Origin of the sequence: Priestia sp. AB (genome assembly GCF_028369225.1) — a bacterium.
GTDB lineage: Bacteria > Bacillota > Bacilli > Bacillales > Bacillaceae_H > Priestia > Priestia megaterium.
Genome location: NZ_JAQMYN010000002.1, coordinates 115343 through 576715 on the forward strand (window position 1 = coordinate 115343; position 461373 = coordinate 576715).

The 461373-nt window shown below is 38.1% G+C and carries 458 protein-coding genes, 1 other RNA gene, 5 pseudogenes and 10 riboswitches (2 of these 474 only partly in view); of the genes and pseudogenes, 129 read left to right on the forward strand and 335 right to left on the reverse strand.

Annotated elements, in window-relative coordinates; genetic code table 11:
- The 8 genes and pseudogenes from POF52_RS06860 to POF52_RS06895 form a co-directional block, all read right to left on the reverse strand.
- Window positions 1–50, reverse strand: partial view of a hypothetical protein gene (locus POF52_RS06860; RefSeq protein ID WP_271991259.1) — the 5' end (the start) only. 127 nt of this gene lie to the left of the window's left edge; the window shows 50 of its 177 coding nt (coding positions 1–50); it begins with the start codon at window positions 48–50; the stop codon falls past the left edge of the window.
- Window positions 51–197: 147 nt separating this feature from the next.
- A complete protein-coding gene (locus POF52_RS06865) occupies window positions 198–869 on the reverse strand; it encodes an HAD family hydrolase (protein WP_271991264.1) in 672 nt (223 codons plus the stop codon).
- Between the two features lie 392 nt (window positions 870–1261).
- Entirely contained in the window at window positions 1262–1477 is a 216-nt protein-coding gene (locus tag POF52_RS06870; protein WP_034653162.1) for a DUF6366 family protein, read from the reverse strand.
- 689 nt (window positions 1478–2166) lie between these two features.
- The gene (locus POF52_RS06875; RefSeq protein WP_176583733.1) at window positions 2167–2691 is read right to left on the reverse strand and encodes a hypothetical protein; all 525 of its coding nucleotides are present in this window, start codon (window positions 2689–2691) and stop codon (window positions 2167–2169) included.
- Window positions 2692–3076: 385 nt separating this feature from the next.
- Window positions 3077–3265 (reverse strand): hypothetical protein, encoded by a 189-nt coding sequence (locus POF52_RS06880; RefSeq protein ID WP_025749207.1) that lies wholly within the window; start codon window positions 3263–3265, stop codon window positions 3077–3079.
- Window positions 3266–3314: 49 nt separating this feature from the next.
- On the reverse strand, window positions 3315–3509 hold the full coding sequence (locus POF52_RS06885) for a DUF6980 family protein (RefSeq protein ID WP_176583734.1): 195 nt from the start codon (window positions 3507–3509) through the stop codon (window positions 3315–3317).
- Between the two features lie 28 nt (window positions 3510–3537).
- A pseudogene (locus tag POF52_RS06890) lies at window positions 3538–3877 on the reverse strand (hypothetical protein).
- Window positions 3878–3940: 63 nt separating this feature from the next.
- Window positions 3941–4405 carry a hypothetical protein gene (locus POF52_RS06895; protein WP_271991274.1) on the reverse strand — a complete coding sequence of 155 codons (465 nt, stop codon included), beginning with the start codon at window positions 4403–4405 and terminating at the stop codon, window positions 3941–3943.
- A 236-nt stretch (window positions 4406–4641) separates the two neighbouring features.
- Here POF52_RS06895 and POF52_RS06900 point away from each other — a divergent pair, with 236 nt between their 5' ends.
- Window positions 4642–4836: a hypothetical protein gene (locus POF52_RS06900; RefSeq protein WP_016763633.1), complete on the forward strand. Its 195-nt coding sequence runs from the start codon at window positions 4642–4644 to the stop codon at window positions 4834–4836.
- Between the two features lie 121 nt (window positions 4837–4957).
- Here the strand turns inward: POF52_RS06900 and POF52_RS06905 are convergent, their stop codons facing one another.
- The gene (locus POF52_RS06905) at window positions 4958–5626 is read right to left on the reverse strand and encodes a type 1 glutamine amidotransferase domain-containing protein (protein ID WP_016763632.1); all 669 of its coding nucleotides are present in this window, start codon (window positions 5624–5626) and stop codon (window positions 4958–4960) included.
- A gap of 301 nt (window positions 5627–5927) precedes the next feature.
- Here POF52_RS06905 and POF52_RS06910 point away from each other — a divergent pair, with 301 nt between their 5' ends.
- A complete protein-coding gene (locus tag POF52_RS06910) occupies window positions 5928–6509 on the forward strand; it encodes a DUF2087 domain-containing protein (protein WP_271991279.1) in 582 nt (193 codons plus the stop codon).
- A 311-nt stretch (window positions 6510–6820) separates the two neighbouring features.
- On the opposite strand, the gene POF52_RS06915 is transcribed toward POF52_RS06910, so the two are convergent.
- Together POF52_RS06915 and POF52_RS06920 are read right to left on the reverse strand one after the other, a co-directional pair.
- The gene (locus POF52_RS06915) at window positions 6821–7345 is read right to left on the reverse strand and encodes a GNAT family N-acetyltransferase (protein ID WP_241097033.1); all 525 of its coding nucleotides are present in this window, start codon (window positions 7343–7345) and stop codon (window positions 6821–6823) included.
- Window positions 7346–7364: 19 nt separating this feature from the next.
- Window positions 7365–7817 carry a MarR family winged helix-turn-helix transcriptional regulator gene (locus POF52_RS06920; protein ID WP_271991282.1) on the reverse strand — a complete coding sequence of 151 codons (453 nt, stop codon included), beginning with the start codon at window positions 7815–7817 and terminating at the stop codon, window positions 7365–7367.
- A 116-nt stretch (window positions 7818–7933) separates the two neighbouring features.
- Here POF52_RS06920 and POF52_RS06925 point away from each other — a divergent pair, with 116 nt between their 5' ends.
- Window positions 7934–8581 (forward strand): YczE/YyaS/YitT family protein, encoded by a 648-nt coding sequence (locus POF52_RS06925; protein WP_176583738.1) that lies wholly within the window; start codon window positions 7934–7936, stop codon window positions 8579–8581.
- A 95-nt stretch (window positions 8582–8676) separates the two neighbouring features.
- On the opposite strand, the pseudogene POF52_RS06930 reads toward POF52_RS06925, so the two are convergent.
- From POF52_RS06930 to POF52_RS06940, 3 genes and pseudogenes are all read right to left on the reverse strand, one after another.
- Window positions 8677–9433, reverse strand: a pseudogene (locus tag POF52_RS06930) (methyltransferase domain-containing protein).
- A 144-nt stretch (window positions 9434–9577) separates the two neighbouring features.
- Window positions 9578–10027, reverse strand: coding sequence for a GNAT family N-acetyltransferase (locus POF52_RS06935; RefSeq protein ID WP_095379936.1), 450 nt, complete (start codon window positions 10025–10027; stop codon window positions 9578–9580).
- 52 nt (window positions 10028–10079) lie between these two features.
- A pseudogene (locus POF52_RS06940) lies at window positions 10080–10637 on the reverse strand (GNAT family N-acetyltransferase).
- Between the two features lie 285 nt (window positions 10638–10922).
- Between POF52_RS06940 and POF52_RS06945 the strand changes: the two are divergent.
- On the forward strand, window positions 10923–11669 hold the full coding sequence (locus POF52_RS06945) for a phosphorylase family protein (protein WP_271991289.1): 747 nt from the start codon (window positions 10923–10925) through the stop codon (window positions 11667–11669).
- A gap of 109 nt (window positions 11670–11778) precedes the next feature.
- On the opposite strand, the gene POF52_RS06950 is transcribed toward POF52_RS06945, so the two are convergent.
- A complete protein-coding gene (locus POF52_RS06950) occupies window positions 11779–12165 on the reverse strand; it encodes a MerR family transcriptional regulator (RefSeq protein WP_271991292.1) in 387 nt (128 codons plus the stop codon).
- A complete protein-coding gene (locus POF52_RS06955) occupies window positions 12165–13433 on the reverse strand; it encodes an MFS transporter (RefSeq protein WP_176583741.1) in 1269 nt (422 codons plus the stop codon). The genes POF52_RS06950 and POF52_RS06955 overlap by 1 nt, the downstream gene beginning before the upstream one ends.
- Before the next feature lie 423 nt (window positions 13434–13856).
- Here POF52_RS06955 and POF52_RS06960 point away from each other — a divergent pair, with 423 nt between their 5' ends.
- A complete protein-coding gene (locus POF52_RS06960) occupies window positions 13857–14933 on the forward strand; it encodes a cyanophycinase (protein ID WP_271991296.1) in 1077 nt (358 codons plus the stop codon).
- A gap of 74 nt (window positions 14934–15007) precedes the next feature.
- Here the strand turns inward: POF52_RS06960 and POF52_RS06965 are convergent, their stop codons facing one another.
- From POF52_RS06965 to POF52_RS06980, 4 genes are all read right to left on the reverse strand, one after another.
- Entirely contained in the window at window positions 15008–17053 is a 2046-nt protein-coding gene (locus POF52_RS06965; protein WP_176583742.1) for a sigma 54-interacting transcriptional regulator, read from the reverse strand.
- Window positions 17054–17265: 212 nt separating this feature from the next.
- Entirely contained in the window at window positions 17266–19836 is a 2571-nt protein-coding gene (locus POF52_RS06970; protein ID WP_271991299.1) for a cyanophycinase, read from the reverse strand.
- Between the two features lie 92 nt (window positions 19837–19928).
- Window positions 19929–21101 carry a beta-aspartyl-peptidase gene (iadA, locus tag POF52_RS06975; protein ID WP_271991302.1) on the reverse strand — a complete coding sequence of 391 codons (1173 nt, stop codon included), beginning with the start codon at window positions 21099–21101 and terminating at the stop codon, window positions 19929–19931.
- Between the two features lie 63 nt (window positions 21102–21164).
- Window positions 21165–22586, reverse strand: a complete 1422-nt coding sequence (locus tag POF52_RS06980; RefSeq protein WP_075420497.1) for a YfcC family protein — start codon at window positions 22584–22586, stop codon at window positions 21165–21167.
- Window positions 22587–23020: 434 nt separating this feature from the next.
- On the opposite strand from POF52_RS06980, the gene POF52_RS06985 reads away from it, so the two are divergent.
- Complete coding sequence (locus POF52_RS06985) at window positions 23021–24091, forward strand: isocitrate/isopropylmalate dehydrogenase family protein (RefSeq protein WP_271991307.1); 1071 nt, start codon at window positions 23021–23023, stop codon at window positions 24089–24091.
- Window positions 24092–24130: 39 nt separating this feature from the next.
- Complete coding sequence (locus POF52_RS06990) at window positions 24131–25069, forward strand: nucleoside hydrolase (RefSeq protein ID WP_271991310.1); 939 nt, start codon at window positions 24131–24133, stop codon at window positions 25067–25069.
- 154 nt (window positions 25070–25223) lie between these two features.
- Here the strand turns inward: POF52_RS06990 and POF52_RS06995 are convergent, their stop codons facing one another.
- From POF52_RS06995 to POF52_RS07020, 6 genes are all read right to left on the reverse strand, one after another.
- Window positions 25224–26207, reverse strand: coding sequence for an agmatinase family protein (locus POF52_RS06995; RefSeq protein WP_271991313.1), 984 nt, complete (start codon window positions 26205–26207; stop codon window positions 25224–25226).
- Window positions 26182–27471, reverse strand: a complete 1290-nt coding sequence (gene hutI, locus POF52_RS07000) for an imidazolonepropionase (protein WP_271991316.1) — start codon at window positions 27469–27471, stop codon at window positions 26182–26184. The genes POF52_RS06995 and hutI overlap by 26 nt, the downstream gene beginning before the upstream one ends.
- Window positions 27472–27487: 16 nt before the next feature.
- Complete coding sequence (gene hutU, locus POF52_RS07005) at window positions 27488–29149, reverse strand: urocanate hydratase (protein ID WP_271991319.1); 1662 nt, start codon at window positions 29147–29149, stop codon at window positions 27488–27490.
- Window positions 29150–29199: 50 nt separating this feature from the next.
- Window positions 29200–30711, reverse strand: coding sequence for a histidine ammonia-lyase (hutH, locus tag POF52_RS07010; RefSeq protein ID WP_176583810.1), 1512 nt, complete (start codon window positions 30709–30711; stop codon window positions 29200–29202).
- 359 nt (window positions 30712–31070) lie between these two features.
- Window positions 31071–31895 carry an aldo/keto reductase gene (locus POF52_RS07015; protein ID WP_128821010.1) on the reverse strand — a complete coding sequence of 275 codons (825 nt, stop codon included), beginning with the start codon at window positions 31893–31895 and terminating at the stop codon, window positions 31071–31073.
- A gap of 37 nt (window positions 31896–31932) precedes the next feature.
- Entirely contained in the window at window positions 31933–32124 is a 192-nt protein-coding gene (locus POF52_RS07020) for a hypothetical protein (RefSeq protein WP_042451917.1), read from the reverse strand.
- 315 nt (window positions 32125–32439) lie between these two features.
- Between POF52_RS07020 and POF52_RS07025 the strand changes: the two genes are divergently transcribed.
- On the forward strand, window positions 32440–32913 hold the full coding sequence (locus POF52_RS07025; RefSeq protein WP_271991328.1) for a YbaK/EbsC family protein: 474 nt from the start codon (window positions 32440–32442) through the stop codon (window positions 32911–32913).
- An 851-nt stretch (window positions 32914–33764) separates the two neighbouring features.
- Here the strand turns inward: POF52_RS07025 and POF52_RS07030 are convergent.
- The 10 genes from POF52_RS07030 to POF52_RS07075 form a co-directional block, all read right to left on the reverse strand.
- Window positions 33765–34073 (reverse strand): DUF5634 family protein, encoded by a 309-nt coding sequence (locus POF52_RS07030; RefSeq protein ID WP_013082510.1) that lies wholly within the window; start codon window positions 34071–34073, stop codon window positions 33765–33767.
- 211 nt (window positions 34074–34284) lie between these two features.
- Window positions 34285–35031, reverse strand: a complete 747-nt coding sequence (gene map, locus POF52_RS07035) for a type I methionyl aminopeptidase (RefSeq protein ID WP_014460782.1) — start codon at window positions 35029–35031, stop codon at window positions 34285–34287.
- Between the two features lie 333 nt (window positions 35032–35364).
- On the reverse strand, window positions 35365–36714 hold the full coding sequence (locus POF52_RS07040) for an LLM class flavin-dependent oxidoreductase (RefSeq protein WP_271991329.1): 1350 nt from the start codon (window positions 36712–36714) through the stop codon (window positions 35365–35367).
- Between the two features lie 22 nt (window positions 36715–36736).
- On the reverse strand, window positions 36737–37588 hold the full coding sequence (locus POF52_RS07045) for a MetQ/NlpA family ABC transporter substrate-binding protein (protein ID WP_271991330.1): 852 nt from the start codon (window positions 37586–37588) through the stop codon (window positions 36737–36739).
- Between the two features lie 40 nt (window positions 37589–37628).
- Window positions 37629–38282, reverse strand: coding sequence for a methionine ABC transporter permease (locus tag POF52_RS07050; protein ID WP_013056305.1), 654 nt, complete (start codon window positions 38280–38282; stop codon window positions 37629–37631).
- Window positions 38221–39303, reverse strand: a complete 1083-nt coding sequence (locus POF52_RS07055; RefSeq protein ID WP_271991333.1) for a methionine ABC transporter ATP-binding protein — start codon at window positions 39301–39303, stop codon at window positions 38221–38223. The genes POF52_RS07050 and POF52_RS07055 overlap by 62 nt, the downstream gene beginning before the upstream one ends.
- A 56-nt stretch (window positions 39304–39359) precedes the next feature.
- Window positions 39360–40187, reverse strand: coding sequence for a MetQ/NlpA family ABC transporter substrate-binding protein (locus POF52_RS07060; RefSeq protein ID WP_271991335.1), 828 nt, complete (start codon window positions 40185–40187; stop codon window positions 39360–39362).
- 648 nt (window positions 40188–40835) lie between these two features.
- A complete protein-coding gene (locus POF52_RS07065; protein WP_271991337.1) occupies window positions 40836–41501 on the reverse strand; it encodes a methionine ABC transporter permease in 666 nt (221 codons plus the stop codon).
- Window positions 41502–42515: a methionine ABC transporter ATP-binding protein gene (locus POF52_RS07070; protein WP_271991339.1), complete on the reverse strand. Its 1014-nt coding sequence runs from the start codon at window positions 42513–42515 to the stop codon at window positions 41502–41504. It lies immediately after the preceding gene.
- A 12-nt stretch (window positions 42516–42527) separates the two neighbouring features.
- The gene (locus tag POF52_RS07075; RefSeq protein WP_271991341.1) at window positions 42528–43346 is read right to left on the reverse strand and encodes a MetQ/NlpA family ABC transporter substrate-binding protein; all 819 of its coding nucleotides are present in this window, start codon (window positions 43344–43346) and stop codon (window positions 42528–42530) included.
- Window positions 43347–43426: 80 nt separating this feature from the next.
- Window positions 43427–43548: riboswitch (SAM riboswitch) on the reverse strand.
- A gap of 469 nt (window positions 43549–44017) precedes the next feature.
- Between POF52_RS07075 and POF52_RS07080 the strand changes: the two genes are divergently transcribed.
- Genes POF52_RS07080 through POF52_RS07090 form a run of 3 tightly spaced genes read left to right on the forward strand, consistent with a single transcriptional unit; the run spans window position 44018 to window position 46355 of the window.
- On the forward strand, window positions 44018–44857 hold the full coding sequence (locus POF52_RS07080) for a transporter substrate-binding domain-containing protein (RefSeq protein WP_271991343.1): 840 nt from the start codon (window positions 44018–44020) through the stop codon (window positions 44855–44857).
- 43 nt (window positions 44858–44900) lie between these two features.
- A complete protein-coding gene (locus POF52_RS07085) occupies window positions 44901–45602 on the forward strand; it encodes an amino acid ABC transporter permease (protein ID WP_271991345.1) in 702 nt (233 codons plus the stop codon).
- Between the two features lie 27 nt (window positions 45603–45629).
- Entirely contained in the window at window positions 45630–46355 is a 726-nt protein-coding gene (locus POF52_RS07090; RefSeq protein WP_271991347.1) for an amino acid ABC transporter permease, read from the forward strand.
- A gap of 69 nt (window positions 46356–46424) precedes the next feature.
- Here the strand turns inward: POF52_RS07090 and POF52_RS07095 are convergent, their stop codons facing one another.
- From POF52_RS07095 to POF52_RS07140, 10 genes are all read right to left on the reverse strand, one after another.
- On the reverse strand, window positions 46425–50003 hold the full coding sequence (locus POF52_RS07095; protein WP_271991349.1) for a GH32 C-terminal domain-containing protein: 3579 nt from the start codon (window positions 50001–50003) through the stop codon (window positions 46425–46427).
- 86 nt (window positions 50004–50089) lie between these two features.
- Complete coding sequence (locus POF52_RS07100) at window positions 50090–50917, reverse strand: mannose/fructose/sorbose PTS transporter subunit IID (protein ID WP_013056298.1); 828 nt, start codon at window positions 50915–50917, stop codon at window positions 50090–50092.
- Between the two features lie 26 nt (window positions 50918–50943).
- Entirely contained in the window at window positions 50944–51750 is an 807-nt protein-coding gene (locus POF52_RS07105) for a PTS mannose/fructose/sorbose transporter subunit IIC (RefSeq protein ID WP_013056297.1), read from the reverse strand.
- Between the two features lie 12 nt (window positions 51751–51762).
- Complete coding sequence (locus POF52_RS07110; RefSeq protein ID WP_013056296.1) at window positions 51763–52257, reverse strand: PTS system mannose/fructose/N-acetylgalactosamine-transporter subunit IIB; 495 nt, start codon at window positions 52255–52257, stop codon at window positions 51763–51765.
- Window positions 52254–52694, reverse strand: a complete 441-nt coding sequence (locus tag POF52_RS07115) for a mannose/fructose/sorbose PTS transporter subunit IIA (protein ID WP_014460796.1) — start codon at window positions 52692–52694, stop codon at window positions 52254–52256. The genes POF52_RS07110 and POF52_RS07115 overlap by 4 nt, the downstream gene beginning before the upstream one ends.
- A gap of 254 nt (window positions 52695–52948) precedes the next feature.
- Window positions 52949–55735 carry a sigma 54-interacting transcriptional regulator gene (locus tag POF52_RS07120; protein ID WP_271991361.1) on the reverse strand — a complete coding sequence of 929 codons (2787 nt, stop codon included), beginning with the start codon at window positions 55733–55735 and terminating at the stop codon, window positions 52949–52951.
- A 353-nt stretch (window positions 55736–56088) separates the two neighbouring features.
- Window positions 56089–57540, reverse strand: coding sequence for a glycoside hydrolase family 68 protein (locus POF52_RS07125; RefSeq protein WP_074897139.1), 1452 nt, complete (start codon window positions 57538–57540; stop codon window positions 56089–56091).
- A gap of 587 nt (window positions 57541–58127) precedes the next feature.
- Window positions 58128–59588, reverse strand: coding sequence for a protein adenylyltransferase SelO (locus tag POF52_RS07130; protein ID WP_271991366.1), 1461 nt, complete (start codon window positions 59586–59588; stop codon window positions 58128–58130).
- A gap of 272 nt (window positions 59589–59860) precedes the next feature.
- On the reverse strand, window positions 59861–61318 hold the full coding sequence (locus POF52_RS07135; RefSeq protein WP_271992176.1) for a glycoside hydrolase family 32 protein: 1458 nt from the start codon (window positions 61316–61318) through the stop codon (window positions 59861–59863).
- 21 nt (window positions 61319–61339) lie between these two features.
- The gene (locus POF52_RS07140) at window positions 61340–62581 is read right to left on the reverse strand and encodes an MFS transporter (RefSeq protein ID WP_013082487.1); all 1242 of its coding nucleotides are present in this window, start codon (window positions 62579–62581) and stop codon (window positions 61340–61342) included.
- Between the two features lie 311 nt (window positions 62582–62892).
- Here POF52_RS07140 and POF52_RS07145 point away from each other — a divergent pair, with 311 nt between their 5' ends.
- On the forward strand, window positions 62893–63876 hold the full coding sequence (locus POF52_RS07145) for a LacI family DNA-binding transcriptional regulator (RefSeq protein WP_176583765.1): 984 nt from the start codon (window positions 62893–62895) through the stop codon (window positions 63874–63876).
- Window positions 63877–63966: 90 nt separating this feature from the next.
- Entirely contained in the window at window positions 63967–64176 is a 210-nt protein-coding gene (locus POF52_RS07150) for an alpha/beta-type small acid-soluble spore protein (RefSeq protein WP_013058452.1), read from the forward strand.
- 89 nt (window positions 64177–64265) lie between these two features.
- On the opposite strand, the gene POF52_RS07155 is transcribed toward POF52_RS07150, so the two are convergent.
- From POF52_RS07155 to POF52_RS07165, 3 genes are all read right to left on the reverse strand, one after another.
- Window positions 64266–64466 carry a hypothetical protein gene (locus POF52_RS07155; protein WP_271991374.1) on the reverse strand — a complete coding sequence of 67 codons (201 nt, stop codon included), beginning with the start codon at window positions 64464–64466 and terminating at the stop codon, window positions 64266–64268.
- Between the two features lie 157 nt (window positions 64467–64623).
- Window positions 64624–64845: a hypothetical protein gene (locus tag POF52_RS07160; protein ID WP_013082484.1), complete on the reverse strand. Its 222-nt coding sequence runs from the start codon at window positions 64843–64845 to the stop codon at window positions 64624–64626.
- Window positions 64846–64999: 154 nt separating this feature from the next.
- Complete coding sequence (locus POF52_RS07165; protein ID WP_047930864.1) at window positions 65000–66385, reverse strand: amino acid permease; 1386 nt, start codon at window positions 66383–66385, stop codon at window positions 65000–65002.
- Between the two features lie 461 nt (window positions 66386–66846).
- Between POF52_RS07165 and POF52_RS07170 the strand changes: the two genes are divergently transcribed.
- Window positions 66847–67578: a ZIP family metal transporter gene (locus tag POF52_RS07170; protein WP_013082482.1), complete on the forward strand. Its 732-nt coding sequence runs from the start codon at window positions 66847–66849 to the stop codon at window positions 67576–67578.
- Window positions 67579–67675: 97 nt separating this feature from the next.
- Here POF52_RS07170 and POF52_RS07175 read toward each other — a convergent pair whose 3' ends face one another.
- A complete protein-coding gene (locus POF52_RS07175; protein WP_016763593.1) occupies window positions 67676–67900 on the reverse strand; it encodes a hypothetical protein in 225 nt (74 codons plus the stop codon).
- Between the two features lie 220 nt (window positions 67901–68120).
- On the opposite strand from POF52_RS07175, the pseudogene POF52_RS07180 reads away from it, so the two are divergent.
- Window positions 68121–68324: pseudogene (locus tag POF52_RS07180) on the forward strand (KGG domain-containing protein); the annotation flags it as partial.
- 78 nt (window positions 68325–68402) lie between these two features.
- On the opposite strand, the gene POF52_RS07185 reads toward POF52_RS07180, so the two are convergent.
- The 3 genes from POF52_RS07185 to POF52_RS07195 form a co-directional block, all read right to left on the reverse strand.
- The gene (locus tag POF52_RS07185) at window positions 68403–68819 is read right to left on the reverse strand and encodes a hypothetical protein (protein ID WP_013082479.1); all 417 of its coding nucleotides are present in this window, start codon (window positions 68817–68819) and stop codon (window positions 68403–68405) included.
- A gap of 213 nt (window positions 68820–69032) precedes the next feature.
- On the reverse strand, window positions 69033–69179 hold the full coding sequence (locus POF52_RS07190) for a hypothetical protein (protein WP_155276310.1): 147 nt from the start codon (window positions 69177–69179) through the stop codon (window positions 69033–69035).
- Between the two features lie 68 nt (window positions 69180–69247).
- Window positions 69248–69388 carry a hypothetical protein gene (locus POF52_RS07195; protein WP_013082478.1) on the reverse strand — a complete coding sequence of 47 codons (141 nt, stop codon included), beginning with the start codon at window positions 69386–69388 and terminating at the stop codon, window positions 69248–69250.
- Window positions 69389–69605: 217 nt separating this feature from the next.
- On the opposite strand from POF52_RS07195, the gene POF52_RS07200 reads away from it, so the two are divergent.
- Together POF52_RS07200 and POF52_RS07205 are read left to right on the forward strand one after the other, a co-directional pair.
- Window positions 69606–71279 (forward strand): ribonuclease J, encoded by a 1674-nt coding sequence (locus POF52_RS07200; RefSeq protein WP_271991387.1) that lies wholly within the window; start codon window positions 69606–69608, stop codon window positions 71277–71279.
- Window positions 71280–71506: 227 nt separating this feature from the next.
- Entirely contained in the window at window positions 71507–71659 is a 153-nt protein-coding gene (locus tag POF52_RS07205; protein ID WP_013056278.1) for a YpzG family protein, read from the forward strand.
- Window positions 71660–71705: 46 nt separating this feature from the next.
- Here the strand turns inward: POF52_RS07205 and POF52_RS07210 are convergent, their stop codons facing one another.
- From POF52_RS07210 to POF52_RS07220, 3 genes are all read right to left on the reverse strand, one after another.
- Window positions 71706–71846, reverse strand: coding sequence for a hypothetical protein (locus POF52_RS07210; RefSeq protein ID WP_013082476.1), 141 nt, complete (start codon window positions 71844–71846; stop codon window positions 71706–71708).
- A gap of 70 nt (window positions 71847–71916) precedes the next feature.
- Window positions 71917–73260, reverse strand: a complete 1344-nt coding sequence (locus tag POF52_RS07215; RefSeq protein ID WP_271991397.1) for an amino acid permease — start codon at window positions 73258–73260, stop codon at window positions 71917–71919.
- Window positions 73261–73387: 127 nt separating this feature from the next.
- Entirely contained in the window at window positions 73388–74014 is a 627-nt protein-coding gene (locus POF52_RS07220) for a LysE family transporter (protein ID WP_016763589.1), read from the reverse strand.
- 166 nt (window positions 74015–74180) lie between these two features.
- Between POF52_RS07220 and POF52_RS07225 the strand changes: the two genes are divergently transcribed.
- Window positions 74181–74417 carry a hypothetical protein gene (locus tag POF52_RS07225; RefSeq protein ID WP_043979151.1) on the forward strand — a complete coding sequence of 79 codons (237 nt, stop codon included), beginning with the start codon at window positions 74181–74183 and terminating at the stop codon, window positions 74415–74417.
- A 136-nt stretch (window positions 74418–74553) separates the two neighbouring features.
- Here POF52_RS07225 and POF52_RS07230 read toward each other — a convergent pair whose 3' ends face one another.
- The 16 genes from POF52_RS07230 to POF52_RS07305 form a co-directional block, all read right to left on the reverse strand.
- Window positions 74554–75402 (reverse strand): MBL fold metallo-hydrolase, encoded by an 849-nt coding sequence (locus tag POF52_RS07230; RefSeq protein WP_271991404.1) that lies wholly within the window; start codon window positions 75400–75402, stop codon window positions 74554–74556.
- A gap of 152 nt (window positions 75403–75554) precedes the next feature.
- Window positions 75555–76994 (reverse strand): aldehyde dehydrogenase family protein, encoded by a 1440-nt coding sequence (locus POF52_RS07235; RefSeq protein WP_271991406.1) that lies wholly within the window; start codon window positions 76992–76994, stop codon window positions 75555–75557.
- A 482-nt stretch (window positions 76995–77476) separates the two neighbouring features.
- Window positions 77477–77767 (reverse strand): putative quinol monooxygenase, encoded by a 291-nt coding sequence (locus POF52_RS07240; RefSeq protein ID WP_034653244.1) that lies wholly within the window; start codon window positions 77765–77767, stop codon window positions 77477–77479.
- Window positions 77768–77971: 204 nt separating this feature from the next.
- Complete coding sequence (locus tag POF52_RS07245) at window positions 77972–78637, reverse strand: type 1 glutamine amidotransferase domain-containing protein (RefSeq protein ID WP_034653246.1); 666 nt, start codon at window positions 78635–78637, stop codon at window positions 77972–77974.
- Between the two features lie 260 nt (window positions 78638–78897).
- Window positions 78898–80118 carry an MFS transporter gene (locus POF52_RS07250; RefSeq protein WP_034653248.1) on the reverse strand — a complete coding sequence of 407 codons (1221 nt, stop codon included), beginning with the start codon at window positions 80116–80118 and terminating at the stop codon, window positions 78898–78900.
- A 354-nt stretch (window positions 80119–80472) separates the two neighbouring features.
- Window positions 80473–80937 (reverse strand): hut operon transcriptional regulator HutP, encoded by a 465-nt coding sequence (gene hutP / locus POF52_RS07255; RefSeq protein ID WP_013056267.1) that lies wholly within the window; start codon window positions 80935–80937, stop codon window positions 80473–80475.
- A 210-nt stretch (window positions 80938–81147) separates the two neighbouring features.
- Window positions 81148–82107, reverse strand: a complete 960-nt coding sequence (locus POF52_RS07260) for an L-threonine 3-dehydrogenase (protein WP_047930870.1) — start codon at window positions 82105–82107, stop codon at window positions 81148–81150.
- 37 nt (window positions 82108–82144) lie between these two features.
- Window positions 82145–83335: a glycine C-acetyltransferase gene (locus POF52_RS07265; protein WP_271991415.1), complete on the reverse strand. Its 1191-nt coding sequence runs from the start codon at window positions 83333–83335 to the stop codon at window positions 82145–82147.
- A gap of 474 nt (window positions 83336–83809) precedes the next feature.
- Window positions 83810–85270: an MDR family MFS transporter gene (locus tag POF52_RS07270; protein WP_016763581.1), complete on the reverse strand. Its 1461-nt coding sequence runs from the start codon at window positions 85268–85270 to the stop codon at window positions 83810–83812.
- A gap of 301 nt (window positions 85271–85571) precedes the next feature.
- Window positions 85572–86006 (reverse strand): ferritin-like domain-containing protein, encoded by a 435-nt coding sequence (locus tag POF52_RS07275; RefSeq protein ID WP_013056263.1) that lies wholly within the window; start codon window positions 86004–86006, stop codon window positions 85572–85574.
- Between the two features lie 107 nt (window positions 86007–86113).
- Window positions 86114–87679 carry a glycoside hydrolase family 32 protein gene (locus POF52_RS07280; RefSeq protein ID WP_271991423.1) on the reverse strand — a complete coding sequence of 522 codons (1566 nt, stop codon included), beginning with the start codon at window positions 87677–87679 and terminating at the stop codon, window positions 86114–86116.
- A gap of 96 nt (window positions 87680–87775) precedes the next feature.
- A complete protein-coding gene (locus POF52_RS07285) occupies window positions 87776–89230 on the reverse strand; it encodes a glycoside hydrolase family 68 protein (protein WP_271991426.1) in 1455 nt (484 codons plus the stop codon).
- 587 nt (window positions 89231–89817) lie between these two features.
- Window positions 89818–91506, reverse strand: coding sequence for a gamma-glutamyltransferase (ggt, locus tag POF52_RS07290; protein WP_271991429.1), 1689 nt, complete (start codon window positions 91504–91506; stop codon window positions 89818–89820).
- Between the two features lie 230 nt (window positions 91507–91736).
- The gene (locus tag POF52_RS07295) at window positions 91737–92453 is read right to left on the reverse strand and encodes a YjjG family noncanonical pyrimidine nucleotidase (RefSeq protein ID WP_271991431.1); all 717 of its coding nucleotides are present in this window, start codon (window positions 92451–92453) and stop codon (window positions 91737–91739) included.
- A 36-nt stretch (window positions 92454–92489) separates the two neighbouring features.
- Window positions 92490–93182: a Crp/Fnr family transcriptional regulator gene (locus tag POF52_RS07300; protein ID WP_016763575.1), complete on the reverse strand. Its 693-nt coding sequence runs from the start codon at window positions 93180–93182 to the stop codon at window positions 92490–92492.
- A 164-nt stretch (window positions 93183–93346) separates the two neighbouring features.
- On the reverse strand, window positions 93347–94720 hold the full coding sequence (locus tag POF52_RS07305) for an amino acid permease (protein ID WP_271991436.1): 1374 nt from the start codon (window positions 94718–94720) through the stop codon (window positions 93347–93349).
- Between the two features lie 289 nt (window positions 94721–95009).
- Here POF52_RS07305 and POF52_RS07310 point away from each other — a divergent pair, with 289 nt between their 5' ends.
- Window positions 95010–95624, forward strand: a complete 615-nt coding sequence (locus tag POF52_RS07310) for a LysE family translocator (protein WP_016763573.1) — start codon at window positions 95010–95012, stop codon at window positions 95622–95624.
- A 186-nt stretch (window positions 95625–95810) separates the two neighbouring features.
- On the forward strand, window positions 95811–96953 hold the full coding sequence (locus POF52_RS07315; protein WP_016763572.1) for a SpoIIE family protein phosphatase: 1143 nt from the start codon (window positions 95811–95813) through the stop codon (window positions 96951–96953).
- 32 nt (window positions 96954–96985) lie between these two features.
- Here POF52_RS07315 and POF52_RS07320 read toward each other — a convergent pair whose 3' ends face one another.
- The 10 genes from POF52_RS07320 to POF52_RS07365 form a co-directional block, all read right to left on the reverse strand.
- Entirely contained in the window at window positions 96986–97840 is an 855-nt protein-coding gene (locus tag POF52_RS07320) for a CheR family methyltransferase (RefSeq protein WP_016763571.1), read from the reverse strand.
- 18 nt (window positions 97841–97858) lie between these two features.
- Window positions 97859–100612, reverse strand: a complete 2754-nt coding sequence (locus tag POF52_RS07325; RefSeq protein WP_176583783.1) for a CHASE3 domain-containing protein — start codon at window positions 100610–100612, stop codon at window positions 97859–97861.
- Window positions 100613–101232: 620 nt separating this feature from the next.
- A complete protein-coding gene (locus POF52_RS07330) occupies window positions 101233–102114 on the reverse strand; it encodes a glycine betaine ABC transporter substrate-binding protein (protein ID WP_271991444.1) in 882 nt (293 codons plus the stop codon).
- A 21-nt stretch (window positions 102115–102135) separates the two neighbouring features.
- Complete coding sequence (locus POF52_RS07335) at window positions 102136–102999, reverse strand: ABC transporter permease (protein WP_016763567.1); 864 nt, start codon at window positions 102997–102999, stop codon at window positions 102136–102138.
- A gap of 2 nt (window positions 103000–103001) precedes the next feature.
- Entirely contained in the window at window positions 103002–104255 is a 1254-nt protein-coding gene (locus POF52_RS07340) for a quaternary amine ABC transporter ATP-binding protein (protein WP_271991447.1), read from the reverse strand.
- Window positions 104256–104335: 80 nt separating this feature from the next.
- Window positions 104336–105484 carry an aromatic ring-hydroxylating oxygenase subunit alpha gene (locus tag POF52_RS07345; protein WP_271991450.1) on the reverse strand — a complete coding sequence of 383 codons (1149 nt, stop codon included), beginning with the start codon at window positions 105482–105484 and terminating at the stop codon, window positions 104336–104338.
- Between the two features lie 66 nt (window positions 105485–105550).
- Window positions 105551–106711, reverse strand: coding sequence for an N-methyl-L-tryptophan oxidase (gene solA / locus POF52_RS07350; RefSeq protein ID WP_271991453.1), 1161 nt, complete (start codon window positions 106709–106711; stop codon window positions 105551–105553).
- Between the two features lie 30 nt (window positions 106712–106741).
- On the reverse strand, window positions 106742–109165 hold the full coding sequence (locus tag POF52_RS07355) for a GcvT family protein (RefSeq protein WP_271992178.1): 2424 nt from the start codon (window positions 109163–109165) through the stop codon (window positions 106742–106744).
- Between the two features lie 362 nt (window positions 109166–109527).
- Window positions 109528–110169, reverse strand: a complete 642-nt coding sequence (gene hxlA / locus POF52_RS07360; RefSeq protein ID WP_034653267.1) for a 3-hexulose-6-phosphate synthase — start codon at window positions 110167–110169, stop codon at window positions 109528–109530.
- Window positions 110170–110370: 201 nt separating this feature from the next.
- On the reverse strand, window positions 110371–110736 hold the full coding sequence (locus POF52_RS07365; protein ID WP_013056244.1) for a winged helix-turn-helix transcriptional regulator: 366 nt from the start codon (window positions 110734–110736) through the stop codon (window positions 110371–110373).
- Between the two features lie 164 nt (window positions 110737–110900).
- Between POF52_RS07365 and zwf the strand changes: the two genes are divergently transcribed.
- A complete protein-coding gene (zwf, locus tag POF52_RS07370; RefSeq protein WP_081363837.1) occupies window positions 110901–112415 on the forward strand; it encodes a glucose-6-phosphate dehydrogenase in 1515 nt (504 codons plus the stop codon).
- Between the two features lie 152 nt (window positions 112416–112567).
- Here the strand turns inward: zwf and POF52_RS07375 are convergent, their stop codons facing one another.
- The 6 genes from POF52_RS07375 to POF52_RS07400 form a co-directional block, all read right to left on the reverse strand.
- On the reverse strand, window positions 112568–112816 hold the full coding sequence (locus tag POF52_RS07375) for a hypothetical protein (protein ID WP_013082444.1): 249 nt from the start codon (window positions 112814–112816) through the stop codon (window positions 112568–112570).
- Window positions 112817–112854: 38 nt separating this feature from the next.
- A complete protein-coding gene (locus POF52_RS07380) occupies window positions 112855–113340 on the reverse strand; it encodes a PaaI family thioesterase (protein ID WP_271991466.1) in 486 nt (161 codons plus the stop codon).
- 142 nt (window positions 113341–113482) lie between these two features.
- Window positions 113483–114325, reverse strand: a complete 843-nt coding sequence (locus tag POF52_RS07385; RefSeq protein WP_016763559.1) for an aldo/keto reductase — start codon at window positions 114323–114325, stop codon at window positions 113483–113485.
- A gap of 117 nt (window positions 114326–114442) precedes the next feature.
- On the reverse strand, window positions 114443–115687 hold the full coding sequence (locus tag POF52_RS07390) for a Bcr/CflA family efflux MFS transporter (protein ID WP_016763558.1): 1245 nt from the start codon (window positions 115685–115687) through the stop codon (window positions 114443–114445).
- Between the two features lie 214 nt (window positions 115688–115901).
- Window positions 115902–117089: a methionine gamma-lyase gene (gene megL / locus POF52_RS07395; protein WP_271991470.1), complete on the reverse strand. Its 1188-nt coding sequence runs from the start codon at window positions 117087–117089 to the stop codon at window positions 115902–115904.
- Between the two features lie 158 nt (window positions 117090–117247).
- Window positions 117248–118297, reverse strand: a complete 1050-nt coding sequence (locus POF52_RS07400) for an NAD(P)/FAD-dependent oxidoreductase (RefSeq protein ID WP_271991473.1) — start codon at window positions 118295–118297, stop codon at window positions 117248–117250.
- Between the two features lie 189 nt (window positions 118298–118486).
- Here POF52_RS07400 and POF52_RS07405 point away from each other — a divergent pair, with 189 nt between their 5' ends.
- From POF52_RS07405 to POF52_RS07420, 4 genes are all read left to right on the forward strand, one after another.
- Entirely contained in the window at window positions 118487–119281 is a 795-nt protein-coding gene (locus POF52_RS07405) for an ABC transporter ATP-binding protein (RefSeq protein ID WP_271991476.1), read from the forward strand.
- Window positions 119282–120205, forward strand: a complete 924-nt coding sequence (locus tag POF52_RS07410; protein WP_271991479.1) for an iron-hydroxamate ABC transporter substrate-binding protein — start codon at window positions 119282–119284, stop codon at window positions 120203–120205. It abuts the gene before it with no gap.
- An 81-nt stretch (window positions 120206–120286) separates the two neighbouring features.
- Window positions 120287–121297: a FecCD family ABC transporter permease gene (locus POF52_RS07415; RefSeq protein ID WP_271991482.1), complete on the forward strand. Its 1011-nt coding sequence runs from the start codon at window positions 120287–120289 to the stop codon at window positions 121295–121297.
- Window positions 121294–122301 carry a FecCD family ABC transporter permease gene (locus POF52_RS07420; protein ID WP_271991485.1) on the forward strand — a complete coding sequence of 336 codons (1008 nt, stop codon included), beginning with the start codon at window positions 121294–121296 and terminating at the stop codon, window positions 122299–122301. Before POF52_RS07415 ends, POF52_RS07420 begins: the two co-directional genes overlap by 4 nt.
- Before the next feature lie 90 nt (window positions 122302–122391).
- On the opposite strand, the gene POF52_RS07425 is transcribed toward POF52_RS07420, so the two are convergent.
- Entirely contained in the window at window positions 122392–122559 is a 168-nt protein-coding gene (locus tag POF52_RS07425) for a YfhD family protein (protein ID WP_013082434.1), read from the reverse strand.
- A 128-nt stretch (window positions 122560–122687) separates the two neighbouring features.
- Between POF52_RS07425 and ytzI the strand changes: the two genes are divergently transcribed.
- A complete protein-coding gene (gene ytzI / locus POF52_RS07430) occupies window positions 122688–122822 on the forward strand; it encodes a YtzI protein (RefSeq protein ID WP_016763550.1) in 135 nt (44 codons plus the stop codon).
- Between the two features lie 29 nt (window positions 122823–122851).
- Here the strand turns inward: ytzI and POF52_RS07435 are convergent, their stop codons facing one another.
- From POF52_RS07435 to POF52_RS07450, 4 genes are read right to left on the reverse strand one after another with little or no spacing between them, the layout of a single operon-like run.
- The gene (locus POF52_RS07435; protein ID WP_016763549.1) at window positions 122852–123049 is read right to left on the reverse strand and encodes a helix-turn-helix domain-containing protein; all 198 of its coding nucleotides are present in this window, start codon (window positions 123047–123049) and stop codon (window positions 122852–122854) included.
- Between the two features lie 45 nt (window positions 123050–123094).
- On the reverse strand, window positions 123095–123523 hold the full coding sequence (locus POF52_RS07440) for a MarR family winged helix-turn-helix transcriptional regulator (RefSeq protein ID WP_034653280.1): 429 nt from the start codon (window positions 123521–123523) through the stop codon (window positions 123095–123097).
- Between the two features lie 60 nt (window positions 123524–123583).
- A complete protein-coding gene (locus POF52_RS07445) occupies window positions 123584–125209 on the reverse strand; it encodes a DHA2 family efflux MFS transporter permease subunit (protein ID WP_271991495.1) in 1626 nt (541 codons plus the stop codon).
- Between the two features lie 33 nt (window positions 125210–125242).
- A complete protein-coding gene (locus POF52_RS07450) occupies window positions 125243–125881 on the reverse strand; it encodes an HlyD family efflux transporter periplasmic adaptor subunit (RefSeq protein WP_013056227.1) in 639 nt (212 codons plus the stop codon).
- 279 nt (window positions 125882–126160) lie between these two features.
- Here POF52_RS07450 and POF52_RS07455 point away from each other — a divergent pair, with 279 nt between their 5' ends.
- Complete coding sequence (locus tag POF52_RS07455) at window positions 126161–126622, forward strand: MarR family winged helix-turn-helix transcriptional regulator (RefSeq protein WP_016763546.1); 462 nt, start codon at window positions 126161–126163, stop codon at window positions 126620–126622.
- A 49-nt stretch (window positions 126623–126671) separates the two neighbouring features.
- Here the strand turns inward: POF52_RS07455 and POF52_RS07460 are convergent, their stop codons facing one another.
- The 15 genes from POF52_RS07460 to POF52_RS07530 all read right to left on the reverse strand — a co-directional run bounded on the left by POF52_RS07460 (window position 126672) and on the right by POF52_RS07530 (window position 140970).
- A complete protein-coding gene (locus tag POF52_RS07460) occupies window positions 126672–127475 on the reverse strand; it encodes an endonuclease I family protein (protein WP_271991503.1) in 804 nt (267 codons plus the stop codon).
- Window positions 127472–128431, reverse strand: coding sequence for a S8 family peptidase (locus tag POF52_RS07465; RefSeq protein ID WP_047930890.1), 960 nt, complete (start codon window positions 128429–128431; stop codon window positions 127472–127474). The genes POF52_RS07460 and POF52_RS07465 overlap by 4 nt, the downstream gene beginning before the upstream one ends.
- Before the next feature lie 200 nt (window positions 128432–128631).
- On the reverse strand, window positions 128632–129372 hold the full coding sequence (locus tag POF52_RS07470; protein WP_034653288.1) for a DsbA family oxidoreductase: 741 nt from the start codon (window positions 129370–129372) through the stop codon (window positions 128632–128634).
- A gap of 142 nt (window positions 129373–129514) precedes the next feature.
- Window positions 129515–130771: an alkaline phosphatase gene (locus tag POF52_RS07475; protein ID WP_271991510.1), complete on the reverse strand. Its 1257-nt coding sequence runs from the start codon at window positions 130769–130771 to the stop codon at window positions 129515–129517.
- A 140-nt stretch (window positions 130772–130911) separates the two neighbouring features.
- Entirely contained in the window at window positions 130912–131892 is a 981-nt protein-coding gene (locus POF52_RS07480) for a DUF3231 family protein (RefSeq protein WP_013082423.1), read from the reverse strand.
- Between the two features lie 251 nt (window positions 131893–132143).
- Window positions 132144–132371: an HAD family phosphatase gene (locus POF52_RS07485; protein ID WP_016763541.1), complete on the reverse strand. Its 228-nt coding sequence runs from the start codon at window positions 132369–132371 to the stop codon at window positions 132144–132146.
- Window positions 132372–132389: 18 nt separating this feature from the next.
- Window positions 132390–133202, reverse strand: coding sequence for a BtpA/SgcQ family protein (locus POF52_RS07490; RefSeq protein WP_271991515.1), 813 nt, complete (start codon window positions 133200–133202; stop codon window positions 132390–132392).
- Between the two features lie 84 nt (window positions 133203–133286).
- A complete protein-coding gene (locus tag POF52_RS07495; RefSeq protein ID WP_016763539.1) occupies window positions 133287–134612 on the reverse strand; it encodes a GntP family permease in 1326 nt (441 codons plus the stop codon).
- A 79-nt stretch (window positions 134613–134691) separates the two neighbouring features.
- A complete protein-coding gene (locus tag POF52_RS07500; protein ID WP_016763538.1) occupies window positions 134692–135408 on the reverse strand; it encodes a GntR family transcriptional regulator in 717 nt (238 codons plus the stop codon).
- A gap of 11 nt (window positions 135409–135419) precedes the next feature.
- Window positions 135420–136436 carry a sugar kinase gene (locus POF52_RS07505; protein ID WP_271991520.1) on the reverse strand — a complete coding sequence of 339 codons (1017 nt, stop codon included), beginning with the start codon at window positions 136434–136436 and terminating at the stop codon, window positions 135420–135422.
- A complete protein-coding gene (gene dagF / locus POF52_RS07510; protein WP_271991523.1) occupies window positions 136429–137184 on the reverse strand; it encodes a 2-dehydro-3-deoxy-phosphogluconate aldolase in 756 nt (251 codons plus the stop codon). Before dagF ends, POF52_RS07505 begins: the two co-directional genes overlap by 8 nt.
- Before the next feature lies 1 nt (window position 137185).
- Window positions 137186–138289 (reverse strand): DgaE family pyridoxal phosphate-dependent ammonia lyase, encoded by a 1104-nt coding sequence (locus POF52_RS07515; protein ID WP_034653304.1) that lies wholly within the window; start codon window positions 138287–138289, stop codon window positions 137186–137188.
- Window positions 138267–139367 (reverse strand): amidohydrolase/deacetylase family metallohydrolase, encoded by a 1101-nt coding sequence (locus tag POF52_RS07520; protein ID WP_057274610.1) that lies wholly within the window; start codon window positions 139365–139367, stop codon window positions 138267–138269. Before POF52_RS07520 ends, POF52_RS07515 begins: the two co-directional genes overlap by 23 nt.
- A 154-nt stretch (window positions 139368–139521) precedes the next feature.
- On the reverse strand, window positions 139522–140445 hold the full coding sequence (locus POF52_RS07525) for an oxidoreductase (protein ID WP_034653307.1): 924 nt from the start codon (window positions 140443–140445) through the stop codon (window positions 139522–139524).
- A 153-nt stretch (window positions 140446–140598) separates the two neighbouring features.
- The gene (locus tag POF52_RS07530) at window positions 140599–140970 is read right to left on the reverse strand and encodes a thiol-disulfide oxidoreductase DCC family protein (protein WP_013082413.1); all 372 of its coding nucleotides are present in this window, start codon (window positions 140968–140970) and stop codon (window positions 140599–140601) included.
- Between the two features lie 412 nt (window positions 140971–141382).
- Here POF52_RS07530 and POF52_RS07535 point away from each other — a divergent pair, with 412 nt between their 5' ends.
- Complete coding sequence (locus POF52_RS07535) at window positions 141383–142606, forward strand: MFS transporter (RefSeq protein WP_034653309.1); 1224 nt, start codon at window positions 141383–141385, stop codon at window positions 142604–142606.
- A 118-nt stretch (window positions 142607–142724) separates the two neighbouring features.
- Complete coding sequence (locus POF52_RS07540; RefSeq protein WP_080743092.1) at window positions 142725–142904, forward strand: hypothetical protein; 180 nt, start codon at window positions 142725–142727, stop codon at window positions 142902–142904.
- A 17-nt stretch (window positions 142905–142921) separates the two neighbouring features.
- Here POF52_RS07540 and POF52_RS07545 read toward each other — a convergent pair whose 3' ends face one another.
- From POF52_RS07545 to POF52_RS07585, 9 genes are all read right to left on the reverse strand, one after another.
- The gene (locus POF52_RS07545) at window positions 142922–144154 is read right to left on the reverse strand and encodes a sugar efflux transporter (protein ID WP_271991535.1); all 1233 of its coding nucleotides are present in this window, start codon (window positions 144152–144154) and stop codon (window positions 142922–142924) included.
- A gap of 103 nt (window positions 144155–144257) precedes the next feature.
- Window positions 144258–145166 carry a UTP--glucose-1-phosphate uridylyltransferase GalU gene (galU, locus tag POF52_RS07550; protein WP_095379879.1) on the reverse strand — a complete coding sequence of 303 codons (909 nt, stop codon included), beginning with the start codon at window positions 145164–145166 and terminating at the stop codon, window positions 144258–144260.
- Window positions 145167–145212: 46 nt separating this feature from the next.
- Complete coding sequence (locus POF52_RS07555; protein WP_057241867.1) at window positions 145213–146415, reverse strand: macrolide family glycosyltransferase; 1203 nt, start codon at window positions 146413–146415, stop codon at window positions 145213–145215.
- Between the two features lie 287 nt (window positions 146416–146702).
- The gene (locus POF52_RS07560) at window positions 146703–148148 is read right to left on the reverse strand and encodes a glycosyl hydrolase family 18 protein (protein ID WP_271991541.1); all 1446 of its coding nucleotides are present in this window, start codon (window positions 148146–148148) and stop codon (window positions 146703–146705) included.
- A 217-nt stretch (window positions 148149–148365) separates the two neighbouring features.
- Window positions 148366–148587: a spore germination protein gene (locus POF52_RS07565; protein WP_045294391.1), complete on the reverse strand. Its 222-nt coding sequence runs from the start codon at window positions 148585–148587 to the stop codon at window positions 148366–148368.
- Between the two features lie 84 nt (window positions 148588–148671).
- Window positions 148672–149526, reverse strand: coding sequence for a DUF1206 domain-containing protein (locus tag POF52_RS07570; protein WP_271991546.1), 855 nt, complete (start codon window positions 149524–149526; stop codon window positions 148672–148674).
- Between the two features lie 35 nt (window positions 149527–149561).
- A complete protein-coding gene (cls, locus tag POF52_RS07575; RefSeq protein WP_271991548.1) occupies window positions 149562–151064 on the reverse strand; it encodes a cardiolipin synthase in 1503 nt (500 codons plus the stop codon).
- A 257-nt stretch (window positions 151065–151321) separates the two neighbouring features.
- Entirely contained in the window at window positions 151322–151876 is a 555-nt protein-coding gene (locus POF52_RS07580) for a hypothetical protein (RefSeq protein WP_271991551.1), read from the reverse strand.
- Between the two features lie 158 nt (window positions 151877–152034).
- Entirely contained in the window at window positions 152035–152430 is a 396-nt protein-coding gene (locus POF52_RS07585) for a ribosomal maturation YjgA family protein (protein WP_271991554.1), read from the reverse strand.
- A 223-nt stretch (window positions 152431–152653) separates the two neighbouring features.
- Between POF52_RS07585 and POF52_RS07590 the strand changes: the two genes are divergently transcribed.
- The 3 genes from POF52_RS07590 to POF52_RS07600 all read left to right on the forward strand — a co-directional run bounded on the left by POF52_RS07590 (window position 152654) and on the right by POF52_RS07600 (window position 155561).
- Window positions 152654–153697, forward strand: coding sequence for a fatty acid desaturase (locus POF52_RS07590; RefSeq protein WP_074678264.1), 1044 nt, complete (start codon window positions 152654–152656; stop codon window positions 153695–153697).
- A gap of 122 nt (window positions 153698–153819) precedes the next feature.
- Window positions 153820–154962, forward strand: a complete 1143-nt coding sequence (locus POF52_RS07595; RefSeq protein ID WP_016763521.1) for a sensor histidine kinase — start codon at window positions 153820–153822, stop codon at window positions 154960–154962.
- Window positions 154959–155561, forward strand: coding sequence for a response regulator transcription factor (locus POF52_RS07600; protein ID WP_013056197.1), 603 nt, complete (start codon window positions 154959–154961; stop codon window positions 155559–155561). Before POF52_RS07595 ends, POF52_RS07600 begins: the two co-directional genes overlap by 4 nt.
- Window positions 155562–155594: 33 nt before the next feature.
- Here POF52_RS07600 and POF52_RS07605 read toward each other — a convergent pair whose 3' ends face one another.
- From POF52_RS07605 to POF52_RS07615, 3 genes are all read right to left on the reverse strand, one after another.
- Window positions 155595–156119 (reverse strand): cupin domain-containing protein, encoded by a 525-nt coding sequence (locus POF52_RS07605; RefSeq protein ID WP_074678266.1) that lies wholly within the window; start codon window positions 156117–156119, stop codon window positions 155595–155597.
- Between the two features lie 126 nt (window positions 156120–156245).
- Complete coding sequence (locus tag POF52_RS07610) at window positions 156246–156428, reverse strand: hypothetical protein (protein WP_074678268.1); 183 nt, start codon at window positions 156426–156428, stop codon at window positions 156246–156248.
- 29 nt (window positions 156429–156457) lie between these two features.
- Window positions 156458–156775 carry a hypothetical protein gene (locus POF52_RS07615; RefSeq protein ID WP_013056195.1) on the reverse strand — a complete coding sequence of 106 codons (318 nt, stop codon included), beginning with the start codon at window positions 156773–156775 and terminating at the stop codon, window positions 156458–156460.
- 494 nt (window positions 156776–157269) lie between these two features.
- Between POF52_RS07615 and POF52_RS07620 the strand changes: the two genes are divergently transcribed.
- A complete protein-coding gene (locus tag POF52_RS07620) occupies window positions 157270–157821 on the forward strand; it encodes a TVP38/TMEM64 family protein (RefSeq protein ID WP_176583819.1) in 552 nt (183 codons plus the stop codon).
- Between the two features lie 88 nt (window positions 157822–157909).
- Window positions 157910–158212 carry a hypothetical protein gene (locus POF52_RS07625; RefSeq protein ID WP_013056193.1) on the forward strand — a complete coding sequence of 101 codons (303 nt, stop codon included), beginning with the start codon at window positions 157910–157912 and terminating at the stop codon, window positions 158210–158212.
- Between the two features lie 15 nt (window positions 158213–158227).
- Here POF52_RS07625 and POF52_RS07630 read toward each other — a convergent pair whose 3' ends face one another.
- From POF52_RS07630 to POF52_RS07685, 12 genes are all read right to left on the reverse strand, one after another.
- Window positions 158228–160996, reverse strand: a complete 2769-nt coding sequence (locus POF52_RS07630) for a bifunctional diguanylate cyclase/phosphodiesterase (RefSeq protein WP_271991569.1) — start codon at window positions 160994–160996, stop codon at window positions 158228–158230.
- Between the two features lie 86 nt (window positions 160997–161082).
- On the reverse strand, window positions 161083–161610 hold the full coding sequence (locus POF52_RS07635) for a GNAT family N-acetyltransferase (protein WP_034653330.1): 528 nt from the start codon (window positions 161608–161610) through the stop codon (window positions 161083–161085).
- Window positions 161611–161719: 109 nt separating this feature from the next.
- Window positions 161720–162271 carry a hypothetical protein gene (locus tag POF52_RS07640; RefSeq protein WP_013056190.1) on the reverse strand — a complete coding sequence of 184 codons (552 nt, stop codon included), beginning with the start codon at window positions 162269–162271 and terminating at the stop codon, window positions 161720–161722.
- A 341-nt stretch (window positions 162272–162612) separates the two neighbouring features.
- The gene (locus POF52_RS07645; RefSeq protein ID WP_271991574.1) at window positions 162613–163374 is read right to left on the reverse strand and encodes a serine hydrolase; all 762 of its coding nucleotides are present in this window, start codon (window positions 163372–163374) and stop codon (window positions 162613–162615) included.
- Window positions 163375–163388: 14 nt separating this feature from the next.
- Complete coding sequence (locus POF52_RS07650) at window positions 163389–164396, reverse strand: ABC transporter ATP-binding protein (RefSeq protein WP_016763512.1); 1008 nt, start codon at window positions 164394–164396, stop codon at window positions 163389–163391.
- 12 nt (window positions 164397–164408) lie between these two features.
- Complete coding sequence (locus tag POF52_RS07655; RefSeq protein ID WP_216874211.1) at window positions 164409–165317, reverse strand: C40 family peptidase; 909 nt, start codon at window positions 165315–165317, stop codon at window positions 164409–164411.
- Window positions 165318–165348: 31 nt separating this feature from the next.
- On the reverse strand, window positions 165349–166293 hold the full coding sequence (locus POF52_RS07660; RefSeq protein ID WP_034653337.1) for a S66 peptidase family protein: 945 nt from the start codon (window positions 166291–166293) through the stop codon (window positions 165349–165351).
- An 88-nt stretch (window positions 166294–166381) separates the two neighbouring features.
- On the reverse strand, window positions 166382–168025 hold the full coding sequence (locus tag POF52_RS07665) for a peptide ABC transporter substrate-binding protein (RefSeq protein WP_016763509.1): 1644 nt from the start codon (window positions 168023–168025) through the stop codon (window positions 166382–166384).
- A 23-nt stretch (window positions 168026–168048) separates the two neighbouring features.
- Entirely contained in the window at window positions 168049–169047 is a 999-nt protein-coding gene (locus POF52_RS07670; RefSeq protein ID WP_034653340.1) for an ABC transporter ATP-binding protein, read from the reverse strand.
- A gap of 4 nt (window positions 169048–169051) precedes the next feature.
- A complete protein-coding gene (locus tag POF52_RS07675; protein WP_013056183.1) occupies window positions 169052–169990 on the reverse strand; it encodes an ABC transporter permease in 939 nt (312 codons plus the stop codon).
- A gap of 1 nt (window position 169991) precedes the next feature.
- Window positions 169992–170921 (reverse strand): ABC transporter permease, encoded by a 930-nt coding sequence (locus tag POF52_RS07680; protein ID WP_080743093.1) that lies wholly within the window; start codon window positions 170919–170921, stop codon window positions 169992–169994.
- A gap of 14 nt (window positions 170922–170935) precedes the next feature.
- Window positions 170936–171760 carry a M55 family metallopeptidase gene (locus POF52_RS07685; RefSeq protein ID WP_047930914.1) on the reverse strand — a complete coding sequence of 275 codons (825 nt, stop codon included), beginning with the start codon at window positions 171758–171760 and terminating at the stop codon, window positions 170936–170938.
- A 252-nt stretch (window positions 171761–172012) separates the two neighbouring features.
- Here POF52_RS07685 and POF52_RS07690 point away from each other — a divergent pair, with 252 nt between their 5' ends.
- Window positions 172013–173308, forward strand: a complete 1296-nt coding sequence (locus tag POF52_RS07690) for a purine/pyrimidine permease (RefSeq protein ID WP_013082389.1) — start codon at window positions 172013–172015, stop codon at window positions 173306–173308.
- Window positions 173309–173340: 32 nt separating this feature from the next.
- On the opposite strand, the gene POF52_RS07695 is transcribed toward POF52_RS07690, so the two are convergent.
- The 3 genes from POF52_RS07695 to POF52_RS07705 all read right to left on the reverse strand — a co-directional run bounded on the left by POF52_RS07695 (window position 173341) and on the right by POF52_RS07705 (window position 179545).
- Complete coding sequence (locus tag POF52_RS07695; RefSeq protein ID WP_271991585.1) at window positions 173341–177546, reverse strand: tetratricopeptide repeat protein; 4206 nt, start codon at window positions 177544–177546, stop codon at window positions 173341–173343.
- A gap of 167 nt (window positions 177547–177713) precedes the next feature.
- Window positions 177714–178955, reverse strand: a complete 1242-nt coding sequence (locus POF52_RS07700) for an MFS transporter (RefSeq protein WP_013082387.1) — start codon at window positions 178953–178955, stop codon at window positions 177714–177716.
- Between the two features lie 302 nt (window positions 178956–179257).
- Window positions 179258–179545 (reverse strand): hypothetical protein, encoded by a 288-nt coding sequence (locus tag POF52_RS07705; RefSeq protein ID WP_271991590.1) that lies wholly within the window; start codon window positions 179543–179545, stop codon window positions 179258–179260.
- A gap of 276 nt (window positions 179546–179821) precedes the next feature.
- Between POF52_RS07705 and cspD the strand changes: the two genes are divergently transcribed.
- Complete coding sequence (gene cspD, locus POF52_RS07710) at window positions 179822–180025, forward strand: cold-shock protein CspD (RefSeq protein ID WP_013056175.1); 204 nt, start codon at window positions 179822–179824, stop codon at window positions 180023–180025.
- 59 nt (window positions 180026–180084) lie between these two features.
- On the opposite strand, the gene POF52_RS07715 is transcribed toward cspD, so the two are convergent.
- Genes POF52_RS07715 through POF52_RS07725 form a run of 3 tightly spaced genes read right to left on the reverse strand, consistent with a single transcriptional unit; the run spans window position 180085 to window position 181279 of the window.
- On the reverse strand, window positions 180085–180357 hold the full coding sequence (locus POF52_RS07715; RefSeq protein ID WP_271991594.1) for a DUF2564 family protein: 273 nt from the start codon (window positions 180355–180357) through the stop codon (window positions 180085–180087).
- Between the two features lie 56 nt (window positions 180358–180413).
- Window positions 180414–180596, reverse strand: a complete 183-nt coding sequence (locus tag POF52_RS07720) for a zinc-finger domain-containing protein (RefSeq protein ID WP_013056173.1) — start codon at window positions 180594–180596, stop codon at window positions 180414–180416.
- 29 nt (window positions 180597–180625) lie between these two features.
- Window positions 180626–181279, reverse strand: a complete 654-nt coding sequence (locus POF52_RS07725; RefSeq protein ID WP_016763503.1) for a ribonuclease H family protein — start codon at window positions 181277–181279, stop codon at window positions 180626–180628.
- A gap of 219 nt (window positions 181280–181498) precedes the next feature.
- Here POF52_RS07725 and POF52_RS07730 point away from each other — a divergent pair, with 219 nt between their 5' ends.
- A complete protein-coding gene (locus POF52_RS07730) occupies window positions 181499–181897 on the forward strand; it encodes a reverse transcriptase-like protein (RefSeq protein ID WP_176584012.1) in 399 nt (132 codons plus the stop codon).
- Between the two features lie 6 nt (window positions 181898–181903).
- Here the strand turns inward: POF52_RS07730 and POF52_RS07735 are convergent, their stop codons facing one another.
- The 10 genes from POF52_RS07735 to POF52_RS07780 form a co-directional block, all read right to left on the reverse strand.
- On the reverse strand, window positions 181904–182179 hold the full coding sequence (locus POF52_RS07735; protein ID WP_013082383.1) for a DUF6123 family protein: 276 nt from the start codon (window positions 182177–182179) through the stop codon (window positions 181904–181906).
- Window positions 182180–182240: 61 nt separating this feature from the next.
- Window positions 182241–182702 carry a divergent PAP2 family protein gene (locus tag POF52_RS07740; protein ID WP_013056169.1) on the reverse strand — a complete coding sequence of 154 codons (462 nt, stop codon included), beginning with the start codon at window positions 182700–182702 and terminating at the stop codon, window positions 182241–182243.
- Window positions 182703–182832: 130 nt separating this feature from the next.
- Window positions 182833–183147: a hypothetical protein gene (locus POF52_RS07745; protein ID WP_013056168.1), complete on the reverse strand. Its 315-nt coding sequence runs from the start codon at window positions 183145–183147 to the stop codon at window positions 182833–182835.
- A 105-nt stretch (window positions 183148–183252) separates the two neighbouring features.
- Window positions 183253–183510 (reverse strand): DUF2533 family protein, encoded by a 258-nt coding sequence (locus POF52_RS07750; protein WP_013082381.1) that lies wholly within the window; start codon window positions 183508–183510, stop codon window positions 183253–183255.
- Window positions 183507–184280 carry a nucleotidyltransferase domain-containing protein gene (locus POF52_RS07755; RefSeq protein WP_176583830.1) on the reverse strand — a complete coding sequence of 258 codons (774 nt, stop codon included), beginning with the start codon at window positions 184278–184280 and terminating at the stop codon, window positions 183507–183509. The genes POF52_RS07750 and POF52_RS07755 overlap by 4 nt, the downstream gene beginning before the upstream one ends.
- Before the next feature lie 5 nt (window positions 184281–184285).
- Entirely contained in the window at window positions 184286–187903 is a 3618-nt protein-coding gene (locus tag POF52_RS07760) for a dynamin family protein (protein WP_271991603.1), read from the reverse strand.
- Window positions 187904–188277: 374 nt separating this feature from the next.
- Window positions 188278–188835 carry an isoprenylcysteine carboxyl methyltransferase family protein gene (locus POF52_RS07765; protein WP_013082378.1) on the reverse strand — a complete coding sequence of 186 codons (558 nt, stop codon included), beginning with the start codon at window positions 188833–188835 and terminating at the stop codon, window positions 188278–188280.
- 5 nt (window positions 188836–188840) lie between these two features.
- Complete coding sequence (locus POF52_RS07770) at window positions 188841–189926, reverse strand: type III polyketide synthase (protein WP_016763497.1); 1086 nt, start codon at window positions 189924–189926, stop codon at window positions 188841–188843.
- Between the two features lie 224 nt (window positions 189927–190150).
- A complete protein-coding gene (locus tag POF52_RS07775) occupies window positions 190151–190693 on the reverse strand; it encodes a GNAT family N-acetyltransferase (protein WP_016763496.1) in 543 nt (180 codons plus the stop codon).
- A gap of 394 nt (window positions 190694–191087) precedes the next feature.
- Complete coding sequence (locus POF52_RS07780) at window positions 191088–192512, reverse strand: NAD-dependent succinate-semialdehyde dehydrogenase (RefSeq protein ID WP_271991610.1); 1425 nt, start codon at window positions 192510–192512, stop codon at window positions 191088–191090.
- A 130-nt stretch (window positions 192513–192642) separates the two neighbouring features.
- Here POF52_RS07780 and POF52_RS07785 point away from each other — a divergent pair, with 130 nt between their 5' ends.
- The gene (locus POF52_RS07785; protein ID WP_271991613.1) at window positions 192643–193503 is read left to right on the forward strand and encodes a LysR family transcriptional regulator; all 861 of its coding nucleotides are present in this window, start codon (window positions 192643–192645) and stop codon (window positions 193501–193503) included.
- A 127-nt stretch (window positions 193504–193630) separates the two neighbouring features.
- Here POF52_RS07785 and POF52_RS07790 read toward each other — a convergent pair whose 3' ends face one another.
- From POF52_RS07790 to POF52_RS07810, 5 genes are all read right to left on the reverse strand, one after another.
- Entirely contained in the window at window positions 193631–194941 is a 1311-nt protein-coding gene (locus tag POF52_RS07790) for a nucleobase:cation symporter-2 family protein (protein ID WP_013082372.1), read from the reverse strand.
- Between the two features lies 1 nt (window position 194942).
- The gene (locus POF52_RS07795; protein WP_013056157.1) at window positions 194943–195536 is read right to left on the reverse strand and encodes a xanthine phosphoribosyltransferase; all 594 of its coding nucleotides are present in this window, start codon (window positions 195534–195536) and stop codon (window positions 194943–194945) included.
- A gap of 103 nt (window positions 195537–195639) precedes the next feature.
- Window positions 195640–195741, reverse strand: a riboswitch (purine riboswitch).
- Window positions 195742–195838: 97 nt separating this feature from the next.
- On the reverse strand, window positions 195839–197356 hold the full coding sequence (locus POF52_RS07800) for a carboxypeptidase M32 (protein ID WP_271991621.1): 1518 nt from the start codon (window positions 197354–197356) through the stop codon (window positions 195839–195841).
- 124 nt (window positions 197357–197480) lie between these two features.
- Window positions 197481–199418 carry an ATP-dependent DNA helicase gene (locus POF52_RS07805; protein ID WP_013056155.1) on the reverse strand — a complete coding sequence of 646 codons (1938 nt, stop codon included), beginning with the start codon at window positions 199416–199418 and terminating at the stop codon, window positions 197481–197483.
- A 223-nt stretch (window positions 199419–199641) separates the two neighbouring features.
- Window positions 199642–199821, reverse strand: coding sequence for a hypothetical protein (locus POF52_RS07810; RefSeq protein ID WP_176583837.1), 180 nt, complete (start codon window positions 199819–199821; stop codon window positions 199642–199644).
- Window positions 199822–200153: 332 nt separating this feature from the next.
- Between POF52_RS07810 and POF52_RS07815 the strand changes: the two genes are divergently transcribed.
- Genes POF52_RS07815 through POF52_RS07830 form a run of 4 tightly spaced genes read left to right on the forward strand, consistent with a single transcriptional unit; the run spans window position 200154 to window position 204293 of the window.
- Complete coding sequence (locus tag POF52_RS07815) at window positions 200154–201245, forward strand: ABC transporter ATP-binding protein (RefSeq protein ID WP_271991624.1); 1092 nt, start codon at window positions 200154–200156, stop codon at window positions 201243–201245.
- Window positions 201246–201281: 36 nt separating this feature from the next.
- Window positions 201282–202529 (forward strand): ABC transporter substrate-binding protein, encoded by a 1248-nt coding sequence (locus POF52_RS07820; protein ID WP_271991627.1) that lies wholly within the window; start codon window positions 201282–201284, stop codon window positions 202527–202529.
- The gene (locus POF52_RS07825; RefSeq protein WP_176583840.1) at window positions 202513–203466 is read left to right on the forward strand and encodes a carbohydrate ABC transporter permease; all 954 of its coding nucleotides are present in this window, start codon (window positions 202513–202515) and stop codon (window positions 203464–203466) included. Before POF52_RS07820 ends, POF52_RS07825 begins: the two co-directional genes overlap by 17 nt.
- Before the next feature lie 14 nt (window positions 203467–203480).
- Window positions 203481–204293 carry a carbohydrate ABC transporter permease gene (locus tag POF52_RS07830; RefSeq protein WP_271991630.1) on the forward strand — a complete coding sequence of 271 codons (813 nt, stop codon included), beginning with the start codon at window positions 203481–203483 and terminating at the stop codon, window positions 204291–204293.
- 34 nt (window positions 204294–204327) lie between these two features.
- On the opposite strand, the gene POF52_RS07835 is transcribed toward POF52_RS07830, so the two are convergent.
- Window positions 204328–204822, reverse strand: a complete 495-nt coding sequence (locus POF52_RS07835) for a hypothetical protein (protein WP_271991633.1) — start codon at window positions 204820–204822, stop codon at window positions 204328–204330.
- Between the two features lie 158 nt (window positions 204823–204980).
- Between POF52_RS07835 and POF52_RS07840 the strand changes: the two genes are divergently transcribed.
- The gene (locus tag POF52_RS07840; RefSeq protein ID WP_013056148.1) at window positions 204981–205109 is read left to right on the forward strand and encodes a hypothetical protein; all 129 of its coding nucleotides are present in this window, start codon (window positions 204981–204983) and stop codon (window positions 205107–205109) included.
- A gap of 44 nt (window positions 205110–205153) precedes the next feature.
- Here POF52_RS07840 and POF52_RS07845 read toward each other — a convergent pair whose 3' ends face one another.
- The 13 genes from POF52_RS07845 to POF52_RS07905 all read right to left on the reverse strand — a co-directional run bounded on the left by POF52_RS07845 (window position 205154) and on the right by POF52_RS07905 (window position 217950).
- Complete coding sequence (locus POF52_RS07845; RefSeq protein ID WP_013082362.1) at window positions 205154–206299, reverse strand: THUMP domain-containing class I SAM-dependent RNA methyltransferase; 1146 nt, start codon at window positions 206297–206299, stop codon at window positions 205154–205156.
- A gap of 211 nt (window positions 206300–206510) precedes the next feature.
- Window positions 206511–208178 (reverse strand): glycoside hydrolase family 13 protein, encoded by a 1668-nt coding sequence (locus POF52_RS07850; protein WP_176583842.1) that lies wholly within the window; start codon window positions 208176–208178, stop codon window positions 206511–206513.
- A gap of 132 nt (window positions 208179–208310) precedes the next feature.
- Complete coding sequence (locus tag POF52_RS07855) at window positions 208311–208937, reverse strand: response regulator (protein ID WP_013082360.1); 627 nt, start codon at window positions 208935–208937, stop codon at window positions 208311–208313.
- Window positions 208930–209976: a sensor histidine kinase gene (locus POF52_RS07860; protein WP_271991642.1), complete on the reverse strand. Its 1047-nt coding sequence runs from the start codon at window positions 209974–209976 to the stop codon at window positions 208930–208932. The genes POF52_RS07855 and POF52_RS07860 overlap by 8 nt, the downstream gene beginning before the upstream one ends.
- Window positions 209973–210701, reverse strand: coding sequence for a cell wall-active antibiotics response protein LiaF (gene liaF / locus POF52_RS07865; protein WP_176583844.1), 729 nt, complete (start codon window positions 210699–210701; stop codon window positions 209973–209975). The genes POF52_RS07860 and liaF overlap by 4 nt, the downstream gene beginning before the upstream one ends.
- A gap of 135 nt (window positions 210702–210836) precedes the next feature.
- Complete coding sequence (locus POF52_RS07870) at window positions 210837–211463, reverse strand: PspA/IM30 family protein (RefSeq protein WP_013056142.1); 627 nt, start codon at window positions 211461–211463, stop codon at window positions 210837–210839.
- Between the two features lie 36 nt (window positions 211464–211499).
- Entirely contained in the window at window positions 211500–211844 is a 345-nt protein-coding gene (locus tag POF52_RS07875) for a lmo0954 family membrane protein (protein ID WP_271991648.1), read from the reverse strand.
- Window positions 211845–212091: 247 nt separating this feature from the next.
- Window positions 212092–212480, reverse strand: an RNA gene (gene rnpB / locus POF52_RS07880) — RNase P RNA component class B.
- Window positions 212481–212543: 63 nt separating this feature from the next.
- Complete coding sequence (gene gpsB, locus POF52_RS07885) at window positions 212544–212876, reverse strand: cell division regulator GpsB (protein ID WP_013056140.1); 333 nt, start codon at window positions 212874–212876, stop codon at window positions 212544–212546.
- A 104-nt stretch (window positions 212877–212980) separates the two neighbouring features.
- Window positions 212981–213532 (reverse strand): DUF1273 domain-containing protein, encoded by a 552-nt coding sequence (locus POF52_RS07890; RefSeq protein WP_176583847.1) that lies wholly within the window; start codon window positions 213530–213532, stop codon window positions 212981–212983.
- A 63-nt stretch (window positions 213533–213595) separates the two neighbouring features.
- The gene (locus POF52_RS07895; RefSeq protein WP_154991538.1) at window positions 213596–214078 is read right to left on the reverse strand and encodes a spore coat protein; all 483 of its coding nucleotides are present in this window, start codon (window positions 214076–214078) and stop codon (window positions 213596–213598) included.
- A gap of 346 nt (window positions 214079–214424) precedes the next feature.
- Complete coding sequence (locus POF52_RS07900; protein WP_271991657.1) at window positions 214425–215675, reverse strand: ribonuclease H-like domain-containing protein; 1251 nt, start codon at window positions 215673–215675, stop codon at window positions 214425–214427.
- A gap of 4 nt (window positions 215676–215679) precedes the next feature.
- On the reverse strand, window positions 215680–217950 hold the full coding sequence (locus POF52_RS07905; RefSeq protein ID WP_176583850.1) for a DEAD/DEAH box helicase: 2271 nt from the start codon (window positions 217948–217950) through the stop codon (window positions 215680–215682).
- Between the two features lie 121 nt (window positions 217951–218071).
- Between POF52_RS07905 and POF52_RS07910 the strand changes: the two genes are divergently transcribed.
- The 3 genes from POF52_RS07910 (at window position 218072) to POF52_RS07920 (ending at window position 220446) form a co-directional block, all read left to right on the forward strand.
- Window positions 218072–218323 (forward strand): hypothetical protein, encoded by a 252-nt coding sequence (locus POF52_RS07910; RefSeq protein ID WP_013056134.1) that lies wholly within the window; start codon window positions 218072–218074, stop codon window positions 218321–218323.
- Between the two features lie 149 nt (window positions 218324–218472).
- The gene (locus tag POF52_RS07915) at window positions 218473–219984 is read left to right on the forward strand and encodes a sensor domain-containing diguanylate cyclase (RefSeq protein ID WP_271991661.1); all 1512 of its coding nucleotides are present in this window, start codon (window positions 218473–218475) and stop codon (window positions 219982–219984) included.
- 150 nt (window positions 219985–220134) lie between these two features.
- A complete protein-coding gene (locus POF52_RS07920; protein ID WP_013056132.1) occupies window positions 220135–220446 on the forward strand; it encodes a DUF6509 family protein in 312 nt (103 codons plus the stop codon).
- A gap of 224 nt (window positions 220447–220670) precedes the next feature.
- Here the strand turns inward: POF52_RS07920 and POF52_RS07925 are convergent, their stop codons facing one another.
- The 3 genes from POF52_RS07925 to POF52_RS07935 all read right to left on the reverse strand — a co-directional run bounded on the left by POF52_RS07925 (window position 220671) and on the right by POF52_RS07935 (window position 221610).
- Window positions 220671–220847 (reverse strand): hypothetical protein, encoded by a 177-nt coding sequence (locus tag POF52_RS07925; RefSeq protein ID WP_162837670.1) that lies wholly within the window; start codon window positions 220845–220847, stop codon window positions 220671–220673.
- 104 nt (window positions 220848–220951) lie between these two features.
- A complete protein-coding gene (locus tag POF52_RS07930) occupies window positions 220952–221155 on the reverse strand; it encodes a cold-shock protein (protein ID WP_013056130.1) in 204 nt (67 codons plus the stop codon).
- 287 nt (window positions 221156–221442) lie between these two features.
- Window positions 221443–221610 (reverse strand): hypothetical protein, encoded by a 168-nt coding sequence (locus tag POF52_RS07935; RefSeq protein ID WP_013056129.1) that lies wholly within the window; start codon window positions 221608–221610, stop codon window positions 221443–221445.
- Window positions 221611–221721: 111 nt separating this feature from the next.
- Between POF52_RS07935 and POF52_RS07940 the strand changes: the two genes are divergently transcribed.
- From POF52_RS07940 to POF52_RS07955, 4 genes are all read left to right on the forward strand, one after another.
- Window positions 221722–222267, forward strand: a complete 546-nt coding sequence (locus POF52_RS07940; RefSeq protein WP_016763474.1) for a YhcN/YlaJ family sporulation lipoprotein — start codon at window positions 221722–221724, stop codon at window positions 222265–222267.
- 287 nt (window positions 222268–222554) lie between these two features.
- Window positions 222555–224033: a sodium/proline symporter PutP gene (gene putP, locus POF52_RS07945; protein ID WP_074678360.1), complete on the forward strand. Its 1479-nt coding sequence runs from the start codon at window positions 222555–222557 to the stop codon at window positions 224031–224033.
- A gap of 229 nt (window positions 224034–224262) precedes the next feature.
- The gene (locus POF52_RS07950) at window positions 224263–224922 is read left to right on the forward strand and encodes an SIMPL domain-containing protein (RefSeq protein ID WP_013082345.1); all 660 of its coding nucleotides are present in this window, start codon (window positions 224263–224265) and stop codon (window positions 224920–224922) included.
- Window positions 224923–224984: 62 nt separating this feature from the next.
- Window positions 224985–225251, forward strand: a complete 267-nt coding sequence (locus POF52_RS07955) for a hypothetical protein (RefSeq protein WP_013082344.1) — start codon at window positions 224985–224987, stop codon at window positions 225249–225251.
- A 324-nt stretch (window positions 225252–225575) separates the two neighbouring features.
- Here POF52_RS07955 and POF52_RS07960 read toward each other — a convergent pair whose 3' ends face one another.
- From POF52_RS07960 to POF52_RS07980, 5 genes are all read right to left on the reverse strand, one after another.
- Window positions 225576–226757, reverse strand: coding sequence for a trans-sulfuration enzyme family protein (locus tag POF52_RS07960; protein ID WP_271991678.1), 1182 nt, complete (start codon window positions 226755–226757; stop codon window positions 225576–225578).
- Entirely contained in the window at window positions 226741–227886 is a 1146-nt protein-coding gene (locus POF52_RS07965) for a trans-sulfuration enzyme family protein (RefSeq protein WP_271991681.1), read from the reverse strand. Before POF52_RS07965 ends, POF52_RS07960 begins: the two co-directional genes overlap by 17 nt.
- 71 nt (window positions 227887–227957) lie before the next feature.
- Window positions 227958–228075, reverse strand: a riboswitch (SAM riboswitch).
- A 167-nt stretch (window positions 228076–228242) separates the two neighbouring features.
- Complete coding sequence (locus POF52_RS07970; RefSeq protein ID WP_074678370.1) at window positions 228243–228905, reverse strand: DUF2642 domain-containing protein; 663 nt, start codon at window positions 228903–228905, stop codon at window positions 228243–228245.
- A gap of 64 nt (window positions 228906–228969) precedes the next feature.
- Window positions 228970–230103 (reverse strand): spore coat protein, encoded by a 1134-nt coding sequence (locus POF52_RS07975; RefSeq protein ID WP_271991686.1) that lies wholly within the window; start codon window positions 230101–230103, stop codon window positions 228970–228972.
- Window positions 230104–230233: 130 nt separating this feature from the next.
- Entirely contained in the window at window positions 230234–231319 is a 1086-nt protein-coding gene (locus POF52_RS07980; RefSeq protein ID WP_047930939.1) for a CotH kinase family protein, read from the reverse strand.
- 170 nt (window positions 231320–231489) lie between these two features.
- Here POF52_RS07980 and POF52_RS07985 point away from each other — a divergent pair, with 170 nt between their 5' ends.
- Together POF52_RS07985 and POF52_RS07990 are read left to right on the forward strand one after the other, a co-directional pair.
- Window positions 231490–232032: a CotG/ExsB N-terminal domain-containing protein gene (locus POF52_RS07985; RefSeq protein ID WP_271991691.1), complete on the forward strand. Its 543-nt coding sequence runs from the start codon at window positions 231490–231492 to the stop codon at window positions 232030–232032.
- Between the two features lie 144 nt (window positions 232033–232176).
- Window positions 232177–232323 (forward strand): hypothetical protein, encoded by a 147-nt coding sequence (locus POF52_RS07990; protein WP_016763466.1) that lies wholly within the window; start codon window positions 232177–232179, stop codon window positions 232321–232323.
- 31 nt (window positions 232324–232354) lie between these two features.
- Here POF52_RS07990 and POF52_RS07995 read toward each other — a convergent pair whose 3' ends face one another.
- Window positions 232355–232768, reverse strand: a complete 414-nt coding sequence (locus tag POF52_RS07995; RefSeq protein WP_013056116.1) for a YppG family protein — start codon at window positions 232766–232768, stop codon at window positions 232355–232357.
- A gap of 229 nt (window positions 232769–232997) precedes the next feature.
- Here POF52_RS07995 and POF52_RS08000 point away from each other — a divergent pair, with 229 nt between their 5' ends.
- Both POF52_RS08000 and POF52_RS08005 read left to right on the forward strand, forming a co-directional pair.
- Window positions 232998–233192 carry a YppF family protein gene (locus POF52_RS08000; protein ID WP_013056115.1) on the forward strand — a complete coding sequence of 65 codons (195 nt, stop codon included), beginning with the start codon at window positions 232998–233000 and terminating at the stop codon, window positions 233190–233192.
- A gap of 125 nt (window positions 233193–233317) precedes the next feature.
- The gene (locus POF52_RS08005; protein ID WP_013082336.1) at window positions 233318–233488 is read left to right on the forward strand and encodes a hypothetical protein; all 171 of its coding nucleotides are present in this window, start codon (window positions 233318–233320) and stop codon (window positions 233486–233488) included.
- Between the two features lie 275 nt (window positions 233489–233763).
- On the opposite strand, the gene POF52_RS08010 is transcribed toward POF52_RS08005, so the two are convergent.
- Both POF52_RS08010 and POF52_RS08015 read right to left on the reverse strand, forming a co-directional pair.
- A complete protein-coding gene (locus POF52_RS08010; protein ID WP_013056113.1) occupies window positions 233764–234114 on the reverse strand; it encodes a YppE family protein in 351 nt (116 codons plus the stop codon).
- Between the two features lie 45 nt (window positions 234115–234159).
- A complete protein-coding gene (locus POF52_RS08015) occupies window positions 234160–234414 on the reverse strand; it encodes a hypothetical protein (RefSeq protein WP_013056112.1) in 255 nt (84 codons plus the stop codon).
- Window positions 234415–234641: 227 nt separating this feature from the next.
- Here POF52_RS08015 and POF52_RS31155 point away from each other — a divergent pair, with 227 nt between their 5' ends.
- Window positions 234642–234743 carry a hypothetical protein gene (locus tag POF52_RS31155; RefSeq protein ID WP_016763465.1) on the forward strand — a complete coding sequence of 34 codons (102 nt, stop codon included), beginning with the start codon at window positions 234642–234644 and terminating at the stop codon, window positions 234741–234743.
- An 11-nt stretch (window positions 234744–234754) separates the two neighbouring features.
- Here the strand turns inward: POF52_RS31155 and POF52_RS08020 are convergent, their stop codons facing one another.
- Window positions 234755–235750, reverse strand: coding sequence for a DUF2515 family protein (locus POF52_RS08020; RefSeq protein ID WP_271991706.1), 996 nt, complete (start codon window positions 235748–235750; stop codon window positions 234755–234757).
- Between the two features lie 73 nt (window positions 235751–235823).
- On the opposite strand from POF52_RS08020, the gene recU reads away from it, so the two are divergent.
- Both recU and POF52_RS08030 read left to right on the forward strand, forming a co-directional pair.
- Complete coding sequence (recU, locus tag POF52_RS08025) at window positions 235824–236423, forward strand: Holliday junction resolvase RecU (RefSeq protein WP_271991709.1); 600 nt, start codon at window positions 235824–235826, stop codon at window positions 236421–236423.
- A 63-nt stretch (window positions 236424–236486) separates the two neighbouring features.
- Complete coding sequence (locus POF52_RS08030) at window positions 236487–239360, forward strand: transglycosylase domain-containing protein (RefSeq protein ID WP_271991712.1); 2874 nt, start codon at window positions 236487–236489, stop codon at window positions 239358–239360.
- A gap of 35 nt (window positions 239361–239395) precedes the next feature.
- Here POF52_RS08030 and POF52_RS08035 read toward each other — a convergent pair whose 3' ends face one another.
- The 19 genes from POF52_RS08035 to POF52_RS08125 all read right to left on the reverse strand — a co-directional run bounded on the left by POF52_RS08035 (window position 239396) and on the right by POF52_RS08125 (window position 257190).
- Entirely contained in the window at window positions 239396–239896 is a 501-nt protein-coding gene (locus tag POF52_RS08035; RefSeq protein ID WP_271991715.1) for a YpoC family protein, read from the reverse strand.
- Window positions 239883–240554, reverse strand: coding sequence for an endonuclease III (nth, locus tag POF52_RS08040; protein ID WP_098621477.1), 672 nt, complete (start codon window positions 240552–240554; stop codon window positions 239883–239885). The genes POF52_RS08035 and nth overlap by 14 nt, the downstream gene beginning before the upstream one ends.
- 140 nt (window positions 240555–240694) lie before the next feature.
- Complete coding sequence (locus POF52_RS08045; RefSeq protein WP_271991720.1) at window positions 240695–241402, reverse strand: DnaD domain-containing protein; 708 nt, start codon at window positions 241400–241402, stop codon at window positions 240695–240697.
- A 336-nt stretch (window positions 241403–241738) separates the two neighbouring features.
- Entirely contained in the window at window positions 241739–243031 is a 1293-nt protein-coding gene (gene asnS / locus POF52_RS08050; protein ID WP_074678384.1) for an asparagine--tRNA ligase, read from the reverse strand.
- A 155-nt stretch (window positions 243032–243186) separates the two neighbouring features.
- Window positions 243187–244371: a pyridoxal phosphate-dependent aminotransferase gene (locus tag POF52_RS08055; RefSeq protein ID WP_074678386.1), complete on the reverse strand. Its 1185-nt coding sequence runs from the start codon at window positions 244369–244371 to the stop codon at window positions 243187–243189.
- 133 nt (window positions 244372–244504) lie between these two features.
- Complete coding sequence (locus POF52_RS08060) at window positions 244505–244993, reverse strand: cell wall elongation regulator TseB-like domain-containing protein (protein WP_025749368.1); 489 nt, start codon at window positions 244991–244993, stop codon at window positions 244505–244507.
- 11 nt (window positions 244994–245004) lie between these two features.
- Window positions 245005–245175 carry a YpmA family protein gene (locus POF52_RS08065; protein WP_013056102.1) on the reverse strand — a complete coding sequence of 57 codons (171 nt, stop codon included), beginning with the start codon at window positions 245173–245175 and terminating at the stop codon, window positions 245005–245007.
- Window positions 245176–245363: 188 nt separating this feature from the next.
- Entirely contained in the window at window positions 245364–246161 is a 798-nt protein-coding gene (locus POF52_RS08070) for a hydrolase (protein ID WP_271991731.1), read from the reverse strand.
- An 89-nt stretch (window positions 246162–246250) separates the two neighbouring features.
- Window positions 246251–249052 (reverse strand): ATP-dependent DNA helicase DinG, encoded by a 2802-nt coding sequence (gene dinG / locus POF52_RS08075; protein WP_271991733.1) that lies wholly within the window; start codon window positions 249050–249052, stop codon window positions 246251–246253.
- A 202-nt stretch (window positions 249053–249254) separates the two neighbouring features.
- Entirely contained in the window at window positions 249255–249638 is a 384-nt protein-coding gene (gene panD, locus POF52_RS08080) for an aspartate 1-decarboxylase (RefSeq protein WP_013056099.1), read from the reverse strand.
- Window positions 249639–250496, reverse strand: coding sequence for a pantoate--beta-alanine ligase (gene panC / locus POF52_RS08085; RefSeq protein ID WP_271991738.1), 858 nt, complete (start codon window positions 250494–250496; stop codon window positions 249639–249641).
- 1 nt (window position 250497) lies between these two features.
- A complete protein-coding gene (panB, locus tag POF52_RS08090; RefSeq protein ID WP_271991741.1) occupies window positions 250498–251331 on the reverse strand; it encodes a 3-methyl-2-oxobutanoate hydroxymethyltransferase in 834 nt (277 codons plus the stop codon).
- Window positions 251332–251603: 272 nt separating this feature from the next.
- Complete coding sequence (locus tag POF52_RS08095) at window positions 251604–252593, reverse strand: bifunctional biotin--[acetyl-CoA-carboxylase] synthetase/biotin operon repressor (protein WP_013056096.1); 990 nt, start codon at window positions 252591–252593, stop codon at window positions 251604–251606.
- Entirely contained in the window at window positions 252578–253771 is a 1194-nt protein-coding gene (locus POF52_RS08100) for a CCA tRNA nucleotidyltransferase (RefSeq protein WP_271991744.1), read from the reverse strand. Before POF52_RS08100 ends, POF52_RS08095 begins: the two co-directional genes overlap by 16 nt.
- Window positions 253772–253786: 15 nt before the next feature.
- Window positions 253787–254914, reverse strand: a complete 1128-nt coding sequence (bshA, locus tag POF52_RS08105; RefSeq protein WP_013056094.1) for an N-acetyl-alpha-D-glucosaminyl L-malate synthase BshA — start codon at window positions 254912–254914, stop codon at window positions 253787–253789.
- Window positions 254915–255625 carry a bacillithiol biosynthesis deacetylase BshB1 gene (gene bshB1, locus POF52_RS08110; protein WP_176583869.1) on the reverse strand — a complete coding sequence of 237 codons (711 nt, stop codon included), beginning with the start codon at window positions 255623–255625 and terminating at the stop codon, window positions 254915–254917.
- Between the two features lie 10 nt (window positions 255626–255635).
- Complete coding sequence (gene mgsA, locus POF52_RS08115) at window positions 255636–256034, reverse strand: methylglyoxal synthase (protein WP_013056092.1); 399 nt, start codon at window positions 256032–256034, stop codon at window positions 255636–255638.
- A gap of 12 nt (window positions 256035–256046) precedes the next feature.
- Complete coding sequence (dapB, locus tag POF52_RS08120; protein ID WP_176583870.1) at window positions 256047–256847, reverse strand: 4-hydroxy-tetrahydrodipicolinate reductase; 801 nt, start codon at window positions 256845–256847, stop codon at window positions 256047–256049.
- Window positions 256848–256860: 13 nt separating this feature from the next.
- The gene (locus POF52_RS08125; protein WP_013056090.1) at window positions 256861–257190 is read right to left on the reverse strand and encodes a nucleotide pyrophosphohydrolase; all 330 of its coding nucleotides are present in this window, start codon (window positions 257188–257190) and stop codon (window positions 256861–256863) included.
- 312 nt (window positions 257191–257502) lie between these two features.
- Between POF52_RS08125 and POF52_RS08130 the strand changes: the two genes are divergently transcribed.
- Window positions 257503–258369, forward strand: a complete 867-nt coding sequence (locus tag POF52_RS08130) for a YitT family protein (RefSeq protein ID WP_013082317.1) — start codon at window positions 257503–257505, stop codon at window positions 258367–258369.
- 28 nt (window positions 258370–258397) lie between these two features.
- On the opposite strand, the gene POF52_RS08135 is transcribed toward POF52_RS08130, so the two are convergent.
- The 4 genes from POF52_RS08135 to POF52_RS08150 form a co-directional block, all read right to left on the reverse strand.
- A complete protein-coding gene (locus POF52_RS08135; protein ID WP_013056088.1) occupies window positions 258398–259075 on the reverse strand; it encodes a zinc metallopeptidase in 678 nt (225 codons plus the stop codon).
- A 64-nt stretch (window positions 259076–259139) separates the two neighbouring features.
- Window positions 259140–259916, reverse strand: a complete 777-nt coding sequence (locus POF52_RS08140) for a sporulation protein YpjB (RefSeq protein ID WP_013082316.1) — start codon at window positions 259914–259916, stop codon at window positions 259140–259142.
- 84 nt (window positions 259917–260000) lie between these two features.
- On the reverse strand, window positions 260001–261017 hold the full coding sequence (locus tag POF52_RS08145) for a CAP domain-containing protein (RefSeq protein ID WP_271991755.1): 1017 nt from the start codon (window positions 261015–261017) through the stop codon (window positions 260001–260003).
- A 190-nt stretch (window positions 261018–261207) separates the two neighbouring features.
- Window positions 261208–261627, reverse strand: coding sequence for a CBS domain-containing protein (locus POF52_RS08150; RefSeq protein ID WP_013056085.1), 420 nt, complete (start codon window positions 261625–261627; stop codon window positions 261208–261210).
- 185 nt (window positions 261628–261812) lie between these two features.
- Between POF52_RS08150 and POF52_RS08155 the strand changes: the two genes are divergently transcribed.
- Window positions 261813–262172 (forward strand): YugN family protein, encoded by a 360-nt coding sequence (locus tag POF52_RS08155; protein ID WP_013056084.1) that lies wholly within the window; start codon window positions 261813–261815, stop codon window positions 262170–262172.
- A gap of 36 nt (window positions 262173–262208) precedes the next feature.
- Here the strand turns inward: POF52_RS08155 and ctaG are convergent, their stop codons facing one another.
- The 6 genes from ctaG to cyoE form a co-directional block, all read right to left on the reverse strand.
- Window positions 262209–263147, reverse strand: coding sequence for a cytochrome c oxidase assembly factor CtaG (gene ctaG, locus POF52_RS08160; protein ID WP_271991759.1), 939 nt, complete (start codon window positions 263145–263147; stop codon window positions 262209–262211).
- Between the two features lie 57 nt (window positions 263148–263204).
- Window positions 263205–263537, reverse strand: coding sequence for a cytochrome c oxidase subunit IVB (gene ctaF / locus POF52_RS08165; RefSeq protein ID WP_013082313.1), 333 nt, complete (start codon window positions 263535–263537; stop codon window positions 263205–263207).
- A gap of 4 nt (window positions 263538–263541) precedes the next feature.
- Window positions 263542–264162 (reverse strand): cytochrome c oxidase subunit III, encoded by a 621-nt coding sequence (gene ctaE / locus POF52_RS08170; protein ID WP_013056081.1) that lies wholly within the window; start codon window positions 264160–264162, stop codon window positions 263542–263544.
- A complete protein-coding gene (gene ctaD, locus POF52_RS08175; protein WP_013082312.1) occupies window positions 264162–266027 on the reverse strand; it encodes a cytochrome c oxidase subunit I in 1866 nt (621 codons plus the stop codon). The genes ctaE and ctaD overlap by 1 nt, the downstream gene beginning before the upstream one ends.
- Before the next feature lie 34 nt (window positions 266028–266061).
- Window positions 266062–267117, reverse strand: coding sequence for a cytochrome c oxidase subunit II (gene coxB, locus POF52_RS08180; RefSeq protein WP_016763448.1), 1056 nt, complete (start codon window positions 267115–267117; stop codon window positions 266062–266064).
- 137 nt (window positions 267118–267254) lie between these two features.
- Window positions 267255–268193 carry a heme o synthase gene (gene cyoE / locus POF52_RS08185; RefSeq protein WP_016763447.1) on the reverse strand — a complete coding sequence of 313 codons (939 nt, stop codon included), beginning with the start codon at window positions 268191–268193 and terminating at the stop codon, window positions 267255–267257.
- A gap of 504 nt (window positions 268194–268697) precedes the next feature.
- Between cyoE and POF52_RS08190 the strand changes: the two genes are divergently transcribed.
- Window positions 268698–269600 carry a COX15/CtaA family protein gene (locus tag POF52_RS08190; RefSeq protein ID WP_034653460.1) on the forward strand — a complete coding sequence of 301 codons (903 nt, stop codon included), beginning with the start codon at window positions 268698–268700 and terminating at the stop codon, window positions 269598–269600.
- Between the two features lie 39 nt (window positions 269601–269639).
- Here POF52_RS08190 and pyc read toward each other — a convergent pair whose 3' ends face one another.
- The 3 genes from pyc to POF52_RS08205 all read right to left on the reverse strand — a co-directional run bounded on the left by pyc (window position 269640) and on the right by POF52_RS08205 (window position 274823).
- A complete protein-coding gene (gene pyc / locus POF52_RS08195) occupies window positions 269640–273089 on the reverse strand; it encodes a pyruvate carboxylase (protein WP_271991768.1) in 3450 nt (1149 codons plus the stop codon).
- A gap of 133 nt (window positions 273090–273222) precedes the next feature.
- A complete protein-coding gene (locus POF52_RS08200; RefSeq protein WP_016763444.1) occupies window positions 273223–274413 on the reverse strand; it encodes an FtsW/RodA/SpoVE family cell cycle protein in 1191 nt (396 codons plus the stop codon).
- A gap of 143 nt (window positions 274414–274556) precedes the next feature.
- Window positions 274557–274823: a YlaN family protein gene (locus tag POF52_RS08205; protein WP_370506486.1), complete on the reverse strand. Its 267-nt coding sequence runs from the start codon at window positions 274821–274823 to the stop codon at window positions 274557–274559.
- Between the two features lie 281 nt (window positions 274824–275104).
- On the opposite strand from POF52_RS08205, the gene POF52_RS08210 reads away from it, so the two are divergent.
- On the forward strand, window positions 275105–275605 hold the full coding sequence (locus tag POF52_RS08210; protein ID WP_013082306.1) for a hypothetical protein: 501 nt from the start codon (window positions 275105–275107) through the stop codon (window positions 275603–275605).
- Window positions 275606–275642: 37 nt separating this feature from the next.
- On the opposite strand, the gene POF52_RS08215 is transcribed toward POF52_RS08210, so the two are convergent.
- On the reverse strand, window positions 275643–276971 hold the full coding sequence (locus tag POF52_RS08215; protein ID WP_013056072.1) for a PhoH family protein: 1329 nt from the start codon (window positions 276969–276971) through the stop codon (window positions 275643–275645).
- A 216-nt stretch (window positions 276972–277187) separates the two neighbouring features.
- On the opposite strand from POF52_RS08215, the gene POF52_RS08220 reads away from it, so the two are divergent.
- Entirely contained in the window at window positions 277188–277787 is a 600-nt protein-coding gene (locus POF52_RS08220) for a YhcN/YlaJ family sporulation lipoprotein (protein WP_013056071.1), read from the forward strand.
- 26 nt (window positions 277788–277813) lie between these two features.
- Here POF52_RS08220 and POF52_RS08225 read toward each other — a convergent pair whose 3' ends face one another.
- Window positions 277814–278269: a pyridoxamine 5'-phosphate oxidase family protein gene (locus tag POF52_RS08225; RefSeq protein WP_013082304.1), complete on the reverse strand. Its 456-nt coding sequence runs from the start codon at window positions 278267–278269 to the stop codon at window positions 277814–277816.
- Window positions 278270–278454: 185 nt separating this feature from the next.
- Here POF52_RS08225 and POF52_RS08230 point away from each other — a divergent pair, with 185 nt between their 5' ends.
- Together POF52_RS08230 and POF52_RS08235 are read left to right on the forward strand one after the other, a co-directional pair.
- Window positions 278455–278655 (forward strand): YlaI family protein, encoded by a 201-nt coding sequence (locus tag POF52_RS08230; protein ID WP_013056069.1) that lies wholly within the window; start codon window positions 278455–278457, stop codon window positions 278653–278655.
- A gap of 1 nt (window position 278656) precedes the next feature.
- A complete protein-coding gene (locus POF52_RS08235) occupies window positions 278657–279091 on the forward strand; it encodes a hypothetical protein (protein ID WP_271991780.1) in 435 nt (144 codons plus the stop codon).
- Window positions 279092–279117: 26 nt separating this feature from the next.
- Here the strand turns inward: POF52_RS08235 and POF52_RS08240 are convergent, their stop codons facing one another.
- Together POF52_RS08240 and typA are read right to left on the reverse strand one after the other, a co-directional pair.
- On the reverse strand, window positions 279118–279435 hold the full coding sequence (locus tag POF52_RS08240; protein WP_013082301.1) for a YlaH-like family protein: 318 nt from the start codon (window positions 279433–279435) through the stop codon (window positions 279118–279120).
- A gap of 160 nt (window positions 279436–279595) precedes the next feature.
- On the reverse strand, window positions 279596–281434 hold the full coding sequence (typA, locus tag POF52_RS08245) for a translational GTPase TypA (protein WP_013056066.1): 1839 nt from the start codon (window positions 281432–281434) through the stop codon (window positions 279596–279598).
- Window positions 281435–281547: 113 nt separating this feature from the next.
- Between typA and POF52_RS08250 the strand changes: the two genes are divergently transcribed.
- Window positions 281548–281733: a YlaF family protein gene (locus POF52_RS08250; RefSeq protein ID WP_016763441.1), complete on the forward strand. Its 186-nt coding sequence runs from the start codon at window positions 281548–281550 to the stop codon at window positions 281731–281733.
- 108 nt (window positions 281734–281841) lie between these two features.
- Here POF52_RS08250 and POF52_RS08255 read toward each other — a convergent pair whose 3' ends face one another.
- Together POF52_RS08255 and POF52_RS08260 are read right to left on the reverse strand one after the other, a co-directional pair.
- A complete protein-coding gene (locus POF52_RS08255) occupies window positions 281842–282648 on the reverse strand; it encodes an inositol monophosphatase family protein (protein ID WP_016763440.1) in 807 nt (268 codons plus the stop codon).
- 195 nt (window positions 282649–282843) lie between these two features.
- Window positions 282844–283029, reverse strand: coding sequence for a hypothetical protein (locus tag POF52_RS08260; RefSeq protein WP_013056063.1), 186 nt, complete (start codon window positions 283027–283029; stop codon window positions 282844–282846).
- 267 nt (window positions 283030–283296) lie between these two features.
- On the opposite strand from POF52_RS08260, the gene POF52_RS08265 reads away from it, so the two are divergent.
- The gene (locus POF52_RS08265; RefSeq protein WP_271991790.1) at window positions 283297–283932 is read left to right on the forward strand and encodes a YktB family protein; all 636 of its coding nucleotides are present in this window, start codon (window positions 283297–283299) and stop codon (window positions 283930–283932) included.
- Here POF52_RS08265 and POF52_RS08270 read toward each other — a convergent pair.
- Window positions 283909–284163 carry a hypothetical protein gene (locus tag POF52_RS08270; RefSeq protein WP_176584013.1) on the reverse strand — a complete coding sequence of 85 codons (255 nt, stop codon included), beginning with the start codon at window positions 284161–284163 and terminating at the stop codon, window positions 283909–283911. The genes POF52_RS08265 and POF52_RS08270 overlap by 24 nt on opposite strands.
- 124 nt (window positions 284164–284287) lie before the next feature.
- The gene (locus POF52_RS08275) at window positions 284288–284557 is read right to left on the reverse strand and encodes a UPF0223 family protein (protein WP_013056061.1); all 270 of its coding nucleotides are present in this window, start codon (window positions 284555–284557) and stop codon (window positions 284288–284290) included.
- Window positions 284558–285088: 531 nt separating this feature from the next.
- Here POF52_RS08275 and POF52_RS08280 point away from each other — a divergent pair.
- Window positions 285089–286564 (forward strand): aminotransferase class I/II-fold pyridoxal phosphate-dependent enzyme, encoded by a 1476-nt coding sequence (locus tag POF52_RS08280; protein WP_013056060.1) that lies wholly within the window; start codon window positions 285089–285091, stop codon window positions 286562–286564.
- Window positions 286565–286598: 34 nt separating this feature from the next.
- Here POF52_RS08280 and POF52_RS08285 read toward each other — a convergent pair whose 3' ends face one another.
- Window positions 286599–286724 (reverse strand): GapA-binding peptide SR1P, encoded by a 126-nt coding sequence (locus POF52_RS08285; protein ID WP_013056059.1) that lies wholly within the window; start codon window positions 286722–286724, stop codon window positions 286599–286601.
- Window positions 286725–287117: 393 nt separating this feature from the next.
- On the opposite strand from POF52_RS08285, the gene POF52_RS08290 reads away from it, so the two are divergent.
- The gene (locus POF52_RS08290) at window positions 287118–288638 is read left to right on the forward strand and encodes a glycine betaine uptake BCCT transporter (protein ID WP_034653471.1); all 1521 of its coding nucleotides are present in this window, start codon (window positions 287118–287120) and stop codon (window positions 288636–288638) included.
- Window positions 288639–288687: 49 nt separating this feature from the next.
- On the opposite strand, the gene POF52_RS08295 is transcribed toward POF52_RS08290, so the two are convergent.
- From POF52_RS08295 to POF52_RS08320, 6 genes are all read right to left on the reverse strand, one after another.
- Window positions 288688–288930 (reverse strand): hypothetical protein, encoded by a 243-nt coding sequence (locus POF52_RS08295; RefSeq protein ID WP_016763437.1) that lies wholly within the window; start codon window positions 288928–288930, stop codon window positions 288688–288690.
- Window positions 288931–289183: 253 nt separating this feature from the next.
- On the reverse strand, window positions 289184–290596 hold the full coding sequence (lpdA, locus tag POF52_RS08300; RefSeq protein WP_013082295.1) for a dihydrolipoyl dehydrogenase: 1413 nt from the start codon (window positions 290594–290596) through the stop codon (window positions 289184–289186).
- Window positions 290597–290599: 3 nt separating this feature from the next.
- Window positions 290600–291901 (reverse strand): dihydrolipoamide acetyltransferase family protein, encoded by a 1302-nt coding sequence (locus POF52_RS08305; protein ID WP_013082294.1) that lies wholly within the window; start codon window positions 291899–291901, stop codon window positions 290600–290602.
- Window positions 291902–292003: 102 nt separating this feature from the next.
- On the reverse strand, window positions 292004–292981 hold the full coding sequence (locus tag POF52_RS08310) for an alpha-ketoacid dehydrogenase subunit beta (protein WP_271991804.1): 978 nt from the start codon (window positions 292979–292981) through the stop codon (window positions 292004–292006).
- A gap of 3 nt (window positions 292982–292984) precedes the next feature.
- Window positions 292985–294100, reverse strand: coding sequence for a pyruvate dehydrogenase (acetyl-transferring) E1 component subunit alpha (gene pdhA, locus POF52_RS08315; RefSeq protein ID WP_013082293.1), 1116 nt, complete (start codon window positions 294098–294100; stop codon window positions 292985–292987).
- A 580-nt stretch (window positions 294101–294680) separates the two neighbouring features.
- The gene (locus tag POF52_RS08320; protein ID WP_013082292.1) at window positions 294681–295346 is read right to left on the reverse strand and encodes a YkyA family protein; all 666 of its coding nucleotides are present in this window, start codon (window positions 295344–295346) and stop codon (window positions 294681–294683) included.
- Window positions 295347–295515: 169 nt separating this feature from the next.
- On the opposite strand from POF52_RS08320, the gene POF52_RS08325 reads away from it, so the two are divergent.
- Window positions 295516–295626: a YjcZ family sporulation protein gene (locus POF52_RS08325; protein ID WP_016763434.1), complete on the forward strand. Its 111-nt coding sequence runs from the start codon at window positions 295516–295518 to the stop codon at window positions 295624–295626.
- Between the two features lie 174 nt (window positions 295627–295800).
- The gene (def, locus tag POF52_RS08330) at window positions 295801–296355 is read left to right on the forward strand and encodes a peptide deformylase (RefSeq protein WP_013056051.1); all 555 of its coding nucleotides are present in this window, start codon (window positions 295801–295803) and stop codon (window positions 296353–296355) included.
- A gap of 28 nt (window positions 296356–296383) precedes the next feature.
- On the opposite strand, the gene POF52_RS08335 is transcribed toward def, so the two are convergent.
- The gene (locus tag POF52_RS08335) at window positions 296384–297166 is read right to left on the reverse strand and encodes a Cof-type HAD-IIB family hydrolase (protein WP_013082290.1); all 783 of its coding nucleotides are present in this window, start codon (window positions 297164–297166) and stop codon (window positions 296384–296386) included.
- A gap of 548 nt (window positions 297167–297714) precedes the next feature.
- Here POF52_RS08335 and POF52_RS08340 point away from each other — a divergent pair.
- The gene (locus POF52_RS08340; RefSeq protein WP_013082289.1) at window positions 297715–297924 is read left to right on the forward strand and encodes a DNA-dependent RNA polymerase subunit epsilon; all 210 of its coding nucleotides are present in this window, start codon (window positions 297715–297717) and stop codon (window positions 297922–297924) included.
- A gap of 5 nt (window positions 297925–297929) precedes the next feature.
- On the forward strand, window positions 297930–299597 hold the full coding sequence (gene rnjA / locus POF52_RS08345) for a ribonuclease J1 (protein ID WP_013056048.1): 1668 nt from the start codon (window positions 297930–297932) through the stop codon (window positions 299595–299597).
- 43 nt (window positions 299598–299640) lie between these two features.
- Here rnjA and POF52_RS08350 read toward each other — a convergent pair whose 3' ends face one another.
- The 6 genes from POF52_RS08350 to POF52_RS08375 form a co-directional block, all read right to left on the reverse strand.
- Window positions 299641–300303, reverse strand: a complete 663-nt coding sequence (locus POF52_RS08350; RefSeq protein WP_013056047.1) for a potassium channel family protein — start codon at window positions 300301–300303, stop codon at window positions 299641–299643.
- 151 nt (window positions 300304–300454) lie between these two features.
- Window positions 300455–302260 (reverse strand): ABC transporter ATP-binding protein, encoded by a 1806-nt coding sequence (locus tag POF52_RS08355; RefSeq protein ID WP_271991824.1) that lies wholly within the window; start codon window positions 302258–302260, stop codon window positions 300455–300457.
- A 15-nt stretch (window positions 302261–302275) separates the two neighbouring features.
- Window positions 302276–304012, reverse strand: a complete 1737-nt coding sequence (locus POF52_RS08360) for an ABC transporter ATP-binding protein (protein ID WP_016763431.1) — start codon at window positions 304010–304012, stop codon at window positions 302276–302278.
- A 304-nt stretch (window positions 304013–304316) separates the two neighbouring features.
- Window positions 304317–305213, reverse strand: coding sequence for a phosphogluconate dehydrogenase (NAD(+)-dependent, decarboxylating) (gene gnd, locus POF52_RS08365; protein ID WP_013056044.1), 897 nt, complete (start codon window positions 305211–305213; stop codon window positions 304317–304319).
- A gap of 187 nt (window positions 305214–305400) precedes the next feature.
- The gene (locus tag POF52_RS08370; RefSeq protein WP_271991829.1) at window positions 305401–305847 is read right to left on the reverse strand and encodes a TlpA family protein disulfide reductase; all 447 of its coding nucleotides are present in this window, start codon (window positions 305845–305847) and stop codon (window positions 305401–305403) included.
- Between the two features lie 102 nt (window positions 305848–305949).
- Window positions 305950–306498 carry a peroxiredoxin gene (locus POF52_RS08375; protein ID WP_013082283.1) on the reverse strand — a complete coding sequence of 183 codons (549 nt, stop codon included), beginning with the start codon at window positions 306496–306498 and terminating at the stop codon, window positions 305950–305952.
- Window positions 306499–306854: 356 nt separating this feature from the next.
- Between POF52_RS08375 and POF52_RS08380 the strand changes: the two genes are divergently transcribed.
- Window positions 306855–307718 carry a mechanosensitive ion channel family protein gene (locus POF52_RS08380; protein WP_013082282.1) on the forward strand — a complete coding sequence of 288 codons (864 nt, stop codon included), beginning with the start codon at window positions 306855–306857 and terminating at the stop codon, window positions 307716–307718.
- A gap of 35 nt (window positions 307719–307753) precedes the next feature.
- Here the strand turns inward: POF52_RS08380 and POF52_RS08385 are convergent, their stop codons facing one another.
- The 6 genes from POF52_RS08385 to POF52_RS08410 all read right to left on the reverse strand — a co-directional run bounded on the left by POF52_RS08385 (window position 307754) and on the right by POF52_RS08410 (window position 312229).
- Window positions 307754–307999 (reverse strand): YkuS family protein, encoded by a 246-nt coding sequence (locus tag POF52_RS08385; protein ID WP_013056040.1) that lies wholly within the window; start codon window positions 307997–307999, stop codon window positions 307754–307756.
- Window positions 308000–308055: 56 nt separating this feature from the next.
- Window positions 308056–309183 carry an N-acetyldiaminopimelate deacetylase gene (locus POF52_RS08390; RefSeq protein WP_271991835.1) on the reverse strand — a complete coding sequence of 376 codons (1128 nt, stop codon included), beginning with the start codon at window positions 309181–309183 and terminating at the stop codon, window positions 308056–308058.
- Between the two features lie 144 nt (window positions 309184–309327).
- The gene (gene dapD, locus POF52_RS08395; protein ID WP_013082280.1) at window positions 309328–310047 is read right to left on the reverse strand and encodes a 2,3,4,5-tetrahydropyridine-2,6-dicarboxylate N-acetyltransferase; all 720 of its coding nucleotides are present in this window, start codon (window positions 310045–310047) and stop codon (window positions 309328–309330) included.
- Between the two features lie 129 nt (window positions 310048–310176).
- Window positions 310177–311055 (reverse strand): LysR family transcriptional regulator, encoded by an 879-nt coding sequence (locus POF52_RS08400; protein ID WP_013056037.1) that lies wholly within the window; start codon window positions 311053–311055, stop codon window positions 310177–310179.
- Window positions 311056–311154: 99 nt separating this feature from the next.
- Complete coding sequence (gene cbpB / locus POF52_RS08405) at window positions 311155–311610, reverse strand: cyclic-di-AMP-binding protein CbpB (RefSeq protein ID WP_271991840.1); 456 nt, start codon at window positions 311608–311610, stop codon at window positions 311155–311157.
- A gap of 382 nt (window positions 311611–311992) precedes the next feature.
- Complete coding sequence (locus POF52_RS08410) at window positions 311993–312229, reverse strand: YkuJ family protein (RefSeq protein ID WP_013056035.1); 237 nt, start codon at window positions 312227–312229, stop codon at window positions 311993–311995.
- A gap of 280 nt (window positions 312230–312509) precedes the next feature.
- Between POF52_RS08410 and POF52_RS08415 the strand changes: the two genes are divergently transcribed.
- Window positions 312510–312746 carry a glutaredoxin domain-containing protein gene (locus POF52_RS08415; protein WP_013082278.1) on the forward strand — a complete coding sequence of 79 codons (237 nt, stop codon included), beginning with the start codon at window positions 312510–312512 and terminating at the stop codon, window positions 312744–312746.
- A gap of 41 nt (window positions 312747–312787) precedes the next feature.
- Here POF52_RS08415 and POF52_RS08420 read toward each other — a convergent pair whose 3' ends face one another.
- From POF52_RS08420 to fadH, 3 genes are all read right to left on the reverse strand, one after another.
- Complete coding sequence (locus POF52_RS08420) at window positions 312788–313258, reverse strand: DUF3993 domain-containing protein (RefSeq protein ID WP_271991843.1); 471 nt, start codon at window positions 313256–313258, stop codon at window positions 312788–312790.
- 156 nt (window positions 313259–313414) lie between these two features.
- Complete coding sequence (locus tag POF52_RS08425) at window positions 313415–314626, reverse strand: EAL domain-containing protein (protein WP_013056032.1); 1212 nt, start codon at window positions 314624–314626, stop codon at window positions 313415–313417.
- 105 nt (window positions 314627–314731) lie between these two features.
- The gene (fadH, locus tag POF52_RS08430; protein WP_074894348.1) at window positions 314732–315496 is read right to left on the reverse strand and encodes a 2,4-dienoyl-CoA reductase; all 765 of its coding nucleotides are present in this window, start codon (window positions 315494–315496) and stop codon (window positions 314732–314734) included.
- Window positions 315497–315667: 171 nt separating this feature from the next.
- On the opposite strand from fadH, the gene POF52_RS08435 reads away from it, so the two are divergent.
- Both POF52_RS08435 and POF52_RS08440 read left to right on the forward strand, forming a co-directional pair.
- Window positions 315668–316534: a metallophosphoesterase gene (locus POF52_RS08435; protein ID WP_016763423.1), complete on the forward strand. Its 867-nt coding sequence runs from the start codon at window positions 315668–315670 to the stop codon at window positions 316532–316534.
- Between the two features lie 145 nt (window positions 316535–316679).
- Window positions 316680–316973, forward strand: a complete 294-nt coding sequence (locus tag POF52_RS08440) for a hypothetical protein (protein ID WP_013082274.1) — start codon at window positions 316680–316682, stop codon at window positions 316971–316973.
- Window positions 316974–317012: 39 nt separating this feature from the next.
- Here POF52_RS08440 and POF52_RS08445 read toward each other — a convergent pair whose 3' ends face one another.
- Together POF52_RS08445 and POF52_RS08450 are read right to left on the reverse strand one after the other, a co-directional pair.
- Entirely contained in the window at window positions 317013–319136 is a 2124-nt protein-coding gene (locus POF52_RS08445) for an RNA degradosome polyphosphate kinase (protein ID WP_176583883.1), read from the reverse strand.
- Window positions 319137–319209: 73 nt separating this feature from the next.
- The gene (locus tag POF52_RS08450; protein WP_271991854.1) at window positions 319210–320736 is read right to left on the reverse strand and encodes a Ppx/GppA family phosphatase; all 1527 of its coding nucleotides are present in this window, start codon (window positions 320734–320736) and stop codon (window positions 319210–319212) included.
- Between the two features lie 109 nt (window positions 320737–320845).
- Between POF52_RS08450 and POF52_RS08455 the strand changes: the two genes are divergently transcribed.
- A complete protein-coding gene (locus tag POF52_RS08455) occupies window positions 320846–321358 on the forward strand; it encodes a L,D-transpeptidase family protein (RefSeq protein ID WP_016763420.1) in 513 nt (170 codons plus the stop codon).
- 255 nt (window positions 321359–321613) lie between these two features.
- Window positions 321614–322081, forward strand: a complete 468-nt coding sequence (locus POF52_RS08460; RefSeq protein WP_013056025.1) for a YkyB family protein — start codon at window positions 321614–321616, stop codon at window positions 322079–322081.
- A 48-nt stretch (window positions 322082–322129) separates the two neighbouring features.
- Here the strand turns inward: POF52_RS08460 and POF52_RS08465 are convergent, their stop codons facing one another.
- Complete coding sequence (locus POF52_RS08465; RefSeq protein ID WP_271991862.1) at window positions 322130–323035, reverse strand: chemotaxis protein; 906 nt, start codon at window positions 323033–323035, stop codon at window positions 322130–322132.
- 296 nt (window positions 323036–323331) lie between these two features.
- Here POF52_RS08465 and POF52_RS08470 point away from each other — a divergent pair, with 296 nt between their 5' ends.
- The 5 genes from POF52_RS08470 to POF52_RS08490 all read left to right on the forward strand — a co-directional run bounded on the left by POF52_RS08470 (window position 323332) and on the right by POF52_RS08490 (window position 326688).
- The gene (locus POF52_RS08470; protein ID WP_013082269.1) at window positions 323332–323931 is read left to right on the forward strand and encodes a TetR/AcrR family transcriptional regulator; all 600 of its coding nucleotides are present in this window, start codon (window positions 323332–323334) and stop codon (window positions 323929–323931) included.
- A gap of 113 nt (window positions 323932–324044) precedes the next feature.
- A complete protein-coding gene (locus tag POF52_RS08475) occupies window positions 324045–324239 on the forward strand; it encodes a hypothetical protein (protein WP_013056022.1) in 195 nt (64 codons plus the stop codon).
- 203 nt (window positions 324240–324442) lie between these two features.
- Window positions 324443–324664 (forward strand): IDEAL domain-containing protein, encoded by a 222-nt coding sequence (locus POF52_RS08480; RefSeq protein ID WP_013082268.1) that lies wholly within the window; start codon window positions 324443–324445, stop codon window positions 324662–324664.
- 96 nt (window positions 324665–324760) lie between these two features.
- Window positions 324761–325924 carry an aminotransferase A gene (locus POF52_RS08485; protein ID WP_013082267.1) on the forward strand — a complete coding sequence of 388 codons (1164 nt, stop codon included), beginning with the start codon at window positions 324761–324763 and terminating at the stop codon, window positions 325922–325924.
- A gap of 152 nt (window positions 325925–326076) precedes the next feature.
- Complete coding sequence (locus tag POF52_RS08490; protein WP_016763416.1) at window positions 326077–326688, forward strand: nitroreductase family protein; 612 nt, start codon at window positions 326077–326079, stop codon at window positions 326686–326688.
- 36 nt (window positions 326689–326724) lie between these two features.
- Here the strand turns inward: POF52_RS08490 and POF52_RS08495 are convergent, their stop codons facing one another.
- On the reverse strand, window positions 326725–327510 hold the full coding sequence (locus tag POF52_RS08495) for an SDR family oxidoreductase (RefSeq protein WP_271991871.1): 786 nt from the start codon (window positions 327508–327510) through the stop codon (window positions 326725–326727).
- Window positions 327511–327654: 144 nt separating this feature from the next.
- On the opposite strand from POF52_RS08495, the gene POF52_RS08500 reads away from it, so the two are divergent.
- Window positions 327655–328350, forward strand: a complete 696-nt coding sequence (locus POF52_RS08500; protein ID WP_271991873.1) for a GNAT family N-acetyltransferase — start codon at window positions 327655–327657, stop codon at window positions 328348–328350.
- A 169-nt stretch (window positions 328351–328519) separates the two neighbouring features.
- Here POF52_RS08500 and POF52_RS08505 read toward each other — a convergent pair whose 3' ends face one another.
- Window positions 328520–329296 (reverse strand): hypothetical protein, encoded by a 777-nt coding sequence (locus POF52_RS08505; protein ID WP_013056016.1) that lies wholly within the window; start codon window positions 329294–329296, stop codon window positions 328520–328522.
- Between the two features lie 241 nt (window positions 329297–329537).
- Here POF52_RS08505 and POF52_RS08510 point away from each other — a divergent pair, with 241 nt between their 5' ends.
- From POF52_RS08510 to POF52_RS08520, 3 genes are all read left to right on the forward strand, one after another.
- A complete protein-coding gene (locus POF52_RS08510) occupies window positions 329538–330413 on the forward strand; it encodes a LysR family transcriptional regulator (protein WP_013056015.1) in 876 nt (291 codons plus the stop codon).
- Window positions 330414–330896: 483 nt separating this feature from the next.
- On the forward strand, window positions 330897–331265 hold the full coding sequence (locus POF52_RS08515) for a CidA/LrgA family holin-like protein (protein ID WP_013082263.1): 369 nt from the start codon (window positions 330897–330899) through the stop codon (window positions 331263–331265).
- On the forward strand, window positions 331262–331948 hold the full coding sequence (locus POF52_RS08520; protein WP_013056013.1) for an LrgB family protein: 687 nt from the start codon (window positions 331262–331264) through the stop codon (window positions 331946–331948). The genes POF52_RS08515 and POF52_RS08520 overlap by 4 nt, the downstream gene beginning before the upstream one ends.
- Before the next feature lie 41 nt (window positions 331949–331989).
- Here the strand turns inward: POF52_RS08520 and ptsP are convergent, their stop codons facing one another.
- From ptsP to POF52_RS08565, 9 genes are all read right to left on the reverse strand, one after another.
- On the reverse strand, window positions 331990–333711 hold the full coding sequence (gene ptsP / locus POF52_RS08525; protein WP_013082261.1) for a phosphoenolpyruvate--protein phosphotransferase: 1722 nt from the start codon (window positions 333709–333711) through the stop codon (window positions 331990–331992).
- A complete protein-coding gene (locus POF52_RS08530) occupies window positions 333711–333977 on the reverse strand; it encodes a phosphocarrier protein HPr (protein ID WP_013056011.1) in 267 nt (88 codons plus the stop codon). The genes ptsP and POF52_RS08530 overlap by 1 nt, the downstream gene beginning before the upstream one ends.
- Window positions 333978–333995: 18 nt before the next feature.
- Entirely contained in the window at window positions 333996–336050 is a 2055-nt protein-coding gene (gene ptsG, locus POF52_RS08535) for a glucose-specific PTS transporter subunit IIBC (protein ID WP_013056010.1), read from the reverse strand.
- Window positions 336051–336321: 271 nt separating this feature from the next.
- A complete protein-coding gene (gene glcT, locus POF52_RS08540) occupies window positions 336322–337170 on the reverse strand; it encodes a glucose PTS transporter transcription antiterminator GlcT (protein WP_013056009.1) in 849 nt (282 codons plus the stop codon).
- Between the two features lie 131 nt (window positions 337171–337301).
- Complete coding sequence (locus POF52_RS08545) at window positions 337302–338174, reverse strand: hypothetical protein (RefSeq protein WP_271991881.1); 873 nt, start codon at window positions 338172–338174, stop codon at window positions 337302–337304.
- A 442-nt stretch (window positions 338175–338616) separates the two neighbouring features.
- On the reverse strand, window positions 338617–339087 hold the full coding sequence (ribH, locus tag POF52_RS08550) for a 6,7-dimethyl-8-ribityllumazine synthase (RefSeq protein ID WP_013056007.1): 471 nt from the start codon (window positions 339085–339087) through the stop codon (window positions 338617–338619).
- A 91-nt stretch (window positions 339088–339178) separates the two neighbouring features.
- The gene (locus POF52_RS08555) at window positions 339179–340372 is read right to left on the reverse strand and encodes a bifunctional 3,4-dihydroxy-2-butanone-4-phosphate synthase/GTP cyclohydrolase II (RefSeq protein ID WP_013082259.1); all 1194 of its coding nucleotides are present in this window, start codon (window positions 340370–340372) and stop codon (window positions 339179–339181) included.
- 16 nt (window positions 340373–340388) lie between these two features.
- A complete protein-coding gene (gene ribE / locus POF52_RS08560; protein WP_013056005.1) occupies window positions 340389–341048 on the reverse strand; it encodes a riboflavin synthase in 660 nt (219 codons plus the stop codon).
- Window positions 341049–341326: 278 nt separating this feature from the next.
- A riboswitch (FMN riboswitch) is annotated at window positions 341327–341477 on the reverse strand.
- Between the two features lie 107 nt (window positions 341478–341584).
- Window positions 341585–342619 (reverse strand): YkvI family membrane protein, encoded by a 1035-nt coding sequence (locus tag POF52_RS08565; RefSeq protein WP_230586580.1) that lies wholly within the window; start codon window positions 342617–342619, stop codon window positions 341585–341587.
- Between the two features lie 339 nt (window positions 342620–342958).
- A riboswitch (SAM riboswitch) is annotated at window positions 342959–343065 on the forward strand.
- A gap of 107 nt (window positions 343066–343172) precedes the next feature.
- Between POF52_RS08565 and POF52_RS08570 the strand changes: the two genes are divergently transcribed.
- From POF52_RS08570 to POF52_RS08580, 3 genes are all read left to right on the forward strand, one after another.
- Window positions 343173–345011, forward strand: coding sequence for a bifunctional homocysteine S-methyltransferase/methylenetetrahydrofolate reductase (locus tag POF52_RS08570; RefSeq protein ID WP_271991887.1), 1839 nt, complete (start codon window positions 343173–343175; stop codon window positions 345009–345011).
- Complete coding sequence (metH, locus tag POF52_RS08575) at window positions 345012–348455, forward strand: methionine synthase (protein WP_271991889.1); 3444 nt, start codon at window positions 345012–345014, stop codon at window positions 348453–348455.
- Between the two features lie 376 nt (window positions 348456–348831).
- Window positions 348832–349629: an HAD family hydrolase gene (locus tag POF52_RS08580; RefSeq protein WP_176583895.1), complete on the forward strand. Its 798-nt coding sequence runs from the start codon at window positions 348832–348834 to the stop codon at window positions 349627–349629.
- Between the two features lie 57 nt (window positions 349630–349686).
- Here the strand turns inward: POF52_RS08580 and POF52_RS08585 are convergent, their stop codons facing one another.
- The 5 genes from POF52_RS08585 to POF52_RS08605 all read right to left on the reverse strand — a co-directional run bounded on the left by POF52_RS08585 (window position 349687) and on the right by POF52_RS08605 (window position 352784).
- A complete protein-coding gene (locus tag POF52_RS08585) occupies window positions 349687–349893 on the reverse strand; it encodes a hypothetical protein (protein ID WP_013055999.1) in 207 nt (68 codons plus the stop codon).
- Between the two features lie 48 nt (window positions 349894–349941).
- Window positions 349942–350205 (reverse strand): hypothetical protein, encoded by a 264-nt coding sequence (locus POF52_RS08590; RefSeq protein WP_013055998.1) that lies wholly within the window; start codon window positions 350203–350205, stop codon window positions 349942–349944.
- Between the two features lie 204 nt (window positions 350206–350409).
- Window positions 350410–350784 (reverse strand): cbb3-type cytochrome c oxidase subunit I, encoded by a 375-nt coding sequence (locus POF52_RS08595; protein ID WP_050689415.1) that lies wholly within the window; start codon window positions 350782–350784, stop codon window positions 350410–350412.
- A 174-nt stretch (window positions 350785–350958) separates the two neighbouring features.
- Window positions 350959–352257, reverse strand: a complete 1299-nt coding sequence (locus tag POF52_RS08600; RefSeq protein ID WP_271991895.1) for an NCS2 family permease — start codon at window positions 352255–352257, stop codon at window positions 350959–350961.
- 230 nt (window positions 352258–352487) lie between these two features.
- Window positions 352488–352784 (reverse strand): hypothetical protein, encoded by a 297-nt coding sequence (locus POF52_RS08605; RefSeq protein WP_029325095.1) that lies wholly within the window; start codon window positions 352782–352784, stop codon window positions 352488–352490.
- A 636-nt stretch (window positions 352785–353420) separates the two neighbouring features.
- Between POF52_RS08605 and POF52_RS08610 the strand changes: the two genes are divergently transcribed.
- Entirely contained in the window at window positions 353421–353780 is a 360-nt protein-coding gene (locus POF52_RS08610; protein ID WP_013082250.1) for a YueI family protein, read from the forward strand.
- Between the two features lie 25 nt (window positions 353781–353805).
- Here POF52_RS08610 and POF52_RS08615 read toward each other — a convergent pair whose 3' ends face one another.
- From POF52_RS08615 to POF52_RS08630, 4 genes are all read right to left on the reverse strand, one after another.
- Window positions 353806–354519, reverse strand: coding sequence for a cell wall hydrolase (locus POF52_RS08615; RefSeq protein WP_271991898.1), 714 nt, complete (start codon window positions 354517–354519; stop codon window positions 353806–353808).
- Between the two features lie 312 nt (window positions 354520–354831).
- Window positions 354832–355158, reverse strand: coding sequence for a hypothetical protein (locus tag POF52_RS08620; RefSeq protein ID WP_013082248.1), 327 nt, complete (start codon window positions 355156–355158; stop codon window positions 354832–354834).
- A 147-nt stretch (window positions 355159–355305) separates the two neighbouring features.
- Window positions 355306–355500: a hypothetical protein gene (locus tag POF52_RS08625; protein WP_013055990.1), complete on the reverse strand. Its 195-nt coding sequence runs from the start codon at window positions 355498–355500 to the stop codon at window positions 355306–355308.
- Window positions 355501–355517: 17 nt separating this feature from the next.
- A complete protein-coding gene (locus tag POF52_RS08630; RefSeq protein WP_013055989.1) occupies window positions 355518–356363 on the reverse strand; it encodes a patatin-like phospholipase family protein in 846 nt (281 codons plus the stop codon).
- Between the two features lie 308 nt (window positions 356364–356671).
- Between POF52_RS08630 and POF52_RS08635 the strand changes: the two genes are divergently transcribed.
- On the forward strand, window positions 356672–356857 hold the full coding sequence (locus tag POF52_RS08635) for a YkvS family protein (RefSeq protein WP_176583899.1): 186 nt from the start codon (window positions 356672–356674) through the stop codon (window positions 356855–356857).
- Between the two features lie 316 nt (window positions 356858–357173).
- Window positions 357174–357407, forward strand: coding sequence for a hypothetical protein (locus tag POF52_RS08640; RefSeq protein WP_016763399.1), 234 nt, complete (start codon window positions 357174–357176; stop codon window positions 357405–357407).
- Between the two features lie 32 nt (window positions 357408–357439).
- Here the strand turns inward: POF52_RS08640 and POF52_RS08645 are convergent, their stop codons facing one another.
- From POF52_RS08645 to POF52_RS08670, 6 genes are all read right to left on the reverse strand, one after another.
- A complete protein-coding gene (locus tag POF52_RS08645; protein WP_271991902.1) occupies window positions 357440–358141 on the reverse strand; it encodes an NAD-dependent epimerase/dehydratase family protein in 702 nt (233 codons plus the stop codon).
- A 68-nt stretch (window positions 358142–358209) separates the two neighbouring features.
- Complete coding sequence (queF, locus tag POF52_RS08650) at window positions 358210–358707, reverse strand: preQ(1) synthase (RefSeq protein ID WP_013082243.1); 498 nt, start codon at window positions 358705–358707, stop codon at window positions 358210–358212.
- Between the two features lie 98 nt (window positions 358708–358805).
- On the reverse strand, window positions 358806–359537 hold the full coding sequence (gene queE, locus POF52_RS08655) for a 7-carboxy-7-deazaguanine synthase QueE (protein WP_271991905.1): 732 nt from the start codon (window positions 359535–359537) through the stop codon (window positions 358806–358808).
- Window positions 359530–359970: a 6-carboxytetrahydropterin synthase QueD gene (queD, locus tag POF52_RS08660; RefSeq protein ID WP_013055983.1), complete on the reverse strand. Its 441-nt coding sequence runs from the start codon at window positions 359968–359970 to the stop codon at window positions 359530–359532. The genes queE and queD overlap by 8 nt, the downstream gene beginning before the upstream one ends.
- A complete protein-coding gene (gene queC / locus POF52_RS08665; RefSeq protein WP_013082241.1) occupies window positions 359970–360635 on the reverse strand; it encodes a 7-cyano-7-deazaguanine synthase QueC in 666 nt (221 codons plus the stop codon). Before queC ends, queD begins: the two co-directional genes overlap by 1 nt.
- Before the next feature lie 230 nt (window positions 360636–360865).
- Window positions 360866–360909: riboswitch (PreQ1 riboswitch) on the reverse strand.
- Between the two features lie 309 nt (window positions 360910–361218).
- A complete protein-coding gene (locus POF52_RS08670) occupies window positions 361219–361404 on the reverse strand; it encodes a hypothetical protein (protein WP_271991909.1) in 186 nt (61 codons plus the stop codon).
- A gap of 366 nt (window positions 361405–361770) precedes the next feature.
- Here POF52_RS08670 and POF52_RS08675 point away from each other — a divergent pair, with 366 nt between their 5' ends.
- Window positions 361771–362490, forward strand: a complete 720-nt coding sequence (locus POF52_RS08675; RefSeq protein ID WP_013082239.1) for a 3-ketoacyl-ACP reductase — start codon at window positions 361771–361773, stop codon at window positions 362488–362490.
- A gap of 65 nt (window positions 362491–362555) precedes the next feature.
- Here the strand turns inward: POF52_RS08675 and POF52_RS08680 are convergent, their stop codons facing one another.
- From POF52_RS08680 to nhaC, 3 genes are all read right to left on the reverse strand, one after another.
- Window positions 362556–362681: a DUF6254 family protein gene (locus tag POF52_RS08680; protein ID WP_013082238.1), complete on the reverse strand. Its 126-nt coding sequence runs from the start codon at window positions 362679–362681 to the stop codon at window positions 362556–362558.
- Window positions 362682–362768: 87 nt separating this feature from the next.
- Entirely contained in the window at window positions 362769–363650 is an 882-nt protein-coding gene (locus POF52_RS08685) for an alpha/beta hydrolase family protein (protein ID WP_176583900.1), read from the reverse strand.
- Between the two features lie 291 nt (window positions 363651–363941).
- Window positions 363942–365324 (reverse strand): Na+/H+ antiporter NhaC, encoded by a 1383-nt coding sequence (nhaC, locus tag POF52_RS08690; RefSeq protein ID WP_271991911.1) that lies wholly within the window; start codon window positions 365322–365324, stop codon window positions 363942–363944.
- Window positions 365325–365743: 419 nt separating this feature from the next.
- Between nhaC and POF52_RS08695 the strand changes: the two genes are divergently transcribed.
- The gene (locus POF52_RS08695) at window positions 365744–367858 is read left to right on the forward strand and encodes an ATP-dependent Clp protease ATP-binding subunit (RefSeq protein ID WP_271991913.1); all 2115 of its coding nucleotides are present in this window, start codon (window positions 365744–365746) and stop codon (window positions 367856–367858) included.
- A gap of 51 nt (window positions 367859–367909) precedes the next feature.
- Here POF52_RS08695 and POF52_RS08700 read toward each other — a convergent pair whose 3' ends face one another.
- The gene (locus tag POF52_RS08700; RefSeq protein ID WP_074894312.1) at window positions 367910–368176 is read right to left on the reverse strand and encodes a hypothetical protein; all 267 of its coding nucleotides are present in this window, start codon (window positions 368174–368176) and stop codon (window positions 367910–367912) included.
- 340 nt (window positions 368177–368516) lie between these two features.
- Between POF52_RS08700 and POF52_RS08705 the strand changes: the two genes are divergently transcribed.
- A complete protein-coding gene (locus tag POF52_RS08705; RefSeq protein ID WP_271991916.1) occupies window positions 368517–370100 on the forward strand; it encodes a PAS domain S-box protein in 1584 nt (527 codons plus the stop codon).
- Between the two features lie 134 nt (window positions 370101–370234).
- Window positions 370235–370369: a hypothetical protein gene (locus POF52_RS08710; RefSeq protein WP_255323362.1), complete on the forward strand. Its 135-nt coding sequence runs from the start codon at window positions 370235–370237 to the stop codon at window positions 370367–370369.
- Window positions 370370–370449: 80 nt separating this feature from the next.
- On the opposite strand, the gene POF52_RS08715 is transcribed toward POF52_RS08710, so the two are convergent.
- Both POF52_RS08715 and POF52_RS08720 read right to left on the reverse strand, forming a co-directional pair.
- Window positions 370450–372144, reverse strand: coding sequence for a M3 family oligoendopeptidase (locus POF52_RS08715; protein ID WP_271991918.1), 1695 nt, complete (start codon window positions 372142–372144; stop codon window positions 370450–370452).
- Between the two features lie 170 nt (window positions 372145–372314).
- Entirely contained in the window at window positions 372315–372785 is a 471-nt protein-coding gene (locus tag POF52_RS08720) for a MarR family winged helix-turn-helix transcriptional regulator (RefSeq protein WP_013082231.1), read from the reverse strand.
- A gap of 199 nt (window positions 372786–372984) precedes the next feature.
- On the opposite strand from POF52_RS08720, the gene POF52_RS08725 reads away from it, so the two are divergent.
- A complete protein-coding gene (locus POF52_RS08725) occupies window positions 372985–373752 on the forward strand; it encodes a DUF4931 domain-containing protein (protein WP_271991920.1) in 768 nt (255 codons plus the stop codon).
- A 156-nt stretch (window positions 373753–373908) separates the two neighbouring features.
- Window positions 373909–374640 carry a ZIP family metal transporter gene (locus tag POF52_RS08730; protein WP_016763389.1) on the forward strand — a complete coding sequence of 244 codons (732 nt, stop codon included), beginning with the start codon at window positions 373909–373911 and terminating at the stop codon, window positions 374638–374640.
- A gap of 64 nt (window positions 374641–374704) precedes the next feature.
- On the opposite strand, the gene POF52_RS08735 is transcribed toward POF52_RS08730, so the two are convergent.
- The 10 genes from POF52_RS08735 to POF52_RS08780 all read right to left on the reverse strand — a co-directional run bounded on the left by POF52_RS08735 (window position 374705) and on the right by POF52_RS08780 (window position 385137).
- Window positions 374705–374944: an aspartyl-phosphate phosphatase Spo0E family protein gene (locus tag POF52_RS08735; RefSeq protein WP_013082228.1), complete on the reverse strand. Its 240-nt coding sequence runs from the start codon at window positions 374942–374944 to the stop codon at window positions 374705–374707.
- 451 nt (window positions 374945–375395) lie between these two features.
- Entirely contained in the window at window positions 375396–376736 is a 1341-nt protein-coding gene (locus tag POF52_RS08740) for a CoA-disulfide reductase (RefSeq protein WP_271991923.1), read from the reverse strand.
- A gap of 86 nt (window positions 376737–376822) precedes the next feature.
- On the reverse strand, window positions 376823–377857 hold the full coding sequence (locus tag POF52_RS08745) for an ABC transporter permease (RefSeq protein ID WP_025749439.1): 1035 nt from the start codon (window positions 377855–377857) through the stop codon (window positions 376823–376825).
- Window positions 377854–379359, reverse strand: coding sequence for a sugar ABC transporter ATP-binding protein (locus POF52_RS08750; RefSeq protein ID WP_271991926.1), 1506 nt, complete (start codon window positions 379357–379359; stop codon window positions 377854–377856). The genes POF52_RS08745 and POF52_RS08750 overlap by 4 nt, the downstream gene beginning before the upstream one ends.
- A gap of 16 nt (window positions 379360–379375) precedes the next feature.
- Window positions 379376–380452 carry a sugar ABC transporter substrate-binding protein gene (locus tag POF52_RS08755; RefSeq protein ID WP_271991927.1) on the reverse strand — a complete coding sequence of 359 codons (1077 nt, stop codon included), beginning with the start codon at window positions 380450–380452 and terminating at the stop codon, window positions 379376–379378.
- A 122-nt stretch (window positions 380453–380574) separates the two neighbouring features.
- Window positions 380575–381090 carry a 1,2-dihydroxy-3-keto-5-methylthiopentene dioxygenase gene (locus POF52_RS08760; protein ID WP_013082223.1) on the reverse strand — a complete coding sequence of 172 codons (516 nt, stop codon included), beginning with the start codon at window positions 381088–381090 and terminating at the stop codon, window positions 380575–380577.
- Window positions 381091–381105: 15 nt separating this feature from the next.
- Window positions 381106–381744 (reverse strand): methylthioribulose 1-phosphate dehydratase, encoded by a 639-nt coding sequence (locus POF52_RS08765; protein WP_013082222.1) that lies wholly within the window; start codon window positions 381742–381744, stop codon window positions 381106–381108.
- Window positions 381741–382406, reverse strand: a complete 666-nt coding sequence (locus POF52_RS08770; protein ID WP_271991931.1) for a 2-hydroxy-3-keto-5-methylthiopentenyl-1-phosphate phosphatase — start codon at window positions 382404–382406, stop codon at window positions 381741–381743. The genes POF52_RS08765 and POF52_RS08770 overlap by 4 nt, the downstream gene beginning before the upstream one ends.
- The gene (gene mtnW, locus POF52_RS08775) at window positions 382403–383647 is read right to left on the reverse strand and encodes a 2,3-diketo-5-methylthiopentyl-1-phosphate enolase (protein WP_025749445.1); all 1245 of its coding nucleotides are present in this window, start codon (window positions 383645–383647) and stop codon (window positions 382403–382405) included. The genes POF52_RS08770 and mtnW overlap by 4 nt, the downstream gene beginning before the upstream one ends.
- A gap of 80 nt (window positions 383648–383727) precedes the next feature.
- Window positions 383728–383834, reverse strand: a riboswitch (SAM riboswitch).
- Between the two features lie 130 nt (window positions 383835–383964).
- Window positions 383965–385137 (reverse strand): pyridoxal phosphate-dependent aminotransferase, encoded by a 1173-nt coding sequence (locus POF52_RS08780; RefSeq protein WP_025749446.1) that lies wholly within the window; start codon window positions 385135–385137, stop codon window positions 383965–383967.
- Between the two features lie 112 nt (window positions 385138–385249).
- Here POF52_RS08780 and POF52_RS08785 point away from each other — a divergent pair, with 112 nt between their 5' ends.
- The 4 genes from POF52_RS08785 to POF52_RS08800 all read left to right on the forward strand — a co-directional run bounded on the left by POF52_RS08785 (window position 385250) and on the right by POF52_RS08800 (window position 388975).
- Window positions 385250–386032 carry a carbon-nitrogen family hydrolase gene (locus tag POF52_RS08785; RefSeq protein ID WP_013082218.1) on the forward strand — a complete coding sequence of 261 codons (783 nt, stop codon included), beginning with the start codon at window positions 385250–385252 and terminating at the stop codon, window positions 386030–386032.
- A gap of 91 nt (window positions 386033–386123) precedes the next feature.
- Window positions 386124–386274: riboswitch (SAM riboswitch) on the forward strand.
- Window positions 386275–386409: 135 nt separating this feature from the next.
- Window positions 386410–387582 carry an S-methyl-5-thioribose kinase gene (gene mtnK, locus POF52_RS08790; RefSeq protein WP_271991934.1) on the forward strand — a complete coding sequence of 391 codons (1173 nt, stop codon included), beginning with the start codon at window positions 386410–386412 and terminating at the stop codon, window positions 387580–387582.
- A gap of 35 nt (window positions 387583–387617) precedes the next feature.
- Window positions 387618–388676 (forward strand): S-methyl-5-thioribose-1-phosphate isomerase, encoded by a 1059-nt coding sequence (gene mtnA, locus POF52_RS08795; RefSeq protein ID WP_043979675.1) that lies wholly within the window; start codon window positions 387618–387620, stop codon window positions 388674–388676.
- A 134-nt stretch (window positions 388677–388810) separates the two neighbouring features.
- A complete protein-coding gene (locus tag POF52_RS08800) occupies window positions 388811–388975 on the forward strand; it encodes a hypothetical protein (protein ID WP_013082215.1) in 165 nt (54 codons plus the stop codon).
- Here the strand turns inward: POF52_RS08800 and POF52_RS08805 are convergent, their stop codons facing one another.
- The 8 genes from POF52_RS08805 to POF52_RS08840 form a co-directional block, all read right to left on the reverse strand.
- On the reverse strand, window positions 388976–389479 hold the full coding sequence (locus tag POF52_RS08805) for a methylated-DNA--[protein]-cysteine S-methyltransferase (protein ID WP_034653563.1): 504 nt from the start codon (window positions 389477–389479) through the stop codon (window positions 388976–388978).
- A gap of 18 nt (window positions 389480–389497) precedes the next feature.
- Window positions 389498–391654: a PAS domain S-box protein gene (locus POF52_RS08810; RefSeq protein WP_271991939.1), complete on the reverse strand. Its 2157-nt coding sequence runs from the start codon at window positions 391652–391654 to the stop codon at window positions 389498–389500.
- 421 nt (window positions 391655–392075) lie between these two features.
- Complete coding sequence (locus POF52_RS08815; RefSeq protein WP_271991940.1) at window positions 392076–392789, reverse strand: LutC/YkgG family protein; 714 nt, start codon at window positions 392787–392789, stop codon at window positions 392076–392078.
- Window positions 392767–394206: a LutB/LldF family L-lactate oxidation iron-sulfur protein gene (locus tag POF52_RS08820; RefSeq protein ID WP_271991942.1), complete on the reverse strand. Its 1440-nt coding sequence runs from the start codon at window positions 394204–394206 to the stop codon at window positions 392767–392769. Before POF52_RS08820 ends, POF52_RS08815 begins: the two co-directional genes overlap by 23 nt.
- Window positions 394207–394223: 17 nt before the next feature.
- Window positions 394224–394943, reverse strand: coding sequence for a (Fe-S)-binding protein (locus POF52_RS08825; protein ID WP_271992180.1), 720 nt, complete (start codon window positions 394941–394943; stop codon window positions 394224–394226).
- Between the two features lie 283 nt (window positions 394944–395226).
- Window positions 395227–396057, reverse strand: a complete 831-nt coding sequence (gene nadE / locus POF52_RS08830) for an ammonia-dependent NAD(+) synthetase (protein ID WP_271991944.1) — start codon at window positions 396055–396057, stop codon at window positions 395227–395229.
- A gap of 35 nt (window positions 396058–396092) precedes the next feature.
- Complete coding sequence (locus tag POF52_RS08835) at window positions 396093–397613, reverse strand: nicotinate phosphoribosyltransferase (protein ID WP_144631301.1); 1521 nt, start codon at window positions 397611–397613, stop codon at window positions 396093–396095.
- Between the two features lie 138 nt (window positions 397614–397751).
- Window positions 397752–398471 (reverse strand): FadR/GntR family transcriptional regulator, encoded by a 720-nt coding sequence (locus POF52_RS08840; protein ID WP_013082207.1) that lies wholly within the window; start codon window positions 398469–398471, stop codon window positions 397752–397754.
- Between the two features lie 193 nt (window positions 398472–398664).
- Here POF52_RS08840 and POF52_RS08845 point away from each other — a divergent pair, with 193 nt between their 5' ends.
- Window positions 398665–400434, forward strand: a complete 1770-nt coding sequence (locus POF52_RS08845) for a B12-binding domain-containing radical SAM protein (RefSeq protein ID WP_176583913.1) — start codon at window positions 398665–398667, stop codon at window positions 400432–400434.
- Window positions 400435–400461: 27 nt separating this feature from the next.
- Here POF52_RS08845 and POF52_RS08850 read toward each other — a convergent pair whose 3' ends face one another.
- The 7 genes from POF52_RS08850 to phaR all read right to left on the reverse strand — a co-directional run bounded on the left by POF52_RS08850 (window position 400462) and on the right by phaR (window position 405580).
- Entirely contained in the window at window positions 400462–400635 is a 174-nt protein-coding gene (locus POF52_RS08850) for a hypothetical protein (protein ID WP_013082205.1), read from the reverse strand.
- A 2-nt stretch (window positions 400636–400637) separates the two neighbouring features.
- Entirely contained in the window at window positions 400638–400796 is a 159-nt protein-coding gene (locus tag POF52_RS08855) for a hypothetical protein (protein ID WP_025749458.1), read from the reverse strand.
- Between the two features lie 290 nt (window positions 400797–401086).
- Window positions 401087–402466 carry a TrkH family potassium uptake protein gene (locus POF52_RS08860; RefSeq protein WP_256656514.1) on the reverse strand — a complete coding sequence of 460 codons (1380 nt, stop codon included), beginning with the start codon at window positions 402464–402466 and terminating at the stop codon, window positions 401087–401089.
- 118 nt (window positions 402467–402584) lie between these two features.
- Complete coding sequence (locus POF52_RS08865; RefSeq protein ID WP_271991947.1) at window positions 402585–402869, reverse strand: hypothetical protein; 285 nt, start codon at window positions 402867–402869, stop codon at window positions 402585–402587.
- A 121-nt stretch (window positions 402870–402990) separates the two neighbouring features.
- On the reverse strand, window positions 402991–404079 hold the full coding sequence (locus POF52_RS08870; protein WP_013055939.1) for a class III poly(R)-hydroxyalkanoic acid synthase subunit PhaC: 1089 nt from the start codon (window positions 404077–404079) through the stop codon (window positions 402991–402993).
- Window positions 404080–404155: 76 nt separating this feature from the next.
- Window positions 404156–404899, reverse strand: a complete 744-nt coding sequence (locus POF52_RS08875; RefSeq protein ID WP_013055938.1) for an acetoacetyl-CoA reductase — start codon at window positions 404897–404899, stop codon at window positions 404156–404158.
- 81 nt (window positions 404900–404980) lie between these two features.
- Window positions 404981–405580, reverse strand: a complete 600-nt coding sequence (phaR, locus tag POF52_RS08880) for a polyhydroxyalkanoic acid synthase subunit PhaR (protein WP_013055937.1) — start codon at window positions 405578–405580, stop codon at window positions 404981–404983.
- Window positions 405581–405933: 353 nt separating this feature from the next.
- Here phaR and phaQ point away from each other — a divergent pair, with 353 nt between their 5' ends.
- From phaQ to POF52_RS08895, 3 genes are all read left to right on the forward strand, one after another.
- On the forward strand, window positions 405934–406413 hold the full coding sequence (phaQ, locus tag POF52_RS08885; RefSeq protein ID WP_013082201.1) for a poly-beta-hydroxybutyrate-responsive repressor: 480 nt from the start codon (window positions 405934–405936) through the stop codon (window positions 406411–406413).
- 168 nt (window positions 406414–406581) lie between these two features.
- Window positions 406582–407094 (forward strand): polyhydroxyalkanoic acid inclusion protein PhaP, encoded by a 513-nt coding sequence (gene phaP / locus POF52_RS08890; protein WP_013055934.1) that lies wholly within the window; start codon window positions 406582–406584, stop codon window positions 407092–407094.
- Window positions 407095–407237: 143 nt separating this feature from the next.
- Complete coding sequence (locus POF52_RS08895; protein WP_013055933.1) at window positions 407238–407435, forward strand: alpha/beta-type small acid-soluble spore protein; 198 nt, start codon at window positions 407238–407240, stop codon at window positions 407433–407435.
- 51 nt (window positions 407436–407486) lie between these two features.
- On the opposite strand, the gene sigI is transcribed toward POF52_RS08895, so the two are convergent.
- From sigI to POF52_RS08920, 5 genes are all read right to left on the reverse strand, one after another.
- Window positions 407487–408197 carry an RNA polymerase sigma factor SigI gene (gene sigI, locus POF52_RS08900; protein ID WP_013082200.1) on the reverse strand — a complete coding sequence of 237 codons (711 nt, stop codon included), beginning with the start codon at window positions 408195–408197 and terminating at the stop codon, window positions 407487–407489.
- A 370-nt stretch (window positions 408198–408567) separates the two neighbouring features.
- Window positions 408568–409383 carry a TerC family protein gene (locus POF52_RS08905; RefSeq protein WP_013082199.1) on the reverse strand — a complete coding sequence of 272 codons (816 nt, stop codon included), beginning with the start codon at window positions 409381–409383 and terminating at the stop codon, window positions 408568–408570.
- Window positions 409384–409478: 95 nt separating this feature from the next.
- Window positions 409479–409574: riboswitch (yybP-ykoY riboswitch) on the reverse strand.
- 76 nt (window positions 409575–409650) lie between these two features.
- Complete coding sequence (locus tag POF52_RS08910) at window positions 409651–412689, reverse strand: PAS domain S-box protein (RefSeq protein WP_271991952.1); 3039 nt, start codon at window positions 412687–412689, stop codon at window positions 409651–409653.
- Between the two features lie 144 nt (window positions 412690–412833).
- Window positions 412834–413577 (reverse strand): LytR/AlgR family response regulator transcription factor, encoded by a 744-nt coding sequence (locus POF52_RS08915; RefSeq protein ID WP_016763362.1) that lies wholly within the window; start codon window positions 413575–413577, stop codon window positions 412834–412836.
- 751 nt (window positions 413578–414328) lie between these two features.
- Window positions 414329–415984 (reverse strand): alkaline phosphatase, encoded by a 1656-nt coding sequence (locus POF52_RS08920; protein WP_271991954.1) that lies wholly within the window; start codon window positions 415982–415984, stop codon window positions 414329–414331.
- A gap of 202 nt (window positions 415985–416186) precedes the next feature.
- Here POF52_RS08920 and POF52_RS08925 point away from each other — a divergent pair, with 202 nt between their 5' ends.
- From POF52_RS08925 to POF52_RS08935, 3 genes are read left to right on the forward strand one after another with little or no spacing between them, the layout of a single operon-like run.
- A complete protein-coding gene (locus tag POF52_RS08925; protein WP_074894265.1) occupies window positions 416187–417707 on the forward strand; it encodes a spore germination protein in 1521 nt (506 codons plus the stop codon).
- A 14-nt stretch (window positions 417708–417721) separates the two neighbouring features.
- Window positions 417722–418807, forward strand: a complete 1086-nt coding sequence (locus POF52_RS08930) for a Ger(x)C family spore germination protein (RefSeq protein WP_271991957.1) — start codon at window positions 417722–417724, stop codon at window positions 418805–418807.
- A gap of 12 nt (window positions 418808–418819) precedes the next feature.
- A complete protein-coding gene (locus POF52_RS08935) occupies window positions 418820–419944 on the forward strand; it encodes a GerAB/ArcD/ProY family transporter (protein ID WP_176583919.1) in 1125 nt (374 codons plus the stop codon).
- A 25-nt stretch (window positions 419945–419969) separates the two neighbouring features.
- Here the strand turns inward: POF52_RS08935 and msrA are convergent, their stop codons facing one another.
- The 6 genes from msrA to POF52_RS08965 all read right to left on the reverse strand — a co-directional run bounded on the left by msrA (window position 419970) and on the right by POF52_RS08965 (window position 425258).
- Entirely contained in the window at window positions 419970–420932 is a 963-nt protein-coding gene (gene msrA, locus POF52_RS08940; protein ID WP_271991959.1) for a peptide-methionine (S)-S-oxide reductase MsrA, read from the reverse strand.
- Window positions 420933–421085: 153 nt separating this feature from the next.
- Entirely contained in the window at window positions 421086–421514 is a 429-nt protein-coding gene (locus POF52_RS08945) for a MarR family winged helix-turn-helix transcriptional regulator (RefSeq protein WP_013082191.1), read from the reverse strand.
- 202 nt (window positions 421515–421716) lie between these two features.
- Window positions 421717–422217 (reverse strand): MerR family transcriptional regulator, encoded by a 501-nt coding sequence (locus POF52_RS08950; protein WP_271991961.1) that lies wholly within the window; start codon window positions 422215–422217, stop codon window positions 421717–421719.
- Between the two features lie 137 nt (window positions 422218–422354).
- Entirely contained in the window at window positions 422355–423146 is a 792-nt protein-coding gene (locus POF52_RS08955; protein WP_271991963.1) for a phosphotransferase family protein, read from the reverse strand.
- Window positions 423147–423352: 206 nt separating this feature from the next.
- Window positions 423353–424519, reverse strand: a complete 1167-nt coding sequence (locus tag POF52_RS08960; protein ID WP_271991965.1) for an ABC transporter permease — start codon at window positions 424517–424519, stop codon at window positions 423353–423355.
- A 1-nt stretch (window position 424520) separates the two neighbouring features.
- Window positions 424521–425258, reverse strand: a complete 738-nt coding sequence (locus POF52_RS08965; protein WP_176583923.1) for an ABC transporter ATP-binding protein — start codon at window positions 425256–425258, stop codon at window positions 424521–424523.
- Between the two features lie 175 nt (window positions 425259–425433).
- Here POF52_RS08965 and POF52_RS08970 point away from each other — a divergent pair, with 175 nt between their 5' ends.
- The 3 genes from POF52_RS08970 (at window position 425434) to POF52_RS08980 (ending at window position 428621) form a co-directional block, all read left to right on the forward strand.
- Window positions 425434–426132, forward strand: coding sequence for a LytR/AlgR family response regulator transcription factor (locus POF52_RS08970; protein WP_016763353.1), 699 nt, complete (start codon window positions 425434–425436; stop codon window positions 426130–426132).
- A gap of 17 nt (window positions 426133–426149) precedes the next feature.
- On the forward strand, window positions 426150–427100 hold the full coding sequence (locus tag POF52_RS08975; protein ID WP_271991969.1) for a sensor histidine kinase: 951 nt from the start codon (window positions 426150–426152) through the stop codon (window positions 427098–427100).
- A gap of 219 nt (window positions 427101–427319) precedes the next feature.
- Window positions 427320–428621 carry an NCS2 family permease gene (locus POF52_RS08980; RefSeq protein ID WP_013055916.1) on the forward strand — a complete coding sequence of 434 codons (1302 nt, stop codon included), beginning with the start codon at window positions 427320–427322 and terminating at the stop codon, window positions 428619–428621.
- Between the two features lie 31 nt (window positions 428622–428652).
- Here the strand turns inward: POF52_RS08980 and POF52_RS08985 are convergent, their stop codons facing one another.
- Window positions 428653–428847: a hypothetical protein gene (locus POF52_RS08985; protein WP_271991972.1), complete on the reverse strand. Its 195-nt coding sequence runs from the start codon at window positions 428845–428847 to the stop codon at window positions 428653–428655.
- A 174-nt stretch (window positions 428848–429021) separates the two neighbouring features.
- On the opposite strand from POF52_RS08985, the gene POF52_RS08990 reads away from it, so the two are divergent.
- Window positions 429022–430206 carry an MFS transporter gene (locus tag POF52_RS08990; RefSeq protein ID WP_043979724.1) on the forward strand — a complete coding sequence of 395 codons (1185 nt, stop codon included), beginning with the start codon at window positions 429022–429024 and terminating at the stop codon, window positions 430204–430206.
- 297 nt (window positions 430207–430503) lie between these two features.
- Here the strand turns inward: POF52_RS08990 and POF52_RS08995 are convergent, their stop codons facing one another.
- Window positions 430504–430950: a GNAT family N-acetyltransferase gene (locus POF52_RS08995; RefSeq protein ID WP_171777549.1), complete on the reverse strand. Its 447-nt coding sequence runs from the start codon at window positions 430948–430950 to the stop codon at window positions 430504–430506.
- Between the two features lie 120 nt (window positions 430951–431070).
- Between POF52_RS08995 and POF52_RS09000 the strand changes: the two genes are divergently transcribed.
- The gene (locus POF52_RS09000; protein ID WP_271991977.1) at window positions 431071–431373 is read left to right on the forward strand and encodes a CotG/ExsB N-terminal domain-containing protein; all 303 of its coding nucleotides are present in this window, start codon (window positions 431071–431073) and stop codon (window positions 431371–431373) included.
- 153 nt (window positions 431374–431526) lie between these two features.
- Window positions 431527–432324, forward strand: coding sequence for a VOC family protein (locus tag POF52_RS09005; RefSeq protein ID WP_271991978.1), 798 nt, complete (start codon window positions 431527–431529; stop codon window positions 432322–432324).
- A gap of 18 nt (window positions 432325–432342) precedes the next feature.
- Here the strand turns inward: POF52_RS09005 and POF52_RS09010 are convergent, their stop codons facing one another.
- The 5 genes from POF52_RS09010 to POF52_RS09030 all read right to left on the reverse strand — a co-directional run bounded on the left by POF52_RS09010 (window position 432343) and on the right by POF52_RS09030 (window position 437055).
- Window positions 432343–433956, reverse strand: coding sequence for a M20/M25/M40 family metallo-hydrolase (locus POF52_RS09010; protein WP_271991980.1), 1614 nt, complete (start codon window positions 433954–433956; stop codon window positions 432343–432345).
- A 469-nt stretch (window positions 433957–434425) separates the two neighbouring features.
- Window positions 434426–434668 carry a hypothetical protein gene (locus POF52_RS09015; protein WP_013082177.1) on the reverse strand — a complete coding sequence of 81 codons (243 nt, stop codon included), beginning with the start codon at window positions 434666–434668 and terminating at the stop codon, window positions 434426–434428.
- 68 nt (window positions 434669–434736) lie between these two features.
- Window positions 434737–434838, reverse strand: a riboswitch (SAM riboswitch).
- A 62-nt stretch (window positions 434839–434900) separates the two neighbouring features.
- On the reverse strand, window positions 434901–436055 hold the full coding sequence (locus tag POF52_RS09020; protein WP_271991983.1) for a M20 peptidase aminoacylase family protein: 1155 nt from the start codon (window positions 436053–436055) through the stop codon (window positions 434901–434903).
- A gap of 47 nt (window positions 436056–436102) precedes the next feature.
- Window positions 436103–436609, reverse strand: coding sequence for a GNAT family N-acetyltransferase (locus tag POF52_RS09025; protein ID WP_176583930.1), 507 nt, complete (start codon window positions 436607–436609; stop codon window positions 436103–436105).
- Window positions 436610–436812: 203 nt separating this feature from the next.
- A complete protein-coding gene (locus POF52_RS09030; protein ID WP_271991985.1) occupies window positions 436813–437055 on the reverse strand; it encodes a hypothetical protein in 243 nt (80 codons plus the stop codon).
- Between the two features lie 253 nt (window positions 437056–437308).
- Here POF52_RS09030 and POF52_RS09035 point away from each other — a divergent pair, with 253 nt between their 5' ends.
- Window positions 437309–438061 carry a M48 family metallopeptidase gene (locus tag POF52_RS09035; protein ID WP_176583931.1) on the forward strand — a complete coding sequence of 251 codons (753 nt, stop codon included), beginning with the start codon at window positions 437309–437311 and terminating at the stop codon, window positions 438059–438061.
- Between the two features lie 196 nt (window positions 438062–438257).
- Here POF52_RS09035 and POF52_RS09040 read toward each other — a convergent pair.
- Window positions 438258–438663: pseudogene (locus POF52_RS09040) on the reverse strand (DUF1259 domain-containing protein).
- Between the two features lie 261 nt (window positions 438664–438924).
- On the opposite strand from POF52_RS09040, the gene POF52_RS09045 reads away from it, so the two are divergent.
- The 3 genes from POF52_RS09045 (at window position 438925) to lepB (ending at window position 441019) form a co-directional block, all read left to right on the forward strand.
- Complete coding sequence (locus POF52_RS09045) at window positions 438925–439263, forward strand: YmaF family protein (protein ID WP_016763339.1); 339 nt, start codon at window positions 438925–438927, stop codon at window positions 439261–439263.
- A gap of 677 nt (window positions 439264–439940) precedes the next feature.
- A complete protein-coding gene (locus POF52_RS09050; RefSeq protein ID WP_271991990.1) occupies window positions 439941–440276 on the forward strand; it encodes a LapA family protein in 336 nt (111 codons plus the stop codon).
- 191 nt (window positions 440277–440467) lie between these two features.
- Window positions 440468–441019 carry a signal peptidase I gene (gene lepB, locus POF52_RS09055; protein WP_013082169.1) on the forward strand — a complete coding sequence of 184 codons (552 nt, stop codon included), beginning with the start codon at window positions 440468–440470 and terminating at the stop codon, window positions 441017–441019.
- 36 nt (window positions 441020–441055) lie between these two features.
- Here the strand turns inward: lepB and POF52_RS09060 are convergent, their stop codons facing one another.
- Entirely contained in the window at window positions 441056–441502 is a 447-nt protein-coding gene (locus POF52_RS09060) for a YndM family protein (RefSeq protein WP_013082168.1), read from the reverse strand.
- Window positions 441503–441643: 141 nt separating this feature from the next.
- On the opposite strand from POF52_RS09060, the gene POF52_RS09065 reads away from it, so the two are divergent.
- The gene (locus POF52_RS09065) at window positions 441644–442519 is read left to right on the forward strand and encodes an aldose 1-epimerase family protein (RefSeq protein ID WP_271991993.1); all 876 of its coding nucleotides are present in this window, start codon (window positions 441644–441646) and stop codon (window positions 442517–442519) included.
- Between the two features lie 149 nt (window positions 442520–442668).
- Here POF52_RS09065 and POF52_RS09070 read toward each other — a convergent pair whose 3' ends face one another.
- Both POF52_RS09070 and gloA2 read right to left on the reverse strand, forming a co-directional pair.
- Complete coding sequence (locus tag POF52_RS09070) at window positions 442669–443535, reverse strand: gamma-glutamylcyclotransferase (RefSeq protein WP_013082166.1); 867 nt, start codon at window positions 443533–443535, stop codon at window positions 442669–442671.
- A 5-nt stretch (window positions 443536–443540) separates the two neighbouring features.
- Window positions 443541–443939 (reverse strand): SMU1112c/YaeR family gloxylase I-like metalloprotein, encoded by a 399-nt coding sequence (gloA2, locus tag POF52_RS09075; RefSeq protein ID WP_271991997.1) that lies wholly within the window; start codon window positions 443937–443939, stop codon window positions 443541–443543.
- 147 nt (window positions 443940–444086) lie between these two features.
- Between gloA2 and POF52_RS09080 the strand changes: the two genes are divergently transcribed.
- The 3 genes from POF52_RS09080 to POF52_RS09090 all read left to right on the forward strand — a co-directional run bounded on the left by POF52_RS09080 (window position 444087) and on the right by POF52_RS09090 (window position 446295).
- Window positions 444087–444287 carry a hypothetical protein gene (locus tag POF52_RS09080; protein WP_013082164.1) on the forward strand — a complete coding sequence of 67 codons (201 nt, stop codon included), beginning with the start codon at window positions 444087–444089 and terminating at the stop codon, window positions 444285–444287.
- A gap of 227 nt (window positions 444288–444514) precedes the next feature.
- Window positions 444515–444880, forward strand: a complete 366-nt coding sequence (locus POF52_RS09085; protein ID WP_013055894.1) for a MerR family transcriptional regulator — start codon at window positions 444515–444517, stop codon at window positions 444878–444880.
- Window positions 444881–444939: 59 nt separating this feature from the next.
- Window positions 444940–446295 (forward strand): hemolysin family protein, encoded by a 1356-nt coding sequence (locus POF52_RS09090; RefSeq protein ID WP_013082163.1) that lies wholly within the window; start codon window positions 444940–444942, stop codon window positions 446293–446295.
- 51 nt (window positions 446296–446346) lie between these two features.
- Here the strand turns inward: POF52_RS09090 and POF52_RS09095 are convergent, their stop codons facing one another.
- Genes POF52_RS09095 through POF52_RS09110 form a run of 4 tightly spaced genes read right to left on the reverse strand, consistent with a single transcriptional unit; the run spans window position 446347 to window position 451125 of the window.
- Entirely contained in the window at window positions 446347–447057 is a 711-nt protein-coding gene (locus POF52_RS09095) for an ABC transporter ATP-binding protein (protein ID WP_013055892.1), read from the reverse strand.
- Window positions 447054–448196, reverse strand: coding sequence for an ABC transporter permease (locus POF52_RS09100; RefSeq protein ID WP_271992001.1), 1143 nt, complete (start codon window positions 448194–448196; stop codon window positions 447054–447056). Before POF52_RS09100 ends, POF52_RS09095 begins: the two co-directional genes overlap by 4 nt.
- Window positions 448193–449416, reverse strand: coding sequence for an ABC transporter permease (locus POF52_RS09105; RefSeq protein ID WP_176583936.1), 1224 nt, complete (start codon window positions 449414–449416; stop codon window positions 448193–448195). Before POF52_RS09105 ends, POF52_RS09100 begins: the two co-directional genes overlap by 4 nt.
- Window positions 449417–449430: 14 nt before the next feature.
- Complete coding sequence (locus tag POF52_RS09110) at window positions 449431–451125, reverse strand: DUF6583 family protein (RefSeq protein ID WP_271992003.1); 1695 nt, start codon at window positions 451123–451125, stop codon at window positions 449431–449433.
- Window positions 451126–451637: 512 nt separating this feature from the next.
- Between POF52_RS09110 and POF52_RS09115 the strand changes: the two genes are divergently transcribed.
- Window positions 451638–451955: an iron-sulfur cluster biosynthesis family protein gene (locus POF52_RS09115; RefSeq protein ID WP_271992005.1), complete on the forward strand. Its 318-nt coding sequence runs from the start codon at window positions 451638–451640 to the stop codon at window positions 451953–451955.
- Window positions 451956–452014: 59 nt separating this feature from the next.
- Here the strand turns inward: POF52_RS09115 and POF52_RS09120 are convergent, their stop codons facing one another.
- From POF52_RS09120 to nagE, 4 genes are all read right to left on the reverse strand, one after another.
- Window positions 452015–452332: a hypothetical protein gene (locus POF52_RS09120; protein WP_013082157.1), complete on the reverse strand. Its 318-nt coding sequence runs from the start codon at window positions 452330–452332 to the stop codon at window positions 452015–452017.
- 79 nt (window positions 452333–452411) lie between these two features.
- Window positions 452412–452681, reverse strand: coding sequence for a VOC family protein (locus POF52_RS09125; protein WP_271992008.1), 270 nt, complete (start codon window positions 452679–452681; stop codon window positions 452412–452414).
- A 234-nt stretch (window positions 452682–452915) separates the two neighbouring features.
- Window positions 452916–453635 carry a DUF554 domain-containing protein gene (locus POF52_RS09130; RefSeq protein ID WP_074894570.1) on the reverse strand — a complete coding sequence of 240 codons (720 nt, stop codon included), beginning with the start codon at window positions 453633–453635 and terminating at the stop codon, window positions 452916–452918.
- Between the two features lie 189 nt (window positions 453636–453824).
- Window positions 453825–455702, reverse strand: a complete 1878-nt coding sequence (gene nagE, locus POF52_RS09135) for an N-acetylglucosamine-specific PTS transporter subunit IIBC (protein ID WP_176583940.1) — start codon at window positions 455700–455702, stop codon at window positions 453825–453827.
- A gap of 327 nt (window positions 455703–456029) precedes the next feature.
- On the opposite strand from nagE, the gene nagA reads away from it, so the two are divergent.
- From nagA to POF52_RS09155, 4 genes are all read left to right on the forward strand, one after another.
- On the forward strand, window positions 456030–457214 hold the full coding sequence (gene nagA / locus POF52_RS09140; protein WP_271992011.1) for an N-acetylglucosamine-6-phosphate deacetylase: 1185 nt from the start codon (window positions 456030–456032) through the stop codon (window positions 457212–457214).
- 2 nt (window positions 457215–457216) lie between these two features.
- Window positions 457217–457948 carry a glucosamine-6-phosphate deaminase gene (gene nagB / locus POF52_RS09145; protein WP_029325042.1) on the forward strand — a complete coding sequence of 244 codons (732 nt, stop codon included), beginning with the start codon at window positions 457217–457219 and terminating at the stop codon, window positions 457946–457948.
- A 144-nt stretch (window positions 457949–458092) separates the two neighbouring features.
- Complete coding sequence (locus tag POF52_RS09150) at window positions 458093–458818, forward strand: GntR family transcriptional regulator (protein ID WP_271992015.1); 726 nt, start codon at window positions 458093–458095, stop codon at window positions 458816–458818.
- A 15-nt stretch (window positions 458819–458833) separates the two neighbouring features.
- A complete protein-coding gene (locus tag POF52_RS09155; RefSeq protein WP_271992017.1) occupies window positions 458834–459559 on the forward strand; it encodes an SIS domain-containing protein in 726 nt (241 codons plus the stop codon).
- 749 nt (window positions 459560–460308) lie between these two features.
- On the opposite strand, the gene POF52_RS09160 is transcribed toward POF52_RS09155, so the two are convergent.
- The 3 genes from POF52_RS09160 to POF52_RS09170 all read right to left on the reverse strand — a co-directional run.
- A complete protein-coding gene (locus POF52_RS09160) occupies window positions 460309–460767 on the reverse strand; it encodes a GNAT family N-acetyltransferase (RefSeq protein ID WP_271992019.1) in 459 nt (152 codons plus the stop codon).
- Window position 460768: 1 nt separating this feature from the next.
- Window positions 460769–461047: a YesK-like family protein gene (locus POF52_RS09165; protein ID WP_271992021.1), complete on the reverse strand. Its 279-nt coding sequence runs from the start codon at window positions 461045–461047 to the stop codon at window positions 460769–460771.
- A gap of 140 nt (window positions 461048–461187) precedes the next feature.
- A protein-coding gene (locus tag POF52_RS09170; RefSeq protein ID WP_258469288.1) for an SUKH-4 family immunity protein crosses the window boundary here: on the reverse strand, window positions 461188–461373 show its 3' portion. 324 nt of this gene lie beyond the right edge of the window; only the last 186 of its 510 coding nucleotides appear in the window; its start codon lies off the right edge, out of view; its stop codon occupies window positions 461188–461190.

The following is a 461373-nucleotide window of genomic DNA, read 5'->3' on the forward strand; positions in this document are numbered from 1 at the left end:
GCAAACATAAGACCTAATACTAAAACAGTTAAGGCGATTCCTATTGCCATTTCATCCCCACCTTTCTCATAATGAAAAAGTTTTATCTTTCAACCTAGCCCCAGCTTTTTAGCTCTAATGCTACTATGAATATATTTGTGATGACAAATGAGATTAATCCTTTTTCTATAATGCATAAAAGCCTACTATCTATTCCATTAGACTGACAAGCTATTATTTATGTTAGATACAATCCTTTTTAACTCCTTCAAATCATTTATTACCACATCAGCCTGCGCAAGTTCAGCTTCTTGAGCAAAATCAAAATTGCACCCGACTGCCATTAAACCATTATCCTTTGCAGCATTGATATCAGATAGGCGGTCTCCTACTACTGCAGCGTATTTGATATCGTATTTCTTTATAATCGTTTTGACTAACTCTCCTTTATCGAGAGTTTGGATTTGTTGAATACTAAATGTCTCTGTCACCCAATTATTCAAATCGTAATGGTCTACAATCGCTTCTAAATATTCCCTTAAACCGTTACTTGCTATGTAAATGGAACAATTATTTTCTTTTAAATAGCTAAAGACCTCTTTTACATTGGGATATAAAGCACCCTTCCCTTTTCTTATATTCTCCACTAAGCTTTTCAAAAAATAGTCATCCGTATACTTTCTCATTTCATCTGAATGAATAGGTAATAAAGCTTCCCATACTTTTGGTAAAGGTACACCCATAATCTCACGATACTTATCAATAGGAGTGCCAGTATCCCATTGATTGAGTGCACGCAAATGGTTAAAGGTATCATCAAGTGATAATTCTAAAATCTTATCTGTTTGAAACAGCGTTCCATCCATATCAAAGATCAGTGATTGCAACATTAAGTATCTCCCTCTTTCGGCAGTATTAAATATGTATTTATATATAATACCATAAAAAGGAAAACCTGCAGTTGTTAAAAACCATAATGAATGTTCTCAGCACAAAAAAGCACCTAATCATTTATAGGTGCTCTTTTTAACTTTAATTACTTTCTTTGAAATAATAAATGAAAAAGTCGCTGCTATAATAGAACTTAAAAATGGATAATTAAAAGAAAAAATACTGACCGTTGAGCTACTCAAATGCTGTGAAGTCTCAGGTACATATGTAAGTGTAAGAAATAGCCCAGAAACAATTTGAAAAGCAAACAGTAACACTATAAAACTACCCATGAACACTGCATAATTTTTCAAAATAGCCCCTCCATTACTCTTAATTTATAAATCTGATATTATTTTAAAAATAGGGACACAACGATAAAGCCTATAATCAGTACAGTAATAAGTATACCTAGCCCCTTCCATCCTAAGCTGCCTGCTAAACCAGATAGGTTTCCAGCTTCATTTCTATTAAATGCATCATTCATATTCCCTGCGGGGTTTCTTTTTAACTCTTCGTATTTTAACCTCTCTCTTTTTCTTTCGGGTGTTTCTTTTTCTTCGTTCATTATTACACCACCATTTTTAAAACAATATAACATATTATGGTTAAAATATAAATTAATGGTTTTTTAGATCCCTTTTCTTACACTAACTGTACACATTTCTTTTTTTAATAAGTATGAAACACCACGTTGTAATGAAGAAGTATACAGATCTATTTAATATAATTACTATTACAAACACCTACACCAAAGAGATCCTCTTTATTTAAGGGATCTCTTTAATAACCTTATACTAGATACACATTCTTCAAGTTTTTTTGTGTAAGCTTATTTATGTAAAACATCTTCTTTTGTAATTACTTTTTCATAAATTAATGGTTTAGTTCCTGCTTCCGGCAAAAGATAAATAAAGACAGTAAACGTAAGTTGGAGGGTTGAAACTACAGTCAAAAATAGAAAAAGACGTTCCCTGTCCTTAAACCATATTACTAAACATAAGACTAGAGATATTAACGACAAAAATAAAAAAAGAAAAAAGCTATATGAATAAGGAACACCATAATGATAAGAAATATCTAAAAAGAAAAATACTATATAGAGAAGTATAAAAGCTGACGGTACTACTTTAGTAAACGTACTCAATAGGAAAAAACCCTTTCTGTTTATTTGTTTTAGATTTATAGCTCAAACATACTCAATTTACATAAATGAGTACATATTAAAAGCTGCAGCAAAAATGATTATTACTCATCTTAATTATTCATTTTTTGAACCAAAATGCCTCCAACTTCATCCTTGTCATCTAAAGAAAACTCAATATTGAGTTTATGATTTTTATCAAAATACCCTACTATTGTTGCTCCGGTATCTTCTCTTTCGTAATAATTTTCTCCATACGCCCTAATAACATCTTTTTTGCTGTCACCAGTATGTATTCCCTTTTCCGTACTATACTTGCTGCTAATCAAGTCATACCTGCTGACTTTATTATCTACTATTTTAAATTCAACATCATACTTTTCTGTACTTTTTCCATAAATGTAGGTAGTGTACGGAGGCTGCTCAGTAACCTCTATAAATTTTGGTTTCTTCCTCAAACAACTTGCTACGTCATATTTAGAACTTCCTATTGATACTGTCTTAACGTTTTCTAATTCAAGATTTGTGGTTTTGGTGCTTGAATAATATTTTTCTTTAGGTGTAGAAGATGGATCGCAGCTTGCTAATAATAGTAAAATGAGTGGGAAAATAAACAAAAAATAGCTCTTAATGCGCACTGTTAGACTCCTTTATATCGTTTGTTTTTACTCTGACTCTCAGCCTTTTCTAATCTATTAACTATTTTTCTTTTGCATATACAAGTCAATCGAATAGAAAACACTAACTGCAAAGTAATACATGGCAAGTATAGCTAACGTCTCATATACAGATTCCGCAGCGCTATTTTTCACAAAAGAAAAAACAGTACGCACTACAAAGAAAACGATAGGATAGACTATAAATAGAGAATTAAATTTACGATTCATAACAACATGATGTTCCTTTATTTGGATATTTATGATTATTATAACATATAATTTTCTTTTTTATTTCTTTACTACATATTCTTTAGGTTTTTCATTTACATAATTATCAAAGGTACAACATCAAAAGAAATTCTTATTAGTAGGTCTTCTTTTGATTATCCGTTGTTTTCGATTTCTTATCTAAGATGAATTTTAAATGGCTACTAAAGATGAATAAGCCGCAGATGACCATCAACCAGCGCGTAACCCCTTGATGTATAGGATCAAAAAGGTTTAATAAAACGATTCCTAATCCTGATAACATAGCTAGATAACGAAAAATCAAGCCCCATCCCCATTCCAGAAATGAAGAAGATCTCCCCTTCATACTTAAGTTAAAGCTTCTTACCACACCATGGGCAAAATGAAATTCCAATGATGGATGAACCACCATCATGGATAATTAAACCGTATTCCTTATTTGTTTTATCAAATAAGATAAGATTATTTGGACAATCAAACGGATCACTATGAATATCACACGTAAAGTTCGCATGATAATTCATATAATCGCAGCAATGCTTTTTCATTCGTTTTCTCCTTACTATATCGTCATTATTACTCTCCTCGGTAAGCTGAACAGTGTTCATTGGAAATACGATAATTTTCCTTACCGGTTGGAGCCGCTACCTCAACTAATTTATGTCCTAACCGGTCCCACACCGCTACTGTATGCAAAGATACCCATTTCAGATCTCCTCTAGCAAGCCGAAAAGAATAGTACCAGTTTTCAGTCCTTACTAATAAACTTCTATAAGAAAGTTCCTTTTTCTTTAAATTTTTGATTTCTAGCATAAAATCTAACATATTTTCTTCCTTAGGCACTTGAATAATTCGCGTTATAAATGTTCCGTTAGTTTTTTTTTCGTTTTATAAACTTTTCACTTTCTATTTCCAGCGCTGGTCATCCCCTCATCTTATTTCCCCCTGTGTACTAACACATAATCTCTATGCTAAAAGGTTATAGTTGTTTCAGTATTTCTTCTATCTTCTTTTCAATATCAGCGTCTAAATAATTTTTTGACAAATCATACAAAGTGCCTGACCCTTTAAAATACCCACCAAAGTAATACCACAACTGGATGTAATAAACGTATGCATCTTCTTCCTCTGTAAATCCATCAAAGTTTATTGCAATCTGGGACCGATATTCTTTTTCTAAACACTGCTTCGAACTTAGATTTGGTAGTTGGTCGCCATCAATATCTCGGCACACCCATATTTTTAAGTTCTGCTTACCATCACGTTCAAATTTACTTCTATATTTGTGCTGAAGACTTTTGCAGTATGCCTCTCCTACTTCTTCCAACTTCACTATATCTCTTTTTAAAGTCTCATTTATTTCACTCTCAGGGACTAAAACGTATTTGTCATCTGCTTCCTGATCCTGTTTATCCATAAATAGCTTTTTCAATTTATCAAACAAGCTTTTCCCACCTATCTAAAAAAAGAATATAAGCATGTTAAATTCGACTAAAGGAATCTCATTTCCTTCCCTGAACTGCGTTTAGTCGCCATAACTAATATAATATCAGCTACTTCCTTACAAGTAGATTCTTTTCCTGGAGTGCTGATTTTCTGACATACTTGTAATTCGATATTTTTTACAGTGAGCACATATGTTAAAGTGTAAAGTAGTGAAGCGAAAGGAGTAACGACAACATGGCTCAACGAATCGTCAATATGTTTTTATCTGTTTTAGCTGCTTATGGAACGTTAATTCTAACGAAACACATGAGTATTGCAAATAATATCTTTGTGACACAGATTGTTCGTCTGATCATTTGTGTTGTGGCTGTTATCATTGTGACAGGAATTACTACATATATTTTCAGAAATAAATCTTCTAATAAATAAAAGGGCAGCTATTTAGATAGCCGCCCTTTTTGTTTTCCTTAATTCTCATTTTATTTCACCCTAAAGAAATGGGGATGTCTCAATCAATCATGAGACATCCCCATTAAGGTTATAGATACTTTTATGCGTTTAAAGCACGTACAAATTCTTTTGCGAGGCTGATTGTAGACTGTGGATTTTGCCCTGTTAAAAGTTTTCCGTCTACTTCAATATGATCGCTCCAATTATCTTTTGCAATAAACTCAGCGCCTAGCTCACGAAGCTTTGTTTCAAGAAGAAACGGCATGTATTTATCTAACGTTGTATCTTTCTCTTCTGAATCAGTAAACGCTGTAATACGTTTACCCTTTACAATCGGCTCACCGTTTTTAAGCTTTCCGCCTACAAGAGCTGCCGGTCCGTGGCATACCGCTGCAATTAGCTTGTCGTCTTCAGCAAATTCTGTTAGCAAACGATGTAAGTGCGTATCGTCTGGAAAGTCAAACATTGTTCCGTGCCCTCCAGGTACAAACATACCTGCAAATTCTTGTGAACTTATATCAGCTAATGATTTTGTATTCTCTAAAAGCTTTCCTGCTTCTTTGTCTTCGTCCGTCACATCATCTGTTAAGCTGTTAGGATCCACAGGCGATGTTCCGCCTTTTGGACTTGCTACGACTACTTCGTATCCTTCTTTTTTAAATTCTAAATATGCTTCAGAAAATTCCGTAAGCCAAATACCAGCAAGCTCTCCGTTTTCCATTGTATGTCCATTTGTAACAACCATTAAAATTTTTGAATTTCCTGTCATGATTTACTCATTCCTTTTTCATTTATTATTTACATACATGTATCTTTAATAATTCATTTATCTCTTTGAATATGTTCTCTGGTATTATTTGATGAAAACATGGTAACTTTTTCTTAATAATAAAAAGAACAGGTAAAAATAATGGTTAAATTATACGAAGAAATAGGTGCTTTTTATAGTTTAAAGATTATACAGAGCATTTTATATACAGTGTGAGAAGTCTTCACTTTAAATACTTCCATTTTTTGACATATACATCTAATTAGATGTATATCGAATTAAAGAGAGAAGGTATTCAGCTATGCAATTAGATAAGTTGGTGAATTACCATAAAGCCGTCGGTGATCCTACGAGAATTAGAATTATTTCACTATTAAAAAAAGGACCTCTTCACGGGCAAGCAATTGCTTACAAACTGGGGTTACAGCCTTCAACTATCACTCATCATATTTCAAAGCTAAGAGATGTAGGAATTGTTTATCAAAGAAGACAAGGGAACATTGTTTATTTTTATCTAGACCTTGAAAGACTTGAATATAACTCGAAGGCTATTTTAAGTATTGGAGAGGATTCGATGGAAAATCAAGACAACCATTTACAGGATAAAGACAAATTATCTATTGTTAAAAACTTTATAAATAGTGACAGTACTTTAAAAATCATTCCAAGTCAAAGAAAGAAAAAGAACGTGATATTAGCCTATTTAATACGTGATTTACAGCACGGAAAAACGTATCAAGAAAAAGAATTAAATGAGCATATTAAAAAATATCATGAAGATTATGCAACGATTCGCAGAGAGTTAATTATGCAGCATCTTATGTATAGGCAAAATGGAGAATATGAGTTAAATCCGAAAGAGATGTGGCCCGTTATTTTTTAAAATGAGCGTAAAAACGTTCATTTTTTAACCTTTCTAATTCGATATGTATCTAATTAACATGTGTTATTTCAAATAGAATTAAAGTAAAAATGTAATTTCCAAAATGAAAAAAGCCAACGTTTTGGTAAGCATGTGACATTAATTTCATTCTCCTATATGCTGGCACAGCAGCCATATTAGTTTGCTTACTGCTTACCCTAAAAGCATCTGCTTTGAAAAAAATCATAAAACCTCTGTATGCAATAAGGATTATCCTCTACCAGTTAAATTAGTGAATAACCCTTATCATACTTTATTTATCTTTTAAAAAACTATAAAAGTGTTTTAACCATAATAAAGTCTATTTGTTCTTCGTCTCCCATATAAAACGAGTGAGATCCAGTTTGAACAAATCCCTGTTTCTTGTAAAAAGCAATCGCATTTTTATTTTTTTCCCACACGCCTAACCACATTTTCTTTTTATTAAGTGTCGTTGCTATCTCTACTGCTTTATTAAATAAATGTTTACCAAGCCCTCGTTTTTGAAAGCTGTTACCTATATAAATTCTTTCAATTTCAAGCGCTTCTTCCCCCATCTCTTCAGATTGAGCATCATCCGTATTAACCTTTAAATAACCTGCAATTTCATGATTAACATACATAAAAAAGAATTGCGAGGACGTATTTGATAGTTCTTTTTCTAACTGTTCGACTGTAAATGCTTTTTCTAAATAAGCTTTCATGTTTTCAGGTGAATTTTGATCTTTAAACGTTTCATTAAATGTTTTGTAGCTAATATTTTGAAGGTGATTTACATCTTCAAGAGTACATTTTTTTATATCCATCATCACTGACATGCGCCTCTCCTTTATATCCTCAATAATTTCTCTTATTTCCTTTTTTGACAAACTCCCAGTCTGTTTCTATATTTTTCCTTACTCTTTGAACCAGCTTAAGAATGGTAGCTGCTTCTTCCTGGGTAAAACCTTCTAATGCCACTTTATCAGAATAATCATTTTCTCTTTTTATAAACGGATATACGTTCTTGCCCTTTTCCGTAGGAAAAAGGTTTTTATTTTTTTTATTGTGGAGATCGTCTTTCTTCTCAATAAAACCATTTATTTCAAGCTTTTTTATAGCCCGAGCCGCTGTTGTTCGATCTACTTTTATCATCTCAGCTAACTTTTCTTGAATGATTCCCGGATTTTCACATATTCGCACTAAATACAAGTACTGCCCCTTAGTCAGGTCATACTCTTTAAATTCTATATTACTAATCGAATCCAATGCCCTTGCTATCATTCCAATTTCACGCAGAATTTCACTCATAAATATCTCCTTTGCACATATTTTTATTGCAAATACAATAAAAACAATATACGTTTAATGTACCTTAAAATAGTTGCATTTGCAACAAAAAATAATGAATAAAGGATCTGATTACAGTGAAATATGTTGTTTATGCAGGAGGAATTTTACTATTAACTCTGGGAATTGCTTTGACGATCCAATCCAACCTAGGAGCTTCACCTTTTGATGCACTTTTAGTTGGACTATCCCTAAACGTAGGTCTTAGCGTTGGAAGCTGGGAAATGATACTTGCCAGTGTTTTAATTTGCGTCAATGCTCTTTTAAGCAAACAAAAGCCGGAAGTACTGGGACTGTTGACCGCATTCATTACGGGTCTTGGTATTGATGTATGGCTTTTTTTATTAGAGAGTTGGGCTCCCTTTGAAATATGGTACAGCAAATTATGTTGTTTTGGAATTGGTTTAATCATTATAGGTGTAGGAACCTCTGCCTATTTACATACAAATTTTGCACCCATTCCAATTGATCGCTTAACATTAATCATACAAAAACTAGTTAAAACAAATTTATTTCTCGCAAGAACATTGATTTACTTCACATTTTTACTAGCTGCAATGATTTTAAACGGACCAATTGGTGTTGGAACGTTATTAACCGTGTTTTTAGGCGGCGTGCTGCTTAATTTTTTTATGCCCATTACTAAAAGAGCATTAGACTGCATTTTAACAAACTCTCGTATATCACAAAATCATACTAAAGATCATAAACGCTCCATTACATAACTGAAATAGAACGTTTATGTACAATCATCATTCACATATAAAAATCGGATCTCCAGTTAGAGATCCGATTTTTATATGTGATTAGTTTACACTATTTACTTTGCTTCAACTTTAATAATAAAACGATGTTGTTTTGCGTCAAAGAAACCTTTAGACTGTATAATTCCATGTATGTTATGCAACCCTTCGATACATGTTTCTACATCAAAATTAGGAACTTGCCAAGGAATTACTTTTAAATAAAAGACAAGCGCTCCAATATCATAAAATCTCTGTACAGGAAACTCTTCTTTGCAAGAGATAATGTTAAAAGAACTTTGTTTAAGCTCTTCTATTGCTTTCTTTAAATTCCAATTACAAAACTCTTTATTTATTGGAACCCCTATACATTCATTGATTCGTGAACAGTCTAACCCTCCCACTTGCTGCGTGAAAAACGTGCCTTCCTTTGACAAAATCCTTCTTACTTCTGAAGCACAAAAAGATTCGTGCTGGTTCAAAATCAAATGTATCATCTTTAAACGGTAAGTTTTCGTCTTCAGTTCGTTCAACAACTTTGACACCAAGCGGTTCTAAACGTTTTTTAGCGATTGGAACGTTAGGTTTTTATCCTTCTGTAGTATACATAACGCGAGGAAAAGGCTGTAACAAAGATAAAAATTCTCCTCCTCCTGTTCCCATATCTAAAGCGACATTAGAGTTTTGAATAAGACGAAAAGCTTCACTTCCGTATGACCACGAAAGCATGTCGCTATCCATATGACCAGTACGAGTAATAATAGAAAAATCCCATCCAGTAAAATCAACATTTGTATTGTTTACAGCGTTTAAAAAATGTTTGTCCGTTATCATATTAAACTCCTCCTTTTTATAGCTAGCATTAATCATCTATCCTAAACTAGTAAAAGGCGGACCACGGACATATAGACAGTATTGTTATGTTTCTTGTGCTAGCGTATTCACACTAACCGCTCCTTTATTAAAATTATGTATGCTTCATTTGCTTGTCCATTCGTATGTAATATCGGGTAATTGCTCTTCGTTTTCACATCCTCTTTTTATAATACTGAAGCCGTGTTTCTCGTAAAACCTCTGGGCATTTTTATTACGTTCGAATGTACGTAATATTAATTTTCCATTTGATTCTGTCTTGGCTCTTTCGAGTAAAAGCTGTCCGATTCCTCTTCCTTGATAATCTACATGAACGTACAGCTGGCTAATTTCATCAGCATGATAAGCAATCATTCCTACTATTTGCTCATCCATTAACGCTAATTCAATTTTATAGTGTGCTGACAATATATGATTTAAAAAATAGACATGACAGTCAAAACTGTGCATTTCCATTTGTTCAATCGCTTTTTCTTTACTATCTCTCCACATTTTTACCGTTGCTTCAGCAAATTGAGGATGATAGTGAACAATATCAACATTAAAATGGGCCATACATTTTCCCCCTTCCCTGTCATAGTGCTATTTGTATTTTTAATGTCGTTATCTAAGCTTGAAGCTTCTCAAAGTCTTGCTTTAATAAAGAATACATATACAAATCATCAAATTTTCCACCCGTAAATTCGTAGCTTCTTAATAGGCCTTCTTTTATAAAGCCATGCTTTTTTATTAATTTTTGTGAAGCAGCATTAGCGGGCTCTATTTATGCTTCAATTCTCCGCAAATTAAAATGTGTAAAACCATATTTTATAACGGCGCCCAATGCCTCATTAGCAATCCCATTCCCCCAGTAATCTTTGCTTAGCTCATATCCAATTTCTGCACGGTAATGGTTATGAACTCTATTGAGAAATCCGCAGCTGCCAATAATGTCATCCTGTTCTTTAAGAGTAATACCCCATCTTATTCCAGATTTTTCGTTTAAGATTGATTTATACCACGCAATCTCATTTAAAGCATCTTCAACCGTTTTAAAAGGCTCTAGTCCGTAGTGTTTCATTACTTCTTTATCAGATAAGTATTTTAAAATATTGCTTGCGTCTTCTGTTTCAAATTCCCTTAGGGTAAGCCTTTTTGTTTTAATGACGGGAAAATAATTTGACACCTGTACCTTCCCTCCTATTATCCATTCATTAACTAAACGGATCTTTTCTCACAGCTTTATCTAATTTAAATAACCGCTAGTAAGAAACTTCTTTTATTATTACTGAATTCCTTTTTAATACTAAATATTTGTCGAGAAATGAGTAAAAAAAGCACGTATAACTTCATTTTAAAATCAGAACCTTCATTTCTTTTATATTTGTTAGTTATAAAAATTAAAGGAATGAAAGCTAGTAATGAAGAATTCTTTTCTAACTAGTCTAAATGAGATAATAAGGAGAAAAAGATGAAGCTGTATGGTGATTTTAAAAAAGAAGATTGGTTAAATGTATTAAAGCTATCAGAAAAAGAGCTGCCTAATGCATTTATTATTCATGGTGAATGGGTATTTCAAGATAATATAAATTTATGGAAAGAGATCTTATCCACTGATGTGCATATGCCTAAATGGAACACGGTAATAGGTAAGTTAAATAACAGAAATATAGGATTTGCAAATGTGTATGGCAGTCCGATGGCGTCAAACATCGTACATCAATTTGCCGGCAGCGGAACCGACTTATTTATTCAAACGGGATATTTTGGAGGCTTATCTTCCACTGTACAATATGGAGATATCTTAATTGTATCTGCAGCAAAAATGCAGGATGGCGTATCACACTGGTATTTACCAGAACAAACGCTTGTGGAAGCTGACAAAGAGCTAGTGGAAGCCGCCTGTAGATATTGTGAACAAAAAGGCTACAGCTATATAAAAGGACATACGGTCAGTATGGGTGCCATGCTGATCGAGACGCATGACATGGTAAAGGAATGGTCGCTTGCAGGTTTTCTCGGTGTGGATATGGAGACAGCTACCACTTTGGCCATTGCTCATAAATTTAATAAGCGCGCTGTCGGCTTATTAAATTTATCAGACCACCTTCTTCACGGCGACACTCTTTATTCGTATACAAAGGACAGAGAGTTAATGGAAAGTGAAACTGATAAAGCAATTCGCGATGTAGCTCTTTATTTAAGCAGCACATACTAGAATAGAACAAACAAAACAAGATAACTTTGCAGTTATCTTGTTTTGTTTGTTTTGCAGTTTTTAACGCCTGTATAGTTTGTGTATGAACAGGATTCTCTGTTATCAGCATTTAAACTTTTATTTGTTTATTGTTTAAACCAGCTTCCAACGTATCGTACAGCGCAAGTTTATAATTAATTCGTTCTAGATGCAGGTAGGTTTGCGACATGTCTGCTTCCACTTTCTTTCTATGCTGAAGCATTATGTTTCTACGTTCGCTGATGGTACTTTCTCCTTTTTTATATGACTCTACATACTGTTTAATCTCGACAAGCGGCATCCCTGTTGCACGTAAAGCTAAAATAAACTTGACCCACTCGATATTCTGGTCATTGTATAGACGGTGATCATGTTCATTTCGTTCCACAAATGGTAAAATACCTTCCTTTTCGTAGTATCGCAGAGTGGGCGCAGACAGCCCCGTTTTTTCTTGTATGTCTCTCATTGTATAAGACATTAAGAAGCATTCAGCACCTTTTGCTCCTTTTTTCCTTTTTCTTTAATTAGTAAGACACCTAACAACCCCATCATTGAAAACAAAATGGGAATCATAAAAGCATAATGATAACCAGCATGCAGCAAACGCTCGGGGAATAAATCCAGGACATTTCCGAAAATACTAGGTAATAATACGGCGCTTAAAAAGCCTCCCATATTGGCAAAACCTGATACAACTCCTACTTCTTTTAGTGAGAAAGATTGACGTACTACGGCAAATGTCAAAGCGCTTGCGCCGTTTCCAAAGCCGATGATAAAAAGCAAAATAACGACTAGCATGAATGAAGGTTTCACGCCGGAAAGTAATAACCCAGTCCAGCTAAGCACCACAATAAGATGAATAAGTGAATAAATTTTTTTAATGGAATTTAACCTGCTTGATATCCAGCTGATTAAAGGTCCGCCAATCATAGCGCCAAACAGACCATACATAATAAGCTGACTTGCATCAGCGCGAGATAAATGGAACACATTCATTCCATAAGGAACTCCCCAAGAACCAATAAAACCGATATATGTACCAACTACACCAAAATGACAAAGAAATGTTGCCCAAGCTTGGCGAGTCGTCATCACTCTCCTTAGGATCGCCCATACACTTTCCGGAGTCTTAACAGAGGATTTATTTGCTTTAGCATCATCTTGAAATAATCGTTTAGGTTTTACCACCAAAACGACATAAAGCAGGTAGGATACCGCCATTAAAACTAGACCTATGCTAAGAAAGGGAACTCTCCAGCCTGAAAATGAAATCCACATAGACAAAGGCACGGTAGCTGATAATGAACCTACACTTCCTACCAGCCCAATTAAACCTAATAGCTTTACAAACTCATTTCCCTTAAACCACTGACTTAAAATTAACACTAAATTGACAAAAATCATGGAGTCTCCCGTACCGACTAGTAAGCGAGAGAAAATTAACACATATTCGTTAGGAGACGTGCTGTAGATAAGACTTCCTATTCCCGTTAAAAGCGACCCTATAATCAAAAATCGATTGGGACCGTATCGGTCAGAAAGTAAACCAATAGGAATCTGAAGACCTGCATATGCTAAAAATTGTATACTAGTCATTAATCCTATAACAGACGCTGAAACGTGAAAATCTTTCATTAACTGTTCTGTAATAAGTCCAGGGGCTGTTCGTTGACTGACAATCAAATAATACGCTAATAAAGCGGTTCCAAAAACAACCCATCTGTAGCTACTTTCCTGTTTGTTCATTTTGACAGATCCTCTCATGTATAATTTTTCTGCGTAGAAATGCTGGTGGAAAATGTTTAAGAGATGAAGATATTGATAGAATGAAGGTCTGTTTGATAAATAAGGCGCTATTGCGGACAGCTCTTCTTTTTATCCTTGTTTTTCCTTTCTATTATAATTTTAAGTTTTTAAAGGTGATTTTTCAATGAGGGATGTAATCTTGTAATATACCTTTTGCAATTTCTTTTCACTATTAGATATCCAAGTTAGAGTCGTTCTCGCCATTTTTCGGGTGTAAAAAACCTTAATAATGACCCATAAATAACCTATATTACACATAGAGCTTTTAAAAAAAGCCTTCTTTCACTATTTTGCCGGTGTTCAATAAGTTGGTATAAAACTTGCATGTTCATTTATGAACACTTATTAAAGGAGGAGAACTTTATGAAAAAAGCTGAACGTAAGAAAAGTATTAAAAAGCAGGTCATTACTTGTGCTGTTCTCGCGGCATCTCTTTTACTTCCAATCTCCACTTCCGCTGCTTCTGCACCTTATACGCTTTACCAAGTCGGAAGTACTGCAGACAAAGCTACTAGTACAAGCTTCGGACAAGTCTATATGGGCGGAAGCATCGATGTAGATGAAGCATTCAAATGGATGATTCAAAAGGCAAACAGCGGAGATTTCTTGGTTATAAGAGCGACGGGTACTGACGCCTATAATTCATATATCTATGACCTCGCCAAAAGCATAGGTAAGCCCCTTAACTCTGTTAGCACAATTGTTGTTGATGATTTAATAAGAGCAGGTTCAGACTCTTCTTTAATTGACAAAATTAACAAGGCAGAAGGCATCTTTTTTGCTGGAGGCAATCAAGCTGATTACGTAGATTTCTTTGAAGGATCCCCAGCTCTTACAGCCTTAAATAATCGTATTAATCAAGGCATTCCTTTTGGAGGAACAAGTGCCGGCACCATGATTCAAGGTGATCACGTTTATGACTCTATCTCAGCAGGCTCTACAACTTTAGATTCGAAAACAGCGCTAAACAATCCCTATAGTTCTCTTATTTCTTTTACAGATTATTTGATTCAAACCCCGCATAATAATAACATTCAAACAGACACTCATTTTGAACAACGAGATAGAATGGGACGCTTTTTAACATTTCTTGCACGTAATATCCAAGACGGAGAAGAAACTGGAACAAGCGCCAAAGGAATTGCTGTTAATGAACAGTCAGCGCTTCTGGTAGAAAAAGATGGTTCAGCTAAAGTAGTAACACAGCCAGGCTCTACAAACGCAGCTGTTTATCTAGCTAAAACGAATAAGGCGCCTGCTACTTGTATAAGCGGTCAGCCGCTGACGTTTAATAACATTTCTATCTATAAACTATTTAATGGCAGCACTTTTAATCTTTCCACTTGGACGGGTTCTGGAGGGTTAGCTTATACTTTAAACGTAAACGGCGGTGTTATTACTTCCTCTACAGGAAAAGTATACGGAGGAAATCAGCCGTAAACGCCAAGTCTATGACGACACTATTTTATAGAAAAGGGAAACTTGATTAGTGAAGTTTCCCTTTCTTCCGTATATTAAGGATTGATTAAGTGCTGTTTTGTTTTTAAATGATATAGATAATGCAGTCCTTTTTCTGTTATTTTCGTTCCTGCTCTGCCTCTGCGTTTTATAATATACTCTTTTTCTTCTAGTACATCCAAACGATTTCTCACCTGCTGTTCTGTAAGAGTAAAGCCTTTTAAATGCTGTGTAATCCACTTTCTGCTTGCTGCTTTTCCTGTATCATTACACTGCTTTATCGTTTCTAACAGAGCGTGATTTTCTTGAAGTTCGATCAAGTCAACCGATTCATTTTCAATTTCATGTAAAGTATGCTCCTCCTTTTGACTACTAAGCCTATACTCTACGTCTTTTGCTTTCACTTCGTTTTCATCGCAGACAGTAAGCAAATACTCGATGACTCCTTTTAATTCTCTTATGTTTCCTAGCCATTCATATTCGATAAGCAGCTTCATCGCTTCTGGATGGATATGCGTCCACGTTTTTGATTTAGAAATAAAATGATGAATCAGTAAAGGAATATCGGTTCTTCTATATCTTAAAGGAGGAATCGTTAAAGATAATACGTGTAAACGATAGTACAAATCTTCTCGAAACAACCCTTCTTTCATTTTATGTAGTAAATTGTTGTGAGTAGCTGCTATTATTCTTACATTGATCGGAATAACTCTTGTCCCTCCTACCCGTCTAATTTCTTTTTCTTGAAGCACTCTTAAAAGCTGAGTTTGTAAACGCGGACTGATATCACCAATTTCATCCAGGAAGATCGTACCTTTATCAGCGCTCTCAAACAGCCCTTTTTTGCCACCTTTTTGGGCTCCTGTAAAACTGGCTTCTTCATACCCAAACAGCTCACTTTCTAGCAATGTATCAGTCATGGCACTGCAATTCACGGCAAGAAACGGTCCGTTTTTACGTGTAGAATGATTGTGGATAGCCTGAGCAAACAGCTCTTTTCCTGTACCGGTTTCTCCTTGAATTAAAATAGGGTACTCAGTAACCGCCATTTTCCGGGAAATTTCAATCGTTTTAAGCAAAGCTGGGTGTTCTCCGATAATATCTTGATAATTATACTTAGCAGAAAAGCCGTTTTTTCTAAGTTCTGACTGCGCTTTTCCTTCTATTTCAACAGCTTGATTCACACTTTTAAACGTTGCTACCGTAGTATTGCTTTCCTGAATCATAGACTTATAGATAACCATTTCGTATCCGTTTACGTTAAAGTACTGACTTTTCTCGTCGGACGATGTAATAAACTCCACAAGGCCTTCGTTAGAAATGACATGTTGAATTTCACGATCTACAACATCAGAAGAAGATAGCTGAAACAATGATTCTAACCTTTTATTAAATAACGTAATTCTTTTATTGAAATCCACGGCCAGGATCCCATCTTCTACTACATTTACAACACTCTTTACATGGAGGTGAAGTTCTTTCATTTGCCCTTCTGCTTCTATTAGCTTTTTTTGCAGCTCAATAATATTTCGTAAATAGCGATCCCAAATAATTGAATGATTAGACTGATTAAAACCAAATGATTTTATAAGTTCAAAAATGGTCGCCATATCAAAAAGCCTAACGCCTATATCAATTACATGTTTTACATATGGCGGACATAAGTGAATCTCACCTGGAGAAACAGCAACTTCCACACCTTCGTAATAGGTCTTTTGCTTTTTAAAAGGAATAAACTGAACATGATTAATACCTACTTGATAGAGAGATTCTATTAATTTAAGGGTTTCTTTATCGTCATCGTTTACAATTAATACTCTTGTATGGGCAGGGATTTGCAGCAATTCATTTATATGTTTATGGTGAATTGTTCTATTTCCTACAATTTCATGTGCATGCTGAACGTCTAATCTGTCCTTCATTTCGTGCTTTATACTTTCTGATGAGTAGAGTACAACATCGCCATCAATTTCACCCGGTAATTCTTCGTCAATCGCAAAGCATTCAATAAAAATGTAATCGTCTAGCAGCTCTTTTAATTGATTGTGCAAAATGATTCTAGTTTGCTTGCTTCCTGTTATTAAAACTAATTTCTTTTTCATCGTATGAACACCTTTCTACAGGCCTTTAAATTTGCTTGCCTTCAGAGATTAGTCTTGGAATACTGTACCTATCATTTTATACGTTGCCCTGCATTTCATCTAGCGGACGTTTGTCCCTATTGTAAATAAAAACAAGTAGAAAAAAGTGCCTCCGCTTTAATAGGTGGAGGCACAATATGCTAAAGTGCTAGATGCATTGAATTACTTTCTTTTTATCTAATATCTACATCTATTGGTTTGATATCTAAGGCTACCTTTACAATGGAATAATCGTCTTTTTGACCGTCTGTATAAGCCCAATAACCATTGCTTTCAGCACTTTTTCGGAAGGTAAGCTCAAAACCTTTGTTTTGGTTAAACGCATAGCTCTTTATTTCTTTACTCTGAGCGTTATCAACAAGATCGTAAGCTAAAAACTTTCTTAGTACACCGTGCGGAGAGAAAAGACCTATATTTGATCCAACTTTTTCACTGTAGTATTCATTTTTTCTAGTAGATGTTTTAGCTGGGTTTATGACGATTTCTTTTGTTGTGAGATTTACTTTGTCGCCTGGAGTGATACAAGAGATAAGAATATTTTTGTAATCACTCGGAAATTTGTCATTTGCCTGTACCTTCGCTAAGTCAACTAGCGTAATACCGCCTCTTCCCACAACTTCTATTTGTTTTTCTTTATTATTTACCACCATAGCAGTATCTTCATCAATTCCGTATGAAAGCTGATTTTTATTTCCTTTTTCATATGCTGTTGCAATAAGACGTCCGAGTCTTGCTTTGTTGTCAAAATGCTGATCTACAAGACCGTATTGGAAAAAGCCAAGACCTTTTTCCAAATAAGCAGGCCCGCCTTCTTGCTGATTCATATCATCATATGTGTTTGTAAATCCGTATGAAAGCGCTCCGTAGCTATCTCCGCCTGCGAGCATAGTATTACTCATAATTGCCGCGCCGGCGCTCGTACCGCCAAGTACTGCCCCGTTTTTATACGTATGCCATATAGCTTGTAAAACTTTTGAGTCCGAACCATTTTCATTACGCAAGGAGCCCGTAATCAAGGTTTGATCTCCCCCTACAAACCAAATGCCCGTTAGCCCTTTAACTTTTTGCGCTAGTTTATCACTGTTCATATTTGTTTTCCAAGTCGACTCATTTTCAGAAGTTCCTTTAAAGTCATGGTTTGAAATAGGTAAAATCTCTATATTTTCTGCTTTCACTCCGTAATTAATTAAATCACTTTTAAACTGATTAGAAGAGTCGAACTTAGTACTCGCTGCAGGCACAATTCCTATTTTGGCTTGTTTTCCTCCTGCAAGATCAATAAACTTGTTATACACGCTTGAATTGCTGCTGCCAAGCGCTCCGCCTGCAATTAAAAGATTACCTTTGATCGAATCGTATGCAGGACTTTCAGATGAAGAAAAAGTAGGTTTTTTATACGTTAAACTAGTTTTTCTATCCGATTGGAATTTGACGGTTTTGGGCGTAATATCCATTCTTACATTTACAATGGAATAGTCATCTTTTTGTCCGTCAGTATATCTCCAGTAGCCGTTTGTGTCATTATCCTTTTGAAAAGCAATTTCGTAACCAGACCCTCTACTGTCATAAACATAGCTGCTAGCAGATTTCATCGATTTATTGTCAACAAAAGAATATGATAAATAAGCCTTTAATCTTCCATAGGGTGTAAAAACACCCGTAGCAGGCAGCGCGTTAAAGGAATTATATTCAAATCCCTTCGTTTCTACTTTATCTTTTGGAAATTCAAATGATTTTAAATGATAGTCAATTTGATCTCCAGGAGATAAGTAACTAACTTTTATGTTCGCTAAGCCTGAACGCGCTTTTTGCTTAGATGTATAGCTTGAAGCTGATTTTAGCTTAGTTTCGCTCATATCCAAGACAGCTACTCCGCTTCGTCCAACAACTTCAATTTTTTGATCTTTATTATTAACAACCATAGCTGTATCTTCGTCCACACCGTATGCAAAGTTTTTTTCTTTCTCACGTTCAGAAGTATATGCAGCTACTGCAAGTCGCCCAAGTCGTGCTCGTTCATCCATATGCTGATCGATTATGCCGTGTTGGAAAAAACCCAGCCCCTTTTGAACTGATAAAGGCTCGTACTCTTTTTTACCATCTTCCCCTTCATTTACATGCTTATTTGCCTTGTTTCCTATACTTTCTTTTAAAGCTCCTAGACTGTCTCCCCCCGTAATCATGACGTCACTCATAATTGCAGCTCCTGCACTTGTACCTCCGATTACTGCACCTTTACGGTATATATCCCAAATAGCTTTTAACGCTTCAGAATCACTTCCATTATTTTGACGAAGAGAATCCACAATTTTGGTTTGATCTCCTCCAACAAACCAAACTGCCGTTAGTCCTTTAATCGTACGGGATAACTCCTTATTATTTACCTTATTTTTCCATGTTGATTCATCCTTTTGTGTATCAGAAAAATCGTGATTTGAAACGGGAAGAATTTTAATAGAATCTGAGTTTGCTCCGTATTTTACAAGGTCTTCCTTAAACTTTTTAGAAGACTGCAGCATTGTGCTAGCAGCTGGAATAATTCCTACTTTTGCTTTTTCTTTTCCTCCAGCAAGGGAGAGAAATTTTTCATATACATCGTAATTAGATGTCCCTACACCTCCGCCTGCAATAACAAGGCTGCCTTTAATGTCTTCAGTATTTTCTTGTGCTTTTGCAAGCAGCGGTGTACTCAAAGAAGAAAGTAATGTAAAGCTGATAAGACATGAAACAAGTTTCTTTTTCATTTGAAAGATCCTTTCCACGCAAATTTTAATGCCTTTCTCTGACTAGCTCGTATCCTTCCTCGATACTTTTGTTAAATGATGTCTAAAACCTGTTATTCAAACGTTCCTTTCACAACAGGGACACCGTCTTTTACCATTACTTTACCTTGAGCAAAAACTGTTTTAATTGTTAGTGTCTCTTTGTCTAAAAGGACTAAATCTGCATCTTTTCCAGGTTGAATATGCCCTTTATTGGACAGTTTTAATACTTTGGCAGGATTAGAAGTAATGACTTGAAGAGCTGTTTCTAACGGCACTGATTCTTCTAATACTGCATCTCGTACTTCTTGAAATAAAGAAGACACTTTTCCAACTTGAAGCCCTTTATAGTCCCCGTTATCATCAAAAAACGGCAGGCTCGCTTGTCCATCGGATGAGAACGTAATGCTCGAGATTGGAACTTCTTCTTCAAGCATGATACGTAACCCTTTGCTGCACTTAACTTCGCCTTCTTCTAAAAAATATGGAATGGTGCTAGTTGTAAAATCTACATAGCCACCTCGTTTTGCAAATTGAATTCCTTCTTCAAACAGTTCTTCATTTCGATTAATATGTGTAGGATGAAACTGACGAATTGGCAGATCTGTTTCATCTGCGATTTGATTTAATAAAGATAATTTCCGTTTTCCATCCCCTACATGAACTTCTAATATTCCGGCTTTCCCTGATAAAATCCCTCCATTGCGGGCAGCAGAAGCCGCCTTTACCAGTTCTTCAAATGTCGGTTCAGAGGAACGGTGGTCAGAAATGGCAATTTCACCTACTCCGATAATTTTATCAATTAAAATAAGATCTTCTTCGATGCCGGTAGTTAACGTTTTTACTGGTATTTGATAAGAACCTGTGTGAATAAAGCAGCTAATTCCTTCTTCTTCTAATCCTCTTGCTTTAGCAAGAAGACTTTCCATTCTTCTTGTTGTACCGTCTGTTCCAAGTACACCTACAATAGTTGTAACACCGGCAGTCGTTGCATCGGTTAACATTAGTTCAGGCGTGCGTGTTTTATATCCGCCTTCTCCTCCTCCGCCAATAATATGAACATGTGAGTCAATAAAGCCTGGAGCTATAATATCATGAGCAGCGTCTACAACATGAATAGGAATGGACGTATTTACATGATCAATACAATCCTCTATAAGGATGATTTTGCTGTCTGCAAGCAATACGTCTTTTTTTCCTAAATACTCTGGTGCATATACTTCTGCGTTTTTGATTAAGGTTAACAACTTCTATTCCTCCTACTAGTAAGCTCAACTTACGAATAACATTTTTCTATATAATTTTAATGCTTAAAATGGTCCGTAATTGATAAAATAAGCAATCACAACGGCAATTAAACCAATGACATATTGAATAAGGACTAACGGCAACACCCATTTGGCCCATTTTGTCCATGAAATTCCCGCAATCGCTAAACCAGCCATTAATGTTCCAGCTGTCGGGAAGATAATATTTCCAATGCCATCTGCAAAAGAAAAAGATAATACTGCTGTTTGCCTTGTAATATCAAGTAAATCTGCAAGAGGCGTCATGATTGGCATCGTCAGCATCGCATGACCTGTTCCAGATGCTAAAATAAGATGAATCAGCGCTTGGAAGTTATAGATTCCGATGACGCTTAAATATCCCGGAATATGCTGAATAGCTCCAGATACTTGATGAAGCATAGGGTCTACAATATGTCCTTCATTTAAAACAACAAGAACAGCACGAGAAACTCCGATAACAAGCGCTCCTCCAACTAGTGCTGCTGCCCCGTTTGTAAATGACTTAACTGTATTTTCAACAGAGAGCCTTCCAATAATCCCAATCACAACAGTCAAAATGACAAATAAAGAGGCAATTTCAGTAATGTACCACTTATACTTAATAACGCCAAAAGCAAGAATTACGTAGTTAACAAGAAATGCTGCCATAATCCATTTATGCTTTCTAGTTAACTTGGCATCCGAGTTTAAAAGTTTATTTGCGCTGGTTATGCTGTATTTTCCGTACGTCCCAATAGAAGGACTTTTTTTCACTTTCATCGCATATCGGTAGACAAACCAAACTGAAACAGCGTAAACAACTACAAACAAGATGAGCCGAAAGCCCATTCCAGAAAACATAGGAAGCTCTGCTACTCCTTGCGCAACACCAACTGTAAATGGATTCATAACTGCCGTAGTAAAACCAGCCGATGCTCCAATTAACACAATAGCAGTCCCTGTTAATGCATCGAATCCAAGAGCAAGTGCCAAGGGAATTAAAAGAGGAATATAGGCTAGCGTTTCTTCCGCCATCCCCATTAAAGAACCGCCTACTGCAAAAAATAACATCATAACAGGAATTAATAATTTTTCTCGGGTAGCAAGTTTTTTAGCCATCGTTGTAATCAATACATCTACTGTCCCCGTAGCGCTTAGTACACCAAAAAAACCGCCGATAATTAATACAAAAAAGATAATGTCGGCTCCTTCTACCATTCCTGTATGTATTGCTTTGACCATATCAAAGAATCCAACAGGTGTAGAATCAATCCATTTAAACGATTGAGGATCTACCGTTGTTCTCCCGTCTACTTCTACACGCGCATATTCTCCAGCTGGCAAGATATACGTTAAAATGGTAGCAATCACAAGAAAGCCTAACAATAAAGCAAAAACGTTTATTTTCCTCTCTTTTTTCCGTACCTGATTTAATGAACTCATTTCCTTTTGTGGTTCACTCATTCTTCTTCTCCCCTTCATTGTGAAATAATAGCTTTAGACAAACATCTCTTTCTTTAAAAGCAGCTTCCTTATCTGCGACTACATATTGCTCCTTTCTTTTGTATTCCTCATATACAGTACAAGCAATTTTCGTGCCAACGTAGAACCGTCTAATTTTCTGAATTATGATATAATTAAATCGTATTTTAGGCGTTAATTGGGTGTTTTAAAAAAATTAACAGCGCCAATTAAGAAGCTGTTTGATAGAAAATCTGGAGCACGAAGCATTACCTAGTTCTTTTTTAAAAAAGCATCAAAAAGAAAGATAAAAGAATTTAATCTATAAACATAAAAAAATACTATTTTATTATTGTCTTTTCTTTAAGTAGATTAATACTATAAACCTTCAATCTATTTATAAAAACATTGCGCATAATGAAAGGGTGTTCAAAACAATGACTGTTTATCGTATCGGGGTATTGGCCGGTGATGGCATCGGGCCGGAGATTGTCGATGCCGCAGTTAAGGTAGTTAAAACTGCTTCTTGCAAAGCAGGAGCAAAAATGGAATGGATTTATCTGCCGATGGGATGGGAAGGAATTAAACAATATAACGATCCTCTTCCAGAAGTAACGATAGATGCTTTAAAACATACGCATGGATGGATACTTGGCCCGCATGATTCTGCGGCTTACCCTCTTGAACACAAAGAAAAGCGTAATCCTAGCGGAGAGCTTCGTCACAGTTTAGACCTTTACGCAAATATTCGCCCTGCTAAAACAATGCCAGGTATTAAAAGCGTCGTGAAAGAAGCTGATTTAGTGATCGTCCGGGAAAATACGGAAGGATTCTATGCTGACCGAAATATGTTTTCTGGACACGGCGAATGGCAGATTACAAAAGACGTTGTGGTGACATCGGGCGTATTTACGCGAAAAGCCGTAGAAAGAATTGCGCGTGAAGCTTTTGCATTGGCTATGCAGCGTCGTAAAAAAGTAACAATCGTACATAAAGCAAATGTTTTACGATTAAGTACCGGACTATTTCTAAACGTTTGTCGAGAAGTAGCTGAGCAATATCCTGAAGTAAAAGTGGACGACTACCATATCGATGCCATGGCTGCTCATCTCGTACGTCGTGCAGCCGATTTTGATGTCATTGTGACAGAAAACATGTACGGTGATATTCTTTCAGATTTAGCCGGCGAGCTTGTAGGAAGCTTAGGCTTAGCCCCTTCTCTTAATGCAAATGAACATATCGCTATGGCACAAGCAGCTCATGGTTCTGCGCCAGATATCGCAGGTTTGAACATAGCAAACCCAACCGGTATTATTTCTTCAGCAGCCATGCTACTGAAATGGTTGGCTGAAAAACATGCGGATCACAAACTTACAGAAGTGGCTGCTACAGTAGAACACGCACTTTATCAAATGCTCCAAGCTGAAGTGAAAACGAAAGATTTAGGCGGACATGCCTCTACGTCGGAGTTTACAGAAGCCATTTTAGAAAAAATAAAATCCATGTAAAATTAACAGGAATTTATCCATTCTATAGAGGTGATCATAATGAAAAAAAGAAAGATTATTATGGACTGTGATCCAGGTCATGATGATGCTATTGCTATTATTTTGGCTGCCGCACGACCGGAATTAGATATTTTAGCGATTACAACTGTTTCAGGAAACGCAGAAATTGAAAAAACGACGTTGAATGCTTTGAAAGTGTGTGATTTAGTATCGTTACATAACGTGATTGTTTCAAAAGGAGCAAGCGAACCAATGATGCGCAGACGTGAAAACGCGCCTAGTATACACGGGGATTCAGGATTAGACGGCCCTGAGTTCCCGGCTCTCTCTCGCAGCTGGAGCGAAGAACACGGAGTAGATACTATTATACGAATGGTCAAAGAGTCAGAAGATCCCGTTACGCTTTTGCCTACCGGTCCTTTAACGAACATTGCTTTAGCTTTAATAAAAGCTCCAGAAATTAAAGAAAACATTGAAGAGATTATCCTTATGGGCGGCGGAACCTTCGGGAACTGGACGCCAACGGCTGAGTTTAACATTTGGGCAGATCCAGAAGCGGCTAAAAAAGTGTTTGATAGCGGTATTCCACTCGTAGTAATGGGGTTAGATATTACGCATCAAGCCGTTGCAACAGATAATGTTATTAACCAAGTGATGAACATTGATAATAACGTAGCAAAAAAGGTGGGTGAATTATTAGCGTTTTTTAAATCTGCCTATAAAGAAACGTTTGGCTTTGATGGTCCGCCTGTTCACGATGTATTAACCGTTGCTTATTGCATAGCTCCCGAACTATTTACGCTCAAAGAAGTTAATATTGTAGTAGAAACACGCGGAGAATACACGGCTGGAACGACTTCAGTTGATTTGCTTGGAGTTACAGGAAGGACAGCAAATGCGAAGTTTGGTTTAACCCTTGATGCAGATGGTTTTTGGGATTTAATGATTGAGGCTCTTAACACATATTCGGCTTCGTAATGTTCATCTAGAAGATAGGTTTTATAAAGTCAGCACCAGAACGTCGAGTTCGCAACTCGGTGGTGCTGACTTACTTTTATTCATACTATCTAGCTGTTTTTTTCGCTTTTTGATTGAGCATTACAGTAATGATTGAAGCAACAGTAACACTTCCTTACTTTCTGTTTGCAACGCCCGTTAAAAAATTCAAAAACACGTGTACGCCTGCTTTCACGGTAATTTCTCCTACATCACGCAGCGGATCTAGACATACAATGTCCATTGCTTGAACAAGCGGATGACTCCCGGCGGTGTATACTGCTTCAAACAACTCATCTGTCCTCATTCCGCCTGTCGTTCCTGCTGGCACTCCCGGTGCGTAAGCGATATCTAACACGTCCATATCAACGGTTAAATAGATCATGTCTACCTCTTTGCTCAGCTGTTTTAATGCTTCTTTCACCGTATGAGTTATTCCTGCTTTTCTTGCTTGCAGTAACGTTACATAATGGACGCCTTTGCTATCTGCATATTCCTTTAACGATTTTGAATTATAAAACCCGTGAAGTCCGATATTCCATACATGAGCTGCATCAATCGTGTTGCTTTCGATTAAATTACGTATAGGGGTTCCATTAGAAGGACCGTTATCTTCTAAGCTGCGTAAGTCAAAGTGCGTATCAAACTGTAAAATCCCTATTTTCTGTTCGGGATATGACTCTTTCCACCCTTTTACTAACATAGCTGTAATAGAATGATCTCCTCCAAGCATAATAGGAAGCGCATGCGGATGGCATTTCCGCATAGACATCATCGCTTCTTTTATATACTGATGAGACTTCCCTATATCCGTGACGTGCTGCTTGACGTCTCCTAAATCCAACACTGACAAGGAAGTCAAATCCGTATCATACTCAATATGATACGGGTTAAAGGATTTCCAGAGCTTCCTCATGGCCATTGGCGTCTCACTGGCTCCAGAAGCGCTAATGGAAGATCTTGAAAGAGGCACGCCTAAGACCGTAATATCTATCGATGTAAAGTCGACGTTGCTCCCATCTTTAACTGTCTGAATCCAATCACTTACTTTGGGGTCAGAAGTACTTTGACGCTGCCAGCAAAAAGGCGGACGATCAAGCTGTGGGTACGGATAGTTCATGCAAAACACCGCCTTCAACCACTACTTTTCCATCTTTTAATACCGTGTCTACAAGATTTACCGCATAGTTATACTGCAGCGTTTGATAATTTGGAGCGTCAAATAGCACCAAATCGGCTCTTTTCCCTACTTCAATACTTCCAATTTGATCGCCTTTGCAAATGGCATGAGCTGCATTAATTGTACAGGCCGTTAAAACTTCTGCTGGCGTCATCTTCATCGTTAAACAAGCTAAATTCATAATAAACGAAAGTGATTCCGTAGGAGAAGACCCTGGGTTTCTATCTGTTGATAACGCAACCGGCACTCCTGCTTCGATCATTTTTCTAGCACGCGCCGGCTCTTCCATTAAAAAGAATGCAGTACCCGGCAATAGGACGGCTATAACTCCGCTTTCAGCCATTTGCTTAATTCCTTGATCCGATGCTTTTAACAAATGATCCGCTGACACAGCTCCCACTTTAGCCGCTAGTTCTGCCCCGCCAAAAGACACAATTTCGTCGGCGTGGATTTTAGGTTTTAGTCCGTATGCTTTTCCAGCTTGTAAAATACGATCTGACTGTTCAACTGTAAACACGCCTTCTTCACAAAATACATCACAAAACTCCGCTAGCTCTTCTTTTGCAACGATTGGTATCATTTCTTCGATAACGTAACGAACAAACTCATCTTCATTTCCTTTGTACTCAACTGGCACCGCATGAGCTCCCATAAAGGTTGAAACAACATCTACCGGATGCTGTTCATTCAGTTTCTTCGCTACTTTTAATTGTTTGATTTCATCTTTGAGATTTAAACCGTACCCGCTTTTGGCTTCGACAGTTGTAACTCCGTACTGCAGAAATTTATTTAAACGTTTTGTAGATTGCTTGATTAGCTCCTCTTCTGTTGCTTGTCGTGTACTAACGGTTGTTTGTAAAATTCCTCCTCCCGCTTTTAAAATATCAATATACTTTGCCCCGTTTAAGCGCATTTCTAATTCTTTTTCACGACTGCCGCCAAACACAAGGTGAGTGTGTGGATCAATCAACCCAGGCGTTACGATTTTTCCTTCGGCATCAATTATATTAATAGGTTCATGAATATGCTCAAGGTATTCCTGCGCTTTGACGTCAGGCCCAACAAATACAATTCTTCCATTTTTCACGAGTACGCTGCCATTTTCAATGATTCCTAGCTCTGACATTTCCTCCGATCGTCTAGGCTGACTTCCTCCTTTAACCGTAATGACTTGTGCAGCGCATTTGATATACGTAATAGTCATACGTATCCCTCCTTTTTTATTCATTTAACGCCGGAATTTGTATTCCTTTTTCTTTTGCAGTTTGAATGGCCTTATCATAGCCGGCGTCTACATGACGAACTACACCCATGCCTGGGTCTGTTGTTAAAACACGTTCTAGACGTTTGGCTGCTTCTTCCGTCCCGTCTGCTACTACAACCATCCCAGCGTGAAGAGAATACCCCATGCCTACTCCTCCTCCGTGGTGAACAGATACCCAGCTTGCGCCTGCTGCCGTATTTACTAATGCATTCAAAATCGGCCAGTCTGCTACTGCATCACTGCCGTCTTTCATCGCTTCAGTTTCACGGTTTGGCGACGCCACAGAACCGGCATCTAGATGATCTCTGCCAATAACGATAGGCGCTGACAGTTCTCCGTTTGCTACCATATCATTAATAATTTTTCCAAAGCGCGCTCTTTCTCCGTAGCCTAGCCAGCAAATACGAGCCGGCAATCCTTGAAACTCAATTTTTTCTCTCGCCATTTTAATCCAGTTGCAAAGATGCGTATTATCCGAAAACTCACGTAAAACGACTTCATCTGTTTTATAAATATCCTCTGGGTTTCCTGACAAAGCGACCCATCGAAACGGTCCTTTTCCTTCACAGAACTGCGGACGGATATATGCTGGGACAAATCCCGGGAAATCAAATGCATTCGTGATGCCTTCATCAAGCGCCACTTGGCGAATATTATTGCCATAGTCAAAAGCAACCGCGCCTTTTCTCTGCATCTCTAACATGGCTTGCACGTGGATAGCCATACTTGCTTTTGATTGTTTTATATATTCATTTGGATTTGTATTCCGCAATCTTTCTCCTTCTGCTAAGCTGACTCCAATCGGCAAATATCCGTTAAGCGGATCATGTGCCGATGTTTGATCCGTCACAATATCTGGGATAAATCCTCGCTCTATCATTTCAGGAAGAATCTCGGCTGCATTTCCAACTAATCCAATGGAAAGCGCTTTGCCCAATCTTTTTGCATCTTCAGCTAACGTGATTGCATCAGCTACACTTTCGACTACCGTATCGCAATATTTTGTTTCGATACGTTTTTCAATACGCGTGCGATCGACATCAATTCCAATTACAACGCCGCCTGCCATCGTAACGGCTAGTGGCTGTGCACCTCCCATTCCTCCTAATCCAGCTGTTACCGTAATCGTTCCTTTCAAAGTTCCGTTAAAATGCTGGTTGGCACACTCAGCAAATGTTTCATACGTTCCTTGAACAATGCCTTGGCTTCCGATATAAATCCAGCTTCCTGCAGTCATTTGTCCGTACATCATTAACCCTTTTTTATCAAGCTCATGGAACGTCTCCCAATTTGCAAAAGCAGGAACAAGATTCGAATTCGCTAATAAAACACGCGGTGCATCACTGTGGGTTTTAAAAACCGCAACAGGCTTACCGGACTGTATGAGAAGCGTTTCATCTTCTTCTAACTCTTTTAACGCTGCGACAATACGATCGAACGCCTCCCAGTTACGGGCTGCTTTTCCGATTCCTCCGTATACGACTAACTTTTCCGGATGCTCCGCTACTTCAGAATCTAAATTGTTTAGAAGCATGCGAAGAGCAGCTTCTTGTACCCAGCCTTTTGTCGTTAGTTCCGTCCCACGAGGTGCTTTCATTCCACTTTGTTTTGTCTCCATTTTGTTTTCCTCCTCTATAAAAATGAAAAACTGTTAAACGAACATTTTTATTACAGCGCTAGTTCATAATTAGTATCTTGCACAAAGGTTTTGAAATCAGCTGCTAACGCTTCAATATCACGTGAGAAAATTCGATCTTTAGTAATGGTTGGTACGGTTTTTCTAATTCTGGAATAAATTTTTCTTGTTTCCGAAGCCAGTTTATCCACTCCTTGAATATCGGCTGCTTGAGCCGCACAAATTGCTTCAATCGATAGCACTCTTCGTGTATTTTGGATAATTTGATAAGCATGACGTGCAGCAGTCGTTCCCATGCTGACATGATCTTCTTGATTCGCTGAAGATGGGATAGAATCGACACTTGATGGATGCGCCAATACTTTATTTTCGGAAACTAATGAAGCAGCAGCGTATTGAGTAATCATAAGCCCAGACTCTAAACCAGGATCTGCACTTAAAAATGCGGGAAGCCCGCTAAGCTGAGGGTTTACTATTCGTTCAATGCGCCGTTCAGAAATATTCCCAAGCTCTGCCACTGCAATTCCTAGAAAATCCATAGCAAACGCAATGGGCTGCCCGTGAAAGTTCCCTCCAGAAATTACTTTGCCGCTGTCGGCAAAGATGAGCGGGTTATCGGTTGCTGAATTAATTTCAATTAACAGCTTTTCTTTTACATAATTTAAAACTTGATAAATAGCACCATGAACTTGAGGAATGCAGCGCAATGAATAAGCATCTTGCACTCTTATTTGACCTTGAGAAGTAGTTAATTGACTGCCTTCTAAATACGAAAGAATTCGAGCAGCTACCTGCTGTTGTTCCGGATAAGGTCTTACTGCATGAGACTCGGGCATGAATGCATCTAAAATGCCTTGCAGGCCTTCTAACGTCAGTGCTGCAACCCCGTCAGCAAGATCAGCTAGCTTTTGAGCTTCAAGGTACGAAACTACTCCTACAGCTGTCATTGCCTGAGTGCCGTTGATTAAAGCTAGCCCTTCTTTTGCTTGTAATTGGATAGGCTCAAGCCCCGCTAGCTTTAAAGCTTCTTCTCCTTGCATTCGCTGACCATTATATACAGCTTCTCCTTCTCCAACTAACAGCAGCGCTAGATGTGATAATGGAGCTAAGTCACCGCTAGCTCCAAGTGAACCTTGACTTGGGATAACCGGCACTACATTTTGGTTTAAGCAATCGATAAGCAGCTGCAAGGTTTCCAGTCGTATGCCTGAATACCCTTTAGCTAATGCGTTCGCTCGTAAAAGCAGCATCACTCTGCTTATCTCTAACGAGAATGGCTCTCCTAGTCCGCAGGCATGACTGCGAATCAAGTTAATCTGCAGATCAGCTAAGTCTGTTTTTGAAATAACCGTATCGCTAAACTTTCCAAATCCCGTGTTGACTCCGTAAATGACGTTGTTGTTCGTAATGCTCTCTTCAACTAACGTTCTGCTTTTTTGTATATGTTCAACTGCGTGATCGCTAATTTTCACGGAGTATCCTTGGTAAATAACTTTGTAAATTTGGTCGAACGTCAGTGAATTTCCATCAATTTGAATAAACATCATACCCGCTCCCTTGTTAAACTGTAGACTACCTTTTCTTTTTGAACACAAAAAGGGGCTATATCAAAGAGGAAACAAGCTCCTTTTGATATAGCCCCCTATAAACTAACCTACTTACACTATGGGCTTTTATTAATAATCGGCATTTCAACTTATACATACAAACAATCGCTAAATGACTAAATCACTATACACTTTAAGCTGTACATCTTAAAGCAACTAGAGTATCTACACTAAGTATTACGCTAAATTAATCATTTGTCAATTATTATTTAAGAAAAATTTAAATAATCTGAAATAAAATGGTTTTTTCTTATAACAGCGATGATTCACGGCTGCATAATTTTATTTTTTAAACGTTATCGGACGTTCATGTCACTTGGGTGCGGACCCTTGCGGCGGTTGCTGTTTAACCCATTAATCTCTGCCATATCATCGGCAGTTAGTTCAAAATCAAACACGTTAAAGTTTTCTTCTATTCTAGACGGTGTAACTGATTTAGGGATGACAATTGTGTTGTTCTGTAAGTGCCAGCGCAATACAACTTGAGCCGGAGTTTTGCTATGTACTTCAGCAATTTTTTGAATAACCTCGTCTTGTAACACTTCTCCGCCTTGATCAAGAGGACTCCATGCTTCCACAAAAATATTATGTTTGGCACAAAACTCTTTTAATTCGTTTTGAGCAAGATACGGATGGCACTCAATTTGGTTTAAAACCGGTGTTACATCACATTCGTTTAACAAGCGCTCTAAATGCTCAATTTCAAAGTTGCAGACGCCAATTGCTTTTACTTTTCCGTCGTGATAAAGCTTTTCTAATGCTTTATACGTCTCCACGTACTCATCATATTGAGGCGTAGGCCAGTGAATTAAATATAAATCGACATAATCAAGTCCTAATCGTTCTAAGCTTTCATCAAATGCACGTAATGCATTTTCATAGCCTTGGTCGCTGTTCCAAACTTTTGTTGTAATAAACAGCTGTTCTCGAGGAACAGAAGATTCTTTAATCGCCTGGCCTACTCCTTCTTCATTTTTATAAATCATAGCTGTGTCAATAGAGGTATACCCAACCTCAATTGCTTTTGACACTGCAGCTGCTGCTTGGTTATCTTCTACTTGCCATACGCCAAACCCAAGCTGAGGCATTTTTAAACCGTTGTTTAATGTAACAATATTCATTTTACACGTCTCCTTTTTTGTTAAAAAGTTCAAAGTTTTAATGATGGTGCCAGCCGATCAGCATAGCAACCTGTCCCATTATAATGCCGACTGGGATTCCTATAATCATGGCTCCAAATCGAAATTTAAAAGACCATGCGCGCGGCACAAGGGAAAACAAATAAATCATACTCATCGTTGCCATACATGTACTGCTAAAAAAACTGACGACAGTGTGTAAATTTAGCATTACTTCTCCTCATTTCACTAGAACGTTTGCGCCTTTTCAATTTCATCATTTATCTTTCGTTCTAATGCCTATGTTTTCGCAGCCGACATAGTTACATTCGTCAAAGGGTTCCGTAATCCTGCTTTAATCAGTTAAAAATACTTTACCTACGTAACTTTTTCAATTAAAACGAATATGTGCTTTTAACTTCAAAGTTATGTATAATTTCTGTATATTAAAATAATAAGATTTTTTCACTGTAAAGAACAACTGCACGTTCTCTGTAAGGCAATCATACATATTTTCAAGAGTTAACGAAAGGAATGGATATAAAAAATGGCGATTGAAAAAGTAAAAGCATATTTTAAACAATACGGTATGGAGAATCAAATTATCGAAATGGATGAGTCCAGTGCTACTGTAGAACTAGCAGCGCAAGCTTTAAAATGCGAGCCGAAACGGATCGCAAAAAGTCTTTCTTTTAACGCCGAAGGAACTGTTCTATTGATTGTGGCAGCAGGAGATGCGAAAATTGATAACCGAAAATATAAAGAAGAGTTCGGAACCAAAGCAAAAATGCTTGGAGCAAGTGAAGTAGAAACGCTGATTGGTCATGCTGTAGGCGGAGTATGCCCGTTTGCCGTTAATGAAGGTGTTCACGTGTATCTAGATGAATCTCTGAAACGTTTTGTCACCGTTTTCCCTGCCTGTGGAAGTGGAAATAGTGCAATCGAATTAACAATACCCGAACTAGAAGAATTTTCGAAATGCTTAAAGTGGGTTGATATATGCAAAGGGTGGAATGAATAATTTAGGTGAATTACGGTACAGCTATACATAAAATAAATCAATCAGCACGCCAACAAGCTGAAACAGTTTTTGTTTCAGCTTGTTGGTGTATCTAAACGAATTTATGAAACAGCTTAACCCAACCTAGGTAAGAAACCCCTAAGAGAAATACAAAAAGAAATAGTAAAGGAATGTTCCTAGGGATAAAAAGCCAGCCGTCTAACGTATTCCACAGAAATTCACTTTTATTTGCTTTTCTCATCATTTTCACCTCAAGCAGATTTACTATTTTGTCTTCAAAAATTCTTTTACATAGTTATATACAGTATCTTCAACTTATGACCTTTTTTCAAGAAAAACGTGCACGGAAAATTGATTGAATGTGAATCTTTTTAATTCATACCCGCTATGTACTCATTCATCACCTTAGTTTCATCTGTAAAAAAGAAGAAGCCTACATGTTTAGATGCAGGCTTCTTCTAGTTGATTCAGTCTTTCCTTTGTTTGCCTAGTCAGGCCCTTTCGTTACGTATATCGGTTCATAACCAAAGTGCCTTGTGTCAGATACGAATATCTGCTTTCAATTTGCGGTAATACATTTGCTGAAGTCGCTGTTAAGCCTTTCAAAACTAATCAGTCCCTTCATACGCTAAGTATTTAACCTTTCACAACAACCATTTGCATGATAGCTGCTGTACTATATGTGTACCCCGTATTTATATAGTAAAACCTAAAAAAATAAATTTTTAGAATTTATAGCAAAGAAAATTTAGATACTATAAGCGAAAGAAGCTCGCCAGCTATTAGTCCCTCTTTTGCTTATCCTCACGCAGGCAAAGAAAAGCATTCGCAGTGAAATTGATCAAATTTATTTAATGTATCATTTGATCAATTTGTTGAAATGCATCTTCAAGTGAAGCATATCCATTTGTTTCTCCGTCGTTACCTTGAAGAGTCCATTCTTGCTTTTCTACTGCTAGTTTCCCGTCTTTATCTTTTATATAAGGTTTGTTAACCATAAACACATAATCATTCTTTTTTACTGTGTAGCCCAGATAATAGTGATTCCCTTCTCCTTCTTCTTCATATACAGAAACGCCTTGAAGGTTATATTTGTTTAAAATGTCATCCATATGATGAGTCAGTTCACTTACAATCGCTTCTCTTCCTACATATTCCACATTTCATACCCCTTTTCATTTTGATTTATACTTAGCATTCCCCTGAGCATATTCAATTACACTATCTTTCAAACGTTGTATAAACAAAGCGACTCAATATGAAATTCATTCATTACACAATAATAAAAAAGCTACCTCACTATTAATACAATGAAAAAACATTGCTAAGTGAAGTAGCTTTGTTGTTACCGAGATCTATAGAGAAACTTGATTATAGTTCAGTTAAAATAATCGGTTCACCGTTCGTTACAACAATCGTATGTTCACATTGTGCTACAAGACTATTATCAGGTGTAACAAACGTCCAGCCGTCGTCTCCGCGTTCAATGATATGATCAGCTTTCATAGAGATAAACGGTTCTACAGCAATAACAAGACCTTTTTTCAAAAGTGCTTTATCCATTGGATCATAATAGTTTAAAATGTGGTTAGGAGCGTCATGCAAGCTGCGGCCCACACCGTGACCCGTTAAGTTTTCAATAACAGCATATCCGTTTTGGTGTGCAAAGTTAGAAACAGCACGACCAATTTGGTTTTGTTTTGAACCAGCTTTTACTTTTTTCATAGCTGCCCAAAATGCATCTACTGCAGCTTGACACAGCTTTTCTTTTTCTTCGTCTTGCCCAATAACAAATGAAATACCGGTATCTGAATAATAGCCATCAAGTACGGCAGATACATCCACATTTACTAAATCGCCATCTTTTAATACGCGATCTCCCGGAATACCGTGAGCCACTTCTTCGTTTACACTAATGCACGTTACACCTGGGAAATTATATTCTTTTTCAGGTGCAGAAATAGCACCGTGTTCATCCAATATTTTTTTACCGATCATATCAAGCTCTTTTGTTGTCATGCCTGCTTTTGCTTGTTTTTTCATCTCTTCGCGCGCAAGTGCAACAATGCGTCCAATTTTGCGTAAACTTTCTAAATCTTGTTCGTTACCAATAATCATAAAAAAACACTTTCCTTCCTCGAAATATATATCCTATCCGATTTTATCATATTTTTATGAGGATTTTTCAAAAGACCTTTTAAGAACTAAAATGTACGATTAATTAGATTAGTAAGATATTTATCATATGCTAAACTTTCGGTTCTTAACCAATTAAATCCACAAAAAAAGAGGTTGAGACATACCTAAATCAAAAGAATCTAAAGACAGATAAATTGGATACATGAGCTGAACCGCTTGTTACACCGCAACAACAAAAAATCCGAACGATTAATAAAATTTATTAATCGTTCGGATTCACCTTTAACTAAAATACTTTTATTGGGCTTCTTTCTACATGATCGGCCTTACACCTTCATCAACAAACTTATTTCCAGGTCTTTTAAGCTCCAAATGGTCTCTTAATGTGCTTCCTTCATAGTCTAACCGAAACAAACCTCTCTCTTGTAAGATTGGTACAACAAGATTTACAAAATCATCTAAGCCAGATGGAAGCAAAGGACACTGCAGCATAAATCCGTCCGCTGCTTTTTCCTGAAACCATCTTTCCATTTCGTCCGCAATTTGAATGGGGGTTCCTACAAAGTTATCTTTCCTTGCAGCACCGAAAAATCGCGTATAAAGATCTCCTACCGTAAGTTTTTCCCTTGCTATAATTCTTAGCATCTCATCAAACTGACTTTGAATGCCATTCACGACTGGAAATTCCACCTCTGATGCAGGAGTATTTAGGGCATACTTGGTAAAATCCACGTTCCCCATATACCCAGAAACGAACTTTAATCCTTCATATGGATTCACTAGCTTTTGTAAATCGCTATATTTTTGAACTGCTTCTTCTTCTGTTCCTCCTACAATAGGGGAAATACCGTGAAGAATATGTAAATCCGCTTCTGTTCTATTGTATTCAGAAAGCCTTGATTTAAGGGATTTATAAAAGCTTTTGGCTTCTTCTATGTTATCTCGGTGAGCAAATACCACTTCTGCCGTTCTTGCCGCTAAGCGCTGTCCCGGCTCAGAAGAACCGGCCTGAACGATAACGGGCTGTCCTTGGACGGAACGAGCGATATTTAACGGCCCTTTTACAGAAAAATACTTACCTTTATAGTTAAGTTCATGTACCTTTTTAGCATCAAAAAACGCTCCGTTTTCTTTATCATATAAAAAGGCAGCATCTTCCCACGAATCCCATAACCCTTGAACAACATCAATAAATTCTTCTGCACGTTCATAACGGTGATCGTGTTCCCAATGAGTATCACGGTTAAAGTTTAACGCCGTTTCACCTGTTGCATCTGCTGTCGTCACAACATTCCAGCCCGCCCTTCCTCCGCTTACATGATCGACAGAGGCGAACTGACGCGCTAGTGTATAAGGTTCATTGTAAGTAGTTGAAGATGTGGCAACAATGCCAATTTTTTCAGTAGCTGCTGCCATTGCTGTAATGATTACAATAGGGTCAAATCGATTTAAAATCTGAGGGTGCGACTCTGCATTTACTGCTAAACTGTCGGCAATAAAGGCGATGTCAAATTTTCCTCTTTCAGCGGTTTGTGCAAGCTTTTGATACACAGAAGCATCGATGCTTGCGTCAGGCTTTGAATCAGGATGACGCCATGAAGCTACATGCATACCTGTGCCAATCAAATACGCGGCAAGTTTCATTTTTCGTTTCTTGGTCATTTCCCCATCCCCTATTTAGTACTTATTTTGTTTTATACGTGTCTTTGTACGTATTCAATTCTTTCAAGCTAATAAACGTTGGAATATAGTTTCCTTTGTATGTTTTTTTAATAAAGGCCGCCGTACCTTTTGATTGATATACTTTTACTAGCTTCTTGAAATACGTATTATCCTGATTTTTTTTCCTTGCAGCGATGACATTAATATAGGGCTTCGCTGTTTTATTTTCATGAATGAGTGCGTCCTTTAAGCTTAGACCCGCTTCCACAGCTACACCGTTGTTAATAATGGAAGCCGCGGTATCTTGCATGACGCGGGGAGTGCTTGCCGAATCAACGGGAACAATTTTTAAGTTTTTAGGATTGCTTTTAATTTTGTCCTCTCCTCCGTTACCATCAAAACCTTCGACCACTGTGATTAAATCTGCTTCCTGCAGCAAAACTAGTGCTCTTCCCCAGTTGGAAGGATCATTTGGAACAGCAATTTGAGCACCGTTTGGAATGTCTTTTAATGATTTATATTTTTCAGAATAAAGACCTAGAGGGGCAATGATGGTCGTTCCAATTGGCACAATATCCGTTCCGTTCTTTTGATTAAATGAGTCTAAATAAGCAACGTGCTGAAACGCATTTACATCTATTTCTCCTTCAGCTAAGGCTTGATTAGGATCGTAAGCTGAAGAAAAATTCACAAGTTCTATATCCAGGCCTTGTTTTTTTGCTTTCTCTTTTATAAATTCCCACGTCCTAAGTTCAGAACTTCGAATGCCTACTTTAATTTTAGCTTCTTTACTATTGGCACTGGATGAGGAATTAGAACATCCTGTTATGACGAGGATGAACAACAGCAGAAGCAGAAATATCGGTTTTTTCATTTATAACTCCCCTTTTAAAAAACTTGCTTCTAATACGTGTTTACACTCTTCTAATCTTGCGTTCTATGATGTTCCCTAAAGATTGAATACCTTGAACAATAATGATAAGAAGCACAACGGTGACTACAATCGTAATCGTGCTGAAGCGCTGATAGCCGTAAGTAATAGCTAAATCACCAAGCCCCCCGCCTCCGATAGCACCGGCCATTGCCGTTGCTCCAATTAACCCAATTGTGACAGTTGTTAAGCTTAAAATAAGAGAGGGAAAGGCCTCTGGAATTAAAAAACGGAATACAATTTGAGTTTTAGAAGCACCCATCGCTTGCGCTGCTTCAATAATACCTTCATTTACTTCAAGCAAAGAATTTTCAACGAGTCTAGCCATATAAGGTCCAATATGTAAAACCAGCGGAACAATAGCCGCCGTTGTACCGATAGTCGTTCCGACGATGAACCTTGTAAATGGGATGATCGCTACAAGTAAAATAATGAACGGAATCGAACGGAAAATATTTACAATAGGATTTAAAATTGAAAAAATAACTCGATTTTCAAGAATATGACCCTTGCGTGTTACAACAAGTAGAATTCCTAAAGGAATTCCAATTAAAGCCCCAAAAAGCAGGGAAGCACTAACCATGTACAGTGTTTCCCACAAAGCCGCTAGTATCAACTCTTGGCTTACTTCTAACATTCTCAACCACCTCTTCTATTTTTATATTTTGCTGGAGTGCATATAGTTCAGCTCGATCTATTTCTTCTTGTGTGCCAATTAATTCAATAATTAAGTGCCCAAATGGAATGCCCTGTAACTCCGTAATGTTTCCCAGTAAAATGTTCACCTGTACATTAAAGCGCTTTGATAAGGTTGAGATCACAGATTGACCGGAATTGCTTCCGAGAAAGCTAATCTTAAAAATCTTCTGATTTGAATTTCTAGTTTGTACTAATTCATACACGTTTTGCGGAATATCATCTCGAACAACGGACTGAACAAAATTTTTAGCAATTTCAGTATGTGGATTAGAAAAAATATCAAATACATTCCCTGTTTCAATAATCTTCCCGTCCTTCATCACAGCGACACGATTACAAATTTGCTTAATGACTTCCATTTCGTGTGTGATTATTACGATCGTAATTTGATATTCTTCATTAACTTTTTTGAGCAATTTTAAAATAGATTCTGTTGTATGGGGATCTAATGCCGAAGTTGCTTCATCACATAATAAAATAGAAGGGTTTGTGGCTAATGCACGCGCAATGCCCACTCTCTGTTTTTGACCTCCCGACAGATGATCGGGATATACACCAGCTTTGTCTTCCAAACCTACAAAATGAAGCAGCTCTTCTACACGTACCTTGATGTCTTTTTTTTGTTTTCCACTTAATATAAGCGGCATTGCGATATTTTCAAACACCGTTTTTGAATTTAATAGATTAAAGTGTTGAAAGATCATGCCGATTCTTTTTTTGTTTTTTCTTAGCTCCGTTTCAGACAACGTTGCTAAGTTTTCTCCATCTACGATCACTTCACCTGACGTCGGGTACTCCAGCAGATTAATCGTTCGAAGCAGTGTACTTTTCCCCGCCCCGCTTAATCCAATTACCCCAAATATGTCTCCTTTTTGTATCATTAAGTCAATGTCTTTTAGAGCTTCAACCTTCTTTGAACCACTCTCGAATACTTTTGAAACGCGTTGAAACTTTATCAAAAGAAACCCTCCTTTTCTTTCAAACTGTGATTCCTATTTCTTTTTTATTTATATAATTAAAAAGCTGGAACGACTGCTCCATCGTATTTGTCGTTAATAAATTTTTTAACCTTATCGGTAGTAAGTGCTTTTGCTAAACGTTGAATATTTTTATCATCTTTTTTCTCTTTCGTAGTCACTAAAATATTCACATAAGGAGACTCTTTCTTTTCAATAATTAACGCGTCTTTAGTTGGTTTGAACCCGCCTTCAAGAGCGTAATTCGTATTGATAGCTGAAGCTTCTACATCATCAAGAGAGCGGACAAGAAGCGGACCATCTACTGCCACAAAATCTAGCTTTTTTTTATTCTTTGAAATATCTTCAACCGTATAAGAGCTGCCGTCAGGTTTCTTGTTTAATTCAATGATTCCATTAGCCTCGAAAAGCTCTAGTGCACGTGAAAAATTCACCGGATCGTTAGGAACAGCAACCTTTGCTCCTTTGGATAAATCGCCAATTGATTTTATTTTTTTAGAATACACGCCAAACGGTTCAATATGAACATTTGTCACGCTGACAAGATTTAATCCACTGTCTTTATTCGTTTGCTCTAAGTATGGCGTATGCTGAAAATAGTTGGCATCTAATTCTCCATTTGCTGTTTGTTCATTTGTCTGTATGCCGTCTTTAATATTTACAATATCCAACTTTATACCTTCTTTTTTCAAATCGGGTTCCACATACTTTAAAATTTCGGCATGCGGGGTGGAAGCTGCTCCCACTTTAAGAACTACATCTTCTTTCTTGTCGCTATTTTGGCCCGATGCTTTTTCTTTATTTCCACATCCTCCCACAACAGTAATCACTGCTAATAATGCAAAAAGCCATACAAATTTCTTCATTTCCCTCTCTACCTCCACCATTTGTGATGCATTAAATATATAGTGTTAATCTGCTGCCACTAAAAAAGACAAAAACTCTGAGGGAATCCTCGTCATTTTTGTCTCCATTCGTCTGGTCGACTGTTCTATTTCCACTATATGTTTAACAAACATTTTTAAATCCGATAATTCCTATAAGAATTTTAAACCTTTTGAAAAATATACCAAACATCTTTTTAACTGTCAATTTAGTATTCGTAAACTTTGAGATTACATATTTTATTTGGGCTGGTTGTACTTAGGTGCTTCAATCAAGCATTAGATAAAAAGTCTAAAAAATTTAACCAAAATGTTTATACTGCCCAAAAATAATACTTTACAAATCGGAATAATCAACCTAATATAAACTTCATATTAATCATGCCGTCTGGTCAACCAGAGGCTCTTCAAACGTATCGATAACGTTTGAAGAGCCTCTTTTGTTTTATAGACAAGTAATAAAACTTTAAGATGAAATGAGGAAAATCCATTAAAACCATTCAGCAATCAACAGAAATAGTCTGAACACTTGCCGGTCATTCACCCGTTAGTTATAGAAGAACTAAAGATTTGTTCCATTTAAATAAGAAGCTCACGCACCTAGAATGCGTGAGCTTCTTATTTTTATAGTCAGCTGTCTTTTTTTAACTTCCTTGCTGAATAATTCCCTAGGGATTGTATCAACTGAACAATAATAATCAAAATTAAAATGGTTGTATACATAACAGTCGGCTCAAAACGTAAGTGTCCGTATTGAAAAGCTATGTCTCCAAGCCCTCCTGCTCCAACAAGCCCTGCCATCGCCGTCGCTCCAATAAGACCAATAGTAGCTATTGTCAGCCCAAGAATGATACCTGAACGTGCTTCTCTAACAACAACACACCAAATAATTTTTGGAGTTGAGATTCCCATTGATTGATAAGCTTCTATGATACCTTTATCTACTTCAAGTAATGCAGATTCCATTAACCTAGCTATATAAGGGGCTGTATACACAACTAAAGGGACAATAACACCTTGTACGCCAATTGTAGTACCAGCAACTAGTTTAGTGAATGGAAGGATGAAAAATAATAAAATGATGAAAGGAATGGATCTAATAATATTAATAATCCAGTTGCACGTTCGATATACCCACACATTTTCAGCTTGACCACCTGGTCTTGTCATTACTAAGAAGATTCCCATTGGTAAACCAATGATGATGGCAATAATTAACGAGATAATGGTCATCGTAGCAGTTTGTACTAACCCTTCCCAGATTACACTTCCCCACTCATTAAAGAAAGCAGCCATTTAGTTTACCTCCTCTACAATTACGCCTTGATTTGTTAAGTATGTAATCGCTTGTTCATATTCTTCCTTTTCACCGCGTAAATGAACGAGTAACTTACCAAGAGTGTGGTTTTTTAGCTGTTCAATTCCCCCTGCTAATATGCTTGGCAATACATTGAATTTCCGAGAAACTAAAGCTAAAGCTGGTTCTTTTGAAAGCTCATTTCCAACAAAGTGCAAAGAAACCAGCTTGCCGGTACTGCGATAAGACGCCATTATTTCAGACGGAATAGTGAAGGTATTTTCAGATTCTACAAAGCGTTTTGTTGTCGGATGCTTAGGGTTAGTAAAAAGGGAAACGACTGTACCTTCTTCTACGACGTGTCCATTTTCCATAACGGCAATTCTGTCACAAATGCGCTGTACCACATTTAACTCATGCGTGATTAAAAAGATTGTTAAGCCAAGCTCTTTATTAATCTTTAACAGTAAGCTCAAAATGGCTTCGGTCGTTTCGGGATCAAGCGCACTAGTTGCTTCATCACTTAATAAAATCTCAGGTTCATGCGCTAACGCACGAGCAATAGCAACACGCTGCTTCTGCCCGCCGGAAAGCTGTGAAGGATAATGATTTTGTTTATCTAAAAGTCCTACGATTGATAAATATTTTTCTACGCGCTCCTGAACTAATTTTTTGTTTACTCCTTCTAGCTTTAATGGAATCGCTATGTTGTCGTAAACTGTTGCCGTTTTTAATAAATTGTAGCCTTGAAAAATCATGCCGATTTTTCTTCTCGTTTTCTGCAGCTCTTGCTTACTTAGCTTTGATAGATTTTTTCCATCAATGATGACTTCTCCAGAAGTTGGTTTTTCCAATAAATTGATGCAGCGGATTAATGTGCTCTTTCCAGCTCCGCTATAGCCAATAACACCGAATACTTCACCTTTATTAATCGTTAACGAAACATCTTTAACAGCTTCTACTGCTTTTCCGTTCACTTTATAGGCTTTAGAAGTTTTCTTCAGTTCAATCATTCTAGCCCCTCCTTAAAATGCCGGTACAACGGAACCTTTAAATTCTTTTTCTATATATGCACGAATTGTATCTGAATGATAATATTTTTCCAATTCATCAATAATGTCATCTTGTTTATTCTCTGTACGGACAACAAAATAGTTTGGATATGGATTATTTTTTATTTTTTCATGATAGATTGCATCATCATTAATCGATAATCCCGCTCCCATTGCGAAATTTGTATTAATGGCTGCTGCAGCTACTTCATCCAACTGAGACGGAAGTTGAGACGCCTCTAACTCTACGATTTGAAGATCAAGCTTATTTTCAGAAACATCTTTTTTAGTAGCCGTTGTTTTCACACCATCTTTTAACTTAATAACTCCTGCAGATTCAAATAGTTTTAGCGCGCGATATTCATTGCTCGGGTCGTTTGGTACTGCAATTTTATCTCCTTTTTTGAGCTCACTAACATTTTTAATACTATTTGCATAAATACCCATCGGAAAAGCTACTGTTTTGAACACATCTGTAATCTTATAATTTTTATCTTCCACTTGCTGCTTTAGAAAAGGTAGAGTTTGATAGTTGTTACTATCTAAATCATGTTGATCTAATGCTGTATTAGGAGTGTTATAGTCGTTAAAGACTTTTACCGTAATATCAATGCCATCTTTCTTGGCTAATTTTTTCACCTGCTCTGTAATTTGCTGGTGAGGTCCACCCGTTACACCAATTGTAATTTTTTTCGAATCTAATGCTTGTGCTTCTGATTTGCCGCAGGCTGCTGATACCAACAGCGATGCTGCTACTAAGGTAAGGCCAATTGCTTTTGTTACTTTTTTCATGTTTTTATTCTCTCCTTTATTTTCTCCATAAAAAAACGCCTCCCTCAAAGATTAAGAGAAGCGATAGTTTACGATCGGTTCTCTTATCTTTCAATGTACAGTACATACCATGCACATTGCTGGATTTAGCACCAAAACAATACATGTATTGTTAGGTTGCCGGGCTTCAAAGGGCCAGTCCCTCCACCGCTCTTGATAAGAGTTGTTTTTATAAAGTTTTATTTACATTAATTTAACTTTATTATCCGAAAATTGTCAATGTTTATTTTTAATATAATTTTTAGTATAGGAATAACAAAAGATTCGTATGATAAAAACTCAATTAAAAGATGATTTGTATAACTTATGATTTCTCTTTTCTTATTCTTATATAGTGAATAGCCTTCTATTACTTAAGCAAGAAGGTTTTTTTGTATTTATGATATTGACAAAAATAGGAATACATCGGTATAATTCACATTAATTCTATCGGTAATATATATATTATGAAAGTTGTAAGGATTTTATTTACTAATTTTTCACTGTTAGAATATACTTCCTCTACCGTGGTAGTAAGTGTATATGTTCACCGCCTACTGGATCACCAATGGCACCGAAAAAGCTTTTTAGCAGCTTTTTCGGTGCTTTTTATTACTCGTCAAACAGAAATTAGTATTAGGAGGAATAAAACGATGAAAAAATTATGCTTTACTTTAACTTTAGCAATTGGACTTATTATGGCTTTAGGAGGATGCTCTCAAAGCTCTAGTTCAGAAAACCGAGATAAAAAAGTAGTCAAAGTTGCTTTGAGTGATGAAGTAAATCCGCCTTTTCTATTTACGGACGAACAGAATGAACCTATTGGATATGATATGGATTATTTAAAGCAGCTTGAAAAAAAACTTCCAGAGTATGAATTTGAATACACCCTTGGAGAAGAAGAAACAAATTTGGTAGGTGTCTCGACAGGAAAATATGATTTCGCCATCAACTGGTTCTTTAAAAACCCTGAACGTGAAGAAAAGTTTCTTTATCCTGCACATGAATATGGTTATTCTTTAACGGCTTTAGTGACGCAAAAATCACGAAATGATATCAAAACACTTAACAATATGGTAGGTAAAAAGTTTCCACCTGTATCGGCTACGGGTGGATTGCGCGCTATTTTAAATGCTTATAACAAAGAACATCCCACTAAGCCTCTAAAATTAGAAAGCATGGATAACCCTTCTACAGCAGAAAACTTAAAGTTGGTGGATAAAGGTAAAGCGGATGCTATTTTTTTAAACGTAACAACATTTAACGAAGTACAAAAACAGCTCAAATTAAATTTAAAAGTAGGAGGCATTGTATCAAAAGAACCAACTTGGTTAGTCTTTAATAAAAATAATCAAAAACTTGCTGATAAAATTGATAAAGCTACAGTCGAACTACAAAATCAAGGGACGCTAGAAAACTTGGCAAAAAAATGGTTTAAAGTAAACTTCTTTAAAGACTTAAAGTATATTAATCAACAAAACTTCAATTTTTAAGATTAAATGAGTATAAGAATTCATCATTAAGGCGGGGTGAGATATGATTAGTAGTGATTTTCATGATTGGTTAAAACTATTGTGGCAAGTGGTAGATAAACTTCCTTTAACGCTATTTATGTTAGGCCTTTCTCTACTTTTTTCGTTGCTTTTAGGTTTCGCGATTGCCCTGATACGCATTCAAAAAAAGCCTGTTCTTTCTAAAATGGCTACCATCTATTTATCTTTTATGCGCTGTACACCGCTGCTTGTTCAGCTGTTTCTTGTATACTTTGGCCTTCCTCAGCTGCTGCTCCTTGTCCATATCGACATTAACAGCTGGAGTCGCATCACTTTCTTGGTGATTGCTTTTTCCTTACATACTGCCGCTCCTTTATCAGAAGTTATTCGTTCAGCATATTTTTCGATTGATAAAGGGCAGTTCGAAGCAGCGTATAGTATAGGCATGAATTATTTTCAATCCTTAAGAAGAATTATCCTTCCTCAAGCGTTTGTAGCAGCACTACCTAATGTAGGAAATGCTACGATTTCATTATTAAAAGATACTGCACTTGCTTTTAGCATTGGGATTATTGATATTATGGGGCAAGTTCGCCTCATTTTGGGCAACAACTATGGAATAGCTATGTTTGAAATCTATGTTACGATTTCACTTGTTTATTGGAGCATATGTATCGTAATTGAAATCATAGTCAGTTATTTAGAGAAACATCTTAAAAAAGGCAGGGTCAGCATTTCTAAATAACCTGCACTAGTAAAGGAGTGAACATGATTGCCTATTATTGATTTGCGATTTGCTTTGGAGCAAACTCCTGAAGTCTTAAAAGGTGTGCCTTTAACACTAACAATATCGATCATTTCAATGGCGTTAGGAAGTATTTTTGGTCTTTTCATTGCGGTATGCAGAATATATAAAATTCCACTGCTAAAGCAAATAGCTGTTATATACGTCTCATTTATGAGAGGCACTCCATTGCTCGTACAGCTCTATGTATTTTTCTACGGAATCCCTATTTTTATAGAATTTCTAAACCAGACTCAAGGATGGCACTTAGGTGGGGATACTATTTCACCTTTAATTTATGCTTTAATTGCGTACACATTAAATACCTCTGCTTATCAATCAGAGGTATTCCGTTCTTCTATTCAAACCATTGACCGTGGTCAATTTGAAGCTGCATATTCAATAGGAATGACTACTTTTCAAGCTATTAAAAGAATTATCTTCCCCCAATCTTTAGTAGCCGCTATTCCTAACCTTGGAAACATTTTTATTAGTTTAATTAAAGCCACTTCTCTTGCTTTTGCGGTAAAAGTAGTTGAAATTATGGCGATATCTAAGGTCATCGCCAATGATGGATATAGATATTTAGAAATGTATCTGGTCGCTTCACTTATTTACTGGATTCTTTGCTTTTTCTTTGAAAGGCTGTTTGTAGTCATTGAGAAAAAGCTTAGTCATTACGAATTAAGAGAAGAAGTGCGTTCAGCTTCTTAGCCCCTGTAGAAAAATTATTATAAATTGATCAAGAAAGCTGCCTTAGTAAACGGCAGCTTTCACAATCCCTTAATCCGCTGTTTCAAACTTCACTTCATTAAACAAACTAGTAGAATTCCACACATTCAACCCGGCATAGCCTTCTGAAAAGGTATGGTCCACTGCATCAATCACAAGCTTATCATCGAGATAAACTTGAATGTGTTCTCCTTCAGCCGTTACTTTCAAGCGATAATCCGTATTTGTTTTTAAATCCAGCTTTCCCCCATCATCGTAAATAATGAGATCCTTGCCTATTCCGCCTCTAAACGCAATGAGTTTCACTTGATTATTAAGCACATCTACATTCGCAGCGTAAGCGTTATTTGCCTGTTCACCCGAACGGAATACTAGCGCTCCTGCTCCTGTAGAATTTGAAACAGGATCGTCTAATACCTTTATCTTTGCCTCATATATAAAATTCTTTGCTTTTTCTGATGATAAAGCAAAGGCATCTTCTTTGCTTCGTCCTTGTTTTCCATTAATCGTATCGGCCCATAGTCCGCTAATGCTTTTCCACCCTGATAAGTTTGTCTCAACAGGACTTTTATTCCAAATAGATTTTAATGGATACATCTTCAGGGAATTCAATTTCACAGCTCCTCCTTTGCTATAAAGCCTTATTTTATTGCTTGAAAGCGTTGGAAAGAGCTGATCTGTTATTACTTCCGTGCCGTCATTACCAAATACTTCTACAGATGACTGGTCTACAAACATATGAAGCTTAACCTTTCCATCTTTTGGAAGCATGGAAGCAGAGTGTTTGCCTTTCACATCTTCACCAAAATCAAAATTTCCAGAGTTTGTTCGGTCAACAAATAATCGCTGCTTGTTTACGTTATAGCTGACTTTTGTATTTTCACTGCCTTCTTTTTGAATTTGAAAACCAAATTCTTGTGCATCTGTATTAGAAACATCGAATTCTGCCATAATTTCATATTTATTTTCCGGTATGCCTGAAAGAAGATTTTTATTTTCAACGACCATCAGATTCTTCAACACCTTTTTTTCTTGCTTATTGCGAATTGAATCAATTGAAACAGGTATTTGTTTTAAACGAAGTCCTTTTGCTGTGTTGGTGAGTTCTATTTTTCTTGGAATTGACATAGAGCTTCTCCAAGTAGTAGTTGGGGTATTGTTGGCATATTGCCAGTTGCTCATCCAGCCTAGCCAATACTTTTCTCCGTTATCTCCTTCAACTCCGCTCCAATCTACAGCAGCATAAAAGTCGGCACCATAATCTGTCCAAAGCACTTTCTCTGGCGGGTTTTCATTTTTAAATGTTTTTCCGTCAAAATCACCAACAAAGTACTGCATACCTGAACCTCCAGCTGCCGCTCCATCATTGATGCTGACCTGCAGCACCCATTTTTTCTTTGTGCTGTCTCCATCAACCGGCAGTTCGAGTAAAGTAGGACACTCCCAAATCCCTCCGTTGCTTCCATGAGTTGATTTCACCCATTCTCCTGACACAGTATTCCAATCTGAAAGCTCTCCGCCTTCCCTTTGTTTAACTTCCTCCGGTTCTTTTGCTACACTGTCTACTTTATCCGGCATTTTTTCTGTATTAAATACATTAACATCATCTAGATTAATATGCCCCCATCCGCCTACAGCTTGATCAACGGCTTTAATGTACAATACTTCTCCTATATACTTAGAAGCATCCCATACGTAGCGCTGATACTTTTCATCTGCAAACTTTGTATTCGCTTGACGAATCAATTCTTTATCGTCAGAGGCCCTGACTAAGGAGACATAGCGGTTTGCGGGGTCGTTTCCGCCTCCCATTAACAAATTGATTTCACCTGATCCGCTCAATTTAAAATAAGATGAATGTAATTCTCCAGTAGCATTATCACCATCTTGCTTATCGGAAAACCCCCATAAATGATACTTTCCTTTTTGTTCAAAGAGACCGCTCCAATTTGCGGTTGCATCCGTTACATGATCGTTTGTGAATGCATTTCCTTTTATCGTTTTCCAGCCGGTGAGATCGCCTGTTTCAAAACTTTTATTTTTAATTTCTTTTTCATCTGTATCAATAAACTTGGTCATGTTAACGTCTTGAAACCGGACTGAAGATTGATTAACGTGTAGTCCAAACAATCCTTTTGAAAAAGTTTCATCTTTTGCAGTAAGGGTGAAGTTATCGTCTATATACAAATCAAGTTCATTTCCAGATGCAGTTACTTTTACTTGATGTGATTTGCTCGTATCAATTTTTTCATTTGTTTCGGCAAGGACAGTTGAAATGCCATTTTGAAGCTTTACTAGTTTGATTGTATCCTTAGAAGCATCCACGCTAGCTATATATCCGTTTTTGGCTTCCGCGTCTGCCCGAAAGAGTAGTGCACCTGAACCAGGGTTTTCATCTAAAAATGTCATATTTGACTCGTAAATAAACTGATCTCCCTGTTCTTCACTCATAATGTATCCGTCGCTGTCAGATTTACCGGTTTTTCCATCAGCAGTATCATTCCATGTTCCCGTAACAGGTTTCCAGTTAGATAGATTGGTTATGAAATTAGATTGATTCGTAAATTTAACATGACGAAAGACAGCTGTGGAATTCCATGCTGTTAATCCAAACTGACCATTTTCAAAAGATGCATCACTGCCTTCTAGAACCTGTTTTCCATTTAGCAGTACCTTAAAGTAGTGACTGTTTGCTTCTACTTTTACATGATATGCTTGTGATGTATCAAGCCTCATTGGCTTTGAAACAACAGTCGTTACGCTTCCTTTCTCTACTTTGTTAAGTGTTAAGAGGTTCTTTTCTGCATCTAAATTGACGGTATATGCGTTTGTTGCGTCTTTATTAGAACGAAAAACAAGACCGCCTGCGCCTGCGCGTCCATTCTTTTCTACAAGCGTAATTTCCCCCTCTAGAGTAAAGGATTGACCTTTTTGTTCGGATAAAGTATATGAGTATGCACCGCTTTGACCGTTTGCTTGGATGCCTCCATCAGGTCCAAACTCACTTGCGTATTTCCAATTTTTCAAGTCAGGTGATGTATAAAACATAATTTTATCTTTAGCAGCTAAAGACATCACCCACTGCTTGGTTTGGTCATGCCAAAACACTTTTGGGTCGCGCCAGTCAGGAACTGGGGGATTCGGCATAATAGGGTTTCCTTCATACTTGGTCCACGTTCTTCCCCTGTCCTTGCTGTATGCTAGACTTTGCACTTGTCCTTTTCTGCCCAAGTGTGTAAAGATAGCTACCATTGCTTCTTTTCCAAACCCTGCGGTATTATTCCAATCGATAACGGCACTTCCGGAAAAAATCTCTCCGTTCTCGTCTGGAGAAAGAGCAATCGGCAGGTGTTTCCATTTCACTAAATCTGTACTAACTGCATGCCCCCAGTGCATAGGCCCCCAAGTGGTACCGTAAGGATAATACTGATAAAAAAGATGATACTCTCCGTTATAATAGACCATTCCATTTGGATCGTTCATCCAGTTCGCTTCTGGAGAAAAATGAAATTGATTCCGGTATTTTTCTTGATAATACCCTGTATTATCAGCTAATACAGGGCATGCAGAAAACAAGCTTATGGAACAAGCGACTCCAATCATCAATAACTTTTTAACGGTTCTTTTCATCTTCCTTTCCTCCTTTATTTGCATACTGGTTATGTAAAACATTTTCACCAGCAGATGCTAGAAGAATAGATGGCTCCTCTTATTTATCATCCTAAAAAGCCTATCCAATAACCCCCTATACCAATTAAGAAAATACCGAAAATAATAAGCAGCGGATTTGTACCTTTTCGAAGCATCCATGCTACTAATAGAGTTAGTGCTAAAGGAAGCAGCCCCGGTAGAATACTATCAAGTACGTCTTGCACGGTTTTTACCACAACTTTACCAGAATCATCTTTGATCCTAGAAACAACCACTGGTATATTAATAGTGGTCCATTTCGAAACCAACGCTCCCATTACGAAGAGTCCTAAAATGGATGCACCTTCCGTCAGTTTTTGAATTCGATTGCCTACTAAATCTTTTAAAATTTCTGTTCCTTTTAAGTAGCCATATTTTAATCCATAATATTTTGTACTTAATCGAATTGCATTAATTAAGATGAAAAACAGCAGTGGCCCGGCAATATTACCGCCTAACGCAAGCGAGGCGCCTAGGGCTGCGAGAACTGGTCGAAGCGTTCCCCAGAAAATAGGGTCTCCTACACCAGCAAGCGGGCCCATTAATCCAATTTTCATTCCGCTGATAGCTTTTTCATCAAAATCTTTTTTGTTTGCCATTTCTTCTTCCATTGCTGCCGTGACGCCGAATATAGGTGCGGAAATCCATGGGTGTGTATTGAACCATTCTAAGTGACGCTTTAATGCTGCATTTCGCTGAGCTCCTGGTCCATATAAGCGTTTGATTGCTGGAATCATAACATAACAGTAGCCCATTGCTTGAACACGCTCAAAGTTAAATGAACCAAGTAAAAAATTCGAACGAATGAACATGCTAAAGATATCTTTTTTCGTTAATCTTTTTTCATTTTCCATCTCTATCCCTCCCTTAAGTTCGCCGTTTAGGCATCTAAATCATCGTCATCATCATATACTTGTTCGCTCCCTGTAGCTGCGGGAACGCCTGCCGGCTGCATTTGATTTCGCTGCTGCATTACTTGCTGATAAAGAAGTGCTAAACAAAGACCCAGCGCTCCAAATCCTACCAGGTTAAACCCTGTAAATGCCGCCAATAAGAACCCGATATAGAAAAAGGGCTTTAAATGAGGAATGTTCATCATATTGATAACCATGGCATATCCTACGACCACGATAATGCCTCCTCCAATTTGCAGGCCTTTTGTAATAACTTCCGGAATATTTCCGAGGAAAGTTTGCACGGCGCTTACGCTGATTAATGTAACAATTAAAGTTGGAATCATAACGCGGAGAGCCTGAAAACCCATAGCAGTAATATGCATAATTTCAATTCCTTTAAAGTTTCCTTCTTCCGCGTACTTATCAGCTCGATGAATTAAAAATACCGTAATGGTACGAACAAAAATGGTGAGTACTTGCCCTGCAGCTGCTAAAGCTATGGCTACCGCAATGCCTTCACCAATCCCCTGACCAGCTGTGATAACTAAAATAGTTGAAATAACAGAAGCAATAGCCGTATCTGGTGCCATCGCCAATCCAACATTCATCCATCCAAGAGCCATTAATTCCAGTGTTCCACCTAAAATAATGCCAGTTTTTAAATCTCCAAGCACCAAGCCTACTAACGTGCAGGCAATGAGAGGACGATGGGATTGCCCTTCGTCCAACACGCTTGCGATGCCAGTTACTGCTGCAATGACTAATAATAAAATAATTTGTATGGAAGACATAAACTCATCTCCTTATTTGATTTTTGTTTCGTTTCTCAGTAGTTGAATAAAATTTTCACTAGAATCTGAAGGTAATTGGCGCAGCTCAAGCTTTACGCCTAGTTCCTGCAGTTTCTCAAAAGCATCGATATCTTTTTCGGTAACGCTTACAGATTTAGTGATTTGTTTTCGGTCATTAGCAAAACGCATGCCCCCTACGTTTACTGTCTCAATAGGTACGCCCGCTTGAACAAGAGCGACAATGTCTGCGGGGTTTTCAAACAGCAGCATGGCTGTTGTATCCTGATAACGAGGGCTGTGAAATGCTTTTGTCATTTTAGAAATCGAGACAGCGCTCGCTTTTACATTCGAAGGAGCCACAGAAAGAATAAGCGTTTTTCGCATTTCATCCGCTGCCACCTCATCTGAAACAATGATAATTCGATCTGCTGCATTTGTTTTGATCCATCTTGTTAATACCTGCCCGTGAATAAAGCGGTCATCAATTCTTGCTAAAACGATTTTCATAATAATCCATCCTCTCCGATTTGGTTCGCTTGCTGGATTTTCTCCAAATGTTCACTGCACACTTGAAAACTTTCTTCATTTACCTGCTTTAATCTTCCTAGCATCTCTTTTAATGTAACGTGTTCCCTCATGGCTAACACTTCTAATAGCATAGGCAAGTTAACTCCGGATACCATATCCGCTGTTTTATTTTTAAGGATATATGGAGTAGCCGCATTGTAGGGTGTACCTCCGAAAATATCGACTAGAAAAAGCACTTCATTTTCTAAGGGCATTTCCTCTAATGCCTGCTTATATTTTTCTTCAAGGGTTTGGATACCCTCTCCTTTTAGAAAAGGTACGGCTACTACGTGATTCTCTTCACCAAATATCATTTTGGAAGACCCCTCTAACGCTGGCGCGAAATCACCATGTCCACTAATAATGACTGAAATCATGTACACTTGCTCCTCTCTTTTACGTTCTACACTTATTTATTGCAAGTATCGTGCCAACAAAGAGTATTAAGCGCTTTCATTTATTTTTCCATACCTTTTTCTGTGTTGTTGATACAGGTTTCTTAAAATAAATAAACCTGTATCAAAACGTCATGCGTTTTAATACAGGTTTTTCTGTTATTTAAAAAATGGGATAAAAAAAGAAACTAGTGGCATATAAATCAAACTAGTTTCTTAGGATTACAATATGATTTTTACATTTCATCCGCAAAAATGGTGGCAATAAATAATTTTTCATCTCTTGTTAAGGTAAGTTTCAGTTTTTTTTCGACGGCTTGTAATGTTTTTTCCGTTTTTTGATAAATGTTTTCTAACTCGTCAGTGATTTCTTCATCCTCGGGAAAAGTAAGAGGTTCATTTTTTATCATTCTTTCTAAAGCAAAGGCTGTATGCATCACAATTCGAATCATAACAGTGTTGCTTAATTCCATTTCTAACTCATCTTGTACATGACTTAACCATTCTAACAGAATTTCACTTATGAGGTACGGATTAATAAATAGAAGATACTTTCGCAAGTTTTCTTCGCAAAGTTCACGCACTACAATATTCGCTTCGGTTTTCTCCTCATCATAGCTTATCGTTTCTTTTGTAATTGCCTGTTGAAGTATTCGCTCTCCCTGCCCTTCAATGAGGACTTCTAATGATACATGAGGCGCATCAATCCTTGGATTTTTAGTACCTGCCGTTGCAACAATTTCATATTCTTTTTGAATTTCTCGAATGTTTGCTGCTAATTTAATAGAAGAAACGGTTAGAATTTTAATAGGTTCTTGAGATACTTTGCGTGAAATAATCGTTAAGATTTTTTCTAATTGTTTTGCTGTACCGCTTCCTGTTGTACAAATAGAAACAAGTGCTTTCTTTTTTCCAAACACGTGCTGCTGCTTATCTATAAATTCCATAAAGTCTTTTTGCACCGAATCAAATATGGCATATAAATTTAAATCTAAATAATTTACTTTTCTAACGGTGTCTAATACCATAGACGTCGTCACATTGCTGATGGTTTTAATTTTAGTCCCTGTTTTTTGTTCCAACTTGCTTTCTAACATGGCAAGCGAACCCATGTCCACGAGCATTAATACGCCTTCTCCTTCATCTACTTTCTTAATTCCTTGGATTAACCTGTCTACAATTTCAACCGGAGATACCGTCAAAGGCACATCAATAGCTATAATAGGAGTGCTTCCTAAAAGCTCCGTAGCAACTTCAACCATAGAAGTTGCCGTGCTGTTTCCATGGGCAGCAACTACAATCCCTACTCGTTTATTTTCTTCTAACGTCCGAATTGATTGAATAACCATTGTGAGATAAATGACTTCTATTTCTGGCACGCTAATGTTAAACCACTTTTCAATTCGATTTTTAAAAAGCAGTGCTACCGCATATTCTTTTGGATATGTTTCGCGAATTTCATCTATCTCCTTTGTATTTAATACGTCTACTTGTTTTTTTCGTTTTAAAAAGGATTCCATATGCATACTTAAAAAATGAATAAACCTGCGATCAAATTTACAGTTCAATTCTTTTTCAGCCAACTGTTTTAATTCTTTTGTAAGCTGCATCACATCGTCTTCTACGAATTTCATTAAATTAGAGCTCTGGCCATTTTTTTGATTAAAAAAGCTTCGAACATTCAAATGAATGTCAGTAAGAATATACTGATTGATTTCTTCTTGAGATAAACCTTCTTTTGTTAAAACATCTACTTTTTCTTCTATTAACTGATATAAATTAAATGATACGTCTTCCTCCATTTTTATTTCTTGGCTCTCCATAGCCGGGGAGATAATCGTTTTAAGGTTTACATATTCAGAAATTTTTTTGCTGCGCTCCATATTTTGACTATTTGAAATCCAATCTCGTTTAATATCGTCAGGCAGATCTCGCACTGTAAGTTCCACCATATGTTTACTATCAAGGTTATTTAAAAATCCGTGTGCGCAAACGAGCTGCACATTCGACTTTAACTGCCCTACATTCCCGAATTTTTCAGTGTGGATTAAAGCATTTAATACATCAATGTGAACACTTAGCTTTTTACTAATTCGTTTAGCCTCTTGTTCTAAAAGAAACGTGGTGAGGCGAATTTTTTCTTTTAAAGACCTCTCTTCTAATGAGGGAATATGGATAGTCATTGGAATTCTTCTTAAGAAAGTTTGCAGTAAGGCTGAACCGGGATTTTCAGTTGTAGCACAAATAATTAATACCTTAGACGTTCGCTTATGATCTGTTTCCCCTAGGCGATTGTACGTACCTTGATCAATGAGGTAAAAAAGCATTTCTTGGCCTTCAGGAGGAAGCCGGTGTACTTCATCCATAAAGAGAATCCCTTCATTTGCTTGTTCTACTAAACCTACCTTACTTTCAGTTGCTCCGGTGAAACTCCCTTGCTTATGACCAAATAACTGAGAAAGAAGTAATTGAGGATTATGGTAATAATCAGCGCAGTTAAAGGTAATGAACGGAGCATCTGTTTTTAGCCTCTCTGAATATAAGGCAAATTGATAGATTCGTTTTGCAAAAAGAGATTTTCCCGATCCCGTGGGACCTAATAGCAGCATATGTAATCCATTAGGCGGGTAAAGAACAGCAGCTTTTGCTTGAGAAATCGATTTTTTCAAACTTCCGGTAGCTCCAATCATTAATTCAAAAGGATTAGCAGGAAGAGCTTCTTCTTTTCCCCCATTAGATAGCTGCTCTAGTTTTTCTACTTCCATCTTATTCGTATCCCACTTGTGACGGCAAATGGTTTCAACAACCTCTAGCGGAACGTAGCGAACGGGGAACATTTTAATTTTGATTACTTTTTGCAGGCGGACAAGTTTGTTAAGTTCAAGGCTTACATTAGATCTCTCTAAATCTAACTGTTCAGCAATTTCAATCGCTGAGCTTCCTTGTTTATGTAAAAGTTCCACTTCTGTAAACTCTTGAAAATTACTCAACAGCTGATTGTATACCTTATCAATTCGTTTCATTAGAAGCACCTTCTTTATTTTCAGTTCACGATTGGAATTTTCTCTTTCAAAGAAATGATCATTCCCTACTACTACAAGCTATTTCATCTACAAGTACCCTCATGTGATACTAATCTATGAAAACGTTTCAAACCATTATATGTAAATATATTAAGTTAGTCAAACTTGCATGTCAACCGGTTTCATTCTTGAAGTTATAGTCTGTCTGAATGTTTCATTTTCTTTAAATAACTATCAATGTATATACTGCTTTTTTATTTTAATCAGCACTGCGTTTACAGCACATTTTTGATTAAATAATAAAACGAAAGAAAACAGCAGCAGTTACCGCCATCTTCTTTCGTTTTTAAAAATTATTTATCCGTACTTAATTGCCCTTGTGGTAAAATACTGTTTTTCACAACAGCTGTTTTTGATCCTTTAATATTTAACAAGAAGCTAGGAGCAAAAGTAGAATGTTCCTCTGAATAAAAGCCTCTGTTTGTCATGTAACTTGTGATTACGACATTGTCTCCTTTCACTTGTGGAACTGCAAAATGTGAATACGTAAACGTTTTGTCATTAGGATCGAGGTCCATATGTAAAACAAGTCCTGTATCATTTAGCGGCTTGTATTTTCCTGTCAGCGTATTTGATACGTACCCTAGCATATATACGTCATCTTGGCCGATACCATCAATCGTCATTTTAGATCCGCGAGAATCTGTGAATAAGTACCATTTCCCATCTTTTTTAAATACATTTGCGCGTTCAATTTCATCTGTCACCGTGTTTGAAGTAATCAGTGGATCCATTACTTTTTTCAAGGTATAATCGTTATTTAGTTCAACAATGCCTAATGCACCGTTTGCTAAAGAGGCTTTCTTTTTATTAGAGCTCTGAAGTAATTTCTCTTTTTCTGATTGGAAAAATGGATTATTTCCACCGTAGTAAGCTCGATTGTAAAGGGAATCTTCACCTTGATAACCATCTTCAGTTCCTGTGTTTGCTTCAAATACAAGGTATTTATGCCCTTTATCCTCTACATAGTGAGGATCTCTCAACGTATGATTATCTCCTGAACCATATGCGCCTTCGTCAATAAACTGCTGAATATTTTGATACTTTTTACCATCACCATCAAAAATGGATTTATGATCTTCAACACCATCAATTTTTAACGTATCTCCACTTGGCTGGGATACATTTACTTGAGCCGTTGTTATGGTTTGTTTTCCATAGTTTGTACCTGAAAAGTTAGTATAGAATAAGCGTATTTTTCCGTCTGATGTTAAAGTAGCAGATCCTGACCATTCTTGTGTTTGCTTTTTCAAATGAGCATCATTCGGTAAAAATTTGTCACTGTCTTTGAACACTCTTCCTGCATTTTTCCAACTGTCAATCGAATCTTCACCGATTTTTTGATAAAACACATAAATAGATGTATCATCAGCATCTTTCGGATCACCTGCTAGTGCAAATACAACTTGGTAACCATGATAGTTGGCTACTGTTCCGTCAGCATTTTGCAGAGGCCAGCTGTCCCATACGTCTAAATCAATTAAATTGCCCGATTTATCGTACCCTTTTGCAGAGGCAATATTTTTAATTGTTGATTTATCAAAAGCTGGAACTTTAAACTGTTCGCTTTTTTGCTGCTGAGGAATTTTCAGCATGTTATCACGTGTAATATGAGAAACTCCATAATTATTGTTGGTATCTTTATGATTGCTTTCAGCAGCCCATGTTTGAGATCCAGCACCTACTAACAGAGCTGTAGCAAAAGATAAGGCTGTAGTTTGCTTTGCGATTTTCTTAATATTCATCTGTTTTTCTCCCTTTTGTATAATACCTTTTCTTGTGTCACTCACAAGCAATTCATTTTCTATGTATCGAGAAGTCATATCAATCTGGCGAAATAACAGAACCGGTTCCATTACCTTTCCAAGATTACTTGCATAATATTGAAAAGTCAAATAGGTAAAATGGAGTAATTATCTCATTTTTCTTCTCTTATATCTTTCATTTGGTTATAAAGTCTTAAACCTTCAACTTTTTAATTAAATAAGCAAATTCACCATCATATTTAACCTGCTATTTTTTATAAGCTCTTCTACAATTGTTAAAGTAAGCCATTTTCAAAAAAATATTGTTAATGTATTTTTTGTGAATTAGTGGAATAATTTATTATATAATAGTTCCTATTGGAAATAATAAGAGACAAAAGAATTAGATAATCGCTTTTCAATTTGATTCTTTTATCCTGTTAAATTTTATGTAGCTTTTCACGAGAAATCGCTATCATTTTAATGAATCAATAATACATTTTTCAGAAAATCAAAAAGAGCTCTTTATAAAGAGCTCTTTTTGACATCATTTGTGCTGTTTTTAAATAGCAGTTCTTATTTAAGAATCAAGTTCCGCAGTACGTTTGATAAGGCTGATTAGACGGAGCAGACGGTGTACAATACTCTGGCTGACCCGGAGATTCATATGGGCTAGAAATCACTTCAAGAAGGGTTTCCATGACGCTGTAGTCTTTTTTTTGTGCTGCGTCTAACGCTTCTTCCACTCGGTGATTTCGAGGAATGACAGCCGGATTATTATTTTTCATAAGCTCTTGTGACTCCGCTTTAGATTGTTTTTGTCTACCTAATCTTTTCTGCCATAGCTCATGCCACTGTGCAAATTCTTTGCTTTCAAACAGATCACTGTTTTCTAACTTTTCAGCGGTTAATGCACGAAACGTATTTGTGTAGTCAGCTTTATAGGTTTTCATTATTGTAAGAAGGTCTTGGAATAATGCTTCATCTTCTTTTTCTTCGTTAAAAAGCCCAAGTTTAGCCTGCATACCTGCCAGCCAGTTTTCCCGATAGGATTTTGGGAATTCCGTCACAGCGCTTTGCGCTATTTCAACTGCTTTTTCTATATCTTGATCCAATAGCGGTAATAAAGCCTCAGCAAACCTCGCAAGATTCCACCCTGTAATGCCTGGTTGATTTTGATAAGCGTAGCGCCCTTGTACATCAATTGAACTAAATACAGTTTCTGGATCATAGGTATCCATAAATGCACATGGTCCGTAATCAATTGTTTCTCCACTAATTGTCATATTATCCGTATTCATGACGCCATGAATAAAACCAATAAGCTGCCATTTAGCAACTAGGGTAGCATGACGCTTAAGCACTTCTTGAAGCAATGATAAATATTTTTTTTCATTCTTTTCTATGTGGGGAAAGTGACGTTCTAATGCATAGTCAGCTAAAGCTTGAAGGTTTTCGACCGTTCCCCATTTTGCAGCGAACTGAAATGTTCCAAAACGAAGGTGACTGGAAGCTACACGCGTCAAAATCGCCCCCGGCAGTTCTTTTTCACGAACAATGGATTCGCCTGTTGTTACGACTGCTAGGCTCCGAGTAGTCGGAATACCAAGAGCATGCATGGCTTCACTAATAATATACTCACGCAGCATAGGTCCTAGAGCTGCACGGCCGTCTCCTCCGCGGGAATATGGTGTTCGGCCTGAGCCTTTAAGCTGAATGTCTACTTTCTCACCCGAAGGCGTAACTTGCTCCCCTATCAGCATAGCTCGGCCGTCTCCTAGCATGTTAAAGTGGCCAAATTGATGCCCCCCATAAGCTTGTGCAAGCGGGAAAGCACCTTTTGGAAAACTGTTTCCAGCCAAAATGCTAACTCCTTCGGGGCTTTGCAGCTGTTCTTTTTGTAACCCTAGAGATGCGGCTAAAGAGTCGTTAAATTTAACTATTTTAGGTGAACTCACTGGATTAGGATCAAGAGGCGTAAAAAAGATGTTTGGTAACTCCGCATAACTATTACGTAAATTCCATCCTGTTTCTTTTTGATTAGTCATCGTATCTCCTTTTCTTTTTGTGTCTTAAAACATAATTCTTTCTTTACTGATCGTTGTTTTATAAGCGCAGTAGCCTTGCTCTATCCTGCTTTCTTCTGGGCATCTTAGAGCAGGACAGTTTCTCTTTCATTCATTATCTCTTTTACTATTATATCGTATTTGCCCGTACTTTTAATCTAAAGTGCCTTATCCATTTATATACCTCCACTTTGTTGACGAGCTATTAAATGCTCAAAAAAGAAGAAGTATTAATATACTTCTTCCTCTGTATTTTACCCCCAAATATCTTTTAAATTCCAATACGTTAACTCTTTTACGATTACGTTTCCTCCTTCAGTAAATAACTCAATTCCAAGCCTGCTTTCTTTTGGATAAATACGGCTCGTCATGGTCGCTTGTCCTTCGTTTGCAAATACTTCAACGGAAGAACGGTCCATAAATATTCGTAAAGCTAGTGTCTCACCTGCTTGTAGCGCTACTTTCCTCACTCCATCTTCTTTTCCCGAGTGAGTACAGTCAAGCAATAACTTTTGCTCATTAAGGTTGTAACACATAAGCGTTTCTTCGTTGTTTATTCCACGAATTTTTATTCCTACCGATGAAGCTTGGCAGTCCGCTAAATCAAATACAGCTTGTATCTCTAGCAAGTCTTCATTTACTTCTACTACATAGCTGTTAGAAAGAGCTTTATTGGTTAGCATATTATACTGAGTTTTCCGAAGTGATGTAAGCTCTTGGACGGGGTTCATTAACACTTTATCCTCTCTTAAAGTTAGTTCTCTCGGAAGCGTTAGCGCACCGCACCATCCATCCTCTTTCGTTGGCATATTAGCTTCCCACATGTCCATCCAGCCAATTGCAATTCGCCGTCCTTTATCATCTAAAAGTGTTTGAACAGCATAAAAATCGTGGCCGTAATCTAATTCAGTAAATGACCCATGATGAAATGTATTGGTTCCATAATTATATTCTCCAACTAAATATCCCGTTTGGAAAAGGTTGTGATAGGAATCACCTTTTGCTTCTATCCCTTGAGGAGAAATCATTAACACATGCTTTCCGTCTAACTCAAAGAAGTCTGGACACTCCCACATGTATCCTAAATCTCCATCGCTTTTAGCAAGAACACCAACATATTCCCATTTTTGTAAATTTGAAGACCGGTATAAGATAACACGGCCCTCTTGTTTCTTTGTTGAGTTTCCTAGAATCATATACCAGAAACCTTCGTGCTTCCATACTTTAGGATCCCGAAAATGATGAGAGCTATCTGCTGGCGGCTCAGCAATAACTGGGTTGGCCTCTGCTTTTTCAAAGGTAATGCCGTCTTTACTAACAGCTATATTTTGGTTTTGAAAAAAAGTATCCAGCTCTTTGTCTATATAATTATGTCCTGTATAAATTAACGTAAGCTCTCCTTCGTTATCCACGGCACTTCCAGAAAAACATCCATCTTTATCAAATGAATCTCCAGGAGCTAAAGCAATCGGCAAGTGCTGCCAATGAACAAGATCTTTGCTTTTGACATGTCCCCAATGCATTGGCCCCCAATTTTCGTCATAAGGATGATGTTGATAAAAAACATGATATTCTCCTTTATACTGAACCAACCCATTCGGATCATTAATCCAGTTCGCTGGCGCCATAATATGATACCCTAACCGATATTGATGATTCACCTTTTTCTCTGCTTCATTTAATGAATGTTGAGCTTGCTCGATTTTATTTATCGTTAACATCATCATATCCCCCTATATAATCTGCGTGTTTTCTTGTACATCTTTTCTTATAAATCTATGTTTTTTAGAGTTTAGTAGTGTAAACATCGAAATAACGTTAAATACCAAAACCATACCTCCCATAATTAAATAAGTACGGGAAAAACCTACGCTATCATATAATCCTCCCGCTATGGGTGAAAGAACTGAAGCACCTATTTGCGAAGCAAATTGGAATCCAACCAAATAAAGGATAGAAGATAGGCGCGTGTCAAAGTTAGCTGCCAAATATTTGAAAATGGCAATGAGCATAATAGGAAGTTCTAATGCATGAATGAGTTTCATTGAAGATATTCCGATTGGACCAACAACAAGCCCTGACCCAATAATACGAAATCCCATTAGAAATCCTGCTAAAATTAAACTATTTTTTGCACCGATCTTATTTACAATAAACGGTGCTGCGAACATCATTCCAGCTTCTAAAAATACTTGAAACGAATTTAAGTAGCCAAATACTTGGTTACCTATCGATTCAGTAGGAAACAAAGATGCATAATAGATAGGAAATTGCTGATCGTATACCCCATACACGCATGTGACACCAACAACATAAATCATAAAAAACCAAAATTCCTTCAATAAGAATAAGCTGCCTACATCTCTCAGCGTGACGGATTCAGCTTTTTCCATTTCATAGCTGCTCATTTCTACCTTTACAGAAAAAATAATAGCCACTAGGATAATCGCTGAAACAGATGCCACCCAAAAATTAATGTGAGGATTAATATTAAATAATTGTCCTGCAAAAAACGTAGCTGCAGCCCAGCCTAATGAACCCCACATTCTAGATTTTCCGTACTCAAATTTATATTTCCGGCTGACTTTCTCTATGTAGGTTTCAATCGCTCCGATGCCCGCCAAAAACGCCACTCCTAAATATAATCCCCCAATAATAGCTCCTATCAACACATTGTATTGAAGCAAAGGTCCATAAACAAAAATATAAAATGGTCCTACAAACACTAAAAGACAGCTAATAAAAAATAAAATGTGTTTCTTTAAACCTATCCTGTCAGATATATATCCGTACAAAGGCTGCATACACAAAGCAAAGATAGCGTTTACAGAAAAGATTAAGCCTGTTGCTGATCCATTCAACTTAATCTCTTGCCCTAACCAGATAGAAAATAAAGAGTAGCTAGACGACCACGTAAAAAAGAAGAAGAAAAAATATGCACTCAGCTTCCAATATAAACTTTTTGAACTTTTCATTTTAGTTACCCCTTTAGCTTAAGATATAAAATCTTTTATCTAACAAAATGAAAGCACTTTCAATTTGATTTTATGTCAACCGGTTTCACATTTTATATTTTAAAAAAAGATTGTATTAGGTGTAAAAGTGGGCTTTGTGGTATGTTTAAATTGTTTAATAAACCGTTTACACTCTTTACATAGATTTTTATTGGTCAAAAGAAAACGTAACGACTGAAAGCTATTTGCTTGATTGCAATTTATTTTAAGGCTTTTACATGTCTGATATATACTATAAAAGCAATGTTTTGGAGAAATTAGGAGGAAACTAGATGAAAGCCAAGATTAGTGATGTAGCAAAAATTGCAGGTGTTTCACCGACTACCGTTTCTCGTGTATTAAATAACCGTGGTTACATAAGCAAAGAAACGCGAGAAAATGTTTATAAAGCAATGAAAGAAATTAATTATTTCCCAAATGATATTGCACGTTCATTATTTAATAAGCGAACAAATTTAATCGGTATGATTGTCCCGCAAACGAGCAACCCTTTTTTCGGAGAGTTAGCCTTTCACATTGAAAGTATATGTGCTTCTCTTAACTACAAAGTACTTCTTTGCAACAGTCTTAATCGAATTGATAAAGAAAAAAAATATGTAGAGATGCTCATCAGAAATCAGGTAGATGGTGTGATTGCTGTTACTTATAATAGAGGTATTTTTGATTCAGAAAGTCAAAGTCTTCCTGTGGTAGCAGTGGATCATTATTTATCAAAAGATATTCCTACCGTATCTTCTGATAACTATTCTGGAGGAAAACAAGCCACGGAATTGCTCATTTTAAAAGATTGTAAGCATATTATTCATATTAACGGCCCCCTTAAACTCGAAACTCCAGCTAACTTAAGAAGGAAAGCTTATGAAAACGTGATGAAAAAGTACGGAAAACAGCCTATCACGTATGAAATTTCAAATACCTTCGACCGCAACATCCAGAGAGAAACTATTTCTAAGGTTTTTGAAGAAAATCCGGAAGTAGATGGTATTTTTGCAAGTGATGACTTACTTGCAGCTTTAGTAGTTGCAGAAGCACAAAAAAGAGGAAAAAACATCCCAAGAGATTTAAAAATCGTGGGCTATGACGGAACGGAGGCCAGTCAGACTTTGTTACCTGGTCTAACTACAGTTCAACAGCCCATCGAATCGATTGCTCAAACAGCCATTGATATTTTACTAAAAGAAATTGAAGGAGAATTCAGCAATATACCTCGTGAAATCTGCCTTCCCGTTAAGCTTCTAGAAGGACAAACAACGTAAAAATACGTTTTTTATAAAATAAATATCAGTTTGTTGCATATTCTTCTTCCTTTATTCACACCTTAACGTTACAGAAAGGAGTTGAATACAATGGCAAACAACAAAAGCAGCAATAATAATGAATTATTAGTATACGGAGCTGAACAAGCAATCGATCAAATGAAATATGAAATCGCTAGCGAGTTCGGAGTAAATTTAGGAGCTGACACTACTGCACGTGCAAACGGATCAGTAGGCGGTGAAATCACAAAACGTCTTGTACAATTAGCTGAGCAACAACTTGGCGGCGGACGTTTCTAAGATAATTTCATACACACCATGACTTAAGGAAGAATGGATATCCATTCTTCCTTTTCATATATTTACTTTCCATCTTTATATAAAAATTATTATTTTTCCTCCTCTTTACTGATTGATTTTGTTTTTCCTTTCTTTAGTACAGCGCTGATTCCTAAACAACAGACGGCTGCTATCCATCCGGAGATGAGAAAATAAACGGAAGTATTTGCAAAGAGTGTGCCTATTAAAATAAACAGACCTCCGAGAATAATAAAAAAGACGTGGCCTTCACCATTTTTTTTCACCTTCATCACCTCTCCCCTACCTATACAAACGAATGTCCAGATACAAAAGAAACTTCTTGATAAACAAGAAGTTTTCTTCGTGCGTTCCTTTTTTAATAAAAATTAAAGGTGTTTTCTTTTTATTTATTCAACAAAGCCCCTCAATATTCTTCTCAATTACATGCTATTCAATAATTTCTGCGGTTTTATACTCTTTCATAAATACATCAATAACATCTCCTGCTTCTTCGTTCTCCTCCTGCATTTGAACGAGTATTTCGTTTTGTGCATTTACCGAAAGGATTCTGACATCCGACATTCGGTTTATATCCAGCTGCAGTTCCAAATCTCGGGCAACTTCATCAGCTTTTAGTGAATCTTTAATAATATATCTGTGGCTTCTCATAACATTCGCTCCTTTGCGTTATATGAACGAATATAGTTTATCCAAACTATCAGCACACAATGACATTTTTCTTGTATCTTTCATTTAAACAAAACAAAAAAACGGCTTTTCTCAGCCGTTTTTTGTTTTGCCTTTCACTTATGAAAAAGCATATTTATTTCTTTATTTGACCGTTCTCTGTATCAGGTATCATACGCTTATTTATTCCGAATGCGTAAAAACTAATGACAACAAGAGCAAGGAAAATAATTCCTACGATAAGTGAAATACGCGTTTCATCATTAAACCACATGCCTACAAGCACCATTAGTAGAAAGGCAATAGTTACATAATTCGTTACAGGTGCAAAAGGCATTTTGAAAGGATGACTATCCATTTCAGCACCTTTAGCTTTACGGAAACGAATTTGGCTGATAAGAATGATGAACCAAGGAATCATTCCCGGAAGCACGCTCGCACTGTATACATAAACAAATACATTCGGTGGAGCGATGTAGTTTAAAACAACACCAATTACCAATCCAATCATAACAGCGAGTGTGCTATAAATTGGAACGCCGTTACGAGAAATTTTTGTGAAGAATTTAGGTGCTTGACCGTTTACGCCAAGTGTATAAAGCATGCGTCCTGCACTAAAAATTCCACTGTTACAGCCTGACATAGCTGCTGTAATAACAACAAAGTTAATGATACCTGCAGCTGCCGTAACACCAACTTTAGCAAATGTAGATACAAATGGACTCCCTAAAGAATCTAATTCATTCCACGGATATACCGTCACGATAACGAAAATAGCTCCAATATAAAAAATTAAAATGCGCCAGATGATGCTTTGAATTGCGTTTCTTAACGTTTTTTTAGGGTCCTTTGCTTCACCAGCTGTAATACCAATTAGCTCGACTCCTTGATAAGCTGCAACAACAAGAGATAGTGCAAAGAAAAAACCTGACCATCCGCCTGCAAAGAAGCCGCCGTGTGCCCAAAGGTTTGATAATCCAATAGCGTCTCCCCCGTTTCCAAATCCGAAGAAAATCAACCCGAGCCCTGCAATAATCATCAAAATAATCGTTACAATCTTAATCATCGCAAACCAAAATTCAAACTCTCCAAATGATTTCACTGAAACTAAGTTGGCTGTGCCTAAAATCAACATGGCAATAATACCTGGTACCCAAGCAGGTAGATGTGGGAACCAGTAATGCATATATGCTCCTACCGCTATAATTTCAGACATCCCTACGATTACAAATTGAAACCAGTTGCTCCACGCAGCCATATAACCTGCTAATGGATGAATATATTTGTGGCCAAATGTAGCGAATGAACCTGTGCTTGGTTCCATGTACAGCATTTCGCCCATGGCACGCATAATAAAGAAAATAAACATTCCGCAGATTGCGTAAGCAAGCAATACCGATGGACCTGTCCATTGGATGGTGCTTGCTGATCCCATAAATAATCCAACGCCAATTGTTCCGCCTAGCGCGATCATTTGAATGTGACGGGATTCTAAGCCTCTTTTTAGCTGTTTGTCTGCCATTCCATTTCCTCCTCCTAAACTTGTTATAGCTCTGTTAGGAAAGATACTTTTTGTGTCTGATGGAACAGCTATCGTTTTTAAAACCTTCCATTTTTATCTAGTACCTTTACAACTAAACTATTTTTTCTATTTTTAGCTATTCGACTGTATAATTACTTATTTTATAATAATAAATTTCCCTCAGAAATACAATTGTTTTTTTCAGAAAAACACTCAACAAAACCTTTTACCTTTATTAAATCAATCATCTTAGTGAAATATTTTTTTATTTCAGTATAATTTAAATTTTATGAATATTTAAAATAAATATAGGCTCAGGGTGCTAGAACACTCTATTTTTTAAGGCGAACGAAATGAAACCACTACTTAATCGAAAAAAATCCTTTCTTCTCCTTTTACGTTTCTTCTTTCTCTTCTTAGGGAAAGTATCCATAGAAAATAGAGATGAGGAGGGATTTTTCATGTGGCAAGCTGCGATGTGGGGCGGAATTTCAGGATCAGCTGTCCTTCTTGGTGCTTTGGCAGCAGTTTTTTTGCCTATCGGCAAAAAGATAATTGGTTATATTATGGCTTTTGGGACAGGTGTATTAATCGGAGCATCTACCTATGAGCTGCTTGGAGACTCGGTTCATAACGGCGGGTTAAAAGCTACTTCTCTTGGTTTTCTTGCCGGGGCTGTCGTTTTTACTTTTTTAGACTATCTAATTTCACGTCAAGGAGCGAATAAAAGAAAGCGGTCTACCAAACAAATGGCTGCGAGTAGTTCTGGAATTGCTATATTTATAGGAACCGTAATGGATGCAATCCCAGAGTCCATTATGATTGGGGCTAGCTTAATTGAAAATGCAACCGTTAGCTGGCTTCTTGTTATCGCTATTTTTATAAGTAATATTCCTGAAGGACTGTCCAGTACGACCGGTCTAGTGAAAAGCGGATTCTCTAAAAAGAAAATTTTTTTACTATGGGCAGCTGTTTTGTTCATTTCAGCTTTTAGTTCATGGACAGGATTTGTTTTTTTAGACCATGCATCTGAGACACTTATGGCTGCTATTGCTGCTTTTGCCGGCGGTGGTATTATTGCTATGGTAGGTTCTACAATGATGCCAGAGGCCTATGAAGAGGGAGGGTCTATTACAGGATTGATTGCTGCACTTGGATTACTTGCTTCACTCATACTGGATCATTTTTCTTAATCGTCTTCATACTACTTCTATCGTTTCCAAGTAGAAAACAGACAGCCTTCTACTTGGAGACATTTATCCTCATCACATTATTATGAATGTGTCTTATTTAATAAGTAAAGTCGTAGTTTTCTTTTATTTCCTGAGTAAAAGTTTTCCAATCCGTAGCTTCAAATTCTGCATTGCGTGCTTTTAACTCTTTTTCCATTCCTTGAATCTCTTGAACAGCTTCTATAGTTCTTTCACTTCCTGGCCCTACTCTCCAAATTAATTCTTTATATTCTTGTATTTTCCGTCGCAGCGAAGCGGTATCCATTTCTACATATTTTGACATGTTTCTAAGCTCCTTTTTCTTATTTCTCTTAACCATATCATATTTTATATAAAATTTTTTAAGATTAATTTCAACTTAATAAATACTGCTATACAAGGCTTCGTGGTCTGATAATTTTGAGAAAAATCTAATTTTTAGAAAAAATATAAAATAACCAGTTTAATCCTTTTTTGACCGGGAAGATAGACTATGAATTCAAATTTATTAGGAGGGATGCAAGATGGCAACTAATAAAAAGAATGAAAAAATGAGTCGTGAAGAAGCAGGAAGAAAAGGTGGAAAAGCTACTTCCAAAAATCATGACAAAGAGTTTTACCAAGAAATTGGTGAAAAAGGCGGAGAAGCTACTTCCAAAAATCAAGGTAAAGAATTTTACGAGGAAATTGGAAAAAAAGGCGGCAGATCCAGCAGCCAACGTAATAATTAACTAGTATTTGAAGTATATAAACAACTCGAAGAAGAAAAGTTCCTTATAGTACAAGTCACAGGAACTTTTTTTCTTCTAACTAATCTTCTCCATCTCTTTATGGTAATGGGCTAACGATTGATCTTTTATGAATGAGAATAGTTCTGAATTAATAAAAGGAATCAATTTCTCTCCTATCTCCCAAGCATTACATTCAATTCGATACAAAAGACCTATATCGTCTGTTTGATCAAACTTTGCACTCAAAGATAAAAGGTCTTCATCTAGCGCATGACCTAATTCGTGAGCTAAAATAATCCATTGATAAGATTCTAAACACTCATTTGAACCAAATAAGTGCTGACACTGTATGTTAATATCTTTTTCATATAAAAAAATAGAATGTGTGCTAGGAACGTACTTTCCACCTACACACCGCGTTCCAGGAAACTCATCTTCAATAACTAGCTTTATTGTTGGATCTACTCCATGAACAAAATCATGTAAATTCATAAAATCCCCCACTTCTTTTCTCAAAAAATACATGTACAGGTTTACCATTATACATACGTTTATCTAAAATACCGTATGTATGTTTTTTTTTCAATATGTACAAGGCTATACATACAAAAAAGCAAGCATAGCTGCTTGCTTTTTTTGTATTAAAGCGGTGCTCCAACTTTTATATTGCCCGCTTATCCTTACAGTTTTATATGTAGAATTTTATTAACGATATCGACTCGAATATTCGAGAATGCTGCGCAGCATTTGACGTGTACTCTGTGATTGATTTGTGCGTTCTTTATATTCAAGAGGACGACTAGGCGTTGACTTATTTTCTTCTTTATATTGAGAACTTTTGTTTTCTGACACGTTTTTTCACTTCCCTATCTCTATTTTATCAAGAGCAGCTCAAAGCTGCTCTTTTGGTTGTCATTCTTTTATTTGTTATGACGGCTTACTTTTGCTTTTTGAAGCTCATCCGTATGAATATCGTTTGATAAAATACTTTTATTCACATTATCGACAGCAGCTGCACTGCTGCTGACTCCTTGGTTTTTGCTTTTATTTTGTTTACTCATTCCATCCACCTCCATGTGTAACGTCTATATTTTATGGAGTTATAAAAAGAAAATAAGAGGTAGTATCAGGAAAATGACCTTCTTTTCTTTTTACTTGCATCCCTCTTATTAAATAAAAATAAAATCTCCATATTTAACAGAATGCACCAGAAATAAATGTTCATACTAAGAGTAGAAATTCTGCATATTGATTTTGAAAATATAGGAGGAAATAAGTGTGAGTACAAATAGAAACACACTATCCATTTTTGCTTTAGGCGGCATTAATGAAATAGGAAAAAACATGTATGCCGTTCAATATGATGATGACATCATTGTAATTGACTGCGGCTCTAAATTCCCTGACGAAAGTTTATTAGGAATTGATTTGATTATACCTGATATTACATACTTGCAAGAGAATCGAGAAAAAATTCGAGCACTGGTTGTTACGCATGGTCATGAAGATCATATTGGAGGTATTCCTTATCTTTTAAAACAGTTGAACCTTCCAATTTATGCAACAAGCCTTACCCTTGGATTAATTGACATTAAACTCCAAGAACATCAATTATCTGCAGAGACGGAGCTTATTGAAATCAACGAAGAGTCAGAAATTACATTAGGCAATATTCCACTTTCTTTTTTTAAAACGAATCACAGCATTCCAGATTGTCTTGGCATTGTCTTTCATACCCCTGAAGGAGCTGTTGTGCATACCGGGGATTTTAAGTTTGATTTAACTCCTGTTAACGACCAATATCCAGATCTTCATAAAATGGCGAAAATCGGCAGTGAAGGTGTACTGGCTTTAATATCAGAAAGCACAAATGCTGAACGCCCTGGATTTACGCCTTCAGAAAAGCTAGTTGGCAAACATGTAGAAGAAGCTTTTCGTAAAGCAAAGAGAAAAGTGATTATTTCTACTTTCGCCTCGAATATTAACCGCGTACAGCAAATTGTAGATGCAGCGATTAAAACGAACAGAAAACTTGCGCTGCTAGGAAGAAGCATGGTTAACGTTGTATCAGTTGCGTTAGAGAAAGGATATTTAACTATTCCTGAAGGGATGCTAATTGAACCTTATGAAGTACATTCACTTGCGCCTGAACAAGTCGCTATTCTCTGCACTGGAAGCCAAGGTGAGCCGATGGCCGCTCTATCTAGATTAGCCAGCGGAAATCACCGACAAGTAGAGATTCTTCCTGAAGACACGGTCATTTTATCAGCAGGGCCTATTCCTGGCAATGAACGTAATATCTCTCGTATTGTCGACAGCCTTTTCACACTCGGGGCTCATGTGATTTACGGTTCAGGAAGCGCAACAGGTATGCACGTATCAGGACATGGCTATCAAGAAGAGCTAAAATTAATGGCTACATTGATGAAGCCAAAGTATTTTATCCCCATTCACGGTGAGTTTCGAATGCTCCATCACCACAGCTTATTAGCAGAATCCGTCGGGGTGGAAAAAGAGAACATTTTTATTATAAATAACGGTGATATTGTTGATATCAAGGGCGGAGCAGCTGTTCAAACAAGAAAAATCCCTGCAGGTAATGTATATGTAGATGGGTTTGGCATTGGAGATGTTGGCAACGCGATTTTACGTGACCGCAAACAGCTTTCAGAAGATGGTATGCTGGTTATTGTTATTACTCTGAATAAAGCGGAAGGGAAAATTGTGTCTGGTCCAGATACCATTTCACGAGGCTTTGTTTATACCAGAGATTCAGAGCAGTTATTAAAAGATGTTAACCGACAAGTGACTAAAATTGTAAATCAATTACAAAAAGCTCATGTTCACCAATGGAGCATTATGAAAAAAGAAATCAAGACAACGCTTGGCCAATTTTTATATAACCAAACCAAAAGAAGACCTATGATCCTTCCTGTCATTATTGAAGTTTGATTACTCCACTAAAAAACTGCCTTAGTCCCCACTAAGGCAGTTTTACTTTATAAATCCGAAGCTTAACCCAAAGTTAGAAGTTGCCCTTTATAGTTTATGAATAAGCACTCCCTTTATATGTATGGTTAAAAGTGTTAGGTGTATTTCTTCTTTTTTATCCCATTCTATAAGAGAGATATTTCACCGTAAATATCTTGTGAAAGTATCCTATCCTTGAGGTGATTATGATGAATGATAAAAATCAAGTAGATCAGCATTCAGAACTATTCCGCCACAACTGGACGAGACCGAAGCGTTCAAAGTCCCAAGTAAATGGACATACAGAGATGTCTCAAACGAACATCATCTTGCGAAGTAATGCAAAAGCTCATCGTTGGTAAGGATGATACACTTCAACAAAAAAAGACGCGAACGCGTCTTTTTTTGTTATTGGCCGTCGGCTCCGCTTTGAGTTATCTTGCGAATATGACCATCTTCATAATTATTTTCTCGTAGCGCTTTTGCTTTGTCATCTACTACTTGTTTTTGATCTACTTGTGAAGAAGGAGTTTGCTTGTTTTTTGGCACGATCATAACCACCTTTTATTTTTGTAATTGTACAACGTGCATAGTGTCCCTCATAAAGATTAAATATATGTTAGCTAGCGGCTTCTTCTTCTTTCCACTTATGGCGCAGTTTTAAAATAACAAGGCTTATAACAATTAGAAAGCCTAAGCTTGCAAAAAAGCCCGGCCTGCTTGCAGATTCTAACAGCGTACCGCTTACTGCTAGCAGGATTAATAAGAGGCCAACAGCTTGTTTTACTTTATCCCAAACGGTTTGTTTGATTAAGCGATGAAAAGAAATTAAAATAAAGAACCAGTTATAAATCAGCATCAGGCCCGCTGCTGTTGTAATGTACTCATAAATTTTCCCGGGCAATAGCAAGGAAAGAACAATAGAAATAATTAATCCTGCCGTTGTTAAAAGCAAAGCCGGTAAAGGAAACTGCAGCTTTTTCTTTTTTTGCTTTGAAAACAATGCAGGAGCATCTCCATCTTCTGAAAGAGTGACAATCATCGTCGTTACAGAAAAGAAAGAAGCCGACATTGTTGAAAATCCAGCGATAATCATTGCTCCATTAAAAACATGAGGAAAAAATGGAAGATGGTATGTTTCTAAAGCCGTTATAAATGGACTTTGATTTCCATGAAAATCATGAAATGGCACAATTAAAATAGCTAAACTCAGTGAAGCGATATAAATAATTCCAAGGAGAATAAGCATACTTCTACCTGCTTTCGGTGCGTCTTCTTTTTTTTCTAAACGAACCGTCATGATCCCCATGACTTCGATGCCGCCGAAAGCATAAAAGGCATAAAGCAAAGCGCCCCATAAACCTAAAAACCCGTGGGGAAATACTTCACTTATCGTTCGTGGCATCCCTTGGTTGGCACCTTCGTCTAAAAATCCAAATAAAGCGAGACTAGCTAATACAATAAACATTAAAATGGCAGCCACTTTTGTGACAGCAAATACATTTTCCAATCGTTCAAAGCCTTTTGTTCCTATTAATACAACAGCAATGCCTAAAACAGCATAAATAGAGGCAAAGACCCACAGCGGAATACCGTCAAACCAAAAACGTGTAAAAAGAGATAAAGCAGTGAGCTGACTCCCCATGATCAGCATCTCTGAACTCCAGTATACCCATCCGCTGCTAAAGCCTGCCCATCTTCCATAAGCCTTTTTAGCATAGGAGCGAAACGAACCTTTTTGAGGATCCTGAGCACTCATTTTAGCAAGAGCGTCAAATACAATAAATGTACATACTGCTGCTAGTAAAAAAGCAATTAATACAGAGGGACCCGTGGCTTTTATTGCAATACTTGATCCTAAAAAATAGCCAGTACCGATGATGCACCCTACTCCGATTAAAGACAGCTGCCACCATTTTAATTTCCCTTCAACCTGACTTCCGCAGCCTATTTTCTTTTTCATACTATCACTCCTTACACCTCGATGTAGTGTGTGATAGTTTGAAAAATTTATGCGCAAAAAGAGGCAGCTTTCTACTATTTTTCAGCAGATAGAAAACGCTTTAAATTCAATTCTGCTTTCTCCCCTTTTAAATAATGAATTGCTGTACAGCTTGCCAGCCGAAATATATACCAAATCCTATTAGAGAAAGGCCGGATATAACGGAAACTGCAGTCAAAAACGTGGCTGCTAAATACCTGCGAAAAGTGCTTGCTAAAGCTGCCATAGCAATATCCCAGCATAAAATCCCTGTAAAAATAGCACAGCTGTATAAAATAAGCTGTCCTGTTTCGTATGTATTAGCTGTTTTGGCTAAAACAGAGCCATAAATACCAAGCCAAAAAAGAATAGTAAGCGGGTTTGTTAATGAAATGAAAAAACCTGAAAAAAAACACTTTACGACCGAATCTCCTTTTGCGTTCCGATGCTGTGTAATTTTCCCTGCGCTCATTAACCCTTCAATACCGGTATAAATTAATACGAAGCACCCAAACGAAAAAAGAAACGTTTTCATAAAATCGCTGCTTAAAAAATGAACGGACCCAAAATAAACTACAAGCATATAAAGAGCGTCAACCGATGTTGCTCCTATCCCTAAGAACCAAGCATGTAAAAAACCATTTTTGATTCCTTTATCAAGCTGAGCGGCGTTGATAGGACCGATTGGTGCGGCTAACGATAGCCCTAATAACATATAGCTGAAAAAAGCTCCCACATGCATCCCTCCCTGCTTCTGAGGTTTTATAAATTGAACTATGATAAATGTATGCAGCCTGCTTAGCTTGTACTACGTAATTTTTATTTTATTTCTAAATCCGTTTGTATACCTGCGAAAAACTAGCGCATGTTAACTGTAAATACTATACAGAAGGATGCGAGGCATGAATTCATACACTCATATTAAAGAAGCACTACAATTAGCTGAACAAGCTGTTTATCAAGGACAGATGAATTTGAATGGAGCTAATTTTCAAAATGCTCAAATGCATTTGAATATCGTTCAGCAGCAAATTAATGAACAAAAAGAAGCAACGTCTGGCGATAAAGAATTAAGACGAATAGAAGAGCATTTAAGACATTTACGCGAAGCCCAGCAGGCTATTCAGCAAAATTTTTAATAATAGTAGTTATAACCATTTTTACTTTTATACGAAAAACTAAAAAAGCTCTACGAACTCACTGAGTTCGTAGAGCTTTTGATCTTCACCTGCAGCTTTTAGGAGCTGCGTAAAGAGTAACATTTTTTCTTTAGCCCTATACATACTTTCCGTAATCAGGACGAGCAATTTCATCGAAATTCTTCGTAAGCTTCAATAAATTAGTTGAAAGCCATTCTCCGGAAACTGGTTTTCCATGTCCGGTCACCGCCACAGACGGATGCAGTGACTGAAGCACTTCAACTGATCTTTTGGCAGATGCCCAGTCCGTAGTTAAATAACGAGGAGGGCCGCTAATTTCCAATTCTTGCTCTAGTACATCCAGTAAATATTCTTGCTTAGTGGTAACAAAAGCATCTCCTGCGATAAGCGCCAGATCCTGCTTTCTAAAAAGAGAAATATGTCCTGGAGAATGACCAGGGGTGTGAATCCATTCCCATTCCGGCATATGAGGTACAGAGCCGTCGGCTGGTAAAGCTTGCACGTGAGAGCCTAAATCAATGGCTTCCGTTGGAAATAACGGAGAAAGCTTTGCTACAAGTCCGCCTTCGACTGTGCCATCCGGTGTAGGATAATTTTTTTCACCCGTCACATATGGAAGTTCAAGTGGATGTGCATATACCGGTATGTTCCACTTTTCCACTAGTTCAATAATAGATCCAATATGATCAAAATGTGCATGTGTAAGAATAATTGCTTTTGGTTTTTTTTCTTTTCCAAACCTTTCCTCTGCCTCTTCGATAATCATAGAAGCCGAATTAGGCATTCCCGCATCCACAAGTACAAAACTATTATCTTTGTCTGGATTTCCTATAAAACATATGTTAACAATCTGTGTAGTGTAGCTGTAGATATCCGGTGCCACTTCGACTCCTTTTCCACTGGCTATAGAGCTCATAGGAATAAAACTTTCCGTTGATGAACTTCCGTGCATCTCTCTATTCAATTTATAATTCCCTCCTTTAACGTGTCACTTCATATATGTGATACACGTTTATGCTATCCACCTTTGCTTTGGTTATTCTTTTTTTAACTGGCTCTCTTTTATGTATCCATAAAAAAAGAAAGGAGAAAAACTCCTTTCTTTTTTTACACCAATTATACTTTTGCCGGAACTTTAACGCCCATGATCGCTTTTGGCTCTAGATATTCTTCGATACCAAATGCTCCCCACTCGCGTCCAATACCAGATTGCTTAAATCCACCGAATGGTGCAGCTCTGTCTTGCTCGGCATCGTTGACGATGATTTGACCAGCTCTAATATTTTTAGCAACATAGTCAAGTGTTTCTTGATCTTTTCCGACCGCATAGCCTGCAAGTCCATAAATTGTATCATTCGCAATTTCAAGAGCTTGCTCTAGATCATCATACGTAATAATAGTTGTTACAGGTCCAAAGATTTCTTCTTGTGCAATAACCATATCATTTGAAACGTCAGTAAAGACTGTCGGTTTAACAAAGTATCCTGTCTCTAAGCCGTCTGGTTTGCCCGTTCCGCCAGTAAGAAGTGTTGCACCTTCGTCCATTCCTTTTTTAATATAATCCTGTACGCGATCCCACTGTTTTTCCGCTACGAGCGGTCCAGTTACGTTGTCTTTATTTAATGGATCACCAACTGGGAATGATGGTAGAACCTTCTTCACTGCTTCTTCAAATTTTTCTTTCATAGAGGCAGGAATGATAATGCGCGTTGCTGCCGTACATACTTGCCCTGTATTCATTGCAATGTGTGAAACTGCTATTTTAGCTGCTTCTTCTACATCCGCATCCTCTAATACAACTAGCGGTGATTTCCCGCCAAGCTCAAGCGCTACTTTTTTGATTGTTTTAGCCGCATTTTGCATAATTTTCTCACCTACAGCACCTGATCCTGTAAATGATACAAAATCAATGTCCGGGTGAGAACTAATACCGTCACCGATTGTACCTCCCGTTCCGTTTACAAGGTTAAAGGCACCTTTTGGTACACCAGCTTCATCAATGATCTCTGCTAATATCATCGCTGCATACGGTGTAAGTTCTGATGGTTTTAATACCATTGGACTTCCTGCTGCGATAGCTCCTGCAATTTTAGTAGACGTCTGATTTGTTGGGAAGTTCCATGGTGTAATAAGTCCGCTTACTCCAATAGACTCCTTCACGACCTTGTAGCTTCCATGATCTTTTTCAAATGTATAATCTTCAAGTGCATTAGCTGCTTCTTTAAAGTGGCTAAGTCCCATTTCATAGTGAACTTCTTCTGAAATCTTTAAAGGAGCGCCAAGCTCTTCAGTCATAACTTCAATAAGCTCCTGTTTACGCTCTTCATATCCTTTTGCAATATTGCGAAGCATTTTAATTCGCTCTTCTTTTGTTGTTCTTGAAAATGTGGGAAGAGCTGCTTTAGCTGCTGCCACGGCTTTATCTAGATCTTCTTTTGTACCTAAGCTAATTTTACCAATTGATTTTTCAGTAGCAGGATTGATCACATCTGACGTTTCGTTTCCTGTTGATTCAACCCATTCTCCGTTAATAAAGTGTTTTAAATTTGTACGCATTGATTTGATCTCTCCTTTTAGTTTGTTAATTATTGAACTATGTCATCTAGTTTTTGTCTACCCGCCCGTCTGCTTCTCAAACACCGCCTCTATTATTTTTTGTTTCTTTCACTGCCTTATCGCTTTTCCGATCCGCTTTTCACAGCTGAAATTATTTTCCCCCTGAAGCTTTTTAGTTCTTTATAACACACAGAGATTGAGTCATAACGAAATCAATCCCATCTAAAGATGAACAAATTGGATAAATGAGCTAGTACGGATTATTTGTGATACCGCTGTGGATTTTCGTGCAAGCCTTCGCTTTCCGCAGGCGGTCGATGAGTCTCCTCATCACTTACCCTTCTGCGTGATCTCACTAAATGCAACCTACATTCACCATAACCACAAAAAAATCCGAACGAGTTTGATTCTCCATCAAGAATCTCGGTTCCTCGTTCGGATCTTCCTTTAACTAAAACACTTTTGTTTCCCCCTCTTTTGTATTAACGTACTTCTTGTAAACGATGTACCGCTCTGCTTTCAATTAACGGTTCTGTTTGCTGTCTGTATTGTTGATAGTGAGGTGTTTCAATGTGAGCTTTAACATCTTCTTTGCTTTTCCATTTCTCATAAAAAACAAATGTGCCTTCTTTGTCTGTATCCTGGTGGAGAGTATATTGAATACATCCTTTTTCTTCTCTTGATGGTTCAATAACTTTTACTAACTCTGATCGAAGCTCTTCTTCTTTTCCTGGCTTGGCTTGCAAAATGGCGTTAATAATAATTTCTGACATCGTTTTTCCTCATTTCTTTAAAAAATATTCTCCATAAAAAGCTTCCCTCTTTTTGAATTTATTACACTGACCATCATATTTTTTGTATGATGGTTGATTTCTCTAGTCCAAGACAGCAAAACATCCATGCTATACACATCGGTCTTTCTTGATGTGTTCATAAAAAAAGCCTGTAGGCTTGTAGCCTACAGGCTTTTTTATATCTTATTTCAATAAGTGCTGCACGACTGCTTTTGCTACACTGATTGTTGACTGAGGATTTTGTCCTGTTATTAGGTTGCCATCTGCTTGTACATTATCTGTCCAGTTTGGAGCAGTTACTACATTTGCCCCAAGTTCACGCAGACGTGTTTCCAAAAGAAACGGCATGAAGCGGTCCAATGTTGTTTCACGTTCTTCATCATCTGTAAACGCAGCGACATCCTTTCCTTCGACCAACGGCTTTTCATCTGATAATGTAACACCTACTAAGCCTGCGGGTCCGTGGCATACAGCGGCTACTACTTTGTCTCCTTCGTATAGTTCACGAATTAAAGCGTGGAGCGTTTGATTATCTGGCAGATCAAACATTGTGCCGTGACCGCCTGGTAAGAAAACAGCATCGAATTTAGCACTGTCTGTAATTGTATCAAGTTTTAGGGTATTCTCTAGATGCTTAGCTGTATTTAAGATTTCTTGAGAAGTCTCCCCTTCAAGGCTGCGAGCATCCACCGGCGCTTTTCCTCCTACAGGACTTGCTACAGTAATCGTAAATCCAGCTTTTTCGAACTCTACGTACGCTTCACCAAATTCTGAAAGCCAAAGGCCTGTTGGATGATTTTCTTTCATTTTGTCAGCCGTTGTTACGACCATTAATATATGTTTAGACATAGTAACGTCCTCCTGTAAATAAAGATAGTATTTTCTGTTTCCGCCTTACACACCCTATTGTAAGAGAGGATTTACTATAATACAAATTAGAAAATATATGCTTATCCATAAATATTTTTATAGATAATGTGTCTTTGTTAATAAAGCATCTGCGAAAAAACAACCATATAACATCTGAATTTATTTTTTATACACTCAAAAAAACCGCCCTTTTGAATAAGCGCGGTTTTTCCAGAAAAGCATAGAATCTATCTTTTATTTTAAAGAGCAGATTGAGCGTTCATTTGTTTCACTTTCTTTTCTCCCGTTCTTTTAAGACTTACCATAAAAATAAACGAAATACAGTACAGCCCCGCCAAGTACGTCATCGCTACTGTCATATCATAGCTTTGCAAAAGATAGCCGACAAGAATGGGTGATAACCCTCCGAGCGCTCGCCCAAAGTTAAAAATGGTGTTCGTTGCAGTGCTGCGCACTTCTACTGAATAGTGGCTGCTGATCAACGCTCCGTATCCCGCGAACATTCCGTTTGAGAAAAATCCGACCACAGCTCCTCCTATAAGCAGCCCTGCACTTCCTTCGGCATACGAGTATAAAAATACCGCACAAGCTGAAGCAAGAAGAAAGATTCCAAAAGTACGTTTCGATCCAAAACGGTCCATAAATTGACCAAATGTTAGCATGCCTATAATCATTCCAACGGCTGTACTGATTGTCCAAAGAGCTGAACTTGAAACAGAGAGGCCTTGTGATTGCTGAAGCATAGACGGAAGCCATATCATAAGGCCGTTATAGCCTGCAATTTGGACTGTAGCCATCACTGCCAGCGAAATAGTCGTCATCGCCGTCCTAGGCGTAGCGAATAATTGACGAAGCTTACCATTATTTTTAACAACCGCTGTTTTCTCTTTTTGAGCTTGTAGCCACTCAGGAGATTCGTTTAAATTTTTTCGTACCATAAAAGCAAAAATGACGGGGATGATTCCGACAAAAAACAGCGCTCTCCATCCGAAAATCGGCAGGATCAGAGAACTTAAAAGCGCCGCAAGGATCACTCCAAATTGTGCGCCAATACTAACATAGGATGAAGCTCGTCCTTGCTTATGTTTCGGCCACGCTTCTGCTACAAGAGCCATACCGATCCCGTACTCTCCTCCAGCCCCAATTCCGGCAATAAATCGCGAAGCATACACTTGTTCAACATTTGCTGCAAAACCTGTTAATGCCGTTCCGACTGCAAATAGAAGAACCGTGTAGGTAAAAACCCGCACTCTTCCAAATTTATCTGCTAAAATTCCGAAGATGACTCCACCTATCAGCATTCCTATATTCGTAATAGAAGAAATAAGTCCACCTGTTGCTAAATCAATGTGAAATTCAGCAATAATCATTGACATAGCAAACGAGATAAACATAATGTCCATCCCTTCTAACGTCAAACCTGCTACTGATGCTACAACTGTCTTGTTACGATAATTCATGTTGTTCCACCCTCCAGTGTATTCTTTCTGTATCAACGCTCTTTCTTTTTTGAAGGAATGGATAAATAACATATCTCCATTCTCTTTTGAAGCCTCTCTGGACTTCGTTTAAAAGAAGTAAGTAACACATAAAAGCCCTTTTGTCGCAGAGGGCAAAAGGGCACAGATAGGCATAGAAGCAGTAAATGAGTGATCCGTCCTTTTCGGCCTCTCTGGACCGTCTTAAAGGCAGTTATTATATTAATCATTATGTTAACACGCCGCACAGAACCTTTCAATAAGAAAAATATCTTCTTTAAAGCAGCTATGTACATCTCTCACTTTTTACATTCATACTATTTCGTTCATTATTTTTTAAATGTGGTTAAAACCAAAGCCTAATGTATCATGTTCAAAGCCTTTTTTAGGCGCACCTATCGTTCCATACACACAAACGCTAATCCATTCATCGCTTGATCCTGAAAACTCAATTTTTCCGCGCACGATTGAAAATGTGAGCCCTACCGTTCGTAAAATATCACCCAACTGAAGCGTTCCTCGACTAACTCCTTGAATGGCTTCAAGTATAGCATGATAAAGAGCGTGAACTTCCCGGTACGACTGGGCATTAATAATTTTGTTTGTCTTGGCGCTCGTTTCAATTGCCGCCACGACTTTAGACAGCTCCATCGCTCCGACTTTTCCTACTGTATAGCTGTATCCTCTCTCATTAATTTCCTTTTCAATACCTTCAGCTAGTTCCGTATTATGTAAAAGAACGAGTAAAGACGTTAATCTTCCCATTGAAAAATCATTAACTTGTTGAAATTTATTGCTCAACTGTCATTCCCTCCCTTCTATCCCCTTATTATTTTAACAGACGGCACCTAAAAAGGTGCTGATTATTCAACGAACGAGCGCTCACTTAAAGGATCAGGAGATCTATGTGTACTGTCCACCACTGTTACGAAGTAGAACTTGCATAAACAAGTAACCTACCTTTTAGTAAGCGCTTACTTTACTTTCAAGGAAGAAATCATTTTTCTCTACTTACGTTAAGACAAGCTGCGATTCAACTTTTAACTTTCCCAGCATCTCTCTCGTCATTTTTTCTAGGTTATATTCTGTTTTAAATCCCCACTCTTCTATCGCACAGCTGGAATCTATATGGTTAGGCCAGCTTTCAGCAATTGCTTGTCGAACAGGATCTACTTGGTAATTCAGAACAAATTCCGGAATCGTTTTTCTGATTTCAGTCGCCATTTGTTCTGGATCAAAACTCATGGCAGAAACGTTAAATGAATTTCGGTGCTTAAGCTTAGAACCGTCTGCTTCCATTAGTTGGATAACAGCATTCAATGCATCAGGCATATACATCATATCCATATATGTTCCTTTGTCAATATAGGACGTATATCGCTTATGCTTAACGGCTTCATAATAAATTTCAACAGCGTAGTCCGTTGTTCCTCCACCTGGAGGCGTTACGTATGAAATTAAGCCTGGAAAACGCAGCCCTCGTGTATCTACTCCGAATTTATGGTGGTAGTAATCGCAAAGTAATTCACCCGCTACTTTATTAACACCATACATCGTGGTAGGACGTTGAATTGTATCCTGCGGCGTCCAGTCTTTTGGAGTCGTTGGACCAAATGCACCAATTGAACTTGGAGTGAAAAATTGACACTGAAGCTCGCGTGCTACTTCGAGCGCATTTACTAATCCGCCCATATTTAGATTCCAAGCTAGAAGCGGTTTTTGCTCGGCTGTCGCTGATAACAGCGCAGCCAAGTGAATAATCGTATCAACTTTATGCTTTTTAGCGATCGTAAATAACGCAATCTGATCCGTTACATCTAAAATCTCGAATGGACCTGAAGTCACGACATCGCTCGTCGTTTTGCGAATATCGGTGGCAATAATATTTTCTGAACCATATATCTCTCTCATTTTCGTCGTTAACTCAGAACCGATTTGCCCTAAAGAACCCGTTATTAATACTTTTTTCATGTCAATATCCTCCTCGTGTACTGCCTAGATTAAACGTTTAGATTAATTTCATTTCCTTGCCTACTTTTTTGTAGATACGAAGTGCTTCATCTAACATTTCTTTCGTATGAGCAGCCGTCGGCATATTGCGAACGCGTCCTGTCCCTCTTGGAACGGTTGGGAAAACAATTGATTTAGCGTATACCCCTTCTTCTATTAATCTCTCACTAAAAATCTGCGTTTGGTTTTCATCTCCTATGATGCACGGAGTGATAGGTGTTTCACTTTCTCCAATGTTAAAGCCTAGTTCTTTTAATCCTTGCTTTAAATATCGACTGTTTTCCCACATTTGCTGCTGCAGCTCTGTACTTGTGCTTAGGATTTCAATTGCTTTCATACAGGCAGCAGCCGTGCCTGGTGTAATAGCAGTCGAAAACAAAAACGGACGGCTTCTTACTTTTAACCAGTCGATTAAGTCTTTTTTTCCGGCTACGTACCCACCTACAGCTCCAATCGCTTTTGATAATGTTCCAATCTGGAAGTCTACTTTTTCAGATAAGCCAAAATGTTTGACTGTGCCCATGCCGTTCCCTAATACGCCCGACCCGTGAGCATCATCTACGTATGTGATTAAGTCAAATTCCTCTGCGATTTCTACCATTTCCGGAAGCTTAGCAATGTCTCCATCCATTGAGAATACACCATCGGTAATTACCATTATTTTATTATATAAACCGGATTTTTGTGCTTCGCCTGCTTTTGCACGAAGATCTTCCATATCTGAATGCTTAAAAGGAATAATTTTTGCTTTTGATAGCCGGCATCCGTCAATAATTGAAGCGTGATTCAGCTCATCTGATAAAATCGCATCATGTTTATCCATAACCGCGGAGATGGCTGCCATATTACAGTTAAAGCCAGACTGATAAGCTATAGCTGCTTCTGTATGCTTAAACTCGGCTAGCTTTTCCTCTAGCTTAATATGAATATCTAGAGTTCCATTAATCGTTCGTACAGCTCCAGCCCCCACTCCGTATTTTTCAGTAGCTTCGTTGCACGCGTTAATAAGCCTCTCGTCTGTAGCAAGACCCAAATAATTGTTGGATGATAAATTAATTAATTGCTTTCCCTCAATTTGAATCACAGGTCCGTTTGGCCCCTCTACCGGATTAATGACATTGTATAATCCTTTATCTTTTAAATCTTCTAAATTACTATTCAAGAATTCTTTTAAACGTCTGCTTGTCATCTTCCATACCCCCTCATCGTTGTTCAATACGTCTTATAAACCTCTCTTTTCCCCATTAAAAGATTAATCTAAGCACTTACAGTATATGAATTAAAAATCAAGTGTATTCCTGATAAAGACAAATGTTTCTTTTGGAAGCGCTTAAAATTCAATACTTATAGAATTCATAATAATAAACAACTAGGTAAATGTCCATACTAAAAAAACAAAAATAAGAAATTTTCGTCAATAATAAAAATTCTTCCTCCTGTTAACGATTTTTCCGGAACGTTATTAGACAATATCTTTTTTTTCTCTCTTTGATAATTCTTTTAAAAAAGAGACTGATACATAACTGAATCAACAGCTAAAAGCACCTCCATACATGAAACCTACATTCACCATACCAATAAAAAAATCCGAACGAGTTTGGTCCTTAATCAAACTCGTTCGGATTGTCCTTCAATTAAAATACTTTTGTAGCAATCTCTTCCTTTACTTTTGCATAGAGATGTTCTTTATTTTTTTATGTCCGTTTTTTACTAATAAGCATGAAACAGCAAAGCTTAGTAATGCAGCTAAAAACGTTCCACTGTAAATAATGTGAACACCTGATGCAAGAATTTCATGCAGCTTTGACAGTTCTTCTGCTGGTACTCCGCCTGTCTCAAACGAAGCATTTAAATTTTCTTGCCCTAATTTCTTTGCTTGTGAAAGTGTCACTAAATTAAAGATTGTACCAAACACCGCAGAACCTAGCGTTTGACTAAATGTATTTGTAAACGTATTAAGAGCCACCGCTACTCCTCTTTTGCTAGCCGGGACCGCTGATTGAATAACTAGCATAAAAATAGGCGTAATAATCCCCATTCCTAACCCAAGGACCCCAACGGCTACATAAATTAAAAATACGGGTGAGTGGGTGGAAACTAAAAACAGCATAAAACAAGCTGTACTTACAATTGCCGTGCCCAGCGTAAGGATAGAGTGCGTTTTAAGACGCCCTACTAAATTCCCTGAAAGCAGTGAACCAATCGTCCAGCATACTGGCATAGGCATTAATACAAAACCAGCAGCGGTTGCACTTTTCCCCAGCACTCCTTGACTCCAAATTGGAAGGTAGACCGTAATACTAATAACTACTGATCCCACAAGAAGTGTTAATAAGTTTATAACAGATACACTTCGAATGGAAAACAGTTCAAGCGGGATAAGAGGTTCGGGAGATTTCTTTTCTATATAAATAAAGCCAATGAATGTTAGAACAGCTAGAACAAATAACCCTATAATGGTCGGATCTCCCCAGTTTTGATGCTGACTTCCGGTTAAAAGCGCGTATAAAAACGCAATTGTTCCCACTGAAAAAGTTACCGCTCCAATATAATCGATATAGCGTTTTTCTTTTACCACTTCTTCTTTATAGTTTACTAAAAGAACAAAAAAAGCCATTAGTCCAAACGGTATATTTAAAAAGAAAATATAGCGCCAAGACAGCGTATCCACTAAGAATCCCCCAAGAAGAGGCCCGAGAACTCCCGCAACTCCCCAAACTGCGCTAATCCACCCTTGCGCTTTGGCTCTTTCTTTTGCTTCTTCATACAAGTCCCCAATAATAATCATTGTAAGCGGCATAACGACCCCGGCGCCCAGCCCTTGGATAGCTCTATAGACAATTAATTGTTGCATCGAAAAGCTAAGTCCGCAAAGTATCGATCCGATTAAGAAAATAATGATTCCAACAAGCATAACTTTTTTGCGGCCGAATAGATCCGCTAACTTTCCGTATATAGGTGTAGATACAGCAGTTGTCAGCATATAAATGGCATATACCCAGCTAACTAGCTCAATGCCCGACAAATCACTTGTAATTCTTGGAACAGCCGTACTGACAATGGTTCCTTCCATTGCAGCTAAAACAGTGACAAGCAGCAGCGCTGTCATGATTCGTTTCCTCATCTTTCTCTCTCCTTGCAACTGCGGGCATACCATGGTTTTTCTTATAGAAGATAAAAGCGGTTTCAATATACGGATACCCTTTTAGCCTTTATATGTATGTGATGCCCCGCATATAGTTGCTGCCATATGCAGCCAAATAATTATTTTACTATAAATTTTTTCAAAGCGATAGATAATTTCAAAAATATGACTTTCATCTCATTGATAGAAACATGCGTACATGATGTTTTATTTCCTTTTTAAATTGCAAAAAAACACCCCGTAACACTTGGTACGGGATGCTTTTACGTATTTTGTATGATCAACTTAATCGGGGATCTTTTAATAAACGTTCCATTTCTTCCATATGATTTGTTTCATCTGCAATCATATCTTCAAGCTTTACAACAAGCTCTGTTAAACCTAACTCTTCCGCTTGCTTCTTACGCTCTTCGTAGCGCTGGATAGTTTCTTTTTCAGCCTTGCTCGCTTCTTTAAGCATTTCCGTCACGTTTGAGACGTGCTTCACCTCAGCCGGCTTTGTTGTTGGCTCACCGCCAAGGTTTTTGATTTTTTCTGATAAATAAAGGGCATGTCCTTGCTCATCAGGAATTTCTCCTTCAAAGAAAGGTTTTAAAATTTGATATTCTAGGCCGGTTACTGTAGACGCATAGTAAGTGTACTGAATAACCGCCGAATATTCACCCGCTAAATCGGTATTAAGTCCCTCTATTAGTTGTCTCATTTTCTCTTCCATTTGAATAAACACCCTTTCATTTGCTGTTAGTAGACATGTACCCTTTCTATCTAGTCCTAAACCACAATAAGGCGATATTCTGCTCCTTCTTTTTAAAAGTAGGGAAATTACTGAAGAGAGCGAAGATGTTTGATTTCTATATTTTTAAAGAGAGACGTTCCTCCTTGAGAGAAAAGCGTAATTCCTTGGTCGTTGTGACGCGGAAACACTTCGCTAGAATGCACGGTTTTTCCATCATCAACAAAGACTTCAATGCTTGTTTTATCTACCAATATCTTCAAATGAACATTCTTCTTGCCTGCATTAAAGTAATCACGGCTTTCCACATACTTTTTGCTTTGATCAGGCTGATTGCTATAGCTTCTGTTCACATATGAGACGTTATCTTTTGCAAAAATGCCCACATCAATGTGCCGCTTTTGATCTGCGGACTCTCGAAGTCGTAAGCCTACATTTTCTGCATCTGACCATGAAATATCTGTATCAAGCTGATAAGCTTCACCTTTTATCTTTAACTTTTTCTCTCCGTTTACTTCTACTTGTTCAACAGAGTTTGTTGAATCAGTTAGCTGATTTAATTCTTCGACAGGCTTTGATAACAGGCTGTACTGATCGTCGTCTTGTTTTGAAAGCGTAATTTCACGGGTTACTGAATCGAAGCCGTTAAACCCTTCTTTCATCGTTGGCGTCTTATCTGGATAATCCCAGTTGTTCATCCATGCAAAAGCGTAGCGTTTTTCTAAGGAATCTTTATTTTTACCGTCTTCAAACGTGACTCCTCCGTACCAATCGAAGCCATGATCGAGCCATTGCGGCTCGTCCATATCGGGAGTGAATGTTGTTCCATCGTAATTTCCTGTCCAATAAGCATAGGTGTTTGGCTTTCCGCTTTCTTTTCCATTTGCACTTGTCCCGAGAACCCACTTAACTGTCCCGTCATCTGCCTTCATTTGAAAAAGATCTGGACATTCGGTAGTGCCAATATCTTTAGTTACAAATCCTCCCGTATACGTCCAATCCTTTAGATTAGAAGATTCATAAAATCCGATTTTTTCACCTTCTGACATGACGAGAACCCACTTGTCATGTTCATTATCCCATATGACTTTGGGATCTCTAAAATCTTTGGTGCCTGGATTAGGCATGATAGGATTTTTGCTATACGATTTAAAGGTTTTTCCTCTATCGGTACTATACCATAGATACTGTTCTTGCTTTTGTCCATCGGCAGAAGGCTGGGTCATAATCGCTACAATTGCGTCTTTACCAAAGCCTGCTGTGTTATCTTTATCCTCTACAACGGATCCGGACCATATATCGCCATTTTTATTTGTATACTTTGGAATAGCTACTCCTTCATCTTTCCAATGAACCAAATCTTTAGACGTTGCATGTCGCCATTCCGTCCCGTTCCCTTTAGGATAATCATGATTATATAAGTAATAGTAATGATATTTCCCGTCAAAATAAATGGGCTTTTGAGGATCATTTTTCCATTTATCAGGCGTACTAAAGTGATACACCGGGCGATAAGTGGATTCACTTTTATTCTCTTTTTCTTTTCCTTGGTCTTTTGTATCCTCTTTTTTGGATACGGCTGCTATAATGAGTCCGGCTATTACAACTAAAACAACGGCAAGCGTTATCCATTTATAAGCACCTTTTTTCTTCAAACAAACCCCACCTTTCTCTTTTTTATCTACATCGAATAAAACAAAAGAAAATGGTGATTACAATCACCATTTTCTTTTGTTGCTATTGCAAAGCGCTCAGTCTTCATCTACTGTTAACTGACCTTGCTCAAGAACACTATCTTTTACAACAGATGTTTTTGAACCTTCAATGTTCACTAAGAAGCTTGGTGCAAATGTAGAGTGGTTGTCTTCATAAAAGCCTCTATTTGTCATGTAGCTTGTAATAACGACATTATCGCCTTTTGTTTGAGGTACAGCAAAGTGAGAATACGTAAATGTTTTATCATTAGGATCTAAATCCATATGAAGAACTAATCCTGTATCATTTAAAGGCTTATATTTTCCTGTTAACGTATTTGAAACATAGCCTAGCATATACACATCATCTTGTCCGATTCCATCAATCGTCATTTTAGATCCGCGAGAATCGGTGAACAAGTACCATTTTCCATCTTTTTTGAAAATGTTTGCACGTTCAATTTCGTCTGTAACTGTGTTTGATGTAATAAGTGGCTTCATTACTTTTTTGAGCGTATAGTCATCATTTAACTCAATAATGCCCAAAGCCCCGTTTGCTAAAGAAGCTTTTTCTTTATTAGATCCTTCAAGAAGCTTTTTCTTTTCAGATTGGAAGAAAGGATTGTTTCCTCCGTAGTATGCTCTGTTATATAGAGAGTCTTCGCCTTGATAGCCATCTTCTGTTCCTGTGTTAGCTTCGAAAACAAGGTACTTATGTCCGTTGTCTTCTATATAATGAGGATCTCTTAGCGTATGGTTATCCCCTGTGTCATAACCGCCTTCATCAATAAACTGCTGAACCGTTTGATAAATCTTTCCGTCACCGTCAAAGATTGACTTGTAATCTTCTACTCCATCAACTTTTAACGTATTATCGTTTGGCTGAGACATGTTCACTTGAGCTGTCGTTAACGTTTGTTTTCCGTATTGTTTACCTGAATAATCCGTGTAGAACAAACGAACTTTACCATCTTTTGTTAACGTGGCAGAACCAGACCATTCTTGTGTTTGATTTTTAAGATGCGGGTCATTCGGAACGAATTTATCGCTGTCTTTAAACACTCTTCCAGCGTTTTTCCAGCTGTCAATTGATTTGTCTCCAGCTTTTTTATAGAAAAGATAAACAGACGTGTCATTCGAATCTTTTGGATCACCTGCTAGGGCAAACACAATTTGATATCCATGATAAGTCGCTACTGTTCCATCAGCATTTTGTAATGGCCAGCTGTCCCATACATCTAAGTCAATTGTATTTCCTGATGCATTTTTTCCTTTAGCAGAAGCAATGTTTTTAATAGTTGATTCATCAAAAGCAGGAACTTTAAACTGATCACTGTTTTGCTGCTGTGGAATTTTCACCATATTATCGCGAGTAATATGCGAAATTCCGTAGCTATTATTAAAGTCTTTGCTGTCGTTTCCTTTAGCAAATGTTTGATATCCCCCGCCTACTAGTAGGGCTGCAGCCAATGTAGCAGCAGTTGTATGCTTAGCAACTCGTTTCATTTTCATATGTTTTCTCCTTTTGTGTTAGTAAAGAATATAAATTTATTAATTCAGTTAGCTATCAAAAATCCGAAAACAGAACCGGTTCCGTTCAACCAAAAGATTACTTGGATAAATGACGAAAGTCAAACATGCCAAATGTAGCTATTTCTCATTTTTATCTTTTTCATTGAGCTGTAACTAGGACCAAAGTTTACGTGTAAGAGCCTTTTTTATGTAACCGTTTTTCCAACAAAAGTGTACGACTTTTTTACATTTCAAACCACGATTTCCAGACGTTGCGTTTGATACTTTCTACATGATTAAACACTTTATCTTTCCAGCATTGAAAACGCTATTCCGTTTTTTATACTTTCCGACCATTCTGTTTTTATCAATCTCTTGAAAAATCAGTACCTTTTTTTTATTAGCCGGACATGAAAACGTTCTAATCTTTTTCCTTTCTAAAGATTAGGATGATAATAATAAAGGTCTAAAGTATGTTTTCAGAAAAAAATATTCCTTCTTTTTACCTACTCATTTTTATCTTTTTTAATGCATTATACGCTCTCCCTTTTGTAAAAAGAGAGAGCGTATAATGCATTTTTTGAATATTAAGAGTCTAAACCAGTTGCTTTTCCTTCACGGCTGGAATCAGCTGCTCCAAATAAACGGCCGGTTTCTTTATCAATTTGAATACCTTGAACATTTCCGATTGGGAATGGCTCATCTCCAAAATTAAACCCCATGGCTTCTAGCTCTCCTTTTGCATTCATATCCACTCCGGCTTCCCAACCGATAAGTGATCCTGTACTATTAAAAATTCTTGGTTCTTCAATGGCTTCTTTTATATCCATTCCATAGTCTAAGACATTAATAAGCGTTTGAAATACAGACCCTACAATCGTTGGTCCGCCTGGAGACCCTAAAGTGAGTACAGGTTCACTGTCTTTAAAAACGATGGTTGGGCTTTTACAGCTAACCGGACGCTTTCCTGCATCCGCTTGATTTAACCCTCCAGGAATAGCATCAAAATCAGTAAGCTCGTTGTTGAGTAAAAATCCATGGTCTTTAACCATAATTCCTGTACCAAAAGGATGTTCCACAGTTGATGTACAAGCGACAATATTGCCCCAGCGGTCAACTACCGTGAAGTGAGTTGTTTCACTAAGCTCACGTTCAGGTTCATAAGGCTGACGCACAACGTTCACTTTTTGGCCTTTCTCATAATCCCACGGGTTGCCAAAATCAACTTTCTCATTTTTATGCTTCCAATTAATTAATTTTTGACGTTCCTTTATATATTCGTCATTTAAAAGTCCTTTTAATGGAATGTCACTGTAGGCTGGATCTCCAGAGAATGCAATTTTATCTGAAAATGCAATGCGCATAGCTTCTGCAAACAAATAATACTTTTCCCAAGATTTCACGTCGTACTGAGACACATCAAAGTCCTCTAATAGCTTTAAGATTTGCAGCACGGTGGCTCCTCCTGCACTAGGCATGTTAGAAGAAGCAATTCGGTATCCTTTATAATCTCCCCACACGGGCTCATCGATCTTAATCTCGTATTCTTTCAAATCCGACAGTTCCATAAAACCGCCGTGCTCTTTTATCGTTGAAATAATGGCTTCTGCAATTTCACCTTCATAAAAAGCCTCGATACCTTTTTCTTGAAGAATGCGGAATGTTTTAGCAAGATCTTTTTTATTAATCATATCTCCTTCTTGCATAGGCTTGCCGTTTGGGGAATATAGCTGCTTAGCATGTTCTCCTAGTCGGTAGGCATATGTTTTTAAAATATCTCCAAGCACCCAGTTTGTTTCCACACCTGCTTCTGCTGCTTGGGCAGCCGGTTCAATTAATTCAGCAAGGGGTTTTGTTCCATATTCTTTACGAGCTGCTTCCATCGCCTTTAAAATCCCTGGAATTCCAATTGCCGTTGCATGAGTAGAACGCTTTCTAAACGGAATAACTTCTTTATTTTCATCAAGAAACATTTCAGGATAAGCTGCTTTAGGAGCCTGAGAATGCCCGTCAAAAATTTTAGTTGTTTTGCTTTCATTGTGGTATACCATAAAAAAGCCGCTGCCTCCAATACCGGTCATCATCGGTTCTCCAACATTGAGCCCAAACTGAACGGCAATTGCTGCATCAATTGCATTGCCTCCAGCTCTTAGTACCTGTTCTCCGGCGTCGGTTGCAATTGGATGAGCACTGGCTACCATTCCTGTTTTTCCAACCGCTGTTTCTCTTCTATATGAACTCTTTCTTGAACGAGATAAACTTTTGCCATTAATCATCTTTTACGACCTCCTAGTTACTTACTTTATCTGGGATATTGGTAAAATACCCTATTGCTTTTGAGATAAAACTGTTTAAATTTGTATTGATTACTTTAACCACCCTATTTATAGACCAATATCCCTAGCAGATTTTAAGCCTTTGAAAGCCGTAAAATAGAAAAAGTGCCAACCCTTTTTGTTTAAAGAAAAGGTTAGCACTTTTTGCGTTTTCTAACGTTTATACACTTTTACACTTGTACCGAAGCTACTTCATTATTTACGTTCAGCAGGATATAAAGCTCTTGAAGCCTTCCTAGTTCATAGGTAGAATTCCAATTTGTATCATTCTTTTTTTTCTGCGGATTAAACCAGCACGTATCAATACCGGCTAGCTGCCCGCCTTGAATGTCTGCACTCAAAGAATCTCCAATAATTAATGTTTCATGTACGGACAACTCTGTTATACGTGAAAAAACATAATCAAAATATTCCTTCATAGGCTTTTGAAAGCCCGTATCTTCTGAAACAAATACTTCTTTAAAATAAGGATATAGACCTGAGTCCTGAAGGCGTTTATATTGCGTAGCCGATACGCCATTTGTAACAACATATAACTCATAGTGACAGCTCAGGTTTTTAATTACCTCAAATGCTCCGTCAATTAGCTGATGGCCATTGTTCAAATAGGTTCGGTACTCTGCTTCAAGTAGCTTTCCGTCTTTTTCTATTCCATATTCTTTACATAGAGTAGAAAAGCGAGTATTTACAACTTGCTCACGGCTTATTTTATTTTCTTCAAAAGCTGTCCATAACCCCTGGTTTATCAAACTATAACGTTTTTTGCTTTCCTCAGTCAACGGAATATCGTGGTTAGCAAAAAGAAGCTGTAAAGCCTGCTCTTCGGTTGCGTTAAAATCTAAAAGCGTATTATCAATGTCAAATAGAAGCGTTCGGTATGTTTTCATTCTTCTCTCTCTCCTTCAACTAATCTATTACTTTGTCTACTCGTATATATTGTCGTTTGCTAGACAGCTCAGTTTTTCTTTATCTTTAAGAATAATGGAGCCTTTCTTTTTTTCAATAACTCCTTGCGCTACGAATTTCTGAAGGACACGATTTAAATGCCGGTAAGTCGTTCCGATTAAATTAGCTATATCTTTTAGGCTTTCTGTTTTTTGGTTCATAACCAAATGTGATTCTTCACAAAAAATAGAGAGCAAGTAGCTAGCCAGCCGCACTTCAACTGGGTACATTAAATTAAAGCTTAGCGAGTTCGATTTTGCGCAAAACTTTTTTGTGAGCATTTCCAGTAAAAACGTCAGCAGCTGTGGATCATTGCTCGCATGCTGCTTTAATCGTTTGTATGATATACCGATAACAACTAAAGGTGAAACGGCTTCAACCGTATTCATAATATCAACATCTTGTACATACTCAATATCGCCTATTACTTCAAGGGGCTGCTTAAAGGAAAGAACAAGCGTCTTGCCTTCGGGCGATATGGTATAAACTTTAACCTTGCCTTTCACCAATATGTACAAACAGTGAGACGCGTCTCCTTGAGAACAAAGACGTTCTCCTGCCTCAACATCATACAGTGACAAATGCGGTAGTAACTCTTTTTTGAAAACCGACTCTAATTTATAAGTATTTATATACTCCATCAGCTGTTTCTCACTCGTAATTTCCCTCATGTTTTCCTCTCCATCATAACGGTTTCTTTTATTAAACAATAACATTTCCTAAAATAAAAAGGACATATGTCTCAAATAAATTTTTACGTTATATTCATAGCTCACTTTCAAGATAAATATATACATAAAAAGACTCTAGCTTGTTCGCTTAGAGTCTTTTTTTGCTAAACGCTATTTTTATTTCTACCGTATCCAACGTAAATAAAGACGCCAATCAGCATCCAGCCGATTGAATACATCCACGTTTTCATTGATAAGTTGAACATAAGAAAGATACAGCAAAGAATAGCAATAATCGGAATAAATGGTACAAAAGGTACTTTGAAACCGCGCTTTAGGTTAGGCTGAGTTTTTCGCAGAACCAAAATCGAAAATGAAACGGCAGCAAACGTGACAATCGCTAGCATATTCGCTAAATCTGCCAGCTGTTTTAAATCAACAAAACCAGCTACAACAGCGCCTAACGCGCCCACAAGCCATGTGGATATGACAGGTTCGCTGTTTTTTCGGTTTACTTTCGCAAAAAGAGACGGCAATAATCCATCATGGCTCATTGACATCAGTATGCGAGGCACGACAAACAAATAAGCAAATACGACGGCCATAATACCAATAACCGCTCCTATAGATAAAATGAGCGCTGCCCATTCTTGTCCTACACTATTGAGCGCATATGACAACGCATCGCCTACGTTTAGCTCTTTATAAGAAACCATTCCCGTTAATACTAATGCAATTACTACGTAAATGACTGCACAAACACTTAGTGCAATCAAAATGCCTAGCGGCAAGTTTCTTTGCGGATTTTTCACTTCTTCTGCCGAAGTAGAAATGGCATCAAATCCGTTATATGCAAAAAAGACGGAAGCTGCGCCTGCAAAGATTCCTTTCACACCAAAAGGAGTAAATGGGTGCCAGTTATTTGTATGAATAAAAAAGACGCCGACGGCTACAAATAACAGAACAATACCTATCTTGATTAAAACCATTAAGTTATTTATTTTTTTACTTTCTTTTACCCCTCTTGTTAATAAAAACGACATGCACAGGACAATAAATACCGCAGGAAGATTAATAATACCTCCACCGCTTGGTATGGCCGTGAACGATTCAGGAAGTCTAATACCAAATTCAGTAAGCACATTATTCACATAAGATGACCATCCGCCCGCTACGGAAGCTAAAGATACCGTATAGCATCCTACGATGGACCATCCTATCAAATGCGCTACAAATTTTCCTAGTGAAACATATATGTATGTATATGCGCCTCCCGAACTTGGAATAGCTGAACCAAATTCTGCATAACACAGCGCAACAAGAATACAGGCTACTGCAGAAATAACAAAGGAAATGGAGACCGAGGGCCCTGCATCCCTCGCGGCAACTAACCCTGCTATAACCAGAACTCCTGTCCCAATGGTTGCTCCTACTCCCATCAAAATCACATCAAATAACCCTAGTGTCTTAGTTGATTCTTTTGCCGCATTTTCCTCTAATAGCTTGTTAACATCTTTTTTTGCAAACAGATTACTCATGATGACTAACCTCTCTTCATCTCATTACGAATGACTACTTTTTAGTGGTAGATCTTTCTATATATGTAACAGTGAATTATTTTACTACATTTAATTTTCTGTGTAAAATAATTTAGTTTTTTAACTTTTTAATGATTAAAATAAATTTGCTAGTGATGTTTTTTATAACATCATTATGATGTAACCGAACAGACTAAAAATATGTGTTAACAACTTTCTCAAAATTGGCTTCATTCACGATTGCTTTTGTACTATACTAAAGAAAAACTTCTTAGGAGCAACTTAAAAGATGAACTTATTTTATTTTCTAAAGGGGTTAGTGATCGGCTTTTCCGTTGCTGCACCCGTCGGTCCCATCGGTATTTTATGCATTAATCGCACGTTATCTAAAGGGAGATTGCATGGGTTTGTATCCGGGCTGGGGGCAGCTACAGCAGATGCTCTTTATGGATGCATCGCTGCGTTTGGCCTAACGTTCATTACAACCTTTTTACTAACCCAAAAGATTTGGCTTCAGCTGATTGGAGGATTATTTTTATGTTATTTAGGTGTACAAACTTTTCGTTCTCAACCTGCAGAGCACGCTGCTGCTGCTAAAGGAGAAGGTTTGCTTCGTTCTTATACATCCGTTCTTTTTTTAACGGTTACGAATCCAATGACGATCTTATTTTTTATTGGCGTGTTTTCTGGTGTAGGCATTAGTAAATCAGCATTTGATGTTGCTTCTGCGTTGACAATGGTTGCAGGCGTATTTTTAGGATCGGCCTGCTGGTGGCTTTCGCTCAGTTTTGCTATTAGTCTTGCCCGGTCGAAGTTTACGAATAACAGCTTGATTTGGGTAAATCATATTTCGGGAGCGGTTGTACTGACTTTCGGGATATTTGCGTTATACAAGTTGCTATAAAAAGTAATTTATCTCCTTTTCTGGGGACAAGTTGCTTTTTAAATAGAAAAGAATAATCTTAAAAAATACCCTAAACGCTGTGTTTTCTGTATAATAGATAAATAGAAAAACAGAAAAAGTATAAAAAATGCTTGAAAACTACATATTCAATCATTAGTCTTCAAACATAATAAGGGGAAATAAAGCATGACCATTCTTCTAGTAGATGACAATCAAGTCAATCTATTTGTGATTGAAAAAATTTTAAAAGGCGCTGGCTACGATAACTGTGTGTCTCTTACGTCTGCCCATGCCCTTTTTGACTATCTTAACCTGGACGATGAGAACTCAAAAACGAATTCGGTCGATTTAATTTTACTTGATATTATGATGCCCGAAATCGATGGAATCGAAGCCTGCAGGCGAATCCAGCAGGTAGAACGCTTAAAACATATTCCAATTATCTTTGTCACAGCTCTAGAAGACAGCAGCAAATTAGTAGAAGCTCTAGACGCCGGTGGAACAGATTACGTCACAAAGCCGATCAATAAAGTGGAACTGCTGGCTCGTATGCGGGTAGCCTTACGCCTTAAAGCAGAAATTGACTGGCACACGGAACATGAAAAGAAAATTCAAACTGAGTTAGATTTAGCTACGCACGTACAGCAAAACTTACTTAGTCCCCCTTTACGAGAGAAAGATATTCAAATGGAAGTTTCTTATTATCCTTCTTTTAAATTAGCAGGTGATATGTACTATTGGCACAAAATTGACGAGCATCGGTACGGAATTATTCTTTTTGATATGATGGGGCACGGCATCTCTGCCTCACTTGTTTGTATGTTTATTTCGTCTGTGCTCAGAGAAGCTATCAAGTCCCTCGTAGACCCTGAGCAGGTTATTACAGAGTTGAATCGCTACATGGAATTATTGCACAGCGAAAAAGATGAAATCCCTTACTATTTCACTGCTATTTATTTAGTGATTGATACGGAAGCTAAGACAGTAGAATATGTGAATGCCGGGCATCCAGAAGGTTATATGTTAGTGGATGAACATATGCTCGTTCCTCTTCAACGAGGAAGCTGCCCTGTAGGGTTTTTTGAAGAAATGGACGTTCAGAAATCTGTTGTCAGCTTTGAGAACGATGTGCAAATTTTGCTATTTACAGACGGAGCTCTTGAATCAATGGGCCCTTGCGAAAATGAATCTGCTCTTCGTCTTCAAAAGCTTACTGAACAAAAATGGACAAATCCGCAGACATTTATGAATGAAATTTTTTCAGAAGAACAAAAGTTAAATCAGCCTGATGACATGTGCGTGCTTATGATTCAAGCACAAGCACAATAAAGAAAGACCTCACCAATGAGGTCTTTCTTTTTTTATTGCTTTTGATAAATGCGCTCGTTCCCTGCAAACTCGATATAAGAAGCTCCTCCTTCAGCAAAGCGAAGCGTTTCTTTATCACCAAGCCCAAGAAATCCTTTTGCACACAGGCTTTCTGAAAATAAATTATACACTTGATTTTGCAGCTGAGCTGTAAAATAAATAAGGACGTTTCGACAAATGATGACGTGAAATTCATTAAATGACTGATCCGTGACTAAATTATGCTGAGCAAAGATAATATTTTTTAACAGCGACGGATGAAAATATGCATAGTGATGGTCCGTCTGATAATATTCTGAGAAGGCGTTCTTTCCACCGGCTTGAATATAATTTTTTGTATATGACTTCATTTTACGTAAAGAAAAAGCACCTTGTTTTGCTTTTTCTAATACATCTTCGTTCATATCGGTTGCGTAAATGACCGTTTTATCCATTAACCCTTCTTCTTCTAAAAGAATCGCCATAGAAAATACCTCTTCGCCCGTTGCACAGCCAGCGTGCCAAATGCGAATTTCTGGATAATCCTTTAATACCGGAATCACTTTTGTGCGAAATGCTTTAAAAAAGCTTGGATCACGAAACATCTCTGTTACATTTATCGAAAAATCATTTAAAAGCTGATTCATAAATTCTTCTTCATGAATCGCTTTTTCTAACAATCGAGATACAGTTGGAATACGTTCAATTTTCATTCGATTATAGACCCGGCGACAGATAGAAGATTTAGCGTACTGTCTGAAATCGAATCCTGTTAATCGATAAATAGCCGTCAGCAGTAAATCAATCTCTAAATCTGTTTTTTTATTCATAACTAAGTCTTCACTTAAATCTAGGTGCTTCATATCCATTTATGTTTCATACCCCGCTTAATTTACTAGCCATACACGCATAACGGAGAACAGCTGATTTAAATCTAAAGGTTTGCTGATATAATCTGATGCTCCAGCTTCCAAGCATTTTTCACGATCATTTTTCATCGCTTTAGCGGTTAATGCAATAATAGGCAAATCAACAAGCTTTAGCTCTCCTCTAATTTTCTGCATCGCTTCATATCCGTCCATTTGCGGCATCATAATATCCATTAAAATGAGATCAAATGGTTCACTATTCTTCATCATTTCAAGACACTCTATTCCGTTATGAGCTGTCATAATGGTCATACCTTGTTTAGCTAGCGCAGTTTTTAAGGCAAAGATGTTGCGCTGGTCATCATCTACGATAAGCACTCGCTTATCCTGAAACACATTTTCATCATCTTGCAATGAAGGTTCAACTGGTTGTACAGGATGGTCAATTTCAGTTATTTCTGCTTCAGGTTCAGCTTCTTCTACAGATACTGCTACTTCTTCATATGCAAAATTTACTTTTTCATAGTCAACAAGACCGTTAGAGAGACTAGGAAGATAGAGTGTAAACGTACTTCCTTTTCCTACTTCACTGCTTAGGGAAATCCAGCCGCCCAATAATTTTGCAAACTCACTGCAAATAGATAAGCCAAGTCCCGTTCCTCCGTACTTGCGAACCGTAGCTCCATCCGCCTGCTGAAACGCTTCAAAAATAAGCTGATGCTTTTCTTTTGGTATACCAATCCCTGTATCAGCTACAGCTATTTCTAGCCAGCAATCCGTATCCACTGTACGCATAGCTGTTGTAAGACGATGGTCAGCTACTCGTTGAATGGATACTGTGACAGATCCCGATTCCGTAAATTTAAATGCATTTGATAAAAGATTTTTCACAATTTGCTGGAATCTCTTTTCATCTGTGTGAATGATGTCCGGTACATCTTGTGCTTTATTAATTTTTAATTGTACTTTTTTCTGTTCAGCAACGTGGCTGAAATTACGTTCAATTTGATCTGGAAGCTCACTCATATTCATCTCAGCAAGCAAGACATCTAGTTTTCCAGACTCTACTTTTGATAAATCCAAGATGTCGTTGATTAACGCCAACAAGTCTTTTCCTGAAGAATGGATAATACGAGCATATTCTTCTTCATCTTCAGATAGCGTTTTAGCCGCATTTTCCTCAAGCATTTCAGACAGAATAAGAATGCTATTAAGCGGTGTTCGAAGCTCGTGCGACATATTAGCAAGGAATTCAGATTTGTATTGAGAATTCAATTCCAGCTGATGCGCTTTTTCTTCTAAATCTTCTTTTGCAGCCTCTAATTCAAACGATTTTTCTTCTGCATCTTTTGTTCTTTCTTCTAGCTGTTCATTAATCATACGCAGCTCTTCAGACTGCATTTGCAGTTCTTCTGATTGTGTTTGAAGTTCTTCAGACTGAGCCTGGAGCTCTTCTGTCATCGCCTGAGATTCTTTTAATAGACGGGCAACTTCCATACGTCTGATTACACCATTGATAGTGAGACCAAACGTTTCAATCACTTGACTAATAAGTTCTTGCTCTAAAACTGTAAATTCGTGCAGCGATGCCAGCTCGATAACTGCAATTACTTCATCTTCAAACAAGACGGGTACAATAAAAATACTCTTAGGTTTTACGTCTCCTAATCCTGAAGCAATGAGCTGGTATGTGTCAGGTACATCGTTTATGACAAGGGTTCTTTTTTCTAAAGCAGCTTGTCCAATAAGCCCTTCGCCTATTAAAAAGCTCTCTCTTCCCGCGTCGCCTTTTCTATCTGCAAAAGCAGCTTGTTTGACGAATAGATCTCCTTTATCATTTTCTTCTCGAACATAAAATGCTCCGAAAGAAGCTCCTGTCATTTCTGAAACCGTAAAGAGAAATTTTTCCGCAAGCTTGTCTACAGATGCTATGCCTTGGTACATCGTTACAGCATGAGCAATGTTCGTTTGCAGCCAGTTTCGCTCTTCAATATTTTCTAACAACGCGTTCGTGGCTATCCCTAAATCTTTAATTTCATCATTAGATCGAACTTTAATTCTTCCTTTTAACTCGCCTTTTGAAGCCGTAATTCGTTTGATCGTTTGCGTAACTTCTTTAATCGTATTCACAATGGAATTGGACAAAACAATAGCAATAGCAAGTGAAATAAGCGTAACAAATAACAGCAAACCGTAAAGTCCAATTTTAATTTTTTGATTTTTCTCGTCTAACTCTGTTGCTCTTGTTTCAGTCGATTTTTTCTCTACATTTCTAAAAGAAGTAAACTGGCTGCGTATATCATCCATATACTGGCGCCCAGGATCTTTCTCAAAAAACTGCTGAAGCTCTTTTGTATTATTTTCTTTTTTTAATGCAATGGTTGGTTCACCAGCGGCTTCAATCCAGTCTTGAATGCTTCCTTTAATCTTCTCCAGTTTCTCCTGCTGATTTGGATTATTATTTAGAAGCTGATACAGTGCATTATAATCTTTTTCCCAACTTGATGCTGCGCTGTTATAAGGTTCTAAGTAACTCGCTTCTCCTGTAATAATATAGCCTCTTTGTCCGGTTTCCATATCGAGCAGGTGTTTTTCAATTCGATTGGTCAGATCATGCACTTCAATATCATGATCAATGATAAAATTTCGTTCTTTTTGCAAAGATGAAATTTGACTGTTTAAAACAATAAATGCAATAAATAAACAGACAATAACAATTAAATATCCAATAATAATTTTGGATTTGATGCCAAACCTCATTTTCTTTTCCATAATGTTCCTACTTTCATTCTAGATATTCTTCTAGAAGCATTCGAAAAACATGTTTATTTTTGCCGCTGGACAATTTTACTTTCAGTACACACTCTCCACTCCATCTTCCTTTACTTGATAGGGCTGCTCTCTTTTTCCTATCAATTCAACATTCCTATTATACACTCTATTTTTGTACAGAAGAATATTTATTGTACAAGAGGGAAAGATTAATTTTCCAGTTTGGAAATATCTATTTTCAAGCTGTCTATAAAAATAGGCCCATGCTGTTAAAAGCATGAGCCTATCTTACACTATTTTTGTACACAATAAGGTAATGAAAAGTAATTTATGCTTTGGGGAATCACATAAATTATGACAACATAGGTGTAAATAAATACTTACATGCGAAACGTAAAGCATTCATTATTTAAATTGTACTTGGATAGTAGAAAGCAATGCCACTTTTTTTAATTTAAATATATTTTTTTAATTTACATATCAGGTTAAAAAACTTTCATTTATTGAGCTTTTACCGAACTTAATCTGTTAGAAAAGCTGCAGATAAAAAGTTCTCTCACAAAAAAACCGTCTCTAAGTTAATAGCTTCACTTATGAGACAGCCTTTTCTTTTCCTTCTATTATTTTACCCAGCTTTCCGTCACTTTTTTATTTTTAGAAATCCAGTTTTTCACACCTTTTGTTTCGTCTTTTGCACTGTTAATTTCTGATTCTAAAGATGCTAGTTGATCGGCACTAATAGAAAAATTTTTCAGCCACTTTGCTGCTTCTGGATAATCTTCTTTAAATGCCTTTTTGCTAATCGACTGTATTTTTTCAGGTCCAGTTGGATTCATCGTATTTTTGGGATCTTTTAAGTATCTGAGATTATACTTTTCAAAAGCCCAGTGCGGGCGCCATAACGTAACAACAATGGGTTCTTTATTAGCAATGGCTTTATCTAATTCCGATAACATGGCGGCTGTGCTGCTTTCTACTAAGTTCCAGTCTTTTAACTCATAGCTTGGCATCGTATGATCTTTAGTAAGACCGTTTATTCCAGATCCTGGTTCAATACTAATAATCTTTCCGTTAAACTCATCTTTTTTATTTTTTAAATCAGCTAGTGACTGCGCGTCTACGTAGTCGGGAACGGCCAATCCGCTATCTGCTTGATCATACCAAGTACCGAGCACGTCAACTTGTTTTCCAAACCTTTTCATATAAGAGCTATGGGTGGTCGGCATCCATACATCCAAAAATAAATCAATGTTTCCTTGAGCAACTCCTGAGAAAAGCGGAGCTACGTCGCTTTGAACTGCTTTAACTTTATAACCTTTTTCCTCTAATAATTCCTTCCATAGAAACGTAACAGCTACGGCTTCGTCCCATGGTATGTATCCAATTGTAATTTCTTTTTTAGTCGTCGCGCTGCTTGCCGTATTGCTATTGCCGCATGCGGAGACAAGCAGCATAATGACGATTGTTAGCATAATAAAAAGAACTTTTTTTGATTGTTTCATATACTCCCACCTTTATTCATTTTATTTACTTGATTGAATACCTTCTCTTTTTTGAGTAGAAAGGTGCGTCAGACGATCTAAAATAACGGCAATAATGACAACTGCAATCCCGCCGATAAATCCTAAGCCTACATCCAACATACTGATGCTTCTTAATACCTCAGCACCCAAGCCTCCTGCACCGACCATTGAAGAAATAACAACCATCGAAAGAGATAACATAATAACCTGGTTTACACCCGACATAATCATAGGCAAAGCGAGCGGCAGCTGGACTTTAATTAATTTTTGCCATTCCGTCGCTCCAAAAGCTTCTGCCGCTTCTAAAGTGGTTTGGGGAACTTGCTGAAGTCCAAGCAGCGTCAGACGAACGGCAGGCGGCATTGCGAAAATAAAAGTAGCAATAAGAGCTGTAACATTCCCTAATCCAAATAAAAGTACGGACGGAATTAAGTAAACAAAAGCAGGCATTGTTTGCATAATATCAAGAATGGGCTTTATCACTGCTCCAACTTTGTTAAAGCGGTGTGATAATATGCCTAAAGGAACGCCAAATAGAAGTGAGATAATAGTAGAAGCTAAAACGAGAGATAAGGTCAGCATCGATGCTTCCCATAAATTCAAGCTAATAATGAGAAGTAAACCAAAACACGTAAATACAGCTATCTTCCAATCTGTTAGCCATAGCGCTAATAGAACAAAAACAACGACCGTTACTAACGGAGGAGAAGCGGTCAATACCCATTCGAGACTGCTTATTAAGCTGGTCATTATCTGGTTGATTCCAGTAAATACACCTGAAAAACTATCAATCATGTAATCAACAAATGAGTTTGCCCATTTATCTAAAGGGATACGAGGAATCGTCGCGGAATTTACCATCATATTTATCGGACCTCCATTTGAAATGACTTAACTTCTTGTTGCTCAGTCACTGCAGTACGTTCAGTGAGATTTGCAATAAGAGTGCTTGGGGAAATCATACCTTGTAGGCGATGATGATTATCAACAATGACTACAGGCGAATGACTGTCTGTAAATAGAGGAATCATTTCTTGTAAAGACATATCAGGATTGACGCAATGCGGCTTTATCATTGCCGTTCCTTTTAAATCATGCTTATGAGCTTCGATAAGCTCCATCACCGTATAAATGGTCATTAAGCCTAATAAGCGGTCAGAACTATCAAGAACAAAAATCGTAGATAAGTGATTGGTTCTCATTCTTCTTAGTACGACTTGCGGTGATTCGTACTCGTAGGCAGCAGTTTCTACTGGAATAACAGCGTCTTTAGCAAGGCGGATTTTACCGTAATTAACGTCTTGAACAAGCAGTTTTACATAATCTGTTGCCGGTTGACTTAAAATATCTTCAGCGGTTCCAAGCTGTACAATCTCTCCGTCTTTCATTACGGCAGCCCGGTGTCCTAAAGTTAATGCTTCATCTAAATCATGCGTTACAAAAATAACTGTTTTTTGTACTTCCCCTTGAATATCAAGAAATAGCTTTTGCATATCTCTTCGAATAAGAGGATCTAAAGCTGAAAAAGGCTCATCCATCAGCAAAATCTCCTGTTCAGAAGCAAGAGCTCTCGCTAGTCCAACCCGCTGCTGCATACCTCCTGATAATTCATAAATTCTTTTATAAGCTTGTCCATTTAAGCCCACCATTTCAAGAGCCTTTTTCCCTCGCTTTTCTCTTTCGTTTGCTGATACACTTTGTATCTCTAGACCGAACGTAATGTTGTCAATCACGGTGCGGTTTGGAAGGAGGCCCACATTTTGAAAGACCATCCCAATTTTATTTCTCCGGACTTCCTGAAGCTGTCTTTTTGGCATATGAGAAATATCTGTGTTTTCTAGATATACCGTCCCTTCTGTCGGTTCTACAAGCCCGTTCAAGCATCGAAGTAAAGTAGATTTACCGCTTCCTGACAATCCGATTAGCACAAAAGTTTCTCCTTTTTTCACTTCGAAATGAGCATTATAAATAGCAACGGTTGTCTTAGTAGCTTGTTCAACTTCATATTTACTTTGTCCAGACTCTCTCAGTTTAAGAGCCTGTTCTTTTTGACGGCCAAATACTTTTGAAACATCGGTAACGCGGATAATGGGTTCTGTTAGTTTAGAGCTTGTACTCAATTTATTTCCCCCTTATTTTAAAGTAGATTGTTAGAAGTGGTCCGACACCTTGAGATAACGGGTCAGACCACTTCTATTTACTATTCGACCTTCATACCGATTGCTTCTAACACATAATTGTAAAAATGCGAAACGTGCTGTTCGATAGGTACTAATATACCTCCTTCTTTATAAGATTTTGAGCTCATATTTTCCTGACACCACTCACATGCTTCAAAGTCTTGTAAATTAACGCGGTGAAATAACTCCACCGCATCTTTTGGATCAAAATCAGGTTTAGCCATTTCCTCAGGGTCGAATAACCATTCACAAATCACTTTAGATTTTTCCGCACTAATTGGAATAATACGATGAATAATAACGTGATCCGGTGTTAAATTGATAAATACAAGCGGCAGAACGGTAATGCCAAAATACGTGCGGTCGTCTTCAGGAAGCAATCCTTTTAACATGGGACGACTTCCTTGCCCGCTGATTGAAAAAGCTTCTAATTCATCACCAAACTTAGCTCCGCCTCCCACTGAACTTTGAGTACCGACTCCTGAACGAAATTCAGGCAGCGTTGCTGTAAGTTCAGGGTGAATGGAGGAACAGTGATAACACTCTTGAAAGTTTTCTACAATAAGCTTCCAATTTGCCTCGACTTCATATTCTTCACGATGAGCAGATTTTAAGTTTTGAATTTCATATCTAGCAAACGTATAGAGCTCTCCAAAACGATCAAGAATTTGTGTATCTAGCTGATATTCAACAGACATAGGATTGTCTGATAAATTAACCCAAACCATTCCGTGCCACACTTCAATGTGAACAGATGTTAATCCATAATGTTCGTTATGCACAAGCTCTTCTCTGCAGTGGCTTGTATTAGGAACACCTACTAAATTACCATCTAAGCTATAGCTCCACGAATGATATGGGCAGCGAATGACGCCCGTTTTACCCGATGCTTGGCTGCACAGCTTAGCTCCTCGATGCCGACATACGTTCAAGAATCCACGCAGTACATGATCTTTTCCTCTAGTAATGAGAATATTTTCCCCTTCAACTCTCGTCGTAATATATTGTCCTGGTTCTGCTATTTCATATTCAAATGCAACTAAACTCCATGATTTAGAAAATATATGATCTTTTTCTAACTTAAAAATGTCCGAAGATGTATACAACTCTCCTTTCAATGTGGGTTCAAGTCTCCCTTTATCATTCACTAAACCATGTTCCATAACCATCTTCTATTCCTCCTTCGCTTCTTTAGAAACATTTAAATAGAACCATTGGCAAGAGCTGACGACGATTTATACTATTTTATTAGTTGCAAAACGCTTCGGCGTAAACAAATCGATTGGATGATTGGTTTTTCCCTCTATCACTAAATCTGCTAAAATTTCTCCTACTACGCTCGCAAACTTAAACCCATGTCCAGAAAACCCTGCTGCAATCGCTACTTGAGGATATTCAGGATGCAGTGAAATGACAAAATGTTCATCTGGTGTATTGGTATACATGCACGTTTTCCCTTGTAAAAATCGACCGTTAAGCTGTGGAATACCTTGAGCTAGATAGTGCCGCATCATGTTCACTTCGTCTTCATATATATTTCGATCAATCGTTTCCGGCGTACACGCTGTTCCTTTTCGAAAAAACGCCACTTTTGCTCCTTCAGCCTTTAATCCAAACGAAGGGAAACCATACAACTGTACATAATCATCTGCTTCCCAAATATAAATCGGCTGTTTTCCCACTGAAAAAATATCTATTCCTTGTGTTGGTTCAAAAAACATTTGCACATGACGCTCTACTTGTAAGCTAACACCCAAATCCCGTAATAAATCAGGTGCCCAAGCGCCTGCAGAAATAATGATTTTTCCAGCTTCATATATTCCATTAGCTGTTACAACGCGCACGCCTTCACCAGAAGGATGAGCTTCCCACGACACCACTTCCTCAAAAAAATGAAGCTCAGCTCCGTACTTTTCTGCTTGAAGAAGGTGAGTATATACGCTCGCTTCCGGCCTAACGAATCCAGCTCTTTCTTCATATAGAGCAACCGTAGCAGGTGAAGGTGTAAACGCCGGAAACCGTTTGTAAATATCCTTTGCTTCTAGAATCTCATACGCAAGATTCCACTGTTTAGAGCTTTCGATGCTTCCAGAAACCGTCAAGCTATCAGGAGGTCCCATCATAAGTCCACCGGTAACCGTAAGAATTTCTTGACCGCTTTCTCTTTCAATTTCATTCCATAATTCGTAGGCGCGAAGCAATAATGGAACGTAAGCAGGGTCTTCAAAATACGACTGTCGAATGATTCTAGAGCCGCCGTGACTCGATCCTAGGTCATGAGCGGGACCGTATTGTTCTAACCCCAATACCCGCTGACCTTTTTTGGCGAGCTGATAAGCAGCCGTACTCCCCATAGCTCCTAATCCGATAATAATGACATCATAATGTGTTGACATCTGCATTCCTCCTGTCTTTCGATTGATCAATTAAACTACCGCTGGGGAGTGTGTCATCATTGTTGCTTTATAACTCTGACCAAAGTATTCAACTTCTAAAACCATTTCTTCATGTACAGCTTGAGATAATAAAGTGTGTACAATTCCTTTTCCTAAGCTGTATGAATAGCCGGCACTTGTCACAAATCCGAGGGCTGTTTCTCCATAAAAGACCGGTTCATATCCCATTACTATCGCTGAAGGATCATCTAATATGAGCGTCGCTAATACTGTTTCAGAATCTTTTCGCTGACGATCAAGCAATGCCTCTTTTCCAATAAAAACTGGTTTTGTTAAATCAACCATTTCATGAAGGTTAACTTCATATGGATGATGCTCGCTCCAAAAGTCTTTCCCGCTTTTTAACGAAAAAGATTCAATTCGAAGATTTTCAAGAGCTCGGTCTCCCGCGGCAATCAGCTGATAAGGCTGTCCTTGCTCAATTAATACATCCCATAAATTCAGACCTTGATCAGAAGTCGTAATCAACTCCCAGCTCTCCATTCCCCCGTAGGAATCACGCAGAGCAAGAACTGAACTCTTTTCAATAAACAAGGTTTTCGCTTGCCCTTCAATCCAAGTGCTGCTAAGTTCTGAGCATTGAACCACGGACTTCATTACTCCTGTAGCTTTAGGACCAATTAATGCTATACTGCATGTCCCTGACGTTACATCTTGAAAAACAACTTGACCGTTTTGAGGCACGTGTTTTTGAATCCAGCTTGCTTCTACGGCTCCCGTACAAACAATCAAGAAAGTGGATATATTTTTGCGAATAACCATTATTTGATCTTTTATGCCGCCTCGCTCATGCAACATACACGTACGTATGCTTTGCCCTACTGTAATGTCTATATTTCCTGTCGTTAGCTTCTGTAAAAACTGGAGAGCTCCTTCCCCTTTAATTTCCAACCTTTTCTTTGCTGCCGTTGTATCGTAAATCGCCGCGTACTGACGAGTATGCAACTGTTCAGCCTCGATAATCGGTGACCAATATTCAGCCGACCACCCCTTTCTTATAACCATCTTCTTTTCATATGTGGATATAAGCGGATAGTTAGCTTCATACCACTGCGGCTGCTCCCACCCTGCTTTTTCGTTAAAATACGCTTTTAGTTCTTGCTGACGCATATAAAATGGACTTACGCGCATGTTTCGCGATACTTTTCGCTGCATAAATGGATGATGAATGCTATAAACCTCTTCATATTCTTCAATAGACCGCTGTTTGTAATAAACAGGGCTGCATGCATACGTATCGAAACGATTAATATCGCATAGCTCCAAATCCACAGTCGGTGCACCATTCATCAGCCATTCAGCCATTTGCCTAGCGACACCTGCAGAGTGCGTTACCCATATGGCTTCGGCTACCCAAAATCCCCCTACTGCTTGTGATTCGCCAAGCAGCGGCATCCCATCAGGTGTGAAGGAAAAAATGCCGTTCATTCCTTTTTTTATTCCTGGCTGTTTTAATGCCGGAATTAGTTCCAATGCATCTTCCCACGGTTTTTCAAAATCTTTTGGTGTAAAAGGTTTAACAGAAGGCATTTCTTTTGTTTCTCCGTATTTTGTAATGTCACTGAGTTCGATTGGAAACGGCTCATGCTGATATGATCCAATCCCAAGCCCTTTGTCTACCTGACGAAAATAAATTGCATTATCTTGATCTCGAATAAGAGGAGTCGCGACTTCTTCCGTTTCTCCGTTTAATTCAAGTAAATCATTTGTAAACACATATTGATGAGCCATCGGCTGAAGAGGAATTGTTACACCGACCATTTCTCCGATGCGAGGTCCCCAAAATCCGGCACAGCACACGATTACATCTGCTTCAAATTTTCCAGCGCTCGTGTACACTGCTTTTACTTGACTATTTGTCACTTCGATATTCGTCACTTCTGTATGACCGTAAAATTCTACTCCGCACTCTTTAGAAAAACGAGTCATTTTATCAACGGCATGCAAAGGTTTGGCAATACCGTCTGAAGGAACATAGAGACCTCCGCAAATACGATCAGGACAAATCAACGAATTTTTTTCCGCGCATTCCTGCGGTGAAAGAAGAAGAGCTTCGATTCCCCATGAGCTGGCAACACCAGCCTTTCTCTTTAGGTCTTCTAATCGCTCTGGTGTACGGGCAACTTCTAAACTGCCGACAGGATAAAACGAGCGCTGTTCATCTGTACTCAACTCTTTAAAGGTCTCGACTGTTTGAGAAGCTAGTGTTGTCAGGACTTTTGAAAAGCTAAGCTGAAATACAAGCCCCGGAGCGTGAGAAGTAGATCCTCCCGTTTCGAACAAAGGGCCTTGCTCAATCACTGTTATGTTTCTTTGCCCCATTTTACTTAAATAGTAGGCAATGCTGCACCCGACAATTCCAGCTCCTATCACTACTATCCTCTTATGTTCCATCACTTTATATCTCCCTCCTTTTTTGGTTTGAAGATGTTAAATATTGTCGATAGTTAATTATATTTTTAAGATTCATAATTTTCAAAGTATTTTGTTAAAAAGTGTGACATAGATTTTTTTAGACTTTCTTCCGCTAATGTTCGGATAACGTTTTCTTAACTTTAAAATATCAGAAAAACTGCCGTCTTTTTCTTTCGAATAACGAATTTTAAAGAAACTATCTATCTGTCAAAATGACACTTATCAATGAATGGTTATATCAAAAATGACGGAAAGAAGATAGCTAAAATAACTTAGCTATCTTCTTTTTAAACCATTTACCGATTAATTAATTTTGAAGGCTTAAATACTTTTGCTTATTTTTAGACCAAAGTTGCTTGTTTGACTACTTTTTTCATTTCTTCTGCAACGTTTCTTTTGTCTTTTTCACTTGTAATCCCCCCGCCTACAATCACAAGATCCGGCTGTGATTGCACGACTTCAGGAAGTGTATTCAGTTTAATACCTCCTGCCACCGCTGTTTTTGCATGTTTTACAACTCGTTTAATCGTTTGAAGCTGCTCGAACGGGGTTTCTCCTTCAGCTTGAAGATCATACCCTGTGTGTACACAAATATAGTCAACACCGAGCGCATCGACTTCTTTTGCACGTTGCTCAAGGTTTTTTACATTAATCATATCAACAAGAATTTGTGTTCCTTGTTTTTTGGCCTCTTCTACAGCGCCTTTTATAGTCGAATCATCAGTAGCGCCAAGAATCGTAATAATACTAGCACCCGCTTCAGAAGCTTTCATTACTTCGTAAGCACCTGCATCCATAATTTTTAAATCAGCTAATACCTTTAAAGACGGAAAGGCTTCCTTGATTTCTTTGACTGCTTTTAGCCCTTCGTTAATTACAACTGGAGTTCCAATTTCTACAATATCGATATACTCTTGAACCTCCTGCACTACTTCTTTTGCCTCTGAAATATTTACAAGATCCAATGCTAATTGAAGTTCCATACTTACTTCACTCCTTCATTAAATGGGGTTGTCTAGCATGAATTCATTGTAAAACCGTTACTTTCAAAAAAAAAGTAGGCACTTTTAAAACATATAGTCACTAAAAATATACTATGGACGCTTCAATGCAGCATATCATTTGTATTTATTTTAGAAAATTCTGAATAATAAGAGTGGTTTTATCCTTCTCACCAAAAGATTTTAACCCATATGGCTGGAATTATTCATTTCAGGCTCTATAACGGTTTCCATATAATTTTTTCCCCACTCATCCATGCTCTCAAGGATGGGCATCAAGCTTCTCCCGTGTTCAGTCAAGGAATATTCAACTTTTGGAGGGACAACCGGATAGACTTTTCGGTGAACGATTTGATCTTCTTCCAATTCTCGCAGCTGACTTACTAACATTCGCTGAGTAATTCCCGGCATCATGGACTTTAACTCCCCAAATCGTTTCGTCCCTTCTTTTCCTAGGTGCCACATAATCAGCATTTTCCACTTGCCTCCAATAATCGTTAACGTTAATTCCTTTTCACAGTTAAACGTTTTGCTAAAAAGTCTGCTCAATCCTTTTTCCTCCCTTTTTATGCGTAATAGTATAGTTTTAGACACTATATGAAAATAAAGTGTCTACTTATAAAGGAAAATTGTACCTGCTATACTGTAATCTGTAAAGGTGGTAAAAGACTATATTCACTGCAATAGACCGTTAAAATAAAGGAGGAGATCAATTGGGCAGTGTAGCTCGTTCACGTGATAATTGTCTCAAGTCTCATTCACCACAAGCGTTAGAAGTGGATTCCATGACCTTTATCTTATTTGGAGCAACAGGAGATTTAGCTAAAAGAAAAATTTTTCCTGCGTTATATAATTTATTTTTAGATAAAAAGCTTCCTTCTTCCTTTTCTATTGTTGGTACAGATAGAAGCAACTGGTCTGATGATGCCTTTCAAATATATGTAGAAGAATCAGTAAAGACTTTTTCAAGGCGCTTTAGACAAGGTGAATCCAAGATAAAAGAATTTCTTAAGACAGTTCGCTATCATAAAATGGATGTTACCAATAGTGATGGATATGACCAGTTGCTGCATGCTATTCAAGAAGGCGAAGCAGAATTAAATATTCCTGAAAATCGTCTTTTCTATTTATCAGTGGCTCCTGAATTTGTAGACGTTATTGCTTCAAATATAAATAGCGGCGGATTGGGATCTACAAAAGGCTGGAAACGTCTTATTATCGAAAAGCCTTTCGGACACGATTTACAATCTGCTCAAGTGTTAAATCAAAAGCTTACTGAAACGTTCAATGAAGAAGAGATTTATCGTATCGACCACTATCTGGGTAAACCAATGATCCAAAATTTGGAGGCTTTAGCATCTGCAAACCCTATTTTACAAGCACTATGGAATCATCACTACGTTGCAAATGTCCAAATTACAGCTAGTGAAACAGTTGGTGTAGAAGAAAGAGCGCCTTACTATGATCAGTCCGGTGCAATTAGGGATATGTTCCAAAACCATATGCTTCAAATGCTTATGATGACTGCCATGCAGCTGCCAAAGACACTTAACATCGCAAAGACTCGCCAACAAAAGATAAAAATTATGAAAAGCCTTCGCCCTCTACAAAAAGAGTTTATCCATTCGAACGTCATAAGAGGTCAATACGAAGCGGGGAAAATCCAAAATCGTTCCGTTATAGGATATAAAGATGAGCCCGGCATCAATGCTGCTTCCGTTAATGATACATTTATAGCAGTGCGGGTATGGATTGATCATGAGCTTTGGAAAGGAGTACCTTTCTATCTTCGCACAGGAAAAAGAATGAGTAAAAAATGCACGCGTATCGTCATTGAATTTAAACATCCTTTAAAGGATGTTTATACAGACGAAGAAGTTATTCCCAACCTTTTGGTTGTCGAAATCAGCCCAAATGAAGGTATATCACTGCAATTAAACAGCAAAAACCCTTTGAATGACAATAAAATCGAACCTATTTTTATCAACTTCTCAACAAATCAAAGAGAAGTACCCGAAGCTTATGAACTGCTGTTAGTTGATGCTTTACAGGGAGACTCCACATTTTTTGCTCATTGGGAAGAAGTTGAATTATCTTGGAAATGGGTGCAACCTATTTTAGAAGTTTTTAATGATGAACGCTTTCCTCTTCATTTTTATCCTGCGGGTACGATGGGACCAGCTGCTTCAAATCATTTGTTAGAAGACGACGGGTTTAAGTGGTGGTGATTACTTTTAATCTCGTTAAAAAGAGGCTGGGGTAAAAGCATTTTATTTGAAGAAAGATCCGAACGATGAAGCGAGATTCTTGATGGAGAATCCAACTCGTTCGGACTTTTTCATTGTGGTCGTAAACGTAGGTTTACTGCATGTAGTTGCTTCTAGTTGTTCGTATTTTCTTTATTTAATATCAGCCATTTGATTTTTCGATCTCGCTCTTTTCTTTCTTGTTCATCAACCAAATCGTATTTCTTCAGCAAATGAAACATCTCGTTTAATGTTGTTTGCGAAGGATTTCGTACGAGAAACTCATGAAATAACGAGCGAATATCTTCTGGCAGCCATTGTGACTGCGAGTTAAACTTCTGCTGTACATCTTCTACCGAGTGGTCTAAATTACATTTACCCATACCTTTTCCTCCCTTTTTATGTAACTGTTTTGCATTTTTTAGTCTTCTTTTCGTTTAAACGTACTTGGCATAACAACTGCTACAACTTCTCCGGTCGCAACAATGATGTCACTCGCGTATACTTCTGTTTTAACTCTCCATTTCTTCGGGTGAATTTCTTCAACCGTTCCTATTGCTTTTAGTACTTCACCCTGCGGCGTTGGTTTTTTAAAATCCACGTGGAGAGAACCGGTAACAAATCGCGGCGGCTCTGCTGAATCTCCTATTTCGTAGCCATTTTTACGGTATAGAGCAAGAGAAGCAGAGCCTGTTCCATGGCAATCAATCAGTGATGCAAGAAGTCCTCCATAAACAAATCCTGGTATAGCTGTATGTTTAGGCTTAGGTGTATAAAGGGTAATGGTTTTTTCTCCTAACCATCCTGTCCGAAAATGATAGCCTTCCTGATTTAATCGGCCGCATCCGTAACACCATGCAAAATCATCCGGATATTCGTCTTGAATCGCTTTTACTACTTTTCCCATGGTTCACCACTCCTTTTTTCGGAATATTTTAACACATTTTCTTCTACAATCGTTAGAACTAAACGGACTATTTTCAAGCTTAAATAACTAAAAATCATAATAGAAGAAAAGCCTCACTTAAAAAGTAAGTGAGGCTTTATAATTAAAATTCTTCATAAGCAGAGGGGTCTTGATTATTAAGTCTTCCATCCTCGCGATTTAATTCTGAAATCATATTCATCTCAGTTTCATCTAAAGAAAATGAAAAAATGGATATGTTTTCAAGCTGCCGCTTGCGAGATGACGATTTTGGAATTGAAATCGCCCCTAGCTGATAATGCCATCGCAAAATTACTTGTGAAACTGTTTTATTATGACGGTCGGCAATTTGTTTAATTGTTTCATTTTCTAAAACAGCACTTGCTCGCCCTAGCGGACTCCAAGATTCAATTTGAATGTTTTTCTCCTGATACCAATTTCGATATTGATGTTGATTAAAAAAAGGATGCAGTTCTATTTGATTGATACTTGGTAAAATGCCGGTCTCTTTTTCCAAGCGCTCAACATGCTCGGGAAGAAAATTACAAACACCAATTGAACGAATTAAGCCCCAGCGCTTCGCATCAATCAATGCTTGCCAAGCTTCTACATAATGATCTTGTTTAGGATTAGGCCAATGAATAAGATACAAATCGTAATAGTCTAAATTCGCGCGATATAAAGATTCTTGGATAGTAGGAATTGCTTTATCATACATATGGTAGCGCCCTGGGAGTTTAGATGTAACGAATAGTTCTTGTCTAGAAACCGGTGTTCTTCGAAGAGCTTGGCCCACGGTGCCTTCATTTTCGTAATTATAAGCCGTATCAATTAGACGATACCCTACATCAATCGCACTCGTTATAGCGTTGACTCCTTCATTTCCGTTAAGCTTATATGTACCAAAACCTATAGCAGGCAAGGTTACCCCGTCATTAAGGGTTATTTCAGGAATTACTTTACTCATTATTATCCACTCCTTTCGATCATGCCCTAAGGTTAGCATATATTATCCAATACTTGAATAAATTTGCACCACTCATTTTCACAAAGGAGTGATGCTTTCAAACAATCAAAAAAGTGATTACGGAGAAACCTCCGTTTTAAACTCATTAACTTCGCACTTTTCTGTTTCTTTCTTGTTTTTAGTTAACGTAAAGAAAGCTACAAAACCTAAAAGCGCCGTACTAAATAAAATAGCAGCCATCGGAATCGCTGTGGTTTCGTTAATACCCACTAAAGGAGAAACAATTGATCCTAAAGTTAGTGGAAGCATGCCTAAAACAGCACTCGCACTTCCTGCTCTATGTCCTTGATTTTTCATTGCCAATGTCACCGAGCCTGTGATCGTCATTCCTATAGAGATCATGTAAATAAAAATGGGAATAACAATCGTAGCTAGCGGCCCTTTAAGCATGGTCATGATAAGAAGTACGCTAGTAGCACTTACAGCCGTAATCACGGCAATGCGAAGCAGGCTTCTTTCATGAAGAATGCCGCTAAAGCGCCCTATAATAAAGCTTCCAGTCACAATGGCCAAGCCGTTAATCCCAAACAAAATGCTGAAAATTTGCGGAGAAACATGGTAGATCCCTTGATAGACAAATGGAGTGCCTGATACATAAGCAAAGCTTCCTCCGTGGACCAGTCCGACAATTAAGGCATACCCAATAAAAGAACGGTCTTGTAATAAACTGCCCATCGTGCGAACGGAATGACCAATTGAGCTTGGCGTTCTATTTTCAATTGGCAAAGTTTCTTTTAAACGCATTGAGATTGTTAAAACAATTAAAAGACCTATTAAACTTAAAAACAAGAAAATAGTATGCCAGCTTGCAAAAGGAAGAAGTAAAATAGCACCTCCAGCCATTGGTGCTATCATTGGCGCAAAGGCATTAATAACCATTAACAGAGCAAAAAACTTCGTAAGCTCTCTTCCACTAAAAACGTCTCTGACAATGGCTCGAGAAAGAACAACTCCTGCCGAAGCCGTAAACCCTTGTAAAAAGCGTGCGATGACTAAAGCCGTAATAGTAGGAGCCAAAGCACAGAGCAAGGACGATATCATAAATAAAGAGATGGAGATGAGTAAAGGTCGTTTTCTTCCCTTCGCATCACTGATTGGACCGATCACGATTTGACCAATGGCAAGGCCTAGTAAACACGATGTTAAACTAAGCTGAACAAGTGAAGCTCGCGCATCTAAATGATCAGCAATAGCAGGGAAACTTGGCAAATACATATCGATATTAAGCGGACCTAATATCGCAAGCGTGCTGAGGAGAAACGCCAATCCTAGACGTTTTTTTCCAGTTGGGTTATGAAGCATAATAGCAGAACACCTTCCTTACCTAAATATTGTATTTTCACAGATAACCTTTAGTCTAGTTAAAAGCACCTCTTATGTCTAGGACATTTGTCTAGGGATGCAGGTAAAGTTTCCACTCGTAAAAAAGGAGGTATGAGTAATTACATGCGGTTGATAGTCAAAAAACAACGCTTGAAATATCCTTAAGATACTTCAAGCGTTGTTTGAACGTTTGTTATATACTATCTAATGCCTGCTGTAAATCTCTCATAATATCTTCCCATGCTTCCAGTCCAACTGATAAGCGAAGGAGTTCGTTTGAAATTCCCATTTCTTTCCGAGCTTCTTCCGGCACAACTGCATGCGTCATCGAGGCAGGATGCTGAATAAGTGTTTCAGCATCTCCAAGACTCACCGCAATGGAAATGAGCTTAAGCTGATTAACCACTTTTACGGTTTCTTCATAACCTCCTTTCACTTCAAAGGAGAGAAGCCCCCCTCCTTTTTTCATTTGCTTTTGCATGAGAGAATAAGCAGTGCTTTTTTTATCACCTGGATAATAAACGGCTTTCACCTTGGGGTGGAGACTTAATTGTTTTGCGATATGTTCAGCATTTTCACAGTGACGATCCATTCGAACGGCCAGCGTTTTTAAGCCTCGGAGTAACAGCCAAGCATCAAACGGTGAAAGAATGCCTCCGATATCTTTTTGCGTCGTTTTGCGCAGTACGGAAATAACCTCTTCGTTCCCTACTACAATTCCTGCTACAACATCTCCGTGTCCACCAATAAATTTTGTTGCGCTATGAATGACTAAGTCGCACCCAAGCTTCAGCGGCTGTTGCAAATAAGGAGTTGAAAAGGTATTGTCTACTACCACAGGAATTCCTTTTTGTTTGGCGATAGAAGCAACTAACTCTAAATCTACTAAAGTCATAGTCGGGTTAATCGGTGTTTCAATATAAATACATGCTGTATCTTTTCTGATAGCAGCAAGAATTTCTTCCTCAGTTTCCAAGTTGGAGAAAGAATGATGGATTTGATATTTTTCCTCAAGCATTTCTAAGAGACCAAATGTGCATCCATACACTCCTTTAGAACATAAAATATGATCGCCTGCTTTTGTAAGTCCAATCAATACAGCCGATACTGCAGCCATTCCCGATCCAAATGCCAAAGCGGCTTCTCCTTCTTCAAGCTGTGCCATACGCTCTTCTAAAATGGTGACCGTTGGATTCGATAACCGGGAATATACATAACCACCTTCTGCTCCGCTAAACCGGTTTGCACCTTGTTCTATAGATGAAAATGTAAATGTAGACGTTTGATAGATAGGCGGAGCTAAGCTATCAAAATGATGTTTTGATTCATACCCTGCGTGAATGGCTTTTGTTTCAAACTGATATTTCTCTTTTTCCTTCATACGGCTTCCCCCTTATGCACACAAGCACTATGTCATTTTTTTAAAAAAGTGTAAGCGTTTTCTTTTATTATATTTCTCTTTTCTTTTTTCGTTCCCTGCCTCTCCATGTCGATAATTCCACCGTAGAGAAAGAAGCGACATGCACCCTGCACCTCGCTTTACTTCATCATTTGTTTAATTAGTGCTGAATTACGTTTTTTGAATACTTCATTATGAGAAGAAACCATAGCCCCCTTAGCAGCAGAGGGCTGAACGAATTTTTTTGCTTTGTTTACGGCATTAGCAGCGTCTTGAAAAGCACCTGTAATCAAATGGACTTTTCCTTCGTGCATGAGAATGTCTCCCGCTGCATACACGCCTTCTACCGACGTTTCGCTTGCTGCGTTACCTGCAACATAGCAGTCATCAATGGTTTTAATATGTAATTCACTGTTTTTTAACAGCTCTGTATCTCTTTCATAACCGTGATTAATAATGACTTCGTCAATTGGTAAATAAGAAATTTCACCGGTTTGATAATTAGTCAGCTCAACTTTTTCAATAAATTCATGCGTCGCATCAGCCACTAATTTTGTAATAGATGTGTTAAGCAGACACCGAGCTGAACTGTTTATTAATTGTCTCACTTGTGCTTCATGACCGTTTAGTTCACTGTTTCGGTACGTAATATATACTTTTTTAGCAACGGACTCTAGCTCATTTGCCCAATCAATGGCTGAATTTCCTCCTCCGGAAACAATCACCGTTTTATTTTTAAAATGCTGCAAAGATTTAACCGTATAGTTTAAGTTTGATATTTCAAATCGTTCTGCCCCTTCAATTTTGAGCTTTTGCGGGTTTAAAATACCTCCTCCGACAGCAAGGATAATGGTTTTAGAGTAATGATATTCACCTGAAGAACTCATCAGCCGGAAAATACCATCTTCTAAGCGAGAAATCGATTCAATCTTCTCATTTAAAACAACAGTTGGATCAAACGTCAGCCCTTGTTCAACAAGCTGTTCAATAAGCTTTGCACCAGCCACAGGAGTTTGTCCGCCCACATCCCAAATCATTTTTTCAGGATAAACGTGAAGCTTCCCGCCTAGCTTTGGCTGATATTCAATCAGCTTTGTTTTCATTTCTCTTAGTCCACTGTAAAAGGCCGAGTAAAGGCCAGCCGGTCCCCCGCCGATAATTGTCACATCAAAAAGTTCATGGTGTGTCATGCACGTTCACTCCTTATAATCAACCGTTATTGATTATCATTCTCATTTAAATATACATCTTCTTCACCGTTTTGACAATAAAAATAACTATTGACATACGAAAACGTTCGAATTATAGTATGTAAAGAAAACGATATTGATAATCATTATCATATATTTGTTGTATTAAATATAAACGGAGGTTCAGATATGGTTCGCCTATATACAGAGAAATTACATATTAGTTATGGTGAACGTCTAATAGTAAAGAATTTAAGCGTTAACATTCCAGACAAAAAGATTACAACGATTATTGGTTCCAACGGATGCGGCAAATCAACGCTTTTAAAAGCCATTACCCGCATTATTTCTCATCAATCTGGTTCCGTTATTTTAGATGGGGAAAACATTTCAAAAGAACATACAAAATCACTCGCTAAAAAAATGGCCATTCTCCCTCAAACGCCGGAAAGTGCCAGTGGGTTGACTGTTGGCGAGCTCGTGTCTTATGGGCGCTTTCCCTATCAAAAAGGTTTTGGACGTCTATCAAAAGAAGACTATCAAACGATTGACTGGGCGCTTGAAGTCACCGGCATAAAAGACTACAAGTTTCGTCTCGTTGACTCTCTTTCAGGCGGTCAACGTCAGCGAGTGTGGATTGCAATGGCTTTAGCTCAAGAAACAGATATTATATTCCTCGATGAGCCGACTACCTACTTGGATATGGCTCATCAGTTAGAAGTGCTTGAGCTGCTTCAAAAGCTAAACAAAGAGCAAGAACGTACCGTCGTAATGGTGCTTCACGATTTAAATCAAGCCGCTCGTTTTGCAGATTATATTATCGCTTTAAAAGATGGAGAAATTGTTAAAGCCGGAACGTGTGACGAAGTCATTACGCATGACGTTCTAAAAAAAGTGTTTCATATCGACGCTGAAATTGGACGAGACCCGAGAACCAATAAACCAATGTGCATCACGTATAACTTATTAAGAGGAGATAACTAAATGAAAAAATTACTGCTTCCATTCATGCTCATATTCGTACTACTTATTAGTGCCTGCAGCAGCGGTTCAACTGAAAGCAAAAACGATTCTAATAAAGGAAACAGCGGATCCAAGACAATCACATATCAATCTGAAGACGGTCCTGTAAAAGTTCCGGCTAACCCGAAACGTGTCGTAGTGTTAGGCTCTTACGCAGGTAACGTCATGTCGTTAGGTGTCAATATTGTCGGAGTTGATTCGTGGTCTAAAATGAATCCCCGCTTTGAAAAGAAATTAAAAAGCGTTGAAGAAGTATCAGATGAAAATTTAGAAAAGATCATTAAATTAAAGCCCGACCTAATTATTGGCTTATCTACTACAAAAAACGTTGATAAATTGAAAAAAATTGCTCCTACCGTTACGTATACATACGATAAAGTAGATTACCTTACTCAGCATGTAGAAATCGGAAAACTATTAAATAAAGAAAAAGAAGCACAGTCATGGGTAAACGATTTTAAAAAGCGTACGGCAAAAGCTGGTTCTGACATCAAAGCTAAAATTGGCGAAGATACCACGGTTTCAGTTATTGAGAACTTTGACAAGCAGTTGTATGTGTTTGGCGATAACTGGGGACGCGGAACGGAAATTCTTTATCAAGAAATGAAATTAAAAATGCCAGAGAAAGTAAAGAAAATGGCTTTGAAAGATGGATACTATGCGATTTCGCCAGAAGTTCTTCCTGAATATGCCGGAGATTATTTAATCTTCAGCAAAAACCAAGATGGAGATACATCATTTGAGAAAACAGATACGTACAAAAATATTCCTGCTGTAAAGAATAATCACGTATTTGAAGCAAATGCAAAAGAATTTTATTTTAATGATCCAATCACATTAGATTATCAACTAGATTTCTTTACTCAAAAATTTCTTGGCAAGTAATTTATTCAAGAGGAATTCTTTTTAGAATTCCTCTTACTTTGTTTTACTAAATTTATTCTTATATGAAAAGATGGGTGTTTTATGAAAATAGACAATCAACAGTTCATTCCTTTCTTATATAAATTAATAGGTATGCTGCTCGTATTCATCGTAATGTTTGGTCTTTCCATGGTTTTTGGTGCTGCTGACATATCGATAAAAGATGTGTGGCTAGCACTTTCATCAAGCAGTGTAAACGAACAGATTTCGATCATCCGAGATATTCGCCTACCTCGTGAAATCGCCGCTGCTTTTGTTGGCGCTGCTTTATCAGTATCAGGGGCAATTATGCAAGGTATGACAAAAAATCCTCTTGCAGATCCAGGACTTTTAGGCTTAACTTCTGGCGCAAATGCAGCTTTAGCTGTAACCATTGCCTTTATCCCTTCTGTAAATTATTTAGGTATTACGATTGCTTGCTTTATTGGAGCTGCGGTTGGCGCAATTTTGGTGTTTGGAATTGCCGCTATAAAAAGAGGCGGTTTTTCTCCGCTTCGAATTGTACTAGCCGGGGCTGCCGTTTCAGCGTTTCTTTATGCGATTGGAGAAGGCGTCGGTATTTATTTTAAAATTTCAAAAGATGTATCGATGTGGACTGCTGGCGGAATGGTAGGCACTTCTTGGGAACAGCTTCAAATCATTGTTCCCTTTATTGTCGGAGGTATATTCATTGCCCTTTTGCTTTCTCGGCAGCTTACTATTTTAAGTTTAAATGAAGAAGTTGCTGTGGGGTTAGGTCAGCAAACAACAAAGGTCAAAACCATTTTATTTGTTGTCATGATTCTTCTTGCAGGTGCTTCTGTTGCGCTAGTCGGAAACATGGTGTTTATCGGCTTGATGATTCCTCATATTGTACGAGGAATTGTAGGAACCGGCTATCGTTATATTATCCCTATGTCGGCTATCACTGGCGCAGCGTTTATGCTGCTCGCTGATACGTTGGGCCGAACCGTAAGTGCGCCTTATGAAACACCAATAGCAGCAGTTGTATCCATGATTGGTTTACCTTTCTTTTTAATCATTGTTCGTAAAGGAGGAAAAGCATTCTCATGATCCACCCAGCCCTTATTAGAAAACAACGAATAATTATGATGCTGCTCACTGTTTTGATTCTTGGAACGATTGTGATAGGAGTGGGGCTTGGTGATGCCTCCCTTCCTTATAATAAAGTGTTTCCTACTCTTTTTGGCAAAGGGAATTTTGCGGATGAGTTTGTTCTTTTTTCAATTCGACTTCCGCGAATTATCATTACTCTTTTAGCAGGAATGGCTCTAGCTTTATCAGGCGCTATCTTACAAGGTGTTACGCGCAATGATTTAGCGGAACCTGGAATTATAGGAATTAATTCGGGAGCAGGCGTCGCAATTGCCGTATTCTTTTTATTTTTTCCAATTGAAGCTGGCTCTTTCGTGTATGCTCTTCCGTTAGTAGGGTTTGTCGGCGCCTTGTTTACAGCTGGCCTTATCTACCTTTGTGCATATAGTAAAAGCCAAGGGCTGCAGCCTATAAAGTTTATTTTAACAGGCGTAGGTTTTTCGATGGCTCTTTCTGGAATGATGGTGGTGATTATGTCATCAGCTGATCATGCTAAAGTTGATTTTATTGCTAAATGGATTGCAGGAAACATTTGGGGGACAGACTGGCCTTTTATATGGGCACTTCTGCCTTGGCTTCTTGTCTTGATTCCTTTTATATTGTACAAAGCAAATTCATTAAATATTTTTAACTTAAATGAAGCTGCAGCTATTGGAGTCGGCATCGCTATAGAGAAAGAACGTGTAACATTGCTTTTAGCAGCGGTTGCATTAGCGGCAGCCGCAGTTTCAGTTACAGGCGGGGTTGCCTTTATTGGGCTTCTTGCTCCTCATATTGCCAAAGGCTTAGTCGGACCGAGAAACCAGCTTTTTATTCCCGTTGCTATTTTACTTGGCGGCTGGCTTTTGCTGATTGCAGATACAATAGGACATAACATTGCCGATCCTAACGGTCTACCAGCAGGAATTATTGCTGCCGTAATCGGTGCTCCTTACTTTATTTATTTGCTTTTGAAAAGATAATAAACGAGGCTGAGAAATAACGAACCACTAATCAAACATTTCAATTAGTGGTTCGTTTTTCACTTGGGCTAAAATACTTTTATCTCAGCTTTATTTTTGCTTTTTTTGTCTCTCATCTGCAGCGTTCGCTCTAGCCTGAGCTTCTAAATCGTCTTGGTCTGCTAATTCACGAGAAAACTCTTCGTCTACTCCATCTGCTTTAGATGCAGGATAATCCGCTACCTTTTTTAATTGTTTTTTCAACTCTTTTTCATTCATTATAAACACTCCTTTATTCTAGACTGTTACTAGTATGCGTTTGTCGTTTCTGCACTATGTGGAGAAAGAAGGAATTTTACCAATAAGACCGAAAGCATACGTAATAAGAAAAAGAAAGGACGTTTTATATGATCATCATTATTACACTCTCTATTATCATTGTATTTGTTATTTTACTGCTATGCATAGTTACTACTTCGAAAGCTTATGATTACAAACATACGGTAGATCCGCTTACAAAAAAACAAGACGAAAAAAAGTAGGTGCGCTCGTTTCACACCTACTTTTTGTATTAACCTTGCAGTGTTTTTAAATCATCATCGTTCAATTGAAATGCTTGCTTAATTTTGTCTTCCAAGTTTTTTGTTACTCTTCGCTTCCCCACTTCAACCAGTGCAATTAAAGAAAAGCTGCAGTTCACTGCTTGAGCAAAGTTTCGCTGATTCATATTGTAGTTTTTCCGAATGTTTTTTACCATTTCTTTATTCATTTACACTCACTCCGCTTAACTCAATATACTTTTTTCTACTCAAGTTCAAGTCACATGTTCATCTAGCTGTCGACAGAGCGTGAGAAATTGCTGCTGTTCTTCTTCTTTATAGCAAGCAAACAGTTTTTCAACCCCTTGCTGCATGTCTTTTTCAGCAGCTTGAATCACTTGTTTCCCTTTGTTTGTAAGCTCGACCATAACTTTACGCCGATCTCTTTTTGAATGGTAGCGCTCCACAAGATTCAATTCATACAAACGTGTAATCGATGCTGTAATAACACTTGGGCTCGCCTTTATCTCGTCTGCCACTTTGGTGACAGGCATTGTACGTGCACGTTCAACAATCAGTAAAATATGATATTGAAAAGGGGTAATTCCGTAATGATGTAAAAGGCTTTTTACATTTGTCATTACTTTTTTGTTTAAAGATATTGAAATTCTTTGAATTTCTTCACCAAATATCAATGGATCCATCCACCTCACCACCCCTTTCTCTCCAACATTTTTATGAGGAACTTTTGATTCTATAGCACCTTATGAATTTATACTTTTAGGAGCTGGAAGCATACGAATATCTTCCTCTTGAGCTTCTGATTTCTTTTCTTGGACTACTTTATCTTTACGTACGTCACGAAGGAAGAAACTTAGAATTAAACCGATAACAGAAATTGCTGTTGCCCAGTAAAAGGCATCGTTAATACCTTGGATCGTACCTTGCTGCGTCATTTTTCCAGATAAAATCGTCAGCGCTTGCTGCTGAGCCGCATCTTGTGATAAATGCAAAGTAGCAGCTACCTTTTGTACAAATAAATGAAAGCTGTTCATAAAGAATGGATCAGACGTATTCATGGAACTGCTGATTTCATTTACATGATACGTTGTACGATTCGTAAAAATGGTCGTCATTAAACTAATACCAATTGAACCACTTACTTGACGAAGCGTATTAGACATTGATGTTCCGTGACTGCTTAGTCGCTGCGGAAGCTGATTCAAACCGGCTGTCATAATCGGCATCATTAAGAGTGACATACCGAACGAGCGGATAATATAAATCGCTAAAATATGAGTAAACGGTGTATCCATCGTCAGCTTCGTAAATTCAAACGTTGAAATAGATGTAATGAGCATACCAACGATTGCTAGCGGACGAGGTCCAACTTTATCAAACAATGTACCTGAAATCGGCGACATAACCAGCATAACAAGTGCGCCAGGAAGCAGCAGCAGCCCTGAATCAAAAGCAGAATATCCGCGGATATTTTGCAAGTAAATTGGAAGCAAGAACATACCTGCGTACATACTGATTGTAATCGCAATACTAATAATATTTGATAGTGAAAAAATATTATATTTAAACACGCGCATATCCAATAGCGGCTTTTCAGATTTAATTTGTTGAAGAACAAATATAATTAAAAGAACTGCCCCGCCAATGATTGTAGAAAGAACAACTGAATCCGTCCAGCCGTCATTTCCAGCTTCACTAAATCCGTAAAGCAATAATCCCATACCTGCAAGTGATGTCACAACAGAAGGCATGTGAACTTTTACATCCTTTGGAGGCTGAATGTCTTTTAATTGAAAGAAAGCAATAATTAATACAATGGCACCTAATGGCACCATGCCGTTAAAAAGGATGTGCCAATCATAGTTTTGAATAACCCATCCCGATAACGTTGGTCCAATAGCCGGTGCGAACATCATGGCTAAACCAAAAATCCCCATCCCTTTTCCTCGCATGTGAGGAGGGAAAATAAACACAATAATGGTCATAACAAGAGGCGATAAGACACCTCCGCCAATAGCTTGAATTAAACGGCCGGTAAGCATAATCGAAAACGTAGGTGCAATTCCGCAAATCAATGATCCTACTGTAAAACAAAACATTGCAAATAAGAACAAGCGACGCACACCAAATCGTTCAATTAAAAAAGCTGAAAGCGGAATTAATGCCCCGTTCACAAGCATATATCCAGTTAACAACCACTGAGCTGTATTTGCCGTTACGCCAAACTCAGTAATCAAATGCGGGATGGCTACGTTCAGTAACGTTTGGTTTAATATCGCAAGAAACAAACCAAGCATTAAAACAATCAATAGCGGAATATGCTTTTTGATGGATCCATCACTTGTGTTTTCTATACTGGCTGTCATCATATTTCCTCCCTTCTTGAACTGTTGTAGTAAGAATTAGTCTTTCGAAATTTTTACTTCGGCGTTCATACCTGGCAGTACATGCTCTGAATAATTAGAAATAGAAATTTTTACAGGAACCGTTTGAGATACTTTTGTGTAGTTTCCATCTGAGCTTGAGTTCGATGTTAAAGATGAAAGTGAATTGGTTGCATATCCAATTTCTTCGACTTTGCCGTCGATTTTTGCACTGCTGTCTCCGTCTACCGTTACATCTACATCGTCGCCTTCTTTAATATCCTTAAGCTGATCTTCTTTAATATTTGCTACGATAAATAGGTCTTTCATATCTACTTCGGTTGCAATTTGCTGTCCAGCTTGAACCATTTGATTTTCTTTTACGTTTGTTTGAATAATTTTTCCATCTGCTGGTACTGTAGCAGCTACAGAGCCTTTTTCAGCTTGAATCTTAGCAATTTCAGCATCTTTTGATACATCATTTCCTTCTTCTACTGTCCAGCTTGCTACTTTACCTGCTGCAGGTGCCACTACATTGTATACATCTCCAGATACTTTAGCGTTATCCGTTGTAATATAGTTGGATTTTTGAACGTAATAATATCCTCCTCCAATTAATAAAGCTAAAATAACGATGATTCCAATAAAATTTGTTACCATTAAGCGACTTCTAGACATTCATTACTCCTCCTTAATACTTCACTAATAAAATTACTTTTTTATATAGCTTTTTCATAAAGATATTATCTCCATCTATTATGAGATATGTTTCTTTACAATCATCCATTTGGTTAACCACCTAAATAACTTTATCATAAAGATATTTTTTCGTAAAGGTATTAATTTAAAAATAATAATGGTGGTTAAAGATAATCATTGCCATCCTTTACAATTGTTTCATTTTATTTTAGAGTTAGTTTATATACGTCCGTAGTGTACAAGGAGATGGAAGCTAGCATGGATAACAATTTAGATTCAAAAATTGAACACCTTTATCAAATTAACACATCTTTTTTTCAATATATGCGACATTTAGTCGAAGAAACATTAAAAACACAGCCTTATCACTTAACACCCACTAAATTTTATATCTTAAACTACATTGCCAGCGGCACAAAGTATATGGTAGCAGATATTTCAAATAAACTTCACTTAACCTCGGGCGCTACAACTAGCTTATTAAATCAATTGGAAGAAGAATCTCTCATTCAGCGCGTGCGAGACGAAAAAGACCGGAGAGTCGTGTGGGTTTCATTGACCGATGAATCAAAGAAACTTGTTTCAATGATTACAGAGAAGCGAAATGGATTTTTAAAAGATATGCTAGCAGCTCTAAGTGTAGAAGAACAAGAAGAATATTTTCGCTTATTAAATAAAATGGATGCCCTTTTAAGTGATAAATATGGATTTTCGTATTAGATTATCCAAAAGAGCTCCGCTTCGAATTGAAGCGGAGCTCTTCGCTATTTTAGAAAGCAGAACTCATTAACGCACCTGCTTTGTCAGGAAAATCGATAAAAGGATTTCGGTTGCCTTGCAACTCAAAGATTGCTACATTGCGATGTTTTTCATAAAGTGAAACAGTAAATTCTTCATGCCATTTTAGTAAAAGAGGAAGATCTACTCGCGAAGAGTCAATTTTATTATGATAGCGAATTAAAAAATAAAGAGTTGATCGAGCCACAATTCCTTTTCCATATTCAGGTTCAAACTTACCTTTTTCTGCTTTGCCACATCCTTCTTTCACATCTGATTGCTTTACTTCCGGCGTATAATCCGCGAAGTCAATATAAGAAGAATTACCTCTTCGGCTGTTGCAAGAAGGTTCACACGCAAATAAATGATGCAGGTCACCTCTCATAGGCTCGTGTTTTCCAAACCAAGATTGCGGGACAACGTGCTCACAGTTTAGCAGTATGTCATTGCTTGAAAGAGAGGAGTTACTAAACGATTGAAGTTGATCAATATCTTGCTGTATAGTTTCTAACGGATCCATCCCTTTCCCTGAGTATAGACTTTTCAGCTCCCCATTCTCCTGTAGATCCACCCATGGATATACATATTTATGCGGCGAATAACTTAGCAAATGCTGATGCGTTTCCGTTAACAAAGTTTGCATGGCTTCTCTTTCAAAGAGCGTATCTTGATAATAAAGATTTTTATTTTCTTCATCCGTCTTTTCATCATAATAACTTCGATTGTTTACGTATTCGTGATAAAGAGCTTTTGCCTGCTGCTTTTCCATCATTAACATATCTAAACTGCTTGTCATCTGATCACCTCTGAAGTCATTTGACTTTGAATTTCACGCAACAGCTTTTCAACAACGGTCAAGTGCACAAATCCGTTTCCTACTTCTCTTGGTGATTCATTTAATGGAAGGGTTCTTCTGATTAACTGTGCATAAAGCTCTGGTTCTGTAAGTTCTCTTCCAAACATTTCATTTGAAAGAACTTTTATCAATCCTAAGGCCCCTGCTACGTGAGGTGTTGCCATAGAGGTTCCGCTCAGTGCGGCATACTTTCCATTCAAGTAAGTTGATACGATCTTCTCTCCCGGAGCTACTACATCTACTTCGTTGTTTGAGTTGGAAAATACCGAAGATCGTTTCTCTAAATCAACAGCTCCTACGGTAATCACTTCATTATATGAGCCAGGGTACGCAAACTCATCTGTGGAGCCTTCTCCATCTCCTTCATTTCCCGCTGCGCAGACAACTAAAATATTCTGATCAACAGCATCTTGAATCGCTTCATGCAGCTCAGGCACATCCGACGGACCTCCAAGCGACATCGAAATGATATCTACTTTTTGCTCGATGGCGTAGTTAATACCTTGAATAATCCACTCGTATTGACCTGAACCATTTCCATCAAGTACTTTTAGGATAAGTAAGCCCACTTCAGGAGCCACTCCTACAACACCCGTTCCATTATGCGCTGCTGCAATTGTGCCTGCTACGTGAGTGCCGTGACCATTATAATCTTGAAAAATATCTGGATTTTGCTGATCATCTTGTGTAAAGTTTTTTCCTCCAATAATTCGCTCCTGCAAATCTGGATGTGTAACATCACAGCCGGTATCCAAAACCGCTATGGTTATTCCCCGTCCCTTTGTTTGCTTCCATACTTGCTCTGCTCCAATTAGAGCGACTCCTTCTGGGACTTCATTAAATTGATTCAATTGTTCAACTACTTGAAATGGGATAATGCGCACTTTGCTTTTCATTCAGATTCCCCCTGCAGGATTAAATGGAAGCTAGTTCATGGTGGGATCACTTTTAATCGCTTATTTTTGGAGCTTACTCATCGAGGTTTGTTGCTTCTAAACTTATTATAACACAAAAACAGAACGTGTGTTTGTATTTTTGTGAATTTTTTTGCAAATAAATAAAAAGCAGAAGCGAAATTTCCGCTTCTGCTTTTTATTTATTGTTGGTTTTTAGAGGAATCAGGAACGGCACATTGACCATCTGCACAAAAGGCATCATCTGCGCCTTCTGGAGAAAGGCTCTTCAAAGCGGGAGTCGGATTTTCTTCTTCCCATACTTGTTGGAGAGCTCCTACAAATGTTTCGACTGGCTGTGCACCTGAAATCGCATATTTTTGATTAACAACAAAATATGGAACACCGCTAATGCCATATTGCTGAGCCGTTGCTTCATCACTGCGCACTTCATTTGCGTATGCGTTTTTATCCGCGAGAATTTGACGTGCTTCTTCTCGGTCAAGACCTGCATCTTCTGCAACAGCAACCAGCGTCTCTTCTTCACCTAGATGTTTTGATTCAGTAAAGTATGCATATAAGAGTTTTTCTGTAATGGCTGCTTCTTTTCCTTGAGCTTTTGCAAATTTAGCTAAGCGGTGAGCATCAAATGTATTAGTTGGCTTCATATCGTCAAAATTAAAGGATAAGCCCACACTAGCTGCCTGCTGCCCGATACCTTCATTTGCTTGTTTTGCTTGTTCAATGGTCATTCCATATTTAGCAGCAAGAGCTTCATTAATCGTTTTGCCAGTATTAACTGGGGCATTTGGATCTAGCTCGAAGCTTTTAAATTCAACCTGCACATCATCTTTGTGTGCAAATTGCTGAAGCGCTTGTTCTAATCGGCGCTTTCCAATATAACAAAAAGGACAGACAAAATCTGACCAAACTTCTATTTTCATTGTGACACCTCTTCAATTCAAGATAATTCTTATCGTAGCATACCTTTGAAGAAACTCCATCATAACTTGCTCAAACAAAGCAAAAACACCGTGTTGATTTACATACTAAGTGTATTCAATCAACACGGTGCTTTTATCTCACCTATTTTAAATTCATTGCTTTTAGAAGAGCATCATGTAAATACGTATTTTCATATACTCCGGTAAATCTTTCTGAGCCGGCACCCATTGCATTTAAAGGAACGTCTGATGACGTATGCTCTTCAGTTGTCCAATCCGCAACGAACTGCTCTTTTGAATGAGCGATTGCAAATGGCCCATCTTCTTTTGATACTTCATCTCCACCGTTATCTTTATTGTCTACTTTTTCAATTGCTAAACCTCCGGTTGCATGGTCAGCTGTTACTAATACGAGAGTGTCTGGGTGTGTTTTAGCATAAGCTTTAGCCATCTTCACCGTATCATCAAGCTGCTTACCTGCTTTAATCATGAGTTCAGCATTATTATTATGAGCCATTTCATCAATGGCCTCCTCTTCTACTACAAGAAAGAACCCTTTTTTATTTTGTGATAGCGTATTGATTGCTTTTTTTGTCATGTCTTTTAGAGATACTTGAGGGTTGTACACATCACCTTGGCCTTCAGGAGCTTGTTGAAACATTTCTTCATTAGCAAACAGACCAAGCAATTTTGTTCCCTTAGCATATTTTAATTCATTTTTGTTATTAACGTACGTATACCCAAGTTTTTGTGCTTTGTTTACTAAGTTTCCGTGCGTTCCTTTGCTTCCTTCAGTTTTATCTTCTGGCGGGGCATCTGAGTGTGCACCTTCATTTCCTTTTGTGTACCAATAATCTTCTCCGCCACCTAGAATCACATCTATCTTACTGTTTTCAAGATACTGCTTCGCGATGTCACTTTGAGCACTTCGATCTTTAACATGTGCGCCAAAAGCAGCTGGAGTTGCGTCTGTTACTTGACTTGTTGTCACAAGCCCCGTCGTTTTCCCAGCTAATTTTGCTTTTTCTAAAACTGTTTGAACAGGCTTTCCTTTCATATTTACGCCAATAGCGCCATTATAACTTTTAACTCCTGAAGCCATGGCTGTAGCAGCTGCTGCAGAATCCGTAACAAATGAATTTCCTGAAGATGTATGGACTCTCCCTACTGCCGGCATATCATCCATTGCTAACTTTCCATTTGCTCCTACGGCGGCCAGTCGGATTGCATCACGATGGTCGGTACCCATACCGTCTCCAACAAAAAGAATAACATTTTTAGCTTTTTGGTTATTTACGCCTTTAGCTGCTTTAGCATCTGTTGGTGAATTTGTTCCAAATGCCAGCGCTGCTACAGTTACCGCTGATAATACTGCCGCTCCAATTGCACGTTTTTTCATTGTTTACACCCTTTACTGTTTATTATTGACATAACTTAACTGTACACGCAGTCTGTTAAATCAACTTGAATAAAAGGTTAAAGGTGTGTAAAGATATATAAACTTCCATTTACAATGCATGAAAGAGGCTTTCATTTTAGCTAATCCATACTTGGCGGAACTTCAAGCCAGCCTTTTTTAATCATAATTTCTGTTGCTTCGCTTGCATATTGAAACGCATCTTCTCCTATCAGCATCATTTTAGCCACAATATCTCTTCGAAAACTAAATGCTGCTCCAAACGCCTGACTTCCGATACTGAAGTTACTTAGTAAAATATCGCATGTCAGCATCAAACGATCCGAAAAAGCAGGCGTTTCAGAAGTGGTTATGCTTCCTGTTGAGGCAACAGAAGGTGAAATATCGTCTTGTATAATTATTTCTTCAAGTCGCGTAATAATTTTTTTACTGACCTCTTTTCCTTTCAAAAAATGCTTTTTCACTTCGGTATCCTTAGCCGTTTGAGAAAAAGCCTTCATTAACTTCATCCCGACAATGTTTGTTTCGACTCCATGATAAATCTGCGCTAGCTCCATCGTATTTAGTACTCTTTTGTCCGCAAATACATTTAAGCCGCTCAGATATTTTCTATCTGAAACAAACTCAACGGTAGTTGGCATTGGAATATAGGGTGGGCGTGATAAAATTCCTTTTCTCAATAAGTACTGCGTACAGGAATCGTAGCACTCTTGCGTAATTTTTGTTAAATCCTGATAAAATTTCACCACATCTTCTCTGTAGGCCTTGCCTAAACTTAATGTATACATCCCCATACTAATTTCTTTGATGACACGAAGAAACATAATATCAAATCCATTAGTAAATAGTTTTGGAGCCTGTACGTTTACGTCTTGAGATGAAAGCCCGGTTGGCACTACGGCTCCTTCTTTTTCAAATATTGTTTTTATTTTTCGTATGTATATAATAAGCTGCTCACGCAAGTCCGTCATAATTGTTTTAGCATCTTCATCATCCGCATGTTCAATCATATAATCTAACAAGCAAATAATTAACGTTTTCTGCTGATATGTCATCCACAGCGTTCCAATTTCACTTGAGGTAATACTAGGTTTGTCAGGCACTGTTACTTCCCTCCGCTTCTTCAGCTTTATTGAGTGCTTTTATTGTTCAAAAGAGAACATACTCATTGTACGTTTACTTATCATTATGCTATCCAACATTCTTTTTTTTATTTAAATCTCTAACAAACAGCTTTTCAGGCAACAAAAAACAGCTCCGATTACAGAGCTGTTTTTACGTTTAATTTGTATAGTTAAGATTCTAATTAATATGAAAAGGCTCGTTTTTTATTAAATCGTTGCTACAATAAAAGTTAATTGACCAGATAGTTTGTATTCTCCAAATTGGGTGAGGACAGTGAAAATTGCTCTTTTAATATTGTCCATTTTCTTTTAGCTGTTCCTCCAATGAAATTGAGCTGTGTATCCTCATCTACTTCTATTCCTAGCTTTTTAAAGATATCTTTATTACGGATGCGGTATACAGGTTCACTGTCGACAATTACGCCATCCATATCAAAAATAAAAGCTAATTGATTCATCTTTACCCCTTCTTTCGTTTAAAGATTGTCACGAAAAACTTTTACTTTGTCCATGAATTTTTTTACACGATCAACATCCACATGGTTTTCAAATTTGCCGTCGTATTTAAATGTTGTACCTACAACTGCCCCATCAGCAATGGATAACTGTTCTTTGAAATTAGTGAAATTAACTCCTGTATTAACAAGTAGAATTGTATTGGGAACAGCCTCCTTTACGCGTATTAATAACTGCACGTCCGTCTTGGCCCCTGCTGTTAATCCAGATACACATAGTGCATCTGGTCTATTATTAAATACCGTAGATGCAACAATACTTTCAATTTCCCGCTCAGCCAAATACGCAGCAGATTCAGGGACAACATTATATAATAATTTAACGTTTTGTGCCCCAATTCGATGCTGATGTCTAATTGTTTCTCCAACGTTGGTATTCCAAGTACCAAAATCACTTGCATATACGCCTGTAAAAATTTCTCTAACAAAATTAGCCCCTGTAGCAGCCGCTAAATCCAAAGATTTCTTAGCATCCCACAATACATTTACCCCAAAAGGCACTTTAATTTCCGACATCAATTCACCTATAATTCGGGCCATCGCAGCTACAGTTTCCGTTTTAACATCCGTTAAATATGGCATGCTAAACTCATTTGAAAACATAATGGCATCCACTCCGCCTTCTTGAAGAGCATGCAAATCCTTTCTTGCCATTTCTACCACATAGTCCATGCCTTTTTCATTATTAAAATATGGATCTCCGGGCAACGGTAACAAGTGACACATAGCAATAATAGCTTTTTCTGTTCCAAGTATTTCTTTTAACCAGGTCATATACATTGCCTCCTTATTCTACAAATACTATATTTCAAGTCAACTAGTAAACCTCCTTCCAAAATAATCAGAAGGAGGCAATTTTTAAATAAAAACATCAAATAATAGAACGCCTCCAAAAGCAATAAACGAAAGCAGGGTTTCTAGTACCGTCCATGTTTTAAACGTCTCTTTTACTGTTAGACCTAGATATTCTTTTACTAGCCAAAAGCCTGCGTCATTTACATGAGAGAACATTAGTGATCCTGCTCCTGTCGCAATAACCAGCAGTTCCAGATTGACTCCAGACATATGCACAATGATTGGTGAAACAATGCCCGCAGCTGTTGTTAATGCAACGGTTGCCGATCCTGTAGCAATACGAATTAATCCTGCTACCATAAATGCTAAGACAATAGGAGAAAGCGATAATTGCTCAGACATTTGAGCAATTGATGTACCTACACCGCTATCAATTAAAATTTGTTTAAATCCCCCTCCAGCTCCAATAATTAAAATAATAGATCCGACCGGAAGTAAAGATTCTTCCACTAATTTTTTAATCACATCTTTCTTCATTCCCTGACGCATGCCCAAAAGATAAAATGCGGCAAAGCAAGAAATTAAAAGTGCGATGACAGGGCTGCCGATAAATACAAAAAATTTAGTTAAAAAGCTAGAAAGCGGTATATACGGAGCCATAACAGATAACACCATTAATAACACAGGTAATAAGATAATGAAAAATGAAATACCTGTGTTAGGTAATTTTTCAGATGAAGTGCTGACACGAATTAATTCAGGTTCCCCTTCAGGAATCACACGTTTATGCACCCATTTTGCGAATACAGGACCTGCTACTATTGCTGCTGGAAGAGCAATAACCAATGAATAGAGCAAAACTCTTCCTAAGTCTGCATTATATATTCCAATGGCTGTCATCGCTCCTGGATGGGGGGGCACCAGACCGTGTACAATCGATAGTCCTGCAATTACAGGCAGTGCAATTAGTAGAATATTCTGTCTTGTTGTTTTATGAATAGAAATTACTAACGGCAGTAAAATAACAATTCCGACTTCAAAAAAAACCGGAATGCCTATTATAAAGCCAGCAAAGAGCATCGCCCACGGCAACTTTTTGATTCCAAAAAACCTAATAAAAAACTCCGCGACCTGCATGCCAGCACCTGAGTCTGACATCATTTTTCCTAAAATCGTTCCAAGCGCCAAGATTCCAACAAGGTGACCTAAAACACTGCCGACTCCTGTTTCATAAGCTCCCACAATTTTGTCCATTGAAAGCCCTGACATAATAGCCAGAAATAAACTGGCAACGGTTAAGCTGATAAAAGCGTGCCACTTCCACCAAGAGACCCCTAATACAACAATAACAATGGCTAGGCATGTCACAAGCAATAGATACATATCCATACTAAATTCCTCTTTTCACCCATTTAGTAAACGCTCTCATTTTTTCAGGCGAAAAGAATATGTATTCTTCTCGCACTTCTTAAATATCGTAATTCACAATGTATTGCTGCATCTCTGTATTATAATAGCCCTCACTGTATTCGATGATATTTCCTTCTTCATCATATGAATACCGTGATCTTTTTAATAGCGCTTCTCCGGCCTGCACATTCAGTCTTTCGCCTACATAAGAATCAGCTTTTGCAACAGCAAACTGATCTCGAAATTTCTCCAATGTAATATCCTGTTCTTCAATCAAATCGTATAACGATTGTGCATTTAAGTGTGTTAATTCTATCCCTTCCATGCGCTGCATGGTTAAATAATGCGTGTAATGAATATAAGGTTCATTATCTAAATAGTAAAGACGTTCTATTCGAATGCATTGCTCACCGAACAGCTTATATAAAGTTGTTTCTGGTGCATTTTCAATTGTCTCTGCCCCAAGCAGCCTTTTTTGAATGATATGCCCTTTTTCCACCAACACTTCGGTAAAGCGTTTTCCTTTTGACAGCCTTGAAATGGATGTATTTCGAATAACTTTTGTTCCTTTACCGCTTTTTGTTTCTAAATATCCATCTTTCACAAGTTCTTTAATAGCATTTCGAACCGTAATTTTACTTACTTGAAATTCCTCTTCCAGCTGCGGTTCAGAAGGAATATTTGTTTGAATGGGATACACGCCATGCAAAATTCGATCTTTTAAGATATTTTTTATTTGCAAATACAATGGTCCTTTTTTTCGAGATACGTTCACTATTACATCCTCTACCTTTCTACATCGCCTACTGATTCTGTCATCGCTTTTTGTATATCGTACTGGGATGACATAGGAGTATCGCCTACGATTGTATGAGCAAGCATTCCCGCTGTTACAGCGAATGCAACAGTCTTTTCTATCGAAAAGCCCTCTAACTCGCCATATAAAATGCCGCTTGTATAGGCATCTCCTGCGCCTATTCTATCATAGACAGAAAAAGTAATCGTATCAGAAAATGTAAATGTATGATTTTTATATATAAAACCGCACAAAGAGTGCTTATTGTCCTTATTAATAGATCGGTGCGTACCGGCTACGACAGAAAGATCGTACTTCTTTGCCACCTTTGGAATTAGTTTCATCAGCTGCGCTCTTCTGCTTGTTTCTTCTGTTTCCATCTTAAGAATGTGCATAGCATCTTGTTCATTCATCATTACGATATCTGCAAGGTACAGCATATCTTCATAATGAGGTTTTGCACTTTCATATCCTCCATCTCCCCATAGAGATGGACGGTAGTTACAGTCAAATACGACCATACCACCGCGTTCTTTTACCGCTTTGGCAAATGATTTCATATGGAACCGGACGGAATCATTCATTGCCAGAGAGATTCCGCAAAAATGCATCACATCTACTTTCTCCGCAATATTCTCAAAATCATATATGCCTTCAGGAGCTCTGTTGAAGCTGCTTTCTAAACGGTTGGTATATGTAACCCGGCTAGATCGGGACCCAAACCCATTTTCTAAAAAATACATACCGACATGTTTTCCGCTGCGTTTAATAAATGACTGTGAAATACCTAACTTTTTAAGATAAGATACAGCCGCATCTCCCACAGCGTTATCCGGTAAAGCAGAAATCAAATATCCCGTATATCCGAAGTTAGCTAACCCCGCCGCTACATTTACCCCTGTACCAGAAAACGAATAGCTTAATGTATGAGCTTGAGAAAGTAATTCATATCCTGGTACTTGTAAACGCATCATTACCTCTCCAAATGCTGCAAAATTCTTAGCCATGCTGATCAACTAACTTTTTCATCTTTTCAAGAAGCTCACGTACATCATTTACTTTTGTCTTTCCTGTTTTCTGATCAATAATTGACGAATAAACATGCGGAATAATTTTTGGAACGTCTGCTTCCAAAGCAATACGCAAAATTGTTTCAAAGTTTTCTTTATCAATTCCGCCAGTTGGCTCTAAAGCGAATCCTTCTTCCCCGCAAGCGTCTGCCACAGCTCGGAATTCCTCTTCATAGCTTAACCCTTTCATAGGAAAATACTTGAGCGCGTTTCCTCCCATGTCACGTACTAGGGAAATAGCTGTTTTGACCGGTACAATAGCTTGTTCATCATGCGCTGCACTAACTGGGCCAGTCGAAATATTTACGTAGCCGACTTTGCCGGTTGGGGACACTAAACTATTAATCCAGCTATCCTTTTCACTTAGATTAGCACGTGTTGCTCCAACAGCAGGAAATACTTGATTAATATGACTGCCAGCATAATTCTTTGCAATTTCTGCTACTACAGCTGCCTGACGATTGTCTCCAGCGCCTAAACCGATTGATACTGCTTCTTCAATTTCTTTTCCGTATTCTTTCATTGCTTTTACTGCTTCTTCGACAGTAGAATAATCCTTGGATAACACGCCTACTAAGACATGCCCTTCTGCAGCCTCAAATACTTCTTTGGCATTTTCGATACTGTTTGCTAATACGTTTAACGCTGCGCGCTCTTTATAAAAACGTTTTGTAATGTTTGACATGTCACTTTCCTCCTACAATTTCGCGTATTCTAGACTCAATTACATGTATATCGTCGCCCTTTAAAGGTCTGGGATCGATATCAAAATATCCTTGTCTTATCCCATAATCGCGTGTATAAATAGCAATTTCACCTTCACACAACTCTTTTACAACCTCTTTCGCAGTTGTATTAGCCCGTTCTGGACTGATTTGAATTCGTGCACGGAATATAGCTCGACCTGCTTCATCTTGTACAATTGTCACATTCACGCCTTCTATATCTTTTAATGACATCAATGCTTGTAAACTTTCTTTTTCTTGTTCACTTTTATCTTTTTTCTCGCGATACTCATCAAGAGCTTGAAGTAATCCAAACGTTGTTTCCTTACCAACTTTCATACTTCTTCCAATGCAATGTAATTGAACTTTCAACCATTCAATGTAGCTACGTTTACCACCAACAATTCCAGATGTTGGACCTTCAATTGCCTTTGAACCACTATAAATCGCAAGGTCTGAGTATTTTACATACTTTTGAAGGTCTTCTTCTGCCGCGGCATCCACAATCAATGGAATATTATTTTTCTGTGCAACTTCCCACGCTTCTTCCACAGAAATCATATTTTTTTGAACAGTGTGATGAGACTTCACATAAAGGATAGCAGCTGTATTTTCGGAAATCGCTTCTTCAATATGAGTCGCTCTACCCTCATTAGCATAGCCAACTTCAATAAGCTTTCCGCCACCTAAATAAACCATGGTTTCAACTGGGGCCCCGTACTGTACGTTATGACCTTTCAGCATAATAATTTCATTTTTGGAGATGACCTCTTGATGAAGGCGCTCGCTTTTACGGCGGTTTCCTTGTGTAACAAGAGCAGCAATAGAGAGAGCAATTCCACTTGAAGCTGAGTTAACAACCACAGCTGCTTCTGATCCTAGAATGTCAGCAATATAGTCACCTGCTTTACCAACTAAATCAGCAATCTCAACGTAATTTTGTCCTCCTTGCTTCATTGCATCCATTACTGTATCAGTTGGTGCTGATACTCCTAAGATGCTCATTCGGCCGCTCGCATTAATTACTCGTTTCAAGCCATATTTAGCATTCAATGAACGTTCCATTTACAACTACTCCTTTTGCTTTAATTATTTGCTTACCTTCTCTCTGCTCTCCTTCGGAATCAATAAACAGAACAGGCTCGTCTTCTATAGTAAAGAGAGTTAAATTGGCACGGTCTCCAACTTGTATCCTTCCTAACTCGGGTCTGTTAAGCCATTTTGCCGCATTAACAGTAACACCATTAACTACTTCTTCAAGGCTGTATCCTAAATAAAGAAATTTAGATAATACATGAGCTAAGCTATATACAGGCCCATTTAGTCGGTTCTTCCGATAAATGTCTGTACTGATTGTATCGAATTTAACATTATGCTTTTTGGCAGCTTCTGCTACTTGAAACGAAAAGCTTGCATTTCCATGCCCTACATCCAAATGAACACCTCGTTGGATGGCCTCCATTAGGAGTGGAAGCGGCTTTCCTTCATTATCAAATAGATTATTAGCTTTTCCATTCAAATAGTGAGTAATAATGTCTCCTTTTTCTAGAATCGAAACAACTTCCTCAATAGCAGGAGGGCCAGATCCGATATGAACCATTAATGGAAGTGAAATTTCACTAGACATTTTTCGAGCAAAATATAAAGGCTCAATACCCCTTTTACCTACTACACTTTTACTTATACGGGCTTTTAAACCTACAATAATGCTTCTATATGCTTTCATGGCTTCCAAAATTTTTTCCGCTTTTAGCCACTCCATATTTGAAAGCTCATCTGTGCGTTTTAGACCAATACGCGAAATATTTAAAAACGCTAACAAATTAGTTTTTGCTGCATATTGGCTTTGAACTAAATCTGCTATTTGATCAGCACCGCAGCTACCTGCATCTACAAGTGTTGTTACTCCTTGTTTCACTCCTATCTCGTCTATCTCATCTCCATACGGCTCGAAATCTGGAAATGCATGAACATGTAAATCAATCCATCCGCTTGATATGTAGGTTCCTGAGTAATCATAAACAAGCGGTGCTTTTCCTTCACCAGCTTTTGCTATCTCAGAGATTTTTCCATTTTCTATAACAATATCAAACTCTTTTTCAGTGACCGATTTGACATTCCGTAATAGAAACCGATTCTCCATTTCGTTCACTCCCCTTATGATGACGCTTACACTAATGTTAATTATTTTTCTGCTTTTACAAATGTAGAATAACATAAAGAATTAAATAAGTAAATATAACGTTATAATGTTTTGATTCAAAAAAAGATAAAAAGCGACCAATAGCCGCTGGTTTTTACCTTTTCTTGAATATATATGTCACTTTTGTTAACTCTTCCGATGCGCTCCATAGTTTTTCTGCTACGTCCGGTTTAAATAAAACGTCTCCCATCATATCTTTTACAGGATATCCTTTTTTAGCATCTTTTCCGTCCGGCCCAATATACGCACCGCCTTCTATTGCTTCAGTGGCTGCGTAAAGGGTAGGCAGCGCGCCCATTTCTGCAGATTGACTAAATAGCTTGACCAAAAGCTTCAACAAAGCGTTTGGCTCTTTGCCTGAACCGCGTGATAATAGGTTAGTATTCGAAATGCCTGGATGCACCGCCGCACTAATTGTCGTTGATCCCGCTGCTTCTAAACGTTTTTGCAATTCTTTTGCAAACAACAGGTTGGCGAGTTTACTTTGTCTATAGAACTTCATTGGACTGTAGCCTTTTTCCCCGTCTAGATTATCAAAATAGATTTCTCCAGAATTAGCAGCTATACTGCTTACCGTTACGACTCGTGAATGTGGAGTTTCCATTAGCAAAGGAAGAAGCAAACCCGTCAATGCAAAATGCCCTAAATGATTACAGCCAAACTGCAGTTCAAATCCATCTTTTGTTTTACTGTGAGGCGGCACCATCACGCCTGCATTATTAATGAGAAGATTCAAAGACGAGTATTGTTGAAGAAATTGATTGGTGAAATGTCGAATAGAGATCAAGTCACTGAGATCTAATGACATAATCGTCACTTTAGCATTCCCGTTAGCCGCTTTAATTCTCTTTTCAGCCTCTTTCCCTTTTGCTTCATTACGTACAGCAAGAATGATTTCTGCTCCGCGCGCAGCTAGAGCCTTTGCAGCTTCAAATCCAATACCGCTGTTTCCTCCCGTTATAAGGGCTGTTTTTCCCGTTACATCGGGCATTCGTTCAGCTGTCCATTTTGTTATCATATAAGTTCTCCCTTTCAGCTATAGCTGTTTTTCTAGAATTTACGCGTCTAAGTCACACTAAATTAACGTTTTTTAAAATTAAAGTATGTATAAAGTATAATGTCTTCAAAACAAAAGGAACAAGCTTTTTCAAAGCTTGTCCCTTTTATATATTTATGTGGTTCGCGGAGAATCGTAGCGCCCAAACCAGTCGTACCGGTTTGTGGAGACCCACTTGTATAGCGGGCTAAAGGCTTTGTTCATCAATGGTAAATGCAAAAGCACACCTATTGGAAATGTAAGAGGCAAAACAGCTAAAAGGCGTCTGACCGTTTCAAATCCTGCTAGAACTTCTCCTTTTTTGGTCACCATATGAATTTGATCATATAAGTCTCTTCCTTCTTCTTTTAAGTAACTATACTCCGTTCGTTCAATGTATTGAACTGGAATCCACTGGATTCGGTTGGTCCAGTCCAGCGCTTTAATTATTTTTTTTACGTTGTAACATAAAGGACATTGCGCATCAAAAAATACTTTGTGTTTCATTGTTTCCACCTTTCTTCTTTTGTTTCTTTTTCCTTAATTTATAAATACCCTTTTCTCCTTTTTAATAACCACTATTAGGAGGCACTTCTTGTGCAGCCTGGCTTTAAAGTGAACATTTTTTGCGGGTTTCTTTTGTGAATCCGCAAAAGAAGACAGGATTTTTTTATAAAATATCACTTTTTTGGTTTAAAGCACTAAAAACATGTTAGAATAGATTTCATATTGATTTGAAGCACTGGGCATTTAGTCACATACTAAAAAGGACGAAATAGATGTAATGATAAAAGATAAAGGTAATGTCTTCATAAACTTATCATGGAAGTAGGTTTATAAATAACGAAGAAAAAAGGAGGAACGGGTGATTACTTTTATCCAGTTCATATAAGCTTTTTTACGTAAGGATGTGTAAACGATGAAAAATAAGTACATGCTGTCAGCTTCAGGTATGTATATTAACTACTTTCTACTGGGCATGGTCAATATCATGCTTGCATCAAATATGTCATTTTTGACAAAACAATTAAATACCGACGGTGCTGGAATCAGCTATATCATTTCTGCTATCGGAATTGGAAAATTGCTTTCGTATTCTCTATCAGGCGTCTTGTCTGATAAAGTTGGACGAAAGCCTTTGATTATTGTTTCGTCTCTGACGATGGCGATTTTTTTAATTGGCATTCCATTATCGCCAAATTATCAAACAGCCTTTATCTTTGCTATTATCGCTGGTATTGCAAACTCTGCTATGGATGCTGGAACGTACCCTGCTTTGATTGAGGTCTTTCCTAAATCTTCAGGTTCAGCCAGTGTTCTTGTAAAAGCATTTATTTCTGCAGGAGCGGCACTTTTGCCGTTTATGATTGCCTTTTTTGCAGATCGTGATTTGTTTTATGGGTATGCTTTTTTTCTTCCTGCTCTTATTTATTTACTAAATATGATCTTTATGTTCAAACTGCCTTTTCCCAATCATAAACGCGAACAGAGTACAGTTCAACAGCTAAATACAGCAGAGAATAAATTTATCTCTGCTCCTAAAATGAAACAAGAAGGAATTGCTCTTATTGTGATTGGATTTACTTCTACAGCGCTTTTTACGGTGGCTCAAATTTGGCTCCCTACTTATGGTCAACAAGTATTAGGTATGGCTGAAAGCAGCTCAGTCCGCCTTTTAAGCTACTACAGCATCGGAGCTTTAATCTCTGTTTTAGTATTAGCTGTATTATTAAGCAAAGTGCTTCGTCCTGTAACGGTTATTCTCGTTTACCCGATGATTACCCTTATAGCCGTACTTACGCTTCTTTTTGTTAAAGTACCTGCTATTGCAATTGCAGCTGCTTTTTTCATGGGATTTTCTACGGCTGGGGTCTTTCAATTAGCGATTACTGTTATGACCGAGCTTTTCTGGAACAAAAAAGGAACGGTTACCGGAATTGTCGCGACGGCTGCTGGATTAGCTGCTATTTTATTGCCTTTAGCAACAGGGCTCATGTCTAAAACGGGACATATTTCAATTATCTTTATTTTTGATGCGATGCTCTCAGTAGTAGGTATGGCAGCGGCAGCTTTTGTTAATTACCGCTACCGCAAAATCTTAAATAAAAATCGCAGCGAACAAATTCAAGAAACAGCCTCATAAAAAAGAGGCGGGGGCAAAAATATTTTAGAGAAAGTAAAAAAAACGAACCATTAATCAATGGTTCGTTTTTTTTTGTTATGGTGAACGTATGTGTCATTTGTTTAGGTCCTTCTAGCAGTTGATTGGAGAGCAAGGCGAAAACTCCTGCGGGAAAAGTGGAACAGATGAGACCCCGCAGGAGCGCAAGCGACGAGGAGGCTCATCCGCCACCCGCGGAAAGCGAAGACTTGTACGGAAATCAACTGCGGTGGCACAAGCAGTCCAGCTCATGTACACTATTTGTCCGCCTTTAGATTGAATTAATTTGGTAATGTCTCAACCTCTTCTTAACTTTTCTTTTAAACTCATTTCCTCAGCTGATTTTTGCTTCATAAACAGGAACATCACACCTGAAATAACCGAGAAAACAGCTAAAATGTAAAAAGTAGAAGGCAGCGGAATCACGCTGACTAGCGACCCCATAGCTAAGCTACTGACAACTGCTGAAGTTTGTATAGCGGTCATATATGCCGTTGTGGCTAGTCCAATTTGATGCGGAGAGAGTGACTGAGCATACACCATTCCCACTCCCATTGTAGCGGACAGAATAAAAGCATAAAATACTTGAAGCACAATTAACCCACTCAGCGGTAGATGAAGGCTCGTTAAAATAAAATAAAGCACTTGGCAAGCAATTCCAATGATAAAGAATCGTTTAACTCCGATCTTATCAGAAAAATAGCCCCCTAACGGCATAAATACTAGCTCAAAAACAGATGTAACAGTAAAGAGAATCCCTACAATCGAAACGGATTGTTTTAACGTATCCGTTATGTAGAGTGGCAAATACATAGAACGCCCGGAATCACCCGCAAAAATGAAAAGAGCTGCTACGAATACAGCTATTAATACAGAAGGTATACCGGCCGCTTTTGAAGATCCATGAACTGAAGTTTGAGGCATACTGTCTTCTTTAAGCGCAAAAAGAACCCACCCTAAAGTTGCTAGCGATAACAACCCTGATAATAAAAATAAAAGAGTATACCCTCCATGGTCAATAATTAAAGCGCCAAGCATAGGTCCAAAAATATAGCCTTGTGAAAAAGCCATTCGCACGGTACCAGTAATCGTACCTGCCTGCGATTTGCTTTCTTGCTTTTTAACAATAAAATCATTCAGCAGGGCAAAGAAAAAAGAGAACGCATTAAACCCTCCTATAGCAAGTAAAACGAGTGCTATTGTATAAGAATGCGTAAACGCTAACGGCATTCTTGAAATGGTTCCAATCAGTAACGCCCAAATAATAAATGGCTTTCGTTTCCCCCATTTGTCTGATAACGAAGCTAAATAAAACGATACGACTAAACCAATAATGCTCATTGGCACAAATAAAAATCCTGCTTGAAAAGAAGTGGCATGCAATGTATTTGTTGCCCAAACCGTTAGATAAGGCATAAAGCCGCCAACAGATAATCCAATAATAAATAATGAAATAAAAATCGTTCGAAAATCCCGGTCTGTAAATACAATCTTTATGCCTGATACAAACGAATTTTCTGTTTTCGACATAAACTCATTTCAACCCTTTCTATCCAGCTGTCAAACGTTCCATTTCCGCAAAAAAATGCACCTTTCTTCAAGAAAAATTAGAAGAAAGGTGTGTAAATGAAGGTTATTTCCCAATTTGTACAGCAATTTTTTCTTTTTGTTCTTCTTTGCTGATAAGTTCTTTGAATTTGGTCAAAAGAGGTGCTTTTAATTCTTCATCTTTTAATGCAAAAGCAAGAGTCGTAAAAATAAAATCTAATTTTTCTCCTGCATCATAACGTTCGCCCTCGAATTCGTAAGCATAAATAGAACGGTCTATATTCATACGCTGAATAGCATCTGTCAGCTGAATTTCCCCGCCTTTTCCAGCTTCCTGCGTTTCAAGATAATCAAAAATGTCAGGTGTAAATACATAGCGTCCAATAATTCCTAAATTAGACGGAGCTTCTTCGAATGATGGTTTTTCTACAAAACCATTCACTTCGTATAACCGGTTTTCATTTGCTTTTGGATCTATAATCCCATAACGGTGAACGGATTCTTCCTCTACGCGCTGTACGCCGATAACCGATGATCCCGTTTGGTTATACTGGTCAATCAGCTGTTTTAAACAAGGCTGATCTGGGTCTGTTAAATCATCTCCAAGTAAAACTGCAAACGGTTCGTTTCCAATAAACTGTCGAGCACAGCCAATTGCATGGCCAAGGCCCTTCATTTCTTTTTGACGAACGTAATGAATATTCGCTAGTTCAGAGATATGCTCCATTTCTTCTAATAGTTCAGTTTTCCCCTTTTGATGAAGCAAGTGCTCCAGCTGAATATTGTGATCAAAATGATTTTCAATTGCTTGTTTCCCGTTTCCTGTAACAATTAAAATATCTTCGATTCCTGATTTTAAGGCTTCTTCTACAATAAATTGAATTACGGGTTTATTTACAATTGGAAGCATTTCTTTTGGGATAGATTTTGTAACGGGTAAAAAACGAGTACCTAACCCTGCTGCTGGTATAACTGCTTTTTTTATAGTCTGCATATTATATTTACTCCTCTCTGTTAGTTATCTAGCTGCCTTACATCTATTACGCTTTGACAGGCACCACATTGAAAATTTCTTTCACTCCTTGCTTGTATCCTCCCGCTGAGCGAAGTGATTCTCCAATTTGTTGTGCATGCTGTTTATATGTGTGAGTAGTTAAAACGTCGTTAACTGTCTTTTTGATTAGCTCAGCAGATACATTATTTTTATCTAATTTTACACCTGCTCCTAACTCCTGCACGCGATCGCCAACCATAAATTGATCCACTGCCATTGGAATAACGACAAGGGGCGTATCGTAGTATAACCCTTCACTGCTGCTGTTCATTCCGCCGTGAGTAATGAATAAATCCGCACGTTTTAAAATTTCTAGCTGCGGTACGTATTGTTTCACAACGAAGTTTTCTGGAATGTGTGCTAATTCTTCAGGTTTTGTATTTTTACCAATAGATAAAATAACTTTACCCTCAAAATCTTTTAATGCTTCTACACATAAGTTATAGATTTCTAGCTGCTGATTAAAAATAGTTCCCATAGAAACAAAAATAATTTTTTCATTTTCATTTTGTAAGTAAGAAGGATCTTCAATGTCTAATCGTTTAACAATTGAAGGACCAATAAACTTGTACTCACTCGTAAATTCAGATACGTTTGGCTGAAAGAATTCTGACGTAAATACTAGCGTAATATCCCCTGGATTCGACATAATGTCAATGGAATCTTTTAACTGAGTATTATATTGGTTGTTGAACTTATTTAATGATTTTTCGAATTGAGGATAAAAGGAAGATTGGTCAGGTTCTGTTTGACCACTTGGCATCATACAAGTTGCTAACTCCTTATTTAACGCAAATGTTGTACAAAGAGAAACCTTCGGAAGCTGAAGAAGGTCGGCCACAGCGGAACCTGCTAAAAGGTGATAATCATAAAGTACATAATCATATGTTTCATGTTTCGTTTCACTCATAATTTTAGTAATAATATTTTCAGATTCATTTAAAAACAAATTCATTATTTCATAGCGGTCATAAGACTCTTCGTTTGTCATCCGGTTGCTCATATCAAGACTTGGACGAAAATCTTCGTATTCACGAAATTCCGCGCCTGATTTCCGAATTTTTTCAGCATAGTCTTCAATGCCGTAATAAACGACCTTTTCCCCTTGAGCCATCAACTCTTTTACAATTCCTAAAGAAGGATTCACATGCCCTTCACCTGGAAAGCCTATTACTAATACTTTTCCCATAACATTCATTCCTTTCACTTAGTTAATAATTAAATTACTTAATTGTTCATTTAGTAAATTTATTGTATAGAAACTGAATTTACTATAAATTATCTTTATCGTAAAGTCATTAAGCGTTTCCAACTAAAAAAAGGTTAAATAGGCTCATTTTGGAATATAGTTATAAATTAACTCAAGAAAAACAAATATTGTAAAATTTATCTCGTTTGTAAATAGATGTATACGCTTCATTATGATGCAAATAAAAAACACACCTCACTAAATCAAGCAAGAGGTGTGTTTTTTATTTAAAAGTTGTATAACTCCCATATATCTGGGGTTTCTGAACCAATATACCAAGCTGCCGCCCCACCTAAGTGATAGTCATTAATTAATTTAACCCGGCGCTGCATAGATGCTTTGTCTTCGAGCCATATTTGATGCTTCGTACCATTTTCCGTGTATTCTACATAGTACTGTGAGGCTTGGCTATCCCATTTTTCAGCTAACTTTTTAGAAGAGATAACAGCTTCGGCTTCTTTCATCGTTAAGTCTTTGGTGACAACTTTTTTGGTCGATAGGTCCGTTTTCCATTCTCGCGTATAAAAAGGAACTCCCAGAAGGATTTTGTGTGCAGGTACATCTTTCATAAGAAGTTGTGTGCCTTCTTTCACCCAAGGCAGTGAAGCAATAGATCCTGGAACCTGACTTCCTCCCCAGTGTTCTTCATATCCCATCATAATGACATAGTCTGCCACTTGACCGATCTGTTTCCTATCAAAGCTTCCCGACCAAAAAGGATCATTATTTTCTCTTGTTACGTCTACTGAAATAGTCATACCATGAGGTTTTAACGCTGCTTTTAATTCTTTAATAAATAAAACAAAATCTTGTTTGTTTTTGATATTAATGTTTTCAAAGTCAACATTGATCCCATCGCTGTTTGTTTTTACTAGCGAACTTTCTATTGATAATACAAGCTTTTTCCGCTTTGCTTTATTGCTTAGCACTTCACTTGTAAGTACATCATCAAAATTGTTACCAATAAGCGGCCAGACTTTTTTGCCGTTTTTATGGGCCGTTTGAACATATGATTCATTTATAGAAGATGAAACAACTTTGTCATTCGACGTTAGCGTAAACCAACGAGGTGAAACAACGTCTAAATTCTTTTGCTTCATCGATTCTGTATATCCTGCTGTTTTTTCATTAAAGCTCCAACCCATAACTACAGGCTGATGCTTCTTTTGCACTAAATCAGATTTTTTGATCCAGCCCTTTTTCCCTTCCAAAAGCTGTACTTGTACATAGTAATCAGGAATAATAAGCGTTTGTCCGGGCTTAATATTTGTTGAGGATAGCTGATTTAACTTTGTTAATTCATTTGCTTTTACACCGTACTTTACGGAGACTTTCCAAAGCGTATCTCCTGATACTACTTTATGTAACAAGCCTTTTGGTGGTATTTTCAGCGTTTGCCCTGGAATCAGCTCCGTCTTTTTCAGCTGATTTTGTTTTATTAGATCACTGACTGTTACACCGTATTGCTTAGCTAGTAGCCATAGTGTATTTCCCGGCACTACCGTATGAGTAATAACCTGAGCTGCATCTCCAGCTTCAGATGAAATGACAGGAAATTCTTCTCCTTTTTTCACTGTCTGCATAACAGAAGAACGTAAGGAAGGAGAACGATATACGTTTACGTTGTCACCTTTGACAGTGCCCATTGAAGAAGCAGCGGCTCCTTTACTCATCGGGGCCAATCCTCCACTGAAAAGACAGAGAACGATCAGGCTCATACATATTTTCTTCATTTTATAATTTCGCCTCCCCACTTTTTGACATCACCTGTCTAGTTTACTACTCCTATAAGATAGAATCCTAGAGGTACATTGTGGTAAAGAAACGTCTGGGTATACGTAAAACTCAAATAAAAAAGCTTACCGTCCGATGACGATAAGCTTTCGTTTCTTATGCATTTCCCACTACATTTTGATCCTTAATATCCATATCAATTGTATTAGCGGTACTGGCACTGCTTGTAATATTCATAAAATTTCCTGTGTTCCCGCTGCCAGAACCGACTGTTGTAAAAGCTGTACTCTTTGGCTTAATAGCCAGACAATCACCAAACTCCACTGAAGATGAAACCAATACATTCGAGATATTTACGGCTCCTACTACCGATGGCATCTGCCTCTCCTCCTGTTCACTATCTATCTGTTATATGATATGAGCAGAAGGCCAAAAAGTAGCTTTTTCATCTTTTTAATTTTATTAAGGATCAATTCGTTTATACCTTGATTCTGCAAACATATATACTCCGTATGCCATAAGCCCGATTGATACGATAGCCAGCAGTACAGACCCAAAAGGCCGCTGTGCTACTTCAGCAAGGGCTCCATCTAACCCTTTCGTTTCGTCTGGGTCTGCTTGAAGAGCCGTGCGAATCAGAAAGAAGCCAATAATGCCAAAGACGATACTTCGAGCAATAATACCGGCTTTTCCAATATGCCCGCTCCATCGCCACTCTTCTTTTGACATTTCGTTTTTCTTTAGTTTTTTTAGGAAGCGTCCTGAAAGAGCCCAATATACTTGTCCAATCCCAAAGATAATAACGCCGATACCTGTAAGCGCAATGATGGTTTGCCCAAAGGGATAAGATAACAACTTGGCTGATACCGTTTGATAATGCTTACCTGACGTATGAACGTGAGCATGAAGCAAAATTTTTACCGAACTCACACAAAGACTAATATAAAACGTGGCTACCACTAAATAGCCTAAACGAGTAAAAACGCCTTTTACCCCATGCCCAACGTGGTGAGGATCAAAAATAGCAGAAATGATTTGCCAAAACGCATATCCACTTAAACCTACTGCCAAAATAATTAAAATTAAAAATCCAAACGGCTGCTTTGCAATGGTGTGTAGGGCTCCTTGAGAAGTAACTAAATCGCCTTTTAATCCGAAAGCTGTCTGAATTGCTAATATACCTATGATAAAATAGACCACACCTTGAGCCACATGACCAAACCGTGAAAAACGCTCGACAAATGGCTTAGTACGTTCTTTTAAGCGATGTAACTTTCGACCAAACGTATCTTTTTTAACAAATGGAGATTCACCCATACGTTTCCTCCTGCTTTTTGAAAACAAACTTTATTTTATAAAACACCTGAAAATAAGCGAGCAAATGATTCTTTCGAACGTTCTACTAAGCTTCGCTTGTAAAATGCTACTGGTTTGATCAAATGACTGTCTTCAATATCTTCTTCGTAATTTTTGATGAGCGTTTGAATCGTCTCTCCTTCAATTAAAAATGCATTAACTTCAAAGTTCAGATGAAAACTTCTCATATCCATATTTGCAGTACCGACCGAAGCCATGTCTCCGTCTATAATCACAATTTTTTGATGCAAAAACCCTTTTCTATACGAATATACTTCAATTCCACAGCGAAGAAGTTCAGCAAAATATGACCTCGTTCCATATTGAGTCAGAAAGCCATCATTAATTTCTGGTACCATAATCCGTACCTCTACACCTTTTCTAGCCGCAATACGAAGGGCGGTTCTTATGGCTTCATTTGGAACAAAATAAGGAGTTGAAATCCAGATTGATTTCGTCGCGCTTGTAATCATAGTATAGTAATAATCACTCATATTTTCCTGCGTATCCGGCCCTGTCGCCACCACTTGCACAAAGCCTTCTCCTTCGACAGGATGAGGCTTTGTATACGCTTCATTGTTAATTAAGCATTCTCCAGAAACGTATTCCCAATCGAACATAAAGATCGAATGCAAAGTTTGAACAGATTCTCCTTTTAGCATCAGATGAGTATCTCTCCAAAAACCAATTTTTTTGTTTTTTCCTAGATACTCATCCCCAACATTCAATCCCCCTACAAAACCTACTTCCCCGTCAATTACGACTATTTTACGGTGGTTTCGAAAGTTAAATTTTTGATTGAAAAATCCATACTTAATAGGTAAGAAAGGCTGCACTTCTATATTCGCTTTTTTCATTCGTTTAATATCTGAACCCGATAGTGTAAAACTTCCCATTGTATCGAATGTAAAGCGCACTTCTATACCTTCGCTTGCTTTTTTTATTAAAATATCAATGATTTCTTTTCCTAGAGAATCTGAGTGAAACATATAGTATTCCATATGAATAAACTGTTTTGCTGATTGCAAATGCTTTTTGATTTCATTAAACGTTTCTTGCCCGTTCTTAAGGACGTAGGTTTTTGTATGAACATTCATCTTCGTCAAAGATACACATTGAAGATACTGAGCAAAGTAACGCTGGTGAGATTGAAGCGGCGATAGATCAGGCGTCGTTTCTTTGTCTGCCATCTTTCTAAGCATCTCTCGGTTATGCATACGCTTTTTTTTAAACATATGCCCCTTTAAATAGAGCTGTCCTGAATACAAATAAAAGAAAAAGCCTGCAACAGGGAAGAAAAAGAGGACATACATCCAAACCAACGTACTTTCAGGCGTTCGATTTTCAAGCATAAGTGAATACATACAAATGAAAATGATGACCCCATATAATCCAACTAAGGCATACTTCCAATGAACATCAATAGAGGTAAAAAAGAAAGCATAAATGGAAAGTAAAATAATAAATAAAAAAATAAAGTCCAACCGGCGTTTTTTCATAAAAGCTCTCCTAAAAACAAACTGTATTGTATCACTTGTCTATCTTTCATATGAGGTAGTATATGGAATACACAGAATTCTTATCATGCACGCTACATAAATTGTACATATATTTGCACAAAAAGCAGTTTAGCCGCTTAAGCAACTAAACTGAACTACCTCAGACAAGCATCATTCATATACCTATACCCTGGATGGTAAAACAAAAAACCTCCTTACGGGGAGGTTTTTTGTTTTACACGCATGACGATGTCTTTTTATGAGTTGGTATAACCGGACTCTTTTTCTTTTTTAGGCCAAACGAAATTAGAAAGAGATAATAAGAAATCAATTCCTACAATAACTGTCCAAAATTCCACTACATTTTGCAGCACGTTGGTTTTTCCATCTGGTACTATATACATCATCGCCGCTAAAAGAGCTGCTCCAATAGCGTAAGCAACAAGATGCTGTAGCCATGACTTAAAATAATGCTTTGCATATTCTTTTCCATAGCGCCTATGAGGTTTTTCTCCGCTTTTCATCACATAATATTGAAAGCGTTCGTCTGCCCATTGAATCATACTTTTTCCAAAAGCGATCGAAATTCCAATATACACGGCTGCAATAGCGTGAGCATACGTCGCTGTAGCACCTCCGTAAAGGTCTACGCTCGTCACAATCAGAAGAAAAAAATCAACAACAGGTGTTAGAGCTAAAATAAAAAAACTGAGCTTTTGTTTTTTAAACATATACCTTGCTGCTAATCCTAAAACGATGACTATCCAAAAAGCGATTTCACATGCAATAATCATCCAGGCTATTAAGTTCAAATAATCCCCTCTCTTCCTCTCCTTCAACGAATAGACAATTGGTTTTAAGTAAAAAATTTTTATGCATAAATTTATTTTTATGTATATACATCCTGCTTCATAACCTTACGGCTTATTCCATCCTCAGCTGAGTTCTAAGATTCGTTGAACCGTATTTGCTAGGCGGATCTTTTAAATCGATGTCTATAATACTCCCAGCTCATTCCTACCCCGACTCCAATCGAATAAGCTAGTATATCGCTCCATAAGAAGCCATACCCCAGAATGAGCCCTCCTAGCGGAGTCTTTCTTATGTCATCAATCCACCGAGCGTGATACAGCTGTGTAAATTCAATGAAGTAACAAAACACTATAGCAAACATACCAATCATTTTTGTCCTCCATGCAGGAAACAAAAAACCCGCGCTGACAAAAATCATTAAGGCCCATAACGAATCTCCCGCATATATATTTACGATGTGAGGAAGATACGCGGTAAGTTTTCTTGATAAAAGGCCTGCTCCCATGATCACAAAAGCTAGAAGAAGATATACCCATCTATTTCTTTTATTCATTTCAAACTCCTTTTTTCTTCTTAAATACTCCGTAGCAATAAGCCTTCACTGTATAATTTTATCAGAACTGCAGACTGTTAAATACCGCTTTTTTTCATTTTTTACAGCTTCCCCCTACGTATATATGACAACTGTCATAGTTTCTATATGACACGTATGTCTTAAATAGTCAGAAAAATCTCTTTATACTGAGGGTAATATACGGTGATGAAAGGAATTTCATATGACTATACAAAAACAAAAAAATTTACGAAAACAAGTTGCACCTTTTGAAAAAGCAGTAATGAAAGACAGCATAAGACAATTGATTAATACTTTTTTACCTTTTTTCACACTGTGGTTTCTCGCTTATGAGAGCCTTTCAATTTCTTATTTTTTAGCATTTCCGCTAACTGTTATCGCAGCAGGATTTTTAGTAAGAATATTCATTATTTTTCATGACTGTTGTCACTACTCTTTCTTTAAGAGTAGACAACACAATAAAATTCTCGGAACCATTACCGGTGTCTTAACGATGTTCCCTTACAGTCAATGGGGACATAGCCATGCAATTCACCATGCAACAAGCAGCAACTTAGATAAAAGAGGTACGGGTGACATTTGGGTGTTAACCGTAACAGAATATAAAGAAGCTTCTATTTGGAAAAAAATCGCTTACCGTATCTATCGCAATCCGTTCATTATGTTCGGCGTGGGACCTATATATGTATTTTTGATTACAAACCGATTCAATCAAAAAAATGCGAAGAAACAAGAAAGAATGAATACGTATCTTACAAATGTATTGATCGTTGCATTAGCAGCAGCGACCTGCTGGTTGGTAGGTTGGCAGGCGTTCCTATTAATTCAAGGACCGATTTTCTTCATTTCAGGTTCAATTGGAATTTGGCTGTTTTATGTACAGCATCAGTTTGAAGATTCTTATTTTGAAGAAGATGAGCACTGGGATTATGTAAAAGCAGCCGTTGAAGGAAGTTCATTTTACAAGCTTCCAAAACTATTGCAATGGCTAACAGGCAATATTGGGTTTCACCATGTACATCATTTAAGCCCAAGAGTGCCCAACTATAAGCTTGAAGCTGTTCATCAACACACACAGCCTCTTCAAAATGTACCAACCATTACACTCGCAACAAGTCTTCGCTCTCTTCGATTCCGTCTATGGGATGAAGAAAACAAAATGTTTGTGAGCTTTAAAGAAATAAAAACACGCTCAGCTACACCAAAAGCAAGCAGAATTTCATCTCAAACAAAAGCAGAACTTTAATAAAATAAAACAAAACAGTCAAGCTTTCAAAAGCTTGACTGTTTTATCTATCTCTCTAAACTTATTTCGTTCTACTTTGTGGTAAACTAATAGTGTATTTTAACAAGTAAACGAGGTTCTTTATGAAAAAATATACGTTTTTCCAAAAAATCACTGGGCTATCTCCTTACATATGGACGGTATTTGTCATTCTACCATTTTATTTTATTTTACAGTCTTCATCCATGAATCACATTATTGTTGGTTCGTTACTCACCATCTTATTTTTTATTTTCTATCGTTTTGCGTTTGTTTCAACAGGCAAGTCCGTTTACGTATGGACGGCTTTGTTAATCGTTATTTCCTTAGCCCTGACAACTATTTTCAATTATATTTACTTTGCCTTTTACTTTGCTTTTTTTATCGCTTATTTTATTGGAAATATCCAAAAACGACTCGCTTTCTTCACTTTGTATGCTGTTCATTTAATTAGCACCGTTATTTCTGTAAACTTTAACGTTGTTATGCAAGAGGAGATCTTTTTAAAACAGCTGCCTTTCATTTTTGTAATTTCCATCAGTGTGATTGTACTGCCATTTAGCATTTATAATCGGAAGAAGCGAGACCGTCTGGAAGAACAGCTTGAAGATGCAAATAAACGTATTTCTGAGCTTGTAAAACAGGAAGAACGCCAGCGGATAGCTCGCGATCTGCACGATACGTTAGGACAAAAGCTGTCTCTTATCGGTCTAAAAAGTGATTTAGCAAGAAAACTTATTACAAAAGATCCTGAAAAAGCAAAATCAGAATTAAAAGATGTCCAGCAAACAGCGCGCACGGCTCTTAATGAAGTGAGAAACATGGTTTCTCAAATGCGTGGAATCCGCCTTAGTGAAGAACTAAAACGCGTTCAAGAGCTTTTAGAAGCTGCCGAAATTAAGTTTGTAGGAGAAGAGGCCATTTCATTAGAGAATGTATCGTTGCTCATTGAAAATATTCTTAGCATGTGCTTAAAAGAAGCAGTAACCAATGTGGTCAAACATAGTCAAGCCACCGTTTGCACGATTACTTTACATCAGTCTGCAAAAGAAGTAGGCATAACGGTAGAGGACAATGGAATTGGTATCAATACGAAGAAAACCTGCTGGAAAGGAAACGGTCTTTTAGGAATGAAAGAACGGCTGGAGTTTGTAAACGGCCATCTTGATATCTCCAGTCAAGGGGGGACGATTATTCATATTACAGTTCCAAACATCGTTAAACATATTAAGGAGGAACAATTATGATTCGAATTGTCATTGCCGAAGATCAGCAAATGATGTTAGGGGCTTTAGGCTCTTTGTTAAATTTAGAGGATGACATGGAAGTTGTCGGAAAAGCTTCAAATGGGGAACAAGCCGTATCACTTGCTAAGCAGCACCAGCCAGATATATGCGTAATGGATATCGAGATGCCTCTTAAAACTGGGCTTGAAGCTGCAGAGGAACTGAAAGATTTAAACTGCAAAGTCATCATTTTGACAACATTCGCTCGCTCCGGCTATTTTCAAAGAGCTTTGAAAGCCGGCGTAAGCGGATACTTGCTAAAAGATAGTCCGAGTGAAGAACTCGCAAATTCCATTCGAAGCGTGATGGCAGGCAGACGCCTCTATGCTCCAGAATTAGTGGATGACTTATATAGTGAATCTACCAGTCCTCTTACAGCTAGAGAGAAAGAAGTATTAGCTCTAGTAGCTGATGGAAAAAACACAAAAGAAATTGCTGACGAACTATCTATTAAGACTGGAACGGTGCGCAATTATATTTCTACCATTCTAGACAAACTTGAAGTAAAGAACCGCATTGAAGCCATTACTCGCTTTAAGGAAAAAGGCTGGTTCAAATGAAAAAAGCATGCATCAAACCGAGATGCATGCTTTTCAATCATTTGGCAATTTATCGTACCCTAATTTGTCGATGATCACAACATGCTCGGGGAATTCATCAAGCAGCTGCTGTTTTGTGAATAATTCAAAGTCACGGAAATCAAAACCTGGTGCGACCATGCATCCAACGAGAGAAAACGTATTCTCATTTGCCACAGAGGAACCAAAAATCGTATCTCTTGGAACTAAAAATTGAGGAACTTCTCCATTTTCTAAGTTTGTACCTAGTTTTACTTCTTGATAGGTTCCGTCGCGGTAAATAATATGAATGGTTAAAGGACTTCCCCCATGATAGTACCATAGTTCATCTGATTGCAGCCGGTGGAAATGCGATACATCTTGAGACCTTAATAAAAAGTAAATACTCGTGTATAGAAAGCGTTTATCATCAAACTGCGATGACACTTCTTTATCAGAAATTTCATCATTGGAGCGATAGGTTTGTTTATAAAACCCTCCTTCTGGATGAGGCTGAAGCCCGAGCTTTGAAATCCAATATTCCCACTTATGTAAATCCATTACGTTCCTTCCCTTCCTTTTTCTTTTATCATTAACTACATCATAGTAAATCATTCTTTCTAACACAACAAACGGCTTCATTATTCCATCAGGAAAAATGAAGCCGCTACCACTGGTATCTTATCATTACATCCTACCCTTTCTGTTAGCACGGTTATATCTATACCTGCTAGGATGGCAGCGATGAAATAAATATGTCATATACAAATCTAACTGAAATCGATCTCCCTCAATGAAACATTGAAACGGCTGTTCTCTGCCTTGATCATTTTTTGCAGATGAACGCTGCTTAAACTGGACAATATTCATCTCTTTTCCCCCTCAGACAAATGTACTTTCTAGTGTAAATGCTGATGACAAACGTAATATTTTTTGATAAAAGTGAGGGCTGCCTGTGCATCTTGAATGCCAAGCTTTTTACAAACGCCAGCTAACATGAGCAGTTTGTACATAACCAGCTTTTGATTATTTGTTGCCAGTACGTAATAAACAATCGTATTAGCAACCGCCCGCGGTAATCTTATTTTTTTCAACTCATATAGCGCAGCAGACGAAGACATGCCTGCTTCAGTTAAAATCTGCTCAGTTGTGTACGTCTCCAAATAGCGAGCAAGCTTTCTTTCTTTATCGTTAAATATACCTTTAGAATCGTTCATTTTCTCTCCCTCTGTTATTTTAATAATCCATTAAATGCTGCATTAATTAGCCATAATGCGATAGCTCCCCCTGATAAATAAGTGCTGAGATAGAATAATAATTCCATATACCTCCCTCCCATTTCTATCTTACCCCTTCATTTCCCTAGCTGCAGTGATATTCATCACAGGTAAAAAGTGTATTGTTGAGCTACTGAATAGCTCCACAAAAGAGCTCGTGAGAAAGATCCCACGAGCTGCTTAGTTAGCATTTTCATTTTCGGATAAAGCGTTTAAAAATCATAATAATTAATAATACAACTACAATAACAAGCAAAAATTTCAACATGAGTTGTCCATCCCTTCAAATCAGTAAATCATCTTTCATTAGTAAGTAGTTACCCTGTTTCGCTTTTTATAAACTGCTTACCTACTTATTTCATGCCAAAAATTATATAATAGTAGAAAATCATCTAAAATAGCCCTACAAGTAAAACATAAATGGGAGTATAACCATGACTGACTATCTTCAAACATTTCTGCTTGAACATTTAGAATCAGCTGGGTTTATCAGCATTCTCTTGAACATCCTTATTAGCATTACGGGCGTATTTCCAAGTGCGCCCCTTACGTTCGTAAACGTAAAATTATTTGGTTTTTGGAACGGATTTTTGCTTTCTTTTATTGGAGAAGTTTTAGGTGCAGCTCTCTCTTTTTGGCTGTATCGAAAAGGTTTCCGTACACTTGTTCATACAAAAACACCTTCTCACTCCAAGTCGCTGAAGCTGCTGCGCGTACAAGGGAAAGAGAGTTTTATATTGATTCTTTCTTTGCGTTTACTTCCCTTTGTTCCATCAGGCCTCATTACATTCTTCAGCGCTATAGGAAAAGGCTCCTTTGCGGTATTCATTTCTGCTAGCGCACTTGGAAAAATTCCAGCGCTTTTTATTGAAGTTTATTCGGTTTATCATATTTCACAAGGATCTATGCAAGGCAAAATCATTTTAATGGTTTTATCCATCATCTTACTTTTTTATATAAGTAAAAAATGGAAGAAAAAAGCTTAACAGACTATAAAAAGGGAAGACTATCTAAAAATAAGCAAAAACATTATCTTATGTAACTGTAATAAGATAACGTATTGGAGATGGTCCATTGATTTTTCTGCTAGTTTCTGGAAGTATTATTATTCCTATTATCATGCTCTTTTTCTCACTCAAATGGAAAGGAGCAGAGCTAGTTTTTAATACGTTAGCCCTTCTTTCAGCGCTAGTATTTGGAAATATAGCTGCTGCTTCTATCTATCGTATCTTAAAAAACCATACTGTTTTTATGACGAGCATTCATGCAATCTTTTTAAATTCAGCTTTTTTATTAACCGGTGCATACCTTGGAATCTATGTATTGTATAAACTGTTAGCTCTGACCTTAAATGTAAAAAGCCGTTCTTTTAAATAAGAACGGCTTTTTACATTAATGAACAAATTCCATTTTTTCTTCGATTTTATGAAATTTCTCATAAAATTCCTCCGCTGAAATCGGTTTGGAGAAATAGTATCCCTGCACTTCATCACATTTTTCTTTATGAAGAAGTTCTACTTGTTCAACTTCTTCTACACCTTCTGCTACGACGGATAGCTGCAAACTTTTGGCTAGTGTAATAATGGCTCTGACAATCGATACTTCCGTTGTATTAGGATCTAAATCTTTAATAAAAGACCGGTCAATTTTCAGCGTATGAATAGGCAGCTTCTGAATATAGCTGAACGAGGAGTATCCTGAGCCAAAATCATCAATCGAAATAAATACTCCTGCATCTTTTAAGATTTGTAGCTTTTCGATTGTTTGCTCAACATGCTTCATCGTTACACTTTCTGTAATTTCAAGTTCTAAATATCGTGATTCTAACTCTACTTCACGCAAGACACCTAACACATAATCAACAAAATCAGTTGTCCCAAAATCCACACTTGATATGTTCACACTCATTTTTAAGGGAGGAAGTCCTTGAAGCTGCCAATACTTATTTTGATGGCACGCTTTTTTTAATACCCATTTCGTCAGTGTAACAATAACGCCTGTTTCTTCAGCAATCGGAATAAATTCTGCAGGAGAAATGACGCCCATCTCGGCATGAGTCCACCGGATTAAAGCCTCCACTCCAACAATATGGCCACTTTGAATATTGACTTTCGGCTGATAGTGAAGCTCCATTTCGCCCAGCTCAAAAGCCTTGCGTAACCCATCTTCAATTCTCATTCGTCGCGTAGTATGAACCTGCATTTCTTTTTGATAAAACAGATAATGATTACGCCCTTGTTTTTTGACTTCGTACATCGCTAAATCAGCATGGCGAACTAGCACTTCAAGCATTTTTCCATCTTTAGGAAATAAACTAACTCCGATGCTTACCCCTAAATAAACATCTCTCGATAGCACTACAAAAGGAGTGGATAAGCATTCATTTAATGATTGACAGATTTTTTTCACTTCTTCATCAGTCCTATCATGCAGTAAAACTAAAAACTCATCTCCTCCAAAACGCGAAAGCACATCTTGGTTTCTTATGCAGCTCTTCATTCGATCAACAACCTGAAGCATAAGCTGATCTCCAGCATGATGACCAAGCGTGTCATTTACCTGTTTGAAACGATCTAGGTCTAAAAATAAGAAATGAAGCTTTTTTCCTGAAGCAGCTGCTGAATCAATGGATTTCTCTACAATGCTTGAAAACATACTTCGATTTGGTAAATCTGTTAGCATATCGTGAAAAGCCATATATTGAAGCGATTCTTGAGCTTTTTTCTGTTCCGTTACATCTCTAGTTACTGTCTGAAAAAGCGTCTCTCCATTAATTTGAATGAGCGTAGATTTTACTTCTAAGAAGAGTTCCTTACCTAACGCATTAAACATTTTCAACTGAGCTAATGGAGATCTTGGCTCATCTTTTCTATCCTTTACTGCCTTCAATCCTTTTTTAATATCAGGAACTTGTTCAGATGAAAAGAAATCATATAACGATTTACCAACGAGCTGGTCTTCCGTTACTCCTAAAAGCTGAATCATAGCATCATTCACAGACACGACCTCTTCTTCTCGATGGACCATAATTGCCAATGGAGAGGAGTAAAACAAGTTTTCATAGCGATTTTTTGCTTCAATCAACGTTTTTTCCGCTTCGCGCTCTTGCGTCATATTGCGGATATACAGCATATACTCAACCGTCTCTTCAATTCCTACCGCCATCACCGTTATCTCAACCGTAACTTCTCTATTACTTATCAAAAGGGAGTGCTCAGTTCGTCCATCTTGTAGAGAAGAAGACTCATAGAAGGGCAGCAGCTTAACAACATTACTCCCGATTACATCTGATGCTTTAAGAGAGAAAAGCGTTTCCGCTGCATAATTGAGCGATAAAACATGTCTTTTTTCATCGATCACCAAAATAGCATCTAAGGCGGATTCAAAAAAAGCCCATTTTAAAACTTCTTGTTTTTGTACGCGTCGATCCATAAAAATGGTTAAAAACACAGCCGTAAATAGGCAGACAATAAAAAAAACAATAACGACGGATAAATATATTGGATTTAAAGCAAAACCGTTTGAGTGTTCAAACATTGACATTCCTGAAAAAGAAGCTGCCTGCATGCCCGTATAGTGCATACCTGCAATAGCAATGCCCATAATAGTAGAACAAATAACCTTAGCAAAAACGGTAAGCTTCCCTTCATTTAGCTTTGAATAAAAACCAAGCCACAAAGCTGTATTAGAAGCAGCAACAGCAATAAGAATAGAGAGAAAAACGATAAATGAATCATATGAAATCATAATTGGCTCCATAGCCATCATGCCCAAATAGTGCATAAAAACAATTCCCGCTCCCATAAAGCTCCCTGCAGTGATAAGTGCTTTTATACTTTTCTTTTGTTTGTGAATGAGGTAGAGGCCTATATAACATCCCGTTATTGCTCCCAAGATTGAGAGAAGAACAAACCATAAATTATATGAAACATCTACGGGCAGGTGAAAAGCAAGCATGGCGATAAAATGCATTGACCAAATGCCTATCCCCAATGTAAATGCCCCGCTGATTAACCAAAACTGAATAAATTTTGCCCGGGAAATTTTTACACGATTAGCTAACCCAAAAGAAGCGTACGCCGCAGTAATAGCGATAAGGAAAGAGAGTGTAACGAGTAACTCATTGTACGTCCCTTCTAGTAAATGTGTATGATGATTCATTCATGACCTTCCTTCAATTCGTTCTTTTCTTTGTTATCGGTTAAGGCCTAAAAATATTTACTATTTCAAAAGAACTTATGCTCGATTTACTTCTTACCTTTTGAACGTCCTGACAATATCACGCTCACTTTTTCCTTGTTGACGGTGTATAAACAAGTACAATCATCTGACTCATACGCCTCTTCTAGTTGAAACGAAAATTTTTTTAAAAGAGTAATTGAATCTTTATTATTAGGATCAACTTTTGCTTCAATTTCTTGTATATGAAACTCTTCAAAAGCTTTTTCTAGCAAAAGGCAGAGCGCTTCTGTCATGAGGCCCTTTTTCCAAAAAGGTCTGCCTAAATCATACCCAATCTCTGCTTGCTTTTTAACATAATCAATACGGTTTAGACCGCAGGTTCCAATGATCTCATCGGAAGTCTTTAATCGAATAGCATAGCGTGTTGCTTTCCCTTCTTTCGTCAAACTTTGGAGAAGTGCAATCATGCTTTCCGCTTGATAAAGCGTCGTAAAGGGCTCAATATTCATATATCTAGTAACCTCTTCATCCGACCAATATTCAAAAACTTTAGAAGCATCTTTTTTTTGAAGAGGAGATAAATATATCCTCATCTATGTTCTCCCTCCTTTTGGTGAATGATGGAGCAAGACATTTTCATCTGCGCTTCTTTCACATCTTAAAAAATCTCACATGGTGCACGAAACATGTGAGATTTGACATTTAACTATTTTTTGATTGTGCATCGCGCAGCTGCGTATATAAACGATTAATTGCTACAGTCATTGACTGTTCATAGGAATGATGATCATAATAAACCGCTATATTTTTTAACATTTCATACGTTTGATGATCAAGCTGCACCTCAAGCGTAATTTTTTCGTCAATTGTTGCTGTTTGCAAATGATGAGGCAAGTCCTCTTTTGTAGACACTTGCTCTGCAATATGAATTGCTTCTTCTACTGTTTCAATTCGGCCGTACTGATGCACCCATCTTCTGCCCATTTCAATCGTATCTTTTACAAACTGACGATTGGTAATGGTATCTTTAATATTAAATTGATGATCTGCCACATATACAGATTGATACAAGATTACACTGATCACTTCGTCTTTTAAATTTAATTTTCTCAGCTCATCAATTAAATCCGCTATATATTTAGGTAATGGACTAAATGTCCCTCGCACTTCCTTAATTAAATCCATGGCAATGGATTCAGTTGAATTGCGTTTAAATGCTTTTATAATATCTATCATTACATGTTCGTTTGCCATACATACACCACCATTTATGAATCGAATAATTTCATGCTCCTTGCTGCTTTGCATAGACATTCACTATTCGTTTAAAATATATACTATTATTCTATTATATAAAAAATATGAATAAGTTGGTATAGGATGAATGATTTATCATTATTTTTTCATAAAATTTTATGAAAAAGAACATGTTTATCTATTACTAGCACAAATCCAGCGCAGCAAACAACGGTCTCGCCAAAATCTGAGAAGACAAGCATTTATTATTAGTAAATGTGCGTTTTTCTTTGATAGAAGACATTAAATAAAAGGGAGCAAACTAATCCCGCTTATTGAAGTATATGGTCAAGAGATTTTTAGATGTTAGATGACAGAAGATATCCAATATCAGCAATTAATCTCCTTCCCTGTTCATTGTCACTTAGTCCATCTATCAAAACAACGGCATAATACGTTTCGTTACCTCGCATGAGAATAGCACTATCATGTTCTGCTCCCTGTAGTTCTCCAGTCTTATTCGCAGCTTGAAACGCTGATCCTATACGTGCTGGAAGCTTATGCTGAAACTGCTGCATTTCTAACATTCTCATTATTTTTTCGCGACTAGATTTTTGCAAAAGGTTTCCTTCATATATTTCCCTTAGACACTTTACTACATCAGAGGCACACGTATAATTATCAATCCCTTTTTCAACAGCGATTTCGTCCATCATATAGCGGTTTAAAACGGTTTTCTTTAATCCTAGATTTTTAGCACATTCGTTAATTTTTTCAAATCCTACTAAAAAAATGAGCTCATTAGTAGCTGTGTTGTCAGAAACAATTATCATAAGGGTAAGCAGCTCTTCCACTTTAATATGTGTTAACTGCGGAAGAGCTTTAAGTACGCCTGCTCCGCCAACCGTGTTTTTTTCCATTCTTTGAATGGCAGATGTTAAAGCCAAGATGCCCGCATCAATTTGACGAAACGCTTCTATTGCAAGCAGCAGTTTGATTGTACTTGCTGCTCGTTGTTGGATAAAAGAATTAATCCGTATGGATTCTTTTCCTTCAATATGAATACGTATAAGTCCATTATTACTCCGCTTCCACGTAGTAACTGCATCTTCGATTTTCATTCTCGCTTTTTCCATCATTTTGTCGCAGCTGTTTCAATATAGTTGTTACTCATTATCTTTTGATTATATAAGTGACAGGCTACAAAGTGATTGTCTTCAACTTCCTGCCACTCTGGCTTTTGAGTCTTACAGGCTGCTACTGCAAGAGGACAGCGCGTATTAAACACGCAGCCCGAGGGCGGGTTCATTGGACTTGGCAATTCTCCTTTAAGAACAATTCGCTTCCGATTATCCTCAACGTCAGGATCAGGAATAGGAATAGCTGACAGTAGAGCTTGAGTGTACGGGTGAAGCGGTTTTTGGTACAGCTCCGCACTTGTTGTTAATTCTACTAAATGCCCTAAATACATAACTCCAATACGACTGCTTATATGCTTTACCATCGACAAGTCATGTGCAATAAATAAATAAGTTAATCCTTTTTCTTTTTGGAGTTTCTTTAATAAATTAACTACTTGAGCCTGTACAGATACATCTAAAGCAGAAATAGGTTCGTCTGCAATAATGCATTCTGGATTTAACGCTAAAGCTCTCGCAATTCCTATGCGCTGGCGCTGCCCGCCGCTGAACTCATGAGGATAGCGATTGGCATGATCACGATTTAGCCCTACGTCTTCTAGCAGCTCATACACCCGGTTCAGCATTTCTTTTTTATTCGAATAAAGTCCGTGAACCTCCATTGGTTCTGAGATAATCTCCTTTACGGTAGAACGAGGGTTTAGTGAAGCATATGGATCTTGAAAAATCATTTGCATATTACGATGAAAAGCAAATTTCTCTTTCTCTGATAGCTCATGCACGTTTTTTCCTTTATAAAGCACCTCTCCCGATGTACGGTTATACAACCCAATGATTGTTCGCCCGGCAGTTGATTTTCCGCAGCCGGATTCACCAACAAGTCCAAAGGTTTCTCCTTTTGAAATATGAAAAGACACGCCGTCTACTGCTTTTAAAACCTGCTTATTCGTAATCGAAAAATACTTGCTCAGCTGCTTTACTTCTAACAAATGCTTTGTTGTCATAACTGCCACCTCCTAATAATAGCGCCGGGCTGCGCACAGCTCTTCTTCATAAAGCGTTCCTTTTAATTCAATGATTTCGACGGTTTTACCCGTTTTAGGTGAATGAAGCATTTTTCCGTTACCATACCAAATACCAACATGGTGGATAGAACCTTCACCTTTTTCATGAGCGAAAAACAGCAAATCTCCAGGTTGAATAGAGTCTAATCCTACTTCTTTGCCTCGCCTTGCTTGATCGGTGGCATCTCTTGGAATAAGATAGCCGTTTGCTTTATGAGTAGCATAGGCAAACCCGGAACAATCATATCCCCAAGCACTCATGCCACCCCATAAATATGGAAGATTCAAAAACTGTTCTCCTGCTGCAATAATCATACCTCCAGTTCCTTTTGTTGCTTTACGGTTTCTATCCTCTATTACAACAGCATCTTGACGTTTTATTTTCCCACTGCCAACCGGCGTTTGAACCTCTAGCCATTCTTTATCTTCTTTTAAAAGAGGCAGCTGCGTTTGATAACTAATTTGTAAGGCTTCTTCCGCTAGCTGCAGTGTCGCAATCGCTGCTGTTACCACTGCCGTTGGTTTATTCAATGGAGAATATTCAGCTTGGGAAATCAGTTGGTGGGAAGGAACCCACCCGGGATATCCTCTTTCATCTTTAGAAGAAAACTGAGAAGGAATAACGATTTTTGCCCATTTACCTTTCCGTTCCGTTACGTATACTTCTTCTCCTAGTAACAGCTGCGTTTGAACTAAATTTTTCTCACAAAGCTCCAACCGACGTGTATACGTTAATTGTTCTAGCCATTTATCTAGTTTTACTGGGACACTTGTTGCATTGTCATCTATTTCTCTGCAAGAGTCATAGGAAGTCCACACAGTCGCCACAGCCACACAAACGTAATACGTTTTTTTATCCATCACTTATTTCTCCTCCCCGCAGGTTTAACCTTCAGCGTTCGACTTTATCTTTTGGTAATGTAATACCGGATTCAAATTCCACCATTCGTTCATACGTCGACATCGTGGCATAACTTCCAATCGCCACAGGTGTTTGAGGAGAGCAATGTCCGATGCAAAACCCTCTCATAACAGGCTTTTTTAAAGAAGTTAGGTAACTTGTTAATGCCTCTTCCAATGAAAGCGACTCTGTACGTTTTTTAGGATAGCAGTTATGAAAATCTCCGATAATAATTCCCGCTGCATCCTGTAGTTTATTGGCCATATACAGCTGTGTCATCATGCGGTCAATTTCATATGGCTCTTCATCAATATCTTCAATAAATAAAATTTTATTTTTCGTATCTAGTTCAAATGGTGTACCAAGCGTGCTTACCAGCAAAGTAAGATTTCCTCCTATCAGCTGACCAGTTGCTTCTCCTTCACAAATAGTGTCGAGCGAACTAATTTGATCCGTATAGCAAAAAGAACGGTGAGAAAATAATTGATAAAAAGCTTGCTTCGTCTCTATATGAACATCTTCTTTTCCGATATCCGACGAAAGCATTGGCCCGTGAAAGGTAACCAAACCTGTGCGCTGATGAATAGCCGTATGTAAAAACGTAATATCGCTATATCCCCAAAAAATCTTTGGGTTTCGCTTGATTAAATCGTAGTTTAATTGCGAGGCAAGCCTAGCAGTCCCGTACCCTCCGCATGCACAAATAATTGCCTTTACTTCCTTATTGGCAAACATCGCATGTATATCGGCTGCTCTCTGTTCATCAGTCCCTGCCAAGTACCCGTTTTTTTTATATAAATGTGCGCCTGTTACTACGTTTAATCCTATTCCCTTTAAATATTCTATTCCTTTTTTTAGATTGTGCTGATTAGGCGGACTAGCAGGCGCAATAACAGCTACTGTATCACCTTTTTGTAATGGTTTTGGTTTTATCATCTGTCACACTCCTTTTGTGTAAAGAAATGAAGAAAGTGAAACTTGGGTCAGAAGGGAATTGAAATCCCCTCTGACGAAAAGTTCCACTTTACTGTTTATCTGCCCACTTCAAATCTAAATAGCCAACAGGATGACGAACAATTCCAGATACGTTATCTTTGATTAAAAACACATAGTTGTAGAAATGGATAGGAATGATCGGCATCTCATCAAATAAAATACCTTCTGCTTTATACATAAGCTCAAAACGTTTTTTATTATCAGTTTCGTTCATAGCTTGTTTAATTAACTCATCATATTCTTTATTGCTCCAAGCTGTACGGTTCATTGAATGACCCGTCTGGAAGCTCTCTAAAAAGTTAATTGGATCTGCATAATCAGCTAAAAATGAACTTCGTGACAGCTGAAACTTTAACGCTTTTTGTTCTTCTTGGAAAACATTCCATTCCATATTGGCAAGCTTCACATCTACGCCTAGATTTTCTTTGAACATTTGCTGCAGTGCTTCTGCTATTTTTTTATGCGTATCGTCTGTACTGTATGTTAGCGTAATAGCTGGCAGCTTTTTATATCCTTCTTCTTTCATTCCTTTTTTCAGAAGTGCTTTTGCTTCTTTGCCATCTGTTTTTAATAAATCGCCGCCCGTTTTACGGAAATCCTTTCCATCTGCATCTTTAAATCCGTAAGATACGAACCCACGAGCTGGTTTTTCTTTATTCTTTGTAACAAAATTAACAATTTGATCTTGATCTACAGCCATTGCAAATGCTTTACGGATATTTTTGTTTTGAAAGGGCTCTTTATCTAAATTAAAGCGATAGAAGTAAGTTCCCGCTTGGTCTTCGATATGAACATCTCCATCTTTCAGCAGCTTTTCACTTAAATCCGATGGAATTTCAGAAACATCTAGTTCTCCATTTTGATACATTTGATATTCTGTGTTTGTATTTTCAACAATTGCCCATTTTACCTTGTCGAGCTTTACATTTTCAGCATCCCAATATTGATCGTTTCTTTCCATGACTAGATTACTGTTATGCTTCCATTGAGTTAATTTGAAGGGACCATTCGCAACAAACGAATCTGCTTCTGCAAACCATTTCGGATTTTTTGTTGCTACTTTTTCATTAATTGGGAAGAACGCTGGATTGGAAACTACGCTTAAGAAATAGGCTTGAGGGCTTTTAAGCGTAACTTCAAAGGTTTTGTCATCTAGCGCTTTTACCCCTACTTGATCGGCACTACCTTTACCCGTATTAAATTCTTCTCCACCTTGGATGAAATAACCTAAAAATGCCGCTGGTGAACCCGTCTTAGGATCTAACAGCCTCTTCCAAGCAAATACGAAATCACTTGCTTTCACGTCATCTCCATTTGACCATTTAGCATCTTTTCGTAAATGAAACGTATAGACCTTTTTGTCCTCAGAGATATCCCATTTCTCGGCCATTGCTCCTTCAGGCTCATCGCTTTTTCCTAAACGAGTCAGCCCTTCCATTAAGTTATTAAGCATATTCCATGAATATGAATCAAATCCAATAGGTGGATCAAAAGACGTAGGTTCTGCGCCATTATTCATATAAAGGACCTTACCGTCTTCTTTTGCTGTACTGCTTTTCTTTTCTGGCTCCGCGCCTGAATCTTTTGTGGCCGTACAGGCAGCAAGTGCAAATATAAGTACACACATCATTAGTAAAGACCCTATTTTTTTCATCATTTCCCCCTCTTTCATAAGTTCTCTATTCATCTATAAATCTAGCTTATAGTTGTTACAAATTTTTGGGCTCTCTCATCTTGAAGCCAGCAGTGCACTTGGTGACTTTCTTTCAGCTTTGTCGACGCAGGATACATGCGGTCACATACTTCCATTACGTAAGGACAGCGAGGTGCGAACGAACATCCGGATGGAGGTGCAAATAAATCGGGAGGTGATCCTGCAATAGGCACAAGTTCACTTTCGTATAAATCTAACCGAGGAACTGAACGCAGCAATCCTTTTGTATACGGATGCTGCGGCGTATAAAAGATGTCTCTTCTTGTTCCAATCTCTACAATCTTTCCTGCATACATTACGGCAACACGGTCAGCTACCTGAGCAACTACACCTAAATCATGGGTAATTAAAACAATAGAGACATCCGTTTTCTGCTGAATGTCCTTAAACAATTCTAAAATCTGCGCTTGTATCGTGACGTCAAGAGCTGTGGTAGGTTCATCAGCAATTAGCACTTCGGGATTGCATACAAGAGCCATTGCAATGACAATACGCTGTCTCATTCCCCCGCTAAATTCATGAGGATATTGCTTTAGGCGTTCTTTAGGATTTGGAATTCCGACTAGCTCCAGCGTTTCAAATGCTTTTTCTTTGGCTTTTTCTTTTGAAATGTTTTCATGTTGCATAATATTTTCTGCAATTTGCTCACCTACGCGAAGAGTTGGATTAAGCGCAGTCATGGGATCCTGAAAAATCATCGAAATATCAGCGCCTCGAATGTCTCGCATTTTTTTTTCTGATAGTTTCGTTAAATCCTGGCCTTTAAATAAAATAGATCCGCTTGTGATCCTGCCCGGAGGTGTCGGAATTAACCTCATAATACTTTGAGATGTTACGCTTTTTCCGCACCCTGACTCTCCGACAATCGCTAGTGTTTCTCCTTTATGTAAATCAAAACTAACGCCTCTTACAGCTTGAACTCGCCCTCCGTAAGTTGAAAACTGTACGTGTAAGTTTTTGATTTGGAGCATTTTTTCCATTTGCTTACCTCCTTAATTTCGGATCAAGTGCATCTTGCAGTCCGTCTCCAAGGACATTAAAAGCAAACATGGTAAGAGAAATAAAAAAAGCGGGAAAAAACAAACGCCACCAATAGCCTGATAGAATCGTTGATAAACCATCGTTTGCCATTACTCCCCAGCTGGCATAAGGAGCCTGTACACCCAGCCCTAAAAAGCTTAAAAAAGCTTCAGCAAAAATGGCAGTTGGTACGGTTAGTGTCATTTGAACGATAATCGGTCCCATCGTATTTGGAAGCAGGTTTCGCTTAATGATACGACTAGTTTTTGTTCCAAACGTTTTGGATGCAAGCACGTATTCATAGTTTTTTATTTGCAATACTTGCCCCCGTACAATTCTCGCCATCCCGATCCAACCTGTAACGGAAAGTGCCACAATAATCGTAGAAAGCCCGGGGCCCATGACTACCATTAGTAAAATCACCACTAATAAATAAGGAAGACCATATAAAATTTCAATTACGCGCATCATGACATTATCTGTTTTTCCGCCTTTGTAGCCTGAGAATCCCCCGTAAATGACACCGATGATAAAATCAATAAGCGCTGCCATCAATCCTACAAATAAAGAGATTCTAGCCCCGTACCATGTCCGGGTGTACATATCTCTGCCTAAGTCATCCGTTCCAAACCAATGACTAGCTGAAGGAGGAAGATTTTGCTCTGTAAAAGAAGCTTTCGTTACACTGTAGGGTGAAAACATAGGACCGAATATAGCCATCACAACGAGAATGACTAAAAAAAAGAGACCCAGCATGGCCAACTTATTTTTTACAAGCCTGCGCCAAGCATCATGCCAATAAGAAAGACTCGGCCTTACAACTGCTTCAGCTTCAGATTTCTTCTTTTTCTTTGGCACAAACCACTCATCAGGAATTTGCTTATACTCCTGTTTTTCCAGCACGTTATCCCTCCTTCTTATACAGTTTGATTCGTGGATCAAGTATTCCGTAAGCAATGTCTACTAAAAAAAGCATAATGATGAGAATCGAACTGTAAAAGACCGTCGTGCCCATAATTACCGGGTAGTCTCTCGTATTAATACTGTCCACAAAATATTTTCCCATGCCAGGAATAGCAAAGATTTGTTCAATAACAAATGTGCCGGTTAATACGCTGGCTGCAATCGTTCCAAGAACTGTTATAACGGGCATTAAAGCATTTCTAAGCGCATGCTTAAATACAATTTTTACTGGTGAAAGCCCTTTTGCACGCGCTGTTCGAATATAATCTTGAGTTAGTACTTCTATCATGCTTGAGCGAGTCAAACGTGCAATAATAGCCATAGGACCTGTGGCAAGAGCTAGAGTCGGAAGAATCATATGTAAAGGGCTCGTCCACGTAGCGGCAGGTAAAATTTTCAAATTAACAGAAAGCTGTTGAATTAACAACGTGGCCATAACAAAATTTGGAACCGACAATCCGATAACTGCTATGCTCATCGCCATGTAATCAATTATTCCATTCCTTCTAAGAGCAGCGATAATGCCTAGTGTAATACCGGAAGTCACCGCAAGAATTAACGTCACCATTCCAAGTTCAAATGAAACGGGAAACCCTCTTCCTAAAAGGTCGTTAACCGTTTGAGACGGCTGTTTAATGGAAGGACCAAAGTCAAAGGTAACAATGGACTTTAAATAAAGAATATATTGCACAGCTAGCGGCTCATCTAAGTGATAAAATGATTCCAGGTTTTTTTGAACTGCATCGCTTGTCGCTCGTTCTTCATTAAATGGAGATCCAGGAATCGAATGCATTAAAAAGAAGGTTAAGGTCACAATTACCCATAGCGTAACAAGCATGGATAAAAATCGTTTCAAAATATAACTTTTCACCTTTATCCCACCTTCTAACAGAATGTTGTGCGCGTCGCTAATTCAGTCATAACAAGCATGGCCTGATAAGCTTCTAAAATATCTTTTGCTTGAAACCGAACAGTCGTCGTTCCAGGCTCAATTTCTGTGCCCGGCATTAAGTGCGCCCACTCTGCTTGACCGTAATTTGCAAATTCTATTCGTAAGGTTGGATGTTTAGGTGGAAGTAAAGGTTTAACAAGGTGTCTATGTTGAATAGCTGCGGCTGTTTTTTCTTGAAGTAATTGTTCTGCTTTCTTAGGGGTTAATGTTTTGGCTGCAGAACGTGAAATGGCCTGTTTGACGATAGCAGTCGTCACGTTTGGAATAAGCTGCTGTGCTTCCAACGCCGTTTGGTCATCACCGACTACCATTAAAACTGGCACGCCGTAATAGCCTGCGACATATGCATTGAAGCCTAACTCTCCAATATTCGTATCGTCTATGTACATATTGCGAGCACCAAATATCATCGAATGAGACATGACACCAGGCATGGATGCTTTAGCATGATATCCTAGAAACATAGCACCATCAAAAGTCTGATCTAATCCCTGTACCATTGAATATGGTTTTACGCTTCCTGAAATAAGCTGAGTTTCTGGATGAAGCCGTTCAACAAGGAGATTATTCATACTCGAATGACTGTCATTTACCACAACTTCTGAGCACTGTTCTCTAAATCCTGCATAAATTACTGCATTTGCTTCATCCGTCATTATTTTGCGGCTTCTTTCATAATTTTCTTTCTGCCGCAGAACATTTGTGTGATCGACGAGTCCCGTAATTCCTTCCATATCAACCGACAGATATAGTTTCATTTGTCTTATTCCTCCTCCTTCCTTGACTGTTAGTCAGTTCATTATAAATTATTCTTATGTTTATAATTTATAATTGTAAGAAAATTATAAATTATCTTTCTTCTTTTTACAACAATATATTGAATTTTTTGACACTTTACTCATCTTCCTTTTAACAAGATATCGCTTACAAATTGGAAATCCCATGGTAAAATAATAGAGCAGCCTGTTGGTTCATTCAGCCGCTCGTCGGCATTAATTGAGGTGTTAAGAATGTTTCGAGTTTCCATTGCTTCACTACAATGGTTTTTATTTATGATTTCTAATAGTATGATTGTTCCTATTGTAATTGCTTCTCAGTTTCATTTAAACGCAGCGGATTCTATTCAATTTTTACAGCGAACGTTATTTATTTTAGCTTTATCCGGGCTCTTACAGGTATTTATAGGGCATAAATATCCCATCATGGAAGGGCCAGCTGGTGTTTGGTGGGGCGTCTTTTCTCTGTATGCGAGTCTTGGAACCGTTCTATTTGGTTCTCACTCTGAAACGCTCCGCGTGCTGCAGTTCACCCTCCTTATAAGCGGGATAATTGCTATTTTGATGAGCCTGCTTGGTCTCATTGATAAACTAGCAAAATACTTTACCCCGACAGTTACCGGTACATATTTAATTTTATTAGTGACGCAGCTCAGCGGTTCCTTTTTAAAAGGAATGTTTGGTATTACAGAAACGAATTCAGCTATTAAACTTCCTATTGCGCTGGCTTCAGCTGCGATTTTGCTGCTGACTTTTTATTTATTATCGCACCGGACGTTAAATAAGCTCAGCATTATTATTAGTATTGGTGTAGGCTGGGGAGTATTTGCAATGCTAGGGTTAGCTAAACCTATCGAGTTTCAGGCGCAGTTATTTTACATACCTAAAGTGTTTGTATTTGGAGCTCCTCGCGTTGAATGGAATATGGTTGTCACTGCTTTTTTTGTGACGCTCATTTTAATTACAAACATGCTAGCTTCTATTCGTGTTGTTGAGTCTGTTTATAAACACAAAGGAGAAAAAATTGAAAAAGACAATATTAAGCGTTCGGGGATGGTTTCGGGTATAAGTCAGCTGCTTGGAGGATTGTTTTCAGGTGTCGGTGCCGTGCCTATTTCCGGTTCCGGTGGATTTATTTCAGCTACAAATCTTTATAGCCGAGTTCCTTTTATTGTAGCATCGTGTCTTTTGCTTTTTCTGAGTATCTTTACTCCTTTAACGTCCATTATGTCCGCTCTTCCTCCTGCCGTCGGATACGCGGCAATCTTTCCTGTTTTTACAGGTATGATGGCTCTTGGAATTGGAGAATTCAAGCATGCCAAACAGCCCGAAAAAGCAATGAAAAAAGCCGGTATTGCGTTGCTGTCGGGAATAGGGGTTATGTTTTTGCCTTCTCAAGCTTTTTCAACACTGCCACCTTTAGTTACTACGTTTTTAAGCAACGGATTAGTTCTTGGCACCATTATCATTCTTGCACTGGAAATTTCCGAATCCATTTCTTTGAAAAGACAAGGTGCAAAAGAGGGATAAAAAAAAGAAGCTGAAACCCAGCTTCTTTTTTTTTACCTTCTTACCGTTAATCCTTTTAGTTCATCGTCTTCCATAGCCAGTTCATAAAATTCTCCCGTTTCATCGTGTGCTAAAACATAATCCAACTCTTCCTGAGCGGAAGCAGTTTTTCCAAGAACAGCTAGATAGCATGCCAAGTTATAGCGAATAAAAAGATCTTCGTCTCCACTTTCTACTCTGGTTATCATAAGCGAAGCTGCTGCTTCCGTTTCACCTTCTAAATGATAAGCGATACCTAAATCAGTATACATCCCTTCATACTCTTGACGCTGTTCAATCGCTTTTTGAAGAAGCTGAACAGTTTCATGATAACGTTCTGTTTTATTATACAGTTTTGCTAGTCCTGCATATATGTCAGGCTGATAAATCTCCTGTTGAAGTAATTCTTGAAAAGCTGTCTCCGATTTTTCTACCTCTTCAAGGCTACTCAAAATAAATGCTCGGTATATCTGCAAATCTATATGATACGGCTGCTGTTCAAGAAGTTTTTGAACTAAGTTTAGCGCTTCATGTGCAGCCTGTTCATTTTCATGGATATTAACGAGTATATTGGCTAAATGATAGGCAACATCAAAATCCCAGCTTTGATGCAGCGATTTTTTCAGCAAGGTGATGCTATCTTCAATTAATCCTTTCTCTTCGTAAAAAGCCGCAAATGCATGCACAGCCTCTTTATTATTCGGATCCGTTTTTATAGCCAGTTCATACAGTTCAATCGTTAAGCCAAGCAGCGTAACCGTTTTTGCTTTTGCTTTGAACTTTGCTAAGCTTCGTTTGAAGATAGATCCTTGCTGCTCTTCTACGATCGAATCGGCATACTCATTTAAAGCCTCGGCTGCGTTTTTAAATAACAAGCTTTTGCTGTGTTTTTCCATTTTTATCTTTTTTAAATCTGCCGTAAGCCCGGACAGTTTTTTTCCATTTGGAAAGCTGGACATGACCGTTTGAAATAGAGCGTAATCTTCCGGATCTTCACTTAGTAACTCTGTAAGAATTTTTCTAGCTTCTTCATATCTATGCTCCATGATGAGCCATTTCGCCTGATGATGGCGAATAGCAGGATTCTGTGGATCTAGTTCAAGCGCCTTCTCTAAATACGTTTCAGCCTGTGAAATGTCTCCTTTTAGGCGATACACATGAGCCTGGCTGTCAGCAAGCCACTGAGGCAAAACGATTTCCTCTACGCTTTTTAATACCTCTAACAGTTCTTCATACTCTTTCTCTGTTTCACAAAGTGAAGCTGCGTGCTCAACGTTTACTTCCATAGGATTCAGCTGTATCCATTGAAGCAGCCAATTCCTTTCAGCCATCCGATTTTGTTCTTCACAAGCCATTTCAGCAAGCTTCATACAAGCGGCTTCAAATGTTTTATCAAGAGTTAAGCATTTTTGAAAGGCCTCTTTTGCTTCAGCAGTGCGATTCATTGATTGATATATTTCACCTAACCGATAATATGGTAAAGCATCTTGCTTGATACGAAGCGCTTGTTGATAAAGTTTCTCACTTTTTGTTAGCTGCTTGGCTTGTTCGTATAATATGCCTAAATAGCACATGTACAAAATCTCATTAGGGTGCTCTTGATGTTCTGCGGTTAAAAACTTAATTCCACGAGTCAGTAAAGCCGTGTCTTCTAAATAACTCGTATATGCTTCTAACACTTCATCTAACGCTGTTTGAGCAAAATGAATTCCTTCTTCATAAAGAGCAAATCCAAACTCTATCGTTTGGTTGTCTAGCTCCTGTTGTTTTGCAGCATCTAAAAGCATACTGCCTGCATCCAACAGGACGTCGCTGTTCGATGAAAACTTCTGCGCAATAAGCGTGAGCGTATCAACGGCCGTTAAATGTTCACCTGTTTCTAGATACGCATAAGATAAGCCCAAATACATAAGGGCATCTTCTTCTATTTTTAAGCCTTCTTTATACAGAGCAATAGCTTCTTCGTACCTTTGATTCGCGACGTATAAATCGCCTAGTCTTCCTCGAATTGTCATGTCGCTTGGGAGATGCTTCATGCCTTCTTTGAGATAGCTTTCAGCTTCGTCTGTTTTTTCTAGTTGATATTGTAGCAAATCAGCTATCGAAAGATATGGATAAGAAACAGTCGGCAAAAGCTGTTTAGCTACTTGAAATCCCCGGTAAGCTTTACGAAACTTTTTTAAATGTTCATCACAACGGGCTCTTTCAAACCAGCTGTGCGCATCTTTTGGGTTTTCTTTTAATAACGCGTCGAAAAGATTTCTGGCTTCTGCGTATCTTTCTTTCTCCATTAAAATAAGTCCGTGATTGATTTGTGTATAAGATTCATCGCCATACATATTTAAGGAAATAGTCGAGCATTCAAAAGCCTTTTCGAGGTTTCCTTTGTACATATATGCAAGTGCTAAATAGCTCCAGTTCAAATGCTGCTCTACGTCTAATTGCAGCGAGCTGCGCAGTGCTTCAACAGCCTCATCATATTTCTCTTCATCCAGCGCAATTCTTCCTTTAAGATAGTGATAAAAAGAGCTATGCTTTTTGTTATCTATGTGGTGTAACAAAGAAGATGCTCCCTTACTGTCGTCAAGTTTAAAAAAGGCATATGCAGCGTGAAGCTTAAGATAATCATGATTGCTATATTTCTCTAACACATGGTTAATACACGTACGAATATAGGCTTCATGCTCTTTTCTATACAAATGCTTCATACTGTAAATAGCGGCAAATGGAACATGCTCATTTGCTTTTAGTAAAGAAACGAGATCATTAATGTGTGCCTCTTCATCCGCTTCAACTAGTTCGATTAAGTCATACAGCTGACGAATAAACATATCTTGCTCTTTAGAAAGTGAAGCGAGATCCGCTGCCGCTTTAGAAGCAACAATTGATAAAAAACCCGAATTAGCGTAATGCTGATCAAAATTTTTATATTCTACATACGTTGGACTTAGAAAATTAGCATCTTGTACATGAAAAAGTTCAAGTTCATCATCATAGCCAAATACAACTTGAACGTGGGAAGCTTGTTCAAATTCCAGACTGACCAAAATAGGCAGCCCTTTGTCTAATAGTTCTTTAAACTGTTCACCTGTGCCTGTAAAAAACATCGCTGCAAAGCCAAGAGATTCAAAGTAGCTCACCGCAGTTGATAATTTGGAGCCTAACCCTCCGTAAATATGCGTTCCAATCTCATCCTGTGTTTTTTCGGTATGTAAAAGCCTTAACATCATACTCATACTAGCTGGCACGCAATAATTATCTTTTTGAACAATTGGTACAATAGGAAGCTTGATTGTACTGCATTTATCGTCTGTATTCTTTCCAATTAATTTTTGATAAGGTGAATCTTTTAAGCATCGCTTGGTCGATAGCAGATGCGTAAGCTGAGATTGCTGCTGCTGTTCAAAATAAATGTCGGCGCGCAGCAGCGTAAAAAAATCTTGATAATCGTGATAGGGTAACTTTGAATCGATAAATTCAATTGTTTCAAGCAAGAGAGAATACTCTTTTAAATCTTTTAATCGCATCACTTTATCCATATATAAAGACGGAAGCTGTGGGTAGCGGGCAATAGCCTCGTTAATTTTTTCAAGCGATTGTTTATGCTTCCCTTCATACGCATATAAGTCTGCGAGCATTGCATAGCAAAAATCTCCATTCTTCTTATATGTCGTTCCTTCTTTTAAGCAGGCTTCAGCTTTCATTCTGTCGTTGAGCTGCAAATAAAAATAGCCCCATCTGTCAGCCATACCCTTTTGATTATGGGACGTTACTTGTTTCATCCACTCAGAAGCTTCATCCACTTGTTTCATTTCTAAAAGAATTCTTACCTTTAAAAAATAGATTTTCTCAAGCTGTTCCTCTTTAACTGATTCCGTATCCAGCTGAGAAATTAATAAAGAAAGTCTATCATCAGCGTCGAGTATCTTGCCTTCTCGCAGGAGATCATCACAATAAAGAGTCACCATTCGAATCGAGCCAAATCGACGATATCCATATGTCGTTAACATTCGACTTAAACGATTTAATAAAGCTTCATCACAAAAGCGGATAAGCTCGTACAGCTCTTCTTCCGTTTGTAAGTTTGCTAACCATTCTTTCACAATCCCCGTAAGGCTCTTTGGTTGAAGGCTTTGTACTTCTTCTGTTATATACGCTACAAGATCAAATATTTGATAATGATCCACCATGCTTTTTAATTTCTGATAATTTATACTCAATTCAAAACCACCTTATTCAATAAAATAAGAACTATTGCATCTGCTGTCTATAAATTGAAGTATAAGAAATTTCAAGGATTTTTTCTAGACACAATATAAATTTAAGCATATTGACGGGTCTTTAAATAGCAAAGAGCCGTCTTTTATCATAAGACAGCTCTATAAAATCACACTTCAGCTTTCTTCAGTTTTACGCCACCTTCAGGCTTTGGTTTAATCGCTTTTAAAACTAAAATGGCACCTACCGCACTAACCCCTAGAGACGTTTGGAACACAGCCATGTCCGACCACTTCATAAGCAATGTATAAAGGGGAGGCCCAGCTGCTACTCCTACAAAGCGCATCGAACTGTAAAGAGACGTAATGGTTCCTCTCTCTTCCTTTTCAATTCCTTCTGTAATAAGCGCATCAAGACTGGGAAGAGCTGCTCCAATTCCAATTCCACCAAGCACTAAAGTGAGTAAAATACTAAAAAGAGACGTATTAAAAAATAAAATGATGAAAGAACATGTTAACAATAAGAAGCCAAAAAAAGCAGACCACTTCATAACGATTTTATTGTTTCCAACTTTTTTCCCCGCCACAAAAGAAGAAATAGATAAAGCGAGCAAAGGAATAGCCATCACTAAACCTTTTTTCGTATTCACAATATGATAACGCTCCTCTAGTATGGTCGATAGGTAAAATAAAACACCGAATAATACAAGCATAATAATGGCGCCTAAAATAAAAATAGCCATAAGCCATCCAATATTTTCTTTGAGCGTTTTCTTCAAATCCTTCAAAAACTGCTTAATACTTTTCTTTTTTTGTTCAGATTCAGAAGAACTATCATTTTTCGGAACTTTTACTAAAAAGATAACCAAAAGAATCGAAATAAGGCAAAGAATAGGAATGAACCAAAAAGGAAGAAACCAAATCATAGCCGCTAAAAAAGCTCCCAGTATTGGGCTTAGTACTTTCCCAAACGTATTAGCTGTTTCAATTAAACCTAGTCCTTTTGTAATTTCTTGCTCGTCTTTGAACATATCTCCTACACAAGGCATCACAACAGGCATAGCTCCTGCTGAACCTATTCCTTGAATCGCGCGGCCAATTAAAATAACCCAGAAAGGATTGGCCATTTGCCATGAAGCCCAGCCTGTTAAAGCCCCTCCTACTGCAGCAAGCAGCAAACTTGGAATAATAATTTTCTTGCGGCCAAATCGATCTGATAAATAACCAGCAATCGGGATTAAAAAAATAGCGAAAATTGAATAGACCGTGATAATCATGGATACCTGCAGCGAGCTTATCTGTAGACGTTTTTCAATCACCGGCAATACCGGAATTAACATTGAATTTCCGAGGGTCATGATAAGTGGCACAGAAGCAAGAGCAAGTAAATCCAATTTTTTTCTACTTTCCATAGCGTCCTCCAAACCTTACTTCTAATTAACGTCACAATCACACGTTTTTCAATTTAAGCTTTATAAAACCTCTCGTGTTCATTGATTTTAAAGCTTAACTATCTCATTACATAAGATGATGTGTATCTATATTTTTTAGCTAAAAAGGTGATTGCTATTCATGGTTTCACTGTTCTTCTTTAATTTATTAAACTTTGTTATTTATCCCTGTTAATACTTGTAAAATCGCATATTTTTAATCCTATATATGAAGAAGCGTACGAGTATCTCCGTACGCTTCTTCATATATAGGTGTCACCTTGTTACACTACTTCACCTCGATGCCCCTCTCCATCATACATAAACTGTTTATCAATGATATGTTCGATATATATGGTTGTCAAATCACTTTTTTTCACTTGAGCTACAATTAATCCTAACGGATCGCCAATGGTGAAGCTTGTTCCATTTTGAAACATTAGCAGCTGCTCATTTAAATGCAATACGCGCTTATAAATTTGCTCTTTCTCTAGGTTGCTGCGGTTCTTTGCTGCTTCGAGCGTTGAAAATAACAAAATGATTTCTTTTCCATTTACTTGTGTACGATACATACACGATCCACTCCTTATCACCGCTTTAAAATTATGCTGACTATACTTTTATTATAAACTAAATTTTCAGTTATTTTTCATCTCATAAGAAATTTTTTTAGTTATAATTGTACTACGCCTACGTTAAATAAAATTTAATTTTCAGAAAAGTTAAATTTTAATGTTGAAATTTTATTTCTTCTTATTATATAATATAAACAATCATTTACCTCTATTGGAAATGATAATTCGAGTTTCAGCAGCATGATGCTGCACAGTACTAGGGGGATTCAAATTATGCAAAATGGTAAAGTAAAATGGTTCAACAATGAAAAAGGCTATGGCTTTATTGAAGTTGAAGGCGGCAGCGACGTATTTGTACATTTTTCTGCCATCCAAAGCGAAGGTTATAAATCCTTGGAAGAAGGACAAGAGGTATCTTTTGAAATTGTAGAAGGCAATAGAGGCCCGCAAGCCGCTAATGTCACTAAGCTATCATAAATAGATCTTTTTATTTTATAGTAAAAGAGACTCTTTTCCGAGTCTCTTTTTTGTTATACCTAGTGTTTGGCCTCAGTGAGCTGCTGTTCACATGTTTGAATAGACTGCATGCACTGCTGAAGAAATTGCTCGTCTACTCCTGTGCCATGAGCTTTGGCAGATTGAAGCTGTGCTTTTGCATCATTAAGCGCATTCGTTGCCTCTTCAAGCTGCTGAGGACTCATACTCATCGTAGCTGTCCCAATCATCTTTTGAGCAGATTGAATAGACACTTCTACTTGCTTTAAATCATTATATCCTGTTGTTACTTCTTCATTTGAAAACTTATCCATTGAAAGAACACCTCCATATGGATAGAATGAAGCTGCTGCCGGCAAATTATACACGCTTACTTTTTAGTCAGCAAATCTCCATACTGCTTAATTTTTTCTCCTACGGTACACTCTTTAATACAAAACGTCTGAGCGTATGTTTTGCCCTTTTCTTTATTAAACGTTTTTTTTACAAAACAATCACTACAGTAGTAATCCAATAACTCCGTTACTTCTTCTAATAATTGTTTACGTTCCACTCTCGTTCATCTCCATTTCGTTCTGTGTGTTACACTTGCTTCCTGCTAGCAATTGGTATCCCTTGAAGAGCTTGAGTAGCAAGCTGATCAGCCTCTTCATTTTCCTTCCTTGAAATAGGCTCATATACCGGCCGGATACCAAGCTCCTGCATTTTATCTTCTATTCGATCTAAGTACCGATTAAACTCTTCTTCGAAACAGGGCCACTCCCCAGCCAGCTGATTTAATACAACCTGAGAGTCACCTCTAAACGTTACCGGTATATGATGAACACCAAGTTCCTCAAGCTCTTGTATTAAATAATAAAAAGCAGCATACTCTGCCTCATTATTTGATTCAATCTCTTGCAGCCTTGAGTTGCGTCGTATTCGGTAAGAGTTGTTGTTCTGTTTAAAATAAATCACAACCCCAAGCCCCGCTAAGAGCGTATCATGCTCATAGCCTCCGTCAAAATATGCCACAATATCGTGGGGCTCTGTCTGTACTTCCTGTAAGAGCTTTTTCGCTTCTTTTACAGTCCATTTTTGCTGCTGCTCATCAAGTAGAAAAATTTCCTTCGTTCGACCTGTTTTTTCTAAATCACCCACAATCATTAGCGCCTCATTCGCATCTGTGAAATCGGATGTGAAAATTAACTGTTTATGTTTCGAGGATTTATAATGCCATTCAATTTGGAAATTCATAAGGAGCATTCCTTTCATCAGCAATTTTGAATTCAACACTTTTTCTGCTTTTTTGTATTTTATCTTCTATTATGTCTTTTCATGACAGTTTTCTTACCTAATAAGCCGATTTTAGCGTTTATACGTGCTAATATAAAATAGCTGAAGTATTTATGATACAATACTATTGATGAAAAAACATGGTTTAAGCTTATATTGTTTTAACAAGGAGGCTGTATGATGATTGAAGTTTATATAGACGGAGCCACTGCTGGCAACCCTGGTCCTTCTGGAGCTGGTATTTTAATTAAAGGAAATGGTGAACATCATCGTTACGCTATTGCTCTTGGGACAATGACGAATCATGAAGCAGAGTACCATGCACTTCTTCATGCATTAAAAATTTGTTTAGAAAAAAAGTATACGAGCGTATCTTTTCGAACGGACTCTCAGCTAGTAGACCGCGCAATGAACCAAGAATACGTTAAAAATAAAGCGTTTGCTCCTTTACTGGAAGAAGCCCTCAAATTGTCCAGTCAACTTGAGTTATTTTTTATAAAGTGGATCCCTAGCTCTCAAAATGCGGGTGCTGATCAGCTGGCCAGACAAGCCATTAATCAAAAAGAAGCAGGAATGTAATCCTGCTTAAATCATACCTGATGACTTTAAATATTGAATGGCTTGTTTTTGATTGCTAATACGATTTGATGTCAAATTCTCGAGGAGCGATACAAAAAAACTGCCGTCAAATTCTTTTTGTACTTTTAGTGTCCATTCAATTGTAAATATGACCATCTCGTCAGCTGCACGCGTATACTGCTGACCAAATGAAATAAATCCACGTGCATCTTCTGCTAAATGAAAGCCTTTTTCTTCAAGATAAAGAAGATACTCTTCAACGGTTTGAGCTGTTTTTGTCACTTTTTAGTCCCATCCTTTTGCAAAGGTTCTTCTTTATCTTAGCTTACTTTTGGCTATTTGACTATGATTTCCCTTCTAAAAAATAGCCAATCGCTCCAAGTGCTACTCCTAAAATGGCTCCGCCAATCACTTCTTCAGGCTGATGCCCAAGCATTTCTTTCAAGCGCTGTTCCGTCAAATCGTGAAAGCCTCCGTCTGGAAGACCCGCAAGCTTTTCAATTTCTTCATCTAACGTATTCACTTTAATAGTAATTTCGCCAGTCTGCCTTCGAATTCCTTGTGCATCGTACATCACAATAATTCCAAAAACAGATGCTAACGCAAAATCAATCGTAGAAACACCTCTTTTTAACGCTACATAGGTCGCTAAAGAAGATACGCCGGCTGAATGAGAGCTTGGCATTCCACCCGACGCAGCAATCATCCGCATATCCCATTTTCCTGTTTGATACTTTTTAATGGGGATTTTTAAGGCTTGGGCTAAACCGATTGATGAAAGAGCAATGACAATTCCTTTATTCATATTGCTTCACCTCATCTATAGTTTGCGATGGATTGACATCTCGTACCCAAGCAAATATTGCCCAACAAAAAACGCCGGGCTAATCTGCTGACAGAGCAGACTAATCCCGGCGCTTTTGGAAACAGTTGTGTTATTTTTTACGTTTTTTTTGTGCAGCATTATTCATTTTGGCAGATTCAACTTCAGCATAGGAGCCGAATTCTTGGCCATATTGATTATTTGCACTTTTATTAGCTTCTAACTTCTTGTTAACAGAATTGTTTTGGTTTTGTTGCACGTTGAACTCAGACGCAAACTCCCCAGCATAAGTGTCATTTGCACTTTTTGCACGCTTTGCTTTTTGAGCCTGATTTGCTTTAAACTCAGAAGAGAACTCTTGGTTATAATTATGCTTTGCATTGTTATTCGCTTGCGCATTTTTATTACCTAATTTTTGACGACCCATCGCTATCTCCTCCTATTTGTACCTCGTTGGTACACTATTAGTATGGATCAAGCGACACGTCATATCCTGTTCAAATTAAGGTAAAAACACCAGAGCTTAGCACGTTTATATTCTTGCTACGTACTCTTTAACCATTTCTTCTGTCACTACTTTACGGCCTGGAATGATGGTATATTTTTGAGACAGCTCATTAATTTCTGCTGTTACAGCATTAATACCGTCTACAGAAAAGGGTTTCCCTTCTTTACAAAGAAGCACAGCTGCTTCAATAGCTTGCTCGCGTCGAGCTTCTAAGCTTGCAAAAGCACGTACTAATTCGTGTTGTTTTTTAGAATGGGCTGAAATTTCTTTATGTACACTCATGTTCGTTCCTCCATTATATTATGCTGAGTTAGTAAAAATAAGTTAATGTCCTCATAACTGATTTGCTTTTCCGGTAATTCTTTTACGCTTTTTTCTATCGCTGCAGCTTCTTTCTTAATGCTGTCCAAAAAGTTTTTCATCTTTTCATTAAAAGCAACTTTCCCGCTTATCTTGCACTGTACAAATTGCTCAATGATGGATTGCTGCCTATCGTCGAGATTTGCCTGCTTACATAAATCGGCAAATAAAATGACAGGGAAACTGCGCTGCTTTACTACTACTTTCAGTGATAAAAATGCACGAATCAGTTGAAGCATCACTTTTATATCCTCTATTGTAACAGAAGATGTCAGATTTCTTTTACTATTTATCGTTAAAATTTTAAAATAATGATACCCCAATGCTTTTAAGGAATATGATTGAGCCATCATTTGCCGCAGTGGCTCAACAAACGATGGCTTCTGATAATAAACAAAAGGCGACCATAGCCACTCATAAAGCGAAGGGTTTGATTTTGTAAACAAATAAATGGTTTTATACAAATCCCACCCTTGCATATCATAATTGCCTTCTGCTACATTAATGACCTCTTGAGGTCTATTGAGATGAAGATAGCGTGATGCTTTATACTTGTATATAAAGCGGACGTCAAAATCACTCGCTAACGTGTCGAGTCCGTAAGCACGGCTGCCTGATTCACATGCAAACAAAATTTCCACATTATATTCTTTTTCAATTTCCTGTAAACGTTTATTTATGTGTGTAGACATAAAAATTAATGACCCTTTCTTTCCTCCAATACATGTTCTAGGACCGTCATTGTACTTACCAATTCTTGAATTGGAAATTCTTCAGACACGGCCGCTTGCAGCTGTTTGTAATAATCATACCATTCTTCAGATACAGACTGTTTATGCGCTAGAACGTACTGATTCACTAAATGGGTATAGTGTGAATGAAGAGCGGCTTCTTCTTTCGCAATGTAGTGATTAATATCCGGCTTAATACGTTCGAGTAAAGCAGCGTGAAGCTTTACTTTCTCATTTTTTTCAAAAAAGCTTTTATTGTTTTTATACAGTGAAAGCTCTTTTTGATACGATTCATTCTCATCAAATTGATGACTTGTCACAACTTCACTGCCATTTGGAGGCTCTAACGAGTTCAACGTTGGAGTAAACGTCGGTTCATAGCGCTGTAGCTTTGTAATGATCATTCGATGCCAGTCTTCGATTAATTTTACGATGTATTTTTCGATTCGCAAAGTGGTCGCACGCACTTCTTGCGTTGCGTCGAAGGAAATAGACGTTAACAACTCCTGCAAACAAAGGCGCAGCTGCTTTTGCTTTTCACCTCGATCATCCCTTAAGTTTGCCGGACTGAAGGCTTCTTTAAAGAAGTCATCGTACCTTACAAACAGACGTTTTTTTACATAAAATAAGAGCTCTTCTAATTCTCGGTCAAACTGCTGTTGTTCATATTCAAAATGAATTTCATGCAGTTTTGCTGCTACCTGCTCATTTTTTATGTGAAGAGATTGAATGTATCGCTTTTTATCCACTTCTGATTTTGTTTGCACCTGTTTCATTTCATTGGAAACTGCTAAAATTTGTTCGAAATCTGCATAGACACTTTGGATAGCAAGCTCTGGTAATTCATAATTTATGAAGCGGTAAAACGCATTTTTGAATGGCAGAAACATTTTATCCTCGTGGTTTTGCAAAGCCTGCAAGCTTGATACCGGGTATAAGCGCGGAAAACGTATACCATACTGTTCAAGCTGTTCTTTTACATAGGTCTGAACTAACTGCAGCTCTGTATCCGAGCTGGCTAGGTCCGCTGCATTTACTAAGAAAAACATTTTATCAAGCGCAAATACATCTTTTACACGGCCAAGCTGAATAAGAAATTCGCGGTCAGCTTTTGAAAACGCATGATTATAATACGTTACAAATAAAATGGCATCTGCATTTTTGATATACTCAAACGCTACTCCAGTGTGTCTCGCATTGATTGAATCAGCTCCGGGTGTATCAACGAGTGTAATGCCTAAGCGAGTAAATTCACAGTCATAATACAGGTTAATAAATTGAACAAAACACGCTTTTTCTTCTTTAGCTACATAATCATGAAATCCTTCTGTATCCACCACTACTTCTGAACCGATATGCTGCTTGACTTCGCCGTAGCCTTTTTCTACTGCCTGTAAAAACGACAAATGCAGCTGCAGCTCTTCTGTTGCCTGCAGAGTTGGAATAATTGTTAACGCTTCGTCAATTGATTCTACTTCATGGTGAAACAGCTTAAGTGCACCATTCAAATCTTGGATCATCTGCTCGTTTGTTTTCATTTGCACAACAGCTGTTTTATGCGGCCGTTTTTCTGTTGGAGGCATAATTTTATTGATAGTTGCTGTTGTTGGGTTCGGAGATACTGGAAGTAATCTTTCTCCAATCAACGCATTAGCAAAAGATGACTTACCGGCACTGAATGCTCCGAATAAAGCTACAGTAAACGTTTGATTTGATAGCTTTTTACGCTTTTCTTGAAGCCTGGTAATAAAGCGGTCTAACTTTCCAAATGAACGGAGCTGTTCGAGAACAGCTGATACATCTTGAAGAACCTTTTCCGTTCCTGTTTCATGCACAGCTTCCTCAGGCTGTGAAACTAACTGCTGCTCACTCACAGCTTCTTGCTTTTCTTCAGCTTTCATGATGCCCGTTTCATATTCTTCTTGTAACATATATGACAACTCGTTTGTATCTTCTGCCGTTAGGTCGTCATCAGTTTGCTGTAAAGATTGAAGCAAAGCTTTTGTACGTGCCAATTTTGATTTCATTTCCTGAAGAGATGTATACGCTTCTTCAAATACTTCACATTCCTGCAAGTGTTGATAAATTTTTTTACGCTTTACTTCATCTTGCTCGATTTTGCTCTGTTCAATTTGCGCATAAAGCTCGTATAATAATCGCGTCGCTTTTTTCTTAATATGATCGGCTACATCTTTTGCGTACGTTAAAACATAATCACCATTAATCGTAGCTCCTGCCTTTACCGTTTCAATTAAATCATGCGGCTCTAACGGAATTTCAAACTGCTGAACCTGGCGTATAAGATCCGGATCGGTAAGATTTTGATTTTTCACCAGCTCTTGCACATATTGCTGCAAGTGCCACTGCAGCTGAGAAGCTGCTCGTTCTTTCATATCATCAAAAAATAACGTCAGCCGCTCTTTTTTTACTTCCTCGGTCTTTTTCTTAGCAAATAAAAGACCTACTTTAAAATCAGGCTTTGTCGTTTCTAAAAACAGCCTAGCTTTTTCTCTCATTTCATATGGTGTTAAATTGGCGTTGCTTAGTATCTTACCTGTTTCTTGTTGGTACGTTTCTGCTAGCTGCTTTTCAGCACGCCTTATTTCCGCTTCTTTTTCGAGAAGCTGCTCTTTTTGATGCTTATTCATTTCCTGATTCTCAAGCGTCAGCTTACGGCGCAGCTCGTCATGAATCGTTAACTTTTCTTCTTCTTGGTCTTCAATAAAGGCAAGGTGATCGTCAATTAACATTTGCATCGCATGTTGAATATGCTGATGCCGGTTTTCTTTTTCCGTCATCATAGCAAGTAATAGAGATTTTACGTACGAAAGGTCATTATGACGGTTGGTTGGCTCTTTTAACGACGTATAGAAGATTCCTTCTGGTCTCACATTCCACTTTAAAAATGACGTTCCTACAGATTCTTTAAATGCTTGGAATGTTAGCTGATCTTCTTGGTGTTTATCGATTTGATTTACAATTAAATAAAGCGTTTTATTAGCTTCTTGCAACTGTTTTGCAAATTGAAGATTTAATTCTGCCTGCACATGATTATAATCCATCACGTAGAAAATAACGTCCGCTAAGTGAAGAGCTGACTCGGTCGATACACGATGTGCATCATCTGTTGAATCAATTCCTGGTGTGTCCATCACCACAACATTTTTAGGAATAGCATCTGTATCTATCGATAAATGAATGGACTCTACTTCATCTCCATCCACAGCAAACTGCTTAATTTGCTCATACTCATAAGGTGCTTCATAACGCACCGGCGACTGTTTGCGATAATAAACGGTTGCATGCTCATTCCCTGCTTTTACTGATACTAAGTTTGCGCTTGTTGGAATAGGACTTGCAGGCAAAATTGCTTGCCCCATTAATTCGTTAATCATGCTCGATTTTCCAGCCGAAAAATGTCCGCAAAATGCTACAACAAATTCGCCGTTCACCCACTTTTTTAACAGCTGTATTGCTTTTGCTGCCTGCTGTTCATCTCCAGCTGCTTGAAATTGCTTATGTAAATGAAAAAGAGATGCTTCCAATCGGAGATTTTCTTGATGTTTCACACTCACTTTACCCATTATTACTCTACCCCTTTTGCCTCATTCAAGACTGTATTTAAATGTGCTCTATCCATCTTCATTTCTGCTTATTCTTTCTCTATTTTACTTGATTCGCATGCGTTTTCCCATAAAAAACTGAATTTTTAGTTACAAAAACAATAAAAAAAGCTGTCAATAATTTGACAGCTTTTTTTATTCATCGCATGTATGTTACGCCTTCTGGGCTTTTTCAATATTTTTCATTACATACGTTGTGACGCCAACATATGTAGCAAGTGCTCCGATCACAAAAAGACTAACCATTACGTCCACCACCGTTTCTACTTGATGAAATTGATAATCTTTATCATTTGTTTCATCTTATCATGAAAGATAATCATTTTCAATTAGTTTTAAGATTTTTTTACAGGAAAGAAACGTCCCCTGTTTTGCATCACTTCGCCGTAATTTGTTTCATTCGTTAACGCTTGCTCTTCTAAGGGAATTCTGACGGCTAATATACACAAATTGAAAACAGAAAAAATAGCTAACGTCCAGTATGCCTGAAACATAAGCGGAACTAACACCAATTCTGCCGCTACTACTGTATAGTTAGGGTGCTTCATAAAACGATAAGGACCTCTTAGCACAACCTTCGCATTAGGCAAAACGATAATTTTTGTATTCCAATACTTTCCTAACGAAGAAATAGCCCATATTCTTGCAAGTTGTACAAGCACAAAAAAGCTAAACAACAAAAAAGAAAAGTGATACATTCCATCGTTTAACACGTACACTTCCGTAAAAAGAGCAGCAAAAAAAGCGGCATGCATGCTTACCATCCATTTGTAGTGACTTTGACCAGCTTCGTATGCTCCCTGCTTCTTCATCCAAGCTTCATTTCTTTTGGCAATAACCAATTCACATAGACGCTGTAAGATAATAAATACAAAAAAGCTATAAAAAAACAATCGCTTTACCTCCACTCTAATAGAAGCATTTCAGAACTAAATCCAGGGCCAAGAGCTGTTAATAAACCGTATTCTTTACTTGAAATTTCTTTCTTCATAAAGCGGTCTAGCACATACAAAACGGTTGCCGAAGACATGTTTCCATGGTTTTTAAGTACATCTAGGGAATCAGCAATCATATTTTCGTTTAACGACAGCGTTGATACATATGCTTCAAGCACTTTTTTCCCTCCAGGATGAGCAACAAAATGCTTCAAATCGCGACTGGTCAAATGCTGAGTTTGTAAAAATGACTCAACTTCTCCGCCTAACCACGAATCGATAATCGTGGGAATATCTTTTGAAAAGACAACAAATAGTCCATCATTTTTAATCTCCCACCCCATTACATCTTCTGAATTGGGCATGAGCGTCGATTGTGTATGTAAAATGTTAGGATAGCTTTTTGCAAGGGCAAAAGTGGTATCAGCTTCGTCACCTGCGACTAAAGCAGCCGCTACTCCATCTGCAAATAAAGACGTACCAATTAAGTTGCTTTTTGAACGATCATTTCGCTGAAAAGTTAAACTGCAAAGCTCAATGGATAAAACAAGGACTTTGGCACGCGGAAAGGCTTTGCAATACTCATAAGCTCTTGAAAGCCCAGACGCTCCTCCAGCACACCCTAATCCCCAAATAGGAATTCTTTTTGTATGGTCTGAGAACGCAAGCTTATTCATAATTCGCGCTTCAATGCTAGGCGTAGCTAAACCGCTTGTTGAAACATAAAAAACAGCCTCAATTTCTCCACACGGCAAAGGAGTACTTACATAGTTCTTATTTGTTAAGCAGTCTTCAATCGCTTTTGTACCTAATTCAACAGCAGATTCTATAAAAGCATCATTTTTTTCTTCAAATGTATGATCTTCTTGAAACCAAGATAAGTCTTTGGCAAAATTACGTTTCTCAATTTGACCATTTTGAAAAACGGTCAGCAGCCGATTAATATCTTTAAATGATTCGGAAAAAAGTTCTTTTGCAAATAGCAGCGTGTCTTGCTGAGTTAATTCATAAGGGGGAACTCCAAATCCAACTGAGATAATCTTTGGCATACACTTCACCTCTTTGATTGCGTTACATTTAACATTTGTAATAGCTGGGGATTTATTCAATTCTTTTTTAGTGGAATGGAGGCGAAACATAAAAAAACTTTCCTGTAACTCAGGAAAGTCTACGTTTTGAAGAAGTGTATGTTTGTTGTGCACTTTTATTATAGCGCAAATAATCTGAATGTACAGATACAATTTATGGATTGACGAAAATAAGTGCTTATTTTTTATGAAAAGAAAATGGACATATAGATTTCATCTACATATTCATTGTTGAAATAAGCTTGTTCTTTCATAACGCCTTCTTGTTCAAATCCTACCTTTCTATACAATTCGTATGCCACTTTATTCGAAGCAAACACAGTTAAAGAAAGTTTATGAAGATTATTTTCTTTGCACCAGTTTAGCGTATAATTCATAAATTGTTTTCCTATTCCCATTCCCTGTGCTTTTGAAATAAGCCATGTACGGAAGAGCCCCGTGTGGCGCTTCATTTTAATTTCGCCTCTAAGAACACGTGCAATTCCAAGTACTTCACCTTCGACTTCAGCTACAACGTACATGTGATTGTTCTTTTCTACTGATGCAATAAAATCTTGCTCTTCTTGGACTGTGCGCGGCTCATCTTTTTGAATAAATTCCCCGGCTTCAATAATTTCTCTTACCGCTGTTGTAATATGCTCTGCATCGCTTGCCTGTGCAGGGCGAATAGTGACTTCACGTCCGTCTTTTGCTTTAAATTTCACTATGTTTTTCTCTGCTGTAATCATCTATATCAACTCCTATATTTTTCACCATGCAGTACTACTATTTTGGTTCTAGCGTGGGTAATTTATCAGTGGTAAAGTTCTGCTTTTTATTTCATCTAACAAGCAATCATGTGCATTTGTTGTATTACCCACGCTTTAAACAAAGCTAAACCATTTTTGAAATACTTATTCTTGCACAGACATCCTAGAAATGCAATTAATTGCGTTAAAGAACTATTATTCCAAATTTTCTTTACAAAAGTGCATAAAAAAGAGGCTGAGACACAACGAAACACATGAAAGCTACGTCCATCTTCACAACAGAAAAATACGAACTAACAACCAATAATTTTGATTATTAGTTGCTAGTTCGTGTTTCACTTCGACTAAAATATTTTTGTCCCTCTACTTTTGATTAAAGTCCCATTGAGATATATTTTACTTCTAAATAATCGTCAATGCCGTAATGACTTCCTTCGCGTCCAAGACCACTTTCTTTAAAGCCGCCGAATGGCGCTTGAGCTGCAGACGGAGAGCCATCATTTACTCCTACAATGCCGTATTCTAACTCTTCAGATACAAACGTTGCTTCTTTAATGTTTTCTGTAAATACGTAAGCGGCTAAACCATAAGGGCTATTGTTTGCTCGTTCTACAGCTTCTTCTACTGTTTTGAATGTTGCTACAGGTGCCAATGGTCCAAACGTTTCTTCAAACATGCAATTCATGTCATCAGTTACATTTGTAATAATTGTCGGCTCCATAAAGAAACCGTTTTTAGTTGTTATAGCTTGTCCGCCAACCACAACTTTAGCTCCTTTACTTTTTGCATCTGCAATTTGTGCTTTTACTTTCTCAACCGCTTTGTCGTTAATTAACGGTCCAACTTGTGTACCTTCTTCTAATCCATTTCCTACTGTTAATTGCGCTGCTTTTGCTGCAAATTTTTCAACAAAAGCATCTGCAATGGATTCTTGTACATATACGCGGTTTGTGCAGATGCACGTTTGACCTGCGTTGACAAACTTAGAAGCAATTACGCCGTTTACAGCAGCGTCTAAATCTGCATTTTCTGTTACGATAAACGGTGCGTGACCGCCTAATTCCAGCGATAATTTTTTCACAGTATCCGCAGCACCGCGCATTAAATGTTTACCAACCACTGTTGAACCAGTAAATGTTAATTTGCGAATGCGTCCGTCTTTTTGCCATGTGTCACCAATAGCTGCTGCATCTCCCGTAACAACATTGATCACACCTTTTGGAACTCCCGCTTCTTCTGCGAGCTCTACTAAACGATATGCTGTAAATGGTGTTTCTTCAGATGGTTTTAGAACAATTGTACATCCTGCTGCAAGAGCTGGGGCCACTTTACGCGTAATCATTGCTGCAGGGAAGTTCCATGGTGTAATAGCTGCTACAACGCCGACAGGCTGTTTTTTAACCGTAATGCGTTTATGCGTATGATGAGCTGGAATCGTTTCACCGTATACACGCTTTCCTTCTTCAGCAAACCAAGCAATATAATCATTGCCATACTGCACTTCACCTTTTGCTTCTGCCAATGGTTTGCCTTGTTCCGTTGTCATAATTTCTGCTAGTTCATCTTTATGATTTTCAATTAGTTGATGCCATCTCATTAAAATAGCACTGCGCTCTTGAGCGGTTCTTTTCGACCATGTTTTAAAAGCTGCAGCCGCTGCATCAGCGGCAAGTGCTGCTTCCTTTGCGCCTGCCTTTGGAATTTGTCCTATTACTTCTTTTGTTGCTGGATTAATCACATCAATTTTCTCTTCTGTTGTTGTCCATTCACCGTTAATATAAAGTTTGTTTGGATACATCGTTCATCCTCCCAGTTGTGTGAATTTCTTTGTGCTGTGTTAACTACACTATATACACTAGCATCTTCGTTGATTTATGAGAACTTCCCTTCTATACTATGGGTATAACAAAAGGTTATAGGTGATAAATATGAAAACAGAATGGCTTGAGTCTTTTATTGAAACAGCCAAAACAAAAAGCTTAAGCAAAGCAAGCGAACAGCTGCATATGACGCAGTCTGCACTTAGTAAGCAAATGAGAAAACTAGAAGAAGATTTAGGAGTAACATTATTTATTCGCTCCGCTACAGGAGTAGAATTAACCTCAGCGGGTGAAATTCTTTTACAAGAAGGTGAATCCATACTTTCAAGTGTTCATGCTCTTCAAAAAAAATTAGTGTCTACGCAAGAAGCTTGTGATTTAACTATCGGAACGTGGCAAAGTATGGCTGCTTTTTACTTACCTTATCAACTGGCTTCTGCTAAAGACCACAATCGCCATATTGATATAAAAACCTCGCATCACTATTATAATTTGTTAGAGCAGTTAGAAAGCAATAAAATTGACGGGGCTTTATTTGATGATCGAGAGGTTCAACATACTTACTGGTCAAAACTATTGTTTAAAGAAAACTTTTATTTATTTGTGAATGATCAGCACCCGTTAGCCGAAAAAGAAAGCGTATTATTTGAAGATTTCAAAGAAGAACCCATTGTAGTTCTCCCCCCAGGGTGCGATGTTCGGACACTAGTAGAAAAAGCGTACAAGCGTCATAACTTAAAAATCCCCATTTCCAATGAAATTGAATTTGCGCAAAGTATTATGGGATTTATTTCAGCTAATTTAGGTATTTCAATTCTCCCTGAAATTTTTATGCGCCATTTACAAAGCTCAAACATTAAAGCGTTACCCATTACAGACTTCAAATTCAAAAGAGAAATTTCATTAGTGGCAAAAAACCCTGACGTGGGGAAAATGCTTTATACACTGTTTTTCAAAACACGGTCTTAATAGGAAAGACGAACAAATTGGATGAATGATCTACTATGGATCGCTTGTTGCACCATGACAATGAAAAGATCCGAACGATTAATCGTTCGGATCTTCTTCACTAAAATACTTTTGTTCTAGCCTCTTTTTATTTCGATACTACTTCATTTGTTAACTTTGTTTCTGCAACTTGCGTACGTGGTGATTTCATCATATTAAAGACAATATTTAAAAAGATTGCTGTAAAGCTCCCCATTACAATACCGCTTCCAGTAAGAACTTGAAGACTCTCTGGTAAGTTTTTGAAGAGTTCAGGTACAACCGTCACCCCTAGACCCATGCCAACCGAACATGCAATCACAAGAAGATTTTCTTGTTTGGCTAAATCAACTTGACTAAGGATTTTAATACCTGAAGAGATTACCATTCCAAACATAGCTACCATTGCTCCTCCAAGTACAGAGCTCGGGATAACTGTCGTCACGGCTGCGATTTTAGGTAGAAAACCCAAAACGATTAAAATTCCACTCGCTGCAAATACAACATTTCTTGTGCGAACACCTGACAACTGTAAAAGTCCTACATTTTGAGAATACGCTGTATAAGGAAATGCGTTAAAAAATCCGCCTAATAAAATGGCCAATCCTTCTGCACGATAGCCTTTAGACAAATCTTTTTCATCCACTTCTTTTTTACAAATATCACTAACAGCAAAATAAACGCCTGTTGACTCGACAATGCCAACAAGTAAAACAAGGAACATTGTCAGAATGGCCATAATATTAAAAGTTGGCATCCCAAAGTACAGCACATGTGGCATATGAACCCACGCTTCTTCTTTTACGCCGGAAAAATCGACTTTTCCCATAAAAGACGCTGCAATTGTTCCAACAACTAATCCTAATAACACAGAGACGGAGCGCATAAATCCTTTTGTAAATCGATACAGAACAATAATTAATAACAAAACGCCAAAACCTAAACCTAAATTGCTCAAGCTGCCAAAATCTTTACTTCCTTCTCCTCCGGCTAAATCTTTAATCGCTACGGGAATTAACGTAATTCCAATAATCGTTACAACCGAACCTGTAACTAAAGGAGGGAAAAACTTAACCAATTTACCTAAAAAAGCAGAAAGAAGGACGATGAGTAAACCAGCCACGATAATAGAACCATAGATGGATGAAACGCCGTAAGAACCTCCAATTGAAATCATAGGTCCTACGGCAGTAAACGTACACCCTAATACAACTGGAAGACCAATTCCAAAAAAACGATTTTTCCATACTTGCAGTAGCGTTGCCACACCGCACATAAATAAGTCAATCGCCACTAAATACGTAAGCTGCTGCTGAGTCAAGCCAATGGCTCCTCCAACAATAAGCGGAACAACAATCGCACCTCCGTACATAGCTAAAACATGCTGTAAACCAAGTGAAAAGACTTTTCCTTTATTCATATTAAACCTCCACTGTTGGTTTATCTTCAACAAATGTCACTTTACCATTTGATAAAGACTGAATGCGTGCTAATGATTCTACTTTAACGCCTGATTGACGAATTTGTTTTCCTCCATCTTGAAACGCTTTTTCAATAACAATACCAATGCCGCCTACTTTAGCACCTGCTTTTTGCACGATATCCATCAAGCCGAATGCAGCTTGACCGTTTGCTAAAAAGTCATCAATAATTAAAATCACGTCATCTTCTTGAATAAATTTATCAGCAACTGAAATTTCATTTTCTTCTTTTTTTGTAAATGAATATACTTTTGATGTAATGAGTCCGTCTTGAAGTGTTAAAGATTTTCTTTTTCTAGCAAACACCATCTCAACGTTTAGCTTCAATGCGGTCATAATCGCTGGAGCAATTCCAGATGATTCAATCGTTAAAATCTTCGTAATTCCTGCATCTTCAAAACGCGAAGCGAATTCTTCTCCAATTTCTTTCATTAATACAGGATCCATTTGGTGGTTTAAAAATGTGTCTACTTTTAAAACCGTGTCTGATAATACGATACCATCTGTTAAAATTTTGTTTTGCAAAGCTTTCATAGTTCGTTCCTCCAACGTTTGTATTAAAAAAGCTCAAAAACATAGCTGCACTCGTATATGAGTAGAGCAATGTCTTTGAGCTTTTACGCACAAAAGTGAAAAACAAACTTCATCGCTCACCCATAGTCAAACTATTTACGGTAGTTTGGTAGATACTTACGAGCCTTATTCTCGTCATTATATGAGTGCGTTATTGAGTTAATTGTATTATATCAGCAAATCTTTTATTTGAAAATATCTAAAAACGATATTTTCGAACATTTACTTGTGATACAAAACATAATATTCGGTTATAGCGCTTTTTATACGTGATAAATTTCTCCATATTTCTTTTCTAGATACTGAATTAAATAATCTACATTTAAGCCTTCTCCCGTTACATCGTTTAAAATTTCAAGAGGCTTTTTCATTTTTCCGTACTGATGAATATGTTCTGTTAGCCAATTTGTAATCGGCGAAATTTCTCCTTTTTCGAGGAGTTCATCATAATTGGGCAAGTCTTTTAACATGGTATGCTTAAACTGCGCTGCGTACATATAGCCAAGAGCGTAGGAAGGGAAATACCCAAAGCTTCCTCCGGCCCAGTGTACGTCCTGAAGCACGCCTTCTCCATCGTGACCTGGACGAACTCCTAAATATTCTTCGTATTTCTCATTCCAAATTTCCGGTAAATCTGCAACTTTATATTCTCCGTTTATTAATCCCTTTTCAATCTCATAGCGAATCATAATATGAAGAGGATACGTTAACTCATCTGCTTCAATACGAATAAGCGACGGTTTCGCCTCATTTACTCCTCGGTAAAAATCTTCTAAATCTACATCGTCAAATTGTCCCGGCGCATGCTCTTTTAGTACGTGGTAATGATGCTGCCAAAATGCTTTATTTTTTCCGACAAACTGCTCAAAAAACAGCGACTGTGATTCATGAATTCCCATTGAAGTACCTTCACATAGAACCGTACCGACAAGATCCTTTGAAATATTTTGCTCATATAAAGCATGGCCGCATTCGTGAATCGTTCCAAAAATAGCCGTTCGGAAATCGTTTTCAGCATACTTAGTCGTGATGCGCACATCTCCCGGGTTTAAGCCAGTAGCAAAAGGATGGACTGTTTCATCAAGTCGCCCCGCTTCAAAATCATAGCCAAGCGTTTTTAACACGTCTAGACTAAATTGCTTTTGCGCTTCTTTTGGGAAAGTACGGAATAAAAATTCCGTATTTGGCTTTGTATTCGACCCGGCGATTCGCTGAACAAGAGGCACAATATGCTCCCGTAGCTTTCCAAATACCTCGTCTAAGATTTCAACCGTCATCCCCGGTTCAAAAAGGTCTAATAAACGGTTATATTTGTTTCCTTCATACCCCCAATACTCCACAAACTTCTGATTGAACGCTACAATTTTTTCGAGGTACGGTTGAAATAAAGCAAAATCTGCTTTTTCTTTTGCGTCTTCCCAAACCGACTCAGCTTTTGAAGTTAATGTAACGTATTCTTTATATTCATGCGGAGGAATCTTTTTATTTAAATCATATTCTTTTTTACATTCTTCCACTGCTTTTTTCGTAATATCGTTTATGTAAGGCTGTGACTCAGGGTTCGTTAATTTCTCAATAAAACCTGCCATTTCATCAGAAACAGAAAGATTGAACGCTTCTGATGACATCATGCCAATAACTTCAGAACGCTGATCCGCCCCTTTTTTTGGAGCACCCGTCCTCAAATCCCAGTACATCACTCCGATTGCCTCGTGATAACTTTTGATTTTATTCATGTATTCATAAAACTGTTTCTCAATTTTCTGTATGTCTTCTCTCATTGTTTTTCCTCCTTACTTTCCTTATTTCACCATAAATTATTTTATCATAATAGTAACGGCGTGTATATAACTGAATATTCAATCTATTATACGTATAAAAAAGCGCGGCTACAACCGCGCTTTTTTATACGTTTTCTATTTTCGTTGGGACATTTTGTTCAATGATTGAACGCACTTTTGAATCTGTGCTTTTTGGCATAAAGATCGTGATTAGACCCTTATCGTTATGAGAGCGAATCAGCCTTCCAACTCCTTGCTTTAAGCGAAGAAGCATATACGGCATATCTGCATCCCAGAATGGATCGACTACTTGATTGCGCTTTGCTTCAAAGACCGGATCATTTGGTGGATACGGCAGTGACCAAATAATTACATTAGATAGCGAAGGTCCAGGAATATCCAATCCTTCCCACAAATGAACAGCGCATAAAATCGTTTCTTCTTCCCTTTGGAACTGAGATACTAATTTACTGATTTCTTGGTCGCCTTCAAATAAAAATGTGTACTGATTTAACTCTTTGGAAACTTCTTTGAACATCTCTAGTTCTTCTTTGCTGTTAAACAGTAAAAGTGCTCGTCCGTTCGTTTTTTCGAGCTGCGCAACAGCAAAGGCGAATTTTTCAGCAAACGCTTCTTCTTGATCATCCGAAACATTTTTTACCGCAATTTTCATTTGCTCATCATAATCAAATGGCGATTCAACAGAAAAAGAAAGCGGCTTTGCAATTCCTAAGCTATATGCTAAATAATCGAACGATTGGTTATCTGAAAGAGTCGCAGAAGTGAAAATATATGGTATTTTCTTCGCAAATACTCGTTCTTTTAAGACGTCTTTTACTGCTTGCGGCATAATAACCAACGTCAGCTGCCAGTTATTTTCTTCTACCCAGTAGATGGCATTTTCGTTGTCCATAAATAAGCGCAGCGAATAATCAATTTGATCTAGGTACTCATCTACAATTCGCAGCGTATATTCGTCTACTGTATAGGTTTCACTCTCAAACACAAGCTCGTTTCCGATATGCTCAAGCAGCGATAAAAGTTCTTTTCCTACACTTTGTAATCCGTTTGTGCGGGCTACTTCTTTACGGCTAGAACCAACGATTTCTGTACTTGCTTCACTTAAACGGTCAAAGAACATTGCATATACATCGATAGCGTGCTCGATCTTCACAGCAAATTCTTCTCGCACGTCATTTTCTAATAGACGCGTTAACAAGTTTTCTAACGTATCTTCTTGAATGCGATATGTTAAAGCCTTTTGTGCAGCAAATTCCAGCAGGTGACCTTCATCAAATACAACACAGCTGCTTTCAGGAAGAAGGGGAAGCTGTCCTTCACGCTTGCGGGCTTCATATGTCCAAATGTGCTCCATGTAAAAATCGTGAGAGCAAATAATTAAGTCATGTGCTTTTCTATAGTGCTCACGTGAAAGCGTTAAGCCGCATCTATGACGCTGCTCACAGGAAGAGCAGTCTTGAAACGTATCCCAGTTAATTTGATTCCATTCCTCATCCGTTAAATGAGGATATTCTTTACGGTCTCCGTAGTGATAGAACGACTGCATACCGCTATGATCATGAACAAAATCAGGAAGCGTATCGTAAATTTCTTCAATGTTTTCATTATCTGTTCGTGCTGTCACAGCATCTAATTTCTTTAAACACAGATACTGATCTTGAGATTTTGCTAGGCGAACATCCATGTTAATATCTAAAATACCAGAGAGCTTTGCAATGTCTCCTTCGGCTTTTACTAACTGTTCAATTAATGTTTCATCCGCACAGGCAATAATAGCTGGCTTGCCAATATACCTTGCATAACAAATAGCGTACAGTAAATACACAATAGTTTTCCCTGTTCCTACACCTGCTTCTGCAAATATTACATTTTTTTCTTTAAAAGCTCGTTCGATTTGAAAAGCCATAAAAATTTGTTCATCCCGAAGTTCTAACCCCGCGTCTGGAAGATGATCATAAAAAACATCACCTATCCATTCATTTAATTTGTCAAAAAAGTTTTCATCCCGCTCAATTGTAAAAGGCAACCGCTCTCTCATCATCGATACTGACTCCTTTATTTATGTAAATATCTATCAATAAAAATTAGCTTCACTTCTTTTTATCTAGTAAATTTCTCATGTAAGCAAAACTTAATTATTGACTACTTTATCTAAAATGTCAATAAAAAGAGCAGAACATAAAAAAGTTCTGCCTGTAAGGACAGAACCTTTTTGTATAAAAGCTGAGTGTATAGAGCACAAACGGAATAAGTGCTATTAAAAATTAATTACAGCGGAATTTTGAGTCCGTGGACTGAGACAATAAAAAGGCCGCTTCATACTCGGCTTTTGCTTGTTCCAGCTGAGTAAGCGTTTGTCCGCTTACTTCTATTCCCTGCTGCATTAAATGATAGCTGTTTTCCAACGCTTGACGAATCATAGTGAACTCCGTGTTTCTATCCATTTATAAACATCCTCTCTCTGTAGTGCTTACTATAAAAGTGAATACTATCATTCTATACACCAGCTGTTTATTTTATTCTCAAAACCAGCATCTCTAGCTTAATAAGTGGCTTCTTTCATTTAAGAAAATAATCGAACTTATTAAAATATCTTAATTCTCACTTGACATATAGGAATAATATATTTTAAAATTACTTACAGATTCAATCACTCAAAACTACATAATACAGGCTTACCGGTCAACCGATAGCCTCTAATTGCCAGATACACGTACAATCCGTCTGTGCAATTAGAGGCTTTTATTTTCTTAAAAGCCTGCTGAAAGGAGAAAAAATGGCAGAACTGCAGTTACAGCATGTGTATAAAAAATACCGAAAAGATAGTCTTGCAGTTGATAATTTCAATCTTCATATTCAAGACAAAGAATTTATTGTATTTGTAGGACCTTCAGGGTGCGGCAAATCCACTACCCTTCGAATGATCGCCGGCCTTGAATCGATAACAGAAGGAGAATTGCTTATTAATGGAGATCGTGCAAACGATTTACCTTCTAAAGACCGAGATATTGCAATGGTGTTTCAAAACTACGCGCTTTACCCTCATTTAACAGTTTACGACAACATGGCATTTGGCTTGCAGCTCCGCAAAGTCCCAAAACAAGAAATTGATGAGCGCGTTCGAGAAGCGGCTCGTATTTTGGACTTAGAACCCTATTTAAAACGCAAGCCAAAATCGTTATCAGGGGGGCAGCGTCAGCGGGTGGCTTTAGGAAGAGCCATTGTACGGAATGCCCAAATTTTTTTAATGGATGAGCCTTTATCTAACCTTGATGCCAAGCTTCGCGTACAAATGCGAGCTGAAATTAGTAAGCTTCATCAGAGGCTGCAGACGACCATTATTTATGTAACCCACGATCAAACAGAAGCGATGACGATGGCAAGCAGAATTGTAGTTATGAAAGACGGAAAAATTCAGCAAATAGGTTCACCTATGCAAATATATAATGCTCCAGAGAATACGTTTGTAGCTAGTTTTATAGGATCACCGGGAATGAACTTTTTCACAGGAAAAGTAGTGAACAACAAACTGCACATCAGTGAACATGAGTTTCAACTGACAGAAAATCAAATGCATTCGTTACATGAAAAAGGCTACAACAATCAGTTCGTTACTATAGGAATTCGACCTGAGCATATTACGCGGGTCTCTTCTGATGCTCCTCATATTTCATTACCGGTAGATGTGTCTGAGTTATTAGGAGCAGAGTACATGCTATACAGTAGTTTAGGAGACCAGCTCTTTGTGGCTAAAATCCCTGGGGATGAACATATTCAAGTTTATCAGCACTTTCCATTTCATTTTCAAATGAATCATGCTCATTTCTTTGACCAGGCATCTACCAACCGTATCAAAATTGACCAATAACTATCTAAAATGAATTCTATAAGTGGGGGAACTAAAATGAAAAAATTATTAATTCTGTTAGCAATGCTCACCGTGATCATCACGGGCTGCGGCAAAAACAGTTCAACAAGCGGCGACAGCAGCGACTCTTCTAAAAAAGTAACCATTAACTTTACGCATTGGCGAGGAGAAGATTCGAAAGCTTTTGATTCTATCATTGAGCAATTTGAAAAGAAAAATCCAAATATTCATGTAGAAATGACCGTCTTTCCTTCTGATTCCTATCAATCACAAATTCAAGGATCTCTACTATCTGGAGAAGGTATCGATGTATTTGCTAGTTTTCCAGGAAGTCAATTTGAAACGATTCGCAAAGCAAACGGTTTTGCAAAGTTGGACGACCAAAACTTACTCAGCAAATTTGACGAAAAGCTAATCCAAGCGGGTAAAGCGGATAATACGCAATATGCTCTTCCTTATCAGCTAGTCTATAACATCCCTGTCTATAACAAAGGCATTTTTGAAAAATTAAATTTAGATGTTCCTAAAGATTGGAATAGCTTTTTAAAAACATCTGAAACATTAAAGAAAAATGGATACACGCCGATTTTATTTTCAGGAGACGTAAGTCCTTCTCAATTTATTAATCCAATGATTATGAATAACGAACCTACAAACAACGCCCTTCACGAAGTAGAAACGGGCAAGCGCAAGCTAACTGATGAATGGTTTATCAAAACCCTATCCCAAATTAAAGATTTAAATGACAAAGGTTACTTCCAAAAAGATGCTCTTGGTACGAAAAAAGAAAGTGCTGCAGCACTTTTTGCTCAGGAAAAAGGCGCAATGCTTGCTCAAGGTTCTTATATGATGGCTACAGTCAAACAGCAAAATCCGCAGATTGATCAAGGTTTGCTTGCACCGATTACAGTGGATCAAGATAAAGCAAAATACGAAGGTGTTCATACCACGACATTCTTATTAGGTGTTGCTGAAAAATCAAAACACAAAGAAGCTGCTAAGAAATTTTTAACTTTCCTTGCAGATCCAAAGATTTCTTCTGAGTATGCGAATGCTACTGGCCAGTTATTAACGGTCAAAGACGTGAAATATAATTCACCTGAACTCAAAGAAAGCGCAAAATGGAAAGACAAAAAAACGGTCTTCCAACCTCGATTTACAATTTTAAATGAGCGCGTATCAAAAGCTGTTGAAACATCTGTACAGGACGTACTATCCGGTATGTCAGCGAAAAAAGCTGCTGAAAAAGCACAAGGAGAGGTAGAACGTGTCGCTAAAAACTAATACGTCTATTCAAGAAGAAGAAAAGAGAACCCCTTCGTTCTCTTTTCCTCTCTTTTCATTTAAAAGTATCTCTAAAAGCCGACATCTATGGTTGTTTTTACTTCCCGGCTTTATCATATATACTGTTTTCTTTGCATTGCCAACGCTTTCTGCTTTATTTTTAAGCACAACTGATTGGAATGGATTGTCTTCTCAGTTCTCATTTGTAGGGTTTCAAAACTTCAAAGAAATTTTAACAAACGATGCTATTTTTACACAGTCTCTTACAAACAACTTAAAGTTCACAATTGGCGTGCTGATCTTTCAAACGTTATTGAGCTTGGGATTTGCACTTTTACTTTATAAAAATTCTGCATGGAATACATTTTATCGCTCACTCTTTTTTGTACCGACGATTATTTCGTCCGTGTCGATTGCCTTCACGTGGAACTTTATGTATGACCCCAACATTGGAGGAGTTAACCTATTTTTAAGTAAAATAGGCCTTGAGCATTGGACCCAGTCTTGGATTGGAAATAGACATATCGCAATTTACAGCTTGGCTTTTGTACAATTTTGGGCACATACTGGTCAAATGCTTATTATTTTTGTAGCTGGAATTCAAGCTATTCCCAGTGAGTTATATGAAGCTGCTAGTATTGATGGAGCAACACGATGGCAAAAATTCAAGCGCATTACGTGGCCTCTTTTAGCTCCAGCTACGACAATGGTTGTAGCTTATACGACCATACAAAGCTTTAAAGCATTTGATTTAATCATTGCAATGACAAATGGAGGTCCCTCCAACTCAACTGAAATTCTTTCGACACTTCTTTATCACGAAGCTTTTATTAATTTTCGTTTCGGCTATGCCTCTGCTATTTCAGTTGTATTTATGATTGTAATTGCTCTTTTAACGTTTCTTCAATTTCGCGTACTTCGCTTGACCAAAATGTAAAAGGAGATTCTTTTATGAAACAAAACCCATTCAGACAACTGATTTTAGGGATATACGGTTTGATCATTCTGTTGCCCTTAAGCTTGGTTTTATTAACAACCTTTAAAACAACGCCTGAACTTTACAGCAACCCAATCGGATTACCAGCAAGCTGGAATATTGAAAATTATAAACAGCTGCTCGTCAATGAACCCATCTTTGGCTATATTAAAAACAGCGTGATTGTTACCGTCTTTAGCACGTTTTTTATTCTATGGTTTTCAAGCATGATTGCTTATGCTATTATTCAGCTACCTCAAAAGCTTGGCTGGATTGTATACGGCTTTTTTGTTTGCGGAATGATTGTCCCTACTCAAGTCAATATGATTCCTGTCTTTTTGCTGATGAATAAGCTTGGACTCGTCAATACGCTAACAGGCGTCATTATCGTCTCCATAAGTTTTTTGCTTCCCATCGGTGTGTTTATTATCACGGGGTTTATGAAAACTTTGCCAAGGGAACTATTCGAAGCTGCTCGCATGGACGGAGCGTCAGAGTGGAAAATATATTCAAAAATCGCTCTTCGACTCTCAATACCATCAATGGCTACAGTAGGAATTTTTTCGTTTGTGATTGTGTGGAATGATCTGTTATTCCCTTTGCTATTGTTAAAATCTAAAGAAGTAAAAACGCTGCCTATTGCACTATTGGACTTTCAAGGGGAATTTCTGACTAATTACCCTATGCTGTTTTCAGCAGTCGTTCTTTCTTCTATCCCATTATTGATTGCGTACGTGTTTTTGCAAAAGCATTTCATTTCAGGAATGACATCTGGGGCATTAAAATAGCAGGCAAGAAAATCACGTTTCCCTGCCTGTCCCTTTATTCTATAGGATTATTTTTTAAAGCACGCTGAGGTTTCGGTTTCTCTACTACCAGATATTGGTAAACGTACATTAAAGCAGCTTTCAACAGAAAGATACCTAGCAAATGGTACTTTTTAAATGTGCCTACCCTAAAAAGCTTTGCACAGCTCATAGCTCGTTGGAAAGGATAAACAAAAAATGTATCTACGATTGCATTTAATAACATATACCTTCCAAAATGGCCATATGTGAACTTTTTAATCCATAAAGAACCTGCTAAAAATGGACCTAAAAGTAAAGCAGCTTCACCTGTTAGATATGGATGAGGAGGATTAGGGAATATCCACCACTTCTTTTTTTCAGCAATATAGCTTTCAACCATCATTAAAAAGGAAATAAACATAGTAGATGATAAATAGCGCTTAATATGCTGTCGTCCTATAAAAGGGATGGTTAACCATGAAAGAAGCATCAGCCCCCCAAAAATCCCTGCTGATCGATTCTTTCTCATTTTATCACCTCTTAGGTTTTAGTATGAGATTTCCCTTTCGTAAATATGTTAGAAATAAGCTAATCATTTCTCGTTTTAGGCCTGCTATTGAAAAGAAATGAATACATATATTGCCCTGCTACTCGCCCATACTATAAAAAACATAATGGGGTGAGTATATGCATGATTATTATGACGGACTATATAAATACCTGCTTAATGCTACATTTTGGTTTATTTTATTAATTGTCGTGCTCGGTATAGGCATGTTTGGAATGCTAGCTTATCGAGGTTTGAAAAAAAAATAACGTACAAAAGCCAAGCTGGTTTTTACACCGCTTGGCTTTTGTATTTATTGATCGTTGCGTGGAGGACGAGGTCCCCAATATTGATAGTAGTCTGTTTTAATAAACCCGTTAAACAATTTGCGTTTTTTCGTTGCTTTTTTACCGTAGTATTGTTCAAATTGTTCATGAGATGTAAGCATATAAATCGACCACGTATCAAGCTTAGAAAACGCTTCGCCCATTTCAGCGTACATTTTTTCAACAGAAGGACGATCGCTTAAACGTTCGCCGTACGGAGGGTTACCAATAATGATTCCATATTCTTTCGGCGTCGTAAAATCGCGCACTTGCATTTGCTTAAATTGAATTAAATCTCCAAGTCCAGCTTCAAATGCATTTTGCTCCGCTACTTTTACCATACGATGGTCAATATCATGACCAGCAATATCTAGCACTTGGTCGTAGTTCGCTAAGTCTTCTGCTTCTTCGCGCGCTTTGTCCCAAATACTTGCTGACATCCATGGCCATTCTTCTGATAAGAAGTCACGGTTAAATCCTGGTGCAATATTTTGACCGATAAGCGCTGCTTCGATAGCAATTGTACCTGAACCGCAAAAAACATCGACAAACGGACGATCCGCATTCCACGGCGTTAGCATAATTAGAGCCGCTGCCAGCGTTTCTTTTAAAGGAGCTTCCCCTTGCCCCACGCGGTAACCGCGCTTATGAAGCCCTGCACCGCTTGCGTCAATTGTTAATGTAGCAACATCTTTTAATAGCGCTACTTCAATTTTAAACGTTGACCCTGTTTCTTCGAGCCATCCTGTTGTTTTGTTATAATGTTTTTTCATGCTGTCAACAATTGCTTTTTTCACAATGCTTTGACAATCTGATACGCTGAACAATTTAGACTTAACTGATTTTCCCGATACAGGAAACTGTGCATCTACGGGCAAATAATCTCCCCAATTTAATGCTTTTGTTTGTTCAAAAAGCTCATCAAACGTACGAGCTTTGAACTGTCCAACCTGCACTTTAATTCGATCTGCTGTACGAAGCCATAAATTGCAGCGAGCAATTGCGAGCTCGTCTCCTTCAAAGATAACCTTGCCATTATCTACTTCACATTCATATCCTAAAGCACGCACTTCTTTAGCGACCAGTGCTTCAATTCCCATTGCTGCTGTTGCAATAATTTTATATTTCGCCATTTTTCAACCTCATTTTGTTTCTAATTATCTACACTAAGTGTAAAAGTACCATATACATGCGCCGTAGTCAAAGCTTTCTCCGTCTTTTTATTAAAATGCAAAAACTGCTCGCTCTTGACAGAGCCAGCAGTTTCTTCACCTATGTCGCCTATAAATGTGTTTCTAAAAGCTTTTCACTTTAAAAAATTGCGCAATCGGTTGCTCAACTTGTTTATGAAAGTAAGTATACACGTGTTTCATATGGGTGCAGCGTACATTTTTCAAGGGTTTCATTTTTATCCAACGGATAATTATGAATCAGCACTTCTCTGTTTGAAAACGAGCTCTCTGAAGGAAACTCGAACGTTTGATTTTTCGGTGACATATTACAAATAACAACAGCGGTTTTACCTTCTAATGTTCGCGTATACGCGTAAATAGCGGAATCTTCTTCTGCCAATAGCTTATAAGTTCCATACACCAGCACATCATGCTGTTTTCTAATTTTAATGAGCAGTTTGTAAAAATTCAGTACCGAATTTTCATCACTTTTCTGCTCTTCTACGTTAATATCTACGTAATTTGGATTCACCTTCATCCAAGGGGTACCAGTAGAAAATCCTGCATTTCTTTCTGTATTCCACTGCATTGGCGTTCTTGAATTATCGCGGCCTGTTTCCCAAATCACTTTCATAATCTCGTCATGTGTATCGCCTTTTTCACGCTGAATACGGTAGTAGTTAATCATACCAACATCATCATAATCGTCAATAGAATCAAACTTAACATTGGTCATTCCAAGTTCTTGTCCTTGATAAATAAACGGTGTTCCTTTCATTAAAAAGTATAGTGCAGCTAAGCACTTTGCACTTTCCACTCGGTAAGCTACGCTGCCGAATTTATTTACAGAACGAATTTGGTCATGATTTTCTAAATATAAAGCGTTCCAGCCGTTGATTTTTTCTAAACCATTTTGCCAATTAGTTAAAATCGTTTTTAACTCGATTAAATCAAGCGGTTTTTCTTCTCCTTTATCCCACAGTCCCATATGCTCGAACTGAAAAATCATATTGAAGTTTCCGCCATCTTCAGCTACCCACTCATCTGCGCTGTCCGATGTTACACCATTTGCCTCTCCAACCGTCATAATATCATATTTGGCAAACGTATTTTCTTTTAGCTCTTTTAAATGTTCTTGAATTCCCGGTCGATTCATATGCCCTTCAAACGATGGCACATAATCTAGCTTTTCAGGGTTCGGTAGATCTGGGAAGCCGGCCACTTTCTTAATATGCGAAATAGCATCTACACGAAAACCATCAATTCCTTTATCTAACCACCAGTTAACCATTTCATAAAGCTCATGACGTACTTTTTCATTTTCCCAGTTTAAATCGGGCTGTTTTTTAGAAAATACGTGCATGTAATATTCTTTTGTCTTCTCGTCGAACTCCCAAGCTGATCCGCTAAAAATAGATTCCCAGTTGTTTGGCTCTTTTCCATCTTTACCTTCGTGCCAAATATAATAATCACGATATGGATTCTCTTTAGAAGACCTGGATTCTAAAAACCAAGGGTGTTCATCTGAAGTATGATTAATAACTAAATCCATAATCAGCTTCATTCCGCGATGGTGAACTTCATCTAGCAGCTCATCAAAGTCTTCCATTGTTCCGAAATCTTTCATAATATCTTTATAATCACTGATATCGTAGCCATTATCGTCGTTAGGAGACTGATAAATCGGGCAAATCCAAATGACATCAATTCCAAGATCAGATAAATAGTCTAATTTTGAAATAACCCCTTGAATGTCACCAATTCCGTCGCCGTTTGAATCCATGAAGCTTCGCGGGTAGATTTGATACGCAACAGCTTCTTTCCACCATTTCTTTTCCATGTGCTCAACCCCTCAAAATAGTGCTTTTACGTAAGCGTTTGCCTTTACGCATATCGCTATTTTATAATGAATACATGCAAAAAAATAGGTTTTTCACAAAAAAAATCGTTATTCTCTTTTGAATAACGATTCTCACTGCGCTAATTTGTGTTTAAAGGCGTAGATGACGGCTTGAGTCCGGTCTTGTACATCCAGCTTACTTAATAAATTGCTCACATGTGTTTTTACCGTCTTTAGCGCAATAAATAATTCGTCTGCAATCTCTTGATTTGTTTTGCCTTGTGTCATTAGCAGTAAAATTTCCATTTCACGAGCTGTCAGTTCTTCATGAGGTAAAGACGGTTTTCTCATTTTAGACATCATTTTACCGGTTACTTCGGGCTCTAATACAGATTGCCCCTCATATGTACGGCGAATAGCAGCTGCAATTTCTCCTGCTTTAGACGTTTTTAATAAGTAGCTTGTTGCCCCTGCCTCTAGAGCGGGATATACTTTTTCATCATCTAGAAAGCTAGTGACAATGATCACTTTCGCTTCTGGCCACTGCTTAATCAGTTGTTTTGTTGCTTCAATCCCGTCCATTTCTTCCATGACTAAATCCATTAAAATAATATCCGGGCGCAGCTGAAGCCCTAATTCAACGGCCTGTTGGCCGTTTGCTGCTTCAGCTATTACATGAATGTCTGCTTGAGCCGACAAATACGCTCCTACGCCAATACGAACCATTTCATGGTCATCCACTAACAGAACATTAATCATTTTGCTTCTCCTCTCTTTCTACTAACGGTACTTTTACTTCTAGCTTTGTTCCTTTGTCGGGCAAGCTAATAATTTTTAATAGGCCCCCAATTTCAACTGCGCGTTCGTACATATTTTGCAGGCCGTACGATCCGACTTTTTCCTTTTCTACATCAAAACCAACTCCGTTATCAACAATACGTAAAATAATGGAAAAGTCACGTTTAATCAGCAGCACATCTAAAGCTGTTGCATTGGCATGACGCAGCGTATTTGATACGGATTCTTGCAAAATTCTAAACAAGTGGTCTTCAATGCCTTTATCAAGTTCAAATGCTTCTATTTTCCAATTTAATTCAAGCGGTACTTTTTGAGCAAGCTCATTCATCAGTTCTTTCATTCCAGCCTGCAGCGATTTTCCTTTTAATGCTGCAGGACGAAGATGAAGAAGCAAAGCCCTCATTTCAAGCTGTGATTGGTTAATCATTTTTTCAACCATCTTTAATTGCTTAGCTTCAGAGTCTTGTAGCGTAAGATTGGACTCCGTAATAGCAGACATAAGCATCGAAGCGGCAAATAGCTGCTGACTAACGGAGTCATGCAGTTCTCTAGCAAGCCGATTTCGTTCCTGAGAAACAATTTCTTGCACTTGCTTTTGCTGATTTTCCACTTTTTCCGTTGCCATCTTTTGAGATTGCTGTGCTTGAAGAATCATTTTATAATCTACTTTATTTAAACGGCTTATAATTCGAGACGTTTCTTGAATAAGCGGTTCATTTGCCGACATATGCCGGTGGCCATTTTCTATTTCATATAATCGGTTTTCAACATATGTCCACTGCTGTCTCCACATAAACCCCATGATTCCTCCAATCACGCTTCCAACCGTAAGGCTCAAACTGAAGGAAAACAGCACAAAAGGCATGCCCAATACGCTTGTTTTCCATAAGTCGCTAAGTTGAAAAACAGGATATGCAAAAAACACGGTAAGGAGCACGGATACAAATACAAAAAAACTTAGGAAAATCCCCCATAATAACTGCCGTTGAAGAATACTCATATCCTTTGCACCTCTAAATCTCCAATCACAACAGTTGTAACAATCTTCACCCTATAAGCAGATTGATCAAATTCCTCTGTTTTGATAGACAAATTTTCATTGAACGAAAAGCCGCGCTGATGTCCAAAAACCGTTACGTTTCCTGCTAGTTTAGAATGATTCACAGATACTTCCGTTTCGTAAGGAATGAGCACTTTAATATTTCCAAACACTTGACGAATAAAAATAACCGCATCGCCTTTTGGCAGAACGGTATTGCTTAAATCAACCACAATGTCTCCCCATACGCTTTGAATATTAATATCATCCCATTCGTATACGGAGTCTTCGGTTCTTTGACTACCAAGAAGTTTATTCGTCAAAACCGGCCGGACCTGCACCAAACTTTGGTTTGGCTGCTGGGTAAATTCGTCAGTTGGTCTGAATTCAACCGGATGCTTTCTTGATTGAATAAATCTAAGTAAAAAATACAGAAAAAGAGCAATAATTAAAAACTTAAAGGCAACCGTATTAAATATATTCAACACAAGCCCAATAACGCCAATCCAAAATAAAATGCGCCCTAGTTTTCTTCTCATTTTTTTTCGCCCAATATACATGAACGCACCGGCAATTAATACAGAAAAGATCAAGCCGCTGTGAAAAAACATAATTTCAATAAACAGGACAAATAAACTGCAAATAAAAATGAACATAAGAGATTCTGTTTTGTTTACGCTTTGCACAGCTCTCTCTCCCTTCTCCTCGTAGATGACATAGCGTTCTTTGGATGCTGCAGGTATCTATTCTCTCACCTTAAAAAGACGCAGAAACCTACGCCTTTTTTAGAATACCATGTTTTATGCAGAAACACTGATTTTTTACGATGATTTTACTCTTTTTTCTAATTCAGCAATCTTGCTGTCTACCGTTTGTCTATAGTAATTTGTATTAATTTGATTTTCAAGCTGGTCAATATAGGTTTCCATTTCGTCAAACTGGCTGTAAGACGTATAAGATGCTTCTGTTTTCATTACTGAATTCATACGATGATGCGCACGAGCAATATTTTCGCGCCCCATTAGTTCCATACGGCGAATATGCATATCTTTTACCTTATGCTTCATTTCTTCATACTTTTGTTCAAGCTCTTCTAACTGCTTGGATGCATCTTCATAAGATTCTTTTACGCGCTTTGCTCTCTCTTCGTAGTGAGCATGTTCTTTTAAAATGAATTCATGTAATTCCGCTTCTTCAGCTGCTTGTGCTACTTGTGCTTGCTCATGGCGCTTTTTCATCATATCAAGGGCCAGATGATATTCGCGATTAAACTGTTCTTTTAACGTGTGCTGTCGCTCAACAAGCTGCCTTACCTTTTCGGTCTCCTGCTCGCATTGACGCAAATAGTGGTTTAGTGCAGCAATTGGATTTTTTTGTTCTTTGTGATCAAGTAATTGATGAAGGTCTGCAGAAATCGTTTCTTTCATTCGAGTAAATAAGTTTCTCATTTTGTTCATCTCCTTAGATAATAAAGTGAAATTTTATTATTTTTGATTTAAGTCAGCCCACTGACGTTCAAAGTGCTTAAACGGATCTTCTTTTTCCGTTTTTATAGAGCTGCTGCTGTTCCATTTTTTATATACAATATAAAGTACGACTGCTGCGATGATACCAGCAAGGGCCGGAAGGTTTGAAACGGTTGTTAAGAGTACGACAACACCAATAAACCCCCAGAGCCATTTTTTAAAGGGGGTCTCTGCTTTAACAAACCCTTTAAATGCTACGTACAAAATAACCAAGCCAAGTGCAAGCCCTACCATCGGACCGGCATTTGCAAAAAGAACGATAGCAGCTACCGCTCCAATCAAAAACAAACCAACTTTTTTCATTTTGTCTCCTCCTTTCGCTTATCTATATACTTAGTTTAAGGATTATGACGTTTTTTCAAAACGAGCTAGAGCTTTATTTTCTCCTAAGACCTGAGGCTGACAACAAGCTCAGTCTGATTGTACAAAAAAATGACAGCTTATGATAAGCTGTCATTTTGACATAAAAAAAGCTCTTCCATTATACGAAGAGCTGGGTTGGATTAAAATATAGTGTATAACAACAAGTGTCGATTGCTTTTCAATAACGTTCTGTAAGCCATGTTTTGTACCATTGTACTGCAAGCGGCTAGCTACCTCGTACTCCGGTGGCAATTATCTATCTACAAAATGTAACCATTTTGTCCTTCCTTCCGTTCAGTTCCTTCCAGAAAGTTCCCCTACCATTATTTGGGTTTCTCGCTCGAGGGGTTTACCTCGTTCCACTCTTACCATTTCTGATAAGACTTCGTCACTGTGGCACTTTCAGAGTAGTCAAGCCATATCTTAAAAAGACTTAGGCTTTTTCCCCGCCGTTAGCTTTTAACAGCTACCCTAGCTTATGACTTCGCTAGGCACGAACACTACAGACATCGCAGTCTGTGCGAGCATGGACTTTCCTCTACATCCTCATATGTGATGCAGCAATTACCCGAACGTTATTGATAACGACTTTCCTTAGTATAATAAAAATAGGAGTTGAATGCAACTCCTATTTTTAGGTTATTCGTATAATTTACTTCCAAACACATGTTTTTCTAAGTTCGACAAACGTTTTAAAATATCAAAGTTTGTCGTACCCGCTTGCTGCTGCTGTTGAGCCGGCGGCGGGGTAAACGAAGGTTGTTGCGGCTTTTTAGATAACTCTTCTACTTGCTTTTTTAAGCGTAAATTTTCAGTTTGTAATGCTTCAATTTCTTCATGAAATGCTTCATAATCTTTAATAACAGAATCTAGATACTTATCTACTTCTTCTTGATTATAGCCTCTCATGCCTGTTTTAAATTCTTTTTCTAAAATTTCTTTGGCCGTTAAACGAATTTTATCAGCTAACATCTCTATCACCTCGAATACGATAAACCTTATCTTTATTATAATTCATTTTTTCAAAAATAGCTTCAAATGTCAATTTATCTTTTAAAATGTTTCGCCAAATGGCGTTAAAAAGACGAAAATTTTTCTTCATCCACGATATCCTGTAAGTCGTGAGACGTCACCATTATAATAGGGTATTCTTCTCGTTCAGCACGTTTTTTAGCCGTTTCTAACATATATTTAGGACTTCCTTCGTGCTCTTCGTCGTAAACTAAACAAATACCTTCACTTTTTTCTACTAAAAACTGATTTTTTAACCGAAACTGTGCTGGACTTTCATATTTCTTTTTTGTGATGCTATCTACATAATCTGCTTGACTTAAGACGAATTCATACAATTCTTTATTGGCTTCATTCCATTTTTCTTCTTGCTCCAAAAATGGTGTTAAAACAGCTAACTGAAGCTCGGGATAATCGAGCTGGAGATCAAATACCACTTCCGCTGCCCAAGTCTCTACTCCTAGCTGGCCACTAATCAATACCCATTCTAATCCATCTTCTACTAATTCCTGTAACTTTTTATAGAGCGCTTTTTTTATGTATGTAATGCCTTGATGTTTTTCATTAAAAATCCCAAGTTCGAATGGCTTATAACCAGTAACCGTCAGCACCTTCATTATATAACTCCTTTGTAACAAAATAGAATAGGAACTGATGTAATCAGCTCCTATTAACGTACATTATCTAAAATACCCTGAATTAGGTCCTTGATGCGCGCCTTTTGTATGACAGCTTCCTTGGCCGCAACCTTTGTGTCCCGGATAACTAGCACCTGCTACTTGACCTGGGTAGCCTCCTTGACCTGGAAAACCAGCTCCCCCTACTTGACCTGGGTAGCCTCCTTGACCTGGATAACTAGCACCTGCTACTTGACCTGGGTAACCTCCTTGACCTGGGTAGCCTCCCATTTGACCTGGATAGCCTGCTCCCCCTACTTGAGTTGGATATTGCTGCGCACCGCCAAAAAACTGTTGATTTGAAGTTTCATTTACAACAGATTGCGTTTGCGGGAAGTAATGTACGTGCTTCACATTTGTATGATTCACCAATGTATTATGACTTGGATGAATGTGAGGTACAACTACCTCCTGAGAAGTAAACTGCGTGCAACATTTTGTTGGATGCACAATTGGTGGCATACATTTTGTTGGCCTTGGATACATATCCTTTTTCCCCTTTCACTGTTTAGTTATTACACTATTACAATATGTGAAGGGTAGTGTACATGTACTAAGACAAACACCTATTTTTGGCCTACATAAAGGAGTTATACGAATTTTTCAAACTGCTTAAGACAATTACTGTTAAACAAATTAATGCGAAAAATGATACTAAAATCACATTTTTCATGAGGCCTCGCTCCATCTCACCAAAGTTCTGTTTTTAAGCTGTAAGAATAAGTCTTACATTGACTAATTTTATCAATGACTGAAAAATAGAACAATATAAAACATCCACAAAAACAAAAGAATAATAATTCTGAATATTTTAAAGTAAATCAGCTGAAGTCTATGCTTTAGCTGATTTATTTTTTAGTCTAAGAAGTCTTTTTTCAAGCGCTTCCTTCGACGTTTTTTTAGTCATTTCTCTGAGTTGATTCCACTTTTCCAAGGCGAGCTCAGTATATAGAAGTGCTTGATGCACATCTTTGAGACGATGCTCACAAATTTTAGCTAGCTCAACCAATGCTTCTATAGCGACGTCACCTTCACATGTTTGAACCAAGGGTTCAAACATGTCCACTGCCTCTTTCCAACTCTTCTCTTTTTTATAATGATAAGCCATCGCTAGCTGAGCTTTTTCATGCTCTTCTTTTTCTTTTTCCGCTACGCCCTGATAAAGAGAGAAAGCGTGCTTATTCTCCCCTAACTGCTCATACCACCTTGCTACTTCATATGTTTCTTTTTCTGTAAACTCCTCACTAGTAAGGAGATGTTTTGATAAATGAATGTATAAGGTGATAAGTGATAAAATATCATGTTCATTATGTTTCATAATGTCGAATAAGCCTCTTGGATTTTTCGTTTCAATAAAATCAAAATAAATCATGGGAGCTAAGAAACCTGGAATATCATCAACTCGTTCAATTCCAAGTATTTCTTTTTCGACATTCGCAAGCTTAACCGAATTCATTTTGTGTTTCCACAGCCTTCTTGATGCATGCAGTAAATCAAAGTGACCGAACTTAGGCAGCTTGGGCAAATGATCTCTCAATAGTGTATGACGAGTCTTCACATGAGGCCAATCGAAAGATTTCCCATTATAAGTCACAAGCGTCGTATAGTCTACTTCTTTTAAGAAACTTTCGTAAAATGCTACTTCTCCGCTTGGCTCTGTTAATATATGTTGACGAAAAACGACGGAATCTTTTAGCACCCTTGCATATCCTAGCAAAAAGATAGTTGTTCCCGTACCTGTACTAAGCCCCGTCGTTTCCGTATCAAAGAAAAATAAATCTGAATATGTGCGGCCTTTTGATGAAAGCGGATGAGCAACTGTAGACCCATTCCATACTTCCACTACTTTTTTCAGCTCATTAAATTCATAATGTCCATGCTTGTAGTCGAGCGGGTAAACCACCTCTCTTATCATACAGTAGCTGTCTTCCGCAAAGTAAGGAACAGCATGATTTCCCTTCCATTCCTGCTCATAGGGAATAGACGCGCTTTTAGGTCGCTGCGGATTACTTTCAACCGGCGGCTTTGCTTCTGTAACGTGAAGATGCTTTTTCATACGGTTTAATTTATTTTTAAAAGACAAGAGTTCACCTACTTTGCAGTTGTTGTAGCAGCACGAGCGCATCGCTTTTTGCGTGTTCTCCCTGTGCTTCCATACCGATACAAGACGGACAGCCGCTTTCGCAAGAACAATTTACAATTAATTGATTAGTTTGACTTAGCACATCATTCATTTGTTCGTACACTTTGTCACTTAGCCCAATGCCTCCCGGGTATCGATCATATAAGAAGATAGTCGGCTGTTCGTTGTGCACCGCTTTTACCTGAGGCACTACATGTAAATCAGACGGATCGCACATCACCATAAGCGGTGCAATTGACTGAAGGGCATTTGCCACGGAAATGAGCGCTTGTTCCAATCGTTCTTCAGATTCGTAAAACTGTTCTTTTTCAAAGCTTAGCCACACGGCATTTGTATGAAGCTCTTCTTCTGGAAGTGAAATGGGACCTGACCCTATGTTTTCATGCGTCTCAAACTTTATTTTTTTAAATATCGTAGCCATAGCGCTGACCATTACATCGCCATAACCAATTGAATATGTTCTCTCCATCCGTTCTTTATCAGCTTCTAGCACCTTTAAGTTAACCGCTAAGTTTGCATCGGTGAAATAGTCTACATCGACTTCACGAACATACGCTTTTTTCTCATCCCAGTCCAAGTATTCTACTTGATACTGAATGCCTTGATGCAAGTAAATCGCCTCATCATGAAGAAGCGTCATGGCACTAAAGCGATCCATTTCTCCAATTACTTTCACATTTGCAACGTCCGATTGATCAATAATGACAACATTTTCTTGGGATGCAGAACGCAGACTGATATTATGAGCTGGGAACGAATCGTTCATCCAGTACCATTTGTCTCCGCTAAAATGAATCACTCGCTCTTCTTGCAAAAACTCCAGCACGTCTTCAATTTCTACCCCATCAAATGTTTCTCCCTGCTTAAACGGCAGCTCATAGGACGCACATTTTAAATGATCGACTAAAATAACAAGATTATCAGGATTAATTCGAGCTGTTTCTGGGTTTCTGCTAAAAAAGTAGTCCGGATGCTGAATCATATACTGATCAAGCGGACTTGAACTTGCGACCATCACAATGACGGCTTCTCCGTGACGTCTCCCAGCTCGTCCTGCTTGCTGCCAAGCGCTTGCAACCGTGCCTGGATAACCTGTCATCACACACACCTGCAGCTGCCCGATATCTACTCCTAGCTCTAAAGCATTCGTACTGACTACCCCGTAAATACTTCCTTCTCGAAGTCCTCTTTCTATTTCGCGTCGCTGCTTCGGCAAATATCCTCCGCGGTACCCTTGAATAGACTTATTTTGAAGCTGGTTTTTTACGAGCTCCTGCAGATACGTTAAAATAATTTCCACTCGTACTCGGCTTCGTGCAAATACAATCGTTTGAATTTTATTTTTCAAAAACTCTCCTGCAATATTTCGCACTTCAAGCGTAGCACTTCTTCTAATGTTTAACGGTTTATTAACAATAGGCGGGTTATAAAAAATAAAATGCTTGCGGCCGCTAGGCGCTCCGTTGTTATCTACTAACATAACATGAGCTCCCGTTAAATGTTCAGCGAGTTCTTTTGGGTTAGCGATGGTCGCTGATGTACAAATAAAGATAGGATTGCTTCCATAGTAGCGGCAAATTCGCTTTAACCGGCGTATAACGTTGGCTACGTGGCTTCCAAAAACACCGCGGTACGTATGAAGTTCATCAATCACAATGTACTTCAGGTTTTCAAACAGTGATACCCATTTAGTATGATGAGGTAAAATAGCTGAATGAAGCATATCTGGATTCGTAATAACAATATGACCTGCTTTTCTTACCTTTTGACGGATATTTGCCGGAGTATCTCCATCATACGTGTAGCTATTGATTGGTACTTCCATTTCTTCAATGATTTCATTTAATTCACTTTTTTGATCTTGGGCAAGCGCTTTTGTTGGAAACAAATAAAGAGCTCTAGCCTGATCATTCTCCATAATACTTTGGAGTACCGGCAAGTTGTAGCACAATGTTTTCCCCGATGCTGTCGGCGTCACAGCCACAACATTCTTCTTAGATGTCGCCAAATCAAACGCTGTTTTTTGATGCGTATAAAGCGAACCAATTCCTCGGTTCTCAAGTGCTTGCCGCAGTTTCGTATGCAAAGAAGCCGGAAATGGCGCAGTTTTAGCTTCTTTCTCTTCGATCGTATGCCAATGAACAATATTTTTCTGATATGACGGATTCGTTTGCAAGATATCCATTACTTCTTGTAAGTTTTTTCGTATTCTCATTTTCATCACCTGCTTCTATTTTAACGAATGAACGTTCGATAGAAAACCATAAGTTTTTGTATGTTTTTGGGGGATTCGGACATGGTATTAATACAGTAAATTTTTCAAGGAGATGTTAAAAATGGGAAGCCCTTATCTTTGCCCTAGCTGCAAAACAAATCGAACGCGCTTTAATATCATTGAACAAAATGCAAAACCTGTAAAAATGGACCCAAGAAGCGGAGACGTCGTAGAAGAATACACAAACGATACGCTCGATGCCTTTCACGCTGCTTATAACGGACCGCAAAAACGTATTCAGTGCGGAGCTTGCGGCTTAGTAGAAGATGAGACCATGTTTGTACGGCACGCTGAATCCAATAAACTTCAATAAAAAGGTGAGGCTCTTTGGCCTCACCTTTAATCATGTAAATCTTTATGCTTTTTCTTGATCAAAAAGCAGACATTCTCATCTAAAAAATTCATGTCTTTTCTTATACAAACATGCTAAAATACCTAAAAAAAGATATGGAGATGATGGTCATGTCATTTCTTCTTTCGCTTTTACCTTTCTCCTTTCTGAAGAAATATTGTTTTCCTTCCGGAAGAGAAGTTAATAAAGATAAAATGTTCGATAAAACGAATGCAGAGATGCTTCAACAGAGAGTCAAGCTAGTTTCACTTGCTCTTGTAGTTTCCTACCCTATTTATATTTATATAGGGTTTTCTTTACTTCAACATGCGGGGACATCTCAGTTTAGACATACACTAATTGGTATTCATTTCACTAGTTTTGCTATCTCCTCTCTTTATTTATTTTTCTATTATGTTAGTAAGAGAAAAGAACGGTTTGCTAACTACTTAAGCACCATTGTATATGGCTATATATTTTATTACGTATTTGTTGCAGCACTTTCTACTATTAACAGTCAGCTTTTCACAGGTCGCGTAGACGTGTATATGATGCTTTTGATTTCCACAGCTGTTTTATGTCCTATGAAATTAAAACATCTGTGCATCATTTTTATTCCTAACCATCTTTTTTTACTATACGGCTTATCACGATATGTACCAGATTCTTTTTCTCTTATTTCAAAGCAGATCAATACAACTGCAGCAGTTGCTATCGCTTTACTTATTTCATACATTCTTTATACATACCGTCACAAAGAATATATGAATCATTTACAGCTAAAAGAAAGCGAACGTAATTTTTTTACGCTGTTCAAAATTAATCCCTATCCTTTACTATTAACGAGATTATCCGACCACAAAGTGCTGCTCATCAACAATAAAGCTATTCATTTTTACAATCTTGCTTCTCAAGATCTTGATCAAATAGACGGATTTATAATCTATCCTACCGATGAAGATCGAGAGGAGATTTTAAAACGTCTTCAACAAGAGAACTATGTAAAAAACTACATCCTAGAAGCACGTGAACATGGAGATTCTAAGTGGGTTATGATCAATTATGAATTACTAGAGTATCAAAGCGAAAGCTGCATACTCGCAGGCATTACCGATATAACCGATTTAAAAGCAGTAGAGCATGAATTGAGCTTGCATGCTTCAACTGATATGCTGACGGGCATTTTAAATCGAAGAAGCGGAATGGAAAAACTGCAGCTGGAACTGCTGAGAGCTAAAACCAATGATATACCTTTTCTATTATGTTTTATCGATATTAATTCCTTAAAACTAGTAAATGATCAATACGGTCATAGAGAAGGCGACTGGGTTATTAAAACAATAGCAGAATCAATTAGTGGTTATATTAGCAAAGATGATACGCTCTTTCGGTACGGAGGCGATGAGTTTTTATTAATGGCTCCTGAACAAACGGAAGAATACGTACAAAAGCTGTGGCAAAATATTAATGAACAGCTAGAAAATAAAAAGAAAGAATTTAATAAGGCATATGCACTGTCTGCGAGTTACGGATTTATTATATGTGCGCCTTCAGACGACGCCAACCTAGATACATTAATTCAAAAAGCAGATGCTGCCATGTATAAGCAAAAACATACGCGCGTTTCTTCCGCCTTTAAGTAAATCATCGAAGTCCTTGCGCCATCGATTCGCTAAATAGAATGATCAAGGAATAAATCCGTGCATGAATTACGCATGCACTTTCTTTCTTTGCAAAGAAAAACTATAATAGATGATGCAAGCATTTTACTGATATATGGAAAGGACGTACATATGTTTACAATTAAAGAATATACAGCTGAACAATTGCAGGATCCATTTGGTCTCCTTCTAGGTGAACGCTATGAATTTCATTTATACATTGAGGTAGAAGAAGATGATGAATTATATACGGGCAACGACCTAGCACTACGCTTAGTATATATTAAAGGCGAAGATAACACTTCTATTGCCCAAACTCATTTTTACGAAGTTTCAACAAATAAAGTATTAGACTTCGACCTTGAAGAAGAGGAAGAAGAAGCTGTAAAAGAGTTTTGCGGGAAGCACTTACCTTCAGAGGAAGGTACAAATAACGAGGAATAATTAAAAGAGACTGGGACAAACGTATTTTAGTTGAAGGAAAATCCGAACGATGAATCGAGATTCTTGGTGGAGAATCAAACTCGTTCGGATTTTTTCATTGGTAGAGTGAACATAGGTTTTATGTATGTAACTGCTTCTAGCTGTTGTGTAAAAAACGATCCCTACTAGCTCATTCATCTCATTTGTTCGTCTGTAGATTGAATTGATTGCGTTATGTCCAATCCTCATTTTTGATTTCGTTTTTCCATTAGCTTTTTAACTACTTCTTTTGGCTCCCAGCATGTAAACTGATAAGAAGGACGGGTTTCATAGCCTAGTCTTTTGCATCGATACTTCATTCCCTTATCCAATTTAATGCTTCGAAAATGTTCACATGTGGCACAGCAATGAAATGAACTCATGCCTTCCCTTCTCCCCTACTTTAATCTATTTTCTTAATCATACAAATAAAACAAATTTGTATAAAAAAAGCTGCCTATCGGCAGCTTTCATATGTAGCGTTGAATTATAATTTTACAACATTCTCCGCTTGAGGTCCACGTTGACCTTCAACGATTTCAAATTCAACTTTTTGGCCTTCTTCTAATGTTTTGAAGCCTTCAGATTGGATAGCTGAAAAATGAACGAATACGTCATTTTCGCCTGGTACTTCGATAAAACCGAAGCCCTTTTCACTGTTAAACCATTTTACTGTACCTGTAGTAGCCATGTAAAAAAACCTCCAAAAAATGTAAAAATTTTAATATGTTACTCTATATTTACATTTATACCGTAAATAAAAAATTCACATATTATAAAAGAGACCTACGCGAAGTAGATCTCCTTTATAACAAGTGAATTTTCACTAAATCTAATTCGAGTGTATGGTCAAACGTAGTATTCATTACATTTATTAAATTTGGTTGCGTTTACATTATACTATACCTATATGTAGAATGCAAATATTGGGCCATTCTTAGCATATGGCTCAGCCGTTTTGCAAAATATTGATCTTCCTTACGTCAACATGTTATCAATATGGGCGTCGATAATTTCTTTTCGTTTATTTTGCAGGGTCTCAAATAATAACTTAGCTTCTTCTGAAGTTAGTGCAAACGTTGTTGTTTCTTCATGGTTTTCTTCTTTTGTATGAAGCACAAATATGCTTTGTTGAATTCCACTCATACATATTCCTCCTTTTTCGATAGTATAGGCTTTTTTATATTTTTCATGTATGCTTCACACGTTTTTAACAAATTATAAGAAAGGTTAAAACTTATAAGGAGTGATACTATCATGAAGAAATCGTTTTTGTTTGTTGTAGGCTGCATGACGACCCTTTCTTTATTCGGCTGCAGCACAGCAGATCAAGGTAAAGATGGCGTCATTGATGATGATACAGTCCGCAACGTCACATATGAAAATGGAAACAATAAAACGAAAATGAATGACGTAAACGATACGCAAGATGTACAGCGTAACGAAAAAGAACAATATAACCAGTCGGGCGGAATGAGAGTAGCCGATGTGGCTGCTGATCGTATCGTAGCATTAAAAAACGTTAAAGATGCTAACGTAATCGTAACCGACCATACAGCTTATGTAGCAGCTGTATTAGATGATAACAAAGAAGGTAATCTCACAAAAGATATGGAGCATAAGATCGCACATGAAGTGAGAAAAGCTGACGGCAGTGTTCATCGAGTGTTTGTATCAACAAACCCTGACTTTGTAAACCGTATGAACGGATATGTAGACAAGCTTCAAACCGGCAAACCAGTCTCTGGACTATTTGACGAGTTTTCAGAAGTTGTTCGCCGCGTATTCCCGAACTCACGCTAATATACATGAATGTCAAAAGAGCATTTTACAAAATGCTCTTTTTATTTTTCGCATAAAATATTGCATAAAAAACGCTCTTATAAATTTCTGAATATTTTTATTTTACTTTATTTTGAAATCGTTTTCATTTATACAATATAAAGGTTTAGAGGATTTTAGACTTAGGTAATTTACGTTTTTGTGGGTTGATAGTAAGGGAAAAGTTTGTTAGTTTTAGAAACCATAAGATGTTTGCATGGCGAGCAGTGCTCGTTTCATGCATAAATAATGCATAAAGGGGAGATTTTGTGGATATTGGTGTTTATATTTCACTGGGCATTTATTTTGTAGGAATGCTTGGAATAGGATGGTATGCCTACACAAAAACAACGCAAGACGTATCAGGTTACATGCTAGGCGGACGCGGACTAGGTCCGGCTGTTACTGCGCTTTCAGCAGGCGCTTCAGATATGAGCGGATGGATGCTAATGGGTCTTCCGGGATCCATGTATGTGACAGGTCTTTCAAGTTTATGGCTTGCGGTAGGTTTATCTATTGGTGCTTATTTAAATTATTTAATCCTCGCTCCGCGCCTTCGCACTTATACCGAAGTAGCGAATGACTCCATTACAATTCCAGACTTTTTTGAAAATCGCTTTGGCGACCATGCCAAGGTTCTTCGAACAGTATCAGCGATTGTGATCTTTATTTTCTTCACTCTTTACACTTCAGCTGGTATGGTATCAGGCGGAAGATTGTTCGAATCGGCATTTGGTGTAAATTATCAAATTGGCTTATTTGTAACAGCATCTGTTGTTATTGCCTACACTCTTTTCGGTGGATTTTTAGCTGTTAGTTTAACAGATTTTGTTCAAGGTGTTATTATGTTTCTTGCTTTAGTTTTAGTACCCATTGTAGCTTTCACTAATGTTGGAGGCATTAACACAACGATGGATATTGTACAGGACATTAATCCAGCATATCTTGACATTTTTAAAGGTACGACCGTTTTAGGTATTATATCCTTCTTAGCCTGGGGACTTGGCTATTTCGGCCAACCTCATATTATCGTCCGTTTTATGGCTATCTCTTCTGTTAAAGAATTAAAACCCGCACGCCGTATTGGAATGAGCTGGATGATCATTTCAATTATTGGCGCTATGCTGACAGGGCTCGTTGGAATTGCATATGTAGAAAAAACGGGTATGAAACTAACAGACCCTGAAACTATTTTTATTAAATTTGCGGATATACTCTTCAATCCGTTAATTACTGGATTTTTATATGCAGCTTTACTAGCAGCAATTATGAGCACGATTTCTTCTCAGCTGCTTGTAACGGCAAGCTCTGTTACAGAAGATTTTTATAAAACATTTTTCCGACGCAAAGCCTCTGACAAAGAGCTTGTAACGGTTGGAAGAGCTGCGGTTTTAGGTGTTGCAATTATTGGCATTTTGCTTTCTTTAAAACCTAGCGATACGATTTTAGGACTGGTTGGATACGCATGGGCTGGATTTGGTTCAGCTTTTGGTCCTGCTATTTTACTAAGTCTTTACTGGAAGCGTATGACTCGATGGGGAGCCCTTGCAGGGATGATTGTAGGTGCTGCTACAGTATTAATTTGGGTAAATACTCCATTGAAGGATGCTCTTTATGAAATGATTCCTGGGTTCTTTTTCAGCTTATTAGCTGTTATTATTGTAAGTTTACTAACAAAGAAACCGTCAAACGATGTTCAAAATCAATTCATTGAAATGAAAGAAACCTTAATAAAAGAATCGAAATAAACAAAAAGAAACTGAAAAAAAGTACGTTAGTTGAAGGAAGATCCGAACGATGAATCGAGATTCTTGATGAAGAATCAAATTCGTTCAGATTTTTTTATTGGTAAGGTGAATATAGGTTTTATGTATATAGTTTCTTCTAGCGGTTGATTTAGTTATGTCTCAATCTCTTTTTGTTTTTAATCTCCTTTGCTTATCATATATATTAAAGATCAATAAAGGAGGTTTTTGTATGCAACATTCTTATTTCCCTTATGAACCTACACAACAATTGCGCGTAGATACACAAAATAGAGAAATTAAAGTAATTGGTGAAGGAACTGCTTCAGCCATTCCAAATGAAATTTCCATGACGATTGGAACTCGTACGGAAAACCGAGATGTTCAAGAAGCCTTAAAAGAAAATTCAGCTGTTTCAAATACTTTGCTGCAAGAGATAAAAAAACTTGGAATCAATGACCAGCAAATTGAAACAGCTTCGTTCACCATAAACCCTAAATATGATTACAGTGATGGAAAATCGACTCTTACAGGATACGAAGTACAGCACTTATTTAGAGTAAGAGTACAAGATGTAAAACAAGCTGGCGATGTCTATAACGCTACTTTTTCAAGCGGAGCCAACGTAGCGCAAGATCTTCAATTCCACGTTACAAATGATGATAAATATGAACAAGAAGCGATAAGTAAAGCTTTGCTTAACGCTAAAGAAAAGGCCTTTACCATTGCCAACACGCTGCAGCTCCCTATTAACCAAATCCCCATTTTGATCGAAGAAGGCCCCGTCTATCAGTCATCTGGCTCCTCGCCTAAGTTATTAGCAGCCTCTCCCCCTATTCAAGCTCAGTCCTTGACTGTATCTGCTTCTGTAAAAGTTACGTACACGTATTAATACTTATGGTAAACTATAGATTATTATAATGAAGAAACTAATCTAAAGGAGCTCTTTGCACAATGACTTCTGAACATTTACTAGCAGCTTATCAAACCCTATGGTTGAACCGTTCGTTCGCTTCTAAACAAGCCATGACAAGTGAAGATCAGCTTCACGAAGCCATTATGAAGGATTTAAAAGATGAAATGACTCATCCACGCGTCCGGCAAACACCGTATGTAAAATATCATCTTGGCATAAAAAGAATTCTAAACAGCAGTCTTTCCTCTGATGAAAAAGTTGCGCTTACGTCCCTATACACAAACCTTTTAGATAGCTGTATATAGCGGATATCAATCCAGTGTAAAGACGAACAAATGGGATAAAGGAGCTGAACCGCTTGTGACACCGCGGTTGATTTCCGTGCAAGACTTCGCTTTCCGCGGGCGGCCGATGAGCCTCCTCGTCGCTTGTGCTCCTGCGGGGTCTCATCCCTTCCGCTTTTCCCGCAGGAGTCTTCGCCTTACCCTCCAATCAACCGCTAGAAGCAACGAAATAGATGAAACCTACGTTCACCGTGACAACAAAAAACAAGAACTATTAATCAGTAATTTTGATTAATAGTTCTTGTTTAACTTTAACTAGAATACTTTTGTCCCAGTCTCTTTTCTTTATTTAATTAACGCCTTTTCTTCTAAGCTTTGAAAAACAGCGTTAAAGTCTTGCTTCAAATCCTCGAATTCCTCTAACCCTACTGAAAGGCGAAGAAGTGACTCATTAATTCCTTTTTCTTCACGCACTTCTTTTGGGATACTCGCATGAGACATTGTTGCAGGATGCGTTAGAATGGATTCAACTGCACCTAGACTAACGCCAATTGAAGCCAATTTGACTCCTTGTAAAATATGTCGCGCTACTTTTTCATCCTGTACTTGGAAAGAAATCATAGCTCCGTATCCATTTGCTTGTTCTGAAATCAGTTTGTGGTCTGGATGACTTTTTAAGCCCGGGTAGTATACACGGCTCACTAGAGATTGTTCTTCAAGCCACTTTGCAAACTGCAGCGCTGTTTTTAACTGCTGATCTAAACGAACTTTTAATGTCTTAATGCCTCGAAGCAGTAAAAAACAATCCTGCGGTCCTAAGATAGCACCAAAAGCATTTTGTACAAACTTTACTTCTTCCGCTAGCTTTTCATCGCTTACCACAACTAGACCGCCAATGACGTCACTGTGACCGCTGATATATTTTGTAGCACTATGAATTACAATATTTACACCAAGGTCAATCGGCTGCTGTAGATAAGGTGTTAAAAACGTGTTATCCACAATTGTAAGAACATTGCGCTCCTTCGCCAAACTTGCTACTGCTTTAATATCCGTTACCTGTAAAAATGGATTTGAAGGGCTTTCGATATAAATAGCCTTCGTATCTTTTGTGATAGCTTCTTCTACTTTTTCAACCTTCGTTGTATCAACAAAAGTTGTTTTGATACCAAACTTTGAAAATAACCGTGTTAATACACGATATGTCCCGCCGTACGTATCGTGTGAAACTAAAATTTCATCCCCTGATTCAAAAATAGATAACACCGAGGAGATAGCAGCCATACCTGATGAAAAAGCAAAGCCAGCGTATCCATTTTCTAGCTGAGCAATGGTGTTTTCTAAAGCCTCACGAGTTGGATTTCCTGAACGAGAATAGTCATAGCGGCCGTTGTTCGTCTCATCTTCTTGGTTAAATGTAGATACCTGATAAATAGGTACGTTAACCGCTCCAAAATGACCGTCAATTCCTGTATTTGCATGAATTAAGTTCGTACCAAATCTATGTTTATTATTGTTGGTATGCATCAAATGCCTCCTTCAAATCTTTAATTAAATCATCTGCGTGCTCAATTCCAACTGATAATCGCAGTAAACAGTTTGTTACTCCGACACGATTTCGAATTTCCTCCGGAATGTCCGCGTGTGTTTGACGAGCTGGGAATGTCATTAAACTTTCTACGCCTCCTAAGCTTTCTGCAAATGTAATAACTTTGACATTTTCCAAAAGCGTGGACACGATGTCAGGGTGTGAGACAGCAAAAGAAATCATGCCTCCAAATCCAGTTGCTTGTTTCTTCATAATTTCATAGCCCGGATGTGTTTCAAGACCAGGGTAATACACTTTTTCCACGAGATCATGAGCAGTAAGCCAATTTGCAATTTTCAGTGCATTTTCGTTATGCTTTTCCATACGAAGCGCTAGCGTCTTAACACCGCGCAATAACAGCCAGCTATCTTGTGGACCTAAGATTGCCCCAGCTGCATTTTGATAAAAACGAATTTTCTCTCCTAAGCTACTACATCGAGCGACTACAAGACCAGCAACTACATCATTATGACCTCCAATGTATTTGCTTGCACTATGTATCACAATATCTGCTCCAAGCTCTAAAGGACGCTGATAGTAAGGGGACATGAATGTATTGTCAATGATAGTAAGCAAATCATACTGTTTAGCTAACGCAATTGCTTCTGGCAAATCAGTTACGTGCATCATTGGATTTGTAGGTGTTTCAATAAATAAAGCTTTCGTGTTGGGACGAAGCGCATCTTTTACTTGCTCGAGATGGGCTGTGTTGACGTACGAAACAGTAATTCCTTGCTCTGAAAAGATTTCATTTAGTACTCGGTACGTTCCTCCGTATAAATCCTCTGATACAATTAAATGATCTCCGTTTTTAAATAGTGCTAAAACTGCCATTACACCCGCCATTCCTGAAGCGAATGCTGCTCCTACTTCGCCTTTTTCTAAAGCAGCAATTGCTTCTTCCAATGCTGTACGAGTAGGGTTTGCCGTACGTGCATAGTCAAATCCTGTACTTTGCCCTAAAGCAGGGTGAGCAAATGTTGATGCTTGGTAAATAGGGGTTGTAATAGAACCTGTTGAAGGGTCACGACCTACTCCTGAACGAACTAATAAAGTTTCAATTTTCATCTATTTCTCTCCTTAACTCAAAATAAAAAACACTCTTCACAGATGAAAGAGTGTTCGTTTATACACGATTTCTCTCATCTGTTAGAACAATACTGATGTTCCACAGGAATTAGCACCGTTCAAATGAATGTTTCATTTGATGGTTGCCGGGCATCACAGGGCCAGTCCCTCCGCCACTCTTGATAAGAGTTCTATATAATTGTTGGTGGTTAACGTTTGTTGTTACTAACTTTAATAAAGATTTTCTTTATTGTCAACATAATTTTCTAAAAAATTTAAATCGTCTCATTTGTTTATTCAATATACTTGTCCTGATAAGCACATAAAAAAAAGAGACGACAGCGAGGTCTCTTTTTCTAAGGCAAGTGCACAGATTTTACATGAGCTAGCTTCCAATAGATACTTTCTCCATTTGCGGTAATTAGTTCAACAATATTATTAGAAACTTCTTTAAGTACGCCAATCTTTTCTGATTGATCCCCTAAATCTAATACAACCAGTTGATTTTCATATTTTTTAAGCTGCTCTTCAAAGTTTCTGACAAAAGGTGCAGAGGCGGGCCTTACTGGTAGCTCTTTGTCACTTAAAGAATAAGGGGTTAACTCATTGCTGTAAGGGGTAAGCCATTTCAAATGATGCAGAGAAACAAAGACATTTTTATACACTGGAGAATAAAACACAAGATAATCATTCAGCACGCTTGTAATATAGCCGTGCAATGATTTCCCTCCTGTCACATAAATTTCAATAAATTTCCCTTTTGCCTGCTGTAAAATATTACGATAGGAAATCCGCTGACTTTCTTCTATTAAGTTCTCTTCTATTTCACGTAAAACCGTATAGTCTTCTTCCGATACTTCCTGCAAACGATGCATGTGTAAAAGAGGAATATACAAATAATCATGTCCATTATACAAAATCATGACATCTAACCCTAAGTCAACAAGTCTGCCAATAAACTTAGTATTCCCTGAAATATCTACTTCTACAATTTTATTAATATAGCGATTTATACTCATTCTCCTCCCCCTTTCCTATATGACAGAAAAGGTGCTTTATAAGCACCTTTTTTGTTCTTATTCATTATGCTTTCCAGCGATAATTTTTTGTTTGGATGACTTGCTCTCTTGACGCTGACGAGTGTGAATCTGTGCGGCGGCTTTTTCTTGAGGAATATGAACCTGTGCGGCTTCTTCCTGTACGACCTTCTGAAACGCCTTCTGCTGATCCTCCATCTTCAGTATTTGTATTTTCCTCTTTCTGCTCATCATCTTGATTATTATTTTGTTTAAAAGATCCCTTTGCTCCTACACAAATGGTTTTAACATGTCTTGGTTGTAAGCGTAATACTTGATTGTCCTGAACAAGGGTAAAAGTACCATTCCGGCTTTGCACCAATACACCTTCTACAGCCTCTGGACCGCCGCCATTGATTGATACCCATTTGTGTGATAGATGAGTAAATAAATTATTAAAGGTTTTTGATTTCATATAAGTTGGTTCCTGATTTGTAGCAAATTGATTATTCATTTGATTGTTATTATTGTTATTATTGTTATTATCATTTTGATATTCACTTATACTTTTTACATGTTCAACATTGATATAGACAACACCATCATCTTCCGACAGTAACACAAGGTAAGCAGACTCTGACGAACCTAATACGTCAAGTAGCTGGCCTGCTTTTTTCTCAGGACCGCCTTGATTTATTTGAACATATTTACTTTTCAGTAATGATAAAGTACTAGCAAATGTCTTGCCTCTATACAACTCTAAAGTACCCTCATTATCAAACCCGGTAAACGTCTGTGCTGAATTTGACACAGCATCTTCCGTAATACTCTTAACATGGGATAAATGATAATATACAACAGTATATTCTTGTTGATTATTTTGGTTATTTTGGTTGTTTTGGTTGTTTTGGTTGTTTTGATTGTTTTGGTTGCTATTTCCTTCATTATTGTTTTCATCGCTGTTATTATTGTTATCGCTTTCTACTGCTAATATTAAATAATCAGACTGAACATCAAGTAAATAACCTGTTTTTGATTCAGGACCTCCTCGATAAACAGTCACCATTCTTCCTTTTAAAGGTTTAAACTGTGAAGAATAGCCTTTATCAGGCCGATTTGCATTTTTGCTGTGGCTGCGTTTCCGGTTTGGATTTGAATTTTGACCTTGATTTTGCCCATAATAATAATAATAGTTTTCCATTCTTTTTCCTCCTTGTTAGTCATCCATATTGGTCATTCATACTGTATATATACGTATCATGTACAGCTATTGATTTCGTACATTCGCCTATTATTAACAAATTCCACTTTTGCCTATCATTCTATGGTATCTAAAAAGTGAGAAGATTATTTTTAATATATGCTGTTCGGTCTTTTATAAAAGATAAAATAAATGCCGGCTCCTCATAAAATTGTTCTATATTATTTTTTACATAAGGATCTTTCAAAATATAAGGCTTAAGCTCTTCGTGCATTTGATAGACAATGGGCTTCATATATTCCACTGTAAATTGATTATTTAGAACATTGTTCATCTTTTTAATATAACGCTTTTTAATTCCATCTACTGCCAACAAACGAGCTGTAAGCGTGTTGAATCCTTGTGCACGGACATAATCTCCTTCCATTACTTTTCCATTTACATCCCTTCCCCAAGTCGCATCATAATCCCATGGAATCAGTTCAAAGCGTCCACTGTCATGGTTTCGATAGAGAGCATAATTATGAACAAAACCGTCATAATTTTGCATACAAATAATACCAACTAACCAAGATAAGTACCGGTCGACGTTTAGATACTTCTCAATATTCTGTTCGAATTCTGTATTTGTCCATGTATTAACATTAAATATAAACTGTTCTAATTTTTCCTTATCTCCTTGTTTCACTACTTTATCTTCATAACCTGATAATAGGGATGTTTTCGGCTTTTTATCCAAATCACTCATTAAAGAAAAATTAGCATCTCCGTCCACTGCATAAAATATGGATCCATCCGCTAAATTTCTTTTTTTCAAAAATAGTTCATCTACCGATTCAAGCTGAAGATACACTCCTTCGTTTTTCCCATTAATCGTGAGGGTAACAAACTGAGAGTGAGGAGATAAAACGTCTAAGGAGGAGAAAAAATCGAGGGACAATTTGTTGCGCATAAGGGATGGATCTTTGTATTCAGCGTTCAAATGTATTTCTTTAGAATACTGAAAGATTTTTGGGGAATAAAATTCAATATAATATGACTTTTTCTTCATCTTACGAATATGTGAGCCTCTTAGCAACAAATCAATATCGTAACGCTTTTTGTTAAATTTCATCGTTGCCTGAACGACTTCTTCTGACCAAATGTCTCTGTGCATTTCTTTTAAATCTTTTACATTTACAAACAAAGCGTATTGAGGAATTTCTTTTTGTTTCATTACTTGACCACCTTTCTTCAATTAATAAATTATATGAACCTCAAATTCACCGTGATACCTCATCCTATCAACTATTTATGTAAATTCCACTTTTGCCCTATATCAAAAATCAATACTGCAACGTATCCTATTAAGACAATACCTAGTCCAATATATAGGAGGTTTTTTAATTGCATATTACAGCTCAAAAAATTAAAGAAGCTGCAGAGGCCCTGGAGTGTACAGAATTAAAATCTTTTATGTTTCAAGAGCCGACTGCCGGCCCTCTGACAAGACGTCGCCGTTCTTCTCGTAGTTCCTCTCGTGGTTCTTCTCGTCGTTCTTCTCGTAGTTCTTCTCGTGGTTCTTCTCATCGCTCTACTCGCCGTTCTACTCGCCGTTCTTCTCGCCGCTCTACTCGCCGTTCTTCTCGCCGTTCTTCTCGCCGTTCTTCTCGCCGCTCTTCTCGCCGTTCTTCTCGCCGCTCTTCTCGCCGTTCTACTCGCCGTTCTTCTCGCCGCTCTTCTCGCCGTTCTTCTCGCCGTTCTTCTCGCCGTTCTTCTCGCCGCTCTTCTCGCCGTTCTTCTCGCCGCTCTTCTCGCCGCTCTTCTCGCCGCTCTTCTCGCCGCTCTTCTCGCCGTTCTACTCGCCGCTCTTCTCGCCGCTCTTCTCGCCGTTCTTCTCGTCGTTCACGCCGTTCTTCTCGTGGAACTCGCCGCTCTCGTCGTTCTTAATTTCTCTAAACGCTCATCTTTATTGCAAAAAAAGCCGAAGAACCATGAGTGTCTTCGGCTTTTTTTTCCACTTATAGTAGGGGCACATTTGGAAATATACTAAGATGGGATGTTATTCATTTTACATAGAGAAGGAGAGGTTTTATGAAAAAAAGCAAGCATCAAATTTCAACTTCATCAACAACAGATGTCGAAGAAGTCAAACGTTTAAATGCTCAGTCTGGATTAACTTACAATGAAGTATTTACACTTCTTGGAGAAACCTATTTGAAAAATCAAAAGAAAAAATAATAAGCAGGGACTAGAAAACACCTTCTAGTCCTTATACTTTGAAAATCCCGGAAAACCCTTTAACTAGGGATGTTAATTGGTTCATGGCTCCCATCATCTGCCCCGCAGTATTCATCATCTTGTTCATATCGTAATTGCCATCACTCGATTTAAACTGAGACATTAATGACTGAAATTGAGAAGGCTGAGGCTTTTGTTGCTGAGCTTTAGGGTATGGATTAAAAGGCGCACCTGCATTATTGTACATGGGCTGCTGGTACATTCCGTTCATGTAGGGAATTTGCTGAGGACCAAAAGGCATTTGTTGCTGAGCGTACGGATGTTGCGGCATATAAGCTTCCGTCCATGGCTGCTGATGATACTGCGGAAATGGATGTACCTGACTTAAATCAAAACGTTCTGGTTGATGTTGCTCATAATACGGATAATGCTTACTTGTATACATGCAAAATCAATACCTCCTTTTTAATATTACATAATATATAGTATGTATGCAGAAATAAGAGGTGACGTTCGTCTACTTGTACTTTTGGAAAACAAATTCAAAAATATGTAGGTTTCTGTCGAAAGTTTAAATTTTTCAAAAAAACGAGATTATTTAAATATATGGTACGATAAGAACAAGTGATACTACGATACGTAGTGGCACAAATGGGGATTAGGAGGGAATTTACATGTATGTGAACGAACTTCAAGAAGCTTTTATTGCGGTGAAACAGTATGAGCCGCAGTCAAGTAATGAATTACTCGATTTTGCTCAGCAGCAGTATTTAAAAGGTTTTTTAACTCCTATGAATTACAAAGCCGCTGTACGTGAACTCGAACAAATTGGAGCTACTAAGCCCGATTTTAGTGCACAAGATGATTAATTTTTTTACTACCACCGAGAAATCGGTGGTTTCTTTGTTTCCTATAAAGTGGACACATACTTCTTTTTTGACTTGTTTATACTATAAAAGCTTTAACGTAGTATTCAATAAAGGAGGTCTATCTCATGAGTCGTGGAAAACATTTTGATCATAAAAAGCAAGGCCAAAGTGCAGCAACTAAAACAAATAACGCCGTTGCTTCTAAACATACTGAAAAAGTTGATTATCATATCGATACAGTCGCTTCACAAGATCACCCAGCTGTTTCTATCCAATCTCAAAAAGACTTTGATTGATATGATAAAAAGAGGCTGGGACATAACAAAATGAATCCAATCTTGAGACGAACAAATGGGATACATGAGCTGAACCGCTTATGACACCGCAGTTGATCTCCAATCAACTGCTAGAAGGAACAAAACAAATGAAACCTATGCTTCTCATCAAAAAAAACGAACTACGAATCAAAAGTTTTGATCGATAGTTCGTTTTTCATTTCGTGTAAAATACTTTTGTCACAATCTCATACATAGAAAATCCCCACCTTATAAGTCTCAACGGAAGGCCGGGATTAATTATTCAATATCGACTCGAGCACATACTTATTTGAGTGATACATCTTTTTAAATCGCTTTTCTCGCGTCTCGGGATAAAACGACTGTAGTACAACGTTTTGTAAATTTTCTTTTAACGTCTCTACTTGATTAACATGAATATATTTTGGTCGCTCTTTCTTCAGCCATTCCGTTACGAGACTAGCCCATTCATCAAGTTCTTTGAAGAAAATATCTCCATAAGGCTTTACTTCTTCAAAAAATTTCACTTCATAATTTTCTTCCTGTTGAATAGACGCTAATCGTTCTACAGCTACTTCATTATATTGAAACATGATCTCCGTACTTTTTTTCACATCTTCATTCATCGTTATTCGTCACCTCTACGATGACTATTGTAACATAAACAGTCTTTATACTGTATGAAGAACCATTTCTCTTCGGCTTCTATTCCATTCTGTTTCGGAAGGCATGCTTTCATACACAGCTACTTCAATTTCTTGCAGTGATTGGTCAATGCGATGAACTTGTTCCATATATGTTTCTTCACAATGTGTAAATGCTTCATTTATAGATGTAGACATCGTTTTATCCACTAAATCTACTTGCTCTAGTAAGCTATCTAATAAAGTCATCATTTCGCTTGTTTTAACCATACTTTGTTTCATCGCCATCCCTCCAAATTTTCCTTTGCATAACGTATTCTCTCTTTTCTTCATTGTCCCTTCACACATGACAAAACTAGTTTCTATTCGTCAAAGAAAGATGTTTTCGACATTTTCGTTTATGGTGAATCGAAAGTGAACATATTGAAAACACTAGTATAGACATTTCAGCTAAGCAGATACATTCCGCTGCTGAACGTTTATTACAGCATGATAGGAGGTGCCTAGATATGGCCAACAAACAGCAAAAATCACAGCCTAAAAATAAGCCTGAAACAAAAACCTACGGTGATCCTAAAAAGTTAAACGGTCCTAACCAGCCTTCTACTTAAGAACAAAACGGTCACTTGTGACCGTTTTTATTTACATTAAATACTTGCGCTAGTTTCATTAATATATACAGCTGCTTTTGCTTTTGAAGATACCACTTTGTAAAATGAACTTTCTTTGGAAAAGACGGCTTTTTCATAAGCTTTTGTTCCTCTTTTTTCGTTAAAAACCACTCTTCTCTCTTCTTTTCATGATGTCTAATAGCCGGATACACCTTTCGAAGAGCAGGTGTATGGCAACTGGTTTCATTCACAAAATACTGCTCATAATCGTATCTCGAACCCGTATGCTTTGTTTTCAAAGAAAATTCATAAAACAAGGGATAATACTTTTCATGAAATAATAAAGCCGCTAATTTCTTTCCCAAATCAATCCGATTATTTACTTTTGTAAAATCATGAACAGAACAACCGTATAGCTCCCCTGTTGTAGTAGGAAAAAGGACGGAACTAAAGTGGAATATATCTTGAAAAAAAAACAGCGTACTTTTAAACACTCTATCTTGATAAAAAGGCTGTTCAATAACGGGCTGTTGAATAACATGCTGCTCATTCACAATTAACGCATGAATAAGCTGCAGTTCACAAGGTCTCTGCATAAATTGTCTCCACTGCTCTTCGATAAAAGATGAAACACTTAAATAGGGAAGTAAATGAACGTAAGAGACATGTTTTTTACGCGAAACAGCATACAATAGTAATTGCGGGAAGACATCTTTAAAAATAAGCCAATTTGCTCTTTCATACGTCAAAAATAATAAATCGCGCGTTTGCTTTGATAACGCTTTTTTCATGTTTTTCCCTTGCAAATCACACATATTCCATCCTGCGTTTCGTGACACCATACTTGCGAGAAATGCCCACTTTACTTCAGGATATCTATGATAAAAAGTTGCATAAGCCTGGGTTCTTGATATATTATCAATATTCAGCTTGTCTGTGGTTTTTTTAATCGCCGTCAACAGTGCTTGTTCCGAACTATTGAGTGACATCTCTTCATCTTCTTTCATCTATTTTTATTTGTAGGATTTGGTATAATAGAATTTGTTTGTTTAATAGATTTACACTAAAGGAGTGATGGTTATGATTCGCTATCCTAACGGAAAGGCCTATAAGCCATTGAATACCAGCAGTCCTTCCCCTAAAAAGCTAGAAGCTAGCTATAGCAATCGTGGTATGACGCTGGAGGACGATTTAAACGAAACAAACGAATACTATGTTTCAAAAGGAATAGCCATTGTTCACAAAAAACCAACCCCTGTTCAAATTGTAAAAGTAGACTATCCGAAGAGAAGTGCCGCTGTTATTAAAGAAGCTTATTTTAAACAGGCTTCTACTACAGACTATAATGGAGTCTATAAAGGAAAACACCTTGACTTTGAAGCAAAAGAAACGAGAAATAAAACCTCATTTCCGCTGCGTAATTTTCATGAACATCAAATTGAACATATGAAGCAAATTGTGAAACAAAACGGGATTTGTTTCGTTATATTAATGTTCTCTACTTTACAAGAAATATACTTGTTCGAAGCACAGTTCCTTTTTCCTTATTGGGATTCCATGAAAAAAGATGGACGAAAATCAATCCCTAAGGCAGATATTGAAAAAAAAGGACATTTCATCGAACTTGGTTACCATCCGAGAATCGATTACATAAAAACTATAGATAAATTATACTTTTAAGAGTATGATATATATGTTTACGGAAATCATTCTCTTACAATGCGTTGAAAGGTAGGAGTTTTTATGTCAGATAATTATCGCTCTCGTGAAGAACGACGAAGAGCTATGAATGACAACAAACCAGAAGGTAAATCTCAAGGAAAACCGAAAAAGAAGAAAAAAGGAGGCCTATTTCGTAAAATTGTTGCCGCAGTTTTACTGATAGGAATCATCGGGCTCATTGCCGGAGTGGGAACTTTTTTTGCTATGATAAGCGATGCTCCAAAAGTTGATGACTCGGTATTAAAAAACTCTTTTTCATCTAAAGTATATGCAAACGATGGAAAGACAGTTGTAAAAGAAATTGGAGCTCAAAAACGTACATATGTGCAATACGATGAAATCCCTCAAGTCGTCAAAAACGCATTTATCGCTACGGAAGACGTTCGTTTTTATAAACATCACGGCGTCGACTTTTACCGAATTGGCGGAGCATTAATGGCGAACTTTAAAAACGGCTTCGGTGCTGAGGGCGGTAGTACGATTACTCAGCAAGTGGTAAAGAATTCGTTCTTATCACCAAAGAAGACGGTTAAACGTAAAGTACAAGAAATGTGGTTAGCTTACCAGCTTGAGCGTAAATATTCGAAGCAACAAATTCTTGAAATGTATTTAAACAAAATATATTTCGCATCAGGTGAAGTATACGGTATTGAACGAGCAGCTGAGAAATTTTACGGAGTTAAAAGCGTAAAAGATTTAACTCTTGATGAAGCTGCTATGTTGGCAGGCTTACCAAAAGCGCCAACTACTTATAACCCAGTTACAAACCCAGAGAATGCTACTAAACGCCGTAACACAGTATTAAACTTAATGGCTAAAAACGGCTTCATTACACAAGCCGAGGCCGACAAAGCAAAACAAGTAGATGTACAGGCTCACTTAGCTAAACAAACTGAATCAACATCTAAGTACGATGTATTTATTGATCAAGTAATCGAGGAAGTAAAAAAGAAAACAGACGCGGATCCATTTTCTGCGGGCTTAGAAATTTATACAACGCTTGACACTAATGCTCAGGACTATGTGGATGATGTGATGAATAACAAAGTAGTCAACTTCCCGAACGATAAATTCCAAGCAGGTCTTGTCGTTGTAGATAATGAAACAGGCGGTATTCAAGCAATTGGAGGCGGACGTAATCGTGTATCAGGCGGCTTAAACTTTGCAACAAATATGAGACGCCAGCCCGGCTCAACAATTAAGCCGATCTTAGATTACGGTCCAGCGATTGAGAACTTAAAGTGGTCCACTGGACAACCGCTAAAAGATGAAGAATATCATTATTCAAACGGCACGCCAATCCGAAACTTCGGACGAAACTATAAAGGCTGGGTTTCAGCGCGTGAAGCTTTAGGGCGCTCATTGAACATCCCTGCTTTAAAAGCGTTTCAAGCAACCGGTGCGGACAAAGCAAAAGAGTTCGCTACGGGCCTTGGGCTAAAATTAGACGAAGAAGACGGCGAAGCTTATTCTGAATCTTATTCTATCGGAGGATTCCGTACAGGTGTTACACCTCTACAAATGGCTGGAGCCTATAGCGCTTTTGCAAATGAAGGTATGTACAATGCACCGCATACAGTGACAAAGGTAAAATTCCCTGATGGAACAGAAATTGATTTAACGCCAAAACCAAAACGCGCAATGCAGGATTACACGGCATTTATGATGACGGACATGATGAAATCTGTCGTAAACGAATCATATGGTACAGCTCGTGCTGTTCGTACACCAGGATTAGAAATCGCGGGTAAAACGGGAACTTCAAACTTTAGTGCGGCAGACAAGCAACGATACAATATTCCAGACGCTGGTGAAAAAGACGTTTGGTTTAATGGATTTACGCCTAACTATACGATTTCCGTATGGACAGGCTATGAAACTCCTAAAGACGGCTATATTTTAAGTCCTAATGAAACAGGCATGGCAAAAAATATCTTTAAGCATGTTATTACTCATATTTCTGAAGGCAAACCTAAAGGAAGTTTCAAGCAGCCGGACAGCGTAGTTGAACGTTCCGTGGAAAAACCAACGGGCAAAGACTTAAAACGCCCAAGCGGCTCTACTCCTTCGAGCTTAATTACTAAGGAATACTTTGTACGCGGTACTGCACCGACAAAAGTATCTCAAACGTTTGTGAAGAAAGAAAAAGAAGAAAAGAAAGAAGATAAAAAAGAGGACAAAAAAGAGAAAAAAGACAATAAAGATGTGAAGCCAAAAATTACTGCTTCGTATAGCGGAGGAGCAATTTCAGTTAACTGGTCAGCTTCAAACGCAGCCAGTGATACGACCTTTACAGTCACAATGTCATCTCCTAACGGTTCTGAACAACTCGCATCTGGCGCAGGAGCCGGTGGAAAGACAATTTCCAATCCAGCACCAGGCGCAACGTATAGTTTCACCGTAACAACAAATACGGGCGAAAGCGCTAGTTCTTCTGTAAAAGTCCCTGATTCATCAGATCAAGCTACCGAAGATGATTCTACTAAGCCTGAAGATGACGGAACAACGGACGATAATCAAAATGAAGACAATAGCAACACTGATCAAAACAACAGCTCTGATCAAGGTGACGATTCATCTACTCAGCCGGATGATAACCAAAACAACAATAATGGCAACAATAATGGCAACAATAATGGCAGCAATAATGGCAGCAATAATGGCAGCAATAACGGCGGTAACAATAGCGGCAATACCGATAATAACAATAATGATGGCGGCAATGCTAACGATGGTAATAGCAGCAACAACAACAATAATAACGGAGGCACAACTCCTCCTCCAGCAGACAACGGTGGAAGTGACTCAGGAAGTCAAACACCACAAACCCCTGCTACACCATCGACGCCGTCAACACCTGCTACACCGCAGCAAGAGCCAACAACTGAAAATTAACGTAGCAGTAAAAAGCCCCTACACGTGTAGGGGCTTTATTTCTTGTGAAGAATAAGCATTTTTGCATACTGCTTACGCAGCTCATTAAATAATTCTGTCAGCTGAATATACGCTTGATAAGAAGAAACTCGCTGCAGCAAAAACATAAGTCTCTCAGCACAGTTAATAGGCTTATAGGTTAGGTCCGCTATGTCTTCTTGCAGCCGATTTAAACGCCGAACGGCCTGTCCATTAATCCAAAACAGTAAACTAATATACATAGCAGCAGCTTGTTTCATACAAGGCGCTGCTTCTTTTGCTTTTCGCTGAGAAAAAAGTGTATACAGTTCTTCCTTTTGAGTTTCCCACTTTTCAAAAAATGGCCGTATGTTCTTTTGAACATCCCTCCAAGGTGTTTTCGTTTCTTTATGTACATCGTATAAAATATCATAAGCAAAATAATTTCTTCCATTTTTTTTATCTGTTTCAAGAACCCGATCTTCTTTTGAATAAAATGGTTCGCATATGAAATGTGACGGCACTTCAATCGGTAACATTTGTCTTCTTCTCTTTTCCTTTCATTCGTTTCTTGCCTTCTCGGCAAAGATCAAGAAGCGGGCAGACATGACATTGAGGAGACTGTGCTTTACAGTGATAGCGTCCAAAAAAGATAAGCCGATGATGCGTAACGGACCATTCATCTTTCGGAATTTTTCTCATCAGCGTTTTTTCTACTTCCAAAACGGAATCTTTCCACCTGCAAATTCCAAGGCGTTTACTTACACGTTCTACATGCGTATCTACTGCTATTGACGGTACTCCAAAAGCTACGGATACAACAACATTAGCCGTCTTACGCCCTACTCCTGGAAGATTGGTCAGCTCATCACGATCTTTTGGAACTTCTCCTCCGTATTCATCAATGAGCATACGGCAGAGCTTTTGAATATTTTTAGCTTTGTTTCTATATAAGCCGATTGATCTAATATCTTGCTGCAGCTCTTCTAACGAAACGGCTAAATAGTCTTCAGGCGTTTGATATTTCTTGAATAAATCCGCTGTTACGCGGTTGACTAAAGCATCTGTGCACTGAGCAGATAGCGCCACAGCAATGACTAAATCAAAGGGATTCCGATGATTTAACTCACAGTGGGCGTCAGGAAACATTTCTGCCATAGCATCTAGGCACTGTCTGATTTGTTTTAACGTTAACATACTAGTTCTCCTTCTTCTTACAGGTAGTTCCCTCCTATTTTACAATAGGGTTCCTGTCAAATGCTACTTTTGTCCATACTCTTTTAAAAAAGCTGCTTCAAGATTCAATTACTTGGATCTTGAAGCAGCTTTTTATCCTGTCATTGCTCTAGCCAGTTAAAAAAAGGAATGGCTGATGTAGACTGAGAAGAGTTAACAGAAGATAGTTTTTTGGGCTGTTGATTTTGACGAAATTTTTGGCTATGCTTGCGGGCTTGATCAATGGTCTGAATGCCATTTTTCTTCCATTCAAATAAAATACGATCAATGTACCGGAAGTTTAATTTTCCAGACATCACCGACTCTCTTAGTGCCGCTTTAATAATAATGGGATCATGATGATCTTGATCAATCCACATCGCTAGCGTTTCGCATTCAAACGGAGACAATGCTCTGCCAAACTCTTTTTCAAACATTGTATATAAATTAAGCTCTTCTTGTTCTTCTTCGCTTTTTTCTACTTCTCTTGTTTCGTGCATCATATGATGAATAAGCTTTTCCCAAAGCGGTTTTAATGAATAACGTTCACAAATAAGGGCGTTTTGCTGTTGATCTTGCTCAATAGATAAAAAGCCGCGCTGAATTAATGCTCGCAGCGTATCCATACAGACAGCACTTGAAATACTCATTTTTGCCGCCAATTCGTTAGGTGTCGGGAAACCTTCACCGCCTTCAATGGAAACATAAATATGCATTAACGTCATGAATTCCGTTTCGTTCATTCCCAAATCGCTATAGTGATTAAACAGCAGCTTCGGAATTGAAACTGTGCCTTGTTCAAACCATTCAATTAACGTTTCTTTTTTCATATCCGAACACCTCAGTAGTTAGTATATCATGAAGTTTATAATCAAAGTAATAATTATTCGAAGCTAAAAAAGCTTCTATGTAAAACTTTCCGCTGAAACCGTACCATTGCTCTGCACATATAAAATATATACGAACGATGACTTCCTTCCAAGAATATTACACTAACTTATTTTTTCGAGAATTGCAACTCCCTTTTAAGTTAGACTCTCTTCTATGTTTACCTTTGTTTCCTTGTGATATAAGTAAAAGCCTCGTTTTTCTTTTCTTTTTATGATTCATAAAAAAAGCTAAAAAAGTATCCTGACTATAAAAGTCAGAATACTTTTTTTACTTCCTTACGGGTATAAACGGTTTAATAAGCGTGGGAATGGAATCGTTTCACGAACGTGTTCTACGCCGCTAATCCATGCTACCGTACGCTCAAGGCCTAAACCAAATCCTGAATGTGGAACTGAGCCATACTTACGAAGCTCTAAATACCACTTGTACGTTTCTGTATCTAGTTGGTGCTCTTCTACACGCTGAGCTAAAAGCTCTTGATCATGAATACGTTCAGAGCCTCCAATGATTTCTCCGTAGCCTTCTGGTGCAATTAAGTCTGCACATAATACTACGTCTTCATTTGTTGGATCTGGCTGCATATAAAATGGTTTTAATGACGTTGGATAGTGTGTAATGAATACCGGCTTGTCATAGCTTTCTGCAATAGCCGTTTCATGCGGTGCTCCAAAGTCATCTCCCCACTGAATGTCTGTAAACCCTTTTTCATGTAAGAATTTAAGAGCCTCATCGTAGGAAATACGAGGGAATGGCGCTTTAATTTGTTCTAACTTAGATGTATCACGGCCTAGTACATTTAACTCTAACTTACAGTTTGTTAAAACAGACTGTACGACATGAGACACATACTCTTCCTGTACTTTCAAGTTATCTTCGAATTGGTAGAAAGCCATCTCTGGTTCAATCATCCAAAACTCAATTAAATGACGGCGCGTTTTAGATTTTTCAGCGCGGAACGTTGGACCGAATGAAAATACTTTTCCAAGCGCCATTGCCGCTGCTTCCATATAAAGCTGGCCACTTTGAGAAAGATATGCATCTTCGTCAAAATATTTCGTGTGGAATAATTCTGTTGTTCCTTCAGGAGCACTTCCTGTTAGGATTGGAGGATCTACTTTTGTAAACCCGTTTTCGTTAAAGAATTCATACGTTGCACGAATAATTTCGTTACGAACCTTCATAACGGCATGTTGACGTTTAGAACGCAGCCATAAATGACGGTTATCCATTAAGAACTCTGTTCCATGTTCTTTTGGCGTAATTGGATAATCAACAGCTTCATGAATAACTTCAAGGCTTGTAACTGTTAACTCATAGCCAAACGGTGAGCGCTCATCTTCACGTACCACACCTGTTACATATAGTGATGATTCTTGCGTCATAGATTTAGCTAATTTAAAAGTTTCTTCTTCTACTTCAGCTTTTACAACTACTCCTTGCATGAATCCTGATCCATCGCGCAGCTGTAAAAAGGCAATTTTACCACTTGAACGTTTATTCGCTAACCAAGCACCAATTGTTACTTCTTTTCCTACATGCTTGCTTGCTTCTGAAATCGTAATTTTCACGATTAATATCCCTCCAAAAAACTTACATTTCGTAATTATGTATGCCATCCTATTATACATTTCGACAAACATAATAACAAGTAACAAACAAAAAGAGCCTTCTAACACGTGTAATTTGTGCTAAAAGGCTCTTTTGTTTTTAAATATAATCTTTTTTATTTCATATGACGAGTCATGAATGATTGAATTCGTTCCAATGCCTTTTCTAGCAAATCTAGTGATGTAGCATAAGAAAGACGTACGTTTTCAGGTGAACCGAATCCTGATCCAGGAACTAGGGCTACCTTCTCTTCTTCTAAAATAGCTTCTACCCATGCATCAACTGTATCAAAACCAGTTAATTTTGCAGCTTCAATTGCATTAGGGAATAAGTAGAAAGCACCCTGTGGTTTTAAGCATGAGAACCCTGGAATGTTAATCAGCTTTTCATGAATTACGTTGAGACGCTCTTCAAAAGCTTGTCGCATCATTTCCACCGGCTCCTGAGTGCCGTTATAAGCAGCAATTGTTGCATATTGAGCAATAGATGTTGGATTTGACGTGCTGTGACTCGCTAGGTTTGTCATCGCTTTAATAACTGTAGCATCACCAGCCGCATATCCAATGCGCCAGCCCGTCATGGAATGTGACTTAGAAACACCGTTAATGATAATTGTTTTTTCTTTTAATGCTGGTGAAAGCTGTGCAATCGATACATGTTCATTTTGACCATACACAAGCTTTTCATAAATTTCATCTGATACGATAAAAATATCGTGCTTCAAGCAAACTTCTCCTAAAGCTTGAAGCTCTTCTCTTGTGTAAATCATACCTGTTGGGTTGCTTGGTGAATTGATAATAACAGCTTTGGTTTTAGCAGTAATAGCTGCTTCTAATTGTTCAGGTGTGATTTTAAATTCGTTATTTTCAGAACCTTCAACGAATACTGGTGCACCTTCTGCTAACTTTACTTGCTCAGGATAACTTACCCAGTAAGGAGTTGGGATAATCACTTCGTCACCTTCGTCTAACAGAACTTGAAATAACGTATACAGTGCGTGCTTAGCACCTGTACAAACAATAATTTCAGAAGGTGAATACGTCAGGCCTTGATCGCGTTTGAATTTTTGAATTACCGCTTCTTTTAATGGTGCAAGGCCGCCTGCTGGCGTATATTTTGTCTGACCATCATTCATTGCTGTAACAGCCGCTTCTAAAATGTGCTGCGGCGTATTAAAATCAGGTTCCCCTGCTCCAAGTCCAATCACATCATGACCAGCCGCTTTCAATTCTTTCGCTTTTGCTGTAATCGCTAATGTTGATGATGGCGTTAATGCTGATACACGTTTTGCTAACTTCACTAAAATCTCCCCCTATGAACTAAAGCTATAATCAGCCCGCGGGCTGATTATAGATAAAAAATTGGCTTCATTTTCATAAAGCGCTGAAATCTTATATTATGACACATATGGCATTTCATATGGTATAAACGATTTATGATTGAGATAAGCTGTATCGTTTTATAAATTCACCGCTAGAGAAATCAAGATAATAGTATGTTAAATGTTTCTTATCTTTATCCACATATGTTACTTCCCACAGCGGCTTTTTCTTTTCAATGCCTAGGCGCACCGACTTAATTTCCTGCGGATTTTTATCATTTTTCACAATAGAAATGGCTTTTTCTTTTGTGATCCCGCTGCTTGCTTTCTTTAAAACAGCTGTTTGTTTTTTGCTTTTAGGCATCCAAGCAATTACCTTTTGATTGCTTCGGTTTGTACCTTCTACTACATAAAATGCATGATTGCCGAAATATGGCTGGGTGCTTGTAACAGATTTCAAATTAAATTCTTTTTTTGCTTGGGATGCTGCTTTTTCCTCAGCAGACTGCACATCCTTCACGGACGAGTGATAAATGCTAAAAGAAATGCCCCCGATAATTAAAAGCACAGCAGCTACGGCTACAATAATTAACTTTTTCATAAAATCCCTACTTATGTACGATAAATTGTAAATACAGCTTTGCTTTGATCTTCTTCATCTAACGCTAATCCGAACATCAAATCTTGCTTTTTCAACGTGCGATTCAAACTATCAACAATTTTATATAAATCCGAGGAATTTTCCACGCGGACAGTTGATAATACTTCAATCCTGCTTTCCATTGTAAACCTCCTAGCTCGTCTATCACGACGCAAAAATGACGATATCCGTATTATAACAGGTATCAAAAACCATCGTCATCTTTTTCACTCATCAATCCCGTCTGTACGTTTTGCGTAAAAACCGAATAAATAAGTAAACATATATAATATTATAAGGAATTTACCTCTTTTTGCAAAAGGAAATTTGTTTATTTTGCAGAAAATTTCATCACATCATAGGATTTTAGGGACATTTTAATAGAGTAAGCGCTCCCCTCTCTTACATCATATAATTCAATCCATTCAGCTGTTAAATTTGAAAGCAGTCGAGGGGAATAGGAACGGCCTGGTTTCATAAACGCAACCGCAAGCTGTGTATCTAATTGCTTCAAAAATGCATTCGAAAAAAACGTTCCCTCTCCAAAATCAGGAATTTTCAATACATCTACATGGGTAAGAGGAATGCGTAAAAACTTTTCTTCTACTTCATCTGAGCTGCTCATTGCATATAGAATCCGATGTTCTCCGATCGTAAATAATAGATCCATAGCCGCTATTTTTTGCTTCGATGCATGCAAGACATCAACGTGTATATTATTTGTTAACTGAAATAAATCATTTTCTTTCCACTTCTCTGTTTGAAATTCCGCCTGGTACTGAGCGGGGACAATAATACGTTCTATATGATAATCATTCACAGCTCGCTGAACATTTGAATCATAGTACTTTTGCTGCTTTGTAATCACTAATTGGTTGATTTTTTTCACTTTATATCGCTTCAACCACTTCTTTAGCTCCGGATAGGAAGATGCATTCCCGGTATTTATCAAAATAGTCTCACCGCTTCCGTCTTGAATCAGACTCGCTTCTCCAGCTGAAAGAGGTAAAAAGCTGATCACTACTTCATCAGCTTGTAAACCAAAATCTACGTTTTTAATGACGGCTGCTGAAACCGAACAGTTCATAAAACTAAAAAACAGTACGGCACTTATTAATATTTTAATCATACACTGTCCTCATTTGCTTATCATAGTATATTACTATCGTCTCTCAAGTGAAGAAACAGTATGCATAAAAAAAAGACTTAAGCGTATGCTCAAGTCTTTTCATTCCACCATTCTTTGTAGTCCAGTAAGACATCCGAAAACGTTTTTTGAACAACCTGGACTTTTGGAAGTGAGTGAAGGAAATGGTAACCATATGCTGTTCGCGTAATACGATTATCAAAAATAAATATAGCTCCTCGGTCACTTTTCGAACGAATCAACCGTCCAAATCCTTGTTTAAAACGGATAACGGCCTGAGGAAGTGAATAATTCATAAAAGGACTTTTTCCTTCTTTTTTCATCTGCTCAAATTTAGCTGTCAGCAGAGGTTGATTTGGAGATGAAAAAGGAAGTCTGACAATTACGAGACATGATAATAAATCTCCTGGCAGATCAATTCCTTCCCACAGGCTATTTGTACCTAATAGAATGGAATGCTCAAACTGGCTGAAGTCCTTTAGCAGTCTATTACGATTTCTAGTTGTGACTCCTTGACCGAGCAGTACAAACTCTTCAAGATCGTTTAACTCTTTTAAATAACCATACGTAGCTTTCAACATGTCATATGAAGTAAAAAGCACCAGCATACGACCATTTGTTACTTTAGCTACGTCAAGAATACTTTCTGCCATCATAGCGCTATACTCATATAATGATACTTCGTTAACAGCAGGCATATCTTGAGGAATATAGACTCTAGCTTGCTTCTCATAATCAAACTCAGAAGGGAGAATGAGTTGAGCAGGCTGAAAGTCATATAACCCTAGCTCTTGAATTAAATAATCAAATGTTCCATTCACCGTCAATGTAGCCGATGTTAAAATAACGCTTTGTTTCTTGGCGAAAAATTCATCAGCCAGCGTATCGGCAATGGAAGTAGGCTGACTATAGATATACGTAGCATTCGCTGCTCCTTTTGGTTCAATCTCAAACCACGTTACGTGATGACTCTGCTGTTTGAACAAAAGCTTTTCTATTTGCTGAGAGATGTGTTCAAATCCTTTAACAGCCGTTTGAAATTCATGAAGAGACGACTGTTCATTTTTTGTGACTTTGTCATATAGTTCGTCAAAAGAATGTCTTGCCCCATCATTCCATGTAAAAAGATCGTGAATTAAAAAACGAATGCGCGACGCTGCTTCTTGAATAGCCGTCCAGTAATGCCCATGCTCTTTTTCCACTTTATATCGATAGCTGCTTCTTCCAATCTCACCCTGCTGATTGCCGATTCTTTTTTGGACAAAAGAATGAATCAAACGAAATAAGTCATCGCACTCAGAATGAAGCTGTACAAACAGGTTTTGAAGAAATTCAGTGTTAAGCTCGATGCTATATTTTACAAACGTATGATGAATTTTTTTTAACAGCCCTTTGTCTTGAATGGTTCCGATTCGGTTTAATAGCGCATGAACCGCAAAATAATCTAAGCGCTCCCCCAGCTCTTCTCCAGCAATGTCTTCTAAGTGATGAGCCTCGTCAATAATAATCTGTTCATACTCAGGCAGCAGCTCATGATTACTCATCACATCCATCAACAGCAAGCGATGATTTGTCACTACTATATGGGCATTTTGCGCTCTGTTCTGCGCTCGTTCATAAAAAGAATAAAGTTTCCAAGGATGCTTAAAGTCACTTGGAGACGGATTGCTTTCATTTAGCTGTTCCCAAAAAAGTTTGCCGCCAGAAGGCAGGTTTATTTCATCGCTGTCGCCCGTTTCCGTTTCCGTCAGCCAAATAAGCAGCTTCGCTTTTGTAAGGATTGCATCGTAATTATTATTGCGCTCTTTTAAGAGCTGAATAAACTTTCTTATACTAATGTAGTGTTCTCTTCCTTTTAAAACAGCTGCTGTAACAGGAAACGGAACAATCTTTTCTAGAATGGGCACATCTTTTTCGATGATTTGCTGCTGAAGCGTTACCGTGTTAGTTGAGATAATGACTGGTTGATGATGAACAGAAGCATAAAACACAGCAGGAACTAAATAAGCGTAGGTTTTACCAATACCGGTCCCGGCTTCAATTAAAGCATGCTCATTACCTGCAAAGCACTCTTGTACAAAGTTCATCATCTCCCACTGCCCTTTTCGTTCTTCAAACAATGGCAGAGCCTGATGGAACAGCTTTTGCTTTTCAGCTTCAAATATTTCGTAAGTATGAGAGTGCTGCTTTTCATTAGCTGAATGCGGCTGATATTTATTTAGCGCAATGCCATGTATAAATTCATAAGAATCATCCTCGGCATAGCTTTTATCATCTATAACTTGTTGAATCAGTTCTCCAATTTCACTTTTAAAGTGCAAGCTTAGCGCATACAGCTGCTTTAAAGTTGTTAGAGGTAGCTTCTTTAATTTTTCAATTAGTAATAGTAAAATACGTGCCGTTACTTCTGCATCACTATCTGCTTGATGAGGGTTTTCATGTTCAATATGTAAATACTCAGCTAATTGGCTAAGTTTGTACCCATCAACTGTAGGCAGCAGAATCCGGGCCAGTTCGACGGTATCTACGGTTGAATTATAAAGCGTCTCCCTTCCGCACTGATAGAGTTCTTCTTGTAAAAAAGTTAAATCAAATGCCACATTATGTGCAACAAAATAAGCATCATCTAGCAATTCTATAATTTTAGGTGAAATTTCTTCAAATAAAGGCGCATCTTTCACCATATCATTTTGAATGTTAGTTAGTTGTGTAATAAAAGGCGGAATATCCATACTCGGATTTAAAAAACTAGAAAAACGTTCAACAATTTTGCCGTCTTCTACTATGACAGCAGCAAATTGAATCATTTTATCTCCTTGTTTTGGAGAATGTCCCGTCGTTTCAAGATCTACCACAACAAAGCGTTTATTCACGGTCAACACCTCGCAAGTCTGTCTTTTTATAGTATAAAGTGAAAGCCTGCTCTATATGCTTTAAAAGCGCAACTCCTTCTCGTGAAAAACAGAGAGGCTTTCATACATAGAAGTTTTACTTTAGTGTGTATAGAGGTTTATACCGTTCACTTACTAGCGTATGTATTCAAATAAAAATCCCCCTCATAAAGGGGGACTGTTCTTATAGAATTGTACCAGCTGGTTCTTGTTTAAGCAATTGTTGGATTTTATTCTGCTCATTCATAATCGCTACGGTTGGATGATGGTGAGCTACTTCTTCATTTGCTACGAGCGCATAAGAGATAATGATGATAATATCTCCAGGCTGCACGAGTCTTGCAGCAGCTCCATTTAAACAAACTACACCGCTCCCGCGTTCGCCGGGAATCACGTACGTTTCCAAGCGAGCTCCGTTATTATTGTTTACAATTTGGACTTTTTCATTTGCTGCGATTCCCACTGCGTCAATGATATCTTCATCAATGGTGATGCTCCCAACATAATTTAAGTTGGCTTCAGTTACATGAGCTCTGTGTATTTTGGCATTCATCATCGTGCGAAACATTTAGTTATCCCCCTGTACGTCTACAATTACATTATCAATTAAACGGGCTTTAGAGAATTGAACAGCTAAAGCAATAATGATTTTGCCAGCGGCTTGCTTAATCGTTTTTAGCTCTGGATACGTATAAACCTCGATATAATCCACTTTACCGCTCGTATGTTGCTCAATTTCTTTTCGAATGGTCCCTTTAAGGATTTCTACATGCTTCTCTCCGCTTTCAAGAAGCTGCAGAGCGGTTTGTAAACTCTTAAATAAAACAGGTGCCTCTTCTCTTTCTTTATCTGTTAAATATACGTTACGAGAACTTTTAGCTAATCCGTCTGCTTCTCTCACCGTGTCTACTGCTCTAAGCTCCACGGGGAAATTAAAGTCTTCAATTAAGCCATCTACTACAGCAACTTGCTGCGCATCTTTTTTACCAAAGTATGCACGATCTGGAGTTACAATGTGAAAAAGCTTTGTTAGTACCGTAGCTACTCCATCGAAATGACCGGGGCGCTTCTGTCCACACAATACGTCTACACGATCTGTCACGGTTATAGCAACTGAACGGCTTGACTTATACATTTCCTCTAATGAAGGATAAAATAGATAGTCGACGTTAGCTTCTTTTGCCACGCGCTCATCACGTTCAAAATCTCTTGGATACGTATCAAAATCTTCATTTGGTCCAAATTGAGTCGGGTTCACAAAAATACTTAGCACCACTACTTCATTTTCTGTGCGAGCTGCTCCAAGCAAAGTAGCGTGGCCTTCATGCAAATAGCCCATCGTCGGGACAAATCCAATTGAATGTCCAAGCTGCTTTTCTTTTTTCATCTCCTGCTGCATGTCTTTAATTGTTGTAATGACTTTCATCTTATTTCCCTCCGTACAGTGCTGTTAACTGCTCTTCTTTCATTGAAAAAGTATGTGCTTCTTTCGGAAACTCTCTTTTTTTCACTTCACTTACATACTGTGAAAGCCCTTGTGAAATAGGCTCATTTATTTTCGCAAATGACTGAACAAATTTGGGCACACGCTCTACGCCGTACGTTAATACATCGTGGTATACAAGTACTTGACCATCCGTGTCAGCTCCTGCTCCAATTCCGATTGTAGGAATGCTTAAGCGTTCAGCTACTTGTTTTGCTACTTGTTTAGGAACACACTCTAATACAACAGCAATAGCTCCCGCCTGCTCACACTTGATCGCGTCTTGGATTAGCTGTTTTGCTTCTTTCGCTTCTTTCCCTTGCACTTTATAACCGCCCAGAACACCGACAGACTGAGGTGTTAACCCGAGATGTGCAACAACCGGAATACCAGCTTGCGTCAATTCTGAAATTGTATAAAGAACATCCTTTGCTCCTTCTACTTTTAAAGCATGAGCTCCGCTTTCCTGCATAATGCGAGCAGCATTTCTCATCGTGTCTTCTTTCGACACGTGATAGGACATAAATGGCATGTCGGTGACGATAAATGTATTAGCAGCTCCTCTTTTAACCGCTTTTGTATGATGAATCATGTCATCTACCGTTACAGGAATCGTAGAGTCATATCCTAAAACGACCATTCCTAGAGAATCGCCTACTAAAATCATGTCTACGCCTGCTTCCTCAGCGTACTTAGCTGACGGATAATCGTACGCGGTCAGCATCACAATTGGTTCATTGTTTTGTTTCATACGTAAAAAATCTAATTTTGTTTTCACTAACTTTCTCCTCCTTCTCAGAGGAGATGAGCGCACGTCTGCACACAAAAAGTCCTTCTACCTATAAAAGGAAGAAGGACTTTGACAGACTTCATCTATAAAAAGCACACTTTATCTAATGTGCTTACCTACGCGTCATCCCTCTGTCCTAGTCCTTAATGGATCAAGGCAGATTTATTGTCGTATTAAAAATAAAAAAACGAGTATCAAGTGAAGTTCTTGCGATACTACCTTGATACTCGTATTATAATAAAAATTCCTTTATTTTTCTACTATTTTTTAGCAGAGAGCTCAATATCTGCAGAATGAATTCGGTGTATAACTCCTTCGTCATCTTCAATCAATAGAACGCCTTCATCTGTTATACCTTTTGCAAAGCCTTCAATGTTGGCTGTCATCGTGCGTGCTATAATTCGCTTGCCAATGCTGATCGCATACGTTTCCCAAAGAACTTTAATTAAACCAAAGCCATTTTTTAAGTATTCTTCGTAAAGGGTTTCTAACTTTAAGAAAAACGCTTGCATCAAAGCTGCACGATTAATTTCTTCACCTTTTTCAATACGTAAAGATGTGGCAATGTGTTTGATTTGTTCATTAAAATCCGTTTCCTGCTGATTCACATTGATGCCGATTCCAATGATGACCGAATGAATCCGGTCAAAATCAGCCTGCATTTCTGTTAAAATCCCAACTAGCTTCTTCCCATTTAATAAAACATCATTAGGCCATTTAATGTCTGGAGAAAGGTTCGTCACTTCTTGAATGGCCTGTACAACAGCCACTGCTGATAGTAGAGTCAGCTGAGGAGCCTGCTGCGGAGGGATAGAAGGACGCAGTATAATACTCATCCAGGCACCAGTATATTTTGGGGAATACCAAGCTCTATCAAGTCTTCCTCTCCCTGCAGTTTGCTCTTCAGCAACTACAACCGTTCCTTCTTTTGCTCCTTCTTGAGCGATTCGATGAGCAATTTTCTGAGTAGAATGCACGCTTTCCTCATAATGAATATACTGACCGATTTTTGTTGTTTGGAGCCCTAATAAAAGCTCGTTGCTGCTTACTTTGTTCGGCTTCCCAACAATGCGATAGCCTTTTTTACGAACAGCTTCAAGTTCATAGCCGTCTTTTCGCAGCTCTTCGATATGCTTCCATACAGCTGTTCTTGAACAGCCTAATAAATCGCTGATCTTTTGGCCGGACACATAGTCCCCATCTGCGTTCGTAAACATTTCAAGCAGCGTTCTTCTTATATCTGACTGCAAGACTGCACCCACTTTCTTATTGAAGATTTCGTGTTCATTAACTCATTGTATAGAACTTTCTCCTCAATTTCTTTTAACAGTTGAGACACCCATGGACCACCCTTTTTACCTGTCCACACTAAGAGATCTTGACCATTTATATCTAAATCTTTTAAAGAATGAATAGGCAGCTCGCTATAGATGTAAAGAAGCTCATGTTCATTCATATGCTCATTGCTTCGAAGAAGTTGTAAAATACGATTCACGCTTACGCTGGCCTGCTCTCCAATTGTATACATGATGCGTTTCGACCATCCATTTTCCAAAACGTCTCGAAGACCAATAGACTGAAGCTGAATATCTTTAATTTGCTTATTAGATAATTTCCAGCTTTTAAAAAATGCCTGCTTGTCTTGAATGTCGAGTAGATGTACCAGAAGTGTCCATGACTCCGATACTCGCTGAAGCATCATCCAATCGTGTGCACAAACAGATCGGAATTTTTGCGGATCTACATTCAATTGGGGCAAGTAGCGATACAGCTCCGTATCTGCTACAAGTGCTAATGCTAAAGACGGACGCTTTCCGCTCAGCATTTTTTCGAATTCAACTGTAATGCGTTCAATAGAAACATGCCTCAGCAGTTCACCGTATTGTTGAATGGCTCTTTTAGTTTGATCAGACAGCGAAAACGCCAGCTGACTGACAAAGCGAACGGCTCTCATCATACGAAGAGCATCTTCATGAAAGCGTTCTTTAGCATTTCCGACAGTGCGAATCAGCTGATTTCGCAAATCTTCTCTTCCATTAAATGGATCAACGATTTCTCCTTTTGCATTCATAGCCATTGCATTGATTGTAAAATCGCGACGCTGCAAATCTTCTATCAGAGACGAAATAAACGTAACGGACGAGGGACGACGAAAATCATCATATTCTCCCTCAGAGCGAAAAGTGGTTACCTCATAGGTCTCGTTCTCATGGACAACGACAACCGTACCATGCTCGATTCCTACATGAATCGTCTTAGGAAAGAGTTCCATCACTTGTTCAGGCCTAGCTGACGTAGCGATATCAATATCTCCAATCGTCCGATTTAAAATGAGATCCCTAACCGCTCCTCCAACAAAATACGCTTCGTAACCGGCTGTCTCCAGTTTTTCAATAATATAAAGCGGATGAATGAACGGTTCTTTCATAACGTCCTCCATTCTTCAACCCTGTACCAATTTATAATAAAGTTTTTCATATTGACTCACAATCTCTGTTGAATGAAATTTATGATTAACTGCGCTTAGAGACGCTTCCCTCATTTGGTGATGCAGCTGTTCATTTTCAAGTAGCTGAATTGCTTTGCTCGCTGCCTCTTCTACGTCTCCCACTTCGCAAATATATCCTGTTTTTTCGTGTTCAATTACTTCGGGTATTCCGCCTATATTTGTTCCGATGCATGGAACACCACAGGCCATAGCTTCTAAAAGCACAAGCCCAAAGCTTTCTTTTTCAGATAATAACAGTTTTAAATCGCTAATCGAATATAGTTCTGCTACATTTTCTTGTTTTCCAAGAAATAACACAGAATCTTGAAGATTTAGCTCTCTTACTAATTGAGACACTACCGTCATTTCAGGGCCGTCTCCTACAAGGAGCAGCTTAGACTGAAGCTTTTTATTAATAATAGCAAATGTTTTGACTATATCTGTAACTCGTTTGACTTGACGAAAGTTTGAAATATGAATAACGACTTTTTCATTTTCTAATATGCCATACTCCGCTTTTAAATACTGTACTTCTTTTTTATGATAAACTCGTTCATCAATAAAATTATACATCGTTTCAATTTCTTTATCTGGACTAATCAAATGGTGGGTTTGATCAACAAGTGACTGAGATACAGCCGTCACTGCATCTGATTTCTCAATTCCAAATTTAATTAAGTCTTTTAACGATGGATCCTCTCCTAGAACCGTAATGTCTGTCCCATGAAGAGTCGTCACAATTTTCACTTCGTGCTCCACCATTTGTTTAGCTAAAATCCCGCAAACAGCATGGGGGATTGCATAGTGCGTATGAATAATGTCAAGCTTTTCTCTTTTAGCCACTTCAGCCATTTTACTGGATAAAGCCAGATCATACGGAGGGTATTTAAAGACGGAGTACTGATTTACATCTACTTCGTGAAAATAAATATTTGGATATACTTTCGTCAATCTAAAAGGCATGCTAGAGGAAATAAAATGAATTTCGTGCCCCTTTTCAGCTAGCAGCTTCCCTAGCTCCGTTGCTACCACTCCTGAACCTCCAACGGAAGCGTAACATGTAATACCAATTTTTAACTTCATTTATTTTCCACCTACTAAATCGTCGTACATCAAAATCGGTTTTTTAGATAAAAAACCTTCACCGTATGCTACCCCGACTTCTTTGCCAAATAATCGCTCTCTGCTCTCTACCGTTTCAATATATCCGTTTACCAGCGGCGTATCAAACGTATCTGCTGTTTTTATAAATTGACTTTCATAAGCCTCTAGACTAGCTACTTTCTTTTGAAACGTGCTTGATACATCTACGATAAAATCTGGCTTATGAAATCCATTTATCATATAGAAATAAAGAGACTCAGCACGATGAGCTTTTTGCTTTTTATAATCGATATAATTTTTAACGCCAGCGGAAAACATGGCCTCTTCTACAAGCTTCGCACAATTTCCATGATCAGGATGACGATCTTCAAAGTAAGGAGCAAATATAATCCTTGGTTGATACGTGCGAATGACTGATGCTATTTCAGCTATATACTCTGCCTTTAAAACCAAACCTCTGTCTGGTAAATGCAGATGAATTCGCTCATGAACACCTAAGACATCAGCAGCTTTAGACGCTTCTTGTTTTCGAATTTCAATCGTTCCATTTGAAGAAAGTTCAGCTTGCGTCAAATCGCAAATAACTACCTTCAAACCTTGTTCACTCATTCTTGCAATGGTTCCACCCATGCCGATTTCTACATCATCGGCATGAGCACCAAAGGCAAGGATATCTATTGTTTCTTTCATTATCTTCACCCTATTTTTTTATAATTGAACGCCAATGCAAATCGCCTCGTTCAAGTCCATGAATTAAAATCTCTGCTGTTCCCATATTCGTTGCAAGAGGAACCGCATAGACGTCACATAGGCGCATCAGAGCTGAAATATCAGGTTCATGAGGCTGAGCTGTTAACGGATCGCGGAAAAAAATAACCATATCCATTTCATTTTGAGCAATTAAAGCTCCTATCTCCTGATCTCCTCCAAGCGGTCCTGATTGAAAGCGGTGAACCTTCAAACCTGTTGCTTCTGAAATACGCGTTCCTGTTGTTCCTGTTGCGAACAGCGAATGTTCCTGTAAAATCGCTTGATAGGCTGTTGTGAATTGTACCATATCATTTTTCTTTTTATCATGTGCAATTAAGGCGATTTTCATTTTTCTCGCTCCTTAGTCAATAATATTTTCTAACCCATATACAAGTGTGTCTACGTTCATAACTGTGTCAACAGCTAGCTTCACACCTGACATAAAAGAAGCACGGTTGTATGAATCATGACGGATTTTTAATGTTTGTCCAAATCCTCCGAACATCACTTCTTGGTGAGCAATCAGTCCTGGCAAACGTACGCTATGTAGGCGGATTCCTTCATAATCTGCACCGCGTGCGCCTTCTAGCAATTCTTTTTCCTCAGGATGACCCTGTTTTTTTGCTTCACGAACTTCACTGATAAGCTCCGCTGTTTTTAAGCCTGTTCCTGATGGTGCATCTAACTTTTGATCGTGATGCATTTCAATAATTTCAACATCATCGAAGTATTTAGCTGCCATTTGTGAAAACTTCATCATTAAAATAGCGCCAATCGCAAAATTAGGTGCAATGATACAGCCAAGTTCCTTCTCTTCAGCAAGCTGCTGTAATTCTTTTAAATCTTCTTCTGAAAAGCCAGTTGTTCCTACAACAGGTCTTACTCCATATGTTAGGGCTGTTTTAGTATGAACGCGCCCAATTTCAGGTGTTGTCAAATCAACTAAAACATCTGCCTTAACGTCTTGAAAGCATTTTTCAATATCCGTGTAGATTGGCGCTTGTACATTTGGCATTCCTTCAATATCACTTATGTATTTTCCTGCATTGATACGATCTACCGCTGCTACTAATTCAAAATGCTCTGTTTCTTCTATTAATAATACAGCTTCTTTTCCCATACGACCTCTTGGTCCTGCAAGTACAATTCGAATTTTGTCCATTCTTTTTCTCTCCTTAGTCTTCTTTTTTCGTCCAGCGATCTTTGTCACGCGTATTAAATTTATTCATAACGCGATCATGCGCTTCTTGTAAATCGATATTTAATGAATTTGCAAAGCAAATTAATACAAATAAAATGTCGCCCATTTCTTCTTCGACCGTACGTTCTGCTTCAGTCGTTTTCTTCGGCTTTTCACCATAATAGTGGTTAATTTCGCGCGATAATTCGCCCACTTCTTCCGACATGCGCGCAAGCATAGCAAGAGGACTAAAATATCCTTCTTTAAATTGGCTAATATATGCATCAACTTCTTGCTGCATTTGCTCCATCGTTTTTTTTGACATCTTTTTATTTCACCTCTTTTAGAAGTACACTCAGCTTACTATTATAACATCTTTACTTCAAATTATTTAGTGTAATTACTTCTTCTTACCAAGCCTTTGTCAGATGTTCTTTCACAATATTCCTCACGTTTCCCTTAATTCTCAAAAATCTGTCTATATTTTACGAATTGAGGATACTACTAATACATAGCACTAGAAGAAACATCATCACTTTTTACTATTTTCAAAAATCTTTTCGATAGTTATTTACGAAATGAAATATATTCCTTTATGATAAGGTAGTGCAAAAACGGTCATAGGAGGTTTGTAAGTATGAAAGGTCTCAGATTAAAAAATATTATTTTTATACTGCTTGGTGCTGCCATATTTGCGTTTGGACTTGTTAATTTTAACATGCAAAACAATTTAGCTGAAGGTGGATTCACAGGCATTACCCTGCTTTTATTTTTCTTATTTAACATTGATCCCTCTTATTCGAACTTAGTGTTAAATATTCCTTTGTTTTTTGTAGGGTGGAAACTATTAGGGAGAACAGCATTTATTTATACCATGCTCGGAGTCGTTAGCTTATCGCTATTTTTATGGATATTCCAGCGCTTCCCAGTGAATATGCCCCTGCGTCATGATATGACTCTAGCAGCTCTTTTTGCCGGTGTTTTTATTGGAGTCGGTCTTGGCATTATTTTCAGGTTTGGAGGAACAACAGGAGGAGTCGATATCATCGCACGTGTTGTTCAAAAATATATCGGGTGGAATATGGGGAAAACGATGTTTCTTTTTGACTTTATTGTGATTAGTGCGTCTCTCATTTATTTATCCTACCGAGAAGCTATGTACACACTTGTTGCAGTCTTTGTCGCTGCACGGGTTATTGACTTTATGCAAGACGGCGCGTATGCCGCCAAAGGAGCAACGATCATTTCAAATCATAACGAAGCCATATCGGATAAAATTATGAAAGAAATGGATCGAGGCGTGACGATTTTAAAAGGACAAGGTTCTTTTTCTAAGCAAGATACCAACGTGCTATACTGCGTGGTTAGTAAAAACGAAATTTTCCGTTTAAAGCAAGTTATTACTTCTGTAGATCCGCACGCATTCGTTGCAGTTACGGATGTTCATGATGTCTTAGGCGAAGGATTTACCCTTGATGAAAATAAAAAACCGCTTGAAAGATAAAAAAAATACCGCTAATGCGGTATTTTTTTTAGTCGTCATTATTCATTCCTGTATAAATCATGATTAAACGAACCAACTCAAGAACTGCTACTGCTGCAGCTGCTACGTATGTTAAAGCCGCTGCGTTAAGCACTTTACGCGTCTCGCGCTCTTCGTCATTTCGAATCGCTCCGACTGAGACGATTTGCGTCATGGCTCGGCTTGAAGCATTAAATTCAACAGGCAGTGTTACAACTTGGAATACGACCGCTGCTGCCATGAAAATAATACCTAACAATAGCAACGGCTTAATCGACGCAATAATTCCAATCATAATTAAAATCCAAGAAGCGTTTGATCCAAGGCTTGCCACCGGCACAAGGGAGTGGCGAAGACGTAAAAACGAATAGTTTTCTTTGTCTTGAATCGCGTGGCCCACTTCGTGAGCCGCAACGGCAGCGCCCGCGACAGACGTTCCGTAATAGTTGTCTTCTGATAAACGAATTACTTTTGAACGAGGATCGTAGTGATCCGATAAAAATCCGCCTACAGGCTCTACGTGAACGTTGTACAATCCGTTTTCATCCAAAATTTTTCTTGCCACTTCTGCGCCTGTCATTCCTGATGAGTTGCTTACTTGTGAATATTTTTTGTAAGCACTTCTCACCTTAAACTGTGCCCAAATTGGCACAAGGATAATAATGAGAAAATAAATCAAAAAGCTCATTTACCCACACCTTTCATTATGTGTTTGACTACTCTTTTATTTTAGACAATTCTGCGCTTTTACGTCAATCATTACGCCCTCTGGCTGACTTTCTTTTCTGGTCAGCAAAATATTTTCGCGCTCCTACATAAAAAAGTGTAGCAATAATAATACTTCCGGTGGTAATTGTAACCCAAATAAAAGACGGGTCTGTACGATTTTCTTTTACTTGTTCAAAAAAATCTTTTAAGTTTTGTTCCATTTGGTTAAACTGCTCATCGTTAATCTCACTTAGCGTTCCTTCAGTTTGTAAAAAGTGAACGTCCGCGCTCACACGCTGTACGTAGGGAGACGACACGTCTACCTGCGCGCTCGGTAAGATCATATCATATTCCTTCAAAAATTGCTTAAGCTGCGCTTCATAAGCCGATTGTTCTCCTTTTACCGCTTCATTTCGCATCTCTTTAAATGTTGCTAGCATACTGCCTTCGAGCTCAGTCCACATAGGCTGATGCTTGCTGTGCAGCGCATCGACTAACAATCGAAATTGAGTAGCTTTTTGAAGACGTTCTTCATCACTGGAATCAGAAGATAAAAGAGACCTTTCTACCTGTTCATAACAAAGAGTTAAAATACGTATATCTTCGGCCGATACGCCCAAAGAAGCTGTATTGAGACTGGTAAATTCATTCGAAAAGTTTCTGAACAAATGTTGGGCTGCTTTATACTCCTTTTGCTCTACAAGCGATAGCGTTTGATCAGATAAGTTATCAAGCTTTTCCCACTGCCCTTCAGCTGCATGTACAGTAGTCGTATATGCAAAGAAAAGTACGAGCAATATTCCTACTATTCTTCCTTTCATTCTCGTCCCTCCTCTAACCTCTACTAAAACTTATGAGAAAGAGGACAAGAGTAGACCTATTTTCAAAAGGAAGTTTTAATCTTACTATTCATTCATCGGAGTGATAAAGTTTTGCGTGTAATATTTCTCATATACACCTACACCAAGACGCGTAAACTCTTTATTGAGTAAAGCCTTACGATGTCCCTCACTATTAAGCCACCCTTCAACCGCAGCGATTCCATCCTGATAATTCGAGGCAATATTTTCGCCCGCGATACGGTATACTACATCACCTTTTTGCAGACGGTTGCCTAAATCACCTTGTGCTGGTGAAACGTGAGAGAAATAGTTTAAGTCGCTCATTTCTTTGCTGTGTAAATAAGCTACTCCGGCAGTGGCTTCGTCCCAAGCTAAAGGCGACAGCTGAAACCGGTCTCGAATTACATTTGTAATATCGATAATTTGCTGCTCTTCTCCTTCTTGGACACTTTTCCACTCCTCCGATGTCAATGACGGAGCTGTGGGAAGCTCGCCGCGGTAAACAATTTCGTACGGACGCTGTTTTAATAGCGTGTCCATGTCCATAATTCGAATACTTGAGATTGTATTAAGGAACTGATCAAAATATAGTTGGAGGTATACATCTCCATATTTAATAATGGGACGCATTTTCATATCCTCTTCACTCAGACGAAATCGGTATTCATTTCCGTCTTTTTGAAGCGTGAGTTCCGATGAAAGTGAAACTCTTTTTTCTACTTCCTCTCGCTTCTCACCAATCTCAAAAGGATCTGTATTTGTTTTTGAGCCAATGACGTATACAGATACGACTTGATTATTTTCTACTCCTACCTGCGCATAAGTTTGACGATTCTTTTTGTAAATCCACCAGTCATAGCCATATGCAGAAGAATCAATACGATCCGGCTCTCCAAGCATTCCAATTAACTGTTCTGAATGATCTCCAATGAGCCTCATCATATTTTCACTTTGTTTTTCATAAGAAGCCACTTCTTGTGTGGGCTGACTTTTGGAATCCGTTTGGTTTTGCTCAATATTTTGACCCGTTAGATATTTTTCTAGCTGAGGTAAATAATCCTCCGCGTATACAAATGCCACTATTAATACGAGAATAAAAATAACTTTTTTCAGCTTTTCTTCCTCTCCTTACACCTGTTTTCTTTACCTGTTTAACTTATTTTTATCTCTATTATACATGCATTCAAAAAAAAATAGCTATCGGTATGAAGGAAACAAAAGAAAAAGCCAACTATTTACGAATATACTGCAAACAGTTGGCTTTCGCTTTTTAATGCGTTTGTTGTGAAATGTCTGAGAGCGCTTCTCCTGCACGTTCATTTGCATAGCGAAACGTTGATAAATCACCTAGCGACACAATCCCTACTAGCTTTTGATTTTCCACAACAGGAAGACGACGGATTTGATGTTGAGCCATAAGCTTAGAAGCTTCTTCTACAGAGGCTTCCGCTGTAATAGTTATAAGCTCTTCACTCATAACATCCGTTACTTTACTTGAATTTGGCTTCTTTTCTGCAATGCCTTTGATAACTAAGTCTCGATCTGTAATCATTCCTACTAGCTGGTCTCTATCGACAATTGGAATTGCTCCTACATTCCATTCCTTCATTTTCACTGCTACTTCATATACGTTATCAAGCGTGGTGCATGTTTCCGTATCAGCTGTCATTACCTCTTGTACAGTTTTCATTATTTTATCCTCCTTTACATCGTGTGTTCGTTTTATAGTGTGACCAACTTTTTAGTAAACTTTCGTATTTAAAACGTTTAAATAAAAATAGATAACGTTTACATTTTTCCTTATTAGATATTGCAAGTTTTATCCATTCGGCTTATGATTTAATTGGGGTATATCTGTTTTGGGAGGGAGTTCATATGAAATTTGAATATGCAAAATTTGATTCATTAAAGGTTGATTTAGATTTATTAGATGAGATTATGCATCAATTTGGTCTGGTCCGCGCCGGACAATGGGATTATGAACGCGTCACGTACGATCGAAAATTCGAGTTTCAGCGAGATACCTTCTATTTGCGAGTCCAAGGACATGCTATTTCAGGCGACGTAGGGGGCAGGCATGCTGTTATTCATCTTATGACACCTCTACTAGGCAAACATTATTATCCTCACGGTGTAGAATATGGAGACGGCGAATACTTTCCGCCATCCCTTGTAGAACAGTGTGAAAAGATATTAACACAAATCAAATCACAGCTTGAAACCGTTCAGCTATAGAATTAGAAAAAGCGCAGTAATCACACTGCGCTTTTTCTAATTCAAAGGAGGAGTAGACGGAAATTCCTTTGGTTTTATATCTTGAGGCTCAGTAAAATCGGGCATGTACGTATCTTTCTCTCGTTCTTTTCGAGCCCACTGAAAAAAAATAAAGCCTAAAACCGTTCCATACACAATTTCTTGAATGATCTTCATAATAACGCCGCCTAGCTGCTGATCTTCCACGGGCGGCAGCGTATTAAACATCTCGGGAGCAAGCTGCCCTAAACTTGCAATCATAGAAGGCGGTACACAAAGGGAAAGAGCTTGTACCCAAGCGCTTGAATCTGTATACGTCGCATATAAAGAATGATTTGCAAAAATAATCAGCGCGCACGCTGGAGTAAGGAGTACGCCATCTGCAAAAATGTATCCAAGCTTTTTTAAAGAACTTAGCGTTTGTTCTTCTTCTAGCTGATTAACGAGTGGCCACCACATGCAAAATGCAGCGATAAATAATACAACACTCACGATTCCGTGGAGCATCATATCCGTTTTAATAAAATCAAAAAGCAGCGGAATATGATACAAAGAGAATAACCCATTGAATAACAGTAGCGCAATTAAGGGCTGTGTAAAGAATTTAAAAATAGGTTTAACCCCTCTTACATAAATAACAGAACGAGCTAACCACGCCGGAATTCCTAAAATAAAAAGCGGAGGAATCACCAAGTAAACGATTGCCATTTGCGTCATATGAGCACTAAACATAAAATGCCCTAGTAAATCTACAGGCCCTCCTTTACATATATATAAAAGAACCATGCTAATAACAAAATACGCTTTTGTTTTTCTGTTTACGGCCACGGCTCCTATAAAACTCCCTCTCCATCTACCAACGATGAAAAAATATAAGACGGTCACCAGACAAATGGTTAAAAAATAGTAAGGACTCCAAAGTGCTTCAAAACCAAACATCTGCAAATTGTTAATCAACGTCTATTCCTCCTTCTACAGATGATGAAAAGGACTGGCGCATGCCAGCCCTTTTCTTTACCACCAAATAATGGTTACAAAAGCTAAAATGGTTAAAAGAGCTACCAATACGCCTGAATACAAGAAAAATGCTGGTATGGTATGTCCTTTGTGGTTCATATGCATGAAATAATAAAGTTGAAAGATGACTTGAACAACGGCCAAGAGCACAATCACCGGCATAATGTACCATCCGCTAAACTCTTGATAAACCGCAAAAAAAGCAATTAGCGTTAGAAACAACATCATCCCAAAAGAGATAACTTGCATCTTCATATCTTCTGCGTTTCTTTTTTTACGATAATCTAAATTGAGCCTTGGGTTATCTGAGTTTGATTGATTTGTCGTCATCAGCTTATCCCACCATTCCCATTAAATATACAACTGTGAAAATAAAGACCCACACAACATCGATAAAGTGCCAGTATAAACTTGCGACATAATATTTAGGAGCGTTATATAAGTTTAACCCCCGCTTCGCATTTCGAATCATCAAAGAACCAATCCAAAGCAATCCGAACGTTACGTGAGCTCCGTGGGTCCCAACCAGCGCGTAGAAAGAAGAACCGAATGCGCTGCTTGTAAACGTATGCCCTTCATGAACATAATGCCTGAACTCATAAATTTCTAGCCCTAAAAACGCTAAACCTAAAAGCCACGTAACGCCTAACCATAGCTGCATCTTTTTAAATTCAAAATTTTTCATATGATACATAGCATATACGCTTGTTAGTGAACTTGTTAATAAAATCATGGTGGCTGCAAAAACAAGCTTAATATCAAATAATTCTTCTGGCTTAGGTCCTGACATCGTTGAATTACGTAAAGCTAAATAAGTAGCAAAAAGTGAAGCAAACAAAACCGTCTCTCCGCCTAAAAAGAGCCAAAAGCCAGTAAATTTATTTTTCCCTTCAAGCGTTGCTTTTTCAGGCGAAGCAGGGAAAGTTTCAGCAGTTAGCTTTTGTTCAGTCTCCATTACATCTTCGCCTCCTTGTCATCATCAACTAAGTCTTCTTTGTGAATATGAAAGCCGTGATCATCAATCCATGAACGGAAGAACATCGATAAAAACATGACGATCATTCCGATAATCCCTACAATATCTCCCCACGCATGATCATTTCGATACAAAAAGCCAATCCCTGCAATAAACATTCCAAGCGATATCATAAATGGAATAAACGACGAGTTTGGCATATGAATATCACCAAGAGGTTCGGCTGGCGTCATTTCTTTATTTCCTGCCATTTTTTCAATCCAATATGCATCTAACCCGCGTACAAGCGGCGTTTGTTTAAAGTTATACTCTGGAGGCGGAGATGAAATAGCCCATTCTAATGTGCGTCCGTCTCCCCAAGGGTCTCCTCCTACCTTTTGTCCTTTGGCAGTTGTTTTTATAATATTAACCAGTAAAATGAGCGTAGCAACCGCCATGAAAGCAGCTCCTGATGAACTGATTGCATTCCCAAGGTCAAGACCTTGATTAGGCAAGAACGTCCATACGCGGCGAGGCATCCCCATTAGGCCTAAGAAATGCTGAATAAAGAACGTTAAGTGGAAACCAATCAAAAAGAGCCAGAACGTTGCTTTGCTTAACTTTTCATCTAACATCTTCCCAAACATTTTTGGCCACCAGTATGTGACACCTGCTAATATAGCGTATACGACACCGCCTACGATAACGTAATGGAAGTGAGCAACGATAAAATAAGAATCTTGAAATTGATAATCTGCAGGTGCTACAGCTGCCATAACTCCTGTTACTCCCCCGATAACAAATGATGGAATAAAAGCGACAGCATACAGCATTGGAGACGTAAACTCAATACTTCCTCCCCAAAGCGTAAACAACCAGTTGAAAATTTTAATTCCAGTTGGAACGGCGATAGCCATCGTAGCGACAGCAAAAATGGCATTTGCAATTGGACCAAGTCCGGTTGTAAACATGTGGTGGGCCCACACCATGAACCCTAAAAATCCGATTAATACGGTAGCAAAAACCATCGACGAGTACCCGAATAGTCTCTTTCTTGAAAAAGTAGGTAAAATTTCAGAGAAAACACCAAACGCTGGAAGAATTAAAATATATACTTCCGGATGACCGAATATCCAGAAAAGATGTTCCCAGATAATGGTGTTCCCACCCATTGTGGCGTCAAAAAAGTTTCCCCCGAATAAGCGGTCAAAAATCATTAAAAACAATCCAACCGTTAGTGCTGGAAACGCAAACAAAATAAGGGCTGATGCAACAAACGTCGTCCACGTAAACAGCGGCATACGCATATAAGTCATACCTGGCGCCCTCATGTTAATGATTGTCACGAGAAAGTTGATACCTGAAATCAATGTCCCGGCTCCGGAAATCTGCAAACCTATCGCATAAAAATCAATTCCGTGACCAGGTGATGCAATAGACAGCGAAGCATATGAGGTCCACCCTGCATCAGGTGCTCCTCCTAAAAACCAGCTTAGATTTAAAAAGAGTCCCCCAAAGGCAAACAACCAAAAACCTAACAAATTTAAAAATGGAAATGCTACATCTCGAGCTCCAATTTGCAGCGGAACAACTGCATTCATCATGGCAAAAAGAAGCGGCATTGCGGCTAAGAAAATCATTGTTGTTCCATGCATTGTTAAAATTTCATTATACGTTCCTGCACTAACAAAGTCATTGCTTGGTATAGCCAGCTGAATACGTATAAATAGCGCTTCCACTCCTCCGACTAGAAAAAAGATACCGCCGGCAATTAGATAAAGAATGGCAATTTTCTTATGGTCAACGGTTGTCATAAAGTCCCAAATTGTTCCACCTACACCCTTCTTTTGACTGAGTGTACTCATCGCTAAACCTCCCCTTTTAAAAACGACTGGACGTTTATTTTTCTTTTAAACTCATTAAATAGTCTGCTAACTCATTCACTTGTTCATCTGTTAAGTCAGGATATGTACCACTCATCTTATTACCCGGCTTAACTTTTTCAGGGTCTTTTAACCATTTTTTGATATTTTCCTTGTTGTGAGGAAGCACCCCAGCTACACGCTCACGTTCAGAAAAACCGGCTAAGTTTGGTGCTTGACGAGCTTGTTCTGGACGATTGTCTTTGACGTCAACAGCATGACATCCGATACAGCTTTCATTAAAGACCTCTTGACCAGCTTTTGCGGATGCTGTTTCTACATCAGGCTTTGCCTTTTTCAAATCTTTTGCCCACGTATCAAATTCATCGCTTGATACAGCCCGTACTTTAAAGTCCATAAGAGAATGAGATGGACCACAAAGCTCAGCACATTTTCCGTAGAAAACCCCGTTAGCTTCCTTCGATTTTTTAGAATCAAACACTAGCCAGAATTTATTATCATTTTCTGTGTTAGCATCGAGCTTTCCTCCAACTGAAGGAATCCAGAATGAGTGCTTGACGTCAGAAGCTTTAATGTTAAAGTAGACTTTTTTATCCGTTGGAACAACTAGATCTTGCGATGTAATAATTTTTTGATTAGGATACTCAAATTCCCACCAGTACAAGTTAGCGCGCACATTTACTACGACAGCATCTTTGTCCTTCATTCCTTTTACATCCGCTAGCTTAAATGTTGAGATGACCGTTGGAACAGTCAAAATAATCAGCAGCAAGATAGGGATCACTGTCCATATAATTTCTAACTTTCTGCTTCCCTCTACTTGCTTTGGAATCACATTTTCTTCGCCTTTACGACGACGAAAGCGCAAAATAACAAATATAAAGATAATGGTGACAACAATAATAACTAAAACCATGATGGCTGTACTAAGCAGCATAAGCGAATATTGTTCTTCAGCTACCTCACCTGCAGGCTTAAGTGTTGACAAAAACGGTTTTCCACAGGCCGATAACACGAATGCAAGCAGCGTAAATAACGACAAAACGCGAAAGTTCAATCGCCATTTTTTCATACCATTCCCCAACCTCTCTTTCATTGACGTGATTTCATCTATGCCCTCTTGAGCATAAAACTTATTCCTTCTATAATGAATTCTACATGTAGAAGAAATCCCCCTTGTGCAGTGTCGCATTCAGTGAAAGATTTTATCTAGGCAAAAAGCGTTGCGACAATCATTGAGACAAATAAAATAGTTAAATAGTTTAGTGAGTAGACAAACATCATGCTAGCCCACTTTGTGTCTTCTTGTTTATTGTATTGAGCAAATCCTAAAAATAGCCATCCTATGTTTAAAACAGTGGCCAAAATTAGAAATGGAGTGCCTAATTCGTATAAATAAAGAGGTAATGGCAACAAACAAGCAATCCAAATGAGAATCTGTCGTTTTGTAAGCTCAAACCCGTGTACAACAGGCAACATAGGGATTCCCGCTGCCCGGTATTCTTCACATCTTCGCATAGCAAGAGCTAGAAAATGAGGGGGCTGCCAAATAAACATGATTAAAAATAATACCCAAGCCACTACATGTAAATTGGGATCAATAGCGGCCCATCCAATTAAAGGCGGGACAGCTCCTGATATACTTCCGATTACTGTATTAATTGTGTATAGTCTTTTGGACCACATGGTGTAAAGAACTACATATGTAAGTATTCCTGCTAATCCAATGAGAGCGGCTACTGAAGAAACAACTAGTAGCATAAGCAAGCCGGTTAACGTAAAACCGATTCCAATCCCAAGGACCGTCAAAGGTGTAAAACTCCCTGTCACTGTAGGTCGTCCCTTTGTTCGTTCCATTAGAGGGTCAATGTCACGATCTATGTAATTGTTCAAACTGCATGAACCGGCGATGATAAGTGAAGAACCTATTAAAGTAAAAAATGCTTTATCCAGGTTTTCTAAGAAGTGTTGTTCGTTGAAGAAAAGAGCTAGCCAAAAACCAGTAAAGGTGGTGATGAAATTCGAGTTGACTATTCCAATTTTAATCGTAGCTAAAAAATCTGACCAAACGGAACTATTTTCGCTTACATGAGCTGTGTTAGGCGATGCAGAAAGCGTTGAATCTTCCACCATTTTTGAATCTTCCATGGCGCTTCCTCCTTTACTCATCCACAGACTTTTATCTAGTAAATAAAGAGTCTATAAATGAAGGCGTTTTCAACATATTTTTAAAAAAATCTCCTCTTTGTTCACAAAGAAGTCATATTCCTCTCACCAAAGCTACTTAAAAGCTTCACATGTAAACGGTAAAATAGTAAAGAAATATCTATTTCTCATGTTTATTAAACCATATTTTGCCGTTACTTTGTGAAAAATTCATGAAAAAAATATGGATTTTTTTTGTCATGAGCTAAATGCATGTCCCTGTCACTTGTTAAAAGATATTTGTGCAAGTAAAATAGTTTTCTGCACGGTACCTTTTACATATCTGCAGAGTCAAACTCATGAATAAACCTTACACTTTCTACCATTATAACAAATTCAATCAAGTTTATGGAGAATAAATGAAATTTATGTTTAATATACAAAAAGATTAGGATAAATTATTTAGCTCGTTATATTACTTACTTTGCTTTTAGGATGGTGATTATTGTGCGACTTGGATTAAAATTTTTATCCGTTGTGACGAGCATGGCCATGTTACTTATTCTACTTGGCGGTGCCCTTGTCACGAAAACTGGTTCAGCAGACGGGTGCGGAGATTCTTGGCCTCTGTGTAATGGACAGCTCATTCCTGACCCTTTAACATTTGAAACCGTTGTTGAATTAAGCCACCGCTTAGTTTCTGGCGTGTCGGGCTTTCTTGTGCTCGCTTTATGCGTATGGGCATGGATTTCACTAGGGCATATAAAAGAAGTTAGACCTTTAGCGTTTATCTCTTTTTTCTTCCTAGTACTGCAAGCATTAATTGGGGCCGCTGCCGTTATGTGGGGGCAATCAGATGCAGTGCTTGCTCTTCATTTTGGTATTTCTCTTATTTCGTTTGCTTCTGTGCTGCTGTTAACACTTATTATCTTTGAAGTGGATCAAAAGCTCGACGCAACTAATATGCAGCTAGGCTCTAAAATGAAAAAACATATCTACGGGGTTATTTTGTACACATATGCCGTTGTGTACACGGGCGCGCTTGTTCGCCATAAAGAAGCTAGCTTAGCTTGTCCAGATGTTCCATTTTGTTCAAACGGAAACGGTTGGCTGCCTGTTGATTTGAATCAGTGGATTCAAATGGGACATCGATTCGCTGCTGTTTTAACGTTTGTATGGATTTTAGCCGCCTTTATCCATGCAGTTAAATATTATCGCCATCAAAAAAATATTTTTTACGGATGGTTAGCTGCTCTCATTCTAGTTACTTTTCAGGCGGTTTCCGGTATGCTTGTTGTTGTCACACGTTTGCAGCTAGAGCTCGCGCTTGCTCATTCTTTAATTATCTCTTTCCTATTCGGTGTATTAAGCTACTTAACCTTACTTGCAACGCGTCATACACATAATTGATCAAAAAAGGTACGAGCTCAGAGCTCGTACCTTTTTTGATCAGCTTTCTAATTCAATTAATAAATCTCCCGGCTGAATGCCATCTCCACTCGACACGTGTACTTGTTTAATCACGCCGTCAAATGGTGCTTGCACGGTTGTTTCCATTTTCATTGCTTCTGTGATCATTAAGTGATCACCTTTTGAGACTTTATCGCCTTTTTCTACTACTACTCGAATAACGGTTCCAGGCATTGAAGCGCCGATGTGGGCCGGATTTGCTTGATCGGCTTTTTGTTTTGCCGTAACGGTTGTTTTAACACTTTCGTCTTTAATCACGACTTCACGAGGCTGACCGTTCAATTCAAAGTATACTGCTCGCGTACCGTCTGCCTGCGGTTCTCCAATGGATACAAGGCGAACAATTAAGGTTTTTCCTTTTTCAATCTCAATTTCAATCTCTTCTCCTAAACGCATGCCGTATAGGAAAGTCGGGGTATCAAGAACAGAAATGTCCCCGTATTGTTCGACTGCTTTGTGATAATCCATAAATACTTTTGGGTACAGCGCATAAGCAATGGCATCAAAACTCGTTACTTGACGATTTAAGTCTTTAAACAGCTTTTCTTTCACTGCATCGAAGTCCACATCTTCTAACAGTTCTCCAGGACGAACTGTAATAGGTTTTCTGCCTTTTAGAATGATGCGCTGAAGCTCTTTAGGGAATCCCCCGTGAGGCTGTCCTAAATACCCTTCAAACAATTCAATAACTGAATCCGGGAAGTCAAGCGTTTCACCGCGCTCAAACAGCGTTTCTTCTGTCAAGTTGTTTTGGACCATAAACAATGCCATATCTCCAACTACTTTTGATGATGGCGTAACTTTTACAATATCACCAAATAACAAATTCACGCGTGAATACATATCTTTTACTTCATCCCAGCGGTTTCCTAAACCAACTGCTTTTGCTTGTTGCTGTAAGTTGCTATATTGACCGCCTGGCATTTCATGCACATATACTTCTGTATGAGGAGCGTTCATGCCGCTTTCGAAGTCTTGGTAATATTTTCGCACGTCTTCCCAATAGTAAGAAAGCTCTTCTAGATTTTTAATATCTAGATTTGGTCTGCGGTCCGCACCTTCTAAGGCGTAATAAAGAGAGTTAGCACTTGGCTGAGACGTTAAGCCTGCCATTGAGCTTACGGCTACGTCTACAATGTCTACACCTGCTTCAATTGCTTTTGCATACGTGTATACACCGTTTCCGCTTGTATCATGCGTATGAAGGTGGATTGGAATATCAACCGTTTCTTTTAGAGCCGATACTAAATCATAAGCTGCCTGTGGTTTTAAAAGACCCGCCATATCTTTAATGCCCAGGATATGTGCTCCAGACTGCTCAAGCTCTTTTGCTAAGTTCTTGTAGTAATCCAAATCATACTTACGGCGCGTCGGATCTAAAATATCACCTGTATAACACATTGCTGCTTCTGCAATCTTTCCTGTTTGACGAACGGAGTCAATTGCAAGAGTCATTCCTTGCACCCAGTTTAAGCTGTCAAAGATACGGAAAACATCAATACCTGCATAAGCTGATTTTTCAACAAATTCTTTAATTACATTATCAGGATAGTTTTTATATCCAACCGCATTTGACGCGCGAAGAAGCATTTGGAAAAGAACGTTTGGCGCTTGTTGACGTAAAGTAAGCAAGCGATCCCACGGATCTTCTTTTAAGAATCGATAAGCAACATCAAACGTTGCTCCCCCCCACATTTCCATAGAAAATAAATCTGGAAGCAAGCGTGCAGTTGGGTTAGCTACTTGTTTTAAGTCGTTTGTACGAATACGCGTTGCTAAAAGAGACTGATGGCCATCACGGAAGGTTGTATCCGTTAATAGCACTTCCTTGCGTTCTTTCACCCAATTTACTAGCCCTTCAGCGCCTTTTTCATCTAAAATCTGCTTTGTTCCGTTTTGAATTGGTATGCTTATATCCACACTAGGAACGCGCGGTTTTGTAAAGATTGGCTTTTTCTTTTCCGATACACCTGGGAATCCGTTTACCGTAACATTCCCAATGTATGTAAGCATTTTAGTTCCGCGGTCTTTTCGCTTCGGGAAAACAAAAAGTTCAGGCGTTGTATCAATAAATGATGTATCATAAGCACCTGTTAAGAACTTATCATGCTTCACTACATTTTCAAGGAACGGAATATTGGTTTTAATTCCACGAATACGAAATTCTTTTAAGTTTCGTACCATTTTTGATGCGGCTTGATCGAATGTTAATGCCCATGTTGTTACTTTTACTAACAGTGAATCATAATAAGGCGTAATTACAGCACCTTGGAAACTGTTTCCCGTATCTAAACGTACGCCAAAACCGCCACCAGAACGATAAGCCATAATCTTACCCGTATCCGGCATAAAATTGTTTAACGGATCTTCTGTCGTTACACGAGATTGAATCGCATATCCATGTACGTGAATTTGATCTTGTGCAGGAATGGATACTTCCTTGCTGTGAAGCGCGTAGCCGTCTGCAATTAAAATTTGCGATTGAACGATATCAATACCTGTAATCATTTCAGTAATTGTGTGCTCTACTTGAACACGTGGATTTACTTCAATAAAATAAAAATCGTTTCCTGATACTAAAAATTCTACTGTACCAGCATTTATGTACTGCACTTTTTCCATCAGCTGCACAGCTGCTTCACAAATGCGGAGACGTAAGTCTTCATCTATAGAAACACTTGGTGCTACTTCTACTACTTTTTGGTGACGACGCTGCACAGAACAGTCGCGTTCATAAAGATGCACAACATTTCCTTGTTCATCACCTAAAATTTGCACTTCAATATGTTTTGGATTTTCAACTAGTTTCTCGACATACACTTCATCATTACCAAAAGCAGCTTTTGCTTCTGATTTAGCACGGTCATAAGATTCGTTCAGGCTGTCTGCATCGCGAACGATACGCATGCCTCGACCGCCTCCGCCCAAAGCAGCTTTGATCATTAGAGGATATCCATGCTGATTAGCAAATTCTTTTGCTTCGTCAATTGAATCAATAGGACCATCGGTACCAGGAATAACGGGAATATCTGCTTGAATAGCCTGATGACGGGCTTTTACTTTATCCCCAAACATATCAAGATGCTTGGATTTTGGACCAATAAAAATAATGCCTTCTTCTTCGCAACGTTTCGCAAATTGGATATTTTCTGACAAAAAACCGTAGCCAGGGTGAATAGCATCTACATCATGAGACTTAGCAATGTCGATGATGCCTTCTATATCTAAATAAGCATCAATCGGTTTTTTCTCCGCTCCTACTAAATAGGCTTCATCCGCTTTGTAACGGTGATAAGAACCTGCGTCTTCCTTAGAATAAATTGCAACAGTCCGAATATTCAGTTCAGTACATGCTCGAAATACACGAATCGCAATTTCTCCTCGGTTTGCTACTAATACTTTTTTGATTTTTTTAGTTACAAAACTCATGTTGCTAATCTCCTCTCAATTTCGTATAAACTTCAATATATAGCAAAATTGGATAAAAGAAAAGCAAAAATCAATGGAAAATGATAAAATTCCAATAAATTTTTGCTTTTTTTACACATTTTTTTCACGAAAATCAATCGCTTGTTGTTGATGTATTGTTCGGATGTAGCACAATATTTTCCGTATTTTTCTGTTTTTTATTTTGATAGTTTACGAAAAACGAAATATTTACAATAATTCCCATAGATACCATCAGCGTTAGCAGCGAAGACCCTCCGTAACTGATAAACGGAAGCGTGACCCCGGTAATCGGAATGAGTCCCGTAAGCCCTCCAAGGTTAATGCCTGTTTGAATACCTATCATACTGGCTACTCCAATACAAATCATGCTGGCAAACGGATCCTGAGATTTTTTAGCCAGCATTAAAATCCTGAAAATTAAGAAGCCTAAAAGGCCCAGCACGAGCATAACTCCAAAGAACCCTAATTCTTCTGCAATAATAGCCATAATGAAATCGGTATGGGGCTCCGGAAGATAACCATACTTTTGTACACTTTCTCCTAAACCAAGGCCTTTTAAGCCTCCTGTACCTATTGCTAAATATGAATTAACCAGCTGATAACCGGTTCCTTGAGCATTGGTAAACGGATCTGATGCACCGGTAAAACGGCCAATTCGATTGGGAGTAAACTGCCCTGTAAAAAAACCAATCGTAATAATTACCGTAAGCAAAATGATACCTAGTGCTAGCATGCGGAAAAAGGTTTTTTTAGAGATTCCCGAACATAGCATAATGGTAACGGCAATAGCAAAAATAATTGATCCCGTTCCAAGGTCAGGCTGAATAGCTACAAAGCCTAATATTAGAAATACAAGACCCATAGGTCCAAAAAAAGCTTTTTTGATGTTGTCAATATACTCTTGCCTTTTAGACAAAACATACGATAAGTATAAAATGACAACAAGCTTGGCATACTCAGCCGGCTGCATGTTTGCCCCGCCAAGCTGCAGCCAACTTTGCGCATTGTTACTCGTATGCCCCATTACAAACACAAGCAAAAGCAGTACAAAAATCCCTAGAATCGCATAAGGCAGTATTTTAGGATACAGCTTGTAAGGTGTTAGCATTGTTAAAATGAACAATACAAGCGTAAAAGCAAGCCACATTTTTTGTCTGTTGTAAAAGAAATCGCTTGATGTATGATATCTTGTAATACTTACAATCATACTTGAACTGTAAACCATAACTAGTCCAACCGCACAAAGAAGCAGCACTGGAATTACAATTGAATAGTCAAAATGCCTAAATATTTTTTTTACCATAACCCTCTTCCTTTAAAAATGACGTGTTTCTGTTTCGTTTCATCTTTTATGTACAAATTTGAGTAAATTAGGAAATTTCAACCACCTGTAATAAAAAACTCAAACTACGTTTGTATATAGTTTGAGTTTCGATCGCGTGATTTTTATTTTTTTGTAAACGCTTCATGCAGTGCAGAAAGTTCACGCTCGAGGCGGTCTAGCAATGTTTTTCCAACACGTTCATCAATTAAACCAAGACGAACTGCAAAATCAATTTCTCTTGATAAACCAAACATTTGTGTATCTAAAACCTCTTCATAAAGAGGACATTGTGGCATTGTTAAGTTATCCATTTGAACTTGAATTAATTGCAAAATCTTATCTGCATCAGCTTTTAACAACGCATACGCTTTTTCACGATGATCTATCATTGTCTCAGGCGTCAAACTCAATCCCTCCGTTCGCGAGCGATTACCTAATCTATCTCTCAATTTTAAAGGCTATGCTCCAAAAAAGCAAGGATAAACATGTCCGTGAGGCTGGCCGTCTTTTTTATACTGTTACTTTCTCAAAATCGTTACCATAGATGTAGGAAATTTCGCACTTTCGTTGACCTTTACATTATATCATACGAGAATCACTCTCAACTAAATTTTTTCATCAAAGTGACAAATAAGTAGAAAGCGCTTATACTTTTAGCAAGGGGGCATTTATGATGAATTCAATTATTATGTTAAAAGGAAAAGTAAAATATACGCTGACACTCGACCCAAGCGTGTGGATTTTCGATGACCGCAAGCTCGATATGGAGGTTTTCTTTGAACATCCACCAGAGCAAAAAGATGAGACAGAAGCGTACACAAAGGCTGTTTCGAAGCATTGGGACCGTGAAATTCAAGAGGGAGCCGTCTTTCCTCCTACGTTAAAAACCGAAAAGAAATTCAAAAAACAGGAGCTAGTAAATGGAACATTCGGCATTTTATTTGCACCTTTTCTAGCTAACGCTTCACCTACTGAAGAAGCTACCAACGTTTCATTTAAAACAAAAGACGCACTGATTTCTTTTTCATTAGAAGAAGCACAAAAACTAATCTTTGGTTTCAGCCAAGATGGAAAGCCTCTTAGAGAAGATGGGCCTATCTATGTCTATTTACCTGACGGATCTAACCGAAATAACCCTATTAAATATGTGGAAGAAATCATCGTTACATAATAAAAGAAGCGGGGTTCCAAAAGGAACCCCGCTTCTTTTAAAGAATATCAGCTGCTAATTGTGCTAGCCCGGAGCGCTCTCCTTTGATTAACCGAACGTGGCCCGATACTTTTTGCTCTTTAAACTTTTCAACTACGTACGTTAATCCGTTGTTATACTCATCTAAATAAGGATGATCAATTTGAGCCGGATCTCCCATAAGGACAATTTTACTCTTTTCCCCTACCCTTGTTAAAATTGTTTTAATTTCATGCTTCGTTAAATTTTGCGCTTCATCAATAATAATGAACTGTTCCGGAATGCTTCGGCCTCTTATATACGTCAAGGCTTCCACTTCTATTGAACTGAGCCCTGCTAGAATGGCATCCAATTCTCCAGGTTTTTTAGTGTTAAATAAGTACTCTAGGTTATCATAAATTGGTTGCATCCATGGACGAAGTTTCTCCTGCTTTTCTCCTGGCAAGAATCCAATATCTTTTCCTAAAGGAACAATTGGACGAGCTACAAGTAGCTTTTTAAAACATCCTAGATCTTCCGTCTGCATAAGTCCTGAAGCTAAAGCAAGCAGCGTTTTACCCGTACCTGCCTTTCCAATTAACGTGACCAGTTGAACGTCGTCTCTAAGAAGAAGTTCTAAAGCCATGATTTGCTGAACATTTCGAGGTTTGATTCCCCAGATATGATCATATTCAAATAAAAGCTTTTTTACTTTCGTTGTTGTTTGATCGACAATGCCGATGGCTGATCCGGATCCCCCAAATGCATCTTTCATCACTAAGAATTGATTTGCAAAAAAGGAGTGGTTCGCAATTTGAGACGTTAGCAGTTCTCCTTTTTCGTAAAATTGACTCAGCAGTTCTTTTGCAATATAGACTTCCGAAAAGCCTGTATAAATACTATTGAATTCCACTACTCGATCACTTAAAAAATCTTCTGCTCTTAAGCCGATTGCGTCAGCCTTCACACGTACCAACACATCTTTACTCACTAGTATCACTTCACGTCCATCTTCTTTTGTTTCCTCTTCAAGAGATAGATTTTTAGCAACAGCTAAAATTCGATTATCATTTGTTTTTTCCACAAAGATTTCTTGAAGCTGTTGAAAAGAGCGATGATTGAGTTCAATTCGCAAATGGCCCCCATTTTCTAAAGGGATTTTCTCATATAACTTTCCATGTTGTCTCAAGTTATCAATGAGTTTGGATACCTGCCTTGCATTTCGTCCGACTTCATCCATATTTCTTTTTTTCGAATCAACTTCTTCTAGCACAACGGCTGGAATCACTACTTCGTTATCATCAAATGAAAAAATTGAATGCGGATCTTGTAATAAAACATTCGTATCTAATACATAAATTTTTCCCAATAATTCAGCCTCCTACTCCGATTGTTTTTCCTGTAAGGAGTGAAACAAGGCACCCATCCATTTATATACTATGTAACGCACATGTGTGAAGTGACCTTAAATGGACGGACCATTTTCTTTAAATATATGAACACGTGTATAAAGATAGAAGAACTATTAGAAACTAAATACAAATTACTACAAAAAATGAGTCATTCATAAGGAGGAGTCTCCCACATGAACAAATTTTTTCTATCCATTAGCTTATGTTTTATTACACTAACCGGCTGTAACAATAACCAAGCAGACGTTGAAGAAGGGCAAAAAACAGATCGAATTGTACAGGTCAAAAATTCATCTCCTGAGCGCTCTCACAAGCGTACTGCTAATGAAATATCAGCTCATTTAGTTGAACTGGCTTCAAGCGTTCCGAATGTAAATGATGCTACTGCCATTGTGCTCGGTAAGTATGCAATCGTAGGCATTGACGTCGGCAAAGACATTGATCGTTCAGAAGTAAGTTCAATCAAATATACAGTTGCCGAAGGTCTGAAAGCCGATCCGTACGGCGCTAATTCTGTTGTTATTGCAGATCCTGATACGGTCGCTCGGCTAAAACAAATTGGAAATGAAATTCGCAAAGGCCGGCCGGTTACAGGATTTTTAGATGAATTAGCAGCCATTGTAAACCGAGTGATGCCTGAATTTGCAGAAGAAATTCGCCGAAATCCTAGCTCAACAGATACAAACAATCAAAAATTAAATAATAAACAAGAGCAAAATTTAAAGAATGAGCAGGAAAAACAATCTAATAATCATCTTCAAAAAAATGAATAAGAAAGTCGCTTAGCGGCAGGCTGCTGCTAAGCTTTTTTTATCGCTTCAATTACTTGCTTATCGAGTTTAGCAGCTGCTACTGGATCATAGGTCTTTTCATATGAAGGGTTTACTGAAATCTTAGAACCATAGAACATGACATCTCTTACTTCATTAATATCTAGTTCGATTAGCGTCAGCTTTAAAGCTACTCCTTCTAACTTTTCTTGCACTACCTCAGCTATTCCGCTGATTGAGTAGCATGATTCATTAGCAAGAATATTTACCACTGCTTTATTCGTATGTTTAATGTTTTCTACAATCCTCGATTTGACATCTACGGCAAATCGAATTTTTTGTTTAGTCGGAGCTACTAACCACGAAATGGCACTAACATTTGGACCGTTTGTTTCAAAATCAATAGTTGAAATGGTTGCAAATCTCTCTGTCTGTAGCTCATCGTATAATGCATCTACTAGTTGAGTCTCGACTTCGTTGGCCATTTTCATCCCTCCTACTGTTTATGTACTTACTAGTTACTATCTTCGAGCTAACAAGCGAAATTACCTGCTTCTTTAGGAATGTTTTCCTATCGTTCCTTTTCTACTGAGAGACAGCACCGCAAAAAAACTTTATAAAACAAGAATTTTCGGCTAGAATGATGTATAGAGAAGTTGAGGTGATAGAAATGAGAGTACAATGTGTCATGTGCGATAAAATTGAAACAATTGAGGATGAAACGCTCGTAGCAAAACGACTGCGCAACCGTCCTATCCATACATATATGTGCAATGAATGTTCTGAACGGATTGAAAAACGAACAAAAGAACGCATAGCTACTGGCAACTTTAAACTATATGAGTCGAAAAAGACAGAGGAGGATTGGTAAGGTGCTCCGATTAGGAATAAGTATTGGCATGTTAAGCGGGATTATCCTTGGGTTATGTTTAAAATGGATAGAATGGCTAACCGGCAAACAAGTTTATACCCTTTTATTAAATGTTGATTTTATTCCTATCATTGGCCCTATTCAATGGCCTGAATGGGTAGAGTTTGTTTTTCATTTGCTCATTGCCGCTGCAATTGGGGTCGTTTTTGTTTACATAGTAGGTAAATTAAATAATATGTCTATTCGAAAAATCGTATTGTGTTCCTTTTTATTAACACTTCCAACCATTCCTTTGTATTTTCCGTTGACGCTGCTTGCGCTCAAGCCTACGCCTGCGGTGGATGATGCAGTAGCGATTTTTTATTGGACAGCTGGCCATTTAGTTTTCGCAGCCGCTCTTGTCTTCGGCTATATCATACTAAAAAGACGCTTGTAGCTACAAGCGTCTTTTTATGTAGTCGTTTATGAACCCAACGAGGAGTTTTGCTTTTTAGCCTGATACAGCCGTATTTTATAAATAATTAATACAAGTGCTGCAACCACAAGCCCTTCAGCTACAGGTAAAAAAATGCCTAAAAACGTTAAGATCGTACATCCAAAAGCTAAAAATAGATAAATAACCACAGATTTTAAAAGCGGCAGTTTCTTTGCAAACCCGAGTTTGTACACGAGAACAGATAGCCCTAAAATGGTAAAGTATAACAGCCACATTCCTATTTTTGCATGTTCATCTACTTGATACAGAGCGGCAAAAAATGAAAGGTGTTCTTTTACATCCATACTTCTTCCCCCTATTCCTTACTTTATATTATTCGATATAAGCCACCTTTTTCCTTTCCAAATCCCTTCTTTATAAAACGCTTTCAAAAAATAGAAAATTCTGATATAATAGATAAAAAACAAGCCGCTAGCAGATAGAGCTAACGACTTACTTTTTTTATTATTTCGTGTCAGCGTATTTTTTCTTTTTCGCTGCTTTTTCACGTTCATTTTTATCAAGAATTTTTTTACGTAGACGAATAGATTCTGGTGTGATTTCACAATATTCATCTTCGTTTAAATATTCAAGTGATTGCTCTAAAGACATAATACGAGGTTTTTTCATACCTGTTGTTTGATCTTTATTAGCAGAACGCATATTCGTCATTTGCTTCATTTTACAGATGTTAACAACGATATCATTTTCACGAGTGTGTTCTCCTACGATCATACCTTCGTATACTTCTGTACCTGGCTCAACGAAAATTGTACCGCGGTCTTCTACGCCTTGGATTCCATAAGTAGATGATTTACCGCTTTCCATAGAAACAAGCACACCTTGACGGCGACCTCCAACTTGACCTTGCTGCATTGGCTGGTAGCTATCAAATGAATGGTTAATGATACCGAATCCACGAGTTAACGATAAGAACTCAGTTGTATAACCGATTAAACCACGTGCAGGAACCATAAAGATCAGACGAACTTGACCGCTGCCGTTGTTAATCATATCAACCATTTCACCTTTACGAGCACCCATCGATTCCATAATAGAACCCGTATGTTCTTCAGGCACGTCGATTTGCACACGTTCAACTGGCTCACAGCGCACGCCATCAATTTCACGAACGATTACTTCAGGTTTTGATACTTGAATCTCATATCCTTCACGACGCATATTTTCAATTAAGATAGATAAATGAAGTTCTCCACGTCCTGAAACAACCCATACATCCGGTGAATCAGTATTTTCCACGCGTAAACTTACATCCGTCTCAAGTTCAGACATTAAGCGCTCTTCAATTTTACGAGATGTAACAAATTTACCTTCACGACCAGCAAACGGTGAATTGTTTACTAAGAACGTCATTTGTAAAGTAGGTTCATCAATACGTAAAATTGGCAGTGCATCTTGGTGGTCAAACGGACATACGGTTTCACCTACGTTGATGTCTTCCATTCCTGATACAGCGATCAGGTCTCCTGCTTTTGCTTCTTCGATTTCAACACGCTTTAAGCCTAGGAAACCGAATAATTTTGTTACACGGAATTGTTTTACCGTACCGTCAAGCTTCATTAATGCAACTTGCTGGCCTACTTTCATTGTTCCGCGGAATACGCGACCTACACCGATACGACCAAGATAGTCATTGTAGTCAAGCATTGCCACTTGGAATTGAAGTGGTTCGTCGCTGTTGTCTACCGGTGCTGGAATGTGCTCAATGATTGAGTCAAATAGAGATGACATGTTCTCATCTTGCTTTTCAGGGTTCGTGCTAGCTGTTCCGTTGATTGCTGAAGCATAAACAACAGGGAACTCAATTTGTTCCTCGCTTGCACCTAGTTCAATAAATAAGTCAATTACTTCATCCACTACTTCAGTTGGACGAGCAAAGTCACGGTCAATTTTGTTAACAACAACAATCGGCGTTAAGTTTTGCTCTAATGCTTTTTTCAATACAAAGCGAGTTTGAGGCATACATCCTTCATATGCGTCTACTACAAGTAGAACACCGTCTACCATTTTCATAATACGCTCAACTTCTCCACCGAAGTCAGCATGTCCCGGCGTATCCATAATGTTGATACGCGTATCTTTATAATTAATAGCTGTGTTTTTCGCTAAAATTGTAATTCCACGCTCACGCTCAAGGTCATTTGAATCCATCGCACGTTCTTCAACATGCTCATTAGTACGGAATGTTCCGGACTGATGTAATAATTTATCTACTAACGTTGTTTTCCCATGGTCTACATGGGCAATAATGGCAATATTACGTAAATCTTTACGAATGTTCACGCATTTCACTCCTATGCTTGTAATAACTAAGCTATTATATCACACTAACTCTAGAATTGCAGAATGATTTTGTTGTACACTATAAATATCCTTTATAAATGGGAGGAATCAACATGAGAAACATTAAGTGGGTATTTGTTTTATATGCATTTATCGCAACTGCGGCAATTATGTCAATCGGCATATTTATCGGAGAAGGAAGCGCTCTCGGGGTCATTTTAGCTATCGCAGCTTTAATTGTTGTAATGGGCCTTGGCTTTACGACTAAGAAAAAAATGCGAGAAAAAGGGCAGCTGTAATTTTTTTGCGATGATTGAAAGCGTCATGGCCATTTGCAACATCAAAATGGTTCATGACGTTTTTTCATCACAAAATTCTTTGACTACACGTAAGTCTTCACTTCTATTTTATTTATTCCACTTTCCTTCAAGGTACGTACGAAAGATTTCGTCATGTAATGTTGGTTTGCTTACAAATACACTGCTTTTTTCAAGAATTTCTAACGGCTTTCCTTCTAAATCCGTCATAACTCCTCCAACTTCTTCAATCAATACTTTACCGGCAGCAAAGTCCCATGGAGCCAAACGTAGAGTAATGTATCCATCCAAGCGTCCAGCTGCTACGTAAGCAAGCTCAATAGCTGCGGATCCATATGAACGGGTCCCTCTTACTTTACGCACAAGCGGACTTAATACGGAAGGATCAATACGGCGGTTCTCCGTTACCCATGTTGCATTTAGGCTAATAATAGCTTGTTCAACTGGTACAGGTTCAAGTTTCGGCAATTGGATGTCATTCATAAACGCGCCCTGTCCTTTTAAAGCATGATACAGCTCATTATGAATAACATCATAAATATAACCTGCTTGTCCTACACCATTTTCAAATATACCGATAGAAATAGCAAAATTCCGCTGCTGATGAACAAAGTTCATCGTCCCGTCGATTGGATCGATAATCCAAATCGTTCCTTCTTCTGATTCAAGCTCTTCTCCATATCCTTCTTCTCCGAGAATATGATGTTCCGGAAAGGTTTCATTGATTTTTGAGATAAAAAACTGTTCGATTTCTTTATCCATATTTGTTACTAAATCATTTGGATTCGATTTCGTTTGAATGAGAAGTTCTTTACTAAACGACTGTTGAATTTTTTGTCCAGCTTCTTTTAGCCACTCTTTAACGTATGTATCGATTTCTTTCCAGCGTTGCGTCATCTCAATTCCCCCTCAAAAATACGTCTCTTATTTAAGCTTAAAAAAACCTCTGCAAGATGTCAATTAACAGAGCACGTGGGAGAAGAACTGCCGCTTCTTCTCCCACGTGCTCTGTTACCACTTATGAATCTGCTCATTCAGTTTAATCCTTTTTTACAGTTTACCCTTATTTGTTCTATTTTATTCCCGTATCTGCTACTGAAGAGATATCATTTCTTCACGAAGTTTCTCGAGCTTTCGCTTACATTTTTGTTTTTGTTCCTCATTATTCTCCATCATGGCTTCATATAACGTCGCTAACTCGTAATCTAACTCCAAACGAATTACACCTAATCTTTTTTGTCCATCATTCTTCTTATACATATTCACCACTTGTTTCATGTTTCAAACACCCCTCTCAAATTATTGAACCCGCTTATAGAAAACTAAATTTTCAGATATTTTGATTGATATAGTCTATGTCGAAACCTAATCTCATGTAACTAAATTGTGTGATTACCTATAAAAAAATGATAGACACGTTTTGACAAGCATATGCGAATTAATTGGTGTTTATGCTTTTCATGTGGTAGAATCTTCGCGTAAATCATACTTACTTGCATAGATGCACAGCAGCTATACATATTCACTAAAAAACGGAGGTTTCACATGGCATTCTCAGGATTTTCACAAGATGACTTTAACGTATTCCGTATCGAGGGACTTGATGCACGTATGGAAGCCATCAAGACAACGATACGCCCAAAATTCGAACAATTGAGCAATCATTTTGCTCCTACTCTTTCTTCACTTTGTGGAGATGAAATGTTCGTACACATTGCCAAACATGCACGAAGAACAGTTAACCCGCCAGCAGATACGTGGGTAGCCTTTGCTAACAGTAAACGCGGGTATAAAAAGCTCCCTCATTTTCAAATTGGCCTTTGGGAAACACATGTCTTTGTGTGGTTCGCCGTCATTTACGAATCACCTATTAAAGAACAATTTGGAAAGCTGCTAAAACAAAACATTGAGGAGATTCGTCAAAATATCCCAGCCTCGTTTGCTTGGTCGAAAGATCATACAAAACCTGATAGTGACAAAATGGGCGACTTATCTTCTGAAGACTTAGAGAGTTTGTTTGAACGTCTAGAGACGGTTAAAAAAGCTGAGATCCTATGCGGCATTACAATTCCAAAAGAAGAAGCGATTGCAATGAACGGCGAAGAATGGATGGCTCGTATTGAACAAACATTTCATACGGTAACTCCATTATATGAACTAACTAAAAAAGCATATGCATAATTTTAACGAATTGATATAAAAAAAATGAGGGTGAGACATAACGAAAGGAAGCTCATCGAAAGACCAATAAATGGGATACATAAGCTGAACCGCTTGTGACACCGCGGTTGATTTCCCTGCAAGGCTTCGCTTTCCGCGGGCGGCCGGTGAGCCTCCTCGTCGCTTGCGCTCCTGCGGGGTCTCACCTGTTCCGCTTTCCCTGCAGGAGTCTTCGCCTTGCCCTCCAATCAACTGCTCGAAGAAACAGATAAACTCTATGTTCACCGTAACAAAAAAAACGAATCATTAATCAAACAATTTGATTAATGATTCGTTTTTTACTTCGGCTAAACTACTTTTGTCCCAGCCTCATTTTTTACATTTTTATGATATCTCCAGAAGAAGCAGCCTTTGCTTTTTGGATCGTTCGATAAGAAGAGTATTTGCTTTGATCTTCAAAATCGTTACAGATTGTTTTTTCTTCTGCTTTACTTGGCACAATTTCTTTAAATCGGCGATAGACTGCCATTAGGTGATCACGCTCAATACCTTTTTCATAAGCTCGTTCAATGCTTTCAAAAAACTTCACTACATCAATAATTTCTTCTGTACTCCAATCAAGGGAGATAGGGTATTGATATTCCACTTCTCATCACTCCATTTATTTCTTCAATCTATGTATATCTATATTCTTAACTCTATCACAATCTATAATGTACACAAAATTTATTCTCTTTTCACACAAAAGAATTTCTCCTTTTTTTTCTTTTTATTTTCTCTTTAAAATATCTTTGCAAATGGGTTAATAAGTGCTATAATTCTTTTGTTTTATGGGGATTTTCAAAACATAAAGAACTATAAAATAATGAGTAATAAGCAGTTTACAATTACTTGTATTTTTTTAACTAAAAATTGTATTTATATTATCAAACAGTAGTAAACATACACGTTTCATTCATTTATATAATGGTTAAAATCAAGAAAACTGCCGAATAGAATTTCTGTTGAATTTCTTTTATAGAAAAAAGATGTGGTATTTTAATATGTAGAATTCAACAGCCACTAGTTTTTGGTATATAAAATTGAATGCTGTAATTTGATAAAAAAACAATCAAAGTCCCTCTAAGCTTTGCTTAGAGGGACTGACAATTTATGATAAAAGAGGTGTATAGCAAAGTTGTCTTCTCAATTTTCAACTCCATTATTTACTGGATTAGTTAATCACGCTAAGAAAAACCCAACACAATTCCATATCCCTGGACATAAAAAAGGAAATGGAATGGATCCTGAATTCCGCTCATTTATTGGCGATGATGCTTTATCCATTGATTTAATCAATATCGGTCCTCTTGATGACCTTCACCAGCCAAAAGGCATTATCAAACAAGCGCAGGATTTAGCTGCAGAAGCATTCGGTGCTGACCATACTTTTTTCTCTGTTCAAGGAACGAGCGGAGCAATTATGGCAATGGTCATGGCGACATGTGGACCTGGAGATAAAATTATCGTTCCTAGAAACGTGCATAAATCTGTTATGAGTGCGATTGTTTTTTCAGGAGCTACGCCTATTTTTATTCACCCTGAAATTGACGAAAATCTTGGCATTTCTCACGGTATTACATCGGACTCTGTAGAAAAAGCCTTAAAGCAGCACCCTGAAGCAAAAGCAGTACTTGTTATCAATCCAACTTATTTTGGAATTTCCGGAGACCTTCGTAAAATCGTAGAAATTGCCCACTCGTATCAAGTGCCTGTACTTGTTGATGAAGCTCACGGCGTTCATATTCACTTCCATGATGATTTGCCTTTGTCTGCTATGCAGGCCGGTGCAGATATGGCAGCAACAAGCGTGCATAAATTAGGCGGCTCTATGACGCAAAGTTCAATTCTAAATATACGCGAAGGTTTAATTTCTCCAAAACGTGTACAGTCTATTTTAAGCATGCTGACAACAACATCAACATCTTATCTGCTGCTGGCTTCTTTAGATGTTGCACGAAAACGTTTAGCTACAGAAGGAAAAGAGCTGGCTGAACGTGCAATTTCTCTTGCTGAAAAAGCACGAAAAGAAATTAATACCATTGAGCATATCCGATGTATAGGCAGAGAAATTTTAGGGACAAAAGCTACGTATGATTTAGACCCTACTAAATTAATTATTTCTGTTTCAGATTTAGGAATTACGGGCTATGACGTAGAAAAATGGATGCGTGAAGCTCATAATATCGAAGTTGAAATGTCTGACCTTTATAATATTCTATGTATTATCACGCCTGGAGATACAGAAGAAGATCTGTTACGTCTGGTCACGGCTCTGCGTGAGTTATCTGCAAAATTCCATAATCTTTCTGAGACAACGGCAAAACCGGCTATTTTATTGCCTGATATTCCTGTATTGGCTTTAACACCTCGCGATGCTTTTTACGCTGAAACCGAAGTGGTACCTTTTCATGAGTCGGCAGGTCGTATTATTGCGGAATTTGTGATGGTCTATCCTCCTGGTATTCCTATTTTTATTCCTGGGGAAATCATCACTGAGGAAAATTTAACCTATATTGAAACAAACTTAGAGGCAGGTTTACCAGTGCAGGGTCCGGAAGATTTTGAATTAAAAACATTTCGTGTCATTAAAGAACATAAAGCAATTCAATAAAAAAGGTGCGGAAATCCGCACCTTTTTTTATTGATTAATCTAAATCTTCATCTGCTTTTTGACATTCTCCGCTTTTACATGTTGAGTATAATCGCGTCACTTTCTCATCTTCGAAATGATCAATTGTGCAGTTACATGTTTGACATACGATTGTTCCCATTTTGTAAACTCCCCTTTAACCGTCTTTTTTTGTAAGCGTTTTACAACTCTTGATATTATATTATTATGTCACATTAAATATGTCAACAACTAATTAGTATGTCACATTAAAAATATTTTTCTCATAAATGTTATATTTGTTTTCAAAAAGCTGAACGCTTAGCATCATATCTATTTATATGAAAAAACAATGTCTAATTTCAAATCTATTTCATCACTTTAAAATAATTACGAAAAATAAAAATTTGTTCTCTTTCCGCTTTTTCTTACTAATGGGGTAGACATTTCATACAAACTTCACTAAAATGTATAACCATGTGGTTTCATATATACCTGAAAAGGCTATATGAAACACTATGTTATGTAAAATAGAATAGGAAAGGAGTGTTAATCGATGAAAAAACTGACTCCCGTTTTTATCATTTCGGTTATTATTGCTGCAGTATTTATCGTATGGGGTGTTATTCCGGAATCTACGCTAGGAAGCGCAGCGCTCACACCTGTTACATCGGCAATACATAGTTTTATCATCGAGAAATTTGGCTGGTATTACTTACTAGCAGCTACATTATTCTTAGTTTTTACACTGTACTTAATTTTTTCGAAGTACGGAAACATCAAACTAGGGAAGCCTGACGAAAAACCTCAGTATGGTTATGTCTCATGGTTTGCCATGTTATTTAGTGCTGGTATGGGCATTGGTCTTGTATTCTGGGGTGTCTCAGAACCAATCAATCATTTTCATACTCCACCTTCTGGTGAAGGCGGTACAGCAGAATCAGCTCGTGCAGCTCTACGCTATTCGTTTTTCCACTGGGGTTTACATCCTTGGGCTATTTATTCCGTTCTTGCACTGGCCCTTGCATATTTTCAATTTAGAAAAGGTTACCCGTTCATCATCAGCAATATTTTACGTCCACTACTAGGAAAACGTGTTGATGGGCCTCTTGGAACGATCATAAACGTCATCGCCGTATTTGCAACTGTCTTTGGGGTAGCAACATCTCTAGGACTTGGCGCTATTCAGATTACCGGTGGAGCCTCTTACTTGTCGCCAAGTATTGATAACAATTTCACGACTCAATTAATTGTTATTATTATCGTGACGTTCTTATTCATGCTGTCAGCACAGACGGGGCTGAACAAAGGCATTAAGTATTTGAGTAACATTAATATTGTTTTAGCTATTCTGCTAATGCTGTTCTTGTTATTTGCAGGTCCAACCAACTTTATTATGGACTTATTCGTTACAACCATTGGCAGCTACATTCAAAACTTGCCGTCAATGAGTTTTCGATTGAGCCCGTTTGATAACAGCACCTGGGTTCAAGATTGGACAATTTTCTACTGGGCATGGTGGATTGCTTGGGCACCGTTTGTTGGTACGTTCATTGCTCGTATTTCACGAGGCAGAACCATTCGAGAATTTTTAATTGGTGTACTAGCTGTTCCGACCGTATTTGGTGGTTTATGGTTTGCCGTATTCGGAGGTTCTGGGGTCTATTTAGACTTTTTTAAAGACCTTCCTGTTATGGATGTTATTAATAATAAAGGAACAGAAGTTGCTTTATTCTATGTACTTGAACAGTTTCCATTTGGTACGTTCATGTCCATTGTCGCTATTTGCTTAATTGCTACATTCTTTATTACATCAGCTGACTCAGCTACATTTGTTTTAGGAATGCAGACAACAAATGGTGATCTAAATCCTTCAGGCTCTATTAAACTTACGTGGGGCTTAATTCAATCGTTAACAGCAATCATTCTGCTTTGGACAGGTGGTTTGGACGCGCTCCAAACAGCTGCGATTATAGCAGCACTTCCATTCTCAATTGTGCTGGTGCTAACGGTCTTCTCATTAATGAAAGCATTTAAAGAAGAAGGCGCATTGAAAAGAGAAAAGAAATCTGTGTAAGACAAAAAAAGCGTTAGCTTATATAAGCTAACGCTTTTTTTATGCAATCTTACGCTGTGCAAAATAAAATTAGTTGATAACATGTCAAGCAGACAGCTGAAGTTGTACCCGTCATCATAAGCGCCAGTCTTTTAGATTTGACGTTCATTTCTGCTATGCCGTAAGCTAAATAAGCAAATACTAAAAATAAAATAATTTTAGATGTTAACTGATCACGTTTTGATAGCAATTCAACCAGTGAATAACCCATCCAAATAACAATGTGTAAGCTCCAAACGAAATACGTCTTCATAGCTCCTACGCCGCCTTTTCATTCGTTATCCAAAAGAGCAGTTTTTTATCTACCTATAAGAAAGCACGTCCCACTTCATATGTATGCATCTAGAGCTCATTTAAGACTGCCTCAGCGTTTTTACACGTTTCTTCTAAAAAGGAGTACTCATCAGCAACAAAAACTGTCTGACAAGCACCTGGTACTTTGTGAAAACCGTTTTCTTCAAAAAAAAAAAAGCTGATGCATACGCATCAGCTTTTTAAACCATTATTTATTTTACAATGTGAATTGGGCTTCCAATAGCTACTTCAGCAGCTTCCATTGTGATTTCACCTAATGTTGGGTGAGCGTGAATTGTTAATGCGATATCTTCAGCCGTTACGCCAGCTTCGATAGCAAGACCAAGCTCAGCGATCATGTCAGATGCGCTAGGTCCAGCGATTTGAGCACCAACAACTACTCCGTCTTCTTTACGAGTGATAAGCTTCAAGAAGCCTTCTGCAGCGTTAAGTGCAAGTGCACGTCCGTTAGCAGCAAATGGGAATTTAGAAGCTTTAACAGCTAATCCTTCTTCTTTCGCTTGTGCTTCAGTATAACCTACAGATGCAAGCTCAGGCTCAGAGAATACAACTGCTGGAATTCCTAAGTAGTCAATTTCAGCAGGTTCGCCAGCAATTACTTCAGCTGCGATTTTACCTTCGTAAGAAGCTTTGTGTGCAAGTGGAGGTCCAGTTACGATATCACCAATTGCAAAGATGTTGCTTACAGATGTACGAGTTTGGTTATCGATTTCGATAAGACCACGGTCAGTCATTTTAACGCCAACTTGCTCAAGACCAAGCTCATCAGTGTTAGGACGACGACCTACAGTAACTAATACGTAGTCAGCATCGATTACTTTTGACTCTCCGCCTACTTCAAACGTAACTTGTACGCCGTCAGCAGTTTCTTCAACACCTTTAGCCATTGCTTTTGTATAAATTTCAACGTTTCCTTTTTTCTTAAGGTTACGTTTAACAAGTGAACTCATTTGTTTTTCAAAACCAGCTAAGATTTCATCAGCAGCTTCTACAAATGTAACTTCTGTACCGAAGTTAGCAAAAGCAGTACCAAGCTCAGTACCGATGTAACCTCCACCGATTACAACTAATTTTTTAGGAACTTCTTTAAGCGCTAATGCACCTGTAGAGTTGATTACGCGCTCAGAGAATTTGAATCCAGGGATCTCGATTGGGCGAGAACCAGTTGCAAGGATAGCATTTTTGAATTTGTACGTTTGTGCAGAATTTTCATCCATTACACGTACAGTTTCGCTGTCAACGAAGTAAGCTTCACCTTTTACGATGTCAACTTTGTTACCTTTAAGAAGGCCTTCAACACCGCCAGTAAGTTTGTTTACAACGCCGTTTTTGAATTCTTGAACTTTAGAGAAATCAACTGTTACGTTCTCAGCGATAATCCCCATGTCTTCAGAATGTTTAGCGTGTTCAAAACGGTGACCTGCAGCGATTAATGCTTTTGAAGGAATACAACCAACGTTTAAGCATACGCCTCCAAGGTTACCTTTTTCTACGATTGTAACTTTTTGACCTAATTGAGCTGCACGAATTGCTGCAACGTAGCCACCAGGGCCAGCACCAATGACAAGAGTATCAGTTTCGATTGGGAAATCTCCTACTACCATTTATTACGCCTCCATTAATAATAATTCTGGATCATTTAATAAACGCTTGATTTGGTTAAGAGCGTTTTGAGCTGTTGCGCCATCGATAATACGGTGGTCAAAGCTTAGTGATAATGCTAATACTGGAGCAATTACAATTTCACCGTCGCGTACAACTGGTTTTTCAGCGATACGTCCGATACCTAGGATTGCAACTTCTGGGTGGTTGATAACAGGAGTAAACCATTGTCCACCAGCAGAACCGATATTTGTGATTGTACAAGAAGCGCCTTTCATTTCAGCAGGAGCTAATTTACCATCACGTGCTTTTCCAGCAAGGTCGTTAATTTGATCAGAAATTTCGAACACAGATTTACGATCAGCATTTTTCACAACTGGTACTAAAAGACCTTTTTCAGTGTCAGCAGCAATACCGATGTTGTAGTAATGTTTTTGAATTACTTCATCAGTAGAGTCATCGATTGAAGTGTTAAGAGCTGGGAACTTCTTAAGTGCTGAAGTTAACGCTTTTACCACGTAAGGTAAGAATGTTAATTTAATACCTTGATCTGCTGCAACCGTTTTGAATTTTTTACGATGAGCAACAAGAGCTGTTACATCGATTTCATCCATTAATGTTACGTGTGGAGCAGTGTGTTTAGAGTTAACCATAGCTTTTGCGATTGCACGACGGATACCGCTCATTTTCTCGCGAGTTTCTGGTAGGTCGCCTTCAGGAATAGCTTGTGCTGCTGCTGCTTTTGGTTCAGCTGACGCAGTTTCCTCTTTAGCTGGAGCTTCAGCAGTTGCTGTAGCTGTAGAACCACCAGATAGGAAGCCATCGATGTCATCTTTAACAATACGTCCGTTTTTACCTGAACCAGGAACAGCTTTAATGTCTACACCTTTTTCACGAGCATATTTGCGCACTGAAGGCATAGCAATTACTTTACGGTTAGGATCAACATCAGCTTGTGCTGCAGGAGCTGTTGCTTCTTCAGTCACTTCTTCAGTTGAAGCTTCTTCTTTAGCTTCTTCTGCTGGTGCATCATCATGATCGTCACCTTTGAATTTTAAGTCTTCGTATCCAGGAGCATCAAAAGTAACGATAACTTGTCCTACAGTAGCTACTGTACCTTCGTCAACTTTTACTTCTAATACTTTACCTTTTACAGGAGATGGGATTTCAACAACAGCTTTGTCATTTTGTACTTCTGCTAGTACATCATCCTCATCAATTTCATCTCCAGCTTTTACGAACCATTTTACAATTTCACCTTCGTGGATACCTTCACCGATATCCGGCAGTTTAAATTCAAATGCCACGTGTCTTCACCCTCCTAGTTAGTTGCGTTCAATTTGTTAGTGTTTATTTTATCTAAGACAGAAATCAGCACAAAGCTGATTTCTATCACAGTAAAATGCTAATTAAAATTCAAGTACTTGCTTAGCTGTTTCAACGATATCTTTGTGGTCTGGTAACCATACGCCCTCAGCTTGAGAGAATGGGAACACAGTATCCGGTGCTGTTACACGTAATACTGGTGCTTCTAAGCTTAAGATTGCACGATCGTTAATTTCAGCTACAACGTTAGCCGCGATACCAGCTTGTTTTTGAGCTTCTTGAACTACTACTACGCGACCAGTTTTTTCAACTGATGCAAGAATTGTATCGATATCTAAAGGTTGAACTGTACGTAAGTCCACTACTTCAGCAGAGATACCTTCTTTTTCTAGTTCTTCAGCTGCTTTTAATGATGAGTGTACCATTGCACCGTAAGCGATAAGCGTTACGTCTGTACCTTCACGTTTCACATCAGCTGTACCTAAATCAATTGTGTATGATTCTTCAGGTACTTCTTGACGGAATGAACGGTAAAGCTTCATGTGCTCTAAGTATACAACCGGATCGTTATCACGAATTGATGAAATTAAAAGACCTTTTGCATCGTATGGAGTTGAAGGAATTACAACTTTTAAACCAGGTTGAGATGCTACGATACCTTCTAAGCTATCAGCGTGAAGTTCTGGTGTATGAACGCCTCCACCGAATGGTGAACGGAATGTAATTGGTGCATTCCAGCGACCGCCAGAACGGTAGCGCATACGTGCAGCTTGACCTGATACAGAATCAAGTACTTCGTATACGAAACCAAAGAATTGAATTTCAGGAACCGGACGGAAACCTTGAGTCGATAGACCTACAGCAAGACCACCGATACCAGATTCAGCTAATGGCGTATCGAATACGCGATCTTCGCCGAATTCTTGTTGAAGACCTTCAGTCGCACGGAATACTCCACCGTTTACGCCAACGTCTTCACCAAAAACTAATACGTTTTCGTCGTTTTTCATTTCTGTGCGTAACGCATCAGTAATCGCTTGAATCATTGTCATTTGCGCCATGGCTTACTTCGACTCCTTCTCTTTGTAGATTTCATATTGCTCTTGTAAGTTTGAAGGCATAGTTTCGTACATGATTTCCATTAAATCTGTAACTTTTTGTTTTGGATAATCGTCAGCCTTCTTAATAGCTTGTTTGATATCTTCTTTAGCTTGCTCGATTACTTTGTTTTCTTCTTCTTCATTCCAGATGCCTTTAGCTTCTAAGAATTTACGGAAGCGAACAAGTGGATCTTTCTTTTCCCACTCAGTGTCAAGCTCAGCTGTACGATAACGAGTTGGATCGTCACCAGCCATTGTATGTGGACCATAACGGTAAGTTAATGTTTCAATTAAAGTTGGACCTTCACCGTTTACTGCACGCTCACGAGCTTCGCTTACTGCAACGTATACTGCTAGTGCATCCATACCGTCTACTTGAACGCCTGGGATACCAACAGCCGCTGCTTTTTGAGCGATTGTACGTGCTGCAGATTGCTTTTCAACTGGTGTTGAAATTGCAAAGCGGTTGTTTTGTACAACAAAGATTGCTGGAGCTTTGAATGCACCTGCGAAGTTCATACCTTCGTAGAAGTCACCTTGTGAAGCTCCGCCGTCACCTGTATAAGTGATCGCTACTGCTTTTTTACCGCGCTTTTTAAGACCTAGTGCCACACCAGCAGTTTGCACGATTTGTGCACCGATGATGATTTGTGGAGAAAGTATATCTACACCTTCTGGCGCTTGGTTACCGTGGAAATGACCACGAGAGAATAAGAACGCTTGATATAATGGAAGACCATGCCAAATTAACTGAGGCACATCACGGTACCCAGGTAAAATGAAGTCTTCTTTTTCTAATGCGAAATGTGAAGCGATTTGAGAAGCTTCTTGCCCAGCAGTTGGTGCATAGAAACCTAAACGACCTTGACGGTTCAATGAAATCGAACGTTGATCAAGAATACGAGTGTATACCATGCGAGTCATTAACTCTTTTAATTTTTCGTCAGATAAATCTGGCAACGCTGATTTATTTACTACTTCGCCCTCTTCATTAAGAATTTGGAACGTTTGGTACTGCTCAGCGATTTTATCAAGTTGCTTTGATACATCAATAATAGCTTTTTTAGTTTTAGCAGCCATCTAAGTCACCTCTTCCTTTCATTTAAGCCGTATAAATTCATTTTACTAATCAAACAAACATACACGCTTTTAGAATGTCCCAAATGGACAAGTAAAAGTCATATTTTGTCGAGTAGCTTTTTGAATTCGCTAATCCTTAACATTTCTATGTATTCCCCAGCGAATTCTGTGCAAACATTTACGTAAAAGGAAAGTTTAAGCGAAACGAACGTTTCGTTAAACTGTATTAATTATTTTGCAAAAATGATTAATACAACACTTACTACGCTACCTAGTTTACAATACACTAAAACAGTTCGTCAATGCATTTACATCAAGAAATTACGCTTTTTTAGTTTGTGAAATAAAACACATAAAAAAGACATGCTGTACTATTACACAGATGCAAACTGTATTATATGTTTTATAATAACCTTTTCTTTTTTTACGTCTGCACATCTCCTATCTTGCCACAAATAAACGATTTTTTAAAACAATAACCTTTTGTAATTTTTACGTGAATCATGTCGAAACTCTTTCTTTATTTCAGAAAACCTTCCTTTTCAGCCAAAAAAAAGACCTGTAAACTTCACAGGCCTTCTTATTTATCCTCGCTATTTTTCACCTTTAACTTCGTTTTGTTATAAAAATCCTCTTTGGCTTTGTTATAGTCAGCTGTTAATGTGTTAAACGCTTCTTTTTTCTTTTCAACTTCTTTATAAGTAGCATTGATCGAAGCGATTTGTGTTTCAAGATTCTCTAATTTCACATTGTCTTTTTCAAAGAGCGTATATAGCTGACGATCTAATTCAATGGAATGAAGATAGGCATCATGTAAGGACTGGTACGCCTTATAACGCTTCTTCATTAACGAAGATAGTTCAAGCGCCTCTTCTTTTGCTTTGCCATCCTCTAGTTTTTGGATCTTCGGCTCTGTCGCTTCAAATTGTTTTTGCGAAGCGCTGATGCTTTTTTCTTCTTTTTGTAATTTACTTTCACGCTCATCTAATAACTGCTGCGCTTTTTGTGCTTTATTTTTTATTTTCTTTTTATCTTTAATCCCTAGCTCAATAATTTGGTCGTATATCGCATTTTCTTGCTGTTCTAAATCAGCTAACGGTTTTTGCTGATCAGCAAATTGCTTTTCTTGTGCTACCACTTTTTCTAATCCATTATATACCTCAAGCTCAGGCGATGAGCCCTCTGCACATCCTGCTAGTGACATAGCAGCAATGCCGATAACTATATATCTTCCGATGCATTTCATATCTGGTAAATCCTCCCTTATTCATGGGTCATTATACAATTTTTGTAGGGAATTAGCAATTTATCTACACCCTTTTTCCACCTTTTAATATATTATACTAACCCAATCGTGAAAAAAAGGGAGTTTATTACTTTTTACCTTGGGATTGATAACTACGGGAGGTTACATTATGTTGGGTTATGGTGGATATGGCTGTGGCGGTTCTAATAAAGGTTTTGTGTTATTAATTGTACTGTTCATTTTATTAGTTATTATCGGCTGCAGCTGTGGCGGCTGGTAATTATACAATAAAAGCGGCTAACGGTCGCTTTTATTTTTTCTTATGCATGTTTTTCCATATGTTTGATACATATAATTAGTAGAAACATTTATGTGGTCAAGGTCGAGGTAATGACTTTTTTATACGGATTTGATACACTTTATACCTATAAAATAGCCTAGGGAGATGTGAAAGTTGATTACAATGAACGATATTATTCAAGACGGACACCCAACGCTGCGAGAAGTAGCAAAAGAAGTACCGTTACCTGCTTCTGAAGAAGACAAAAAGATTTTACATAGCTTATTAGAATATGTAAAAAACAGCCAAGATCCTGAAATTGCTGCTAAATATGGACTGCGATCTGGTATCGGGCTTGCCGCTCCTCAAATTAATGTATCAAAACGAATGATTGGGGTACACGTTACGGATGAAAAAGGCAAGCTATACAGCTATGCATTATTTAACCCTAAGATCATTAGCCACTCAGTTGAAAAGACATACCTTACAGGCGGTGAAGGCTGCTTGTCTGTCGATCAAGATATCCCAGGATTTGTTCCTCGATATGCACGTATCACAGTAAAAGGCACAACGCTTGAAGGCGAAGAAGTGAAAATTCGTTTGAAAGGTCTTCCTGCTGTTGTCTTTCAGCACGAAATTGATCATTTAGACGGAATTATGTTTTATGATTACATTAATAAAGAAAATCCATTTCAAGAACCTGAAAATGCTTTTCCATATGAACGCTAAAAAACGCGAGCTAGAGCTCGCGTTTTTCTTACTTTAATAATCCTACTAGCTCTAATCCGTGGAGAATACCATCTTCTGCTACATCTTTTGTAACAAGATTAGCAACTTCTTTCACCACTTCTTCCGCATTTCCCATCGCTACTCCATTTCCGACAAATTCTAGCATTTCGATATCGTTTAAGCCGTCTCCGAATGCATATACATCTTTTTTGTCAAAGCCAAGCTTTTCAATCATGGTCTCAATTCCTCGCGCTTTTGATCCACCTTTTGGCAAAACATCAGTTGAAAATTCATGCCAGCGAATAAAGTCAAATTTCTTAAATTTTTCTTCATAAGGAGCTTCTTCTCCCGCTGTACAGAATAAGAGGGATTGATAAATTTCGCGCCCTTCGAAATAAGTAGGATCGTGGTGAGGGTGGGTAAATCCAATTTTCAGCGTGCTGATGCTGGATTCGATATAGTCATGAAACTCAATGTTTGATTTCATATCTTCATGATCCATGTATACGACAGGGTGATCATGCTCAACAGCAAAAGCTGTTAAATCTTGAAGTTCTTCTTTATTTAACGGGTTTTTGTAAAGAACTTCTCCATTTAAAACAATGTACTGACCATTAAAGCTAATATATGTTTGAATATCCAACTCTTCACGCAGATCTTTAAACATAAAAGGAGCCCTTCCAGTTGCAATTGCCACTTCATGCCCCTGCTCTTTTAACAGCTGGACAGCTTTTTTTGTAGAAGCAGGCAGTTTTTTATCATGATCCAATAACGTTCCATCAATATCAAAAAAAATAATCTTTCGTTCCACGTTTATCACCTTATTTTTTATAATTTTTTATCTCTTTGTTAAGCCTTTCCAATTATATCAAACAAGCGCTGGTTTCTCTATAAATGGACGGTTCCATTTATAATTTTTCCATATTTAACCATGAGAAACCTCTCCCTTTTCATCATATAATAAAAGTACAGAGAGAGACAGGCAGGTATTGCAAAAAACAAAGGAGCTGAAAAATCATGTTAAAAGATTTTCGAAAAAGGCTGCTAAAACGCTGGAATGAATTATTGCGTAAAAAAACGATGGCATAACCGATTTTTTTAGGGCTTTCTGTTGTAAAATTTGCAGAGTGTGTGTCTGCATCGTACAATGGAATAGCCCTTATTTTTTATACGCCCGGAAAATATAGTCTTGTATCCGTTTCCTATTAATATTATTCTATAATTAATTGACTTGTTATATTTAGATGACTAAAATGTAGTGAAAGCAAGTTTCTTTAGAAAATACATGAAATACATACACATTTTATAATATAATAAAATAAGTTATTTGAATTTCGGAATTAAGGAGAGATTTTTGTTATGATTTTTAAAGTTTATTTTCAAGAAAAAATGAGTGAAGTAGCTGTACGTGAAAATACAAAAACAGTGTATGTGAACGCAGATTCTGAGCGTGACGTTCGTCAAAAGTTAAAAGCGCGTTCAATTAATATTGAGTTTGTTCAAGCAGTGACTGGAGACTATCTAGAATATGAACAACAGCATGAAGATTTTAAAGTATTGGAGATATGATGAAAATGAAATTTGTAAAAAATAATCAAACGGCAGTTTTCGCCCTGGGTGGACTAGGCGAAATCGGTAAAAACACGTATGCCGTACAGTTTCAAGATGAAATTATTCTTATTGATGCAGGAATTAAATTCCCTGAAGATGAGCTTTTAGGAATTGACTACGTTATTCCTGACTACAGTTATTTAGTAAAAAATGCAGATAAAATCCGTGGCCTTTTCGTTACACATGGTCATGAAGATCACATCGGCGGAATTCCTTACTTATTAAGAGAATTAAACATTCCTATTTATGCAGGGAAATTAGCCCTTGGACTTCTTCGCAACAAATTAGACGAGCATGGGTTGCTTCGTACAGCTCAGCTTCATGAAATTACTGAAGATGACGTAATTAAATTCCGTAAAACATCGGTAACGTTCTTCCGCACAACTCACAGTATTCCTGATTCTTACGGAATTGTGGTAAAAACACCAAACGGACAAATCGTACATACAGGAGATTTCAAGTTTGATTTTACACCAGTGGGCGAACCGGCTAACTTAACAAAAATGGCTGAAATCGGTAAAGAAGGCGTTCTATGCTTGCTTTCAGACAGTACAAACAGTGAAATTCCTAACTTTACGATGTCTGAGCGCCGCGTAGGTGACAGCATTCATGACATTTTCCGTAAAGTAGACGGCCGTATTATTTTTGCAACGTTTGCTTCAAATATTCACCGCTTACAGCAAGTAGTGGAAGCAGCCGTATTGCATAACCGTAAAGTTGCTGTATTCGGACGCAGTATGGAAGCAGCTATTGAGATTGGCCAACAGCTTGGATATATTTCATGTCCAAAAGATACGTTCATTGAGCCTTCTCAAATTAACCGAATTCCAGCTAACCGCGTGACTATTTTATGTACAGGCAGCCAAGGTGAACCGATGGCAGCGCTATCTAGAATTGCAAACGGTACTCACCGCCAAATTCAAATTATCCCTGGAGATACGGTTGTATTCTCATCTTCACCTATTCCAGGAAATACAGTAAGTGTTAGCAAAACAATCGATATGCTATTCCGTGCAGGAGCAGAGGTTATTCACGGTGCTCTAAACGATATCCATACTTCTGGACACGGCGGACAGGAAGAGCAAAAATTAATGCTTCGTTTGATGAAACCAAAATACTTTATGCCAATTCACGGTGAGTATCGCATGCAGAAAATGCACATCAAACTTGCAACAGACTGTGGAGTTCCTGAAGAAAACTGCTTCATTATGGATAATGGAGAGGTGCTAGCTTTAAGCGACAGCGAAGCTTCAGTAGCCGGCAAAATCCCTTCAGGCTCTGTATATATTGACGGAAGCGGAATTGGTGACATTGGAAATATCGTACTTCGTGATCGCCGCATTTTATCTGAAGAAGGTCTTGTTATTGTGGTTGTAAGCATCAATATGAAAGACTTCAAGATCGCTGCTGGTCCAGACATTATCTCTCGTGGTTTTGTTTATATGCGCGAATCTGGTGACTTAATTAATGATGCACAGTCCCTTATTACAAAACACTTGAACAAAGTGATGGAACGTCGTACGTCACAATGGTCTGAGATTAAAAATGAAATCACAGACACATTGGCTCCATTCCTTTACGAAAAAACAAAGCGCCGTCCAATGATTTTACCAATCATTATGGAGGTTTAATAAAAGAAAAAGAGCAGATGCAATTGCATCTGCTCTTTTTTTATTAAGCACTGGCAAATTTATTTTCGAAGCGGTTGATATCTGCATCTGCTCCAATAACAATCAACACGTCCCCTTCTTGAATCGTTTCGGACGCCTGAGGAGAAACGATGATATCTCGATCACGCTTAATGGCTACAATGTTAATGCCATATTTTGCACGAATGTCTAACTCAATCAGCGTATTGCCAGCCATTCTTTTGCTCGCTACTAATTCGACAATACTGTGTTCTTCAGATAGCTCTAAATAATCTAGCACGCTGTTTGAAATCATGTTATTGGCAATTCTTCGGCCCATATCTCGTTCGGGATGCACGATAAAATTAGCGCCAATTTTTGATAATACTTTGGCATGATAATCATTTTGCGCTTTTACCGTTATTTTCTCAACACCCAGCTCTTTTAAAATAAGGGTCGTCAAAATACTTGCCTGAATATTGTCACCAATAGCTACGATAACATGATCAAAATTACGAATTCCTAAACTTTTTAGAACCCCTTCATCCATTGAATCGCCTACTACTGCATGGGAAGCAACGTTAGCATACTCATTTACCTTTTCTTCATCAATATCAATCGCCAGAACTTCCATTCCTTGATCGCTTAATGTTTTACAAATACTTCCTCCAAATCTACCTAATCCGATGACTGCAAATTCTTTTTTCATTTGAATTCCTCCATTATGTACAGGAAAAAATCTGAACTACCGTTATTTTACCACAATTCTTTTGTATCAACCTCATTTTCCCGTTAACACTTATATCTCTTTACTATTTCTCACACTCATAGAAAAACAGAAGGATCAGCTCCCTCTGTTTTTAAGCTGTAGCATGGGTTTGAACAAGGTAATAATATACGCCTTTTTGCTGCATTAGTTCCCCGTGATTCCCCGTTTCAATAATGCTTCCATGATCTAATACAATGATCTTATCTGCTTCTCGTATAGTAGATAACCGATGAGCAATCATGATGGCCGTTCTGTTTTTTAACAGCGTTTTAAGCGCCTGTTGAATCTTCACTTCTGTTTCTGTATCGATGCTTGCTGTCGCTTCATCTAAAATGATAATACGAGGATTAGCCAACAGCGTTCGAGCAAATGAAATCAATTGACGCTCTCCCACGGATAAGACGTTTCCTCGCTCTTCTACTTCCGTATCATAGCCTTTTTTCAGACGCTTTATAAAATCTGCAGCCCCTACCGCTTCTGCGGCCTTAATCACTTCATCATCAGTACCATCCGGTTTTCCAAACCGAATGTTTTCCATAATAGTTCCTGAAAAAATAAAGGTTTCTTGCAGCACAATACTAATTTGCGCTCGTAAACTCGCTAACGTAATATCTTGAATAGGCATATTATCTATTAAAATCTGCCCTTCGTTTACATCATAAAAACGTGTGATTAAATTAGCAATGGACGTTTTTCCAGATCCAGTATGCCCCACTAAAGCAACCGTCTGGCCTTCTTTTATGTCAATTGATACGTTGTTTAAAGCTTTCCGCTTCCCATCATAGGAAAATGAGACGTGCTTGAACTCAACTTTTCCTTTCATATCCTCTAAAGACGTAGCGGTTTCCAAATCTGCGACGAGAGGTTTTTCATCTAGAAATTCAAAAATACGCTCGGATGAAGCCATTCCCATTAATAATTGATTATACACTTGCCCTAAACGAGAAATCGGTTCCCAAAACATTCCAAGATAAAAAGCAAATGATACAAAAATACCAATTGTTAACCGTTCATCTTGAATAAGTACAGCACCGAACCAAATTAAAATAGCCGTTCCGACAGCATTTGTGAGTTCTACAAACGGTCGAAACATGGCATTTTTTCGAGTAGCTTGCCTCCAGCTCTCGTAATTTTCACTGTTTATGCGCTCAAAAAACAGCATATTTTCTTGTTCTTGAGCAAATGATTGAGTGACGCGAATGCCTTGAATACTCTCATTTAAATGTGAATTTAATACTGACTGCTTCATACGAACAACTTGCCACGACCGACGAATTCTTCTTCTCAGCTTTGTGGAAATCAAAAACATAATCGGTAAAATGATTAAAACAGCACATGTCAAAGCAGGACTGAGAGAAAATAATATAACTACAATCCCAACTAACAATAAGAGGTCCATAAACAGGTTAACTACTCCGTTGGTAAATAAATCTTGAAGAGAGTTAATATCATTCATGATCCTTACAAGAATAGAGCCTCCTGAACGCGTATCAAAAAACCGGTGCGACAGCCCTTGAATATGCGTAAATAAATGTTTTCTTAAATCATATATAACGTGCTGCCCGAGTTGGTTCATCCATTTAATTCGAAAGATATTCGAAATATAAGATAGTACATACAAGCTAAAGATTATGAAAACTAACTGCATGAGCAGCGTGCTATTTTTATCTTTTACAGCATGATCAAGCGTATATACACCTATCAAAATAGGAATAGCGAGTCTAATGACCGTTGTGATAATGACCATAAGAAACGAGAAAGGAAGCAAGTTTTTTCGATATGGATGAAGATAACGAAACAAGCGGGCCATTTGCTTCCAGTTAAACATCTTATCAATGATTTGATCTGTTTGATAATAAAAGCGCTCTCGCACAACTTTATTTTTTCCGGCTTCCATTCTATTCCTCCCTTGTTATACGTTCATCACTGACGTATTGCTTTCATATTGAATGTCATAAATATTTTTATAAATCCCTTCCTTTTGAATGAGCGTTTTATGGCTTCCTCTCTCTTTTATTTGACCTTCATGCAAGACTAAGATTTCATCGGCATGTCGCAAAGAAGAAAGGCGGTGTGCGATAATAAACGTAGTACGATTTTTCATCACTTCTTTTAAAGCCAATTGAATTTCTCTTTCTGTTTTCATATCAACAGCACTCGTGGCATCATCTAATACTAAGATGCTAGGGTTTAAGATAAGCGCTCGTGCAATTGCAATGCGCTGCTTTTGTCCGCCTGATAACCCCAGTCCTCTCTCTCCCAGCATCGTGTCATACCCATCCGGAAGCTCCATAATAAAGTCATGCGCCTGCGCTCGTTTTGCAGCATCAATAATGTCTTCTCTAGAAATACCCGGCACGCCATAGGAAATGTTGGTTCCTATACTGCTTGAGAACAAAAAGGTTTCTTGAAGTACAAAGCCAATTTCTTTTCGAAGAACAGGAAGCGGATACTCTTTAATCGGACGATGGTTAACTAAGATTTGTCCTGAAGTCGGTTCGTAAAACCTCGTGAGCAGCTGGGTTAAGCTTGTTTTGCCGGCTCCAGTTGCTCCGATTAAACCTACTACTTTTCCTTTAGAAGCAGAAAAAGATATGTTCTCAAGCGACTTTTTTTCTTCGTTTGGATAGGATAAGCTAACATGTTGAAACTCGACCGTTCCATTAATAGAGAAACTTCCGGCATGCTCATGGACTTTTTCTTCTTCTTCTAAAATTTCTAGCAGCCTTTCACCTGAAGCTTTAGACTGTGAAAACATATTGATAACAAACCCTAGATTCATAATAGGCCACATTAAATAAGAGGTTAAGCTAAAGAAAGCAACAAGCTCTCCCGGACGTACGCTTCCGTTCATAACAAGCGCTCCTCCGTACGCAAGGAGACCAACAATAGATAAGTTTCCTATAAACTCCATTAAGGGGAAATAAGTTGCCCACACATTCGCGGTTTCAATGTTTCGATTTTTATAAACTCCATTGGACTCGTTAAATTTAGATGTTTGAAATTTTTCTCTTGATAATGACTTGACCGTTTGTATGCCGCTTATATTTTCTTGAACATTTGTATTAAGTTCCCCAAACGATTGGCGAATTAAGCGAAACGCTGGATGAACGCGCTTATCAAAGCGATAAACAGCTACCCCCAAAAAAGGCAGCAGGCAGATTGTGACGAGAGTGAGTGAAATAGAGTAATAGAACATAACGGAAAAGCTGGCAGTAAGTAAAATAACGAAGCGAATTAATTCTGAGAATCCAAAAGATAGAAAAAAACGAAATCCTTCTACATCAGCTGTCAACCTGGACATCAAGTCCCCTGTTTTAGCATTGTCATAGTAAGAAAACGGTAAATACTGAAGTTTGCGGTAAAGTTTATTGCGAAGAGTATACACGGACTTAATTCCAAATAAGTCGCCGTAATATTGCTGAATATATGTAAAGATTCCTTTGACAATCATTAGCCCAATAAAAATAAATGCTACATTATCGACTAGCTGATATTGTTTTCCTAACACAATATGATCAATCGTATATTGCAGCACAATAGGGTAAATCACAGTGATGGAGGTTACAAACAACAAGCAAATAGCAGAATAAAAAAAGTACATTCGGTACGGCAAATAAAAATCTTTTAGTTTTTTAAACGTTTCCATATACCCCGTCCTTCCTTTAGCTAAAATGCGGCACACATATTTAAATATATCGGTTTCCGAAATAAATTACCATAATTTTTAGATAATTTTTCAAAAAAGGTAAATAGTCATAAAAAAGAGGCTCGGATATAACTAAATGAATTCAATCTAAAGACGAACAAATGGAATACATGAGTTGAACTGCTAGAAAGATCTACACAGACGAAACTATCCACCATAACAAAAAAACGAACCACTAATCAAACATGTTGATCAATGGTTCGTTTTTCAATTCGTCTAAAATACGTTTGTTCCAGCCTCTTTTTTATTGTTTTTCTACTGCGTGTCCGCCGAACTCATTGCGAAGAGCGGCAACTACTTTACCTGTAAACGTATCGTCTTCAAGTGAGCGATAGCGCATCATTAACGATAGAGCAATAACTGGCGTTGGCACTTGTAAATCTAGAGCGGATTCAACCGTCCATTTTCCTTCACCGGAAGAATGCATAACTCCTTTAATACTGTCCAGTTTTGCATCTTTTGAAAATGCACGTTCCATTAATTCGATTAACCATGAGCGAATAACAGAGCCATTATTCCATACGCGGGCTACAGCTTCATAGTCATAGTCAAATTCACTTTTCTCTAACACATCAAAACCTTCAGCAATTGCTTGCATCATGCCGTACTCAATTCCGTTATGAACCATTTTCAAGAAGTGGCCGCTTCCTGCTGCACCTGAATAGAGATAGCCGTTTTCTACGTTGATGTCGCGGAAAATAGGTTCGATTGTAGCAAATGCTTCTTTATCTCCCCCAATCATCATACAAGCGCCGTTTCGGGCACCTTCCATTCCGCCGCTTGTTCCAACATCAAAGTAGTGAATTCCTTTTTCAGCAGAAGCTGCAGCACGTCGTACTGAATCTTTATACTTGGAATTACCGCCTTCAATAATCATATCTCCTTCTTCAAGTAGTTCTTGGAGCTCAGAAATTACTTTTTCTGTGAGCTCCCCAGCTGGAACCATTACCCAAGCAATGCGTGGTTTCTCTAATTTGCTCACTAATTCTTTAATGGAAGAAGCGCCTTCTGCTCCCTTTTCTGCTACTTTCTGTACAGCTTCGTTGTTTACATCGAATGCTACCACAGAATGGTTATGATCTAGTAAATTCAATACTAAGTTCGCTCCCATTTTTCCTAAGCCAATCATACCTAATTTCATATGTAAATTACCTCCAATAGTAAGTTTCGTATCATGTTGTTAGTGTTAGTATGGTGTAAACTCACAAGAAAAAATCCACATTTTTATATTTCCTTTATCAGTTACTTCCTACACACAAAAAAGAAAAACATTCGATGCAAGTTCTACTAAGCATCGAATGCTTTTCACCTGTTACAACTGCCTGTGTTTATTCGTTCTCGCCTAATACACGATTCACGCGCTTTTCAAGCATTTTCATACCGCTTCCACCAGCTTGGAAGTGGCGTAGTTGACCTGTTTTGTCAAATACATAATATGCCGGTACATATTGATTTTCAAATGCATCCGTTAATTTATGCTCACTGTCTACAAAAATTGGCTGCGTAATATCATGTTCTGCTGCTACTTCTTTAATTTTTGATAAGTCTAAATCATCTTCAGAGCGCGGCATATGAACTGCTACTACGTTTAATTGATCTTTGTATTGGTCGCGAAATTCATTTACCTGAGGCATTGCTTCTTTACATAAATGACAGCTTACTGACCAAAAATGAATAAGCGTTGGCTTTTCGCCGATTAGCTGCTCTTTTGTAACCTCTCCGTTTAACCATTCTGTAGCGCCCGTTAAATCAGGCATTGGCTGACGTAATTTCATGAATAAAAGCCTCCCTTATTTTCACTATTATTGACTATATGTTCTTTATTATCCGATGAAAAAAAGGCCTAACGTGGACGTTAGACCTTTTAAACGTTGTGCTTACGCGTTTAAAGTAGCTTGACCTGGTTTCCAGTTAGCTGGGCAAAGTCCGCCAGTTTGTAACGCTTGAAGAACACGTAAAGTTTCATCAACGTCACGGCCAATATTGTTGTGGTTTACAACTGAATATTGTAATTCGCCTTCTGGGCTGATGATGTATAAACCGCGAAGTGCTACACCTTCTTCTTCAATTAAAACGCCGTACTCACGAGAAACAACGTGATTTGTATCAGCTGCTAATGGATATTTAAGATCACCTAAACCATTATCTTTACGATCAGTGTTGATCCAAGCTAAGTGTGTATGGATTGTGTCTGTAGAAACACCGATTACTTCTGCGTCAAGATCTTCAAACTCATCATAACGGTCAGAAAGTGCAGTGATTTCTGTTGGACATACAAATGTAAAGTCCATTGGATAGAAGAATAATACTGTCCATTTGTCATTTTTAATATTTTCTTCTAAGCTAACTTTACCGAATTCTTTGTTTGATAATACAGCTTCCATTTCAAAGCGTGGAGCTTGTTTACCTACCATACGTTCTGGCATACATGATCCCTCCAAATAATTATTAAATGAGAAAATGTATAAAACATTCTCACTTATGTACTGTTATAACGGTTTTCATTATAATGGATATTGTTTTTTTAGTCAATATTAATTAAGAATGAATTTAAACAACATCTTATAATGGCAACATAGTTGTTATGCCCGCCTTTAGAGCAAATTAAACCCTGACTTCAGCAAAAAAATGCTATAAAAGGGTTGCATTTATTTACCTTCTCAGTTTAGCATGTCTAATATCGGGAATAAACAAATGTGCTCATACTCTTACAAAATCTTTTCCACAGAATAAATTCCCACTTATTAATATTGAAACAGAACATAGGAAGGATGAACAACTAATGTTTAAGATGCAAGACATCAACTGGGAACAGCTTCTTACCAATGCTGGAGTAATTGTGTTAAAACTCATTGCCATTACCATTGTATTTTTACTTGTACGAGCAATTGGTAAAAAAGTTATTGAACGTTCCTTTGAAAAAATGAGTGAGCGCGAAAATGCTACGCGCGGACGTATGCTCACACTCAAAAGTTTAACCGTTAATGTGTTTTCATATGTACTTATTTTTATTTTTGTCGTTATGCTGCTTGAAGCAGTAAATATCCATGCCACGGCTCTATTAGCTGGTGCCGGAGTTGTGGGTCTAGCAATCGGGTTCGGTGCTCAAGGACTGGTTAGCGACGTTGTAACAGGTTTCTTTTTACTTCTTGAAAAACAGCTTGATGTTGACGACTATGTAACAACCGGAAGTTTTTCAGGAATTGTCGAATCAGTAGGTCTTCGTACTACTCAAATTCGCGGATTTGATGGAACTCTGCACTATGTGCCTAACCGCGAAATTACAAGCTTAAGCAATCATTCCCGAGGCAATATGCGCGCGTTAATTGATATTGGCATTTCGTATGATGATGATATTGACAAAGCTATTTCCGTACTAGAAAAAGTATGCGAGCGCGTTGCTGCAACAAATGAAAACATTGTAGAAGGACCAAACGTGATAGGAGTTCAAGGTCTAGGCGCATCAGACGTTGTGCTTCGTGTAGTTGGCAAAGCTAAAAACGGTGAACAGTGGGGGATTGAACGTCAGCTTCGTAAAGAATTTAAAGAAGCGTTTGACGCAAACGGTATTGATATTCCGTTCCCTCATCAAGTAAATATTGATAAAAAGCAGCCTGAAGATGCCAAGCAGCCTCAGCATGCATAAAAAATAGCCGAAGGATTTATTCCTTCGGCTTTCTTTTATCCTTGTACCTTGTTGCCTACTTGCTGACAAATTTCTTCTGCTGTTAATCCGCTAGCTGTAATAACTGAGCCTTGCGTTACTGCATCAGAAATCCCCATTACGTTTGAATCCTGTCCTGTTACAACACAGCAATCGCACCCTTGTGCATCACTTTCGTTGCGTAATTGTACCACTTCGTGTCCGAGCTGCTGAAGTGCAGCCTGTACATCTGTTAAACCGTATTCTACACCAATTCGTGCCATCGTTGCCCACCTCCTCATGGTATTAATTTAGCCATAAGGAAAAATGATTATACGATTTATTGATTGCCTTTATGTTCAAAATATTTTGTAATAAGTGAAATCGCAATATCTATTGCGCCTTCATGAGGCTGCAGCTTTGCATGATGAAGCCCATATTCAGACTGAACGCCAAGCCAAAACATAAATCCAGGAATATCTTTTAGCATATAGCCAAAATCTTCTCCTGTCATTGCTTCTTTGCACTCAATGACATCCACGTCTGTTTGCTCTTTGGCGAATTCCATGAACTCTCGCGTGACTTTATGGTGATTATATACTTGATGATACATACAGCCATAATCAATGGCTGTTTCACACTGGTATCCTACTTCTACTCCTTTAACAATCGCTTCAATTCGTTCTTTAACACGCGTCATTGATTCAGGGGATAGCGTGCGAATGGTTCCTTCTATGCGAGCTCGCTCCGCAATAATATTTTGAACCGTCCCGCCTTGAATTTTTCCTACTGTAATTACAGCGCTGTCTAGCGGATCAACGTTGCGAGCAACAATAGTTTGAAGTTGTGAAACGAGCTGACATGCAGCAACTACCATATCATTTGTTGTATGTGGATAAGCAGCATGGCCGCCTTTTCCTTTTAAATCAATAAATAGCTCAGACGTGTTAGCAAATAGTAACCCTTCCTTCAGCGCAATTGACCCAACCGGATATTCAGGCGCTACGTGAAGGGCGAAGATGAAATCTGGAAGCCATTCTTTCATGATGTCGCTTTGGAGCATTGGCTTTGCTCCTCCTGGACCTTCTTCTGCAGGTTGAAAGATAAACAGTACATTATCCTTGATTTCATGCTGAGCAAAGTAAGTGAGTACGCCTAGCCCAATGGCCATATGCATATCATGTCCGCAGGCATGCATGAGTCCTTCATGCTGTGATTGAAAAGAATAATTCGTTTCTTCCGTGATAGGAAGCCCGTCAATATCTGCTCGATAGCCTATTGTTTTAGTTGGATTTGTACCATGTACTTTAACAAAGAGTCCTGTTTTCCACGTCTTTACTTCTAAGCGCTCTTGCGGAAGAGTGTTAATATAATCAAGCAAAAAACGCTGTGTTTTCACCTCTTGAAACCCTAATTCAGGAATTTTATGTAGCTCTCTTCTTATTTTCACAAATTCATTTTCAGCCATGTGTATGTCCTCCTCACGAAATAAAGAAGAAAGCGTGGTTGCCCACGCTTCCAACTTGTCCATATGATACGTTCAAGGATTCAGTATCCCAATCGCTAAAACCTATTAATTCAGCAAAGAAAAAGCGCAAACTGATCGTTTTTCTTATTCTTCGTTTAATTGACGCAATTCTTGCTTGATTTCTGTTTTAGACTTTGTTTTTTCGTCAATTTCTTTAATAACGCGAGCCGGCGTACCTGCTACTACTGTGTAAGGAGCTACATCTTCTACCACAATTGCGCCTGCAGCAACTACGGCACCTTTGCCTACTGTTACACCTTCAAGAACAACAGCATTAGCACCGATTACTACATCATCTTCTACTACAACTGGTTTTGCAGAAGGTGGCTCAATAACACCAGCTAATACAGAACCTGCGCCGATGTGACAGTTTTTACCTACTGTTGCACGACCACCAAGTACTACGTTCATGTCGATCATTGTTCCTTCACCGATCACAGAGCCGATGTTAATAGATGCACCCATCATAATAACAGCGTTGTCGCCGATTTCAACTTGATCGCGAATAATAGCGCCTGGCTCAATACGAGCTTTAATTCCTTTCATATCTAATAAAGGAATCGCAGAGTTGCGGCGATCATTTTCAATTACGTAGTCTTCAATTTTTCCTTCGTTTGCTTCAATAGCAGCTTTGATTTCTTTCCATTCACCAAATACTACACCTGTGTTGCCCGTTACGAATGTTTTAGAAGATGAACCAAAGTCAATTCCTTCTACTTCACCTTTTACGTAAACTTTTACCGGTGTTGATTTTGTACTGTTTTGAATAAATGAGATAATCTCATTAGCATCCATCATTTTCATTATGTATTCCTCCTAAGTAAGCAATGTCTCATTTAATGTAACAAAATGCTTTCACAATGACAAGCATCATTATCGTTTTAATAAAAAGATAACGATTGCAAATAAAAAAAGCGAGCATCTAGGCTCGCTTTAGACCGTTTCTCTTACATATTCACGTACAATATCAACAAATGCTCGAACTTGCTTCAGCTTAAACGCTGATTCATATCCAACTAAAGAAGTGTCTCGCGTAATTGGCTCTCCATTTGCTTTCAGAAGCGGCGTCCGGTGAATATGGCTTCCTGCTTCTTTAATAGCAATCGATGGTAAAATAGCGAAGCCAAGACCATTTAAAGCCATTTGCTTACACGTCTCAATCTGATCCACTACAATCGTACGCTTCGGTGTAGTATGAAACTCTCGATGCCACCATTCTAAAATTTCTTGATAATACGTTGAGTCACTTTTAAATTGAATAAATGGTCGATGAGTATTTACTACTTCCGCTGCCCTTTCAATTTCTGAATCAACTAGGTAAAGAGGATCTGTAAACAAATGTTCTTTGACACCTTTCCAATCCGGATTTCCGCGTATGATTCCAATATGTACCTCATCTTCGTACAGATAGCGAAGCATTTCACTGCTCCATCCGGTTACAAGAGAGATTTTAGCATGTGGGTAACGATCCATATAGCGTTTTAACACCGCCGGCAGCCAGTGCTGTCCAATAATCGAAGCCACCGCTAATTTGAGTGTACCATATACCTCATTATCTAAATGATGCAAGTCCTCACGAACCCGATCTTCTTTTTCTACCACTTCTTTTGCAAATTGAACAATCTTTTCTCCAGCAGGCGTTAATGACAGTCCTTTTTGCGAACGAATGAAGATTTGTGTATCCCATGCTTTTTCAATGGTTTGCAGCCTCTGTGATAAAGCTGGTTGCGATACAAATAATCTCTCTGCAGCTTTTCTCATATTTAATTCTTGAGCTAATACAACGAGCATTCGACATTCTATTAATTGCATTCAGTTATTCCTTTCAAGCCTCTTTTTACTTTCATTTTACCTTTATCATATAAGAAAAAAACGGAGAAAGATAGGCTGAAACACGATTTCTTAAAAAAATTATTGAAATAACTCTTTCGGGAGAATGATGGACTGCTTTCTTAATGACTTTAACAAATTTCTTCGTGTTAAAATCCCTTCAAAAATGCCATCTTCATTTTCTACGCACAAAAAAGGATGATTAATCATGGCATTTATGACTTTTAATACGGATTTTTTCATGGAGACACGAGGAACATTTTGATTCATAACTTCTTCTACTTTCATGGTTTCTAATCGTTCAAATTCAATGCGCTTTAATCCTAAAATCGAATCTAAAATAAGCGTCATACTCACGAACCCCTGCAGCTGAAACCTTGGATTTAATACGGGAATGGACGTATAGCCAGTCTTTGTTAACACAAGCAAAGCATGTTCTAAATTATTTCCCACTTGAACATGAGCAACTTTATCAGAAGTGACAAGCAAATCTCGAAGTTCAATTTGATTTAACTGATTGTGATCAATATCAATCATTTATACATTCTCCTTCCATTTCTCATAACTTCCACGTGTGTAAAGAGAAAAAGAACAAACTACAAAATGAAAATAGCTTGCTTACGTAAATGCGAACCTTTAAGAGGGAATAGAAGCAGACACACTCGATGTTCTCCCTTATATGTTAAGTCTAGATTTTTTTAAAACAAGTGTCAACGAAAGTTCATAATTATCTGAATTTTTTATTTTGATTTTTTTACAGCATTCGACCCGTTCCTTCTATTTATCAGAAAATCCGCTATCACTTTGTCGATATTTCTCGGGAAAATAGGGCAGAAGCCACCGCAAAAACTCCATACGCAGTAACAAAAAAATACCGCAAAGTATAAAATCCTTTGCGGCATTCGTTTTGCTTTATCCCTTAATGAATAAGTTCAAAAATTTCAATTGCAATCATATCAACGTTATCAAATTGATAAACGGCTGGCTTTTCACCATCTTGATATACTTCAAGTTCGTATGTTTCAGTTTTTGCATGATATTTCACGCTGCAAATTCTTTTTCCCTCTACTTCGAAGAAGCGTTGTGGCGCTTCACTTCCACTTGCTTGCTCACGGAGATTCACAAGACGAGTTAAAATACCTTGTAATTGTGACATATAATCTCTCCTTTCACCTATTACATCATTACGCATTCGACTTTTCTACAATATCAATTCAAATAAATACGTTATCTAAACTAATACTTAAAAGACACCATTTCACTATATGCCACATACTAAAAAAACACAAGTACTTTACGTGATTTTTCATAAGAAAATGCCTTATTATAGCGATATATGTCGTTTTTTATTATAATAACATAGCGATATACTATGTATCATACAAAACTTCATTCTACTTTAACACCATTCATTTTAATATAGGGAGGTGCTTTCATTGAGATCTATAGAGTTGTACACACAACCAGCTTGCCCACCTTGCGAAATTGTTAAACAGTTTTTACAGCATCATCACGTTTCCTATAAAGAATTTGACGTATCTAAAGATGCTTCTGCTCGAAAACGAATGACTACTGAGTTAGAGTCTTATTCCACTCCGACCATTCGTATTGACCAGGAAATTATCAGAGGATTTGACCTTCAAGCGCTTGAGAAGCTTCTTAACATCGGGTAACAGAAACACTCAAAATAAGCTTTCCTCAGCTATTTTGAGTGTTACTTACTATATATAAACTTTTGCACTTTCCATTTCCCCTGTTTTTTTACTAACGTGATCATTTCGTAATGATCTTGGTATTTTACCCGTTCATTATGCACAGCCGGAAAAAATTGATAGACATAAGCTTTGTTTTGGCCGGAATGAAGAGCTACCTTCGTTTGTTCATCGAAAGAAAAGAAAGGGATGTAGTGTGTTAAATATTCAGGTCCCTCTCCGACATACCCTTGAGCTTTTTGTAAGAGAGCCTCATTAAAAAACACAGATGCATACTCATCATCTAAAAACAATTTCAGCTCACGAACAGCGTCTTGATTAGTATGAGCAGACGCAGCTCTTAGCTGAGCCTGATAAGCGTCCTGCAAATTTATAAAGATTTCATGCCTAATCTCTCCTGATACTTCTGCATGAACAGATTTTCCTGAGTACAAGACAATCAGCAAAAAGACAAGTAAGCATATTTTCTTCAAATTAAATCAGCTCCTTAACTTCTTTTTTATTAGAATTCCGAAATTTTCTCTGCCTATGCATATCCCTATAACCGACTGTCGTTCTCCTCTAAAAAAACATAAAAAACCGGCAACCACTTTTACTGGTTGCCGGTTTAACTTCAACTTATTTATTCTCTACAAAACGTCTCTTTCGTATAAAAAAGAATATGAAATATCAAGGAATATATAGTGCATATTATCAATTGGATACGAAAAAGTCCGGATATTCTCACCTGTTTCAATATCATTATACAAATCTGATAATATGCCTTTTTTTTCATAGCTCATTCGAATAATATTCTCAAGAAAATATGGGCGCCAGCTCCAATTTTTCTTTACATATTCAGGTTCAAGAATCCAATCCTCGTTTTTCTTTACATAGTTAGAAGACTTTTGAAATCCATTTTCATCGCAGATGTAAAGGCGAAAACACACGTTGGATAGTTCTTCTGCAATAACAGGCAGCATATCGTCATACGTTTCTAACTTTCTGCACTTTGTCATTACCTGCTGCATTTTATCTTGAAAGCGTTCTGTCAGCTGGTAAACAGCAAGCAGCTTTTTCTTTTCGTGAGCGATATACATTTCAAAACGTTCCTTTAGTTTATCCTTTAAGATGTTCGGATCGACAAGTTCAGCAGCCGGCTTATGTAAATAATAACCTTGAAAATACCTGCCTCCGTTTCTCCATGCATATTGCAGCTGATAGGAGGCTTCTATATCTTCGTATAGAAGCGTAGCACCCATTTTTCTTGCTAACAGAGATAAAGAATACAATACGTCTTGATACGACTGCGCCATGTCCGTTTGTCTCAGAATATGTAAATCTACTTTTAAGATATCTGGTGAAAGCAACCCAATCCTGTCTAGATTACTACTTTCTTTTCCTATATTATCAATTGCAATCTTAATACCATATGTTTGATAATACTTTAGTAAGTGTTGAAGTGATTCCAAATCTCCACTAAAATTGTGTTCTGTAATTTCGAGAACAATTCGATCAAGCGATAATCCTTTATTTTCGAAAAGTTGCAATAATTCCAGCAAGGATTCTCCATGATCGTTCATTAATAAATTAGGGTTCTGATTAATAAAAATTAAAAATTGTTCTTCCTGGGTCAACATATGCTCGAGCGCTTGTGTTAAAACAGCATAATCAACTTCTATGCGATATTCATCCGGAATCGCATCATCATGAAAGAATGGGCCGAGACTTTCAATTTCCCCTTCATTTTGAAACCTCGCCAACACTTCATAGCCAATTACTCTATGTCCATCTGCACTAAAAATTGCTTGATAATACGGAAGAGTTTTCTCTATGTTTGTTAATACATCTAACGGGTCCACTCAACTCTCCCCTCTCCTTGTTCACTTTACGTTAGTATAATACGAATAGCATAATTTTGCTAGTCCTTCTCGGATTGCTTTGTACTTTTTAGTGCGTATCCAAACTTAAAAAGGATGCTGATTTAGCCACTGTCCCCCGTCCATTGTAATGCATTCCCCATTGATATAAGACGCTTCATCGGAGAATAAGAAACTAGCTAATCCTGCTATTTCCTCAGGAGTTCCAAGGCGTCCTAATGGTACAGAATTCAATGTACGCGCTTTCATTTTTTCTGACTCAAATAATTTATCGGCTCCTCCTGTTCGCTCGATCGGCCCCGGTGCAATCGCATTTACTCGTATACCATATTTCTTCCCCCACTCTACTGCGAGCGTGCGCGTCATGGTTAAAACTCCTGACTTGGCACAAGCTGAATGAATAACACCTGCTCCTGCGTTCCAGGCATATGTAGCTACAATGTTTGTAATGGCCCCTTTTGCGCCTTTATTGATCCAATATTTCCCTACTGCGGAACTGCAATAAAATGTACCATTTAATACGATATTAATTACGCTGTTCCATCCGTTAATGGATAAGTCTTCAGCTGCACATATAAAATTGCCTGCAGCATTGTTAACTAAAAAATCAATTTGGCCAAATGCCTTGTCCGTTTCTTGAACCATTCGCTCCACATCTTCTGGATTGCGTACATCCATCACCACTGAAAGTACCTGTCCATCAAACGTTTTAATTTCATTTTCTGTCTCTTGTAATCGATCGGCTGACCTACCTGTAATTACCACATGAGCACCTTGTTCTGCAAATCGCTTCGCCATATGTTTTCCCATGCCACTTGAACCGCCAGTAACAATTACGACCTTGTTCTTCAATTTATATTCCTCCCCAAAACATAAGTGTTTTACAACTATCATTTTACTATTTTTTCTGAATAAAGTGAAACTTTTATCTATTTAACTTAAAAGCAGACTTCTCGTTGTGATGATAAAAAAAACAATGCTATAATAAAAACTTGAAAACTATAAGGAATAGGTTGATTTTGCATGAAAAAGACGTATACAAGACGATCTTTTTTGAAAGGACTAGCGTCTATTTCGTTAGGGTCTTTGCTCACCACGTCTTTTGGGTATACATATGCCAAATATATTGAGCCTAGACGTCTGCAAATTGTTCGTCATACAATTACTTCTAAAAATATTCCGAAAAGCTTTAACGGAATAAAAATTTTACAATTTAGTGATATTCATCTTGGACTCTCTTATGATTTATTACAACTAGAACAGCTTATGGTGACCATAAATAATTTGAAGCCTACTATTATATTATTTACCGGAGATTTAATGGATGTACCTAATGAATACCCGCATCCAGAAAGAATTCCCCCGATTTTACAGAGGCTTCAGGCTCCTCTTGGAAAATATGCCATATATGGTAACCATGATCACGGAGGATATGGAACAAATATCTATAAACAAGCCATTGAAGACGCAGGATTTAGACTTTTAGTAAATGAAGTTGACACGGTATTCATGCCTGATAAAAGCTACATTCATATTTGTGGACTCGATGATATTATGCTTGGGAATCCACAATATGAAGGAACGCTAGGACAATTACAGCCGGATATTTTTTCTATTGCTATGATTCATGAACCTGACGTTGCTGTCAAAGCAGCTCCTTTTCCAGTAGATCTTCAGCTCTCCGGCCATAGTCATGGAGGCCAAATTCAAATTCCTTTTTACGGTCCTTTGATTACACCGCCCTTTGGGACGGTTTACCCTGAAGGAATGTACGAAGTTGGAGATTCTAAAATGAAGCTTTATGTGAATAGAGGCTTAGGAACCACTCGCATTCCTTTTCGTTTTTTAGCTACGCCTGAAATTACACTTTTCACCCTGCAATCAACATAAAAACGCCCTTACAGGGCGTTTTTATGTTGATTGTCTTTTTTTAGCTGATCATGACCGCCTAATTCTAGTCTTAAAGAAATAAACCAGGCTCAAAAACTTCCGTTCAGCCATACACTACAAAGACAACTGACAAGGAGGTTAAAATATGTACTATCAATATCCCTATACAGGATATCGTAATATTCCAAATGGTGACGAGCGCTTTTTTGGATTTCCTTTTGTTGCTGGCTTAGCTGGTGGGCTGCTTGGCGGACTAGCTGTTGGCGGTTTTGGAGGCAGACCTGGGTGCTGTCCACCACCTTATCCTTATCCAGTTCCGTTTTACGGCGGTGGATTTCCTGGAGGAGGCTACCCTGGTGCCGGCTATGGAGGCGGTGCTCCTGTTTATAACACATACTACGGACCTGGATACGGTCCTGTTGGTCCCATTCCTAGATAATAACATGACTAAAAAGCCGAGCACTCGGCTTTTTTTATGTTATTCTTGATCGTCGCAAAGAGCATATTGACAAAAAATCTCTTGACTATTAATAGAGAGCTCATGGTCTTTTTTTATGACGTAATGATAATTCCCTTCTTGGTCTTGTTCTCGTGCTTTTACATTATCAGCAAGCATAACTTCAAGCCACTTCCACACTTTTTTTTTCAAATGTGTATCCAAGATAGGAAATAAAATTTCTACTCGTTTCACCATATTTCTTGTCATCATATCTGCAGATGAAAAGAAAAACTTTTCCTGTTTATTATGATGAAAATAATAGATTCGGCTATGCTCTAAAAATCGTCCGACAATGCTTCTTACTCTTATATTCTCGCTAACGCCTTGAATTTGAGGGCGCAAGCAGCACGCTCCTCTAACAATGAGTTCGATTGTCACACCAGCTATAGAAGCTTCATATAGCTTCATAATTAAAATTTTATCCGTCAATGAGTTCATTTTCCCAATGATTCTTCCATTGCCATACCGTCTATGATAATGGATTTCCTGATCAATGAGATGCAAAAAATCATTTCTTATATCAAATGGTGCAACGGATAAATGATGATACACTGGTTTTTGCGTATAGCCACTTAAGTAATTAAAAAAATTGGCCGCATCTATCCCGATGTTTCGGTTGACAGTAAAAAGACTTATATCCGTATAGATCTTTGCTGTGGCATCGTTGTAATTCCCAGTCCCAAGATGAACAAACCGTTTAATATGCTCTCCTTCTCTTCTCACCACGAGCGTAATTTTACCATGCGTTTTTAAATGCGTCATTCCATATATCACGTGGCACCCTGCCCGCTCTAGCTCTTTAGCCCATTGCACATTATTCTCTTCATCAAACCTCGCTTTTAGTTCAACTAGTACCGTCACTTGTTTACCTTTTGCAGCCGCTCGTTTTAATGCTTTAATAACGGGAGAATCTCCGCTTACCCTGTATAACGTTTGCTTAATAGCAAGCACATGTTCATCGTCTGCTGCACCGTTAACAAAATCTAGTACCGGCTTAAACGATTCATAAGGATGGTGAAGCAAAATATCTCTTTGAATCATTTGATCGAAAATATTTTGATCCGGGTGTAACTCTGTTGTAAGCTTAGGAATAAAGGCGATTTCAGCCAACTCTTCATGCGTAGATTTAAGTAATCTATAAAACGAAAATAAACTGGTTAAATCCAGCTGTCCTTCGATCTCATACACATCTTCATCGTCAATTTCAAGTACTGACTTTAAATACGCTAGTACACCCTGATCATATGGACTCTTAATCTCAAGACGAACAGCCGCTCCCCATTTTCGCTTCTGTAATTCTTCTTCAATTTCTTTTAGTAAATCTTGAGCGTCTTCTTCGTGAATAGTCATATCTGCGTTGCGGGTAATTCGAAATTGAGAAACGGAAGAAACGCGATATCCCTTAAACAACTTCTTAATAAAATAGGCAATCACATCCTCTAGCAATACAAATAGACGGGTAGAATCTGATGTGGCTATTTCAATGTAGCGCGTTAGCATCGAAGGTACTTGAACGATAGCTAGCCTTCCTTTTATTTCAGCAATTTGCTGCTCATCATTTAAATTTTCTGAAAGGACGACTGCTAAGTTCAAGCTTTTATTCATCAACATAGGAAACGGCCGGTAGGTATCAATAGCCATAGGAGTTAATACGGGAAAGATTTGCTCGTCAAAATACTGTTCAAGCTTATCTAGATTTGATTTCTCCAGCTTTTCAACCGCAATAATTTCCACGCCGTATTTCTGTAATTCGGGAAGAAGTGTATGAATATACGTATCATACTGCTGCTTGACTAGATCGTGGTTTTGTTTGGAGATAGAAAATAGCTGCTGTTTAGGAGTTAAGCCTGCTTTGTTTTCAGGTTTGCTAAATCCAGCTTTCACTTGGTCTTTTAATCCGGCTACCCGAATCATAAAAAACTCATCCAAATTCGAACTGAAAATTCCTAGAAATTTAAACCGCTCAAGCAAAGGGTTTTTCGTATCTACTGCTTCTTCCAGCACCCGCTTGTTAAAAGCCAGCCAGCTCAATTCACGATTATTGTAATAAGCTGAATCAGCCACTTGTATGGTTTGCTTATAAGTGCGATTACTTTCTAACATTAGCCTCACCTTCCAGGATAATGGATTTAATCTAGTTAGCTATACTGAATATTCTAACCGATTCAGCGTTATTCTAAAGCTTAGCAAATTCAAGAACAATATTTTTTTTCACTACTTTTTCTAGATGCTTTTTCTGTTTTTCAGCCTGATATTGTTCAGGATGAAAGGTTTTTGTACATAATAGTTTAATCGTAACTGTGTTTTCATCGCTTTTCATGTCAATATGTTGAATAACATTTCGCTTTGTTGCATGTAAACCGTCAGCTATTTTTAAAACCGCACCGAGCAGCTGGACTTTTTTTTGTTCTTCTTTTGTTAACCACTTTTTAAAAGGAGCAACATATTGCCTAAAAGAAGACTTCCCTTTATATGAAGAAACAAGTGCCAGCTTTAAACGTTCTCTATGTGAAATTCCATCGATTGTACGATTAGCAAGCACATAAAACGTATGCTGGCTGCTTGATTCCGCATCAATATACTCTCCTATATCATACACTTGCGCAGCTTTTATAAGAAGCGCTAAGTCATCCTCTTTTAAATCAACCGGTCCCTGCTCCTTAAGATGCTGAAACATCATAATAGCTGTGCGGGTAAGCTGTTTGACATAATCTTTATTTACTTCAAACTCTTCCATTATTTCTTGAAAACTTTGCTGTATGACATCGGGGTACATTGGCTGGATATTAGCATCAGACGCTTCCTTAAATAACACCCCTTCTCTTAAGCCTTTGCGGCTTAAGACGAAGCGAGTCGCGTTGACTGTTTCATATAATGATTGAAATACTTCAATCGCTGGCAAAATTGTATCCGCACGATCTTTTGACAAGCGGTCTAGCTTTTGAAGATTGTGATAAGACAATGAGCCTATAGCAGATTTCACATGCAATATATCAGCTAAATTCATTTCATATTGATGCAGCCCGGCGAGAGGATAGTGGATAAAACCTTGATGCACTTGCACCATACTTCTTGCACTTCCTCCAATTGCTACAATCGGAACTTGGCGATTTAAAAGCCACGGGACAGTATGGAAATACCGGATCACGAAATCGCGGATTTTTACTTTTTCTTCTGCAGTGGGAATATTGCCTTTGACGAACTGCAGACGCAGAGATAAGGCACCGAACGGAAAGCTGTGGTACTGCACTAACTCTCGATTGCGAAAATACGTAACTTCCGTACTTCCCCCACCAATGTCAATTGTAATGGCTTCTTCGATCGAAGTGGAATGAATAACGGCAACAAAGCCGTAATACGCTTCTTCATATTCAGACAATAGTTGAATAGAAAAGCCCGTTTCTTTTTTTACAAGCTCTAGAACTTCTTTTGCATTAGCCGCTTGACGGATGGTAGCTGTGGCCACACAGGTAACGTGCGGCAGCTGCTGATGCTTGATAATAACTCCAAACGTTTTAAGCGTATCAAGCAAGGTATATATTCCTTTAGCCGTTAACACTCCTTCTTTACTTAAATAATTTCGAAGCCGTGCAGCTACTTTCACGTTTTCAATTTGCTTAAATCCTCTGCCTTTTTTGTATTCATAAATAACAAGGCGTATCGTATTTGAACCTATATCAATCAGTCCATGTTTATAAGTCAATGTAATTTCAACACCTTTTTCAAAATAACTTTATGCTCACAAAAGTCACTTTTACTTTTTTCAACCGTATACTGTTACAACATAGTCATATATCAAAGGAGCGAAGTTAATGAGATATATAGTAAAGCGCGGTGAAACCTGGCAAAGCGTTTCAGGTGACTACCGGACTCCGGTTGAAGATCTGTGGATGGCTAATCCTTTTGTAAGCCATAGTACGCTGAAGCCTGGGCAAGTAATCATCATTCCAAACCTCCCTGATAAAGAGCTCATTCCTTACACGATCCACGTGTTTATTGCTGAAAAGCAGCTTGAATTACGAAGAAATAATATCATACAAAAAGTCTATCCCATTGCAGCAGGAAAAATGCTGAGCGCAACCCCTACTGGAGACTTTGTTATCGTTAACCGGGAGCCAAACCCCGGGGGGCCTTTTGGCACAATGTGGCTAAGCTTGTCTAAAAAGTCATATGGCATTCACGGAACAAATGATCCAAGTTCTATTGGAAAAGCCGTATCCAAAGGATGCATTCGCATGTATAATGCCCAAGTAAATGAGCTAGCTCAAATTGTGCCAAATGGGACTGGTGTTTATATTCGACCTTCTCGACGAATGGCTCAATAGTTCGGGATTTACTAATCAATGATGGTTTAACTGTGGGAGCAGCATTTTTTAAAAAATAAAAAGTATGGCGTGCTGTTCCACTTTACTTGTATAAGGAAGCGTAACAAAACAAACCCTATACATAGGAAATTTCATTAATTACCAAAATACTTCTTCGTGTAATTATTTTCAAATGGGACAAGACACGCTATAATGAACGTATCAGCTTTCACCTTATAGATTGAACAGCTGATATGATAGAAAGGGAGTGAACGTATGTCTCAAGCAAATGGACAAGGCTCTTTGACCCCGTCTGTATCTGAGATTGCACAAGCTATTTTCACTGTAAATCGTCACGCAAAAGCTGCTCCTGATCCTAAGCAGTTATATACGTTAAAAAAAATTGCATTAGATCAACTAATTTTAGAAGGAAAAGCCAAAAAAGAAGGACTTCACTTTTCGCCAAACCCTGGTAAAAGTCAACAAAAATCAGATGTACTTGTATCAGTTGGAGACTACTTTTTCCATATGCCTCCAAAGAAAGAAGACTTCAAAGAGTTATCACACCTCGGCCATTTAAACCATCAGTATCGAAATCCCAAAACGACTATGTCATTATCTTATGCGAAGCGCTTATTATCTAAATATACGGGTCATCTCGTACAGCCGGCTAAAAGCCCTGTTTCGACTCCAAGAAAACGGCAAGCACCTGTGTTTAAACCGCTGGGTAAAAGTTATTTTTAAAAAAGTGCCTGAAGTGGAGCAATCTGCTTTCAGGCACTTTTTTTGATCCTACAAAATATAGAGATCGATCAACTCAACAAGCTCTCCAATTTCCGGCTTACTTACTTGTCCTTCCGCTCCTACCATCTTTCCCTTGTGACGTAAATCTTCTGTGATAAGAGAAGAGAAGATAATGACTGGAAGTATAGAAAGCTGAGGATTTTCTTTCACTTTTTTAGTTAAATGATGCCCATCCATTTGCGGCATTTCTATATCTGTAATAAGCAACTGGACTTGATCACTGATTTCCACACCTTCATCGATCACTGAGCTCAGATAATTCCACGCTTCCTCACCGTTCTCAAAAAATTCCGTGTTCTCATAACCTGCTTGTGCAAGAGTATCTTCAATCATTCGGCGCAGCAGCCGTGAGTCTTCAGCCACGACAATCTTTTTATTAGAGCGTTCCCTAGCCCCTAGCTTTTTGATTTTCGACTGATTAATACCCGCATCAGGGTTCACGTCAGAAATCAGCTTTTCAAAGTCTAACAGCAGAATCATTTGACCGTTTAATTTTACCACTCCAGTAATCTGCGTTTCCAAACCTTGATACAAATCTGAAGGCTTCTCAATCTCTTTCCAAGAAATACGGTGAATTTGCGTCACTGCATGGGTATGAAAGACAATTTTTTGCTGATTGAACTCTGTAACAATTAACTTATCTTTTTCCGGCGTATTTGAAGGTTCCATTTTTAACGCTTTTGCTATGTCAACAACAGGAAGTACTTCCCCTCTTAGCTCTATAATACCTTCTATGTAAGAATGCGCATTGGGAACAGGTGTAATAGATACGGGATTAATAATCTCTCTAACTTTTACTACATTAATGCCAAACCAAACATTTCCTATCTCAAATTCGACAATTTCCAGTTCGTTTGTACCACTTTCCAACAGTATTCCTTTATTTGGATTCATATACTTACTCCTCTCATCTCACCTGCTTATCTAATAGTCCATATTTCCCATTATAGTGACCGCCTCTTATATCCGTAAAGAAAAATTTTCTTATTTTGTTATCCTTTTTCCCTAAAACATATACATAAAATATTGTTTTACGAATTAACAGAATATTATATACTATATAAAAACATGAGCGTCGATCCCTTTCGTCTCATCCTCTGCTCAGTTTTTTAATTGCTCTACTTTACTTCTCTATACTAGCTTATGAACTTGAGTCAAACGACTACTCCTATTCGAACGAGGTGTAATTTATGAACAGAGGATTACAAAAAGAAGAAACAAAAAAACGCATCCAAAAAGCCGCTATCTCTTTATTCCAACAGCAGGGATATCAAAAAACGACTGTGTCTCAAATCACCCATGAAGCGGGTGTAGCAAAGGGAACATTTTTTAATTACTTCAAAACAAAAGAAGAAGTTCTTCACTACCTTGGAATTAATTTTACAAACCGTATCTCCTACAAATTAGAACAGCTCCTTCAAACAGAAGAATCAACTGCTGCCATTGTTAAACAACTGTTTTTATTACTAGCCCAATCAAACGAAGAAGCGAACCCTCACCTAATCCGTTCTTGGTTTCATATTGCTATTACCAACAGTTCCTTTCAACAATCCGAAATTCTTCAAATTGAAAAAATGCGTGCTCATTTTACAAAAGTTTTTCAAACAGGACAAGACCGAGGTGAACTTATAGTCGATATCCCTGCCGAAGAAATGGCTTCTATTGCTATACTTAATTTTTTTGGCACACTTCTTTACTGGTGTACCAACCAACCCGACTCTGCTACCCTTCAAGAAAGAATAGACAAGTCGGTTACTCTTCTATTTAGAGGGTTTCTTATTCATTCCTAAAAGCCTGTTCACAAATTTTTAACAAGAAATCGAAGATAGCTGTGGACTCTACAGCCAAAACGGTTTATACTACACAAAGTGAATGAATAATCTTAAAAGAAGGTGTTCGTAATATGAAAGGCTCCGTCATTCTTTTTAATGACGATAATGAAATGACCATTATTGAAAACGTAGAAGAAGCTGTATATCAAGATATTAAAGAACAAGAAGGCTCTGATCACTGCGTTGTAACATTGGACGATCATGAAGTTGATTTTGGCTACGTTTCCCCCGTTTATTGGCGTGAAGGCCAAATACACACTGACTAATATACAAGACCTGCATATATATGCAGGTCTTTTTATGCGCTTATTATTTTGAATCTAGAATTGAACGTGAAGCGAGGAACCTCTGATTTCCTAACACATACCTCAGCACATTCGCAGCTAAAAACAGGGTTAACAACTATATAGAAAGGGTACATTTCAAGTAATAGAAGCTGCGTTTTATTTTAAAAAAGGAGGTTTATGTTATGAGTTCTTATCGCAAAAATATGAATCACTATCCTCACTCATCTCAGTACACACCTTACCAACACTATTACGCGAAAGAAGCTGATCGTATTTTAACGACTATGAGTACAAACTTTAATAAACAGCATTTGAAATCTCTTATCGACGATGCGTTAGATAACAGAGACGAAGAACAATTTTATGAACTAACAACTGCTTATAATAAGCTATATAACGCCTAACTTAAAACCACTATTTGCAAAATGCGCAAATAGTGGTTTTTTACCTATTTTCATTGTGATAAAATGAGTTGAAAATACGCGGAAGGATTTGAAACCATGGAGCACTTAATCAATAAACGTGTCAAAGAAATTGAACTATCAGGAATACGTACATTTTATAATATGGTCTCACAATACCAAGATGTTTTATCCCTTACAATTGGACAACCTGATTTCTTAACACCACAGCATGTAAAAGAAGCGGCAAAATCTGCAATTGATGGTAACCAAACTTCTTATACCCACAATGCTGGAACAATAGAACTGCGCGAGGCAGCAGCTCAATTTGTCAAAGAAAAATATGCCTTGCACTATAACCCAGCGGATGAAGTGATTGTGACCATTGGAGCTAGTCAAGCAATTGACATTGCTCTTCGCACCATTTTAGAAGAAGATTCTGAAGTTATTTTACCTGGACCTGTTTACCCAGGATACGAACCGCTTATCCGGTTAAACGGCGCTAAACCTGTACATATTGATACAACCGCAACAGGATTTCGACTAACAGCGGATTTAATCCAACAACATCTGACATCTAAAACAAGATGCGTCATCTTGCCTTATCCGTCTAACCCTACAGGCGTGACGTTGTCACAGCAAGAATTAGAAGAAATTGCCGCTCTTTTAAGCGATAAAAATATTTTTGTACTATCTGATGAAATATACAGCGAGCTCGTTTTTGATAAAAAACATCAGTCCATTGCCTCCATTTCCTCTATGAGAGAGAAAACAATTGTTATTAACGGAGTATCAAAGTCTCATTCTATGACGGGCTGGCGAATTGGCCTTTTATTTGCTCCTTCTTATTTAGCCAAACATATTTTAAAAGTTCATCAATACAACGTGAGCTGTGCTTCTTCTGTCTCTCAAGCAGCTGCACTCGAGGCACTGACAGCAGGTAAAAACGATGCGGTGGATATGAAAAAAGAATACGAACAAAGGCTGAATTATGTGTATGACCGATTAGTAAACATGGGATTTGACGTAGAAAAGCCGACGGGTGCTTTTTATATCTTCCCTTCTATTCAGAACTTCCACAGCAATTCATTTGATTTTGCCCTGGAGTTAGTAAAAGAAGCAGGTGTTGCACTAGTACCCGGCAGCGCTTTTTCTTCCCACGGGGAAGGATATGTACGCCTGTCGTATGCGTATTCCATGAACACGCTGCGTGAAGCCTGTGATCGAATTGAAGCTTATCTTACATCTCGTCAATCACGCTAAGCCGATGGTAAGAAGTGTATGCATTTTTTTGTGAGTGACAGCACATAAGAGCGGGTATACTAGAAGCATATAAATTGACTTCAATAGTGTATCATTATAAAATGTGCATCGATTCACTAAAGAAATACATACTTTTAACGGAGGTTTTTATTATGACAAAAGATTTTTTTGATGTGGTAAATGAACGTACATCGATTCGAGAATATGACTCTTCAGCTAAATTAACCAAAGAAGAATTAACGGAACTTTTAGAAGCAACAGTGAAGTCACCATCAGCTTGGAACTTACAGCACTGGCATTTCGTTGTTATTACAGACCAAGATGCGAAAGAACGTCTACTTCCAATTGCTTACAACCAAAAACAAATTACAGAAGCAGGCGCTGTAGTAGCTGTCTTAGGTGATTTAGAAGCCAATAAAAATGTAGATGACGTGTACAATCCACTAGTCGAAGCAGGTCACATGACAGAAGACGTAAAAAATATTTTGTCAGGACAAATTAACGGCGCTTATAAAAACGGTGCTTTCGCCCGCGATGCAGCGTTTACGAATGCTTCTCTTGCATCTATGACATTCATGCTTGCAGCAAAAGCAAAAGGATTAGACACTTGCTCAATGGGCGGATTTAACGCTCAAAAATTTGTAGAAGAATTTAAAATTGAGGATCGATACATTCCAGTTATGCTTATCTCAGTTGGAAAAGCGGCTAAAGAAGCACACGCTAGCGACCGTTTACCATTGGATCAAGTTACAACTTGGATTTAACAAAAAACCCTGCGGCTGCAGGGTTTTTCTATGTAACTAAATGGATTTCACCATACCTCCGTCGATTAGAAATGACTGGCCTGTCATATATGAATTCGCTCCCGAGACAAAGAAAGCAACGGCTTTTGCAAACTCTTCAGGCTGACCGTAGCGTTTAAGAGGAATTTGGTTTCTCATCTCTTCTTCAATTTCTGAAACGTCTACTCCCATTTTTTCAGCACGAGTGGTATCTAGCTCTTTCACTCGGTCTGTTGCAATTCTTCCTGGCGCAACCGTGTTAATTAAGATACCGTCCTCTGCTAGTTCTGAAGCAAGTGTTTTGGTAAGCCCCACGATTCCTGTACGGAAGGTATTTGACAGAATAAGTCCAGCAATTGGCTCTTTAATGGAAGAAGAAGCAATATTGACAATACGTCCTCCGCTCTTTTTCATAACGGGCACTACCTCACGAATGATACGAATATAACTGAGGAGATTTAACTCAAATGCATGCTTCCAATCATCATCTGTTAACGAAAGGAAGTTCCCTGCTTTAGGACCTCCTGTATTATTAATTAAAATATCAATGGTTCCAAACGTATCTACTGTATATTGAATAACATCTTGAATGTCTTGAGTTTTCGTGACATCTGTCGTTTTATGTAACACTTGTCCGCTTCCAAGGTATGAAATCTCTTCCGCTACTTGGATTAGTTTCTCTTCTGAACGACTTGCAATCATAACGTTTGCGCCTTCTTCTGCGAGCCTGGCAGCAATCGCTTTACCAAGCCCTTGGCTCGCCGCAAATACAAGCGCTGTTTTTCCTTTTAATTCAACATCCATTTCTTTCACCTCGTCTAATAGTTCGAATCTTTTTAACTTTATCACGTTCTCGTCAAATTCTTCAATAAATATGAAATAATTTCTTTTTTCCATATGGTATACTTAATTATCTGAAAATTATTTCTTAAAGGAGGCAAAAAAGCAGTGTATAAAAAGCAATGCTTTGTCTTTCATCAAAATAAGCCTGTAACATGTACGGTACGATCCTATACATCAAATGACTTCGATGAGTTGATTCGGATTCAAGAAGAAAGCTTTCCCCCTCCTTTCCCTTCTGAATTATTATGGAGCAAAGATCAGTTAAATAACCATGTGTCCCTTTTTCCGGATGGAGCGCTATGCGTGGAGATAGACGGGACAATATGCGGATCTATCACAAGCGCGATTGTTTCAGTGGAAGGAAATGAGGCTCACACATGGGATGAAGTAACAGGAAGGGGATATATTCATACGCACGACCCTTCTGGTAATACGCTTTATGTAGTGGACGTATGCGTCACTCCTTCGCATCGATCGATGGGGCTTGGGAAGCTGCTTTTGCAGTCTTTATATGAAGTTGTGATTCATTACAAGTTAGAAAGGCTGCTTGGCGGGTGCCGCATCCCTGGATACGCATCAGTGTCTTCCTTGTACACGCCCGTTGAATACATGAACCTTGTATCAGCCGGAACTCTCTACGACCCGGTTATGACCTTTTTAATGCGCTGTGGCAGATCGCCTATTGGTCTCGCAGCAAACTATATTGAAGATGAAGATTCACACAACTACGCTGTACTAATGGAATGGAAAAATCCATTTTATACGGCTATTCAAAAAGAGGCTGGGACAAAAATAGTTTAGCCCAAGTGAAAAACGAACCATTAATCAACACGTTTGATTAGTGGTTCGTTTTTTTGTGATGGTGAATATAGTTTTATCTGTTTCGTTCCTTCTAGCAGTCCAGCTCATCTATCTCATGTGTTCGTCTTTAGGTTGAATTCATTTAGTTATGTCTCAATCTCTTTTTAGATTATTGAACTTCTTCAATGCTCCACTCTAGCTCTTTATGAGTGAGAACAAGATGCGCCTGCAATTTACTCATCTCTTTGTGCTCAAACCGATCATTGTACATTTCATTCATGTCGTCAAAGTCACCGATTGTATACAAAGGAATTTTAATATCTCTACGCGATTGCACCATGTGTTCAAAATCAATAAACAAGCCGTCATTCGTTAAAGTAAGAAGTGTATTTGCTAACACGAGCGGCAATATTGGATATTCTAACTTCTTCCTTCTAAATACAAATCTTTTTTGCTTAATTTCTGACATTTTCAACGGAATGATTCGGCTTAAAATATGCTTCATATCATATACGTCTCGAAAATAGATTTTGTTATAAAATCCATCATCATGAGCTAAATAAACAAATTGATTACCGAGTTTATTATTAAATGGCGAATTGAGCGGTTTTTTTAAATGACCTAAATACAGCAGCGCTGCAATATCTTGAGGTTCTAACAAATCTAACGAAGATACATCCTCAAAATCAATCCAACAAAAATCACCATAATTATAAACATCATCTTCTGCTAAAAGATGAATTTGTTCTTCTTCTACGTAGTCCATATGGGTTTGGTAATGGTAATCACTGTCTTCAAAACCATGCTTTAACAATAATATATTTGCAAGCGGCGTAGGAAGGGAATGATAAAACTCTTTAAATTCAATTCCATATGTAATAAAGCATTTTTTATTTACATGGCCATTAATATAAACGATATCTCTTATTTCATCTGCTTTACTCAACCGTTCTAACCACCTTATTGATTGATTCTGTGATCGATATGTAACCGTTCTACTGATTTATATATTATACTTCTAAAATAAACAATGTGTAAATATATATTGTTGGCAATTTCTTTTGTATTCACTGCCTCTTCTACTGATCATTTTATTTGATAGGAAAGAAAGGTATAGAGCTGATTGTGAATGTGGTAGAATGTGTATATCTTATTAATTAGCATGTATGAACACGGAGGTATACAAAATGGATGTTCGCCATTTGCATTACTTAACAGAAGTGGCTAAACATAAAAATTTCACAAGAGCTTCTGAAGCGCTGCATATTTCGCAACCTTCTCTCAGTAAAATGGTTAAATCATTAGAAGAAGAGCTCGGCACACCTTTGTTTGATCGCGCTGGCAAACAAGTTCAGCTTACCGATGCAGGAATAATTGTGTACGAGCAAGCAGAAAGCATTTTATCTTCTCTCCGAGATTTATCGGATTCCCTCTATGATTTAATGCATTTAAAAAGAGGAACCATCAAAATAGGCATTCCCCCTATTATTGGTACATTGTTTTTTCCTACTATTATTAAAGCATTTCGAGAGCAATACCCTGAGATTCATATTCAATTAGTGGAATATGGCGCTAAAAGAATGCAAAAATTTGTGGAACAAGGAGAAGTGGATGTGGGCGTAGTTTTACTTCCAGTTGATGAAAACATGTTTTTTACGACTCCTTTAGCCCGAGAAACACTGCAGCTTGTTGTTCATAAATCTCATCCGTTGGCTCAGCATTCTACGATTTCATTAAAAGAGTTAAAAGACGAAACGCTTATTTCCTTTCATGAAGACTTCACCATGCATGAAATGGTCTATAACGAATGTTTAAAAAATGGATTTACACCTAATATTGCTTTTAAAAGCTCTCAGTGGGACTTCATTGGAGAGCTGGTAGCTGCTAATCTCGGCATTGCTCTTTTCCCTTATTCATTATGTGAAAAGCTTGATTTGGAGCATGTGAAAGTAATTAATCTCGAGAATGCTATTCCGTGGGAAATTGCTTTAATCGTAAAAAAAGATCGCTATATCTCTTATGCTACACAGGCTTTTATTGATTATATTAAAAGTACAGTTTAACAAAGCTGAGACAAAAGTAGTTTAATTAAAAATCCGAACGAGTTTGATTCTTGATAGAAAATCCAACTCGTTCGGATTTTTTTCATGGCGTTGTAATAAGTCATTCATACTAAATCATTTATCCCATTGGTTCGTCTTTAAATTGAATTGATTTAGGCATGTCTCCATCTCTTTTATTAAATAATTAGACCTTGTATTTCACAAACTCTTTTTTGAAAAGGTTACCAACGCATTTGTAAAGAGATTTCTTTCAACTATAACTAAAAAGAATAGTTATCATAGTTATTATATATTTCATATTATAGTCGAGTTTTTGTAAGATAAGTGTGTAGCATTCATTTACTGAAGTTGTATCCCCATTTGCAAAATCCAAATAGTTTCTCTTTTCCCATGATGGAGTCGTCTTTTCAGCATAGACGACTCCATTATTGTCTCAACAAACTAGGAATGAATGAATAAAAACATAAATAAAGGAGGCTAATCATGAAACTGATTATGGTGATTTTACAGATTTTATTACTAACGGCTCTGTTTTTAATAGGAGAAAGTATTTCACAATGGTTTGACCTCCCAGTGCCAGGTAGTATCATCGGATTTTTCTTACTGTTTTTCTTACTGTACTTTAAAGTAATTAAATTAAGCTGGGTTGAACAAGGTGGAACACTGTTAGTGGGAGAACTATTACTATTTTTCATACCAGCCGTCGTTGGACTCATCAATTATGGAGATGTATTGATGCATTTTGGAATCCAGATTGTGATTATTATCACAATCAGTACGATTATTGTGATGTCTATAACGGGAATCATTGCAGAACATATTTCAAGAAGAAAGGAAGGTTCGCTAAAATGACATTACTCACATGGATTGCTCTTCCGCTTACACTGCTCGTTTATGTCGGTACAAAAGTGCTCTATAAAAAATATAAGTCTATGCTAGTTTCCCCTATTTTACTAGCCCCCATTCTTTTAATTGGCATCTTATTAGTGACGAATGGCTCTTATGATCATTATAAGCAAGGTGCCAGTGCTATTAGCTTTATGCTTGGACCAGCAACCGTTGCTTTTGCTGTTCCTATGTTTAAGTATTTTGATTTACTCAAAAAACACCGTGTTGAAATCAGCTTAAGCGTAGGGCTCGGCACGTTTGCTGCCATGATATCTTCCATGCTGTTAGCATTAGTGTTTCATTTACAATCAACGCTGGTTCATAGCTTGATTCCAAGATCGGTTACGATTCCTATTGCTGTTAATGTATCTCAGACGCTAGGAGGAGATCCGAATATTACCATTATGTTTGTGATTATAACCGGTGTAGTAGGATGTATGGTCGCTCCAAAACTGATTAAGCTCCTCGCACTGCACTCTTCTCTAGCAAGAGGTCTTCTTTTAGGAGTAGCTTCTCATGGGACAGGTACAGCAAGAGCTTTTGAATTTGGAAAAATTGAAGGTACTTTTTCTAGCCTTGGCATGATCGTAGCAGCACTTCTTACAATGCTGTTTGCGAATATGCTTCTGCCTACTATTTTCGCTTAAAAGATAAAAAAGGTGTGATCATATATGATCACACCTTTTTATTATCCAATATGAAAAGTTGATTTTACGAACTCAATAACTTCTTCCGTAGAAGACATTGATAGAATTGTATCTAAATGAGGTTCGATATCAGCTTTTGATAATTGACGGATTTGAGAACGAGCTTTCAGAATAGATGTTGCACTCATTGAGAATTCATCTAAGCCTAAACCTAAAAGAATTGGAATTGCAATCTCATCTCCTGCCATCTCTCCACACATGCCTACCCACTTACCTTCTTTGTGAGCCGCTTTGATTACCATATTCACCAAGCGAAGAATCGCTGGGTTATACGGTTGATATAAATAAGACACGCGCTCATTCATGCGGTCAGCAGCAAGCGTGTATTGAATTAAATCATTTGTTCCGATAGAGAAGAAATCTACTTCTTTAGCAAATAAATCTGCGATTACCGCTGAGGAAGGAATCTCTACCATCATCCCTACTTCGATGTCTTCCGAAACTTGTACGCCTTCTTGTTGAAGTTTAGCTTTTTCTTCTAAAAGAATAGCTTTTGCTTGACGGAACTCATCCACAGTAGCAATCATAGGAAACATAATTTTCAGATTACCGTATACGCTTGCACGTAGAAGCGCACGAAGCTGGGTACGGAACATGTCTTGCATCTCTAGACATAAGCGAATGGCACGGAATCCTAAGAATGGGTTCATTTCTTTTGGTAAATTTAAATAAGGAAGCTCTTTGTCTCCACCAATATCAAGAGTACGAACAACCACTGGTTTGCCTTCCATACGTTCAAGAACTGTTTTATAAGAAGTAAACTGCTCTTCTTCCGTCGGAAGATCTTCGCGGCCCATATATAAGAATTCTGTACGATAAAGGCCAACGCCTTCGCCGCCGTTTTCTAATACGCCTTTTACATCTTCTGGTGTACCAATGTTAGCTGCAAGTTCAACGTGATGATCATCAGCTGAAACCGTTTTTTCATTTACAAGCTTAGCCCACTCAGCTTTTTGTTCTGCATACTCAGCGGCTTTTTTCTCGTAAGCTTTTACTGTTTCTTCGCTTGGATCAACGATAACTTCGCCATCTAAACCATCAACAATTACTAATACGCCGTTTTGAATGTCTTCCATAACTGTTTTTGTACCTACAACAGCTGGGATCTCCATGGAACGCGCCATAATTGCTGAGTGAGAAGTACGTCCGCCAATATCTGTTGTAAATCCTTTTACGAACTTACGATTTAACTGTGCTGTATCAGACGGCGTTAAATCTTCTGCGATAATGACAACTTCTTCTGAGATTAAGCTTGGATTTGAAACGTTTACACCTAAAAGATGAGCTAATACACGTTTTGTTACGTCACGAATATCAGCAGCACGTTCTTTCATATATTCATTGTCCATTGACTCAAACATATTAATAAACATTGCCGCTACTTCATCAAGTGCATGTTCAGCGTTTACATTTTCATTTGTAATTTTATCTTTAATTGGATTAATAAGTTCAGGATCGCTTAGAACTAATAAGTGAGCTTCAAAGATTTCTGCTTTGTCATCTCCAAGTTCTTTACGAGCGTGCTCTCTAATAATTTCAAGTTCTGATTTTGACTTTTCTAGCGCAGCTTCTAGACGTGCTACTTCTGCTTCAACTTCAGTTACTGATTTTTTTTCAACGGTTAATTCTGGATTTTCTAGACGAAATGCTTTAGCAATAGCAATGCCGCTAGAAGCGGCAATGCCTTGAATTTCCTTTGTCATTATTCGCCTAATCCTTCTTTGCTCATTGTATCTTCAAGAGCAGCAAGTGCATCTGCTTCGTCAGAACCTTCTGCAGAGATAGTGATTGTAGCGCCTTTTTGAATACCTAAAGACATAACGCCCATGATTGATTTTAAGTTTACAGTTTTACCGTTGAATTCTAAGTTGATATCAGAATCAAATTTGCTTGCTGCTTGTACTAAAGTTGTTGCTGGACGTGCGTGAATTCCTGAGTCTGCTGTTACTGTAAATGTTTTTTGTGCCATGTTAAATCAATCTCCTTTTTACTTTGAAATGTTAATAATATTTGCTTCTTGTTGAGAAACTTGGCCCTGCTTTAAGATATCAATTTTTTCATCAGCTTGTAAATTCGTGAAAATGATCGGCGTAATCGTCGATGGCGCATTTTCTTTTACAAAGTCTAAATCAATTTTCAATAGAGGCTGTCCTTTTTTCACTTCATCGCCTTGGGCAACTAAAGCTTCAAAACCTTCGCCTTTTAAATTAACTGTATCAATACCAACGTGAATTAAAATTTCACGTCCAGTCGTTGATTCAATACCTAAAGCATGTTTCGTCGGGAATAAGTTTACTATTTTTCCGTCCACTGGTGCAACTACTGTGCCTGTTTTCGGAATAATCGCAAAACCGTCACCCATTAATTTTTGTGAAAATACCTGATCTGGTACTTCCGATAAAGGTACCAATTCTCCCTCAATCGGTGAAACAATATCATTACCATTATCGCTTCCTACTTCAGATGTTGCAACAGGTTTTTCAATTGTTTTTGTCTCTTCTTTTGTGACAACCGGTGTTTTGCCATTCATAATGTCTTGAATTTGACCTTTTAACGTGTCAGATTTCGGACCGAAAATAGCTTGAATATTGTTACCAACTTCAAGAACACCAGCTGCTCCAAGTTTTTTCAAGCGGTTTTTATCAACATTACCTACATCATCTACTGATACACGCAAACGCGTAATACAAGCATCTAAATGTGTAATGTTTTCTTTACCGCCAAGTGCAGCTAAAACATTTGTTGGAAGCTCTGCTGCTTCTACTTTTACATCTTCTTCTCCTTCTTCTTTATCTTCACGACCCGGTGTTTTCAAGTTAAATTTACGGATTGCAAAGCGGAAACCGAAGTAGTAAATAACTGCTAGAACTAAGCCTACTGGAATAACTAGCCACCATGCTGTACGGTTTTGCATAACTCCAAATAGAACGTAATCGATAACCCCACCTGAGAATGTCATACCGATTTTAACATTTAATAATTGCATAACCATAAATGATAAACCAGCAAATACTGCGTGAATTGCAAATAGTACTGGTGCTACGAATAAGAATGAGAACTCAAGCGGCTCTGTAATACCCGTTAAGAAAGATGTTAAAGCAGCTGAACCCATGATACCAGCTACATATTTTTTGTTTTCAGGGCGAGCTTCGTGATAAATTGCAAGAGCTGCTGCTGGCAATCCGAACATCATGAACGGGAATTTACCAACTTGGAATGTTCCTGCTGTTAAAGGCACGCCATCTGCTAATTGAGCAAAGAAAATCTTTTGGTCACCGTGAATATGTTGACCTGCTTTATTAACGTAATCACCAAATTCAAACCAGAACGGAGAGTAGAATATGTGGTGAAGTCCAAATGGAATTAATGAACGTTCAATCAATCCAAATACAAAAGCTGATAAAGTTGGGTTTGCATCAATCATGTTAGTAGAGAAAGCATTTAATCCGCTTTGAATTGGCGGCCAAATGAAAATCATAATAACACCTAAAACAATTGAAAATACCCCAGTAATGATTGGTACAAATCGTTTTCCCGCAAAGAACCCTAAATAAGATGGTAATTCAATATTGAAATAACGATTATACATGGATGAAGCTAAAATACCTACTATGATACCCCCGAATACACCTGTAGCTAACGTAGGAATTCCTAAGATGCTAGTGTAAGCTGGATTGGCACCCATTTTGTCAGGATCTAGTTGTCCTGTAGCAACTAAGATTGTGCTCATCGTTTTGTTCATAATTAAGTAGCCTACGATTGCAGCAATACCTGCTACACCGTCACCACCAGCTAAACCAACGGCAACACCAACGGCAAACAATAGCGATAAGTTGTCAAATACAATTTGACCCGCTTGCGACAAAACATTTGAAACCAATTGAACCCAGTCTGCACCAAGTGCCGGTACTGCATCCAACAATGTAGGGTTTTGAAGCGCTGTCCCTACTCCAAGTAAAATCCCTGCTGCCGGTAAAATCGCAACCGGTAACATAAGCGCTTTTCCGACTTTTTGTAATACTCCAAAAAGTTTTTTAAACATGGCGCTTACCTCCTTTTATATATTTAGTGTGCAACAAGCTATTTATTTGATACGTGAATCATTAACGCGCTTTCATAAAACGCTTTCTTTAACTAGAAAACTCCTTACATCTCCTGGTGTCCTGAAGCCTAAGCTTTAAATGATTGCGCTTTCTTATAACAAAAAAAGGCATGAGGAAAAAGAAACGATAAATGGATACACTCATCCAACTACACATCGCTTCATTTCTCACTCATGCCTGATCGTATCAGTAACACGTATTGAAATGATTTTATAAATCCGTTTTTGTTATAAGTCGCTGCAGATGCATCGTTAAGTAAACTGCTTCTGCTTCATACACAGGTAAATGTAACGCTTGCTGCATTACTTTTATCACTTTCCAAGACACATTGTAACACAGGGGATATTCTTCTTTCAATAGCAAAGCAATTTTTTTTGGCTCTTCTATTTTTTCTCCTGTTTTTACTCGATCAATCGCAAAATGCAAATGACGAATCAATCTCATATAGTGCACAGATTCTTTGTCTACCTGCAGATGAAGCGATTCTTCAATCACATTAATAATCGTTTGAATAAGCTGCGAGTCTTGATTCACTTCCAGCAGGTTTTTTTCAGTCAGCGCACTGTGGATATGAAGCGCAATAAAACCAATCTCTCCTACTGGAAGCTGCACGCCTATTTTGCGACTAATAATTTCTACCACTTCAGATGCGATCGTATATTCCTCTGGATATAAAGCTTTGGTTTCAAGTAAAAATGGATTTTTAAGCCCCATTCCCTGCTGAAAACGTTTTATCGCAAACGCGATATGGTCCGTCAATGAAATGTGTATATGCTCATTCAAAGGAATGTTAACACGCTTTTGAATGTGCGTTACAATATCATTCATCATTTCAATCACGTCTTCATCCACTTGCGCTAAAAGCTGCTTGTACTGTTCTTGCTCTTCTTCACTCTTTAACAAAAACATTTTCTCCACGGCTTTTGCATCGATTTCATCGCCTTTTTTCTTATTGAACCCTATTCCTTTCCCAATTAGCACAACTTCATCATAGGTAAGGTGTTTAGCAATTAATACATTATTATTAAGTACCTTTTCTACAAAAAAGGACTCTTTCACGAATCCTTCACTCCCCTGTTTCGGCTTTCTATTATTTGCTTTCCTATCTTACAAATAATAAGCATAACCGTCAATTCATTTTTCTTTGTTTCAAATATTTTTGAACTAAACTATTTGAGTTACGTATTATCTTAGTAGTTCTTCACTGGAAACGCAACGTCTTTTTTGCTCGTCCCATAACAATTTTTCATAATAAAGTTTTGAAGCATAACGCTCAGAATGAATACGCCCGCTTGTAAAAGCGTAAAAAGAACAAGTGAAGTGGTAACAGATACCAGCAACACCCCATAGTGAATCAGTAAAATATCTACTATACGCAGCCCCGCTATAATCATCCCAGCCCCAATAAAAAATTCTTTGGCTACACTCCAAACGAGGAGAATCGTAACAATACAAACGTAAATTATCGTGGCATTTACGGAATCATGAGTAGCCGACGCAAACCATCCCGTATAAAACCAATTATTATGAAAATATGCTAACAGCATAAACATAATAGTAGAAGTAATGGCGAGCATTCCGAGAAAAAATGTAGCGTAATGCACAAATGTCATATACCGTTCTGTTAGCCATACATACCAAATCTTTGAAATACTAAAGCCTATAGTCATTAAAGCGCCTGTATAAACTGTTTTCCACCAGTGATGTGTATAAATATCCCAGTGTAAAAATAATTCTTCAATCCCCATAAACATAGCTGAAATGATTAAAATATAGCGAAATTTCAATTGATAAGCAGCTACCAGCATAGCCATGATTGGAAAAGCAAACGCTTGAGAAGTTAAGGACCCGAACAAATTATCAAAATATTCATTGGTCATAAAATCAGGATCGTAATCGTAACTTTCAAACAATACAAATACAACATACTCTAGTACATAAGCCATTCCAATGATAAAAAAGAGCAAAACGACTAGCTTTTTATCTTTTTTACGTATGAATACTGTAAGCAAAACGGCTGTGCTGATAATAATCAATGCAAAAAAAGCAGTATAATGAGGCATAGACGTCTCCCTTTTACGACCTAATTATTACTTAGAGTAAGACGTTTTAGCTAAATTATACATAGCTAGCTTCTATTCAAAAAAGCTTGAGATATAACTACACCAATCCAATCTAAAGGCGAACAAACGGGATACATGAGACAGTATAGATCGCTTTCTACACTGCAGTTGATTTCTGTGCAAGACTTCGCTTTCCGCGGGCGGCCGCTGAGCCTCCTCGTCGCTTACGCTTCTGGGGGGTCACACTTCTCCCGCTTTTCCCGCAGGAGTCTTCGCCTGACCTTTTAATCTACAGGTAGAAGCCACTACATACCTGAAACCTGCGTTCACCCTACCAATAAAAAAATCCGAACGATTCATCGTTCGGATCTTCCTTCAACTAACATACTTTTGTTTCAGCCTCTTTTAACTCTTCAGCTTATAAAAACTGGAATGGTATCTATTATCCTTCAATCATTTTTGAAAGGTTAGCCATTTCGATAGCTGATGCTGCAGCTTCCCATCCTTTATTTCCTGCTTTTGTTCCTGCACGTTCAATTGCTTGCTCAATTGTTTCAGTTGTTAATACACCAAAGATAATTGGCACGCCTGTTTGTAAGCTTTGAGATGCAACGCCTTTTGCTACTTCATTACATACAAAATCAAAGTGTGGAGTAGCTCCTCGAATAACGGTTCCTAGCGTGATCACTGCATCATATTTTTTAGATTCAGCTAATTTTTTGGCGATTAATGGGATTTCATAAGCGCCCGGCACCCAAGCCACGTCTACGTCTTCATCAGCTACGCCGTGACGTTTGAGTGCATCTTCTGCTCCACTAAGTAAACGGCCTGTAATAAATTCATTAAAACGCCCTACCACGATTCCGATTTTTAATCCTGTGCCTACTAAATTTCCTTCATATAAATGATTCATCTTTTGTTCCTCCTGCTAGTATTAATATATAGTTATTTACATTTCTTTTCATGAATTAGCTTCATTTGTTATAACGAAAAAAAGTGTAAAATTATAAATGTAATAAATGACCTAATTTTTTAGCTTTTGTATCTAAGTATTTTTTATTGGCATCCACTGCCGGCATTTGAAGAGGCACTCGCTCGATCACTTCAAGGTCGTAGCCTTTTAGCCCAGTAATTTTACGAGGGTTATTCGTTAAAAGCTTCATTTGTTTGACTCCAAGGTCTTTTAAGATTTGAGCACCGATTCCATACTCTCGTAAATCTGCAGCAAACCCGAGTTTTTCATTCGCTTCTACGGTATCGTATCCTTCTTCCTGCAGCTTATATGCTCTTAGCTTATTTAGTAAGCCAATACCTCTGCCCTCTTGACGCATATACAGCAGAATGCCGCGTCCTTCTTCTTCAATTTGCGTAAGAGCTGCGTGAAGCTGAGGACCGCAGTCGCAGCGTTCAGAACCAAACACATCTCCAGTCAAACACTCAGAGTGAACGCGAACGAGAACGGGGCTATTATGATCAATATCACCTTTGATAAGAGCCACATGTTCTTTATTATCAAGTTTATTTGTATATCCTACAGCTTTAAACTCACCAAATGCCGTAGGTAAGCTCACTTCTACTTCACGGCTAATAAGCTGATCATGTTTGCGGCGGTAGGCAATCAAATCTTTTATTGTAATCATTTTTAAATCAAATTGCTCTGCAATTTTTGTTAAATCCGGTACACGTGCCATTGTTCCATCTTCATTCATAATTTCACAAATAACACCCGCAGGCTTTCCTCCTGCTAATACTGCTAAATCAACAGCAGCCTCTGTATGACCTGCACGCTGCAGAACGCCCCCGTCTTTTGCAATCAATGGGAAAATATGTCCTGGGCGTTGAAAATCACTTGCTACCGTCGCTTCATTTACAAGAGCCATAACGGTAGCAGAGCGTTCGTATGCACTGATACCTGTTGTACTTGAAATATGATCAATACTTACTGTAAATGCTGTGCCATGTACATCCGTATTGTTCGCTACCATCGGGTGAAGATTCAATTTATGCGCAATTTCTTCATTAACAGGTGTACAAATTAATCCTCTTCCATGAGTAGCCATAAAGTTAATAACCTCAGGCGTCGTTTTTTCGGCTAATGCAATAAAATCTCCTTCGTTTTCTCGATCTTCATCATCGCATACAATAACCACTTTTCCCTTTTTTAACTCTTCAATGGCTTCTTCTACTTTATGAAACATCTCTTTCACCTCACTGTTAATTTGTAAAACCATGCTGCTGCAATAAATCCTTCATGTTACCTGAACGATTCGAGGCGCCAGGAGTTGACTTATTTGTCATCATCTGATGCATATATTTAGCTAACATATCGCATTCAATATTCACCTTGTCTCCTCGCTGTTTGTCTCCAACGACTGTGTGAAGCACCGTGTGAGGAATAAGAGAAATAGTAAATGATTGGTTGCTGACATCAAAAATAGTAAGACTTGTTCCGTCTACGGAAACAGATCCTTTTAACATCATAAATTCACGAAGTTCAGGATCGACTTGAATTTCATAATAAAAGGCATTTCCTTTACGTGTTTTGCTTACAATGGTTCCAATTCCATCAACGTGTCCGCTAACGAAATGCCCTCCAAACCGGCCATTTGCAGCCATCGCCCGCTCTAAGTTAACACGTGATCCAACGGTTAGAAGCTGAAGGGTACTTGCTTTAATCGTCTCCGGCATGACATCGACCGTAAATTCATTTTGAGAGTAAGCCGTTACGGTTAAACAAACGCCGTTAACTGAAATACTGTCCCCTAAGTTCACATCTTCTAACACGGTCTTCGCATCAATCGTAAGAACAATTGCTTCTGTGGCCTTTTGAATACGTTTTATTTTTCCAATTTCTTCAATGATACCTGTGAACATTTTCTTCACCTGCTTTGGCGCTATTCCAACTTCTTATACCATTTTGAAATAGCAGCTGCTTTTTTTTCATATTTATCTTTCCCCCAACCACTGAAAATAAAAAAGCCCCTTGAACAAATGTCCAAGGGGTCGGCTGAGCTGAATCAGTTTTATCTATGCAAAATTCCGCTAATTGTATACGAAATAAACAGTTATATTTTGTGTACAAAAACAAGGGTAGCTTTAAAAAAGGCAAGCGTGCCCCTTATTAATTCAACACAAAAAAACAACTGTGCTTCCTGATCCTTCTCCCATCCAGACTTTTACTGTCGGCTCTAGACTTTAACTAGATCCACCGCTAACATACATCGTATGAAAACGGGTCACGGGCTTAAAAGCATAAGCTTTATCACCGCCGGTTGGGACTTACACCCGACCCCGAAGGATAATATATTCGACTGCTATAGTCTTATTTGTTTTACATTATAGCAAAGTAAAATCGACTTGTCACATCATTTAACTTCGTTTTTTCACATCTATTCTTTAAAATCCAGCTTTTAGCTTATTTTTTCTTTTTTAATACATAGCATCCATACAAAAGCTAGTCCAATATAGCCAAATATGGGATACAAAAATTCAAGAAGCTGGGCATATCCGAATTGCCCAATAATAAAGCAAGCCAAGATAATAAACGCAAAAGCTTGTTTGTCATTGAGGGGAAGAAATGACTGAAGCTGCTTAGCGATGCCAAATACATTTCCAATCAATGTAGTAAAAATCTCGCCCAACACAACTACCGTAAATAAAACATTCACCCACGCTGAGATATTTTTAACAACGGCACTCATCGGAATATCAAGTTGAAATGAATAAGGCAAATTGGAAAGGGCAAGATGAGTAGAAACAAGCATAAACGTAAGTACACATCCTCCTATTACGGCCCCTTTTTTAATCACGCTCCTATCTTTCACCGAGCTTCCTAATGGAACCAAAACGGCCTGAGCCAAAGCTAGATTCAGGGAAATATATAAAAAGGGACTAACCGCCCACTTCCACTGCGTGACGAGCGTTAAATCCGGCTTCGTTTGAATCAGTGAGAAATAGCTGATATTCGGCATAAAGATGATAAAAGCAAATGAAAGCATCATCGGCACAACAAGAGAATTAACCATTAAAATACCGTTAATTCCTTTTGCGATAAATATATAAGTTAAAACAATTGTAAAAATCATCCCAACAGGAGGCCACAGCCCGAACTGTTCTTTTCCTATTGCCCCCGTACTCGCTAGCATGACTGAAGTTACTCCAAATAAAATGACAATCATTACACCGTTTACCGCTTTTCCAAGCACATCACCAAATAAATATGTATTAAGCTGCTGATAAGAAGAAGCCCCAATTGCGTGCGAAAGCAGCATCATTTTTGAACCTAGCCAAATAAAAAACAAGCCGCTGACCAAAATTCCGACCATTCCAAGTTCCCCGTACTGTGTAAAAAATTGAACGATTTCCTTGCCTGTTGCAAAACCGGCTCCTACAACGGTGCCTACATACGTAGCAGCAACCTGCAGCGTGAGTTTCCACCTTTTCATGCCCATCACCCTTCTACCCTTCATAGTTCACTATATGTAGAAACGATAAAAAAAAGACGAGCCTTTTTACGTGGAAATCTACGCATCCCCCAGCGCTTGTGCCTTTTCGTTTATTTTTTTCATTTTCTTTTTGTATTTCTCACAAAAAACTCCTTAACCCCTAACATAACAGTCATTTCCAAACAAAATATACGGATATTTTCCCTTTAGCTTTTAAATTTTCCTCAATATTTGCTGGAAATTCACAATTTACTGTTGTATAATTTCTAAAAATCAGATAAATTATTAAATAAGTATTCTTTCTATTTAAAAAAATATGTTTCAATTATATACAATTGATTCTTATCATGAGAGGTGGAGGGACTGGCCCTTTGAAACCTCAGCAACCAGTCGTTAGAGACATGGTGCTAAATCCAGCAAGCAATTTATTGCTTGGAAGATAAGAAGGCGAAAAAAGTCTTCTTCTTAAGAAGACTTTTTCTATTTTATCGGCATATTGCATAAAACGAATCACTCGTAAAATAGAAGCGGAACAATTTAAGGAGGTTTTGACATGGGGTTACTTGAAGATTTAAAGTCTAAAATTTTAATTGGGGATGGTGCCACTGGTACCCTCCTTTACTCACACGGTATCGACAGCTGTTTTGAAGAACTAAACATCACCAAATCAGAAGAGGTTTCTCGTATTCACAGAGCCTATGTAGAAGCTGGTGCAAACGTTATTCAAACAAATACGTACGCTGCTAATTATCAAAAACTTGCCCGTTATGGATTAGAAGATTCAGTCAAAGACATCAATGTTGCTGGTGTAAAATTAGCGAAACAAGCTGCAAAAGATCAGGCTTACGTGGTTGGTACACTCGGCGGAATTCGTTCTTTCCAAAAAAACGCTATTAGTTTAGAAGAGGTTAAACGAAGCATTCGTGAACAAATGTTTTGGCTTTTAAATGAAGGCGTGGATGGCCTTTTGTTTGAAACATACTATGACTTCGAAGAATTAAAAACCGTTCTTACACTGGCAAGAAAAGAAACGGATAAGCCTATTATTACCCACGTTTCCCTGCATGATATTGGCGTACTGCAAGATGGCCGTCCTTTAGCAGATGCATTAAAAGAATTAGAGGCGCTGGGAGCAGATGTTGTCGGGCTAAACTGCCGTTTAGGTCCTTATCATATGATTCAGTCTCTTGAAGAAGTACCGCTTCCTGATCGTGCTTTCTTATCTGCTTATCCTAATGCCAGCCTTCCGGCGTATGTGGAAGGAAAGCTGGAATATGAAACAAATGAAGACTACTTTGTAGAAAGCGCGCGTTTATTCCGCGAACAAGGGGTTCGCTTAATTGGAGGATGCTGCGGTACAACACCAGCTCACGTACGCGCAATGTCATCTGCCTTAAAAGACCTGCCTCCGATTACAAGCAAAGTCGTTAAAATGAGACCTGCCGTTAGGGTTCAAGAGCGTGAGAAGCAGGATAAACCTCATATGCATGAAATTGTGAAGAAGCGCCGCTCGGTTATCGTCGAGCTAGATCCGCCTAAACAGCTTGGTCCCACGAAATTTTTAGAAGGCGCAAAAGCACTTGATAAAGTCGGCGTAGATGCTATTACATTAGCTGATAATTCTCTTGCCTCACCTCGCATCAGCAACTTGGCAATGGCAACACTGATGCAGCAAGAAACAAAAGCACGACCGCTTATTCATATTACCTGTCGCGACCGAAATTTAATTGGACTTCAATCTCATTTAATGGGACTTCATACGCTAGGAATGAATCAAGTACTTGCAATTACCGGTGATCCGTCAAAAGTTGGCGATTTCCCTGGCGCCACTTCGGTCTACGATTTATCTTCATTTGACTTGATTAGTTTAATCGCTCAGTTTAATGAAGGACTATCTTATTCCGGCAAACCACTTGGTCAAAAAACCAATTTTTCCATTGCAGCTGCCTTTAACCCAAACGTGCGTCACTTAGACCGAGCCGTTCAGCGTTTGGAAAAGAAAATCGACTGCGGGGCTCACTATTTCATTACTCAGCCTCTCTATTCAACTAAGCAAATTGAAGAGGTATATGAAGCAACCAAACATTTAACAACACCGGTATATATCGGTATCATGCCGTTAACAAGCGCAAGAAATGCTCGATTTATTCACCATGAAGTACCTGGAATTAAATTATCAGAAGATATTCTAGAACGCATGGATGCAACGGGAAATGACCGAATCCGCGGTGAAGTCGAAGGTCTTGCGATTGCAAAAAACTTAATTGATACAGCATATGAGTTATTTGACGGTATTTACTTAATTACGCCGTTTATGCGCTATGAAATGACCGAAATTCTAACACGCTATATTCATGACAAGCAACTTGTTACATCAGAAAGGAAGATATAAATGAGCTCACTTATCGAACAACAACTAAAGAAGCGAATACTCGTCATCGATGGAGCAATGGGAACGATGATTCAAGATGCTGATTTAACCGCTGAAGATTTTGGCGGCGAAGAATATGAAGGCTGCAACGAATATTTGACTCGAACAGCGCCTCATGTGATTCAGCGCATTCATGAAGAGTACTTTGCAGCAGGTGCTGACATCATTGAAACCAATACGTTTGGCTCAACATCTACCGTACTTGATGAATACGATTTAGGTCACTTGGCGTATGAATTGAATATCGAAGCTGTGAAGCTTGCTTGTGCAGCCCGCGATAAATATTCAACTCCCGAATGGCCTAGGTTCGTAGCTGGAGCTATCGGTCCTACCACTAAAACTCTCTCTGTTACCGGAGGTATTACATTCCCTGAGTTAGTAGAATCGTACGAAGAGCAAGCTCGAGGTTTGTTAGACGGCGGCGTTGACTTGCTTTTAGTCGAAACCTGTCAAGACATGCTGAACGTAAAAGCCGCATTTCTAGGCATTACAGCGGCGTTTGAAAAACTAAAAATCGAAGTTCCTATTATGATTTCAGGAACAATTGAGCCGATGGGAACAACTCTCGCTGGGCAAGATATCGAATCTTTTTACTTATCACTGGAACACATGAAGCCTCTTTCAGTCGGACTTAACTGCGCGACAGGCCCTGAATTTATGACGGATCATATTCGCTCTCTTTCAGACCTAGCCACTTCAGCAGTTAGCTGTTATCCAAACGCTGGACTTCCGGATGAAGAAGGCAATTATCATGAATCCCCTGAGCTGCTTGCTCAAAAAATTAAAGGGTTTGCTGATAAAGGCTGGCTGAACTTTGTAGGCGGATGCTGCGGTACAACGCCTGCTCATATTAAAGCACTGGCTGAAGCGGTAAAAGAGGTTGCGCCCCGTTCGCTTGATCGCTCCGAGCATAACCATGCTGTAACCGGTATTGAACCACTTGTATATGACGATTCTATGCGCCCTCTTTTTGTGGGAGAACGTACGAATGTAATCGGTTCTCGCAAGTTCAAGCGTCTGATTGCGGAAGGGAAAATTGAAGAAGCATCTGAAATTGCGCGTGCTCAAGTTAAAAATGGTGCTCACGTTATTGATATTTGCTTAGCGGATCCGGACCGTGAAGAAATGGAAGACATGGAGGAATTTATTCAAGAAGTTGTAAAAAAAGTGAAGGTTCCTCTTGTAATCGATTCAACCGACGAGAAAGTTATTGAAAAAGCTTTAACGTACTCACAAGGTAAGGTCATTATTAACTCCATTAACTTAGAAGATGGTGAAGAGCGTTTTGATGCAATCTTACCGCTAGTAAAAAAATTCGGTGCAGCTCTGGTTGTCGGTACAATCGATGAAACAGGCATGGCCGTTACTGCAGAACGAAAAGTAGAGATTGCTAAACGCTCACATGATCTGCTTGTTGAAAAACATGGCTTTAATTCAAAAGATATTATTTTTGACCCTCTTGTGTTTCCTGTAGGGACTGGTGATGAACAATATATTGGTTCTGCTGAAGAAACAGTTAAGGGAATTAAAATGATTAAAGAAGCCCTGCCTGATTGCCTGACCATTCTTGGCGTAAGTAACGTGTCATTCGGTCTTCCTCCAGTCGGACGTGAAGTACTAAATGCGGTTTACCTTTATCACTGTACGCAGGCTGGACTCGATTATGCCATTGTTAATACCGAAAAGTTAGAGCGCTATGCTTCTATTCCAGAAGCTGAAATTGAGCTTGCTAATGCGTTATTATTTAACACAACTGATGAAACGTTAAGCACGTTTACCGACTTTTATCGTGATAAAAAGAAAGAAGCAAAAGTAGAAATTTCTACGTTAACACTCGAAGAACGATTGGCAATGTATATTGTCGAAGGTACAAAAGAAGGATTGCTTCCTGATTTAGAACAGGCTTTAGCTCAATATGATGATCCGTTAGATATTATTAACGGACCGCTTATGAAGGGGATGGCGGAAGTTGGACGTTTGTTTAATGACAACCAGCTGATTGTAGCAGAAGTGCTTCAAAGTGCGGAAGTTATGAAAGCATCCGTTGCCTTTTTAGAACCTCACATGGAAGCAACTGAAAATGATTCTGGAAAAGGCAAAGTTATTCTTGCAACGGTTAAAGGCGACGTGCACGATATCGGTAAAAACTTAGTAGACATCATTTTAAGCAACAATGGTTTTAAAGTAATTGATTTAGGAATTAAAGTAACGCCCCAGCAGCTGATTGAAGCAGTAAAAGAAGAAAGGCCAGACATCATTGGCCTGTCAGGTCTTCTAGTAAAGTCAGCTCAGCAAATGGTTTTGACTGCCCAGGATTTAACACAATCAAGCATTGATGTTCCAATTATGGTAGGAGGCGCTGCCCTTTCCCGTAAATTTACTGACTTTAAAATTGCCCCGGAATATGAAGGTGCGGTCCTCTACGCCAAAGATGCGATGGACGGATTAGCGTTAGCAAATAAGCTGCAGAACAAAGAAGAAGTTATTCAGCTTTTAGCAGATTTAAAAACGCGGCAAGAAAAGAAAGTAACGGTTCGAGAACGCCAGCCTCAAACCGCTCAAGCAGCTACCGCTGTTTTAGAAAGATCCGCCATTTCAACGGACGCTCCTGTTTTTGTACCGGCTGATTTAAAGCGGCACGTTGTCAAACACTACGATTTGGCACAGGTTCTTCCGTATATTAACTGGCAGATGCTTTTAGGCCATCACTTAGGACTAAAAGGAAAAGTGAATAAACTGCTTGCTGAAAAAGACGAGCGCGCTGTTCAATTAAAAGAAACCGTTGATGACCTGCTCGAACTGGCACTAAAAGAAAACTTAATTAAGCCAGCGGTTATTTATCAGTTCTTCCCTGCTCAAGCAGACGGAAATGATTTAATTATTTATGATCCTGCTGATGAAAAAACAGAAATTGAACGCTTTACCTTCCCTCGGCAAACAAAAGGACAGTTCCTGTGCTTATCTGATTTTGCAAAGCCTAAAGAAAAAGAGATGGACTATGTATGTTTCTTCTCTGTAACAGCAGGAACAGGCATTCGCGAACGCGCGGCGAAATTCAAAGAAAACGGCGAGTTTTTAAAGAGTCACGTGTTCCAAGCTCTTGCGCTTGAACTAGCTGAAGGATTAGCAGAACGTGTTCATCAGCAAATTCGTGACCGCTGGGGATTCCCTGATTCGCCTGACTTTACAATGGCGGAGCGTTTTTCAGCCAAATACCAAGGTCAGCGTTTTTCATTCGGATATCCTGCATGTCCAGACCTTGAAGACCAAGCAAAACTGTTTAAATTACTTAAACCTGAAGACATCGGCATTCAGTTAACAGACGGTTTCATGATGGAACCAGAAGCTTCTGTTACAGCCCTTGTTTTTGCACATCCTGAAGCGAAATATTTTAACGTATTGTAAAATATGGCCGCGGTCTTTTAGACCGCGGCTGTTTTTTACAGTGAACAAACCTGAAAAAAAGCTGCGACAAATGGATTTTAGCTGAAGAAAGATCCGAACGGTAAATCCAGATTCTTAATTGAGAATCAACTGCGTTCGAATTTTTTTCATTGTGATCGTGAACTGGATTTCATGTAGCTGTTTCTAGCTGTTTGAAGGGCAAGGCGAAGACTCCAGCGGAAAAAATTGATGTAGTTATGTCTTAATCTCTTTGAATTGACCGCCGGTTTGAGCTTTTTTTATGAGTTCCTTGGGAAACACTGATAGAATAAGGAATGTAATAAATTTGTAACGCTCTTATCACAGAAATTTTTTTAAGGAAAGGAATTTTCAGTAAATGATTAAATTATTTGTAAGCGACTTAGATGGTACTCTTTTACACGAAGAAAAATACGTAGAACAGCATAATGCAGACGCACTTAGTGAACTTCAGCGCCAAGGAGTAGAGGTTTGTCTTGCTTCTGGACGAATGGATACGGAAATTTTAAAGATTTCTACTGATATTAATAATACATTTCATCGCATTAGCCAAAACGGAGGATTTGTGTGGACCAAAGAAAATCAAGAACTTCATGGAAAAGTGTTTGAAGATGATTTAGCGGTTCAACTTTATAAAAAAACGATAGATCCTAACCGTATTACGCTTGTCTGTTCAAACGACACGAATTATGTAGAGCAGCGAAATGAAATTATTGAAGCGATTGAAACTCACATGTTTTTCCCTATCGAAGAACAAATTGAAATGACGGATTCATTTGGTCACGCTCTTTCTCCATCCAAAATCACGGTTCTTGGAGATCATGATGAAATGGTAGCTCTGCAAAAAGAAGTGAACGAAGAGTTTGGTGATTATATTGATACATATATTTCCGCCAAGCAGTGTTTGGATATTATGCCTAAACATATCAGCAAAGGAAATGCCATTGAAATTTTATTAAATCATCTTCAGCTAAAACCAGAGGAAATTGCATGTGTGGGGGATTCATTTAATGATATTCCTATGTTTCAATTAACGCCGAACAGTTTCGCTATGGCTACAGCACCTGAACCTGTGCAGCGCCACGCCTCTGCTGTTGTGTCATCAGTTAGTGAAGCAGCGCGTATTGTTTTAGAAAAAAATAAGCAAACAACCTAAAAAAAGCGGTCAACGTTTAAATTGACCGCTTTTATCTATTTAATAAGAAAACGGTAGTTATTTTTTTCGTAAAGAACGAAAAAATTCACCTAAGCTTTTTTGCTTCCCATCTGCATGCTCTCCGTGATTAACCAAGCTGCTGATTCTTTCTCGTCGAACAACAACCATAATAAGAGTGGCAAAAAAGATAATGGAAACGGCAATGACAACCAGTGCAAGAACGGATGCTACAATAGCTTCAGAAGTCGTTAGTGACGATAGCATCTGCCTCGTACACCTCCATTTCGTTTGTGGCGAAAAGGAGCCTAGCAATTAGAAATGCAAATAATCTTTTTTCTCAGCTTGATGCATGTTATTATACACCATTTTCATTTTAGAAGCTGTAGCTTTTAAAGACGTGGACGAATCCACATCTTCGGCTAACATAATGTTTACTAAGTCAACCACAGAACGAGACAACAACTCTACATTATTTTGCAACTCTAATTCGTCATAAGTCGTACGGTCTTGAAGACGAAGTCGAATAATTTCATTTGCTAGCTCCCTAACACGCACTAATTGTTGATGTTCTCCCATAGTATCTCCGCCGCAAGAAACTTATAATCAGCCCTTTTATTGGCTTTTATAAGAGCTAGAAATCCCTGCAGCTTACCCCTCCTTATAAAGATGCCTAGCACATCTTTATGTAAATCACACTTTCACCTTGTTTACATGTATATTCGCTATAGCTGGTTCTTTTTCCTTTTGAAATTAGCAGCCATCGTCAACGACCTTCTTCGTTCATCGTTCAGATTTCAAATTTTTAAGGATGTGATATACGAAAATTAAAACGCCAATAGCCGTAAGTGTTGCTCCTGCTGCCACTACGGGTGTAAAAGCTTGGTTTTCTAGTACGATCATGAAAAATAAACCAATCATCATGACCGGTAATCCTATATTATGCAACCATACGTGCAGTTTGGCTAATTTACTTTCGCTAAACGCAGGAAACAAATAATAAATAAGTCCCGCTAACGTAAGCGATGTCCATCCTAATAAATTGATATGCACGTGAACAGGTGTCAAAGCGTAGCTGTGAACAATTGACATATAATACCCCAATATGATGCCAATTCCAAAATAAACGGCTGATATTTTAATTAATTTAATTCCCATCGTTTTCTCCCCCTTATATCCCCCTCCGACCTCTGTACTACTTTACGCAAGAAACGTCATTTTAGAAGCGGCAGATTAGCCAAAGGACACGAAATACGGAGTATGATAGCTAAAAAGAGGATTCTTTACCGCAAACACAAAAAACAGCTGAGCAAAAGTACTCAGCTGTCTATTTTAAGCAATATAATGCAGCACAAAATTCAAGAAAAACAACAGCGCGCTTACATACATAAACATCGATACTTCACGCATTTTACCAAGGAATAATTTAAGCAGTGGATACGCAATGAACCCAAATGCAATTCCATCAGCAATGCTGTACGTAAGAGGAATAAGCGCAATAATTAAAAATGCAGGGAAACCTTCTGTTAAGTCCTGTAAATTGATGTTTTTGATATTTTGAATCATCAATGCTCCAATAACAATAAGAATAGGTGCAATAGCACTATCTGGAACCAGCTTGATAAATGGAATAAACAGAAGTGAACTTAAAAATAAAACTCCTGTAATCAGCGATGTTAAACCCGTTCGCCCTCCAGCTGCAATACCAGATGCTCCTTCTACAGAAGACACCGTTGGACTTGTTCCAAACACGCCGCTTAGCAAAGCTGAGGCGGCTGTTGCTTGAAAGGCCCGCGGAAATTTGCTATCTTGATTCATCATACCTAGCTGACCATGCAGCAAACCGATATTTTCAAAAATCAATACCATTGTTAATGAAAAGACAGCTGCCCAAAACGCAACGTCTCCAATAGCTCCAAAAGACAATGTGCCAAAGCTGCTAAAGAAGTCGTTCACGCTCACAGCCGACTGTCCTTTTTCTGCACCGCTTCTTACACCAAGTAAGAAGGCAAGGACTGATCCAGCAATCATGCTTAACAAAAAGTTACCTTTCACATTTCGGATAAACAGTACGATTGTGATAATTAACGTCAACAGCGTACTGATCACAAACGGATCTGACAAGTCTCCAAGTGCTACAAATGTGTTTTCGCTTGGAACTACAAGCTTCCCTTTTTGCAAACCGATAAATGTTAAAAATAAGCCAACACCGACTGTTATCGCTTCTTTTAGCGAATGCGGAATCGAAGAGACAATTTTGGCAGACAGTCGTGAAAAAGCTAATGCTATAAAAAGAAAGCCGGATATCACTACTGCTAATAACCCTTCTTGCCAAGATAACCCCATTGATTGAACCATCGTATACGTAAACAATGCATTAATCCCCATACCTGGCACCAGGATGAGAGGCGCATTTGCCCAAAAAGCCATAATAACACAGCCTACAAAAGCCGAAGCTACTGTTGCGAATATTCCTGCTTCAAGCGGAATACCGGCATCAGACAAAATGGTTGAATTAACAGCAATAATATACACGATGGAAAGAAATGAAATGACCCCAGCTAAGCTTTCTTTTGCGACAGTTGTTTGGTGGTCGTTTAAACGAAACAACTTTTCAAATAATGCGTTCAATCTAATTTCCTTCTTTTCATCTATCCCTCGCCCACCCAGTGACCAAAAATGCCACCGAAGTTATTATAGCAAAATCAACAATTGTTGCAAGGAAAACTTGTCTCCTTTAGCTTAAGCGTTCATTCCTTATTTAAAACTGTTATCTTTTTCTAAACGTAACGTCTTGCATTCATTCTATATATACCTTGGACTGGACATAATAAAAGAGCGCTTTATCAGCGCTCACTGTTTTAATAATAATAAGGATAATATGGTGGGTACGGCGGATAATATGGTGCTGGATAACCGTAATAACCTGGACCTCCTAGTGCACTTCCAAGAACTAATCCTCCAAGAAATGGAGCTCCAAAGCCCCAACCCCAAGGGCGACCAAAGCCAAAGCCGAACCCCGGACGGCCGAAGCCAAAACCAGGACGACCGAAACCAAAACCTGGGCGACCGAAACCGAATCCTGGACGACCAAAGCCTCCAAAGCCTCCAAAACCACCGAATGGTCTTCTTATGTCATTAATATCAAATTCTTGCATGATACATGCCTCCTCAAATTATATTTCATTCTCTTTATTACATATGTTATTCACCTACTTCTTGCATAGGCAATCGCCTCTTTTTTTGTGATTTCTTAAAAAATATTCCTTTTCTACCACCTCATTAGGATTAAACAAGCGTACAAACATATATTTTTTAAGGCTTTGAAACATACTACATGTAACTTATGTAAAATAAGAGAAATGCAATGAGGAATAAACATAATATGAACGCATAAAAAGAACGCTCAACAAAAATGTTGACCGTTCTTCTTATGAAAATACATAACGATTTTTTATTAATTTATCTGACCCTTTGCTTGACCGTATATGCCCTAAAGCTATATAATCCCCTTTTTATACAATGCGCTTTGAACATAAAATCATAGGAGCGTCTCCCCAAACGCTGCTATGTATGTATATCTGTAATCGCTTACAAACCTTTAATAAAAAACCGATATGATTTTCTATCTATTTACATTAAACAATATTTCAGGCTAAATTTCAACACATTTTTTGTTTTTCTTTGTACTCAGCAAAAAAACAGGTGATATAGCACAGTGATTTTCCTTTTTTTCTATCCCTTTTACTTATAGCCATAATCGTTTATAGTTTATAACGAAAGGAAGTGACGCAATGTCTGATCAACTAGAAGAATACTTAGAACGAGGAATGTACGGAGCAAAGGAAACAAAAAGAGACGAAAGAAGATATTTCTTAACTGCTCTACGTGAGAATATTGAACTTGCGCTAAAAAAAGGGCAAGTCATGAAAAAGGATGCAGCAAAAATAAAGCCTCTTTTAAAAAAAGTGAAAGACGGTCATTTGTTTTTAAATGGCTCCTTGTCTTACTCATACCTCTCTCCCTATATTCAAGCGGCTAACCAACACAAAGTGCCTTTTACTATCGTTCAGAACTTAGAAGCTGATACCGATATTGGTCTGGTTTTAACAGGTTCTGAAGGCAGTTTGGAACGAGATATTTTTTTAGACTAAAAAAAAGAGCCAGAACGGCTCTTTTTTATTTAGCAAATACATGATGATCAATTGTTTTAATTACAGCACGTGAACGAATCCAGTTATCGGTAGCTGTTTTTGGATTATAAAAGTAAATGGAATCGTCTAAACGATCTTTTCTAGTCAATGCTTGCTCTACTGCTTTTTTCGAATCTTCTGAAGCAGGTTTGTTAATTGATCCGTTTTGGACCGGTGAAAAAGCGTATGCTTTTCCGACAACTTGTTTAATAACTCCTGTTACCGTATCTGGAAACTTCGGAGAATCTACACGGTTTAACACCACTGTTGCTACCCCTACTTTTCCTTCATATGATTCGCCTTTTGCTTCAGCTTCTACTAAGCGAGCTAATAAATCTTTTTCACTTGCTGAAATCGAAACTGCAGGTGTTTCCTGCTCTGTGGGTTTGGCTTCTGGTTTTGGTTCTGGCTTAGCCGTATTAGCCGGTGCTGCCGTTGAAGGTTCTGTTGTTTCAGCAGCCAGCACTTTTGTCTTACTCGGAATCGCTAATGTTTCACCAATATAAATCATATCTCCTTGACGATTGTTTAATTTTTTAATATCGTCAATTGTTACACTATATCTTTTACCTAACTTCCAAAGACTATCGCCTTTGACTACTTTATAATTAGTTGCAGCCGTAGCTGTTGCATTAAAACCTATAAATGAAAGAGTAGCTAAACAAGCTACTACCATTGATTTCATATAACTATGTTTCATAGGTAATACCTCCTGAAATTTCGTATGGTATTACTCTATCATAGCTATATAGGGGTTTCACCGAACGATTCAATTACATTTCTTTAAGTTTGATGAACAAAATTACGTCCGGAACACAATTATGACATTGTACCTTGTTTTTTGTCATAATCACGGTAATTTTTCTGAAATACAGGTATATTTTCCCGCTTTATTTCAGTTTAATCAGAAATTTCTCCATTCGTTTTTCCCTTATAATTCTTATGATAAACATTTAAATTCATCTACTTTTACACAAAAAAGCTGAATGTTGTAATCAACATTCAGCTCTTTTTAATCTTCGATCTCAATTTCTACAACATCATAGAAATCAATCACTAGCTTAGCACCCGTATCATCCATAAACGTAAAGACGTCTTGATCATCTGATAAATGTATCACGTATCCGGTCAACTGCTGTTCACTGTTGTCGTAAACAGTAGTAATTAGAATTTTTTTATGATCTACATATGCTTCTTCTAATAACGAATGGAGGTCATAGTCCCCGTCATCTTCGGGCCGGTTCGTTAACAGCATCCCATAAGTCGTCATTCCATTTTTATCTTTCCATATATGATCTGCAAAATAAAAAGGTGCTGTACTTTTTCGAAACTCATCCATAATATCCCTCCTATAACTAAACACGTTTATTCGCTCTTACCGTACGTTACTAAATAAACGCACAAGCACTTGTAACAGTATATTCTCTACTGTACAGGCTCATACATTCATTATATAAGGCATAATCAAATAATGCCATCATTTCGTTTAGCTCCTAGGAATTTCTAGATACGTATAGGTGAAATCTCCACCGCGTCCAGCTATTCCACGAAAATGTTTGAAATCAGGGCGATTTACTAAAAAAGGGCGAAAAGCAAGAAAGTCTTCTTTTTTAACTTTAATTTCGGTTACTTTTCCTTCACTTAACTCATTCAACATGTTTATTGCTGTTTGTTCATCCATTCAGTTTCACCTCGCTTTTAACTGTTCAGCCAATTTTGCAGAGATGCAAATTGAGCTTCTGCTTCTTTATATCCTTGGTTGTAAAGAGCGTCGAGACGCTCACGATTTTTCTCAATTCGCCCTACTACAAGAGGGGTTTGCGGACGAATCACAAAGATATTCCCCTGTCTTTCCTGTTCTTCAATATATGACAATGTTTCATTATACAATTTATAGCGGTTCTCAAGCGCACGAGTCAGCCCATCATAATGACGATATTTGCGCTTCAATAACCAAAGCATATTTGATTTCTTTTTTCGATATCCTTCGTTTCGCGTTAGCACAACAATATTTTTTCTATATCCATCCTGCACTGCTTTTTTGATTGGAATTGGATCACTAATTCCTCCGTCTAACAGCTCTTTTCCTTTATATGTAACGACAGGTGCTAAAAATGGAAGGGAACTAGAAGCGCGAACCGCTGTCAAAATGTCCCGGTCATATTCATCAAAATAAACGGGTTCTCCCGTCACGCAGTCCGTTGCTCCTACTACAAGCTTCTCTGTACGCTCAGCAAATGCCTCAAAGTCAAATGGAAGAAGCTGATTAGGAATTTCATCAAAAACGAAATCCATTCCAAATATCTCTTTTGTTTTAAAATAATTTTTCCACGACAAGTAGCGAGGATCCTCTAAAAAATCTAAATTAGCTTTGCGACTTCTTCCTATTTGTCTAGATAAATAAGAAGTGGCATGACAAGCGCCGGCTGAAACGCCAATTACATACGGAAGGTACAGATTTCTTTCCATAAAGTAATCTAAAACTCCAGTTGTATAAAGGCCTCTCATACCGCCTCCTTCGAGCACGAGTCCAGTATCTTTCAATTTCTACACCTTCTAATTCTTATAATTTATGACAAGATTATACCTCGTTTATTATAACGAAAGATGAACAAAGATGGAACTGTCCTGCTTCTCTCTTTCGTTAAAGCTATCAATTCCTTTTATTTCTCAGCACATTTTACTTATTTTTTCAATTTTATTTTATATTTTTTCAAAAAACCCTTTACTAATTCCCAGTTTTAAGGCAAAATTGTAAAAAAAGAAAACGCTAACTAGTTTTACTATTTTTAAAATTAAAATTATTGAAAAAATTTATAATGAACTAATTTAAAACAAAGGAGCGATGAATCATGAAAATAGCAGAGGTAGGAAACTTGATAGAATTTAAAAATGGCTTACAGGGCATTGTCGAAAAAGTAAATGAAAACTCCGTGATTGTAGATTTGACTTACATGTCAAACTACCGCGATTTAGACTTAGAACAGCGAACTGTTGTCAACCACAAAAACTACATCATCATTAATCCAGCTATGTAAAGGAAAAAAGCAGCCGGACAGCAAAAGCGGTTGCTTTTTTATTGATTTTGAAAGAATTGATTCTTTTGTTCTTCTGTAATAATCCCCAGCTTATACATGAGGTAAATATACTGTTGCACCTTAACATCCTTCGAACTTTTTTTCACTGTATTCCCTCTTTTCTAAAATGTTTCTTTATACAATAATATATGGCTGAGATAAAAAAAGTTTCCTTAAAGAAACAAAAACAGGCCCCATTTTTTCTTGAAAGGGACTTATTTTCGTGTGACAATAACAACAAGCTACTACTATCTTCTTACCGAAAGGAATTACTAGCATGTTTGATACTGTATTGTTTATCGTTGCTCTTATTGTCATTCTTTTTTTTATCGTGCAGTTCGTTTTTAAACGCAAACAAACTTCAAATAAAAAAACATCCGTTGAACCCATGAATTATGCCGAAGAAGATTCTAACTCCTACACAAGCTGGAGTGAAACTGCTTCTAACCACGATCATGATGGCGATGGAGATAGCGGTGGAGATGGAGATGCGGATGGTGACGGAAGATAGAAAAAAGCCCCTTCTTATGAAGAGGCTTTTTTTTATTTTGATAATACTCGCTTGCCGTTGGTAAACGAATAATAGCATTCACCTGTATAAATGTCTTGGCTTTCATGTACATGAACCCCACATTTATCTTCAAGAGCAGCTTTCATCATCGATTTGGCTACGTTATACGCTTTAATTGGACGATACTTTCTCCACTTTCCTACAAGGCAAAATGAACACGACTTTAACGTGTATCCCCCAATCTTTTCAAATAGGCGAAACTCTTGGCGCTTGCCTAATAATAACGATGGGCGGAAAAAGTGAGTAGAACGGATATACAAGCTTGCGATATCTTCTTCTACTTGCCCCTTTACTTTACTGTAAAAGAATGGCGAACGAAGATCAGCACCAATTGCTGTGATCGTTAAAAAGTTTTTGCAGCGATATTTTTCTGCACATTTAGCCGCTTTTAAAGGAAATTCATAGTCCACTTTAATGAATTTCGCTTTTGTTTTTGCTTTTTTCATTGTCGTGCCTAAACAGCAATATACATCATCAACTGCAAAGCATTCTTCGTGCTTATCAAGCTCTGAAAAATCAATTTCAAGCTGACGTAGCTTTGTGTGTTCGATTGGTAGCTTTTTTCGAACACACACTGTCACATGGTTATATAAGCTGTTGCTTAATAACATTTTTAAAAGTTCTTGACCAACAAGTCCGCTTGCACCTAATACTAATGCTGATCTTTGTGACATTCTTTCACCTTCTCACCTGTTGTTTTTGCAATGGAAAACAGGTTGTATACACAACCTGTTTGTTCGAATTAACGATTATCAATTGTTTCTGGGTATAAATCATGATTCATCAGGCGATAATTAGCCATTTCTTCATACTTTGTACCGGGACGGCCATAGTTTGTATATGGATCAATTGAAATCCCGCCGCGTGGTGTGAATTTTCCCCATACTTCAATATATCTTGGATTCATCAGTTTAATTAAGTCATTCATAATAATGTTCATACAGTCTTCATGGAAATCTCCATGGTTACGGAAGCTGAACAAATAAAGCTTTAACGACTTGCTTTCTACCATTTTTTCATCTGGAATGTAACTAATATAAATGGTTGCGAAATCAGGCTGACCTGTTTTTGGACATAAGCTCGTAAATTCCGGACAGTTGAATTTCACAAAATAATCACGATTTGGGTGTTTGTTATCAAATGCTTCTAGAATCTCTGGTGCATATTCAAACAAATAGTTTGTTCCTTGATTTCCAAGGAGTGATACACCTTCTAATTCTTCATCTTTTCGACCGCTCATTTGTATTTCCTCTCTTTCTACGATTGTCATTCTAACAGCGTTTTTTTATTTTGTATATATCTGTTTTTATTTTTCTTTGTAAATTTTTTGCTATGCGCTTACACACCTCGTTTATTTCCCCAAACAAGGGCGTGAACCTGCGGCAGAACTCTTACATCGTTCATGTTTTTAGCTGCCACTGCCTTATCGATTAACCACTCATACTTTTTAAGCAATTCTTGTGTTAACGACGCATTATCGATTGTCGTTAAGTCCTCGTTTCCTACTTGAACAAAAAATGGAACCTCAGGATAACGTTCATGAACAGACGCTGCATACTCAAAGTCCTCATCATTAAATACAACGACTTTTATGCTTATGTGCGCCATGCGTTTTTCCTTTATTAATGTCTCTATAATATCGTCTAATACGGCGAAATTTGTTTTCATTAATGAACTTGGAGGCTTAGGAGAAATCGTTAAATCATCGATCTTTAGGAACCAATCCTGATAACGGCTTCCCTGTGTTTCAAGAGCTGCTTTTACCCCATGACTGTGCAAAAGCTCTACAAGTGAACCAATTGCCTTGATAAGCGCAGGGTTTCCTCCAGAAATGGTGACGTGATCAAAGGACTCTCCTCCAATTTCTTTTAGCTCCGTCCAAATTTGTTCTGCTGTTAGCTGACGAATATCGTTTTTAGCAGATCCATCCCACGTAAAAGCTGAATCACACCAGCTGCAGGAATAATCACAGCCCGCGGTACGAACAAACATCGTCTTACGTCCTACAACCATTCCTTCCCCTTGAATCGTTGGTCCGAATATTTCAAGTACTGGAATTGTATTAGCCACGTTTTTTCACCTTCTTTGGGCGGTAAACTACGTAACTTGTCGGCGTTTCCCGCACGAATACTTGTACGCAAGAAGGCTTATTTGGTAGTGTGTCTAGATATTCTTGAACCAACTCATAAATTTTACGGGCAACAACTTCAGTTGTAGGAAAATCATTTGGATTTTCTTCGTTAAAGATAGAATGATCGTTCAATAATGTATGATCAAATTGACCAGAAACAATTTTTTTCAATAGCGCAAAGTTTACTAAAAAGCCCGCTTCGTCTAATGTATCTCCGGCAACAGTTAGATTTACGAAATACGTATGTCCATGGACTTGACGGCATTTTCCTGCTTCTGTGTGAGGAACAAAATGTGCCGCAGCAAACTGCATATCTTTGTTCAGTTCGTATTCATAGTCATGAAATACTTGAGGATACATTTGTTGCAGCATTATTCCTCTCCCCCTTCTTTTGTTTGCATGTATTGATCTAACCCGCGTTTTCGCAATTGACATGCGGGACATTCGCCGCATCCATCAGCAACAATACCGTTGTAGCATGTTAATGTTTTTTCACGCACATACTCAAGCGCCCCTAGCTCATCCGCTAACGCCCACGTTTCTGCTTTATCAATCCACATAAGGGGCGTATGAATCACAAATTCAAAGTCCATTGATAAATTAAGCGTGACGTTTAACGATTTTACAAATACATCTCGACAGTCTGGATATCCCGAAAAATCAGTTTCACAAACGCCTGTTACGATATGACGGCCTCCGCTGTTTTTAGCCAGTACGGCTGCAAATGATAAAAATAACAGATTGCGGCCATCCACAAATGTGGTAGGCAACTCTCCTTCTTTTTGCTCGATCTCAATATCATCTCGCGTTAAGGCATTTGGTGCTAATTGATTTAAAAGTGACATATCTAGTACGGTGTGCTTCACACCTAAATCAGCTGCAATAGCTTTTGCTACCTCTATCTCTTGACTATGGCGCTGGCCATATTGAAAAGTAACCGTTTCTACTTCTTTAAAGTTTTTCAAAGCCCAAAATAGACATGTTGTACTATCTTGACCTCCGCTAAATACAACAATAGCTTTTTCATTTTTCATCATTATTGTTCGTCTCCTTTTTGATTGAAATCAAAAGAAGAAGAAACTTTATTGAACCGTTCGTTCCCTTTGTGACTAATTTTATAACACAAAAAAGAGACTGCTCTTTTCCAGCAATCTCCCTAAAAAGCAACTAAGATACACGTCCTCGCCAGCATACACGTCAAAAAGACGCGTTGATAGAAAAGCACGTGAAAGAAGACACGCTAAAACCGTGTCTTTTGTCATCAACGATGATCTTAGTTTTTTATAGAGGGAGTTTTCGAACCTCTCCCGTACATATACAAACGTGCACGGCGTTTCTTCTTGAATTGTCATCGTATTATACCACATGCGTATAAATAATGCTATGTTTGTTGGCTTCTATCGCCTTTAGCTTCCTTATTTTTCTTTATATAAGAAAGAGCAATAAATAATAAGGGAAAACAGAGGCTTAGTACGAATAAAGAAAAAGGCCAGTAATATTTTTCAAAATAATTAAAGTATGCTGTATTCGGAATAATATAATACGCTACGCCTGTAATGATTAGACCTAAAGGAAAGCTTAAAAAATTACGTACGCGTAAATTACACAATCGGACGATACTTAACTGAATGGCATAGAACACAATGACAACTTTAAAAAAGATAGATAACATCCAAAATAGTGTTCAACTTCGTCTTTATTTACTAATCCGTCGATGTAAGCAACACCTAAAGTGAATTTTTCTTCAATCGAAATTCGAAACTCTCGCACAACTAAATCCGTGCTCTGTCCCAGTGCTTTTTTCATGCGGGATAAATTATCTCCCACCCTCTCAGATAATTTCTGCTCTTCCTGTGTAGAAGAAGCATTAGTATCCTTAGTATCCTTAGTGTCCTTCTATTCATCAGCTTTTTCTTTCCGCTGTTTGGATTTATTCGTTAACTCAGATAGTTTTTTTATACGCATTGTTCATCCTCCACTACATTGAACGAAAAGAAACGGAATTTCTTCTTTTTAGTCTCTATAGTTTTTGTATGAAAAGGAAATTTATACTTGAAGCCATTTTAATAATCTTTATTTTTGACATCATTTGTGCATTTCTATAGGATAGTAATGGATAATTCTTTGTTATTATGAAGAATGTTTATGCGGAACATTGAAAGGAGTCTATACATGGCACAATCACTTAAAGGCAAAGTAGCTCTTATTACAGGAGCAGGAAAAGGCATCGGTCGTTCAACTGCGATTGAATTAGCAAAAGAAGGCGTAAATATCGGTTTAATTGCTCGTACAGAGGCAGATTTAAAGGCTGTTGCTTCTGAACTAGAAGCATTTGATGTACAAGTTGCTTATGCAACAGCAGATGTTTCTTCTATGGAAGAAGTAAATGCAGCAGTTGAGCATCTACATACAAAATTAGGGGCAACAGATATCTTAATCAACAATGCAGGAATCGGTAAATTCGGAAGCTTTTTAGAGCTAGACCCAGCTGAGTGGAAACAAATCATTGATGTGAATTTAATGGGCGTTTACTACGTAACGCGCGCCGTTCTACCTCAATTAATCGAAAAAAATGGTGGAGACATTATCAATATTTCATCCACTGCTGGTCAAAAAGGCGCTCCCGTTACAAGTGCTTACAGCGCTTCAAAATTTGGCGTGCTCGGCTTAACTGAATCTCTAGCGTTAGAAGTGCGCAAACACAATATTCGTGTAACAGCTCTAACACCAAGTACAGTAGCAACGGAATTAGCGTATAAAGAAAACTTAACGGATGGCAATCCTGATAAAGTGATGCAGCCTGAAGACCTAGCAGAAATTATGGTCGCACAATTAAAATTGCATCCGCGTATTTTTATCAAATCTGCGGGCATGTGGTCCACAAATCCATAAACAAACATAGAAAAAGGAGAGCTTCAGCTCTCCTTTTTTGTGTCTTCCTTTATGTGGTGGTTACCTTATTTACGTTTAGGCGTGATTTCTTCTGATAGTTCTTCAAAAGATTTCACTTTTCCATGCGATGGGTTTTGTGATTGTTTTCGCACATTCCACTGACGCTCTTTTTGACTTTTAGACTGAGTCATTTTGCTTCATCCCCTTTTTATATGCTTACATGTAGTAGGATAAAACAAGCTGCTCTTTTCCATTCATCAAAACTACTTCCAATTTCTTTACTGCTTAGCTAAATGTATTTTAAACCATTTATCAATTTCCGCGTTATATTGATCATAATAAGCAGTTAGCGGATGGTCTCCGTTTTTGTACAGTACATATTTATATTCTTTTCCCTGCTCATCTAATTGTTTCACAAGCTTTTCAGCCTGCGTGTGGTGAACTTTACGATCATGATCACCCTGTAAAATCAAAAGAGGTGAATTTACTTTATCGCTCCAATAGACAACAGAACGACTTTTATACCTCTCTGGATACTGCGCCGGATCTCCTACAATCGTCCGCAGCACTTGTTTCATTTCAGCCCCTCTTTGATCATAGAATTGAAACATGTCTGTAATACCTGATTGTACGACAACTGCATCAAATTTAACGCCGTTTTTCATCGTTAAATACGTCATCATGCCGCCGCGTGAATATCCTAGCGCTACCTTTTGCTGGTGATTTACATAAGGAAGCTGTTCTCCCCACTTAATAAGATTTAATACGTCGTCAATATCTTTACCGCCGTACGTCTCTGTACCTTCACTTCCGCCATTTCCCCTGTATTGAGTCGCAACCACGACGTAGCCTTTACTTGCCCAATATGATAAGTACTGCAGTGTTTTTGCGCGAATCATGCCATGTTCGCGATTTCCTCCGCGATTATATACTAAAAGTGGATAATGTTTGTCTGCAATGTCTTTAGGCTGTACTAAAAACCCTTTTATCTTTAAATTATCACTAGGATACGTAATGCTATATACATCTACTTTATTTGAATAAGGCGATAATAAAGTCAATTTTTCTTTATTTACATCATCACTTTCAGCTCGGTTGAAAACCGCTGTCACACCGAGCACAGCTACAGTGATTAATGCAATGATGCCCCATTTTTTCAACAGAAACCCTCTCCTCAATAAATATCTTTTCTCTTTTATAATGAGTGTTTTCATTTGGCTTTACCCTTCTTAAATGTTTGCTAAAAAGGGCATTCATCCCATCGCCAATACAGCTTATTTATCATACCGCAAAACTCAAATTTCTTCATCAATAAAGAAATAAGAATTCATCCAAATACATTAACAAGAAAGACGTATAGTAAATTGTATTATTAAATTATAGATTTGAAAAGTGGAATGATACTTTTTTTGTCGTTTTTTACCTGTCCTTTTCCAAAAAAAAAAGCCCAGTTAAGACTGAGCTTTTTTCTTGGCAATGCCAATGCCTGTATATGCTAAAATAATTGAAAAAATAGGACATAAAATGCTAAAGAATGTAAATGGAATATAGTCAGCTGCAGGAATATTTAATGCAGTTGAAATAAAAGCACCGCTGACACCCCACGGAATAATAGCATTAATAACCGTTCCGCCGTCTTCAAGCGTTCGTGATAAGTTTTTTGGATCTAAATTCCACTTTTCATACAGCGGCTTAAACGTCTGTCCAGGCAAGAGAATCGATAAATACTGTTCGCCTGTAATAACGTTCACTCCAATTGAAGATAGAAGCGTAGCAAAAATAACGTCTCCGCTGCGGCGAATTTGTTTTGCTAATCCTTCTAACAAAGCATCAATAATTCCAACGGCTCTCATCAAGCCACCTAGCGACAAGGCAATCATGATAAGGGAAATAGAAAACATCATGGACTGCAGTCCGCCTTTATTCACAATCGCATCCACTACTTTATTTCCTGACTCTACTGCAGGCCCGCTTTGAAGAACGCCTAGCAATTGACTGAGCGTAAATTCATGCTGTGTGATCATTCCTGTAATGATGGCCGTTACAATACCTAAAACTAACGTTGGCAGTACATCGACTCTTCTCATCGAAAAAATAAGAACTAAAAGTGGAGAAAGCAACGTTAACACATGTAAATTAAACGTATGTTTTAATGCGTCTTGAATTCCTTGAATTTCCTCGTAATTGACGCTTTCCTGATTTCCGTTGATTCCGATTACCAGTGCAATGATTGCTGTAATAACAATACTTGGAACCGTCGTCCACGTAATGTGCTGAATATGTTTAGGAAGCGGGACTTCAACGATACCAGAAGCAAAATTTGTTGTATCAGACAATGGAGACATCTTATCTCCAAACACAGCTCCTGAAACAATCATCCCCGCTGCTAGCCCTGGATGTACACCAATAGCAGTTCCTACGCCAAATAAAGCGACCCCTACCGTACTGACGGTTGTTAATGAACTTCCCGTGAATGTTGAAACTAATACGGTAATAACTAAAGCACTAATTAAAAAGTACTGGGGTGAAATCCAGTGGAAGCCGTAGGATAAAATCGTCGGTATCGTTCCTCCTACCATCCAAATCGCAATAAGCATCCCGATCAGCATTAAAATAAGGATAGGCTTAATGCCCAGTCTGACACCGTCTAAAATCCCTTTCTCCATTTCTGTCCACTTATATTTCAACAAAAAGCCAATCACACTAATAAATGCTACACCAAATATCAGCGGAATATGAGGCGGCAGCTTTAACGTAAATAATGAAACAAAAATAATAGCTAATAGCACCAAAACCACCGCTATTGATTGTATAAATGAAATTTCTTTTTTCATGAGGTATTCCCTTTCTATCTTTCTTTTTCACTTAAACGCTTTTATGCTTTTACGCAGTTAAGTGCAAACCTTCTTGAGTATAATTTTTATCCTTCTTGCTGTCAATAACTTATTTTATCCAACGGTAAGCTCTGCACTCATTTTTCCACTTTTCTTCTTATTAATATTAATTCCCTCTCCAAGCAGATCATTGTACAAAATGCCTCTTATGTTTTTACATGTATAGAACGGGTACACATAAAACACATCTTTTTTTAATGTACTACCTTTTGTACATAAGCGAGGAACTTCCTTCAAAAATTTTTTAAGCAAAAGACTTGAAAGTCAAAAAAGGTCAAAGTATAATGAAATTACGAAAGGTCAAGAAAGGTCAAACACCTGCTGATCTTCGATTAAAATCATTTAGGGAGGCTAATTAAATGATTTGTCAAAACTGTAATAAACGTGAAGCATCTATTCAATTAAATGTACAAACAAATAACCAAAAATCTCAATATCGTTTATGTCATACATGTTATCAAGCACTAATGAAAGAACATAAAATCCCATCAGGTTTTGGAGGTGGCGGCTTTATGAACATCGATGATTTATTCAATCAAATGGCGCACGAACAAGCTGCACCGGAACAGCCACAGCAAGGAAATGGCGGCGGAGGCTTTTTAGACCAGTTCGGTCGAAACTTAACTCAAATTGCGAAAACGGGATTAATTGACCCTGTTATTGGCCGAGAAGAAGAAGTAGAGCGTGTCATTGAAATTTTAAATAGAAGAAACAAAAACAACCCGGTACTAATCGGAGAACCCGGTGTTGGTAAAACAGCTGTTGTTGAAGGGTTAGCTTTAAAAATCGCGGAAGGAAAAGTTCCTGCCAAGCTGTTAAATAAAGATGTATATCTGTTAGATGTAGCATCTCTCGTAGCTAATACCGGCGTGCGCGGTCAATTTGAAGAGCGCATGAAACAGTTAATTTCTGAGCTTCAACAGCGAAAAAACGTGATTTTATTTATCGATGAAATTCACCTTCTTGTAGGAGCTGGTTCAGCGGAAGGTTCAATGGACGCAAGCAATATTTTAAAACCAGCTCTTGCACGAGGCGAACTTCAAGTAGTCGGAGCTACAACTTTAAAAGAGTACCGTTCCATTGAAAAAGATGCGGCTCTTGAACGACGCTTCCAGCCGGTTATGGTTCACGAACCGTCTGTAGAAGAAGCCGTTGAAATTCTAAAAGGAATCCAAAGTAAATATGAAGATTACCACGGCGTTAGCTATACAGATGAAGCAGTCCGCGCTTGTGTAAATTTATCACACCGCTACATTCAAGATCGCTTCTTGCCTGATAAAGCAATTGACTTGCTAGATGAAGCAGGTTCAAAAATGAACTTACAGGCAGGCATTACAAATAAAGACGACGCGGCCGCTCGCTTAAAAGAAATTACAAAAGAAAAAGAGCAGGCGCTAAAGGATGAAAAGTATGAAGTAGCAGCAAAACTGCGCGATGAAGAAGCTGCTCTTGAAAAACAACTAAACGAAGAACAGCAAAAAATGAATGTGGATATTGCTGACATTCAAGCAATTATTGAAAAGAAAACGGGTATCCCTGTTGGTAAACTTCAAGAAAATGAATCAGCAAAAATGAAGCATTTAGCAGAGCACTTAGCTCAAAAAGTAATCGGACAGCAGGAAGCTGTAGAAAAAGTAGCAAAAGCGATTCGACGTTCTCGCGCTGGATTAAAAGCGAAGCATCGCCCAATTGGTTCATTCTTATTTGTCGGCCCAACAGGTGTCGGTAAAACAGAGTTAACCAAAACATTAGCTGAAGAACTGTTCGGCTCAAAAGATGCTATGGTTCGTCTAGATATGAGTGAATATATGGAAAAACACGCGGTGTCTAAATTAATCGGTTCACCTCCTGGCTACGTAGGTCACGAAGAGGCAGGACAGTTAACAGAGAAAGTACGCCGTAATCCTTATTCCATCATCTTACTAGATGAAATTGAAAAAGCTCATCCAGACGTTCAGCATATGTTTCTGCAAATTCTAGAAGATGGACGTCTAACAGATAGTCAAGGTCGCACAGTAAGCTTTAAAGACACAGTTATCATTATGACAAGTAACGCTGGTGTAGGTGAAAAGAAAATTACGGTTGGATTTGACGCAGAAAATGACGCACTTAAACAGGCATCCGTTTTAGATTCACTTTCATCTTATTTCAAGCCAGAGTTTTTAAACCGATTTGATACAATCATTGAATTTAATCATCTTGAAAAAGACAACTTGATTAAAATCGTGGGCCTTATGCTTGCTGAATTAAAAGAAACATTACAAGAACAAAATATCACGCTGAGCGTAGCAGCTGAAGTAAAAGAAAAACTGGCTGAACTTGGCTATCACCCTGCATTCGGTGCTAGACCGCTCCGCCGAGCAATTCAAGAACAGCTTGAAGATCGAATTACAGACTTACTTTTAGATAACGCAGACGTATCAACAGTGAACGTAACGTTAAATGAAGCAAGCGAAATCACCGTACAAAACTAATAGAAAAAGCGACTCTACTTGAGTCGCTTTTTTTTATAGAAATACTTACGTTTATTTACTTTCATCTGTTTTTTCGTCAGCACTATCCGTTGATTCTTCTTGATCATCAGCTGCTTCATCCCCCGATGAATCATCTGCTTCGTCTTGCTTCATTGTTTCCTGTGGATCATCTGTAGTTGTATCCTCCGCTTGAGTATCATCCGACTGTTCTGTTTGCTGTTCTGTGGCATCTTTTTCATCCGTTTGTGAGTTGCATGCTGTGATTAACATAATTGCTAGAAGTGATCCAAATAACTTGACTAATAAACTTTTGTTCATTTTACCGTCTCCTTTCGAATCATCTGAGCCTCTATGTAGTCACCATTCATATGGCTCTACTGGCAGTATAGCCTATCCAATTAGAAAAAAGTTCATTTTTACAAGGTTATCACAAAAGCTTTACATCCCCTTCATTTCGTTCATATTCTCCTCATATTTCCTTAATAGTTTATGACTAGCTGTATTCTAGATCTATCTTCCTTAGTCTAAGTACTCAATTCGGCTATTCACACAGTTGTAACTATGCTAATATGAGTGATATATCACTATATCGAGCGACTAGCTGACTATAAAGTTATTCTCCTATAAAATTATTCGCCATTTAAGAAAGGGATTTTTTATGGAATCACACAACCTCATAAAAAAACGAAATTTTATTCTTTTACTTATTTTTTGGCTGCTGTATTTTGTCCACATTGTGTTATACCACTTTATTGCAGCTGATCCTCATATGATTGTTTTTATAAGCGGAGGAATTTTATTATTGGTAGTGACGGCTATGTACCACTTTCGTTTTCATCCTGCTCTCATTATGTATTCTTTTTTTATATGCAATTATGCCTATATTGCGTACATGACATCTATTGAACCTGCTGTTATTAATTATTTATTTTTGTTTCTTGGAATTATTGTTAGCTTTATTTATTATAGCTATGTCGCTATTGTAATTTCTACATTAATGTCCATAATAATTGTTTTGTACTTTTATGTAAGCAACACTCTTTTTACATCTGTGACTTTCGTGAAATTAGATATCGTTTATTTCATTTTGTTTACGCTGATCACAATGATTATTTTGTTGTACTGTGCTCATTTCTCTAAAAAACTGATTGCTATTAAGACGGTCAAAATGAACAAAACCGAAGATGAACTGTACTCAGCTCAAGAGTATTTACAATCTTTTTTTACATACAATCGCGACGCCATTTCCGTGTTCAGTCTAGACGGTAAAGTGCTTAAAGTAAACGATGCTTTTGAGCAAATATACGGATGGAAAGCTGAAGAAATTGTCGGAAAAGCCATTCCATTCATTCCTGCTGGCTTAAAAGGCGGCGCTGAAAGCCGATTAGAAAGGGTTAAAAAAGGAGAAAAGCTGGTAGCCTTTGAAACTCAAGATAAGCGAAAAGACGGAAAAATAATTGATGTAGAAATCACTGTTTCACCTATTTTTAATCGTGATCAGCAAGTCGTTGCGCTTTTTGGTTTTTCACGCGATCTTACAGAAGAAAAAGAAACAGAAAAATTTCTTCGCAAAACCGATAAGTTATCTTTAGCCGGCGAAATGGCAGCGGGAATCGCTCATGAAATTCGAAATCCGCTTACTTCTCTGAATGGATTTATTCAGCTTATTCATGAAGACAGCAGCCGCTATCATTCTTATACAACCATCATGCTGAGCGAACTGAATCGTATTAACTCAATCGTTGGAGAATTTTTATTGCTCGCTAAACCTCATGACACGGTTATGAAAAAGCACGCATTCTCTACTATTTTAAATGACGTTATTCTTCTGTATGAATCAGAATGTGTATTAAAAAATGTCGTAGTTAAAACGCAGGTGGAAGCCCCGCATACATACATCTGCTGTGATGCAAATCAAATTAAGCAAGTACTCATTAATTTGTTAAAAAATGCGCTCGAAGCTATGCCTAGCGGAGGAGAAATTCATTTAAACGTTACTCAGCATACTAAAGATCTTACTATTTTCATTAAAGATACAGGAGTCGGCATTCCTTCACATTTGCTTACGCACATTCAAAAGCCTTTTTTTACTACGAAGCCCTCAGGTACCGGTCTTGGACTTGTTGTGATTAAAAACATTTTGTATCAGCATAAAGGAACATTTGAGATTAAAAGCACTGTTGGCGAAGGAACCAGCGTTTCCCTTACGATTCCTTTATGGGAACAAGAAATTAATCATTAAAAAAAGAGGCTGGAACAAAAGTATGTTAGTTGAAGAAAGATCCGAACGAGTTTGTTTCTTAATTAAGAATCAAACTCATTCGGATTTTTTTATTATGAGGGCGAACGTAGATTTAATCTAGGTGCTTCTAGCTGTTGATTGGAGGGCAAGGCGAAGACTCCTGCGGGAAAAGCGGAATAGGTGAGACCCCGCAGGAGCATAAGCGCCGAGGAGACTCACCGCCCGCCCGTGGAAAGCGAAGCCTTGCACGGAAATCAACGGCGGTGTAACAAGCGACTCATACTAGATTGTTTATCCCATTTGTTCGTCTTTAGATTGGATTGATTTTGTTGTGTCTCCATCTCTTTTTTTATAGCTTTTTATCATCAATACTATTTAAATAGTTTTCAATTTCATCTACTACAGACTGCACGCAGCCCTCTTCGAATGGAGAGATCAAATTCGCCTCCTCTACTAATTCTAAAAACGGCTTACTTCCGCCAAGCTTACACAAATGAACGTAATCTTGCCATGCTTGCTCATGATTTTCTCGATCTTTTTTCCAAAATTGAAATGCACAAATTTGAGCGAGCGTGTAATCAATATAATAAAACGGAGACGTGTAAATATGAAGCTGGCGCTGCCAGAAGCCCCCGCTTTCTAGATAATGATGGCCGTCATAGTTTTTAGAAGGCATATATTTCTTTTCAATTTCTCGCCACGTTTGTTTTCGTTCCGAAGGCGTCATCTCAGGACGTTCGTATACAGCATGCTGAAATTCATCTACCGCTACCCCGTAAGGCAAGAAAGTTAAGCCTGAGCTTAAATGAGAAAACTGGTATTTATCTTTGTCTTCTTTAAAGAACAACTCCATCCAAGGCCATGTAAAATACTCCATGCTCATCGAATGAATTTCAGCTCCTTCATGCGTAGGCCAGTTATACTCATTGGTTTCCATATCTCGGCTGGAATACACTTGAAAAGCATGCCCTGCTTCATGCGTTAACACATCAATATCCCCTGATGTTCCATTAAAATTTGAAAAAATAAACGGTGCTTTGTATTCTTCAATAAACGTACAGTAGCCTCCGCCTGCTTTGCCCTTTTTAGCGACTAAATCCATCAAATTATTTTCAAGCATAAATGAAAAAAATTCGTCCGTCTCTTTAGAAAGCTCCTTATACATAACCCGTCCATTTTCAATAATCCACTTTTCATCACCTTTTGGCACTGCGTTTCCTGTTTCAAACTGAAACGGTTCATCATAATAAGTTAAGCTCTCTACTTGAATTCTTTCCTGCTGACGCTTTTTTAGTTTTTCAGTAAGGGGAACAATATACTCTTTTACTTGTTTGCGAAAAGCGGCAACCATTTCAGCATCGTAGCCTATTCTAGACATACGAGCATAGCCCACTTCCACGAAATTTTTATAGCCTAATTTTTCAGCAAGCTTGGTCCGCACTTTTACAAGTTTGTCATAAATATCATCAAATTCCTCTTCATGATCGGTAAAAAATTGAAATTTCGCTTCTGCTGCTTTTTTTCTCATTTCTCGATCAGGTGACTCCATAAACGGATCAAGCTGAGCTAACGTTCTTTCTTCTCCTTCAAATACAATTTTAGCTGACGCCACTAGTTTCGTATATTGAGACGATAGCTTATTTTCTTCCTGAAGCTCTTTTACTATTTCCGGAGAGAACGTTTTTAACTGCATTTCAGCAAGAGAGAACAGCTGCTTGCCCCACTTTTCTTCTAGTTGTCGTTTAAAAGGCGAAGAGATTAACGCTTTGTAAAATTTCTCTACATATCCTTCTAAAAGCGGCTGTGTTTCATCAAAATAGTCTTGTTCTTCTTTATAAAATTCATTCGCTGTGTCGATAGAATGACGAATATAGCAGATGTTCCCCATTGTGCTGTACTGGGAATACGCATCATTTGCTAAACAAATTGCCTCGTTTTGCTGACTGACTGACGCTGCTTCCGTAAAATGTGTAATGGCCTTTTCAAATCGCTTTTCAATTTCATTCATATCAGGTCGCGTATATGTATAATCTTCAAATTTCATTATTTGTTCTCCTTCCTCTATTGTCTGTATGTAACCTAATTCGTTTTTATCCAGCTGTATTCCTGTTAATTTCAATTTTTTGTCACTTTTTATTTTTATGTCGATTGGTCATGAAAGAGGTCATAGAAAAAAACTCGTTTGTTCAACAGAAACAAACGAGCTTTCCTTAATTAATTAGTCGATTCCGGTAAAAATTCATCTGCATAGTGCCCTAGTTTCTTAAGCATCGAAATGGCAACTTCCTTTTCTTCGCTAGATAAAACGGATAAAATATCATGAATTCTTTTTTCGTGACTCGGAAACATGCTTTCAATCATTTCCTTACCTTGCTTGGTGATAGCTGCATAGGTTACGCGACGATCGTTCGGACAAGCAACGCGCTCTAAGAAGCCTTTTTTCTCAAGCTTGTCTACTACATACGTAATACTGCCGCTTGCGAGTAGAATTTTTCCGCCAATTTGCTGCAGAGGCTGCTGGCCTTTGTGGTACAATAACTCTAGGACAGCAAATTCGGTTGGATTCATTCCATGCTGTTGAATAAATTTATGCACATGATCATTAATTGAACGATTGGCACGAGATAGTACAATAAATAATTTAAGAGATTGGTCTAACTCTTCTCTAGTTACATCATTCGTCATTTTAATCAGTTCCTTTAATATTATCTTGATATCAAGATAATACTAAAATTTCCCTTCAAAGTCAATCAAAGCAGGCTTATTTCATCGGTTATTCTCTCCGCTTGTACAATTTTTTTGATAAAAAATGTATATAAGTGGATTTATACATATGCTTTTAATACAATAAACATATGACCATTACATAAAAAGGTGAATGATTATGAAACCAACCCATTTATTATTTAATTCCGCGATTGGTTCACAAAAGCCTGAAACAATCGTTAACCGGCAAAATCCCTGTCCCTTTTGCGATGTAGAATCTCTTACAGGCATTATTGAAAAACAAGGACCTATCATTTGGCTGAAAAATAAGTTTCCCGTTCTGCAAGATGCTTATCAGACGGTTATTATTGAGACCGATGAATGTTCTTCGGAACTATCTATTTATCCAAAGGAACATCTGTACACCTTGCTGAGCTTCGCTACTGAACGATGGATATCTATGATGAACAGCGGAGAATATGCTTCTGTTCTTTTCTTTAAAAACCACGGCCCCATGTCCGGAGGATCATTACGACATCCTCATATGCAAATTATTGGTTTAAATGAGATGGATGTAAATGAAAATGTGAAGCTAGAGCAGTTTGAAGGAGTCACAATTGCCCAAAATGAACACGTCACATTTAATTTATCTGTAAAACCTAGAATGGGCTTTTTTGAATTTAACGTGTTAACGGATCAGCTTGACAAAGAGCTGCACGCATTTGCAGATTATCTTCAAACGGCTGCTCACTATTTATTAAATCATTTTCATCGTAGCTGCACGAGCTACAACTTATTTTTTTATAATCTTAAAAACGGCAAAATTGCGGCGAAAATCATTCCTCGCTTCGCCACATCTCCTTTGTATGTAGGATATGGCATTCCTCAAGTTTCCAATAAGCTTGAGCACATTGCTAACCAAGTTCAGGAGCTGTACTTTACCTAAAAAGTTGAACCTTCACTGGTTCAACTTTTTTGTAAGGTTATTGCATAAAGCTATTCACTTTTAAAATAGTCATGCTCATAGAAACCAAAAAAACATACACTAAAAGAACGATGTGAATTGAGGATAAAAAGAAGAATACGTAAAAGGAGACGGTTTATGACTGAGGTACTAATTGGAAGCATTCTTTCTGCGCTATCGACTGGAGTAGGCGCTTTGCCTATTCTGTTTTTGAATCAAGAACTCACTCATCGCTGGAAAGATATACTTCTTGCGCTCACTGCAGGTATTATGACAGCAGCTTCTACTATGAGCTTGATTCCAGAATCTCTTCAAAGCGGCGGTTTTTTCTCCTTAGCCATTGGCTTACTGCTTGGAGTTGTAACATTAACACTCTTGGAGCAGAATATTCCTCACATTGATCTTGAGCATTCTAAAACCGGCATTCAGTTTGATGAAAAAGCACTTTTAATTGTTTCCGCTATTACTTTGCATAACCTTCCTGAAGGACTGTCTGTTGGTGTTAGCTACGCTTCAAATGTTGAAAATACAGGGAACTTAATTGCCCTTGCAATCGGTCTTCAAAATGCACCTGAAGGACTGTTGGTCGCGCTATTTTTAGCTCAGCAAAATATCAGTAAAATAAAAGCATTTTTAATTGCTACCCTTACAGGCTCCGTTGAGATTGTAACGTCTTTACTCGGGTTTTATTTAACTAATTTTGTTGATTCTCTCGTTTCATATGGATTAGCTTTTGCTGCTGGAGCCATGCTTTTTATTATTTATAAAGAGTTGATTCCAGAAAGTCACGGCGATGGAAACGAAAGATTTGCTACTTATTCGTTTATTTTTGGTATTTTGTTTATGATCTTTTTAATTAACATTTTTTAAAGGTGAAGAGAGGCCACGGGCAGCATGATTGTTTTACTGCCCGATCCCGAATGCTTGTCCTGTATTACAGCTTTGAAAAAGATAAAAAGCGGCTAATCAGTGTGGCAAACGATGTCTTTTCTTCCTCTTCTTTTAAACGCTGCTTTTGATAAACGAGTAAGAGCTGATCAAGCTCTTGACTACAGGTAACGGTTTCTTCATTAGTCAAACCTTTTTCTTCTCCGAGCTGCACCATCTTTTGTCTTTTTTGGACGATTTCTACTAATAATCTCTCTGATTTCGTTCTATTTCTCACTCCAAACACAAAATCCTCTCCTATGACAAAGAAATTAGCTTATAACGCATTATTACAAATTCTACTAAATATGTAAATAGAGTCGCAATAATAGACATTTTTTTTGCAAAAAAATTATTTTGTCGGAATTTACAAACGCTTACATTACTATAGGAATACCATTTATCTTTTTTTTACAACTTGTTTTTCGACAAAAGATGCTGCTTGTCGAATCGAAAAAAGATTGAAACATAACGAAATCAATACAATCTAAAAACGAACAAATAGGATACATGAGCCGAACCGCTTGTCCCGCAAGAATTTTCGCCTTGCCCTCGAGTCAACAGCTAGAAACAGCTAAATATATGAAGCCTGCGTTCGCCCTCACCATAAAAAAATCCGAACGAAGTTGATTCTTAATCAAGAATCACTTTGTTCGGATCTTCCTTCAGCTAACATACTTTTGTCTCTATATCTTTTTCTATTCAGCTTTCTGAGCAGCCATTTGTACAGCATCCCATACCGTAGCAAAAGGAGGGGCATACGAAAGATCTAGCATGGTTATTTCATCTGTTGTCAGGCGGCAAGTAATAGCTGTCGCAAATACATCGATTCGTTTTGATACTCCTTCTTTACCAATCATTTGAACCCCAAAAATCTCTTTTGTTTCAGGATGATAAACAAGTTTTATCACAATCTTTTCAGCTCCTGGATAGTAAGAAGCATGACTCGGAGCCTCGGCCGTGATGGCTTTGTATAAAAGAGAGTTTTCTCTTGCTTCTCTTTCTGAAATGCCGGTTTTTCCAATTTCATAGTCCATCACTTTGACAATACTTGTACCTACAACACCCGGAAATTCTCGCTTTTCTCCCCCTAATCGGTAACCAAGAACCCTTCCTTGCTTATTGGCAATGGTTCCAAGAGCAATATGAACGTCTTTTTTTAATACGCGGTGATAGCTCGTTGCACAATCTCCTGCTGCGTAGATATGAGGCACGTTGGTTTCCAACTTCTCATTTACTAAAATAGCTCCATTTTCAAGCATCCTTAGTCCGTTTCTTTCTAAGAATTGCGTATTCGGACGAACTCCTACATTTACAATCACTAAATCTGTTTGATACGTTTGACTGTTTGTTTGAACGTGAGTGACGAAACCATCTGAATGCAGCAATGCTTCCACTTCTTCTTCGAAATGAAATAAAATATCGTCATCTAGCTGCTTTTGCAAATGCTCTGCCATTTCTTGATCTAAAATAGATAGAATCTGCTTTCCCTGTTCAATAACCCGTACTTCTTTTCCCAAAGCCTTCATTGCTTCAGCTACTTCCATTCCGACATATCCTCCGCCGATAATGGTGACTTTCTCTACGGAGTGAGCCTGTAGATATGTATAGATCCTTTCGCTGTCTGCTAATGATTTTAATGTGCATACATTCGGCATGTTATCACTCATAAAATTGGGAACAACAGCTGTTGTTCCAGTTGCAATGATGAGTTCATCATATGTTACCTCTTTTTCCGTTTGCGTCTTTACATTTTGCACTACTATGTATTTTTTTGTATGATTTACTTCTTTTACTTCGTGAAAAAGATGGACGGAGATGTTTCGCTCCTCAAACTCTTGTTTCGTCCGAGCAACCAAATCGTCTTTTTCTTTTACAACACCTGACAGATAGTAAGGCATGCCACATGCGCTGTAAGAGATATCTCCACCTTTTTCAAACACAAGGATTTCCACTTCTTCTTTTTCTTTCATCCGGCGAAGCTGTGAAGCTGCACTCATTCCGGCGGCTACCCCTCCTATAATGACGACACGTTTCATCTATACTCCCTCTTTCTACATAAATAATAGGCTATACTATTGTTTTTCCTTATTCTTCCCGATTTCAAACGAAAAAAAACGGCTGTTTACACAGCCGTAGATGTTTGTTTTGAGCGGTAATACGTTAAAGCCAAGGCTCCTGCTAATACAGCTCCTTTAATAATGTCTTGCATATAATACGGAACATTTAGCATCGTTAACCCATTTAACAGCACACCAATTAAGATAGAGCCAATCAGCGTCCCGAATACATTCGGTTTCCCTGCTCCAAATACGGAAAAGCCAATGTATGTAGCAGCTACGGCATCCATTAAAAATGGTGAGCCGGCGTTCACTTCTCCTACTCCAATACGGGCAGCTAAAACGACTCCTCCAATTCCAGCAAGCAAACCTGAAAACATATAGGCATACATACGGTAACGATTAACCGGGACACCCGAAAGTCTTGCTGCTTCTATGTTCCCTCCTGTTACGTAGAAAAAACGCCCAAACTTCGTATAGGAAAAAACGATATGAACAAGCAGCACAGTCAGCAGCATAATGATAACCGGGACAGGAATACCTAGTAAGTGACCTTGCCCCAGTGCAAGGAAAGATGGAATAAAAATTCCCGGAGCTCTGTCTCCGCTTGGTAAAGGCATATTGGTATAAATAGCTGAGCCTTTTGTATACGTTAATAAAATCCCCTGTACGATGAACATCATTGAAAGAGTTGCTAAAATATCAGGAATCTTTACTTTCACTACTAAAAAAGCATTTACTAACCCGATAAGAAGCGATGCAATAATCGGAACAATGATAGCGACTGCAATTTCTTGTCTGTGTAAAACAAGCATAGAGGCTGATAAAATAGTGGCTAACCCCGCCGTAGACCCTACAGATAAATCGAGTCCGTTGACGGTTAACGATATCGTTACACCAAGCGCTATTAAGGTAACAATGGAAATAGAGCGCAGGATATCACTAATGTTTTCTCCTGTTAAAAAGTTAGGTGTGGCAATGGAGAAGATAATCATAATAACAAAAATCATTAAGACTGTCCCATATTTATAAAAAAAGTCGAAAACACTTATTTTTCTCTTTGGTTTCGCTACAGGTTCTGTTACATACTCCGCACTCATCCTTTTACTCCTCCTGCTGTATAATAAAATAATTTTTCACTAGTTGCTTCTTCTTTGGATAATTCTTTCACGATTTTTCCGTTGTACATAACATAAATTCGATCCGCTACCCCTAGCAGCTCCTCAAATTCACAGGTTGCATAAACAACCCCTTTTTGCTGCGACACAAGATTTGTAATTAAATCAAATATTTCTCGCTTGGAGCCTACATCAACCCCTTTAGTTGGTTCATCAAACAGCAGCACGTCAGAGTCCGTAACAAGCCATTTTCCGATTACTACTTTTTGCTGATTTCCACCGCTTAACGTTCCAACTGACTGCTCGATAGAATGAGACTTTACGCCCACTTGCCCAGTCGTTTGCTGCGCTTTTTCTTTGATCTTTCCTCGCTTTAAAAACGAATACTTTGTAAAGCGGGACAGACTTGGCAAAACTAAGTTATCGGCAATCGATTCATGAACAAAAATTCCTTCTTTTCTTCGTTCTTCAGGAACAAGAGAAAGACCTTGTGCAATATAATAATACGGCTGCTTATTCAACTTTAGTTTCTTGCCTTTTACCCGAACGCTGCCGCTCACATATTGCTCTAAACCAAATAGACTTCGGCAAAGCTCCGTTTTCCCCGCTCCGACAAGCCCTGCAATACCGACTACCTCTCCTTCTTTTACATGAAAAGAAATATTCGAGAGGCGCCCTGGAAGAGATAATGCTTCTACTTGTAAAAGTTCATTTCCAAATTCTACTGATTTTTTGACCCACTGCTTTACAGAAGACGTTCCTAGCATGAGCGTAATCACGTCTTCAATTGATGTATGTGAAGTTTCTTTTGTAGCTACATAGCGTCCGTCCTTTAAAACCGTTAAGCGGTCGCAAATATCAACCACTTCTTGAAGGCGATGTGAAATATAAATAATGCCTACTCCGCTTTTCTTCAGCTCTCTCATCACAGAAAACAATTGTTTCGTCTCTTCCACACTAAGAGGTGCGGTTGGTTCATCCAAAATTAAATAATCAACATTCTGTACAATTGCACGTGCAATAAGCACCTGCTGTTTTTCTGATAGAGTTAGATCAACGACATTTTTTTTAACGGATAAAGAAGAACCAAGTAAAGAAAGGGCTTCTTCAGCTTTCTTATAAATAGATTTCCAGTTTACAAATGCCTTACTTTTATTAGAAGCCTGCACGTCTAACACAATGTTTTCAGCTACTGACAGCGAAGGGATCAGCGCTACATCGACTTCTTGGTGTACAATGCCGATGCCGTGGCTCTTCGCTTCTTTAGGAGAAGAAATAGAGATTTCTCCCCCGTCTTTGCAGATCTTTCCTTCGTACTCGTCGTAAGCTCCGCACAATATTTTCATCAACGTACTTTTACCGGCACCATTGGCTCCCAATAAAGCATGAATTTCCCCTTTTTGAACAGTAAAATCAACTTTGTTCAGCGCTTGAAAAGAACCAAAGTTTTTTGTAATGTTCTTCATTGAAAGCTCGTTCGTCATGTCTGTCCCTCCACTTCTACTCTTTTTTGCCCCATTCTTCTACGTATTGACTAAGCTGATCCATATTAATCGTTTGATTAGGCAAGTCAGTTTGTTTGACTAAAACCGGATCAAAGGAATAATAACGAGGGATCTCTTGACCGGAAATCTTTTTAAGAAGCAGGTCAACTTGCTTTTCTCCTACTGAAGCTGGATTTACGGCAGCTGACGCTTTCCAAGGGCTGTTTTTTGCCTGCATCATTTGCAGATCTTCATCAGATAAGTCTACTCCGTACACTTTAATCTCGTCTCGTCCTGCTTCTTTAATCGCTCTTGTTACTCCTTTTGCAAATTCGTCCCAAGGTGCCCATACGGCCGCGATGTCTCCTTTATTTGGATACTGCTTCAACACAGCTGCCATTTTATTTTGTGTGTCTAATGAGGTGTTGTCCGTTGCACTTCCAAACGTAGCAATTTGTTTTACATCTGGATAGCGATTCATCATAATTTTATAAATGCTGTCGCGCTTTTCCATCGGCGCAAAGCCTCCAACAAACGCATATACAATGTTTCCTTTTCCATTAATGTCCTGCATCATTTGTTTCAGACCCTGCAGCGCAAGCATATAATCGTCTTGGTCAATTGTTGTAACGTCTTCTACTTTTAATTCTACGTCTGTTGCAATAACGGGAATTCCTTTTGCAATCGCTCGCTTCACGCCAGGTTCAAGGGTTTCAGCCCGGCCGTGGTCAATCATAATACCGTCAACATTTTGGTTAATAGCCGTGTCTAAATAAGCAGCCATTTTGGATTGATCATTGTTTGAATCAGAAACAGATAGCTGTACCCCTGCTTTTTTAGCCGCTTTTGTCACACCTGTTATGTACTGAGCAGCGTGAGTGCCTGACGTGAATTCAGAAATAAGCGCAATTTTTGTATCTTTCGTAACCTTTTTTCCTTCTTGCTGTACAGGCTTAGCAGAAGCCGCTTGCTGCGCTGGAGCTGCCTGTGCTTTCTCGTTTAGACTTGGCTGTTCTTTCGTGCAGGCAGCCAGTGCAAAGATTAGAAGCACGAGCAAAGTAAGTGGCCACAGCATTTTTTTACTCTTTTTCATGATGTTCCTCCCATTAAACTTATTATTCATATAAAAATAGTTTGTTTTATAATAATCCAAAGAATACCCCGCTTTTAGATGTAAAAGCGGGGTGATGATGACCTATGCTTTACAAGTAGTTGTTATGCGTAAATAGGTACCCATCCTTCAGTTGTCACGAAAATTCGGACAGCGACTACTTTGCGATCTTCCATTAATGTAAAGTAATGAAGAATGTTTTCTGGTACTGAAATTAAATCGCCCGGCTCTAATTCAACATCAAAAAATTCGCCGTCTTTTCCTTGAATAACAAAGATTCCATGACCGCTTACAATAAAGCGAACTTCGTCATCTGTGTGAATATGCTTGCGCTGAAAGTTTTTTAACAATTCATCAATATTTGGTGTAGATTCCGATAACGAGATAACATCTTGAGCTTTATAGCCGCGGCGTTCAGAAATATCTTTAATATCCTCACCAAAAGCGTTTAAAATTTCTGTTTTTTCTTCATCAGTTAAATCATATTTTTCACGAAGATTTTCTGGAAGTTTTGTAATGTCCCAGTTTTCATAAATAACTTCATTGTTTGCCAGAAAAGCTGATACTTCCTCTTGAGTTTCAATTCTTTTATTGTTTACATGTAAGCGAATGTGCGCCATTGTTGTTTCCTCCTTTTATAAATGCACCTTTGGCTTAATGCCTTTAAGTGATAGTAATTTGACGTGGTAGCTAAATAGAAATTCATAGGCTTCTAGCGCTTTTTTTGTTTCAAATGCATTTTTTCCCCATACCGTAATCCCATGGTTACGAATCAAAATCGCGCCTTGATCGCCTTTTATATGATGAGAAAACTCTTCTGCTAGTGTCGGAATATCTGCGTAATTCGGAATAATCGGAACAGTAATTTCCGCATCTTCTTCCCAAATCCCTAGCGCCTTAATAATTTCTTGACCCTTGAATGAAATAACGCCTTCATCTCCGTACAGTTCGGAGATCACGTTGTTGTCGATTGTATGTACATGAAGACTGCACCCAGCATTCGTTAAATCGTAAATCTTAACGTGTAAAAGCGTTTCAGCAGAAGGCTTTAAATGCGTGTCTTCTGCAGGCTTTCCGTATTGATCAACTAATAAAAAATCTTCATTTGTACGTTTTCTTTTGTCTTTTCCACTTGCTGATACAAAGAAAGTTGTCGGATTTTGGTCCACTTTAATTGCTAAGTTTCCGCTTGTACCGAAGAACCAATCGCGCTCTGCCAACTCATCTTTTATATCCGCAAGCTCATGCAACCTTTGCTGAGCCATAATACTCATGCTTTCACCTCTTCTGTTAATTCTTGTAAATGATGAATTACATCATAAAAAGTAGAAAAAGGACGATACGGTAGAGATAGCTCTTCACATTTTTCAATTAAAAAGTCACGTGCAATGACCGTATCAGCTAATTTGGCAGCCTGCAAATCCGTAATTGAATCGCCAATAACAACCGTATGATCTCTTTCATCTGCAAGATGGCGAATAATCGTTGGCTTACAGCAGCCGCAGTCATTTGTACACTGTTTATCACATGTATGAGGCCACGTAATGGAAATATGCTCACCGGAAAAATTAGATCCGTTGCAGTAGAGCATTTCCTCTGCAACTCGATTTCCCAAAAGTGGTTTTACAAAAAAGTCAATTCCTCCGCTTACAATATAAAGCGGAATATGGTGCTCTTTTGTATAGGCAATAAAATCATCAAATCCATCTCGAATAGCAGACGTCTCTAAAATATAAGAAATAATATCTTCTTTTAATTCCACGGGGAGCAAGGCAAACATTTGCCCAACTCCTTCTTGAATGGAGACGCGCTGTGCCAACACGTCGTCTTTAATACTTTCCCACTCCGGAGGAGCAAATTGTTTCATAATAGCAATAATGTTATCGCTATTTGTAATTGTTCCATCAAAGTCACAAAAGATTTTTAACGATGTCATGCTTTCACCTCTACTGTTCCCCATAGTTGCAAAGCTTTTTGCAACTCTTTTGATTCTTCAGCTTTTTCGGCTAGTGTTTGATGAGAGAGTACTGCATCTATCGCCGCACGGAATGCTTTTCCTCCTCCGATAGCTCCGTCTGGATGACCGTGAACTCCGCCTCCTGCATTAATAATGCTGTCGATTCCAAAGTCCTTCACAAGCTGCGGTACCATTCCAGGATGAATTCCTGCTGAAGGAACCGGGAAAGACTGCTTATATTTGTATACAGGACGCGTTAATTCGTAGGCAATGCCTGTCGTATCTTCAAGAGAAAGCGCTACGCTTCCGTATGGTGATGGAAACAGTGAGAAATCTGCTCCGGCTAAACGCAATAGCTTTCCAAGCAGCAATGAATTTGAAAAACCGTAAAACTCTGACGGCGTAAGCGCTCCGCTAACAGCTGGGTGTGCCATAATCGGCAAGTTAATTTCATCATCTTCTCGAAGTGCCTGCAGTACGTCTAACCCGTAAGCAAATACGTTGAATAAAAGAGCATCGGCTCCTAGCTCAGCTGCTTTTCTCGCTTTTTCTTTTAACTCAAACGTTCGTCCCGTTAAATTAACAGCATACAGCGTGCGGTGTCCCGTTTTTTCGTATACTTCATTCAGTACTTTTTTTCCTTCTGTAACGCGAGCTTCAAAAGGTGTTCGTTCACTATCAAACAAAATCTCGTCGTCTTTAACCAAATCCACTCCGCCAAGCGCTTGCTCACGCAGCTGAGTTGTTAAGTACGTCATATCTCTTCCAATCACGCCTTTAAAAATACTCATCACAAGCGGACGGTCATAAACGCCTAGTTTCTCTCGGATACCTTCTATTCCAAAGCGCGGTCCTGGGAATTCAGCTAATAATTCATCAGGAAAATCCAAGTCTAATAATTTCACTTTTCCATCAAGTGATAGTTTTCCGAAAACCGTAACTAAAATAGCCGGTAAATCTCTTGAAAAGTTGGCAGTTGGATAAGCAATTTTGACAATAGCCTGCTTAATTTCTCCGCCTAAATATCCGTTTACACGTTCGCAATCTTGAAGCTCAGTTACGGACACGACGCGCCCTTTATGCTTTTGAAGCTGCTGCTGATCTAAAAGCGGCAGATCTGTCCATGAGCCGACGGTTAGTCCTAAAGCGATTCCTTCCGCTTTTTTATGAAAATTTCCTTTATTATCATGTAGTAAGTAGCTTGCAACGATTTCGCTCATTATGCTAAAAACTCCCTTGCTGTTTAATATCGTTAATAAAAAAAACCTCTTCTGTGATTAAGAAGAGGTTTTCGTTGCTCTTCTTATCTCTCAGCTGCTGCTGCAAGAATTAGCACCGTGCTTAACATGCGTTAAGTCGGTTGCCGGGCTTCATCGGGCTAGTCCCTCCACCTACTCTTAATAAGAAAGTTGCTATTTATTTAAATTGAATTCGTAGATTATATACTAAATAAAAAATACCGCTAGGATTTATCGGTTATTAATCTCGTTAACTTCTTACATATTAAGCCAACTCAAAAAGGATTGTCAATGCGTTTTTAAAATAAATTTAATTTTTTTATTCGAGATACAGCTTCTCTCATGCGCTCTTCATCCGTCAGCAGTCCTACGCGCACATAGCCTTCACCATATGTTCCAAAGCCTACACCAGGAGCAACCACAACGTGGGCTTTTTCAAGGAGTAAATCTGAAAACTGTTCGGAAGTATATCCTTCAGGAACTTTTAGCCATGCAAAAAAGGAGCCTGCTGGAGATGTAACATCCCAACCAATTTCTCGAAGCCCTTGAATAAAGGTATTGCGTCTAGATTCATAGCGCTTAACTAAATCATTCACACATTGTTGAGATTCCAACAGAGCTGCGGCTGCTGCCTCTTGAACGGCCCCAAAGAGACTGACATACATATGATCTTGAAGAAGATTAATAGCTTCTACTACACTTTCATTTCCTACAGCAAATCCAACTCGCCATCCCGCCATGTTATACGTTTTAGAAAGAGTATAAATTTCAATTCCCGTCTCTTTTGCACCAGGAGTCTGTAAAAAACTGATTGGCTTTTTACCATCAAACCCAATTGCTCCGTAAGCAAAGTCGTGTACCACACAAATATCGTGCTTGGCAGCAAACGCCACGGTGTCTTCAAAAAATTCTGCCGTTGCCACTGCACCAGTAGGATTATTCGGATAGTTTAAAAACATGAGCTTTGCCTGTTCTTTAGCACGTTCACTTATCTCTTCGTATACGGGTAGAAAATGATTTTCAGCCGTGAGAGGCATCACTTCCATCTTGGCTTTTGCAAGCTCTACTCCAGACCAGTAGTCAGGATATCCAGGATCCGGAACCAGCACCGTATCTCCAGGATTTAACAAGCACTGCGGGATTTCAACAAGTCCACCCTTTCCGCCAAATAAAATAGCTACTTCTTTTTCAGGATCCACATCAACGCCATATTCTCGTTTATAAAAAGTCGCAACGGCCTCTTTCAAAAACTGGTGCCCCCGAAATGGAGAATATTTATGATGCATAGGATTAGCACTTGCTTTTTGCAGTGTTTCTACAATATGTGAAGGAGTAGGCTGATCAGGATTTCCCTGCCCTAAGTTAATAACGTCGTGCCCTTGGGCCATTACTTTTCCTACCTTGCCCACAAGTGATGCAAAAAATTGTTTTGGTAAACTTTTTAATAGTTCCGATTGCTCAAATTGTTTCATCATCGCACACCTTCTCAAAAAATTCTTGAAATTCTAGTCACAAATAATATATTGTAATACTCAACTTGTAAAGTCATTTTTTTCAACTACTAAAAAAAGGACGGATGATAAAGTGAGTGTAAAAATTACGTGTTTGCAGCTTGATATTGCGTTTGGAAACCCAACTAAAAACCGAAAATATATCGAACAAAAAATGACGGAAGCCCTGAAAGAAAACCCTGATATCCTTGTGCTTCCTGAGCTATGGGATACAGCTTATGATTTGACGCGGCTAGACGAAATTGCAGATGATGAAGGGCAGCAAGCCAAGCAATTAATCTCTCAGTTTGCTAAAACGAACGAAGTAAATATTGTGGGAGGTTCGATCGCGAAAAAAACAGAGCAAGGCGTCACGAATACGATGTATATTTTTGACCGAAAAGGTCGTGAAGTATCACAATACAGTAAACTGCACTTATTTAAATTAATGGATGAACACCTGTATTTAGAAGCAGGAACAGCAAAAAACCTTTTTACACTTGAACAGTCACTGTGCGCAGGAGTTATTTGTTACGATATTCGTTTCCCAGAATGGATACGGGTTCATACTAGCAGCGGAGCAGAAGTCTTGTTTGTTGTCGCTCAGTGGCCGGCTCCAAGACTTGCCCACTGGAAAGCCCTGCTCATTAGCCGTGCAATCGAAAATCAATGCTATGTAATCGCATGTAATCGTGTAGGCCAAGATCCTAATAACACATTTGCCGGACATTCCTTAGTCATCGATCCGTGGGGAGAAATAATCGCTGAAGCTGGCGATAGCGAAGAACTTTTAAGTGCTGACGTTAACCTGGAACTTGTAAAAGAAATTCGTAAACAAATTCCCGTCTTTACAGATCGCCGTACAGAATTTTATTAATTATGTATTGACAGCCGTTTTTTTGCATGATACGATTTTCACCAGATATCATAAAATATTCAAACAAATCAAAATTGAATAATTAATCGTACTCTTATCAAGAGTTGGCTGAGGGATTTGGCCCTGTGAAGCCCAGCAACCGACCGTCATTCCATCCTAAGATGGATCACACCCGTAAAACATGTTTTACAAAGGCACGGTGCTAATTCCAACAGAAAGTAATTTTTTCTGGCAGATAAGAGGTTTGAACACTACAATCAAGCCTCTTTCTAACGAAAGAGGCTTTTATATTTTCTAAAATTATAAAAGCCTCCATATATTCTTAAACCTATTAACTTAGTAAACAAATCAGTTTAATAAACTATGGAGGGATTCCGATGTCAACAACAAAAACAGAGAAGTATCACCCTTTAACAGAAATTTCAGCAATCAAACTTGTGAAAAAGCTAGGTCTTTTTGATGCCACAGAAGCACTGACTGCCCGTGAAATTGGTGACGGCAACTTAAATCTCGTCTTTCACATCATAAATGATCAAACCAATAAATCCATTATCGTCAAACAAGCGCTTCCCTATGCAAAAGTTGTAGGCGAAAGCTGGCCTCTATCCTTGAACCGTGCCACAATTGAAAGCAATGCGCTCAAGCAATTCGGTGCATTTACGCCAGAACTTGTGCCCGCTGTTTATTACCACGATGAAACGCTTGCTGTTACGGTCATGGAAGACCTGTCTCATTTAACGATTTCTCGCGCCGGACTTATTCAAGGTGAAAGTTATCCTCTGATCTCACAGCATATCGGTTCTTTTTTAGGACATATTGCGTTCAAAACGTCTGATTTCGCCTTAAAACCTCAGGATAAAAAAGAAGAAGTTGTTAAGTACAACAACCCCGACTTATGCAATATTACGGAAGATTTAGTTTTTACAGATCCTTTTTTTGATATTGATACAAATGAATTTGAAAAAGCGCTGCGTCCTGATGTAGAAGAATTGTGGAATGATGGTGATGTAAAGCTACAAGCAGCAAAATTAAAATATAAATTTTTAACAAATGCGCAAACGCTAATCCACGGTGATTTACATACAGGCAGCATCTTTGCTAGCAGTCAAGAAACGAAAGTGATTGATCCAGAGTTTGCTTTTTACGGTCCGTTTGGATTCGATTTAGGGCAATTTGTTGCGAATTTATTTTTAAATGCTCTTTCTCGAGAAACAAATCGCGAACCGTTATTTGCACACATTACGAACACATGGAACGTATTCAAAGATACCTTTACTGCGCTTTGGCATTCTGAAAACAATGAACCTTTCGCTAAAGATGAGCGCTTATTACATGAAATTTTAACACAAACGTGGCAAGATGCTGTTGGATATGCAGGATGTGAAATCATTCGACGTACGATTGGCTTAGCTCACGTGGCGGACTTAGACGAAATTTCTTCAGAGGAAAGAAAAATTAACGCTAAACGTACTGCGTTAAAAATTGGACGCTATTTGCTTCTGCACCAACAAGACGTTTCACCAAATGAATTTGAACATTTACTTCGATAACGAATAATGTACACAATGAAAGGATCGGTATCAGCATGACAAATACACTATCACTTCCGCGCTCAGTGGAATGGAATGAATCATATATTACTTTATTAGATCAGCAGCAGCTTCCTGGCAAAGTTGAATATATTAAGCTGCAAACCATTAAAGACGTATGGGATGCTATCACTACCTTGAAAGTACGCGGAGCCCCTGCAATTGGCATTACGGCGGCTTTTGGTCTTGCTCTTTCTGCGCTTAGCTATGACACAGATTCAGTCAAGGAATTTAACAAAAAGCTAGCTCTTGATCAACAGTATTTAGCTAGTTCACGCCCTACTGCCGTCAATTTATTTTGGGCATTGGAGCGCGTAGCGAAAAGCGCTGAATCCGCTTCGTCCGTTAATGAAGCTAAAACAAAAGTTGTTCATGAAGCTATTCAAATTCAAGTAGAAGATGAAGAAACGTGCTACCGAATTGGGGATCATGCTCTTTCTTTATTTAAAAAGAAGGATAAAATCATGACAATATGTAATGCTGGTTCAATTGCTACAGCTTATTATGGAACAGCCTTAGCACCTTTTCACTTGTCTAAGCAGCGTGATATTCCGCTTGAAGTATTTGCCTGTGAAACAAGACCCGTTCTTCAAGGTTCTCGCTTAACAGCCTGGGAACTTCAGCAGTCGGGAGTGGACGTGACGCTGATTACGGATAATATGGCCGCTCATACCATTAAAACAAAAGGAATTAATGGGATTATTGTAGGTGCTGACCGCATTGCAGCAAATGGCGATACGGCTAACAAAATTGGAACATATGGACTTGCTCTTTTAGCGAAAGCATTCGGTATTCCATTTTACGTAGCAGCGCCGCAGTCCACATTTGATTTATCTATTCAAGACGGCAGCAGCATCCCTATTGAAGAACGTTCACCTAAAGAAGTAACGCACATTGGAGATACACAAATTGCTCCAGACGGAATCTCTGTGTACAATCCTGCTTTTGATGTGACGCCAAGCGAACTGATTACGGCCATTATTACAGAGCATGGAATTATCCATTCCCCGTCTTTGGAATCCATTCAAAAAGTTTTGCTGCAATCTGCTCAATAAAAAAAGCCGCTGCTATGCGGCTTTTTTTTGTTGAGCACTGGTTTTCAGCTGCATTTGTAACACAATTGTAACAGTACTCTCTTCTTTTTCTACATATATTATAGGGGATTCTTTTTGAATAAGGGGGAGTAAATATGAGTTCAGAGCAAAAAACAGATAAAAACAAAGCGCTGAATCGTAAGCAGCACTATCAGCTATTCGATTTATCCAAAGATGAAGAATTAAATTCCCTCCCTTCTCCTCAGCAAATTGACGGTGTTTTTGTGCAGGGAGAAGGCTGGAAATTGGACGGTGAATAGTTATTTTAACTCCAGAGCGCCTTTTGCTACATTTCTTTCAAGCATTAATAGTTTCTCTTTTATATGAGTTTGGGAGCCTGCATAACCTGTTAAAGCTCCATTTTTTCCAATCACACGGTGACAAGGTAAAATAATAGGCAGTGGATTTCGACGATTCGCTTGTCCCACAGCCCTTACGGCTTTAGAGCGATTAACAGAATCCGCTACATCACTATAAGACCACGTTTGTCCATAAGGTATACCTTTAAGCGTTAGCCACACTTCTTTTTGGAAGTCTGTTCCTTTTATATCCAAAGGCAAATCAAATGTTAGCGTGCGCCCTTCAGCATAATCCTGCAGCTGTCGCTTCGCTTCTTTCACATGGTGATAATTCTCGTCATGGACAAGTTCTTTAAGCTGCTCATTATGATCATCGCTATCAAACCAAATATGTTGAACCCCTGTTTCCGAGGCTACAATATAAATTTTCAAATCAGAAAATAAATTCATTTCTCCGTAGTACATATTTTTTATCCTTTCTAGTTAAGCTGGAAGAATAACATGAAAAGCTGTGCCTTCTCCTATTTTGCTTTCCACTTCAATTCGCCCTTTATGTTCTTCGATAATTTTATATGAGACCATCAAACCGAGTCCCGTTCCTTTTTCTTTTGTCGTATAAAATGGTTCTCCTAAGCGCTTGATGCGCTCTTCGGGCATTCCATCCCCTTGATCTCGAATGGAGACCGTCACGTAGTGCGGCTCTGTAGAGTAGACTTCAACAATAATTCTTCCTCCGTTTGACGTGACTTCAATTGCATTTTTAATGACATTTATTAGTACTTGCTTAATCTGGTTCGGCTCGCAGTACACCATTGGCAGCTGAGGAGACACACTTAGTTCAAACTGAATATTTTCTAAAAGCGCTTGAGCATTTAATAAATCAATCGTTTCTTTAACAACCGCAGCTAGATTTTTCTTTTCAAACTTTACGGCCTGTGGCTTAGCGAGTACGAGAAACTCTGTAATAATGGTTTCAATTCTTTTTAATTCAGATTTAATAATATCAAAATAAAGAGAGTGGTCTTCTTGAATGCTGCTTTCTAACAGCTGAACAAACCCTTTTAAAGCTGTCATCGGGTTGCGGATTTCATGCGCAATCCCAGCTGCTAACTGTCCGACTACTTGAAGCGTATCCGATTTTCGAATCTGCTCTTGCATTTGATTTCGTTCCGTTACGTCTCTTAAAAGCGTCATATATAGACCTGGCAAGATATCTTTTTTCGTGGAAAATTCGATATTTTTAACTTTTTCGTTCCCCGTAATGTACGTAATCTCTCCTTCAGCTTCCCCTTTTTGCTCAATCGTTTCTTTATGCTCAATGACCGCATCCAAATTCGCTGAAGAAATAAAATCCTCCATGGAGTACGCACAAATCTCCTCTTTGCTGAGTTCTAGAATATCACAAAGAGAAGAATTTACATCAATAATATTTCGCTTGCCGTCCCATAAAACTAACCCATCGATCGAACCATTAAAAATCTGTCTGAATTTCTCTTCGTTATTCCGAAGCTCCTGTTCGATTTTTGTACGTTCACTGATGTTTCGAAAAATCGTTAAATGGTCTCCTTCTATAATGCCTTTTTTCCCTGTGAATTCCAACTGTTTGATTTCTCCATTTGGCATGTAAAAAGGAAGCTGATTGCGAATTTCTCCTTTTGTTTGAAACGTTTGGAGCACCTTTAACGCACTAAAGCTTTTTGTATCGATAAATGTATACAAATTGCTTCCAATTAATTTGTTTAACGGCAGCTCAAATGTACGCGAAGAAGCAAGATTAGCGTTCAAGATTTCACCATCATCTCTCCAAATCAAGATCGCTTCAATCGCATTTTCAAAAATAGCCCTGAAATTTTTTTCGCTTCTCAACAGCTGCTGCTCCATCAGCCTTTTTTCCGTCACGTCTCTCATAATGGACATATAGTATTGACTGTATATATTAGCCGTTGTGGTAAATTCAAAAAAAGTAACGTCTCCATTTTCGAGCCTGATCGGTAGCTCACCGCTTGTCTTTCCTTCTTGATGCAGAGTTCTCCATAATTTTTTCACCTTATAATGATAAGTAGGTTCTACAAGCTCTTCTAATGTTTTGGTTAGAAGCTGTGCTCTTGTATAATTTAATCGTTCGCAAAATGAAGGGTTCGCGTCGATAAGCTGACCCGTTCGATCAAAAATGACAATTCCGTCTACCGCTTCATTAAATACATCCATAAACATATGATGACTAATAAACCGTTCATTTTCCATCATTTTGTGCTGCGTAATATCCCGAAATGTACACACAATAATGCCCGACATGTGACTATGTTTGTGTGAAGTAAATTCAACATGTTTCATCATGCCGCTTCGAAGCGTCATCGCGCCTTCATATTTGAAATAGCTTTCTTCTAAGAGTGCTGGATAATACGCTTCAATCATGTCATACGGAAAATACATCAGAAAATCTTTCATTTGATACGTTAATAGCTCATCCTTTGTTTTTTCAAACAGCCCGCAGGCTGATTCATTTGCATTTATAACTTGAAAATACTCATCAAATACGACAATGGCATCTAATACGTCATTAAAAATAGCTCGTAGCTGCTGTAATTCACCTTGCTGCTTTTGCTCAGCTTCAGATGTTAATTCTCTGTGTGGTGACATGCTCATTGCTCCTTTCTTTTGCACTTCCCATTTCCCCACCTTTTATCTATAGACTTAATATTCTACAAGATTTGCTTTTTACCTTTTTAAAATTAGGCATGTTTATTCAAAATACGACATTTCTTCACATTATCCCGCTATTTAGAAAGAAAGCATGAATAAAAGAGGCTCATAACTAAATCAATCTAATCTAAAGACAAACAAATTGGATACATGAGCTGAACCGCTTGTTACACCGCTGTTGATTTCCGTACAAGGCTTTTCTTTCCGCAGGAGTCTTCGCTTTGCCTTCCAATCAACTGCTAGAAGGAACGAAACGGATGAAACCTACGCCCACCATAACAAAGAAAACGAACCATTACTCAAACACGTTGAGTAATGGTTCGTTTTTCACTTGGGCTAAAATACGTTTGTCACAGCCTCATCGATCATTCACTACAATATAAGTTGCTTGAATAGGCCCATGCACACCAACTACTAAATTCATTTCAATATCAGCTGAATTGCTCGGTCCCGTAATAAAGTTAATGCAAGAAGCAATCCTTTCTCCTCGCTCTACTTTTTCATGAATCATTTCAGCGGCTTGTGTCATGCGAGGAACAATTGAGCTTTGAGGTATGATTGCAATATAAGTGGCGGGCAGCAAACTGACCGATCGTCCTTTTTCAGCGCTGCTGAACAAAACAACTGTGCCGGATTCCGCTAGCGTCAAATCACTGAAGGTAATTCCAACATTTGCTTGTTCAGCTAGTTTAATATTCTCATCGCCTTTTGCAGAATCCCATACATGAAGGCTACTGCTTGTTTCCCATTTCTCCATCAGCAGATTCAATCCATATTCGGAAAACCTAGGATCATTCCACGTGCAGACAAGACCATTTCCATAGTTCGCTACGGCTTCCTCAAGGACAGCTGGCAAGTGTTGTGATGATGTTTCTACATAGCGAGTATGAATACGTTCGCAATGGTTTTCAAGCTCTTTCTTTAATTGATCTGGCGAATAGCTGCGGTAGACCTCATGCTGAGGAGCATGCTTCCATTGTGGCTTTACTACGCCGCTTGTTCGCCTGCTTCGCTTAAGATTAGCAGCAATATTGTCTAAAAAACTGTCTCTATTTTGAATGCTTCCGTTCATCATCATCACTCCTTTTATCAAACCAATCTCGTAAGCGCTCTTTTGTAGGCGCCGGAAACTCTCTGCTTTCCGTCCACGCTTTTAATGGACCAGGCCCTTTGGAAATACTGCTTCCTGACATAAAAGGAGTAAGAGCTGCCGGTGCTACTTTAGCGCCCACTGTATATAGAGAAGAAGAAGCTGCTCCCAAGCCAAATGCTTTCATCGCCAGCTTTTCCGAAATAGGTGCTTTTCCTTCTTTTTCGACAATTCGCTGACGATGCTTGTGCAATAGCTCATGCAGCGGAATTTTGACCGGACAGGCATCTGTACAGGCTGCGCATAGCGTTGAGGCATATGGAAGCTCTTTGTAGTCTTCATAGCCTCCAAGTAAAGGAGATAATACAGCTCCAATCGGGCCTGAATAAATAGATCCATATGAATGTCCTCCAATATGGCGATACACGGGACATACATTCACACATGCCGCACAGCGAATACACTGTAAAACAGATTGAAATTCAGTTCCTAAAATAGCAGATCGTCCGTTATCCACAATTACTAGGTGAAACTCTTCCGGTCCATCTACTTCTCTAGGAAGTCTAGGTCCTGTAAGCGCTGTTACGTAACTTGTAAGCCGCTGACCTACTGCACTTCTAGTTAACAGGCTTACCAACACTTCAAATTCTTCAAACGTTGGCACAATTCTTTCCATTCCCATAACCGTAATTTGCGTTTTAGGAAGGGCTGTTGTTAACCTTGCATTTCCTTCATTGGTTACAAGTGAAATAGATCCAGATTCTGCAATCGCAAAATTACATCCCGTGATGCCAATATCTGCTGATAAAAATTCTTTTCGCAGCATTTCCCGGGCGTGAAGAGCTAGTTCTTCAGGTTTTTCTGTTTTTTTATACGAAAGCTTTTCCTGAAACACATCTCTAATTTGTTCTTTATTTTTATGAAGCGCAGGAGCTACGATATGAGAAGGCGGATCGTGATCATCTACTTGCAGGATGTATTCTCCTAAGTCCGTTTCAATAACTTCACAGCCTAGTTCTTCTAAAGCAGCGTTCATATGAATTTCTTCTGTAACCATTGACTTGGATTTAACGACTTTCTTTGCCTGCTTTTGCCTCGCTACATTTTTTATGTACTCATTCGCTTCTTCAGCTGTTTGAGCGAAAAAAACGTGGCCTCCGCGTTTAGCTACATTATCAGTGAGCTGCTCTAAATAGTAATCTAAATTTTCAAGCGTATGCTGACGAATTTCTTCGCCAAGCGCTCTCCATTCTTCCCAGTTTCCTAACTCTTCTGCCGCATCTAATCTACGGCTTCTTAAGCGCTCTTGAGCACTTGAAACCGCAAAGCGCATAAACGCATTATTGACTCCATCATCGACGCGTTTTTTAAACTGATCGTTTCCTATTTTCATAGACATTCGGTATTCTCCTTTCTTTACATTCTGCTATTTAACACTTCAGCGATATGCATCACTTTTACAGGCTGTCCTTTTCGTTCAATTCTTCCTCCAATATTCATAAGACAGCCGCAGTCAGCTCCAATTAAGTACTCTGCGTTTGTCTTAGCTATACAGCCTACTTTTTCATCGACCATTTGTTCAGAGATTTGCCCCATTTTAACCGAAAACGTCCCGCCGAATCCGCAGCAGTTATGACTGTTTTCAAGGTTTTCCATTTCAAGACCCTTTACATTGTTTAATAGTGTAAAAGGTTCTTTTTTTACGTTTAGCAAACGCGTCATATGACAGGAAGAATGATAAGTGGCTTTCCCATTTAAGCTGGCTCCTACATCTTCTACTTTTAAAACGTTTACAATAAAATCTGTTAGCTCATACGTTTTATCAGCAAGCTTCACGGCAGGTTCATACCATGCAGCATCACCTTTAAAAAGATGGGGATACTCTTTGAACATTGTCACGCACGAGCCAGATGGAGATATAACGTACTCTGCATGTTCAAACGCTTTTATCATGTTTTTCATCGCTTCTTTTGATTCTTTTACATAACCGCTGTTATACGCAGGCTGCCCGCAGCAAACTTGACTCTTTGGAAAATCCACTTTGCAGCCTAATCGTTCTAATAATTCTACCGTCGCTTTTCCTACATTTGTTTGAAACATATCAATCAAACATGTGGCAAATAAAGATACTTTCATCATTTGCTCCCTCCAAGCTGATCATTTTACTTCTTTTAGTTAACAGGTCATCAGATGACTTAATGCTATTATACTCCTATGTTTTTCTAATTTCACTAGTTTTTCGAAAATACCTTTCTTTGTTTGCTATCTTTTTTTCATAAAAAATAAGAAATTGGGATACGTGAAACCTACGTTTGCCATAACATTAAAAAAATCCGACCGGTGAAGATTCTCTATCAAGAATCTTCACCGGTCAGATTTTCCTTTAACTAAACTACTTTTGTCTTAGCTTCTTACTTATTTATTTCCAAAAATTATCAAATACTGTGATTGGCAATTGGCGTTTATGCTGCGTTTTTAAGAAGTGACCTTCAATGACGTTACTTGCATGTTCACCTACATCTTTGCCTTCTAAATAATCGTCGATTTGCTCATACGTTACGCCAAGCGCTTCTTCATCCGGAAGCTGTGGACGATCTTCTTCCAAATCAGCCGTTGGTTTTTTCATATATAAATGCTCGGGACAGCCTAATTCTTTTAGCATTTGTTTTCCTTGTCGCTTGTTCAGACGGAAGATAGGTACTAAGTCAGCTCCTCCGTCACCGAATTTTGTATAAAATCCTGTAACAGCTTCAGCAGAGTGATCGGTTCCGAGTACGACCCCACTGTACATGCCCGCTACCGTATATTGCGCAATCATTCGTTCACGTGCTTTTACATTTCCTTTGTTGAAGTCGGAAACTTTATCATCTGCCGCTTCTTCAACAGCAGAAAGCATAGCATCTACTGCTGGTTTTACGTTAATAGAAATAGATTTTGTTGGTTGAATAAAAGCAAGTGCATCTTGACAGTCTGCTTCATCTGCTTGCACACCGTATGGAAGACGAACAGCAATAAACTGATAGCGCTCTTCTCCCGCTTCTTCGTTCAACTCATTAACCGCTAGCTGCGCCAGCTTTCCAGTTAACGTAGAATCTTGGCCGCCGGAAATACCTAGTACAAACGAACGTAAAAACGGATATTTGTTCATGTAGGATTTCAGAAAATCAACGCTGCGGCGAATTTCTTCCACGGGATTAATTTCTTTTTGGACGTGCATTTCTTCAATAATTTGCTTTTGTAGCTCTTTCATAAAAAAACTCTCCTCTCATTACTAGCTGACGGAATCTACACAAGTACGGTATCAGATAGTAACTTGCTTCTAGTCTCTTCAATATTTTGCATTTTGTTATCCCAGCAGTTTGTACTCAAGTCTACCGGATACTCTGTAGGACGGAATACATCTTCGTTCGATTTTGTAATGACTTTGTAGTCATCCCATAGATGCTTTAAGTTCTGTAAGCAGTAGGCTCTCATTTCTTCAATGGTAGGCTGCTCGTACACAAGCTTGCCGTCTGTAAAGATTGGCTGGTGAATTTTACGTGCGTTAAAGTTCGTGACAAACTTGCTGACGTGCGTATGAATAGGATGAAACATTTTTAAATGCTGCTCTTCATTCGGCACTTCGTCTTGCATCGTAATATAATCGCCTTCCCATTTGTGGTTCACTTGATTTACAATTCGGTATACCTCTTTTAAACCAGGAGTGGAAATTTTCTCTGGATTCTCTGACAGTTTAATCGTATCCACCATGTTTCCATGATCATCTTCAATCGAAACCAGCTTGTACACCGCTCCTAGCGCAGGCTGATCAAAAGATGTCATGAGTTTTGTTCCAACTCCCCATCCATCAATTTTGGCACCTTGCGCTTTCAAATCTAGAATGCTGTACTCATCGAGATCATTCGAAGCAAAAATTTTCACATCATGATAGCCGGCTTCATCAAGCATTTTTCTTGCCTCTTGAGAAAGATATGGAAGTCTTCCGCTATCTAATCGAATACCGATAAAATTAATGCGATCTCCCATTTCATTTGCTACTTTAATAGCATTGGGAATACCTGATTTTAACGTATTATATGTATCTACTAAAAAGATACAGTTACGGTGTGATTCCGCATACTTTTTAAACGCGCTGTACTCATCACGATAGACTTGAACAAGCGCGTGAGCATGAGTGCCGGACACAGGAATTCCAAATACTTTCCCCGCTCTGACATTACTGGTTGCATCAAAGCCTCCAATATAAGCAGCTCTCGCTCCGTAAAATGCAGCATCCATCTCGTGTGCTCTTCTTGAGCCAAATTCCATAAGCTGATTCGTACCCGTATGCTCATATAAATTATCTTCTCCCGCGGCCAGGCGAATACGCGATGCTTTTGTCGCAATCAGCGGGTGGAAATTTAAAATATTTAAAAGCGGCGTTTCAATAAGCTGCGCTTCCGCTAAAGGAGCGTCAATTTGCAGCATCGGTTCGTTAGCAAAAATCATTTCGCCTTCTACAACCGAACGAACATTACCACTAAAGCGAACTTGCTTTAAATAGTCGATAAACTCCGCTTCATAATGCAATTCTTCATATAAATAATCTAAGTCCGTTTCGCTAAATCTGAAATTAGCAATAAAATCAATTACTCTTTCTAGCCCGGCAAACACAGCATAACCGCTTTCAAACGGCATCCGACGAAAGTAAGCTTCGAATACAGAACGGCGTTTATGAATATGGTCTTTAAAATACGTATGTGCCATATTCAGTTCATATAAATCTGTATGCAAAGCTAAACTATCATCTCTATATTGCTTTTTCATACTTTGTAACCCTCCATTTGACAATCCTAGTTTCTATTATGTAAATCTTTTCACAATAGAGCAAGCATAAATTATCGGAAGGTGCTTGAATTTTAGTTTTTCTGTTATTTGGTGCACACTTTTCTACCTGAAATGGCATTATTTTTCTTCTGGTATGTATTTCATTAACACGTGTTCAACATTATCAAGATGACTCATCATAAAATGCTGAGCGTCTTCTGCATGCTGAGAAAGAATAGCTTCATAAATTTGCTGATGCTCTTTATAAATCCGTTCAGCCGTTTTTTCTTCCGCATAAAGCCAGATGCGTCTTGTCTCTTTCATCGTTTCAATCATCATTTCTGATACGTTATTCATAAGCTTCACTAAAAGAGGGTTTTGCGAGGCTTTGGCAATAGCTAAATGAAAAGCAAAATCTGCTTTCTCTCCCAGCTCTTCATTGCCAAACGCTCCTTTCATTTGCTCCAGGCTATCGGACAGTTGTTTAAGGTCCGCATCTGTTCTCTTTTGAGCTGCCGCTCGAACAGCACCAATTTCTAATACTTTTCTCACTTCAAGCAAATGTTCAATATCATTTTTATTCATTAATACAGCGCTAGTTACAGGCAAAGACAGCATATCAGAGTTAAATTCGCGTACAAATGTGCCTTCTCCTTGCTTCATCTCCAGAAGCCCCATCGCCCGCAAAGCGCTAAGAGCTTCACGAATAGCTGAGCGCCCTACCTGAAAGTTTTCCGCCAGCTGCTGCACTGAATCCAAACGGTCACCAGGCTTTAAGCTGCCTTCTTTTATATTCTCAAGAAGCGTTTCAGCTACTTCTTCGTATATTTTTTTTGGCTTAATTCGCTTATATTCCACGTTTTCCACCTCATTTTTTTCGTTCACCAAGGTTTACATTAACCGAGACTCTTTCTTCTTTTACGTTTCTGTTACATTTTACCGAAATCCTTTCCCCTCCACAACAAAAGTGGCAAGGTATTTATACTTTATTTCTCAAATGTGCTAAAATAGTAAATTGATTTCATATTACGAGTTAAAAGGAGCTTTTTGAATGAACATTGTTGTCAGTACATTGAATGCGAAGTATATCCATACTTCTTTAGCCCTTCGATGTTTAAAAGCCTATGCAGAGCCTGACTATAAAGTGGATATGGCCGAATATACGATTAAAGATCCTGCTATGAACATTGTCACGGATTTATATAAACGCAACCCAGATATTATTGGTTTCAGCTGTTACATTTGGAATATTGAAGAAACGATTAAAGTCGCACAAATGCTAAAAAAGATCAATCCCGAGCTCATCATTATATTCGGTGGACCAGAAGTAACCTATGATGTAACTCACTGGCTAGAGCGTATTCCTGAAGCTGACTTTATCGCGATCGGTGAAGGAGAAGAAACATTCAAGCAGCTGTTGGACGAACTTCACGGAGAGCGCCAGTTTGAAAACGTAAGCGGCGTGGCTTTCCGAAAAGAAGGAAAACCAGTTGTAAACCCGCAGCGCAATAAAATTGATCTGCGCGAAATGCCTTCTCCTTTCCGTTTTGAAGAAGACCGTCAAGAACTTTCAAAACGCGTTGTATATATTGAAACAAGCCGCGGCTGTCCGTTTAGCTGTCAGTTCTGTCTCTCTTCTATTGAAGTAGGCGTTCGCTATTTCGATAGAGAAAAGGTAAAAGAAGATATTCGCTATTTAATGGATAACGGAGCGCGCACGATTAAGTTCGTAGACCGCACATTCAACATCAGCCGCAGCTACGCCATGGAAATGTTCCAATTTTTAATTGATGAACATCGTGAAGGTACCGTATTTCAATTTGAAATTACTGCCGATATTATGCGCCCAGAAGTTATTCAGTTCTTAAATGATAATGCGCCAAAAGGATTATTCCGCTTTGAAATTGGCGTTCAATCTACGAATGATGCTGTCAATGAACTAGTCAAACGCAAACAAAACTTTAAAAAGTTAACGCGTACCGTAACAATGGTAAAAGAAGGCGGAAAGATCGATCAGCATTTAGATTTAATCGCGGGACTGCCAGATGAAGACTATAACTCATTTAAGAATACATTTAATGATGTATTTGCACTTCGCCCTGAAGAGCTTCAGTTAGGCTTTTTAAAAATGCTTCGCGGCACTGGCTTACGCTTAAGTGCGCCTCGCTATAATTATCAATACATGGATCAGTCGCCTTATGAAATTTTAAGCAATAACGTCTTGCCATTTTCAGATGTCGTACGCATTAAACATGTAGAAGATATTTTAGAAAAGTTTTGGAATGACCATCGAATGGATGAAACAATAGAGTTTTTAGTAGAGCACTGCTATGATACACCTTTTGATTTCTTCCAAAACTTTGGGACGTATTGGGATGAAATGGGCTGGGTTCGAATCGGCCATCAGCTTGAAGATTTATTCAGACGCCTTAGACAGTACATTGAAACAGAGAATTTTTCAAATGAAGAAATGATTGAAGGGTTTATGAAAATTGATTATTTACAAAACCAAAAGCATAAGCCTCGTAAACCTTGGTGGGACGATAAAGTAGAAAAACAAGTCCGCTCTCATTACTATCAGCAAATGCTTGCTAATCCTTCTATCATGGGACAGGCTTTTGAAGCTGAACAGCTTGCTGAAAAAGAATTATACAAGCACACTGTTTTAGAGATTCTTCCATTTGACTATATGTATTATAAACAAACGGGAAAAATAAATGAACAACCATCTGTTCTTCTTGCTTATTATGATCAAAAAGCAAATGATACAAAACTTTATTCAGCACCTGTAGAGGCATTTGGCCTTCCAATTGTAAGCTAAAACCTCGGATATCCGAGGTTTTTTTCTTTAACATTCTTTTTTCTTTTCATGCTCTTTATCAGACTTTGTCTTTCCTAGGGATTCATATATTTTAGCCGCGTTGGGATCGCCCATTTCCGCTCCGAACTCTTCTTGCAGTAACTGTTTTTGCTTCGCTTCAGTGCTTGCGATATGCTTATTATTTTGTTTATGTTTGCTCATCGTTACTTACCTTGCTTTCCTTTTTTCGAATTGCGATTCGCGCCTTTAGCCGGCTCCTCGCCGCCAGCATATTCAGCAGCAAACTCTGCATCTGAAAGGCTCTCTTTTGGTGTATTATTGTTAGTCAGTGCTGATTTGTACCCTACTTTACGCTTTGCCATCATATATCCCTCCTATGCTTGGAAGTCCATTGAACTTCCTTTTCTTAGAATGCACTTTCTGATGTGTAATATAAGCAGAAAAAGCTGTAAAAAAGCGGTTGAAACATAACGAAATCATTTTAATCTAAATGCAAACAAATGAGATAAATGGGTTGATCCTCTTGTGAACAAGTTACATGAAACCTGTGTTCACCATCACAATAAAAAGATCCAAACGAGTTTGATTCTTAATCAAGAAACAAACTCGTTCGGATCTTCCTTCAACTAAAATATTTGTGTGCCAGCCTCTTTTATCCAATAATAATACGTTCTTTCGGATAGTGATAATCCGGTCCAGACGTTGGACGGCGAAGCATTAAAATAAATGAAAACATGCCGATTCGGCCAATAAACATTAAAATCATAATAACGCATTTGCCGATATCAGAAAGCCCTCCCGTAATTCCCATTGATAAACCTGTTGTCCCAAAAGCTGAACACACTTCAAAAATAAGCTCAATGAGAGAAAAATGTTCTGTAATACTTAAAATAAGAAGAGAAATCGAGCAAATGATTACGGCTAACATCGATACAGCTACTGATTTAATAATGTCATCTTCATGAATTTCGCGGCGAAAGATTTTAATCGTCTTATTTCCTCTGACGTAATAAAACAGGAAAAGAATATTTAATGCAAACGTCGTCGTACGAATTCCTCCCCCTACTGAGCTCGGTGAAGCACCGATAAACATCATCGCACTCATCATAATTAACGTAGGAAGTGAAAACTCATTAATATTCATGGTCGCCACTCCTCCGCTCCTTGTGGCAGCGGATTGGAAAAACGCATAAAAAAACGATTCATCCCAAGACTTATCTGCTAGAAATCCTGAATGCTCTAGCACAAGAATCAAGATTGTTCCCCCTGCTAACAGCAGAAAAAACATAATGGTCGTTAGCTTCGTAAATAGCGAAAATTGAAATTTACGCTTATCTTTAAATGTTAAAAAATAGTGCTTAATTTCAATTAATACAGGGAATCCAATCGCTCCAAGCGTAATTAAAATAACGGTTACCACTTGGACAAAATAATCATGGGCATACGGAATAAATGAAGATCCTGTAATATCAAAGCCAGCATTTGTTGTAGCGCTGACAGAAGCAAAGAAACCATGCAAAAACGCATCTGTCCAGCTCGAATAATAACGGAGAAAATGTAATCCTAAAACAATGGCGCCAACTAGTTCAATGGCAAAAATAATAAATAAAATATTTCTCATCAAGTCAACTAATCCTGATAAGCGGGATTGGTTATGGTCTGTCATAATGAGCTGACGTTCCTTTAAACCGATTTTTTTACCCAAAATCATCCAAATAAATGTACTGAGTGTCATTACACCAATACCACCGATTTGAAAAATAAAAGCGAGCAAAAAATAGCCCGTTGTACTAAATGTATCCGGAGTAGAGACAGGTGTCAGCCCTGTTACACTTACCGCACTAACGGCAATAAATAAGCGATCAATAAATGCTAACTTCACTCCCGGCTTTAAAGCTTCTGGAATACTAAGTAATAGAAATCCAAGCGTAACAGCCACTATGTAAAATGTAACAATAATTTGAGCTGAAGACATCTGCCTTACTCGTCGTTTCCATGGTTGCGGCATAATCTGACATTCCTTTTTTGTTATAATACTAATAGTTTTCTTCTTTCTTCTCAAAGCATACTCATTGTTACACGGATTGCAATATCCATGTAAAAAATCCCATGTTCAAGAAGGTGACTACATTAGTATAAAAGAAGTCACCTCACTTGTCATTAGATATCATATATTCCAGCAGCCCGCATAAAGAACCGTCAATCAATATTGTCTGTTTACAAAAAAAACGAGGTTGAGACATAATTAAATGAATCCAATCTAAAGACGAACAAATGGGATACATGTGCTGAACCGCTTGTGACATCGCTGTTGATTTCCGTGCAAGACTTCGCTTTCCGCGTGCGGCCCGTGAGCCTCCTCGTCGCTGACACTCCTGCGGGGTCTCACCTGTTCCGCTTTTCCCGCAGGAGTCTTCGCCTTGCCCTCCAATCAACAGCTAGAAGCAACTATATATTTGAAATCTACGTTTACCATAACAAAAAAACGAACCACTAATATCAGTGGTTCGTTTTTCACTTCGGCTAAAATACTTTTGTCCCAGCCGCTTCTTTATTTTATTTAGAGCGTTTTTCTAGCCAATCGCCGATTGAAGGATATGTTTCCTTCACTGCTTTTGGACCAAATACAACAGATACGTGACCTGTTTGCAACAATTTGTACTCTTTATCTTCACTTGAAACAGCGTCCATTAAAGCTGCCACTTGATGCGGCATCGCAATATGATCACGGCTAGCAGCAATGTTTAAAATATTAGCTTTAATATTTTTCAAATCTACTTTGCGTCCGCGAACTTCAAGTTCACCATTGATTAATTTATTTTGTTGATAGAAGTCACGAATCCACTGACGATAAGCTTCACCAGCAAATGGGATTCCGTCAGCAACCCACTTTTGCATTAGCTTCCAGCTTTCAACAAACCGCTGATTTTCCGAACGGTCCACCAACGTTACATATGGGCCATAGAAATTCGTGATCGGCTTTAACATCTTGTTTCCAAAGTCAATCATCTCTGGAGGGATGTTTCCGAATGTATCTACTGCTTTATCTAAATTAAAGTAGCGATCGTCTAGGAATGCTCCGTATAAACCTGTATCCGAAAAATCAAATGGACTTGTCATAAAAATTAAGTTTTTAATCGGCAAGTCTTCATTTAATGCAGCAAAAATAGATGTCATAGTTCCGCCCATGCAGTAACCAAGAACAGACAAATCAGGAGATTTAGAAGTGCGCAGCACCTTTTTCGCCGCTTTTGGAATATAATCTACAATATAATCATCTAGCTTCATATTGCTGTCTTCAAGCCCAGGAGTTCCCCAGTCAAGCAAATACACGTCAAAACCACGGTTTAATAAGTATTCAACAAGGCTGTTTCCAGGTGTTAAATCCAAAATATACGGTTTATTGATCAATGCATATACGAGTAAGATTGGTGTTTTATGCAGGTTATCTTTTACTGGCGTATAGCGGTATAATTTCGCTTTGTTCTTTTTCCAAATAACCTCTTTTGGTGTTAATCCAACTTCCGGTTCCGCTTCTGTTGTCATAATTTCATATGCACGCTTAAAACGTCTTGCAGAACTTTTATATTCACTTGGCATTGATTTGATTAATTTTTCCCACTCTTGCACGTAAGGAATTGCCACGAATATACACACCCTTTCATTCCATTAGTAGTTAGTTAACAAGCACAGCCCCGACAAAAGTCAGGGCCAGCATTTATTACATGTATAAGCCGCCGTTAATGTTTAACTGTTGTCCTGTAATGTACGCGCCGTCTTTTGCTAAGTAAACAACTCCACGTGCAATTTCTTCAGCGTGGCCTAAGCGACGAGTTGGAATTTTCGCAACAATTTTTGCACGAACATCTTCAGGAATTGCCATCACCATTTCCGTTTCAATAAACCCTGGGCAAATTGCATTAACTGTTACGCCTGTCTTAGCTAGTTCAAGAGCTAATGATTTAGTGAATCCTAGCATACCTGCTTTAGCAGCTGAGTAGTTTGTTTGACCAAATCCGCCCGCTTGACCAATAATTGATGAAATATTGATAACACGACCACCTTCAGATTCTAAAAGGTGCGTTAGCGCAGCTGATGTTGTGTTGTATACGCTATGTAAGTTTACATCAATTACTTTTTTCCAATCTTCTTCACCTAACTTCTTGAATGAACGGTCGCGCGTAATTCCAGCATTGTTTACTAGAATGTCTAATTGACCAAACGCAGCTTTTGTTTCTTCGATTAGGTGTTTTGCTTGATCTACATACGACACGTCAGCTTGAACCGCAATAGCTTCTCCGCCGTTGTCTTTAATTTCTTTTACAATTGCTTCTGCAGATTCTTTACTGCTGTTATAGTTTACTGCTACTTTTACTCCATTAGAAGCAAGCTCACGTGTAATTGCTGCCCCGATACCTTTAGATCCGCCTGTTACGATTGCTACTTTACCTTGTAATGTTGTCATGAAAAATTTCCCCCTTGCTTCTTCAGCTATGATTTTTACTGTAAATACAGCAGTTAATGTTGTTATAAAATCCCCTATACCTTACTTGCGAGCTGGCTGCTCAGTTTTTTGAGCGTTTGATGGTTTTGCTTCAGATTTAGCTTCTGCCTTTGGCTTTTCAGCTAATTTTTCTTGTTTTTCTAACAGCTGAGCCTGAAGCTGCTCACCTTGAGTTTTAATTTGTTTTTGAATAGTTTCTTTTAACTCGTCTTGTGTTTTTTGCTGCCCTTCAAGAAGAGATAAAACTTTGTCGAGTTTTTTGTCTAACGATTTGACATCAGATTTCAGCTTAGTTACATCTTTTTTCAAAGCAGATGCACTTTCTTGCTGTGCTTCTAATTCATCAAAACGATCGTCAAATTGCTCTTCTAATAATTCTACTTTTTCTTCCACATTGATGACTAATGACGCAACGTTTGCTACATCTTCTTTTGTTGGTACATTTACTTGGTGCAGATAGCGCCCCGTTACTTCATTTACTGCTTGTTGATATTGAAGGTTCATATTTAGCACATTTCCCATGAGCTGGGAAAATTCTTCACGATTCATATTGTCCCCAATAACTTTACCCCAGTAAGATTCGGTTTTGTCATATACGTCTTTCCATGCTTGAAACGGATCAAATACTTTTTGCTGTTCCAAAACTCCATCTCCTTTCTTGTGTACGTTAAAAGTGATGGCTTTCAATATGGACACTTAATGTGACAAGCGACATATTAGAAGCTCTAAGTAAACGCAACCAATTTTGCGTTTATTTATTGGATAATGTAAATCTTTTCACAATTCACTTACCAACAAATTATAAATGTTATAAAAATTACCTACATGTACTATTATAAATACGTTTTCCAAAATAAACAATTCTAAATCTTTGTTTATTTTTGAATTTTTTTGACGCTTTTTGTCGAAATCCAAAAAATCGTTCTTTTTTCCTGTATTTGAAAGACCTGTTTTAAAGTGTTGACAATTTTTTCATCTAGGTGTAAATTACACATATGGAAAACAAATTCTCTTTTTTCGAAGGGGTGATTACCTTGGGATCAAGTGAAAAAGATAACACCTCTAATTCAAACAACTTAGAAAAATCGATTAGCGGTGCACCAAAAAACTTGATGGTTCCTTTTCTTCTTTTAAGTTTAAGAGGTTGGAATCTACATGGTTACAAGCTCATTCAGCAACTAATGAGCTTTGGATTCACATCAGTTGATCAGGGAAATGTCTACCGCACGCTGAGACAGCTTGAAAAAGACAACTTGATTACATCGCAATGGGATACGTCAGCTGAAGGACCTGCACGCCGGATTTATTCATTAACAGATGCCGGCGAACAATATTTAAGCATGTGGGCTAATTCACTTGAACAGTATCAAAACATGTTAGATTCATTTTTTCACATGTATACCGACATGTTGTTCCCTTTTAGCTCTTCTTCTTCTAAAAAGTCAAAAGAATCAAAAGAGGAAGAAAACGATTAAAGGGATTCACGCAGTACATCTGCGTTTCCTAATATAATGTTAAATTTCACGGTCAACCAGCGAGCGCGGAATGTTAGGTTTATCACACAACTACGAATTTCTTCTTTAACGTTTTGTTCATTACGATAACTGTTCGCCAGACCAAATTATTCAAGGAGGAATTTGATTATGTCAACAGTAAAGTATGATACAGTAATTGATGCAATGTGGGAACAATGGACAAAGGGGTTACAAAACATTGCAGAAGGAAACAAACAAATTGAGCAATGGACGTTAAAAGCACTTGAGCAACAGCAAGAATTTGTAACAAAAGCAGTTGAACAACTTCAAGCAACAGACAAACAGTGGAAAGCTGAATTAGAAGATCTTCAACAAAAAACAGTTGAAAACTTACGTAAAACAGCTGGAAACGCTGTTGCCGATTCTTATGAAGAATGGACAAACCGCACGCATGAAGCATTAAATAAATTACAAGAGCTTTCTCTTAACCAAAGCAAATCAAGCTATTCTTTAGTAAAGCAAGCTCAAGAACAATATCATCAAGTAGTAACACAATTAGTAGAAGAGCAAAAGAAAACGCGCCAAGAATTCCAACACGTATCTGATGCATACGTAGAACAAGTAAAATCTCTTCAAAAGTCATTTGCTCAGTCTCTTGAGCAATATGCAGTTGTAAAATAATATATAAAAAAGCCCAGCTTCTTTGAAAGCTGGGCTTTTTTATACTTTCTTGCAAACCATTACCAGTATGCAAAATAGGAAACAACAAATAATACAGGTACAGCAGTTCACTGCTGTACCACTAAAAAAGGAGATGACTAATCATGGCTAGAACAAATAAACTATTAACACCAGGTGTAGAACAATTTTTAGATCAATATAAATATGAAATCGCTCAAGAATTTGGGGTAACTCTAGGTTCTGACACTGCTGCACGCAGCAACGGTTCAGTAGGCGGAGAAATCACAAAACGCTTGGTGCAACAAGCTCAAGCTCACTTAAGCGGCAGCACACAAAAATAAAACATAACTTCATAACATGGCTAAAAAAAGGCACCTGCGTGTGCCTTTTTCTTACATAATATAGTCTTTTAAATACACGTAGTCCCCCGCTAATATAATAACCATCGCGATAATATATTTACGGTTTCTTTCAATTGTTTTCCGGCTCACTTTGACATGTTTTTCAATCAAGCGAATAGGAAGCTGCCGCTTTAAAAACAGCTTATCTTTTAATTCTTTTTCATTGACGATAAAGGATGCAACTTCCACTGCATTTCCCCTTGCATCCTTATGTTTAGGAGACGTCTTGATAATGTCTTCAAGAGTTAATTTAAACAATTTTAGCGTCTGACAAAAATAAGTCATTTCCTCTTGAATATATGAAGTTTCACTTTGCCTTTTATAGTTAGAAAGCGATATATCCCTTTCTACCTTGCCTTGAATAAAACCTTCATTTTCAATTCGGCTATAGAGCAGCGTTTGATTTCTCTTTTCTTTTCGAATATAGTCAATTACTCTTCTTTTAATAATCAGTTCCGCAAATGCAAGAAGAGATCGTCCTTTTTGGATTGTGTAATTTTCAATGGCTTCATTAAATGCAATCAGACCAATGCTAAATTCATCGTCAGCTTCACTTATATAACGTTTACATACAGCTGAAACAACTTTAGCAATAAACGGTTTATATTGTTGAATCATTTCGTTATGTAATTGTTTATCCCCTTGCTGAATCGTCAGTACAAGCGTTTCAAGCGATGGAGGCGTTTGAACTTTTGTGAGCATTGGCTTCACCTCTTTTACTATACTCAGTTGCTTTATACCATGTTAATATCCATTCTTTTGATGACGAACAGGGTTGAGAAGCGCTCTGCTCCTTTTAATTTCCCTTTATTATAACCCATAATAGCTCAATTTTACCAATTAACATACATTTGAAATATATGTTTATAAACTGAAATAAACTTCATTGAACTGAATTACTCACGGCTGATTCTGTTCTCTACAGAATATGAACGAAAAAGCAAAACATTCGGATATAAAATAATTAAACATTAGTTGGTTCTTTTACCCTTTATTTAAACAATCCAAACTAGGTATTTTGTCTTAATATAAAAAACGCGCCTTCAATTAGCATTGAAGGCGCATTTTTTCATTATTGATTTTCAATTTTTTTTAACGATTCTTTTTCTTTCTCTGAGCCTTCAAGATCAGTTTGTTCTTTATTTTTAGATAGAAACCAACCTGAAGCTGCTATGCCAAGTAACACAATCCAAAACGTAATTTTCCACACTTTTGATTCAGGGAAATGTTCATTAATAATACCTAATTCCGGATGAGCAAGGGTATACACCGCTAACTTAACTCCTACCCAGCCTACAATAGCAAAAGCCGCCGTTTCTAGGCCTGGGCGCGTATTTAATAGCTTCACGAACCAAGTTGCAGCAAAACGCATAATGATTAATCCCATAATTCCTCCGGCGAAGATCACCAAGAATTGTCCGCCATCGAGTCCGCCAATTTGAGGAAGATTTGTTGTTGGCAATGTAACGGCGAGAGCCACAGCAGCCAAAATTGAATCAACGGCAAAAGCAATGTCTGCTATTTCTACTTTTAAAACCGTCATCCAGAAACTTGAGCCCTTTTTCCCGTCTGCTTCTTTCACTTTTTCATGATCGTCTTTTTTCACATATCGCTTCACAATATGATTAATGGAAATGAACAATAAGTAAATGGCTCCTATAGCTTGAAGCTGCCATACGTCGACTAAAAATGAAATCAAGAACAACGAACCAAATCTAAAAATAAAGGCACCGGCTAGTCCGTAAAATAATGCCTTCTTGCGTTTTTCTTCCGGTAAATGTTTGACCATAATAGCCATCACAAGAGCATTATCCGCCGCCAAAATTCCTTCTAATGCAACCAGCACTAACAATACCCATCCATACTCTAACAAAAGTGATGCATCCATAAAAATCCCCTCTCATTTCTTGTATAAGTTTATTTATCCTCATTACCGGAATAAAACACAAAAAGACCTTTGCCAAATATGGCAAAGGTCTTGCTAAGCATAATCATTATGCCAACAAAGCCGATGGAATACTCCATGTAATGACGACTTTGTTTCAGGTTTCCCTGACGCTACTCCCCTTTACTCCTTAAGAAGTAAATGTATTAAGTTGTTTTTATTTTACAAAGAGTCCACTAATAAGTCAATTAAAAGCCCTCTAAACTTTTGTTAAGCTTTTGTTAAGCGTTTTAATACATTCAAAAACGTTGCAATATGAATAGGCTTTGTTACGTATTCACTAAAACCGACTAAAAAAGCTTGATCGATATCGCTTTGCATCGCACTTGCACTCAGGGCGACTCGCGGAATATGCTTCAACTCTTTTTCCAGCTGAAGCTGTGTGCATACCTCAAAACCATTCATATCAGGCAGATCAATATCAATTAAGATTATATCCGGTGAAATGGACTTGATTAGCCCGATGCCGTTTTCTCCTGTTTTGGCAACTAAGAGCTTAACATTTTTATATGGAGAAAGAATCGATTGCATAAGCTCGATATTTGTATCGTTATCCTCAATATACACAATTGAAATTGGCATGGAAAAACCTAAGAACGACTCGGCTTCCCCTCCACTGGATAATCGTTTAGGAACAGGTGGATGGACTATGGGAAAACGCACCCAAAATGTACTGCCTTTTCCTTCTTCACTTCGCACTCCGCACGTTCCATTCATTAATACAACAAGCTGTTTTACAAGCGCCAACCCAATTCCTGTTCCGTCTTTTTCTAGTCTGTTCACACGGTAGAAAGGCTCAAAAATCCGATTTAATTCTGAAGCTGGAATTCCAAAGCCCTTATCTTCAATCGATATAGTTACGTGATGCTTAGTGATGTCGGTATAGATAGTGATATCGCGATAAGCGGGCGAATATTTAATGGCGTTTGTAAGCAGATTTAATAAGATCTGCTGAAACCGAAGTTCATCTACTTCAATAAAGACTTCCTGGTATGCGTGAAAGCGAGTATAAAGTATACTATGCTTATCTTTTGCTAGTGGTTTCATAATTTTAAGCGCATCTTCAATTGCCTCTTTTACCGACACCGGTTCAAGATTAATCGCTAAGTGACCTGATTCAATTTTCGATAAATCAAGCGTTTCATTTATCAAATAAAGAAGATGATTACCTGCTTTTAAAATTTTTCGTATACGATTCAATTGTTTTTCTGTTAAATCTTTTTCCCCTTGCTCTTCCAATATCTGTGCATAGCCTAAAATACTGTTTAAAGGCGTACGAAGCTCATGGCTTACTTTTGATAAAAACTCAGACTTGGCTTGATTTGCCTTTTCGGCTTCTTCTTTTGCTATAATCATTTGCTGATTGGAATGAAGCAAATCTCGTTCTTGTTCCTGCTGTTTTGTAATATCATAAAATGTGACAACTACGCCTTTATAATATTTGCTTTCTTGAAGAGGTTCAGCATTCACCGAAAGCCAAGTCAACTTTTTCTCATTTAAATAAATGCCCATGACCGTGTTTCGTACAGGCTCTTTTGTGTGAAGACAACGAACAGATGGAATGTCTTCCAGTGCAAAAGGTGTACCGTCAGGATGAATAATTTCCCAGTCTAAACCAAACGGGTTAACCGATAACATTTGGTCGTAAGGCACGTTTAGAATTTTAGCAGCGTATGCATTGGCAGCAATTAGATTTCCTTCAAGGTCATGAAACACTACACCTTCTGACATTGTAGAGAGAACGGAGCGATACATGCTTTCACTTTTAGCCAGCTTTTCTCTTGCTTCGTGAAGATCAGTAATATCTACTATAGAACCAATAACTTCTTGTACTTCTCCTTTGTAGATATGAGGTATTAACTTCGTATAGTAAGCAAAGTCGTTCAAAAGTACTTCATAAGACACTTTCTCTCCCGCCCATGCCTTCTCATAGTATCTCTTATTTTCTTTTGCGTAGGATTCAGGCAAAAATTCTTCAAGTGTTTTACCAACAACATCTATTTCCTCATATCCCATTTCACGAACCATTTTTCCTTCGCACATGGTATGAATATATCCTTTATCGTTTTTCACAAATTTAAAAATAGCGCCATCTTGCTGTGAAAGCGTGCGTTTTAAATCTTCTTGTAAATCCAACAGCTGCTGTTGAGCCTTTTTTCGGTCTGTCACATCTTTGGCGATGACGTAACTGCCTTTAATTTGACCATGAACAATAATAGGCATTTGCGTTACTTCAACATATACAGGCTGATTATCTTTGCGAATGAGCGTTGCCTCATAATAAACAGAGTCTCCGCTCAGAGATTTCCACATATATTCTTCAGCTTGTTCAGCTTCTCTAAACATATAAGGAAACGGAATTTTCTCCATTTGATGCAACGTGTATCCCGTTAGCTCGATTCCTTTTGGATTAATCGTTTGAATATTGCCGTACAAATCAACCGCACACACAATATTGGGATTGTAGTTAAAAAGAGATTGATAATACTCTTCTTTTAATTGACTTTCCCTCACTTCTTCCTGACGCTTAAAAGCTGCAACGAGCAGGAAGACAATAAGTAGCGTAATTGTGATACTTGCAATAATATTGGAAAATGGCGCTTGATACGGCAGCCACTGCCCCCATTTTCTAGCAACTGAGTGTGCAATATGCAGCTTCATTCCATACATACTGATGAAATGCATAACTGAAATTCCAATGCCCAGTAAAATAGAGCTAACAAGTTTAAGAAACGGATTAGCCTTCACGCTTTTCGAACGAAAAAACAAGTGCATCGCATAAAATGCAACGACCAGGGCGATGATGATAGAAAGCAAAACAGATAGCAGGGCATAATGAATGTGTGCTTCTGTTTCGATTGCTGCCATTGCAATGTAATGCGTACCCAGAATGCTGCTTCCTAAAATAAGCCCTGACCATACCGACGTGCGCCATTTCCAGAATGTCCAAAACGCAACTAATGATCCGCTAATTGCTATTATTAAAGCAAGGACAGAAAGTACAGCATCAAAATGGAAGCTAACAGGAACATAATAAGCAAGCATAGCAATATAATGCATCGCCCCCACTCCAAGCCCCATTGAAGTTGCTGACAGTGTAAGCCACAAATAATTGTTCCGCTGTTTTTTTATCATTTTGCTCATAATATCAAGTGCTGTATAAGAGGCAAGAATCCCTACAATGACAGCAAGAAATACGGTAAATTCATTATAGTGACCAGTAATTGACATCATTTGCTTTCCTTTCACTTCAACGTTACTTCTTCTATCTAACTCTTCTCATAAGAACTATATTACTATCATTTATTCCGAAAGCAGACACATGAAATAGACGAAACTTGCATAAGCTTCGTCCTTTCATCAACATAGCTATTTTAGAAGCAGCAGCATCTCTTAATTCGTCATTAACTGATGCAGCTGTTTTTGAACGTCTTGGATTTTTAATTTTGAGATATGAGCATATTCATCAATTTCTAAGAAATAAACAAGATATGTTTCGTTTTTTGGTGTGATGTGCGAAACTTTCTGTAAATTCACGATATAAGACCGGTGTGTTTGACTAAATACAGAAGGGTTCAAATACATATAGATATCACTAATATTTTCATATGTCTCATAGACACGTGATTGAGTATAGATTAAACATTTTTTTCCGGATTTCTCGATAAAAATAATTTGATCAATTGGAATGTAATAAGTAGAACCATTAAATTTTACAGGCAGTCTTTTTAATTTCTCCCCTGGCTTTTTTGACTGATTTTTATCAATTCCAATGGAGTTTTTTGCCCGCTCTAACGCCATATAAAGCCTGGTTTTTTCAATCGGTTTTACAATGTAATCCAGTGCTGACAGCTCAAATGCCTTCACAGCAAATTCATCATAACCGGTGATAAAAATGAAGTTTAAATTCGGCTTAATGCGCAGGCACTTTTTTATGGCATCTACCCCGTTAATCGTAGGCATATTAATGTCTACGAGCAAAAGGTCTGGACTCTTAGCCATCACTTCCTGTACAAGCTGCTCTCCGTCTTTGCAGATGCTAATCACTTCAAATTCCGGAAGCTGTTCTATAAAATAATCTAAAATTTCAACCGAATCTTCGTTGTCATCGGCAATAATTAAGTTAATTTTGTTCATCCTGACTCCCCCTAGGATACAATGTTAAAGTATAGTACGAACTATTGCCCATTCTGTTTTATGCATGTCTACACATCGTTATAGTGTTTTTATGTTGAGATGAATGATCTACACGGACGCTAATCGTTAATGAACACACAACGATTGTTCATGGGGAATATTGCAATAATTGTAGGTTTTCTAGAAGAAGACATAAAAACCGTTTATCTATTATCATTTATTTTCCTAACAATGATTTAATACCCTTTTTATAATCTGTAAATCAGCATGTCAAAATCTTTATTTAACATTTTCGATAAAGGCGACACGCTCTTTTCAATCATTTTGTTTTCTCTTACTATTAAAACATGTTCTACGCTCTTTCACCCATACTTTTGTTAATTTTTTCACTTTCCATTAAAGGAAGTTACTTACAGATTGTCTTTAACAACCATGATTTTGTGATTTCATCCAAAAGAATTTATGTATTTTTTATTCATTTTATTATAAAAATTCTAGCATACAAAGGTATGAACTTACATATGTATTCCGAACTAGTTCCTTTTAAAACTATGATTATTATACCATTTCATAGTATATATCACATATAGTTAAACGTGAAGACTTTCCATTTCTTTAAGTGTTCAAAGCTATTTATTTGTAAAATAAATAACTCCATTCCTCTATAAAGGCTACATAACTTAATTAACCATCTATTATTTGTAAAAAAACAGGCCTAAAGTTATAACCCGGCCTGTTTTGCATTCATTTGTTATTTTTCATTTTTCACAATTTGCTGTGCTTGTTTTGATACAAAGAAGCGATTCTTTTTATCCTGTACCACTACGCTGTCCATTTGAATTTCTCTTCCATTTACAATAGCAATATTTTTATTTACTGGAAAACGCACCGTTCGCTTATTGTTTGTAACAACTAGCACAGGGTTGTTTTTGTCTTTTGAGTCAACCGCTACCTTTGAGCCTTTAAAAGCTTTATTTGCTTCAATAAATAATTCATTTGTTAACTGGTTTAAGTTAATATTCATTGATTTAGCCATATGTTTGGCAATATCCGTATTATCAAAGTGCCCCGTTGGTCGATTTACGCCGTATGAATACAGAAATACATCCTCACCCGTATGACCGCCCGTTGTGAATCCAAGGTTTGCTCGGTTGGCTAATAACTTCGATAGTGCAGCACTGATTTCTTTTTTATCTCTTGCTTTAGTCAGCTGCGCTTTTTCCTCTGAAGTTAGATTTGATAAACCATACAGAGCAGCTACTTCTTCTTTATTTGATAAATCTTCTTTTAATTTAGACGTAGCACCTTCTAACGTCATTTTTGCTTTTTTTAATGGATCAATATAAGCAGAAACAGGTGTGGTATCGTATCCTTTTGTTGTATTTGCATTACCGATTGATAGACCGCTGTTTCCGTGATCGGCAATCGCAATAACCATCGTATTTCCATCTTTTTTAGCGAATTCTACTGCTTTTCCCACTGCCTCATCAAACGCTAGTACATCGCTAATCATTCCTATTGGATCATTCGCATGAGCTGCCCAATCCGTTTTGCTTCCTTCAACAAATAAGAAAAAACCGCCTTTATCTTTGGATAGTGTTGTTATTGCTTTATTTGTCATCTCGGACAACTTTGGCTGTTCTGCTTTTGTCTGCGGTCGGTCCATATCATACGCTAAGTCTCGGTCGGCGAAGCTCCCCCAGATTTTTTTGGCGCGTGACTGCTCTAATTCCTTTTTATTTTCTACAAAGTCATATCCTCTTTTATTCAATACATTGACTAAGTTTTCACTATCTTTCCGGCTTTTTTCTTCTTTTCCCGGAAGAAGAGATTGCTTACCTCCTCCAAGCACTACATCAATGTTTTGATACACTTGCTGCTCCGCTAGCGTTTGAAAATCATCACGGCTGTAGTTGTGGGCTGAAAAGCCAGCTGGTGTGGCATGCTGGATTTCAGAAGTAGCCACAATTCCCGTCGCACGCCCTGAAAGCTTTGCTCCTTCTAGAACGTTTGCTACGGGACGAAATTGATCTTCTTTTGCTACGGCTTTAACCCCAGGCGTGTTCACTACCGAAGGCAGCACACCTACATAACCTGAATTTGATTTATTTCCTGTCGCTAAAGCAGTAGCTGCCGGAGCGGAATCTGTAATAGCAGATTCTGCCGAATACGCCCGTACTCCCCCGGCCATCAGCTGATCCATATGTAACGGTTTTCCCTTGTACCATCTTGCAAGTGTAGTAGCATTTGAACTCGTCCCGTCCATTACCATCATAATGACATTTTGAGGTTTCTTAGCTGACTTGTGCTCCACTTTTGCTTCCGTTTGAATAAGTGAGTTTCCTACACCAAACGAGGCCAATGCTACGGCTCCTGCCAGTGTAATACCTGCTAATTTTTTTTTCATATAAATGTACCCGCTCCTTTATTTCATTATCTTCGACATGTCTAAAGTTACCATTCAAACGTAAATCCACTGTTTACCCACTGTAAAAGAGTGTAAAGTTTGTCTTTATATTCTTCCTTTCTTCTTGAGAAAAAATAGTCGAATAAAAAGGAAGTACATGAACAAACTACCAGTAATAGAAAGTCAAGTGAGGGGCACGGTTATGTTTAAACATTTATTTAAAAAAAAGAATGCAGACGATCAGCCCAAAAAATCATTGGATGAACTGATTAAACAGTTTAAGAAATCAAGTGACTTTATGACATTAGCCATTGGCTCACAGCATCGAAAATACATCATTACTTATTTTAAGCAGCTCGTAAACATGCAAAGCGTTGAAGATAAAATACTCGAGCCCTTTCAAAAACTAGACTTCACGTTAAGCAGCGTGCAAGAAGTCGAAAACGTTCTGCCAATCGAAGATATTTCCGTTACAAAAGATACAAAAGAGATTTTAGAAAAGATGCTGCGCGGCTACGTAATGTTTCAATTACATAAAGACGATAAGCTAGTAGCGCTTATTAAAGTTCAAAGCTTTGATACAGGTTTTCGAAAAGAAAATGAAACGGAAAATGAGTTCAGCGTTGTTGGTCCTAAAATTGGTTTTGTAGAGGATTTAGATGTCAATCTCTATTTAATGAGAAAAACGGTCATTTCCGAAAATCTTATTTTTAAAGAACTTACCGTAGGAAACAAATCAAAAACAAGGGTGGTTCTTGTTTACTTAGAAGGCGTAACGAACCCTCAGCACGTAGAGACTATGACGCAGCGCCTTGAAGATATAGATTTCGACGTCATTTTTGATAGTACAATGCTTGATCAATTAATTTCCGATAATTCTTCTACGGCGTTTCCGCTTTTTTTAACAACAGAGCGGATTGACCGAGTCTTGTTTAGTCTGTTAAACGGGCAAGCTGCCTTCTTTTCAAGCGGTTCACCATACGCAGTTACGGGGCCGTCAACGCTGCTTGACTTCTTTATTTCACCTGAAGACTACTATCTGCCGTGGGTTCTAGGATCTTTTTTCCGAGTTATTCGTATTTTAGGCGTCTTTTTCTCTATTTTCGCTACACCTCTTTATGTAGCCATTGTTACGTATCATTATGAGATGCTTCCAAAAGATCTGCTCGGGCCTATTATTTTTTCAAGGACAAACGTTCCTTTTCCACCGGTCATCGAAGTACTTTTTTTAGAAATAACCATTGAACTGCTTCGAGAGGCCGGAGCCAGACTTCCAACAAAAGTAGGTCAAACACTGGGAATCGTAGGCGGGATTGTTATTGGGCAAGCAACAGTCGAAGCTGCATTAACAAGCAATATTTTACTTATTATTGTTTCACTGACAGCTTTAGCTTCTTTTACAACGCCTATTTTTAAAATGTCTAACACCATCCGGTTATTACGTTTTCCGTTTATTTTGTTTGCTACTGCGTTTGGCTTAGTCGGCATCACGTTTGGTTTTTGTTTCTTGCTGGTTCACCTGCTTCGTTTAAAATCTTTGGGCATGCCTTATCTTGTTCCGCTTTTTCCGTTTCGTCCAACAGAGTATAGGGATACCTTTCTGCGATTGCCCTATAGTCATACAGCAAAGCGTCCAAGCTACTTGCGTCCTTTAGAACGCTTTCGCTATAACCCTAATAAAGCGAATAAGACTAAACGAAAAAGTAATTTAGATAATGAGTAAAGCGGGGAAACGTCATGAAGAGAATACTTATTTTATGCACTTGTCTTACTTTCTTAACGAGCTGTGCAGACCGTGAAACAATTGACGAAATTCAAGTAGTTAACTCCATAGGATATGATTATATTCCTCAAAGCAATAAAGTCAGAGGAACCATTTTATACCCTATCTATAAGTACGGGCCAACGGAAGAACCTAGTATTATTGCGGCTACTGCTAATTCATCCTTTGATATTCCGCTTCGTTTAAACAATAAATCATCTCTTCCAGTTGCTTTTGGGCAGCTACGGAGCATCGTCATGGGAAAAGAATTTGCAACACATGGCGTGGATGAATTAGTAAACACAATTGCTAGAAATCCAGACCTTGGACGTAATATTAAATTAAGCATTGCAGATGGCAACGCACATGAACTATTAAGCTCTGTTACAAAAAAGAAAATTAAGGACTATCAGTTTATTTCTAATTTAATCGAACAAAATATCCGCACAGAAAATTTGCCTAACACCAATTTACAAATTTTTTTATTCAGTTTTTTTAGCGACGACCGCGACCCCTATCTTCCTGTTTTAACGCAGCAAAAAGATGCCATTAAATTAAAGGGACTGGCTCTTTTCAAAAAACAAAAAGTCGTTACAACCATCGGAATGAAAGAAACGTTTTTATTTAAACTGCTAACAAGCGGAACAAAGCACGGCCGCTACTCAGTAAAAATTAAGGAGAGTGACCGTAAAGGCGAAATTATACTGCAAAACTTGCGCACCAAAACAAAGTATGAAATTAAAGGAAATCATCAAAATCCAAGCATCGTTGCGCACTTAACTGTTGATGGCCTTGTAAAAGAATTTCCCGGATGGATAGATTTAACAGACCCGGCTAATATTAAAATGGTAGAAAAAACGCTTCAAAAAGATATTGAAAAAGACGGGGATGCCTTTATTAAGAAGCTTCAGCGTCACAAAATCGACCCTATTTGTTTTACCGATTATGTTCGAAGTAAAACGCGAGGGTTTAACAGTGAAAAATTCAAAGCCCAATATCCGGATATGAATATTAAAGTAAAAGCTCGCGTTCACCTTATTCAAACCGGCATTAGCAACTAGGAGGAAGAAAAGATGCACAATACAATCAAAGAAGAAAATCAAGTTTCCCCTTCTTTTCTTTTTTTCTTAGTCCATTCTACTCAGATTGGCGTTGGAATACTAGGATTTCAGCGTTATATTATTAAAGGTGCTGGATATGAAGCGTGGATATCTATCTTCCTTGCTGCGATCAGCGTCTGTATTTTATTAGCGATGATTTTTAATATCTTAACCCGCGAAAACAGCGATATTATTGATATTCACCGGTTATATTTTGGAAAATACCTTGGAGGAGCCTTAACTCTTGCGGCATCGGCTTATTATTTTATTTTTGCGTTAACCATTTACCGGACGTACGTAGAAATTTTACAAATATGGATGTTTCCACAGCTGGAAACATGGGTTGTATCACTTGTTTACTTGCCCATTATTTACTATACAGTTTCCGGTGGGTTTCGTGTGATTACTGGAATTGCTTTTTTTGGGATTGTGCTTCCCTTGCCGCTCGTATTTGCATTGATTTACCCATTAAAATATGGGCACCTTAATAATTTATTTCCTTTATTTGACCACACGATATGGGAATTTTTAATTTCAACTAAAATGATGACTTTTGAGAATTTAGGATTTGAATCCGTGCTTTTTTTCTATCCTTTTATAAAAAACGGCGCTACTAGTCAAAAGTGGGGGCAACTTGGCGTTTTGTTCAGCACTTTTTTATATTTGTGCACAGCATTAGTGTCATTTGCTTACTTTAGTCAGGGACAGTTAACTCATACCATTTGGCCAACTTTAACGATGGCCAAAATTATTGAAATCCCATTTTTACAGCGTTTTGAATATATTTTAATTTCTCTGTGGCTTTTAGTTGTTTTACCTACTATTGCTGTCAGCGTATGGTGTACAATTCGTGGATTTAGTAAAACATTTAATAAGCCGCCTACGATTTTTCTTATATTAGTTCTTATTGCCCTTCTTGGTTTCTCTATTTTCTTTGATGATCGGGAAACCATCGATCAGCTTAATACACGATTATCCATGACCGGCTTTTACTTTATTTACGGCTACATTCCTTTCCTTTTTCTCTATAGCCTCATTCGAGCCAAAATAAAACAAAAGAAAGCACAAAAAGAAGAGCGTGAGCCAACTTTAAGTTGAATCACGCTCTTTTTCTCATATTATTTTATTTGTTAAATAAAACAGTATATTCCCCGTATCCTTCTTTTTCTAAATCTTCTTTCGGAACAAAGCGAAGAGCTGCTGAGTTGATGCAGTAACGCAAGCCGCCTGCATCTTGCGGACCATCGTCAAATAAATGACCTAAATGAGAGTTAGCCGTCTTGCTTCGTACTTCTGTACGAACCATATTATGACTAACGTCCATGTTTTCTTTTACTTCATCTTTATTAATGGCTTTTGTGAAAGACGGCCATCCGCATCCGGCATCATATTTATCAGTTGAACTAAACAACGGCTCTCCTGATACGATATCTACATAAATACCATCTTCTGTATGATCCCAAAATTCATTGCGAAACGGAGGTTCCGTTGCGTCATTTTGAGTAACTTCATACTGAATAGGCGTTAATGTCGTTTTCAGCTGCTCGTCGCGTCCAAAGTCTCTCCAGTTTTCTTTAATAAAACGATCACGTCCAGACCCGCGTCGATACATAGCATAGCGGAATTTATTTTTCTTATAGTAACCTTGATGGTATTCTTCCGCTTCATAAAACGGTTTTGCCGGTAGAATTTGTGTAGCAATCGGCTCAGAAAAACGACCGCTTGCTTCTAATTGCTGCTTCGATTCTTCAGCTAGTGCCTTTTGGTGTTCATTGTGATAAAAAATAGCTGTTCGATATGAATCGCCTCGATCCGCAAATTGTCCGCCTGCATCCGTTGGATCAATTTGAGGCCAGTATAGTTCTAAAAGCTTTTCATATGGAAAAACCTCTGAATCAAATGTAATTTGGACCGCTTCATAGTGGCCCGTTGTTTCTGAGCATACTTCTTTGTACGTCGGGTTCTCTTTGTGACCGCCTGTATAGCCAGATACAACTTTTATAATGCCTGGCTGTTCATCAAAGGGCTTCACCATACACCAAAAACAGCCGCCGGCAAAAGTTGCTACTTCATATTGTTCTGTCAAAAAGATGACCTCCTTCATGTGTTCTTTCTATTATTATACGCTGATTTTATGTTCTCACCAACTAACTTGCCTTTCATACTCTTTGCGTTTTAAGACAAAAAAATAATCAGTGAAAGCCATGTTCGCTGATTATTCTTCCGCATTTAAAGCGCTTTATTTTTGATCGCCTTTAATTTTGTGAAACAGTTTATTCACCGTTTCAATTTCTTTATCTGTAAAGTGCTCAAAACGCTCAAGGAAATAGGCTCGTTTCTTCTCTTGAATAGCATTAAAAATATCCTGTCCTTCCTTGGTCAGTTCGATATCAATAATACGCCGATCGTTTTCAGACCGTTTGCGTGCAATGTAGCCTTTTGATAAAAGCAAGTCGGTTACCGCCGTAATGTGGCTTGCTGAAACCTGAAGATACTTTGATAAATCAGTTGATCGCTGCCTGCCGGAATCAACCAGCATACGAAGCACCATAAATTCATTTGTTGATAGCTCTGAATTGTATACTTCATTAATTTCTTGGCGAAGCTGTCTGAACACAAAGCGAAACAGCGTCTCCATTTCTTGAACGAGCTCTTCTCTTTTTTTCACTTGTCACTCTCCTTAACGCTATCGCCTGATAACGAATATGTATTTACGAAAGTATTTCACTTTCTTAACTTAATTAGTTTTATCAAATTACTAAGCGTTTCGTCAACTATTATTGAGATTTTTTTCCACAATTCTGTACAAATTGATGTATTTTTCATAAAATTCCATAAAAAAAGCGATTTACCGTTATGGTAAATCGCTGCTAATAGCTAAAAATACCGGTTAAAAAGCTTCTCCATCTCGGAACAGGCTTTTTACCTTTTAAGCTGTCTTCACTTTTTAACTGACTTTCAAGTTCCACTACTCGATTTTCTAATTTCGTAATAACTTTATTTAATCGATCGATTTCTGAACGATGCTCTAAAATTTGAAAAGTCACTACTTCTCCCGCTTTTTCTTCTGTACGCTTTTCATTTTCAATTAGCCTTAAAAAAAGCTGATCAAGCTGCTTTTGCATGTCTTGTACACGTTCATCAGATATAACGACTTCCTCTTTTTCCACTACTTTTTCTACCACTTTGACGACGGCTTGACGATTGCGGTTTTTTTGAAAGTTTCTAAGTGCTTCAACATTTTCTTCTGTAAACTCACAGTGTCCCGATTCATTTCTCTCTAGCTCGATATCCGCCATTTTGACCCACTTTAATACCGTACTTGGATGTATTCCTAGCGCTTTTGCCACATCTACCGTTTTCATCGTCATGTTCCATCCCCCCATTTTTTTCATTTACTAGCCATTTCGAGAGAAATTTTTAAATCCCTTCATACGTGACAAAACTAGTATGAATTCGTCAAAGAAAGTGGACGTTCAACAAATGAAGAAAATGATGTCATTATTGCTTAGAAAAACTCGTACAATCCTTCTGCAAAATAACAAAATTCGTGCTGTGAAATCCCCTTGCCGTATCCCTTAAAAAAACACGCGCGCTCTTTACCTGTAAAAATTCCGTCTTCAAAGCGAACAGCAAGGGCCATATCATAACGAGCGTCTCCCCAAGTTCCTCCGCTCCAGTCAATAACAGCTGTTATCCGACCGTCGTGCACAAGTACATTATCAATCGTGTAGTCTCCGTGAATAAACACCTCTTGTTTGCATATCATGTTTTGCTTCTGCAGTTGTTTTAGCAGCTGTTGACTTCCGTCTACCTTATAGTGGATTAAATTGTACTCTGCCTCTTGCAGCATTCGGTGGATCCACAGCTGCTTACTCACTAATTGTTCTGGACACTTCGCATCGTGAATGCGAGCAAGAAGACGCCCCATTTCGTAGACAATGTGCTCGCGCTTTTCTTCATTATCTTCTTTCTCTAAATACTCTCTTACAGTTTTTCCTTCAAAAAATTCTAGCAGCAGCCAGCTCTCTTCTGCTGTTTGGACGAATTTGTAAACGATCGGACTTCGACATTCTGCCAGTGCTTGTATATTCTTTAATACATAATATTCCTTATATAACCATTTTCTGTACTTTTCCCCTTTTGTCCGCTTTAAAACATACCTTCCTTTAGCGGTATGAAGGATACCAACATCCGACGTACATCCCTGCTTTGGAAACGTCACTTTTTCGATTTGTTTCACATACTTTTTTATAGAGTCAGGAATTTCTTCTACTATAATAGGATGCAACTGTCTCACTCTCCTTTCTTCCTACATTCTCTTTTAATTGCTCTTTCCCTACACAAAAAGTTGAGACATAACGAAATCAATTGAATCTAGAGATAAACAACTACACACACGATAATCATAACAATGAAAAAATCCGAACGAGTTGGATTCTTTATCAAGAACCTCGACTTATCGTTCGGATCTTCCTTCAACTAACATACTTTTGTCCCAACCTCCTACCCTTTACCAAGCACCCAGCGGCTTTTTGTAAACATCGTATAACCAATCGTAAATAAAACAACTGTACAAACCGACAAGCTTCCTATTGTATAGGCAAGGCTCTGCATTTCATAGACACCGTAGAGAAGCTGTTTCATAAGTGCAAATACGTTATAAATAGGAATTAAGAATCCGCTTGGCTGCAGTTCGTGTACGGATTTTCCCATCAGTAAAAAGTATGGAAGTATCGCTACCATCATAATCTGGGATGTGTAGCTTTGCGCTTCTTTAACCGAACTTGCTAAAAGGCTAAGAATACATAATACCATAGCTCCTAGAAGCGCTAGTAAAGTAAGACTAACTAAAAATGAGAAAATAAAGGTTGTAAAATGCCCCTTAAGCTGCAGTGCATTATTTAATACCTTTGTTAAATAACGTACAGACAAAACAAAGGCCAATGTCGACAAAAGGCCGCTTATGATACCGAATGTAGAGATAGTCAGCCATTTCCCAACCAATAATTGAGTTCTTTTGACAGGAGACATCAATAAAGCTTCCATCGTCTTTCGTTCTTTTTCACCGGCAAAGATATCATTTGCAGAAGGAAGAATACCACCTAAAACGCCCATAATGATAATCATTGGGGCAAACATCGCAATCATAGTTAAAGAGCCGTCATCTTCCTTAGACACTCCTTTTTCAACCACATTAAACGGAGCAATCGTTTGACTATTGACATTTAATTGATCTAAGCGTTCGGTAACTATAGCTTCTCGATGTTTATTTAATATATTTTGTATATAATCCGCCGTAGCGCCTGAGTTCATACTGGATGAATCAATATAAACAGTAACTTCTGGCGATTTCATGTTACGCATTTCTGAAGAAAAATTACCTGGTATCTTTAACGCCGCTAACGCTTTCCCTTGTTCTACAGCGCTGAGTGGATTTTTACTTTCAATTACTTTAATGTTGTCATCGTTTTTTAACCAATCGATCACACTGGCATCAGAATTCTTTGTAACAGCTACAGACATAGAATCTATTTGATCACTAGCCATCATTTTGTCGGCAAAAAAGATAATCCCTACATTTAATAAAATAGGAATCAACACGCTAAAGATAATCGTCTTTCGATCTCGCAAACAATCAATTAACTCTTTTTTATAAATATGCCAAATCATATTAAGCCCCCCTCACGATACGCGACATAAAGATATAGTTTAAATCTGTGCTTTCCTCTTCTTTATAAAGCTGTTCATTTGTTCCTTGATAAATCATTTTTCCTTTATGAATCATGATGATAGACTGACACAGCATCTCCACTTCTTCCATAATGTGACTGGAAAAAACAATCGTTTTTCCTTCTCTTTGCAGACTTTTAATAAGCTCACGAAACATGTTTGCTGATGTAATGTCTAACCCTGTAGTCGGCTCATCAAATAGGATAACGTCCGGGTTATGAAGAATAGTGCGTGCAATGGCTACTTTTTGACGCATTCCTTTTGAAAAGCCTTCGACGCGGCGATCCAAGTAGTCTTTCATTCCAAAACGTTTGGCCAGTTCCTCAATCCTTATCTTTGTTTCATGTCTGCTCATTCCATAAAACTTAGCAAAATAAGCTAAGTTTTCACGCGCAGTCAAACGGTCGTATAAACCTGTTTCACCGCCAAAAAGGACGCCGATTTTTTGCTTTATTTTATCAGGCTGTTTATGAATGTTTATTCCGTGAATGAACATATTACCTTCCGATGGTTCAAGTACAGTCGACAGCATACGTAAAAGAGTTGTTTTCCCCGCTCCATTTTCACCTAATAGTCCTACAATTTCTCCTTGTGCGATGGTTACATGAATATCTTGAACAGCTGCAATTGTTTGCTTTTTCTCTTTAAAATATTTCGTCACACCTTTGATTTCAATCATATCTGCTCTCCCCTTTTACTGTGATTGAATCTATCTTAGCTTATTTTTCATACAGCATCTTCCATCTTGTCATAAAGAGGGTTTTTTATGTCGCGAAACGTCCTTTCTATCTTGTAAATCATGGTAAAATAGTGTGGTAATATCCAATAGAATGAAACAAAGAGGGTTTTTATTTATGAAAGTAGGATTAGTGGATGATCATTCATATGATTTAGAAAAATTGAGGATTTCTTTAGAAAGAGAAGATGATATAGACATACTTTTTTCGACTAGCAGCGCGGAGGAAGCTTATAACGAAATTAAAAAAAATGAAATTGATTTATTAATTACAGATATTGAAATGCCAAAGCTATCAGGTTATGAGCTTGCAGACTTTATCAATGCTTACGCACTTGATATTCAAGTCATCTTTGTCACTGGGCACAGCGGCTTTGCCGTTCATGCATTTGAACTCAACGTTTTAGACTACATTATGAAGCCTTATTCTAAAGAGCGTCTGTTAAAAGGCATTCAGCGTTTTCATCAAAAAAAACAATCAACTGACACAAGAGATAAGCTTATTTTAAAACAAAAAACCGAAATGCAAGTGCTGAACAAACAAGATATTATATTTGCAGAACGAACAGGTCGCTCTACCACAATCATAACGACAAATGGAGAATTTAGTACCTATCAATCATTAAACGAAATTGAAAAAGAATTAACAGCGAGTCATTTTCTAAGGTCTCATCGAGCTTTTATTATCAACATTTCCTATATTCAAAATTTCTCCCTGTATACTAAGCACTCCTACTCAGTGATGTTTCAAAGCACCGAAAAAACAGCTTTAATCACCAAAACAAATTTAGACATCTTGCAAAAAGAATACTTTTAAAGGAGGGACTATCTAAAATGAAACTATTTTACACACTAGTTTTACTAACTGTTTTCGTGCTCCTCTTTTTTAAAGACCTGCCTGTTAGTTTACATCTCCTACTTAGTTCTTTTATAATTGGTTCATTTTTTATATGGAGAAAGAAATATCAAACGGTTCCTTCACTAACTATAAAAAAAGCAATCGTACTGACGTCTTTTTTCCTGCTTTTATTTAGCCTATCTTCACCTTTTAGCATTGCCCTAACCGTTATCGCAATGATTGGTTGCATGACCGACATGTTTTCCTCTTATCAACAATACATATTCGTAACCAAACGGGAAAGCAGTGCTTCACGTGAAATTCAAAAAAACAATGAGCTTTTTCAAGCGTTAAGGGCTGAAAGACATGATTTTATTAAACATGTCAGTGCCGTATCCTATCTTCTAGAAACAAATCAAAGACAGCAGGCACAAGAGTATATTCAAGATTACGTTGAAGCTTTGAATGATACCCATTCATATATTCAAGGTGAACATTCGCACGTTGCTTCTGTTGTACATCAAAGCAAGAATCAAGCACATACGTGGGGAATACATATGAATGTTCAATTAAATTCACCGTTATCACAGCTGCCTTTAAAGCACCTTGACCAAATGAATCTCACCATGAATTTACTACATAATGCTTTAGAAGCCGCTCATTCTTCTGAGAAAAAAGAGATAACCGTTTCGAGTATGATCCGAAGTGGCATTTACATTTTAGAAGTCAGCAATTCTACTGCTCCTTTATCACGAGAGCGTCAAGATCACTTGTTTACTTCTTTTCATGTTACAGAAAAGAAAGAACGCCACGAAGGCCTTGGCACGTGGATCATTTCTGAACTTGTTTCCAACTACCACGGACGCTTGGAATATACGTATAACGATTTAACTCTTTCCATTAAAATAAAATTTCCAATAGTCGTTTCCTCAAAACAAGCAACATAGCCGCTATAGCCCAAGCGGCTTTTTTTCGTATGAGCCTCTTCTATACGCACACACTATAAAAAGCACCGAAAAAAAGAAATATTTCACACTTGTTTTAGCTCTTTTATCGTCACTTTTTTAGTTTTTGATTTTTTATATGCAAATCTATTGCATTTCAAGTAAAAAACGAATATTATATATCATGTTGCTTTTAATGTTCGTTATTTTTGGAGGTTACTTATGTTTAAGTTAAAAGAATATAATACGGATGCTAAAACGGAGATTTTAGCTGGTATTACAACGTTTTTAACCATGATTTATATCGTCATTGTGAACCCAGTTATTTTGTCCAGCGCCGGCGTTCCTTTTGATCAAGTATTTACAGCTACTATTATTTCAGCAGTCGTAGCTACGCTATGGATGGCTCTTGCAGCTAACTACCCAATCGCTATTGCTCCCGGTATGGGAATGAATGCATACTTTGCTGCTTTAGTTGTTGGTTCAAATGGAAGTATCGACTATGCTACTGCTTTTTCAGCTGTATTCGTAGCGGGCATTATCTTTATCATCCTATCGTTAACATCGTTTCGTGAAAAATTAATTGAAGCTATTCCAAACAATTTAAAGCACGCGATTAGTGCTGGTATCGGTTTATTTATTGCTTTTATCGGGCTTCGTTCAGCCGGTATTATTGTTGCAAATAAGTCAAATTTAATTGGACTTGGTGATTTGCAGTCTGAAAAAGTAGTTTTAACACTGATTGGACTTGCGATTACAATCATTTTATATACGCTAAATGTAAACGGCGCTTTATTCTTCGGTATGATTATTACGGGGTTAATTGCTTTCTTTAGAGGACAGCTTTCATTTGATAAAGGTTTGTTTGCTTCTCCTCACCTTCCAGACGGCTTAATGATTTCAAATCCTTTTGCCGCTTTTGGAGATGTTATTCATCATGATCTGTACACAGTTGTTTTTTCTTTCTTACTTGTTACAATTTTTGATACAACAGGTACAATGGTAGGAGTAGCTCAACAGGCCGGTCTTATGAAAGGTAATAAGATGCCTCGCGTACGTCAAGCATTGCTTGCTGACTCATTTGGTACAACGATTGGAGCTTTATTTGGTACAAGCCCAACAACGGCTTACGTTGAATCTTCATCTGGTGTAGCAGCAGGCGGACGTACAGGTCTAACGGGTGTGACGGTAGCCATTTTATTTATTGTTGCAGCGTTCTTTAGTCCGGTTGTAAGCTCGGTTTCTGGCGTAGCAGCTATTACTTCACCTGCATTAATTATTGTCGGAAGCTTGATGATGGGCGCTGTAGCTAAAATTAATTGGAATGACTTTGATGAAGCGTTCCCTGCCTTTTTAGTTGTTCTAGCGATGCCCCTTACATCAAGTATTGCAACAGGAATTGCGCTTGGCTTCATTTCTTATCCGTTAATGAAGCTGGTAAAAGGAAAAGGCAAACAAGTCCATCCGCTTGTGTATGTCTTTGCTGTTTTATTCCTCTATCAGCTCATCTTTTTACCGCATTAAAAAAGCTTGGAGATTCGTCTCCAAGCTTTTTTTATTGAAAGTGATTGTTATTTTCTTTTGTTTGATAAAGATAATTTTCCACATAGATTTGTTCTGCATCAGAAGCATTCTTTATTCCTTCTTCTGGATCTAATTTGATACTTCTCTTCTTAGCTATATAATCCACTAGCGCCCCAAACCCTAAAAGACCGCCTATGATCCCAGCAAATACAATCCATATTGGCAATCGCTTCACGTCCCTTTTCTTTTAATTGTATCATCCTCAGCACAACAGGTAAATATTAACATAGTTATCCATTTGTAAATAAAACGCTTTTTACCAAATATACGTAAAAAACTTCTTTGTATTTGGTATACTAAACTCACGGCATGTTCTACAGAGAAAGGGGCTTAATTGCATATGAACAAACAGCTTGGAACGTTAATGTTTGTTATTTTTATGGTATTTGTCGGTTTTGGAGTGATCATCCCCATCGTACCTGAAGTTATTCGTGCCACGGGTGCAAGCACGGTCAATTTAGGAATACTAATGGCTAGCTATTCGATCGCATCTTTTATTACCGCACCTTTTTGGGGGAAGCTTTCCGATATAAAAGGCCGGCGTCCCATCTTACTTTGGGGCTTACTCGGCTTTAGCGCAAGCTTTTTTCTTTTTTCGGTGGCAGAAAACTCTCTGACTTTAATGTATACGTCGCGCATCATCGGAGGTTTGTTTGCAGGAGCTGTTATTCCTTGTGCTTTTGCATATGCTTCTGATAGTACAGATGAAGAAAACCGAACGAAAGCAATGGGACTGTTAGGAATGTCGATTGGCTTAGGCTTTATTTTTGGACCGGCATTAGGCGGCGTCCTTTCATCTTTCGGCTTGTTTGTTCCCTTCGTTATCTCTGGTATCTTGTCACTGATTATGACAGCGTTCTCATTCTTTACGTTAAAAGAATCTTTACGAAAAGAATCTTTACGAAAAGAATCTGCTGATAAAGTACAGACATCGAGATGGCATGACTTCACGTCAGATTTTCAAGGAGCTATGAAGTATTTATATGTTCTTTCATTTTTAGCGACTTTTACGCTCGCTGGTTTAGAAGCTACTTTTCAATTTTTTCAAATAGCGAAAATTAATGCTACTCCTACGACAATCGGATGGATGTTTATGGCGAGCGGTTTAACTCAAGCGCTGATTCAAGGCGGTGTGCTGCAGCGATTTAAAAAAGGAAATGAAAAAAAGCTGATGGCCATTGGCTTATTAGTTTCAGCAATAGGATTTACGTCTATTTTGTTATCTTCTAGTGCCGTTAATGCTACCTTATTTTTGTGCATATTTACAGCAGGAAATGCCCTTATTCGTCCTTGTGTCCTCTCATTAATTACAATGAGAACCAAAGTAGGATATGGCTCTGCTTCGGGGCTGACCGCCTCAATGGATAGCTTAGGGCGTATTTTTGGCCCTCTGCTTGGTGCATTTGCCTTTAAACTCAATATGACGCTGCCTTTTATTATCGGAGCTGTTGTCACTTTAGCTGCTTTACTGCTGATTCAGCGTCATACAGCTCTAGATTATTCTGAGCAAACACTCTCATCGTAGAGGCCGGGACAACATTATTTTAGTCGAAAGAAGATCCGAACGGTGAATCGAGATTCTTGATGGAGAATCAACGCGTTCGGATTTTTTTATTGTTATGAGTATTCTAGCTGTGTTGATTGGAGAGCAAGACGGAGACTACTGAGGAATAGCGGAAGAGTTGAGACCCCGCAGGAGCGCAAGCGACGAGAAGGCTCAGAGGCCGCCCGCGGAAAGCGAAGTCTTGCACGGAAATCAACAGTCGATTCCTACTAGCTCATGTAGCTCATTTGTTGGCCCTTAGATTAATTTAGCGATGTCTTAATCTCTTTTCATCGTTACTAACACAAGGTTATCAGCAGCTGCAGTGTGTTTTATAATTGAAAACTGATGCGCTTTGTACAGCTTAATCGCAGGTGTATTTTTTTCGGCTGTAGACACTATACATTCACATTCAGAATATCTTTGAAGTACATGTGTTAAAAGACAGCTTCCGATTCCTTTTCGAAAGTAACGAGGACGCACAACGAGGCGGCAAATCGTTAATCGCTCATTTTCTTTTTCAAACGACAGCACTCCTGCTAGCTTACCTTCAATCATTTCTCCGATAAACACTTCCTTGCTTTTCATAATATCTTCTTTGCTTTCTGTAAGCTGAGGAATATCTGAAAAACCAATGAGCCTTGCTTCTTCTTGATAAGCTTCTCCTTGCACAGCTACTATTTGAAGAGCGATATCCACTCTTTGATGTTCGAGGATTTGAAGCATGAAAACCACTCCATTTCTTTCACAAATTTAGACAAATTCCATGTTTTCACTATATCCAAAAGCTTTCTTGGTACGTATTCTATTATGTACTACTTAATTAGACCCTAAGGAGGTGTTTGTATGCATATCCCTGCTCAAAAAATTAGAGAAGCAGCAGAATCTCTCTCTTGTACGGAGCTCGAAACATTTATGTATCAAGAGCCAAATTCTCGACGTAAAAGCTCTAGAAGACGCTCTACTCGTCGTTCTAGCCGTCGTTCTACTTATCGCTCTACTCGTCGTTCTAGCCGCCGTTCTACTTATCGCTCTACTCGTCGTTCTAGCCGTCATCACCACTGTCAATGCGGTTCACCTTGCTGCTCATATCCATGGTTTAATAAATCATTGGGCTGCTGCTTTAAAGGACATGGCTGTCGTCGCTAAATAACTCAAAAGCAAGTCGAGTCTCAAACGTACACGGCTTGCTTTTTTAAACTCTCTATTTTACACCTTACATAATCATTCGTTTTACTCTTCTTGAAAAGGAAAATAACGTATAATAATGGGAAAGAATCTCTTTTAAAAGGAGGCCTATCCATGCACTTATCTTTTGATCATCTTGTTCATTTTTCACCTGATCCTATTAAAGCTCAGAAAGAACTAAACGAATACGGAATAAATGTCATTAAAGGCGGCATCCATGAAAAATGGGGCACTTTTAACACCTTGGCTTATTTTAACCTCAGCTATATTGAATGGCTTGGGCTTAGAGATATCGCGTTAGCTCAAAACGTTACAGATAATGACCTTATTCAGCAGCTTGTTAACGAACATACACCGCTTGGTCATTTTGGCCGATTTGCACTTCGTACAGATGATATGGATTTGCTGATAAAAGAGCTTGAAAGCAAGAACGTCACTGTGAAAGGTCCTGTAGCGGGTTCTCGCCAAACCAATGATGGAGAAAGACTTCAATGGAAAATGTGTTTTATTGAAGCTGACCACGATTCCCTGCCTCTTCCTTTTTTTATTGAATGGGGTGAACCAGAAGAAAAACGCAAGCCAAAGCTAGCGGATCTTTCTTCCCACCAAGCTGGTCAGCTGCAGCTAAAAAATATTTACTGTGCTGTACATAACCTCGAAGAATCCATCAGCAAGTGGACGAAACTGCTGGACGTTCAGTCTGGCGAAAGCTACAAAGACTCTTTACTTGATGCACGTTGTCAAGAACTATATGTCAATGGAGGAAACCTTATTTTTTGCAGCGGAACACAAGGTGTTGTCCATGATACATTAAAAAAAGTTGGAGAACGTCCATTTTTGGTTGAATTGGATCACGCTCTAACACCGCAACAAATTACCGTACAAGGAGCTTCTTTTAAATTCAACAAATAAACATCCGCGGACGGATGTTTATTTGTGTGCTTCTTTTATAGCTTGATAAATGAAATGAGGCAAAATTTCAAAGGAATACTGAACGTCTAATCTTTCGGTCCATTGATGCGCATCTCTTCCCAGCGGTCCAATGTTCAGCACCGGCATCTTCAGCTCCTCTAGCTCTTCTAGCGGGATATGATACCCTTTATTCCATAGGGGCATATTGGCTACTAACGTGTTAAATGTATGAAGCGGATGCTGCAGGCTGGCATAGCTTAAATCCGAAATTCCGCCAAAATAACTTTGTTCAACTAGCTCCAATTGGAATTGCTCTTTGGCAGTTGCCTGTACGTTTGACAAAATCTCTTGTACAAACGGATCATCATGTGAACAAACGGCCGGATAAAAAGGCGGCGTAAAAAATAAGACCATCATCGGAGCTGCTTCTTTACATAAACCAGCTAAAGAGTTTACTAATTTAATGGTTTTATTTCTGTCATCCTCCTCTTGTGCCAAAAGTGCTGCTTCCATTTCGTGCACATATTTTTCGCCGTGCTTTTTGACTGCATGAGTATAAAGTTCTTCATACGTCCATACGTTCACGTCACGAGATGAACCCTCCATTCCCTCAGCGTACTGCCTAGCGGCTTTATTATAATGTTTTTTTACATTCAAAGCCGCTTTGTCAGCCGATTTCAACAGCAGATCTGTTACTTCTTTAAGAGAGCGGTTTAACATAAATAAATTAAATAATACAACGGCAGAGTGCGGAACTTGAACTGAATACTCTTCTTTTAAATCTTTTTGTATCAGCACCGTAGGAGGTGGACTCGTTTCATCTCTTACTTTTTCGCAAAAATCAACGTTTAATTCTATTTCTTTTGTTAAATAAGAAGCTAGTAAATTAGCATTTAAACCAGCTAGCGGTTCCCCTACATGAGTTTCTTTTCCATAACACAAAAAGCTTGGCATGATTTTTCCAATCGATCCTGAGTACACATAGTTCGTTTGATCTCCAGGATAGCGGCTGAACACGGGTTCTGCATTTAGCATGAGAGAAAAATCCAGCTGATGTTTGCGGGCAAGTTCTAAAAGAACAGGCACTGCTTTTCTCATCCCAAGCGAATTTACTTCTTCATCCGGCACTGACAGCAGCAGGATGTTTCCGTCAAACTCTCCGTTGCATGCTCGTTCAACCATACTGATATGCAGGGCAATGCCTGCTTTCATGTCCATCGTTCCTCGGCCAAAAAGCCAGTCTCCTTTTATCATATCTTTTTGTACGTGCGCCGGAACTTGTTCCATATGGTTATAAAAAGTACTCGTTAATGTATCAGCGTGAAAAGCATCCTTTTTCCACTGTCCATAATCTTGTACATCCACTACATCGTAATGACTTACTAGTACAACTGTTTTATTCGTATTTTCCCCTTGAACAAAAGCTGTGACAATCGATCGCCCGTCTCCTGTTGAATGAAGCTCGACTTGCTCGTTTTTTTGAAAGTAAGGCAGCTTCAATAAATACGACGCTATCGATTCAGCCATTTCCACTTCTGCCATCGTTCCTGTCACGCTAGGTATAGAAACCAATTCGCTTACAAGTTTTTTTAACTGTGCTTTTGTTTGATACAAAGATGTTTTGTTCGACATACCCTTCATCTCTTTCCTTTTTCTAAATTTTCTATCAAACAAAACTATTCGTCAATCCCTTTGACAGAGACCCTTTCATTCTATCCCTATGTATAATAGTATGGCGCTGCCTTTACGCACATGATAAAAAAAGAGTGCGCGGCTAGGGATAGCACCGCACACTCTTTTTTTACTTTTGGTCATCTTCTAAAAAGTCTAGGATACGATCAATAAGCTGTTCGCTTCCTGCATCGTTTCCGTGTTCAAGAGACATTTCCATTTCAATGCTCCTTTCATAAAATATTCTTGTTTTATAACATACCACAATTCATTTCGAATGTAACCTTTAATTTGTGTAAAAATTTCGACAATTTATGATTAATTTTAAAACCTATTGAGTATTGATTATACCCACCAGATTCTTTGCTTGTCAAAAACCATGCTTTCTATTTAAAAACACTTAAAAAATAGAGGCGCGAGCAGACTTCTTCTATAAAAGACAGCCTACTCGCTCAAGCTTGGAACAGCATGATGAATAAATTTCTAGTTCATTTGCTTTTTGTATATCTTTAATGTCTATGCCTACAGCATATGTACGAACATGGTTTTCGACCACAATTTCATAAAATGTTTCTAACTCACGATAAGCTACTTGATAATGCTTTCCTAATAATTTCACTGCTTCCTTTAATGCTTTCTCTCCTGTATGTGCTGCAACTGCTGTATGACTCATAAAACCCTCTCCTTTTAGAAAAATAAAAAAAACTCATTTTGCTTTGATGCAAAATGAGTTTTTCACCCGTTTTATCACCCAAAGCACATGCTTTGCTGGTAGGAGCACCTTACATTCGTAGGTTGCTGTGGAGTCAAAGAGCCAGATCTCTCGTCCACTCGTGATAACTTTTTAATTTAAAATTTATTTTATCAAACAATTCCATCCCCGTAAATAGAAAAATAAAAATTTTTTAATTTTTTCGGTAATGGAATGAATTCAAAAAATGAAAGCTTAGATTAGCAAAATAAGAAGCTGCTACAAGCAATGCCTCTTCATTTAATGAAAAAGAAGGATGGTGCCATTCATATTCTCCAGCTGTACCCATCCATACAAAAAATCCTGGTACATGCTGCTGATATACGGCAAAGTCTTCTCCTCCAGGCGATTGTTCAGCTTCTACGACTTGATAACTAAGATTCTCTGCAGCGTTAATAGCCAGTTTTTCCAGCGTATCATCATTGTTTACTACAGGAAGATATGGATACCATTTAACGTCTACTGAAGCCCCGAAAGCTGCTCCAATCCCTTCAACAGTTCGTTTCATAAGACCCGGTATTTTTTCTCTCGCTTCTTCTTGAAAGGTACGCACCGTTCCTTCAAGCGTTACTTTGTCAGGAATGACGTTCCACGAGCTCCCTCCATGGATTTGAGTTATGCTGACAACAACATTTTGAAAGGGGCTGAGATTACGGCTGACAATGGTTTGTAAACTAGTAACAATTTGACCAGCAGCAGCAATCGGATCTACTGTTTTTTCAGGGATGCCCGCGTGACCTCCTACTCCTTTGATGTCAATTTCAAAACGATCAACGCTTGCCATTAAAGGTCCCGGTTTGATACCAATGGTTCCTACAGGAAGATCCGGTTTGTTATGCATCCCAAATATCGCTTCTACTCCTTCGAGCACACCTTTTTCAACTAGCATTTTTGCCCCAGAAGCCGTTTCTTCAGCCGGTTGAAAGATAAATCGTACCGTACCGCAAAGCTCCTGCTGACGCTCTTTAAGAAGAATGGCTGCTCCGATTATAGAAGTCGTATGAAAATCATGGCCGCATGCGTGCATAACTCCGTTTACTTCAGATGCAAATGGCAGATTGGTTTTTTCTTCAATTGGCAGCGCATCAATATCAGCTCGAATTGCGATAGTAGGTCCCGGCTTTCCTCCTACAATTTCTGCTACTGCTCCTACGTCTAATTGGAATGCATCTGCTATAGAAATATCATAGTGCTTTAACCACTTTTTAATACGTTTAGTTGTTTCATATTCTTTCATTGAAAGCTCTGGGAACCGGTGCAGCTCACGGCGTATGTCTATTAACTCATTTAGTAGTAATTGATCTGTCATATTTATCACTCTTTCACATTTCTTAATTTGGATCACTTCTCTATCTTTTACGACAAAGAGTGTACCTTATTAAATTTTTTATAAAGAAATATGGTCGTATAACCTTCTGCAAGGTGCTTTTCTTTAGCTTGAACATATCCTTTTCGTTCATACATTTCAACTAACCAAGGATGTTCTTTTGCTGTTCCTAAAGACACACCTGGTGATTTAAACGTATTTTTTATTACCTCTTCCTCTACTCGATGCAGCAGCTTAGATCCAACACCCTTCCTGGCAAACGACGGGTCTACTGCAAACCACCAAAGATGCGGAACAGCAAACGGACCTGGATGTTCTCCCCAAGGCATTCGTATCGACACAGTAGCAGCGATTCTTTTCTCTTCTTCATATACATAGCAAAGGTTTTGAGAAATATTTTTCTTAACGAGAGCAAGATCAGCAGTAGCTGCTAAGAAAGGAATGCCTAGCTCTCGAATAGGCTTATATGCTTGTAGAGTTAAGTTCAATAAGTTATCTGCGTCCTCATTTGTTGCCAAACGGAATTCATTTTTCATCTCTTCGTCTCCTTATGTAGTGCTTAAATATTTTATTTAGCTTATAAGTTTACTAGGAATTAAAAAAGACAGACTGCCTCCTTGCGTACTCACTATACAACTGCTTTTATAACGTGTCAATTTTCATTATCTCTTTCTATGAAAGCTATCATAAAAACCAATACTTACAGTTTATTATACTGAACAAATATCAATAAATCCCTTTACGAAACCCCTTTCATTACTTTCGTTAAATTTTCAACCGCCATTATAGAGCGACGTATGATAAAATAGAACACGGTAGTTGTAAGAAAAGCAAACAGAAATGTAATCACTAGCATAATCGAGGCTGCTTGCTCTTGTTTCAAGATAAGATAATAATTTGTCACTTCAATTACAGTAAATGCTATGACCATCATATATAGCATTTCACATGTAAACTTTGAAACGCTTTTTTTATTTTTCATTCCCTATACCATCTAAAGACATAGAATGTCTAATCTATATTAGTAGTATCGGCATATTTTTATATGTTTTTGTAAAAACTAAAGAAGAATTGAAGCAATTATTATTGGCGCTTTTCCACTAAATATTGGAATACATATCATTCTGCAAGGCGCTGCAACAGCAGTTGATAACTGTCTGATTATTCTTTCATTTGACCAAACTCTACCTTTGCTTATAAAATGAAGATTTGTAGAAAGGAGTACGAAAAATTTTATGTATACGTATCAAACAGGCAATCAAACAATTGACTACAAAATTGAAGTCGTTCCAAATAGAACCGATATCACGGTGCAAATTTGTGACAAAGAAGGGGTAAAAGTTATTATCCCAAGAGGTCTTAATGAAAACAATGTGCGTTCAATCATCGCACGCAAAGCAACATGGATTTTAAAACAACTAAACGGTTCACAGCCAGCTGAGGAAAAGCCAGCTGCTCCAAAGAAAGAAGCAGTAAAAAAAGAAACAGCTAAAAAAGAGGCTCCTAAAGCAGCAGCTTCTGCAGCTAAAACTGGTTCTTTTGAAGAGGGAGACAAATTCCCTTACCTAGGGCGTCAATACCGATTAAATATCGTTCGTGGAGATGTAGCAAAGGCTGAAATGACATTCCGTGCAAAATTCATTGCTACAGTACCTGAAAGCTGGAACGAGCAGCAAACAAATGAAGGTATTGGACAACTATTAACAGAATGGTACCAAGGCCGCGCAGGTGAAAAATTCCAAGAAGCTTTGAAATCTGTAAAAAAAGCAGCAAACAATGCTCCTGAATCTGTTAAGTGGGATGAGTTAGGTGAAGAATACGCTACGACTCAAGATAATACCATCGTATTAAACTGGCGTTTGCTAACAGCTCCTCTTGCAACAATTGAATATGTCATTGCTTCTCAATTTACAAATGCAGATGAGTTATTCGAAGATGCAGCTGAACGCAAACAGTGGTTAAGCGATAACACCCTAAACGCATTTTAAGTTTATACATAAAAAAAGCATGCGGCGAACGCGTGCTTTTTTTATTTCGATAGAAGTACTCGAATAATCTCACTGCTCAAAAATTAGTTAACCTGATAGGTTCATTCAAGTGCAGTTTATAAACCAATATATAATATACATGTTTAAAGTTTTATTAATCTAATTTTAAAAGCAGTAAGTAAGAATAAACTGATTCTTATCCTTTTAATACTCTAAACGCTTCTCTTACTTTTCGTGCAAAATCTAACGGTGGTTCTACGGATTCAAAATGCATATACATTGCTCTCGGCTCTTCAAATAGCCAATGGTTGTGAACGGCCGTAACCTTAATATCTCTTTTTCTAAGCTCCGTTAATAATGGATTTACCTCTTCTTGCAAAAGCACGGTTTCACCTAGATTTAGCGCTCTTCCCTTGCTATCTAAATCTTCAAAAGTAAAAAATTGAGGAGTATAATGGAGAGCGTGTTGGACGCCCTAAAATTTTAAAACGAATCGTCCGAAACTTTTGTACCAAACAAACGCCATTTTCATCTAAACTGCCTTGTCCACCTAGAATTCTCGCAAACTCCTGACACAGACTCTTTTTATTTTCCCAACTCATTATGCTGACTTCCTTTCGTATCATAACTTGTCCTTTCTTAATAAATGTATGTAAAATCCATCAATTAGAAACAGCAAATCACACAGAAAATCTGCCCGTTTTATAGATATAAACGATAAAAAGTCATATTTATTTTTATTTGTTCATATCAATAGCATGTATTTTTGAATTCAACTACAAAGAAACATTCAGATGCCTATTTAAAGACTTTAGAATTTACTTAAACAGTTTATTTTAATTGAATTTATAGGAGGAAGTAGAATGAAGAAGATAGGAAAAGACGATTTTGTTTCAGGATTTGTTCCTCATCATAATCATGGCTCAGTGGACTACACTTCGGTTGCGTCAGGACATGTCCATCAGTGCCTCGATGTAACGTCTCCTCCAATTCAAAGCGAGGATGGAAGCCACATTCACTATACAGAAGGCTATGTTGTTTTTGAAGACGGACATACACATCATTACAAAGCCTACTCTGGTCCCGCTATTCCCATTGGCAACGGTATGCACGTTCACTATTATGATTTTTATACCAGTGAAGACAACCAGCATCGGCATCATGTCAAAGGTGTAGACCATCCTGCTCCGGGCGATAGATAATGAAATAGTTTAATGCAATTAAGCCAAAGTCTCAGCTTGAGTTCATATAACCGCTTTAATAAAAGTGAGGCTGGGACAAAAGTATCTTAGCCCAAGTGAAAAACGAACCATTGATCAACATGTTTGATGAGTGGTTCGTTTTTTTGTTACTTGAATACAGCTTCATCTGTTTCGTTCCTTCTAGCAGTTGATTGAAGGGTAAGGCGAAGACTCCTGCGGGAAAAGCGGGACAGATGAGACCCCGCAGGAGCACAAGCGACGAGGAGGCTCATCGGCCGCCCGCGGAAAGCGAAGCCTTGCACGGAAATCAACTGCGGTGTCATAAGCGGTTCAGCTCATGTATCTCATTTGTTCGTCTTTAGGTTGGATCCATTTGGTTATCTCCCAGCCTCTTTGTACATATATGATTTAAATGAAAGTCTCTCCCTCTGCTTAAGCAAAAAAGGATACGCCAGCTCTTTATTCCAAAAACTCGACATAACAGGTCTTTGGACATGTTAAAGTTTCTACACCAATCGATATATTGTATTTTAAAAGAAAGAAAGATATATATAATCAATAAAATGTTTGATTTTGTTTAAATGTGGATACGTATACCTATAAGCAAGATAGCAAACGCTTAAGATAGTTTCGCTGTAAAAGTTGTAATGACCATGCAAAGAAAGGAAGTGCAGCTTATGAAAGGACAGAGCTTTTTTATTTTAGGACTTATATTTGCTCTTATCATCGCTGTTTTAGCTGTAATTAACAACGATCCTGTACAATTTAACTATGTATTTGGTTCACAAAAATGGCCTCTTATTTTAATTATCTTAACAACGGCCGTGTTTGGAGGAGTTGTTGCTGCTTCATTGAGCTTTGTAAAAATTGTTCAACTAAGAGGACAAGTGAAACAGAAAAACAAGCGAATTGCTGAGCTGGAAGAAGAAATCAAGCAGCATAAGCCTGTTGAGCCTGTTGTGGAAGAAGAACGAATTCAACCAGCTACTCGAACTGAGCGCGCTCAATTATAATAAAGAAAAGCCGTTATTCTCTAGGATAATGGCTTTTTTCATTTTTTTGTTCCCTCATGCATATTTTTGGAATACACGCATAAACAGATAGATATGGAAAACTTTAGTTCTGAATGGTACAATCAACACTGTTATATCTCTATGAAAAACTTAAATTGACAGTCTTACCGTTAAGAAGGTGTTCATCCATTATGGTCAATAAAAAACTAAAGCGTGAAATTCTTACATACACAAGCGTCATCCTCGGCACTGTTTTGCTTTCTGTTGTCGTTCAGCACTATTGGTTTCAGCCCTACACTGTAAAAGGCGATTCTATGAAGCCTATTTTGCACGAAGGCAATCGAATTATTATTAACAAACACAGCAAGCTGGAGCGCTTTGACATTGTCGTTTTGCAAGCTCCCTATAGCAGTGATTTTCTAGTAAAGCGCATCGTCGGCTTACCAGGAGAAACGGTCGAATACAAAGATGATGTTCTGTATATAAATAACAAAGTCAAAAAAGAACCGCATCTTCATAAATATTTATCCAAAGTACCCGCTTACGAGCGATTTACTGAAAATTTTTCCACGTACGAACTGTCTCAAGACGGCACGATACCCGATGGATACGTATTAGTGCTAGGTGACAACAGACGCATTAGCCGAGATGGCAGACATTTTGGCCTTACTCCTATCTCTTCAATCATGGGAGAAGTCAACATGAAATACTGGCCTTTAAAAGAAATGACTTTTATGCATTAACACATAAAAAAGAAAGCTCAAAAGTGAGCTTTCTTTTTATTTTGGATTTTCCTTGTTTTCTACATGCTGTTCTTCTGCAAATTCTGTGTCATACGCTAGTTTTCGCTTAAAAGCGGGACGCGTTCTCGCTGTATGTTTCGTTTCAATATGGTTGAATAAGTAGCGGTGAACAAAAACCTCGGCAAATGTAATAATAGCTGAAGAAATAATACTTCCCCAAGCAATTTGAACGTAGCTGTCTAATAACAATGTTCCAAAAATCCATACGCTCATATAGGTTAGAACAAATTCAACAATAATGGCATCACGGTTGCCCACTCGAGGCAGTACAATTCGATCCACTACTAAATATGTCACAACTGTCGTTAGCAAGCTAAAGGAAATAATGTCTCCGATGGTTGCATCAAAAAACAAATCAAGGCCTATACCAAACGCAATAAGTGCCGCTGCAAATTTAATGAGCAATAATGTTGCATGATTCATATTTGAACCCTCCTTTTTCTATATTAATTTGAACAAAAATAGGGAAATTAATACCTTTTTTGCCAAGAAGGGTATAATATAGGCAAAGCCAGTACGTTTGAGGCTGCTCGAGCGTACAAGAATGATTTGGGAGATGTTGTAATGATTGTACTAGAAAATAGCGAACTGAAAGTCACCATTGAAGAAAAAGGAGCGGAAGTTGTAGAAGTATTTCATAAAGAAAAAGACCTGCAGTTTATGTGGAGCGGAGACCCCGCTTATTGGGGACGAGTATCCCCCGTATTGTTTCCAATCGTAGGCCGATTAAAAAATGATCAGTATACCGTTGATCAGCGCGAATACTCTTTGCCACAGCACGGTTTTTTACGTGATTCTGCTTTCAGCGTGATCGAACAAACAAACGAAACGGCACGGCTGCAATTTGCTACAAACGGCCGCTTTAAAGACGTATATCCGTTTGAATGTTCAGTTGAAATCAGCTACCGTCTGGAAAATAACCAATTAACTTTTCAGTGGAAAGTAGTGAACGAAGATAAAGACGATATGTATTTTTCAATTGGAGCCCACCCTGCTTTTCGTATTCCGTTACGTGAAAACGAGCAGATTTCTGATTACTTTTTAGAAATAGAGCCTTCTGAAACTACGCCGAAGGAATTTATATTAAAAGACGCTCTTATTCATGAAAAAGGAGCTGCAGAAAATTTGCATCAGCTGCCGCTAAGCGCAGATTTATTTGCAAATGATGCGCTAATTTTTAGTCATATTGACGGAATTACGATTAAATCGCCGGTTAATGAAAATCAAATTAACGTTCAGTTTAATGATTTCCCGTATGTCGGTATTTGGTCAAAGTATGATGCAGAAAATCATACAATCGCTCCTTTTCTTTGCATCGAACCTTGGTTTGGAATTGCAGATACGCATGATCACAACGGAAATTTCAAAGAAAAATTAGGCATCAACCGTTTATCAAAAGACGGTGTATTTCAAACAGAATTCTCTGTTTCCTTTAGCTAATTCAACACATAACAAAATCAATCCAATCAACAGCTAGAAGCAGCTAAATAGATTAACTCTACGTTCACCATAACAATAAAAAGCTCCGAACGATTACTCGTTCGGAGCTTTCTTCAACTAAACTACTTTTGTCCCTGCTTCTTTTTGTATTAGTTATTTACAACATCGCTATTTTTTAGCGCATGGACTTGTTCTATTAGCTTCTGAACATATTCTTCGCTGAGTACACCTGTTGCCCCTCGAATAATTTCAGTCGAATAATGATCCGGAGGTGCGACTTCTTTTTCTTTATTTAACACAAAAAAAGTAAGAACATGATCCACCATCTTACCTTCATGCTCGACAGAAATAATAGCAGGACGATAGCCGTTATTATCTACGCCTTCTCTGCCATACAGGTACGTAATTGCTTCAGGCGGCACGCGGTACAGTTTGCCTTCAACGACTCCGCCTTCTTCAACCATGTCTGCACGTCCTCCGTCATGAATAACGTGGTTATATCGAAGCGTATAGCCTTTGAAAACAGCTCTGCCGAGACAGTCTTGGAAATGCTGATCCACCCCGTGCTTAATAAAACGATCGTTATCCATACATGAACCGTAAGCAAAATACAGCATACCTTCTAATAAATCTTCTTTCCACACGCGCCAGTTTCCGCTCGGGATAAATTCGTGCAGCAGCGAACGATCGCTTGCCACATACACAACGGCTTCAAATTCACCTTGGTCCGTTTCAACCGTTTGCACAACTTTATCATATTCATTGTCTTTATGACCTTCATGAATGTACCCTTCTAATTCATCAAGAGCCTTCCACATAAGCTGATCGGTCACTTCATATACTTCTCCGTACACAATATGTTCACTGTCGATATCAAGCATAGGATAGCCTTGCTTTGTGTCATATAATTTCCCTTTCGTTTTTGCCTGCTTGGCAATAGGGCGCGCATGATGCAGCAATCCGTGATTACCTTCTCCTTCAAGAAGCGTTCCGTATACAAATAAATAATTGCACATACTCCTTATTCCCCCTCTTTCTCTTCATACAGCTCTAGCGGTAACCCGTCCGGATCAGCAAAAAAAGTGAATTTTTTTCCCGTTAGTTCATCTACCCTAATAGGTTCCACATCAATCCCTTGCTGCTCTAGTTCACGCTTGGAATCCTCTACGCTTTCAACCGCAAAAGCTAAATGGCGTAAGCCGTACGCTTCAGGTCTTGAAGGACGCCGTGGCGGATTTGGAAACGAGAACAACTCAATTTGATAGCCAGGAGCTACTTCTAAATCTAGCTTATATGAATCTCTTTCTTTTCTATATGTTTCTTCTATAATCTTGCATCCTAACACATTTACATAAAAAGCTTTTGAACGTTCATAATTACTTCCTATAATGGCTACGTGGTGCATTCGTTTTAAATCCATTTCATTCTCCCATAAAAACCCTTTTCTAATCATCCTACACAAAATGCCGGCAAACATCAAATAATTACGTTATCACCTTTGACGAGAGTGATAAAAGTCACGGACATAGCTCCTCATAACAAGTAACATAACAACGAGGTGAATAACATGATTTCGTTAACATTTAAAGCAAGAATTGACCGAACTCAAAATTTAGATTCGTTAAAAGAAGAAGCTGCTATTATGCACCGTATTGCTGATCAGCTATCTCCAATGAGCCCTGAGTTCATAGATTATACTGAACGTATTCAATATGTGTATGAACGCATGCACATTATCGTACGTCATCCTACTAAAAAACTCGCTTAATATAAGCGAGTTTTTTTATAAAATCTTTGTCAAACTACCTTATTTTGAGATATACTGAATGCTAATAAAAAAATGAAACTTTTTGATCTTACGCGCGTATACTTAATTACGATAGGATAAAAGATAAATAGTTACGCAGATAAAAACCATCACGTGATAGTTGACATAGTTAAAGGAGGTGGTATTCTGATGGGGTTGCGACATACAAAATTGGCGAACTTGCAGAGATGGCACATGTAACGAAACGCACGGTTGACTATTATACCAACATTGGTTTGTTAAAAGCAGAACGCTCTGCTTCTAACTATCGCTTTTATAACGAAGAAGCGCTGAAACGTCTTTACTTAATTGAAAAATTAAAAAGCGAAGGCCGTTCTCTTGAAGAGATTTCTTCTCTATTTTCTATAGAGCAATCCGAGAATAGCCACTCCAAAGACGAATTAGCATCCAAATTTTACGTACTAAACGACAGTTTAAAAGAAGTTGCACCGCTTATGGAAAAGCTTAATGAAGAAGATCGAAAAGTAATGATGAATCGGCTTTCACCAGAAAGCGTCACTCTTTTGCACTCTTTACTGCTGCTGCTGTCGTAAATTTATTATTTACAGGAGGTGTTTACTTACTTTATAGCATTATAAAGTAAGTATATTCATTGATAACCATTAACTTAATTATTTTTGCGATTTTAATTGTACTCACTGCTTTTTTCGTTGCTTCAGAGTTTGCAATTGTGAAGCTTCGTAGTTCACGGGTAGATCAACTTGTTGCTGAAGGAAAAAAAGGAGCGAATGCGGTTAAAACCGTGACGACACACTTAGATGAATATTTATCTGCGTGTCAGCTTGGTATTACGATTACTGCTTTAGGACTCGGTTGGTTAGGAGAACCGACTGTTGCGAAGATTGTAGAACCCCTGTTTGAAAAAATGGGTGTTGCTGCATCTTTAACACATATTCTTTCATTCATTATCGCATTTGCGCTTGTAACGTTTGTTCACGTAGTCGTTGGTGAATTAGCGCCAAAAACATTTGCGATTCAAAAAGCTGAAACCGTTACGTTATTGTTTGCTCGTCCGTTAATTTTATTCTATAAAATTATGTTCCCCTTCATTTGGTTACTAAATGGTTCTGCCCGTTTATTAACTGGAATGTTTGGATTAAAGCCAGCTTCAGAGCATGAACTTGCGCACAGTGAAGAAGAGCTGCGCATTATTTTATCAGAAAGTTTTAAAGGCGGGGAAATTAACCAGTCTGAATATAAGTACGTGAACAACATTTTCGAATTCGATAACCGTGTTGCTCGCGAAATCATGGTACCAAGAACAGAAATTTCAGCTGTTTCTGAAGACGACAGCATTGAAGATTTCTTAAAGCTTGCTGTAGAAGATCGCTACACTCGTTACCCTGTTACCGTTGACGGAGACAAAGATAACATTATCGGCTTAGTCAACGTCAAAGAGATTCTAAACGATGTCGTAATTAACGATGCGTTAAAAAAGCAAAGCGTGAAGCTTTATATGAATCCTATTATTCAAGTAATTGAAACCGTAGCGATTCAAGACCTATTGCGCTCGATGCAAAAGAAACGTACGCATATGGCTGTGTTGATTGATGAGTACGGCGGTACGGCTGGTATCGTTACCGTTGAAGATATTTTAGAAGAAATCGTTGGAGAAATTCGAGATGAGTTTGATACAGATGAAAAGCCGCTTGTTCAAAAAATCAGCGATCAGCACTTTGTCTTTAACTCAAAAGTACTGCTTGAAGAAGTTAACGAAGTCCTTCATATCGAAATTGAAAACGACGATATCGATACAATTGGCGGCTGGATGTTAATGCAAAATATCGATATCCAGGAAAGCGAATCGTTCAAACTTTTCGGATACGAGTTTATTGCAAAAGAAATGGACGGTCACCAAATGAAAGAAGTAGAAGTACGTGCCCTTCCTGAAGAAGAACGCGTGCAGCCTGAAAGTCATTCACCAGAACAAGAAGTTACACAAGCATAATAGAAAGAGCCGCTTCTTCATGAAGCGGCTCTTTTTTATCATTACTTTATCTTAATCATGCAGCAGCTTATACACAACGTTCTCTTCTGCCTCTTCCCCAGTCTTTTCCTTCGCTTGGTCCATCGTGCCGACAAATTCCAGCTTTCCTTCCTTCAAGACCGCAAACCGATGACACACATCTAATATTTCATTCAAATCATGGGTAATATAGATAATCGTCTTTCCTTTTGCCGCCAGCTGTTTAATATAACGAATGATCTCAAGCTTGGACTGCAAATCAATTCCGACCGTCGGCTCGTCCATTAACAAAACGGACGGTTCATGAATAAGTGAAACGGCTATGTTTAGCTTTCGCTTCATGCCTCCTGATAAATTTTTCACTTTTTCCTTCCATCTTCCTTCGAGCTGTACAGCTGAGCAAAGAGACTGAAGCTGTTCATTCGACAGAGAGCGTGAAGTCATTTTGCTCCACATTTTCATGTTTTCTTTTACGCTAAGCTCTTCCCACAGCGCTATGTCCTGTGGAACATAGCCAATGACTTCTCGAATCGCTTTTTGATTTTTCTTAAGCGATAAGCCCCCAATCGTGACATTCCCGCTTGAAGGAGCCGTAATGGTAGACAAAATAGACAGAAGCGTCGACTTACCAGCGCCGTTTGGTCCTAAAAGACCAATGACTTCTCCACTTTCTACGGTCAGCGTAACATTTGCTAACGACCGTTTTTTTCCGTATGTTTTGCTAACATTGTTAATTTCAATCATTTGATGCTCCTCACATTCCACACTATTTTAAACGCGCACAAACATATACATGCAATGGAAACAGCTATCTCTTTCCAAATGAACGTAAGCGGCAGTGCATGCTGATACAGAAGCAGATGCTGCGGAAGCCACTGACTTATTCTTTCAATCGTTGCAGAAAGCTCTCCTACCGGGAAAAAGCTCCCTCCTATTATACTGAGTCCTGTGACCATGACAACGCTGATCATATAATAAGATCCAACTCGCTGACTTTCACTTGCAAGCCACGTGCTAAAAGCAACGCACACAATCACATAGATACACATATACAGCAGCACACTGTAAGACTCTACTCCATACAGCCATTTAAATAGAGCAAAGCTTATGAGAGCTTGAAACACGTATAGCACAGCATAAGCAGCGCTGACGCTTCGAATATAACCATAAAGCCCTTTTTGCATCGTTTTCATTCGTTTGAAAAGATGCTTCCTCTCTTTAATCATCCAATCTGATGTGAGGCAGCAAAGTAAAAGCGTAAAGAATCCCCATAGCGGCACGTATCCGGTCACTTGAGCGCTCCCTTGCTTCGTATGCTTCGTTCCTTGCGCCTCGTAATCAATTGTCATCAGCGGCTTTGGCTTCCACTGGTTATCGGTATAACGATACGCTTCTTTCCATAAATCCGGTCCTGCATGAATGTTATAAACTTTATATAAAAAACGCACTTCATTTGCCGCTTTAACATTTGTCGTTAACCTTGTCACTTCACTCGCCACGACTTCTCGAACCGCTTCTGTGGCAACTGAAGAAGGCAGCGTGAGCAAATCAATGACTCCTTGATAATTCCCCGCTTCTACTTCTTGTTGAAATCCGTTAGGAAACATAAAAATGCTGTCAATTTTATTTTTGGCCAGCTGCTTTCTCGCTTGTTCTTCATTCAGGGAAATAAACTGAATTTCTGTTGTTTTCTGTAGTCGATTGATCACTTGTTTAGACATTTTGCTGTGATCTTGATCGACAAGAGCAACAGGTATTTTTGAATCACTTTGTACTTTTGCTAAAAACGAGCTGCTAATAATCGTTCCTATTAAAGGTAAAAAGAAAATCATGATAACAAGCATAGGGCGCTTCAGCAGCTGCTTTATTTTTTCACTGATCATTTTCTCCACCGCCTTTGCAGCGTCATCACGTAGCCAGCAGCAAGAACAAAACTTCCCGCTGCCGTAATGAGAATAGGCTTAAGGTAAAGAAAAGCTTCGTTTGTGTTATATCCATCAAATTCATAAAATAAAAGCTCCAATACGCGGGTGTTGAGTGACCATTTCTGGAAAACACTCGCCCAGTCCGGTAAATAGACGACCGGCACAACATGTCCACTTAACATCGCACTCAGCAAAATAAACAGCAAACCGGTTATTTGATAAGCTTTTTGTGATAAAAAAAGAACCCGAAGCAGTAAAAACAAACATAAAAAAGCAAACAAGCTTCCGCTTACCCCTAAAAAAAGCTCTCCGTACGTACCAGTTACAGGCAGTTTTAGTCCTCTAAGGAGACTTCCAAACAAAACGACAGAGACCGGTAGCAAAAGAACATACAGAGCCGTCAGCTGCGCTAAATAAATGTGGACAAACGATACACCTCTTGTTTTCATTCGAGCCAGCACGGGAGAAGTCTGCGTTTCACTAGCAAGCAGCCATCCGCCGTAGCTCCAAATCATAAGCAGCAAAGCAGCAAAAGACAGGACATAATATTGCTTCATATCCTGCTGAAAGAAACTCGTTTCTATTTGTTCATCAAATAAACTTCCTCTATCTAACACGTGAAGCCCAAACGTCACCAAGCTCTTCTTAAACTCTGCGCGTCTATTTTCATCGGAAACATTTTCTTTTTCTAAAAAGGCTTCAACCGTATTAATACCGCTTTGAGCAGCTGACGTGTAGTCGGCTGCACTTTCCATCACATAGCGAAACAGCTGTGACTGAAGCGGCTTATTACTATTTCCAATGACGTATAAAGGCTGATTTTTTCCATGAGCAATATCGTGACTAAAACCTTTTGGCAGCGTTACAATGGCTGCCACTTTATTTTGCTGCAGAAGCTGTTTAGCTTTCTGTTCATTCGTGTAAAGAGGCTTCATGATCTTGCGAAGCTTACCTTCAGTCAGCTGTTCGATGACGTACTTCGTTTGTGCAGTGTCATCTTTATCCACAATTGCCACGGGGAACCGATTCACTCTCTCCTCACCTTGCATGGTCTGACTAATAATGATCCCTGCTCCAAGTAAAAACAGAGCAGGGATCATTATTAGCAGTATGAGAGATTTTATATTTTTCAATAGAGCTTTACATGTAAAAAGAGTCAAAGAGAAATATATCTTCATCTGCTTTGCACCTTTTAGTAACCAGCGGTTCCCATATTCATCATGAGACCTTGAACATTTTTAGCGAAATTTTCTTGAATCGACAGCATATCTTCAGGCGTTACATCTTTTACATTTGTTGCATTAGACGCATCAAGCTCTAGAATAGCTGCTGATTTTTTTAATTGAGAAGCAGAGTCAATTTTTAACGTAACGTTTGCCGGATCTGCTTTTGGTCCTATTTTTGTACGAATATCAAACGAATAATCTGCTTTTCCTTTTGAAGCAATTATTGCTTGATTCTGCTTTACTTCCCCGTTTACTACTAGATCTTCTTGATCACCTAAGTCTAAAGAGAAAGTACGGTCAGCCGTTTGTTTCGCATCGGTTTTACCATTGATTACCGAATCCATTTTAAATGTCATATTCGTGTCTTCATCTTTTGAATCTTTTGTTAACAAATGAATAGACATGTTTTCTTTTCGTTTTTCGCTTTCCGTTGTTACGTTATTTTTCATATCAAACGTAAACGCATCATCGGTAGTGCTATCCGCTAAAACTGCTTTAAACTGCTTAGCTGTTTTGTTATCTTCATACGGAATATTTTTAGTTACTACGTTAAGTTTGCCTTTATCGTTAGAAGCATTTTTTACGCCCATGTTCATATCGCGAGCTACCACAACATCATCTTGAACGTACACAGTTGATTTAACACCGCCAGGGTAAGTCGTATCTTTTGCTTCTTTTTGGAAGTCTTGAAGACTTTCTTTTACTGATTTTTTCAATTCTTTTGGATCTGCCATATCTTTTAATTCTGGATTCGTTGCTGCCGAAGATTTAAACAGCTTAGATACATGATTTGCATAGATGGTATGAAGCTTGTCATCTTTTGCTACCTTCGCAATAAGCTTATCCATAAATTGTTTTGTTTCTTTATCAGACATGTTAAGCGTCACGCTTGTTAACTGAAGCGTTTTGCCATTTGTTTTATAATCCACATTTTTTTCTTTGGTAAAATAATCGCTGTCTAGCTCATCATAAATGAACGTTCCGTACTCTTTTGCAATGTAGGTCTTTTCTTTTTCCGTTAACTTTAAGTCTTCTAAACTCACGTTGCTTGTATTAATGTCAAGCGTTTCAGGACCTGAATAAGAAGGATCGAACTTACGCGCTACCTGTCCATATTCGTCTAAGTTTAAATAGAAATATTCATTTGCAAGAATCGGGGCTTTAAAACCTATTCTTTCTTTCGTTTGAAAGCCTTCTAGGTCAAGCGCTTTTGAACCGCCGATATTAAGAGCCAGTGAACCGTATCCTTCACTTTTTTTCGGATCTTGTTCCGCTTTAATTTTAATTTCAGCTTTACTGATAAGATCTTGAATCATTTTAAAGCTTGGATCATACGAAAGTGAATCCATGTTAAAGCCGCCTTTGATAGTAGCATTTGTGGTAGAAGGCTGCTTCATCGCTTTTTCCTGATAAGCCATCGTTTCACTGTACTTTGTTTCTAATTCATCAGCTGCTTTTTGATACGTATTTACTTCAGAAATTAAGTATAATTGCTTAGGAGATTTTTTAAATACCGTAGCAAATGTAATTGCTCCTCCAATAATCACAATTAAAGCTGCTAAAATGATAATCCATTTAGCCGGTGCCTTTTTGGGAGCGGGCGCTGTTTCTAGCGAAGCCGCTGTTTCGTCTGTTGTTCTGTTTTGATCTTTCTCACTCATCTACACCAGAACCTCCTATGTATTTTGTTAGTCACTTTGTACATGATAAGGAATGGTTTCCATAAATTCTACTACTTCGACAAAATAAGACAATAATTAGTCCGATAAACCGATGTCTTTCGGTGCAATATCGTGTGCAAAGTACTCTACTTAAGTACCCAATATATTGAAAATAAAACCAATTATTCAAAACTATCTCAATAACTATTAAAATAGGTAAATGACTTAACTTCTTATTTTATTACAATATATTCCTATTTTTAAGCATTTACACCTAAGAATTACGAATCGGCACTTTTCTATAGTCGATCTCTTTTTCCTTTCATCATATACAGGTGATATCTATGTACGCCTTTATGAAAAGATGATAAAAAAGCAGCGTTTTGTTCTGGTTCGAAAGGGAAATAATATAAGAAAGCTTTTTTCTTGCCGGTGATATAAAAATCGAGTAAAGTATTGCTAAATACATTTTACACAATTTAATTTGAGGATAGAAAAAGGAGGATATCATTATGAATATACGCGTCACTCCTTCTGCAAAAGAAGCGTTGCGGAACGTAGAACAAAATCAAATGATTCAGCTTTCTTTTGATCGAGGAAGCTGCGATATTGTTAATACAATTTATGAAATGAAGATCATCTCAAAGCGCAGCCTTCAATCCTATGAAAAAGTTGTAACGGTTGAAGACTTAGAATTTATTGTTGATGATGACATGGAAGAAGTGTACGACAACGAGCTGGTGATTGATCACGCAGCAGGTGCTTTTATCTTCAAAAATCACAACCAAATTTTTAATAACCGCGTAGGATTGCGCTATATCAGTTCATAGAAAAAAAGCAGGGAACTAACTCCCTGCTTTTTTTCTTGCATATGTTAGGAAACTCGCTTCTATCGATTGACCTTTAAGCGCTCTTGGATAAATAACAACACGTTCACAAGGCTGTTTTCTTCATATACATTCACTTGCTGACGCTTAAATTCTCCTTGTTCATGGTAGTAAATAATATCTCCCGTCCCTTTGTCTTCATTCATATGTAAATGAAAACTAAGCGGCGTTGCCAAAATAGATCCGTCTTCATCTCGCTGAAGAATTTGACAAAGCGTTTGATTCCCTTGTTTTTCAGATAAAAAGTCATAGCCAAATTGACGTGCTAACTTTTCCACTTGTGCAGCAATAAGAGCTGTAATCTGTTGATTGTCTTTCATAAGCAGTATTTCTCCTTACTTTATCTCATTAGGGTTTTCTTCTTAGTATACTATACCTTAAACTTCTGGAGCTAACGACTTAACCTGTGCAAATCATGACCACATGTCCATCCGGATCTTTTATGGTAAAAAACGAAAAATCTTCAAAAGAAGTAATCGGAGAATCAATCGTATAGTGCAGCCCTTTAACAAATTCATATGCTTCTTTAATATCTTCAGTATGAAAATTAAAAATTGGATGGAGACTAACCGCTATTTGTTTTTCTTTTCCTTCAGGACCTGCGTCTAGTGTTAATCCTGTTTCTCCATCAATTTTAAGATTATAAACTGGATTCTTAACTTCGCTCATCTTGTATTCTTGATTCAATAAATCGCTATACTATTTTACCGAAGTTTTTAAATGAGCTACGTGAATAAATACCGTATTCATTTTATTGAAAACAGGACTCGGCATTTTTAATCCTCCTTTTTGTTTTCGGTTCATTCTATATCATTATCCACACATCACTTTATACCTGCTATTCCCTTAACTTTTGCTCATATATACAAAAAAGCTTGCGAATACTATTCACAAGCTTTTTCTTCATAAAAAATATGTATGCTGTACAACTACAATCACAACCGCAATTAAAATCGAAGGCAATAAATTCGCAACTTTAATTTTAATAATTTCTAATAAATTAATCCCAATTGCTAAAATTAATACGCCGCCTACCCCCGTGACTTCGGCAATGATACTATTCATTAAATCTTGCGGCACAATCGCATTAATTTGCGTGGCAAATAACGCAATGATGCCTTCGTATAGAAACACGGGCACAGCTGAGAAAATGACGCCTATTCCAAGCGTAGTCGTTAATAATAATGAGATAAACCCATCCATCACCGCTTTTGTAAACAATACGCTGTGATCGCCGCGTATTCCGCTGTCTAATGCCCCTACAATCGCCATCGCTCCAATAACAAAAATTAACGTCCCTGTTACAAAGCCCTGTGAAATACTGAATGTTTGCTTGTCATTTTGCTGTGATTGAAATTTTCGTTCAATCATATTGCCTAAAAGGTTTAGCTTTTCATCTAAATCAATGAACTCACCAATAACCGCTCCAATGGCTAAGCTCAAAATTACAATTAAAAACTGATGACTTTTAAAACCCATTTGCAAACCGAGCGTGATAACGGATAACCCCATCACTTGCATCACCGTCACGCTCACTTTTTCAGGAATGCGGTGAGCAAGCTTGCCCATTAATGTTCCTACAACAATCGCTAACCCATTGACTAATGCTCCTATAATAAACATGCCGTCACCTTTACTATGAATAATGCCGCTTCTTTTTTCATTTGTTCTACTCCCTCTCTGCTCCGCACTAGCTGTATCAAACACACTAAATTTTAACACAAAATTCTTTTAATTATGAAGAAAAGAAAAAGATCCGAACGATGAATCATTCGGATCTTTTACTAAAACACATTTGTTCCAGCTTTTTTATTAAAATGTAATAACGTCTTTTGTGCCTTGCTTTTGGTACCCTGTTTTTAACAGCTTTACTTCTTTATCCGCTGGCAAGTTGGTAAATACAACTGGTGTCACAATCGACGGTGCATGCTTTTTAACATACTCTATATCCACCTGTAAAAGAGGTGTTCCTTGTTGAACGCTGTCGCCTTCTTGAACAAACGCTTCAAATCCTTCGCCTTTTAAATTCACGGTATCTAATCCAACGTGAATCAGGATTTCAATTCCTTCTGCTGTTTTTAAGCCAATCGCATGTTTTGTTGGGAACACGGTCATAATTTCACCGTTAATCGGTGATACGAGCGTTCCTTCAATCGGTTCAATCGCAAAACCGTCGCCCATCATTTTTTGTGAAAACACTTGATCTTCCACTTCACTAAGCGGCTTTACAACGCCTTCAAACGGTAAAACAAACTCTGTGTGTGCGTCTGCTTGAACAGCCTGTTGTTCAACAGGTGCAGCGGTTGACGCCGTGCCGTATTTAACTAATTGATTCATTGCGTCTGCAACAAACTCTACTTCTGTTCCGACAATGACTTGAACATTTGTTTTGCTGAGCTTCATAATTCCTCTCGCTCCGTGGCGCTTTAAGGCAGCTTCATTAATATTGCCGGCATCAGCTACTTGTAAGCGAAGACGAGTCGCACAGTTATCAATCACGGTTAAGTTTTCTTTTCCGCCTAGATCTTCAATAAAATACGATGCCATATCCACATATTTATCGCCTGTTGCTACAACCGTTTCGTTTGATGTGTCTACTTCTTCATCATCTTCACGTCCCGGTGTTTTTAAATTTAACGCTTTAATCAGCGTGTAGAAAATGATAAAGTAAATCACTGCATATACAATTCCAATTCCCGCTAACAGCAGCGGCTTTTGTGAAATTCCGTAGTTTAAGAAGAAGTCAATGGCACCTGCTGAAAATCCAAATCCCGCGTGAATGCCAAGAGCAACGGCTAAAGCCATCGATATTCCTGTTAAAACGGCATGAATAACGTATAATAGCGGTGCTACGAACATAAATAAAAATTCAATTGGTTCCGTAATTCCCGTTAAAAAAGAAGTAACCGCAAGCCCGATTAACATACCGCTGACTTGTTTGCGTTTTTCTTTTTTAGCTGCTGCAACCATCGCAAGCGCAGCTGCCGGTAAACCAAACATCATAACCGGGAAGAATCCAGACATGAAGGTTCCTGCCGTTGGATCTCCTTTAAAGAAGCGATTCAAGTCTCCCGTTACGCCGTGATAGTCTCCGAATACAAACCACACTAAGCTGTTTAACACGTGATGCAGTCCAATTGGAATTAATAGACGGTTTAAAAATCCGTATATACCTGCCCCAAGCGCTCCTGCTCCTGTAATCCACGTTCCTAAGTTGTTAATTTGATCTTGAATCGGCGGCCAGATAACCCCGAAGATTCCTGCAAGCGCAAGCATAACGACTGACGTAATAATCGGCACAAACCGCTTTCCTGCAAAGAAGCCAAGCCACTCGGGCAGCTTAATTGCTGAGAAACGATTGTATAGTAAACCGGCCGTTACCCCTGAGACAATCCCGCCGAGTACACCCATGTTAATATCTTTATCAATAGCTACAGTTCCTTTTGTTAATACAAAATAACCAACGACTCCGGCAAGTGCTGCTGCGCCGCTTCCATCTTTTGAAAGCCCTACAGCAATTCCGAGTGCAAACAGTAGTGCTAAATTCGCAAAGATCGCATCTCCGGCTTGAGCCATAAATGGAATATCTAATAAGTCCTTTTGACCCAAACGAAGAAGCAATGCCGCAGCAGGTAATACTGCGATTGGCAGCATAAGCGATTTACCAATACGTTGTAAAAAATTCAGCATGTTTCTATCCCCTTTGTATAACGTATTTAACCCGATGTTACGAGCAAGGATTTTCGTAACAATATTTATCGGATGACAAGTTACCGCATTCATCCCGGCCTATGATTACATCATCAGCTGACATAACGGCGGTTTTACTGCATGGACTCATACTAGCACATAAAATATATAGTTGTCTATACCAATTTTCTTTTTAAAAACCTTTCTATATCAATGTTAAAAGCCCTTACAAAACTTTCTAGTTCACAAAAAAGAATCAACTGGTCTAGACAACTATTCCAAAAAGCGTTACACTTAAATCAATACAACGAGCAAAGGAGTGTATGTATGGATACACATTCATCCATCATTATTTATAATGTAACCGTTTATAGTGAAAATCAGACATTAAAAAATGGGTATATTAAACTAACGAACAAAAAAATCACTGAAATCGGAGAGATACATCAATACGTACGTGAGCCAAAAGACCATGTAATTGAACTTTCTCCTTCCTATAAAGTTATTCCGGGTGCCATTGATGTGCATATTCATGGCGTTAACAATGCCGATGCGATGGACGGTACAGCAGAAGCATTAAAAACAATGGCGCGCACGCTCCCAAAAGAAGGTACAACAAGCTTTTTAGCAACCACTATGACGCAGTCGAATGAAGCGGTTGAAAAAGCGCTTCGCAACGCGGGCGCTTATATCGAAGAACAAACAGATGCGGATGCTGAAGTAGTTGGTATTCACTTAGAAGGTCCGTTTATTTCACCGAAACGTGCGGGTGCACAGCCGCCTACTCACATTCAAGATCCGAATGTGACACTGTTTCAAGAGTGGCAAAAAGCAGCCGGAGGACATATTAAACTTGTTACATTAGCTCCGGAGCAGCCAAACGGCTTAGCGCTTACTTCTTATTTAAAAGAAACAAACGTCGTCGCTTCTATTGGCCATTCCGACAGCACATATGATCAAGTTGGTGAAGCCATCGAAGCAGGAGCTTCTCATATTACGCACTTATATAACGGCATGCGCGGTCTTCACCATAGAGAGCCGGGCGTATTAGGGGCCGCATATTTGAGAGATGAATTATTTGTAGAGCTGATTACAGACGGCATCCACTGCCGACCTGAAATGGTCAAGCTTGCGTACGATCAAATTACAAGTGAACGCATGATTCTTATCACGGATTCTCTTCGTGCCAAATGGCTAAAAAACGGTACGTATGATTTAGGAGGACAGCCTGTTCACGTAAATGACACAACCGCTACACTTGCAGATGGAACATTAGCAGGAAGCATCTTAAAGATGAACGATGCGATTAAAAACACGATGAGCTTTACGAACTGTTCATTAGAAGACATCGTAAAAATGACTGCTGAAAACCCAGCAAAACAGCTTAACCTGTTTGATACAAAAGGAAGCCTTAAAATTGGAAAAGATGCGGATATCGTGGTGTTAAATGAAAACTTAGATGTTGAAATGACATTTTGCCGAGGCACATTGAGCTTTAAAAAGGAGGACTAACAATGAATATCATCCAAGTGAAAAACTACAGTGAAATGAGTGCAAAAGCAGCTGATATGCTGATTAGCAAACTTCATGAAAAACCAAATATGAATCTGGGACTTGCAACGGGAGGCACACCGAAAGGATTATATGATCGTTTAATTCAAGATCATAAGGAGCACGGCACGTCTTACAAACACGTTACTTCATTTAACTTAGATGAATATGTCGGAATGAAGCCGCAAGACCCAAACAGCTATCACTACTATATGGCAGATGCGTTATTTAATCATATTGATATTGACGTAAGCAACACGCACGTTCCTAACGGCCTAGCTGATACGCCTGAAGAAGAATGCCGCCGCTACGATGAAATGATTCAAAATCACGGAGGCATTGACCTTCAGATTCTTGGAATCGGCCAAAACGGACATATTGGCTTTAACGAACCTGGTACGTCATTCAACTCTCCTACTCATATTGTGACGTTAGAAGAGTCAACGCGAAAAGCGAATGCTCGCTACTTTAATTCTCTTGACGAAGTGCCTACTCAGGCTATTACAATGGGAATTGAATCGATTATGAAAAGTAAAGAAATTTTACTTCTTATCTCCGGGGAAGCCAAAGCAGAAGCGATGTATCAGCTGCTTAACGGAGAAATCACAGAAGACTTCCCTGCTTCTATTTTAAAGAAGCATCACTGTGTTACAATTATTGCGGACCAAGAAGCTTTAGCTAAAGTGAGCCTTTGAAAGAATAGTCAAGCAGCCTAACCGGGCTATAATCAATCCGTCTTTATGAAAGAAAGGTGTCTCGCTATTAGTTAGAGCATATATAGATAACATACCTCCTCGTCTTTTTTAGATGAGGAGGTTTACATAAAGGAGAGAACTTAAGTGATTGATAAAAGCTCACCTCTTCCGATTTATTATCAAATTGAAAAACAGTTGAAAAAACAAATTGAAAACGGAGAGTTAAAACCGAATGATTCGCTTCCTTCTGAACGAGAGTTTGCAGAACGATTTGAAATCAGCAGAATGACCGTTCGCCAAGCAATTAACAATTTAGTAAACGACGGTTATTTATACCGTCAAAAAGGCCGCGGCACCTTTGTATCTGAAAAAAAACTGGAGCAGCAGCTCGTTGGATTAACGAGTTTTACAGAAGATATGAAAGCGCGCGGAATGGTGCCAAGCAGTAAGCTGCTGAGCTTTGAAATTATTGCGGCTTCAGAAAAAATTGCCGAGCAGCTGCACATTTCTCTTCATGCGCCCGTTTATGAAATCAAGCGTATTCGTTTAGCTGACGACGTGCCAATGGCGCTCGAAAGCGTATATGTATCCGCTAACTTAGTCAAAGGCTTAACAGAATCCATTGTTAATGACTCTCTCTACCGCTATATTGAAGAAGAGCTCGGACTAAAAATTGGCGAAGCCAACCAAACGTTAGAATCCATTTTAGCTTCTGAAACCGAAGTGAAGCATCTTGGAATCAGCTCATATTCACCCGTTCTATTAATTCAAAGAAATACGTATTTGCAAGACGGTACGCCGCTTGAAGTGGTGAAATCTTCGTACCGAGCAGACCGCTATAAGTTTACGATTAACATGACACGATCTTAACTAAGGAGTTTTTTTATGTCTAGTTTATATCTACAGGAACTAACAAAACTGCTTGCTAAAGTGGAGGCGCATGAACAGCAGGCAATGGAATCCGCAGCCGAGAAAATCTCACAGCAACTAGCTTCTCATCACCTTATTCATTTATTTGGGTGCGGTCATTCTCATATTTTAACGGAAGAAGTGTTTTACCGTTCCGGAGGGCTTGCGCCGATTCATCCTATTTTTGTAGAAGAACTGATGCTTCATAAAGGAGCTTCGCGCTCTTCACAGCTAGAGCGTAAAAACGACTATGCCTCCACCTTTATGGAAAAAGAAGATATCGTATCAGGCGATATCATGATTGTGATTTCTACGTCGGGCGTAAATCCCGTTCCGATTGATGTGGCCTTAATTGCAAAAGAAAAAGGCGCCTTTGTTATCGGGCTTACCTCTCCTTCTTATGCCACGAGCCGGGCTTCGCGACATAAAAGCGGAAAATACCTTCATGATGTCGTGGATCTTGTTATGAATAATCACATTCCAAAAGGAGACGTTCTTCTTCATCAGCAAGATATTTCTTTCGCTTCTGGTTCCACTGTAATTGGAGGCGCTATCTTAAATAATGTCCTATCTAAAGCCATCCAAAAACTGCTCAGCCGCGGTATCACGCCTCCTGTCTTTTTAAGCGGAAACATGGAAGGTTCAGATGAACATAACCAGCGGTTGATTGATGCTTACAAAGGAAGAATTACTGCCCTATAACAGCCCCTGCGGCTGTTTTTTTTGCACAAAAAAAAGATGCTTGAAAGCATCTCATCAAAGTCGGACTGTACGATTTGGACTAGATCTCCTCTTTATCAGTAGAAGTCTTGTTCACAGCACCATAACCCACTTATCCGACATAATTACTATGTTTAACACAAGTATACTCTTTTATACCTTAGGTGTCAAATAAGTTATAAGAAATTTCGTAGTGCCTTCATTTGAGGATTTTCTTACGGTAATGTTCCAGCTGGCTTTTAGCTTCTTTCATAATTGGTGTATGTATGATTTCATCCGTGATGGTAAAATAACTTACCATACTTAACTTATAGATTTTACATATAAATTCCTTCCAAAATTTTGTATAAAATTTCCTGCCGCATCTCACAAAAAAGAACCTGCATCAAAACTGATGCAGGTTCTTCCCTTCATATCATGCTAATTATTTCATGTTCATTTGCCCTTGTGAGGCCCTTTCGCTACGTATATCGGTTCATAACGAGCGTGCCAATTGTCAGATCAGAATATCTGCTTTTCATGTGAGGTAATACGTTTGCTGAAGTTGCTGTTAAGTATTCCAAAACGAAACCAGTCCCTTCATGAAGCTAAGTATTTACCTTTCACAGTAGCCTTAGAAAAATTTCTATCGGCTCTGTACTATTTGTATACCACGTTTCAATTGAACTAAACTAAAAAATTCATTTTAATCAAAAAATTCTTACCACAGGGATACAACCATTAACAGCGAATTACAAATGAAGCTTTAATCCTTCGTGAGAAGCTGTGAATCCAAGCTTTTGATAAAAACGCAAAGCCTCTGACCGTTCCTTGTCGGTTGTTAATTGTACTAACTGACAATTACGTTCTTTCGCTCGTTCAATCGCCCATGTAATCAGCTGATATCCAACCCCTTTTCCGCGCTGTGACGAAGCGGTTCGAACTCCTTCAATCGTTGCTCTCCACCCGCCTTGTCGTGCAATGTGGGGCGTAAAGGTTATTTGTTGAACACCTATTACTTTACTATCTTTACATGCGACAATCAGTTCATTGTTTGGATCCGCATCAATTGCCTGAAATGCTTGAACATAACAGTCTGGAAGCGGTAATTCGTAGCGCTCTCGTTTGCTTCCGAGCATATCATCAGCGAGCATTCCAACAATTTGATCTAAATCTTCCCGCACTGCTTCTCTAAAGATTATTTCTCCCATTTCACACAGCACCTTTCCCGTGTCTATTTATGATGTTAAAAAGAACGCTGACGAACAAGCTCAGAACCGACGCTACAAACAAAGCAGCCGCTAAAGCACCAAGACCCATTCCTTCAAAGCCGCCAGCTCCAAATATGCTATATAGAAATAGAAATATGCTTATTAGCATGCTGCTAAGTGAAATTCCGTACTGCACAGGTGAGTTCCTTCTATAGAAGAAATACGACGCACCAAAAATCAGAACAAAGAAAGCACCCATTAATCCAAATAAAGAAATCATTTACACCCTCCTTCTTCTTCAAAAAAGGAATTTATATCCATTATATGCTATCATTTTTATTTATTCTATCTATATTACTAGCCCTGCAGCCACAACTAAATAGACATGACCAAAATGGCCATGTCTATTTTTCTACTATATTAAAAAGAAAGTTCTTTGAACCAAAAAGAATAAGGGGCTAAACAAGCTTCATCAATTTCATTCATACGTTTTTGGCATCGCTGAAGCACCTCAGCAGGAATGTGTCGCTCTAAGTATGCAGATTCTCCGTTCGCTTGAATCGTTTCTTCTACTAGTTCTTCAAACACATCTAAGCATGCTAAAAA

Bases quoted from the DNA above. Each gene is read 5' to 3' on its own strand.
- POF52_RS06865 (WP_271991264.1), bottom strand. From the start codon at position 869: ATGTTGCAATCACTGATCTTTGATATGGATGGAACGCTGTTTCAAACA.
- POF52_RS06870 (WP_034653162.1), bottom strand. From the start codon at position 1,477: ATGAACGAAGAAAAAGAAACACCCGAAAGAAAAAGAGAGAGGTTAAAA.
- POF52_RS06885 (WP_176583734.1), bottom strand. From the start codon at position 3,509: ATGAAAAAGCATTGCTGCGATTATATGAATTATCATGCGAACTTTACG.
- POF52_RS06900 (WP_016763633.1), top strand. From the start codon at position 4,642: ATGGCTCAACGAATCGTCAATATGTTTTTATCTGTTTTAGCTGCTTAT.
- POF52_RS06905 (WP_016763632.1), bottom strand. From the start codon at position 5,626: ATGACAGGAAATTCAAAAATTTTAATGGTTGTTACAAATGGACATACA.
- POF52_RS06910 (WP_271991279.1), top strand. From the start codon at position 5,928: ATGCAATTAGATAAGTTGGTGAATTACCATAAAGCCGTCGGTGATCCT.
- POF52_RS06915 (WP_241097033.1), bottom strand. From the start codon at position 7,345: ATGTCAGTGATGATGGATATAAAAAAATGTACTCTTGAAGATGTAAAT.
- POF52_RS06920 (WP_271991282.1), bottom strand. From the start codon at position 7,817: ATGAGTGAAATTCTGCGTGAAATTGGAATGATAGCAAGGGCATTGGAT.
- POF52_RS06935 (WP_095379936.1), bottom strand. From the start codon at position 10,027: ATGGCCCATTTTAATGTTGATATTGTTCACTATCATCCTCAATTTGCT.
- POF52_RS06945 (WP_271991289.1), top strand. From the start codon at position 10,923: ATGAAGCTGTATGGTGATTTTAAAAAAGAAGATTGGTTAAATGTATTA.
- POF52_RS06950 (WP_271991292.1), bottom strand. From the start codon at position 12,165: ATGTCTTATACAATGAGAGACATACAAGAAAAAACGGGGCTGTCTGCG.
- POF52_RS06955 (WP_176583741.1), bottom strand. From the start codon at position 13,433: ATGAACAAACAGGAAAGTAGCTACAGATGGGTTGTTTTTGGAACCGCT.
- POF52_RS06960 (WP_271991296.1), top strand. From the start codon at position 13,857: ATGAAAAAAGCTGAACGTAAGAAAAGTATTAAAAAGCAGGTCATTACT.
- POF52_RS06965 (WP_176583742.1), bottom strand. From the start codon at position 17,053: ATGAAAAAGAAATTAGTTTTAATAACAGGAAGCAAGCAAACTAGAATC.
- POF52_RS06970 (WP_271991299.1), bottom strand. From the start codon at position 19,836: ATGAAAAAGAAACTTGTTTCATGTCTTATCAGCTTTACATTACTTTCT.
- POF52_RS06980 (WP_075420497.1), bottom strand. From the start codon at position 22,586: ATGAGTGAACCACAAAAGGAAATGAGTTCATTAAATCAGGTACGGAAA.
- POF52_RS06985 (WP_271991307.1), top strand. From the start codon at position 23,021: ATGACTGTTTATCGTATCGGGGTATTGGCCGGTGATGGCATCGGGCCG.
- POF52_RS06990 (WP_271991310.1), top strand. From the start codon at position 24,131: ATGAAAAAAAGAAAGATTATTATGGACTGTGATCCAGGTCATGATGAT.
- POF52_RS06995 (WP_271991313.1), bottom strand. From the start codon at position 26,207: ATGAACTATCCGTACCCACAGCTTGATCGTCCGCCTTTTTGCTGGCAG.
- hutI (WP_271991316.1), bottom strand. From the start codon at position 27,471: ATGACTATTACGTATATCAAATGCGCTGCACAAGTCATTACGGTTAAA.
- hutU (WP_271991319.1), bottom strand. From the start codon at position 29,149: ATGGAGACAAAACAAAGTGGAATGAAAGCACCTCGTGGGACGGAACTA.
- hutH (WP_176583810.1), bottom strand. From the start codon at position 30,711: ATGTTTATTCAAATTGATGGAAATTCACTGACGTTCGACCAAATTTAC.
- POF52_RS07015 (WP_128821010.1), bottom strand. From the start codon at position 31,895: ATGAATATTGTTACATTAAACAACGGTTTAAAAATGCCTCAGCTTGGG.
- POF52_RS07020 (WP_042451917.1), bottom strand. From the start codon at position 32,124: ATGCTAAATTTACACACTGTCGTCAGTTTTTTTAGCAGTACATGTATG.
- POF52_RS07025 (WP_271991328.1), top strand. From the start codon at position 32,440: ATGGCGATTGAAAAAGTAAAAGCATATTTTAAACAATACGGTATGGAG.
- map (WP_014460782.1), bottom strand. From the start codon at position 35,031: ATGATTATTGGTAACGAACAAGATTTAGAAAGTTTACGCAAAATTGGA.
- POF52_RS07040 (WP_271991329.1), bottom strand. From the start codon at position 36,714: ATGACCAAGAAACGAAAAATGAAACTTGCCGCGTATTTGATTGGCACA.
- POF52_RS07045 (WP_271991330.1), bottom strand. From the start codon at position 37,588: ATGAAAAAACCGATATTTCTGCTTCTGCTGTTGTTCATCCTCGTCATA.
- POF52_RS07050 (WP_013056305.1), bottom strand. From the start codon at position 38,282: ATGTTAGAAGTAAGCCAAGAGTTGATACTAGCGGCTTTGTGGGAAACA.
- POF52_RS07060 (WP_271991335.1), bottom strand. From the start codon at position 40,187: ATGAAGAAATTTGTATGGCTTTTTGCATTATTAGCAGTGATTACTGTT.
- POF52_RS07065 (WP_271991337.1), bottom strand. From the start codon at position 41,501: ATGGCTGCTTTCTTTAATGAGTGGGGAAGTGTAATCTGGGAAGGGTTA.
- POF52_RS07070 (WP_271991339.1), bottom strand. From the start codon at position 42,515: ATGATTGAACTGAAGAAAACTTCTAAAGCCTATAAAGTGAACGGAAAA.
- POF52_RS07075 (WP_271991341.1), bottom strand. From the start codon at position 43,346: ATGAAAAAAGTAACAAAAGCAATTGGCCTTACCTTAGTAGCAGCATCG.
- POF52_RS07080 (WP_271991343.1), top strand. From the start codon at position 44,018: ATGAAAAAATTATGCTTTACTTTAACTTTAGCAATTGGACTTATTATG.
- POF52_RS07085 (WP_271991345.1), top strand. From the start codon at position 44,901: ATGATTAGTAGTGATTTTCATGATTGGTTAAAACTATTGTGGCAAGTG.
- POF52_RS07095 (WP_271991349.1), bottom strand. From the start codon at position 50,003: ATGAAAAGAACCGTTAAAAAGTTATTGATGATTGGAGTCGCTTGTTCC.
- POF52_RS07100 (WP_013056298.1), bottom strand. From the start codon at position 50,917: ATGGAAAATGAAAAAAGATTAACGAAAAAAGATATCTTTAGCATGTTC.
- POF52_RS07105 (WP_013056297.1), bottom strand. From the start codon at position 51,750: ATGTCTTCCATACAAATTATTTTATTATTAGTCATTGCAGCAGTAACT.
- POF52_RS07110 (WP_013056296.1), bottom strand. From the start codon at position 52,257: ATGAAAATCGTTTTAGCAAGAATTGATGACCGCTTTATTCACGGGCAG.
- POF52_RS07115 (WP_014460796.1), bottom strand. From the start codon at position 52,694: ATGATTTCAGTCATTATTAGTGGACATGGTGATTTCGCGCCAGCGTTA.
- POF52_RS07120 (WP_271991361.1), bottom strand. From the start codon at position 55,735: ATGAAACGAATTGATAAGGTATACAATCAGCTGTTGAGTAATTTTCAA.
- POF52_RS07125 (WP_074897139.1), bottom strand. From the start codon at position 57,540: ATGAATATTAAGAAAATCGCAAAGCAAACTACAGCCTTATCTTTTGCT.
- POF52_RS07130 (WP_271991366.1), bottom strand. From the start codon at position 59,588: ATGACTAATCAAAAAGAAACAGGATGGAATTTACGTAATAGTTATGCG.
- POF52_RS07140 (WP_013082487.1), bottom strand. From the start codon at position 62,581: ATGAAAAGTTCAAAAAGTTTATATTGGAAGCTGAGTGCATATTTTTTC.
- POF52_RS07145 (WP_176583765.1), top strand. From the start codon at position 62,893: ATGAAAGCCAAGATTAGTGATGTAGCAAAAATTGCAGGTGTTTCACCG.
- POF52_RS07150 (WP_013058452.1), top strand. From the start codon at position 63,967: ATGGCAAACAACAAAAGCAGCAATAATAATGAATTATTAGTATACGGA.
- POF52_RS07155 (WP_271991374.1), bottom strand. From the start codon at position 64,466: ATGAAGGTGAAAAAAAATGGTGAAGGCCACGTCTTTTTTATTATTCTC.
- POF52_RS07160 (WP_013082484.1), bottom strand. From the start codon at position 64,845: ATGAGAAGCCACAGATATATTATTAAAGATTCACTAAAAGCTGATGAA.
- POF52_RS07165 (WP_047930864.1), bottom strand. From the start codon at position 66,385: ATGGCAGACAAACAGCTAAAAAGAGGCTTAGAATCCCGTCACATTCAA.
- POF52_RS07170 (WP_013082482.1), top strand. From the start codon at position 66,847: ATGTGGCAAGCTGCGATGTGGGGCGGAATTTCAGGATCAGCTGTCCTT.
- POF52_RS07175 (WP_016763593.1), bottom strand. From the start codon at position 67,900: ATGTCAAAATATGTAGAAATGGATACCGCTTCGCTGCGACGGAAAATA.
- POF52_RS07185 (WP_013082479.1), bottom strand. From the start codon at position 68,819: ATGAATTTACATGATTTTGTTCATGGAGTAGATCCAACAATAAAGCTA.
- POF52_RS07195 (WP_013082478.1), bottom strand. From the start codon at position 69,388: ATGAGTAAACAAAATAAAAGCAAAAACCAAGGAGTCAGCAGCAGTGCA.
- POF52_RS07205 (WP_013056278.1), top strand. From the start codon at position 71,507: ATGAATGATAAAAATCAAGTAGATCAGCATTCAGAACTATTCCGCCAC.
- POF52_RS07215 (WP_271991397.1), bottom strand. From the start codon at position 73,260: ATGAAAAAGAAAATAGGCTGCGGAAGTCAGGTTGAAGGGAAATTAAAA.
- POF52_RS07225 (WP_043979151.1), top strand. From the start codon at position 74,181: ATGAATTCATACACTCATATTAAAGAAGCACTACAATTAGCTGAACAA.
- POF52_RS07235 (WP_271991406.1), bottom strand. From the start codon at position 76,994: ATGCGTACAAATTTAAAACACTTTATTAACGGAGAATGGGTTGAATCA.
- POF52_RS07240 (WP_034653244.1), bottom strand. From the start codon at position 77,767: ATGTCAGAAATTATTATTAACGCCATTTTGCAAGCCAAGCCAGGAAAA.
- POF52_RS07245 (WP_034653246.1), bottom strand. From the start codon at position 78,637: ATGTCTAAACATATATTAATGGTCGTAACAACGGCTGACAAAATGAAA.
- POF52_RS07250 (WP_034653248.1), bottom strand. From the start codon at position 80,118: ATGAATTATCGTAACAAGACAGTTGTAGCATCAGTAGCAGGTTTGACG.
- POF52_RS07260 (WP_047930870.1), bottom strand. From the start codon at position 82,107: ATGAAAAAAGTATTAATAACGGGTTCTTTAGGGCAAATCGGTTCTGAG.
- POF52_RS07265 (WP_271991415.1), bottom strand. From the start codon at position 83,335: ATGACAAGCAGACGTTTAAAAGAATTCTTGAATAGTAATTTAGAAGAT.
- POF52_RS07270 (WP_016763581.1), bottom strand. From the start codon at position 85,270: ATGAGGAAACGAATCATGACAGCGCTGCTGCTTGTCACTGTTTTAGCT.
- POF52_RS07275 (WP_013056263.1), bottom strand. From the start codon at position 86,006: ATGGAAGAGAAAATGAGACAACTAATAGAGGGACTTAATACCGATTTA.
- POF52_RS07285 (WP_271991426.1), bottom strand. From the start codon at position 89,230: ATGAAAATGAAACGAGTTGCTAAGCATACAACTGCTGCTACATTGGCT.
- ggt (WP_271991429.1), bottom strand. From the start codon at position 91,506: ATGATTAATGGCAAAAGTTTATCTCGTTCAAGAAAGAGTTCATATAGA.
- POF52_RS07295 (WP_271991431.1), bottom strand. From the start codon at position 92,453: ATGAAAACATACCGAACGCTTCTATTTGACATTGATAATACGCTTTTA.
- POF52_RS07300 (WP_016763575.1), bottom strand. From the start codon at position 93,182: ATGAGGGAAATTACGAGTGAGAAACAGCTGATGGAGTATATAAATACT.
- POF52_RS07305 (WP_271991436.1), bottom strand. From the start codon at position 94,720: ATGAGTAATCTGTTTGCAAAAAAAGATGTTAACAAGCTATTAGAGGAA.
- POF52_RS07310 (WP_016763573.1), top strand. From the start codon at position 95,010: ATGAACTTATTTTATTTTCTAAAGGGGTTAGTGATCGGCTTTTCCGTT.
- POF52_RS07315 (WP_016763572.1), top strand. From the start codon at position 95,811: ATGACCATTCTTCTAGTAGATGACAATCAAGTCAATCTATTTGTGATT.
- POF52_RS07320 (WP_016763571.1), bottom strand. From the start codon at position 97,840: ATGGATATGAAGCACCTAGATTTAAGTGAAGACTTAGTTATGAATAAA.
- POF52_RS07325 (WP_176583783.1), bottom strand. From the start codon at position 100,612: ATGGAAAAGAAAATGAGGTTTGGCATCAAATCCAAAATTATTATTGGA.
- POF52_RS07330 (WP_271991444.1), bottom strand. From the start codon at position 102,114: ATGAAACAATCAAAAAAAGTTCTTTTTATTATGCTAACAATCGTCATT.
- POF52_RS07335 (WP_016763567.1), bottom strand. From the start codon at position 102,999: ATGATGGTAAATTCCGCGACGATTCCTCGTATCCCTTTAGATAAATGG.
- POF52_RS07345 (WP_271991450.1), bottom strand. From the start codon at position 105,484: ATGGTTATGGAACATGGTTTAGTGAATGATAAAGGGAGACTTGAACCC.
- solA (WP_271991453.1), bottom strand. From the start codon at position 106,711: ATGTCAACACATTATGATGTCATTATTATCGGATTAGGAGCTATGGGG.
- POF52_RS07355 (WP_271992178.1), bottom strand. From the start codon at position 109,165: ATGGAACATAAGAGGATAGTAGTGATAGGAGCTGGAATTGTCGGGTGC.
- hxlA (WP_034653267.1), bottom strand. From the start codon at position 110,169: ATGGAACTTCAATTAGCATTGGATCTTGTAAATATTTCAGAGGCAAAA.
- POF52_RS07375 (WP_013082444.1), bottom strand. From the start codon at position 112,816: ATGGGTAAATGTAATTTAGACCACTCGGTAGAAGATGTACAGCAGAAG.
- POF52_RS07380 (WP_271991466.1), bottom strand. From the start codon at position 113,340: ATGGGAAAAGTAGTAAAAGCGATTCAAGACGAATATCCGGATGATTTT.
- POF52_RS07385 (WP_016763559.1), bottom strand. From the start codon at position 114,325: ATGAGTAAAGTAATTCCTGAAATAACCCTTAATGACGGGGTAACCTTG.
- POF52_RS07390 (WP_016763558.1), bottom strand. From the start codon at position 115,687: ATGCTTCATAACCCAACTGGAAAAAAACGTCTAGGATTGGCGTTTCTC.
- megL (WP_271991470.1), bottom strand. From the start codon at position 117,089: ATGAAGGAAAAAGAGAAATATCAGTTTGAAACAAAAGCCATTCACGCA.
- POF52_RS07400 (WP_271991473.1), bottom strand. From the start codon at position 118,297: ATGACACACCATGAACTTTTTGATGTGACAATTATCGGCGGGGGACCG.
- POF52_RS07405 (WP_271991476.1), top strand. From the start codon at position 118,487: ATGGTTCGCCTATATACAGAGAAATTACATATTAGTTATGGTGAACGT.
- POF52_RS07410 (WP_271991479.1), top strand. From the start codon at position 119,282: ATGAAAAAATTACTGCTTCCATTCATGCTCATATTCGTACTACTTATT.
- POF52_RS07415 (WP_271991482.1), top strand. From the start codon at position 120,287: ATGAAAATAGACAATCAACAGTTCATTCCTTTCTTATATAAATTAATA.
- POF52_RS07420 (WP_271991485.1), top strand. From the start codon at position 121,294: ATGATCCACCCAGCCCTTATTAGAAAACAACGAATAATTATGATGCTG.
- POF52_RS07425 (WP_013082434.1), bottom strand. From the start codon at position 122,559: ATGAATGAAAAAGAGTTGAAAAAACAATTAAAAAAGGTAGCGGATTAT.
- ytzI (WP_016763550.1), top strand. From the start codon at position 122,688: ATGATCATCATTATTACACTCTCTATTATCATTGTATTTGTTATTTTA.
- POF52_RS07435 (WP_016763549.1), bottom strand. From the start codon at position 123,049: ATGAATAAAGAAATGGTAAAAAACATTCGGAAAAACTACAATATGAAT.
- POF52_RS07440 (WP_034653280.1), bottom strand. From the start codon at position 123,523: ATGGATCCATTGATATTTGGTGAAGAAATTCAAAGAATTTCAATATCT.
- POF52_RS07445 (WP_271991495.1), bottom strand. From the start codon at position 125,209: ATGATGACAGCCAGTATAGAAAACACAAGTGATGGATCCATCAAAAAG.
- POF52_RS07450 (WP_013056227.1), bottom strand. From the start codon at position 125,881: ATGTCTAGAAGTCGCTTAATGGTAACAAATTTTATTGGAATCATCGTT.
- POF52_RS07455 (WP_016763546.1), top strand. From the start codon at position 126,161: ATGGATAACAATTTAGATTCAAAAATTGAACACCTTTATCAAATTAAC.
- POF52_RS07460 (WP_271991503.1), bottom strand. From the start codon at position 127,475: ATGACAAGCAGTTTAGATATGTTAATGATGGAAAAGCAGCAGGCAAAA.
- POF52_RS07465 (WP_047930890.1), bottom strand. From the start codon at position 128,431: ATGAAAAGCAAAGTGCGCATTATCCCATTTCAAGTAGTTGAACAATTG.
- POF52_RS07470 (WP_034653288.1), bottom strand. From the start codon at position 129,372: ATGAAAATAGAAGTTTGGTCAGATTTTGTCTGTCCTTTTTGTTATATT.
- POF52_RS07475 (WP_271991510.1), bottom strand. From the start codon at position 130,771: ATGAAAAAACGTGCAATTGGAGCGGCAGTATTATCAGCGGTAACTGTA.
- POF52_RS07485 (WP_016763541.1), bottom strand. From the start codon at position 132,371: ATGAATCAATTAGCTTTTATTTTTGATATGGATGGCGTAATTGTCGAC.
- POF52_RS07490 (WP_271991515.1), bottom strand. From the start codon at position 133,202: ATGACCTGGTTAAAAGAAATACTTGGAACAGAAAAAGCTATTATTGCT.
- POF52_RS07495 (WP_016763539.1), bottom strand. From the start codon at position 134,612: ATGGATATGTATCTATTGCTTGTGACATGCCTAGCCATTGTTATTGTT.
- POF52_RS07505 (WP_271991520.1), bottom strand. From the start codon at position 136,436: ATGGCTAAGAATTTTGCAGCATTTGGAGAGGTAATGATGCGTTTACAA.
- dagF (WP_271991523.1), bottom strand. From the start codon at position 137,184: ATGTCAAACATTACAAAACGTTTTTATAAAGAGCGCGCAGCGTTAAAC.
- POF52_RS07515 (WP_034653304.1), bottom strand. From the start codon at position 138,289: ATGGAACGTTCATTGAATGCTAAATATGGCTTGAAACGAGTAATTAAT.
- POF52_RS07520 (WP_057274610.1), bottom strand. From the start codon at position 139,367: ATGGAGAATCGGTTTCTATTACGGAATGTCAAATCGGTCACTGAAAAA.
- POF52_RS07525 (WP_034653307.1), bottom strand. From the start codon at position 140,445: ATGATAACAAAATGGACAGCTGAACGAATGCCCGATGTAACGGGAAAA.
- POF52_RS07530 (WP_013082413.1), bottom strand. From the start codon at position 140,970: ATGAAACACAAAGTATTTTTTGATGCGCAATGTCCTTTATGTTACAAC.
- POF52_RS07535 (WP_034653309.1), top strand. From the start codon at position 141,383: ATGAAAAATAAGTACATGCTGTCAGCTTCAGGTATGTATATTAACTAC.
- POF52_RS07545 (WP_271991535.1), bottom strand. From the start codon at position 144,154: ATGTCGAAAACAGAAAATTCGTTTGTATCAGGCATAAAGATTGTATTT.
- galU (WP_095379879.1), bottom strand. From the start codon at position 145,166: ATGCAGACTATAAAAAAAGCAGTTATACCAGCAGCAGGGTTAGGTACT.
- POF52_RS07555 (WP_057241867.1), bottom strand. From the start codon at position 146,415: ATGGGAAAAGTATTAGTAATAGGCTTTCCAGGTGAAGGGCATGTGAAT.
- POF52_RS07560 (WP_271991541.1), bottom strand. From the start codon at position 148,148: ATGAGTAAAGGAGCCGCTGCTTCTTCAATGGGCACTGTCAAAGGTGAC.
- POF52_RS07565 (WP_045294391.1), bottom strand. From the start codon at position 148,587: ATGCCATCGGTAGTAGGAGCCGTAAATATCTCGAATGTATTGGTTTCA.
- POF52_RS07570 (WP_271991546.1), bottom strand. From the start codon at position 149,526: ATGGGTGAATCTCCATTTGTTAAAAAAGATACGTTTGGTCGAAAGTTA.
- cls (WP_271991548.1), bottom strand. From the start codon at position 151,064: ATGAAAAAACGCCGGTTGGACTTTATTTTTTTATTTATTATTTTACTT.
- POF52_RS07585 (WP_271991554.1), bottom strand. From the start codon at position 152,430: ATGAATAAAAGAAATAGATGGGTATATCTTCTTCTAGCTTTTGTGATC.
- POF52_RS07590 (WP_074678264.1), top strand. From the start codon at position 152,654: ATGACTATACAAAAACAAAAAAATTTACGAAAACAAGTTGCACCTTTT.
- POF52_RS07595 (WP_016763521.1), top strand. From the start codon at position 153,820: ATGAAAAAATATACGTTTTTCCAAAAAATCACTGGGCTATCTCCTTAC.
- POF52_RS07600 (WP_013056197.1), top strand. From the start codon at position 154,959: ATGATTCGAATTGTCATTGCCGAAGATCAGCAAATGATGTTAGGGGCT.
- POF52_RS07605 (WP_074678266.1), bottom strand. From the start codon at position 156,119: ATGGATTTACATAAGTGGGAATATTGGATTTCAAAGCTCGGGCTTCAG.
- POF52_RS07610 (WP_074678268.1), bottom strand. From the start codon at position 156,428: ATGAATATTGTCCAGTTTAAGCAGCGTTCATCTGCAAAAAATGATCAA.
- POF52_RS07615 (WP_013056195.1), bottom strand. From the start codon at position 156,775: ATGAACGATTCTAAAGGTATATTTAACGATAAAGAAAGAAAGCTTGCT.
- POF52_RS07620 (WP_176583819.1), top strand. From the start codon at position 157,270: ATGACTGACTATCTTCAAACATTTCTGCTTGAACATTTAGAATCAGCT.
- POF52_RS07630 (WP_271991569.1), bottom strand. From the start codon at position 160,996: ATGAATCATCATACACATTTACTAGAAGGGACGTACAATGAGTTACTC.
- POF52_RS07635 (WP_034653330.1), bottom strand. From the start codon at position 161,610: ATGAGGATATATTTATCTCCTCTTCAAAAAAAAGATGCTTCTAAAGTT.
- POF52_RS07640 (WP_013056190.1), bottom strand. From the start codon at position 162,271: ATGGCAAACGAACATGTAATGATAGATATTATAAAAGCATTTAAACGC.
- POF52_RS07645 (WP_271991574.1), bottom strand. From the start codon at position 163,374: ATGAAAATCGAAGATGCAGTTACTACGTGGAAGCGGAGTAATAATGGA.
- POF52_RS07650 (WP_016763512.1), bottom strand. From the start codon at position 164,396: ATGACAACAAAGCATTTGTTAGAAGTAAAGCAGCTGAGCAAGTATTTT.
- POF52_RS07655 (WP_216874211.1), bottom strand. From the start codon at position 165,317: ATGGATAAAAAAACGTATTACGTTTGTGTGGCTGTGGCGACTGTGTGG.
- POF52_RS07660 (WP_034653337.1), bottom strand. From the start codon at position 166,293: ATGATAAAACCAAAACCATTACAAAAAGGTGATACAGTAGCTGTTATT.
- POF52_RS07665 (WP_016763509.1), bottom strand. From the start codon at position 168,025: ATGAAAGAGGGGGAAATGATGAAAAAAATAGGGTCTTTACTAATGATG.
- POF52_RS07670 (WP_034653340.1), bottom strand. From the start codon at position 169,047: ATGGAAAAAATGCTCCAAATCAAAAACTTACACGTACAGTTTTCAACT.
- POF52_RS07685 (WP_047930914.1), bottom strand. From the start codon at position 171,760: ATGAAACTATATCTGTCGGTTGATATGGAAGGAATTACGGGACTCGTC.
- POF52_RS07690 (WP_013082389.1), top strand. From the start codon at position 172,013: ATGTTTCGAGTTTCCATTGCTTCACTACAATGGTTTTTATTTATGATT.
- POF52_RS07700 (WP_013082387.1), bottom strand. From the start codon at position 178,955: ATGGAAAGTAGAAAAAAATTGGATTTACTTGCTCTTGCTTCTGTGCCA.
- POF52_RS07705 (WP_271991590.1), bottom strand. From the start codon at position 179,545: ATGTATCGTACACAAGTAAATGGAAAAGAAATCATTTTGTTATTTTCA.
- cspD (WP_013056175.1), top strand. From the start codon at position 179,822: ATGCAAAATGGTAAAGTAAAATGGTTCAACAATGAAAAAGGCTATGGC.
- POF52_RS07715 (WP_271991594.1), bottom strand. From the start codon at position 180,357: ATGGATAAGTTTTCAAATGAAGAAGTAACAACAGGATATAATGATTTA.
- POF52_RS07725 (WP_016763503.1), bottom strand. From the start codon at position 181,279: ATGAATTTCCAAATTGAATGGCATTATAAATCCTCGAAACATAAACAG.
- POF52_RS07730 (WP_176584012.1), top strand. From the start codon at position 181,499: ATGATTGAAGTTTATATAGACGGAGCCACTGCTGGCAACCCTGGTCCT.
- POF52_RS07740 (WP_013056169.1), bottom strand. From the start codon at position 182,702: ATGAATAAAGGAATTGTCATTGCTCTTTCATCAATCGGTTTAGCCCAA.
- POF52_RS07745 (WP_013056168.1), bottom strand. From the start codon at position 183,147: ATGGGTCGTCAAAAATTAGGTAATAAAAATGCGCAAGCGAATAACAAT.
- POF52_RS07750 (WP_013082381.1), bottom strand. From the start codon at position 183,510: ATGAGTGTACATAAAGAAATTTCAGCCCATTCTAAAAAACAACACGAA.
- POF52_RS07755 (WP_176583830.1), bottom strand. From the start codon at position 184,280: ATGTCTACACACATAAATAAACGTTTACAGGAAATTGAAAAAGAATAT.
- POF52_RS07760 (WP_271991603.1), bottom strand. From the start codon at position 187,903: ATGGGTAAAGTGAGTGTGAAACATCAAGAAAATCTCCGATTGGAAGCA.
- POF52_RS07770 (WP_016763497.1), bottom strand. From the start codon at position 189,926: ATGCCAAAGATTATCTCAGTTGGATTTGGAGTTCCCCCTTATGAATTA.
- POF52_RS07775 (WP_016763496.1), bottom strand. From the start codon at position 190,693: ATGATTACAGCAGAGAAAAACATAGTGAAATTTAAAGCAAAAGACGGA.
- POF52_RS07780 (WP_271991610.1), bottom strand. From the start codon at position 192,512: ATGTATCCAAACAAACTTTATATTAACGGTGAATGGACAACAACAGAA.
- POF52_RS07785 (WP_271991613.1), top strand. From the start codon at position 192,643: ATGAAAACAGAATGGCTTGAGTCTTTTATTGAAACAGCCAAAACAAAA.
- POF52_RS07790 (WP_013082372.1), bottom strand. From the start codon at position 194,941: ATGAATAAAGGAAAAGTCTTTTCACTTGGTTTACAGCATGTTTTAGCT.
- POF52_RS07795 (WP_013056157.1), bottom strand. From the start codon at position 195,536: ATGAAAGCTTTGCAAAACAAAATTTTAACAGATGGTATCGTATTATCA.
- POF52_RS07800 (WP_271991621.1), bottom strand. From the start codon at position 197,356: ATGAGAGAAGACATACAGAAAATTGAGAAACAGTTTTATGAATACATG.
- POF52_RS07805 (WP_013056155.1), bottom strand. From the start codon at position 199,418: ATGATGAGAGAGCGGTTGCCTTTTACAATTGAGCGGGATGAAAACTTT.
- POF52_RS07810 (WP_176583837.1), bottom strand. From the start codon at position 199,821: ATGGATAGAAACACGGAGTTCACTATGATTCGTCAAGCGTTGGAAAAC.
- POF52_RS07815 (WP_271991624.1), top strand. From the start codon at position 200,154: ATGGCAGAACTGCAGTTACAGCATGTGTATAAAAAATACCGAAAAGAT.
- POF52_RS07820 (WP_271991627.1), top strand. From the start codon at position 201,282: ATGAAAAAATTATTAATTCTGTTAGCAATGCTCACCGTGATCATCACG.
- POF52_RS07830 (WP_271991630.1), top strand. From the start codon at position 203,481: ATGAAACAAAACCCATTCAGACAACTGATTTTAGGGATATACGGTTTG.
- POF52_RS07835 (WP_271991633.1), bottom strand. From the start codon at position 204,822: ATGAGAAAGAATCGATCAGCAGGGATTTTTGGGGGGCTGATGCTTCTT.
- POF52_RS07840 (WP_013056148.1), top strand. From the start codon at position 204,981: ATGCATGATTATTATGACGGACTATATAAATACCTGCTTAATGCTACA.
- POF52_RS07845 (WP_013082362.1), bottom strand. From the start codon at position 206,299: ATGGCGAAATATAAAATTATTGCAACAGCAGCAATGGGAATTGAAGCA.
- POF52_RS07850 (WP_176583842.1), bottom strand. From the start codon at position 208,178: ATGGAAAAGAAATGGTGGAAAGAAGCTGTTGCGTATCAAATCTACCCG.
- POF52_RS07855 (WP_013082360.1), bottom strand. From the start codon at position 208,937: ATGATTAATGTTCTGTTAGTGGATGACCATGAAATGGTTCGTATTGGC.
- POF52_RS07860 (WP_271991642.1), bottom strand. From the start codon at position 209,976: ATGAGTATTCTTCAACGGCAGTTATTATGGGGGATTTTCCTAAGTTTT.
- POF52_RS07870 (WP_013056142.1), bottom strand. From the start codon at position 211,463: ATGAGAAACTTATTTACTCGAATGAAAGAAACGATTTCTGCAGACCTT.
- POF52_RS07875 (WP_271991648.1), bottom strand. From the start codon at position 211,844: ATGAAAAAAGTTGGTTTGTTTTTGATTGGAGCGGTAGCTGCTATCGTT.
- gpsB (WP_013056140.1), bottom strand. From the start codon at position 212,876: ATGTTAGCTGATAAAATTCGTTTAACGGCCAAAGAAATTTTAGAAAAA.
- POF52_RS07890 (WP_176583847.1), bottom strand. From the start codon at position 213,532: ATGAAGGTGCTGACGGTTACTGGTTATAAGCCATTCGAACTTGGGATT.
- POF52_RS07895 (WP_154991538.1), bottom strand. From the start codon at position 214,078: ATGTATCCAAGGCCAACAAAATGTATGCCACCAATTGTGCATCCAACA.
- POF52_RS07905 (WP_176583850.1), bottom strand. From the start codon at position 217,950: ATGAGAATACGAAAAAACTTACAAGAAGTAATGGATATCTTGCAAACG.
- POF52_RS07910 (WP_013056134.1), top strand. From the start codon at position 218,072: ATGGGAAGCCCTTATCTTTGCCCTAGCTGCAAAACAAATCGAACGCGC.
- POF52_RS07915 (WP_271991661.1), top strand. From the start codon at position 218,473: ATGTCATTTCTTCTTTCGCTTTTACCTTTCTCCTTTCTGAAGAAATAT.
- POF52_RS07920 (WP_013056132.1), top strand. From the start codon at position 220,135: ATGTTTACAATTAAAGAATATACAGCTGAACAATTGCAGGATCCATTT.
- POF52_RS07925 (WP_162837670.1), bottom strand. From the start codon at position 220,847: ATGAGTTCATTTCATTGCTGTGCCACATGTGAACATTTTCGAAGCATT.
- POF52_RS07930 (WP_013056130.1), bottom strand. From the start codon at position 221,155: ATGGCTACTACAGGTACAGTAAAATGGTTTAACAGTGAAAAGGGCTTC.
- POF52_RS07935 (WP_013056129.1), bottom strand. From the start codon at position 221,610: ATGAGTGGAATTCAACAAAGCATATTTGTGCTTCATACAAAAGAAGAA.
- POF52_RS07940 (WP_016763474.1), top strand. From the start codon at position 221,722: ATGAAGAAATCGTTTTTGTTTGTTGTAGGCTGCATGACGACCCTTTCT.
- POF52_RS07950 (WP_013082345.1), top strand. From the start codon at position 224,263: ATGCAACATTCTTATTTCCCTTATGAACCTACACAACAATTGCGCGTA.
- POF52_RS07955 (WP_013082344.1), top strand. From the start codon at position 224,985: ATGACTTCTGAACATTTACTAGCAGCTTATCAAACCCTATGGTTGAAC.
- POF52_RS07960 (WP_271991678.1), bottom strand. From the start codon at position 226,757: ATGCATACCAACAATAATAAACATAGATTTGGTACGAACTTAATTCAT.
- POF52_RS07965 (WP_271991681.1), bottom strand. From the start codon at position 227,886: ATGAAAATTGAAACTTTATTAGTTCGTTCAGGAGTAGGTCGTGACCCT.
- POF52_RS07970 (WP_074678370.1), bottom strand. From the start codon at position 228,905: ATGAGTATAAATCGCTATATTAATAAAATTGTAGAAGTAGATATTTCA.
- POF52_RS07975 (WP_271991686.1), bottom strand. From the start codon at position 230,103: ATGGAAAACTATTATTATTATTATGGGCAAAATCAAGGTCAAAATTCA.
- POF52_RS07980 (WP_047930939.1), bottom strand. From the start codon at position 231,319: ATGAAACAAAAAGAAATTCCTCAATACGCTTTGTTTGTAAATGTAAAA.
- POF52_RS07990 (WP_016763466.1), top strand. From the start codon at position 232,177: ATGAAAAAAAGCAAGCATCAAATTTCAACTTCATCAACAACAGATGTC.
- POF52_RS07995 (WP_013056116.1), bottom strand. From the start codon at position 232,768: ATGTATACAAGTAAGCATTATCCGTATTATGAGCAACATCAACCAGAA.
- POF52_RS08000 (WP_013056115.1), top strand. From the start codon at position 232,998: ATGTATGTGAACGAACTTCAAGAAGCTTTTATTGCGGTGAAACAGTAT.
- POF52_RS08005 (WP_013082336.1), top strand. From the start codon at position 233,318: ATGAGTCGTGGAAAACATTTTGATCATAAAAAGCAAGGCCAAAGTGCA.
- POF52_RS08010 (WP_013056113.1), bottom strand. From the start codon at position 234,114: ATGAATGAAGATGTGAAAAAAAGTACGGAGATCATGTTTCAATATAAT.
- POF52_RS08015 (WP_013056112.1), bottom strand. From the start codon at position 234,414: ATGAAACAAAGTATGGTTAAAACAAGCGAAATGATGACTTTATTAGAT.
- POF52_RS31155 (WP_016763465.1), top strand. From the start codon at position 234,642: ATGGCCAACAAACAGCAAAAATCACAGCCTAAAAATAAGCCTGAAACA.
- POF52_RS08020 (WP_271991706.1), bottom strand. From the start codon at position 235,750: ATGAAAGAAGATGAAGAGATGTCACTCAATAGTTCGGAACAAGCACTG.
- recU (WP_271991709.1), top strand. From the start codon at position 235,824: ATGATTCGCTATCCTAACGGAAAGGCCTATAAGCCATTGAATACCAGC.
- POF52_RS08030 (WP_271991712.1), top strand. From the start codon at position 236,487: ATGTCAGATAATTATCGCTCTCGTGAAGAACGACGAAGAGCTATGAAT.
- POF52_RS08035 (WP_271991715.1), bottom strand. From the start codon at position 239,896: ATGTTACCGATTGAAGTGCCGTCACATTTCATATGCGAACCATTTTAT.
- nth (WP_098621477.1), bottom strand. From the start codon at position 240,554: ATGTTAACGTTAAAACAAATCAGACAGTGCCTAGATGCTATGGCAGAA.
- POF52_RS08045 (WP_271991720.1), bottom strand. From the start codon at position 241,402: ATGAAAAAAGAAACGTTAATTGAATGGTTTGAACAAGGCACAGTTTCA.
- POF52_RS08060 (WP_025749368.1), bottom strand. From the start codon at position 244,993: ATGAAAAAGTTAATTATTGTAGCCGTAGCTGCTGTGCTTTTAATTATC.
- POF52_RS08065 (WP_013056102.1), bottom strand. From the start codon at position 245,175: ATGGAAAGCAGGATTGAAGTATTATCAACTGTCCGCGTGGAAAATTCC.
- POF52_RS08070 (WP_271991731.1), bottom strand. From the start codon at position 246,161: ATGATTAAAATATTAATAAGTGCCGTACTGTTTTTTAGTTTTATGAAC.
- panD (WP_013056099.1), bottom strand. From the start codon at position 249,638: ATGTTTCGCACGATGATGAATGCCAAAATACACAGAGCTCATGTAACT.
- panC (WP_271991738.1), bottom strand. From the start codon at position 250,496: ATGAAAGTCATTACAACAATTAAAGACATGCAGCAGGAGATGAAAAAA.
- POF52_RS08100 (WP_271991744.1), bottom strand. From the start codon at position 253,771: ATGAAAGAACCGTTCATTCATCCGCTTTATATTATTGAAAAACTGGAG.
- bshA (WP_013056094.1), bottom strand. From the start codon at position 254,914: ATGAAGTTAAAAATTGGTATTACATGTTACGCTTCCGTTGGAGGTTCA.
- bshB1 (WP_176583869.1), bottom strand. From the start codon at position 255,625: ATGAAAGAAACAATAGATATCCTTGCCTTTGGTGCTCATGCCGATGAT.
- mgsA (WP_013056092.1), bottom strand. From the start codon at position 256,034: ATGAAAATCGCCTTAATTGCACATGATAAAAAGAAAAATGATATGGTA.
- dapB (WP_176583870.1), bottom strand. From the start codon at position 256,847: ATGGACAAAATTCGAATTGTACTTGCAGGACCAAGAGGTCGTATGGGA.
- POF52_RS08125 (WP_013056090.1), bottom strand. From the start codon at position 257,190: ATGTCAAAAAAAACGATGGAGCAAATGCAGCAAGAAGTTGATGCATAT.
- POF52_RS08130 (WP_013082317.1), top strand. From the start codon at position 257,503: ATGAAAGGTCTCAGATTAAAAAATATTATTTTTATACTGCTTGGTGCT.
- POF52_RS08135 (WP_013056088.1), bottom strand. From the start codon at position 259,075: ATGAGCTTTTTGATTTATTTTCTCATTATTATCCTTGTGCCAATTTGG.
- POF52_RS08140 (WP_013082316.1), bottom strand. From the start codon at position 259,916: ATGAAAGGAAGAATAGTAGGAATATTGCTCGTACTTTTCTTTGCATAT.
- POF52_RS08150 (WP_013056085.1), bottom strand. From the start codon at position 261,627: ATGAAAACTGTACAAGAGGTAATGACAGCTGATACGGAAACATGCACC.
- POF52_RS08155 (WP_013056084.1), top strand. From the start codon at position 261,813: ATGAAATTTGAATATGCAAAATTTGATTCATTAAAGGTTGATTTAGAT.
- ctaF (WP_013082313.1), bottom strand. From the start codon at position 263,537: ATGACGACAAATCAATCAAACTCAGATAACCCAAGGCTCAATTTAGAT.
- ctaE (WP_013056081.1), bottom strand. From the start codon at position 264,162: ATGGAGACTGAACAAAAGCTAACTGCTGAAACTTTCCCTGCTTCGCCT.
- ctaD (WP_013082312.1), bottom strand. From the start codon at position 266,027: ATGAGTACACTCAGTCAAAAGAAGGGTGTAGGTGGAACAATTTGGGAC.
- coxB (WP_016763448.1), bottom strand. From the start codon at position 267,117: ATGAAAAAATGGCGATTGAACTTTCGCGTTTTGTCGTTATTTACGCTG.
- cyoE (WP_016763447.1), bottom strand. From the start codon at position 268,193: ATGGAAGATTCAAAAATGGTGGAAGATTCAACGCTTTCTGCATCGCCT.
- pyc (WP_271991768.1), bottom strand. From the start codon at position 273,089: ATGAGTTTTGTAACTAAAAAAATCAAAAAAGTATTAGTAGCAAACCGA.
- POF52_RS08200 (WP_016763444.1), bottom strand. From the start codon at position 274,413: ATGGTAAAAAAAATATTTAGGCATTTTGACTATTCAATTGTAATTCCA.
- POF52_RS08205 (WP_370506486.1), bottom strand. From the start codon at position 274,823: ATGATAGATCATCGTGAAAAAGCGTATGCGTTGTTAAAAGCTGATGCA.
- POF52_RS08210 (WP_013082306.1), top strand. From the start codon at position 275,105: ATGATGAATTCAATTATTATGTTAAAAGGAAAAGTAAAATATACGCTG.
- POF52_RS08220 (WP_013056071.1), top strand. From the start codon at position 277,188: ATGAACAAATTTTTTCTATCCATTAGCTTATGTTTTATTACACTAACC.
- POF52_RS08225 (WP_013082304.1), bottom strand. From the start codon at position 278,269: ATGGCCAACGAAGTCGAGACTCAACTAGTAGATGCATTATACGATGAG.
- POF52_RS08230 (WP_013056069.1), top strand. From the start codon at position 278,455: ATGAGAGTACAATGTGTCATGTGCGATAAAATTGAAACAATTGAGGAT.
- POF52_RS08240 (WP_013082301.1), bottom strand. From the start codon at position 279,435: ATGGATGTAAAAGAACACCTTTCATTTTTTGCCGCTCTGTATCAAGTA.
- POF52_RS08250 (WP_016763441.1), top strand. From the start codon at position 281,548: ATGAGAAACATTAAGTGGGTATTTGTTTTATATGCATTTATCGCAACT.
- POF52_RS08255 (WP_016763440.1), bottom strand. From the start codon at position 282,648: ATGACGCAACGCTGGAAAGAAATCGATACATACGTTAAAGAGTGGCTA.
- POF52_RS08260 (WP_013056063.1), bottom strand. From the start codon at position 283,029: ATGAAACAAGTGGTGAATATGTATAAGAAGAATGATGGACAAAAAAGA.
- POF52_RS08265 (WP_271991790.1), top strand. From the start codon at position 283,297: ATGGCATTCTCAGGATTTTCACAAGATGACTTTAACGTATTCCGTATC.
- POF52_RS08285 (WP_013056059.1), bottom strand. From the start codon at position 286,724: ATGGGAACAATCGTATGTCAAACATGTAACTGCACAATTGATCATTTC.
- POF52_RS08290 (WP_034653471.1), top strand. From the start codon at position 287,118: ATGAAAAAACTGACTCCCGTTTTTATCATTTCGGTTATTATTGCTGCA.
- POF52_RS08295 (WP_016763437.1), bottom strand. From the start codon at position 288,930: ATGAAGACGTATTTCGTTTGGAGCTTACACATTGTTATTTGGATGGGT.
- lpdA (WP_013082295.1), bottom strand. From the start codon at position 290,596: ATGGTAGTAGGAGATTTCCCAATCGAAACTGATACTCTTGTCATTGGT.
- POF52_RS08310 (WP_271991804.1), bottom strand. From the start codon at position 292,981: ATGGCGCAAATGACAATGATTCAAGCGATTACTGATGCGTTACGCACA.
- pdhA (WP_013082293.1), bottom strand. From the start codon at position 294,100: ATGGCTGCTAAAACTAAAAAAGCTATTATTGATGTATCAAAGCAACTT.
- POF52_RS08320 (WP_013082292.1), bottom strand. From the start codon at position 295,346: ATGAAATGCATCGGAAGATATATAGTTATCGGCATTGCTGCTATGTCA.
- POF52_RS08325 (WP_016763434.1), top strand. From the start codon at position 295,516: ATGTTGGGTTATGGTGGATATGGCTGTGGCGGTTCTAATAAAGGTTTT.
- POF52_RS08340 (WP_013082289.1), top strand. From the start codon at position 297,715: ATGATTTTTAAAGTTTATTTTCAAGAAAAAATGAGTGAAGTAGCTGTA.
- rnjA (WP_013056048.1), top strand. From the start codon at position 297,930: ATGAAATTTGTAAAAAATAATCAAACGGCAGTTTTCGCCCTGGGTGGA.
- POF52_RS08350 (WP_013056047.1), bottom strand. From the start codon at position 300,303: ATGAAAAAAGAATTTGCAGTCATCGGATTAGGTAGATTTGGAGGAAGT.
- POF52_RS08355 (WP_271991824.1), bottom strand. From the start codon at position 302,260: ATGGAAGCCGGAAAAAATAAAGTTGTGCGAGAGCGCTTTTATTATCAA.
- POF52_RS08360 (WP_016763431.1), bottom strand. From the start codon at position 304,012: ATGGAAACGTTTAAAAAACTAAAAGATTTTTATTTGCCGTACCGAATG.
- gnd (WP_013056044.1), bottom strand. From the start codon at position 305,213: ATGAAATTAGGTATGATTGGCTTAGGAAAAATGGGAGCGAACTTAGTA.
- POF52_RS08370 (WP_271991829.1), bottom strand. From the start codon at position 305,847: ATGAAATTACGTCAGCCAATGCCTGATTTAACGGGCGCTACAGAATGG.
- POF52_RS08375 (WP_013082283.1), bottom strand. From the start codon at position 306,498: ATGCCAGAACGTATGGTAGGTAAACAAGCTCCACGCTTTGAAATGGAA.
- POF52_RS08380 (WP_013082282.1), top strand. From the start codon at position 306,855: ATGTTTAAGATGCAAGACATCAACTGGGAACAGCTTCTTACCAATGCT.
- POF52_RS08385 (WP_013056040.1), bottom strand. From the start codon at position 307,999: ATGGCACGAATTGGTGTAGAATACGGTTTAACAGATGTACAGGCTGCA.
- POF52_RS08390 (WP_271991835.1), bottom strand. From the start codon at position 309,183: ATGGCTGAAAATGAATTTGTGAAAATAAGAAGAGAGCTACATAAAATT.
- dapD (WP_013082280.1), bottom strand. From the start codon at position 310,047: ATGAAAATGATGGATGCTAATGAGATTATCTCATTTATTCAAAACAGT.
- POF52_RS08400 (WP_013056037.1), bottom strand. From the start codon at position 311,055: ATGCAATTAATAGAATGTCGAATGCTCGTTGTATTAGCTCAAGAATTA.
- cbpB (WP_271991840.1), bottom strand. From the start codon at position 311,610: ATGATTGATATTGATCACAATCAGTTAAATCAAATTGAACTTCGAGAT.
- POF52_RS08410 (WP_013056035.1), bottom strand. From the start codon at position 312,229: ATGTCACAATTACAAGGTATTTTAACTCGTCTTGTGAATCTCCGTGAG.
- POF52_RS08435 (WP_016763423.1), top strand. From the start codon at position 315,668: ATGAAAAAGACGTATACAAGACGATCTTTTTTGAAAGGACTAGCGTCT.
- POF52_RS08440 (WP_013082274.1), top strand. From the start codon at position 316,680: ATGTACTATCAATATCCCTATACAGGATATCGTAATATTCCAAATGGT.
- POF52_RS08445 (WP_176583883.1), bottom strand. From the start codon at position 319,136: ATGTTAGAAAGTAATCGCACTTATAAGCAAACCATACAAGTGGCTGAT.
- POF52_RS08455 (WP_016763420.1), top strand. From the start codon at position 320,846: ATGAGATATATAGTAAAGCGCGGTGAAACCTGGCAAAGCGTTTCAGGT.
- POF52_RS08460 (WP_013056025.1), top strand. From the start codon at position 321,614: ATGTCTCAAGCAAATGGACAAGGCTCTTTGACCCCGTCTGTATCTGAG.
- POF52_RS08465 (WP_271991862.1), bottom strand. From the start codon at position 323,035: ATGAATCCAAATAAAGGAATACTGTTGGAAAGTGGTACAAACGAACTG.
- POF52_RS08470 (WP_013082269.1), top strand. From the start codon at position 323,332: ATGAACAGAGGATTACAAAAAGAAGAAACAAAAAAACGCATCCAAAAA.
- POF52_RS08475 (WP_013056022.1), top strand. From the start codon at position 324,045: ATGAAAGGCTCCGTCATTCTTTTTAATGACGATAATGAAATGACCATT.
- POF52_RS08480 (WP_013082268.1), top strand. From the start codon at position 324,443: ATGAGTTCTTATCGCAAAAATATGAATCACTATCCTCACTCATCTCAG.
- POF52_RS08485 (WP_013082267.1), top strand. From the start codon at position 324,761: ATGGAGCACTTAATCAATAAACGTGTCAAAGAAATTGAACTATCAGGA.
- POF52_RS08490 (WP_016763416.1), top strand. From the start codon at position 326,077: ATGACAAAAGATTTTTTTGATGTGGTAAATGAACGTACATCGATTCGA.
- POF52_RS08495 (WP_271991871.1), bottom strand. From the start codon at position 327,510: ATGGATGTTGAATTAAAAGGAAAAACAGCGCTTGTATTTGCGGCGAGC.
- POF52_RS08510 (WP_013056015.1), top strand. From the start codon at position 329,538: ATGGATGTTCGCCATTTGCATTACTTAACAGAAGTGGCTAAACATAAA.
- POF52_RS08515 (WP_013082263.1), top strand. From the start codon at position 330,897: ATGAAACTGATTATGGTGATTTTACAGATTTTATTACTAACGGCTCTG.
- POF52_RS08520 (WP_013056013.1), top strand. From the start codon at position 331,262: ATGACATTACTCACATGGATTGCTCTTCCGCTTACACTGCTCGTTTAT.
- ptsP (WP_013082261.1), bottom strand. From the start codon at position 333,711: ATGACAAAGGAAATTCAAGGCATTGCCGCTTCTAGCGGCATTGCTATT.
- POF52_RS08530 (WP_013056011.1), bottom strand. From the start codon at position 333,977: ATGGCACAAAAAACATTTACAGTAACAGCAGACTCAGGAATTCACGCA.
- ptsG (WP_013056010.1), bottom strand. From the start codon at position 336,050: ATGTTTAAAAAACTTTTTGGAGTATTACAAAAAGTCGGAAAAGCGCTT.
- POF52_RS08545 (WP_271991881.1), bottom strand. From the start codon at position 338,174: ATGCCTCATTATACTGCTTTTTTTGCATTGATTATTATCAGCACAGCC.
- ribH (WP_013056007.1), bottom strand. From the start codon at position 339,087: ATGAATCATTTATATGAAGGAAATTTAGTAGGCACAGGATTAAAAATC.
- POF52_RS08555 (WP_013082259.1), bottom strand. From the start codon at position 340,372: ATGTTTCATAAAGTAGAAGAAGCCATTGAAGAGTTAAAAAAGGGAAAA.
- ribE (WP_013056005.1), bottom strand. From the start codon at position 341,048: ATGTTCACAGGTATCATTGAAGAAATTGGAAAAATAAAACGTATTCAA.
- POF52_RS08565 (WP_230586580.1), bottom strand. From the start codon at position 342,619: ATGAAAAGGTGGAAACTCACGCTGCAGGTTGCTGCTACGTATGTAGGC.
- POF52_RS08570 (WP_271991887.1), top strand. From the start codon at position 343,173: ATGGGGTTACTTGAAGATTTAAAGTCTAAAATTTTAATTGGGGATGGT.
- metH (WP_271991889.1), top strand. From the start codon at position 345,012: ATGAGCTCACTTATCGAACAACAACTAAAGAAGCGAATACTCGTCATC.
- POF52_RS08580 (WP_176583895.1), top strand. From the start codon at position 348,832: ATGATTAAATTATTTGTAAGCGACTTAGATGGTACTCTTTTACACGAA.
- POF52_RS08585 (WP_013055999.1), bottom strand. From the start codon at position 349,893: ATGCTATCGTCACTAACGACTTCTGAAGCTATTGTAGCATCCGTTCTT.
- POF52_RS08590 (WP_013055998.1), bottom strand. From the start codon at position 350,205: ATGGGAGAACATCAACAATTAGTGCGTGTTAGGGAGCTAGCAAATGAA.
- POF52_RS08595 (WP_050689415.1), bottom strand. From the start codon at position 350,784: ATGGGAATTAAATTAATTAAAATATCAGCCGTTTATTTTGGAATTGGC.
- POF52_RS08605 (WP_029325095.1), bottom strand. From the start codon at position 352,784: ATGCAAGAATTTGATATTAATGACATAAGAAGACCATTCGGTGGTTTT.
- POF52_RS08610 (WP_013082250.1), top strand. From the start codon at position 353,421: ATGTCTGATCAACTAGAAGAATACTTAGAACGAGGAATGTACGGAGCA.
- POF52_RS08615 (WP_271991898.1), bottom strand. From the start codon at position 354,519: ATGAAACATAGTTATATGAAATCAATGGTAGTAGCTTGTTTAGCTACT.
- POF52_RS08620 (WP_013082248.1), bottom strand. From the start codon at position 355,158: ATGGATGAGTTTCGAAAAAGTACAGCACCTTTTTATTTTGCAGATCAT.
- POF52_RS08625 (WP_013055990.1), bottom strand. From the start codon at position 355,500: ATGGATGAACAAACAGCAATAAACATGTTGAATGAGTTAAGTGAAGGA.
- POF52_RS08635 (WP_176583899.1), top strand. From the start codon at position 356,672: ATGAAAATAGCAGAGGTAGGAAACTTGATAGAATTTAAAAATGGCTTA.
- POF52_RS08640 (WP_016763399.1), top strand. From the start codon at position 357,174: ATGTTTGATACTGTATTGTTTATCGTTGCTCTTATTGTCATTCTTTTT.
- POF52_RS08645 (WP_271991902.1), bottom strand. From the start codon at position 358,141: ATGTCACAAAGATCAGCATTAGTATTAGGTGCAAGCGGACTTGTTGGT.
- queF (WP_013082243.1), bottom strand. From the start codon at position 358,707: ATGAGCGGTCGAAAAGATGAAGAATTAGAAGGTGTATCACTCCTTGGA.
- queD (WP_013055983.1), bottom strand. From the start codon at position 359,970: ATGCTGCAACAAATGTATCCTCAAGTATTTCATGACTATGAATACGAA.
- queC (WP_013082241.1), bottom strand. From the start codon at position 360,635: ATGATGAAAAATGAAAAAGCTATTGTTGTATTTAGCGGAGGTCAAGAT.
- POF52_RS08670 (WP_271991909.1), bottom strand. From the start codon at position 361,404: ATGAAAAAAGCACTGGGACAGAGCACGGATTTAGTTGTGCGAGAGTTT.
- POF52_RS08675 (WP_013082239.1), top strand. From the start codon at position 361,771: ATGGCACAATCACTTAAAGGCAAAGTAGCTCTTATTACAGGAGCAGGA.
- POF52_RS08680 (WP_013082238.1), bottom strand. From the start codon at position 362,681: ATGACTCAGTCTAAAAGTCAAAAAGAGCGTCAGTGGAATGTGCGAAAA.
- nhaC (WP_271991911.1), bottom strand. From the start codon at position 365,324: ATGAAAAAAGAAATTTCATTTATACAATCAATAGCGGTGGTTTTGGTG.
- POF52_RS08695 (WP_271991913.1), top strand. From the start codon at position 365,744: ATGATTTGTCAAAACTGTAATAAACGTGAAGCATCTATTCAATTAAAT.
- POF52_RS08700 (WP_074894312.1), bottom strand. From the start codon at position 368,176: ATGAACAAAAGTTTATTAGTCAAGTTATTTGGATCACTTCTAGCAATT.
- POF52_RS08705 (WP_271991916.1), top strand. From the start codon at position 368,517: ATGGAATCACACAACCTCATAAAAAAACGAAATTTTATTCTTTTACTT.
- POF52_RS08715 (WP_271991918.1), bottom strand. From the start codon at position 372,144: ATGAAATTTGAAGATTATACATATACGCGACCTGATATGAATGAAATT.
- POF52_RS08720 (WP_013082231.1), bottom strand. From the start codon at position 372,785: ATGACGAATGATGTAACTAGAGAAGAGTTAGACCAATCTCTTAAATTA.
- POF52_RS08725 (WP_271991920.1), top strand. From the start codon at position 372,985: ATGAAACCAACCCATTTATTATTTAATTCCGCGATTGGTTCACAAAAG.
- POF52_RS08730 (WP_016763389.1), top strand. From the start codon at position 373,909: ATGACTGAGGTACTAATTGGAAGCATTCTTTCTGCGCTATCGACTGGA.
- POF52_RS08740 (WP_271991923.1), bottom strand. From the start codon at position 376,736: ATGAAACGTGTCGTCATTATAGGAGGGGTAGCCGCCGGAATGAGTGCA.
- POF52_RS08745 (WP_025749439.1), bottom strand. From the start codon at position 377,857: ATGAGTGCGGAGTATGTAACAGAACCTGTAGCGAAACCAAAGAGAAAA.
- POF52_RS08750 (WP_271991926.1), bottom strand. From the start codon at position 379,359: ATGACGAACGAGCTTTCAATGAAGAACATTACAAAAAACTTTGGTTCT.
- POF52_RS08755 (WP_271991927.1), bottom strand. From the start codon at position 380,452: ATGAAAAAGAGTAAAAAAATGCTGTGGCCACTTACTTTGCTCGTGCTT.
- POF52_RS08760 (WP_013082223.1), bottom strand. From the start codon at position 381,090: ATGGCGCACATTCGCTTACATGTAAACAATAAAAGAATTGAAACTCAA.
- POF52_RS08765 (WP_013082222.1), bottom strand. From the start codon at position 381,744: ATGAGTATTATGGCTCAGCAAAGGTTGCATGAGCTTGCGGATATAAAA.
- POF52_RS08770 (WP_271991931.1), bottom strand. From the start codon at position 382,406: ATGACATCGTTAAAAATCTTTTGTGACTTTGATGGAACAATTACAAAT.
- mtnW (WP_025749445.1), bottom strand. From the start codon at position 383,647: ATGAGCGAAATCGTTGCAAGCTACTTACTACATGATAATAAAGGAAAT.
- POF52_RS08780 (WP_025749446.1), bottom strand. From the start codon at position 385,137: ATGAAACAATTTGAGCAATCGGAACTATTAAAAAGTTTACCAAAACAA.
- mtnK (WP_271991934.1), top strand. From the start codon at position 386,410: ATGTCAACAACAAAAACAGAGAAGTATCACCCTTTAACAGAAATTTCA.
- mtnA (WP_043979675.1), top strand. From the start codon at position 387,618: ATGACAAATACACTATCACTTCCGCGCTCAGTGGAATGGAATGAATCA.
- POF52_RS08800 (WP_013082215.1), top strand. From the start codon at position 388,811: ATGAGTTCAGAGCAAAAAACAGATAAAAACAAAGCGCTGAATCGTAAG.
- POF52_RS08805 (WP_034653563.1), bottom strand. From the start codon at position 389,479: ATGTACTACGGAGAAATGAATTTATTTTCTGATTTGAAAATTTATATT.
- POF52_RS08810 (WP_271991939.1), bottom strand. From the start codon at position 391,654: ATGTCACCACACAGAGAATTAACATCTGAAGCTGAGCAAAAGCAGCAA.
- POF52_RS08815 (WP_271991940.1), bottom strand. From the start codon at position 392,789: ATGAACGGAAGCATTCAAAATAGAGACAGTTTTTTAGACAATATTGCT.
- POF52_RS08820 (WP_271991942.1), bottom strand. From the start codon at position 394,206: ATGTCTATGAAAATAGGAAACGATCAGTTTAAAAAACGCGTCGATGAT.
- POF52_RS08825 (WP_271992180.1), bottom strand. From the start codon at position 394,943: ATGAAAGTATCTTTATTTGCCACATGTTTGATTGATATGTTTCAAACA.
- nadE (WP_271991944.1), bottom strand. From the start codon at position 396,057: ATGAAAGAGCTACAAAAGCAAATTATTGAAGAAATGCACGTCCAAAAA.
- POF52_RS08835 (WP_144631301.1), bottom strand. From the start codon at position 397,613: ATGAAAAAGCAATATAGAGATGATAGTTTAGCTTTGCATACAGATTTA.
- POF52_RS08845 (WP_176583913.1), top strand. From the start codon at position 398,665: ATGAACATTGTTGTCAGTACATTGAATGCGAAGTATATCCATACTTCT.
- POF52_RS08850 (WP_013082205.1), bottom strand. From the start codon at position 400,635: ATGAGCAAACATAAACAAAATAATAAGCATATCGCAAGCACTGAAGCG.
- POF52_RS08855 (WP_025749458.1), bottom strand. From the start codon at position 400,796: ATGGCAAAGCGTAAAGTAGGGTACAAATCAGCACTGACTAACAATAAT.
- POF52_RS08875 (WP_013055938.1), bottom strand. From the start codon at position 404,899: ATGACAACATTACAAGGTAAAGTAGCAATCGTAACAGGCGGATCTAAA.
- phaQ (WP_013082201.1), top strand. From the start codon at position 405,934: ATGGAAAACAAATTCTCTTTTTTCGAAGGGGTGATTACCTTGGGATCA.
- phaP (WP_013055934.1), top strand. From the start codon at position 406,582: ATGTCAACAGTAAAGTATGATACAGTAATTGATGCAATGTGGGAACAA.
- POF52_RS08895 (WP_013055933.1), top strand. From the start codon at position 407,238: ATGGCTAGAACAAATAAACTATTAACACCAGGTGTAGAACAATTTTTA.
- sigI (WP_013082200.1), bottom strand. From the start codon at position 408,197: ATGCTCACAAAAGTTCAAACGCCTCCATCGCTTGAAACGCTTGTACTG.
- POF52_RS08905 (WP_013082199.1), bottom strand. From the start codon at position 409,383: ATGGATGCATCACTTTTGTTAGAGTATGGATGGGTATTGTTAGTGCTG.
- POF52_RS08915 (WP_016763362.1), bottom strand. From the start codon at position 413,577: ATGAACAAAATTAACTTAATTATTGCCGATGACAACGAAGATTCGGTT.
- POF52_RS08920 (WP_271991954.1), bottom strand. From the start codon at position 415,984: ATGAAAAAAAAATTAGCAGGTATTACACTGGCAGGAGCCGTAGCATTG.
- POF52_RS08925 (WP_074894265.1), top strand. From the start codon at position 416,187: ATGTTTAAACATTTATTTAAAAAAAAGAATGCAGACGATCAGCCCAAA.
- POF52_RS08930 (WP_271991957.1), top strand. From the start codon at position 417,722: ATGAAGAGAATACTTATTTTATGCACTTGTCTTACTTTCTTAACGAGC.
- POF52_RS08935 (WP_176583919.1), top strand. From the start codon at position 418,820: ATGCACAATACAATCAAAGAAGAAAATCAAGTTTCCCCTTCTTTTCTT.
- POF52_RS08950 (WP_271991961.1), bottom strand. From the start codon at position 422,217: ATGACGATGAAAACGGTAGATGTGGCAAAAGCGCTAGGAATACATCCA.
- POF52_RS08960 (WP_271991965.1), bottom strand. From the start codon at position 424,519: ATGATTTGGCATATTTATAAAAAAGAGTTAATTGATTGTTTGCGAGAT.
- POF52_RS08965 (WP_176583923.1), bottom strand. From the start codon at position 425,258: ATGATTGAAATCAAAGGTGTGACGAAATATTTTAAAGAGAAAAAGCAA.
- POF52_RS08970 (WP_016763353.1), top strand. From the start codon at position 425,434: ATGAAAGTAGGATTAGTGGATGATCATTCATATGATTTAGAAAAATTG.
- POF52_RS08975 (WP_271991969.1), top strand. From the start codon at position 426,150: ATGAAACTATTTTACACACTAGTTTTACTAACTGTTTTCGTGCTCCTC.
- POF52_RS08980 (WP_013055916.1), top strand. From the start codon at position 427,320: ATGTTTAAGTTAAAAGAATATAATACGGATGCTAAAACGGAGATTTTA.
- POF52_RS08990 (WP_043979724.1), top strand. From the start codon at position 429,022: ATGAACAAACAGCTTGGAACGTTAATGTTTGTTATTTTTATGGTATTT.
- POF52_RS08995 (WP_171777549.1), bottom strand. From the start codon at position 430,950: ATGCTTCAAATCCTCGAACATCAAAGAGTGGATATCGCTCTTCAAATA.
- POF52_RS09000 (WP_271991977.1), top strand. From the start codon at position 431,071: ATGCATATCCCTGCTCAAAAAATTAGAGAAGCAGCAGAATCTCTCTCT.
- POF52_RS09005 (WP_271991978.1), top strand. From the start codon at position 431,527: ATGCACTTATCTTTTGATCATCTTGTTCATTTTTCACCTGATCCTATT.
- POF52_RS09010 (WP_271991980.1), bottom strand. From the start codon at position 433,956: ATGTCGAACAAAACATCTTTGTATCAAACAAAAGCACAGTTAAAAAAA.
- POF52_RS09015 (WP_013082177.1), bottom strand. From the start codon at position 434,668: ATGAGTCATACAGCAGTTGCAGCACATACAGGAGAGAAAGCATTAAAG.
- POF52_RS09020 (WP_271991983.1), bottom strand. From the start codon at position 436,055: ATGACAGATCAATTACTACTAAATGAGTTAATAGACATACGCCGTGAG.
- POF52_RS09025 (WP_176583930.1), bottom strand. From the start codon at position 436,609: ATGAAAAATGAATTCCGTTTGGCAACAAATGAGGACGCAGATAACTTA.
- POF52_RS09030 (WP_271991985.1), bottom strand. From the start codon at position 437,055: ATGAAAAATAAAAAAAGCGTTTCAAAGTTTACATGTGAAATGCTATAT.
- POF52_RS09035 (WP_176583931.1), top strand. From the start codon at position 437,309: ATGTATACGTATCAAACAGGCAATCAAACAATTGACTACAAAATTGAA.
- POF52_RS09045 (WP_016763339.1), top strand. From the start codon at position 438,925: ATGAAGAAGATAGGAAAAGACGATTTTGTTTCAGGATTTGTTCCTCAT.
- POF52_RS09050 (WP_271991990.1), top strand. From the start codon at position 439,941: ATGAAAGGACAGAGCTTTTTTATTTTAGGACTTATATTTGCTCTTATC.
- lepB (WP_013082169.1), top strand. From the start codon at position 440,468: ATGGTCAATAAAAAACTAAAGCGTGAAATTCTTACATACACAAGCGTC.
- POF52_RS09060 (WP_013082168.1), bottom strand. From the start codon at position 441,502: ATGAATCATGCAACATTATTGCTCATTAAATTTGCAGCGGCACTTATT.
- POF52_RS09065 (WP_271991993.1), top strand. From the start codon at position 441,644: ATGATTGTACTAGAAAATAGCGAACTGAAAGTCACCATTGAAGAAAAA.
- POF52_RS09070 (WP_013082166.1), bottom strand. From the start codon at position 443,535: ATGTGCAATTATTTATTTGTATACGGAACGCTTCTTGAAGGAGAAGGT.
- gloA2 (WP_271991997.1), bottom strand. From the start codon at position 443,939: ATGGATTTAAAACGAATGCACCACGTAGCCATTATAGGAAGTAATTAT.
- POF52_RS09080 (WP_013082164.1), top strand. From the start codon at position 444,087: ATGATTTCGTTAACATTTAAAGCAAGAATTGACCGAACTCAAAATTTA.
- POF52_RS09085 (WP_013055894.1), top strand. From the start codon at position 444,515: ATGGCACATGTAACGAAACGCACGGTTGACTATTATACCAACATTGGT.
- POF52_RS09095 (WP_013055892.1), bottom strand. From the start codon at position 447,057: ATGATTGAAATTAACAATGTTAGCAAAACATACGGAAAAAAACGGTCG.
- POF52_RS09100 (WP_271992001.1), bottom strand. From the start codon at position 448,196: ATGATCAGTGAAAAAATAAAGCAGCTGCTGAAGCGCCCTATGCTTGTT.
- POF52_RS09105 (WP_176583936.1), bottom strand. From the start codon at position 449,416: ATGAAGATATATTTCTCTTTGACTCTTTTTACATGTAAAGCTCTATTG.
- POF52_RS09110 (WP_271992003.1), bottom strand. From the start codon at position 451,125: ATGAGTGAGAAAGATCAAAACAGAACAACAGACGAAACAGCGGCTTCG.
- POF52_RS09115 (WP_271992005.1), top strand. From the start codon at position 451,638: ATGAATATACGCGTCACTCCTTCTGCAAAAGAAGCGTTGCGGAACGTA.
- POF52_RS09120 (WP_013082157.1), bottom strand. From the start codon at position 452,332: ATGAAAGACAATCAACAGATTACAGCTCTTATTGCTGCACAAGTGGAA.
- POF52_RS09125 (WP_271992008.1), bottom strand. From the start codon at position 452,681: ATGAGCGAAGTTAAGAATCCAGTTTATAATCTTAAAATTGATGGAGAA.
- POF52_RS09130 (WP_074894570.1), bottom strand. From the start codon at position 453,635: ATGTTTATTATAGGAGCATTAGTCAATGGGTTAGCGATTGTTGTAGGA.
- nagE (WP_176583940.1), bottom strand. From the start codon at position 455,702: ATGCTGAATTTTTTACAACGTATTGGTAAATCGCTTATGCTGCCAATC.
- nagA (WP_271992011.1), top strand. From the start codon at position 456,030: ATGGATACACATTCATCCATCATTATTTATAATGTAACCGTTTATAGT.
- nagB (WP_029325042.1), top strand. From the start codon at position 457,217: ATGAATATCATCCAAGTGAAAAACTACAGTGAAATGAGTGCAAAAGCA.
- POF52_RS09155 (WP_271992017.1), top strand. From the start codon at position 458,834: ATGTCTAGTTTATATCTACAGGAACTAACAAAACTGCTTGCTAAAGTG.
- POF52_RS09160 (WP_271992019.1), bottom strand. From the start codon at position 460,767: ATGGGAGAAATAATCTTTAGAGAAGCAGTGCGGGAAGATTTAGATCAA.
- POF52_RS09165 (WP_271992021.1), bottom strand. From the start codon at position 461,047: ATGATTTCTTTATTTGGATTAATGGGTGCTTTCTTTGTTCTGATTTTT.